Here is a 458429-nt window from a genome sequence, read left to right as displayed (position 1 = left end):
GCCGCTTTTGCTGGTCATGATGCTGCTGTTTCGCGATCCGCTGCGCGCCGCATTCGGTCCAGAGCAAGGTATTTTCATCTTGATCGTCACAGGCATCGGCATCACGTCATGGATGCAAACGGCGCGCATTGTGCGCGGCGATGTTCTGGCGATTAAGGAACGCGAATTTGTGCTGGCAGCGCGTTCCATCGGGACCCCTGCGCGTCGTATTATCACGCGGCATTTGCTGCCTAACGTGCTGTCCCCGATTATGGTGTCAGCGACCCTTGGGCTCGCGACGGCGATCATCACCGAAAGCGCATTGTCGTTCCTTGGTCTGGGTTTCCCATCCGATTTCCCGACATGGGGCAAGATCCTGTTTGACAGCGTCGACCGCATGACTGCCTTTCCAGAACGGGTGATCTGGCCGGGACTCGCGATCTCGCTGACCGTGCTATCGGTCAACTACATCGGTGACGGGCTCCGCGACGCGCTGGACCCGCGTATTCGCGGTCTCTAGAAACGCTTTAATGTATCTGGCGGTGTATCCGCCGGATCATCAACCACACCAAAATCAACACAACAGGCGTGACGCCTGACGCAATATAGACCTTGCTGATCCCGTAGGTTTTCTCAAGCGGGCCAAGCACATAAAGCGCGAGGCTCACCGCGTAATAGCTGATGGCAACCACGGATAGTCCCTCGACAGTCTGCTGCAAACGCAACTGTTGATCCGCGCGTGCGTCCATGCTGGTCAACAAGGACTGGTTCTGCGCAGAGCGTTCAACGTCCACCCGTGTGCGCAACAAATCGCCCGCCCGCAGCGCACGGTCCGACAGGCTGCGCAGGCGGGCTTGCGTCGATTCGACAGTGCGCATTGCAGGATCAAAACGGCGCATCATAAATTCGGCAAATGTCTGACGTCCCATAAACCGCTCTTCGCGCAGCACAGAAATACGCTGGTTCACGATGGTCTCATAGGCCCCCGTCGCGCCAAAACGATAGGCAGTCTGTGCCACGATATTCTCTAACTCTGCAGAGATCGTGAGCAATTGTTTCAGCGTCTGATCAGGTAATACATCGTCGCTGTTCAGGTCGGCGATCAAGCGCGACACCTGACCGTCAATCGTGCCCATGACCGGTGACAGTTTATGCGCTGCAGCCAGCCCCAACATGCCCATCGCTTTGTAAGTCTCGATCTCGCAAAGCCGCTGTAAAACCCGCCCGATCCGCTGTTCCCCCGTCGAGGATCGCGCAAAAACAGCCATGCGCAAATGACCCGCAGGATCGATGCGGAAATCGCTCGCAATAATCAACTCGTCGTCCAAAACCCTTGATATTGCGAGGCTTTCCGGCACAAACCAGTCATTCGCCTTTTCGATAATCCCGACGTCGCCATCATGTTTCTCAATCCGGATCAACGCGCTTGTCACCCTCACACCAGGCGCAGTCGCAAGCCAGTCTTCGGGGAAAATACTAAACGTGTTTAAGTCAAAAGGCGTCTGCGCATTGCCTTTGCCAAACACGGTATAAGTCACAAATTCGGTGTGACTTTCCCACTTCAACATATGCTTGCCGATCTGGCCGGAATAATGGGTCGCGTCAGGCTGTGGATGGGGCGCGCCGTAACGATCAAGCAGGTTGATCAGATGGGCGCGATCGGCGGCGCGATCCCGTGATGCCGCATTTTTGGCAGGCTTCATCGCAAGATATGCCGCACGTGCAGGCGCACTTAATTTCGGAAACGGGCGCGCATGCAGCTCGTTGGCCAGAGCATAGCGCAGCGGGTGATCGTTGATTGGGGACATGGCGGAACCTGCGTGATGAGCGTTTCCGCCATTCTACGCACACAGCGCCATCTGTAAAGAAATATCGTTATATTTGAAATGGTTAGCGGCACACATTGGTATACAGTGCGCCGCTAACTGATTGTTTTAGATCACAACCACGGCCAGCGGAGGGAAGCCGTTGAAGCAAACGGATGAATATGTCGAGGTATATGCACCTGTGTTGCGGATCAAAACGCGGTCGCCTGCGCGCAAGCTGATTGGCAGCAGCATCGGGCGTTTTTCATATAGCACGTCGGCACTGTCGCACGATGGTCCAGCCATGATGCAGGGGCCTGTGGGGTCGCCGTCGCGCGGGGTCTCAAACTGGTAACGGATCGCCTCGCCCTCGGTTTCGGCAAGGCCGGAAAAACGGCCAATGTCGAGGTACACCCAGCGGTGCATATCACGGTCGGATTTGCGCGAGACCAGCAGAACTTCGGAAACGATAACACCGGATTCAGCGACCAAGCCGCGGCCAGGTTCTGCCATAATGCGCGGCACATCGCCAAAGCGCGAGGTGATTTGTTCCATCACAGCAGAGGCATAGGCGGTAGGAGCCTCGATGGTTTCGCCGTAAAACGCAGGAAACCCGCCACCGATATTCAGCAAGGTCAGGTCGTGACCCGCCGCTTTTGCGGCGTGCCAGATTTCAGCCAATGCGTCCAAAGACGGCCCCCACATCGCCGCTTTGCGGGTTTGTGAGCCTACGTGGAAAGAGAACCCGATGGGGTGTAACCCAAGGGACTTTGCATAACTTAACAGACGAATTGCCGTTGGCGCATCGCAGCCGAATTTGCGCGATAGCGGCCAGTCGGCTTGGGAGATTTCAACAATCAGGCGAATATAAACCTGTGCGCCGGGCGCGGAAATAGCAATCTTTTCAAGCTCTTCCTCAGCATCAGCAGAATAAAGCGTGATCCCTTGGGCATGGGCCCACGCGATGTCTGTCGACCGCTTCACGGTATTGCCAAATGACACGTCGACGGGGTCGGCGCCGTGTTTAAGACACAACTCTATTTCCGCCTTGGAGGCTGCATCAAAATGCGAGCCGAGCTTTACAAGACGCGCGATGATTTCTTCGGCGGGGTTCGCCTTCACAGCGTAGTGAATGTCGGCGTGACCAAGCCCTGCCTTGAGGGCGTGATATTGTGCCTCGACGCGGTCCACGTCGATCACAAGTGTCGGGCGGTCAAACGTATTGGCCGCACAGTAAGTGTCCAGACGGGAATGATTTTCGTGAAGTTGCCCTGTGGCAGCAATTGTCTCAACAGTCATCTATAATCTCCAGTAGACCCGGCCATTGTGTGGGATACAACCCTAACACGAGACCGCTCAGTTCCAAGGGAGAAGTTACCGTCGCTACGTAAACAAGTGATGACTGTCACAGGGTCAGAGGTGCGTGCGTTGGCTTCTATGAAACGCTCATTTAGGCTATTGGTGGATTCGTGCAAGAGCAAATATCACTTGGTTGAAATTAGTTTTTTGCGCTCTTTATTGCGTCTTGCGGGCGTCTTCTTTCCGTCTTGCATATTGGGGCTGGAGCAAAGGCGTGCGGCGCGCTAAAATCACCCTATGTCCAAGCTGATTTTACTTAATAAACCATTTGGCGTCTTGTCGCAGTTCACCGATGTGAAGAGCCCCAGCGCCCGCCCGACCTTGTCGGCCTACGTTGATGTGCCGCAGGTTTATCCTGCGGGGCGTCTGGACCGTGATAGCGAGGGGCTGCTGGTGCTGACCGATGACGGCGCATTGCAGGCCCGCATTTCGGACCCAAAGCACAAGATGTCCAAGACCTATTATGTGCAGGTGGAAGGCGCGCCTACGGACGCCGATTTGCAGCCATTGCGTGATGGGGTCACGTTGAAAGACGGATTGACCTTGCCTGCCCAAGTGGCGCTGATGGACCCGCCTGACCTGTGGCCGCGCGACCCGCCGGTGCGGTTTCGTAAGACGGTGCCGGATGCGTGGATTACGGTGACGATTTCCGAAGGCCGGAACCGTCAGGTCCGCCGCATGACCGCCCATATCGGATTTCCGACTTTGCGACTGGTGCGCTGGCGCGTGGGTAACTGGACGTTGGATGGTATTCAAAGCGGCGCGTGGATCGAGGCCTAACCGGCGACAGATCTCTGACTGCGATAAGCGGGACAGGCTGTCAAAGACGGGCTGGAGTTGCCCCCCGCGTTGTGCGGGGGACGTCCCTATCTAGGTTGTAGCCTACCGTTTTGGCAGCACCCAGTCGGGGCGGATAAAGTGGCAGGTATAGCCGTTTGGCAGCCGTTCCAGATAGTCTTGGTGTTCTGGTTCAGCCTCCCAGAAAGCGTTAGCGGGTTCTACTTCTGTCACGACTTTGGCAGGCCAGAGACCCGAGGCGTCGACGTCGGCAATCGTATTGAGCGCCTCGTCGCGCTGTGCGTCGTTCAGCGTGTAGATCGCAGAGCGGTAGGACGCGCCGCGATCATTGCCTTGCCGGTCCTGCGTCGTCGGGTCGTGAATTTGAAAGAAGAATTCAAGCAGTGTCCGGTAGCTGGTTTTGGCTGGATCAAAGGTGATCTCGATCCCTTCGGCGTGGGTGCCATGGTTTTTATAGGTGGCATGGTCAACGTCGCCGCCGGTGTAGCCCACGCCGGTTGCGGTCACGCCGGGCAGTTTCCGGATCAGGTCTTGCATGCCCCAAAAGCAGCCGCCTGCAAAAATTGCGCGTTCGGTCATTATTTCCCCTCCACTTGCGGGATGAATTCGCCGTAACCTTCGTCTTCCATCGCGTCTTTTGCGATAAAGCGCAGGCTGGCAGAGTTGATGCAGTAGCGCAGCCCGCCTTTGTCGCGGGGGCCGTCGGTGAAGACGTGGCCGAGGTGGCTATCGCCGTGTTTGGAACGGACTTCGGTGCGCACCATGCCAAAGCCGCCGTCTTCGTGTTCGGTCACATATTCGGTCACGATGGGTTTGGTGAAGCTGGGCCAGCCGCATTCTGACGAGAATTTATCCGATGAAGCGAACAGCGGCTCGCCTGACACGATATCCACGTAGATACCGGCCGCATCGTTGTCATTCAGCGGGCCTGTCCCTGCCCGCTCAGTACCGTTTTGCTGTGTGACACGGAATTGTTCGGGGGTCAGTTTGTCGATGGCGGCTTGGGTTTTGGCATATGTCATGTCGCGGCTCCTGTGGACAGCTGATGTTGATCGCTAGATAGCCACGACATGCATAGATTTCCAGACTTTTGAAACGTTTGTCACAAACGGGTGAGCGTTTCGTTTTAGGCGCAGGTGCAAAAGTCGGGAGGCCGGGATGCTGCCTGCTGGGGAGTGCGATCCGGAAAAGATGTGAATGCATTAAATTTGGAGACACTACGCAGCCTGTGCATGTAAAAAGGGCCACGCAAGTTGCGCGGCCCTGATTTTTTGTCTCGCTGAGTTAGTCGATTTTCGGCAACAACTCGTCGAGGGATTTTTTCGCATCGCCGTAGAACATGCGCGTGTTTTCTTTGTAGAACAGCGGGTTTTCGATGCCCGAATATCCTGTGCCTTGGCCGCGTTTGGAGACGAACACTTGTTTCGCTTTCCAGCATTCAAGAACCGGCATGCCTGCGATGGGCGAGTTTGGATCGTCCTGCGCCGCAGGGTTCACGATGTCGTTGGACCCGATCACAATCGCCACGTCGGTTTTGGGGAAATCGTCGTTGATTTCGTCCATTTCCATAACGATGTCGTAGGGCACTTTGGCCTCGGCCAGCAGCACGTTCATGTGACCCGGCAAGCGACCTGCAACAGGGTGGATCGCAAAGCGTACGGTCTTGCCCTGTGCGCGCAGTTTGCGCACCAGTTCTGCCACCGATTGCTGGGCTTGTGCCACGGCCATGCCGTAACCCGGAATGATGACCACGCTATCGGCCTCGTTCAGGGCAGCGGCAACACCGTCTGCGTCGATGGCGATTTGTTCGCCCTCAACGGCCATTTGCTCGCCCGCTGGGCCGCCAAAGCCGCCCAAGATCACAGAGATGAACGAGCGGTTCATCGCTTTGCACATGATGTAAGACAGGATTGCGCCCGACGAGCCGACCAATGCGCCGACCACGATCAACAGATCATTGCCGAGGGAGAAGCCAATCGCCGCAGCCGCCCAACCCGAGTAGGAATTGAGCATCGAGACGACGACGGGCATATCCGCGCCGCCGATGCCCATGATCAGGTGATAGCCGATGAACAGTGCCGCCAAGGTCATCAATGCCAGTGGGACCAACCCGCCGGTATTGAAATACCAGACCAGCGAAATCACCGAGATTGCCGCCGCTGCGATGTTGAGCATATGCCCGCCAGGCAGTTTTTCAGCGGTGGATTTCACGCGGCCCGCAAGTTTGCCATAAGCAATAACCGACCCCGTAAAGGTAATCGCGCCAATAAATACGCCAAGGAACAATTCAACCCGCAGGATGTTGATTTCCACTGGTGTTTTATGAGCGATCATCGCTGCAAATATGCCAAGATCGTTGGTGCTGTCATTTAAGACATTGGCAATTTCAAAGTGGGCGATGTAGCCGACAAAAACCGCTGCCAACCCCACAAGGCTGTGCATCGCTGCGACCAGTTCCGGCATTTGGGTCATCTGGACTTTTGTGGCTAGTTGATAACCGATAGCCCCGCCACCTGCGATGAGGATCAGCGACAAGAGCCAGAGCCCTGATGCCGGTCCGATGAGCGTTGCGGCGACCGCAAGCCCCATGCCCGCGATACCGTACCACACTGCGCGTTTTGCGCTTTCTTGTCCTGATAATCCGCCCAAGGAGAGGATGAAGAGGACGGCTGCGACCACGTAGGCCGCTGTTGTAAATCCGTATTCCATTTCGCTAACCCCTTAAGATTTCTGGAACATGGCGAGCATACGCCGTGTCACGAGGAAACCCCCGAAGATGTTGATACCGGTCATAAAGATCGCGAGCGATGCAAGAATGATCACGAGAAACGACCCTGATCCGACTTGTACCAATGCACCCAGAATGATGATCGAAGAGATCGCGTTGGTCACCGCCATGAGCGGAGTATGGAGCGAATGTGCTACGCCCCATATCACTTGGAAGCCGATGAAGACCGAAAGCACAAACACGATGAAGTGCTGCATAAAGCTTGCAGGTGCCACGAGACCGATCCCCAGCAACACGATACCGCCAATAGCAAGCAGGCCCACCTGATTACGGGTTTGCAGTTTGAACGCCGCGGTCTCGGCTGCGCGTTTTTCGACCAATGTCAGCTCTTTTGGCGCGGGCTTTTTAGCCACGGCCGCGATGGCTGCGATTTTCGGCTTTGGTGGCGGGAAGGTGATTTCGCCGCCATGAGTTGCAGTGGCGCCACGGATCACGTCGTCTTCCATGTTATGCACTGGCTTGCCGTCTTTGGCAGGGGTCAGGTCGGTCATCATGTGACGGATGTTGGTGGAATAAAGCGTGGAGGACTGGGCCGCCATGCGCGAGGGGAAGTCGGTGTAGCCGATGATTGTGACGCCGTTGTCGGTGACGATTTTTTCGTCCATCACGGTCAGCTTGCAGTTACCGCCACGTTCAGCCGCGAGGTCGATGATGACCGATCCGGGCTTCATGCTGTCGACCATGTCTTTGGTCCACAGCTCTGGTGCGTCGCGTCCCGGGATCAGCGCAGTGGTAATCACAATGTCCATATCTGGCGCAATTTCGCGGAATTTCGCGAGCTGTGCGGCGGAAAATTCAGGGGAAGACACTGCTGCGTATCCACCTGTTGCGGCGCCGTCGGCCTGTTCTTCTTTGAAATCAAGGAACACAAACTCGGCGCCCATGCTCTCGACTTGCTCTGCCACTTCTGGCCGCACGTCAAATGCGTAGGTAATGGCACCCAGCGATGTGGCTGTGCCGATAGCCGCGAGCCCTGCGACCCCTGCCCCCACAACCAGCACCTTGGCGGGTGGCACTTTGCCAGCAGCGGTGATCTGGCCGGTGAAGAAACGGCCAAAGTTATTGGAGGCCTCGATCACAGCGCGGTAGCCTGCGATGTTTGCCATTGACGACAGCGCGTCCATTTTTTGAGCGCGCGAAATACGTGGCACCATGTCCATGGCGATCACTGTGGCGCCGCGGCTGTTGGCAAGCTCCATCAGTTTTTCGTTTTGGGCAGGATAGAAGAACGAGATCAGCGTTTGCCCTTCCACGAGCCGCTTGGTCTCTGCGTCCGAAGGTGGGCGCACCTTGGCGATGATATCCGCCGCTTTGAACAGAGCAACGCCCGTTTTCACGACATTGACCCCTGCGTCGATATAAGATTGGTCGCTGAACCCAGCGGCCTTGCCTGCACCGGATTCGATAACGCAGTCGTATCCGAGTTTTTGCAGATCCTTGGCGGAAGCGGGCGTCATTGCCACACGTGTCTCACCAGGATAAGTTTCTTTTGGTGTACCGATTTTCATCGAATTCCCCCTTGCGCGATTTTGCAGTGAATACTGCCTACCTCGCAACTTTTTATTTCACAAGCATCTAGCGGGATGAAATTTCAATACTTATGTTAGCGCGTTATTTAAACCCAACGCCGTGTCTTTTCCGCGTAGCGGGCAAAATCGGCCCTGAATTTGCGCCGTAGCATGTTTTCCTCTGGCACGATGAAACGCCGCTCAATGATCCAGACAAAGACCGGCACAAGGACCAGCGCAAGCGGCGCGTTCCAGCGCAGCGCCAGTCCGGCGAGGATCATCACGTCCGCCAGATAAATTGGGTTGCGCGACCGTTTATAAATGCCCGTGGTGACCAGTGCGCTGGCATCGCGGTGCGGGATGATTGTGGTACGGTTTTTACGCATTTCCATCAACGACAGCAGCATTAGCACGATGCCGCCGCCGACCAAAAACCCGCCTAAGAGTTGTGTGACGGGATAGTCGAGCGACAGGTTAAAGGGTTGTTTGATGCCCAACTGCCATGTGAGAGCGGCAAAAAACGCCAGCCAGACGGGTGGAATGTCGATCAGTTTGATGAGCCGCATTGTGCTGGTCCTTATCCGATTTTCATAGTCTAAGTCTGGAATAGGGTGCGGTGAAGGAGACCACAATGACCGATTTTTCAAAGACCAAGACGCTATTTCATTTGCCAGAGGGCATGATCTATCTGGACGGCAATTCGCTTGGGGTGATGCCAAAATCTGCGGCTGCGCGGGTGGCGCGCACTGTTGCTGACGAATGGGGTGATATGCTTATCACCGGCTGGAACAAGGCGGGTTGGATGGGCCAGCCTACTGCACTTGGGGACCGCATTGGCCGGTTGATTGGCGCTGAAGCGGGGCATGTTGTGCTGGGGGATACGCTATCGGTAAAAGTGTATCAGGCGTTGGCGTCGGCGTTGGATATGGCGGGTGAGCGTAAGGTGGTTTTGTCTGATACCGGCAATTTTCCGTCTGATTTGTATATGGCCGAAGGGCTGATCGGAACCCTTGGGCGTGGTCATGTGTTGCGCACGGTGGATCCCGAGGATGTGTTGGGGGCATTGTCGCAGGATGTAGCGGTCTTGATGTTGACCCAAGTGGATTACCGCACGGGCCGGTTGCATGACATGAAGGCGCTGACCAAAGCGGCGCAGGATATGGGCATCGTGACGGTCTGGGATCTGGCGCATTCGGCGGGGGCGCTGCCTGTTGATCTAGCGGGCTGCAATGCTGATTTTGCGGTGGGCTGCACCTATAAGTATCTCAATGGTGGGCCGGGTGCGCCTGCGTTTATTTATGTGGCTCCGCGTCATGTGACCACTGTGCGCCCTGCCCTGTCGGGGTGGTTGGGCCATGCGCAGCCGTTTGCGTTTGATCTGGATTACCGCGCGGGTACGGGCATCGAGCGGATGCGCGTTGGCACGCCGCCTGTGTTGCAGATGGCTGCTTTGGACGCGGCGATGGATATTTGGGACGATGCGGACATGGACGCGCTGCGCGCCCGTTCAATTGCATTGAGTGAGGTGTTAATTGCGGGGATCGAGGCCAGCTGTCCTGACTTGAGTTTAGCCAGCCCGCGCGACCCGCAGATGCGTGGCTCGCAGGTGTCGTTCAGGCATCCCGAGGGCTATGCGATTGTGCAGGCGTTGATCGCGCAGGGTGTGGTTGGCGATTTCCGTGCGCCAGATATCATTCGCTTTGGCCTGACGCCGTTGTATCTGGATGAAAGCGATATTGAGCGTGCTGTTGCGATTTTGGCGGGGATTATGCGTGATCGCACATGGGATCAACCGCAGTTCAAGACGCGGGCGGCGGTGACTTAGCCACTCCATAAGCCTTGCGCGCGGTGACCAGTCGCAGGTCGTCGGGGTCCATGCCCAGCGAGAGCATGGTTTTGCGGTCGAACCGCGCGCGGGCGGCTTTGCTGTCGTGGGGTGTGCCGAACAAGGTGTCAATCCAGCCCATGCCAAGGCTGACGTGGAAGGTCGCGTGGTGGTCTTGGAAATGATGCGCCATGTGGTCACGGGTGATTTTCTCGCCGAGCCAGCCTTTGGGGACGCGCAGGTGCGCAAGGGTGTGGCAGAATTCATAAAAGGTGAAGGCGCTGATTGAGCCGACGAAGATGGCCGTGACGGGCAGCAAGAGCGCCCATGCGGCCCCGATGAACGGCCACAGGATGAGAAAGTGCGCGCCGACCGAGATCAGCCCAAAGCGCACCGCGTACCAGTGATCGTCGCCTGTGAAGAACTCGGGCTTGGTGGGAAATTCGTGGTGGCCGATGTGGCTGCGGTAGAGGGTGTTGAAAACGGATTGTTCGGTGGGGGGCGCACGGTGGTACAGAAACCTGTGCATCACGTATTCGACGACGAATTGCATGATCGCGCCGTAGATAACTGCGAGGATCAGGATGGGTGAGAACCAGACGATCAGAGCGCCCATGCCAATCAGCCAGAAGGGCAAGAGCCGTTGCAAGGTGCCCATGTGCATGAGGACGCGCAGTGTGGGGATCATGGTGGCTCTCCTTGTGGTTAAGGAGATGTTGCAACCTGCCGCATATCGAAATCAATCAAAACGTTACGGCAGGCCCGATTTTGGCAAGATGCGTTTCACGCATTTTTAGGGTTCGTGCATCGCTTCGCGTGACCGGTATAGAGGCTTGGTCAGGTATTGCAGTACGGTTTTTTCGCCTGTGTGCAATTCGACCGAGGCTTGCAAGCCAGGGCGAATTGCAATCTGGCGCTGGCGTTCGTCGAGGTTTTCCAGGTCCACCGCGACTGTCACTTTGTAGTGTGGTGCAATGTCGGGGCGGGCTTCGTCTTTGAAGGTATCGGCCGAGATGAAGAGCACCTTGCCTGCAAGGCTGCCGTAGATTGTGTAGTCGTAGGCGCTAAATTTGATTGTGGCGTCTTGTCCGGGGATCACGTTGGCGATGTCTGCGACTTTCACTTGAGCCTCGACAAACAGCTCGTCGCCGAGCGGTGTGATCTGGGCTATTTCTTCGCCCGGACGCACAACGCCGCCAATGGTGGTAATGCCGAGCGAGTTCACGATGCCGCGCATTGGCGAGGTGATGACGGTGCGTGACAACTGGTCGTTGGCCATGCGCAGGTTCTGGCCCAATTGCGCCAGCACTTGGAGTGTTTCCGAAAACTCGCTGGCCCGATCCAGTTCGGCCCCTGTCACAATCTCGTTGTAGCGAATGTCTGCGTCGGCGTTGGCTTTGCGGGCTTTTGTGGTCTCTGTCAGGGCCACGATTTCGCGGGCAAGCATGTCTTCCATCAGGGCCAATTCGCGTGCGGTTTCTGTTTTGACGCGGCGCGCCCCTTCGACCTTGCTGACGTAATCGGATTGACGTGCGTTCAGCAGCGCCCGCTCGGAGGCCACGATCTGCGGGCTGCGCACTGCGATTTCGTCAGGGACTGTAAAATCAAACGCGCCGTCCATTTCTGCCACCAAACGCAAGCGCCGGATTTCAGCCGCAAGCACCTGATCTTCTAGATCGGCCACCGAGGTCTGGAACCCTGTGCCACGCAAGCGCACCAGCACGTCGCCTGTTTGCACAATGTCACCCTCAGACACCAGAAGTTCGGCCAGAATGCCGCCCTCTAGGTTTTGGATGATTTGTGGGCGGGATGCGCTGACGACCTCGCCGTTTGCGCGCACGATTTCGTCAAGCCATGCGAATTTGGCCCAAATGACGAACAGCAGAACGGTCGCTCCCACCAGCCAGATCGTCATGGATGAGCCGCGCATGCGGCCCGAGAATTCTGCGTCGATGGTTGCCATTAGCCTGCCTTGTTTTTATTGCCGCGCATGTGAGCCAATACTTGGTCGCGCGGGCCGTCTACCGTCATACGTCCATTTTGGAGGATCATTGTGCGGTCAGTCAGTTGCAGGATCGGCACGCGGTGTGTCGCGATCACTGCTGTGCGGCCTTTGAGCCAAATCTGAAGGCGCGCAACAAGTGCCGCCTCTAGGGTCTGGTCAAGAGCCGCTGTAGGTTCGTCGAGCAGGCAGACCCGTGGGTCTTGTAGCCAGAGCCGCGCCCAGCCGATGGATTGGCGTTGGCCGATGGACAGGCCTTCGCCGCCGTCGCGAATATCGAGGTCGAGCCCTTTGGGGTGGTTGCGCACGAAAAAGCCAAGCCCTGCAAAATCAAGCGAGGCCATCAGGCGGTCGTCGTCGCGTTCCAGCAGGGTCAGGTTCAGGTTTTCGCGCAATGTGCCTGCGAACAGACGCACCTCTTGGCTGAGGTAACCGATGCCGCGTCGCAAATCGCGCGCCATGACTTGACCCATGTCGACGCCGTCGATCATGACACGGCCCGATGTGGGACGGTGCAGGCCTGATAGCACCTTGAGCAGTGTGGATTTGCCAGAGCCGTTGGCCCCAAGCACCGCAACGTGCTGGCCCGCCAAAATCGACAGCGCGGGGATGTCGATGGTCGCGTTGGCCCCTTCGTCATATGTGTAGGACAGTTCGCGCAGCTCGAACGCCCCTTGCAGGGTTTCGCGGCGCAGATAGGTGCGGCCCTCTTGGGTATCTTGCGGCGCGTCGGCTATTTTGTCGAGCGCTTCGAGGGCCGCTTTCACGTTGGACCAGCGGGCGAGAGTGCCTGCGAGTTGGGTCAGCGGTCCCAGTGTGCGCGAGGTCAGGATGCCGACTGCGATGATTGTGCCGACAGTGAATTCGCCTTGGAACACCATGAACGTGCCAACGACAACAGCGGACACATAGGTCGCTTGCTGCACCCCTTGCGACCAGAAGGTCAGGGTTGTGGCCAATTTACGCTGCTCGGATGTGGCGAGTGACGACAGGGCAGTAAGTTCGGACCAGATGCGCTTGAAGCGGTCTTCGCCGCGCTGCGCCTTGATCGTGTCGGCGTCGTAGATGGCTTCGTGCAGCAAGCGACTGGATTTGGTCGAGGCCCCTTGGGTCGCCATCGTCAGCTTCATCATCTTGCGCTGCATAAAGAACGACGGAAGCACCATCATGATGCCGCCAATAAACAGCACCCAGACCACATTGCCGCCAATCGAGGCGACCAGTGCAAGGAACAGCACGATGAATGGCAGGTCGGTCAATGTGCCGATGGTGGAAGCAGTGAAGAACTCGCGGATCTGCGAGAATTCACGCACGGCAGCAAAGGTGCCAGAGGGCGTTTGCCCCTTTTGGCCTGATTGCATGCCAAGCAGTTTGTCCATCAGCAGTTCTTGAATTTGCAGCTCGATGCGCCGCCCTGCCCCGTCCATCAGGCGGGCGCGCGCGATGCGCAGGAATGCCTCTAAAAGCATCGCGAGCCCTGCGCCAAGTGCCAGCACCCATAGCGTGGAGGTGGATTGGTGCGGGATAACGCGGTCGTAGACTTGTAGTGAGAACAGCGCCACCGCGACAGCCAGAAGGTTGGCAACAAAAGAGCCAAGCGCCACTTCAAAAATGATCCGGCGGTAGCTTTGGATTCTGCCCCAGAACCAATGCCCGTTTGCGTCTTTGGTGCCGTGGCGGCGGGTCAATTCCTCGACGGCCACATCGGCGCGGATGACATGTCCCGAGAACACGGGCATGAAGTCGGAGATCGGCACTTCGGCTTTGTTGTCGCTACAGGTCGTGTCGTAGATAGTCAGCAAATCGCCCTCTTGCGAGAGCACGAGCAGCACTTGGCCCGAGGTCATTTCAGCAAGCGCAGGCCAGATCGCGGGCTTGATGCCGCGCGGTTTTGACACCTTTGTCACCAGCCCGACGCGCGACAGCGCCGCCGCAATCGCATCGGAGGACAGATCGCCCTCGCTGTCGGCCGTCAGCCGTTCCAGCAAATCGGTGCGTTGCAGTTCGACCCCCAAAAGCCCTGCGTAAAGCGAGGCGATTTCGGCGCGCGTGACTGCTTTTTCCGAGAACCGCGATTTTGGTGCGGCGACGGTGTCAGCTTCGGTGGTGATATTGCCGGATGTCTGCGCCCCGGCGTCCACCTGTGCCAGCGCATTTGCCACAGCGTCCTCGTCGGGGGCATGTGTGGTGTCAACGCGGATAAGTTTACCGCCCTTTGTTGCGTTCACATCGAATGCAAGGATTGGACCCTTCATATCTGCTCACCATTCACCAGAGTGCCGTTGAGAGCTGCAATTTTCAGCATCACGCGGGCAATATCATATTTGTGCGAAACCGCAGAGCGTTCGGTGCGCACTTTGGTTTCGAAAATACCGACAACGTCCGGTACTGCGCGTTGTCCGGCGCGCTGCTGTTCTGCGTATATTTCGTAATTGACTGCGGCCTGATCGGCCAGGGTTTGGGACTGTGCCGCTTGGCGTTGCAGCGACACAAGTTCGCCTTCAAGCGAGCGCAGGGCGCGGTTGGCGTCTTCTTGCACTTGGCGAACACGCGCGGTGGCCGCTGTTTTTTGCGCCTCGGCAGCTTTCAGCGAGGCACCGGTGCCAAAGCCGATACCGTTGTCTGTGGCTGCCCCCAGCCCTGCGGCGCCGTCGTTTGCCAGATCGGCCGATGCTGTCAGCGAAGGCAATAACCCTGCGCGAGCGGCCGTGGCCTCGGCGATGGCGCGGCTGCTTTCGGCTTGGGCTTTCAGGACCCGCAGCGGCGTTTTTTCGACGTTTGTATCGGTGAGTGTCGATAGCCCTGTGACGCCGTCAAGCGACGTTGCGGTCATCGCACCAAGTTCGGACAATGCGGCGGCGGCGGCCTCGCGGTCGGAGGCCATATCAGAGCGCATCTGGTTGAGTTTTTGCTGCACAACCAACAGATCAACGCGGCTGGAAACCCCGCCTTTGACCCGTTCGGACATGACGTATTCGAAGCGTTCCATCTTGCTTAGCGCGGCGGCGTTCACTTCGGCCTTTGCGGTGGCGTCTTGTGCGGTCAGGTAAAGTTCCAGGCCCGATAGCACACGGTCGTTGGTGTCTTGGGCAAGGATCACTGCGGCCACTTCGACGTCCGCAGCGGCATAGTCACGTTCCGCGCGTTTGCGGCCGTTATCAAAAAGCACCTGTTCAACCACAAGCGAGGTCACGAAATCGCCCAGTGAGGACAGCGAGAGCGAAGGGCCAAGAGTGGGTAGCCAGTTATTGGCGCGGGCCTCGGCGCGCAGTTTCGCGGCGCGCAGGTCGGCCTCTGCGGCGCGCGAATTGGCGGCCAGAACGCCGTTTGCGACTTGAGTATAAGGGCCGTCGCCCAGCACAGACCGCCGGTTCAGCAGACCTGTGATAATTTCGGATTGGGTGCCGTCTTCCATGTGGGCGGACAGCGCTTGTGTAGCTGGCGCGGCGGTGGTGTCGGATTTAGCCTGCCCAAACATCGACAAGGGGTTGCCCCCTTCCATCTCAGGCATCACGCAGCCCGAAAGGAGTGCAACACTGCACACTGTTAAAATTGGTCTAAAGCCGTCCCGATTACACACTACCATGCCCCGCCGTTATTATTATTATGCCAAGGGGTTCACGGGCCAGTCATTGCCAGCCCGTGTTAATTCCAATTTAGATAACCGAGCTGTGGAAATTGATACCTTGCTCAAGGATCAACTCGCCACCATTATCACCGATTGAGTAAACATCGTAGTATTCGCCATCGATCTCACGCGGGTCGGCCGGGTCGGTTTTTAGCGTCGCCTTGCCATTCAACGTCACACTGTCGTCAATGCCGCCCCGCACGATCAAGGTGTTATCGTTGTCCGACAATCCTTCGAGATCGGCTATGGACAGCGTCAATTCACTATCCGCAGCAAAATCAAGGTCAATCACACCAATATTGAACCCGTTCAGGGCCCCTGCACTTAGATCAACAACGGAGGTCCCGTCTTCGTCCAACACGAGCAGCGTCGAGTTGGTGTTACCCGCAGTATCCGCATTTGTTACAATGAGATGGCTACCGTCAGACACTTCTTGACCCTTTGCAAACAGGTGCTCTAATTCGCCGCTGAGCGAATTGATTCCGGAGCTTCCGTTTACGTCCTGCACAGCGCTTGCACCGTTTACAAATTGGCTCACGTCAACTGTGTCGCCAGTTTCCACGTTTACCATCGTAAATCCGCGCGTCACCGATCCCGCGTCATTGACCGAGATAATGTCTGCGGCATCAGGTGCTTTTGTGTCGATAAAGAAGGTGTCGCTGATTTTCGCGGTGTTTCCAGCCGCATCAACCGCCACGATATCCACAACGGTTTGTGCTTCCATCACAGGAATGTCGCCTGCTTCGAATTTCACGCTCCAGTTGCCTTTTTCATCAACAGTGGCTTCGCGCTTGGTGCCTTCAAGTGTCACATAGACGCGCGACCCTGTCTCGACGACCCCGTTCAGCACAATACCGTCCGAGGCTTCTGCCTTGTTGACGATATCGTCGTGTTCAACTTTGCTCGTACTGGATGCCAGACGGTTCACATAGGTGTCGATTGTGATCGAGCCTGAGGCTGTGTCGCGGTTGCCTGCGGTGTCGGTTGCAACAACCGAGACGACGACAACTTCTTCGCCGGTTGTCACTTCGGCCGCGGTGTAAAGCGTTGACCACGACCCGTCCCCATTCACGGTAATCGGCCCGTGCGATACGCCGCCCAGAGTGACCGTCACAAGGTTCGCACCTGGTGCATAGCCAGTCAGGATCACGCCACTCGGGTGCTCGGTGCCATTGACCACGTTGTCGGCGCCGCCCACCTTGCTGGTGTCGACTGTCACGTCGATCAATGTGTCGATTTTCACGGTCGCACTGGTTGTCGAGACGTTGCCTGCGTTATCGCGCGCAGTCACAGTCACAGGCGCGTGCAATTCGCCATGTGGCACTTCGGTGCTGTTCCAGTTTGCAGACCAGTTGCCATTGGCGTCAGACGTGATGGTGCGTGTGCCGGTGCCAAATTGCACGTTCAAAGTCGCGCCCGCATCTGCGGTGCCTGACAGTACAACGCCGTCGCTATGTTCGAGGATGTTCACGGTGCCGTCGGTTTCGACCTTTGATGTGTCAATGAAGACATCCAGGTCGGTATCGATATGCACAGTGCCCGTTGCAATGGCTTTATTGCCCACAGCGTCGGTGGATACAGCCGTCACTTCAACGTCTAGCGTACCTTTTGGCACATCGCTGGTCGGGAAGGTGTAGCTCCAGTTGCCTGAACTGTCTGCGGTCACGGTCTGTGTGGCATAGCTGCCGAAGCTCACAACAACCGTTGCGTTGGCTTCTGCGGTGCCGTTCACAGCTGCGCCACCGGCGTGTTCAACGCGGTTGATGGTGCCGTCGCCGCCGGTTGCCGATGTGTCGAGCGTGACAGATGTGACTGTGTCGATATGCACGACCTCTGCGGAGCTGCCGGTATTGCCGTATTGGTCGGTCGCGGTGGCGGTGATCTTAAGGTCGTATTCCCCTTGCTTGATCACGCCTGCGTCTAAGTTTAGCGACCAGCTGCTGTCAGTCACGACGGCATCGTAGTCAATGCCGTCGATCGTCACGACCACAGTTGTGTTCACGTCCGTTGTGCCTGTGATGGTCACGCCGTCGGATTCTTCTGCAAAGCTGACTGTGCCGTCTGTTTCAACGATGTTTGCGTTGATGGTGACGTCAACCACGGTGTCCACGTCGAGTTTATCAACTGCTGTCGCGGTCAGCCCGGCATTTGTTACCGTGATGCTAACATCGCTGACATAATCGCCATCGGGTAATTCGCCATTCTCGAAGTGGGCGTTCCAACTGCCCTGCCCGTCCACAACGACGTTCTGGGACACGCCGCGCACCGTGATCACGCCAGTTGCACCCGGTGTTCCGGTGCCGCCGATGTCGATACCGTCAGTGTAATCGGCCTTGTTAACAACATGACCCGCGCTTTGTGTGCCGGTGGTGATGTTCACGACAGGCGGTACTAGCGTCGGGTCAACAGGTGTTGGGTCAAGAGGCGTTGGGTCTACTGGCGTAGGGTCTACTGGTGTTGGGTCTACTGGTGTTGGGTCAACCGGATCGGTTCCACCACCGTCCTTGCCGCCCGCAACCAGAGTTGCGCCACCAACGACGGCCGCGGCACCCAGACCAGCTACTGGCCCAAGGCCGCCTAGACCGCCAAGCAAAGGCGCAAAGAGCATCCCCACTTCGCCGTCGGCAGCCTCTACGCCTGCAACCTGCAATTCATTGCCGCGCATAAAATAAAGTTCGTCGTTAGGGCTCCACTTGCCGAAAGCATCGGCGTCAACATATTGCGCGAACAACAAATTGCCCTCACCCGAGACCAGATCAACCTTGGACAATTCGCCATTGGACGAGATGAACAGCTCGTTTACGGCCACACCATCAGGCGAAAAATAGCCCTCGATTGTGATTGTCTGACCGTCAGCCAGCGTCACCTGAAGCGCCTGCCCTTGCCGTATATAAGATACGACCTGGTTCCGGCTGAGGTTCAGCGAGATATCCTGCCCCGCGCCTACAATGATGGATGAAGATCCAGCGCCGGCAACCGACCCACGCTCAATAACGCCCGTGTCTCCACGGACAACGAATTCAATCGCTGACATAATACTAGCTCCACCTCAACTGCACCGTCTTCATGGACGTGTGCTTATTATAATTGAAACCACATTATCTAGGCGGTGGCTCAATTCCTAGTGGGAAAGTGATCTAAACTTTGTCATTTTAATGCCCATATTCCGCCACATTTGCGTTTTTATGGGCAGTGTGGGAAGAAAGTCACGTTATATTGACGTCTCTGCTATGGCCGATTTGCGGTGGATCTGCGTGTTCAGCACGGCCCCAAGCAAGATCAGATAGGCGCTGAGGTAAAGCCAAAGCAACAGGCCGATCACAGCCCCGATCGATCCGTAGACCTCGTTATAGGTGCCAAAGTTGGTCAGATAAAACGACAGCCCTGCCGAAGCGGCGATCCACAAGATGACAACTGTCACGGCCCCAACAGTGAACCAGCGGCCACGTTGTCCTTTGTTGGCGGGTCCAAAGCGGTACAGTAATCCCAGCGCCAAAAGCAGCACCGAGAGCGCTATTATCCAGCGCAACCCTTCCAGCAGCCAAGCGGTAGCACCCGCAATCGGCACATGCGCCAGCACCACAGGTGCCACAACCACTGCAAGCAAGGCGACAATCGCCAGCATCACGAGGCAGATGGTCAGGCCCAGCGCCACAATTGCATGTAATATCCCGTTGCGTGGTGGCGTCCCTGCGATGGCGTTCAAGCCGCCCATCAAAGCACCGACCCCAGCCCGCGACGACCAGAGCGCAAGCGCGATCGAAAGTGTTGTAGCCCAGCCGAGCGTGCCGGTCCCTGTCGTAAGCAGCCGGTTGATTTGCCCCTGAAACAGGTCGTAGGCATCGGGCGGGATGATGTCTTGCATCAGCATCAACTGCTCTGACACCACCGCTGTATCGGCCAGCAGGCCAAAGATAGCGATGATGGCAGCAATGCCCGGAAAGATCGCGAACATGCCAAAGAAGGCCACCCCTGCCGCGATCAGGCTTAACTGCTTGCGCCCCGCTAGTGCCCAGACATCGACCAAGAGCCGCCAGAGCCTGTGAGCAAATCCGAAACTGTTCATCTGTGCGCGGCTCCGTGATCATATGCATCACATAGTTAGCGCTGTTGCATCCGGATGTCGACCTGACAGGGTGCGTCCGGCTCGCGTGACAATGTCGGATATGTTTAACGGGATGGCGAGCTGCTGCATGAAACTCTGGCCGGATTGATTATTGATGAAAATAGCGGGTTTCTGCCGTTTGCCGTGTTTACGATTGCCGTGCCGCGATTTGCATTTATACAGCTCAGTGACCCTACGTTATGGACCGTGTCATTGATTGTTATAATGTGAATAGCCTGACCGAGCATGTGAATACCGTTGCCGAGCATATCCATGCGCTGCGCGAGACCAAGAACCGTTTGTGTGTCGCGATTGCAGGCCCGCCGGGATGCGGCAAGTCAACGCTTGCCCGCGAAGTGGCGCGACGTTTGACCCAACAGAAATGTGCCTGTGTTGTTGTGTCGATGGACGGGTTCCATTTGGATAATACAGTCCTTGAGGCCCATGGCAGCCGCGCGCGCAAGGGTGCGCCTGATACCTATGACGTGCAGGGGTTCTTGCGCGCAATGACTGCGATCAACGCGGGGGTGCAGGTATATGTGCCGCTGTTTGACCGCGCACGCGACCTGAGCGTGGCAGCTGCAATTGATGTGCCTGCGGATATGCCTGTGGTGATCGTCGAGGGTAACTATCTGATGTTTGATGCGACAGGCTGGCGTGATCTTGCGCCGCTCTGGGACGTGACGGTGCGCCTTGATGTGCCGCTGCCCGAACTGCGCGCCCGGTTGATCCAGCGCTGGCTGTCGCTGAACCATTCCTCTGCCGTGGCGACCCGTCGCGCCGAGAGCAACGACATTCCCAATGCGCTGGCGATTATCGCGCAGGCCCTGCCCTGTGACATAATACTAGATGGCCGCCCGAAAGTGACATCGTGAAAAACAATCGGTGGTAAATCGGGGTCTGGCCCAGTATACACAGGCCTATGGCTGCTGTTGCGGCGGCTATAACACCTGAGGACAACGCGCTGCCTGACGCCCTGAATCCGTTACGCGACCTTGTGGCCTGCCCACAGTGTGACACGTTGCATAATGCGACGCGCATTCCTGCGGGGACCCGCGCCCATTGCAAGCGCTGCGGCGTGCTATTGGTCACGCAGAATGCAACCGCTTTTGCCCAGGTGCTAAGCCTTGCGATGACCGCCTTTGTCATGATGCTTGCAGCGATCAGTTTCCCGTTTTTAAAGCTGAGCGTGGCGGGGCATAGCAACAGTATTTCGGTGTTGCAGGCGGTGATGGCGTTTAACGATGGCGTTGCACTGTTACTGGCCTTTGCAGTGGCCGGATTTATCGTGTTCCTGCCGCTATTGCGGCTTAGCGCGATCATCTATGCAATTGGCCCGCTGGCACGCGATATGCCGCCGCGCCCGCTTGCTAAACAGGCCTTTGGTTTGGCCGAGGCGCTGCGTCCGTGGAGCATGGCAGAAATCTTTATTGTCGGGGTGACAGTCGCGCTGGTAAAGGTTGCAGGGCTTGCCACGGTTACTATGGGGCCGGCGTTCTGGGCGTTTTGCGGATTGGTCGTGGTGACCATTTTGAAAGATCAACTGATTTGCAGGTATTCGATATGGCAGGCACTGGAGTAGCGGGCGGTTTGATCACCGCGCGTGAAGCAGGCTTGATCGCTTGCATCCGTTGCGGGGCCGTCCATCAAGGCACAGACCAGACCTGCACGCGCTGCGGCGCGCATCTGTCAAGCCGTGACACCACAAGTATCCAACGCGTCTGGGCGTTTTTGTTTGCGGGGATGATCGCGTTTATTCCGGCCAACCTCTATCCGATGCTGCGCACCTCCACATTGGTCGAACACTCTGAGAGCACGATTGTCGAGGGTGTGATCGAGTTGATCCAGCACGGCAGCTTTGGCATCGCGGGCATCGTGTTCTTTGCGTCGATCATCATCCCCATAGGTAAATTCATTGCGATTGCCTATCTGGCGATTTCTGTGCAGCGCAAATCGACCTTGCAACAGCACCAGCGCCTTGCTCTATACGAAGTCGTCGAATTTGTTGGCCGTTGGTCGATGATCGACGTGTTTGTGGTCGCGATCCTTTCTGCGCTCGTGCAACTGGATTCGCTGGCCACAATCAATGCCGGCGTTGCTGCGTTCAGCTTTGCACTGTCGGTTATTTTCACCATGCTTTCTGCGCAAAGCTTTGACGCGCGTCTTATCTGGGACGCGGACAGGACACCCAATGCCAAATGATCTTGATCAATCCCCCGCAGAATTTGACCTGCGCCCCGCCAAGCGTCCGCTCTGGCAGCGGATCTCGCTTATCTGGTTGATCCCGGTTCTGGCTCTCGTGATCTCGCTGGGCGTTGCTTATAACAACTACGCCTCGCAAGGGGTGTTGATTGAGATCAGTTTCGAGAATGCCTCTGGTGTGTCGGCAGGCGAGACGGTGATCAAATACCGTGATGTCACGATTGGCCGTGTTGAAAAGGTCGAATTCGCTCTCGGCCTGTCGGATGTATTGGTTTATGCCCGTGTAGACGCCAAGATGGCCGACTATATGGATGACGATGCCCAGTTCTGGGTGGTGCGCCCTGATGTGTCGGTGCGCGGCATCACCGGTTTGGATACGGTTCTGGGCGGCGTTTATATCGAGGGAAACTGGGACACCGAACAGGATGTGGCCCAACTGGAATTTGTCGGCACCGAAAACGCGCCAATCACGCGTGCGGGCCAGCGTGGCACTGTGATCTCGCTGCGCGCTATTGACGGCTCTGCCCTGTCCGAGGGCGCCCCTATTTTGCACAAAGGCATTCAGGTCGGATATCTGGAAACGCCGGAGTTGTCGCGTGACGGGCGCAGCGTGACGGTCGCCGCGTTTATCGAATCGCCCTATGACCAGCGTATTACGTCAACTACGCGGTTCTGGGATACTTCGGGGTTTTCGGTCAAGTTTGGCGCCTCCGGTGTCGCCTTGAATGTGTCCAGTCTGGCATCGCTGATCGAGGGCGGTATTGCATTTGATACGGTGGTATCAGGTGGCCGTCCGCTGAGGGATGGTCAGTTGTTTGACCTGTTTGACGACGAAGAGACTGCGCGCAGCAGCCTGTTTGCACGACCCAACCAAGAGGTGTTGAATGTTTCGGTCCTGTTTGAGCAATCAGTCAGCGGGTTGTCGGTGGGCTCAGAGGTCCGGTTCCAAGGTATCCGCATTGGTGAAGTGACCGAATTGAGCGCCTTTGTGGTTTCTGATCGCAATGACCAGCAGGTGCGTTTGCGCGCCAATCTTGCGCTTGAACCCGGTCGTTTGGGTCTGGGCGATGATGCAACAGCCGCGGATGCACTGGCGTTTTTGGAAGACTTTGTGCTGCGTGGTTTGCGCGCACGGATGATTACCGGCAATATCCTGTCAGGATCGTTGCAGGTTGAATTGTTGCAGGTCGAGAACGCGCCAACGGCGGTGATCCGTGTCGGTGAAGACGGTTTCCCGATCATTCCGATCACCACGTCCAAGATTACCGATGCCGCGGCGACTGCCGAGGGCGTGCTAGACCGGATCAATTCGCTACCCGTTGAAAAGTTGATGACAGGCGCCATTGATATGATGGACAGCATCGAGCGGCTGGCCAATGACGATGGCTTGCGCGCTGCCCCCGCCAGCTTGACCGCCTTGCTTGACGAAGCACGCGGTTTGATTGCCAATGAGGACGTGCAAGCCGTGCCTGCGGATCTGCGCACTGCCTTGGTTGAATTGAACAAGGTGATTGCATCGGCTGACGAAGCGCAGATTGTCACTAAATTGGGCGAGACATTAGAAACTGCCAATACAGCCATTGCCAATATCGAGGAAGCCACGCGCAACCTGCCAGAGATTACCGCGCAGATCGAAGCGGTGATTGCCAAGACCAACGCGCTTGAGCTGGAAAAACTGGTCTCGGAAGCGACTGCAACGCTGTCGTCGATTGACCGATTGATTGGCTCGGATGCGACCGCTGATTTGCCGGCCTCTGTTTCGGCGGCTTTGGACGAAACACGGTTGTTTTTGGCCGAGGTCCGTCAGGGGGGGCGATCGAGAACGTGAATGCCGCGTTAGCCAGTGCCAGCGCCGCCGCCAAAGCGTTTGAGACGTCCGTGCAGGGGTTGCCCGCCTTGGCGACCCGCGCCACCAGCCTTGTCGCGCAAACCGAAGCAGTTGTATCGTCTTACGGCGAGCGGTCCCGCTTTAGCGCGGAAACCGTGGGCACACTGCGCGACATTCAAGCCGCAGCTGATGCGGTCACCAGCCTTGCGCGCACAATCCAGCGCAATCCAAGTTCACTTTTGACGGGACGTTGATATGATGATGAAATCGATTTTGTTTGTGGGGCTGACCGCCTTGGTAACGGGCTGCTCTGGTATGCCGTCACGGCTGGAGCTGGCGCCACTGGACAGCCAGTTGAGCCTGCGGTCCGCGGTTGGCTCTGCTATGGTGCGCACGGTGTCGCTGCCGACTTATGCCGCCGCCGAAGAGCTGTCGATGGAAACCCCCGAAGGGTTGATTGACAGTAATGAAGACATCCTCTGGGCCGATGACCCGTCGCGCGCAGTCACATTGGCGTTGACCCGCAATATCGGCAAGGTGACCGGGGCAAGGGTTGGCCCCGATCCGTGGCCCTTTGTCGGCCTGCCTGACGTGGCAATTGACGTGCGTGTGACCCGCATGATTGCGGGTGCTGACGGTGTGTTTGACCTTGAGGGGCAGTTCTTTGTCGGCGGTGACGGCATCGACTACACCAATTCCACCAACGAATTTGTCATTGCAACGCCAATGGCTGCGTTAACACCTGCGGCGATTGCAAATGCACAGGCACAGGCGCTCTTGACCCTGTCAGAGCAGATTTCGCGCAGAATTGCGCGTTAAAGGTCATGTTTTTGCCTTGATACAAGACTAATCAGGCGCAGGCCCTTTTGCCGCGGCAGTGCTTGATGACATAAAATGCGCACCAGCGGCACAAGACCGCAGCGCAAAAGCAGGACGAATGTGATGAAGGCGTCAGATACCAAAGGCTGTATTATTGCCCACCGGAACGACGGCATGGGCGCGCGGGTGATCGCGATGTTGAATGCTGTGCGCGTCGCACGGGATTATGATTTGCCGTATTATGTCGGCTGGACCACCCATGGGCGCACACGCGAAGAGGTCCGTGATCCCAGCTTTATTTTCGACCCGTCATATATAAAAGAGCGGTTTTTCGACGTCGAGATCATGTCGGAGATTTATGAGGATTTGATCGATCTTTCGACTGTCGACGGGCGCAATTGGGACGAAGCCAAATTTCGCGAGGCTGCCGCCAAAGGCAAATCGTTTATGTCCGGCGCGGCAATGGGCGTCACGGTTTTACCTTGGGAAGATGCGGCTGATGTGACAGCCCGCCTGCCCGCCTGCATGGACGAATTCAGGTTTTCTGCCCCAGTGCGTGAAATGGTCACCAAGATTATCGACGTCTTTGCCGGCAAAAAACTAACCGCTTATCATATTCGCCGCGGCGACATTATCCACGATCCGATTGCCAGCAATAAACTCTGGCCCAACAAATTCATTCCGCGTGAATTCTACGAGCAGCATCTGGCGCTTACCTTGCAAGATCCTGCCGCCCGAGTGCTGTGTTTTTCCGATACACCCGTTGAGGTGGACCGATTGAAAGAGGCGGATCCGACCCGTGTGCAGGGGTTCAAAGACCTGCTTGGCGACCGCGAATTCACCACAGGCGCGCGCGATTTCCTTGAACTTTATGCCATGTCGCGCTGCAAACAAATCTTTGGTCCACCCTCCTCGGCATTCTCGCAGACCGCTATGACCATCGGTGGTTGCACGCTGGACGCAGTGCAAGACGCCTTGCCCATATCCGGACAAGCCGCTGCAATGGACCGCATGACCGACCGCCTTGAGGCCAAATCCGATCTGTTTTTGAACATGGGCGATGTGGGGCAATGCCTGCACTTTTTGATCGAGCACCAGTCGGCCAAAGGTAACGCAAACCGCGCCAAACGCATTATCCGCAGCTATATGGAAGACGGATTGGACAAGTCGTTCGCCTATCAACTGCTGTGCGAATTATCGGTGTCAGCGGGCGAATTGGACTACTGCGAACGGGTGCGTGATCTGGCCTATGCCAGACCTGTTTATGTAGACGATTCAATGTCTTATGTGAATTGTTATTCTGCGATAAACCAGCTGACTTTGGGCAATTGGGACGCAGCCCATGCGCGTATTCAAAGCGCCACATGGTTTCGGCCGTTAGAGCCGTTGACCCACGGCGTGTTGAACCTTGCGCTGACGGCGGGTGTCGTGACGCCGCAGAACTTTTATCCGTTTGATCCTGATATGGTGCGCCCAAAGGGCAGCGTTTTCCCCAATGGGAAAAAGGCCATGGGCGAGTTGAACCAGTTCACCCCCAAGGGTCATCCCGCAGGCGATCGGATCCAGTTCCATCCGTGGGATTTGGTGGTACGCGACTGGCGTTTGTCGATGGGCAAGCGGCTGAACCGTGCATTTTCCAACAAGTCCAAGATCGCAAAAACCATGCAGATGTTGGAGCGTTCTTTTTCCAAGATCGAGGGCAGTGCTGCGGCAATTTCGGCGCGTGGTGTGCTGGAACGCGGCATGGGTGATCTAGAGGCCGCCCTTGCAAGCCAGCGTCTGGCGATTGAACTGGCGCCCGATGTCGCCATTTACCGCAAGCGGATGTCGGATGTGTTATTCGAGACAGATAACGCCGCCAGCGCCCTGATGCAGCTTGAAAAAGCCGCTGAAATTCACGGCGAACATCCCGCCTATATGGCCGAAATGGCGCAGCGGTTCTGGAAGGTCAAACGCCGTGTCGAATGTGCAAAACTGCACGATCGCCTATTTGAGATGGACCATAACTTCGTCGAAATCCACATGATGAATGCTGATATGTTGCGCCGGAACGACGACCGTTTCGAAGATGCGTTGACTGCAATTGATCGCGCATTGGTGCTGGCGCATGGCTCGCAACGCCTGATGTCACAAAAGGGACGTATCCTGATGCTACTCGGCCGCGCCGAAGAGGCTCGCGCATTGTACGAAAACATCGTGGATTGGGGACGGGGCACCGAGCACACCCATGTAGAGTTCCTGCGCCAGTTCAGAGAGTTAGGTCGCGAAGATATTGCAGAAGGATTGACCAAGCGCTCGATCTACGACTTTGAAATGGTGAAAGAGATGGCGGGTTAGGATACTCAGCGTCCCCTGTGCATCGGTCAAACAATCGCCGTGACACCGACGCAGCATAGGCCCGCGCATCATCTGCTAGGTGGTAAAATGTGCCTTGTTGGGAGACTTGTGTAAAGTATTTCGACCTACAAGCGAGCGAAAGTATCTGATAAGCATCGTCAGTCTTACGTCAGAATTACACTGTTTTTCCAAAATCACACGAGTGGTGCTGTTCGACATGGCGGCCCTGAAATCGTGTATATTAAGGCGTAACCGTAAGATCGTTTACGATGTCTGTATAAACCTGCGTTCAAACCGCCATTGCGCGCGCGAACCGCGCCCACTCTGCCTCGCCGCCGGGTAAGCCGAGCCGCAGCCAACGATCAGAATACGGAAAAACCCGCGACCAGATCTGGTGCTTTGCCAGATGGTTTTGCGCAGCGGCCGCGTCGGGCGTGTCATAAAGGCGGAACAATTCGGTCCCCCCGACACAGGTCCATCCCGCATCTAGTGCAAGCGTATCGGCGCGGACCGCCTCACCGCGCAACCGCGTCATTGTCGCATCCGCCCAAGGCCCGTCGTTCAGTGCCCGCGTCGCGATCCGCAACGCCGCCCCGTTTACAGGCCATGGCCCCGCCATATCGGTCAGCCTCTTAATGTCATCAGCGCAGCCAAGAACAAACCCTAGCCGTACCCCCGCCAAGCCATAAAACTTACCAAACGAGCGCAACACGATCAAACCATCTCGCCCCGCATGTGCCGCCAAGGATAACTCGGGCCGCGCATCTGCAAAGCTCTCGTCCACCACCAGACGGGTTTTTTTCGCTAAATCAAGTAGTTCCGCGACAGTATCCACCCGACCATCGGGATTATTCGGGTTCACTACGACCGCTAGATCAGCCCCGACCAATTCGTGCAGCTGGCTGACCTCTTCAACGCGCCACCCCGCATTGCGCAAGGCCGCGCCGTGTTCGTTATAGGTCGGGCCCAACACCCGCGCCGTGCGTGCGGGCGTCAGATACGGGATCATCTGGATCGCCGCCTGCGCCCCAGCCGTGGCCAAGATCGGCGCATCTGTGCGGTAAGCCGCCCGCGCCGCATCAAGCAGTGCATTTTTAGCCGTATGCGTCGGCAACATCGTCCAATCCGCCAGCGCGATATCAGGCACAGGATACGGCACGCGGTTGATCCCCGTCGACAGATCGATCCAATCAGTTCCGCCAAAATGCGCTATCGCTGCGTCAATATTTCCGCCGTGGTCTCGCATGCTGCCCCCTAGATTACTGCCAGCAGCAAAAGTGCCGCAATTCCAAAGACCATAGCACGCCTATAAAGCGCAAGTCCCGCGCCAACGTCCGCCGCCACAGGATCGCGGCCCGCTTCGTTTACCCAAGGTTCCACCGCCACACGGTCACCGTAGACCCGTGGTCCTGATAGCCGCACCCCTAATGCCGCCGCCATCGCCGCCTCAGGCCACCCCGCATTCGGCGAGCGGTGCTTTGACGCGTCCCGCCAGATCGTGCGCATCGCCTCTCTCACGCGTCCCGACACCAGCGCAAACACAAGCCCCGTCAGCCGCGACGCAGGCAGGTTCACCAGATCATCCACCCGCGCCGACGCCCAACCGAAGGCTTCAAACCGTGGGTTGCGATGCCCGATCATAGAATCCAAAGTGTTAATAATCTTATAAATCGCGATCCCAGGAAGACCAAAAACCAACCCCCAAAACAACGGTGCCGTGATCCCGTCCGACGTATTCTCGGCCAGACTTTCCAACGTCGCGCGCGCCACAGCAGGCACATCCAAATCGCGGGTCTCGCGCCCGACAATCATCGACACCGCAAGGCGAGCAGCAGGTAAATCGTTTTGCATCAACGGCGTATCAACCGCTTTGACATGTTCATACATCGAACGGATCGCAATAAACGGCCATGCAAAAACGCCGCCAATCACAATGCCGACCCAGCCAGTGCCAAGCGATTGCAGCGCAAAAGCAATACCGCCGACCAAACAAATGCACATCACCAATGTCACAGCGCCTGCCACTTTACGCCGCGCAAAACTGTCAGCCTCACAGTTCAATCGACGATCCAGCCAGTTAATCAACGCGCCCATCCATGTCACCGGATGACCAATCACGCCGTAAATCCGCGCAGGCCAGCCGAATGCCAAATCAAGCGCAACAGCGATCAACATCATGGCCGCAAAGCTCATCGCGGCGCCTCGTTCACGCCCGCAATCGACCACGCCCCAGCGGGTAAGGCGATTAGGGTGGTCATCGACAGTGGCGCGATTTGAAACGCCAGCCCCGCGTGCGTCACCCCTAGCGCAAGCCCAAGTGCCGCGCGGATCACCCCCGCATGGGCCACAATAACCACTTTACCACCCTGCGCAGCCGTCGCCATAATCACAGGTGAACAACGCTTCGCAACATCAAGAAAACTCTCACCTTTTGGTGGTTGATGCGCCGCAAGGTCCGCCGTCGTCAATGCCCCCAAGTCAGGCAGGTCTGCATAGTCACGATCTTCCCAATCGCCAAAATTCTGTTCCCACAGCTGCCCATCCGTCACGCTATTCGCAGCAGGCCAGAGCAGTTTAGCGGTCTGCTGACACCGCCGCGCAGGGCTCACGTAAATCCGGTCAGGCGATCCGATTGCACGGCGTAATCCCGCAAACGCATCCGTGTCACCACAATCGGCATCAACATCGCGCCGCCCTGCAACACGCCCCTCGCTAAGTGCGGGTGCGTGGCGGATAAGGATCAATTCTGTTGTCACAGCGGCTTTCACTATCCGTTTTCTCCTTTCGCAAGCACCCTGTTTCTGGTTTGTATTGCGGACAGGGACAAGGGGCAGTTTGCGGATGGCAAAGACCATTTTAATTACAGGCGGTGCACGGTCCGGTAAAAGCCGGATCGCAGAGGCGCGGTGTCTGCAAATGGGCAATCCCGCCATTTACATTGCCACTGCGCAGGCCTTTGATGATGAGATGCGTACGCGTATCGCAGAACATCAATCGCGGCGCGGCCCTGAGTGGCACACAATCTGGGAACCCTTCGCCCTGTCGGAAGCCCTGACCGCAAGCGATGGCAAAGGGCCGCGCTTGGTCGATTGCCTGACACTCTGGCTGTCGAACCTGATACTGACAGATCAAGACTGGCGCGCCGCAGGCCACGCGTTAATCACAACCTTGGCCGCACAAACCAGTCCCGTGGTCTTGGTCACCAATGAAGTTGGCATGGGAATTGTGCCAGAAAATGCGCTCGCTCGCGCCTTTCGAGATGCGGCGGGACTAATCAATCAATGGGTCGCGTCCGAGGCCTGCGAGGTCACTCTCGCCGTCTCGGGCTTGCCAATGAAAGTTAAGTAGATGAAGTTTACCTCCCTCGATGCCATCGCCGATTTGGCGGCAATCTTGCCTGTGTCTGACAAAGCCTCGGTGAATGCCGCTCGCGACCGCCAGAACAGCCTGACCAAACCGCCCGGCGCATTGGGGCGACTAGAGGAACTGGCCGAGTTCATGGCAGGTTGGCAAAAATCCGCGCGGCCAGAGATCAACACCGCGCAAGCGATTGTTTTTGCTGGAAACCACGGGGTTTGCGCGCAGGGTGTGAACCCGTTCCCGCAGGAAGTGACCGCGCAAATGGTTCTGAATTTCGAGGCCGGAGGTGCCGCGATAAACCAGCTTTGCCATGTGAATGGCGCGGAGTTGCAGGTGATCGCGCTTGATCTTGAGACGCCCACCGCTGATTTCACCCAAGGGCCTGCGATGACCGAACGCGAGACATTGGCCGCGATGCGAGTGGGGGCCGATGCTGTTGATACCAACGCTGATGTGCTGGTCTTGGGCGAAATGGGGATTGGCAATTCGACAGTAGCCGCCGCCATTGCCGCCGCGATTTTTGGTGGCGATGTGCCGTCTTGGGTTGGCGCTGGCACGGGATCGGACGGGGCGGGTATTGCGCGCAAGATCACGGCAATCGAGGCGGGTTTGGTGCGGCATAAAAACGCCCAAGGCATGGCTGTTCTGGCGGCGTTCGGCGGGCGCGAGCAGGCCGCGATTTGCGGTGCCGTTTTGGCCGCACGCGCGGCGGGCATCGTCGTTATTCTTGACGGTTTTATTTGCACTGCGGCCGCAGCACCGCTGTTTGGCACTGACCCGAGCCTACTAGATCACTGTTTGGTCGGGCACAAAAGCGTGGAACCCGGGCACAGCAAGCTATTGGACGCAATGGATAAAACCGCAATTCTTGATTTTGACATGCGCTTGGGCGAAGGGTCAGGCGCGGCACTGGCGCTCGGGATTTTGCGCTCCGCGCTTGCCTGTCACAACGGCATGGCAACATTTGGAGAAGCGGGCGTATCAGAGGCGTGACCCGCCTTGCAGAGTTTCAAGTTGCGGTGATGATGTTGACCCGCCTGCCTGCGGGACAGTTGCAAGCTGCGCCTAGCATCGGCGCCTCTGCGTGGGCTTTTCCGGTTGTTGGCGGCATCATTGGGGCGATTTCGGCCACGGTTATGCTTTGCGCGCTGTGGCTTGGCTTAGCGGGGCCGATTGCGGCGGGACTTGCGCTTTGCGTGATGGTTATGGTGACCGGCGGGTTGCACGAAGACGGGCTGGCGGATCTGGCTGACGGATTTGGCGGCGGCAGAAACAAAGCCCATAAATTGGAAGTCATGCGCGACAGCCAGATCGGCAGCTACGGCGTGTTGGCCTTGGTGTTCGCGCTGGGATTGCGCTGGCAAGGCATCGTCGTGGTTGTGATATTGGCAGGACCGTGGGTCGCAGCAGCGGCACTTGTGGCACTTGCAATCGCAAGCCGGTCATCCATCGCGACCGCACTATGGTTAATGCCCGCCGCGCGCACTGACGGCATGGGCAAGTTGGCGACAGGCGCAAAAAAACCGCAAGCCCTAACCGCTGCGGCATTTGGGATCGTCACTTTGATCGTGCTTTTCGGCTGGGCAGGATGCGTGATGGCACTGGTCATGGTCATCGCCCAGCTAGGGCTTGCAGCACTGGCAAACCGGCAAATCGGCGGACAAACCGGCGACGTTTTGGGGGCGCTGCAACAGATCGGCGAGATTGCGGGCTGGATTGCCCTTGGTGCGTTTTTGTAGCTACTGCCGTATTATCGGTGCAATGGAGAACCCTGCCGGAATAGCCATCCAATGATATGTTGGATTTTCGCGCCGCTAACAACGGCATCTGTTTTCACAGGCTGCGACAGCGCACCCGACCATTCAACCGCAATCGCCACAAAGGCAACGGGCGGCACTGTTCTGCCGCCCGCCCCGTTCACATCACAAACGCGGGTTACTGCGCGCCCCATGCTTGCGGATAATTGTCCATCGCGTCACACCCACACATCGCATAGTGCAGTGGTGGCATCTCAGGATTTGCAAAGCTTGCCAGCGTGTCTTGGGTAATTGTCGGCTGTGGTAAAACCCACTCCGGCCCGGGAATAGTGCCGCCCTCGATGACCCGCGCCGCAGCGATGACAGCCGTGCGCCATTGGTATGTCGGATAGGTTGGCGCAATTGCGGTCATGCCTTCATTCTGCCACTTGAGCAGGAAGTCTTGCTGGTCCTCGCCCACAAACACAGGCAAATCGTAACCTGAATCCTCGAACGCCTCGATCGCCGCCACAGCCGTGGCCCCTGCATCCATCCAGACAGCATCAATCTGGCCGCGCATCAGGTAATCTTCTACGATCGACTTGGTTTTAGCGTTGTCGCCATCAGTAAATTCAACGCCGATCACATTCAGACCTGCATCATCCAACACCTTGCGGCCGCCGGAATAGCGGGTTTCCAACACGTCAACGCCGGGTAAAATACGCAGCATCAGAACATTGGCATCCGCGGCGACATTATCACGAATGAATTCCGCGCCCTGAATACCAAAGCCGTAGCCGCCAACCGGATGTACAAACGTCACGGGGCAATCCGTGTTCACGCCGCGGTCGAATACGACGACTGGCATTGCTTCACAGGCTTTTTCGACCGCAGGGGTCAGAGCGGCCGTGGTGTTTGGCGACACGATCATCACGTCGCATGTTCCGCCGGCCAACAGGTCGTTGATATCGGCGATCTGCTTGTCGTCAGAGCCTTCTGCATCGACGTGAATGAACTCGCCAATAGATGTATGCAGTTTCAGTTCTTCGATCATATTGGTAAACCCGACAACGCGCCACGGATTGTTCACGCCTGCATTCGAGAAGCAAACAGTCGCAGCTGTGTCCATGTTCAGGCCTGCGGTCTCGACCATGCTGTCGCCGATTTGCTGCACCCAAGGCTGGTCTGCGGGGCCATTTGGCGTCGCGCTCAATTGCTCTAACTGCTTGGCAAATTCAGCCGGATCATTAAAGTTTTGCGCAGATGCAGCCGTTAGGCTCAAGGCCAGCGCTGTGACTGCGGTTGTTGTCATAATGACATTTTTCATCAGATATCCTCCCATTGGATTTAGTCGTGTCTCAGGATCCCGTCCGCTCCCTTCGGTGCATCGCAAGTGCGACGGCGGCGATTAAAATCGCGCCTTGCACCACCTGCCGGACGGGTTGTGGCAGGCCGAGGAAGTTCAGAAGTGTGAAGATAGCCGTCAGCGCCAAGGCACCGCCAATCGCCGCAGGCACAGAGCCGCGCCCGCCCAATAGCTGCGCGCCTCCCAGCACGGCGGCGGTGATTGCTTGCAACTCGTAGCCAGTGCCAACATCGGTGGATACCCCTGCAAACCCGCCAAGCAAAATGCCCGCAACAGCCGCAGAGAACCCCGAAATCATAAAGGCCACGATCCGCACGCGATTTACCGCAACGCCGCCTAAACGCGCGGCCAGCGGATTGTCACCAATAGCATGAACCATGCGGCCCAGATTGGTCCGGTGCATCGCCCATGCAAGCAGGCCTCCGACAACAACCAGCACAATCACCGAAATTGGAATGAAGCGCACCAACGGCACATCGCGGATCATCTCACGGCCAAAAAACCGGAACGTATCGGGCAGATAGCCGCGCGGTGCGCCGCCCGACCACATATATGCCAAACCGTTGAGCGTAATCATCATGCCAAGCGTGGCAATCAGCGATGGCACCCGCAAAAAGCACACCACCATGCCGTTCACAGCACCGACACCAACACCCATCGCCAGCATCAACGGAATGACCCATAAGGTTGCATTGGGGTCATTGTTGGTCAGCATAGACGCGCCCACCACCACCAGACTGATGATCGCGCCCACCGACAGATCGAACCCGCCCGAAACAATCACGTAAACCTGCCCCGCCGCGAGAATAGCCAAAGGCGCTGCGCGTTTTACAAAATTCATATAGCCGGTCGGCTGCGCAAAACTTGGGTTCATCACAATGATCGCAACAATCAACGCGGCCAGCAAAAACCAGACGGGATTGATGCTACGCTTTAGACGGCGCGCGCGCAGTGGCACAGTGTTTGCAGGGCTGGTCATGCGACAATCCTTTTTGAACGCAGCGCGTAGAATGCAACCGCAGCGATGATAATGATGCCGCGCATGACTTGCTTGGCAAAGCTATCGACGCCCGCGATGTTGAAGATTGAATCGATCAGCGAGAAAATCATCATGCCGGCCATTGTGCCGATGATCCCGCCGCGCCCCCCCGCCAGAACCGTGCCGCCAATCACAACAACTGCAATGCTTTCAAGGTCATAAACCCCGTCGGCCCCGATCCACGGCGCACCGGACCGCAAGCGGCTTGCCAGATAGAGACCCGCAAGAGTGGCGCATACCGAACAGATCACATGCGCCCAGATAACCACCCGCTTGGTCTTGATGCCCGCAAAACGCGCCGCCTCTTCATTGCCGCCGACCGCATAAATGTCAGAGCCCAATTTGGTAAACCGCAGCACCCACCACGCACCAAATGCCAGTAATACAAGGAATATCAATGCCGCAGGCACACCCAGAAATTCGCCGTAGGCAAACACCTGAAACTCTGCAGGGACCGAGCCTGCAAAATTAGATACAAACGCCGATAAACATCCCTGAATAATCAAACTCGTGCCAAGCGTCGCGATTAACGGGTTCACTTTTAACCCCGTGATAATCACGCCATTTGCCACGCCGACTGCCACCCCGACCACCAAAGCGGCCAAGACCGCAGGCACAATCATCGCAGGTGATCCATCCATGACCACAGAGGCCAGCACCGCCGTCGCGGAGATCAGGCTTGCCACGCTCAAATCAATCGAGGCCACCAGAATAACGAATGTCTGCCCGATTGCCGTAATGCCCAGCGCGATAGAGCGGCCCAGAATAGCAATCAGGTTTTCCAGCGACAAATACTGCGACTGGCCTGTGGCGATTACGATTGCGATATATAGCGAAAACGCGGTGCCTAGCAGGATCAGTGGCGCCCATTTCTCAAAGCGGAAGCCTGACTTTGCGGGTTTATGATCTTGCGGCGCGCTCATGCTACGGCCTCGCGTGTTTCGTCGGTGGCGGCATGCATGATATCGTGCTCGGTGGCCCCTTGCGGAAATTCTGCCGAAATGCGCCCCGCCAGCATGACCACAATACGGTCAGCGGCACCAATGACTTCGGGCAGGTCCGATGAAATCATCAAAATGCCCGCCCCCTGCCGCGCAAGGTCACGCATCAGATGATAAATGCCGGCCTTGGCGTTTACATCGATGCCGCGCGTCGGTTCGATGAAAATCAACAGCTTGGGGTTCATTGCCAACCACCGCGCCACAATCGCTTTTTGTTGATTGCCGCCCGAAAGTCCGCGAATATCCTGATCGTAAGACGCCGCGCGAATGTCCATCTGGTCCAGAAGGTCATCAATCTTTGTAAGGTCGGCAAAGCGCGTCTGTTTATGACCGCCCCAAAGCGGTGCAAACGCGCGCGGAGTTAACATGCCGTTGTCGCGCACCGACTGCATCAGCACCAAGCCTTCTTTCTTGCGGTCACCGGGTAGCAACCCGATCCCGCCCGCAATCGCCTCGCGCGCAGTGCGGAACTTTGCGGGTTTTCCGTCCAACGTGACCTCGCCCGCCGTAAACGGCTCTTCGCCAAATAGCGCCATTGCAAGCGCCACACGCCCTGCACCCTGGATACCCGCAAGCCCGACAATTTCGCCCGCCCGCACCGTCAGATCAATCCCGCTTAACCGTGCATTACCGCCGCCCGTCACCGTCAGCACGGGCGCGCCAATCTCGGCCTTGGTCGCAGGGGGCGCGTAGAAATCGGCGATATCGCGGCCCACCATCGCGCGCACAATCGCCTCGGGTGCTGGCACGTGATCAAACCGCGCTGCAATCTCGCCGTCTTTTAAAACCGTGACACGGTCCGCCAGCCGCGTGATTTCGCGCATCCGGTGGGTAATATAAATAATTGCTGTCCCGCGCGCGCGCAGCTTGTCCACTGTCTCGAACAATTCCGCACATTCTGTATCATTCAGCGCGGCAGTCGGCTCGTCCATCACAATCACCCGCGCATCCAGCGATACCGCCTTGGCAATCTCGACCATCTGCTGGGTGGCCACATCCAGATCGCCCACCAGCTGGTCAGGATCAATGCGCGCACCCGAGGCAAACAGGTCCAGTACGCGGCGGGTCTCTATCCTCATCGCGCCCGCGTCAATCAGCCCGAACCGGCCCCGCAACTCGCGCCCCAGAAACAGGTTCTGCGCCACCGTGCGCTCGGGCAGCAAGGAAAACTCTTGGTAAATTACCGAGATACCGGCATGCAGCGATTGCACGGGGTGGGTGAAATGCACAGGCTTGCCGCCCAACCGCACCTCGCCCGCATCGGCCAGATAGACACCCGACATGATTTTGATCAGCGTCGATTTGCCGGCACCGTTTTCCCCGACAAGCGCCTGCACCTCGCCCGCGCGCACGTCAAAGCTGACGTCAGACAGTGCCTTGACCCCTGGAAAGCTTTTGCTGATCGCCTTCATCTCGATCATCGGCGCGGTCATGCTGCGGCCCATGTGTCGCGCACAAAGCTGTGGGATTGGCGGATCAGGGTTTCCAGATCGGGAAACAACGGCCGCCAAACCCGCGTCGCAGCCGCCAGTTCCGGCACGCCTGCGCCGAACGCCTCGACCACAACATGCCCGCCAAACCCTCGGGATTTCACGGCCGCGAACACTTTGGCAAAATCGATCTGCCCCGTGCCGGGGATCCCGCGATCATTCTCCGAGACATGCAAAACATGCATGTTATCGCCCAAAGCGGCAATCGCTGCACACTGGTCTTTTTCTTCGATATTGGCGTGAAACGTATCATACATGATACCAAACGCAGGATGATCCACGGCGCGCGCATAGGTATTGGCCTGCTCTACCGTGTTCAAAAAATACGTCTCGAAGCGCGACAAGGGCTCGAGCGCCAGAATATATCCATTCCGCGCAGCACGAACCGCCATCGCATGATGGGCCTCGGCACCGTAAGCAATTTCGTCAGCGGTGGGCCCTTGGCCGGTAAAATCGCCCATTGGTGCATGGAACGGGCCACCAACGGTTTTCGACCCTAATGCCTCGGCGCAGTCCTGAATCCAGTTCAGATGCGACCTGCCCCGTTTGCGGATTTCTGCATCGGACGACAGCGGATTTGCATTCCGATCAGGGATAACTGACGTCTGCGCGGTTTCCAGTCCCAGCGCCGTCAACCTGCGGCCCAGCCACGCATAATGATCTGGGTCGCCGTGCATCACAGGCACCTCGACGTGGTCATATCCTGCTTTGGCAATCATCTCGAAATACGGCAGTGCTGCCTCGTCCATATGACCACCGATGCACAATAGATTTATGCCCAACTTCATAATGTCACCCATTCACTGTTTGCAGCCGACGATGCCACGCAAGCCGCGACAAACCGCATGCCTGCAATCCCGTCAGCCATGTCAGGCAGGTTTGAATCAACCCGTCCCGCACGCAAGGCGGCTGCAGCGTCTGCATAGATATTGGCAAAGGCTTCCAGATACCCCTCGGGGTGACCTGCCGGAATACGCGCGGCGGCAATCGCTGCGTCCACTGTCCCTGCGCCCATACGGGTCATGCGACGCGCGGCCTCGCCAAACGGCGTAAACCACAATTCATTCGGGCGTTCCTGATGCCATTCCAACCCGCCTTTCTCGCCATAAAGCTGGATCGACAGGCCGTTCTCATGCCCCACGGCCACCTGACTACAGGCCAAGGTGCCGCGCATTCCGGTTGCGTACCGCAACATCACATGGGCATTATCATCAAGCACACGGCCCGGCACATAGCTTTGAATATCCGCGGCCAAACTCTCGACCTGCTGGCCCGTGATGAACCCTGCAAGGTTATGGGCATGGGTGCCGATATCGCCCAAGGCACCACCCGCACCCGCACGCGCAGGATCAGAGCGCCACGCCGCTTGTTTGCTGCCTTGAACCTCGACCGCGTCAGTCATCCAGTCTTGCAGGTATGCGACATGCACCACGCGCAACGCACCCAGATCGCCCCGCGCCACCATCGCGCGTGCTTGCCGGACCAACGGATAGCCCGTGTAATTATGCGTCAGTATAAACTGTGCTTGAGAGGCTTTGGCCACCTTTGCCAGTTCATTGGCCTCGTCGAGCGTCGCCGTCAGCGGTTTGTCGCAAATCACATGAATGCCACGCTTTAGAAATTCAATTGCGGCAGGCGCGTGCAAATGGTTTGGCGTCACAATCGACACCGCCTCGATCCCGTCATCACGCGCGGCCTCAATCTCGGCCATCTGCGCAAAACTGGCGTAGCTGCGCGCAGGGTCCAGCCCCAAGGCCTGCGCACTTTCTCGCGCGCGCACAGCATCGGACGACAAAGCCCCCGCCACCAATTCAAAGTGGCCGTCCATGCGCGCCGCAATCCGGTGAACCCCACCAATAAACGCGCCCGTGCCGCCACCTACCATGCCAAGCCGGATCGGTTTCATCCTGATATCCCCAACATTTTCAGGTTCGCAGCCTGATCAACCCCGCCATCCGCAAAGTCGTCAAACGCTTTATCCGTGACGCGAATAATATGGTCGCGCACAAACGCGGCCCCCTCACGCGCGCCATCCTCGGGGTGTTTGAGGCAACATTCCCACTCGACGACAGCCCAGCCGTCAAAGCCCGCCGCCGTCAGCTTTGAGAAAACCGCACCGAAATCAACCTGTCCGTCACCCAAACTACGGAAGCGGCCCGCGCGATCAATCCACGGCTGATACCCACCATAAACACCTTGCCGGCCTGTCGGGTCGAACTCTGCATCCTTGACATGGAACATGCCGATCCGCTCAGCGTAAATGTCGATATTGGCAAGGTAATCAAGACATTGCAGAACGTAATGCGACGGATCATAGAGCATTTTTGCACGGCTGTGACTATCCACACGGTCCAAAAACATCTCGAATGTCACGCCGTCATGCAAGTCTTCACCGGGGTGGATTTCATAGCAAATATCAATGCCATTCTCGTCAGCGTGATCCAGAATAGGACGCCAGCGTGTCGCCAGTTCGTCAAACGCCGCCTCGACCAGTCCAGCAGGACGTTGCGGCCAAGGGTATAGATACGGCCATGCCAGCGCGCCCGAAAACGTGCCCATCGCAGTCAACCCCATGTTGCGCGACGCGGTAATCGCAAGCCGCACCTGGTCTACCGCCCAAGCCTGACGTGCAGCAGGATTGGCATGCACCGAAGGCGCGGCAAAACCGTCAAACGCGATATCATAGGCTGGGTGAACTGCCACCAACTGCCCTTGCAGATGAGCCGATAGCTCGGTCACAACAACGCCGTTCTGCGCCGCTACACCGATAATCTCGTCGCAATAATCTTTGGAAGACGCTGCTTTGGACAGGTCAAAGAACCGCGCGTCCCAGCTTGGCAATTGCACACCGAGATAGCCACAGTCTGCAGCCCATTTGGTAATGCCGTGCCATGTGTTGAACGGCGCCTCGTCGCTTGCGAATTGCGCAAGAAACAGCGCGGGCCCTTTCATCGTTTTCATATCGCCTCCCCTCGACATAAACGCAGTTTAATCTGCTAGTAATCGATTACATTAGAATCGGCCTTGAAATCAATAAGAATTTGTAATCGTTTGCACGAAATTATATTACGGTAACAAATGTCAGATAAAATTCGCATCTCGGATGTCGCCGCTCTTGCAGGCGTCTCGACGGCCACTGTCAGCCGCACACTTGCGCACCCCGCGCGGGTGAGCAAGGGAATGCGCGAACGTGTTCTCAACGCAGTGCAGGCCACGGGATACCAGATCAATGCCGCCGCGCGTGATCTACGTCAGCGGCGCGCGAGGTCAATCCTGATCCTTGCGCCAAACCTTTCCAACACCTTCTTTAGCCGCATCTTTGCCGCCATTCAGGAAGAAGCCTGCGCCGCAGGCCTTACCGTGCAAATTTCCGACAGCCATATCGGGCGCGAAAAGCTGGCGACGCTGGGTCATGACGGACGTGCGGACGGGATCATCTTGCTGGACGGTGCATTGGACCCCGAACTGGTCAATAGCTGGCGGTTACCGGTGATCCAGCTATGCGAATGGAACGCGGCCTATGACGCGCCAGCGCTGGCCATTGATAATGCGGCGGCTGCCGAACTGGCAGCGCATCATCTGCTGGCATTAAACCATAAGACACTGCTGCACATCGAAGGGCCAACCGGTAATATCCTCGCTACAACGCGGCGCGACGGGTTCGTGAACGCGGTGCAAAATGCAGGCCTGACTGCCACACTTATCAAGGGTGATTTCACACTGGAATCGGGTGCGGCAGCGGCGCATGACTGGGCGACCCTGACACCGCGCCCGACCGGCGTGTTTTGCGCCTCTGACGAATGTGCGCTCGGCTTTATATCAGAGGTCATGCGTCTGGGGTTCAACGTGCCAGCCGACGTCAGCGTCATCGGCTTTGACGACATCGAATTTGCCGACAGGTTCAATCCTTCCCTGACCACATTGCACCAGCCCCGCACAACACTTGGCCGCGAAGGCGCGCAATACCTGATAAAAATGCTCTCGGATCATGCGCCCGAAACACCGCCCACCTTAGAAACCCAAGCTCACCTGATCCAACGCGCCTCAACCGGCCCCGCACCGCACAGTTGAAATCTGACATAAAATTAACCGCTTAATGCCGACGTGACGCAGGCCGCGAACCGGACCAACAAAAAAGGGCCGCCCGCAAAGGCAGCCCTTGGTCGTTTCAGGGATGTCAGGCTACTCGGCAACCAATCGAAGCGTCGCAAGATCCGTCCCGACGATCACGTTGCCTTCAAAACCACCATCGCGCGCAGCGCTTTCGTAATCTGCTTCGGTCAATGCCGCGGGTAACGGATATGTCCCCTGCATCGTCGCACCCAAAGGCGGGATCATATGCGTATACATCAGATTTTCGACACCGGCCCGCACCGCTAGAGCGCCCAAATCAGTGGCAGTCGACTGGCGGTAGTAGATCGGCGGCGGAAAGCCTGTTGTGCCGTCCGGCCCCATGACCGGATGGATCACCGAGTGCACCAAAACATCCGCATCTTTGGCCAGCAGTTCGACCTGTGCCGACGTAGAGGAATCACGCGGAGGTGCGGGTGTATCGTTGCCAGCGTCGCCGCCAATCACAATGCTGCCAGCGGGTGTATCAACCCTGAATGACGCGTGACCTGCGACATGAGTACTCGAAATAGCGGATACCGTCACATCGCCTTCCTGCCACACGATTTGTGGTTCTTCGGACGCGCCGAACGTAGCGACATCCAACAAATCTGACGGCCCACCAGCCAAACGATTAGCGCTTTCTGCCAGGCGCTGCGCCATCTCGCCCGATTCAATAAGTGCATCGCCAATGTGAGCAGCATAGTTAACACAACTCATCGTGTGGCCTTCTTCAGCGGTCGCATCCTCATGACAAACCATATCAACCTTTGGCCCGCCGGAATTAAAGTGCCACCGGACCTGCATCAAATCAGCAAGCCCTTCGGAGTGGTCGGAGTGAATGTGCGTGAAGAATACGGCATCCAGTTGCGCCGCCGAAATACCGAGTTTCGAAAGCTGCTGGTTTGTGCCGCGCCCTGTATCAAACTGCAAAAACATATCACGACAATTGTTTTCTTCGGTACCGTAGGTAACGAGAGTGCCTGATCCGGCAAGTCCACCAAATACCGGCGGACCGCCCTGCGTTCCGGTTAATGTCACCTCCACACAAGCCGCCGCATTTGCGCTCGCGCCAAGTCCAATGAATGCCACTGCGAAAGTCGAGGTGACCACTTGTTTTAAGTTCATCGAAAATCCTCCCAGATTTATCTGTTGCCGTATTTTAAAAATGTCGACTTTATTTGATTGAGTCAATTAGTATCGATACTTTCATGTCGCAATACATCGGCCACTCGACTCGCCAATCTTGATACAGACGTTTGAGTGCGTTTCGGCTGGGCAGTCCGCACCGTCAAAAAAAGCGTTCACACCGCATGGTTTAGGGGAATACGTGCGGTCACCTGAGTTGCATCCGGTCCGTGGCGCCACAAGATCAAGACCGAACGCCCACAAGCGAACAATTGCTCTGGATACGGAAACTACCCGCCTGACACCGCGCAATTTATTCTCGATCTTTCCGGACCTCCGATACAGAATTTTATCAGGTCTGCGCTGAAAGATACGGAACTTATCTCGGCATATTGCGTTTGTTTACAGGCACAAACCGAGCGACCCGACCTCCCCTACATATAAAGAGATTATCCCGTGAACTTCTTAAATGAGCTGTTAGCCGAGGGAAATATTGTCCTTTCGGTCCTTATCCTTTGTGTCGTTTTTGCGGGATTCCTGATCGAGCGATTACCGCCAGCAGCGGTCGCCACATGTGGGGCGGCTGCATTTATGCTACTGGGCTATGTTTCGACAGATGAGGTGTTAGCGGTTTTCTCTAACCCCGCGCCAATCACCATTGCTGCAATGTTTATTCTATCTGGCGCGTTGGTCAGGACGGGGGTGATCGACGCGGCGTCGTTATTTCTTGTGACCCAAGCAGAAAAACGGGGGTGGATCGCATTCTTCGCGTTACTGGCCGGTGCAGCGGTTGCGTCCGGACTGATGAATAACACCCCGCTTGTGCTAATCCTGATCCCGATCGTCATCCGGATGGCGCAAACCTTGGGTGTTGCACCGACCAAACTGCTGATCCCGCTATCCTACATGGCGGTGCTGGGCGGCACTTTAACGCTGGTCGGGACCTCGACGAACCTGTTGATCGACGGTGTTGCAAGGGAGGCGGGATTGCCAGCATTCGGCATTCTGGAAATATTGCCGTTCGGGATCGTTGCCGTCATCACCGGATCAGTAACACTGGCATTCTTGGGACCCAAACTCTTGCCTAGCCGCATGTCGGGGGCCGCGTCACTCACCGAGGATTCCGCACAATTTCTGACCGAAATCGCATTGGCCACCAAGGCGGACGCCCCTGCAAACACAGAAAAACCTATTGCCTCATTCAGCGCCTTGTCGCGCTTCAACCTAAAGCTGGTCCTTGGCAATAAAAACCAGACAAAGGTCACGCCAGACACCGTGTTAGGCCTATCTGAACGTGTCGCCGCACGCGCGACCTCGACCGAGATCCTAACCCTCAGAGAGAAACAGGACTTCCGCGTCGGCTACCCTTTAACTGCCAGATCAGACAATCAAACCGATGACATTATCTGCGTCGAAGCCGTGGTCGCAACAGATCGAAGCGGCAAAGGGCGAAAGCTGTCCGATCTGGGCTGGTTCGGGCATTTTGGCGTCAGGATCCTTGGTGTGTCGCGCCACCTGCATAACCCCGGACAACAACTGGCGCATGTACGGTTAAAACCCGCCGACCGGATATTGCTTGAAGGTCCCGCAGGCGGGTTAACAGCGGTCGTCGAGGCCTCTGATCTGGTATCCGCAAGCCTGCCCGTCGCAAGGCCCTATCGCCGCCACCGCGCCCCGATTGCCATCGCGGCAATGCTCGGTGTGGTGACATTGGCGATCTTCAACGTAGCCCCCATCGTCACACTGTCGTTGCTCGCTGTCGCGCTGGTATTGCTGGCTGGTTGCATCGAAGCAGAAGACGCCTGGAGCGCGATTGATGGCTCCACCTTAGTGCTAATTTTCGCGATGCTCGCAATTGGTCAAGGCTTGGAAAACGCCCAAGTGATCGAAAAACTGGTGCAAAGCATCGCACCGTTTCTACAGACTGCATCACCGTTTCTGCTATTGGTCGCGATTTACACCTTAACCTCGATCCTGACCGAGCTGGTTTCCAATAGCGCGGTCGCGGTGATCCTGACGCCCTTGGCCATATCACTGGCAAACTCGCTAGGAATAGAGCCGCGCCCGTTGGTCTACGCCATCATGATGGGCGCCTCAGCCAGCTTTGCCACGCCGATAGGCTACCAGACCAACACCTTGGTGTATTCGGCTGGCAGCTATCGCTTTACCGACTTCCTCAAGATCGGCGTCCCGATGAATATTACGGTCGGCGTTGCAAGCTGCACAGCGATCTGGCTACTCGCCCCGATGTAATCGGGTCGGGCGCATCGTCTCACATTGGTATACGATGCCTCTTGTATTCGCCAAAATACCATCCATATAACATCCATGCAGATGGAGAATAAGATGAGTAACGTGAGGCAGATCAGAGAGAAACATCCTGAGAACGAGAAAATTACCATAAATCTCGGCTTCGTTGACTTAGGACGGGTCGACCTTCTGGTGCAGGAAGGGTTCTATTCCAACCGCAGTGATTTTATTCGCACGGCCATACGCAACCAGCTGGATAACCAGTCCGAAACGGTCACGAAATCGATTGACCGACACACGATGGACCTAGGGCTGCGTGATTATAGCGTGGCCGACCTCGAAGCGGTGCAAGCCGCAAACGAGATTTTGCATATCAAAGTTGTGGGTCTCGCACGCATCGCATCTGATGTGACGCCGGACCTTGCACTGGCGACAATCGGCTCAATCACCGTGTTGGGCGCCTTGCAGGCCAGCGCGGACGTGAAAAAGGTGCTTGCCGCGCGCATCAACTGAACAGACATAAAACCAAAGGAAAATATGATGAAACATGATCTTGCCGCGGCGATGCGCCGGGCTGCGGACCTTGTGCGCGCTGGTAATCCAGTGGCTGCGACAGAAATGATCCAAAACACGTTAGGCGCGAAAGGCGTGCAAACCCCGCCCCGACCATCCGCCGCCTTTGCGATGCCTTTCACAGGGCAACCGGCAAACCGGCGCGGGTTAAGCACGACACTGGTCGATCTTGCCAAAAAGATGCCGAAGAATTCCGCCACGGGCGCGAGCGTAAAAAAACCCTCGATACCCGAAGGCGCAAAATTCGAGAGCGGTACGTTTTCCTGCGCAGCCGGTGCCCGCGATTACCACAACTACATTCCAAACCTGAAATCAAAACCGCCAGCCGGATTGATCATGATGCTGCATGGTTGCACGCAATCGCCAGTCGATTTTGCCAACGGCACCGACATGAACCGCGTGGCCGACGCACATGGATTGATCATTGTATATCCAGCCCAATCGCGCGGCGCGAATATGCAGTCATGCTGGAACTGGTTTGGTCCTGCGGATCAGAACAGAGGCAGTGGCGAACCTGCGATTCTTGCCAATATGGCAGGACAAATATGTGAGGACCATGCTGTTCCGGACGGCAAAGTCTATGTCGCGGGCCTGTCTGCGGGTGCTGCGATGGCGGTTATTCTGGGGCAAACCTATGGCGATGTGTTTTCAGGTGTCGGCGCGCATTCCGGCCTGCCGTATAAATCGGCCAACGATGTCGCCTCTGCCTTTGCAACGATGGGCGGCGGCGTGTCCGGACCCGCGTCGGCAACCGATGCTCCGGTCCCGACAATCGTGTTTCACGGCACAACGGACAGCACCGTCAATCCCCGCAATGGACAGCGCATTGCCGATGACGCGCGCGCAAAAGGGATGGAAGTGATTGATAACGGCACCTTAAACGGGCGCAAATTTACCCGCACCACTGTCGTATCTAACACAGGGTGTTCAGTCATGGAAAACTGGCAAATTGACGGATTGGGCCACGCGTGGTCGGGGGGGAATACCGCTGGCTCATATACCGATGCAGCAGGGCCTGACGCCAGTGCCGAAATGGCGCGGTTCTTTCTTAATATTTCCCCGAAAGATGCATAATCAGGTCAAAAAAAAGGAGCCAGCACGCGAGCGCTGACTCCTGATATTTTCAATGCGAAAGGACGCTTAATGCCGATGCTCTGGCAGTTCTTTCAGCTGGTCTTTGGTCATGCTGACGGTCGCATGAACAGACCCGCTCTCGTCGCGCATGAAGTTGAGGGTTGAGATTGGCAGCGACACAGGCTTTGCACCCAGTCCCAAAAATCCGCCAACATCAATCACTGCATGGGCATTTTGTCCCGCACCGTGAAGGTGGGACACGCTACCAATGCTATGGTCGTCAGGTCCGTAGACGTTTGCACCTTCTACGATGTCAGTATGAAGCTCTTCGGGGCGAAGTGGAGTGTGTTGGGAATGGTCCATTTTTAAAGTCCTCTTGTTACGTTTTCAACTGATAGGATAACTGCCACGCGCGCGCGGGGTTCCAACGGGTGAAACGGATAAGCGAAAAATTGCAGACAACAGCAGGACTATTTTGTATCTTTGCCCAAAGGCGTCTGATCGTGTGACGACCAATCATTTCAATTATGCGTGGACCATCATGGAATTTGTATCACTCGATTTATGGGCGTCTAACCTCCAACCTGTCATGCCCGACTTGCAGACATGGCTGGCCGAAGTCGAAGCGCGCGTAGCACAGACTACGGCGCGTGGGGGTCACATGCTGGTGCTGCCTGAATTCGCCTGCGCCCAGTGGCTCAGTTTTGCGCCCGTTGACCTGCCAATGCATCAAACGATGGGTTGGCTGTTCGAATGTGGTGAAATTGCGTTGGATGCGATTGCTGTGATGGCCGCGCAATATGGTGTGTCGATACTAGCAGGAACCATCCCGTTTCCGGCCGATCCGGTGAATGGCGTGCCTGCCTATTTCAATCGGGCATGGCTGATAACCCCCGATGGCGCGCGTTTTAGTCAGGACAAATTAAGCCTGACGCCGTTAGAGGCCCAAGGTGCGGGTGGGATCACTGTCCACGGTCGTTCCATCAATGTCATTGCGTGGAACGGCTTGCGGATCGCGATGATTGTCTGCCTCGACAGCGAGTTCACCGACCTTTGGTCACGGTTGGGCACGCTTGACCTTGATCTGGTGATTATCCCCGCCAAAACTGACATGATTACAGGGTATAACAGGGTGTTCAGCTGCGCACGCGCGCGCGCAATCGAATTACAAACTGTTGTGTGTGTGCTTGGTGCGGTCGGTGTGCCGTTTGGCGCGCCGATGACGGACACAGGCGTGGGCGGCGCAAGTGTGTTCACTCCCTGCGATATCGGGGTGTCGTTGGACGGTATTCACGCAGCACTGCCGCCACAGACCGCCGCATTGATGACCGACCACGTGCTGATTGCCGCTGACATTCCGGTCGGTGCGTGTCGCAGATTGCGCAATGGCCATGCCGAGGCAGAGGTTTGTCCGGCACTTTGGGATGCAGGGCATCTGGTGGTGAATGACCCCACTACGCCGTTGCCTACATAGGTTCACAACGGCTTGGACCGGCGCGCCTTTGTCGTGCGATGGCGCAGAAAAAACCGGACCATTTCACGCGAGGCATCAGGACCTGCCGGATCGGTAAAGCTGCCGCCCTGACGGCCGCCCGACCACGCGTGGCCAGACCCGTGAATGACCCACTCTTCTATGTAAGGACGCCCTTTGCCGATGCGGTGCAAAATGCGCGTAAATTCACGCCCGCCAGCGATACGCCCTTTGCGCTCTGTCCGGTCCAGTCCGCTATAGGGTGCTTGCGCGCGGATTGCGATATAACGTCCGTTGCGCGGGTTCACGACATTGTCCTGATCGCCGTGAAACATGATTGTCGGCATCTGCACGTCATACCTGTCACCAGGACTGCCCGCTTGCATCGCTCCGGCAACGGAGGCCGCGCTATGGGCCGCCCCCACCGCCAGACCGGAATGTGCCCCTACGGCAGCAAAGATATCGGGGTAACAGGTTGCAACCACCAGTGACGCCGCCGCCCCGGCAGATAATCCGACCACATAGACCTTGGATGGATCGATATTATGGTTGGCAATAATATGCTGCGTCATGCAGGCGATCAGCGCAGGTTCTCCGGCACCGCGCATCTGATGTTCGGGTTTGTACCAGTTCCAGCAACGGTGCAAATGCGCGTCGCGGGATTGCGCGGGATATAAAACAACAAACCCGAATTCTTCGGCCAGCGCATTCATGCCGGTATCACGGGCAAAGTCAGCAGCGGATTGTCCGCATCCATGCAGCATCACAATCAACGGCAGTGGGGCTTCTGACTTTCCCGCGGTGACTGGCACGTAGATTTTGAAGGATCGCGCACCATGGGCGCTGTCAAACTTGCCACTCGCGAAATTTACCGCCTTCGAGATAAACTTCTTTGATTTGACTTGCCGCGTCGACGCAGTTGCCGGCGCGCTAGCCTTTTTTGTCACTTTGCGCTTGGCAGATTTCGCCGGACCAAGCACCGCCTGCCATGCATCGGTCATCGTTGAAACTGCGGTCTTACGCAGTTTATTTGTGACCTTCTTGCGGGCGCGCTTGAACGGATCGAACATCTGGCCTCGAATCTGATTGTTAAAATAAACGTCTCAAGGCGGCACCGGACCATAGCCTCAGAATTTTCTGCCACATCTTTGTCAGGTCGTGGTTGTCCATGCTGTGCCACGACATGCCTCGCAGGCGGCAGGCGTTCGGACTGCACCGGAAACCAGCGTACCGCAGCCGCAACAGGCCAAATCACCGTCACTCATCTGTGTTCCCGGACCATGCTTGTATGGCGGTTGCACGTCCCACGCAGGCTCGATTGGTAATCCGGATCGACTGTCCTCGGCTTTGAAAAAACTGAACCGTCCGGACGTTTCTAGATAGGCGCGCCGCACTTCGCCAAGATTGACATAACCCTCCTTGCGGAGGCATTCGAACAATTCGCTTTTTCCAATCTTGTGATGGCGCAGGGTGTCAATATTGACCACACCATCGCGGATCACCTCTGCAGTCTTGCCGTCAATCGCCTTTTCAACGGCGGAATACCGGTAAATAAGTGTATCGAGGACCTTGTTGATCACAACGATCACAGTGATGACCAGCATCGCGTGAAAAAGCGGCACCTCGGGATAGAACATGACGTCACCGACAGCAGACCCAAGGGCGATGACCAGCAAGAATTCTACCGTGGACATCTGCGCGATGCCACGCCCCCCGACCCAGCGGATCAGCAGCAAAGCATAGGCATAGACAAGGCAGGTTCTGAATATAATTTCGAAGTAGAAAAGTGCGGGTTCTGTGCCCAGAAACATCCGCACCAGATCAAATGGAATGACGGGTTCGCTCATGAATTTTCTCGGTTTGATAAAGCGGCAGCCTGACGGTTTTCACAACACATCAGGCTGCCTGTAAAATTACGCCTTGCCGACTGCGATACCGGTCAGTTTCGCATTCGCCGCCTTTTCCATGTCGAGGATCTGCGACAGAAGATCATGCGCTTCGTCGTTTTTCAGCTCCTTCGCCCACTGGCGCAGCGTGCCATAACGCGCGATTTCGTAGTGCTCGACCGCTTGTGCAGCACCGATCAAACAGGCGCCAAGAGCTTTGCCGCTCGCCTCTTTGATGATCCCTTCGGCCTCTTTTATCAGGCCCTCGATCGCATCACATTTCTCGCCTTCGGCAGTTTGATCAATCGATTTGAAAACCTTTTTCAGCAGTTTGACCTGCTCTTTAGTTTCTTCCAGATGATCTTCAAAGGCAGTGCGAATATCACCCTCGGGTGCAGCCTTGGCCATTTTCGGCAATGCCTTAATCAGGGCATTTTCAGCGTAATAGATATCTTTGAGTGTATGGTGGAATGCTTCAGCCATCGTTTTCATGTTGTCTCTCCAAGTTGTTAAAAGTCACACAAAGTGAGCTCTGTGATGAACACCTGAGAGGATAAAAAGTTTCCACAATTTGAAAAATGTTGCCATGCCAAGAAAAAGCCTAATGCGGCCTAAGGGTTCACCCCAGCTGTGCAGGCTGCTCATAGGCCAAATTCATGGCCAAACTCGCGTGCCTGTTACCGGTTTGCCCGCGCCAGCAGTGCAACCGCCGCAAGCCCGATCAACGAGATCATCAAGGCCGCGGGTGCCGCCTCGGCGATGTTTTCCAGCGAGGCCTTGGCATGAACGCGGGTGGCAAGCGTGTCAAAATTGAACGGACGCAAAAGCAGGGTCGCCGGCAATTCCTTGACCGCATCGACGAATACCAGCAGCAGCGCCGAGCCAACAGAGGCCCGCACCAACGGCAGATGCACCGCGCGCAGCGTGCCACCTGCCGTGCGCCCCAAGGACCGCGCAGCCATCGGCAGGCTTGGCGCCACCCGCCCTAGTGCCGCGTCTGCCGTGCCCTGCGCAATTGCGAAAAAGCGCACGATATAAGACAGGACCAATGCTGCAGCCGTGCCGGTCAACAACAGGCCGGGGTCATATCCGGTCACTGCCAGAACCATATCCGCAAACCGGTTATCAAGCGCGGCCAAAGGCACCAAAATCCCCAACGCCAACACTGCCCCCGGAGCTGCATACCCGATTGCGGTCACCGGCATCAGCAACGCAGGTAAACGCTTGCCGCTCAACCGGACACCGTAAACCATGAACACCCCGCCTACGACCGTCAGAACTGCGGCAATTCCAGCCACGCTAACAGTGCGGATCACAGCGAGCCGCAATCCGGGTGATATCCATTCGCCCGCGTCCATTGCATGCGAGCCAATCACCGCCATCGGCAATACAAATCCGATCAGAACCGGTATCAGACACGCAATCGACACCAGCCACCCCATGCCGCCTTTCAACGGCACAGGCGTCACCGGACGGGCATTTCGCGCACTCATGAAAAAGCGGCTCTTGCGACGGGATAACTTTTCTAACGTCACCAACAGGACAATAATCGTCAGCACACAGGTCGCCAGCTGCGCAGCACCACCAAGGTTTCCGCCCTGAAGCCAGACCGAAAAAATCCCGGTCGTCAGCGTCTGCACCGCAAAATAATCCACGGTGCCAAAATCGTTCACGGTTTCCATCATCACCACCGCAACACCCGCCGCTATCGCGGGGCGCGCCAGTGGAAACCCGACCCGCCAGAACCGCGCAAACGGCCCTGCCCCCAAGGCTCGCGCCACCTCGTAACCGGCCCCTGATTGTTCGCGAAACGCCGCGCGCGCCAGAATATAAACATAAGGATATAGCGCCGCTGACAGCACTATCACCGCAGCACCGCGCGTGCGGATCGCCGGAAATGCGTAATCCTGCGCATTGGTCCAGCCAAACGTGGCGCGCAACGCGGTCTGCACCGGTCCCGCATATTCAAAGAAATCAACTAACGCATAGGCCCCCACATAGGCCGGCACCGCGAGCGGCATCAACAGCGCCCATTGCAACCACCGCCTGCCCGGAAACTGATACATCACCACAATCCACGCAGCGCCCGTGCCAACCATCGCGGCCAACACCCCCACACCGCTCATCAAAATCACAGTATTCGCCAGATAGCGCGGCAATGTCGTCGCCAACAAATGCGGCCAAATATTATCTGTCGGATGAGACGCAAACCAGATCACCGCCATGATCGGCATCAAGACAACAATCGCAATCACCAAAGCGCCAATCGACCAAGGGTCAATCAGGCCAACACGGCGGGCATTTTTGCTAATCTGACTAGTTTCATCGGGCATTACAAAACAGCGATTATCGGAAAGCAGTTTAACTGTCCAGAAATCTGACTATGATAAGGGTAACAATAATTCTGGCAGTCGAGGCTTCATGCAAATTGCATTTCACATCGGGGCAAATTGCACCGATGACGATCGAATTCTAAAATCCCTGCTGAAAAACGCAGGGACATTTGCGGACTATGGGATCAAGGTTCCAGGACCGGGCAAATACCGCCGCCTTTTGCGTGAGACAATCCAGAACCTGAAAGGCGAGACACCAGCGGCGGATACGCGCGACATTCTGCTGGATGCAATCACCGACGATGACGATACAGAGCGGCTGGTGCTGAGCAACGCCAACTTTATCTGCATCGCTAACCGGATCTTTGATCAGGGCATTTTCTACGAGCAGGCCGAAGCAAAACTGACCGCGTTGCACCAACTATTTGCCGAGGACGAAATCGAGATTTTCCTCGCGCTGCGCAATCCCGCAACCTTCCTGCCCGTGGTTTTTGCCGAATCAAAAGCCGACACACCCGAAACCTACCTTAAAGGGATGCACCCGACGCAAATTCGCTGGTCCGATCTGGTGCGACGTATTCAGCACAGATTCCCGCGCACAAAGCTCACAGTCTGGTGCAACGAGGATACCCCCCTGATCTGGGCCGAAATTTTGCGTGCAATGTCAGGGATCGCGCCGGATCAAAAAATAACAGGCGGTTTTGACTTGCTCGCCGCGATCATGTCTGACGAAGGCATGAACCGGTTACTCACTTACCTGCGCAGTCACCCACCCAAAACCGAAGCACACAAACGGCGGGTTATAGCGGCGTTTCTGGATAAATATGCTGTTGAAGATAAAATCGAAGAGGTGGTCGACATGCCAGGCATGACCGACGATCTGGTCGAGGAACTGTCAGAACTCTATGAAAACGATGTGGACTTCATCGAGCAACTGCCGGGCTTGACGTTCATCGCGCCGTAATTTCGGGCGCAGGCAGCTGGAAAAAAGGCGCGGAAACCCTCCGCGCCTCGCTTTGCCTAAAGCGCGAGATTACATGCCCAAAGCCGCCATATAAATCTCCATCACCGCCTCTTCTTCGGCCAGATCATTTGCATCGCGCTTGCGGATCGCAATCACCTTGCGCAGCACTTTGGTGTCGTAGCCACGGCCCTTGGCCTCAGCCATGATCTCTTTTTGCCCCTCGGCAATATCTTTCTTTTCTGCTTCCAGCCGCTCGTAGCGCTCGATGAATTGGCGCAGCTCTTCGCCAGCGACGTTTGAAGGGGTATCGGTAACTGCGTTGTCCATAAAATGCTCCTAGGGCTGATTTTCATCTTTCCTAGCCAGTGTCACGACCGCCCGCAACCCTTGCGAAGACCTCTCAATCTCGGTAGGCGAAGAGTGATCTTTCGCAAAGGGAACGCCATGATCATCATTACCGGCGCCGCACTGTCACTTTTGGGACTTATTGGCATCATCTATTGCATTGTTACCATCGCAAAAGCCAAACGGGCAAAACTCGACGACGAGGCGCTACGCGCACGGCTGGCCAAACTGGTGCCTATTAACCTTGGCGCATTGCTGGTCTCGATGATCGGGCTAATGACCGTGATCGCCGGGATCGTTCTGGCTTAAACGTCCGGACAAAACACCTCGTAAAGCCGTTCGAGTATCGGGCGCACACGGGCGTCGGCCAAACGGTAGCGCATAATACGACCATCGCGCTCGCAAGCAACCAACCCCTCGCCGCGCAGTCGCAACAACTGGCCCGATACATAAGATTGCGACGCGCCAAGCGCCGTCTCGATCTCGCTCACCGTCATGTCACCGGGGACCAAAGCACATAAAATGCGCAAACGACTGGGGTTTGATAATGCCTTCAACACCATTGCGGCATCTTCTGCGGCGGCATCCATCGGGTCAATCGCAGTGATTTGATTATGTTCCATTACCCACCAATAGTTTAAAACTAAAAACATTCCAATATTGAAATGTATGCTGATACCATATAGGTAGCCCTCAACGCATATTATAGCATCAAGGGCATACAATGAACCACGATTGGTTAATGGGACTTATCGGAGGCGGCTTAATCGGCACCTCTGCAGCGATTTTTCTGCTTTTCAACGGCAAAGTCATGGGCGCGTCGGGGCTGGTCGGTGGCTTGGTCGACAAATCAGGACTGGGCAACTGGCAAGAACGGGTGTCATGGCTCGCAGGATTGATCATTCTGCCCGCAATTTTGACGCTTTGGTTCGGCGTTAAGCCCACCAATGTCACTGGAAACATCCCGCTGATTATCATCGCAGGCCTCTTGGTCGGCGTCGGCACACGCATCGCCAATGGCTGCACATCAGGTCACGGGGTTTGCGGCATCTCGCGGCTTTCGCTGCGCGGTATTGTGGCCACAGTGTTTTACATCGGCGCGGGCGGCCTCACGGTCATCATCTTCAAACATGTACTGGGAATAATCTGATGCGTAACATTATGGCACTTATCGTGGGCGCAATGTTCGGCGCAGGGCTTTTGATTTCAGGCATGACCAATACCGATAAGGTGCAAGGCTGGCTTGACGTGTTTGGCGCATGGGATCCGACATTGGCCTTCGTCATGGGCGGCGCAATTATCCCGATGGCTGTTGCATGGCGCATCGCCGAGGGACGCAAACCCGCACTTGGCGGCTCCTTCCCCGCGCCAGCAGACCCTAAAGTCGGACGAAAACTCGTCGTAGGCTCAGTATTATTTGGCGCAGGTTGGGGGCTTGTCGGTCTTTGCCCAGGTCCGGCGCTCGCCTCTATTAGCTTTGGCGGGATCGCCGGCATCGTTTTTCTGGCCGCAATGCTCGTAGGTATGTTTATCGCACCACCAATTCGTGCCAAACTCGACTAATATGTCACCCATTTCAGAGGTATATCATGGACATCAAACACATTACGCCCGACTACGCCGTTAGCCCGCAAATCGACCCTGCCGACCTGCCCGCGATTGCGGCGGCCGGCTTCAAGGGCATCATCTGCAACCGGCCCGACGCTGAAGTCCCGCAAAGCCATCAGTGCGACGCATTAGAAATCGCTACAACAGCCGCAGGGCTGACGTTTACCCGCAACCCTGTCACGCATCAGGGGCTCAACATGCAAATGGTCGAAACGCAGGCCACGGCAATGGCGGATGCGGGCGGTCCGGTGCTGGCGTATTGCGCGTCCGGCACACGTTCATCCATTGTCTGGTCGCTGTCACAGGCAGGTAAAATGCCTACCGACGATATTATCGCGGCAACCGGCGCTGCCGGATACGAGCTTGGTGGTATGCGCGCCCAAATCGATATGTTGGCGTCTGATCGTTAATCCACTTTTACAGTGACCTCCTTTTGCGACGATTTCGGCGCGGGGAGGTCACCCAATGGCACGCTCACCGGTGTCTCGATCCGCACGGCACGCATGCCGCCCGATTGCCCGAGTTTCGCGGTACCCACTTCCACCCCATCAGGCGCGAATAACCGCACCGATGATACTGTCGCCCCATAAAGCGGCAAAACATCCCCGACCTGCATTCCGTCCACCTTGCCAATCGATAATTTCATTTGGCACAATATCGCATTTAACGTCGCCGGTGCGGCAGCCACCGCGCGGTCCATTTTAGCGTTCCACCCAGCATCCCCCGCCTCTTCCACTGGTGCAACAGGTTGCGACGTATGGTTCGGCAGCGCCAGAATTATCTCGCCTTGTCGGCCCGCCACCGAAAAATCCAGCGTCAGACGCATCAAGCGGTAATCGTTTTCTTCCAACGCAAGTCCCGCCGCCCGCAAGCTGTCAAATACAGCGCCCAGCGTCACATCCGCAGCCCAGCCTTCCAGTTCAGAACCGGTGGTTGTTTCGGGCAACAATGCCAACAGTTTCTCGCAAATCGGCGCCGCAAGCATCATATCTGTGCTTGTCGGAGGTCGGTCCAATTGCGGGTTTTTTGTCAAACTGCCAATGGTTTGAATCTCTATGACCGCCGCGCGCATCTGTGCGTCCAACCCGACAAGGCCCACCACATCGCAACCTTTGACCAAAGCGGCATAAAGGTGTGACGCTGGCAATGCTTCGATCACCGCATCAAGCTGCAAAAACTCTTCGCCAACATTGCTCACCGTCAAAGGCAAACCAATCGCCTTATCCGCAGCACGTGTCATAGCCACACGCAACGCGCGCGACGACGTCAACGGCACATCGGCCACCGCCTCTGCCTGTCGCACGACCATACGCGCAAGAATAGATGTTTGCATGTCCACGACTATTTACAGCGCCAATTATTCACAACCTGCGCAGACATTAACGCACAAACCGTTACTGATTTACTAAGATCGCAACAGTTGGCAGAACAACCCGAAACGCCGCGCCGCCCTGCCCGGGCAAATAGGTAATTTGCCCGCCTAAACGGCCCATAATTTCACGACAAATCGCAAGGCCCAGTCCCGCGCCGCCCGCTTTTGACTGATCTGTCAATCGCGCAAATTTCTCAAAAATGACCTGCTGGCTACCTATCGAAATTCCTGTGCCATTATCAATGAAATCAATCACATAATCGGGACCAACGCGGCTTACCTTAATCCATAGCTTGGGTGATTTCGCATCGCAATATTTGCGCGCATTGCTGATCAAATTGATGAACACCTGCCCTAATCTATCCATATCGGTGCGCAGCATCACCGTCTCGTCAGCACGGTCGCGAAAAATTTGCAAACGCGTCGCATCGCCGCCCGCAATGCTAGCCGCACGGTCAAGAATATCGCTTAACTTGCCAGTCTGATCCTGCAACGTCACCTGCCCGTTCGCCAAAACCGACAGATCCAGCAAATCATCCAGCAGTCGCGTCAACCTGAGCGTCTCGTCGTGGATAATGCCCGCATATCGCTCTTGTTCGCGCGCGGGCGTACCTTCATCGCGCAAAATTTCCGAAAACGACCGGATCGACGTCATGGGCGTGCGCAGTTCGTGACTGATCTGGCTCAAAGATGCATCCTTCTGCACCGACAGCGCGGTCAGCTTTTCATTTGCATCGCGCAATGCCCGCGCCGTGCGCTCCTGCTCGGCCGATTTCGCCTCCAACTGACTAGAATACTCTAGAATATGTGCCGCTTCATCCGCCACAGCAATCAAATCCTCGACAGACACCCCACTGCCTTCAATCAACTGCCCGATCATCGCATGTGCGGTTGCAGCCCCCACCGATCCCGCCAGCTCACGCTCCAGACGCTCGATAAAATCAGACGTCACATCCGGCAAATACCCATCCCTGCCCTGCGCCTCTGCCTCGCGTTGGAAAAACGTCTGCGCCTCGATGCCGCCGATAATGCGCTGCGACATCAACATCAATTCCTCCGCCCCCGCCGCACTACTGCCCCAAGTGCGTGAGGCGGCAGTATAATCGAACACATTCACAATCCGCGCGCCCTGCAAACGCTCGAGCGGGGTTGGAAATGTAAACACGGACCCGAGGAAAAACATCAACAGATTCAGCAAGATCGACCACGTAACGCCATGAACCAGACTGTCCATGCCCTCGATCCCGAACAACGCGGTAGGGCGCAGCCAGCTGATGCCAAACGGGCCAAACTCCAGCGCATTTTGAGTGATCACTGCCTCGATGCCAAAGCTGGGCAAAAACAGCGTCCAGCCCCAAACCACAAACCCCGTCAACAGTCCCATCGCCGCCCCGATACGGGTTGCACCGCGCCAGAATATGCCGCCGATCAATGCAGGCAGCACCTGAACCGCACCCGAAAACGACACCAATCCAATCGCCGCCAGCGCAGCCCCGCCCCCCGACACGCGGTAATAAAGGTAACCCAAAATCAACACACCCCCGATCGACAGACGGCGCGACAGCAAAATCACCTGCCGGACATCGCCCGACCGATTGGCCCCACCGCGCGACTGCGTTGCCAGCCAAACCGGCACCACAATATGGTTCGAGACCATCGTCGCCAGTGCCAACGTCGACACAATCACCATCGAGGTCGCCGACGAAAACCCGCCCAGAAACGACAACATCGCCAGCCCGTCACGGCCCTGACTTAACGGCACGGTCAAGACAAACAAATCAGGGTTCTCACCGGCCGGCAAAACCTGCAATCCGACCACCGCAATCGGGATCACAAACAGGCTCATCAACATCATATAGGTCGGAAACGCCCAGCCCGCTGTGTTCAAATGCCGTTCGTCAATGTTCTCGACAACCAAGACCTGAAACATGCGCGGCAGACAGATAAACGCCGCTGATGACAAAAAGATCAAGGTGACCCAACGTCCACCATCCTGCTGCCAATGGGAAATCGGAGAGGCATCAATCTGTGCCAGTATTTGCACAGGTCCGCCCGCCATGCCCCAAACCACAAACACCCCGACGGCTAGCAATGCGACCAGTTTCACCACCGCCTCGACGGCAATCGCCATGACAATGCCGTGGTGGCGCTCGTTGGCATCCAGATTGCGCGTGCCGAATAAAACGGTAAAGGTCGCAAGCCCAATCGCCACTGCAAACGCCGCCCCGTTCAACTGCTCCCCGCCCCAAGGTTTGCCCCCTGCCTCGGCGAAAACCGCAAACGACAGTGTCACCGATTGCAACTGCAACGCAATATACGGGGTCGCAGCCACCACCGCCAGAACCGTGACCATCACCCCAAGTGCTGTCGACTTGCCAAACCGCGACGAGATCAAATCGGCAATCGAGGTAATGCGTTGCGTGCGGCCAATGCGCACTAACCTACGCAAGATCCACCACCAGCCCACCATCACCAAAGTCGGCCCCAGATAGATCGTGACGTATTCCAGACCGGACCGCGCAGCATAGCCGACTGCGCCGTAAAACGTCCACGCCGTGCAGTAAATCGACAAGGATAGGGTGTAGACAATCGGCGAGGATAGCCAACCGCCCTGCCCTGCACTTGCGCGTCGCTCCGCCAGAAACGCCACCGTAAACAGGAACGCGACATACGCCAGCGCCACCGCAACGAGGATATTAAACGAAACCATTAGCGCGGTGCCGTAGGCTCGACGGGTGGTGGTTCACTTTTCACAGCACGCGAAATCACCACCGCAACTGCGATCAAAAACATCCAAACCACAAACACATAAACCAGCGCCTGACTGGTCGTGGCCGCTGCCACATCAGCCCCCGCGCGCACCCACAGCAGTGGAATACACCACACTACCGCGCCAAAAATAGGCACAGCACGCGCCAGATCGCGCATACGTCTGCGGTGATAGGCTTGCCGCTCCAGAAAAACCGCCGAGGTTTTACGCGCGGTCATACGCCAATCAGTGCGCGCACATGGTCACGCACCTCTGCATTGGAAAACGGCTTGGTCATAAAATGACTGGCTCCCAGACGCTGCGCCAATTCGCGGTCTTTGGCCTGACCACGCGCGGTCAACATCATCACGGGAATATGTGCCGTCACTGGCGTGGCCCGCAGGTCGCGCAAAATATCAAAGCCACTGCGCCCTGGCAGCATCACATCAAGAATAACCAGATCGGGCGGACAGGCCAGCACCTTGGTCATCGCTGTTTCGCCATCCTCATGGGTGTGAACAGTAAATCCGTCTCGCGACAGAATGAAACTGATTGCCTCGATGATGTTCGGCTCATCCTCGATAAGTAGCACGCGCTTTGCCATTCTTGTCATCTCCCTTTGATTGCCACCGCTGCACGGTCACATTCAATTCCTAGACTATCACGACATTTTGACCCTATGTCAAAGCGCTAACGCATCACAAAATCACCGAAGGTTCGCGCCGCGCCTCGCAATCTTCACGCGGGCAAATCCGGCACGAGACCCCCACACCAATTGCAGGGGCAGCACCCGCGGCCTGATCGGAAATAACCAACATAGTCGCACGCAACACCTGCGGCAGGTCAAAACCGGCCGTGCCAACCGGCTGCGCCACCGCGTAGCATAAAAACCGCTGGGCGTTGGCACCAGGCATCGACACTTCCGCGCGGATCGGCTGGCCGGGCCTAGAGAATGCCGCGAACACCGGCCAAAGCGGACAGCCCGCACCTGATCGCGGCATTGCAAATCCCGCAGCAGGTTTCACCAGCAATAACGCCCCTGACGCATCCGCCACCGCAAGCCCCATCGGGGGATAGTCCTGCGCCGCGGGCAAGCTCGCCAACCGGCGCAAAACCGCAGCGATCGGGACCCCGAACTGCGCGCTCAGGGCAACCGGATCAAAACGACAGGTCTGTGCCGCCTTTGTAAAAACCGCCAAAGGCATCACTGCGGCATCCTGCGCATAGCCGCTCAAATGTGTCTGCAATATCGTGCGGGACGCAGCCGCGCGAATGCCCGCCTGAGCGATGATACTATCCACGGCCATAGCGCCCTGCGCCTCGATCGCTGCAAAATGAAACCCGTGACCGCTCAGCACGGCCTCAACCTCGTCCATAGGTGCCACATGCGGTGTGCCCTCGGCCTTAGGACTATCCAGATAGCCGATCAGCGCCTCGCTACTTTGCGCCAGACGAATACTGTCATCGTAAATATTGCGGTGAAAACGGGACTGCCAATCAGCATCCAGATCCTCGCCGCCCACCAAAATCGAAGCGGCAGACCGGATAGCAGTTACCGCCGTGATCACCTCGTGCAGGGACGCGGCCAGTTCGGGATCATAGGTCATGCGGTCGGTCAGAACCTGCACGCGGTCCTCGGCAGTCGCGAGCCGTCTAGCCTGTGCTGCGATCAACGCAGCCCACCCCGGATACCGGCCCGCCATCTCTTCGGCGCGGGCAATCTCGACGGTCAACGACATCTCGGCGGCAGCGCTGCGCAACCGGTCCAGCAAGGCAGCGTCCGCCCCACGGGTCAACTGCTCTGGGGTTATATCCAGCGCACGGGCTATATCGACCAGAACCTTTCCTGCGATTCTGCGACGGTTATGCTCGATTAAGTTCAAATAGGACGGTGAAATTCCGACAGTTACTGCCAAATCGGCCTGCCTGATCCCGCGATCAATACGGCGTTCGCGAATACGCGTCCCTGCAATCCCTACAACTGCCATCGTATTTTCCCTTATTGTTTCAGTAACTTTCTGCACCTGCGCGAAAAATGATTTACAAAATTTACAGAAATCTTGTGGATTACTTTACTAATTCGTTAGACGATTGCAATGCCCTGTTGCGCGAATATCCCCCTTGGCCCGATGTTATACTTACACTTCAAAGTGTCGGCCGTGCGAGCGAGGAGGCTCAATCGGTACTGAAAAATCAATGGGAGGATAATCATGTCCATTTCTAATTTCTCACGTCGTGGGTTAATTAAGACAGGTGCGATTGCGGGCGCCGGTCTGGCGCTGCCAACATATCTGCGCGCACAGGCTGAGACCGGTTTCACAAACGCACCTTCAGGCGGCACTGTGAAATTCGGGTTCAACGTGCCACAAACCGGACCCTATGCCGAAGAAGGCCTCGACCAATTGCGCGGACAACAGCTGGCAGTCGAGCACCTGAACGGTGTTGGCGACGGCGGTATGTTGAACACATTCTCGTCCAAAACGCTGGACGGCACGGGTATCCTTGGCAACAAGGTCGATTATGTGACCGGCGACACCCAGACAAAATCCGACGTGGCACGTGCCTCGGCACAGTCCATGATCCAGAAAGACCAATGCATCATGATCAACGGCGGATCGTCTTCGGGCGTGGCTGTTGCGGTGCAAGGCCTGTGTCAAGAAGCAGGCGTGATCTTCATGGCCGGCTTGACACACTCCAACGACACAACCGGTAAAGACCGCAAAGCCAACGGCTTCCGCCACTTCTTTAACGCGTATATGTCAGCGGCTGCCCTGACGCCGGTACTTGAGAAAGTTTACGGCAAAGAGCGTCGTGCATACCACTTGACCGCCGACTACACATGGGGCTGGACACAGCAGGAATCCATCGCGGCCACCACAGAGGCTATCGGCTGGGAAACTGTTCAGAACGTGCTGACACCGGTTGGTGCTGGTGACTTTTCGTCATATATCGCACCGGTTTTGAACTCTGGCGCTGATATTCTTGTACTGAACCACTACGGTGGGGACATGGTCAACTCGCTGACACAGGCGATCCAGTTCGGCCTGAAAGACAAGCAAGTCAACGGCAAGAACTTCGAGATCGTTGTTCCGCTTTATTCCGAGTTGATGGCTGCGGGTGCGGGCTCCAACATTCAAGGCGTCTACGGCTCGATGAACTGGAACTGGCAGCTGCCAGACGAGGGCACAGCAGCCTTCGTGAAATCGTTCGGCGAAAAATATGGCTTCCCGCCATCTGGTGCAGCGCACACATGCTATGTGCAAACCATGCTCTATGCCGATGCGGTCACCCGTGCGGGCTCGTTTAACCCTTGCGCTGTTGTCGAAGCTCTCGAAGGCTTTGAATTTGACGGCATGGGCAATGGTCCAACACTGTATCGCGCAGAAGATCACCAGTGCTTCAAAGACGTGCTTGTCATGAAGGGCACCGAGGCCCCGACAAACGCATACGACACACTGGAAATCGTCGAAGTGACACCACGTGCGCAGGTCGAATACGAAAGCGAGCACCCGATGTTTGCTGGCGGCAATCTGGGCGCATGTAACCCGGGCGCATAGGTCTCTGACGCAGACCGGACCGGCGGCACGCGACGCCGGTCCACCTTCCCCACATCTGCTGGGGCCAATCCACCAGACATATTGGGGCTAAGTCCGATGGACGCAATTATTATCCAAATTCTTAACGGTTTAGATAAGGGCTCGGCTTATGCCTTGATCGCCCTTGGTCTGACACTGATTTTCGGCACGTTGGGTGTTGTGAACTTTGCGCATGGTGCGCTGTTCATGATCGGTGCTTTTGTTGCGGTTTCCGTGCAGAAGTTGATGGACATCAGCTATATCACCATCGACGAAACGCAAACCGACTTTCTTGGAAATCCATTAAAAGTGGCAATGCCATATCTGGACAAATGGTTCGGACCCGAGATGGGTGCAGCACTCCAAGACTGGTCGGTGCCGCTGGCTATTCTGGTCGCAATCCCCTTTATGTTCCTTGTGGGCTATGTGATGGAACGCGGGCTCATCAAACACTTTTACAAACGGCCACACGCGGATCAGATCCTTGTGACGTTTGGCCTGGCCATTGTCATCGGCGAATTAATCAAAGCGTTTTACGGCGCCAACCCGATCCAGACCCCCCCGCCATCCGCCTTCATCGGCACTATGGACGTGGGCGTGATGCTTGGATTTGAGCCCAATACAATCGCCTACCCGACATGGCGCCTTGTCTATTTCTTCTTCTCTGTTGCGATTATCGGTGCGGTCTTTGCATTCCTGCGATTTACCACATTCGGCATGGTGGTGCGGGCTGGCATGGCCGACCGCGAAACTGTGGGCCTGCTGGGGATCGACATCGACAAACGATTTACCTTCATGTTTGGCCTCGCGGCCGCAGTCGCAGGCATGGCGGGCGTAATGTACGCACCAATCCTGTCACCACACTACAACATCGGCATGGACTTCCTTGTACTGTCATTCGTTGTGGTTGTTGTTGGCGGCATGGGCTCGCTGCCCGGCGCTGTCGCTGCGGGCTTCTTGCTGGGTATCCTGCAATCATTCGCATCCATGAACGAGGTAAAGGCACTGATCCCGGGCATTGACCAAATTATCATCTACCTCGTTGCAATTATCATTTTGCTGACCCGTCCACGTGGCCTTATGGGTCGCAAAGGCGTGATGGAGGAATAACTCATGCTCGGTCTAAATTCTCGCGACTTCAAACTCTTCATCATCGTCTGCATCATGGCGCTTGCTGCACCGGTCCTTTTGAACCCCTTTCCCACTGACTCTGCGCTGGGTCAAAGCTTCAACGCGGGCTATCCTGCCTTGCTGCAACGGTTCGTGATCTTTGGCATCCTTGCAATCGGGTTCAACATCTTGTTCGGCCTGACCGGCTTCCTGTCATTTGGTCACGCCGCGTTCTTGGGCATAGGCTCCTACGCCGCCGTCTGGATGTTCAAACTGTTGTCCTACAACGTTGTGCCGGCGATCGTGCTCTCGGTCATCGTGGCCGGTCTGTTCTCGGTGGTTATCGGCTACGTCAGCTTGCGACGGTCGGGGATCTACTTCTCGATCCTGACACTGGCCTTTGCTCAAATGTCCTACCAACTGGCATATTCGGTGTTCACACCGCTGACAAACGGCGAAACAGGGCTGCAAGTCTATAACGACGACCCGCAAATCCTGATGAGCGCGGGCGATCCAACAACACCGCACTTCTTCGGGATCGAAATGAATGCGCTGGCAGAAATCAACATGGGCGGCTGGAGCTTTACCTTCCAGAACGGCTACTATCTCTGCGCGATTTTCCTGATCTTCAGTTTCTATCTGTCAATCCGCATCTTCCGCTCGCCAATGGGCTTGATGCTGCGGGCGATCAAATCGAACCAGACGCGGATGTCCTACGTCGGGCTCAACACCAAACCCTACATGCTTGCGGCATTTGTGATCTCGGGGATGTATGCTGGGCTCGCAGGCGGGCTTCTGGCGGCAATGGACCCGCTGACAGGTGCGGAACGCATGTTCTGGACAGCATCGGGCGAAATCGTTGTGATGTCGGTCTTGGGCGGCGTTGGCACCCTGATCGGTCCGGTCTTGGGCGCTGGCCTGATCAAATACCTCGAAAACATTGTCTCCAAGATCAACGACAATATTCTGCACAGCTGGTTCGCATTCATGCCCGACTGGCTAGAGAACTTGTTCGTTACACTGATCTATCCGTTCATCGGTAAAGGCTGGCACCTGACACTCGGCGTGTTGTTCATGGTTGTGATCATCTTCCTCCCCGGCGGTCTTGTGCAGGGCGGACAGAAAATCATCGGCAAATTCAGTCGCAACAAAACCCCTGACGCAGACGACAGCGTCAAGACGCCAGCAGAATAGGAAACAGAATTATGGGTATCCTTGAAGTAAAAGGCGTCAACAAACGCTTTGGCGGGTTGCAGGCCTTGGGTGACGTAAACCTCAGCGTGCAAGAAAACACCGTGCATGCGATTATCGGCCCGAACGGCGCCGGTAAGTCCACACTGCTGAACGTGCTTGTCGGCAAACTAATCCCCGACACCGGCTCGGTCCTGTTCGACGGCCAATCGGTGCTCGGGCGCAAACCGTTTGAAATTGCACAAATGGGTATCAGCCGCGTGTTCCAGACACCGGAAATCTTTGCCGACCTGACGGTGATGGAAAACGTACTGATCCCCTGCTTTGCAAAACGCGACGGGGCGTTCCGGATGCACGGAATCGAAAATATCAGCTCCGAGCGTAACCTTAACGCACAAGCCGAAGCGATGCTCGAAGAGGTCGGCATGAGCGACAAACGTGGCATGACGGCTTCATCAATGTCACGCGGCGACAAACGGCGCTTGGAAATGGCGATGTGTCTGGTGCAAGAACCGCGCCTGTTGCTACTCGACGAACCGACGGCAGGCATGGCCCGGGCAGACACGGAAAACACAATCCTGCTTCTCAAAGACATCCGCACCAAACGCGGCATCACAATGGCAATCATCGAACACGACATGAATGTGGTGTTTAGTCTTGCCGACCGCATCACCGTCCTCGCACAGGGCTCGCCCCTCGTGGAAGACACTCCCGATAAGATCAAGAACCACCCCAAGGTGCGTGAAGCTTATCTCGGCGAAGCACAGGTGTAAGGACCAAAATCATGAGCGAACACTTCGACACACGCGTAGCCCACGCAGCAACGCAAAAACCCTATCTCAGCGTCTGGCAAATCGAAGCCTACTACGGCGAAAGCTACATCGTGCAAAACATCAGTTTTGACATCCACGAAGGCGAAATCCTCGCCCTTCTGGGGCGTAACGGCGCTGGCAAAACCTCGACCTTGCGCACAATCGCGCGTATGGGCGACCCTGAACTGCGACACGGCGAAATCTGGCTCGACCACAAACCGCTGCACCAGATGAAAAGCTGGCAAGCCGCCCAAGCAGGTATCGCACTCGTGCCCGAAGACCGGTCCATCATCGCTGGCCTGACCGTGGAAGAAAACTTACAATTAGCGCAAATTGCCCCGCCCATCGGCTGGTCGCTTGATCGAATCTACGAACTTTTCCCGCGCTTGGGCGAACGCCGCAAACAAGAAGGCGTCACACTTTCCGGCGGCGAACAGCAAATGCTTGCCATCGCACGCGCGCTCGCACGCGATATTAAAGTGCTGCTGCTCGACGAACCCTACGAAGGCCTTGCCCCTGTTATTGTACAGGAAATCGCCAAAACGCTTGGGATCATCCGCGATCAAGGCATCACAACCGTCATCGTCGAGCAAAACGCCGTCGCCGCGCTGAAACTCGCCGACCGCGCAGTGATTCTCGACACAGGCTCCGTGGTCTTTGACGGTTCCGCCGAAGAGGTCTTGCAAAACAAAGAACTACGCGAACAATACCTCGCAATTTAAGCGGATTTCCTTAACCGTATCGTAACAGGAAAGGTGCAGAATAAAATCTGGATCTTAACCTTATCGAAACCGGAGTATGCAAATGGAAATCTCGCTGCGCACCCCAGCGGCCGCCCCAACCCCATCTAAAACCATAGAAAACGGGGCGGCCCCCTCAATTCCCACCATGCAAATGCCAGAACCCGAACACACACTCAATGCCGCCACCCCAACAGGGCTTGGCCTTATTGGCGCGGTCAGCGAGGCGCATATTAACGCGCTAAAAGACGGCAAAGCCCCGCCTGACGGCATTGCGCGCACCCTCAAACCCTATGACACCGTCATCCTGCCCTACGTTGATACCGACGAAAAACAGGTGCACCGCACCGCTTGATTTCCGTCCAAACTGACCCATCGGCATTTTCCTCGCGCCTGCGACTTCCCACGCGGCCACTCGTACCCTATAAGTCTTACAAATCTATCAACACAAACGCGTTGCTGGACAAATGTTTAGGCAACGGGCCGAGGAAAATATGACTAAAACGACCTCTCACGATAGCGACGTCAGCTTTATCAAGTCGCTGGCAGAACTGCTGCGCGAAAATGACCTGACCGAATTGCACGTCAAACGTCAATACGGCGACGACGATAGCTTGAATGTGCGCGTCAGCCGCCACACACAAGTTATCATGCAACCTACAGCAAGCCCTGTCGCGGCTGCCGCACCGGCCGCAAGCGCACCGGCAACCGCAGCAGCGCCAGTAAATGCGGACCCATCCTCGCACCCGGGCGCCGTGACATCGCCCATGGTCGGCACCGTCTATATGGCTGCCGAGCCGGGTGCTGCCGCGTTCATCTCCGTCGGCACAGTCGTAAAAGAAGGCGACACACTGCTGATCATCGAAGCCATGAAAACAATGAACCACATCCCTGCCCCACGCGCAGGCACCGTGAAACGCATTTTGGTCGAAGACGGCGGTGCCGTAGAGTTCGGCGCACCTCTCGCGATCATCGAATAGGGCTGCACTTATGTTCGACAAAATCCTCATCGCAAACCGTGGCGAAATCGCGCTGCGGGTTGTGCGCGCATGCCGCGAGATGGGCGTAAAGTCCGTCGCGGTACATTCCACCGCCGACAGCGACGCAATGCACGTGCGCATGGCCGACGAAGCGATTTGCATCGGCCCACCGGCCTCTACGCAATCCTACCTGTCGTTTCCCGCAATCATCTCGGCGTGTGAAATCACAGGCGCGCAAGCGATCCATCCGGGCTACGGTTTCCTGTCTGAAAACGCGGCATTCGTGCAAGCGGTCGAAGATCACGGGCTGACCTTTATCGGCCCGACAGCCGAACATATCCGGATCATGGGCGACAAAATCAGCGCCAAAGACACGATGAAAGCCCTCGGCGTGCCATGCGTTCCAGGGTCTGAAGGCGGCGTCGCGTCCGTGGCCGACGCAAAACAAGTCGGCCTTGATATCGGCTACCCCGTCATCATCAAAGCGACAGCAGGCGGCGGCGGCAAAGGCATGAAAGTTGCCAAAAACGAGGCCGAAATGGAACGGGCATTCCTATCCGCCCGCGCTGAAGGCAAATCAAATTTCGGCAACGACGAAGTCTACATCGAAAAATACCTGACCACGCCACGCCACATCGAAATTCAGGTTTTCGGCGACGGCAAAGGCAACTGCGTCCACTTGGGCGAACGTGACTGCTCGCTGCAACGGCGTCACCAAAAGGTATTCGAAGAAGCACCCGGCCCGACAATCACGCCCGCCCTGCGCGCCAAAATCGGCAAAGTCTGCGCGGACGCTTGTGCACGGATCAACTACATCGGTGCTGGCACAATCGAGTTCCTTTTTGAGAACGATGAATTCTACTTCATCGAAATGAACACGCGCCTGCAAGTCGAACACCCCGTCACCGAAAGCATCTTCGGCGTCGATCTCGTCCGCGAACAACTGCGCGTCGCATCCGGTTTGCCAATGTCGTTCACGCAAGACGACCTGAAAATCAACGGCCACGCGATTGAAGTGCGGATCAACGCCGAGAAACTGCCAAACTTCTCGCCCTGCCCCGGAACAATCACGCAGTACCACGCGCCCGGCGGTCTCGGCGTGCGGATGGATAGCGCGCTTTACGACGGGTACCGGATTCCGCCCTACTACGACAGCTTGATCGGCAAATTGATCGTCCACGGACGTGATCGCCCCGAAGCACTGGCACGTCTGGGCCGCGCCTTGGGCGAGTTGATCGTCGATGGTGTCGATACGACAATCCCACTGTTCCACGCCCTCTTGGCCGAGAACGAGATCCAGTCAGGTGACTACAACATCCACTGGTTAGAGCACTGGCTCGAACAAAACTTCTACGCTTGATCAAACGTCGCGCAACCGCACTGCACAGGTGGCGCGACGCTTTTGCCTATTCACGTAAATAGCCGTCCACAGCAACGCGGTCATCCTGTGCAATACTCCTCCCAATTCCACATCAACATCATAACTCAAACTGCCCGCGATCAACTCCATTGCGGCAACGAAGGCACGCCCTTCACCGCAATCCTCTGCCCCTATTTTGCCGCGCAGGATGCAAAACATTATCAATCCGCTCGCATAACGCAGCGTCAGAAAAATCCACAAAAAACCAAGAAACCCACGTCCACACCCGCATTGCACCTACCCGTCCCGCGCAGACTGGCCTACCCTAAACCAAATTAACCACAAATGATTACAAAATATGACCAACGACCTCACGCCCGAACTGCTACTGCAAGCCTACCGCGTGGGGGTCTTCCCCATGTCCGAAAGCAGTGAAGACCCCGAAATATTCTGGGTCGACCCAGAGCAACGCGGCATCCTGCCCCTTGATTCATTCCGCATTTCACGCAGCCATGCCAAAACGCTGCGTAAATGGGAATGTGAAGTCACCTTTGACACAGCTTTCGCCGAGGTCGTCACAGGCTGCGCCGACCGCGATGAAACTTGGATCAACGGCACCATCTTTGAACTGTACCGCGCACTCCATCACAGCGGCGACGCGCATTCCGTCGAAGTCTGGCAAAACGGCAAACTCGTCGGCGGGGCTTACGGTGTTGCAATCGGCGGGGCATTCTTTGGCGAAAGCATGTTCAGCATAGTGCCAAACGCATCTAAAACCGCGCTCGCCTATCTGGTAGACAGGTTACGCCGCTGCGGCTTTACCCTGCTCGACACGCAGTTCATCACGCCGCACCTCACCAGTCTTGGCGCAATCGAAATCCCACGCGCAAGCTACCAGGCAAAGCTCGAAAATGCCCTCAAACACCGTGCCGATTTTAACAAATTCAAGGAAATCTCAACGCCTTACGACGTGATACAGCGCAACGCCCAAACATCGTAACGCGGATGCTCCATCGCATTGAGCGCAGGCGCCGAAGCGATCATCCAGCCGCGAAAAATCGGCTCTACCAGATCGCGGTATACCACCGTCAATTTGGTAAACGCATCGCCATTGGGGTTTGCTGTCGGATAGCGGCATTCTTCTAACGTCACCGATAAATGGCCCAACGTAGCAGTTTCGCCCGCCGACAAGCGCAGGTCCGTCACAGCACCCGTGACCTTATCCAACACACGTACCACGCCCGCTGTCGCCTCGCCTGCTTGCTGGGCGCTCGCGCTTTGCGCAAAACAAAGCGCTGCAATCAATAAGGTTTTTCTCATCACGCAGCCGTTTTCCTTGTCACAGAATATCCGCACCAAACCATCTGGCAAGATACCGCAATCACGCCGGTTATTCGGGTGACCACGCTTCGTAATCATCGCGCGCAGCAGGTGTCGCGCGCCGCAACGACCCCGGCGGCGCATAGGCTGCGGCAGTGCCGGTCAAGTTTTCTTGGTGCGGCTTTTCCCACGTGCGGTGAACCAGCGGCTTGTCTGTTGGCGGCTCATCCCATGTGCGGTGCAACCAGCCGTGCCAGTCAGGGTCAATACGGCTTGCCTCGATTGGACCGTTAAAAATCACCCACCGACGGCTGTCATCCGCAGTGCGGTAAAATACATTGCCCTGCGCATCTGCCCCGACCTTGCGTCCATTACGCCATGTCCAAAGTTGCGTGCCGAATGTCTGACCATCCCACCATGTGAAAATGCGCTTAACTGTGTTCAAAAGGCCCATGGATATCTCCTTGCCGCTGCTAACTTCGTATTGACCTAAACATAGGTAAAGGTCCAGTGCGCTATGCCTTTGGGGCCAGTGCTGTCAGTTCAATTTCAATCTTATACTTCGGATCTATCAGCTTTGCAGAAATCATCATCGCCGCAGGCGGATTTTCTCCAAATGTCGCAGATAATACCGGCCAACAGGCCTCAAAATCAGCGGGATCAGGCAAAACATACGTCACACGCACCGCGTCCGCAAACGATCCACCGGCCTCGGTCAGCGCCTTGCCAATAATCGCCAGCGCAGACGCACACTGCGCCACGACATCATCAGGCACATCAGGCCCCGCCACGGTTCCCGAAACATGAATAAAGCCGCCCGCAACCACGGCGCGGCAATATCCAATTTTCGGCTCGAAAACGCCGCCAGAATGAATGCGCTTAATCGACATCAGCTTGCGGTCGCTGGCGCTTTCTTCTTGGCCTTGCTCTCGTCGTGGATCATCAAGGGTTGCGCATCTGGCCCAACCGCCTCCTCATTCACCACAACTTCTGTAACGGTATCCATGCCCGGAAGGTCAAACATGGTATCCAGCAGGATATCTTCCATGATCGAGCGCAAACCACGCGCACCGGTTTTACGGTCAATCGCACGTTTCGCAATCGCCACCAGCGCATCATCAGTGAACGTCAGCTTGGCATTTTCCAACTCAAACAGGCGTTGGTACTGCTTCACAAGCGCATTTTTCGGCTTAGAGAGAATCGTTACAAGCGCATCTTCATCCAAGTCGGTCAGCGTCGCCAAAACTGGCAAACGACCCACAAATTCAGGGATCAGACCAAACTTCAACAAATCTTCCGGCTCCAGATCGTTGAAAATCTCGCCGACACCACGCTCGTCAACATCTTTAACAGCCGCGCCAAAGCCCATGCCGCCACCTTTGCCACGCGCGGCAATAATCTTGTCCAGACCCGCAAACGCACCACCACAGATGAACAGGATGTTCGTGGTATCAACCTGCAAAAATTCCTGCTGCGGATGCTTACGACCACCCTGCGGCGGCACGGACGCAACCGTGCCTTCCATGATCTTCAACAACGCCTGCTGCACACCCTCGCCCGATACGTCACGGGTAATCGAAGGGTTGTCAGACTTGCGGGTAATTTTATCGACTTCATCAATATAAACAATGCCGCGCTGCGCGCGCTCGACGTTATATTCAGACGCCTGCAACAGCTTCAAAATGATGTTCTCGACATCTTCACCCACATAACCCGCTTCGGTCAGTGTGGTCGCATCCGCCATGGTAAACGGCACATCCAGAATGCGCGCAAGTGTCTGAGCCAGCAGCGTTTTACCGCAACCAGTCGGCCCGATCAGCATGATGTTGGATTTCGACAATTCGATGTCGGACTTATCCGCGTGGTTCAACCGTTTGTAATGGTTATGCACAGCCACCGACAACACGCGCTTGGCATGCACCTGGCCGATCACATAATCATCCAGCACCGCACAAATCTCGCTTGGTGTTGGCACGCCTTCGCCCGCCTTCAGACCCGCAGATTTGGTCTCTTCACGGATGATATCCATGCAAAGCTCAACACATTCATCGCAGATAAACACTGTTGGCCCCGCAATCAGCTTGCGCACTTCGTGCTGACTTTTGCCACAAAAACTACAGTATAGTGTGTTCTTGCTGTCGGTGCCGGTTGTCGTCGCCATATTTCAAACCTCTTGGCATTTTGCCATGTATTAACTGTGTTTGGACTGCCTTTGATCTAACCTAAGGCAGCCCGCATCTGGCTTCAATGTCAAAATGACCCATCGCACAGTCACTTTAACAAGGTGTTTATCTTAGTCTTCAATCTTCGCACGGTTGGCCACGATCTCGTCGATGTGACCCCACTCTTTGGCCTCTTCTGCCGTCATCCATGTATCGCGATCCAACGCTTTTTCGACGTTCTTCTTCGATTGGCCGGTATGTTTGACATAAAGATTATAGAACCGCTCGCGTGTGCGCTCGATGTGACGGGCTGTGATCAGCATATCAGACGCTTTACCCTGTGAACCACCGGATGGCTGATGCACCATCACTTCGGAATTGGGCAACGAGAACCGCATCCCCTTCTCACCACCAACCGCGATCACAGACCCCATAGACGCCGCCATACCGCAGATCAGCGTCGACACCTTGGGCCGGATATACTGCATTGTATCGTAAATACTCATGCCCGCATGCACCGCGCCACCAGGGCTATTGATATACATGCTGATTTCTTTTTTCGGGTTCTCGGCCTCAAGATGCAGCAACTGTGCTACAACCAGCTGGCTCATGCCGTCATGGATCGGGCCATTTACGAAAATAATACGCTCTTTCAACAAACGCGAGAAAATATCATAGGCACGCTCGCCGCGGGCTGTCTGTTCCACAACCATCGGGACAAGGTTCATATAGGTTTCAACTGGGTCTTGCATATTGTTTGCCTCACTATTGGACACTGACGTCCTATACGGAAATTCCTGACAGAGTCTTAGTAGCCACAGACAATGGCTACAAGGTCGGTTTGGTTAATTGCTAAAATCCGACGCAATTACTTGCGGTGCAAACAGCGTCAAATCACCCCCGCCCTGCGCATCCACCTACCCAAAACCGCCAATCATGTTCGTTTCGCCACAATTGCCCCGCCAGCGACACATTTTGGTGATCTGGCCTCAAAATCGGCCTCAGCGGCACAAAATGAACACAACCACATCGCATTTCAAACATTCATCCCTCGTAAACCATGATCTTAGATAAGTCCGCACTTTGGCGGCTCGACTGCCCCACTCCGGATAAAAGTGTTAAAAATATGGCCTGTACCCAATCACATGCCGACCACGCGTAACAAGGACCGATCATGCCAACCGCACGAGAACTGACCATCAACAACACGGCTTCGGCAACAGCTTTGGCCCAGAATATCTTTGGTCAAGGCACCGTGGTGAACTCTGCAACGATCACAGGACAAGACGTGCAATCGGGCATTTACACGGGCGCGAACACAACGCTCGGCAGTATCGCCCCCTCGGATTCGGGCGTTATCCTGTCCACAGGGAAGGTCGCCGACTTTACCAACAGTTCCGGCTCAACAAACACCAACACCTCCGCCAGCACATCAACCAACAACAATGGCGCGGGCTATTCCCCACTGGACGCGATCACCGGACAAGCCACCAAGGATGCGGTGGTCCTGAAAATCAACTTCACCCCAACGGGTGACTATATCACGATGCAATTCGTCTTTTCGTCGGAAGAATACCTTGAATATGTGAACGGCGGCGTGAATGACGCATTCGGCGTCTGGGTCAACGGCTCCTACGTCCCGTTTACCCCCGCAGACAACGATCTGGTCTCGATCGACACGATCAATAGCACAAATGCATCCAACCTCTACTTGGACAACCCGCGCAGCGCTGACACCTATAATACCGAGATGGACGGGCTGACGGTCACCTTGTCGATCAAAGCACCTGTGATCTCGGGCGAGCCAAACACTATGGTTATCGCATTGGCCGATAGCGGCGACAGCTTGTACGATACGAACGTGCTGATCTCTGCCAATTCCATCCAAACCATCGCACTGGCATTTGACGATAACGTCACCATGGAGGCAAACACCCAGATCATCGTCGACGTCTTGGACAACGATACTGATTCTACCAACTCTGGCCTGACGATCACCGAAATCAACGGAATATCGATTGTTGTCGGGCAAACCGTCACCGTGCCAACAGGCGAATCCATCACGTTGAATGCTGACGGCACAATCACCATCAAAAACGATGGCGATATCGGTTCCCAAACATTCACCTACGCAGTGATCGACGGCGCGGGCAATACCGACGTAGGTTTTGTCACAGTGAACACCGTTAAAGATACACCGCTGAACTACATTGTTGAAGGCGGCGCAGGCGATGACGTGATCAACACGTCATATACCGGCGACCCGCAGGGCGACAAAATCGACAACAGCGATCACAGCGACGGGTCAAACAACGACAGCATTACTGCAGGCGACGGCAACGACCAGGTCACTTCCGGCTTGGGCGACGATACAATTGACGCAGGTAACGGCAACGACTTCGTCAATGCAGGCAGCGGCGACGATACCGTGTTTGGCGGCAACGGCAACGACATGATCGTTGGCGGGTCAGGCAACGATCAGATTTATGGCGGCTCAGGCGACGACCTGATCTTTGGCGGGTCAGGCAACGACACCATCGACGGCGGGCTTGGCGCCGATATAATCGACGCAGGCATTGGCGACGATGACATCACGTTCTTCAACGGCGACAACATCTACGGCGGCGCAGGCAATGACACGTTCAACGCCAGCGAATTTGGCGACACCACAACCAGCGCAATTACTATCGCCGGCGGCAACGACGACGAATCCCCAAAGGGGACACACTGAAACTTGGAAAACTCTCTGATCTCTCAACATTGGTCAAAAACAGCGACGGGATCAACGCAAGCGGCAACGAGACCTTTAGCGGGTCCGTGACGATGGATGACGGCACGCTCCTTACCTATTCCGAAATCGAATACATCATCTGCTTCACACCGGGCGCACGCATCGCAACGCCACGCGGCGCGCGCGACATCGCGACACTGCGTGTGGGCGATCTGGTGGTGACACGCGACCACGGGCTGCAACCAATCCGTTGGATCCAGCAGCGCACCGTCCCCGCCACCGACAGCTTTGCACCAATCCGGATCCGACCGGGCGCAGTGATAGGTCAGGACCGCGACCTGCTAGTTTCACCACAACACCGGATGCTGTTCCATGGCTACCGCGCGGAACTGCTCTTTGGCGAAAGCGAAGTGCTGGTATCCGCCAAGCACTTGGTCGACGGCATTCACGTCACCCGCGAAACCGGCGGCACCGTGACCTACATCCACATGATGTTTGACGAACACGAAGTGGTCTACGCAGAAGGCGCCGCCACCGAAAGCTTCCACCCCGGTGAATTGGGCCTCGCAGCCATCAGCGATCCTGCACGCGACGAACTCTTTGAACTCTTCCCGCAACTGCGCAGCAACCCGACTGGCTACGGCCAAACAGCAAGGCGCTGCCTGAAAGCACACGAAAGTGACCTGCTGGTGAGGTAGGCCGCAACCTGTGAAATGCTCCGCTCGGCCCTTCCAGCGCGCCGCGGCCCCACCGCAGGACTTTCACAAGGCATACCAACCCCACCTAACACAGGTCATTAAGCTCTCTGAAGAAAACCGCTCGCTATTAAAATTGGAAGACGCGGGCAAGACGTCGGCAAGACGCAAAAAAGACAGCGGAATCTGACAGTTGTACTCTACTTCAAACGCCCAGCGCGAGGCCCATAGCAGACCACACCGACAGCTTTGAGCTATACCAAGAGATGCCTGTCCCGCAGCAATAAATAAGAAAAGCCGCAGCAAAGTTCACCTCTGCTACGGCTTGGATGTCTGTTGTAGGATGGATTTTAAGCCATCGCTATTAATGGTTTCGCTGTGCTTTCAGCTCCAGTCGACGGCGATGCAGGACTGGCTCGGTGTAGCCTGATGGTTGCACGCGACCTTGAAAAACCAGATCACAGGCCGCTTGAAATGCGATCCCGCTGAAGTCTGGCGCCATCGGGCGGTAGGACTGATCCTCCGCGTTTTGGCGGTCTACAACAGCAGCCATTTTCTGCATTGCGGTCATTATTTGGGCTTCGGAAACTATGTCGTGGTGTAACCAGTTTGCTAGCGCCTGACTGGAAATCCGGCATGTTGCGCGGTCTTCCATCAGGCCCACGTCATGCACGTCAGGCACTTTTGAACAGCCAACGCCGTGATCGATCCAGCGCACTACATAGCCCAAAATACCTTGGGCATTGTTTTCGAGTTCTGTGGTGATAAGCTCTTGTGACCAATCAGGATTTTCAGCCACAGGAATTGTCAAAAGATCATCCAGTGTGCCACGCGCGCCGCCTGCTTTGATCTCTTCCTGACGCGCCAGCACGTCAACTTTGTGGTAGTGCGTGGCGTGCAGGGTTGCCGCTGTCGGGCTTGGCACCCAGGCGCAATTTGCGCCAGCTAGCGGATGCCCGATTTTGGTTTCCAGCATATCCGCCATCAAATCCGGCATTGCCCACATGCCCTTGCCGATCTGTGCCTTGCCTTGCAAGCCGCAGGCCAGACCAATATCGACATTACGATCCTCATAGGACGTGATCCACGGCAAGTGCTTCATCTCGCCCTTTGGCACCATCGGCCCTGCTTCCATGCTGGTGTGGATTTCATCACCTGTGCGATCAAGGAAGCCTGTATTGATGAAGGCCACCCGCGATTTTGCGGCCCGAATACATTCTTTCAGGTTCGCAGAAGTACGGCGTTCTTCGTCCATAATACCGAGCTTTACAGTATTGCGTGGCAAGCCCAGCACGTCCTCGACCATGTCGAAGATATCGACCGCAAAGGCCACTTCCTCGGGACCGTGCATTTTCGGTTTAACGACATAAACCGACCCGTGCACCGAATTGCCGCCGTCACGCGCGAGGTCATGCATTGCGATCAACGTCGTAATCATCGCGTCCATCAGCCCCTCAAAGACATCTTGGCCGTTGCTGTCCAAAATCGCGGGGTTGGTCATCAGATGACCCACGTTGCGCACCAGCATCAACGAGCGACCCTTGGCGACCAATGGCCCGTTTTCGGTATTATATGTGCGGTCCTCGTGCAGCACGCGGTTAAAGGATTTACCGCCTTTGGTGACCTCTTGTGCCAAATCGCCTTTCATCAAGCCTAGCCAGTTGCTGTAGGCCACGATCTTGTCTTCGGCGTCCACAGCCGCGACGCTGTCTTCACAGTCCATGATCGCGGACATGGCGGATTCAATCACAATGTCCGAAATCCCTGCTTTGTCCTGTCCGCCGATCTGGCTTGAGCGATCGACATGAATTTCGATGAGTAGGCCGTTGACGCGCAGTGCAGTCACGGCCACGTCGCCGCGTGTCGCTGTACCAACAAACTGCGCGGGGTCAGCCAGCGTCAGATCATCCATGTCAACTTCGGTCCAAGAGCCCGTTGCCAAAGGCGCCACCGCATCGAGATGTGTGCGCCCCCAAGCGATGACCTGCGCACCACGGCCTGCGTCATATCCCTTGCCCGTAGGCAAGCTGCCCAGCGCGTCGGTGCCGTAAAGCGCATCATAAAGGCTGCCCCAGCGGGCGTTTGCCGCGTTCAGTGCAAAGCGTGCATTGGTAATTGGCACCACCAGTTGCGGGCCGGGGATCGTCGCAATTTCGGGGTCGACGTTCAACGTATCAATTGTAAAATCAGGGCCTTCGGGGACCAAATACCCGATTTCGTGCAGGAACGCCTGATAGGATTCGGCGTCAGCCCCACGATTGGCCACGTGCCATGCGTCGACTTTTTCTTGAATTTCTTCACGCTTTTGCAACAAGCTCAGATTGCGCGGGCCCATCTTATGCACCAGATCAGAGAACCCTGCCCAGAATGCGTCAGGCGTAACCCCCGTCTCGGGCAATGCCATAGTTTCCAAGAATGTAACCAAGCGGTGGTCCACTTGCAGCCCATGTTTTTCAATTCGGTTCGACATGTGATTATCCCAAAGCGCGGTACACTGTTGTACACAGATTTTATTGCGCTGATTGCTAGGTGAAAAACCTGTCAAACGCAACTAGATGCCTTGCCGAATTCCACATTAATCGATGTTCCAGCCCGCATAAAGAGGGGAAAACATACGTAAACAGCCGCTCCTTCAGCGCCTGTCCAGCGTTCCAAATCGCGTCTGAAATCTAGTTTAAAGGTGTCTCTTCGACTTCTTCTATGACGCCAGTGCGACCGTCAACTTGCGCGTCTGCGCCTTCGGGTGTGCCGCCTTTGTTAACTGTCCAGATCGTGAACAATGCCAATAAGACCACTGCAAAAACGACAGCGACGCTGATGCCGACGACTGAGGGCGAGCGGCGTTGTTTTTTGATTTCTGTGTTTGTGTTTGGCGCGGACATTTAGGTCTCCTTCGGCAAATTAGCGGGTCTTTGCGGACCCTGTCATATTCCGATAACCTACGAGACTGAAATTGGTTCAATTTGAAGGGTTTTCCCATGACCGACTCTGCGGCGCAAACTATTTATATGGCTGATTATACCGTGCCTGCCTATTTAATCGACACGGTGCATCTGGTGTTTAAGCTGGACGGCGATGCCACGCGGGTGATCTCGAAGATTGCATTTCGTCCAAACCCCGCAGCGAAGACGCGGGATTTCTTTTTGCATGGCGAAGACCTGAAGCTAATCTCGGTGCGTGTTGACGGGGAAGTTGTGTTGCCAGAGCTTGTCGCGGGCGGCTTGCGGTGCGACGTCCCGGACGCGCCATTTATCTGGGAATGCGAGGTCGAGATCTCTCCCGCCCGCAATACGGCCCTTGAAGGGTTATATATGTCTGGCGGCATGTTTTGCACCCAATGCGAAGCCGAGGGGTTTCGCAAGATCACTTATTATCCCGACCGTCCTGACGTAATGGCGGTGTTTACCGTCAAGATCGAAAGCGACCTGCCTGTGTTGTTATCAAATGGTAACGAGGTGGCGCATGGCGAATGGCATGATCCCTGGCCAAAGCCTGCGTATTTGTTTGCACTCGTGGCGGGCGATCTGGTCGCGCATTCGGATACTTTCACCACAATGTCGGGCGTTGATGTGGCGCTGAATATTTATGTCCGTAAGGGTGACGAGGACAAGTGTGCGTTTGGCATGACCGCGTTGAAGGCGTCGATGGAGTGGGACGAGCAGGTTTACGAGCGCGAATACGACTTGGACATATTCAACATTGTTGCGGTTGATGACTTCAATATGGGCGCGATGGAGAACAAGGGACTGAACATTTTCAACTCCAGTTGTGTTTTGGCGTCCCCTGCCACGGCGTCGGACACAAACTATGAACGGATAGAAGCGATCATTGCCCATGAGTATTTTCACAACTGGACCGGCAACCGGATCACCTGCCGCGATTGGTTTCAGCTTTGCCTGAAAGAAGGGCTGACTGTGTTTCGCGACCAGCAGTTTACCGGCGACATGCGCGGTCATGCGATCAAGCGGATCGAGGATGCGCGCGAGATGCGCGCGGGGCAATATCCAGAGGATCGCGGGCCGTTGGCGCATCCTGTGCGGCCCGCGAGTTTTGTTGAGATCAACAATTTTTATACCGCTACGGTCTATGAAAAGGGTGCCGAGGTCATTGGTATGTTGAAGCGGATTGTTGGCGATGATGCTTACGGCGCCGCCTGTACGCTGTATTTTGACCGCCATGACGGCGAGGCCGCAACGATCGACGATTGGCTCGCCGCGTTCGAGGATGTGACCGGACGCGATTTGACGCAGTTCAGTCGCTGGTATTCCCAAGCAGGCACACCGCATTTGCATGTAAGCGAGGCGCATGAGGGTGAGACATATACGCTGACATTACGGCAGGACTTGCCCGCGACACCGGATGATAGTCCGAAAGAGCCACAGGTTATTCCCGTGCTGTTTGGACTGTTGGCGCAGGATGGTCGCGAGATTTTGGCGTCGCAACTGGTCGAGCTGACACAGCGCGAGCAAAGTTTCAGCTTTGACGGAATTGCGGAGCGGCCAATTTTGTCGGTGCTGCGCGATTACACTGCGCCAGTGATTGTGCATCATGCGCAATCGGATGCAGAGCGCGCCGTCTTGCTGGCGCATGATACTGATCTGTTCAACCGCTGGGATGCGGGGCATCGTTTGGTCAGTGATTTGCTGTGCCGTATGGTCGCGGGCGCAAGCCCTGAGCTAGCGGTGCTCGATGGGTTAGGCGCGATGTTGCGGGATGACGATCTTGACCCTGCATTTCGTGCGCTGGCGCTGTCGTTGCCGTCCGAGGCCGACACAGCCCAAGCGATTGTCGACGGTGGCGGCGTGCCCGAGCCGCTGGATATTCATCATGCACATGAGGCCTTGCGCCTACATATTGCCCAGCACCTTCAGGATCTTATGCCGCGTATCTATGCGGGTATGGTGGTTGATGGCAGCTATGATCCAAACCCGCATGACGCGGCAAAACGGGCTTTGGGCAACCGTATGCTTGGCTATATCAGTCGCATCGATGGCGGCCATCAAGCGGCGGCTCAGTTCAAACAGGCGAATAACATGACCCAGCAACAGGCCGCTTTGGGTGCGTTATTGGTGATTGGTGCGGGTGTGCCAGAGCTTGCGGCGTTTGAGGCGCAATGGTCACATGATCGTTTGGTGATGGATAAATGGTTTGGGATGCAGGTTGCTTGTGCGGCGCCCGAATATGCCGTGGCTATCGCCAAGACACTGATTGCCCATGATAAATTTGACTGGAAAAACCCCAACAGGTTCCGCTCGGTGATTGGCGCATTGGCGAATAATCCTGCGGGGTTCCATGCGCCTGACGGGTCGGGCTATGAGTTTCTGGCGGATTGCTTGATCAAGCTGGACCCGATGAACCCGCAAACCACCGCGCGAATGGCGACGCATTTCGAAACATGGACCCAGTTTAGCTCTGCCCGCCAAGAGCAGATGCTAGGCGCGATGCAGCGGATTTTGGCGACGCGGGGGCTTAGCCGCGACACCACCGAGATTATCACGCGAATCTTGGGTTAAAACCCTTTGGTCGACGCCGTAACCGTCCAGGCAGATGTGTTTGGGCGGGCCTGCGGGCGGGTGTTGCGCACAGGTTGGCAATAGGATTGGCGTGCGGTCCAGTTTGACATTTCTGCAATCATGCCCGGTTTGGTCATCGGCCCCCAATCGGCCGCTACGCCACGCCAGCGACTATCGCGCAGAGCCACGGCGCGGTCACGTTTCACGGTCACGGCCATGATACGCGCAGCACAAGACAGATTATCGACAGGGTTCATAAGCCCCTCGCCCGTCGTTGCACGACAGCCGTAGCGACGCGCCGTATCAGGATAAATTTGCAAAAGCCCGAACCAGCGCCCGCCTCCTCCAACCGCCCGCGGGTTATAGGTGCTTTCATGTTTGGAAAGCGCCGACATCATACCGACCCAAAAGGCGCTACGCATCTCGGATGAATTATCGGCATATGCCGGACACCATGTTGCAATATCGCGTGGTACCACCGAATCGAGGCCTGCGCCATCAGACCCGACAGCCGCCATCGCAGTGCGCGTCCAGATCTTTGAGCCGCCATTCGCATCCCAGCGCGTGCGCGGCACAAAGCGGTCGCGGGCCTGTGGCCGCATGGTTGGCGCAGATGTTACAACCTGCACAGGGTACCGGATCATGTGGTCGGGGCGCGCCACGACGCGAAATGCAGCCAAAGTGGCAAGCTTTTCTTGCGCGTGGATCTGTGCGGCATCATCGCGAGATATTGGTCGGTTCGCAGGATCGGCAACGGCCGCGCTTGCGATACTTCCGGCCAAAATCCCCCCCAGGATTGTTTTGAGCATCATCATAAGCGGTAATCTGCGCGTAAAAGCCCCTATCTGGCAAGCAAAACGATGTGCGCCCGTCTTGCCGCGCAGCCCTGACTGGCATAGAACCGCCCATGACATAACGCGCGGAGTTTGCCCAATGCTAGACATCACCTACACGTCACCGACCCCCAAAGTCATCGCAGGGGCGCAGCACGACTGGGAAATTGTGATCGGCCTTGAGGTCCACGCGCAGGTCGCGACCAAGGCGAAATTGTTTTCTGGGGCCTCGACACAGTTCGGCGCGGAACCCAACAGCAATGTGGCCTTTGTGGATGCGGGCATGCCCGGCATGTTGCCCGTGATCAACGAGGAATGCGTGGCTTATGCGGTGCGCACGGGTCTTGGGTTGAAAGCACAGATCAACTTGAATTCGGCATTTGACCGCAAGAACTATTTCTATCCCGATTTGCCGCAAGGCTATCAGATTTCACAGCTTTACTATCCCATCGTGGGCGAAGGTGAAGTGTTGGTCGAGATGGGCAATGGCGAAGCGCGCTTGGTGCGGATCGAGCGAATTCACCTAGAGCAGGATGCCGGAAAATCGATCCACGATATGGACCCGAACATGTCGTTTGTGGACCTGAACCGCACGGGCGTGGCCTTGATGGAGATTGTGTCAAAACCTGATATTCGCGGACCTGAGGAAGCGGCGGCATATGTGGTCAAGCTGCGCCAGATTTTACGCTACCTTGGCACATGTGACGGCAACATGCAGAACGGCAATTTGCGCGCCGATGTGAACGTGTCGATCTGCCGCCCAGGCCAATACGAGAAATATCAGGCGACGCAGGACTTTAGCCACCTTGGCACCCGCTGCGAAATCAAAAACATGAACTCGATGCGCTTTATTCAAGCCGCGATTGATGTGGAGGCGCGGCGCCAGATTGCCTTGATCGAGGACGGGAAAGAGGTTGTGCAAGAGACGCGGCTTTACGATCCCGATAAGAACGAAACGCGCTCGATGCGGTCGAAAGAAGAGGCGCATGATTATCGTTACTTCCCCGATCCCGATTTGCTGCCTTTGGTCATTGAGCAGGCGTGGGTTGACGATATTGCGGCCGCTTTGCCCGAGTTGCCAGATGCGAAAAAGGCAAGGTTTATCAGTGATTTTGGCTTGTCCGACTATGATGCAAGTGTCTTGACCGCAGACGTTGAGAATGCCGCGTATTTTGAGGCGGTCGCCTCTGGTGCCGATGGCAAGCTGGCGGCGAACTGGGTGATCAACGAGTTGTTTGGCCGTTTGAAAAAAGACGAAAAGGATATCGCTGACAGCCCGATTTCAGCCGCGCGCATTGGTCAGATTGTGTCGTTGATCAAATCCGATGCGATTTCGGGCAAGATTGCCAAGGACGTGTTTGACATTGCCTACACACAAGACCGCGACCCCACCGAGATTGTTGAGACCGAAGGCATGACGCAGGTGACAGATACGGGCGCGATTGAAGCGGCTGTGGATGAAATTATCGCGGCCAACCCTGCGCAAGTCGAGAAGGCAAAAGCCAATCCAAAACTGGCAGGCTGGTTTGTCGGTCAGGTGATGAAAGCAACGGGTGGCAAGGCTAATCCCGCCATGGTCAATGAACTGGTTGCGGCAAAACTTGCTTTATAATCAAAAGGGTGGATTAAATTCCATCCTACACTGTTAAGGTTACCAAGCATGGCAGATCGTACCATAACCCCGATTTGCGCTTATGATATCAGCACTGATGGTGCGGTGCAGCCTGTCGGCTCGTCATGGGCGGGCATTGAAACTGTGGCGGCATATCGGTGGCTACATTTTGATCTGAATGACCCTGCGTTTACCGATTGGGCCGAGAGCCATCTGCCTCGCATCGCGGCGAAAGCGTTGTTGCAATCGGAAACCCGTCCACGCTGTGATGCAACGCCGGAGGGGATGTTGCTGAACCTGCGCGGCGTGAACCTGAACCCTGGCGCGGATGTGGAGGATATGGTGTCCATCCGCCTTTGGGTGGCCGACGGTTTGATCGTATCTACGCGCAAGTATAAAATTTTCGCTGTCGATACCATCCGCGCAGATATTGACGCAGGTAAAGCGCCACCAAATATCGCGGCGTTTCTTGCGGCGCTGGCATTTGCGTTGACCAAACGCATCGAGACTGTGTCGCTCGCGCTGGAAGAGGATGCCGATGAACTGGAAGAACAGGCCTTTAGTCCCATCAAACAAGACCTGAGCAAGCTACCGGATTTGCGCCTGAAACTGATCAAACTGCGCCGCTTTGTGCGACCGCAATCGGAGGCATTGATGACACTGGCCGCGGGCGATGTCTGGCCGCATGACGAGATCAACACGACCTACCTGCGTGATACGGTCAACCGCAACCAGCGCACGATCGAGGAACTGGATGCGACGGCCGACAGGTTATCGGCGATCCAAGAGCATCTGGATATGCAGGCCGCAACGTCCTTGGGGCGTAACACCTATGTTTTGTCAATTATCGCTGCGATCTTTTTGCCGCTGGGTTTTTTGACGGGACTGTTTGGAATCAATGTGGGCGGCATGCCGTTGATCCATTCAAATTTCGGGTTTGCGGTTGTGGCGGTCGGATGCACGGTGATCGGTATTGCGGTCTTGTTGATTTTTCGGGCACTACGCTGGCTTTAGCTCTACCAGATTTCGGCGCGAGGCCTCTTGTCACCACTCACCATAGCAAAATCTCAAAAATTACGCGAAACCTTGGATTTACGCGGTTCTCTTGCTACAAGTAGCCCAACATAATTAGGAATATCTGATGCCGCAGTTTGAATACAAAGTCGTGCCTGCTCCAAAACGGGTTGTGAAGACCAAAGGTCTTAAAACAACGCAAGACCGCTTTGCGCATGTTCTACAAACGACCATGAACGAGCAGGCAGCGGGCGGCTGGGAATATCAGCGCACCGATACTTTGCCATCCGAGGAACGTTCGGGTCTGACAGGGCGTATTACGACCTACCAGAATATGTTGGTGTTTCGCCGTGAAGTGGTGGAAGCGAAAGTCGAGACCGCCCCCCTGCGGGTCGAAGCCGCGCACGCAGCCCCGCCCGTGGTCACAGCCTCGCCCTTAGCCGCAACCTCGCCAGTGGTTAATGCCCCGCCCGTGGTTGAAGCACCAAAAGTTACGCCAAAGCCGCTTGACGTTGTTCCTGATCGCCCTGATCCACAGATTGCCGCAGGATAACTACCGCGCCTCAATTGCAAGCGCGTGTATGCGCCCGATGATACCCGTTCCCAACGCGCTATGAATTGCGCGGTGGCGGGCGATCCGCGTCATTGCGGCGAACTCTGGCGCGGCAATCACGATGCGCCAATGGCTTTCCCCCGTGCCATCATCACCCGCATGACCCGCATGTTTTGCGCTCTCGTTGATCACTTCTAGTGCGTTTATGGCGAAATTAGCCTGCAACGCCGCTTTTATCTCAATGTCCAGCCCCATTATTTTCACTTTGCCCCCTTCTATCTGACTGTAACTAGCTTAAAGTCTATTGGCCGAACACGAAAGGTATTGAGCACAAATGAAAAAAAATGACCCCTTCGGTTTTGACATGTCTGTGTCGTCCTCCAAGAAGAAAAACCCGCGCGGTCGGCGTGGTATGTCAGGTGCATCCGAGACATCTACGCGGGTCTGTGACCACGATGGCTGTGAGGACGCGGGCAAGTTTCGCGCGCCGAAATCGCCCGATGTGATGGACGACTATTTCTGGTTCTGTCAGCAGCATGTGCGCGAATACAACTTGAAATGGAATTTTTTTAATACCACTTCAGAGGCCGAAATCGCAGCCCAGATGGATCAGGATCGTGTTTGGGACCGCCCGACCAAGCCGTTTGGTAAAAAGTCAGAAGAGCAGCGCGCATGGGCGCGTTTGGGCGTTGATGATCCGCATCAGGTGTTGGGTGATAATGCGACCCAGAACCCCGGTAAGGGCCCTGCTGCTGGCCGACGCCTGCCAGCACCCGAGCGTCGCGCGATCGAGGTTCTCGATGCCAAGGACAACTGGACCAAGCCAGAGATTCGCAAGGCCTATAAGTCGCTGATTAAGGTACTGCATCCCGATATGAACGGCGGGGACCGGAGTCAGGAAGACCAGTTGAACGAAGTTGTCTGGGCATGGGACCAGATCAAAAACAGCCGGAGTTTCAAAGACTGACTTTTTGAAACCCGCGCTCAGTGGGGGCAGCATTAAAAATGCTGTCCCGCTCGTTTCGCCATATTTTCAAAAGCAAATGGGCTGCAATTAAAATGCATCCCCAGAATAATGCTAGAAAAGGCGCCGAGAAAAGCGAGACAAACAGCGTGAATGGGCCGAACATCGTGCCATAAAGTGGCAATGCGAGTGATCCGCCGACCAAACCACCCATGAAACTGATCCACAGCATACCGATCGCTGCCTTCATGGCACCGCGCGCGCCGCTATGCCCCAACCAGTCGCGCCCGCCAAATAGTCCTATGCAGGCACCAACCGCGCCCGACAAAATTATCCAGTAATCATAGGCTGAAAACGGCGTCATCGAGGCAGCAACACCGCCCAATGTCATCATCACATTCACAGCCATGACCGCGCCGAATAAACCGACACCAAAAAACGCCAGCAGTATGCTTTGCTCGCCCGGAGTCAGGCGCAGGCGGCGATAAAGGCGTAATAAAGGATTAAATATGGCAAGCATGGTAAACCGACCTAACATAATCGGATCGCGCTGCCGACTACCCATTAAGAAAATCATTGTTTCGCTTTCGCCGCCAATAGCGGCTGTTCACAGGTGCAAAAGCCATTAGCGCCATTCTGGACATACGAAACCCCTGCGATCCGAAGGGAACGCAAGGGTTATGCAGAACGTCAGTCAGGTGGTTCAGGCGGCGACAAATACCAGACTTGCACCATTCAGGCAGTGGCGTTTGCCTGTAGGTTCCGGGCCATCGTCAAAAATGTGCCCTAAGTGGCTGCCACAACGGCGGCAATGTACTTCGGTACGCACGGAAAACAGGCTGCGGTCATCTTTTGTACCAACTGAGGAAGGCAGGCTTTGGTAAAAGCTGGGCCAGCCTGTGCCGCTGTCGTATTTGGTGGCAGCGTCATAGAGCGGCAAATCACAACCCCGACACTGGTAAGTGCCTGCGCTATAGATTTTATCCAGCGGTGATGAGCCTGCTCGTTCGGTCGACTCTTCGCGCATGACCTGGTATTCTAGGTCGGTCAGCATAGCTTTCCATTCCGCGTCGGTGCGAGTTATTTCAAAGGTTTCAGCGCGTAACGCGGCGGGGGCTACGGCACTTGCCAATGCGGCGAGCGTAAATGTGCGACGGTTCATCATAATCATTCTCCATTCAAGTACTAAGGTGCAATCTACGGTTTGCGTCGCCCCAAGAATAGATGTTTCAGGGAAACGCACGCGCATGTGAAATCGCGTTATCGAAAAAAGACGCGTTGTTTCTTGCGTCTGACACCTAAGACACGCGCAATGGCGCTAAATAGTTTCACTTGTCTAAAGCAGTGTCACAGGTCCCGCAGCAAGCAAATCACCGGTCGGCGCACCTGACGGAGATCCGCCCAAGGGTTCGTCGGTGATCGCAAGAACCCCGCCCGCCATAAGCTGCGAGAGCTCCGCAGACACAGTGAGCGTTGCTGCGTCCTGCCCTTGCGGCCAAACACCGAGCGATACCGGCGCATCATCCCCCACAATCAGCCAAAGTTCCTGCGAGCGGCCCTCAAGCGCGGTGCCGGTGGTGCGGGTCATTTGCAACGTGTTGTCTGCGGGATCGAAACTGGCTTGAACGATCAGGCTTGCGTCTTCTGCTGCGATTTCGGCAACATAGCTTGGCGATGCCTCACGCAAGAAACCGGTTTGGTTCAACGTAACGAGCACGACAGCTGCGGCCGCGAGGCCACCCAACACCGGACCAAACAGACCGAATCTGGACATGAACGACCGTTTTTCAGGGACGCCAAACAACGCCGCAAGGATACGACCCTTTACTGCAGGCGGCGGCGTCACAGGTGCGATATCATCCGTCAGCGATACCAGACTTTCGGACCACGTGGCAAAATGGTCGCGCATCTCGGGGTCCACCGAAAGCACGTCTTCAAATGCCAATGCTTCGCCCGGGGTCAAAAGCCCTAGAACATACTCGGCAGCGAGGACAGAGCCCTCTTGTGTGTCGTTGTCATCGGTCATCGCGACAAACACTCTTTCAATTTTATCAAACTGCGGCGTAGCCACGTCCGAACGGTGTTGAGTGGCACAGCGTAACGCTCTGCCAGCTCTTGATATGTTTCACCCTCCAAATAGGCGCGGCGTACCGCGTCCGATTTGTCAGGGTCGAGCTCGGCCATGCAGGCCACGATTTGCACGCGGTCAGACGATGCCATCGCAAGCGCCTCGGGTCCGGGTACGGCACTCGGCAGGTCGCTTGCCTCGTCCAGCCCTGCGCCCTGCGCCGTTTTACGCGCCCGCAACTTATCAATCGACAAGTTACGCGCGATGGTAATCAGCCACGTCATCGGACTTAATCCGTTGACTTGGTAGCGGTCCGCATTCCGCCAAATTTTCACAAATACATCTTGTAAGGCGTCCTCTGCCTCTGCGCGGTTACCTAACACACGCAGGCATACGCCAAAGAGTTTCGCCGAGGTTGCAGAATAAAGCTGCGAAAAGGCATCGCGGTCGCCCAAGGCGCATTTTGCGATAAAACTTTCAATGTCGGTAATTTCAGCCATGACACCTCGAAAATTAAAGATGTGTTATTTTGACAGGATCTGAAATTAACGCAACCGCCCTCGTGAACTGCGCAGACCCGTGAAAATATTGACGAAGCTATCAAGCCCCCTTCCCCTTGCAGCTTCAGAGGTTATGTTGCATCCAAACAGCATCAATACAGACGCGATTAGCCCACGACTTTAGGAAGGCGCCTACACATGGCCGACAACATGATCGACATTAACGCAGTACCAACCGAGGACATTTCTATCCGTGACCTGTTTGGCATTGATAGTGACATGAAAATCAAAGGCTTTGCCGAGCGGTCCGAACGCGTGCCTGATATCGACAGTACCTATAAGTTCGATCCTGACACGACTTTGGCGATCCTTGCTGGCTTTGGCTATAACCGCCGTGTGATGATCCAAGGGTATCACGGCACAGGCAAATCCAGCCACATCGAGCAGGTCGCTGCACGTTTGAACTGGCCAGCCGTGCGCGTGAACCTCGACAGCCATATCAGCCGGATCGACCTGATCGGGAAAGATGCAATCAAACTGCGCGACGGTGTGCAGGTGACTGAATTTCACGAAGGTATCCTGCCGTGGTGCCTGCGCAACCCTGTCGCCATTGTGTTTGACGAATATGACGCAGGCCGCGCCGACGTGATGTTTGTGATCCAGCGCGTGCTAGAGGCTGACGGCAAGCTGACTTTGATGGATCAAAACCAGATTCTGACACCCAACAAATACTTCCGTCTGTTTGCAACTGCGAACACTGTTGGCCTTGGCGATACAACCGGCCTTTACCACGGCACCCAGCAGATCAACCAAGCGCAGATGGACCGTTGGTCGCTTGTCGCCACGCTGAACTACCTCAGCCACGACGCCGAAACCGCGATCGTGTTGGCAAAATCTGCACATTATAACAACGATAAGGGCCGCAAGATCGTCAGCCAGATGGTCACCGTCGCTGACCTGACACGCACTGCATTTATGAACGGTGATCTGTCGACCGTCATGTCACCGCGCACCGTGCTGGCATGGGCTGAAAACGCGCGAATTTTCAAAGATGTGGGTTATGCATTCCGCCTGTCATTCCTGAACAAATGTGACGAGCTAGAGCGTCAGACAGTTGCTGAATTCTATCAGCGCTGTTTTGACGAAGAACTTCCTGAAAGCGCAGCATCCCTTAGCTTAGGCTAAGCGGGTGCCGCGTTTTTCAGAAAATTCGGGGCACCAAAATTTTCTAGAAAATTTTGAGACCATGAGGCGACCGTTATGAGCAAACCATCAGACAATCCAGCTGTTCCGTTTAAGAAAGCCCTCGCCGAGGCCACCAAAGTCTTGGCGGGTGATGGCGAGTTGACGGTCAGCTATTCGGTCGATCCTGCGGGTCAAACCGCCGAGACAATCCGTCTGCCGCAAGTCAGCCGCCGCATGACCCGCGACGAAGTGTTGCTGGCGCGTGGCACGGCGGACGCATTTGCCCTACGCCACAAATTTCACAACGCCAAAACCGCTGCCAAATACATGCCGCAAGGTCAGATGGCGAAGGACCTTTTTGAGGCGATGGAAACAGCGCGGATCGAGGCCGTTGGCGCGCGCCACATGCCCGGCACCGCTGGCAATATCGACGCAAAGATTAGCGATGACGCCCGCCGAAAAGGTTACGACCAGATCACACAAGCTGCCGACGCGCCATTGGCCACGGCGGCTGGTTACCTGATCCGCCATCTTGCCACAGGTCGCCCGCTACCCAAAGGCGCCGAAAACGTCATGGAATTATGGCGCGGCTTTATCGAGGACCATGCGGGCGATACCTTGGGCGAGTTGCAAGACCTTCTTGGCGATCAGCAGTCCTTTGCCAAATTTGCCCGCAAGATGATTGCCGATCTCGGCTACGGCGACCAATTGGGTGACGATCCCGATGGCGGCGACGATGATCAAGAGGATCAGGCCGAGGCGGGTGAAGAGGACGAGGAACAGCCCGACAGCACAGGTGATGACGGCGACGGTGAGGACACCGAGGCTGCACCAGAACAGTCGCAAGAAGATCAGCAAGACGCATCAGAAGCCCAGATTTCAATGGATGACGAGGCTGACGCCGAGATGGGCGAAGAGACAGAAATGCCAGACGGCGAAGCACCGCTTGACCCGCCGATGCCGCACCCTGTTTCTGATGCCGATCCGAACTATAACGTCTACACCACTGATTTTGATGAAGAAATCCGTGCCGAAGACTTGGCGGAACCTGCCGAACTAGAACGCCTGCGCGCTTATCTTGACCAGCAGCTTGACCCGCTGAAAGGTGCTGTATCGCGTCTTGCCAACAAGTTGCAGCGCCGGTTGCAAGCGCAACAGAACCGTTCTTGGGAGTTTGACCGCGAAGAGGGTATCTTGGACGCGGGTCGCCTTGCGCGGGTTGTGGCCTCGCCGACCACGCCGCTGTCGTTCAAGGTCGAAAAAGACACCGAGTTCCGCGATACTGTGGTGACATTGTTGCTTGATAACTCCGGCTCGATGCGTGGTCGCCCGATTTCTATCGCCGCGATCTGCGCCGACATCATGGCCCGCACATTAGAACGCTGCGCAGTCAAAGTCGAAATCCTGGGCTTTACTACAAAAGCATGGAAAGGCGGGCAAAGCCGCGAAAAATGGCTGGCCGATGGCCGCTCTGCCACGCCTGGCCGTTTGAACGATCTGCGCCACATCATCTACAAATCCGCTGACGCCCCGTGGCGTCGCGCCCGCCCTAATCTGGGCTTGATGATGAAAGAAGGTTTGCTAAAAGAAAACATCGACGGTGAGGCGCTGGAATGGGCGCACCGCCGCGTGGTGAACCGCCCCGAACAGCGCAAGGTTTTGATGGTCATCTCTGATGGCGCACCCGTTGACGACAGCACATTGTCGGTTAACGCTGCCAATTATCTGGAAAAACACCTACGCGATGTGATTGCGATGGTCGAAAAACGCAAAGCCGTCGAGCTGGTCGCGATTGGTATCGGCCACGATGTGACCCGCTATTATGACCGTGCGGTCACGATCACCGACGTAGAGCAACTTGCGGGTGCTATGACCGAACAACTTGCCAGCCTGTTCGATTCCGATCCGCGTAAACGAGCGCGTGTTTTGGGCATGCGCAAAATCAAATAAACCTCCATACAGGAGCATCCGATGTTTCAAACCTTTGAGATCAGTTCTGATCCGTCCAGCGGTCCGGCGCGCCTTGCAGCCTTGCGCACCAAAATGTCCGAACACAAAATCGACGCGTTTTTCGTCCCCCGCGCCGATGCGCATATGGGCGAATACGTCGCGCCGCGTGACGCGCGCCTTTCATGGTTGACGGGCTTCACTGGCTCCGCCGGTTTTTGCATCGCGACCAAAGACGTGGCTGGCGTATTCATCGACGGTCGCTACCGTGTGCAGGTGCAAGATCAGGTGGCTGCGGATTTCACGCCTGTGCATTGGCCTGAAACCAGCGCGGCGGATTGGTTGACCGAGAATTTGACGACGCAAAGTATCATCGCGTTTGATCCGTGGTTACATAGCGTGGATGAAATCGACGCCCTGCGCGCCGCCCTGCCCGACATGCGGCTGGTTGCAATGGATAACCTTGTCGACGCAATTTGGGATGACCAGCCCGCTGCCCCCGGCGTGCCATTTTTTGCGCATGACATTTTACATGCAGGCGTCAGTAGCGCCGATAAACGCGCACGCCTTGCCGCAGATCTGAAAGCCGACTGCGCGATCATTACTTTGCCCGACAGTATCGCGTGGCTATTGAATATTCGTGGTGGCGACATTGAGCGAAATCCAGTGCCGCAAGCCTTTGCGATTTTCAGTAAATCTGGCGTGGTCGAACTATTTTCAGGTACGGGTAAAGCGGATGCAATCGCGGCGCATCTGGGCGAAGATGTAATTTGCCACGACATTTCCAACTTTGCCGATGCGCTCTCCTCGCTAACAGGTACCGTGCAAATCGACCCGAAATCCGCCCCCGAAGCGGTGCGTTTGGCGTTAACCGCCACGATCACCCACGCGCCCGATCCGTGCCTTTTGCCCAAAGCGATAAAAAACCCTGTTGAAATTGCAGGGGCGAAAGCGGCGGCAAAACGCGATGGTGCTGCAATGGTGCGCTTTCTTGCGTGGCTGGACCGCGAGGCCCCCAAAGGCACCCTGACCGAGATCGACGTCGTTAAGCAATTAGAAGCGTTCCGCCGCGACACAAATGCCCTACGCGATATCAGTTTTGAGACGATTTGCGGCGCGGGCGCGCACGGTGCCATCGTGCATTACCGCGTGAGCGAAGCGACCAATGCGCCTGTACAGATCGACAACCTGCTGCTGGTCGATAGCGGCGGGCAATATGTCGACGGCACCACCGATATCACCCGCACGATTATCATTGGCACCCCCAGCGATGAACATCGCACCTGCTATACCCGCGTACTGCAAGGTATGATCGCGATCAGCCGCGCGCAGTTTCCCAAAGGTGTCGCGGGTCAACATCTTGATGCACTCGCCCGCTTTCCTCTCTGGACCGCAGGCATGGATTTTGACCACGGCACGGGCCACGGCATCGGCAGCTACCTAAGCGTTCACGAAGGGCCACAAGGCATTTCGCGCCGCGCCACCACGCCATTTGAGGTCGGCATGATCGTGTCCAATGAACCGGGTTATTACCGCGAGGGTGCGTTCGGGATCAGAATTGAGAACCTGATCACCGTTGTGCAGGCCCCCACAGGCATCGACAATCGCGATATGCTGGCGTTTGAAACCCTGACACAAGTGCCGTTTGATCGTCGGCTGATCGACGCATCGCTGCTGTCGATCGCAGAACGGGACTGGATTGATGGCTACCACCGCGATACAAGGGCGCTTCTTGAAGCGGATGTGACAGGAGCAGACCACGCGTGGTTGCTTGCCGCCTGCGCCCCGCTCTAAGCCCAACATTCAAACAGGAGAGCCGATGCCAGACAATATTTCAATTCGCCGCGCAAAGGGCACATGGGTCGTGCGCGCCGCTGGTGCCGTGATTGGCGAGACCAAAAATGCGCTCGAATTAACCGAAGGTGATTTCCCACCAGTTATTTATTTCCCACGCGGCGACATCGCGATGGCCTTCCTTGATGCGTCCGAAACCACATCAAGCTGCCCGCATAAAGGCGACGCCTCTTACGTTACAATCGTTGCAAAAAGCGGCCCGATCGTTGACGCAGGCTGGTCTTATTCAGCGCCCAAGGATGCGGTAGCGGCAATCAAAGACCACATCGCATTTCGCCACACCAAAGTGGCGGTCGAACAAATCTAGGAATGTTCCTCGCGGGCGGTCTCGGCCAAGGCAGTATTCATCGCCCGCAACGCATCGACCTGAAACAATGCGCCCCATAATTCGGGCGGGCTGTCATCGCCGCCTAATGTGACCACGGGGATGAACGCGTGGCCGCCTTGCTCGAACATCGGCATCGCCTGTTCCAAAGTGGCATTGCCATCGATATAAATCCCTTCTTTTATCAGCGCCCAGCAATCGTCCTGTGGCGCCGAACGCTTTGCCTCCATCGTGCGCATCACCGTAGACACCCTGAATGTCGCCAGCAAATAGGCCTGCGGGCCAGCGGCCAGATGCACGTTCCGGCGCTCTAGCTGAGTCAGAAAAAATGACCGGTCCACGAGGTTTGACGACAGTGCCACCGAAAGTGACACCGTGACCATGACGGCCATCGCGGTCTGCCAATCGCCGGTTAATTCAAACACAATCAAGGTCGTCGAAATTGGCGCGCCAAGCACGGCAGCAGCAATCGCGCCCATTCCCGCCAACGCATAGAGCGTGCCTTCGCCCGACACGTTTGGAAACACCGACGTCGCCAGCGCGCCAAAAGCGGTGCCGGTCAAGGCGCCAATCATCAACGACGGCGAGAAAATTCCACCGCCCATACGCCCGCCCAAGGTAATCGCCACAGCCGCCACCTTGAGGATGGCAAACACAACCGCCTCGTGAAATAACAATTCCCCCGTCAGCGCCGCCGAAGTGGTCTCGTACCCCACACCGATGATATGCGGCCAGAAAATTGCCAATCCACCTAACATGGCGCCCGCTATCGCAGGCCGAAGATAACGTGGCAAACGCAACGTCGCTTGCATGGTATCGGCAAAATTATCGGCCCAGAATATCACCCGCATCAAAACATATGCGACCAAGCCACAGACGACCCCAAGCAGCAGGAACGCTGGTAACTCGACATAAAACGCGAGTGCATTCTGCACTGGCAACACAAATTCGGTCACATCGCCAAAGGCCAGGCGGTTGATCACCGTGCCAGCCACCGATGCAATGACAATCGGCGCAAAAGCATGCACAGCAAAGTGGCGTAGAACAACTTCTAGCGCAAAAAGCGCACCCGCCAAAGGCGCGTTGAAACTGGCGGACACTGCCGCCGCCACCGCACAGCCAAGCAGGTCGCGCCCCGTGATCCCATTGGCGCGGATCAAGCGGCAGACCATCGTCGACAGGACCGCAGCCAAATGCACCACAGGCCCTTCGCGCCCCGACGATCCCCCCGTCGAAAGCGTGATCAAACTTGCCAAGGTCGAGGCAAATCCGCGCCTGACCTCGACGCGCCCCTCGTTCAATGCGGCCCCTTCGATCACATCGCTGACCGCGCGGGCGCGTCCATCCTCGGTGAAAAAGTGTAAAACCAACCCCACCGCCAGTCCGCCAAGGATCGGAATGATCAGCACCTTGTACCAAACCAGACCAGCCGCAAAACTATGCAGGCGCGTAAGGTCCTCTGTACCGTAAAGCCAGCTTTGAAGCCGCTCGATCCCGAGGCGGAAAAATAACGCCGCAAACCCCGCAGCGATCCCGATCATCAAGGCGATGAACCAGAACTGCAACTGACTGGGGCCGCGTGTTTTGATTATGCGCAACGCCATCGTTGCATTGGCTTTGCCCTGTGCAATCAATCCTGAAATTGGCCCGGCCATGTGGTCTCCATCTCTGGTCTTGCACGAAATCCCGCGATAGGATTACCGCATGGATATCACATCAGTCGCTGACGCGCTCACAACACTTCTAGGGGATCGGTTCTCGCGGTCCAAGGCCGATCTGGACTTGCACGGCCATTCCGAAGCTCACTTTGCGCCCATGCCCCCTGACGGGGTGGCCTATCCACTGACCACGCAAGAGGTCGCCCAAGTTGTGAAAATCTGCGCGGCCCATAATTGCCCGATCATTCCTTGGGGTACAGGCACATCGCTCGAAGGCCACAGCTTGGCGCCGCGCGGCGGCATCACCATCGACATGTCGCGCATGAATGCGATCCTGTGCGTCAATCCCGCCGACATGGACGCGACCGTGCAAGCGGGCGTAACACGCGAAGTTCTGAACACGCATCTGCGCGACACCGGACTGTTTTTCCCAGTTGATCCCGGTGCAAACGCCTCGCTTGGCGGCATGACCGCGACCCGCGCATCAGGCACAACCGCAGTGCGCTACGGTACAATGCGCGACAATGTGCTGGGGCTAACGGTGGTTTTAGCCTCTGGCGAAATTATCCATACGGGCACCCGCGCACGCAAATCCTCGGCAGGTTACAATCTGACCGCATTGATGATCGGCTCTGAAGGGACGCTTGGCATTATCACCGAAATCACGCTGAAATTGCAGGGCCAACCGCAGGCGATATCATCGGCTATCTGCGCTTTTGATAGTGTTGCAGGAGCCGTAGATGCGGTCATCGCAACCATACAAATGGGCATCCAGATTGCGCGGATCGAACTGGTCGACACCGCATCCGCACTTGCGGTTAACGCCTATTCAGGGGCCAGTTTCCGCGCGGCCCCGCACCTGTTGTTGGAATTCCACGGCAGCGACACATCGGTGTCTGAAGATGCTGCAACATTCGGTGAAATCGCAGATGATCATGGCGGCCAAGGCTTCGAATGGTCATCAAAATCCGAGGATCGCAACCGATTGTGGAAAATGCGTCACGACGCCTATTACGCCATCCTTGCCTCACGAAAAGGCGCGCGCGCGATTGTTACAGACGTCTGTGTCCCAATCTCGAACCTCGCCGAAGCTCTGCTTGAAACCCAAGACGATATCGCCAAATCAGGCATCACCGGCCCGATACTCGGCCATGTTGGCGACGGTAATTTCCATGCAATCCTGCTCATTGATCCTGAAAGCGCGTCCGAGCGCGACATTGCCCAAACCCTCGCCGCGCGCATGGCAAAGCGGTCGCTTGCGATGGGCGGCACGATCACCGGCGAACACGGTGTGGGCATGGGGAAACTGGCCTATATGGAAGCCGAACATGGCCACGCTTGGGCTGTCATGGGCATGATCAAAACCGCGCTTGATCCGCAAAATATCATGAATCCGGATAAATTGGTGCCGCCACGCCTTTAGGACGGCATCAAGGCCCGTGCCGCAGCGCGCGCCGCTTCGGTGATGGTGTCACCCGACAACATGCGCGCGATTTCATCGATACGTGCATCTGCATCCAGTGGCGTAACCGTCGACAGGGTTTCGGTTTTAGTTTGGCGTTTTTCAACACGCCAGTGATGCCCGCCAAGGGCCGCAACCTGCGGCGAATGGGTCACGACCAAAACCTGCCCGCCCGACGCCAATTCGGCCAGACGGCGGCCAACCGCATCCGCCGTTGCCCCGCCAACACCACGGTCAATCTCGTCGAAAATCATCGTCAAACCCGCGTCCTCGGAGGTCAAACAAACCTTCAACGCCAGCAAGAAACGCGACAGTTCACCGCCCGAAGCGATCTTGTTGATCGGCCCCGCAGGCGCGCCCGGATTGGTAGCTACGGTGAACGCCACGGCGTCGGCGCCCTCTGGCCCCGGCTCGGTCTGCGTCACATCCGTGACAAACACCGCGCGTTCCATTTTTAGCGGCGCAAGTTCCGCCGCCATCGCCTTATCCAACTGCTTGGCCGCCTTGACACGCGCCTGCGTCAAACGCGCAGCACCCTCATCATATGCCGCCTGCGCAGTCATCACATCGCCCTCTAAGGCCTTCAAATCATTTGTACTTCCGTCAAGATAGGTCAGACGGCTGCGCAAATCGTCAGCAAACCCACCCAAGTCGTCAGCAGCGACCGAATGCTTGCGCGCCAAGCCACGGATCGCGAACAGGCGCTCTTCTACGTTTTCCAAATCAGAGGGATTAAATGACAAGTTATCGAGGCAGATCGCAACGCCTTGCTGCGCCTCGTCCAACGCCAAAGCAGCCCGTTCCAACGCCTCGAGTGCAGCATCAAGACCGCCTTCGGCCTTGGATGCCACACCGTTTAACCAGCGCACCGCATCCGAAACAGAGCCTTCAGCCCCCTGCATACCAATCGCTTGTTCAGCGCGCACAATATCCTCACGGATTTTTTCGGCGGCTTGCATTAGACGGCGCTGCGTGTCCAAAACAGCTTCCTCGCCCTGCGCGGGATCAAGCGCATCCAACTCGGCCACAGCGTGACGCAGATAATCTTCCTCGGCGCGGGCTTCGGCGACGCGGGCCTGCGCAGCGATCAACGCTTTGCGCGCGGCAGCCAAGACCCGCCACGCCACGCGCGATTTTTCCAACTTCGGCGCAAGCCCCGCAAATTCATCCAACATCAAACGGTGCCCGCGCGGGTTCAACAGACCGCGATCATCGTGCTGTCCGTGCAATTCGACCAATGTTTCTGACAGGTTACGCAGCACCTCGCCACTCACGCGGCGATCGTTAATCCACGCTGTTTTGCGTCCGTCACGGGTGTTGATGCGACGCAAAATCACTTCGCCATCCTCAACCTCGATACCTGCTTCTGCCAAAACAGCACGCCCCGCGTGGCCCATCGGCAGATCAAACGCGGCGGTCACTTCGCCCTGCTCGGCCCCCGCACGCACCAATTCCGCACGCCCGCGCCAGCCCAAAACAAAGCCAAGACTGTCCAGCAAAATAGATTTACCAGCGCCAGTTTCACCGGTCAACACGTTCAGACCGGGCTGGAACGACAGTTCCAACCGGTCAATAATCAACATGTCACGGATATCTATATGGCGTAGCATAACTGTGTAGGATGGGTTTTAACCCATCTCCCCTTCAAAGCCACTCACCGCGGACCACTTGGCGATACACAGACGCAAGCCAGCTATCGCCTTGGCTCGACATTGAAAGCCCCTGCCCCGTCAACAACGCATAGCTATCTTGGTACCATTCCGTGGACTGATAATTCAGGCCCAGAATCGCACCAGCGGTCTGCGCTTCTTCGGTCAGGCCAAGCGACAAGTAGGTTTCGACCAACCGGTGCAGCGCCTCGGCGGTGTGCGATGTCGTCTGAAAATCTTCTACTACGATGCGGAACCGGTTTGCCGCAGCTGCATAATGCTTACGCTTTAGATAATAACGTCCGATTTCCATTTCCTTTGCGGCCAAATGGTCAAACGCCAAATCAAATTTCAGAATCGAACTGCTTGCATATTCAGTGTCAGGATACTGCTCGATCACAACACGCAATGCCTGCAACGCTTGGAATGTCAGCCCCTGATCGCGACCGATCTCGTCGATCTGGTCGTAATAAGAGAGTGCTAGCAAATAAGTCGCATAAGCGGCATCATCGGAGGCCGGATAAAAATCAACGTAACGCTGCGCGGCAGACCGGCTATTGGGGTAATCCTGGTCGCGGTGATAGGCAAATGCCTGCATAATCAACGCGCGTTTGGCAAAATCGGAATAAGGATATAGCCGCTCGATCTCGCCAAAGTACATTGCCGCCTTGTCGGATTGCCCGCGTTCCAGTTCGTATTCGCCGCGTTCGAAAATCTCGGCGGCAGAATATTGCTCTAGCAGCGCAGGGTTCATCCCCGGATCGCCGACATTACTACAGCCTATCAACAGGCCAAACGCCAAAACGCTGACCACACGGCTGGTCTTCTGTGCTATCTGAAACTGTGATGCTGACATACTTGCGCCTCGAACTTCAATTATTCCGACCCTCGGGCCGCGTTAGGCAACGGTCTAGCATAGAAAAATCTGGGGCAAAATGCCTTTTGAACGCAACTTCGTGAACTGAGCGAAACTAAGGTCACGCGACAGCAAAAAGATCCGCTTTACTAACGCCCACCCCGGGCAAACGCGCAGCAATTTTTGCGTCACAGCGCACAAAGCGCCACGCATTCGGATTGGCGAATAACGCCTGCAACAAACGGTTGGTCATCGCATGCCCAGCCCGTGTGCCAGTGTAGCGGCCCAAGATTGGCGAACCAGCGGTATATAAATCACCCAATGCATCCAACATCTTATGACGCACAGCCTCGTCCGCATGGCGCAATCCCCCCGGACTAAGGATCTCGTCCCCATCAACCACAACCGCGTTTTCCAAGGTGCCACCCAAAGCCAGCCCTTTGGCCCGCATCATCTCGACATCGGAATTGCGGCAAAATGTGCGGCTGTCACAAAGTTCGCGCACAAACGCGCCATTGGCCATGTTCAGCGTTTTTTCTTGATGCCCGATCGCAGCATCGGCAAAATCAATATCAAAAGCGATCTGCAAACTTGTGGCAGGCGAGAGACAGGCACGCGCCAAACCATCTTCGACGACCACTTCTTCAAGAATTTCGATGGCATAAAGCGGCGCATCGACGTGGGTCAGGCCCGCCTCGACAATCCCGCGCACAAAAGCGGCTGCACTACCATCCATGATTGGTACTTCCGGCCCATCGATATCAACGATCACGTTGTGCACACCTGTGCCGGACAAGGCGGCCATCAAATGCTCGATGGTCGAAACGGTCACGCCCGCGTCATTCGTCAAACGGGTATTCAGCGGAGACGCCACCACACGATCCCACACCGCAGGTAGCAGGTTAGCAGGCCCCGCGACGTCAACGCGCCGAAAAACAATACCCGTATTCGCGGGCGCAGGGCACAACACCAATGACGCAGGACAGCCTGTATGCAAGCCGGTCCCGTCAAAAGTAACATGTTTACGCAAAGTGGTCTGCACGTCGAACCCGCCTCAGTATAGTTAATCGTTCTAGACCTCTATCTAGGGTATGGGTGGAACTCACTCAACTCACAGATTGTAACGGTCTGAAACATGAAGGTAAAAAACTGAAACACCAGAGGTAATACGCTGCTTTTAAACGAAAAAAGCCACCCTCTCGGATGGCTCTTCTCGATATTACTTAACGTCACACGCGATGTTAAACGCTTAGTTTGCCTGACGACGCAGGAACGCAGGGATCTCGATACGCTCTTGCTCGGGGTCGGTTTGCTGTACTGGCTCTTCGCGCAATGCGGTCACCTGTGGCTGCGCACGGCTTTGCTGTGGCGCTTCCGCACCCGTCATGCGGTTGATCAGAGAGTTGATGCCAAAGCGAGGGCGATCAGCTTCCGTTGCAGGCGCTTGGGCTGCGCGTGGCTGATGAGCAGAGGACTTGCTCACGGCCGCGTGCAAACGCGCCATTGCTTCTGGTGTTGGCGTTCCTGCACTTGGGGCGCGTGGAGCCACAAATGTTTCAACAGGGTCAAGCTCTGGTTCACGGCGCGGTGTGTAAGCCGGCGGCGGCAACTCGTCGCTTTCTTCCTCAACGAAAGTTTCGCGCGTATCTGCGTAATTGTCCTCGACATATTGACCTTGGCGACCGTCATCCATGCCTTCGAACAAAGTCGGAGTGACTTTTGCAGCAATCGGCGCAGGCGCACGGGCCGCAACTGGTGCAGGTGCAGGCTGTGCAACCGGCGCAGGTTCTGCAACCGTCTGTGGCTTCAAAGGTGCCGCCATAGAGCGACGTGGTGTTGGCACATCAGCCGCGCGAACGACTGCATCAATACCTGTCGCAACAACGGAAACCCGCATACGGCCTTCCATAGATGTGTCCAGTGTAGAGCCCACGATGATGTTCGCGTCAGGATCGACCTTTTCACGAATTTTGTTGGCCGCTTCGTCGAGTTCAAACAATGTCAGATCATAACCACCAGTGATATTGATCAATACGCCACGCGCACCTTCGAGCGAGAGCTCGTCAAGCAGCGGGTTGGCAATCGCTTTCTCGGCAGCTTCGATAGCGCGGTTCTCGCCTTCGGCTTCGCCTGTACCCATCATCGCCTTGCCCATTTCGTCCATCACGGCGCGAACGTCAGCAAAGTCGAGGTTGATCAGACCCGGACGAACCATCAGGTCAGTCACGCCCTTCACACCTTGGTAAAGCACATCGTCAGCCAGTTGGAAGGCTTCGGTGAACGTGGTCTTTTCATTCGCCAAGCGGAACAGGTTCTGGTTCGGAATGATGATTAGCGTATCAACAACCTTTTGCAGGGCCTCAATACCCTCCTCGGCTTGTTTCATGCGCTTGGCGCCCTCAAACTGGAACGGCTTGGTCACAACGCCAACAGTCAGAACACCCAACTCACGCGCAGCCTGCGCGATGATCGGTGCGGCACCTGTGCCCGTACCACCGCCCATACCCGCCGTAATGAAACACATGTGCGCACCAGCAAGGTGATCCACAATCTGTTCAATGCTTTCTTCGGCAGCCGCGGCACCAACAGTTGGACGCGCACCGGCACCCAGACCTTCGGTCACTTTAAGGCCCATCTGGATCCGCGCGGATGATTTTGCATGCTGCAAGGCCTGCGCGTCGGTATTCGCAACAACGAATTCGACCCCATCCAGTTCTTTGTCGATCATGTTATTGACCGCGTTACCGCCAGCACCACCAACACCAAATACGGTGATGCGGGGCTTCAGTTCGTCCTGACCGGGAATGGAGAGGTTCAATGTCATTGCTTGTCCGCCTGTTTTTGGCCCGTCCCACCGAGCGTTCGTCCTAATTAGGGTCGATCCTAGACAATTCGATTGGTCAGGTCACGCATAAATCGTAAATTAACTACCAAATCTGGCCTATTTCTGTCCGATTTCCGCCCGATTTAGCGAAACAGGCGAGATCTTGCGTATTACCAGTTCTCCATAAACCACCGAACCGCCCGTTTGAGCGACCGCGCGGGGTAAACATCAGCAGGAATTTCGAAATCCCACCACTCGTCTTGCGGGTGTGCCGCAAATAAAGTTAGCCCAACTGCGCCCGAAAACGCCGGCCCAATCGCCGCCTGCGGCAGGCCCTGCACACGCAAAGGACGCCCTAAACGGACCTGTTGGCCCAAAATTTTGCTCGCCAAGCCATCAAGACCCGGAATCTGGCTTGCGCCGCCCGTCAAGACAATCTGCTGGGACGGCAGGTGTTCAAATCCTGCGGCATCCAAACGCATCCTGACCTCTTCGAGAATTTCTTCCACACGTGGTCGCATGATGCCGATCAACTCGGCGCGCGACACGGTGCGCCGGTCATGCTCGTAGTCGCCGGTTTCGCCTTGGGTTTCGATCATTTCACGATCATCCATCCCCGTCGCGACAACTCCGCCGTAAAATGTTTTGATCCGCTCGGCAGTCGCCGTCGGAACCTGCAAGCCCATCGAAATGTCGCTCGTCACATGGTCCCCGCCCATACGCACCGCATCGGCATAGATCATGTGCTTTTTCATAAAGATCGAGATACCGGTTGAGCCGCCGCCTAAATCAATACACGCAGCCCCCAGCTCTTGCTCGTCCTCGACCAGTGATGAAATCCCCGAGGCATATGCACTCGACGCGATCCCTGCCAGTTCCAGATCACAGCGCTTGATGCAGTAGAAAATATTCTGCAGTGCAATGCTATCCACGGTCAACATATGCATGTCAGTCGTCAGTTGGTTGCCAATCTGGCCGCGCGGATCCGCCATCCCCGTGCGATGATCCAGCGCAAAGTTCACCGGTTGCGCATGCAGCACATCACGTTCCGCACCGTAATCTGGCACATCACAAGCCGCCATCACACGGCCAATATCGCCGTCGGTGACCAAGCCGTTTTCAATATCGACAGCCCCCGCAAGCCCGTAGGATTTAGGACGACCACCTGAGATACAGGCAATCACATGGTCAACACGCACATTCGCCATCTTCTGGGCCGCTTGAACGGCAGTCCGAATGGCGCGCTCTGTCTCTTGCATTGCGTCTACTTCGCCGAACTTCACACCGCGCGAACGGGTCGTGGCAGCACCGATCACACGAAAACTGGATTGTCCCGCGAGCGAACCAACCCCGTCAGCCGCCCGAAATGAATCCGGTCCATCAAAGCGCAATACCAGACAGGCAATCTTACTTGTGCCAATGTCCAAAATCGCAATCACACCACGTTGCATCGCCGCTTTGCGCATGTTCCGCATCGCCCGCTGGCTGTCGTATAAGTCACCCATTCGTTACTGCCCTCAGTTTGAGCTTGCTCGACGCAATGCGTCGGCCGCTTCTTTATTCATTCTTAATGTTGGTCGGCCCGCATTGCGCATGTCCACAACGATCACGTCACGGTCTAGTAAATCTCTGGCTTGCTGCAATACGATCACGCGGTCCAATGCCCCGACAGCACCCTCTGCGGGTAACATGATCCGCTGGTCGCGATCCATCACAATATCCCAACGACGTTCTCCCATACGCACCAATCCGCGCAACCGCGCATGTAGTGGCTTGGCATCACGGTATAACGCAAGCGCCTCTTCGATGTGCTCCTGCGCGCCACTGCCTGCAATCAATGGCAAATCTAGCCGGTCGGCGCGGGCCTCGATCAAGCCTGCAAAAACCCCGTCCTCGTCAATCAAACGCAATTCGGCACCATCACGCCATAGTGCCACAGGCACACGCGGGGTCACGTCAACCGTCAATGTGCCCATTTCGCCTATCCGCACACGCGCCGAGCGCACACCGTCCATCACCTCGACCGCACGGCGCATGGTCTCTAGGTCCAACTCAAAAGAGGACACCGGAAATTCCATCGGCAATGCTGCCGTCACTTGCGCCGCAAGATCCTCGTTGGTGCCAGTGACCGCCATACCCGAAATCATAAACTCCGGGCGACTTTGTACAGCATTTTTGACCTCGGCCCACTTTGCAGCGGCGGCCACGCGGTTTTCCTCTTGGGAATACCAACTGCCCGCAATTACCGCGACCAAGGCGATCGGCACGCCGACACGTAACAACCCGCGCACACCAGGGGTCAGCATCAAACGCTGATACTTGTATTTCCACTTGCTTGGCGCAGGATCACGCGGCAAAGCCCGAGGACGCTTGGTTGCAGTTAACGGCCGCATGAAGCATCCTCTACTAACCAGCGGCACAGATCAGGAAAGCTAATCCCCGCATGCGCAGCCTGTTCAGGTGCAAGCGACGTGGGCGTCATACCGGGCTGGGTGTTAGTCTCGAGCAGGATTAATCCCGCCAACCCTTTACTTTCGTCCCAGCGGAAATCGGTGCGTGACACACCCCGACAACCCAAAACCTGATGGGCGCGCAAAGCGTAATCCTGACAGGCGGCAAAAATCTCGGCAGGTACATCCGCAGGGACCACGTGGCGCGAGCCACCTACCTTATACTTGGCGTCATAATCATACCAACCATCCACAATAATATCGGTCAGCCCTAAAGCGCGATCACCCATCACGGTCGTCGTCAGTTCGCGTCCAGCGGCATAGGCCTCGACCATCACCATCTGCGGCATATCGTCGGCCATCACCGGCGGCGCCTTGGCATCAGCAGCAACCAGATAAATCCCGACACTCGACCCTTCGTTGTTCGGCTTCACAACATAGGGCGGCGGCATAATGTGACCCGCAGACACGTCGGCCTTATTCACAATCACACTTGGGACCACAGGCAAACCAGCCGCGATAAACGCCGCTTTGGTGCGCTGCTTATCTAATGCAAGCGCTGACGAAAGCACGCCAGAATGGGTGTAGGGAATTCGCATCCACTCCAACAAACCCTGCACGCAGCCATCTTCGCCCCAGCGACCATGCAAGGCGTTAAACACAACATCAGGTTTGATCTGCTCCAAACGCGCGCAAAGATCGGGGCCAGCATCGACCTCGATCACATCACATCCAGATACCCGTAAAGCTGCTGCACATTCAGCGCCCGAACTCAACGAAACCTCACGTTCCGCCGATGGGCCACCCATCAAAACAACAACCTTCGGGTTTGCCCTGCTCGACATACCCTACCACCTTATACGCAGGTCTTTGTGACCCGTCTTTGCCATTCTGGCCCCTGCCAGTGGGACCGACCCCATTTGCGGGGCCACATTTAGTTAATCAGATCGCGTTACACCCAAACGGTGGCCCACTCTCATAATTTCCCACTCTAACGTGATCTGACTGGAATCGTAAACCTTTTTCCGAACCAACTCACCCAAATCTTCTAAATCACTGGCCGTTGCACCGCCCGCATTGGTTAAAAAGTTGGAATGTTTGGTATTCATCACCGCACCACCGAGAGTTGCACCGCGCATACCTGCAACATCAATGACTTTCCAAGCCTTCAAATCATGCACGTCATCGGCGCGACCCGTGCTGGAAAATCCCGCAGGATTGCGAAATGTCGAGCCTGCGGTGCGGTCTTTTGTCGGCTGTGTCTCGTCGCGTTTTTGCAATTGTTCCGCCATACGCGCCTCCAGCGCCTGCGCGTCACTCCTTGGCGCAACCATCTTGGCCGCAACAATCACCGCCCCTTCCGGCAAAGTCGAATTGCGATACGCCAACGCCAAATCGGTCGCCGCCAATTCCACAACGCGACCATCGCGCATCACAACCGTCACAGACTGCAAAACATCGGCCACATAGCTGCCGTAACAGCCTGCATTCATCCGCACGGCGCCGCCAATCGTGCCAGGAATAGTGCGCAAAAATGTCAGATCAAGCCCCTCTCCCGCCGCCTTCCGCGCCACATGCGCATCAAGTGCTGCAGCACCCGCGGTCACAACATCCCCTTCAAACGCAATCGCGTTAAAACCACGCCCAAGCCGGATCACCACGCCAGAAATCCCGCCATCGCGCACAATCAGATTCGACCCGACGCCCATCGCAAACACAGGCACGCTCGCATCCAATGCGGCCAAAAACTGCGATAGATCATCCACATCAGCGGGTTGAAACAACACATCCGCAGGGCCACCCACACGCATCCACGTCAGGTCCGCCAAACTACGATCAGGGGTCAACGTGCCGCGCACATCTGGCAAAGTCAGGGTCATTTTCATTTCCTCATAGGGCGACGCAACATCATAAAACCAAGTAACGCACCCGCCCCCACGCTCGCAAGAGCAGGCAGCAAACAAATCATCGCCGCCCTTGTGGCACGCAACGGATCAATGCCACTGCGCGTGGTGTTTGCAAGCTAGCGAACGCCAGCCAAACACTAATGTCAGCGTCTCGTGGAACGGCGCAACCAGCGCCCCAGATATATCAACGGCCAACGCAAAACCGATGCACCGGCTGCCAAGACCAACAAACCTACCAACGGCCCGTTCTGATAGGTCACCCAGCCCAAAAGCGGAATACCAACGCCAACCAACACATAGGCCCGCTGCCACAAATTATCGCGCGACGGGATCATCGCCAAAACCATCGCCGCCAAAACCCAAAGCGCCACCCCGACCAAAGACGGCGCCATCAGTGCGGCACCTGCGGGTTTTCACCCTTCAACCGCGCCCAAATATACCGCAACGGATTACGAAACATCGACACAAACCCTGCCAAAGCAATCACACCATAAAACCAGCCAAAATCAACACCAACCCAAACGATCAACACAGGCGCCAAAATCAACAAAACCACCCCCGGCACATACTGCCGCCGCATCGGCAACAAAGCCACCACCGTCGCCAGAACCACCCAAATCGCGGCAAGGATCAAAGAATAGCTCATAGCTCTTTCCTAAACGAAAAGAGGCGATGAAAGAGCGGCATTACGGCATCACTCATCGCGATTTGCGGTGCCAGTTTCAGATCTGCGCCAGCGCCATTTACGGCGGCGCGGGCAAAGCAGACAGCGTAATCGGCGTTAATGTTGGCGGCGGCAAGAGGAAACGATGCACGTGTTGCGACCCTGCGCAGCTCATCCTGAGGCAATCGATCCAGATACCCCTCAAGGCTCTCCCTCTGCGCAATCTCCATCCGCTTAGCTCTTCAATCGCGCTGGCAACCCGTTCGCCCATGCCGAGATCGTCCCTGCCCCAAGGCAAACAACCATATCACCCGGTTTTGCCTGTTCGCGCACGAGGCGTTCCAAATCATCCTCGGACGCCACAGCCCGCGCATGGCGGTGACCGTGGCGGATCAGGCCAGCGACCAGATCATCGCGACTTGCGCCTACGATCGGCTCTTCGCCAGCGCCGTACACATCGGCAATTCCGACCACATCAGCATCGTTAAAACATGCGCAGAATTCATCAAAATGATGGTGCAAGCGGCTGTAGCGATGGGGTTGATGCACGGCGATTACGCGGCCTTCGGTCGCTTGACGGGCCGCTTTCAACACGGCGGTAATCTCGACAGGGTGGTGCCCGTAATCGTCAATGATCGTCACATCGTTCACCACACCCACGCGGGTAAATCTGCGGTTCACGCCACCGAACGACTTGAGCGCCGCACGGATCGCATCCTTACTCATGCCCAGATGGCGCGCAACAGCGACAGCCGACAGAGCATTCGAAACGTTGTGATCGCCGGGCATCGGCAATTCACAGCCTTTGATCATCAAATCCTCAGACTGCAACGCCACGTCAAAATGTGCCACGCCAGCTTTGTAATGCAGGTTAATCGCACGCACATCGGCCTGCGCGTTGAACCCGTAGGTCACGACACGGCGGTCGGTCAAACGCCCGACAAGCGCCTGCACTTCGGCGTTATCGGTGCAGCAAACTGCAATCCCGTAAAACGGAATCCCCGACACAAATTCGTAAAATCCCTGACGCAGATTTTCAATCGTGCCCCAATGATCCATATGCTCTGGGTCGATGTTCGTCACAATCGCAATGGTCGCAGGCAAACGGTTAAACGTGCCGTCGCTCTCGTCGGCTTCGACAACCATCCACTCGCCTTTGCCCATGCGCGCGTTGGACCCATACGCGTGAATAATGCCACCATTCACAACCGTCGGATCAAGCCCGCCCTCGTCGAGCAGCGCTGACACCATTGTCGTCGTCGTTGTCTTGCCATGCGTCCCCGCCACAGCAACATTCGACTTCAGACGCATCAATTCAGCGAGCATTTCTGCACGGCGCACAATCGGCAAGCCATGCGCGCGCGCCTCGTCGAGTTCCGCGTTGCCCGGCTTGATCGCGGATGAAATCACAACCACCGCCGCATCCACCATATTCTCTGCCTTCTGGCCCTCAAACACAGTCGCGCCCAAGGTCTGCAAACGCTTGGTGATCGGCGTCGATTTCAGATCCGACCCCTGCACCGTGTAGCCGTGGTTCAATAGCACCTCGGCAATACCAGACATGCCGATGCCGCCTATGCCCACAAAATGGATCGGGCCAACATCAAGGGGAAGTTTCGTCGCAGTCGCGTTCATCGGATCAGTCTTTCAAAAGAGTATTATTAGTGAGCCAGCTCTTCGACCAACGCCACAAGGCGCGTCGTGGCGTCGGGTTTTCCGCAAGACAGCGCCGCAATCGACATCTGCAACGCGCCGCGCTCATTACTGAGGATCAACTCGATTTGGTCAGTCAATGCGGCCACTTCAAACGTGCTTTCGGGCATTAAGATCGCAGCCCCCGCATCCACCATGCCACGCGCATTGGCGGTTTGGTGATCGCCCGTTGCAGCAGCAAAAGGCACCAAAATCGCAGGGCGACCAATCACCGTCAGATCCGCAATCGTTGACGCACCAGAACGGGTGATGACCAATTGCGCCTCGGACATGCGGTTTGGCACATCCGCGAAAAAAGGCTGCACATCTGCATCTATATTATTGTCGGCGTAATAAGTGGCAACGCGCAACATATCTTCATCGCGGGCCTGATGCGACACGCGGATGTTGCGGCGGATATGCTCCGGAAGCGCGTCAATAGCGGGCGGCACAACGTCGGACAGAATGCGCGCGCCTTGGCTGCCCCCCATCACAAGGATCGACATCGGATAATCACCGGGGGGAATATAGCCCGCTCCGGCGCGTTCCAACACAGCAGCGCGCACAGGATTGCCCACTTCGACACCCTCAACACCTTCGGGCAACTCCGTCGGCCATGTGCCACAAGCAACCTTGGACACACGCTTGGCAAACAGCTTGTTCACCCGCCCCAAAATGCCGTTTTGTTCATGGATCAAGCACGGCACACGTAACACCCACGCGGCTGTCATCGCAGGGATCGCAGGATAACCGCCAAAGCCCACAACAACATCAGGCTTGTCACGGAACATCCGCCACTTCGCGCCACCAATCCCCGCCAAAATCCGGAACGGCACCGCAAGTTTCGACACAATACCGCCACGTGCAAAGGTCGCAGATTTCACCTGAACGATCTCAACCGCGTCAGGAAAACCACCCGCATAACGCGCACCGCGATCATCCGTCGACAGCTTGACGCGCCAGCCTTTAGCCAACATGGCCTCTGCCAGCGCCTGCGCGGGAAACATATGTCCGCCCGTGCCGCCAGCCGCGATTACCAGTAACTTGCTCACCGCGTTCTCCGCATCAAAATATCGCCGATTTCGCCCTGCGGCCTTGTGCGTGTCAGTGCCAGCAACATGCCCATCGCAATACCGCCCGCAATCAACGACGACCCACCATAAGACACAAACGGCAGGGTCATACCCTTAGCAGGCAACAGACGAACAGCCACACCCATGTTAATCATCGCCTGCACGCCAAACGCACAAGCAAGCCCTGTGCCCGCCAGACGAATGAACGGATCACGCTCTTTCATCAAACGTGCCAGGGACCGCACAACCACAATGCAATAGAGCAGAATAATCATGATCACACAGATCAGCCCGTATTCCTCGGCGGCCACAGCAATAATAAAATCGGTATGCGCATCAGGCAGCGACCATTTCACTTGACCCTCGCCCACACCCACACCAAAAAATCCGCCTTCGCGAATGGCGTTTGTGGCATAGCCAAGCTGCGTCGTCGGGTCCACATCCGGGCTTAAAAACCCGTCAATCCGGCGGGCAAAGTGTTCGGAACTGGCATAGGCAAACCACCCCGCCATCACAACAATCCCTGCCAAAACCATCAGGATCGTCATCGGCGCGCCTGCGACAAAATACATGACACCCCATGCAAACAACACCAGACATGCTTGACCGAAATCCGGTTGCAACGCCAGCATGGTACAAATCGTGACCGTCAGAACAAAAGAATACCTGCGCCCCGGAGGGCCACCGACTTCTAACCCTGCGGCCATCAACCACGCAGTCAAAACAACAAAACCGGGCTTCAAAAACTCGGATGGCTGGAACGACGCAAACCCCAGCGAATACCAGCGCATCGCGCCCTTGCCAAAGTCGGTGCCAAAGAACGGCAACCCCATCAGCGCAAAAAACGATACCAAAAATCCGATTACAGCCAAGCGACGGATCATCTGCGGGGTCATCATCGACATCGCAAACATCACAATCATCGCCACGCTACCAAAGAACGCCTGACGACTGACATAGTGAAACGGATCAAGCCCGTTCTTGGCAGCCAAAGGCGGCGACGACGCCAACCCCAACAGCAATCCAATGCCAAAAAGCAATAAAATACAGGACATTGTCCATTTATCAATCGTCCGCCACCACCGTGGAAGAACAGGGTCACCGGAATAAACCGGGACTGTACCATAGACCATTTCCGTCATGGGATCACCGCCAATACTGCCTCAAATCGCCCGATTTTTCGGGTCTGACACTATCTTTAGAGGAATACGTCCAGTAATTCCACAACAATTAGCACCTAAGCGGATCAATGCGTACAGAGCGTTTATTGAACCACTTGCATCGCGGGCCGTTTCACGTCACCTCACATTCATGCAAATCAAAACACTTATCATTGGCGCAGGCGCCGCAGGCATGATGTGCGCGGCGCACGCGGGCGAAAATGTGCTGATCGTGGATCACGCAAAAACCGCAGGCGAGAAAATCCGCATCTCTGGCGGAGGTCGCTGCAATTTCACCAATATGCATACCACAGCCGCCAATTTCCTCAGCCAAAACCCGCATTTCGCAAAATCGGCGCTGAAACGCTATACCCAATGGGACTTCATCAACCTCGTGGCGTCCTACGGCATCGCCTACCACGAAAAATCGCTCGGCCAATTGTTCTGTGACAACACCGCCAAAGACATCGTTGCCATGCTGCTTTCTGAAATGAAACACGCGCAACTTTGGCTGCAAACATCAGTTGGCGAGATCAGCCACGACGGCACCCATTTCCACGTCACGCTCACCCGTGACGACCAAACGATCGAAGTCACCGCAACAAATCTCGTGATGGCCTCAGGCGGCAAATCCATCCCGAAAATGGGTGCAACAGGTCTAGCATATCAAATTGCCACACAATTTGGCCTGAACATGATTGAAACCCGCCCCGCCCTTGTGCCGCTCACCTTCACCGACGAGCGCTTCAAGCCACTGACAGGCACTGCCCTGCCCGTGCGTATCACTGCCAACGACACGTCCTTCGATGAAGCCATGCTGTTCACCCATCGCGGCCTGTCGGGCCCCGCGATCCTGCAAGTGTCCTCCTACTGGAAAGATGGCGACGCGATCACCACCAACCTGATCCCGCAGATCGACCTTTACACCATCCTGCGCGATGCGCGCAAAACCGACGGACGCAAAGCCATCACCACCATCATCAGCCAGCACCTGCCATCAAAATTGGTAAGCTACCTTGCCGAGCATATCGACATGTCAGGCACCATCGCCGACCAATCCGACGCCAAATTGCAAACCCTCTGCAACGCCCTGCAAAACTGGGTGCAAATCCCCACAGGCTCCGAAGGCTACCGCACCGCCGAAGTCACATTGGGCGGCATCGACACAAACGACCTCAGCTCCAAAACCATGGCCGCGAAATCGAACCCGAACCTCTACTTCATCGGCGAAGCAGTCGATGTGACAGGCTGGCTTGGCGGCTACAACTTCCAATGGGCGTGGTCATCAGGCTGGGCGGCAGGGCAAGCACTGAAAGCAAGCATCTAGTCTGCCGCCACAGGCACAGGCCTATACCTGTTGGACTTTCTATGGGACGGCACCAGACGTTGACGGATCGTTGGATCCAACGTCGTTTCGCCACCCAAAATTGCTATGAAATCAAAGGGCTCAGCCGAACAAACCTGAAGGGATTTTAGCGATCCCAAGCTCAGCCAATCACGGCATGTACCTGCGTCATAAAGTCATCGCCGCGCTGCTCGAAGTTGTCATACTGATCAAAACTCGCACAGGCAGGCGCCAACAAAACCGTATCGCCACTTTGCGCATCCGCCGCCGCCGCCGCCACAGCCGCTTCCATCGTGGTGCAAACAATTGCTTCACAACCGACCAGTTGGCGCGCAAAAACTTCCGCCTCGCGCCCGATCACATAGGCTTTGGCGACATGGCCCAAATGCGGCAATAGCCCGTCCAAGCCGCCTTCTTTTTGCAAGCCGCCACAAATCCACCGCACCGTTGGAAACGCTTGCAAGGCTTTGGCCGCACTGTCTACATTCGTGGCCTTGCTGTCATTCACAAATTTGACGCCGTCCTTTTCGCCCACCAATTGCGACCGGTGTGGCAACCCACCAAACGAATGCATCGCAGCCTCTATCCCTTTGGGACTAAAGCCCAAAGTGCGGCACGCAGCATAAGCCGCACAGGCATTTTGATGGTTATGCGCGCCGGGTAATCCCGCAATCCCGCGCAGATCAATCGACGCCACCTGACGCCCCTTGCGATACTCCGACAAGAACCCCTTGCGCGCAAAAACAGTCCAGCCCATCGTCTCTAATTTCTGTCCCGATGAAATCCGGATCACGCGATCATCCGCTTGTCCTTCGGCCAGTTGATTGGCTAAAAACTGCCCCTCAATTTCATCTACGCCAATCACCGCACGGTCCGGTCCGCCTTCGGCAAACAAACGACGTTTGGCGGCGAAATACCCGCCCAATCCAGCATGACGATCCAAGTGATCGGGACTGATATTTGTCAGCACAGCGACGTCTGGCGTCAGGCTGCGCGCGAGGTCTGTTTGGTAAGAAGATAGTTCTAAAACAACGACTTCGCCGTCGTGGGCGGGGTCGATGTCTAATACGCCGCGCCCGATATTTCCGGCGAGTTGGGCGGGGCGTCCGTTGGCCTCGCAGATGTGGTGGATCAGGGCCGAGGTTGTGGATTTCCCGTTTGATCCCGTAATCGCGATGACCTTGGGGATCGTGTTGAAATCGACCCAATCTTCGGTGGCATAAGACTGAAAAAACAAACCGATGTCATTGTCGACAGGCACCCCTGCGGCCCATGCGCTGGCGATGACAGGGTTGGGTGCGGGGTAAAGATGGGGAATGCCGGGCGAGACAATCAGGCGGTCTATCCCGTTGAAACAATTTGGTTTTGTCAGATCTCTCAGCTCGAACCCGTCGGCCTGCGCCGCATCGCGCGCCGCTTGTCCGTCGTCCCACACTACAGGAATTGCACCGCCTTCACGCAAGGCCAAGGCCGCCGCGCGACCTGAGCGCCCAAGCCCCAAAACAGCCAGTGTTTTACCCTCGTAGCCCTGCACTGGAATCATCTGACGCACCTCTTTTTGATTTCTTCGCACAGTGCCGTTTGGCAGGGTCCGAGGCAAGCCCAAGCCCCGTCTTGCCCGCGTCTTCTTTACGTCTTCTTTGCGTCTGGCAGTTTAGCGGGCGTCGATTTCCGCGCAGAGTGGTGGTCAGCGCACTTTGAGTGTTGCTAGACCGACCATCGCGAGGATGAGCGAGATGATCCAGAAGCGGATGACGATCTGCGGTTCGGCCCAGCCTTTTTTCTCGTAGTGGTGGTGGATTGGCGCCATGAGGAACACGCGTTTTCCTGTGCGTTTGAAGTAGAGGACCTGAATGATGACGGAGAGCGCTTCGACCACAAAAAGCCCACCGACGATGGAAAGGACGATTTCGTGTTTTGTAGCGACTGCGATGGCGCCAAGTGCGCCGCCAAGCGCCAGTGATCCTGTGTCGCCCATAAAGACCGCAGCAGGTGGTGCGTTATACCATAGAAAGCCAAGACCGCCGCCGACAAGCGCCATGCAAAAGATGAGGATTTCGCCTGATTGGGGGACGTAATGTAGACCAAGATCTTCGGAAAAGTCGACGCGCCCGACGACATACGAGATGATCCCGAATGTGGTGGCCGCGATCATCACTGGCATGATTGCCAGCCCGTCCAGCCCGTCGGTGAGGTTCACCGCATTGGCCGAGCCGACGATGACAATGACAGAGAACGGGATAAAGAAGATGCCGAGGTTAATAAGGACGTTTTTGAAGACCGGCACAGCGAGTTGGTTTGTCAGTTCTACCGGATGGTATTGCGCCGCCCAATAGCCTGCGATTGCCGCGATCAGCAGGCCTAGCAGAAGGCGAATTTTGCCCGAGACACCTGCGGTGTTTTGTTTGGAGACTTTTGCGTAATCGTCGGCGAACCCGATGGCCGCGAAAGAAAGTGTCACGAACAGCACCATCCATACAAACGGATTGTCGAGCCGCGCCCACATAAGCGTCGAGAAGGTCAATGCGCCAACGATTAAGAGGCCGCCCATTGTGGGGGTGCCTGCTTTGACAAAATGGCCTTCGGGACCATCGATGCGGATTGGCTGGCCCTTGCCTTGTTTGCGTCGCAGCACGTTGATCAGAGGCGGGCCAAAGATGAAGCCGAACACCAGTGCCGTGATGAATGCGCCGCCTGCGCGGAATGTGATGTAGCGAAAGAGGTTAAAGAAATCACCGCCGTCTGACAGTTCGGATAACCAATAGAGCATGTGAGTAACCTTTTTACGCGTCCAGAGCTTTAGGCCCTGCGATGCCCCAATTTACGGATAGCGTCAACGACTGTGCTGACTTTACTACCCTTGGAGCCTTTCACGAGCACAACGTCGCCCGCATCGAGAAATCTGCCTATCTGAGCGGACATTTCGTCAGATTGTGCGACCCATTCACCCCGTTTGGCGTCTGGCAGGGCTGCATGAAGGTGTTTCATGCGCGGCCCGACGCAGTGGATAACATCTATTTTTTGCAGGTTATTATCCTGCGCAATGGCGCGGTGCATTTCAAATTCGGCGGGGCCGAGTTCGAGCATGTCGCCTAGAATTGCGATACGACGTCCTTTGACGATGCGGCCCACATTGTCGCGCGGGGTGGCGCTGGCGAGAATTTCCAAGCTGGCGATCATCGATGTGGGGTTGGCATTAAACGCGTCGTCGATCAGATCGAGTGTGTCGTTCTGATTTGCGGGGTCGAGTTGCACGACTTCGCGTGTGCCGCGCCCGCCCGGCGGGACCCAACCGAAGATATCCAAGGCCGCGCGCACCGGATCGGCCCCCAAAGCACTGGTGACGGCCAGAACACCCACGGCGTTCATGGCAAAATGTCGACCGGGGACAGCGATTTTAAAGAGATATTCGGTATCGGCGTTCCGAGCAGAAACCACCGTGACGTCGTCGCCCAAGCGCACGTCGGTGGCCTGCCAGTCGGTGTCCGATGCGCCGAAAGTGATATATTTAACGCCCAAGTTATCAGCCGTGTCGGTGAGGATTGCGGCGGTGGGAATGTCGCCGTTCAGCACCGCGATTCCGTCGGTGACCAGCCCCTGCATGATTGCGGCCTTCTCGTGTGCGATGTCGTCGACGCTGTTGAACGCCTCCAGGTGGGCCGCGGCGACGGTCGTGATCATGACCACATGCGGAGCGGTCATGCGTGAAAGTGGTGCAATTTCGCCGGCGTGGTTCATGCCGATCTCGATCACCGCAAAATCTGCGTCGACAGGCATGCGCGCAAGGGTCAGCGGCACGCCCCAGTGATTGTTATATGAGGCTTCGGCAACATGGGCTTTGCCTTGCAAGCCTAAGACAACACGCAGCATTTCCTTGGTGGATGTTTTCCCGACAGAGCCTGTCACGCCGATAACTTTGGCGCGGGTGCGTGCGCGGGATGCTATGCCCAAGGTTTCTAAGGCGGCAAGAACATCTGGCACCACCAGCAGCGGCGCATCTATCGCCACCCCGTCGGGGCGGTGGGTTACAAGGGCGGCGGCGGCACCTTTTTCCAGCGCCATGGCCACGAAATCATGCCCGTCGCGGATGTCTTTGAGAGCGACAAACAGATCGCCTGCCTGAATAGTGCGGGTGTCGATCGAGACGCCAGTTGCGGACCAGTCGGTTGTGTTGTGCCCGCCGGTTGCAGCGGCGGCGTCAGTGGCCGTCCAAAGCGCGGTCATATCCGGCCCTCCAATGCGGCCACGGCTACGCTTGCGTGTTCGACGTCGTCAAAAGGGTGCACCACATCGCCGACCACCTGGCCGCTTTCGTGACCTTTGCCTGCAATCAAAAGTGCGTCCCCCGCCCCAAGCGCGTCGATGCCGCGCAGGATTGCTTCGGCGCGGTCGCCCACTTCGGTCACGCTGGGTGTGCCGATGCCGTTCAGTGCGCCTGACATGACAGCGGCGCGGATGCTTGCCGGATCTTCCGAACGCGGGTTATCGTCGGTCACAATCACAACGTCAGCAAATTGTGCCGCCGCGGCCCCCATCAGCGGGCGTTTACCCACATCGCGGTCACCGCCTGCGCCGATGATGGCGATGATGCGGCCCATGACATGGGGGCGCATCGCCTTCAGCGCGGTCGCTACCGCATCGGGTGTGTGGGCGTAGTCTACATACACTGCCGCGCCATTTTCGCGGGTGGCGGCAAGTTCCATGCGACCGCGCACCGTGGACAGATGTGGCAGGGTCTGGAAAACTTCGTCGGGGTCTGCGCCTGCCGCAATCACCAGCGCGGCGGCGAGCAGTACGTTATCTGCTTGGAAACCGCCAATCAGATTGAGGCGGATTTGATGCGGCTGGTTTTGCCAGATGAACAGCAGGTCCTGACCGGTAGCATCGAATCGTTGCCCTGTCAGCCGCAAGCGTGCGTTCGGGTGGCGGCCCACGCCGATCACTTCCTGGCCGCGTGCAGCACAAATGTCAGCGACGTCCGCACCGCGCGGATCGTCAAGGTTGATGACTGCGACGCCGTCGTCGCCAAGCACGCGGGTAAAAAGGCCCATTTTGGCGTCGAAATACGCCTCGAATGTCGCGTGATAATCGAGGTGGTCTTGGGTGAAGTTGGTGAAAGCCGCAGCCGCCAGAAGCACCCCATCAAGCCGGCGTTGGTCAAGGCCGTGGCTAGAGGCCTCCATTGCGACATGGGTGATGCCCTCGGCAGTGGCCTGTGCCAGGACATTATGCAGCGTGACCGGTTCGGGTGTGGTGTGTTTGAGCGGATGGCACCATGCGCCCTCGACGCCAGTCGTGCCAAGGTTCACGCCTGCGATTTGCATTTCTTCCCAGATTTGCCGCGCAAATGTGCTGACCGAAGTTTTGCCGTTGGTGCCTGTCACGGCGACAACTGTATGCGGATGTGCGCCAAACCAGAGGCTTGCGGTTTGCGCAAGCGTCTGACGCGGATCTTGGGCGACGATCACGGCGGCAGAGGAGTTGGCGAGATCCGCGGCTGCGAGCTCTGCGCCTTTTGCGTCGGTCAGGATCGCACTTGCGCCTGCGTCGAGCGCAATTTTGATGAAGGCCGCGCCATGCACATGGGTGCCCGGCAAAGCGGCAAATAACATGCCTTGTTTCACGGCGCGGCTGTCGACGGTCAGCCCGGTGATTTTTGCGTCGCGTCCACCTGCGGCCCGTAGCCCCAGCTCGGTCAGAGTTTTTGTAACTTCGGTCATTTCACTCACCACATCTAATTTGAGGTGAGTGTTACACCGATCGGCTCTGCACTGTCCACTTGTGGTCGCATGCCCAAGAGAGGTGCTACGCGGCGGATCATTTCAGCGGCAACTGGCACGGCGGTCCAGCCTGCGGTGCGGCGCGGTCTACCGCTTGAATTTTCCGAAGGTTCATCAAGGGTGACGATCAGCACATATCTAGGGTCATCGGCGGGAAAGACGCTGGCGAAAGTTGCAATGACCTTATCATCGTAATAGCCGCCACCGTTTTCTTTTGGTTTGTCTGCCGAACCGGTTTTGCCGCCCACTTCGTAGCCTTCAACATCGCCAAAGGACGCCGTGCCGCGCGAGACCACAGCGCGCAACATGGCGCGGACACTCGCGCTGGTATGTTCGCTCACGAGGCGTGGTCCGTTTTGTGCGGTGTCACGGCGTAGCAAGGTTGGTTCAACCCGTGTGCCGCCGTTCAACACCGAGGCGTAACCCACGGCAAGATGAAGGGGCGAGGACGAGAGGCCATGCCCGTAAGAGATTGTCATTGTTGAAAGTTCAGACCATTTTGGCGGTAACAGCGGCGCACCTGATGGCGCTTCTTGCAGCTCGACCGGGGTGGCTTCCATGAAGCCGAGCGAGCGCAGGAAGGTTTGCTGCCGATCGCCGCCGATTTCCAGAGCGATGCGGGCAGTGCCGACATTTGATGATTTCACGATCACGTCTGTCACGGTGAGTTCCGGACCATAATTACTATAGTCACGAATGCTGAACCGTCCCCAGCGCATCGGGTTTGTGGTGTCGATGATGGTTTCGGGGGTGATCAGGCCCAGCTCCATGGCTTGTGCAACTGCGAAAATCTTGAAGGTCGAGCCCAGTTCATAGACGCCCTGCACCGCGCGGTTAAACAGCGGGCTGTCGGATTGATCGCCGGTCAGCAAAACGCGTGGGCGGTTGTTGGGGTCGAAATCGGGCAAGGACGCCATGGCGATGATTTCGCCAGTGTAGACGTCCATCAGCACAGAGGCCGCACCTTTGGCGTTCATCAGCGACATGCCGCCTGCCAGCACTTCTTCTGTGGCGGCTTGCACGGTCAGGTCGATGGAAAGTTGCAGCGGTTTGCCCTCTTGCGACGGGTCGCGCAGCAGATCGTCAAATTTACGCTCAACACCGGCGACGCCGATGACTTCCGCGCTCGCCACCCCTTCGCGCCCGTAGGATGCGCCACCAAGGATGTGGGCCGCAATCGCGCCGTTGGGATAAAGCCGCATTTCGCGCGGGCCAAACAACAGACCCGGCGAGCCGATATCGTGCACGGCTTGCATCTGTTCCGGGCTTAACTGCTTGCGAATCCAAACGAATTTTCGGGAACCGGTGAAGTCTTTCAGCAGGTCGTCTGCATCCAGTTCGGGAAAGATCGCGGCAAGTTCAGAGGCTGCCCGCGCGGGGTCAACCAGATCTGTGGGGTGTGCGTAAAGCGAATGCGTTTCCAGATTTGTCGCCAGAATTCGCCCGTTCCGGTCGACGATATCCGCGCGTTGGCCAATGATCGGATTGCCTGAGACAGTCGATTGCGGCTCTTGCGGCGCGGTGCCTGCAAGCGCGCCCATGCGGACGCCAATAGTACCAAAAGCCAGCGCAAACATGCCCCCCAGCACCAACAAACGCCCTTCGGCGCGCAGGCGGGAGCGGTCGCGTACATCTTCACGCCGCAGACGCAGGTTTTCGGCTTCAATAGCGCCGGTATCCTCGCCTTTTTCGCGGGCTTTCAGGATACGGGCAAGCGGACGCAGCGGGGTGCGGATCATAGGGCTTCCTCGTCTGTATTAACCGGCGCGCTATTCACGTCGATAGGCACAACAACGATCAATTCGTCTGGGATAGGATAGATAATCTGGTCGACGTCGCCAAATGCGTTGGGCATCAGCGGCAGTAACTCCAGCCGCTTAAAGTTCAATTCGGCCAGATCGGATAGCCGGTCGGGGCGGTTGAGGTAGGCCCATTCGGCGCGCAACATGCCCAAGCGTTCGTAATTGCTGCCGATTTGCGCGTGCAGGCGGCGCACATCAGAGATCGCGTCACGGGTTTTGTAGTTTTCCTGATAGGACCAGAATGCCAGCGCCATGACAGCAAGGCCCGCCAACACGTATAAAAAACTGCGCATCTATTTGCCCCCTTTGTTCATCATTGGCATGCCCAGTTTCGCGGGATCAATGTCCTGTGCAGGGGCGTCGGTACGGATAGCGACGCGCAGTTTAGCAGAGCGCGAGCGTGGGTTTTCCGAGAGTTCCTGCTCGTCTGGCCCAATAGCTTTGCGTTTCTTGACGTCAAAGGCGGCGATGTTGTGCACCACTTCGGGCGCGTAGCGGTTGGCGTTTGACAGGCTGCCAGAGCGGGCTTGCAGGAACCGTTTGACCATGCGGTCTTCGACAGAATGGAAGGTCACAACCGCCAGTTGCCCACCGGGTTTCAGCGCGCGTTCAGCGGCCATCAACCCGTCAGCGAGTTCGCCGTATTCGTTGTTTACGGCGATGCGCAGTGCTTGGAATGTGCGCGTGGCGGGGTGGGATTGGTTGGGTTTCGAGCGCGGCAAACAGCCTGAGACGATACTTGCCAGTTGCAAGGTCGAGGTCAGTGGACGTGCGGCGACAATGGCGCGAGCGATGCGGCGCGAGGCGCGTTCTTCGCCGTAAAGGTAGATGATCGAGGCGAGATCAGTCTCGTCCGCGTCGTTGCAGATGTCAGCGGCAGTTTTGCCAGATTGCGACATGCGCATATCAAGCGGCCCGTCGCGCATGAACGAAAAGCCGCGCTCTGCGATGTCGAGCTGCATAGAGGACACGCCGAGGTCGAGCACGATGCCGTCGAGGTCGCTAGCGTATTGATCCAGTTTGGAAAATTCGCCCTGCACGGTTTCAATGCGTTCGCCAAAGCCCGCGATCCAGTCAGCCGCCATCTCAAACACAACGGGGTCGCGGTCAACGCCGATCACTTTGTCAGCCCCTGCTGCTAAAAGTTCGCGCGTGTAGCCGCCGTTGCCGAATGTACCGTCAAGCCAGACGCCTTTTACAGGCGCCACCGCAGCAATAAGCGGGCGGATCAGAACGGGGATATGGGGGGATGTTTCAGTGGCAGCTGACATCATTTTCTCCTAGCCCGCGTCCAAAAGAGACAGCGGATCAAAGTCTTCGCCCTGCTCTTCAAGCCATGCGGACATGTCTTCGGCGACGGTTTGTGTGAATGTTTCGGATTTCCAGATTTCGAAGTGATCGCCGACGCCGCGAAAATACAGCTCGCCGTCTTTCAGGCCGAGTTTTTCGCGTTGGCGGATTGGCATCACGGTGCGCCCGTCTTTGTCGATTTCCATTTTCATGGATTGACCGATGTAGAGGTGCGAGAGTCTTTTCTTGGAGGGCGAGCCTTTTGGCAAAGCGTTGATCATCGCGACCAATGCGCCGAACTCTTCCACGGTATAGACGTGCAATTCGCTTTTGAGGTGGTCACCATACAGCAAATACATGCGGGGGTTCAGGCCGTCGGTCCAATCGGGATCTTGGGATTCGAGTACGCGACGAAAATCGGCAGGGATCGACATGCGCCCCTTACCGTCCACCTTTTGGGTGTGTTCGCCTGTAAAACTCAGAACCACTTGTCCACTTGGCCTCTCTGCGCCGTCGCCTAATAAAATTGACCCTAGAAACTGAAAACGGCGGATTGAGTTAGCTGCCACTACTCAATCCGCCGCCATCGTCCCGTTTCCGGGTATGTCCAGCTGCGCGCGCCACCTGGGGGGATGTCTGCTCGCTCGCGCGCCGGATCTCGTTGTAAGGATAATGACGAGGCCTGTATGAAACCTGCTTTTGCCGTGGGGTTCTTTATCGCCCCTTGTTGTCATGTTCTCGTCTTATCCTGTGCACCCTTAGTGCCTCAAGTGCGCGGACCGATCAACACATTTCTGGGATCACATGGTACTTCATGGGTTTTCCCACCGACTTATCCACCGATGGGGATAGTTTTACACATGACTGACGGGGTTTATGATGTGGGTCACGCGCCCGTGATCACTACATCTTGTGTCAAAATTGCTATTCCAGGAAAGTGTTCAAAATCCCAAAAAAACTTATCCACAGGCCGCTTAACTACGGACATAACAGGAACATTAACGATTTCAAGGGGTTTGATACTGATGAAACCAGTAAAGTGCGCCGAATCGGCGGAGATTAGCGCCATACGATCCCGTGTTTCCCCGTGATCGCCACCCGATTCCAGACATTCCCAGAGATTGATCTACGCGTCGTCGCCCAGCCATTTGAACATGACACGCGCCGACACCAACCCAAGAGCCGGATGGTCAAACGCTTTCGGGATCGTGCTAACAGTCTCATAGCCCAGCCGATGCCAAAGCCGCACCGCCCCGACGTTACTTTCAAGCACAAGATTGAACTGCATCGCGCGGTAGCCCAAGGCACGCGCTTGAGATTGGCTCGCGATGCACATTTGCGCCGCAGCACCCTGCCCGCGCGCCGACGCACCCACGATATACCCGCAGTTACAAACATGCGCGCCGCCGCCCTGCTGGTTGGTCTTTATATAGTAGCTGCCGATAATATCGCCCGCATCTTCGACAACATAGGTGGCGGCGGTTTGGTCGAGCCAGTAGTTCAATGCCGCAGCGCGGTTAATATCGGGGTCGATTGCGTAGGTGTCGCCCGCGCGAAACACCGGCTTCAGAAGCGCCCAGACACCCTGCGCATCAGCAGGCGTGGCCGGGCGAATCAACATTAGGCCATGCCGCCGTCAACCAGCCGCTTGGCAAGGGTCGTGTAGGCGGCGGCCATGACGCTATCACCCAGCGCAATCGGCGTGCCAGCATCACCTGCCAGTCGCGTATCAAGATCAATTGGCAGCGCCCCCAGAAATGGCACGCCAAGTTTAATTGCCTCGTCGCGCACGCCGTTATGACCAAAGATATGCGCCTCGTGGCCACATTGCGGGCATGTATATGTAGACATGTTTTCGATCAGCCCCAGCACGGGGGTTTTCAGCGTATTGAACATATCGATCGCTTTGCGTGCGTCGATCAGCGCTACATCTTGCGGGGTGCTGACCACAATCGCGCCTGTCAGCTCGGTTTTCTGGCAGAGGGTGAGTTGCACATCGCCTGTACCGGGGGGCAGATCGACGATGAGGACGTCGAGTTCGCCCCATTCAACCTGACCAAGCATTTGTTGTAATGCGCCCATCAACATAGGGCCACGCCAGACGATTGCCTTGTCGGGGTCCATCATCAGGCCGATCGACATCATGGTGACGCCGTGGGCTTTCAGCGGAATAATGGTTTTGCCGTCGGGTGACGCAGGCCGTTTGTTCACGCCCATCATGCGCGGCTGGCTGGGGCCGTAGATGTCCGCGTCAAGCAGGCCGACGCGCCGTCCTTCGCGGGCCAAAGCCACGGCAAGGTTTGAAGACACCGTCGATTTGCCAACGCCGCCTTTGCCAGACCCGATAGCCAGAATGCGGTCGACGCCTGAGGGGCGTGTAGGGCCCGCTTGCGGTTTTGGGTGCCCGCCGATTTTCAGACTGGGGGGTGCGGGGGCTTTGGCGGCGGGGCCGTGGGCGGTCAGCACGACAGAGACAGATGTGACGCCTGCAAGCGCCTTTACCGCAGCTTCGGCGGCTTGGCGTTGTGGTTCCATTTTGGCGGCCATGGCCGCATCAGGGGCTTCGATGACAAAACGCACGGCACCATTATCCACACCAAGCGCGCGGATCATGTCCCGACTGACAAGCGATCCGCCATCAGGCAGGTTCAAACGCGCCAAAGCGCCCATAATTTCATCGCGGGTGACAGCCATTGTCGTCTCTCCAGTTCACAGTATGCTTCTTTATTATGCACCATGTCGCGGAAGCACCCATAAGTGCAAGGCTGCAAAATACCCCTCACATTTTCGTAACAGTTTCATGACGCTAGGACAACTTCACCCATGCAATTGCTGCATAGCAGCATTGACAAGGTGGCTATTGTGCAAGTGCAGCGTTAGCGCCATATGTAATCCAACGAAGCGGAATACGCCGCTCGTTACGAAGTTATATAAAGAGAATCGACATGGCATTTATCACAGACACCCGCACCGGCGGCATGACCCTTTCCACACGCATTGCGGCCCTGCGCGCGAATATTGCAGCAGCACTGGCCCAGCGTAAGATCTATAATACAACAGTTGACGAGCTTAGCGCACTGTCCAACCGTGATCTTGAAGACCTGGGCCTTTCGCGTTCCAGCATCAAGTTCATCGCAATGGAAGCAGCCTACGGCAAGTAATAAGAATAGGGTTAGCTTTCGCCTCCCCGAGAGCTAATCTTAGAGGTCCATACAATCAGCCTCCCCTGAGCGTTTGGACCGTGTGAAAGGCGGCGATATCCACCTCCTCCCGGGTATTGCCGCCACCACACCACACTATTCGGCCCTGTCACCTCCTCCCGACAGGTCCGAACATACCGTGACCCACGACGCCCACCTCCTCCCGGGCAGACAGGTCGCGAGGAAGCGCCCCGCCTCTTCTCCTCCCGAGATGCGTGTAGGGCGCTGAAAATTGAAACGGTCATGCCCACCTCCTCCCGGGCATGGCCGTTTTTTATGTCAAAATGCGACGGAATGAGGCGGCGGCTACGTTCAATATAGGTAACCCAAACGGAGTACCTATGATGCAAGCCCTACCTTATGTTTTCCTCGCAATTGCCGGCGGTCTGTCGATTGCCAGTTTCCTGACCTCGCACACCTTGTTGACTGCACTGCTTTAGGCTCGCAGGTCTTTTGGCGAGTCCATCACCATATAGCTGGTAATCGCGCGCACATGTGGCACGGTGCCAAGAATGTCTGTGTGAAACGCTTTGTAGCTGGGCAGATCGGCGACCTCGACACGCAGCATATACTCGAATGCGCCGGCAACATTATGGCACTCGACGACCTGCGGCGCGCGCGACATCGCCTGCTCGAATCCCGTTTGCGCAGATTTGGTGTGTTCGGCCAGTCCGACCGCCACATAAACCACATAGGCCCGTCCGGTTTGCGCAGGGTCCAGTCGCGCACGATAGCCCCTGATCACCCCTGCCCGTTCCAGATCTTGCACACGTCGCAGGCAAGCGGAGGGTGACAGACCAACGATGTCGGACAGCATGAGGTTGCTGATTCGCCCGTCTCGCTGCAATTCACACAATATCTTGTCGTTGATTTGATCTGGCTTGCTCATATGTTGCAGTATTAACGGCGTGACCTGCAATTTGGCAATTACATTGTGGGATTTGCGCCGTAGAGTTGCGCGATGAGTTATGCGTTATTTATCGGCCTTATCGGCTTTGCCTTTGCGTCCTCGATTACTCCGGGACCAAATAATCTGATGCTCATGGCGTCGGGGGCCAATTATGGATTGCGCCGCACGGTGCCGCATATGATGGGCGTGAGTTTGGGCCATGCGTTTATGGTGTTTATGATCGGCGTGTTTCTGTTGCAGGTGTTTGTGAGCTATCCGCAGATAAACCTGATTCTGAAAATCGCGGGTGGCACGTATATGTTATGGCTGGCGTGGAAAATTGCCCACGCGGTGCCGCCAGAAGCCCGTAGCGTCGAAGGCAAGCCGTTTACGTTTTTACAGGCGGCAGCGTTTCAATGGGTCAACCCGAAAGCGTGGATCATGGGAATCACTGCTATCAGCGTCTATGCGCCGCAGGATGCGGATGTTGTGACCGGAGCGGCGGCCGTGGCGGTGGTATTTTACGCTGTGAACCTGCCAAGCGTGACCGTTTGGGCGTGGATGGGTGTGCAGGTCCGCCGCTGGCTGGGAACAGCCGCGAGGTTGCGTGTGTTCAACGTAACAATGGCGCTGTTATTAGTGGTCTCACTTTATCCGATGTTGACGCATTAGATCAAAATGGCACGTCATCAGCGTCCGCAGAGGCCACGATAAAGCGTGCGACCACGTGTTTTGTGCCTGCTTTGTCGAATTCAATGACCAGTTTGTCTGCCTCGATCCCCATGACTTCACCATAGCCGAATTTCTGATGAAACACACGATCACCGATCGTAAAGGCACTGACAGCTTTCAGGTCGATGACAGTGTTCCGTGCCGCAGGCTGCGCGATGCCGCGTTGTTGGCTGCGGCTTTGCAAGCGTCGCCATCCGGGCGAGTTATAAACGTCAGCGTCGGCAGCTTTTTCATGCAAGTTCGAGCCGAGGCCCTCTTGCACGGCAGGATTGGCACTGGCGGCCATGCCTGTTGCGCCAAAGTTGCCCCCGTAGAGCCCCGGTGGTGTGAGCACGTCGACATGTTGTTCAGGCAGTTCATCGATGAAACGTGAAGGAATCGCGGATTGCCATTGGCCGTAGACGCGGCGGTTCGCGGCGAAGGAAATGGTGCAGATTGCTTCGGCGCGGGTGATGCCGACGTAGGCCAAGCGGCGTTCTTCTTCGAGGCCCTTCAAGCCGCTTTCGTCCATTGAGCGTTGGGAGGGGAATAATCCGTCTTCCCAGCCGGGCAGGAAGACGGCGGGGAATTCCAGTCCTTTGGCAGCGTGCAGGGTCATGATCGAGACTTTTTCGCCCTGCTCTTCGGTCTCGTTGTCCATGATTAAGCTGACGTGTTCGAGGAACCCTTGCAGGTTTTCGAAGTTTTCCAGCGCTTTCACCAGCTCTTTCAGGTTTTCCAACCTGCCCGGCGCTTCGGGCGTTTTCTCGTTTTGCCAAAAGCCTGTGTAGCCGCTTTCGTCGAGGATAACTTCTGCGAGTTGCATGTGGCTGTCAGATGCGTCGAGGACCTGTGAATGCCAGCGGTCAAGACCTTGCACCAAAATTGTAAGTTCTTTCAAACCCTTGCCGCCCAACAGCTTGCCTTCGCAAACCAAGCGCGCGCCCTCGATCAGGTTCACGCCATTTTCGCGTGCGGTGCGCTGGATGGTTTGCACAGCTTTGTCGCCAAGGCCGCGTTTGGGGGTATTCACGATCCGCTCGAACGCCAGATCGTCGTCCTGACTGACCGCGAGGCGGAAATAGGCCATCGCGTCGCGGATTTCCAAGCGTTCGTAAAAGCGCGGCCCGCCGATGACGCGGTAGGGCAGACCGATGGTCAGGAAACGATCCTCAAAGCTGCGCATCTGATGCGACGCGCGCACAAGGATCGCCATGCTGTCGAGGCCGATTTTATCGAGTTGCCGTGTGCCGCGTTGCAGAGCTTCGATTTCTTCACCGATCCAGCGGGCTTCTTCTTCGCCGTCCCAATGGCCGATCAACCGGACTTTTTCGCCTTCCTGCCGCTCGGTAAACAGGGTTTTGCCAAGCCGTCCTTTGTTCGCAGCGATTACGCCCGAGGCGGCGGCAAGGATATGCGGGGTCGAGCGGTAGTTTTGTTCCAACCGAACCACGACGGCACCAGGAAAGTCTTTTTCGAACCGCAGGATGTTGCCGACTTCTGCGCCGCGCCAGCCATAGATAGATTGGTCGTCGTCGCCGACGCAGCAGATGTTTTTATGTTTTGCCGCCAGCAGCCGCAGCCAGAGGTATTGTGCCACATTGGTATCTTGGTATTCGTCCACAAGGATGAATTTGAAGCGGGATTGGTATTGTTCCAGAATATCGCTGTGGGTTTGGAGAATCGTGACCATATGCAGCAGGATATCGCCAAAATCGACAGCGTTCAGATCCCGCAGGCGTTGCTGGTAGGCTGCATAGAGCTCGATGCCGCGATGGTCGAACACTGCACTATCGGCGACAGGCACCGCCGACGGCACCAACGCGCGGTTTTTCCAGCCATCAATGATGCCCGCCAACATGCGCGGCGGCCAGCGTTTCTCGTCGATATCAGACGCACGAATGAGTTGCTTCATCAATCGCTGCTGGTCGTCTGTATCCAAGATCGTAAAGCTGGATTTTAAGCCGACCAGTTCGGCATGGCGCCGCAGAAGTTTTGCACAGACCGAGTGAAACGTGCCGAGCCACGGCATCCCCTCGACCGCTTCGCCCATCATGCGCCCGATGCGCAGCTTCATCTCGCGCGCAGCTTTGTTGGTAAAAGTTACTGCTAGAATGTCGTGCGGGCGCGCATTACCTGTCGTCAAAAGATGCCCGATGCGTGTGGTCAGCGCCTTGGTTTTGCCGGTCCCTGCCCCTGCAAGCATCAAAACCGGGCCATGCATCGCCTCGACAGCTTCGCGTTGGGCGGGGTTCAATCCGTTCAAATAAGTCGGGTCGGCACGCCCCACCATCGCCCGCTGGCTGAGCGGAATGCTTGCGGCCTCAAAGGCGTCATCTTCGGTAAATCCAGTCATGCCGCATCTATAACGTCAAAGTCTCGCGCGCGAAAGAGTGTTCCCACTCTGTTCCGATGCTTTGTTGAGATCTCTATTTTCCACACGGCCGCTTTAATTAAATTGATATTATATCAAAACAGACGTAATAATCGATAAAATTACAGTTTGTGGCAGAAGGTATACAGTTTACATCCTGCGATATGCCTCTACTTTGCGGCAAATATAAACAGCTTTGAGGAACCGATCATGGCCGATTTCAAGAAAATTCTGATTGCAAACCGTGGCGAGATCGCCATTCGCATTATGCGCGCAGCCAACGAAATGGGCAAAAAAACCGTTGCTGTTTATGCCGAGGAAGACAAGCTGGGCCTGCACCGGTTTAAGGCTGATGAGGCTTACCGCATTGGTGAAAATCTGGGTCCCGTGGCCGCCTATCTGTCGATCGAAGAAATCATCCGCGTTGCCAAAATGTCAGGCGCCGACGCCATTCATCCAGGCTATGGCCTGCTGTCAGAGAACCCTGATTTTGTAGATGCCTGCACCAACAACGGCATCACATTCATTGGCCCCAAGGCCGAAACAATGCGCAAACTCGGCGACAAGGCCTCGGCCCGCCGCGTCGCAATGGAAGCGGGCGTGCCGGTTATTCCCGCGACCGAAGTTCTGGGCGACGACATGGCGCTGATCAAAAAACAAGCCGCTGAAGTGGGCTATCCGTTGATGCTGAAGGCGTCATGGGGTGGTGGTGGTCGTGGCATGCGCCCGATCATGAACGAAGGCGAGTTGGAAGAAAAAGTCCGCGAAGGCCGCCGTGAAGCCGAAGCCGCATTTGGCAATGGCGAGGGCTACCTCGAAAAAATGATCATGAAGGCGCGCCACGTCGAGGTGCAAATTCTGGGCGATAGCCACGGCCAGATCTACCACCTCTGGGAGCGCGATTGCTCGGTGCAGCGACGCAATCAAAAAGTCGTCGAGCGCGCCCCCGCGCCCTATCTTTCTGAAACCCAGCGCGAACAAATCTGCCAATTGGGCAAGAAAATATGCCAGCATGTGAACTATGAATGTGCCGGCACAGTCGAGTTCCTGATGGATATGGACAACGGCGAATTCTACTTCATCGAAGTCAACCCGCGCGTTCAGGTCGAGCATACCGTGACAGAAGAGGTCACAGGCATCGATATTGTGCGCGCCCAAGTTCTGATTGCAGAAGGCAAATCAATCGTCGAGGCCACTGGCTGCGCCTCGCAGTATGACGTCAAACTAGACGGCCACGCCCTGCAATGTCGCGTTACCACCGAAGACCCGCAAAACAACTTTATCCCCGATTACGGCCGCATCCAGATGTACCGGTCTGCCACGGGTCCGGGCATTCGGCTAGATGGTGGCACCGCCTATTCCGGCGCGGTCATCACCCGCTATTATGACAGCCTTCTGACAAAAGTGACCGCACGCGCGCCGACCCCTGAAATGGCCATTGCGCGCATGGACCGTGCCCTGCGCGAATTTCGTATTCGTGGCGTGTCTACCAACATCGCCTTTGTCGAGAACCTGCTTAAGCACCCGACCTTTCTAAACAATGAATACCACACAAAATTCATCGACGAGACGCCGGGCTTGTTCGACTTTAAAAAACGCCGCGACCGCGCGACCAAAATCCTGACCTATATCGCTGATATCACTGTGAACGGGCATCCCGAAACCCAAGGCCGCGCAAAACCGCACGCTGAGGTCAAGCTGCCCAAAGCACCTGTAAAGTCCCTGCTCGAAGTGCCCGCAGGCACACGCACCCTGCTTGATGCAAAAGGCCCGACGGCCGTTGTCGAATGGATGAAAACCCAAAAACAACTGTTGATCACCGACACCACGATGCGCGACGGGCACCAGTCCCTGCTCGCTACGCGGATGCGTTCGATTGACATGATTAATATTGCCCCGACCTATGCCAGCAAAATGAACCAGCTATTCTCGGTCGAATGCTGGGGTGGTGCCACGTTCGACGTCGCTTACCGGTTCTTGCAAGAATGCCCGTGGCAGCGCCTGCGCGACATTCGCGCCAAGATGCCAAACATCATGACGCAAATGCTGCTGCGCGCCTCAAACGGCGTCGGCTACACTAACTATCCCGACAACGTGGTGCAATCTTTTGTCGCCCAAGCAGCCGACAGCGGCGTAGACGTGTTCCGCGTGTTTGACAGCTTGAACTGGGTGGAAAACATGCGCGTCGCAATGGACGCCGTGATCGCATCCGGCAAAATCTGCGAAGGCACAATCTGTTACACAGGTGATATGCTCGACCCTGCACGGTCGAAATACGACCTGAAATACTACGTCGGCATGGCCAAAGAATTAGAGGCCGCAGGCGCACATGTGCTTGGCCTCAAAGACATGGCAGGGCTGCTGAAACCCGCCGCCGCCACTGCCCTGATCACAGCCTTGAAAGAAGAGGTCGACCTTCCGATCCACTTCCACACCCACGACACATCGGGCGCCGCCATCGCGACCGTGCTTGCCGCCTCCACTGCGGGTGTGAACGTGGTCGACGCGGCCATGGATTCATTTTCTGGCAACACCTCGCAGCCCACCCTCGGTTCTATCGTGGAATCCCTGAAAGGCTCGGATCGCGACACTGGGCTCGACGTGAAAGCAATCCGCGAAATTTCGAACTACTTCGAGCAAGTCCGCGAGCACTACGCAGCGTTTGAATCTGGCCTGCAAGCCCCCGCGTCCGAGGTTTACCTGCACGAAATGCCGGGTGGCCAGTTCACCAACCTCAAGGCGCAAGCGCGGTCCTTGGGCTTGGAAGATCGCTGGCACGAGGTCGCCCAGACCTACGCCGACGTGAACCAGATGTTTGGTGACATCGTGAAAGTAACGCCGTCGTCCAAAGTGGTTGGCGACATGGCCCTGATGATGGTGAGCCAAAACCTGACACGTGCACAGGTCGAAGACCCAAGCGTAGATGTTGTGTTCCCCGACTCTGTGATCGACATGATGAAAGGCAGCCTTGGACAACCCCCGGGCGGCTGGCCGGTCGATGTGCAAAAGAAGATCCTTAAAGGTGAAAAGGCCATAAAAGGTCGTCCTGGTGCACATCTGAAACCTGTCGATCTGGAAGCAACCCGCGCCGATCTTTCCACGCAACTAGACGGCCGCGTGATCGATAACGAGGACCTCAACGGCTACCTGATGTATCCCAAAGTGTTCCTTGATTACATGGGCCGCCACCGCACCTACGGCCCCGTGCGCACCCTGCCGACCAAGACGTTCTTTTATGGCATGACGGCAGGTGAGGAAATCAGCGCCGAGATCGACCCCGGTAAAACGCTAGAAATCCGCATGCAGGCTGTGTCCGAAATCAACGAAGATGGTGAGGTCAAAGTGTTCTTCGAATTGAACGGCCAACCGCGCACGATCCGCGTGATGAACCGCGCCGTGACCGCGACCAAGGTGAGCCGTCTCAAGGCCGAAGCAGGCAACGAAAACCATATCGGCGCGCCGATGCCGGGTGTTGTGGCGACCGTTGCCGCAGCTGTCGGCAAGAAAGTCAAAGAAGGCGACCTGCTTCTGACCATCGAAGCGATGAAAATGGAAACAGGTATTCACGCCGAACGGGACGCGGTGATCAAGGCGGTGCATGTGCAAGCAGGTAGTCAGATCGATGCCAAGGACCTGATGATCGAGCTGGAATAAACGCCCGAAACATCCCCCCGCAAGCGCTTGTGGGGGGACGACATTTGCACGCCCCCGATCGCTATTGCTAATCTATGTGGCGACGGGAAACATGATGCTATGGGGTTGCGCCGGACCTCGCGGCGAATCGTCGAGAGTGTGCGCGCGCGGTTTAGCGGAATAGCTAATCCTGGTCGGATACTTCATTTCCAACACTTCATCTTTGCCGAAAGATTAAAGCGTTGATTGCCCCTGTTGAGGCCAAGCCAATGGCAGAACATTGCGGCCCCTGCCCGATTACCGGTTACTATCAATCCAGCGCGAAAGCATTTCTTTGTTCCGGAAATACTCGTCAGGGACTTGGCGGCGTTTGATCATGGCGATCCGCTCTGCGTATGCGACTTGCTTGGACGTGGGGCGTCCGTCGGTCTGTGGTGCGGGGGCCTGTGACTGGGTTTGAATCCATGCGCTGAGTTTGCGCCGATCACCGCGCAGTTCGACAGGCACTGACACATGGTTGCGTAGCGCAAGCGTGCGCGCAAATGAGAGTTGTTTTTCTGTGGCAGGCAAAAGCAATTGTTCCATTTTAGAACCTCCTACATTTATCCATCAATAGATAGAACAAAAGTGGAACATTGTCAATATGGGCTGATTTTACGGTGTCGCACGTCGTGACACTGCGGGGTTGATGAAAGGGGGCAACGCGTTGAAAGATCGCCGTGTTATTACACCGATAGTCGAAATGCTAGATTCTGGCAGCACGCGCGGCGTTACAGTGACCGTGGACAAAAGCAGCGGCCGCAAGGTTGCTTGATTTTGAGAATCTCGACAGTTCAGGCTGTGTCACGGGCGAGCCGCGTGCGGGCTTTTGTGGTTTAGTCCAGATTGGGTGCCCACGCATCGTCAAGATGTTGGGATAAAACATGAAATTCAGCAAAATGACGCCGCGAAATCGAATTAATCGTGAAAATCTTTGCCTAAGTGCTTTTTAGCCCTTGCAGCCCCGCGCAACTCTTTCTAATAACCCCCTACGAAACGGATGCGGGCGTAGCTCAGGGGTAGAGCGAAACCTTGCCAAGGTTTAGGTCGAGAGTTCGAATCTCTTCGCCCGCTCCAGTTTCGTAGTCTTGCAAAAGACTTACAAAAGGCCACCTTCGGGTGGCCTTTTTGTTTTTTGATATCATCTTTTGATATTCAAGGGTGACAGTGAAAACCCCATCTTCGTGTCCGGCGTTCTTCCGTCGCTGTCGATTATTGCGTAAGCCGCCTATGCGCGAATGCAAGGGATCACGCCCTTGCGCGCGGATGACCAAACAGATTCGTATCTGCACACCCACTGCTACACCGGACTTTGCTCCGGTCGAAAATTGCCAAATCGTTTTGGCGCAAGGTGCCGAGGCCGAAACAGTCTATTCCGGCCCACTGGCGGTTATGGTCCTGACACCACAGGTGCCTGCCCATTTGCACTCTGGCTATATTTTCGCGACACCCGTTTGGAGATCACCACAGCCCGTTTTCAAAACGCCTTAAATGTCAGCGTGGTCAGCGTTCGCTCGATTCCCTCTACATCCATCAGATGATCGTTCAGGTATTTCCCCACATCTTCACCCTCGGGGATATACAGCTTCATCAGCAAGTCATGCTCGCCACTGGTGGAATACAACTCGGAATGGATTTCCTTGAGCGCAATACCGTCCGCGACTTTATACGTCGTGCCTGGGCGGCAACGGATTTGCACGAATACACATGTGGTCATTTGATCGTCCTTTTATTGATGCCGCACGCTGGCATGACGGGCACAGGTCGCGCAATCCCTGAAACGAGACCTTGGCCCTTTGCGCCCTGCCCCTTATAAGCGCCTTAACAGCCTTTGGAGACAGACATGCGCCAAGCCACGATCACCCGCAAAACCGCCGAGACCGACATCACCGTGACCCTGAACCTTGATGGTACAGGCGTTTACGACAACCAGACCGGCGTTGGCTTTTTTGACCATATGCTTGACCAACTTTCGCGCCACGCGTTGATCGACATGACCGTGCGGGCCTCGGGTGATTTACACATCGACGACCACCACACCGTCGAAGATGTAGGCATCGCTATCGGGCAAGCGCTGACGCAGGCCATGGGCGACAAAAAAGGTATTGTGCGCTATGGTGCCTGCCACTTGGCGATGGACGACGCGCAGGTGCGTTGCGCCCTTGATCTGTCTGCGCGCCCCTACCTGATCTGCAATTTGGACCTGCCGTATGGCAAAATCGGCACCTTTGACACCGAACTGGTGCGCGAGTTCTTTCAGGCGCTCAGCACACATGGCGGCATCACCCTGCACATCGACAAGTTACACGGTTTTAACGCGCACCACATCGTTGAGGCCGCGTTCAAATCCGTGGCCCGCGCCCTGCGTGACGCCCTCGAAACCGATCCGCGCAAGGCGGATGCGATCCCGTCGACCAAAGGCATGTTATGATTACCGCGCTGGTCGATTACGACAGCGGCAACCTGCACTCGGCTCAAAAGGCGTTCGAGCGTATGGCGCGGGAATACGACGCGGGCGAGGTCATCGTGACCTCCGACGCTGACGTGGTGGCAAAAGCCGACCGCATTGTGCTGCCCGGCGATGGGGCATTCCCGCACTGTCGCGGTGAGCTGTTTGGCCGCTCTGCATTGTCGGAGGCAATCACCCTTGCCGTGACCCGCCGCGCGGTTCCGTTCATGGGGATCTGCGTAGGTATGCAAATGCTGGCGACCACAGGCCATGAATACGAGCCGACCGCGGGCTTTGGCTGGATCGCGGGCGATATTCGCAAAATCACCCCCACCGATCCCGCCCTGAAAATACCGCATATGGGCTGGAACGAGCTGGTCATCGACGCGCCGCATCCTGTTCTTGACGGCATTGCATCGGGCGAGCACGCCTATTTTGTGCATTCCTACGCGATGGACGTGGTGAACCCTGCCGAGCGCATCGCGCATGTCGATTACGCAGGCGAGATCACCGCAATCGTCGGACGTGACAACATCATCGGTATGCAATTCCACCCCGAAAAAAGCCAAGGGGCAGGTCTGCGCATGATCGGAAATTTCCTGCGCTGGAAGCCCTAGATCGATTTCGGCGCGATTCATTTATCAGCTTAGGCGCATTTCTGGTCAGTGATTCCATGCGCACGAGGCAAAAGCCACGCGTGACCTTGGGCGGAATTTTGCGCTTTGTGCGGATGTCCGCCTGTCACGGCGACATCCATATCAACCGGAATGACGCGTCATCCGAGGAACAATCAGGCCATCTGAAATGTGCGTTGGCGCATTTCATGGCCTCCTACCGCCCCCTTACAAAACGCGCCTGACCTGACCTGCGGCGCCTATTTTCATCAATGTGAAATTCTTATGACTTTGTACAAGTTGCCCGCGCTGAGCAGTTTCTTACGGGTGTGCAGGCAGGTGAAACACGCCTGCTTTCGCAGGGAAAAATCGGGCGGATCAACGCGTTGATGATGGCTTGCGGACATTATGACGCGTCCGGTGAATTTGCGCTTCGCTTCGGGCTGCCGGACAAAAGCGGTCTTGGCGGCGGCATTATTGTGGTGGTGCCGGACAAGGCCAGCGCGGCCGTTTGGTCGCCTGACTTGAACACGCGCGGCAATTCCAGATTGGGGCCACTCGCGACGGCGCGACTGGCGCGCGCGACGGGCTGGTCGGTCTATGGTTAAATTTGCGGGGTAGACAGGTCCCCTGTGCTGGGACAATGTCCGCGCAGATTTAACAACTTTTGGTTCCCTCATGCCTGTTTACCGCCCTGCGATTTTTGTAATTGGTCTTTGCGCCGCGCTTTCTGCCTGTGCAACGACCCCGAGCCAGCCGACTATTGTCTCTGCCAGCTTTGCCGAAAGCAACTATCGTGGGTTGGGAAACCAGCCGGCGCTTTATCCGGGTGAAACCGCCGAGATGCGCGTGCTGGTCAATAAATATGCAAAAATTCATGGCATCCCTGCCTCGCTTTTGCACCGCGTTATTCAACGCGAAAGCGATTACCGTGCACATGCGCGCAGTGGACCATATTACGGCTTGATGCAGGTTTTGCCCGCCACAGCGCGGGGCATGGGATTTCGGGGCAAGGATAGCGATCTGCTGAACGCTGAAACCAACCTCATGTGGGCAGGTAAATATCTGCGCGGCGCATGGCTTTTGTCGGACGGCAACGAGGCGACTGCAGTGGGCTGGTATGCACGCGGCTATTACTACGAGGCCAAGCGTCAGGGGATGTTGGTCGAGACGGGCCTACGGGCCGGATAAAGGCCCCAAACCGCACGGGATCAGGGCCAACGATTGGTTACTGAACCCGCGCCCAGCCTTGCGCCGCACAGATCAAGCCGCCCGCAACGCAGCCCTTAAGTGTCAGTGCATTGCCCGAAACAGACATTTTGCCGACGTAGGTTTTGTTATTGGACGGACGCCAGACCTGGCCTTCGTAGCTGCCGTCACCTGCTGGCACCATGCTGATCACAATCTGTTTGCCCTTGTTTTCAGACTCGTATTCCGTGCCGCCATTCTGGAATGTGCGGGTGATCGTGCCACAATAGGCTGCGCCGCAGGGCGCAACGGTGACATGGGCAAACGAGCCGTCATCGACTTCAGTCTGCCAGATACCCTCCGCAGGATCGGCCAGTGCAGGTGTCGCGAGCACCACTAACGCGACCGCTGTCTTCAGAATTCTCATCATTTGGTCTCTCTCCCTAAGTGATACGATATCCTGCGCGGTGCATGCGATTCCAATCAAGTCTGACGTTGGGTCCGTTGCAATTCGGCACAGCACATGCATAAACGCAGCAACCCACATAATAAGGTAGTCCTGCCATGATCCTATACCCTGCGATTGACCTCAAAGACGGCAATGCCGTGCGCCTTGTGCATGGTGATATGGACCAGACCACCGTGTTTAACGACGATCCTGCGGCACAAGCGCTTGAATTTGTGGCGGCTGGCTGCGAGTGGCTGCATTTGGTTGATCTGAACGGTGCGTTTGCGGGTGAGCCGGTGAACGCCGCCCCTGTTGAGGCGATTTTGAAAGCCTGCAAGGTGCCCGCGCAACTTGGCGGCGGCATCCGCGACATGGCCACAATTGAACGCTGGATCGACAAAGGGCTGGCGCGGGTTATCCTTGGCACGGTTGCAGTCGAAAACCCCGATCTGGTGCGCGAAGCCGCCCGCGAATTTCCGGGAAAAGTGGCCGTCGGGCTAGATGCGCGCAACGGCTTTGTCGCAACACGCGGCTGGGCGGAAGAGACCGACATTCAGGTGGTGGATCTTGCCCGCCAGTTTGAAGACGCGGGCATCTCTGCCATTATCTACACCGACATTCTGCGTGATGGCGCGATGAAAGGGCCGAATATCGATGCGACTGCCGCGTTGGCCCGCGCTGTCAACATTCCGGTCATTGCATCTGGAGGGGTGTCGTCGATGGCCGATCTGACTGCGTTGAAAGCTACAGGCGTGATCTCGGGCGCAATATCGGGCCGCGCGTTATATGATGGGGCGATCAACCTTTCGGATGCGCTGACCGCCCTCAAAGCTTAGTTAGCCGCGATGGCCTTGTCGGTCAGGCCGTTCAAGGCGCCGTTCACCTTGGTCACAATGTCGGCGTCAGCGGCGATATCAAGGCCGTCAAACAGATCCTCGGCGGGTGTCCACATCATTTGTGTGGTCCCGTCAGCATCCGCATAGGCCAGCACGCGCAATGGCAGCGCCAGACCTGCACGGATATCAAGCTCCATCGCGTCTGTGCCAAGCATAGGGTTGCCAAAGATCAAAAGCTGGGCGTCTGGCAGTGACTTATCCACCGAGGCCGCACCCGCAGCATGATCGACGCGTGCAAAAACGGTAGCGCCCGCACCCTCAACCGCTGCAACCAAACCGTCGATCGTTTCTGTCACTGACAGCGGCGACGTCTTTACTACATCTTCTGCCAACGCAGGGCTTGCCACAGCCAATAGACCAGCAATTACGATATTTTTCATTCAAAATCCCCTCATTACAGTTACACCCAATTAACTCACCCCCTTCCCCTTTGCAGTCAACCCGCTTAAACCTCACATTATGTTGAAAACACGTATCATCCCCTGCCTTGATGTCGCCGAAGGGCGCACCGTCAAAGGCGTGAATTTTATTGATCTGATCGATGCGGGCGACCCTGTTGAACAGGCGATTGCCTATAATGCGGCAGGCGCGGACGAATTGGTGTTTCTGGACATCAAAGCGACCCATGAAAACCGTGGCACGATGTTTGATCTGGCCACTCGCACGGCAGAGCAGTGTTTCATGCCGCTGACCATCGGTGGCGGTGTGCGCACGCATCACGACGTGCGCGACTTGTTGTTGGCTGGCGCGGATAAAGTGAGTTTCAATTCCGCCGCAGTCGCCGATCCGAATGTCGTGGCAGAGGCCGCGATGCGTTTTGGCAGCCAGTGCATTGTGGTGGCGATTGACGCCAAAACCGTGGCACCGGGCAAATGGGAAATTTTCACTCATGGCGGCAGGCGCGCCACCGGCATCGACGCGGTGGAATTTGCGCGTACTGTTGTGGAAAAAGGTGCAGGTGAAATTCTGCTGACCTCGATGGACCGCGACGGGACAAAATCAGGCTTTAACCTGCCCCTCACGCGCGCAATTTCTGACGCTGTGCATGTCCCCGTCATCGCCTCTGGTGGGGTCGGTACGCTTGATCACCTCGTCGAAGGGGTAACCGAGGGGCATGCTTCTGCCGTTCTCGCCGCCTCGATTTTCCATTTTGGCACCTTCACCATCGCACAGGCCAAGGCGCATATGGCCGCCGCAGGTATTCCAGTGAGGTTATCATGACATTAGACGATCTTGAAGCCGTGATCAAAGCGCGCAAGTCCGCAGACCCGGACAGCAGCTGGACCGCAAAACTGTTATCCAAAGGCGTCGAAAAATGCGCCGAGAAATTTGGTGAAGAATCAATTGAGGCCATCATCGAAGCCGTCAAAGGCGACAAGCCTGCGCTTGCGTCTGAGGCCGCAGATGTGCTGTATCACCTGATGGTCATGCTCGCGGCCGCAGACGTGCCACTGGCCGACGTGATGGACCTGCTTGATAAACGCCAGTCGCAATCAGGCATCGCCGAAAAAGCGGCGCGCAGTTAAACTTGCGATGGTTTGGGGCCAGCTCCGAACAGTCGCGCAAATTCGATTTTCGGACATAGATTTTGCACTACATCAACGCCGCGCGCCTGCGCGACTTGTGCGCTTGCGTCATGCGTCACACCAATCTGCATCCAGATTGTGGATAAATCCGGCCAGCGGGCCAACGCGGCATCAACAATCGCGGGCACTTCCTCTGAACGGCGAAAAATATCCACCATGTCAACGTTATCAGGTACGCTTTGCAAATCGGCATAGACCGGTTCGTCAAACATCACCTGCCCCGCAAGTCCAGGGTTCACGCCAATCACGCGGTAGCCTTTGGATTTCATGAACTGCGCCACCCCATAGCTCGGACGGGCCGGATTCGCAGACAGGCCGACCACCGCAATGGTCTGCGTGCGTGTCAGAATCTCGCTTAGAAATGTATCATTATACTTCATGTTCACTCGCTACTCCTTATCAGCGCAGAAAAAAAGCGCTCGGGTTCACCCCGAGCGCAGTTTTGGAACGAGGGACAATCTGTCAAAGCGCGCATGTTCCGATACGGCGCTTCCACTCAAGGATCTATGCTTGGGGTATCCGTCTTCCAATGCTGATCAGGAAAACGTGAACGGGGCGTTAGCTATAGCTCTCAAAAATATTGTTCACCGATGTTCCGAATCTTTTCAAAAACCGTACGGTCAAAGCGGCTCTGGTGCCGCACTGCCGATACGTCGTAAGTTTTAACGCGGCCATCGACCGGTCGGTTTATGATCCCTTAGCCGCATAGAGGGCGACTGCGGCTGCGTTCGAGACGTTGAGCGAGCCAAATCCGCCCGCGGCGTCAATCCGCACCAGTGCATCACAGGTTTCAAGCGTCTTTTCGCGCAAACCCGGTCCTTCCGCGCCCATTACCAGTGCGATGGCGCGGTTGCGTTTGCCTTCGACGGCTTGCTCGATCGTCATCTCTGCGTCGCCATGAAGGCCAATCACAAAGTAACCCATGTCTTTCAGCGAGGTCATCGTATCCGCCAGATTCCTTACCCGCAGATAAGGTTGACGCTCTAACGCGCCACTTGCGGTTTTTGCCAAAGCACCGGTTTCGGGGGCTGCGTGGCGCTGCATCGCGATCACGGCGCGCGCGCCGAATACTTCCGCAGAGCGCAAAATCGCACCCACGTTATGCGGATCAGTCACGCGGTCCAGCAGCACAAGCCGCGCAGGCGCGTCCCCTGCCCCTTTGCCAAGGGCGATATCCTCGACCGAGCCCCAGTCAAGCGGCTTTACTTCCAAAGCGGCGCCTTGGTGCACCGACTGCGGATCAAGGGGGGCTGCGAATTTGCGCGGGTCGCAGACCTCTGGTTCCATGCCGCTGAACGCTACGGCGTCACCGAGTTTTTCCAGTGCATTGCGCGTCACCACCAGCCTGACACGGGTACGTGCAGGATTCATTAGCGCGTCGCGCACGGCGTGAAGCCCGAACAACCAGACAGTCTCGTTCGCCGCCACACGCTTGGCTTGCTCCTTGGCAATCACCCACTTTGGTTTTTCCATGTCACTTTACCTTTTTTGCTGCGTGGACAGCCCACGATTTAAGCCACGCGATAGCCTAGTTTTGCATCCCTGTGAAGCACCGCTGCCAAGTTGTGCATTTTGCGGTTGACGACTGCTATCCCCACGTTTAATCAGCCCCTTGTTGGGCGATAGGCCGCAAGGTGTGGCAGGAGACTGTAACTCTCTCGCGGAGACGCACGCCTGGTTCGATTCCAGGATCGCCCACCATTCCACTTGATATCAGTGGCTTAGAACGTTTGGCTTTCCGGTGCGACAAACTGGTGAGACAATCTCATGCGTCATTCAGCTTATTTAAGCATATCAAGACACGGCATTTTATACTTCCGTTTGCCGATTCCGTGCCGCCTGCACCCTGACGGCAAGAACACTGATGTGAAGTTTTCACTCAGAACACGGTGCCCACTCGCTGCATCGCGACTATCCCGCCTGCTGATCATCGCTGGACAATCAATGCTGGCGCGGCCAACTGTCCAATCCATGAAGTATCCAGACATTCGGCTGCACGTCCAGAACCACTTTCGTGACCGCTTGGCAAAGTTCAAGATTCGCGTTACTGAGTCCGGTCCAATTGGCGACGAAAGGGTATTGGGCCTCACGGCCGTCATAGGAGTAGCTGAGAGCGATCAGCAGACATTTCTAGTTACATATACCTAGACGATAACGAGCGCCTGCTGCGCGAGCTCTGCGAGCAAGAGGGTATTGCCGAGACTCCGAACCCAGAGGACCGACGATTGATCCTTCACGATTTTCAGAAGGCTTATTTGCAGCGCGCAAAGGCCGCACTTGCGCATAATGCTAACTATTCTGAATTTGATCTTGGAAATAAACCCCTAGCTACCCCAAGCGACAATATTGAAGACACCAAACCTAATGACAGATTAAACGACGTCGCTGACAGCCACATACTAGAGGGGCAACGGCCCGGACTGTGGATGGCCAAGACCGTCACTGAAAAACGAGATGCACTAAAATTGCTAGGGCAACTAACTAAAAACAAATACATTGCTGAATTTACTAAAGCTAATGCTAGGGCGGTAAAGGACGTCCTACAAAGACTGCCCAAGAATCGAAACAAATCCCCAGCTACCAAGGGACTCACTCTCGATAAAATGTTAGCGATGGAAAACCTGCCAATTGCCTCTATTCGCACATTGAACGGTTACATGAGCAACTTTCAGTCATTCTTTAAGTGGGCCGTTGAGCAGGGCTATGTTGCGGACAACGTATTTGAAGGTATGCGGTTTCGTATGGTTAAGCGTGACAAGGCATCCCAACGCGATGCTTTCAAAGCACCGCAGCTTAAAGTGATGTTCGGGCATTTGACCGAAAACCCTATTGGCTTGGTAAGCAAGGATGAGCACAAGTGGGTGACGCTGATTGCAATGTTTACAGGCGCACGGCTTAATGAAGTTGCGCAGCTTGAAGTGCACGACTTGAGGTGCCCCTAGATTTGTAGACGCTTTGCTTGGTAATTTTGGAACCAAGGAGAGACGGATATGACCAAAGGAATACGGTTTACAGACGAGTTCAAACAGGACGCTGTGGCGCAGGTTGTTGAGCGTGGATATGCGGTCAGCGAAGTCGCCGAGCGGCTGGGGATAAGCACCAAGTCGCTGTACACTTGGAAGGCGCAATTTGCGAAGTCGCCACGTGTCAGATCGGAGGTTGCGGAGCAGGCTGCTGAGATCAGACGGTTGAAGCGAGAGCTGGCCCGCGTCACCGAGGAACGCACAATCTTAAAAAAGGCGACCGCGTACTTCGCGCGAAAGTCTCAGTGAGGTACGCGTTTATTGAGGCTCATCGTGCGGAGTTTTCGGTGCGGTCGATGTGTCGTGTGCTGGCTGTGCATTTCAGCGGGTTCTATGCATGGCTTAAAGAACCGTTAAGCGTACGCGCGCTTGAAGATGCGCGGCAGACAGAGCTGATCCACCAAGCATGGACAGATAGCGGGAAGGTCTATGGCTATCGGAAGCTGGCCGATGATCTACGTGATGCTGGCGAGACCTGCTCCGAGAGAGGTGGTCGCGGATTTTCGGACCAGTTGTTAAGGTGGATCGCATGACGAAAGAAGTGATCCCAAATGACAAAACGAAAGAACCATTCGCCCGATTTCAAAGCCAAGGTTGCGCTTGAAGCAATCCGCGAGGAGATGTCGATGGCGGAACTGTCCAAAAAATATGGCGTTCATCCGACCCAGATAGGGACTTGGAAACGGGCGGCGATAGAGAATATGGCGACGGCATTTACGCGCAAAGGTTCAGCGCCCGATGGGGTAAGTGCCGTTGACGTCGACAAGCTGCATTCCAAGATAGGTCAGCTTGTTGTGGAGCGAGATTTTTTGGCGGATGCCTCGCAGCAGTTGCTCGGGATGCGAGGCAAAAAATGGTGAGCCGAGATCATAAGTTAAGCATGCGTAAACAGTGCGAACTATTGCAGTTGTCGCGTTCGCGGCTTTACTACCAGCCCGTCGGCGAGAGCGCTGAGAACCTGCGGTTCATGGAAATCATCGACAAACAGTTCCTGGAAACGCCTTGGTATGGATCGCGTCAGATGGCCCGGTACATGAAGCGCAACAATCACCAATGTGGCCGCCACCGGATCCGGCGCTTGATGCGGCTTATGCGTCTGGTTCCGATCTATCAGGAGCCCAACACAAGTAAAAAGCATCCGCATCACAAGATCTGGCCTTACTTGCTGAGGAATGCGGCAATTGACCGCCCAAATCAGGTTTGGTGCGCAGATATTACCTACATACCGATGCGACGCGGCTTCCTGTATCTCGTGGCGATCATGGATTGGCACAGCCGCAAAGTGCTTTCGTGGCGGCTGTCCAACAGTATGGATGCAGACTTTTGCGTCGAGGCTTTGAAAGAGGCGCTCGCCAAGCACGGCACGCCGGAAATCTTCAACACCGATCAGGGCAGCCAATTTACCAGCGGCGCTTGGATCGACGTGCTGGTCGACGCAGACATCAAGATCAGCATGGACGGAAAAGGCGCATGGCGCGACAATCGCATGATCGAAAGGCTCTGGCGATCGTTGAAGTATGAATGCGTCTATTTGAATGCCTTTGAGACAGGCTCGGAAATGCGGGCTGGGATCGGCAAATGGCTGACGTATTACAACTCTGAGCGCCCGCATTCAACTCACGGCATATTGACCCCAGATGAGGCCTATGTCAGCAAAACAGAACCAATGAGATTAGCAGCCTAAATAAAACCCAGATCCACCTTAACAAGGATGTAAACTGGTCTAAAATCTAGGACCACCTCTATAAACAAGTTCGCGCTTTAGGCCATTGTATAGCTAAGTAGGTATTTTAGTTTAACAGGCACGCTTCATCTTCAAAACACTTCTAACCCGATGAAAAAGGTATATGACTAGATAACGCTAAGTATAAGCTAGTCTATAGATAACGCCGCTTCGGACGACTACATGGAAATGGTGCGTGGCCATCTGGGTGAGCTTGTAAGCAGCATGGATGAAGAAGAGCTTGCCCGGGAGGCCGATAATTGGGCACGACAACGTGGCGCACGATCCGGGCGGGTGGCTGCTCAGTTTGCCCGACATGTTGCCACTCAAATGGCGACCCCGCGATGATGCACAACCGCATCATGCCTTTGTACGGTCCGGTTGACAACTTTGTCTTGCGCGGTGGGAAAAAGGCACTGATCCGTATCCTTGACCCACCGGCCTGGAATAAGTAGAGGCTGGCATTGGATAGGATTAATCCGGTCCCCCCCAACCGATCACATCGGCTTGCAGCAGCAGGCTGCTAAGCTCAACAAGACTTTAAGGAAATATGATATGAAAACGGGCACACCTCTTCCAAACGCAACCTTCAAAACACGCGTGCGCGACGAGGCGATTGGTGGCGAAAACCCCTATCGCTGGAGTGACCGGACGTCCAAAGATTTGTTCTCGGGAAAGCGCGTGTTGTTAATCGGATTGCCCGGCGCATTTACGCCAACATGCTCGAATCGTCAGTTGCCCGCTTTTGATGAGCTGGCCGAGACCTTCAAAGAGCAGGGAATTGACGCAATCTATTGCGTATCCGTCAACGATGCCTTCGTGATGAAGCAATGGGCGGATCACCTAAAACTTAAAAACATTAAGATGATCCCTGATGGTTCCGGGGACTTTACGCGCCGTCTTGGCATGCTGGTCCGCAAGGATAATTTGGGATTTGGGCTACGCTCATGGCGTTATGCGGCGGTGATAGCAGACAGTCTCGTCGAAGGCTGGTTTGAAGAGGCTGGCATTTGTGACAACGCAGAGAGCGATCCCTACGAAGCCTCAACGCCCGAAGCAGTCCTGCAGTGGTTGCGCGACGGTCGTAAAGAAAAAGCTGCGTAGAAACTGTAGACACGCCGTTACGCGCGGGGCGATTCTTTGATCGCCAAGTTTCGCAGGGTTGCCAATGGTTGAGCCACAACTTCAAACACTATTGGCATCGGTCATGACCTCTAGAGACGGGGCATCCGGCACGCTTATATCCAGCGTTACATGCCCCGTCTCAACCACAAGATATCCGTGCAATCCCAATGCGTTTGCGGCGCCTTTGATAAGCTCTCAAGGTAGCAACCGTTTATTACAAAGCCCGATGGTCTTCCTGTCAGCCGTAGCAACCGTCTTGTTCTGGCTTGAATAATCAATGGAGCTGTCGCGCTTTCGTGCCGCCCCAAGTGCTCGTTTAAGCCACCTTGCGTTCGAAGGCGACCGGGCTTTTCCAACCCAATGCTGAGTGGCGGCGTCGCGGATTGTAGAACCCGTTGATGTATTCGAAGATGGCATCTCAGCCTTTCTGCGGGTTTCCCATGTATCGCGCCAGATCAATTCCGCTTTGATGGTTTTGAAGAACGTTTCGACAACCGCATTGAAGCTCCTATATTCGTCAAGTTGCGATTTGATCTGTTTTCGATACACAGAGCTGGCTGTAGATTTCGCGGACGATGTAGCGTTTCAGGCATCGAATTATCTCGCTTTTGCTCTTCCCGTCTTTCGTGCGTTTCTTGACATATGCAAGTGTCGGTTGGTGGCTTCGCATTCTAACGATAGCAACACGATAGAGTGCTGCGTTGGCCTGTCGATTGCCGCCTCTGTTTAACCGGAAGCGGTGTGTTTTGCCGCTGGAAGCTGGGATTGGGCAAACACCGCAGAGCTTTGCCAATGCTGCTTCCGAACGGATGCGCGTTGGGTCGTCGCCAACGAGGATTAGCATCTCTGCGATTGTCAGTGTTGCTATCCCATGAGATACCATCAGGTCTGGTGCGCGTTCGGTGACAAGGCGTTCCAGTTCCTTGTCGTGGGCAATAATTTCTTCATGCAGCCACAGCCACCGGCGCGCCAATGCCCGCATGGCGGCTTTTGCTGAGGCCAATGGCGTGTCGATATCGCCAGGCCGAAAGGCCGCAATATGCCGGATCAACGCGACTTTCCCTCGAATTGGATCCAGTGCCTCCCGAAGATCAGCAGGTGCATTAATGATCAACGTCTTCAGCGTTACCATCGCCTGTGAGCGTGATTTAACGCCAGTATCGCGTGCAATCTTCAAATGTCTGATCATTTCGGATGACCCTGTTTGTGTCTTGGGTCGCGCTGTTGCCTGCCCAGAAAGAACGGATCGTGCAGCGCCCTCTGCGTCCAAACTGTCTGTTTTACCTTGCGTGTATCGCAGCTGTCGGTTTGGTCGTGTGACCTCAATGACATTGTGGCCTTGAGCCAACAAAGACCGGGATAGGCCCGCACCATACGAACCAGTCCCTTCGATTCCGAATGCTAGAACGTCCCCAAAAGACTGCGACCAGCGTTCCAGCTCCAAATACCCTTTGGGATTGGTGGGTATAGATAATGCGGCCAAACGGGTGCCTTGCGTATCGATTGCGACGGCAACATGTGTTGCTTTGTGTGTGTCGATGCCAATAATGATTGGATGTGTAGTCTTCATGATGCCCTCATTGCTAAGAATGCCCAGGCACCGATCCGAGGGGACAGGACTGTGATGGTACGCTGACCGTCAGGCTCCTATAAAGTCACATCTCGCCCGTTGCCGGGGCGACTTGACGGTCGACACGTCAACGCAATGACACGCAGTCAATCGTAGCATGGGTCAGGCCATCAAGCCGCAATACCATACTCACAGTCATAGCAATTACCCTTTGCCGCTCATGGACACTTTGAAGCCGTGCTGTCTCAGGATTTTTTGATAGTCGTGCGAACAGTATTGCGACCCGCGATCCGTGTGATGGATGCAGCCCTTTGGCGGCGCTCGGAAGGCGATGGCCATGTTCAATGCCCAGATCGCCAGGTCCCGCTTCATCCTGTTGCTCACCGCCCAACCGATCACGCGCCTTGAATGCAGGTCCAGTATTACAGCGAGATACAGCCATCCTTCGCGCGTCCGGATATACGTGATGTCACCGGCCCATTTCTGGTTTGGTTGATCAGCCGTGAAGTTACGATCCAGCAGGTTTGGCGCAATGTTGAACTTATGATTGCTGTCCCCCTCTCGGCAGATTGCTTTGCAATCGCCTGCCGGGCAGTGGTTGTCGCCTTATGTTTGCGGGTTCTAATGACGGATATGCCGTTCTGGCGCATCAATCGGCCCACGCGACGATGGCCAATATCCAGGCCAATCTCTTTCAATTCCTCAGTCATGCGCGGCCTGCCATAGCTGCCAAGGCTGAGACGAGATTGTTCCTTTATGTGGGCCAAAGTCACCATATCAGACCGTTGCCTACGGCTTGCAGGCCGAGTGCGAAACGCACGCAGACCACGCGGGCTGACATTCATAACATGGCACATCCGGCCAACAGAAAATGCAGATCGGTGTTCTTCGATAAACTTAAACCTCACGGCTTTTGGCTTGCAAAGATCCCTCTCGGGACATTGCTGCGCAATACCCTGCGGTCGGCGCACCGTGGCCTTTTTTAAGATTTACCGCTCCTCCTTGAGAATACGGTTCTCGCGCCGGAGGCGGTCATTCTCTTGAGCCAGTCCCAACTCTTCTTTCGACACCACCTCTGTGTCTCGATGTGCCGTGATCCATTTGTTCAGCGTCGACATCCCGACGCTAAGATCGCCAGCCACTTGCTTGCGTGTCAGCCCACTGGTCAGCGCGATGCGCACCGCATCTTGGCGGAATTCGTCCGTCCGTTTCAGTCCCATAGCCAATCTCCTTTATTGCAGTAAATGCTATCAAAGGAGCGGCATCAAACCGCGACAGGTCCAGTCAATGGATCTATGAAGAAGCTATAGCGCTGCTTTAGGCTGGATCATTGCAAAATGTATGTGTGGTTTCAAAGGTGAAAAAAATGTTCGCTTGCCACTAGACGACCAGTCTAATTGATCCTAAATGACCACCATGGACACTCAAACTAAAGACACACGCAGTCATATTCTATCCGTTGGGCGAAGCCTCACGGCGCGGCATGGGTATTCTGGCGTCGGCCTGAGTGAGTTGCTGAAAGCGGCGGAGGTGCCAAAAGGCTCGTTCTATCATTACTTCGCTTCAAAAGAAGCCTACGGCTGTGCCCTTCTCGAAGACTTCGTTGCGCAGTATATCGTAGGTCTGGACGATACGCTGTTCAATCGAAAGATGGATGCGCGTACGCGTTTGCTACGTTATTTTGAAGGCTGGTTTGATAAGCAAACCGGATCAAACCTTCAGGATCGCTGCCTTGTGGTGAAACTTTCTGCCGAGGTGGCCGACCTATCCGTAGATATGAGTAAAATTCTAGAGCAGGGCGTAGCAGATATCATCGCAAGCCTGACGCAAACGATAGAAGAAGGCATCGCCGACGGATCAATTGCGCCGCTCCAAGATCCGTGTGGGGTCGCCCAGTCGGTCTATTTTCAATGGCTCGGCGCCAGCCTTGTCGCGGGATTAACGCAAGATAGCAGACCCTTGGATATCGCCGTCAAATCGACGGCTGAAACAATCAGGCCTGCCTAATACAACTTTCACCCTAACAATAGTCGACCGGTCTAATTACATATCTCTGTGATGGGACCGGTACGATGGAACCAACACTACGCGGCAACGTTGACGTTGTCCGCTAGCACCAATCAAAGGAAACGACCCGATGAACAATTTCGACCTGCACAATCCGACGCATATTATTTTCGGAAAAGGCCGCATTGCGGACCTTGATGCCCAGATTCCAGCAGAAGCCAAAGTTTTGCTTCTTTACGGTGGCGGGAGCGCAGAGCGCACTGGTGTTTTGGCGCAGGTTCGCGAGGCGCTAGGCAGTCGGACAGTGGTTGAATTCAGTGGCATCGAGCCAAACCCACGCTTTGCTACCGCCATTAAGGCCGTGGACGTGATCAAAAAAAACGACCTGACCTTTCTTTTGGCGGTCGGCGGTGGGTCCGTCATTGATGCGACAAAATTCATCGCTGCGGCTTCGCAGTATAACGGTGATGCATGGGATATCTTGACATCAATGGGCGGCGTTGTGACATCGGCGATGCCATTTGGTACTGTTCTGACGTTGCCTGCAACAGCGTCCGAGATGAACCCCGCCTCGGTTATCACGCACGCCGAAAAGGGTGCAAAACTGCCCTTTAGGAGCAAGCATTGTTATCCTGTATTCTCGGTCCTCGACCCCGAGCTGACCTATACGCTGCCGCCGCGTCAGATCGCCAATGGCGTCGCTGATGCCTTTGTGCATATTATTGAGCAGTATCTGACCTACCCCGTTGCCGCGTCTGTCCAAGACGGTTTTGCCGAGACGCTTTTGCGCACTCTGATCGAGCTTGGTCCCAAGGCACTCGCGACACCAGATGATTACGATATTCGCGCTAACCTTATGTGGACGGCGACGCTTGCCTTAAACGGTCTTATTGGCGCAGGCGTCCCGCAAGATTGGGCAAGCCATATGATCGGGCATGAAATCACCGCGCTAAACGACACAGATCACGCCCGTACTTTGGCGGTTGTCCTTCCTGCGTTGATGCAGGACCAACGTGGTCCGAAACGTGAAAAACTTCTGCAATATGCGGCCAATGTTTGGAACATTCGTGACGGCGATGATGACGCGCGCATTGATGCCGCGATTGAAGCAACCCGCGCGTTTTTCCACACGATCGGTATCGATACACGCCTGAGTGACTACGGCATGGGCGCGCCCGATATAGATTTGATTGTTGCGGCTCTCGAAAGCCATGGCATGACCGCACTCGGTGAACATCAAGCGATTACACCAGTTGTCGCACGCCGCATTCTTAACGCCGCGCTTTAAAAGGACTTAGTTTATGACACAGACTACAACAACAAATCGGCAGCTTGTTTTGGCCACGCGGCCTCAGGGAGAACCGACCAAAGATACGTTAAATTTGGTTGAAACAGCGATCCCAACGGCTGGCGCAGATCAGATGCTGCTTCGCACCGAATTTCTTTCGCTTGATCCTTACATGCGTGGGCGCATGAGTGACGCGCCATCCTATGCTGCACCTGTTGAGATTGGTGGCGTGATGGTTGGTGGCACCGTTGGGCAGGTCGTCACGTCCAATGTCGACGGGTTTGCAGAGGGCGATTATGTGCTGAGCTTTAATGGCTGGCAGGATTATGCCGTTTCGGACGGGACAGGCGTGACCAATCTTGGCAAAACGCCGGATCACCCGTCATGGGCGCTTGGTATTCTCGGGATGCCTGGCTTTACGGCATGGGCAGGTTTGACACGGATTGGTGCGCCAAAGGCGGGCGAAACGATTGTTGTCGCTGCCGCGACAGGGCCTGTTGGTGCCACCGTCGGTCAGATAGGGAAACTGTTAGGCTGTCGCGTGGTCGGTATCGCAGGTGGACCCGACAAATGCGTCTATGCGGTGGATGAGCTGGGCTTTGATGCTTGCATTGACCACAAGGGCGATGACTTCGCTGATCAGTTGGGCAAAGCGACCCCTGACGGTATCGATGTCTATTTTGAGAATGTTGGCGGCAAGGTACTGGATGCCGTGATACCATTGTTGAACCCTAACGCACGGATGCCGGTTTGCGGGTTAGTCTCGCAATATAACGCAACCGAATTGCCCAGCGGCCCCGACCGCATGAATTGGCTTATGGGTCAGATCTTGCGCAAAAAGATCAAGGTCCAAGGTTTCATCATTTTTGACGATTTCGGGCATCTCTATTCTGACTTCGCCAAGGAAATGTCCGCGTGGATTACTGCGGGCAAAATCAAATACCGCGAAGAGATCATCGACGGCTTGGAAAACGCACCAGAGGCCTTTGTTGGGCTTTTGAACGGCGAAAACTTCGGCAAGCGCGTGATCCGCGTTGGCCATAAATGAAAGATGAAAACATGAAAATTTTAATGGTTCTCACATCGCACGACCAACTGGGCGATACAGGCAAAAAGACCGGCTTCTGGCTCGAAGAGTTTGCAGCCCCTTACTACGTATTCAAGGACGCGGGCGCAGAGATCACACTTGCATCGCCAAAGGGCGGCCAGCCACCCATTGATCCAACGAGCGACGAAGACGGCGCACAAACTGATGATACACGCCGTTTTAAGGATGATGCAGAAGCGCAAAAGCATTTGGCAACAACGCTCAAGCTTTCGGACGTGTCCGAGGCTGGCTTTGACGCGGTATTTTATCCGGGTGGCCACGGCCCGCTTTGGGACCTTGCCGAAGACGCCGACAGCAAGCGCTTGATCGAAGCTTTTGCAGCGGCTGACCTGCCAATCGGCGCGGTGTGTCACGCACCCGCTGTATTCCGCCACACAAATGGCACCGACGGCAAGCCGTTGGTATCTGGGCGCCGCGTCACTGGCTTTACCAATACCGAAGAAGACGCGGTTGGCCTTACGAACGTCGTGCCTTTCTTGGTCGGGGATATGCTGAAGGCAAATGGCGGCACCTATGAAAAGGGCGCTGATTGGGCAATCTTCGTGCTGCGCGATGGCAAGCTGATCACTGGCCAAAACCCTGCGTCTTCGGCGCCTGCAGCACAGGAACTTCTGGCGTTACTAGGGTAAGCTGGACGTCTACAGATAAAAGCTGTGGCGCAAATTTCTGCGCCGCAGCTTGTTTCGATGCGTCTTTCAAATTTATTTGGCGCCAACTGAGTACTTTCATCAACGTCCAGATTGACCTGATATATGTTTATGTGTGGGGTCAAAACGGGCCTCTGCCTGATGAGACCTAACCGTATCAAACGGAATCCGATGGATACGCCGTTGTGGCGAGGCGATAAAATCAGATCGAAAAGACTGGTGCGCAGCCCCGAGCGTCCGCTTTATCCAAGTTGCCCGATTTAGGTCGCATCCGCAGCGAATGGTAGCTCTCTGCCCCTTCTATGCAATGCAATGGTATTGGACGATCAAGAGAGGCACGGGTGTGAGACAAATCGTAACTCGCGCTGGGTCAAGTAGTTCGTTTATAGGCACAAATCATAATGGCGGGCGTTCCGGGATCGTCCGTCCACATCAATCGTGTGAATTCTGCAAGCCTTGTGATTGCAAACCGTGACAGCGGGTTTTGCATTGTGAAATTGGTCCTTATAGTCGCCGAAACACTTACGCGGGACAGGCAAAAATGGCGCGAACACAGATCCAAACGCCAGCTTTCAACATTATGATCGTTGGACAGGCAGGCAGGCTTCAATACGAGGCGGTTTTGTTTGTGGCCAGTTTGCGTGAGAATTCGCCCGATTTTCGCGGGCGTATGATTGTGGTGGAACCGCAGGCCGGACCGTTGTGGGACAACGACCCTACAATGAGCGCCGAGATCAAGGATGTTTTGACCGGCATGGGTGCAGAGATTGCGCCGTTCGAGAGCAAGCATTTTGGCCATCGTTACCCTTATGGCAACAAAATAGAGGGTTTAAGTGCGATGCCCGCTGGCGAACCGTTTGTGTTTTTTGACACCGATACGTTGATCATGGGCGATCTGGACAGCGTTCCGTTTGATTTTGACGCTCCTGCCGCGTCGATGAAACGTGAGGGCACTTGGCCTGAGGAAGAGCTGTATTGGCCCGGCTATACCGCGATTTGGAAGTCGCTATATGACAAATTCGGACTGGAGTTCGAAAGCACGCTCGATCTGTCGCAGCCCGATGACTATTGGCAGCGGTATTTGTATTTTAACGCGGGCTGGTTCTTTGGTGCGGACCCTGCGGCGTTTGGTGCGCGGTTCTTGGAATATGCGCTGGCGGTGCGCGATGACAGGCCCGAGGAACTGGCGATCCAGTCGCTAGATCCATGGCTGGATCAGGTGGTTTTGCCTTTGGTGATCCATAGCTTTGGCGGCGGTCGCCCTGCCCCCGCATTAAGTGGTCTGGACGGTGATGTGAGCTGCCATTACCGCGTTCTTCCGCTGTTTTATGCCCGTGAAACAGAGGCCGCTGTGGCGATGATGGAAAAAGTGGCGGCACCCAATAAGATCAAGAAATGGCTCAAAATGTATGAGCCATACAAGCGCATGATTTATCAGGGGCGCGGCCGAAAAGTGCGCGCATTGTTCGATCGCAGCGACCTGCCCCCGCGCGAGCAGCAGATCCGCAACAAGATCAAAGCCGCAGGGTTTTGGGAGCGGTAGGCTAAGGACGTGCCATAAAGCGGCGTTGAGCGCATTGGTTGGGACGCGGGCGAGGTCATTAAAAGGTGTGGGTGTGTTTGGTCCAAGTTTAAAGGCGCAGCACATTTCAAGATCATAGTCCTGCTTCAACGAATCGTCTCATTGACCCTCGTGTTAATCCGCAGGGCCGGATTTCTGGTGCGAGGGGTGGAGGAAGGGCGTTGAGTGCCGATGCGATTGCATTTAGACATGGCACAACCAATTTCAAAAGGAACAATCCGATGAGTGAATCACAAAAACTGGGCTTTGATACTCTGCAAGTTCATGCGGGCGCACGCCCTGACCCTACAACAGGTGCACGCCAGGTCCCGATTTATCAGACAACCGCTTATGTGTTTCGCGATGCGGATCATGCGGCGAAACTGTTTAACCTTCAGGAAGTCGGCTACATTTATTCGCGTCTGACCAATCCAACGATTGCGGCATTACAAGAACGCATTGCCACGTTGGAAGGTGGCGTGGGGGGCGTTTGCTGCTCGTCGGGTCATGCGGCGCAGCTGATGGCATTGTTTCCGTTGATGGGTCCGGGCCTGAATGTTGTGGTGTCGAGCCGTCTTTATGGTGGGACGATCACGCAGTTCAGCCAGACGATCAAGCGTTTTGGTTGGTCGGCGACGTTTGTGGATATTGATGACGCGGCAGCTGTCGAAGCGGCGATTGATGATAATACCCGCGCGATTTTCTGCGAGACGATTGCCAATCCGGGCGGGCATATTGCCGATATTGATGGCTTGGCCAAGATTGCTGATGCCGCAGGGATCCCGTTGATTGTTGATAACACCACGGCGACGCCGTACCTGTGCAATCCGATTGCGCATGGGGCCACTTTGGTGGTGCATTCGACTACCAAATATCTGACCGGAAACGGCACCGTGATGGGTGGCTGTGTGGTAGATAGCGGCAAGTTTGACTGGACCCAAAACGACAAGTTTCCAAGCCTGTCACAGCCGGAACCAGCATATCACGGCACGGTTTTCGCCGAGACCTTTGGCCCGATGGCATTTACGTTCCACGGCATCGCGATTGGTCTGCGCGACTTGGGTATGACGATGAACCCGCAGGCGGCGCATTATACCTTGATGGGGATAGAGACCCTGTCGCTGCGGATGCAGCGTCATGTCGAGAATGCGCAAAAAGTGGCTGCGTGGTTGGAGAATGATCCGCGTGTGGATTATGTGACTTATGCGGGGCTCGACAGTTCGCCATATAAGAAACTTGTGCCACAGATTTGCCCCAAGGGCGCAGGCGCGTTGTTCACGATTGCGGTGAAAGGCGGCTATGATGCGTGCGTCAAGCTGGTCGAAAGTCTGGAAATTTTCAGCCATGTCGCTAACTTGGGCGATACCCGCAGTCTGGTCATTCACCCTGCCAGCACAACCCACCGTCAGTTGGAAACCGCACAGCAAGAGGCCGCGGGTGCGGGGCCGAGTATTGTGCGCCTGTCGATCGGGATCGAGACTGTTGAAGACTTGATCGCCGATCTGGATCAGGCACTGGCCAAAGCCTCTGCCTGATCGCGCAATGTACGGCCCCGCGGAAACGTGGGGCCGTTTACTGTTCCAATTCCCAGATCATTGTCAAAGTTGCGGAAATTTCTAACTCTCCTGCGGCGACGGGCACGGCGCTTCGCGCAGCGTCAAATGACATTTCCGCCATCTTTGGCATCGGCGAATGAGCGTTCACGCCTTCCGAAAGCAGCATGATCGGGCCGAGGGTTGTGCCTGCGGCGGTTGAATAGACCTCTGCTTTGGCGCGCGCGTCGGCCACTGCGGCTTGGCGGGCGGCAGTCAGGAAGGGCGCACGGTCAGCCACGTCAAAACTCAGACCGTTCATCTGGTTGGCCCCGTCACGCACCGCTGCATCAAGAACCACCCCGAGATTTTCAAGGTCGAACACCTGCACCTGCACATCCGATGCGGCGGTGTAGCCGATCACCTTGCGTGTCTGTCCGTCAACGTAATCGGAGTACCGCTGGTCGATGCGCAGATTGCTGGTTTGCACGTGCTCGGGCGCGATACTGGCGTCACGTAACTGCGCCAAGACAGCCTCCATCGACGCGCTCATTGCGTCAAGCGCCGCCGCTGCGGTATCTGCGTCCTGACTGACCCCTAGCGTGACACGCGCCATATCGGGGGTCGCTAAAACCATGCCGGTGCCAGTGACGTTGATTTGCGGCTGGCCCCCCTCGGCCATTGCGGCCCCTGCCCAAAGGCTGCCCATGCATAGTGCCGCCGAGAAATGTCGTATTATAGATGTCATCTTGATCGTCCTTTTCTGATCATTCACAGGTTAGACGTAGTGTGCCTGCCAATCCTTGGGCGCGCATCCGCAAAGAGTTGGATTTGGCGGATTATTGCTATAGGCTGCCCTTGCCGGGTGAAACCTGTTTTGCCCCATTACACCAACATGATAGAGCATGTGAATGACAGTAAACTTTGCACTCTCGCTCTCTTCGGACGGAATTCAGCTGCTGCAACGTGCAGATGACGGCTGGCTTCTCGTCGGCAATACGTCTGTGGATGTTCCCGATCTGGGTGCGGCGCTGGCGAAATTGCGCGAAGATGCGATGCGTCTGTCCCCAAGCGGGGTGCGGACTAAACTTCTGATTCCTAACGAACAGATCAAGTATATCACCTTGGAAACCACCCTGACGAGCCTTGCTGATGTGCAAACTGCGCTCAAGGATGCGACGCCTTATGCGGTGAACGAGCTGGTGATCGATTTCGACCGCAGCGGCGGGCGGACGTTTATTGCCGCTGTTGCTCGCGAGACGCTGGAAGAGGCGGAAGCCTTCGCCACGCAGTATGATTTTGCACCGCAGAGTTTTGCAGCGATTGCCGAGCGTGACATGTTTTCGGGCGAGGTTTTCTTTGGTCCGGCCAAGGGCGCATCCGGTCCGGTTGCACGCGATAGTGCGGCGGTTGTTGTTGTGGGCCATGCCAAGTTTCCGGCGGATGTGGTTGACGAGGTCGAGGATGAGGACACCGGTGAGTTAGACATATTCACGCCGCTGCCACGCATGGTTGATCCTGAAAAGGTCGGGCCGGTTCTGGCGGTGCCGACGGGCGATGTGGTCGGACCACAGCTGGCCAATCCTGACACAGGTATTCCGCCACCTCCTGCAAAGCCTGTCGATGCAAAAGCGCCGGAGCTTGTTGTGGCCCCTGCGGTGACGGGTGACGCAAAAATGGTGCTTGCGGCCCCGCGCGCCGAGGATCTGGCCGCGTCTGGCGGATTTGCGTCGCGCCGCAAATCACCCGCGATAGACGTTGACCGACGCGACGTGCCTGCACCACGCGAGCATGCAACCAAAGAACCCGCGACAAAGCAGCCCAAGGTGAAACGCGGGAAACCACGTTTTCTGGGGCTGATCCTGACGGCGATCTTGTTGATTGTGATGGCCTTGGTCGCACTTTGGGCGTCATCGTTGACCGAGGAGGATCTGGCAGGGTGGTTCGGGTCGTCTACGGGTGGGATCGAGACGACCGAAACGGTGGCCCCGCCTGCCACACCACAGGTGGCGGCCGCTGCAGCGCAGGTCGAGCCAACACCGCCCGCAGCGGCAGCAGACCCGTCGCCGACACCCGATGCACAACCGCAGGTTACCACCAATGAGCAAGGCCACGTGTTGAGCCCTGCCGAGGCCGAGCAAATTTATGCCGCGACCGGCGTGTGGCAGCGTGCGCCGCGCCTGCCGTTAGAGCCGCGCACCGAGACGTTAACTGCCCCCTTGCCACAACCCGAGCCGACGCTGGCCGCCCTTGCCATGCCCGTTATGCCGACCATTTCCACTATGAGCCCTGATCCAGCGTTGATTGCCCCGATCAATCCGCCCGCACCAGGCACCGATTTTCAACGTGACGCTGACGGATTTATCCTCGCGACATCGCAAGGCGCAGTGACCCCGCAGGGTGCAGTGGTCTTTTCCGGTCCTCCGTCCAAACGCCCGCCGTTGCGCCCGCAGGCGGCCGCGGCAGCTATGTCCGCAATTGTCGATGATGCGTTGGTCGCCCCCGAGGGTGTTGTTTTGATTGCAGGGCGTCCGTCCAAAGTGCCGCCGTTGCGCCCGGCCAATGCCGCTTTGCCTGAAGTGTCAGCAGAAGCCGACGACGCGGTTCAAGAGGGTGAGCAAACCGCTTTTGCTGATCCCACCCTTGCAGGTGAGCGTCCCAGAGTGCGCCCTGAGGGGCTTGCGCCCGCAACCGTGCCAGAGCCCGAAGCAGAAGACGCGCCCGAACCTGCCGCCCCTGCGGTGCCCGATATTACCGATGTTGTTGCGGCCATTACTGCCGCCGCCCCGCCAAGCCCCTATGTAAATGCAACGGCGCGGGCTGTACGTGCCTCGCCGCGCCCCGACCCACGTCCGCGTAATTTTGCCCGTGTTGTAAGCCGCGCTACCGATCTGGCAGCACAGCAGGCCGCACGTCAGCAACCCGCGCCGCAACAACAGGTTGCAAGCCAGCAAGCGCCGGCACAAGCACCAACGCAGGCAGTATCCAACGCCCCTGCGCAATCGTCGGGCGCCGTGCCGGGTGGTGTGGCCACGGCCGCGACCTTGCAAAACGCAATCAAACTACGCGATGTCAATCTGATTGGTGTTTACGGACGCCCGAGCGATCGCCGCGCCTTGGTCCGGCTGGGCAATGGCCGCTATGTCAAAGTGCAAGTCGGCAGCGAGCTTGATGGTGGACAGGTTTCAGCAATCGGTGACAGTGCGCTCAATTACGTCAAACGTGGCCGTACAATCGCGATCCAACTGCCAAACAGCTAGTCGTTTCGGTTGATTTTACCATCCATGCAGCGGATAGATGGCGCATGGAAACAATACTACTTCAGGCGACGATTTATTTAGGCGCGGCGATTATTGCCGTCCCACTTGCTGCCCGTTTGGGGCTTGGGTCTGTGCTGGGGTATCTGACGGCAGGTATTATTATCGGGCCGGCCTTGGGGCTGGTTGGTAACGAGGCGCAGGACATCCAGCATTTTGCCGAATTCGGCGTTGTCATGATGCTGTTTTTGATCGGGCTCGAATTGGAGCCGCGCGTGTTATGGGACATGCGCAGGCGATTGATCGGGCTGGGCGGGTTGCAGATTCTGTTGACCACGGGTGCCATCATGGCGGCAGCGATCTGGTTTCTGGACTTTGATGCGGCAACCGCGCTGGCGATCGGGCTGATCTTTGCGTTGTCGTCTACGGCGATTGTTTTACAGACTTTAGCTGAAAAAGGGTTGATGCAAACAGGCGGTGGCCGGTCGATATTTTCGGTACTTTTGACCCAGGATATTGCGGTGATCCCGACGCTGGCCTTGCTGCCGCTGTTGGCCGTGGCGAGCCCGATGACAATGGCCCCTGACGGATCGCTAGAACGCGCGGGCGAAGCGATTGACGCACATGAGGCGATGAGCCTTGTTGACGGATTGCCTGCATGGGGTGTGACCTTGGTGACATTGGGCGCGGTGGTGGCGATTGTCCTAGTGGGGGTGTTTTTGACCCGCCCGATTTTCCGCTATATTCACCAAGCCCGTTTACGCGAGATGTATACCGCACTGGCATTGTTGATGGTGGTCTCAATTGCCGAGCTGATGACGCTAGTGGGTCTTTCGCCAGCTCTTGGCACGTTTTTGGCGGGTGTGGTTTTGGCCAACTCCGAATTCCGACACGAGCTGGAAAGCGACCTTGAGCCGTTTAAAGGGCTGTTGCTGGGTCTGTTCTTTATCACGGTAGGTGCAGGCATAGATTTTGAATTGCTCGCGGCCAGTCCAGGTTTTATTCTGGGGGCGACGGCGGCGGTGATTTTAATCAAGGGCGTTGTGCTGTTTGGCCTGTCGCTGTTGTTCAAGATGAACGGCAAAGACCGGTGGTTGTTCACCCTTGGTCTGGCCCAAGCGGGCGAATTCGGCTTTGTGCTGGTGTCGTTTTCATTGCAACAAGGTGTGTTGGGCGAGGTGGTATCGGCGACGGTGTTGTTGATTATCGCCATGTCGATGCTGGTCACGCCTTTGTTGTTCATCACCTATGATCAGCTCAGCAAGCGGGTTGCCCACAGCAGCGGACCCGATGATGATGAAGTCGACGCGCAAGGCACCGTGCTAATCGCCGGTATCGGGCGTTTTGGGCAGATTGTGAACCGCTTGTTGCAATCTGCGGGATTTAGCACGGTGGTGATCGATAATGATTTGCAGACCGTGCAGATGATGCGCACCTTCGGATTTCGCGGCTTCTTTGGTGATCCGACCCGTCCTGATTTGCTGGCGGCAGCGGGATTGGACGAGGCCCGTGTGCTGGTGGTTGCGATTGATGATAAAGCATCAGCGGTCAAATTGGTGACTTATGCCCGCAAAGCCCGTCCTGATTTGCATATTATCGCCCGCGCCCATGACCGCGTGCATGTCTACGAGCTATACGCTGCGGGTGCCAACGACATTGTGCGCGAGATGTTTGATGGCTCGTTGCGGGCAGGTCGGTATGCATTAGAGAACCTTGGACTGACAAATTTCGAGGCAGCCGAGGCCGAAACCTTGTTTTACGAGCATGACCGTGCGGCGGTGCGCGAGTTGGCGAAGTTATGGAAGCCGGGGATCTCGCTTGCGGATAATGCCGAATATGTCGCACAGTCCAAGAAGCTGAATAACGATCTTGAAACAGCACTTGGCACCCGTCAGCACAAGAAAGAGACTGGCGGTTAACTGGCGCAGGACAAGGCGTTATCAAGCGATGCGCGGCCAAAATGCGGGCCAGTATCGCGTGTGGTGAGCGTATCGTTTTCAAGTGATGTGGCCATGATACGGGTCCAGTCGCCGCTAGCGGTGATGACCTCGATAGTTCCGTCACAGCTACGGATGCCGCCACCGATATCACGCTCGCCGATCCGGTGGTTGGTCAGATCGGGTTTGGTCCCTACGAGCGATAGCTGTGCGCTGCCGTCGGGCTGCGGCAGATAACGATAAATCGTCAGTATCTTTGTCAGATGGGGCCTGTCGATATAGGCAATCTCGACGTATCCGTCCCCGTCCAGATCAGCCGCCCCTGCCACGGCAAGCCAGCGGTAGGGTGCGCCGATAAATTCGGTGGTGGCTTTGGCGACCAGCGCGTTGTTGGCGTCAAGCCCCCAGATCGCAAGCCGCGCGCCAAAGTATTCGTGGCTCTCGACGGTGATCACTTCGGGCGCGCCATCAAGGTCCATATCGACAAGGCGGGGGGCGGTATCCTCGAACACAAGCGTATCTGGCCAAAACACGTCGCGCGTTTCGCCGCTCTCAAGTGTGACGCGCAGCCCCGCATGTTCAATCGTATCGCCCAACACGCCGTGGGCATAGCGCGAGGTCGGCTCGGTATACTCAGCGGCCACGATTGTTTCAGCCTGCCCTGCCCCCGTCAGAGCAAGCCAGCAGACCGTGGCCGCCATACGCATTAAATTTGCTTTTCTGGCATCTGCACACGCAACCCGTCCAGTGCGTCAGTCACCTTGATCTGGCACGTCAGGCGGGACTTTGTCGCGTCCGGCTGATAGGCAAAGTCGAGCATATCTTCTTCCATCGCGTCTTTTGGCGTCAGCTTTTCCACCCAGGCGTCGTCCACATAAACGTGGCAAGTCGAGCAGGCACATGCGCCGCCGCAATCAGCTTCGATCCCTGGAATGCCGTTGTCGCGCGCGCCTTCCATGACGGTCATGCCGTTGGCGACATCTACAACGTGCTCTTTGCCGCCGTGTTCTACATAGGTAATTTTGGCCATCTCGATGGCTCCCTTTTCACAAGACTTACAAACTTGCGGCATTTCTAACCATAGGGCGCGCGGCAGACCACCCCAAAACTGTGCTATGTGTGCCAACCTTGATAACAAAACTTTGCAGGTGCTTTGGTGGGACGCGCACATGGGGTATAGCGGTGCAAGATAACACGCACCAAGAGGTCTGCACCAATGAAATCGCTGTTTTATGCCACGGTGATTGCCACCATTTGCGCCTGTGCGCCTGTGCAGCCGCGCCCCGCCAATGTGATGATTGATGTGGCCCCGATCGAGGTCCAGCGCGACGGGCGGTGTTTTGCCAATGACACGGCCCCTGCGGTAATCCAGACCGTGCGCCTGCAAGAAATAGAGACGGCCGAGACACGCAGCGCGGATGGCACTGTGATCAGCCCTGCCACGTTCCGCACCGCCATCCGCCAGCAAATTCTGCGCGAGCGCGCCCCGATCCGGTTCGAGACCGTGTGTCCGCAAGACTATACCCGTGATTTTGTCGCGACCCTGCAGCGCGCGCTGACGGTGCGCGGGATCTATCAAGGGCCGATTTCGGGCAACCTGGACAATGCAACAGCCACCGCTACGCGGGTGTTTCAACGACAAGACGGGCCTGATTCTGTATTGCTGTCAGTGCAAACAGCGCGGGTTTTGGGGATTGTGGCACTGGATCGCGCGACGTTGGACGCGGATTAAACGCCAAAGGGCGCAGCCTAAGCCGCGCCCTTCAGTTTGTGCATGTCGTTGGAATTAGTCCAGCAACAGAGCTTCGAAACGTGGGTCACCGCCGCGACGTAAAAGCAGCAGCAAGGATTTGCGCCCTGCGTCTTTTGCCGCGGCAATCTGCGCCTCTAGGTCTGCGACGGCTGTGATCGTCTCGCGGCCTGCTTCTACAATCAAATCGCCTGCAATCAGCCCTTTGGACGCTGCGTCGCTGGCGGGGTCAATCTGTGTGATCACAAGTCCGGTGGCGTCGGCCAGCGAATACTGCTCTTCCAACTCGGGAGTGATTTCCGACAGGGTCATTCCAAGGATTTCAGAGCTGTCAGGTGCGGTTGGATCTTCGGCGGCGACAGGAAATGCTTGTGCTTCTGCGGTTTCACGTCGGCCAAGCACAACAGTAATGTCCAGCGTTTCGCCGTTGCGCAAAATGACCACGGGGACCTCTTTGCCAACCGGCGAGTTGCCTACGATACGCACCAGTTCTTTGGTGTCTCCGATTGTGATCCCGTCAAAGGTTGTGATCACGTCACCGCCCAACATGCCTGCGTCTTCTGCAGGGCCTGATGGCACGTCTGTGATCAATGCACCGCTCGCCGAGTTCAACCCGTCGATGGCATCAACCATATCGGGTGTGACATCCTGAATGCGCACGCCAAGCCAGCCGCGGCGGGTTTCGCCGAATTCCTTAAGCTGGTCGACAACGTTGCTGACCACAGCCGATGACATGGCAAAACCGATGCCAATCGAGCCGCCGTTTGGTGACAGGATCGCCGTGTTCACACCGACAACTTCACCGTCCATATTAAACAGTGGTCCGCCAGAGTTACCACGATTGATCGCCGCATCTGTCTGGATATAGTCGTCGTAAGTTCCTGATAACGCGCGATTACGCGCCGACACGATCCCTGCGGAGACAGAAAACCCCTGCCCCAGCGGATTGCCCATGGCCATCACCCAATCGCCAACGCGCGCGCCAGATGAACTGCTGTCGCCAAACGACACATAAGGCAGATCGTTCAAGTCAACTTTCAGCACTGCGATATCGGTGTTTGGATCGGTGCCGACCAGTTCGGCGGGCACACCTTCTTCTCCGCCAGGGAAGAATTCGATCAGAATTTCATCGGCCCCTTCAATGACGTGGTTGTTGGTCACGATATAGCCGTCTGCCGAGATCACAAAGCCGGAGCCAAGTGCCGAAGACTGCCGTGGTGCGCCGCCATCAGGTCGCTGCATATCGTTGAAAAAATCCTCAAACGGCGATCCTTCCGGCACTATGCCTTGCGGGCCTGTGCGTCCGGCAATCGTGGTTGACGTCGTGATGTTCACGACCGAGGGGCTGACCTGTTCGGCAAGATCGGCAAAGGTCACGGGACGCGCCTGCGCCTCGGACGGGGCGGCTTGCGAAAGCGCCAGTGCCACGGCCAGCGCCGTGCTTGTCATCAATGTCATAAATGCGCCGCGCGTTTGAGTGTCGCGGCCATGGGCTACAAGTGCCTGAGATCTCACGTGAAAAACTCCTTCAAACTGAAATTTGGCGGCGAAGTCCTCCCTCGCCTCTTCTGTGTAGTGTGAATGTAGGGCGCGCAAGACGCAACACAAAGAGCAATCGCGCATTTTCAACAGGACGTGATCAGCAGAGTGATCCGAATTAGGTAATTTCGACGAGATCCCGAATTACAGCGCTTGTGCCATAGGCAGCCATTGGGTGGGCGCACTAAGACCACGCCATTCGAGGTATCGGTTTTGCTTAGTTATCGGCTTGAGGAAACAGGAAGGCCAGCCTGCCCGCCGCCATTGGTTTCACAACAACCCCGCGATTAGCTTGCTAGATGTCGTCAACGAGGGTGAATTCGAGTTCATCAAGATAAACTGTGATAGCTTTCCGTAGTCGCGCACCTTCGACCGCTATGAGCGAAAGTAACTGGGTCATGTGATACCGTTTAAAAGCAAAAAGGCCGCAACAAGTGCGGCCTTTTTGTATTTTGTAAGTGCCGTTACCGCGAGGCAGCGCCTTGATCCGACTTCAGGTAGTTGAAAAATTCGTTGTCTGGCGACAGAATCATGGACGCGTTGTCGGAGGTCAATGCGCGCGTATAGGCCGTCATGGAGCGGTAGAATTCAAAGAATTCAGGGTCCGCGCCAAAAGCTTCGGCAAAGATTGCGTTACGGGTTGCATCGGCTTCACCACGTGTGATTTCGGCCTGACGCTGACTGCCTGACACAAGCTCGATCACGGTTCTGTCGGCGGTTGCACGTACGCGTAGCGCCGCTTCGTTACCGCGTGCAACCTCGTCGGCTGCTTCGCGCTCGCGCTCTGCTTTCATCCGCTCGTAGGTCGCGTTCAGGTTTTCAGGTGGCAAATCCGTACGCTTGAGACGCACATCGATGACTTGCAAACCAAGCGCGTTCGCCTCTGCAATCGCACCATTACGGATGCGCAGCATCAGGCCTGCACGGTCGGTCGACAGGATATCGTTCGAAGACACCGAGCCTAGCACCGCACGCGTTTGGGCGCGAAGGATACTGTCAAGACGGCTTGCTGCGGCCTCTTCGCCACCGTCACCAACCGCTTGGCGGAACCGTTCTACGTCCGAAATCCGGTAGCGGGCAAAGGAGTCTACGACCAGACGGCGATCGTCTGATGGCGTAACTTCCAATGGCTCAAGGTCGCGGCTGAGGATACGGTCATCGTAGCGCACGACGTTCTGGATCAACGGCACTTTGAAAGCCAGACCTGGGTCTTCTTTCACCTTCACGATTTGCCCGAATTGCAGCACAAGCGCTTTTTCACGCTCGTCAACAATAAAGACAGAGGACACAAGGGCTGCGACAACAACGACAACTGCGGGGATCAGGAATGCGGATTTATTCATTAGTTCGACCCTCCGGTGCTGGACTGTGTGTCGTTTGAATTGCGGCGCAATTCGTTCAGCGACAGATAAGGCACAACGCCCTGATTGCCCGCCGCACTATCATCCATCAAGATGATGTCCGTGTTGCCCAAGACCTGCTCCATGGTTTCGAGATAAAGCCGCTTGCGTGTCACTTCGGGTGCTTTTTCATATTCGCTGAGAACAGCCGTGAAACGCGAAGCTTCGCCTTCTGCCTCGTTCACGACTTGCGCGCGATACGCTTCTGCTTGTTCCAGAAGTTGTGCGGAATCGCCTCGCGCCCCTGCAAGCACTTGGTTGGCATAAGCGTCAGCCACGTTTTGCAAACGATCACGTTCTTGCGCGGCATCCTGCACCTTACGGAACGACGCGATGACCTCTTGTGGTGGATCGGCCTTGTCAAAGTTGACACGGATGATGTTCACGCCGCTGTCATAGCTGTTGAGCGTGGACTGAATCAGGTCGCGCAGATTGCTGGCAATAAGACCACGGTCACGGTTCAAAATCGGCGCCAGCTCGGATTGTGAAATGATTTCACGCATCACCGAGTCTGAAACAGCTTCGATCGTCTGTGGCGGGTTGGAGAGGTTAAACAGATAGGCACGCGGATCGGAGATGTTCCAGACCACCTGAAAATCGATATCTACGATATTCTGGTCGCCCGTCAGCATCAAGCCGGTGTCACTGGTCGTCCGCCCCACACCGATGTCGATGTTACGCTCTGAGGTCACGGCCAGAACTTCTCGTGTCACGATTGGCCATGGCGCAAAGTTCAGGCCGGACCCAACGGTGTTGCTATAGCGTCCCAGCATCAGCTCGACCGCCTGCTCTTCGGGTTTGACGGTATAAAACGACGCCATACCCCAAAGCACAACCGCGCCCAGAACCCCAAGCCCGATAGTGCCGCGGGTCAACGCAGGGCCAGCGCCACCGCCAGAAGGTCCGGTGCCATTGCCACCACCTTTGCCGCCGCCACCCATCAGAACGCGCAGATGTTCGCGGCCTTTGTTCATCAATTCGTCAATTTCAGGGATGCCCTGTGGCTCGTTTGGTTTGCGCGGCGGCTTGGGGGGCTCGCCCCCGCCGTTAGATCCGCCATTTCCACCGCCGCCCCATGGGCCACCGTTATTTCCTGCCATTGCGTCTTAACCTATTCTGTTTCGCCCCGACTTCAGGGCCGTCTACTTATATGTGTACGTTTATGCCTGAAAATCAAGCGCGGCGCACGGGTTCCTTCATTGTCACCAGCTCTTCCGAAATCGTCGGATGAACGGCGACAGTTCTGTCGAAATCTTCTTTGGTTGCGCCCATTTTCACCGCAATCCCGACCATCTGGATCAATTCGCCCGCGTGATCTGCGACGATATGACAGCCCAGAATTTTGCGGGTTGCTTGGGACACGATCAGCTTCATCAGCACACGGTCGGTGCGTCCTGCAAAGGCGTGGTTCATCGGCTTGAACGATGTCGCGTAGACCTCGATCGGCTCTTGCTCGCGCGCCTCTTCCTCGGTCAGTCCGATGGTGCCAAATTCGGGCTGGGTAAAGACCGCCGAGGGGATTAAGTCGTGGTCAGGCTTGGTCGGGTTGCCTTTGAACACGGTTTCGACAAATGCCATGCCTTCGCGGATCGCCACGGGGGTCAGGTTCACACGGTCGGTCACATCGCCCACCGCATAGATTGATGGCACAGCGGTTTGGCTATAATCGTCGACAAGGATTTGACCATTGCGACCAAGCTTAACGCCGATCTCTTCCAGCCCAAGCCCGTCTGTATTGGCATGGCGTCCTGTTGCGAACATGACCTGATCGAATGTGTGTTCGTCGGCGTTTGTGTCCGTCACGCGGACGGTGTTGCCCTCTTGACGCATCTTGGCGACGTTGGTGCCAAGGCGCAGGTTCACACCTTTTTCAACCATTCCCTCCGCGATCAGACCGCGTGCCTCGTCATCAAAGCCGCGCAGAATTTGTGCGCCGCGATAGAATTGTGTGACCTTGACGCCCAAGCCATTCAGGATGCCTGCAAATTCAGAGGCGATATAGCCGCCGCCGACGATCAGGATGTTCTTTGGGAATTCTTTGAGGTTGAAGATGTCGTTGGAGGTGATTGCAAGCTCTGCGCCTGCGATCTCTGGCTTGGTCGGGTGGCCGCCTGTGGCGATAAGGATGTGTTTTGCGCTTACCTCTTCGCCTGTCGATAGCGTAACGGTATGCGCGTCTTTCAACGTGGCGCGGGCGTCATAGATGCGTACGTCCGAATTGCCCAACAGCTTGCGGTAGACCCCTTCAAGGCGGTCGAGTTCAGCGTGCAATTTGGTTTGGAATTTGGTCCAGTCGAACGGCCCGACTTTCACGTCCCAGCCGTATCCGGCGGCGTCGTGCATGCTTTCGGCGTAGGTCGAGGCAAAGACCATAAGTTTTTTGGGCACGCAGCCTCGGATTACGCAGGTGCCGCCCATGCGGAACTCTTCGGCCAGCGCCACTTTGGCGCCTGTGGCTGCGGCAACGCGTGCTGCGCGCACGCCGCCAGACCCGCCACCGATTACAAAAAGATCAAAGTCAAAGGTCAAATCACCGCTCCCGTCATTCCAGTCTTAACAGGACGTAACCTATGGGTGTGGACCGCTGACTACAACGGCATTCGCGTCACTGTGACCACAAACGGCGCGGGAACTTAGTCGAAATCCTCGGCAAACAGGTTGCCGCTGTCCATAAAGTCGAATTTGCTTTCTGTAATATCGCCATTATTGATATCATTGACCTCGACCCGTCCGTCACCGTAGCCCACGATCACAATATCGCAGATGTCGATGAACAGCCCGTTTTCCACGACGCCCGGGATCTGGTTCAGTACCAGGCTTAGCTGGCGCGGATTGCCGATCCGGTTGAGGTGCAGATCCAGGATGTGGTTGCCCTCGTCGCTGATATAGGCCGCCTCGCCATTCATGCGCAGACCGGCAGTTTGGCCAAGAACGTCCATGCCAATCAAGGTTTCCTCGATCAGCATCTTGGTGGTTTGCCAGCCAAACGGGATAATCTCGACGGGCAGCGGGAACGCACCTAGGGTTTTAACCCGCTTGGTCGGGTCCGCGATGACGATCATCTGGTCAGAGGCCGTGGCCACGATCTTTTCTTGCAAATGCGCGCCGCCGCCACCTTTGATCAGGTACAGATTGCCGTCATATTCATCAGTACCGTCTATTGTAAGGTCGAGCCATTTGGCCTCATCCAGCGAGATCACTTCAATGCCGACTTCACGCGCAAGTTGCGCCGTGCGCGCCGAAGTGGGGACCCCCTTGATCCGCAGCCCGTCGTGGCGCACCATATCGCCCAAGCATTGCACCAACCACGCCGCTGTTGACCCCGTGCCAAGCCCGACTTTCATGCCTGATTTCACATATTCAGTCGCTTTTTTAGCGGCGACAAATTTGGCTTTATCGATCGGGGACAGGGCACTGGACATGGCGGCTCCATTCTGTGGTTTTCAGTTTTATAAGGGGAATGACACAAGAGGGAAACATCTCGTTTCGCGGTGGATGCGTCGTTTTTGCGGCTTACATTTGCTGCAGTTTGCGTATGATCCGCCTATGACACAAAATCTGACACTTTATTACGCACCTGACAATGCCTCGCTGTGTATCCGGCTGGCGCTATTGGAATTGGGATTGCCGTTCGAGACCGTGCTGGTGGACCGCGCAGCACAGGGCCTGTCGGCGCCAGAATATCTGGCGCTAAACCCCAATGGCTTCATCCCCACGCTGCTGACACCTGAGGGGCCAATTTACGAGACGGGTGCTATTCTTTTATGGTTATCGCGCGACGGATTCATGCCCGCAGGGCTGACCCGTGGCGAGGCGCTGTCGTGGTTATTCTGGCTGTCCAATACACTTCACGCAGCGATGCGCATGTGGTTTTATCCGCACAAGTATATTACAGAAGCGGCTGTGCCTGCCCTGCGCGATGCGACACAGGAGCATATGAACGCGTTGTTTGCCCATCTTGAAGCCCATGCGTCTTGGCTCGATGATGCGCAGCCCAGCGCATTGGGGTGTTATCTCGCCCCGATGGTGCGCTGGGCCGGGTTATATGGTCAGGATCAGGTCTGGTTCGATTTGTCCTGTTATCCAAGGTTGCGTGGATATATGAAGCGCTTGGAAATACGTCCTTCTGCACATCAAGCAAGTCGTGCAGAGGGTCTAGGCGAAACAATTTTTTTCACGCCGTGCTTGCCAAATCCCTCTGAAGGAAGTGCTATCTGATGTTTCTGTCTGTGTTCGATATGTTCAAGGTGGGCATTGGCCCTTCGTCGTCTCATACCATTGGCCCGATGGTCGCAAGCGCGCGGTTTTTGGATCATTTGCGCGCTTTGCCTTTTGGTGTGGCAGGGGTGAAGGCGTCGCTGCATGGCTCGCTGGCGTTCACGGGCGTTGGCCATGCCACGGACCGCGCGGTGATCTTGGGGCTCGCAGGGTTTCGCGCGGATGATTATGATGTGGTCAAAGCTGACGCCGAGATGGTGCGTATTCAGGCGGAACATACGGTTTTTCCTGAAGGTTTGGGGGGGTTGCGATTTCATCCCAACGAAGATGTGTTGTTTGATTACGGCCCAGCGCTGGCAGGTCACGCGAATGGTATGATCCTGAAGGGTGTGGATTCCCAAGGCGATGTGATTACGCAAGTCACCTACTATTCCATTGGCGGCGGATTTGTATTGACGGAAACCGAGTTGGCCGCGGGCAAGGATACCGATGATGGTCCTGCTGTCCCCTACCCGTTTCGCTCTGCGGCGCAGATGCTGGCGATGGCATCGTCCTCGGGCATGTCGGTGGCCCAAATGAAACGCGCGAATGAATTATCGCGCAAATCAGGTACAGATCTGGACAAGGGGCTGACCCGTATTTGGGAGGTCATGAACGCCTGTATTGATCGGGGTTTGGTCACGGACGGGATTTTACCTGGTGGGTTACATGTCAAACGCCGTGCCAAGGGGATTTACGATGCGCTGATGGCCGAGCGCGGCATGAACCAGAGCGCGCCGCATACGATCAACGATTATATGTCGACTTATGCGATGGCGGTGAACGAAGAGAATGCCGCTGGTGGACAGGTTGTAACAGCCCCCACAAATGGCGCGGCGGGTGTCGTGCCAGCGACTATACGTTATTACCTCGATCATGTGCCGGGTGCGACTGTGGCGAGTGTGCCAGAGTTTTTACTAACCGCAGCCGCGATTGGTGGCTTGGTCAAGTTTAACGCCTCGATTTCGGGGGCCGAAGCGGGCTGTCAGGCGGAAGTCGGTTCAGCGGCGGCGATGGCGGCAGCCGGCTTATGTGCGGTATTGGGTGGTACGCCCGAGCAGGTTGAAAATGCTGCCGAGATTGCACTCGAGCATCATCTGGGCATGACCTGTGATCCCGTGCGCGGGCTGGTTCAGGTCCCCTGTATTGAACGTAACGGGTTGGGGGCGATCAAGGCGGTCAGTGCTGCGTCACTTTCCATGCGCGGCGACGGCACGCATTTGGTTCCGTTGGATGCGGCGATTGAAACCATGCGCCAGACCGGTGTGGATATGTCGGAGAAGTATAAAGAGACGTCATTGGGCGGTCTCGCCGTGAATGTGCCGAATTGTTAGCCGTCGATAGGTTGAAACCCATCCGACACAGCGACCAGAGTGTGGGGATATGTAGGATGGGTTTTACGCCATGTTGACGGCAAGCCATACGGACCGCGTTTTATCAGGCATCGTCTTGATGCTCGGCTTTTGCCTGACGGCGCCGCTGATCGACGTGGCCTCCAAACTGGCAGCGCAGACTATACCCGTTGGGCAAATTACCACCGCACGGTTTGTCGTACAAGCGGCGATAATGGCGCCGATCTGTCTCGCGCTGGGCCATTCACTGTCCCTGCCCCGCGCACTGTTGTGGCAATTGGTGCAACGCGCATTTTTCCTTGTCGCCTCGACCTATTGCTTTGTGGCGGCCGTTCAAGTGATGCCGATTGCCGATGCTTTAGCGATTGCCTTTATCGAGCCGTTCATACTGTTGATCCTCGGTCGCATTTTATTCCAAGACGAGGTTGGTCCTCGGCGTATCGGGGCCTGTTTAGTGGGCTTTGCAGGGTCATTACTGGTCATCCAGCCCAGTCTTTCTGCCTTTGGCATGGTCGCACTTTACCCTGTTGGCACCGCGTTCAGTTTTGCGGCTTATATGTTGGTCACTCGGTCGCTGGGACGCAGCATGCACCCCATCCCAATGCAGCTGCACACGGCGACGGTGGCTGCTGTGATGTGCCTGCCTGTCATGGTGCTAGCCAACGGGTCGGGGATTGTCACTCTTGATCCGGTGCTGCCGCAGGGCAGCGCGTGGCTATGGATGTGCGGTGTGGGCGTGGCCTCGTCGGTGGCGCATCTGATGATGACCTATGCCCTACGCATGGCCCCCACTTCGACACTTGCCCCGCTGCATTACCTGGAAATCGTTAGCGCCGTGGCTTTGGGGTATCTGGTGTTTTCCGATTTCCCCAATGCGCTGACGTGGTTAGGAATTGCTGTAATCGTGGCGTCGGGCCTGTTTATTATCTGGCGCGAACATGTCACTGCCACGCCGCCGATTGCGCCTCGCCCAAGTGTTCATTAGGCTTGCCCCATGACCGTTGATCGCCCCTTTTTTGGCATTGTCCTGATGCTTGGATTTTGCTTTCTCGCCCCTCTGGGTGACGCCATGGCCAAGCTGTTGGGCGGGCAAATATCGCTCGGCGTTTTGATCTTTGTGCGGTTTTCGGTGCAGGCGCTGGTTCTATTACCGTTGGTGTATTGGGCAGGCGCGGGGCTGCGTTTGCCTGCGGGCGCACTGCCTTTGACGTTGATTCGCACCTGTCTGCATATCGCGGGCATCGGGTTCATGTTTAGCGCTCTGCGCTATTTGCCTTTGGCAGATGCCCTTGCGATTACCTTTGTAATGCCTTTCATAATGCTGCTGCTTGGCCATTTTGTGATGCATGAAGAAGTAGGCAAGCAACGTATGGCCGCCTGTGCTGTGGGGTTTATCGGCACGCTTTTGGTGATCCAGCCCAACTTTACCCAAGTCGGCTGGCCCGCGTTATTGCCGCTTGGAGTGGCTGTGATTTTTGCGCTGTTCATGATGGTCACGCGTCAGATTGCGAAACAGATTGATCCGATCAAATTACAAGCGATCAGCGGGCTGCAAGCGAGTGCCATGATCTTGCCGGTGTTGCTGTTGTTTCCTGACACCGCTGCGACCTATATCGCGATGCCCGATACCTCGACATTAGGAATGTTGGCCCTGCTTGGCATCCTTGGCACCGTCGCACATCTGGCAATGACGTGGAGCCTGCGGTTTGCCCCCGCGTCCACCCTCGCACCGATGCAATATCTCGAGATCCCGTTTGGCACCTTTATCGGCTGGCTGATCTTTCACGATCTGCCTAACGGATTGGCTGCTATCGGTATATGTATCACCGTGGGCGCGGGGCTGTATATTATCGTGCGCGAGCGACGGCTTGCCCGAGTGCCTGCATCTGCGCCCGTGGCACCGTTACAATAACCGGCCCCGTGCAACTGATCTGCACTTCATGATCCGCCGCCGCGTTCGACGGGCTGGTAAAGTGCATCGGATGCATCGGCCGGTCGCTGATCGGCCATCTTAACCCCTGCCCCTGCACACGCGCATCCGCCAATGGCATGATCGACACCCGCGTCCCAATCGGCAGGTGCAGGGTTAAACCACGAGAAGGGACTATCGCGCTGGCATCATCAGCACTGATCAGCAGAACCGGACGCTCGGGATTGCGCCCCATCACATGCAGCACCGCCAAAGTATGATCCAGCCGGCCACCCGCAAACCCCAGCGCATAGATCAAAGGGGCATTGACCCGCGACAGACCCTTTTCAAAGTCAACAGTTTCCTGTTCTGCGATATGGTGCAGCACAGCGGCAAAACGCGTGCGCGAGGCGTCCGACAGGCTATCCAGATCGCCGATCACCGCAACCGGATCAATGCCCACTGCGAGCAGATGATCCGCCCCCCCGTCAATGCCAACAAACTGCTTTGTAAGGCTTTGGAAAATGTTAAGCTCTTTAGGTCCAATATAGGCAGCACCAACCAAGACTATTGGACCCAAACTGTGAACAATCGACATAACGCGCCCCCTTTTGTTGCGATTCAAGCCACCTGCCTTAATATGGCCTTGAAATAATACCGAGTCTAACCCGCCATTGTGCCGGATTGCGAACCAGTTGATGGTAAACACACTCTTACTGGATTTAGGAGAAAGCGAGCAAAAAGATGGTTGAGTCGAGTAAGATTCTTACCGTATCCTACGGCACCTTCTCGTGCACATTAGAGGGATTTGACGATTCCTTTGGCACGATGAAAGCGATTGCGGAATATTTCCGTGATCTGGCTGCTGACGATAGGTACTTCGGGGCTGAACCCCCTGCCCCCGATGTCGCAATGTTGGCAAAGATCGCCGAGCGTGAAATTACGCGCCGCGTTGATGCCCACACACAGGACGGTGGTATTGTGTTGCGCGCATCTCAAGCCGTAGCGCCTGCAATGCCGCCACAAGTGTCGCGCCCAGAGCCTGTGCAAATGGCAACTGCGGCCGTGGCACCTCAGGTCGCACCGACGCTGAAAGATCGCACATTGGACGATTTTCAGAAAGCTCTGTCAGACGCGGCAGCGGATGAAACCGCGCATGAGGCAACGCCCAAGACCGAGCATCATGTGTCCTCGCCGCGTATTGCAACTCCGCACGCTTTGACATTTGATGATATGGGCGAGGTTACACATACCGCCCCCGCACATCCGGATTCAGAAAGCGTCGCAGCAAAATTACAGCGCATCCGCGCCGTAGTGGGCAAGTCACAAGAAAAGTCACATGAGGCTGATTTTGTAGAAGATCTTGGCGAAACACCGATGCCTGTGGTGCCAGATGCCGCCGAAGATGCGCCTGTTGCGGAAGACACAAAAGTTGCGGATAAAAAACCTGCAATCGATATGTCCGATCTTGATTTTAGCACGCCAGACGCGAGCGAAGAATCCGAATCCTTGGTAGAAGATGCTCCACATGACGCGCCCGAAACTATTCATGAAGATGTTGCCGAGGACGAAGCTGACGCCCCAACCGACGATGATGCGCTGCTCGACGGCTTGGCGGCAAAAGTTGCACAGTCCACTCCTGCTGCGCCAGACGACGCGCCTCAAACTCTGGAAAAACCTGCGATTCGCGCGCAAATTTTGCGTATTCGTAAAACACAGCTCCTCGACGTAACCGTTGAAGAGCCTGTCGATGCTGTGGCTGCCGTCGACGAAAATTTCGCCATCGCACAAAACATTGACGACGACGATACTGACGCTGAGTTCGGTTTGGACGACGATCTTCAAAACCTTGCGATTCTTGACGGCTTCGAGGATCTGGAAGGCTTTGACGCCCCTATCAATACCACCCTGTCTGACGATGACGAAGCCGATTTGATGGAAGAACTGGCCGAGGTCGAACGTGACTTTACACCAGTGCAACCTCAGGCAGCCGAATCACAAGAACTGGCGACACAAAAACCGCGCACAACACTGCCTGAAACAGATGACGCAACTATGTCGCATATTCTAACTCAGACCGATCAGCAGTTGAGCGAGCCAGAGGGCAGCCGTCGCCGCGATGCGATTGCCCAGTTGAAGGCTGCGGTTGCAGCAACTGAAGCTGCGCGCCAGCTAGGTGATAAGGGCCACAAGAAGGAAGAAACGGAAGACGCGTTCCGCGAAGACCTCAAAGAGGTTGTGAACCCGACCGCTGCACGCCCGACACGGGTGAAACCGACCGACACCCGCACAGTTCGTCCGCGCCCTGCGCCGTTGAAACTGGTCGCGTCGCAACGTGTTGATGCGCATGTACCTGCAACGCACGCAACTCCGGTTCAACCGCGCCGTGTCGCAGCCACAGCCGAGCCGATCAGCCCCGCCGCCGCAACCAACTTTGCCGAATTTGCAGAGGAAATGGGCGCAACGTCACTAGCTGATCTGCTGGAAGCCGCAGCAGCCTATACCGCATTTGTGGAAGGCGTCGAGGATTTCTCGCGCCCTCAGATCATGAAGAAAGTGCAGTCAAGCACCGAAACTGAGTTCAGCCGTGAAGATGGTCTGCGCTCCTTCGGGACCTTGCTGCGCCAAGGCCGGATCAGCAAGGTGCGTAACGGCCGCTTTCAGGTGTCGGACGCTTCGCGGTTCAAGCCGGAAGCCAAAGCGGGTTAAAGCACCCTATAATAGATATGAAAAAGGCGGGGAATTTCCCCGCCTTTTTTGTTTTACACTCTGATGTTACGCAATCACGCCTCTGGATCAGCGTCCGGATCAATTTGCCCGATGCCGAGAAACACCTTTTTAAACGGAAACACCCAGCCGATGCCAAGTGTCGCGTAGATGAAAAACTCGATGACCAATGGTGCGCGATCCGCGACCGACATAATGGCAACCGCGACCAGAATATAAATCGGCATGAACACCAGCAACAAAAACAGTGCGCGGCGTCGCTTCTGTTTGTAAGTCATTGACATCAGTCAGCAAACGGATCGGTGACAAGGATCGTATCTTCACGTTCAGGCGAAGTCGAAACCAGCGCAACCGGGCAGTCGATCAGCTCTTCAATGCGCCGCACATATTTGATCGCGGCGGCAGGCAGTTGCGCCCAAGACCGCGCGCCCTCGGTGGATTCGCTCCAGCCTTCGATTTCTTCGTAAATCGGCGTGCAACGAGCTTGCTGATCTGCCGCAGTTGGCAAATAGTCGAGAGTTTCGCCGTCAAGATCATAGCCTGTGCATATTTTTAACGTCTCGAACCCGTCAAGCACATCGAGCTTTGTCAGACAGATGCCCGTGATCCCCGATGTTGCGCAGGTTTGGCGCAAAAGCGCCGCATCAAACCAGCCGCAGCGCCGTTTACGTCCGGTCGTCGTGCCAAATTCATGGCCGCGCTCGCCCAAACGCTGGCCGTCCGCGTCGTGCAGTTCTGTCGGAAACGGTCCTTCGCCAACACGCGTGGTATAAGCTTTGACGATCCCAAGAACGTAGTCGATCGCCGTTGGCCCAAGACCCACACCGGTCGCCGCCTGCCCCGCAATCACGTTTGAAGACGTCACAAACGGATAGGTGCCAAAGTCGATATCAAGCAGCGCGCCCTGCGCACCTTCGAACAAAATCCGTTTCCCTGCTTTGCGTTTTTCAGCCAAAACCTTCCAGACAGGGGCGGCGTAGGGCAGGATTTTCGGTGCTATTTCTTTAAGCGCGGCCAACAACGCATCGCGGTCAACCTCGTCAAATCCGAGCCCTTTGCGCAAAGGATTGTGGTGTTGCAACGCGCGATCAACGCGGGCTTCAAGCGTTTTAACATCTGCCAGATCCGCCACACGAATCGCACGACGCCCGACTTTATCCTCATAGGCTGGCCCAATGCCGCGCCCGGTTGTGCCGATTTTAGTGCCCGCGCTAGCGGCCTCTTCACGCAGCCGGTCAAGTTCACCGTGCAAAGGCAGGATCAGCGGCGTGTTTTCCGCGATCATCAAGTTGTCAGGGTTGATTGTCACACCCTGTTCTTCAATCGTCGCAATCTCGTTCAACAGGTGCCAAGGGTCCAAAACAACCCCGTTACCGATCACCGACAGTTTGCCACCGCGCACCACGCCCGATGGCAAAGCGTGCAATTTATAAACTTTGCCATCAATGACCAACGTATGGCCCGCGTTATGCCCGCCTTGAAAACGCGCGATCACATCTGCGCGCTCAGAGAGCCAATCAACGATTTTGCCTTTACCTTCGTCACCCCATTGGGCGCCTACGACGACGACGTTTGCCATGATATCTGGTCCTTTTAGATTCCCTTTCCTGCTATATCGGTGCAACCCTATGTATGAAACCGCCAATTTGCCACATGGCAGGGGTAGACAGCCCTGCGCCACGCTTGCAAAGGTAAAGGCGACTGAAAAACAAAGGTGATTTATGGGTTTTCTTCTGCGTTGGCTATTTGCATTTATCTTGCTTGCAGCGACTTATAATCCCACTCAGTGGAATTTTACCCGCTGGGCGACGGTCAATTATCAGGACATGCTGTCGATTTGTGTGCTTGCGGGATTAGTTTTATTGGTCGGCTACATCATCTATTTACGCGCAACCCTGCGGTCTATTGGCTTGTTTGGCATGTTACTGGTGCTGGCGGTCGCGGGCACAATGATCTGGGTGCTGTTTGAACAGGGGGTCATTAGCCTCGCCGATCCCACCGTCAATACTTGGCTGGCTATCATCATTTTGTCGTTTGTGCTGGCGATTGGCCTGTCGTGGTCTATTGTGCGTCGCAAGCTGTCGGGCCAAGCCGATGTCGATGACATCGATGCATAATGCATTGCCTCTTGCGACAGCCGCCCCAAAATCATAGATACCACCCGAAACCAAATTAAACGTTAGGCTGTCCGTTCATGGAAAATGTTGTCCTCGTCGTCCATCTGATCCTTGCTTTGTCCCTGATCGGGATGGTGTTGATGCAGCGCTCCGAGGGTGGGGGCTTAGGTATTGGCGGCGGCGGTGGCGGCGCGACTGGTGGCCGGTCTGGTGCAACCGCGATGGGCAAAGCCACATGGATTTTGGCGATTGGCTTTATCTGCACGTCGATTGCTTTAACGATTATTGCGGCCGAAAAATCAGCAGGTTCGTCGGTAGTTGACCGTCTCGGCGCGGCGCCTGTCACCCAAGACGGTGCTCCGGCGCCAGACTTGGGCGAAAGCCTTTTGCCGCCTTCGTCCGATGAAGCACCTCTGGTACCGGCGGTCGAATAACCTACTAATCCTGCGGGGGTGGCGGTTTTCACCTACATGATGTTGCGTCAGCGGTTGCGCTGACGCCCCGAATCCACTATTAGATAAATCCCGTGAGTATGCGAATTTTACGGTTCGGGTTTCCACATATTTTGACCTTTTGAACCACGCAAACGGGGGCGCATCCGCTATGGCACGTTATATTTTTATCACTGGTGGCGTTGTTTCATCTTTGGGCAAAGGGTTGGCGTCTGCCGCCTTGGGCGCGCTTTTACAGGCCCGTGGGTTTTCCGTGCGTCTGCGCAAGCTTGACCCCTACCTGAACGTCGATCCGGGCACGATGTCGCCGTTTGAGCATGGCGAAGTTTTTGTCACCGATGATGGTGCAGAAACAGATCTCGACCTTGGCCACTACGAGCGGTTCACCGGCGTACATGCCCGCAACACTGATTCCGTGTCATCGGGCCGGATTTATTCCACCGTCTTGGAAAAAGAGCGTCGCGGCGATTATCTGGGCAAAACCATCCAAGTGATTCCCCATGTGACTAACGAGATCAAGGATTTCCTAAAGGTCGGTGACGACGAAGTTGATTTTATGCTCTGCGAGATTGGCGGCACTGTAGGCGACATTGAAGGCTTGCCTTTCTTTGAGGCGATCCGCCAGTTTTCCCATGACAAACCGCGCGGCCAGTGTATTTTCATGCACCTGACCTTGCTGCCCTATCTGGCTGCATCAGGTGAATTGAAGACCAAACCGACCCAGCATTCGGTAAAAGAATTACAGTCGATCGGCATCGCGCCTGACATTCTTGTGTGCCGCTCCGAGCACCCGATCCCTGAAAAAGAGCGCGAGAAAATCGCCCTGTTTTGTAACGTCCGCAAGGAAAGCGTTGTCGCTGCCTACGATCTGAAATCGATATATGAAGCGCCCTTGGCCTATCATGCGCAGGGACTGGATCAGGCGGTTCTGGACGCGTTTGATATCTCCCCCGCTCCCGCGCCAAAGCTGGACATGTGGCACGATGTTTATGACCGCATTCACAACCACGAAGGCACTGTAAAGGTCGCCATTGTTGGCAAATACACCCAGCTAGAGGATGCCTATAAATCCATCGCCGAGGCGCTGACACATGGTGGCATGGCCAACCGCGTGAAGGTCAAGATCGAGTGGGTCGACGCAGAATTATTCGACCGCGAGGATGCGGCCCCCTACCTGGAAGGCTATCATGCAATCCTGGTCCCTGGCGGATTTGGCGAGCGCGGCACCGAAGGCAAGATCAAGGCGGCGCAGTTTGCCCGCGAAAAGGGCATTCCCTACCTTGGCATTTGTCTGGGCATGCAGATGGCTGTGATTGAAGCCGCGCGCAATGTCGCGGGCATCAAGACGGCAGGCTCCGAGGAGTTTGACGTTGAAACAGGCAGCAAGCGGTTTGAACCGGTCGTGTATCACCTGAAAGAATGGGTTCAGGGCAATCACACGATCGCCCGCGCCAAGGGCGACGACAAAGGTGGCACCATGCGTTTGGGTGCCTATAACGCGACGCTGACCGAAGGGTCAAAAGTAGCCGAAGTTTACGGCACCACCAGCATCGAAGAACGGCATCGTCACCGCTATGAGGTGGATATGAAGTATCGCGACCAACTGGAAAAAGTGGGCCTGCTGTTCTCTGGCATGTCGCCGGACGGAAAACTGCCAGAGATCGTAGAATGGAAAGGCCACCCGTGGTTTATTGGTGTTCAATTCCATCCAGAGCTGAAATCCAAGCCGTTTGCACCGCACCCGTTGTTCGCTGATTTTGTGCGTGCAGCGGTCGAAAACTCGCGGCTGGTTTAGGACGTCCCTCTTATTTGAACGTCCCTTTTTTAAATGCCCCGCCTAGAAGGTCCAGGACAGCTTGCGCGTCACAACAACACTGACGCCGAGCTGGTCTGTGTCTTGGACAATCGGGCTGTCCGCCGCGTCATTGAGCAATTCATCGTAGTTAACGGTGCCCATAACGCCCCAATTATCGCTGAAGTTGTAGGAAATGCTGGCCTCGACACCGCGTGATAGCAATCCGCCTTTCGCCGTTCCGGCACCGGTGCCAAAATAGGTCTCGGTATAGCTGTCGTCACCAAAAAATAGCCGAGGTCCAAAGCGCATTTCCATTTGTGCCGAAGGTTGCAAGATCAGATCAGCCCCCACCTCGCCAACATAGGCTTCGTGGCCGATCACGCCGTAGCGTCCAACCGCATAAATTTCTGCCATATCGGTTGAATAGGCAAAGCCGCCGCCAACCTCTAATGCCATATCAACGTCGTCTTGCCCTGCAAGTTCGGGGTAGTCCGCCGCTTTGCGCTCGCCGATATAGCCAACGCTGCCTTTGAACCTGAAACCTCCGGCATCTTCGCCACCAGCATAACTGAACGGACCAAAATTAAGGTAATCTAGAGAAAAGCTGCCGGATGGCCCGACATTACTGTCCGCAGAGCCGAAATACTCAGGCTTGGACGCAGCCCCGAGACCTAGTGTAAATCCCAGCCCCCGCGCGTCATAGGCATCTTGCGCGCCAACAGATGTGGCCGCGACGATCAAGGGAAGAACGAGGATTCGCATTTCGGGTGGCCCCTGCATGTTTGTTTGAGTAGGGACTGTATAGAAAATATCGTCGCAAACAAGCGCAACGCTTCACGAAAGGTGACCGGAATGCTGTCATATCAACACGGGTATCACGCGGGAAATATGGCAGATGTGCACAAGCACGCATTGCTGGCGTGGATGCTGGAATACCTGACCCGTAAGGATAAACCGCTATCGTACATCGAAACCCACGCTGGCCGTGCGTTATATGATCTGGGCAGTGATGCGGCGTTGAAAACCGGCGAGGCCGCGCGCGGCATTGCGCTGGCGGAAAAATGGTTCGCGCCAGAACATCCTTATGCGCGCGTGTTGAAAGCGGTCCGCGAAGAGGTCGGCAGTGACGCCTACCCCGGATCACCAATGGTGGCGGCGCATCTCCTGCGCGATATCGACCAGATTGATGTCGCCGAATTGCACCCCGGCGAGTTCGAAGAATTATCGCAGATGATGTATCATCAGGCAGTCGGCTGTCACAATCTGGACGGCTGGCAAATGGCAATGTCGCGCTGCCCCCCTGATCCGCGCCGCGGCATGTTGCTGGTTGATCCGTCCTTCGAGATAAAATCCGACTACGAGGATATCCCTGATTTCTTTCGCAAAATCCACCGCAAGTGGCCGGTCGGAATTCTGGCGCTCTGGTATCCGATACTGGAAGACGCGCGCCACCGGCCAATGATGATGGCATTAAACACGCTGTTCCCTGAGGCCGCCGCGAGCGAAGTCCGCTTCCCCCCTGCCCGCGCAGGTCACGGCATGGTGGGCTCTGGCATGTTTGTCATCAATGCACCCTACGGCTTTAGCGAACAGGCGGCATGGCTGGCAGGTAAATTCAAAACACTGAAATAACGCTTGCGGGTTTGCCTGTCCCATTTCTGCCCCTATATACCCCCCATGTTTACAGATTTGATCCGGCGCTTGACCGCCCCCGCCCCTGACCGACTTCCCGATACTGACGCCCGTTTGGCGCTGGGTGCGCTGCTTGTGCGGCTCGCCCGCGCTGACGGCGACTACGCCGCGGTCGAGATCGCCCGCATTGATGCAATACTCGCGGCGCGTTACGGGTTGAGTGATCCCACCGCCCTGCGCACCGAATGCGAGGCGCTGGAACGCGAAGCCCCCGATACCGTCCGCTTCACCCGTGCGATCAAAGATGCCGTCGATTACGAGGATCGCCGCGCTGTCATTGCCGCGATGTGGGAAATTGTGCTGGCTGATGGTGCGCGTGACGAAATCGAGAATAGCCTCATGCGCATGATTGCCCCGATGTTGGGTGTGACCGATCAGGATAGTCATGCCGCCCGCATCAGGATCGAAGAACGCAAGTAAGCGGGTTCGCCTTCACTCTACTTAAAGCTGATCTCACGCTGGGTTGCGGCATTGATTAATGCATTACGCTAGGTAAAGTACTATCAAGGCGTTGCTTTATTGTAAGAAATGCGCCCTACTGCACAGCACAACAATCATCGTGTTTTTAGCGCAACAATTTAAGTGGCTGCCAGTGACCCCTGAAACTCCCGTTATCGAAATTCGTGATCTGCATAAATCCTACGGCGCGTTGGAGGTGCTGAAAGGCGTCGATATCACGGCTACTGCGGGTCACGTTGTATCGCTGATCGGCTCATCAGGGTCGGGCAAATCCACGTTGCTGCGCTGTGCCAATCTGCTAGAGGACAGCCAGCAAGGCGACGTGTTGTTTTGCGGTGAACCAGTAACGTGGAAAGGGGACGGATTGAACCGGCGCCCGTCGAACCGCGCGCAAATCACCCGCATCCGGACCAACTTGGCGATGGTGTTCCAACAGTTCAACCTCTGGGCGCATATGACAATTTTGCAAAACGTCATGGAAGCGCCGCTCACCGTGTTGGGCCGCCCCCGCGCTGACGTCGAAGCAAGCGCGCGCCAATACCTCGATAAGGTTGGCATCGGCGACAAATGCGATGCCTATCCGGCCATGTTGTCAGGGGGCCAACAGCAACGGGCCGCCATCGCCCGCGCCCTGTGCATGGAACCCAAAGCGCTGTTATTTGACGAACCGACCAGCGCGCTGGACCCCGAGCTGGAGCAAGAGGTTATCAAAGTTATCAAAGATTTGGCCGCTGAAGGTCGGACCATGATTATCGTGACCCACGACATGCGTCTGGCCGCCGACGTCAGTGACCATGTCGTTTTCCTCCACATGGGGAAAATCGAAGAAGAAGGGCCACCCGAAACACTCTTCGGGGCTCCAAAAACCGAGCGTTTGCAAGGATTTCTATCCGCAACCGCTCCTGCCTAACTCATCAAAACGGGAGATACCTGATGAAAAACCTTATCCTTTCGACTGCTGTTCTGGCACTGACCGCTGGCGGCGCGCTGGCACAAGATGTCGTGCGTCTTGGCACAGAGGGCGCCTACCCTCCATATAACTTCCTCAACGATGCAGGCGAGGTTGATGGCCTCGAGCGCGAGCTGGGCGACGAGCTATGCGCGCGCGCCGAACTGACCTGCGAATGGGTCACAAACGAGTGGGACAGCATCATCCCTAACCTTGTATCGGGTAACTACGACGCGATCCTTGCAGGCATGTCCGTCACCGACGAGCGCATGGAAGTCATCGCCTTTTCAGAGCAGTATACATTGCCTGATCCATCCGCGTTCCTTGTGATGAACGACGCGACAGACCTGACAACCGGTGTGATTGCGGCGCAGGCTGGCACAATTCAGGCGGCTTATGTGGCATCGACCGGCGCGACATTGCTTGAATTCGCAACACCTGACGAATCAGTCGCGGCTGTGAAAAACGGCGAAGCAGACGGTGTTCTTGCCGACAAATCCTTCCTCGTGCCATTGGCCGATGCAGACGCTGAATTGTCGATGGTTGCCGAAGAAGTCATGATCGGTGGCGGCATCGGCATCGGCCTACGCCAGTCCGACGCCGAGCTGAAAGCAAAGTTCGACGCGGCTATCATCTCGATGAAAGAAGACGGCACATTAAACGCTCTGCTCACCAAGTGGCTTCCAGAAGGCGGCCAGTTCGAGTAACTCAACCCTGCGCTCCGGTCAGATGATCGGGGCGCAATCCTTTCTCCGCGACTTTGTTCCACAAACACAAAACCAACCCCAACAACGGGTGTCCCCATTTTTGAATACTGCGCCGACCCTGCCGCCTTAGAGGGCACCAAATGGTTCTCATGCTACCTGACAACAGGCAAGCACATGGGGCTGTATTGGTCATTCGGCACCGTGCTTTTGCTCCTCGCCATTACCGCCCCCGTGGCCTTGGCGTTTGGCTTTGGTGGTGCGACAGCGGCCCGCAGCCACTTCACCCCACTGCGCTGGTTTGGCAAAACCTATATCGCCTTGGTGCGCGGTGTGCCCGACATCGCCTTCTTTCTGTTTTTTGTAATCGCTTTGGATCAAGGCATCGAATACCTGCGCCATAAGGTGAAATGCCCCGATTGGGACGGGCCGATCCGGCAAGGCAACGACTTTGTCGTCTGTGCGCAAGCGAAAATGCCCTTGGGCAATGCCGCGCAGTGGATCCATGAAACCTACGGTTTTTTGCTGGCGATGCTGACATTCTCGATCGTATTCGGCGCTTTTGCCGCGAACGTGCTATTTGGCGCCATGCGCGCCGTCCCAAGCGGCCAGTTGGAAACCGCTGACGCCTACGGCATGTCGCGCCGCCAGACATTCTGGCGTGTGCTTGTCCCGCAAATGTGGGTCTACGCGCTGCCCGGCCTCTCGAACCTCTGGATGGTTTTAATCAAAGCCACGCCACTTTTGTTTCTCTTGGGCGTCGAGGATATCGTCTACTGGGCGCGCGAACTTGGCGGTACCAAAACACCAAACTTCACCGACTATCCGCATGGGGACTGGCGCATCTGGTATTTCCTGTTCCTGCTGGTGTTCTACCTGTGCTTTACCAAAGTGTCGGAAATCGTGCTTGACCGGATCATGTTGCGGCTGACACGCGGCCAGGCCACAACAGCAGGCGAAGCCCAGCGGAAGGCAGCAGCATAATGGAAGACTGCATCCAGACGATCATCGACTACGGGCTGCGCTCGCAAGGCATAGGCGAGCGCTTGTTGCCCCGCAGCGATTTCACCCTGTGCCAGCAATTCACGCTGATCGGCTCGGGCATGATCTGGAACATATATTTTGGCCTGACCGCCCTCGTTGCAGGCTTCTTTTTCGCCACAGCACTCGCACTGGGCAAAGCAGCGCACACTCCGATACTGCGCAAACCCTCGGAATGGTTTATCTTTATTTTCCGGGGCTCGCCGCTGTTCATCCAGTTTTTCTTTGCCTACTTTCTATTCCTGTCGCTGAAAACACAAATTCCGTTTTTTTCGCCGCTGACCTCTGCATGGCTTGGCGCATTGGTTGTGCTATTTTTGAACACGGCGGCCTACTCTGCCGAAATCTTTTACGGCGCACTTCAATCCATTCCGAAAGGCGACACCGACGCCGCCGACGCCTACGGGTTGCAAGGCTGGTCGCGCTTTCGCCGCGTGATCTGGCCCACAATGCTGCGGCTGGCATGGCCCGCCTACACCAACGAGGCAATTTTTCTGTTCCACGCCACAACGCTGGTGTTCTTTAGCGGTTTTCCCGCCAGTCAGCAGCGCGGCGATGCACTGTATTACGCCAACTATTTTGCTGACAAGACGTTTAACCCCTTTGTCCCCTATCCGATTCTGGCGATGTATTTCATCATCCTGACCCTGATCGTGATCTCGATCTTTGGCGTGATCAACGGGCGGCTGAACCGGCACCTGCCGCAAGACGGGCGCATGAGATTCAGGTTCCGGCCACAAATCATAAGGTGATCCAGACCAGATCACTGGCCCTCGACACATATCCGCAGCCGCGCTAGGCTACGACAACCCAACCATATGGTGTTCAATGAAAATCGGTATTTTGCAAACTGGCCACGCGCCAGATGAAGTCCAAGCAACCCTTGGCGACTACGATGCGATGTTTGGCAAGCTTCTAGCGGGCGAAGACTTCACCTTCCAGACCTTCAACGTAGTAGACTTGGAGTTCCCCGCATCCATCACCGCCTGTGACGGCTGGCTTCTGACCGGATCCAAACATGGCGCTTACGAGGACCACGCGTTTATCCCACCGCTGGAAGAGTTTATCCGCGCCGCCTACGCCGCCGAAGTGCCAATGGTCGGCATCTGTTTTGGCCACCAGATCATCGCACAAGCCCTTGGCGGCAAAGTCGAAAAGTTCAAAGACGGCTGGGCAGTCGGGCGGCAAACCTATGACTGGCAAGGGCAAGACATCGCGTTGAACGCATGGCATCAGGATCAAGTAGTGACCCGCGCCGAAGGGTCCATCCCCGTGGCTTCCAACGAATTTTGTGAAAACGCCGCGCTGGTCTACGGCACCCGCGCGTTTACCGTGCAAGCACATCCCGAATTTGGCGACCAAATAATTGGCGACTTGGCGACACTGCGCGGGCCGGGCCTGGTGCCAGACCCGATTTTAACCGCCGCCCGTGCCAATATGAACAAACCGAATGCAAACCAGAAACTGGCGACAATGATCGCACAGTTTTTCCGCGAAAGGCGTATCGCATGACTTGGACCGATAAAATCCCGCAGGCCGCCACGACCTATATGGAGCAAAACCGGCTTGATGAAGTCGAATGCATGATCCCGGACTTTCCGGGTATCGCGCGCGGCAAAGCGGTGCCTGCTTCCAAATGGGAAAAACAGGCAAACGAGCACTTTCACCTGCCAAATTCGATCTTTTTCCAAACGATTACCGGTGATTGGGGCGAAGCGGCAGGCCCCGACGGGTTTCTTGAACCCGACATGATCCTGAAACCCGATTTGTCCACCGCCACGGCTGCCCCTTGGGCCGCTGATGGCACGTTACAGGTGATCCACGACGCCTACGATCAAAAAGGCCGCCCCGTCGAGGTCAGCCCGCGCAACGTTCTCAAACGCGTCTGCGACCTCTATGCCGCCGAAGGCTGGACCCCTGTTGTTGCCCCCGAAATGGAATTCTATCTTGTTGCGCGCAACCTTGATCCGGCCCAGCCTATCGAGCCGATGATTGGCCGCACAGGTCGAAAATCCGCGCGCCAGCAGGCCTATTCGCTGGCCGCTGTGGACGACTACGGCCCTGTGATCGACGACATTTACGAATTCGCCGAGATCCAAGGCTTCGAGATTGACGGCATCACCCAAGAGGGCGGCGCGGGCCAGCTTGAAATCAACCTGCGCCACGGCGACCCTGTGAAACTGGCCGACGAGGTGTTTTTCTTCAAACGCCTGATCCGTGAGGCGGCCCTGCGCCACGATTGCTTTGCGACATTTATGGCCAAACCAATTGAAGGTGAGCCGGGTTCTGCCATGCATGTGCATCACTCGGTGCTGGATACAAAAGGCCGTAATATTTTCACCGGCCCGCAGGGTGGCGAAACCGATGCATTCTATAATTTCATCGGCGGATTGCAAAAACATATGCCTAGCGCCATCGCGGTGATTGCGCCCTACGTGAACAGCTACCGCCGTTATGTCCCCGATAGTGCAGCCCCCGTGAACCTTGAATGGGGCCGTGATAACCGTACCACAGGCATCCGAATTCCGATCAGTGACGCCAATGCACGGCGCATCGAAAACCGCCTGCCCGGCATGGATTGCAACCCTTATCTGTGCATCGCTGCTTCGCTGGCTTGCGGTTATCTTGGCATGAAGAACGAGATCCGCCCCGGCAAACGCTGGGAAGGCGAAGCCTATCAATCCGACGCCGAAATCGCGGCGTCGCTCTCGGACGCGCTGGATCTGTTCGACGGGGCCAGTGAATTGCACGACGTTCTGGGGCCTGAATTTGCCCGCGTTTATTCCATTGTGAAACGCACCGAATACACCGAGTTCTTGCAGGTTATCAGCCCGTGGGAACGCGAACACCTACTGTTAAACGTATGAACCCGCTCTATCGCAATGATCGCGCAGGTCAGTTCCCCAAAAGCTGGTATGCCGCCAGCACCCCCCTACCCGCAGAGCGCTTGCCGCTTTACGGCCATGTGACGGCGGATGTTTGTGTCATAGGCGCGGGCTTTACCGGCCTCTCGGCTGCGCTGGATTTGGCGCAAAAAGGGCTGTCTGTTATCGTGCTTGACGCCCATCGCGCGGGCTTTGGCGCGTCGGGTCGCAATGGCGGCCAGGTCGGATCGGGTTACAACAAATCGCAAGAGTGGCTAACCAAACAGCTAGGTGACGGTGCCGCGCGCGCGCTTTGGGATATGGCCGAGGAAGCCAAGGCAGATCTGCGCGCCAACGCAGCGGCCCACGCGCCTGATGCGCAGTATAAATCCGGCGTGGCGCATGGCGGTTACGCGCAAAGTGATGTGATCGCAGAGCACCGCGAGGCGGAGTATCTCGCGCGCACCTACGGTTATGACCAAATCGAGATGCTGGACAAAACACAGCTGACCGACATCGTAAAATCTCCGCTTTACCAGGGCGGAACCTTGGACCACGGCGCAGGACATCTACACCCGCTGCGCTACGCATTCGGACTGGCGCGCGCGGCAGAGGCCGCTGGTGTGACGATTTACGAACGCTCCGAAGTGCATCAAATTGTGAAAGGCGACCGCGCCGAAGTCCGCACCGACAAAGGACGTGTCGATGCAAAATTTGTCGTGGTGGCAGGCAACGGCTATCTACCGGGCATCGAGCGGAAAATCGCGGCAAAAGTCATGCCGATCAACAGCTTCATCGGCGCCACAGCGCCTTTGGGTGCCAAAGCTGCCGAGGTTCTGGCGCGTGATATCGCCGTGGCGGATAACAAATTCGTCGTCAATTACTATCGCCTGTCCGAGGATAACCGCCTGTTGTTCGGCGGACGTGAAAGCTATTCCATCGGCTTTCCTAAAGATATCGAGACTTCCCTGCACCAACGCATGGTCAACCTGTTTCCACAACTTGCAGGCGTCGGATTTGACTATGTTTGGGGTGGCACATTGGGCATCACCGCAACCCGCCTGCCCGCCGTGCAACGTATCGCACCCAATATCTATTCAGCCGCAGGTTTTTCAGGGCATGGCGTGGCGCTCTCGGGTTTTGCGGGCAAGATCATGGCAGAAGCAATCGCAGGTCAAGCAGGCCGCTTTGACGTGCTAGCCTCGTTACCAACCCCCAGTTTTCCGGGAGGCGGTGCATTTCGGGCACCATTGCTAACGCTGGCGATGACTTGGTTTGCGATGCGCGACAGGTTAGGCATCTAACGCAGGTCTGACCGGATCACGGTCAGACCACGCGCCGGCTTCACTTGCCCATGCGCGACAGTTTTTCCTGCATCGCGGCAAGCTGCTCTTTGATGGTATCCAGATCATCACTGGCGGATTGGGCATCTTTGGTCTTTGCCTCGGCTGTTGCTACGGCGGGCAACAACCCACCGGTCATCGCCTTGAAAAACGCCTGTTGCTGCGCTTGCATTGCTTCAAATCCGGGCATACGGGCCATCGGGCTGGAAGTGGTCATATTTTCCATCACCTTGGACTGCCCGCCGCGTAGCATCTCAAAACTGGCGGTCAAGAACTGCGGCACCACCGACGAGGCCTGCGTCGTATAGCTGCGCACCAGATCGGTCAGGATATCGACGCCCAAAACGCTTTCGCCACGGCTTTCATGTTCAGCAATGATTTGTAGTAAATACTGGCGCGTCAGATCATCGCCGGATTTGAGGTCAACAATCTGGACCTCACGCCCGTCACGAATGAACGATGCGATATCTTCCAGCGTTACATAATCGCTGGTCTCGGTATTATACAGCCTACGGCTGGCGTAGCGCTTAATAAGGAGCGGTTTTTTGGTCTCGACCATGACAGTCCCTCCTAAGACATATTGCATTGCAGAAAGCCTATGCTGCACTAGCGCAAAAGGGAAGACAATTACGTTACAGACAAAAAAGCGGCCTGCGCATAACGCAGACCGCTGATTAACCATGAACCGGTATCGACCCTCCGGGAGGAGAAAAGGCCGATATCCGAAACCCGATTACTTGGAGTTAGTTGCTTTTTGAACAGCAGCAGTTGCTTCTGTCTGAACTTTTTTCGCAGCAGTTGTCATGTCAGCAGACATGTCTTTGCCAGCAGCCAAAACGAGTTCCATTGTCTGTGTCTGCACTTTTTTCGCGATTTCAGCGAAAGCAGCCATATGCTCGGACGCTGCTTCTGCGGTTGCAGTTGCAAAGTCTGTTGTTGCTTTTGCATAGTCAGCTGGCTCGGCTTTTGCAGTTGCAACAGCAGCGAATTTGCCCAGTGTTTCCTGTGTCCATTTTGCGGACAGCTCGGATGACTTGTTAGCAGCTTCCAAAGCAACTTTAGACATTTTTTCAGCCAAAGTTGTCTGCGACTTGAACGCTTCTTCCATTGCTTTTGTGTCTACTGGGAAAGAACCCATCATGTCTTTGAATACGGCAGTGAAATCTGGTGTAGTCGTTGTCATTTCTAAAATCCTTAGGGTTTTGCGGGAAAACCCCGCTGTTTGTTTCTTCTGAACCCTAGATACATGCTGCAGTGCGGCATTTCAAGTAAATTATGCACTTGCAGCATAATAAATGCTGCAAGTGCGAATAACCTATAAGTTGCGTATAGTTAGTTCACGACATAGGTGCCGGGCGCTGCGCATAATACCGGATGCTTCGCTGTTCCGGCTTTGCGCGCTGGCACTTTCTTGCCTGATTTCGGCGATAGCCAACTGTCCCAGCGCGGCCACCACGACCCGTCATTCTTGGTTGCAGCCGCCTGCCAGTCGTCGGGCGACAGCGTCAAATCCTGATGCGTATAATGCCCGTACTTATTCTTGCTGGGAGGGTTCACGATCCCCGCAATATGCCCCGATTCGGACAGAATAAACGTCTTGTCCGTTGAACCCATCTTTTGCACACCACGATAGCTGCTTTTCCAGGCCGCAATGTGGTCGGTCTCGCAGGCAATCGCGCAGACCGGTATTTTAACGTCCGATAGCGTGACCGAGGTGCCCGCAATCGCGAACCCCGTCGTGGCAAGCCTATCGTTCTGGCAAAGCCCACGCAGGTAATCCACCGCCATTTCCGCAGGCAGATTGGTGCTATCGCCATTCCAATATAACAAATCAAATGCAGGCGGCGCTTGACCCATCATATAGCTTTTGATCGCGGGACCATAGATCAGGTCATTGGACCTCAGGTAGCTGAATGTGCGCGACATATAAAACGAAGACAACAAACCGCTTTCGCTCACTTCGGCCTCAATCCCGTCAACAAAGTCGTTGTCCAGAAACACCCCCACTTCGCCGCGATCCGAAAAATCGGTCAATGTGGTAAAGAAGGTGGCCGAATTGACCGATGTATCGCCCCGTTGATCCATAACGCCCAGCGCAAGCGCCAGCGTGGTACCCGCGATACAATAGCCAACCGCGTTGACCTTTTCGGTGCCGCAAATCTCTTTGATCTGTGCGATCGCAGTCAGAAATCCATCCTCGACATAATCGGTCATCGTGGTGTCGCGGTAGCTCTCGTCAGGGTTCACCCATGACACGATAAATACCGTATACCCCTGCTCAACCGCCCATTTGATCAAGCTATTTTGCGGTTTCAAATCCAGAATGTAGAATTTATTGATCCACGGCGGGAAAATCACCAGCGGGGTTTCATGCACCTTCTCGGTGGTCGGCGCGTATTGGATCAGCTCGAACATACGGTTGCGAAACACAACGCTGCCCTCGGTGGTGCCAAGGTTTTCGCCAACCTTGAACGCTTTCTTATCCGCCAAAGTAATGACCAGATCACCGTTATTGGCCTCCAGATCCGCCACAAGGTTCTCTAGCCCCGCCACCAGACTTTCGCCGTCAGTTTGTGCAGCCAGCGCCAGCGCTTCGGGGTTTGTCGCCAGAAAATTGGTCGGTGCCAGCATATCAATGATCTGCTGGCTAAAAAATTTAATGCGCTTCTTCTCACCCTCGTCGAGAGTGTCGATATCGGCCACAGCTTGCTGCACTGCAGCGGAATTAATCAGATATTGCTGTTTCACAAAATTAAAATAGGGGTTCACATACCACATCTCGTTGGTAAATCGCTTGTCGCGGGGGGCGTCGTCGGGCGGAGACTGTAACTTACCTTGCGTCAACATGTGCTGCGCTTCGATGTAGTGCTTGACCGACTTGCCCCAAAACGCAACCTGATGTTCAATCAGCTTTGCAGGATTGTTCATCATATCAGTAATATAGGCACCAGCAGCCTTTGCATATAGATCCTGACTGGGCCCTTGCAACGCCTTTGGCACCTGACGCGCCTGGCCCATTGCCGCCAACATTCGCTGGGTCAATTCCTCCATGCGCGCAATATTTGCATCCAATTTAGCACGATTAGGACCTATAGTTTCGCCATCTTTTGAATCATTTGTTGTCATATTAACCCCTAGACCCTAAGTTTGCAGTCGCAGCATTGTAATTTTACAATGCACCCCGACACGACTTTATCGGAGATTCTACAGATGAAGTATATGATGACATACGACCTTATGGAAAGCGTCCGTAATACTAATCAATGGCTTGGTGCTACCGCACGCTCTTTTGCAAGCTACCCAATGATGGCCGGCACAGCCAACCCGATGATGGATTGGCTCGGTGCGTGGGGCGAGGTGACAGAGCGTACTTTTGGCCGCATGTCTGCCAAACCCGACTGGAATATCCCTCCAGTCACCGGTCAAAGCGGTAAAGATTTTTCGGTCAGCGTGGAAACGATCGTCAGCCGCCCCTTTGGCGATTTGATCCGTTTCCGCATGAAAGGCCGCGACGAACGTAAACGCCGTGTGCTGCTCGTCGCACCAATGTCGGGCCACTACGCGACACTGTTGCGCAAAACCGTGATTTCGCTGCTGCCCGATTGCGAAGTCTATATCACCGACTGGCACAACGCGCGCGACATTCCAGTCAGCGCCGGCAAATTCGACGTGGAAGACTACACTCTCTATCTTGTCGATTTCATGAAAGAACTGGGCAACGACATCCATGTGATTGCCGTTTGCCAGCCTGTGCCTCTGACGTTGGCCGCAACCGCCTATCTCGCAGAACAAGACCCTGACGCGCAGCCGCTGTCGCTGACGTTGATCGGCGGCCCCGTTGATCCAGAAGCGAACCACACCGAAGTCACCGATTTTGGCCGCTCCGTGACCATGGGCCAGCTGGAAAACTCGATGATCCAGCGCGTCGGCTTCAAACATGCAGGGGTGGGCCGCAAGGTCTATCCGGGTCTGTTGCAACTTGCGTCCTTCATCTCGATGAACAGCGAGTTGCACTCGAACGCCTTCCGCGACCAGATCATCAAAGTTGCCAAAGGCGAGGCGAGCGATCACGACCGCCACAATGCGTTCTACGATGAATACCTCTGCGTTATGGATATGACCGCCGAATTTTACCTGTCCACCGTTGAACGCGTCTTTAAGGGCCGCGATATCGCACGCAACGACTTTGTCGTCGCAGGACACAAAGTAGATATCGGCAAGATCACAACCGTGGCTGTGAAAATTGTAGAGGGTGAAGACGACGACATCTCTGCGCCGGGCCAGTGCTTGGCGGCTTTGGATTTGTTGACAGGTTTGCCTGACAGCAAAAAAGCATCGCACCTAGAGCCGGGTGCAGGTCACTACGGCATCTTCGCGGGCGGCAGCTGGCGTCGGAATATCCGGCCATTGGTGCTGGACTTCATTGATGCAAACTCGGGGAAAGCCGCAACAAAACCGGAACCCGTGCAGGCCGTGAAGTCAAAAGAAACCAGCGCAGCACCAGTCACACTGGCTGTGGCGAATGCGACCACTACTGCAGACACCAAGCGCGCGAAACCGACCGGAAAACCAAAAGGTAAATCGGCCGCATCGTAACGATTGCATAGGGGCGACACATCACTTGTGCCGCCCCAACCGCAAATAGCTAGCGTAAAACCAGCGGCTGTTTCATCCACGCGCGCAGCGCACGGGTGACAGCCTCGGGGCTTTCTAGCGTGGGCAAATGTCCGGCATCTTCAATGACTTCCAGCTTTGCGTAGGGGATCAGCTCTGCGATAAATTCGTGCCGGCGCAAAGTGTTTTGCCCGTCATGATAGCCGCACATCACCAATGCAGGCTGCTTGATCTTGCGCAGGATATTTTGTTGGTCCTTGCGCCGCTGCATCGCACGCGACTGGCGCACATATGCCTCTGCGCCCAGATCATGCGCCATGTCCGACACCAATGACAAAACATCCATGCGGTAAGGGCCAGGCGCAAGCCACGCAGGGTTCGTCTCGGCCTTGATCGCATCATCAAAGCGGCCGGTTTTGGCCGCAATAATCAGCGGTTCGCGCAGAGCGGATACTTCGGGCGTGTCGGCCTGTGCATTGGTCGCAATAAATGCCACGCGAGTGACACGTTCAGGGGCGCGGCGCAGAATCTCCATCGCCACCATGCCGCCCAGACCCATGCCTGCCAGCGCAAATTTGCTGGGAAGCCACGACAAAATGACCGAGGCCATTTCTTCGATGCGTTCCCCTTGCGAGATCGGCACAAACGTCATCGGCGTTGTTGCCGAAAGGGCAGCGATTTGCGCGTAGAAAACCCGCGCGTCACACAGCATCGGTGGGATCAGAACTAATGGTTCAATCATTTCCCACGCCCATACGAAAACTCTTTACTAACTTTGTGGCCATCGGGCCATCTTTGGCCAATGCGGCGCGTGGCTGCAAGGGCGAAGGTCATAATCGCCGTTATTCCGCCCACAGTTCAGCCGCGATGCGTTAAAACGCATCCAACGGTGGTCGAGATCAGATCAAGGCACGCCGCATCCGAGAACCTGTGATCCGCCCCGTCGACCAATGTGAGGCGCATGTCATCGCCCTGCGCATGTTCTAACAACCGCAGCGCCACCGACATTTTCACATCAACGTCCGCAGTGCCTTGCAAGAACCGCACAGGAAACGGCAATAGCAGCGGATCACGCAACACCAACCTGCCGCGCCCTTCTTCAATCAGCCGTTTGGTAATGATATAGGGGTCGCCATATTCCGAAGGCAACGCCACCTGCCCCGCCGCCAATTCCATCTTCTGTGCATCGGTAAATCCGGCCCACATGCTGTCCTCGGTAAAATCAGGGGCTGCCGCAATGGTTACCAAACCCGCAATCCGCTCTGGCATTTCGCGCGCCACAAGCAAGGATATCCAGCCCCCCATCGACGAGCCAACCAAGACAACTTTGCCCGCGACCAACCCCAATACCGCCAGCGCATCCTCAAACCAGTCGCCAATCGCGCCATCGGTAAACGCGCCATCACTTTCCCCATGCCCTGAATAATCGAAACGTAAAAACGCACGGCCCTCGCCCTTTGCCCACGCCTCCAGATGCACGGCCTTTGTGCCGCCCATATCGGATTTGAACCCGCTCAGAAAAACAACCGCTGGCCCGTCACCATCAGTCAAATGATACGCTATGCGGCGGCCTTGTGGGGTCTTGAAACTTGAGGACATCGGGCGCTCCATACATGTTGAAGCGCAACACTACAAAAGGGCCACCAAAGAATCCATGACCCTCGGGTAATTTCGATCTGAAACCTATTCTGCTATAATCTGCGCATCCAGCACGCCTGACCCCATGCTCCCCGAATAGCTACCTGCGCCTACCGCAAAAATACCCTGCGCACGTGTCCCGACAAAACGACCTTCAACGTCTATCAGCACGGAAACTGTATCCCCGCGGGTAAGATCACCTTCAAGCGTCCCCACAAAACCGGTGGTGGCGGCAGTGACAATATCTGCATATAAAACCAAAGTGCCCGTCATCGCTGAAACATCAGCCAAATCTATGAAATTAGATGCAATGCCGTCGACTTCATCAGAGCCAAAATCAACACTCATATCAATTGCCCCTGCGGCCCCGCCCACCGACGGATCCGCGTCGCGCAGTACAATAACACCGTTCATAGAGGCGCGCCCCGATAGTGGCATTTGGGCGTTGGTTGTATATGGCGTACTCGCCCCCCGCCCTCAATGATTGTTAAAACCTCTAAATATCGGGTTTCTAATTGTGCTTTCGTTTGCGGTGGACCAACCACAACAGCATCCGCATTTGGGCCGGTGCTACTGCCTCCGCACGCAGACAAAACGATGGCAATTGATGGCGTTAACGCTAAGAAAAGGTGTTTCATCAAAGAATTCCTTATTCGAAATGTAACGTTCCAACATGATTTATTGCAATATAATAACAGAAAAACGCCTAATTCCCTAAGCAAATCCTCACGCGCGGCTTCTCGTATTGACACGGCACCGCCCCCTCGGCATTTAAGCGGCACTCACCCGCAACCGAGCGCTCAGTAGGCGCTAAACAGACGAGGATGCCTCAAATGGCCCAAATCTCTCTCACATTCCCCGATGGCAATGCACGCCACTATGACGCAGGTATCACCGCCGCCGCTGTGGCCGCTGACATCTCGTCCAGCTTGGCCAAAAAGGCGATTTCCGCGACAGTGAACGGCGCACATTTTGATTTGCAATGGCCGATCAATGCCGACAGCAGCATCGCCATCAACACCATGAAAGACGAAGCCCCTGCGCTTGAACTGGTCCGTCACGACCTCGCACATATCATGGCACGCGCCGTGCAGGAAATCTGGCCGGACGTGCAAGTCACCATCGGCCCCGTTATCAAAGACGGCTGGTATTACGACTTTGACCGCAAGGAATCCTTCACCCCCGAAGATCTCGCCACCATCGAAAAGAAGATGAAAGAGATCATCAACAAACGCGAGCCTGTGCGCACTGAAATCTGGGCGCGTGATAAGGCGATCCAGTTCTATCAGGACAAGGGCGAGCCATATAAAGTCGAGCTGATCGAAAGCATCCCGGGCGACGAGCCGCTGCGCATGTATTGGCATGGCGACTGGCAAGACCTGTGCCGTGGTCCGCACTTGCAACATACTGGCCAAGTGCCAGCCGACAGCTTTAAGCTGATGTCGATTGCCGGCGCTTATTGGCGCGGCGACAGCAACCGCGCCATGTTGCAACGGATTTATGGTGCCGCCTTCACTAACAAAGAGGGCCTCAAGGAACACATGCACCGCCTTGAGGAAGCAGCCAAACGCGACCACCGTAAACTGGGTCGCGAAATGGAACTGTTCCACATGCAAGAAGAGGCCCCCGGCCAAATCTTCTGGCACCCGAACGGCTGGACCATCTACACCGAATTGCAAGACTACATGCGCCGCCGCCAACGCGCTGGCGGCTATGTCGAGGTGAACACACCGCAAGTCGTGAACCGCAAACTCTGGGAGGCCTCGGGCCACTGGGAAAGCTATCAGGAAAACATGTTCATCGTCGAAGTTGACGAAGAACACGCGCGTGAAAAAACCATTAACGCCCTCAAGCCGATGAACTGCCCGTGCCATGTACAGGTATTCAACCAAGGCCTGAAATCTTACCGCGAATTGCCGCTGCGCATGGCTGAATTCGGGTCCTGCGCCCGCTACGAGCCTTCTGGCGCATTGCACGGTATCATGCGTGTGCGTGGGTTCACTCAAGACGACGGGCATATTTTCTGTACCGAAGACCAGATTGAATCCGAGACCAAAATCTTCATCGAATTCCTGTCGGAGATTTACGCGGAACTTGGCTTTACCAACTGGGCAATCAAACTCTCGACACGACCAGAAAAGCGGATCGGCTCTGACGCGGTCTGGGACAAGCTGGAAACCGCCCTTGGCAACGCCTGCAAGGCCGCAGGATACGCCTATGACATCCAGGAAGGCGAAGGGGCATTCTACGGCCCCAAGCTCGAATTTGTGCTGACCGACGCAATTGGCCGCGAATGGCAGTGCGGCACATTGCAGGTGGACAGCAATATCCCCGAACGGCTGGGCGCAGGCTACATCGGTCAGGACGGGAACAAGCATGTGCCTTTCATGCTGCACCGCGCCACCTTGGGATCATTCGAGCGGTTCATCGGCATCCTGATCGAAGAACACGCAGGCAAGCTGCCGTTCTGGCTGGCCCCGCGCCAAGTGGTCGTGGCCACAATCGTCTCGGACGGCGACGACTACGCCCATGAGGTTGTGGCAGCTCTCAAAGCGGTAGGCGTGCGCGCTGAACTCGATATCCGCAACGAGAAAATCAACTACAAAGTCCGCGAACACTCGCTTGGCAAAGTTCCAGTTATCCTCGCCATCGGTGCGCGCGAAGTCGAAGAAAAGACCGTCAGCGTAAGGCGTTTGGGCGAGAACAAAACCTCCGTTACATCTCTGGCCGAAATCGTAGCAGAGATGAAAACCTCAGCGACCCCGCCCGACAAATTGTAACAACCCGTTTACGCGCAATAAAACAAACCCGCAGATGACATCATCTGCGGGTTTTTTACTTTTCAGCGGGTTGCACCACCACGCGCCACGTCTATCGCCACTTCATGTTACGCTGCTACAATACATAGCCAGAAGGCTAAGTTTTCCATTCACATTTGCTTAAGCTATGCAATGCATCGGCATGATCGGTTTTATATTTACGGACATGACGGCGAACTGGGTGAACGGTTCACGCGGGCGTCTCATGATATGATCGACGACCAGCCAGTTTATGGATTTTGGTGATATTCTCTCGCTGGATCGCCGCTTAGAAATGCGATTTTGGCTCGTCGGGCTTGCCCGCCGCAATCGCCAAAATCCCGCCTAAGCCCGCGAAACCAATGGGAAACATCGTGCCGACGTTAAACCCGAACGCCGCGTAAAACAGCGCGGACGCGGCGATCAAAAGCGCGCCGCCCCAGAGCGCGCGGGCCTTGGCCATGGCGCCGCCGGCGATGGCGAGCAATGGCGCGGTAAAGCTCGCGAACCGGATAAATCCCGGATTATTCAACGCAAACATCTCGTTCAATTCAGGTCTCGCGTCGGACAATTCGGCGTAACCATAGCCGAATAGCCCCACCACCATTCCGATCAGGCCCGCGATTATCCCTAGCATCAAAGCTGCATTGCGCATGAAAATCTCCTTTGGATCTAGTTAGGAATTCAGAACCGACTTTGCAACGTCCGGCTTCCAACCTATTGACCATACACCGTTTTTCTCGATCACTGGGCGTTTCATGAGGGTTGGGTGTGCGGCGAGAAGTGCCTGTGGGTCGCTGGCTTTCTCGGCGTCGGACAGGCCGCGCCAAGTGGTTGAGGCGCGGTTAATTGCGGTGTCGCCAAACTGTGTGATGATGGTTTTGATGTCGTCGGATGTGAGGCCGTCGGCGCGCACGTCGATCACGGTGAAGGGCTGATTTGTGGCGAGGATTTCCTTTTGCGCGCGTTTGCAGGTATCGCAGGATTTTAAGCCATAAAAATTCATTAAATCAGTGCCTTAGGTGGAAAATATTGGGATTGTCTTTTTTGCGTCTTGCCTGCGTCTTCTTTACGTCTCGCACGTCACAGCCATTGCGCCTGGATTTCGCCGTTCCAGCCGAGGGTGTAGCGGGTGCCGTCGGTGATAACGGGGCGGGCCATGAGGGCGGGTTGGTCGGCGAGTTGCGCCTCTGCTTCGCTTTCGCGCATCCATGCGTTGAGGTTGCGGAAGGCTTGGGATTTGCGGTCAACGAGATTGTCGCCGAACTCGGCCAGTAGCACGGCCCATTCAGCCTCCGACATCGGCTCGGCGCGCACATCGCGGAAGGTGATCTCGATCCCCGCCTCGGCAAAGACTTTGCGCGCACGGTTGCAATCGGGACAGGTGGAGATGCCGTAGAGGATCATGTGGGTTACTCGCGTTTTGAAAACTGTTGCGTATAGTTTCAGCGAGGAACGCGCTGAGTGCAAGGGCGGTTTGGCAAAAGCCCCGTCAAGACTAACGCGTTGGATTGGCGCGGGGGGCGAGGTCCGTGAAAGAAACTGTCGAGGACAGTTTCTAGGACCGAGCGCGCATAGCGCAGGGGGAACAATAGTCAAAAGCGATCCCCTCAGTTACCAGCCGCGCCCGAACCGAGGGGTGGGTGCAAAGCGCCCGCCCCGTGGGGGGTGAGACCCGTCTCGGAAACTGTCGAGGCAGTTTCAGGGTCGAACGCGCGCAGCGCAGGGTTCGAGCGCTACCCAACGAAGTTGGGTATTTGGTCCACAATCCGTATCCGCATCAATCAACTAACTATGGACATTCTCAAAGAAAGGAGCTTCTTCTGACCTTTTGGCGTCAGTTCCGAGAAAGTTGCATGTTTCCCTGCAGAAGTCGTAGTTCTCTTGGTTTCAATCAATTGGTGAGCTTCCCAAAATAATGTAATGTCATGAAAGTCAGTCATGTCAACTTTCACGTCATCTGATTCCAAAATCTTAGCCTCCCTCCCCCCTAGGGCAAATATCGCCATATAATTGATGAGTTGACTGTGAATTAGCGGCCCTCTCATAAATGGACCAACAAAAGCGAACAAATGATCAGATTCAATTTCCAGAAACTTGTGTCGAGTATCTGAGTAGGGACCGCCGAATTCGCCATTAACCTCAACAAAATAAGTAACACCAAGATTAAACGTCTTTAGATCGCTCGCTCCTTTGGGCATTTCAAATATATTGACGTTAGCCTGTTCCGCCTTCAGTATATCTCGCTCCGCCTTTAATTCGGAAATTTGTCTAATTAATTCTGGGCTTGCAGAGGTGGTCCTAGATTTTAGACCAGTTTACATCCTTGTTAAGGTGGATCTGGGTTTTATTTAGGCTGCTAATCTCATTGGTTCTGTTTTGCTGACATAGGCCTCATCTGGGGTCAATATGCCGTGAGTTGAATGCGGGCGCTCAGAGTTGTAATACGTCAGCCATTTGCCGATCCCAGCCCGCATTTCCGAGCCTGTCTCAAAGGCATTCAAATAGACGCATTCATACTTCAACGATCGCCAGAGCCTTTCGATCATGCGATTGTCGCGCCATGCGCCTTTTCCGTCCATGCTGATCTTGATGTCTGCGTCGACCAGCACGTCGATCCAAGCGCCGCTGGTAAATTGGCTGCCCTGATCGGTGTTGAAGATTTCCGGCGTGCCGTGCTTGGCGAGCGCCTCTTTCAAAGCCTCGACGCAAAAGTCTGCATCCATACTGTTGGACAGCCGCCACGAAAGCACTTTGCGGCTGTGCCAATCCATGATCGCCACGAGATACAGGAAGCCGCGTCGCATCGGTATGTAGGTAATATCTGCGCACCAAACCTGATTTGGGCGGTCAATTGCCGCATTCCTCAGCAAGTAAGGCCAGATCTTGTGATGCGGATGCTTTTTACTTGTGTTGGGCTCCTGATAGATCGGAACCAGACGCATAAGCCGCATCAAGCGCCGGATCCGGTGGCGGCCACATTGGTGATTGTTGCGCTTCATGTACCGGGCCATCTGACGCGATCCATACCAAGGCGTTTCCAGGAACTGTTTGTCGATGATTTCCATGAACCGCAGGTTCTCAGCGCTCTCGCCGACGGGCTGGTAGTAAAGCCGCGAACGCGACAACTGCAATAGTTCGCACTGTTTACGCATGCTTAACTTATGATCTCGGCTCACCATTTTTTGCCTCGCATCCCGAGCAACTGCTGCGAGGCATCCGCCAAAAAATCTCGCTCCACAACAAGCTGACCTATCTTGGAATGCAGCTTGTCGACGTCAACGGCACTTACCCCATCGGGCGCTGAACCTTTGCGCGTAAATGCCGTCGCCATATTCTCTATCGCCGCCCGTTTCCAAGTCCCTATCTGGGTCGGATGAACGCCATATTTTTTGGACAGTTCCGCCATCGACATCTCCTCGCGGATTGCTTCAAGCGCAACCTTGGCTTTGAAATCGGGCGAATGGTTCTTTCGTTTTGTCATTTGGGATCACTTCTTTCGTCATGCGATCCACCTTAACAACTGGTCCGAAAATCCGCGACCACCTCTCTCGCTGTGAGCAGCGGAAATTGATCCGATATCACCATGAGGGAAAAACAATACCGGGATTTCTTTTTCAACTGCGTACCGAAATTCTTTTTCGGTATAACTTAACCCATCTTCTGCTAATGATCCATAACGCCCAGCAGTTATCAAAACATAATAATCGCAATTATCGATCACTGTTTTAATAAACTCAAATTGCTCGTCATCCGCGGCAGGAAACGCTTCCATACCAACTGGTATATCTCCTGCTCGGATTATCGTTTCTTCAACAGCTTTTCGCTCATCAATTAAGTCAGTATATGTCGAACTAATAAAAACTTGATACTTCTTACTCACCCAACAGCCTCCATAAACTCACGCCACTCACCCTTGCTCATGCCCGACGTCTCTTGCGTGACTTCCTCACCCTTGAGCATCTTGCGCACGCACTCCAGCGCCTTGCCAGACAAGTTCGCGCCGCCCATGCGGTAGTCTTCGAAAGCGCCGTAGGCGGCGGGGACCCAGTCGGCGACGACTTTGCAGATTGCGTCGGCGTAGACGCGGATTTCGTATTGTGCGTGGCTGTCGGCGCGGAGGCGCAGGAAGTGGAAGAGGTTGTGCAGGTCCACTTTCCAGTACCACTGCGTGTAGATGTTTGCGGGCAGGTTCATGCGGGCAAGTTCGCGTGCGAGGCCTTGTTTTGGATCGCCGTTTTCGTCGGTTTCTCCAATCATTTCAGCGTAGTGGTCGTAGGTGCGTGCGGCGTCGCCTTTGAGGATTTCGAGAACGCGTGCGGCTTCATCAGGTGTTAAGGTTTCGCCTCTACCTTGGTTATTGATCACAGATTGAGCGGCCAAATGGGAGGCTTCGGGGATGTAGAATTCACGGTCGAGAATTGAGTAGCGTGCGGAGTATTCGTTGACGTTAGCAGTCCGGTGCCGGATCCATTGACGTGCCACAAAGACAGGTAGTTTGACGTGCAGTTTGATTTCGCACATCTCGAACGGTGTGGAGTGCCAGTGGCGCATGAGGTAGCGGATCAGTCCTTCGTCGTTTTGAACGGATTTGGTGCCCTTGCCGTAGGAGACCCGCGCTGCTTGGCAGATTGCGTTGTCGTCGCCCATGTAGTCGATGACACGAATGAAGCCGTGGTCGAGGACTTGGTGTGCATTGTAGAGGTGTTTTTCCATGCCCGGTGCGGTGGCCCGTAGCGTCGGCTGTGGATTCGCGCGGAGCGTTTCGATTTCGGCGAGCTGTTCTGGGGTCAGCGACATGATGCGATCCTGTGATGTATGAGTCGCGCCACTATATCGTGATGGAAGCGGTGAAAGAAACACACAGTCGCGGATTTTGTCGTGGGGATCGGGCGTTGTGGATTGACTCATGGTGGGTCACGAAAGATTGTCAGGGCTAACACGTCCAAACTTACAGGCTTATTGAATAAGTTCCGATTTTATACTGCGGTTTCGCTGGTTGCTTTGATGTCCGCATGTGGGTCGGGAACGAACCCGTTTGATGCTGATGAGACGGAAGTTGATAGCGGCGATACGACGGGCACGACCGGCACGACGACGGAAGAAGAATCAGAAAACACGAGCGAGTTATCGACAGGCACGGCACTGCCAGAAGGCACATCCTCCCCAAGCCCGACAGATTCGATTTTTCGCTTCGAAGCACGTGATGGGAGTGGCGGTGGATTGGTCACGAGCGTAACCTATAATCCCGCTGACGACACATTCCTCATTGATAACTTGGCTTTTGACGGGGAAAATGTGTATCAGCGCGGCACGGACGTCGACACGCTGGGTCAAAGCCTGAGGCAATATGCGGTCTACGAAGCTGATGAAGTTGCTAATGACTTTTTGGACGACGACCAGATTGGACAAATTGTTCCTTACCGCGCGATCGTAGGCGTAAGTAAAAATGCGGTCGAAGGGGATGCGCGCACATCATTCGCGATTGTGCGCACCGGTGGTTATAGGAACTATGGGTTCGGCGGTTTTGTTTATGAGCGTAACGGCGGTGTGACGTTGCCAGTCTCCGGTCAGGCTCGCTTTGCTGGTGAATATGCTGGATTGCGTGTGTCTACGGTTGGTGGCGATCCGCTGCAGTATACAACAGGTAACATGGCAATCGACATCGACTTTAGCGATTTTAATGCCAATGATGGCATTAAGGGTGAGGTTTCTGAAAGGTTGGTATTTGAAATGAACGGCACGCCCGATTCCAGTGTTCCGACACCAAACATCTTCTTCAACATAGCTGAAGGCGTGCAAACGCTCACCGAAAATGGCGAAATTAGTGGAACTTTAGGCAGTACACTTCGGGGCGACAATGGTGCTATAGAGGCATATGAGTCAGGCACATATTACGGTATCATTGGCGGCGATATGACAGATGGTGGCGATGGTGGCGAAATTGTTGGCGTATTTGTCGTAACCTCTGAAGACCCCCGTTATGAGGGCGTAACCGCACAAGAAACCGGCGGCTTTATCGTGTACCGGTAGTTTATCATGAGTGTTAGAATTTCCAGTTTGGCGGCATTACTCGTGTCGTTTGCGCAGCCATTGGCGGCGCAAACGGCGGGTGATGCGTTAACGCCGCAGCAGTTTTTTGACGTTGGCGTCACGATGATGCGCGAGGGGCGACCGCAGGATGCGGCGAATGTTGCGGATGCGTTATTGGTGCGTAACCCTGATGATGCGTCTGCGTTGATTTTGCGCGCAGAAGCGGCCATGAATTTACGCGATTTTGCCAGTGCCGTGGAATTTGCTGGTGCGGCTTACCGCGCGACCGACAACAAAAACCAGAAATTTGCCGCTGCGCGTCTTGTCGCACTCGCTCATGCTGAGTCTGAAAATGACACGCTGGCGCAGCTTTGGTTACGCCGCGCCCGCCAGTTCGCGCACGATGCGACCGCCGCGCGAAGTATCGCCGGGGATTATCAATTTTTGCGCGACCGAAATCCGTGGTCGATGCAGTTGCGGTTCGGGGTGTCCCCGTCCAGTAACGTCAATAACGGCAGTGCAAAGTCGTCGTCGTTTCTCTACGGGTTGCCGTTCGAGCTTCAACTGGGTGGCAGTGCGCGCGCGCTGTCGGGGGTCGAGATTTCCGGCGGTTTTGACACCCGATACAGGCTGTCCCAAAGCAATAAAGCGATCACGTTTCTTACCGCGTCCGCCGATACACGTAATTACGTTTTGTCCGGTTCCGCGCGAGATTATTTGCAAAGCGAAATTGATAGCACCGTTGCGGGATGTGCCATTAAGCCCGATCCTGAGGCATGTATCGCAGATATCGATTCTATCGAAACCGGATCGGATTTTGCGGATTCATCAATCGGGTTCGGCATCAATCACCGTCGGATCCTGACTGAAGGCGGCAGACCAACCGATTTCTCTCTTAGGTTCGGGCAAGTTTGGTATGCGGGTGTCGCCTATTCACGATCCATTGAGGCGCAAGTTTCGCACGGCTGGAAAATTGGCGAGAGCGATTATCTTTTGGGGCTGGTCTCTGCCCAGCGCGTTACCTTTGCAGAAGATCGCGACGAGATCGACGGAACGCGTATTCTTGGCCGTTGGACCCACCAGTTCGAGAACAATAATGCGTTTTCATTTGGCGTGGACGTGAATAACCGCCGTTCGGTTGATGACAACTCTGCCTATGATGCAGTGACCTATTCGGCTGATTACGACATCGCCAAGCCGCTTTATGGCATGCGGTTCGGGTTTGGGGTCAATTATGAAGTGCGCGATTACGATTATTTCTCGCTGGCAGCCGGCTCGCGCAACGACACGGCGATTGGCGCAGATATGACTGTCGAATTGACCGAGGTCGAGTTCTACGGGTTCCGGCCTGTCGCGCGGTTAAGTGCGCGCCGCAACGAAAGTTCGCTGAACTTGTTTGATCGCGATACGACCAATCTTGGATTTGACATGCGCTCTTCGTTCTAGGCCGTTGCCTGTGCGCTTGGCTGTGCTAGGTTCCTTGAGATCAAAGGAGATAGCTATGACACTCACTTATTTACACACGATGGTCCGCGTGAAAGATCTGGACGCGACGATGGCGTTTTTTAAATTGCTGGGCTTGGAAGAAACCCGCCGTATGGATAATGAAAAAGGCCGTTTCAGCCTTATTTTCATGGCTGCGCCGGGACAACCCGAATGCCCTGTTGAATTGACATATAACTGGGACGGCGACGATGGCTTGCCTGCGGATGGGCGGCATTTTGGCCATTTGGCCTATCGCACATCAGATATTTATGCGCTGTGCCAGAAATTGATGGACAATGGCGTGACAATCAACCGCCCGCCCCGCGATGGTCATATGGCGTTTGTGCGTTCGCCTGATAATATTTCGATCGAACTGCTGCAAGAGGGTGAAAAATTGCCCGCGGCAGAGCCTTGGGCCAGCATGGAAAATACCGGACATTGGTAAATATGGCTGAGGTAAGGTGCCTGGGGTAAAATCGCTTGCCTTGATGTTGGCAGTTTGGGCGGGCGCCGTGGATGCGGCGTGCGGTCAGGCGCTGGCAATAGGACTGGATGTATCGGGGTCGGTTGATCCGCAAGAGTATTGGTTGCAGCGCGAAGGCTTGGCAACAGCCCTTTCCTCGCCTGCGGTCAGTGCAGTTTTACTGTCCAAAGCGGTCGCGCCGACCGATATTGCCGTGTTCGAATGGAGCGGCCCCGCCCATCAGATCATTGTGCAGCCGTGGATCACAATCAGTGATGCCGCTGCTTTGGAAAAGGTCATAGGCCAGCTGCGCAGCCAGCCGCGTGTGACGGGGGACCTTACCACTGCGATTGGTTCTGCGATGCAGTTTGGTGTGGCCCTGCTTGAGATGCGCCAGACCTGTTGGCGGCGCACCTTGGATATTTCGGGTGATGGCCCTGCAAATACAGGGCCGCGTCCGCAGGATTTGCCCCCTGCCCGCATTCCCGATGATGTGATTATCAACGCGCTAGTGGTCGGGGATCTCGCGCGTGATGACATCAACGAATTATCGTCCTATTTCACCGCCTATGTCATTCGTGGCACAGGTGCATTCGTCGAAACCGCGCTAGGGTTCGATGATTACGCCGATGCGATGGAACGTAAACTATTGCGCGAACTGCAAGCGCTGGCGTTAAGCGAAGCACCGAGAATCCAGCCTGCGCAGATCAGTAGATATAGCGAATTTGTTCGGTCCAATACCGCTCTACACGGCGCAGCGAACTGGTGATATCTTCGATCCCCTGATGATCAAGCACACCGCGCGACATCAGTCCTGCGGCATGGGTCGCAAACAAAGTCCCTACAATTTTACGCACTTCGCGCCCCCTGGCGGTCAGGCTCACCCGCACAGAACGCCGGTCGATTTCAGAGCGGTTATGGTGCATGAACCCCGTATCAACCAGTTTTTTCAGGTTATAGCTAACATTGGACCCTTGGTAATAGCCGCGCGATTTCAACTCGCCGGCGGTCACTTCGTTATCGCCGACGTTGAACAGCAAAAGCGCCTGCACGGCGTTAATTTCCAGCATGCCGACACGTTCGAATTCGTCTTTTATCACGTCCAGCAAGAGCCGGTGCAATCGTTCAACCAAGGTCAGGCTGTCGAGGTAACTGTTCATGAAAGCCGCCGCATGTGCGGTGCTGTCTTCGGTCTTGGGTGGTGTAACGTCTGAATGAATGCTCATCTTTAATCTCCGGATATGACTGTTTGGAGACAGGATTGAAGCAAAATAACAAAAATTCGGTTAAGTTGATCGGGTAATTTTAAACAGGGCGAGAGACCCCTTTTGCACCCGCAGCGATTTGCGTGACCAAAGCAAGGTAATTTTCGGGCGTGGGAAACTGTCCCGAGACCCAAGCGTAGATGTCATGATCGTTTTCTTCGAGCAGGTCGTCGTAATGCGCAAGCGCTGCCGCGTCCATATCCGACAGGGCTGTCTCGGCAAAAGCGGACAGGATCAGGTCCATTTCCTTGATCCCGCGCCGCATCGACCGCATCCGCAACCGCTTGATCGCCGTTTCGCGTGGTTCGGTCATGATGTCGCCTTCAAGAGGTGCCGCAATTGAGTTTCCAGCTGGCCAAGTTTCACCGCGGCTTCGGCCATTTGCGTGCGCACAACGCGCATCTCAACCAGCACCGCATTCACGTCAGCGGCAATCGGGGTTTCAATGTCAGGGCCGTCGGGGCCTGCGCCTACACCGGTCAAAAGCCAGCGCAACGAGACATTCAGCATCCCCGAAAGCATCTGCAACCGGTTCGCGCGCGGTTCGCGTAGATCGTTTTCCCATGCGTCTAACGTGCTGACTTTGACGCCGATCTTTGTCGCAAGGTTTTTCTGGCTCATCCCAGCGGCATCGCGCGCGCCTGCCAGTCGGTCGCCGAAGGTTGCGGCATTTTCGCTATACCAGCCGTTGTCACCCATTGAAGTCATGATTATACGTCCTTTTCCTTGCCACGAATACCTTGCCCATCATATGACATGATAAGTTGAATTTATCCACTGGATGTATCCCATGACTTTCCTATCTGCGACACTCGACCGCGTAAAACCTTCGCCAACGATTGCGGTGACGACAAAAGCCCAAGAGTTGAAGGCCGCTGGACGTGATGTGATCGGTTTGGGCGCGGGCGAGCCGGATTTCGACACGCCGCAGAATATCAAAGATGCCGCCGTGGCTGCGATTGCGCAAGGCAAGACCAAATATACCGCCGTGGATGGCATTCCTGAATTGAAACAGGCGATTTGCGCCAAGTTCAAGCGCGACAACGGTTTGGATTACGCCCCCAACCAAGTGACGGTCGGCACAGGCGGCAAGCAGGTGCTATTCAACGCATTCATCGCCACGCTGAACGTAGGCGACGAGGTGATTATCCCTGCTCCCTACTGGGTGTCCTACCCTGACATGGTCCTGCTTGGCGGCGGCACACCCGTTGTCATCGAGGCGGAGCTAGAGGCCGGGTTCAAGATCACAGCTGATCAGCTAGAGGCCGCAATCACGCCAAAAACCAAATGGTTTCTGTTCAATTCGCCGTCCAATCCAACCGGCGCGGGCTACACATGGGGCGAGTTGAAAGAGCTGACCGATGTGCTGCTGCGCCACCCGCACGTCTGGATCATGACCGACGATATGTATGAACATCTGGCCTACGACGATTTCAAATTTTGCACCCCTGCGCAGGTTGAACCGGCACTTTATGACCGCACTCTGACGGTCAATGGAGTGTCAAAGGCCTATGCGATGACCGGCTGGCGCATCGGTTATGCGGCGGGCCCCAAGATGTTGATCGACGCGATGCGCAAGGTGCAGTCGCAATCCACCTCGAACCCATGCTCGGTCTCGCAATATGCCGCACTTGAGGCGCTCAACGGCCCGCAGGATTTCCTCGCGCCCAACAGCGCACTTTTTCAAGGACGCCGTGATCTGGTTGTGGGCCTGTTGAACCAAGCCGAAGGCGTGGTTTGCCCGACGCCCGAAGGTGCATTTTATGTCTATCCATCGATTGCGGGCTGCATCGGGAAAACATCGGCGGCTGGTGTCTTTATCTCTGATGACGAGGTGTTTGCCACTGCGCTGCTCGAAGAGACCGGCGTGGCGGTGGTGTTTGGCGCGGCCTTTGGCCTGTCCCCGAACTTCCGCGTCAGCTACGCGACCTCTAACGCGGCCCTCACCGAGGCGTGCAATCGCATTATCGCGTTTTGCGCCGGCTTGAAGTAGAGATCCGATGGGCTCTGAATTACCAGACTATTACTTTCGGATCCGCGAGAACGGCGCTGCGGTGTTTCGGGTCGATACCGAGAACCGCCAGCGCCGCATCGAGTTGGACCAGATCGCCCTTGTGAACGTCAACAAAGGCGAGGTGAAGCCACATGGTGACGCCACACTGACCCAGGACGATATCGCTGCTATTCAGGAATGGCTCGACAAGCGGCTGATGCTGCTGGCCCAGCGCGATATCGACGACATTCACCGCGCTGTGGACTATATGAATATCACAACGCAATGGGTGCAATCCAAGGCATCAGAGGCGCAACTGGATGATGTGACAGATGCGTTATTAATGGCGATGCATGACCTGCGCACCGTCTTGGTCCGCAAGAAAGCCGAACGGATGACTGCTCCGCGTGAGCAGGACCCGTCCGCATAGTTAAAACTTATTGAGCTGACGTGATTTGCAGGGCTAAATCACGCGCATCGACGCAGAGGACATAAAATGGATTGGACATCAATTTTCGCGAGCCGCATGAGCCGGATGAAGGCCTCGGAAATCCGCGAATTACTCAAGCTGCTGGAACAGCCCGATATTATCTCGTTCGCTGGCGGCATCCCCGATCCGGCCCTATTCCCGACGCAGGCCTTTCAAGCGGCCTTTGCCGATGCATTAAGTGCAGGTAAGCAAGAACAAGCGCTGCAGTATTCGGTTTCTGAGGGCTATGCCCCTCTGCGCACATGGATCGCGCAGCACATGGCGGAAATTGACGTGCCTTGCACCGCGGACAACATTCTTATCACCTCGGGATCACAGCAAGCGCTTGATTACTTGGGTAAACTGATGCTTTCGCCGAACGACACCGCACTGGTGGGCTGGCCGACATATTTGGGCGCATTAGGCGCGTTTAACGCCTATGAGCCGCAGTATGACAAGCTGGTGGCCCACGGTAACCGCGACGCTGCCGATTATGCCGACGCCGCCCGCGCCAAAGGTGGACGGGTCAAATTTGCCTATGCTTCGGTGGATTTTGCCAATCCGACAGGCGAGACACTCGATCTGGCTGCGCGTCAAAATATCCTTACCCTCGCTGACGATCTTGATTGCGCCGTGATTGAGGACGCCGCCTATCAAGCCCTGCGTTTTGACGGTGAGGCGATCGCGCCAATGCTCGCCTTGGAAATTGCGCGCAAAGGGTCCATCGAAGAGTGCCGCACGATCTATTGCGGCAGCTTTTCTAAAACCCTTTCTCCGGGCCTGCGGGTTGGCTGGATATGCGCAAACTCAGACGTGATCGGGCGCTTGGTCCTGATGAAGCAAGCCGCTGACCTGCATTCATCGACCATCAACCAGATGGCGATCCACCATGTCGCACAGACGATCTTTGACAGCCACGTCGCCACACTGCGTTCGGTCTATTCCGCCCGCCGCGATGCAATGCTGCGCGCGCTAGCCGCCTATATGCCATCGGGCGTAGAATGGACCAAACCCGAGGGCGGCATGTTCGTCTGGGTCACATTGCCCGCACATATGAACGGCGCGGATCTACTGGCGCAGAGCTTAAAAAGCGAACGGGTGGCATTTGTGCCGGGGTCCGCGTTTTATGCCGACGGGTCAGGCACAAACACCCTGCGGCTTAGTTTCAGCCGTGTGGATGAGGCAACAATTGATGCAGGGATCAAACGATTGAGTGCGCTGATCTCGGCCGCGTGATTTTCACACTGCGCGCCCAGAACCGCCACATCATCAGGATCGCCGCCACCGTCAACCCGATCACCAGCCCCAGCCACAAACCAACCCCACCCAGACCAAGGTGGAACGCAAGGATATACCCCGCTGGCAGGCCGATGACCCAATAGCTGAACGTGGCCATAACCATTGGCACGGCTGTGTCCTGCACGCCGCGCAGTAACCCCAGCGCCATGACTTGTAGCGCGTCCACAACCTGAAACAATGCGGCCATAATCAATAACGACACACCAACTTTTACCATTGCATCCTTTGCCGGTTCGTTGGGATCAAGAAACGCGTTAATCAACGTCTCGGGGATCACGACAAAAATGACCACAGTGACGACCGCGAACAGAAACGAAAGCGCTATCGCGACTTTTGCGCCGCGCCGCAGGTTCACTTCGTCGCGGCGTCCCAAGGCCCGCCCTGCCCGCACTGTCGCCGCCTGACTAAAGCCGATGTGCACCATGAATGTCAGGCTGGCGAGCTGGATTGCGATGCCGTGGGCTGCGAGTTCGATCTCGCCAATCCACCCCATCATAATCGCCGACGCGGTGAACAATCCGCCCTCGGCCAATGAGGTCAGGCCAATAGGATAGCCAAGTTTAAACACACGGTTGAAAATCTCCCAGTCACTACGCCAGACATTCTTTAACAGCTGATATTGTGGCAATTTATAGAGCCCGTAAGCGATCAAAATAATCACCGTCACGACTGTGACCAGCAACGACGCAACTGCCGCCCCTTTGATCCCCATTTCTGGCGCACCCCAGTTGCCAAAGATAAGCGCATAGTTGACCGCCACATTCATCAACGCCGTGCCGATGGTTGCCCACAGGATCACCACCGTATGCTCCAGCGCCGCAAGATAGGATTTCAGTGTCATCACCAACAGCGCAGGCACCATTTGCCATGCGACAATGCGCAGGTAATCCTGACTTAATGCCGCGACATCCGCCTCTTGCCCCATCGCCAGCAGGATCGGCTCTGCCCAGAAAAATGGCAGTGTAAACACCGTCCCGTAAATCACCGACAGCCAGATCCCCATGCGGGTCACGCGGCGCACTTGGGTCTCGTCGCCCTCTTCTGCGGCTCTGGCGACCATCGGCGTGACCGCCTGCGCAAACCCCGCCCCCACAATGAAGGTCACAAAAAACAGCGAGGTCGCAATCGTCGACGCAGCCAAGGCCGTCACGCTATACCAACCCAACATAATGGTGTCGGTCATATGGATCGCAAATTGCGCCATATTGGAGGCAATCAACGGCAAACCGAGTTTCAGGATCGCACTGCGGTGCTCGGGATATGTTTGGGCTGTATTTGTCATCAATAAGGAGTAGGCGTGAAATGCCACGCCGTCTAGTCTGGAGACCACTCAAATGTCTGATACGCTCGTTTCTGCCGCTCAAGCGTTCTACCGCCAGCTTGCCAGCAATAACAATCGCGACTGGTGGACAGACAATCGCGCGACCTATGATGACGTATTAAAACCTGCGGCCTTGGCGATTTTAGAGCAACTGACGCCGACCTTGGCCGAAATTTCAGGCGAATCTGTCAGCACAAAACTTTTCCGCCCGCACCGCGATGTGCGGTTTTCCAAAAACAAAACGCCTTACAAAATCCACCTGCATATGATGTGGAAAATCGACGCGCCCGCGCGCCAGACGCCTGTGTTTTTCTTTGGGATCGGCAGCGATTATGTCACCGCAGGTGCAGGAATCACCGCCTTTGATAAACCGGTGCTGGAAGACTGGCGCAAGTTCGTTGATCTCGACACCAAAAGGATCATGGGGATCATCGCCGACGTGCAGGATCACGGATTTACCCTGCGCGACCCCGCATTGAAACGGGTGCCCGCAAGCTATCCCGCCGACCACCCCGCGAACGACCTGCTTCGCATGAAAGGCTGCGTGGCGACCACAGACATGAGCGCCACCACCAACCTGAACCACGACATCACAACCGCGTTCCGAAACGCGGCCCCACTTAACGCCCTGCTCCTCCAAATCGCCGAAGCATAAACAACCGTAGCTAAAATATACCAATATCGCTCAAACGAATGGATCAAAAATAACAACAGAATCGTGTTTGTTTACGAGGACATCGTCCTTGGGCGGATGATTGGAAGAATGATCTAAAAACCAACTTATTGGAAAACCGCCCAAGGGACCCAAATCAAACGATTGCCCCTCCTGCCCCTAGATGACACTATAAGGGCAAAGCAAAGAGCGAGCAAAACCACATGCCTAACGACCTTTTGTCCACGACCAACCCCGATGATTACAACGCCTCCTCGATCGAGGTTTTGGAAGATATGGAGCACGTCCGTCTGCGCCCCGGCATGTATATTGGCGGCAAAGACGAGCGGGCGCTGCACCATATGGTCGCGGAAATCATCGACAACTCGATGGATGAAGCCGTGGCAGGACATGCCACATGGATCGAGGTCGAACTGCACGCCAACGGTCACTGCACCGTGCGCGACAACGGGCGTGGCATTCCGACCGATCCACATCCAAAACAGCCCAACAAATCTGCGCTTGAAATCATCTTTTGTACCCTGAATGCAGGGGGCAAATTCTCGGGCGATAGCTACCAGACTTCTGGTGGTTTGCACGGCGTCGGCTCGTCGGTTGTGAACGCACTTTCTGATCATTTGCGGGTCGAAGTGGCGCGCAACAAAGAGCTGTTCATGATGGAGTTCTCGCGCGGCATTCCGCAAGCTCCGCTGGCGAAAATCGGCGCGGCCCCCAACCGGCGCGGCACGGCTGTCACGTTCCACCCCGATCCTGAAATCTTTGGTAAACTGACGTTGAAGCCAGCGACATTGTTCAAAATGGCGCGGTCCAAGGCCTATCTTTTCTCGGGTGTCGAAATCCGCTGGAAAACCGAGATTAACGATTCTGAGACCCCGTTGTCAGCGACTTTCAAATTTCCGGGCGGTCTGGCCGATTACCTGAACGTCACACTTGGCGGAGCTACGGTCTATTCCGACACGCCCTTTGCAGGCACCGTGTCATTTGTCGATAAATTCCAGGTGCCGGGCAAAGTCGAATGGGCCATCAACTGGACCCCTGCCCGCGACGGTTTTATTCAGTCGTATTGTAACACCGTTCCAACGCCTGAAGGCGGCACGCATGAAGCGGGATTTTGGTCTGCGATTCTGAAGGGGATCAAGGCTTATGGCGAGCGTGTGTCGAATAAAAAGGCGGCGCAGATTACCCGTGAGGATTTGACCACGGGCGGCTGTGCGCTGGTGTCGTGTTTTATTCGCGAGCCAGAGTTTGTAGGTCAGACCAAGGACAGGCTGGCCACGACTGACGCACAACGTATGGTTGATCTAGCTGTGCGCGACCACTTTGATAACTGGCTTGCCGCAGATACGAAAGCCGCGGGCGCGATCCTTGATTTTCTTGTGCTGCGGGTCGAAGAACGCCTGCGCCGCAAGATGGAAAAAGAAACCGCGCGCAAGACAGCGACCAAGAAACTGCGTTTGCCCGGCAAACTCACCGACTGTTCGTCCAAAACCCGCGAAGGGACCGAGTTGTTCATCGTCGAAGGGGACTCTGCGGGTGGTTCTGGCAAGGGCGCGCGCAACCGCGTGAACCAAGCTTTGCTGCCGCTAAAAGGTAAAATCCTCAATGTGTTAGGCGCCGCCTCTAGCAAGATTAACACCAACCAGGAAATCAACGATCTCTGCGAAGCATTGGGTGTTGGTATGGGCACCAAATTCAACGTCGATGACCTGCGCTACGAGAAAATCATCATCATGACCGACGCGGATGTCGACGGCGCACATATCGCAGCGCTGCTGATGACATTCTTCTTTAGCCAGATGCGCCCGCTGATCGACAACGGCCACCTCTACCTCGCCTGCCCGCCGCTTTACCGCCTCACCCAAGGCGCGCATAGGTTGTATGTGACCGATGATGCCGCGAAAAACGAAGCGATGGAAAAAGGACTTGGTGGCAAAGGCAAAATCGACGTGCAGCGTTTTAAAGGCTTGGGCGAAATGGACGCCAAAGACCTTAAAGAAACCACCATGGACCCCAAAACCCGCAAGCTCATCCGCGTCACAATCGTCGACGACGAACCGGGTGATACCGCGGATTTGGTGGAACGTCTGATGGGGAAAAAGCCTGAGTTAAGGTATCAATACATCCAAGAAAACGCGCAGTTTGTTGAGGAGTTGGATGTTTAGATGAACGTTTCGCTGATATCTGAAATTCGAGATCTCGAGAAACAAAGTCACTAATCATCGCGATTTTATTGACAATAGCCGTTTTAAGCTCGGTAATTTCTGTCGGTCGTAGGGTGCGCGTTCATGCGCACCTTTCTTGTGATTGCCGAAAATGGTGCGCATAAACGCGCACCCTACGGGATTATTCCTGAACCGCTTCCAAATACTCGGTCAAGGCGAGCAGTTCACGCGGCACGGGCGTCCCTAATCCGTCTTTCTCGACGATCACCGTATCGCCCATATCCCCTGCCCCGAACTCTGGCATCGCATCTGAAAAATGTGTGCCACGGTCGAGCCCGTCGATGGTCGACATAATATAATCGCTAGGGAAAACACCGCCGTTGCTTTGACTCAATTTGGTCAGATCCGGTGGCATTATAATCAGGCCAGCAGCCATCTCGCCGCCGCCTTTCGCGTCAACCCCATGACAAGATGCACAATTCTCCATGAACGCCTGCTTGCCGCTTTGCGGTTCGGGTGTGTCGATGCAGGCGCTTAGGGCAAGTACTGCGATGATGCTCAATTTTTTCATGGGGGTCGGCCTCCGCTTCATGTTTTCTTCACATTAGCGGAGGTAGGCTGGTTTGACTATGATGTCGATCAATCAGTTGAGAGAAAGGTTGCCGATAGCCGCCGAAATGACCGATGCCGTATCATCGCTGTCGCCCGAAACCGCGAGCCCGATCAGCGAGCCCTTTTGCCCGCCAAACGCCCGCGCATAGTCAGCGGCAAGATCGACGCGTTCTGACGCGCTGCCTGTACCCGCTTGGCGCAACGGGATGGTCACACCTGTGCCGGATTTTCCGTAAGGCGACGCGATCACCGCGCCAATGGCGTTATTGCCGCCCCAAGCGTATTGGATCACCCGCACGTCATCGCGGCCCAAGAGTGAGCGGATGCCTGCCCCGTTCAACGTCGGTGCAACGTCAGCCGGCACGAAAACGAAATAAAGCGAAATATTACGGTCATCGCCACCTTTACGCGACAGGTCGGTGGCTGGCACAGACTGGTTAACAGTCCACGCCCAAGACGCAGAATTCGCATCCCAATTGGATGGGTCAACGCGCGACCACGCGATGCTGACCGAGCCGTTCGACGTCATAGATAGCGTTTCGCCGAAGCTGTAATCGTTTGACGAAAACAAAGAAAGCTTCTGCTCGGACCACCCGCTGGAAAAACTGACCGGGCCGGCCGTGACAGCGGACGTCGCGAGAATAAGAGCAGCAGACAGAAAATAACGCATGGATCAGACCCTTTTTGAAAAATATTAGAGAAAGAATAGCTGATCCGTGGCGGTTACGGTCAGATAGTTGGCACCAGTCACGCAATTGTCAGCCCGCCGTCAAGGCGCACAGAGTTTCACATCCGGATCAAGCCGCTGGTATTCCTGCGCGTCAATCCAATGGATTTCTGTCGGCGGGATATACTGCCATTCGGCAAGGTATCTGGTTTTTGCAGCGCCACGCATGTAGCGGGCCATTTGCTGGTTACCGATCGGGCCGATATTCACGTTCGACCCATGAAACCCGATCCGCGCATCGGGACGCACGCAGGCATTCGGCAAGGTCGTGAAGATCACGCAGGCAGACGCACAAGTGCCGTGGATCTCGACCGGTTTGCCCCATGCCAGTAACCGCGCGCGATCCGCCTCGGCGCTAATGAGCTGCCCGCCGCCGTCATTACGAATGATATGCGGCACATCAACCGGTGCATCACGGCGGTCGTTGCAGGCGGTCGCCACAAACATCGCGAGAACGGTGCAAAGCATATGAATTCCTTTTACCGGCTATGCCGCCGCCTTCACTTCAGAGCTTGCTAAAACCGTTGAATCGAACCTTGCGCCGCATTTTTCACAGCTGCTCAAGCTTACCAGCCGTCAAGCGCACCATGCGGTCCATGCGACCGGCAAGTTCCAGATTATGGGTGGCGATCACGGCGGTTAGGCCGGTGCCACGCACCAGTTCCATCAAGGCATCAAACACACGGTCCGAGGTTTCAGGGTCGAGGTTTCCGGTCGGCTCATCCGCCAAAAGCAAGGTCGGCTGGTTCGCCAAAGCGCGACAAAACGCGACCCGCTGTTGCTCTCCACCAGACAATGCGGCGGGTCGGTGATCGGCGCGGGCCTCAATACCAACGCGGCCCAGCAATTCACGCGCGCGCGCATTGGCGGCAGCTTCCGCCACGCCATTGGCAAGTTGCGGCAGAACGATATTCTCGATCGCTGTAAATTCGGGCAGCAAGTGGTGAAACTGATAGATGAAACCAACCTCGGCACGGCGCACGGCAGTCCGTTTGCGATCATTCAGCCGTGTCATGTCACGCCCACCAATCGCCACAGTCCCCGCGTCCGGCGTATCGAGCAGACCGGCGATATGCAGCAGGGTCGATTTACCAGCACCTGACGGCGCAACAAGAGCTACAATTTCACCTTTTTTCACTTGCAAATCAATGCCCTGTAGCACGTTCACAGCATTGGGTTTGCCCGTATTATAGGCCTTAGTTATGCCAGCGACATCAAGGGTCAGATCATTCATAACGCAATGCCTCAACAGGGTTCATACGAGCCGCACGGCGCGCAGGGAAAATGGTGATAATCCACGACAGCCCCAGCGAAAGGCTGACGGATTTCAACACATCATTCAGCCGTAGTTCTGCGGGCAATTCATAGATGCCGCGGATCGACGGATCCCAAACGCCACCGCCCGCAACATAGTTCACAAAGCTGAAAATCGGGTCGATATAAAGCGCAAATAGACAGCCCAAAATCACACCTAATATCGTGCCAAACGTCCCTATCCCTGCCCCGCAAATAAAGAAAATCCGCAAGATTGACCCTTCGGTCAGGCCCATTGTGCGCAGGATACCAATATCGCGGCCCTTGTTTTTGACGAGCATAATCAGCCCTGAAATGATGTTCATCGACGCGATCAAAACGAGGATCGACAAGATGATAAACATCACGTTGTCCTCTACCGTGAGTGCGCGTAAAAAAGACCCCGCACTGTCGCGCCATGTCCAGACTAAGGTGCCATCGCCGCCGATACTCAAAACATCTGGCAGTACGTTGTCGACGTCGTCAGGTACCTCGACCATCACTTCAATTTCGTCCACTAACCCATCGCGATTAAAAAAGTTTTGCGCCTCGGCTAACGGCATATAAACCCGCGTTTTGTCGATATCGTAGCGCCCTGCGGTAAATATATAAACCACCTCGTAGGCGTTGGTGCGCGGGCTGGTGCCCATCGCGGTGCGCACGCCATTGGGGCTGATCACCTTGATTTTATCGCCGACATTGACGCCCAATTCTCGCGCGACACCCGACCCGATTGCAATGCCTTCATTAAAGCGGTTGATATCGCCCAGGGCGTTCATTGGGTCCGCAATGCGCGGGATCGTCGCGAGGTTTTCAAGCGTAATTCCGTAGACTTCGATACCAGCGTTCTGGTTTTGATTGTTCGCCATCACCTGCCCGCGCACAAGGGGCGCCGCGCGGATCACGCCCTCTACATCAAGGATCTCAGCAGCCAATACGTCATAGTCTGAAATCGTGCGTAATGTTTGATTTGTGCCATCGATGGGCGTGCGTTTGTAGACCGTTACATGGGCGTTAGAGCCAAGGATCGTATCAACGAATTCCGCCCGAAACCCCGAGCGCACAGCCAAGGTCGCGATGAGTGCAAAAACCGCTAAAGTCACACCAATCAAAGAGATCCACGTCATCACGCTGACCCCACCCTCGGCACGTTTGGCGCGGATATAGCGCCATGCGATCATCCATTCGAATTTGGCAAAGGGGGCAGTGCTGGCCATGTTTCGTCCTATTTTGCTTGCCCGCCTAAACTGGGGCGCATGTTGAAAATGGTCAAGTGACCCTTGCGTGACTAGCGCCGCCCGACCAGCGGTTGCATGTTTGATTTGGCGGGGGCGAGGTCTGGTGCCTTGCGCAATGCGGGTTCTGTGCGGATTGGGGTTTTGCTAGCGGCAGCCTTTGGTCGTCTGCTCAAAAAGCCGCCAGCAAGCGCCAGCAGCGCGGCCACGGAAATCCAACCGCCGAAGAACCCGGCCCCACCCGCGACGACGCCAGACACAGTAAGCGGCACCGCAGGTTGAAAATCGCCCCAAGTTTTTGCAAGCGTATCGCCGTCCATCAAGCGCTGCGGCATCGTCAAACGTTCTAGCGCCGAGGCCTCTCGCAGCGTGGCAAGATTGTCAGACAGCACCGCATGACGTGCAAAAGTGCGGCGCATATCCGTTTGGCGATCCATCAAAAACTGCGTCCCAACCATCTGTTCAAACGCTTGGGTGCGTGTCAGGCCAGAGCGCAGCGCCGAAGCCTCGAAATCCGCCACCACGACCGAAAGCGCATCGACCTGCCCTGCCAATCGTTGGGTATATTGCTGTGAAAACTCGGGGTATTGCGACAGCCCCGCCGCTCCTGCCAGCCCACCAATGATGGATAATACCTTGAACATCTGCCTGCGCCTCGCGTTTTTGTCCCGCTTTTTGCCTGTTTAACACGTCTGAAGTCGCGGCGGGACTCTGAATTTATGCGTGGTGTGGCTGTCGGCAAAGAACGCACAAAGCGGCCTGCGACGAACACGCAGGCCGCACTGCACAAAGTTACTTAAAGCGCGGCGTAGATCGCCGCAATCTTGGCAACAGCGTCTGCCGGAGACATTTCCTCGCTCTCGCCGGTGCGGCGCGAGGTCACCTCAACGACGCCATTCTTCAACCCGCGCGGACCAATTGTGATCCGCCAAGGCAGGCCGATCATATCCATTGTGCCAAACTTCGCGCCTGCCCGCTCGTCGCGGTCATCGTATAGCGGGTCCAGACCAAGTGCGATGAACTGCTGATACAGGTCTTCGCAAGCAGCGTCCGCAGCTGCGTCTCCCGATTTCATGTTCAGGATACCGACATGGAAAGGCGTGACACCTTCAGGCCAGATAATGCCCTTATCGTCGTGACTAGCCTCGATAATCGCGCCCAACAACCGAGACACACCAATGCCGTGGCTGCCCATATGCACGTTCACTTTTTCGCCTTTGCCGTTGTCCACAGCCGCGTTCAAAGCCTCGGAATACTTGGTGCCAAAGTAGAAGATTTGCCCGACTTCGATGCCGCGCGCGGTTTTGCGGCGTTCTTCCGGCACCTCATTAAACAGCGCCTCGTCGTGGGTTTCGTCCGTGCGCGCGTATTTGCTGGTAAATTCTTCCATCACCGCCGCACAGGCCGCGTGGTCATCAAAATCGATCTCGCGGTCACCAAACGTCAGATCGGTCACGGCGCTATCGTAGAACACCTCGCTCTCGCCCGTCTCGGCCAGCACCAGAAACTCGTGTGTGTCCTCGCCACCGATCGGGCCAGAATCAGCGCGCATCGGAATCGCCTTTAGCCCCATCCGCTCGTAAGTGCGCAGATAGCTGACCAAATGACGATTATACGCATGCAGCGCATCTTCCTTCGTCAAATCAAAGTTATAGCCGTCTTTCATATAAAACTCGCGGCCCCGCATCACGCCAAAACGCGGACGTACCTCGTCACGGAATTTCCACTGGATCTGATACAACGTCAGCGGCAGGTCCTTATAGCTATTCACATGCGCGCGGAAAATATCGGTCACCAGTTCCTCGGCAGTCGGCGTGAACAGCATATCACGGCCGCTGCGATCCTTGATGCGCAGCATTTCGTCGCCATACGCATCATAACGGCCGCTCTCGCGCCACAGATCAGCAGATTGAATCGTGGGCATCAACATCGCATGATGGCCCGCGCGCGCCTGCTCTTCGTGCACGATATTTTCGATCTTTTTCAAGACCTTAAACCCCAGCGGCAACCACGAATAAATCCCAGCACTGGACTGTTTCATCATGCCCGCTTGCAACATATAACGGTGCGACACGATCTGCGCCTCGCGCGGGGTTTCTTTGAGGACGGGCAGGAAATAACGGCTCATACGCATGGGATAAGGGGCCTTTGGCAAATTAATGATTGATCAACGGTTTAGGGGGCCGTTGACGCGCTGGCAAGCATACATCCCGCGCGGGCCTTGCGGAAATCGCATATTTCGCCCATCTAAAGCAGAACTTAACCAGTGAGGTTCACCATGGCGCTACCCGTGAAAGATCAGGCGAAATACTGGGGCGTGGTGATTGCCGTGCTGCTGGTGACGTTGTGGTTACTTGGCAATGTTATTTTGCCGTTCATTCTGGGCGGTGCGATTGCCTATCTTCTCGACCCTGTGGCCGACCGGCTACAGCGTTTAGGGCTTAGCCGGATCGTATCGGTGGCCGTCATAACGCTTGTTGCGGCATTGATATTTGTGCTGCTGATTTTGCTGGTGATCCCGACGCTGATTAAGGAAACCACAGCCCTGATCGACACCGCTCCGACCTTGTTCAACCAGCTGCAAACGTTCCTGACCGAGCGGTTCCCGCAACTTCTCGATGCCGATAGCACGATCCGCCAACAGTTGATCGCCATCGGTGAGACCATCCAATCCAAGGGTGGTGATGTGGTTAACGGGCTGGTGTCCTCGGCGCTGGGACTGATCAACGTCGTGATTCTACTGGTGGTAGTGCCTGTGGTGGCGTTTTATCTGCTGCTTGATTGGGACAAAATGACCGCCAGGATTGATAGCATGTTGCCGCGCGACCACGTTATCGTTGTGCGTAAACTGGCCAGAGAGATCGACACGACGCTGGCCTCTTTCCTTCGCGGACAAGGCACCGTTTGCCTGATTTTGGGCAGCTATTACGCGATTGCGCTTATGTTGGCAGGTTTGAATTTCGGCCTTGTGGTCGGTTTCATCGCAGGTTTAATTTCGTTCATTCCCTATGTTGGCGCTCTTGTCGGCGGCGTGCTGGCGATTGGTCTGGCGCTATTTCAATTCTGGGACACGCCGCTCTATATCGGGTTGGTCGCGGTTATTTTCGCGCTTGGGCAATTCTTCGAGGGCAATATTTTGACGCCAAAACTGGTCGGCAACTCGATCGGATTGCACCCTGTCTGGCTACTGTTTGCGCTGTCTGTGTTCGGCTCGCTTTTCGGTTTTGTCGGTATGCTGGTCGCCGTGCCGCTTGCGGCTGTGATGGGCGTTTTGATCCGCTATGCCATTGAACAATACAAAGACAGCCAGCTTTATCGCGGCCAGACGGGCATCTGAATGGCCGAGCAATTAACCTTTGACTGGCCAATGGGCGTGGCATTGGGGGCCGCGGACTTTTTTGTGTCTGATGCAAACACGCAAGCTTACGCGATGCTGCAAGCGCCCCAGACCTGGCCAGAACGCAAGCTGATCGTGACAGGCGCGAAAGGTGCTGGCAAAAGCCATTTGGCCCGCGTTTTTGCAACGCAGATGGACGCCACGCACCTGTCCGCCACCACCCTGCTTGATGCCTTATCCGATGCGCTGCCCGATGCAGGTGCAAATATCGTGGTCGAAGACATGGACCAACTTCCCCCTATCGCAAACGAGTTTATGTTCCACTTGCACAACCATCTGCGCAACACCGGCGGGCATCTGTTGATGACGGCCCGCACCCCGCCTGGCCGCTGGCCCCTGACACTGCCCGATCTTGCAAGCCGGATGCAGGCCACAACACTGATTGCAATTGATAATCCCGATGATGCACTGCTTGCCGCTCTGATCATGAAGCTGCTCGCGGATCGTCAAATCATGCCGCCGATCAGCCTTGTCAATTATCTGGTGCCGCGCATCGAGCGGTCATTTGCGGCCGCAGCACAGGTCGTCGCCCGCCTTGACGCGGCTAGCATGGCGCAGGGTCGGCCCATAAACCGTGCGCTCGCTGCGGGACTGCTGGACAAAGCGGACCACTAAGGGCGATAACAGTCATAAACCTGCAACACCCTCATGCCACAAGGCGTTATGATGCAAGCAAACTTCCTTGAAAGCCCGTTCCCCGCACCGATGATTCTGGACATTGATCCCGCCACCCCCGCACGGTATTTTAACCGTGAATTAAGTTGGTTAAGCTTTAACTGGCGGGTTCTGGAAGAGGCGGAAAACCTGAAGGTGCCATTGTTGGAACGGCTGCGGTTCCTGTCGATTTCGGCCACAAATCTCGACGAATTCTACACCGTGCGCGTGGCGGGCCTGCGCGAACTGGCGCTGGCGGGCAACGTAACACCCTCTATCGATGGGCTGACGGCTGCCGAACAATTGGTGCTGATTAACGCCAATGCCCGCGAGTTGATGCTGCGCCAGCAGGCGGTTTTCAACACCCTGAATGACGCGCTCAAAGAACACGATATCTACCTTTTGACCCGCGCCGACCTGACCGATGATGACAAAGCGTTCCTTGACGATTTCTTTCTTGATCAGGTGTTTCCGGTGCTGTCGCCGCTGGCGATCGACCCTGCGCACCCGTTCCCGTTTTTACCCAACGAAGGCTTTGCTCTGGCACTGCAGCTTGAAAAAACCGATGGCAAACGCGCGATGCGTGCGCTGTTGCCGGTGCCCGCGCAGATCGCGCGTTTCATCGCCCTGCCGACCGTCACCGGTCATCGTTTCTTGCCACTGGAAGAACTGCTTTTGCTGCATGTGGGACGATTATTCCCGGGTTTTGCGGTCAAAGGAAACTGCGCGTTCAAAGTGCTGCGTGACAGCGATCTTGAACTGGAAGACGAGGCCGAAGACCTTGTGCGCGAATTTGAAACGGCGTTAAAACGGCGGCGGCGCGGCGAGGTTGTGCGCCTGAAACTTTCTGCAAATGCGCCTAACTCATTGAAATCAATGATCATGCAAGAGTTACACGTGACCGATGACGCCGTGGTCGAAGTGGACGGTTTGATTGGTGTCTCGAACCTGAACGAATTGGTCTTGGATGACCGCCCTGACCTGTTGTGGCCCCCGTTCAGCCCGCGCGTGCCAGAGCGGGTGCAGGATTTTGACGGCGACATGTTTGCCGCGATCCGCCAGAAAGATATGCTGCTGCACCACCCCTACGAGACGTTTGACATGGTCGTCCGGTTTCTCGCGCAGGCTGCCCGCGACCCCAATGTGGTGGCGATCAAACAGACGCTTTACCGCACCTCCAAGAATTCTCCGATTGTCGAGGCGCTGTGCGAAGCGGCGGAAGACGGCAAATCAGTCACTGCTTTGGTCGAGCTCAAAGCCCGCTTTGACGAGGCCGCAAACATCCGCCAGTCGCGCAGGTTGGAACGCGCAGGCGCCCATGTGGTTTACGGTTTCATGAACTATAAAACCCATGCGAAAATCAGCACAGTGGTGCGCCGCGAAGGCGAAAAACTGGTGACATACACCCACTTTGGCACCGGCAATTACCATCCGATTACCGCGCGAATCTATACCGATCTGTCACTGTTTACTTGCGATGCCAAGCTGGGCCGCGATGCAACCAAGGTGTTCAATTATCTGTCGGGCTATGCAAAGCCCGACAGCCTAGAGAACCTTGCAATTGCGCCGCTGGACCTAAAAGAAACCCTGCTCGCAAGGATCGCGACCGAGGCCGAAAATGCCGCCGAGGGCAAACCTGCGATGATCTGGGCCAAGATGAATTCGCTTGTCGAGGAGGACGTGATCGACGCGCTATATGCGGCGTCCCAAGCTGGTGTGCAGATCAGTCTGGTGGTGCGCGGCATTTGCGGGCTGCGCCCCGGTGTTGTGGGGTTATCAGAAAATATCCGCGTGAAATCAATCGTCGGGCGGTTTTTGGAACACAGCCGGATCGTCTGTTTTGCCAATGGCAAAAAACTGCCAAGCAAGAAATCAAGGGTCTATATCAGTTCAGCCGACTGGATGGGTCGCAACCTGAACCGGCGCGTCGAAACCCTGATCGAGATCCAGAACGCCACCGTAAAAGCCCAGATTGTCAGTCAGGTCATGGCCGCAAATATGGCCGATGTGGCGCAGTCATGGGTGATGGAAGGTAACGGCATTTTCACCCGCGATCCGGTCCCCGACGATGTATTTGCATTCAACTGCCATCGCTTTTTCATGGAAAATCCGTCGCTCTCGGGGCGCGGATCAGCGGGGGCGTCCGACGTGCCGCAATTGACACATAGCGACGATGAGGGGCCACAATCATGAACGATGACGAACCAATCGATTGGGGCGGATTTGGTCGGCCACTGTTTGAAGACGCCGCTGCAATGGGCTTGGGTCGGGTGGGCGTTATCGACGTCGGTTCCAACTCGGTGCGCATGGTGGTGTTCGACGGGGCGGCGCGGTCACCTGCGTATTTCTATAACGAAAAAATCATGTGCGCCTTGGGCGCGGGGCTGTCGGAAACGGGTTATTTGAACCCGCTGGGCCGCGTACGCGCCTTGTCCGCGATCCGCCGGTTTGCGGCACTGGCCGAAGGTATGGGCATCACCCCGTTGACAGCGGTGGCCACAGCCGCAGTGCGCGAGGCCAGCGACGGCATGGACTTTCGCGACGAGGTTTTGCGCGAAACCGGCATTAAAATCTGGGTGATAGACGGGCGTGAAGAGGCGCGGCTGTCGGCTCAGGGTGTGCTATTGGGCTGGCCAAAATCCTACGGTTTGGTCTGCGATATTGGCGGATCGTCGATGGAATTGGCCGACCTTGCGGACGGGCGTGTGGGCCAGCGCGTGACCTCGGCGCTGGGTCCGTTAAAACTACGTGAAATCAAGGGCGGCAAAAAAGCGGTCAAGAGCTTTGTAAAGACCACGATGGCCAAGCTGCACGAGCAGATGAACTTTGAGAAATCGATGCGCCTGTTTCTGGTCGGCGGGTCATGGCGGGCAATTGCGCGTATTGATATGGACCGACGCGGCTATCCTTTGACGGTGCTGCATGAATACCGCATGACCGCGCGCCAGATCAGCAAAACCGCCGATTATATTGCCGCGTCAGACCCTTACGAGTTGCGCCAGCGCTGCAATATCTCGGAGAGTCGCATGGCGCTGGTGCCTTTGGCGGTCATCGTGCTCAAGTCGCTTTTGCGTCAATTCAAGCCCAAAGACGTGGCGGTGTCCAGTTACGGTATCCGCGAGGGTATGCTTTACGAGCAGATGCCACGCGCCTTGCGCGAACGTGATCCGCTGATCGAGGCTTGCCGTTTTGCCGAGGCGAAAGATGCGCGGCTTCCGGGTTTTGGCCGTTTGTTATTCGATTTTGTCCGCCCGCTATTTCCGCGTGCAAACTGGCAACGAAAGCGCATCATTAAAGCCGCCTGTTTGCTGCATGATGTCAGCTGGCGTGCCCACCCTGATTACCGTGGCGAGGTCACGTTTGATAACGCCACCCGTGCCAATTTGGGCGGGTTGAAGCATTATGAACGGGTGTTTTTGGGTCTGTCGCTTTTGAACCGTTACACCAACAAACACTCGGCGCGCTATGATCCGCTGGTGGCGATGCTGGATGCGACACAGATCAAACAGGCAGAGGTTTTGGGAAAAGCAATGCGCCTTGGCGCGATGTTATGGCTCGACGCCGAACGTGCGCCAGGTCAATTGAAATGGAAACCGAAGAAACACGAATTGATCCTTATACTAAACCACGAGGCGCGACCGCTATTTGGCGAGGTGGCCGAAGCGCGGTTTGCAGCGCTGGCCTCTGCGTTGAATGCCACGTCAACGGTGAAGTTCAACAAGCCTGTTTAAAGGTCGATTTCACCCTCTGGCGAAGCTTCGTCGACATCGGGCGTGTAGGCGGGCGCGTCGGGGGTGCGGCGCATAATGATATCGCCATTTGGCATGATTTCGGGGGTGTCATAATTGCGGATATCGTCGATATGCGTCATCAAATCTGCAAGCGCTGGTCCCATCTCGGTCGAGAAATGTGACATGTCATCGCCCAGATCTTTCAAGTCTGCAATCGCGGGTTCCATTTCACGCATCAGCCCGCGCAGCAGCATTTTAGCGCCTTCTTCCATCAGGCTAAAGCCTTCTTCAACGACGGGTTCGTCGTCTTGCGCAGCAGCAGGCAGGGCCACGGTCATGGCGAGCGTCAGCGTCAAGGCGGTGCGGGCAAAAATCTGTTTCATAGCACCAATATAGGTATGCACGCTAAAATTGCCAAATCACAAATGTAATAGCAGCCCTAGGGCAGCGATTGCGTCGCAGTATATATTAAAACACCGTCAAGCCGGATCACGCGGGCGGGGATGATGCCCGCGCAGTTTCCCGCGCGGGCATGTGGTTCAGGATGCCAAAAGCCTGCGAATTTTATCAAGGGCGCGTTTTTCGCCCTCTTGGTATCCGATGGGCTCAAAAAGGCGTCCTTTGTCGTCAAACAGCAGCACCGAGGCCGAGTGGTCCATGGTGTAACCGCCACCTTCCAGCGGGACTTTTCTAGCGTAGATCACAAAGGATTTGATCGCTTTGTTGATCTCTTCGACCGAGCCTGTGACCCCGACAACACCCGGCGTCCAAGAGACGTAATCGCCCAGCAGGTCGGCTGTGTCGCGTTCGGGGTCCACGGTCACAAAGTAGGCGCGCAGGTTGACGCCGTCTTCTTCCTCCAGGATCGCTTGCCACGTCGCAATGTCGCCCAAGGTTGTCGGGCAGACTTCGGGGCAATGGGTGAAGCCGAAGAAGACCGCCGAGGGCGTGCCTTTGAGCGTCTCTTGGGTAAATTCAGCGCCATCAGTGCCCGCGAGCACATAGTCGCCCTGCCCGATTTTATCTGCGATTGTTGTGGTCATGGCGGGTTTCAGTACAAAGGCAAACGCGCTGGCGGCCAAGGCGACGGCAGCAAACCCCATAAGTGCGATTTGAAACGGTTTTGGTTTTGACATTATCTACTCCGTTGCTTTGGGCGCGTGGCCCGCGTCCATATCCATGTCGCCATGCATCATTGATTTTTGATTTGTCGCGCCGACGGGCATTTTCACGTCCACGTCGCCTGCCACTTCGAACGTCAGGCGTACGTCGATGGATTCGCCTTCGACCAAGGGGCCGGTCAGGTCCAAGAACATCATATGATTGCCGCCTGGCGCAAGCGTGACGGTTTCACCGGCCGCAATGGTCAAGCCTTCTGGTAGTTGGCGCATTCTCATCACGTCGTTTTCCATCGCCATTTCGTGGATCTGGGTGTCGTTGGACACAGGCGACGCGGCCGAGATCAGGCGGTCAGCGACGGCGCCATTATTGGTGATTACGATAAAGCCGCCCGCGACAGGCGCGTTTGGCAATGTGGCGCGTGTGAATGGGTGCGTCAGGGTCAAATCGCCTACGACGATTTCTGCCGACATGTGCGCCATTTCGCCGGCTTCGGGCATTGCGGCCATGTGAGAGTCAGCCTGTGCAAAGGTTGCAGTTGCAGCCAGAGCCAGCGCGCAGAGAAAGGGTTTAGTCATGGGGATATCCAATATGTGACAGACCACCGCGCCGGCGTTGCGGTCGCGGGTCTTTTTGTCGGGAAAAAGTGAACGGTTCAGGCCGCGCGTGGCGGTCCACGGGCGGACCATGCGAAGGGGTCACGTTGATTGCCAAATGTCAGTGCGGCCAGAGCCTTGACCGTGGAATTTGGCACCAAATCCCAGACCTGCCCTGTCGGGCGCGTCGGGTGGACATCAGCCGTCACATGGCAGAACGGGCATTGTCCGCTATGCGCGGGCATTCCGTCGCCGCAGAGATCGTCAACCGTGCCGCCCATCGCGATAAACGCAGCGATCTGCGGGTTGGCGGGGGTCGTCTGCACCATGCGTCCTGCCGACACAATGGAGGTCAGCGCCAGCATCAAAGCGGCGCATAACATCATAAAGCGAAATGGCGGGGACTGGTTCATGTGCGCATCCTAACAGGACCCTGCGGGTATTGGGAATGACCTAAGATCAAAGCGCCAGATCAAGCACCACCGGAAAGTGGTCGGACGCGTGTAAAAGTGCTTCGCGCAGTGGCAAATTTTCATAACAATCAGGGTGATCGAACGGGTGCCAGATTTGCCAGTGCGACGCCATGTCGCGCAGGTTCGGCGAGACTATAATGTAGTCGAGCAATGCATTCAGATATTGCCCGTCACGGTGTTTGAACCGCGCTGTGGTGGGCATTGCGCCGATGCGCTGTCCCAGTGCGATACGGGCGTGGGGCTCGAACATGCGCAGCGCGTCACCTTCGCCCAGCACGATTTCTATGCCGGAACGCCCGAAGAATTTTTCGTATTCATCCAGCCCCGGGCCATCGTTGAAATCGCCCATGACAATCAGGTCATCACCAGCGGCGAGATGTCCGTCGACGCGTTGGCGTAGCCAGATGCATTGCGCGAGTTGCTTTCGGCGGTTCTGGATTGAAATACGGATGGCTTCGGCCTCGTTTTTCGCGCCATGCGGGGCCTTGGATTTGGCGTGTACGCCAATCAAGCGCAAAACCTTACCCGTGGATAAGGTTAGTGCAATTTCCAAAGGAGGTTTCGACCAGGTTACCAGATCGGGCGCTGCGTCAACGTCCAGATCAAGACGGAAAGTACTGTCAAAGCGCGGCGCGTCATGGCTGCCTTTTTTGCCGGTGGGGTTGCCTACCGGATCGTGTCGGGCGTCCATTTTATCGGGGTCGTAAAGGAACGCGATTTCTTGTTGCGTGTCATTGTCAAAGCCGATGATTGCGCGGCGGGCACGCAGGTCAAAGGTGGCTGCAAATGTTTCCAAGGCTTTCACGCCGCTGCGATGCGGGCTGGTGTCGGGGGCCTCGATGATCATCACGGCATCAAGGTCCATTGCGGCAAAAACTGTTCCAAGCGCCTGTGTTTGCATAGCTTTTGTAATGTTCCACCGCCCTGACCAACTGTCGTCGTTGATCAGCCGTCCTGCATCATCAAACAGTTTGTTAAACCATTCGACGTTGTAGGTTCCGATTTTCACGCGCGCTGTTCCTTGATGCTATCCCATGCGCGGTTGATAACGATCATACGTTTTTCGGCCATTTTCACCGCCTCGGCAGGCAGGCCGCGCGCGGTCAAACTATCGGGGTGTGTGTTGCGCACAAGCGCGCGCCACGCGGATTTGATGTCTTCCATTGGCGCGGTATGGGCGACGCCCAGCACGTCATACGGGTCGCGGGTGGCGTCCGGCACAAACTGGGCGCGGATGCGGGCAAAACGGTGGTCGTCGTAGCCCCAAATCTCGGCCACGCGCGACAGGAACTGGTCTTCGTTGGGGTGGTATTCACCGTCTGCTATCGCGATGTGAAACAGCCCCTCCATCAGATCGCACAGCGGCGCCTGATCTTGTGCATACATCGCGCCGATCCGTGCGGCGTAAGCCTCGAACCCGGCCACATCGGTGCGCGCAAGGTTAAACACACGCGCAGCGTTGGCCTCTTCTTCGGGAGGGATTTGGAACACTTCGCGAAAAGCGTTCACCTCGTCGCGGGTGACCTGCCCGTCAGCTTTGGCCATTTTCGCACCGAGTGCTATGACCGCAATCGTGAAGGCCACCGACCTGTCAGGCGGCGTGCGCAGGCGTTCGAACACCGCCGACAAGCTTTCGCCGCTAGCAAGAGCCGCAATCGCGTCCGTTATGCGTGACCATAGTGACATAAGCATAGCCTAACCGATTTCGCCCCGAAACGTCAGAGCCGTTTTTGCATCAACACCAGATCAATCCAGCGCCCGACCTTGAACCCCACCTCTGGCAGGATCGCAAGGGTCGTGAAGTCGCAGGTGGTATGAAATTCAACTGCGCGTGGGTTTTCGCCGCTGATGCCCGCATGCATCATGCGAATGCCAGCGTGTTTTGCATGTTCACACAGGGCCGCGAGCAAGGGGCCGCCGAGGCCGTGTCCGCGCGCATCGGGCGCCAGATAAATTGTGTGTTCGGCGCTGAATTTATAGCCGTTCCCACTGCGAAACGGACCGTAGCGCGCGAATCCTTTGACCTGACCCGCAATTTCCACGACGAGGCACGGGGTTTGAGTGATCAGAGCGGCGACCTGTGGCACGGTTATTTCATCAGAGGTAAAGGTGATCGTGGTTTGTGTGATGATCGGGTTCCAGATGTCGGCGATTGTCTGCGCATCGCGGCGCAGCGCCGGACGGATCATATCACGACGGTCCCGTTGGGGGTGTCGATATGTGCGCTAAAATGCGGTTTGTCTGCGGTGATAAAGACCACGCGCGTATCGTTTAACGCGCAAATCTCACGCAGATGGGCAGCCTCGGGGTGATGCACCTCCCAACGGATCAAGCGACAGCCGCTATTGGCAAGCTTTAACGTCGGATGTGCGGTCATGTCGTCCCAGTGGATCAATGTCGGGAAACCACCCTGCATCGGCAAGGACCCGTCGTCCGGCACCGTGATCTGCCACGTCAGATCACCGCGCGACATTTGCACCGCAGGGCCTGTAAGGGTGGAGTGTGCCGCAAGATCATCGGCCCGGCAAATCCAGTTGCCCCAGCGCGGCACATCGGGTGCATGGTCGAGATCAAACCAGCGCGGACCCTGCACATTTGCCGCAGGATCAGGCGCAATCACCTCTAGATAGAGACCGTCGGCCAATGCCAGCAACCGGTTATGCGTGCCGTATTTAGGATGTGCGCCGCCTACGAGGAGCGGCACGCCAAGTTTTTCAGATAACCATGCCGTGCCCGTTGCAAGATCGGCGCAAACAACCGCGATGTGATCAAGTTCCAACATTGCATATCCTTTTGCGTCAGCTGCACGTTGGGCGATCAAATGCTTGATTTATACAAGGTGCAACCCCTGCCCCGTGGCGGGCAGAAAACATTTAGGAATTCTGCCCTTGCCTGCCTTTGACTATCCGAGGTTACGCGCGAGTTTTTCTAATCAGGGCAAGGATATCTTCCGCCGCTTTCGGAATATTCGTGCCCGGCCCAAAGATGGCTTTTACGCCAGCGTCAAACAGGAATTTGTAGTCTTGCTGCGGTATCACACCGCCGCAGATTACCAGAATGTCCTCGGCGCCCGCATCTTTCAGCGCTTTGATCAGTTGCGGCGCGAGGGTTTTATGGCCTGCTGCCTGACTGGAAATCCCGATCACATGCACGTCGTTATCGACCGCATCTTGCGCGGCTTCGGCGGGTGTCTGGAACAATGGCCCGACGTCCACATCAAATCCGATGTCGGCAAAGGCCGTGGCGATGACCTTTGCGCCGCGATCATGACCGTCCTGGCCCATTTTGACCACCAACATGCGCGGGCGGCGGCCTTCTTCTTCGGCGAAGTCCTCGACGGATTTCTGGATTGCTTCAAAGCCTGCGTCGCCTTCGTAGGCCGCGCCGTACACCCCTGCGAGGGTTTTGACTTCGGCGCGGTGGCGGCCAAATTCAACTTCCATTGCCATGCTGATTTCCCCTCCTGTGGCGCGGTGACGCGCGGCTTCGACCGCGGCTTCTAGTAGGTTGCCGCCTTCTTTTGCGCGCCGCGTGATTTCGGCGAGTGCGGCATCACAGGCGGCTTGATCGCGTGACGCTCGTGTTTTTTCAATGCGGGCAATTTGGGACAGGCGCACAGATGCGTTGTCAATATCGCGGATATCGATCGGGTCCTCGTTGTCTTTGCGGTATTTATTTACCCCAACAATGACCTCGGTACCTCGGTCTATCATCGCTTGGCGGGTCGCCGCGGATTCCTCGATGCGTAGCTTGGGCATACCAGAGGCCACGGCTTTGGTCATGCCGCCCAGTTCCTCGACTTCTTCGATGATTTTCCAAGCTTTTTCAGCAAGCTCCGCAGTCAGGCTTTCGACGTAATACGACCCTGCCAGCGGGTCGACCACGTTGGTGATGCCGGTTTCTTCTTGCAGTATTAACTGGGTATTGCGTGCGATCCGGCTGGAGAAATCGGTGGGTAGCGCGATAGCTTCGTCGAGGGCGTTTGTGTGCAGGGATTGGGTGCCGCCCAAGACCGCCGACATCGCCTCGTAGGCGGTGCGGATCACGTTGTTATAGGGGTCTTGTTCTTGCAGGCTGACGCCCGATGTCTGGCAGTGGGTGCGTAACATCGTGGATTTTTCGTCTTTGGGATCGAATTCGGCCATGATTTTTGACCAGAGCAGACGGGCGGCGCGAAGTTTCGCGGCCTCCATAAAGAAGTTCATGCCGATGGCAAAAAAGAACGAAAGGCGCGGCGCGAATTTATCGACGTCCATGCCCGCCGCGATGGCAGTGCGGACGTATTCGCGCCCGTCAGCCAGTGTAAAAGCGAGTTCCTGCACGAGGTTCGCGCCGGCCTCTTGCATGTGGTAGCCGGAGATCGATATCGAGTTGAATTTTGGCATATGTTCGGACGTGTATCCGATGATATCCGCGATGATCCGCATCGAGGGTTCGGGGGGGTAGACGTAGGTGTTGCGGACCATGAACTCTTTGAGAATATCGTTTTGAATCGTGCCTGCGAGCAGTGCTTTGTCGTGGCCTTGCTCTTCGCCGGTGACGATGAAGTTGGCGAGGATCGGAATGACGGCACCGTTCATGGTCATTGAGACGCTGACCTTATCCAGCGGGATGCCGTCGAACAGGATTTTCATGTCTTCGACGCTGTCGATGGCCACGCCTGCCTTGCCGACGTCACCTTCGACGCGGGGGTGATCGCTATCGTAGCCACGGTGGGTGGCCAGATCGAAGGCGACAGATACGCCTTGTTGACCGCCGGCGAGTGCCGCGCGGTAGAAGGCGTTAGATTCCTCGGCTGTTGAGAAGCCTGCGTATTGCCGGATTGTCCAAGGGCGGCCCGCGTACATCGTCGCTTTCACGCCGCGTGTGAAGGGGGCGGCACCCGGAATACTGCCCATATGGGGCAACCCGTCGGTGTCGTCTGAGGTGTAAAGCGGTTTGACCGCGATGCCCTCTAGCGTGTTCCACGTCAGCGCATCAATTGGTTTGCCGCGCAATTCTTTGGCCGCGATTTTAGACCATTCGTCGAATTGTCCCATCATTTTCTCCGATCTTGGCATGTCGCTGGATTGTTCCCAGTCACACGATGCCGTTTTCATCCATGTCATTCATTTTTGGTCGCGTATTTTGCGGCGCAACGCCTTTTGGGTTTAGTAAGGTCGTCGTGCCATCCGCCAAGTTATTCATTTCATTGCACTCCCTGCCAGAACTGTTGAAATCTGGTGGTAGCAGTGCGGTGAACACCACTCTGTCTGGCGCACTTTCTGGAGATCACTACCGGCATGGGGTTATAACCAAGCGATTAAACATAAATTTGTATTCAATTGCGGTCTTTGTGGTCGTTATTACTAAAACAGACGCTATGTTAGGGAGTATGAAAACACTTTTGATTAGCGCCGTTCTGGCAGCCATGACGACCGCGTCTAACGCGCAAACCGCACTAGAGGCATGGACTGCCGACCGCACGCAGATCTTTGATGCTGCCGGGATTGATCCGGCGGATTTCATCTGGATTGCGCGCCCGATTGTGGTGTTTGCGCAAAGTCCGAATGATCCGATGTTCGACGAGCAGATTGGGCTATTGACCGAGCGTATTGATGAATTGGCGTTGCGCGATGTGATTGTTATCGCGGACACCGATCCTGAGACCCCAAGTGCCTTGCGCACGGCACTGCGTCCGCGCGGGTTTATGTTGGCGATTATCGGCAAAGACGGGCGTATCGAGTTGCGCAAGCCGGCACCATGGGATGTGCGTGAAATATCGCGCAGCATTGATAAGATGCCATTGCGCCAGCAGGAAATTCGTGACCGGCGTGTGGTGGAATAACACGCATGTGTCACGGGAGTTGGTCCGCGTGGCTGATCATTTTAAGACACATCAGGAATAATGCCAGTGCACCGATCACGGTTGCGGCCGTGTTTGACATGAACGCGTTTGCCACCAAGCGCCCGTAAAGATAGAGCAGGCTGTAGACCGCGATCCCACCGAATAGAAACGTGCGCACGGGGGCCAAATTGGACCCTGCCGTCCGTGCAACGCCCCAAAATATGACCACGGCAATCATCGGCGTTGTCATCACCGATAGCGGCAATCCGCTATCGAGGCTGATCGTGTCCATGTCGATGATCACAAGGATTGCCAGCAAAGCCACCGCAAGCCCGATCAGGTATGCGGTCGCTGTGATGCCAAGAATCCGGCCAAATCCAGACATTGTCACTCAAACTCCATGATGATTTCGTCCACTGCGAGGCTATCACCTGCGGCGGCGTTGATTTTGGTGACGATGCCTTTGCGTTCGGCGCGCAGGATGTTTTCCATTTTCATCGCTTCTACGGTGCAAAGTGCCTGTCCGTCCTGCACTTCGTCGCCCACGGCCACGTTGATTTTTACGATCAGGCCCGGCATCGGGCAAAGCAGCAGCTTGGAGGTGTCGGGAGCCACTTTTTCGGGCATCAGGGCTGCGAGTTCGGCCTGACGCGGGGTGCGCACATGCACTTTGAGGTCGGCACCGCGGTGGCGTACGCGGAAGCCGCCCGAGATTTTGCCGACCTTCATGACCAGCGGTGAGCCGTCCACCGTCATGCGCGCCAGTGGGTCGCCCGGTGTCCAGTCGCCTTCGACGCGCAGGACCTGCCCATTGATTGTGACGTTCGATCCGGCTTTGTCGGCGGCAATGACGGTGTCGAGAGATTGGCCTTGCAGATTGACGACCCAGTCTGCGCCGACTTTGCGTTCGTGGTTGTTCATGCGCCCCGAGATGCGGCTGCGGCGGATTTCGGCGACGCGGTGCATGGCAGACGCTGCGGCGGCAATGCGGGTTAATGTGTCGTCGGACAGGGTTGCGCCGTCAAATCCGTCAGGGAATTCTTCCTCGATGAAAGCGGTCGTCATGTTGCCAGAGGTGAATTTCTCGTGGTCATAGACGGCGGCGAGGAATGGCAGGTTGTGACCGATGCCTTCGACCTCGAAACCGTCCAGAGCGAGACGCATTTCCTCGATTGCCAACGCGCGGGTTGGCGCCCATGTGCAGAGTTTTGCGATCATAGGGTCGTAATACATGCTGATTTCGCCGCCCTCAAAGACGCCTGTGTCATTGCGCACGGCGCGGGTTGCGTCGGCCATTTCCACAGGGGGGCGGTAGCGGGTCAAGCGGCCGATGGAGGGCAGGAAACCGCGATAGGGATCTTCGGCGTAAAGCCGGCTTTCCATTGCCCAGCCGTTGATTTTCAGGTCTTCCTGCTTCATTGGCAGTTTTTCACCGTAGGCGACGCGGATCATTTGTTCGACCAGATCAATGCCGGTGATCAGTTCGGTGACGGGATGTTCGACTTGGAGGCGGGTGTTCATTTCGAGGAAGTAGAAATTGCGGTCGCCGTCGACGATGAATTCGACTGTGCCTGCCGAGGCGTAATCCACTGCTTTCGCGAGGGCCACTGATTGCGCGCCCATTGCGGCACGGGTTTCCTCATTGAGGAACGGGCTTGGGGCTTCTTCGATGACTTTTTGCTGGCGGCGCTGGATCGAGCACTCGCGTTCGTGCAGGTAGACGCCATTGCCATGTTTATCGCAAAGCACCTGAATTTCGATGTGGCGCGGTTGGGTGATAAATTTTTCGATGAAAATACGGTCATCGCCAAAGGAGTTGGCCGCTTCGTTCTTGGAGGATTGGAAGCCTTCGCGGGCCTCTTGGTCGTTCCACGCAATGCGCATGCCTTTGCCGCCGCCGCCTGCCGAGGCTTTGATCATGACGGGGTAGCCGACTTCGTTCGAGATTTTGACCGCATGTTCGGCGTCGTCGATCAGGCCCATATAACCTGGAACGGTGGACACATTGGCCTCTTGGGCTAGTTTTTTGGAGGTGATTTTGTCGCCCATCGCCAAGATCGCGCCTTTTGGCGGTCCGATGAAAGCGACGCCAGCGGCCTCTAGGGCTTCGGCGAATTTGGCGTTTTCCGACAGGAAACCATAGCCCGGATGCACGGCCTCTGCGCCTGTTTGCAGCACCGCGGCCATGACTTTGTCGATGACGATATAGGACTGGTTGGCGGGGGCTGGCCCGATATGCACCGCCTCGTCCGCCATTTTCACATGCAGCGCGTTGCGATCCGCGTCGGAATAAATGACGACGGTTTTGATCCCCATTTTCTTGGCGGTTTTAATCACACGGCAAGCAATTTCACCGCGGTTTGCGATCAGAATTTTCTTGAACATTTCAGCAGCCCTTCAAAAGCAAAATCGCCGCGCGCAGGGTTGTCCTGCGGCGGCGATTTTAGGTGTTTTAATAGAATTTGTTAAACGCTTGACCTTAGAGGTCGTTAGCAAGTGCGCCGATAAGGCCGCCAGCAAGCGCGCCTTCAACGCAGCGGTTGCTACCGATTGTTTCGCCAGCAACGCAGCCAACGCCAGCGCCAACAAGCGCGCGCTCGCCGTCTGTGTCGAGGCAAGCTGTGAGACCGAGAAGCGCTGTTGCAGCGATGATATAAGAAGTTTTAAGCATGATTTTCTGCCCTTATGAAGTGTTCTACTCGTCATAAAATCGGCTATATCAAACAAGAACGCAAGCCTTACAAAGCCAGCCGTGCGATATTTCGCCGTATCCATGAAAAGGGTGACCGATATGGGCCCGAAAGGCACATATCGGCCGGGGAAAGGGCAATAGTCGAGACTATCTACATCAGACAGGATGCTTGGCCTGCCTGCTGCGAGGTCAGATTGGCATAAGTCGCATATGTTGCAAAAGCATGTCGCCGACGGATCGCCAAAACCGGCTGATTTCCGCTGGAATAACATGGTATTGCGCGACAAATGGCCCATTAGCGTTCCCGCATCTCTGGAAAGCTGATCATCGCAACTTTTAAATCAATGCGCAGCAAAGCGTCGTAACTGGAGGCGTCAAACGGGTCCTCGGCAGGCACAACTTCGCGGCCGAAAAGCCAGCTGAGGCGTCCTGCGTCCAAATTGCCACGGATAAAAGGTTCGGTGCCAAAATGGTCATAAAGCGCCTGCATGAAGCCAGCGTCAGCGCGCCGGTCGGGCGGGCGTCGGTCGGGGTAGCGGATACGCTGGGTGATTTCGGTAGCGCCATCTTTATTGTCGCGTCTTATCACAAATTGAAAATCGGTGCCGGCAAGGCGACCGGGAAACCCGCGGTGCTTTTCCATTAGAATTCTTCCCAAATACAGGCGTCGCCATCACGGCGAAACGGCTGAAAAAACTGAACAACCTCCGTGATCTCGCCGAAGGGAACTTCTTCGGCGGAGACGGAAATCACCAGTTGGGTTACACCTGATTGCGCTTGGGTCAAAGCAGGAACCGCGACCTGAGCGCAGACAAAGTCAAAATCATCCATTACATCGGCAAAGGTGAGGCCCGTGGCGATTTCCGGCAGTGTGAATCTGAACCGCCCCAAGTCGTCTTCGATGCGCACCTCAAAAAGTGTGAACACATGCCCCGACGGCACCACAATCTCGGTGGCCATCGCGGGGCTGGCAAGCAGCGTGCATATGATCGCAAATGTGCGGATAATCTTGACCTCGTTCAGAGCGGGATATTGTCGTGTTTTTTCCAAGGATTTTGGAGGGATTTGCCACGCAGCGAGGCGAACGCTCGACACACACGTTTGCGCGTTGATTGCGGACGGATCACTTCGTCGATGAACCCGCGTTCAGCCGCGACAAACGGGTTGGCGAAGCGGTCTTCGTAGTCGGCGGTGTGTTTTGCGATTTTTTCGGCGTCGCCAAGGTCGGCGCGGTGGATGATTTCAGTCGCCCCCCTTGCCCCCATCACAGCGATTTCGGCAGTGGGCCATGCATAGTTGAAATCGCCGCGCAGATGCTTTGAGGCCATCACGTCATAGGCGCCGCCGTAGGCTTTGCGGGTGATCACGGTCACTTTTGGCACAGTTGCTTCGCCATAAGCGAACAGCAGTTTTGCGCCGTGTTTGATCACGCCGCCGAATTCCTGTGACGTTCCGGGCAAAAACCCCGGCACATCGACGAGTGTCAGGATCGGAATTTCAAACGCATCGCAGAAGCGCACAAACCGCGCCGCCTTGCGCGAGCTGTCGATATCAAGGCAGCCTGCCAGAACGGTCGGTTGGTTGGCAACAACGCCCACGGTCGAGCCTTCGAGGCGAATGAAACCGGTCAGGATATTCTTGGCGAAATCTTGTTGGATCTCGTAAAAATCACCTTCGTCTGCCAGTTTATGGATCAACTCTTTCATGTCGTAAGGTGCGTTTGCGTTGTCGGGGATCAGCGTATCAAGGCTTTCGTCGATACGGTTCACATCGTCAAAGAACGGGCGCACGGGGGATTTGGTTTTGTTGTTGAGAGGCAGGAAATCGACCAGACGGCGGCATTCGGCCAAGGCCTCTACGTCGTTTTCAAACGCGCCGTCAGCGACGGATGATTTCTTGGTGTGGGTGGCAGCGCCGCCCAGTTCCTCGGCTGTGACAACTTCGTTGGTGACAGTTTTGACCACATCGGGGCCGGTTACGAACATATAAGAGCTGTCTTTCACCATAAAGATGAAGTCGGTCATGGCGGGAGAATAGACCGCACCACCTGCGCAAGGCCCCATGATCAGGCTGATTTGCGGCACAACGCCTGAGGCCATAATGTTGCGCTGGAACACTTCGGCGTAGCCTGCGAGGGATGCAACACCTTCTTGAATGCGCGCGCCGCCGGAATCGTTGATGCCGATCACGGGCGCGCCGTTTTGCATCGCCATGTCCATGATTTTGCATATTTTTTGCGCATGCGTTTCCGACAGCGAGCCGCCGAACACGGTGAAATCTTGCGAGAACACATAGACCAGACGCCCGTTGATTGTGCCCCAGCCCGTTACAACGCCGTCGCCTGCGGGACGCTGTTTTTCCATGCCGAAGTCTGTGCAGCGGTGGGCGACGAACATGTCGAACTCTTCAAAAGAGCCGTCATCCAGCAGCAAATCAATACGTTCGCGTGCGGTTAACTTGCCTTTGCCGTGTTGTGCGGCGATGCGCGTTTCACCGCCACCCAGCATTGCAGCCGCGCGGCGCGTCTCAAGCTCTTGCATTACGTCCATGATGTGTTCCCCTTTGATAAGCACAACCTTAACGGCGCTCGGCGGTTATGAGAAGATCTAATGCGGATATTTGCAAACCACCGCATTTGCATTTTTACAAAACTGCATAACTGCAAATCTCTCAGGCCAATCAAATCATTCATGGACACACTCGCGTCCGAGGCCTAAGTCTTTGGAATGACCAATATGCCCGTTGTCCGTTTCCTTGATCGCACCACCCCGCCGCACATCACGACATTGATCTTGATGGCAGGGATTTCCGCGTTGAATATGTCAATTTTCCTGCCCTCGCTGGCGGCAATGACGGTCTATTTCGACACGGATTACGCGACTATGCAGCTGGCGCTTTCGGGGTATCTGGCGACCACGGCGGTGTTGCAAATCGCGATCGGCCCGATTTCGGACCGCTACGGACGCAGACCCATCGCGCTCTGGGCGATGGGGATTTTTGTTCTTGCGAGTTTCGGCGCCTATATGGCACCAACCGTTGGCGTATTTCTCGCATTTCGCATGTTGCAGGGTGCAGTTGCGACGGTGATGGTCCTTAGCCGCGCGATTGTGCGCGACATGGTTCCGCAGGCCCAAGCGGCGTCGATGATTGGCTATGTCACAATGGGCATGGCGCTGGTGCCGATGATTGGACCGGCGATTGGCGGCACCTTGGACCAGTATTTCGGCTGGCACGCGACGTTCCTTGTGCTGACGTTTTCGGGGGCTGCGGTCTGGCTGCTATGCTATTTTGATCAGGGTGAAACACTGGCCAAAGGCGGCATGTCGTTCCGTGACATGTTGCGCGGTTACCCCGAGCTTTTGTCCTCTCCGCGCTTTTGGGGTTATGCGCTTTGTGCTGCCTTTTCGTCGGGGTCATTTTTTGCGCTTTTGGGCGGCGCGTCCTTTATTGCGGGCACCGTTTTCGGGCTATCGCCGATGTGGTCGGGGATCGCCCTTGGCGCACCTGCAGTGGGCTATGCGACCGGGAATTTTCTGGCGGGGCGCTATTCGGTGCGCCTTGGCATCAACCGCATGGCGGTTATTGGCACGATCTTGATGATTATCGGGCTTGGCAGCTCGCTTGGATTGGCGTTGCTGGGGTATCATCATCCGCTGATTTTCTTCGGGTTCTGCACGTTTCTGGGCCTAGGTAACGGCATTGCATTGCCAAACGTCACTGCGGGCCTGTTGTCGGTACGCCCGCATCTGGCAGGCACTGCGTCGGGTCTAGGCAGTGCGTTAATGGTAGGCGGCGGCGCAGTTCTGGCGCAATATGCAGGCACATTGCTGGATCCAGCAACGGGTGCGGTGCCGTTACAATGGTTGATGCTAGGCACGGCCGTTGCAGCGCTGCTATCGGTGCTTTTGGTAGTTTGGCGTGCAGCGACGCGCCCATAAAATGATTGCCACCAGTTATAGGACTGTGAGTTCAAGCGTCTGTAATGATTGCTAAAAATCCGCATTCGGGTTTCATGAACTGGCGAAGATATTCATAAAGCCCGAAGCTATTGTCCGTTGAGGGATCATGCGTCCTTCAACAGCGCGTCAAAACCTTAGTCTTTCGCGCCGCCCTTTTTTTCGTCTTGCGGTGTGCTCAGCGTTGACCACGTCTTGTCGCGCTGCGGTGGCGGCGGCGTTTCGCAATCGCCGCGATGGATATTCACCTTGGCGATGAAATTCGCGGAAATCGGTGCTGTTACAAACAAAAAGCCCATAATCAGCAATTCGTGCATCGACGAGTCACCCAAGACCAGTGAGTGGACCAGCGACGCGACAAGCAGCATTCCGATCCCGATGGTCCCGACCTTTGTTGGCGCATGCAGGCGCGACATCGGATTATTGAATTTCATCAGGCCGATGACACCGACACATACAAAAAACGACCCGATCAACAGGCTTATTGCAACCACGTAGATCCCGATAATTTCAGCGCTCATTCGATGATGTCCCCCCGCAGCAAGAACCGCGCGAGCGCAACAGTCGAGACAAACCCTAACATCGCGATCAGCAAAGAGACCTCGAAATAAATCTGCGTGCCGTGGAAAATCCCCATCGCAATCACCAGCCCTAAACCGTTGATGACCATCGTATCCAGTGCGAGGATGCGGTCACCCGGCGTTGGCCCGATCACCACACGCACCATTGACATGATCTGTGCAAGCACAAGCGTCACAAAAGTGACAATCATCGCTACCTCCATAAATCCAAGAGCAGTTGTCATAAGAAAATCTCCTTAAGGCGGCGCTGGTAGCGGTTGATGATATCGTCCCGAACAGCGTCGGGATCATCTGTGTGCAGCACATGGATTAACAGGCTATGGCCCTCGTCTGACAGGTCCGCAGACACCGTACCAGGGGTCAGCGTGATCGTGCCGGCAAGAACCGTAATGGCCTCGGGTTGACGCAAGTCTAACGGGACGACGATCCAGGCCGGCTTTAATTTTGCGTTTGGAACTGTCAGCACAATCCACGCGACTTCTACGTTCGCCACAAGGATGTCCCACATGACGAGCGCCATGTAGCTGATCATCCTGCCCGGATGAAACCCCTGGGGCGTATTGGGCCACCAGATTGACGTCCCCCACGGGATGATGACTCCCAGAATAAAGCCAAAAACAACCATTCCTGCCGATACTTCATTTTGCAACAATGTCCAGACAACAACCAAAAGCAGCGTCACAAACGGATGCGGCATAAGCCAAAAAAACGCGCGTTTCAAATCAGTGGCCCTCCGACGGTGTGCTTAACTTGCCCGGCGTCTCCAGCACGGTTGCGATATAGGGCTGCGGCGCAAATAGCTGTGCTGCCATCTTGATCGTGTAGGCATGGACCTGCCCCGCAAAAACGGTATGGGCGACCAAAAGCGCAAGCAACCCGCCGACCGCAACATAAGACAACGTAGCGGGACGCGCCAGATTAGCATCGGTCTCGGGTGGTCCCACGCTAAGTGCTTTCCAGAATAAAATGCTGCCGGCACGCGAAAACCCGACAATGCTAATCAGGCTCGACCCCAGTACAATCGCCCAGATCCATGCGACCTGATCACTTTCATATGCTGCATCCAACACCAACAGCTTTCCAAGAAAACCCGACAAAGGCGGCAGGCCCGCCACCGCGATTGCGCCCATGAAAAACATGGCAGCAGTCAGTGCATTGCCAGCGATCGCAGGCTGCGGCGTCAGGTCCATGTTTTTGCGACCCGAGCGCACCAGATCCACGATCAAAAATAGCGCCGCTGCCGCGAGCGTCGAATGCACGATGTAGTAAAGGGCCGCAGCGATCCCAGCGGGTGTAAACAGTGACACCGCCACCGTCACCATGCCCATTGACCCGATGACCGAGAACGCCACCAAGCGGTCCAGCCGTTTGGCCGCCAGAACCCCAACCATGCCAACAGCCACCGATAGCAACGCCGCAGGCAGTAACCAAACCCCATGCAAGCCCGACGTCACCGCAAGATCAGGCGGAAATACCAAGGTGTAAACGCGAATGATCCCGTAAATCCCAACCTTGGTCATGATTGCAAACAGGGCTGCAACAGGCGCTGGTGCTTCGGCGTAACTCGCAGGAAGCCAGAAATGTAGCGGCACAACCGCGGCCTTGATCGCAAACACAAGGATCAAAAGAACCGCCGCGACACGGATCCCTACCGTATCTTGGGGCCCGATCATCGCCACGCGGTTCGCCAGATCAGCCATATTCAGCGTGCCGGTCTGGGCGTAAATTGCCCCCAGTGCGAACAGGAACAGCGTCGATCCGATCAGGTTAAACAGCACATATTGCACACCCGCACGCAGGCGCGCGTCACCACCTGCATGGATCATCAATCCATAGGACGCGATCAGCAGAACTTCGAAAAACACAAACAGGTTAAACAGGTCGCCCGTCAGGAACGCCCCCATAATCCCCATAATCTGAAACTGTAACAGCGCGTGAAAATGCGCGCCGCGATTATCCCAGCCTGACCCGATCGCGTAAAGCAGCACAAATAACGCCAGCACCGCCGTCAGCAGCACCATGAAGAGCGACAAACGATCACCAACAAGCACAATTCCTAACGGCGCCGCCCAATCGCCCAGCTGATACAGTAAAATAGTGCCGTCAAATACCTGCGCCGTCAGTCCCAGCGCCACGAAAATAAGCGCGATCACACCCGCCAAAGAGAAACTGCGTTGGATGCCGATATGGTAACGGGCTGCAAGCACGATGAACGGCGCAAGCAGAGCAGGCAGAACGACAGGCACGATCAACCAATGGGTCATGATGTCTCTCCCGATTTGTCGGCGGATTGATCGGCGAGCTGGTCGTCCACATGATCATCATCGGACCCCAGAAATGCACCAAGGCTGATCATCACAACAACTGCCGTCATCCCAAATGAGATTACAATCGCCGTCAGGACCAAGGCTTGCGGCACAGGGTCGGCATAGGAGGTCACACCGTCGCGCAAAATCGGCGGCGCGCCAACGGTCAAACGCCCGGAGGTAAACAGAAACACATTCACCGCGTAAGTCAAAAGCGAGACCCCCAAAATCACGGGAAACGTCCGCAGTCGCAGCACAAGATAGAGCCCGCCCGCCGTCAAAATTCCAATCGCAGAAGCAACAAGGAGTTCCATGCTACACGCCCTCCTTTGCGCTATGCGCATCGCCCGCTGACGGGTCGTCGCGTGACGGATCAATATCCATCGGATGTTCGTTATCGTCCCTATTTTCGCGGTGCGCCAGACGCGAGAAACTCTCAAGCGACAACATCACCGCACCAACAACCGCCAAAAACACCCCTAGATCAAACAGAGCTGCCGTTGCGAGTTCAAACTTTTCAAACGGCGGAATACGGACATAGGTGAAGTCCGATGTCAGGAAAGGTTTACCCACAAACCACGATCCCATACCCGTGAACCCTGCGATCAACACCCCTGCCCCGATGACACCGTGATAGGGATAGCGCAGGCGCGATGACGTCCATGCAAAACCGCTGGCCATATACTGCATCACCACCGCAATCGACACGATCAAACCCGCGACAAACCCGCCACCCGGTTCATTGTGACCTCGCAAAAAGATGTAGAATCCGACCATTATAATGACGGGCATAATCACACGGGTCAGCACCACCATCATCATCGGGTGGGTATCACCCGCACGTCGCTGGTCGGGCGTCCAGTTCAACAAACGCGCCCGTACTGGCCCACTTAACAGCGTTTCGGTCAGCGCATAGATCATCAGCGCCGCAATCCCCAACACAATAATTTCGCCGTAAGTATCAAAGCCACGGAAGTCGACCAGAATGACATTCACCGCGTTTGTGCCACCGCCACCTTTATAAGCGTTCTCTAGGTGGAACGCCGAAATCGGCACTGTAACCGCATCCCGCAACAGATAGTAATACGCCAGCGCGAATGTCATGAAACCGCCCACAACCGCAATTGCTCCGTCGCGGATACGGCGCAAGACCGAGCTTTCTACCGGCGTGTTGTTGGGCAGGAAGTTCAGCGCGAGCAGCATCAGAATAATCGTCACCACCTCAACGGTAAATTGGGTCATGGCAAGATCGGGCGCGCTAAAGAACACAAATCCGATTGAAACCATCAGCCCGACAATGCCGATCAGGATGAGCGCCAACAGGCGGTTACGGTGCATCAAAACCATGCCAACGGTTGCCGCAACCAACATCAACCACCCAGCAATCACCACAGGTCCTGCGGCTTGGGTTGCGCGCACAGGCGCGCCAACCGTGCCGGTTGTCCACGCAAAGAAACCTGCCACGAAAATCGTCACAGCACCGATCGCCGCATAGCGCGAGAACGCGCCGTTGTGCAGCGGCAAGATAACCGCCTGCGCCAGCCGCACCACCCCTTCAACAATTGCGTCGAAAATCGTCTTGGCTTCAGGTCGCGGCGCACGGTCCCAAAAGCGCAATGCAGGGGTGAACACCAGCAACATGACCAACCCGCCAACAATCGCAATGATCGACATATAAAGCGCGGGCACCAAGCCATGCCACAGTTTGAAATGCACGTCGGGCAGCGGAGCCGTAGTCCCCAGAACGGACGCTGTTACCAGTTTTACAAACGGCTCGGCCAGGAACGGTGCCACACCGATGACCACCACCAAAACCACAAGCACCGCAGGCGGCAACCACAGGCCCGCAGGCGGATCATGCGGTGTCGCGGGATAATCATCGCGCACAGGTCCAAAGAACACATGCCCGATCAGGCGGAAACAGTAAGCCGCCGAAAACAACGCCCCAACCGTGGCAAGCGCCGGAACCAGCCACGGTGCGTCAAACAGAACCGTCAGATTGGCCTCTTCCAGCATCATTTCTTTGGACAGGAAGCCGTTTAACAAAGGAATTCCCGCCATCGAAAGGGCTGCAAGCGAGGCAATCATAAACGTCACAGGCATGAGCTTGCGCAGCCCTCCCAGACGCCGGATATCGCGCGTATGCGCCTCGTGATCGATAATCCCCGCGGACATAAATAGCGCCGCCTTGAACGTTGCGTGGTTCAGAATGTGAAACACCGCAGCCATCGCGCCAAAGGCAGTGCCTGTCCCCAAAAGCATGGTAATCAGGCCCAGATGGCTGACTGTCGAGAACGCCAGTAGCGCCTTGAGATCATGTTTGAATAGCGCGATCACAGCGCCCAGCACCATCGTCACCAACCCTGCTGTGGTAACGATCATAAACCACTCAGGCGTGCCTGACAGAACAGGCCACATGCGCGCCATCAGGAAAATACCGGCCTTCACCATAGTCGCAGAATGCAGATAGGCCGACACAGGGGTCGGGGCCGCCATCGCGTGCGGCAGCCAGAAATGAAACGGAAACTGTGCGGATTTTGTGAAACAGCCCAGCAAAATCAACACAAGTGCCACCACATAAAGTGGATCAGCCTGTATCAGTTCACGGTTCTGCAAAATCACGCTCAGATCATAACTGCCAACGATTTGCCCCAAAATCAGCATACCTGCGATCATCGACAGACCGCCCATACCTGTCACCGTCAACGCCATGCGCGCGCCTTGGCGGCCCTCGGGTAAATGTTTCCAGAACCCGATCAACAGGAACGACGACAGCGATGTCAGCTCCCAGAACACAAGCAAAAGCAGGATGTTATCGCTCAGAACAATCCCCACCATCGCCCCTTGGAACAGCAGTAGATAGGTGAAAAACTCGCCCATATTATCGTCGCGGCTGAGGTAATTGCGCGCATAGGCGATGATCAACAGGCCAATGCCCAAGATCAGCACGGCAAAGAAAAAGCCCAAACTGTCCAGCATCAGCGTGAAATTCAGCCCCAAGGCAGGCATCCAGTCGACCCGCGCCATGACGACATCACCCGCCAGAATGGTTGGCAGGTTCGTCAGCAGGCCGATGAATGCGGCCAAGGACACGGTGAACGTCACGCCCGCACAGGCAGAGCGGCCCGCAGCGTTCATGATTCCGGGCAAAAATGCGCCCAAGAACGGCAATGCAACGATAAGAAAAAGGGACACGCGCTCTCCTGTTCGGCTTTAGCTTCGCACCTCGAATGAAAACTGCGATCAATTCGGGTTAAGTTAGTAGAAAAAGTGTAGGAATGTGAATGCCTAACGCCCCCCAAACCCGAAGAATTTCGCTACAACCATCAGTTTTTTGCCTTCGGCGGCACGCGCGCCGCCAATTCAGGGCGTCAGTGCACATACAAACGCAACATCGCGACGGCCTCGCGGATCATTAAGAGCGCAAACAGACCGGAGTATGCATCGACGGCCATGGGCAAAGGTTTAAGTCACCAGACAGTCACGCCGGATCAGATTGGGCGTTATGTTGGCCGTCGGATCAACTCAGACGCGCGATCAGCGGACCCGCTTACACGCAATATCGCGGTAACCGCTGCCCAGAAAAGCATATTTATCGATATCTTAGGTGCTTCAAGTCCTGACAATCCTTCAAGGTATCTCGACTTTTATCGCCGCGATGGCCGGCAAAAACCCGCAGACCACCTGCGCATGGCTACATGCCAGACAGATAATCCGCCGCGACATAGCCTGTGATCCGTGGCGCATCAGAAAGCGATACCCGGCACCAAAGCTGCCCGACCTCGGTCACACAATCACGGCGGCTCACAGAGGTCCCGTCGGGCAAACCCAAAACAATCCCATAGCCCAAGCCCGGACCTGCGCGTAGCTTCAATAATTCGTCCGGTCCCGCGCCCTCGACCACTGTGCGGGTCCCAATTCTGTCGGCGCAACCGCCCAGCAGCATAAGTGCTAACATAATTGAAGTAGTGGTTTTATGCATGATTTGACCTCACTGGTTTTCATTTTCAAAGCCCGCTTGTGGGCTCGCTTTTTCACGTCCATAGCCCGCTTGCCGGCCCAATCCTAGTCTTCGACCGGCACTTGCCAAAACTTTCCGTCCCCGCGAAACCCTCATAGGTCGTGCTTGCCGCAATAATGACAGGTTTCTTGACCTGCCGGCCACCTTACAGTTGAGATTGATTTTTCAAACCTTTGGGCTCAAAACATCCCTACATCACCGCGCGCCCGATCGGGCTTTTACATCACCTCCCAAGCTTGATGACTAAAAGGACCCGTCCATGCCAATGATCTCTCCCAACTATGCCGCAGATATCGCGAAATTGCTGGAGATTGAATTCGGTGAACGATTTGAACCCTACCCGCGGCTTGTTGCGGTCACATTAGCGGCCGTGATGATCTACGCCTATAACGGGTCGTCATTGGCGCTGATCTGGGCGCTCTACTTTTTCGTCGCCTTTGCCGGATATGCTTTCTTTCTGACCTCGCGCAAAGCGCATGTGCCCAGCGCGGATGTCTTGTTTGCCGCCGTGATCCTGACCAATATGCAAGCTGCTTACGTTTGGTTCCTCACCTTGCTTTTAGTAAACGAAGACAGGGTGCTCGTGCTGATTGGCGGCATCCTGATCTGCACTCAACTTATTTTTATGGTGCGGCGTTGTGATACGCTGGGGGTCTTCAATAACACTTATTCCCTCATTGTTCTTGGCACCAGTTTCGCAGTTTATGTTGGCTATATCCCTTATTTTGAAACGCCGCTTGCCGCGGTCGGCGCTGCACTGGCGCTATTCGTCCTGAACTACTACTTTGTGCAAACCCTTCGTATCTCGCGCCGGATCAGACAAAGCCGTGAAACCGCTGCAAATAACGCGCATCAAGCCCAAAAGATGGCGGCGATCGGCCAGTTGGCAGGCGGTGTCGCGCATGATTTCAACAACAACCTGACCGCTATCATCGGTAGCCTCGAACTCTTGCAAATCTCCGACAATCCCCGCGATCAACATCTGGATCTGGAAAACGCACTTTCCGCTGCGCGACAGGCCGCACGGACAGTCAAGCATCTGATGATCTTTGCGCGGATGGAAAAGCCGGTGATGACGCAGGCCGCGGTCCATGATGTGTTTACAGAACTTGAAAGCCTGACGCACCGGCTCGTCCCGACCTCGGTCAGCTTTGAGATCGCGGCGACCGATCCCGCGCTTGTCACCAATATCGACCGGCCCCAATTCCTCGCGGGATTGATCAATCTGGTCGTCAATGGCGTTGACGCAATGCCTCAAGGCGGGCGACTGACACTCGCGGCGACCCAAGTTGAAATCACAGATCCGCTGCCTTTGGCCAACGGATCGCTGCTCGCGAAGGATGTTTATGTGCAAATCACCGTCTGCGACACCGGCACAGGCATCCCGCCCGACATCCTGTCAAAAGTGATCGACCCGTTTTTCACCACCAAACCCGTCGGAAAAGGCACCGGACTTGGCCTGTCGATGGTTGCAGGTATGATGGACGAATTTGGTGGCGGACTAAGCATCCAGTCGGACAGAACAGGCACTCTTATCAGACTATTTCTACCCGTTGTGACACCCACCTCTGCGCCAAGCGCGCTAAAACCATAGGCAGAACTGACGATGACGCCCTCCCCGTATCAACCACCTCGCGGCCGATGCCTCCAAAGGACTGACCTGACATGACACCCGACACCCTTCTTTGCGCACTCTTTAATCGCGCGGCCGCAATAGCGGGCGCAATCATCGGACCCCATACCTATTTTGACCAAACCGGCGGACAGGTCATCACGGGTCCGACCCTGACCAGTGTCAACGACTTTCGGGCCATCGTGATCTTGCCACTAACCTTGCAGATGGACACGCTATGACTGATTACTGCAACGGGCCGCACCTGACCGAGTTGCCAAGCGGCACCTTTCGGTTCATCGCGGTTGATGTCGAGACCGCCAGCCATGACACGTCCAGCATCGGCCAGATCGGCCTCGCGTTTGTCGGTTTCGATAACGCTATTCAAACCTACAGCACCTACATCGACCCCTGCACGTCATTCGACGCAGGCAACACGCGGCTGCATGGGATTAGCGCGCACACCGTAAAAAATGCGCCCGTATTTGCAATGATCCTGCCCAAGCTACGGCCGATTCTGGAAACCCACCCGCTTGTCCAGCACAGCCGCTTTGATGAAAAAGCGTTTGACGCGGCATGCAAAAGGGCCGCGCTGCTGGTGCTGAAAGCGCACTGGACCGACAGCGTCGCGGTTGCCCGCAAGGCGTGGCCCGAACTGCGCGGCAATGGCGGGCACGGCTTGGGTCATCTTAAAAAGGTACTGGGCCTGCAATTTCATCATCATGACGCAGGAGAAGACGCGCGCGCAGCAGCCGAAACCATCCTGCACGCCGAAGCAAAAACCGGCACTAAAATCCACCTGCGCAGTCTATCGCGCCAATTGGTTTTCAACTTTTAACGCGTCGCAGCACCCAGAGATACCCCGCCCACAGGTGCCAAGTGCTGCCTCACCACAGCGCAAATCGGTTTATTTTCCGCGTTAAAATATTCTCAACGATCTGCCGTAATCCAAGCGCGCACATGTATTATCGGAGGCCGCGATGCAGGCGGGCGTAATCCGAACAAGGCCTCAGCAACCGGCGCTTTTGGGACGCCTTTGTCATTTCGGGTTGTCAGACCAGTTGGAAACCCCTTAATTGACACATCACGCACTACAAACGAGATAACAACAGGGAGACCCGCCATGAAATTGAGATTCTCATTATCCGCGATTGCACTCTGCGCCGCAGGACCTGCGCTTGCGGATTGCGGAACTGTCCGCTTTTCCGACGTGGGCTGGACCGATATCACAGCAACCACAGCCACGACATCGCTTCTTTTGGAAGCACTGGGCTATGAAACCACAACCGATATCCTGTCCGTGCCAATCACCTATGCATCAATGGCGCAGGGCGATATCGACGTGTTTTTGGGCAACTGGATGCCTACCATGGAAGGCGATATCGCCAGCTACCGCGAGGCAGGCACCGTTGATACAGTGCGCACCAACCTTGAGGGCGCAAAATACACATTGGCCACAAATGCGGCTGGCGTCGCAGCTGGCATCACCGATTTTGCATCAATTGCACAGGCAAGCGACGCGCTGGACGGCAATATCTACGGCATCGAAGCGGGCAATGACGGCAACCGCCTTATACAAGACATGATCGACGCGGCGGCCTTTGGGCTGGACGGGTTCGACATTGTTGAAAGCTCCGAACAGGGAATGCTGGCGCAGGTCGAACGTGCCGCCGAGCGCGACGAGCCTGTTGTCTTCCTCGGCTGGGAACCACACCCGATGAATGCCAAATACGACATGACATATTTGCCGGGCGGTGACGACTTTTTCGGCCCTGATCTGGGCGGTGCCATCGTGGCAACAAACACCCGTGCAGGTTATGTGGCGGAATGCGAAAACACCGGAAAGCTGTTGCAAAATCTTGCATTCTCGCTTGAAATGGAAAACGAGATTATGGGCGCAATCCTGAATGACGACGCGTCCCCTGAAAGTGCGGCAAAGACGTGGCTTGCCGCAAATACCGACGCATGGACCCCTTGGCTCGACGGTGTGACGACTATGGATGGTGGTGATGCAATCGCCGCTGTCACCGCCGCCTTGGCAGAGTAATCGACAAAAAAGGGGCTGGCACCCAGCCCCTTTTTACCACCAAAGGACGATGATGAACTGGTTGACAGAGTATAAAATTCCGATTGGCGATTGGTCAGAGGCAGGTGTCGATTGGTTGAAATCCAACGGACGCCCCCTGTTTGACCTGATCAGCGACGGGTTAAACGGGATGATCGACGCAATCATCTGGAGCCTGCAAACACCGCCGTCATGGGTAATCATTATCCTGTTTCTGGCGCTGACATGGGCGTTACAACGGTCATGGAAAACCTGCCTGCTGATCCTCGCCTGCCTGCTTTTCGTGATCAATCAAGGTTACTGGGACGAAACAACTGACAGCCTCGCACTGGTCATATCATCCTGCGTCGTCTGCATGGGGCTCGGCGTGCCAATCGGCATCTTCCTTGCACACCGTCCGCGCGCCTACCAATCGCTTAGCCCGATCCTCGACCTGATGCAGACACTACCCGCCTTTGTTTATCTTATTCCAGCGATTGTGTTTTTTGGCCTTGGTATGGTTCCGGGTCTCTTTGCCACTGTCATCTTTGTGCTACCCGCACCGATCCGGCTAACCTATCTGGGCATCGCGTCCACCCCCACCGGACTGCTGGAAGCCGCCGAAGCGTTTGGCGCCACCCCCTCGCAAAAACTCTGGAAAGTCGAATTGCCCTATGCGTTCCCACAAATCATGGCGGGTCTGAACCAAGTCATCATGCTGTCGCTCTCGATGGTCGTGATCTCGGCCTATGTCGGCGCGAATGGCTTGGGAAAACCCGTTGTGCAAGCGCTTGGCCGCAACGATCCGGGCCTCGGCTTTGAATCCGGCTTTGTGATCGTCGCCGTGGCGATCCTGCTAGACCGTATGTTGAGGGTCAGCAAATGAACGCAGTAGAATTCGACGACGTCTCGATCGTCTTTGGCGACAAACCCGAGACCGCCCTGCCGTTGATGGATCAAGGGATGGACCGGGCCGAAATCCGTGCGCAGACCAACCAGATCCTCGGTGTCCACAACTGTTCACTTAACGTCGAAACCGGCGAAATCCTTGTGCTGATGGGCCTGTCAGGGTCCGGAAAATCGACCCTGCTGCGCGCTGTAAACGGGTTAAGCCCACTGATCAGGGGCGATGTGCGCATCAACACTGACGGCTGGTCTAGTACCATAGGCACCTGCTCTGCAGCCGATCTGCGGCGCGTGCGGCGTGAATGCGTGTCGATGGTATTCCAGCAATTCGGGCTACTGCCATGGCGAACCGTGCGCGATAACGTCGGGCTTGGCTTGGAACTGGCAGGCATGAGCAAAACAGCGCGCACCAAACGTGTCAACGAAGAGCTGGAAATGGTTGGGCTTGCGGATCGCGCCGACGCGCTGGTGGGCGAATTATCGGGCGGAATGCAGCAACGGGTCGGCCTCGCACGCGCCTTTACAACCGACGCGCCAATCTTGCTGATGGACGAGCCGTTCTCGGCACTTGATCCGCTCATCCGCAGCAAATTGCAGGACGAACTGCTGGACCTCCAGCAAAAACGCAATCGGACAATCATATTTGTCAGCCATGATCTCGACGAGGCCTTCAAAATCGGCAACCGCATCGCGATCATGGAAGGCGGGCGCATCGTGCAATGCGGCACACCGCGCGATATTTTCACCCGTCCGGTCAATGCCTATGTCGCCGAATTTGTGGCCCACATGAACCCGCTGGGCGTGCTAACGGCCCGTGATGTGATGGTGGCAGGCAGCGCGGACGGCCCCACCGTGACGCCCGAAACCCCCATTCAGCAGATCATCGCAGAAATCGGAAACGGCACGTTACAAGTGGCCGACGACAAGCAGACACTCGGCGTGATCACACAAAGCTCGATCCTCGCGCGACTAAAACCGCTTGATCGCTGACCCACCTCGCCGCTTTTAACACTGTGGCAGGGCGGTCAATCAAGCGCGCACACCCTGCAACTGCCATTTTCCGTCAGTAGCCACCCTTGAACATCGCGCCTTAGGCATCAACTATAGGGCAACGCAAAAGGAATCCCCGATGGCCTACGCCCACTCTGACAAACGCGACATTGAAGCGATGCCGTTTATGGCCAACCCTGCACCTGACGTACGCACGCGCGAAAAGCTCGAAGGCGGCAAGAAATTCATCCTGCACACTGAATTCGAACCCGCAGGCGACCAACCAAAAGCCATCAAAGAACTGTCGCAAGGGCTGCGGGACGGTGAACGTGATCAAGTGCTTTTAGGCGCAACAGGCACCGGCAAAACCTTCACGATGGCGAAAATGATCGAGGAAACCCAACGCCCCGCGATTATCCTTGCCCCCAACAAAACCTTGGCTGCACAGCTCTACGGCGAATTCAAAGGGTTCTTCCCGGAAAACGCTGTCGAATATTTCGTATCCTACTACGACTACTACCAACCCGAAGCCTACGTTGCCCGCTCTGATACATTCATCGAAAAAGAAAGCCAGATCAACGAGCAGATCGACCGCATGCGCCACTCTGCCACCCGCGCCCTGCTCGAACGCGATGACGTGATTATCGTGGCCTCTGTCTCATGTATCTACGGCATCGGCTCGGTGGAAACCTACGGCGCCATGACCCAAGATCTGCACGTGGGTAAGTCCTATGACCAAAGACAAATCATCGCCGACCTTGTGGCCCAAGCCTATAAGCGTAACGATGCGGGCTTCCAGCGCGGTTGCTTTCGCGTGCGCGGCGACAACCTTGAAGTCTGGCCCGCCCACCTTGACGACCGCGCATGGTCACTATCATTCTTCGGCGAAGAGCTGGAATCCATCACCGAGGTCGACCCGCTTACAGGCCACAAAACCAACACCTTCGACAAGGTGCGCATCTATGCGAACTCACACTACGTCACGCCTAAACCGACCATGAAACAAGCCATGATCGGCATTAAAAAAGAACTGAAAATGCGGCTCGACCAGTTCGTGAACGAGGGAAAACTACTCGAAGCACAACGCTTGGAACAGCGCTGCAATTTCGACCTCGAAATGTTAGAGGCCACAGGCGTCTGCAACGGCATCGAGAACTATTCCCGCTACCTCACGGGCCGCTTGCCGGGCGAGCCCCCACCCACCCTGTTCGAATTCATCCCCGACAACGCCATCGTTTTTGCCGACGAATCCCACGTCTCTGTCCCGCAAATCGGCGGCATGTATAAGGGTGACTTCAGACGCAAAATGACGCTGGCCGAACACGGCTTTCGCTTGCCGTCCTGCATGGACAATCGCCCGCTGAAGTTCGAGGAATGGGACGCCATGCGCCCGCAATCCGTCTTTGTCTCCGCCACCCCCGCCGCTTGGGAAATGGAACAAACCGGCGGCGTTTTCACCGAACAAATCATCCGCCCCACAGGGCTGCTAGACCCGCCGGTCGAAATCCGTCCCGTCACCAGCCAAGTCGACGACGTGCTCGACGAGATCCGCAAAATGAACGAGATGGGCATGCGCACGCTCATCACCACGCTCACCAAACGCATGGCCGAAGACCTGACTGAATACCTGCACGAACAGGGTATCCGCGTGCGCTACATGCACTCCGACATCGACACGATTGAGCGGATCGAAATCCTGCGCGACCTGCGGCTTGGCGCGTTCGACGTGCTCATCGGCATCAACCTTCTGCGCGAAGGCTTGGATATCCCTGAATGTGGCCTCGTGGCAATTCTGGACGCTGACAAAGAAGGCTTCCTACGCTCCGAGACCTCTCTCGTGCAAACCATCGGTCGAGCAGCGAGAAACGCCGAAGGCCGCGTCATCATGTACGCCGACCGGATTACCGGTTCGATGGAACGCGCCATCGGCGAAACCGACCGCAGGCGCGAAAAACAACATGCCTACAATGTGGAACACGGCATCACCCCCGCAACGGTCAAGAAAAACGTCGAAGACATCCTCGCAGGCCTCTACAAAGGCGACACCGACCAGTCCCGCGTCACCGCAAAAATCGGCAAAGGCCAAGCCGGCGGCAACATCAAAACAGTCCTCGAAGGGCTGCGCACCGACATGCGCAAAGCCGCCGAAAACCTAGAATTTGAAGAAGCCGCGAGACTGCGCGACGAAGTCAAACGCCTAGAAGCGGTCGAGCTCACAATCGCCGACGACCCCCTCGCCCGCCAATACGCGGTAGACAAAGCCATGGACGAGTCCCGCGTGAAATCAGGCCGCAGCACAGGCGGAAGGCCGGGGCAACGCGGTGGAAAGAGTGGATGGGGCGGGAAGAAGTAAAACCAATGCTAGCCCCGAGTGGATTTTGAAAGTGGATAGATGAAATACGCAAAATTACATAACGCCGCATTCTCGTGCGCTACAACATCACAACTCGCATGCACCTCTGCCACTGTCTAATTTGGGGTGATCCCAAAAGCCCTCGCTTTTGGAACACGCGCAAACCAAACAGACCTACGCGACCACAGATCCCGTTCAGAAACGCAGCGCTCGTTGAAGGTCTCTGGTATGACGTTGGTTAATTAGGGCTTTTTCATCGCGGCTTTTTCTTCTTTGGTGTATTTGTTGTTCCACACATTGTTACTAAGACCCAGTTCTGGGGGGGCGGGTTTGGTTTTGCCTTTAGTGACCTTGCCGCCTTTATTCAGGAATTGCTGGATCAGGTCGTCGTCTGTGGTCACTTTTTGCACGTTTTTCATCGGGAATACCTTTTGTGGAATCAATGCAGGGCCACTGTAGCGGGTCAGCGTAACCAATAACAACCTTGCGCGGGGCTTGTTCCGCGCGGTTTGAACCCATAAATTCAAGCACAACTGTAAAAGGATGTCCGATGTCTGTTCCCAATCAAGCTGCTCTCGACTTTTTGCTGACCCGCCGGTCGCGCCCCGCCAAGACGTTATCTGCACCTGTGCCTGATCCTGCGGCGTTGGAGGTGATTTTGACGGCGGCCGCGCGCACGCCCGATCACGGCAAATTAGAGCCGTGGCGGTTCATTGTGTTGCACAAAGCGGCGTTGACGCGTCTGGCTGCTGAGGTGGCTGTGCGCGGGGCGGTATTAGATCTGGAGGCTGAAAAGATCGCTAAAGCGGTGGCCCAATTTGCCAATGCGGATTTGGCGGTGGCTGTGGTGAGCTGCCCGAAACCTTCCGAAAAAGTTCCCGAGATCGAGCAGGTTTATTCGGCGGGGGCCGTGTGTTTGTCGATGCTGAATGCGGCGTTGGCGACGGGCTGGGGCGCCAATTGGCTATCGGGTTGGGCGAGCCATGACCGTGACTTCATCACGCAGGGTTTGGGCCTTTCGCCGCAAGAATCCATCGCCGGATTTATCCACATCGGCACCGAGACCGCAGCCCCACCAGAGCGGCCGCGTCCTAACCTGGATGCGATTACCACTTGGGTGTCGGCGTGATTCTAACATCTTTTTTCAAGTCATTGGCGCAGCTTCCTGATCCAAGGTTCCGCCGCGTCTTATTGTTAGGCATTGGGCTAACTATCGCATTGCTGGTTGCGGCCTATGCGGGTGTGTTGTGGCTGATCCAATCATGGTCGAAGGACGGGTTTTCACTGCCGTTCATCGGCGAAGTCACATGGCTAGGTGATCTGCTGGGTTGGGGGTCGTTGGGGCTAATGATCGTGCTGTCGGTGTTCATCATGGTGCCGGTGGCCTCTGCAATAACCTCGTTATTTTTGGATGACGTCGCACAAGCGGTCGAGGATTTGCATTACCCGCAACTGCCCCCCGTACCGCGCACCACCATGTCAGAGGCCCTGCGGGATACCGTAAATTTTTTGGGCGTGCTGATTGCAGCGAACACTTTGGCGCTATTCTTATATGTATTGTTGCCGTTTTTAGTTGTGCCGATATTTTTCGGGCTGAACGGGTATTTGCTCGGTCGCGAGTATTTCCAGATCGCCGCTATGCGCCGTATTGGTCGGGTCGAAGCAAAAATCTTGCGCAAAAAGTATAGTGGCACGGTCTGGATTGCCGGCTGTTTAATGGCAGTGCCACTGACGATCCCGCTGGTGAACCTATTGATTCCAATTTTAGGTGCTGCGACCTTTACCCATTTGTATCATCGGATAAGTTTACGTCAGGCGTCGACATCCGGTTGAACCAGTCGAGGTCGCGCACGGTAATTACGCCGGACATGATTGTGCCGGCAATAACGATCCATAGGCCAACCGCCCAGATGGTGGTGATCTTGGCTTTGCGTTTAATGTTCGGCTCGTGCGGGGCCGATCCTGGTGTGCCTGGCACGATCTTGCCCGCCTCGGCTTGGGTTGTCAGGCCCAGCGGCAGAATAATAAAAAATACCATGGACCAAATAACCATGAACAAAACGATTGCAGAAGTGATCCCCATTGGATGGTCCTTTTGTTGGTTTGAACCACATAGCTGACCCAACGCGTGGCCCCCATGTGGCAAATGCGCCTAGATCTGTTCGAGTTCGATCAGGCAGCCGTTAAAGTCTTTGGGATGAAGGAACAAGACTGGTTTGCCATGCGCACCGATTTTTGGCTCGCCGGTGCCGAGAACCCGTGCGCCCTCGCCTATCAGATGGTCGCGGGCGGATTTGATATCATCGACCTCGTAGCAGATGTGATGGATGCCGCCGGATGGATTTTTTTCCAGAAACCCGTTGATTGGCGAGTTTTCACCCAACGGATAGAGCAGTTCGATTTTGGTGTTCGGCAAGGTGATGAAAACGACCGTGACGCCGTGGTCGGGCTCGTCCTGCGCAGGACCCACATCTGCACCTAAGGTATTACGGTATTGCGCGCTGGCCGCCTCAAGGTCGGGGACGGCGATGGCGACGTGATTTAAGCGACCGATCATGGGATTTCTCCGGTTATTCTGGGTTACTCCATTTATGTCGTGCATTTGGTGCGCGTGCAACGGCCTCCCTTAACGGATCAGTAACCAAAGCCTGCTTGGATAGGGACAATTAGCCGAATCTTTTAACCGAATCTGGGGAACCGCAGACATGGAAGACCTTGACACCTATTTGATCACACGCCCGCCTACCGCACGCCGCCCGCTTTTGGGCCTTACCGTGTTGGTGGTCGAAGACAGCCGCTTTGCCTGCGAGGCCGTACGCCTTTTGTGTTTGCGGTCGGGGGCACGCATCCGGCGGGCGGGCAGTTTGGAACATGCACAAAACCATCTAAGCGTTTATCGCCCGACTGTGTTGATTGTCGATGTGGGCCTGCCTGACGGGTCGGGACTGGCGTTGATCGCGCGTTGCGCAAAAGCGACCCCGCGTATTGACGTGATTTTGGGAACCAGTGGCGACACGGATGTGCATGCCGACGTGTTGAAAGCAGGCGCAGACGGGTTTTTGGCCAAGCCGATTGCCAATCTTAGCGCCTTTCAGTCCGCGATTTTGATGCATTTGCCGCAAGACCGTCAACCGCGCGGGCCACGTCTGTTATCTGATGAGGTCGTGCATCCTGACATGCTCGCCTACCACGACGACCTTAGCCATGTAGCCAACGTGATCGGCAACGGAAATGGTACAGAGACAGTGGGTTATGTGGCGCAATTCTTGCGCGGACTAGCGCGTTCGGCAGATGACAGTGATCTTGGCAATGCTGCGGCTGACTTGGCCGATAAATTTGCAAGCGGTCAATCCACCGCCGCAGATTTGACCGCATTAGGCGCAATGGTGCAGGCCCGTTTGGACAACGCCAGCCTGTTTTAACCGACGATTTTCGGGTTTGATCCCATTTGCAGGCCGGGAAAAATTGCGGCCTCGATGGTGCTGCGGTTGATCCCCAACAGATCGTGCATCACCCAAGCGGGGTAGGCCCGCACGTCACGGGTCGGCATCAGATCGCGGCGATTATAAAGGTCTGCTTCGCTAAGGCCTGGCCAGTCGCCCAAGATGCGCCCCCCGTTGAGTGCGCCACCCGCGTAAACCATAGCACCGCCAGTGCCGTGATCTGTGCCTTTGGTGCCGTTTTCATGTGCCGTGCGGCCAAATTCGGTCAGGCACAGCACCGCCGTTTTGTCCCAGACCGGCCCAAGCCCCGCGCGGAGGGTCAGAATTGTGTCGCTCAGGCGGTTCAACGCGCTTTTCAGGCCCGTATTCTGATTCAAATGCGTGTCCCAGCCGTTAATAGAAAAACTCGCGATGCGGGTGTCGCCGCGCAAACGGGCCGCGGCAAATTCAGCCAGTTGCACATGTTCGGCCCGCCCGTTCACCGCCTGCATCATCGGGTTATTCATCATCATATCCGTACCATCCGCGTCGGCCTCAGCAGAGAGTGCCACACTCTGTGCAATCTCGATGGCCTCGGCAGAGGCTGCGTGGAACAGCGGATCGGCACTTTGCACCAAGCTGAGGAGTTGCTGGGCTTGCGGCGAAAGTTGCAGGCTGGCCTCGGGCGTCCAGCGCGCGGCGGGGGCGTCGCCGGTCAGCAAAAGCTGCTGGTCGCGCCCAATAGCAAAAGCGGTCTGGCCCTCGACGCCTGGCAACACCTGTAACATCCGGTTCAACCAACCATCGTTGCCTGCGCCCTCGATCCCGGGCTTGCCTGCTTCCAGAATGTCCTGGCCGTCAAAATGGCTGCGCTTGTCGCGATAGGGCGTGGACACCGCGTGCGCCGCCCCCATTTGTCCCGCGTCCCAAAGCGGGCGGAGCGGCGATAATGCGGGATGCATGCCGAAAAAACCTGTAAGATCAATGGTGCCTTGCAGGAGTGTCGGGCGAAGCGCGGCATAATGCGGGTCGCCAACGGGGCGGAATGCGTCCAGCCCGTCCATTGCGCCGCGCAGAATAATCACCACTAAACGCGTGTCCCACGGCGCGGAGGCAAATGCCACAGGCGTGATCAGCGGGCTCGCCGCAGCGGTGCAGCCGATGGCCGCCATACGGGTCAGGAATTTGCGCCGGTTCAGGTCCAAAATTAACTCCTTTGAAACGAAGGTGCGGATAGGATGATGCCAATACCTTCGTCGCGGACTTCTGCCGCACCTGCGGCGAAGATCACATCTTGCGTCGCCAAGTCACCCAAGGCGGTTCCAACAAAATCGCGCGGATCGGGCATCCGGTCGCGCAAAATTATACTAGGTGCGGTCATCGCCCAACTGATCCGCCCTGCCATCCCCTGCGGATTAACCCAATCGGCACCGTTATCCGGCCAGCCGTCAGGTCCAAGCGGATCTTGCCACGGCTGTCCCATGATCCGCAGCGGCGAAATTAGTTGGTTACGGGTCATCCGCCCCGTGGCGTGGTCGATTTCTGCGCCCGTAACGCCAAGCGCGCGCAGCGCCGAAGTCATAAACCGGAATGGCGATTTGATTTGGCGCAACGCGCGCGACCAGGCGGCGGGGTGATCGAGCATCGCGGCGTAGACTGCCGGCAGATGCCCTTGGCTGTCCACAAATGCCCAGACCATTGCGGCAATCATATCTGCATCGGGGTTCTGCCCCATAAAATGTACGGCAAGTTTTTCGCAGATATGTTGAGCGGTTTGCGGGTGCCGCGCAAGTGCGTCAATCGCGGTCAGGATGTTTTCCAGCCCGTCGGATGCGTCATAGGTCACACCCAAAACGGTTTCGGCCCCCGGCTCCGAAAGCCGCCTGCTGTAGAAAAAACCGCGTTGGGATTGATAGGTCAGCCCTGTCAAAAGCTCGGCCAGTTCGCGCACATCGGTTTGGGTATAAGGACCACCGACGCCCAGCGTGTGCAGTTCTAGCAGTTCGCGCGCGAAGTTTTCATTAAGCCCGCGACTTTGCTTTTGTCCGATGTAGCTTTCGGGGCCAACCGAACGGAATTGTTCGAGATAGACTAGCATCGCGGGATGCGTGGCGACGGCTTGTAACATCGCGCTAAACGAGCCTGCGATATGGGGTTGGATCGCCTCTTCGACGTAGCCCGACAGGAAGTGGCGTTGCGGGACGTTGCGCGCTTTCACAGTGAAATGATCGGCCCAAAAAGCGGCGAGGCGCGCGGAAAATCCGATGTCAGCCCCGATGTGGCGTGCAAAATTCGCGCGCAAGGCTTGGTTATTAACCTCGTTGCCAGCGATGCGCACCGCGCGATAGGCCTCGGCTTGGGCAGTTTCGTCAACGGTGCCGCGTGCCTCTCTGCTGACGCGGGCGGCGGTCTGATAGGTTAACATCGTTGGGGTGATGTCGGAATAAGCGGTGATTGCAAACGCTGGTGCCGTGGTGATTTCGCCCAGCACCGCGTCAACATCCGACGGAGGCGCGAATTGCGGCGATAGCCCTGTGCCAAAGCGGACGGCGGCGATGGTCGGGTCAAACGTCATGGGGCTGTCCTGCGCTGCTCATGCCCCAAATATAGGTCGGAGGCATGAGAATTGCGCGGGTAATCTTCATCTTGGGGCGTTATTTACCCACACTTTCAGCCTTTTGTCGGCGGAATCGCGCGCAGGTGCAATTCGCGCATCTGCTCGTTTGTGGGCAGACTTGGCGCGTCCATCATCACGTCTTCGGCGCGCTGGTTCATCGGGAACATGATAACGTCGCGCAAGTTCGACGCATCGGCCAGCAACATGACGATCCGGTCGATCCCAGCCGCACAGCCACCGTGGGGAGGCGCGCCATATTGGAAGGCGTTAACCATACCGCCGAAGCGTTTTTCGACCTCATCTTTGCCGTAGCCAGCGATTTCAAACGCTTTGAACATGATCTCTGGGCGGTGGTTACGGATCGCGCCCGAGACAAGTTCGTAGCCGTTGCACGCGAGGTCGTATTGAAAGCCAAGCACGTCTTCGGGCTTGCCGTTCAGCGCGTCCATGCCACCTTGGGGCATCGAGAACGGGTTGTGTTCAAAGTCAATATCGCCGGTTTCTTCGTCGCGCTCGTAAATTGGAAAGTCGACGATCCATGCAAAGGCAAAGCGATTTTTGTCGGTCAGGCCAAGTTCTTCGCCGATGACGTTACGGGCTTTGCCAGCGACGGATTCGAACGATTTTGGTTTGCCGCCAAGGAAGAACGCCGCATCGCCAAGGCCGAGGCCAAGCTGGACGCGGATCGCTTCTGTGCGCTCTGGGCCGATGTTTTTGGCCAAAGGTCCAGCGGCCTCCATGCCGCCTTCCACTTCGCCGGATTTCATTTTGGCTTGGGCTTCTTTGACGGTGATGCCCAGTTCTTGCGCAACGGAGTCAGCGGTTTTTTCGCGCCAGAAAATGTAGCCCATGCCGGGCAGCCCTTCTTTTTGCGCAAACACGTTCATGCGGTCACAGAATTTGCGCCCGCCGCCTGTTGGGGCTGGGATGGCGCGAACTTCGGTGCCGTCTTGCTCCAAGAGTTTCGCAAAGATGGCAAAGCCTGAGTCTTTGAAGTGCTCGGAAACGACCTGCATTTTGATCGGGTTGCGCAGATCGGGTTTGTCGGAACCATACCAAGCGGCCGCGTCGCGATAGCTGATTTGTTCCCACGTTTGGTCGACTTTGCGGCCTTTGCCGAATTCCTCGAAGATACCAGTGATCACGGGTTGGATCGTGTCAAAAACATCCTGCTGTTCGACAAACGACATTTCCAAATCGAGCTGGTAGAAGTCGGTTGGGGAGCGGTCGGCGCGTGGGTCTTCGTCGCGGAAACAAGGCGCGATTTGGAAGTATTTGTCGAAGCCAGAAACCATGATCAGCTGTTTGAATTGCTGTGGGGCCTGTGGCAGTGCGTAGAATTTCCCGGGGTGCAGGCGGGATGGCACAAGGAAATCGCGCGCGCCTTCGGGCGAGGATGCGGTGATGATTGGAGTCTGAAATTCGCGGAACCCCTTGTCCCACATGCGTTTGCGCATTGATGACACAACGTCCGAGCGCAATTTCATGTTGTCTTGCATCGCTTCGCGGCGCAGGTCGAGGTAGCGGTATTTCAGGCGGGTTTCTTCGGGGTATTCCTGGTCGCCGAACACTTGTAATGGCAGTTCTTTGGCAGCACCCAGCACTTCGATGGAGCGCACAAACACTTCGACTTCGCCAGTTGGGATTTTGGAGTTGATGAGTTCCGGCGCGCGCGCCTTCACTTCACCGTCGATGCGGATACACCATTCGGAGCGGACTTTTTCAACGTCGGCAAAGGCGGCGCTATCGGGATCGCAGAGCACTTGCGTGATCCCGTAATGGTCGCGCAAATCGATGAACAAAATGCCACCGTGGTCGCGCACGCGGTTCACCCAGCCCGAAAGACGCACGGTCTCTCCGACATTGGCGGCGGTCAGGTCGGCACAGGAGTGGGAGCGATATGCGTGCATTATAGCAGTCCTCAAAGGGTAAAACAGTCGCCCCGATACACCCTTTCAGCAAGCATAAGTCAAGCAATCTGCCACGTTCGTTTCGTGACAGTATAAATATGCGGTATCAGATAGCAAACGCATCAAATCGCAATTTCCATTTGCCACGTAAATTCAATAGCCCCCATCAGAACCGTGCTAGCGTGCGCCGATGGGGCGCGGTCCACCTTTTAACAGCAACACGCTCTGCCAGTGTTAACCTCGGCAAGCTACATTGGCCTGTCATCGAAAGCGGGCACTGGACAGATTTTGCCGCTTTATAATGACTGCGCCGTCCAAAGTAGACTTCTTGCCTGATCGACGCGACCATTCCCCGCACATGAACAGCAATCAAGATCGACCATACAAAGAGTGTTATTTATAAATGATTTCAATCAATTACCTCGAAATTACTTATGATCTGTGACAGATTACGGCGTATTTTCAAATAAGGTATTAAATTCGCGCGCGTGGTGTGTTTGCGAACTAATGCCAAAAAATCAAATCCCCCGCTTGCGCCCAACCGCCCCGTGCCTATAACGCAGGACAATTTGCATACACTCAGATAGGGGCCAGCCATGCCAAAACGTGATGATATCAAATCGATCATGATTATCGGTGCGGGGCCTATTATTATCGGGCAAGCCTGCGAATTTGACTACTCGGGTGCCCAAGCGTGTAAGGCGCTGCGCGAGGAAGGTTACCGCGTCATTCTGGTCAACTCCAACCCTGCGACGATCATGACTGATCCCGGGCTGGCGGATGCCACATATATCGAACCGATCACGCCAGAAGTTGTGGCGAAGATCATCGAAAAAGAACGCCCCGACGCCTTGCTGCCAACGATGGGCGGCCAGACGGGATTGAACGTGTCCTTGGCCTTGGCTGACATGGGCGTGCTGGAAAAATACAACGTCGAGATGATCGGCGCGAAACGCGAAGCCATTGAAATGGCAGAAGATCGCGGCTTGTTCCGCGATGCAATGGACCGTCTGGGCATCGAAAACCCGAAGGCGACGATCATCACCGCGCCTAAGAAAGAGAACGGCAAGTTTGATTATATGGCCGGTGTGCAACTGGCGATTGATGCGATCGAATACGTCGGCCTGCCCGCAATTATCCGCCCCGCCTTTACCCTTGGCGGCACCGGCGGCGGCGTGGCGTATAACCGCGAGCAATACGAGCATTTCTGCCGCACAGGCATGGAAGCCTCACCGATGGCGCAAATTTTGGTCGATGAAAGCCTGCTGGGCTGGAAAGAGTTCGAGATGGAAGTGGTCCGCGACAAAGCGGATAACGCCATTATCGTCTGCGCAATCGAGAACGTTGATCCGATGGGTGTGCATACGGGCGATTCGATTACCGTCGCCCCTGCCCTGACCCTGACCGACAAAGAATATCAGTTGATGCGCACGCACTCGATCAACGTGCTACGTGAAATTGGCGTCGAAACGGGTGGCTCGAATGTTCAGTGGGCGGTGAACCCTGAAGATGGCCGCATGGTTGTGATTGAAATGAACCCGCGCGTGTCACGCTCCTCGGCGCTCGCATCAAAAGCCACAGGTTTCCCGATTGCCAAGATCGCGGCGAAACTGGCGGTTGGCTATACGCTGGACGAGTTGGACAACGACATTACCGGCGTGACCCCTGCGTCCTTCGAACCAACAATCGACTATGTTGTGACCAAAATCCCGCGCTTTGCCTTCGAGAAATTCGCAGGCTCCGAGCCGCATTTGACCACGGCGATGAAGTCGGTTGGCGAAGCGATGGCGATTGGCCGCACCTTCCACGAATCCATGCAAAAGGCGCTGGCCTCGATGGAAACCGGTCTCACCGGTTTTGACGATATCGTCATTCCGGGCGCGCCCGACGTGGCCGCAATCACCAAAGAACTGGCCAAACAAACGCCTGACCGTATTCGTGTAATCGCCCAAGCAATGCGTCATGGATTGTCGGATGATGCGATCAATGCGGTGACCAAATTTGACCCTTGGTTCCTCGCGCGTATCCGCGAAATCATCGAGGCCGAAGCCGTGGTGATTGCCGAGGGCCTGCCGACAACCGAGCACGGCATGCGCGCGTTGAAAATGATGGGCTTTACCGATGCCCGTTTGGCGATCCTTACCAAGCAGTCCGAAGAGGCCGTGCGCAAATCGCGTCGCGCGATGGGCGTGAACGCTGTGTTCAAGCGCATTGATACCTGTGCCGCCGAATTTGAGGCGCAGACGCCTTACATGTATTCGACCTATGAAAGCCCTGTGATGGGTGATGCAGAGTGTGAAGCGCGCCCGAGTGATCGCAAGAAAGTTGTGATTTTGGGCGGTGGCCCGAACCGGATCGGTCAGGGCATCGAGTTTGATTATTGCTGCTGCCATGCGTGTTATGCGCTGACGGATCAGGGCTATGAGACGATCATGATTAACTGTAATCCTGAAACAGTTTCAACGGATTACGACACATCGGATCGTTTGTATTTTGAGCCGCTTACCTTTGAACACGTCATGGAAATCATGCGTGTCGAGCAGGAAAACGGCACGCTACATGGTGTGATTGTGCAGTTTGGCGGGCAGACGCCACTAAAGCTCGCGAACGCCCTGCAAGAGGCGGGCATCCCGATCCTTGGCACTACGCCAGACGCCATTGACCTCGCCGAAGACCGCGAACGGTTTTCCGACCTTGTGAACCGTTTGGGGTTGAAACAGCCGGTTAACGGCATCGCCTCGACTGACCAGCAAGCATTTGAAATTGCAAAAGACATCGGCTTTCCGCTGGTGATCCGTCCGTCTTATGTCTTGGGTGGACGCGCGATGGAAATCGTGCGCGATCAGGCACAATTGGAACGCTACATCGCCGAGGCCGTGGTGGTATCGGGCGACAGCCCCGTGCTGCTCGACAGTTACCTGTCCGGCGCCGTCGAAGTCGACGTGGACTGCCTTTGCGACGGCACCGACACCCATGTCGCAGGCATCATGCAACACATCGAAGAGGCGGGCGTTCACTCTGGCGACAGCGCCTGCTCCTTGCCGCCCTACTCGCTCTCGGACGCGATGATCGCGGAAATCCGCAAGCAAACCGAAGCACTCGCTTTGGCACTCAAGGTCGTCGGCCTGATGAACATCCAGTTCGCGGTCAAAGACGAAGAAGTGTATCTGATCGAAGTGAACCCGCGTGCGTCACGCACGGTGCCGTTTGTGGCCAAGGCGACGGATAGTGCGATTGCGTCGATCGCGGCGCGTCTGATGGCGGGTGAGCCGCTGTCTAATTTCCCGCACAGGCCCCCGTATGCCGAAGCAAAAGACCCAATGGATGTGATGCCGCTAGGTGATCCGTTCACTTTGGCTGATCCCAAAACGCCATGGTTTAGCGTGAAAGAGGCGGTTATGCCGTTTGCACGTTTCCCCGGTGTGGATACGATCTTAGGGCCGGAAATGCGCTCGACGGGTGAAGTTATGGGCTGGGCACGCTCGTTCCCACGTGCATTCTTAAAAGCGCAATTGGGCGCAGGCACGATTTTGCCCGAAGAGGGTTTGGTGTTCTTCTCGATCCGTGACACCGACAAAACCCCCGCCATGCAAGAGGCCGCGAAGACATTGATCGACATGGGCTTTACCCTGATTGCGACACGCGGCACGGCCAAGTTCCTGACCGACGCAGGCATGACCGTTGAACTGGTCAACAAAGGCTATGAGGGCGGTTTGACCATCGTGGACCGTTTGAAAGACGGGCATATCGCGTTGGTGTTCAACACCACCGAAGGCGCGGCGGCAGTCGACGATTCGCGCCAGATGCGATCGGTCACGTTGCACGACAAGATCCCGTATTTCACAACAGCTGCGGGCGCACATGCGGCTGTGATGGCGATGAAAGAGCGGTTGAACGACGACATCAAGGTGCGTGCGCTGCAAGGCTAGACCGCACTGATAGCACCAGACAAACAGCCCTGCGATTGCGGGGCTGTTTGCGTTTAGCACCCTCGCGACGCTCCGTCATGCTTGGCAATTGTGTAAAGCGCGCCTAGCCTTTAAACTGGAAAAAGGGGTTCAAAATGTATCATGTTGCAATTACAGGCACGGGTGTTTTTACACCGTCCGAGGTTATTACCAACGCCGATCTGGTCACCTCTTTTAACGCCTATGCGGACCTGTTTAACGCAGAACATGCCTCAGAAATCGCAAACGGCACAGTGGACCCTAAACCGCAATCCTCGGCTGATTTCATCTATGCCGCCTCCGGCATCGAGCAGCGCTATGTGCTGAACCGCAGCGGCATATTGGATCCCTCGCGCATGTATCCCGACTTGCCCGCACGACCCGACGATGCGCCCGGATATATGGCCGAAATCGGCGTTGATGCCGCACAAAAAGCGATTGCTGCGGCCGGATTACACGCGAGCGATATTGATCTGGTGATCTGTGCCGCGTCGAATATGGAGCGCGCCTACCCTGCGATCTCTGTGGAAATTCAGCAACTTCTCGGTGCAGGTGGATTTGCGTTTGATATGAACGTGGCGTGTTCATCTGCGACGTTTGGGATCCAGACGGCCAGTGACATGATCAAAGCAGGCTCTATACGCCGCGCGATTGTGGTGAACCCTGAAATCTGTTCGGGCCACCTTGAATGGCGCGACCGCGATTGTCATTTCATCTTTGGTGACGTGGCGACGGCGACACTGCTCGAGCGCGACGAGGACCTGACAAACCCGCATTTCAAGGTGAAATCCACGCGCTGTGCTACGCAATTCTCGAATAATATTCGCAATAATAACGGATTTTTACGCCGCACACATGATGCAATGCAAGATCAGCGCGACATGCAATTCATGCAAAACGGCCGTAAGGTGTTCAAAGAAGTTCTGCCGATGGTCAGCCAGCATATCGCGGATCATATGGCGGCAGAAGATCTACAAGCCGCTGATATAAAACGCCTTTGGCTGCATCAGGCCAATAAATCCATGAACGACTATATCGGCAAAAAGGTGCTGGGCCGCACGCCCGACCCTGTCGAGCAACCCAATATCTTGCAAGACTACGCCAACACATCATCCGCTGGCAGCATCATCGCATTCGCACAAAACTCTGCCGATTTGACGCCAGGTGATGTTGGTCTGATTTGTTCGTTTGGCGCAGGGTATTCGGTGGGGTCAGTGATCGTCACAAAGGCGTAGGATGCGTATTAACGCCTCGTTACTGCCCGCCTTCGAGGTGCAGCTTCATATCCAGCAGCACCTTTTGCAGTGCCGTGGTTTCGCGCAGTAGCCGCTTTGCTTCATTCATCGAAATCACGCCGTCCTCGATCGAGATATTATACTCGCCCATCAGCATCGCAAACCGCTGGCTTAGCTTGATCACATCAGAGTTGATGCCACCTTCTTTATTGTTGCGCCCCTCGCTGTAAGACAATGTAATGCCACGCATTTCTGCCAGCGCAGAGGTCACATGCGGATAAGACGATGCAGCCTCTAACGCCGCCACTGCGTCCACGGGCATAAAGCGGTCGGAATGTTCGTCTGAGTCCGAATAATAGCGACCCAAAGTAGCTTTGGATTTCCCCGTCAACTCGCAGGCCGCTTCGATACCCACGTCCTTAACAAGTGCTTCTGTGTGCTTTTTTAAGTAGCTACCGTAGCCTGCCATGGATCACCTTCAATCTTGCGCCCCGCACCTGCGGGGAAAACTCATCCTTAGTTCCCATTAAGGGGCAGCACCAAGTTTGTCATTGATAAAACAGTCCTGTGTGTTGGGACAGTCTCGAGTATGATGCCGACATGCATCGCAAACCGTGTTCGGGTTTGTTGCATGATGTCATTTTTTCGACTTTGAATACCGATATTATGTGCGCCCTGTCCTCGTGTGTGGTCCAGAGTAATTTTGGGCTGTGTGTTGTGGATTCGGCATTTTTGTCCTGTGGGGTGGTCTTGCAAAGGATCGCCTCACAGCGATAGATAGTGCCTATGGCTAAACTATACTTTCATTACTCAACAATGAACGCGGGCAAATCGACCGTGTTATTGCAAGCGTCGCACAACTATATTGAACGCGGCATGCAGACCTATCTGCTGATCGCGTCCTTTGACAGGCGTGCAGGTAAAGGCCGCATCGGCAGTCGTATCGGCATTGGCGCAGAGGCCGATACCTTTGATGATGGTGAGGATCTGTTTATCAAGATCAAGAACCGTTTGGACGCTGCCCCCTGTGCCTGCATTTTTATCGATGAGGCGCATTTCATGTCCGAAGATCAGGTTTGGCAGCTCGCGCGTGCCGTTGATGATCTGGGCGTGCCGATCATGTGTTATGGCCTGCGCGTGGATTTTCTGGGCAAGCTTTTTCCAGCCTCGGCGGCGCTTCTCGCGATTGCTGACGAGATGCGCGAAGTGCGCACGATCTGTCACTGCGGCCGCAAAGCGACCATGGTTGTGCGCAAGGATGCCGACGGAGGCGTGCAAAAAGGCGGCGATCAGATCGTCGTTGGCGGCAACGAGGCCTATGTGTCCCTATGCCGCCGTCACTGGCGCGAGGCCATGGGCGACGCGGCTAGTTAACTTGTTGTGGCAACGGTTTCCCCGCATTCCACGCGATAATATTATCAAGTGCCATCATGCCCATCTTTTCGCGGATTTCTAAAGCAGCGGTACCAAGGTGCGGCAACAAGACGACGTTTTCGAGGTCACGCAGGTCTTGTGGCACCAACGGTTCGCAGGCGTAAACGTCCAATCCCGCAGCGGCGATCTTGCCGTGTTGCAAAGCGGTGATTAACGCAGCCTCGTCCACCACATCGCCCCGCGCTACGTTTACAAAAACTGCGGTTTCTTGCATTTGAGCGATCATTGCAGCGTCGATCATGTTGGAATTTGACCCACCCCCTGGCACTGTGACGACAATGATATCGGCTTGGCTCATTAGCGCCTCCAAGGTATCAACCTGCCGCGATGGCACGTCCACCTCTTTTTGCGAGCGGTTAAAATAGATAACCGGCATGTCAAATCCGTAGTGGCAGCGCTTGGCAACCGCCTGTCCGATCCGGCCCATGCCCACGATCCCAACCCGTTTACCTGTCACATGTGTGCCAAGCATCTGCATCGGGTTCCAACCCGACCACAGACCCGACCGCACCAAGCGTTCGCCCTCGCCCGCCCGCCGGCAGGCAGTCAAAATCAACGTCATTGCGATGTCCGCGGTCGCGTCTGTGACCACGTCAGGCGTGTTCGAGACTAAAACGCCCGCCTTGGCTGCTGCTGCCACGTCTATGTGGTTATATCCCACGCCAAAATTGCCCAAGACGCCTGTGCGGATGGTGCCGGCAAAGGCATCCGCGGTGAATTGGTCGCCCAAGGCTGGCAGGATCGCATCATATTCGGCCAACGCCAAAGCAGCCTCGTCAGGCAGCATACCGTCGACAGTTTCGCGCAGGGTCACGTCAAAAACCATGCTGGCGGCATCTATGACCGCATCTGGCAAAACCCTTGTGATCAATAGTTTTCTCAATGCAACCGTCCTCCGTTTGGTACCTGTTTTTCAGGTGTCGCTAGCACAATAGCGCCCTCTGCGTCTGGCATGCCCAACACCAACACCTCTGACATAAATTTACCGATCTGGCGGGCGGGAAAGTTCACTACGGCCATGACCTGTCGCCCGATTAAATCCTCAGGCGTGTAATGCACGGTGATCTGCGCCGACGTTTTCCGCTCGCCTATCTCGCCGCCAAAATCGATCCACATTTTGATCGCAGGGCTACGCGCCTCGGGAAATGCTTCGGCGCGGACCACGGTGCCGACACGCACATCAACGCGCAGGAATTCGTCAAAAGAAATATCAGCCACGACCAAGCTCCTTGGAACGATCTGTCGCTGCTTTTACCGCGCGGGCAAGCAGCGGCGGGAATCCGGTTTTTTCATCCATCAACACCGCTAATGCGGCCTGTGTGGTGCCATTTGGCGAGGTCACATTGACGCGCAACTGGCTTGGGTCTTCATCAGCCGCCTCGGCCAATGCGCCCGCGCCCGCAACGGTCGCCTTTGCGAGTTGCATCGCCATGTCGGCAGGTAAACCCTGCGCCACGCCAGCAGCAGCCATAGTTTCAATCAAGTGAAAGACATAGGCGGGGCCAGAGCCCGAAACGCCCGTTACCGCATCAATCTGCCCTTCATTTTCCAGACGCACGACCTGCCCGACCGCAGCCAAAAGCCCATCCGCAAGCGCCATATGCGCGTCAGTTGTGTGGGTGTTACCAACGATTGCGGTGATCCCGCGGCCTATCGCCGATGGCGTATTTGGCATCGCGCGTACAATTGGCGTCTGCGCGCCCAAAACATGCTCGAATGTGGCAATCGACGTGCCTGCGGCTACGGAGATGAATAGCGTCGAACCGTTGCCCAGCGCCTGCATCGACGGCAATGCGTCGCCCATCATCTGCGGCTTGACCGCGATCAATGCAATCGCGGGATTCGCAGGTAAACTTGCATTGAGATGTACGCCTGTGGCTTTCAACCAATCGGACGGATGCGGGTCCATCACCCAGACAGATTCTTTGGGCAAACCGCCGTCAAGCCAGCCAGCCAACATCGCCGAGCCCATTTTACCACAGCCTAACAACACCAAACCGCGCGCGGCCACATCATCCATATTCATATCAAAACCCTGTCCATTTCCCCCACGCTACGCAACGCAAAAGGCCTACGCAACCGCGGCTTTTCCGAGTGGAATATTTTTTGGGGAGCAAGCCGGGGGCTATCCCCCGGCGCGCCATATAGACCCTGTCGTCAGCGCAAATCAGGCCCGCCCGTAAGCGCCGCCAATTGCAACTTGAACCGCGTCCGCAGGGGTCCGGTCGGCCCAAGTCACCAGTTGAATCGCCGGATAATACTGCTCGCAAGACGCCACAGCCGCATTAATCATCGTGTCGACCTGATCGGGGCCTGCAACCTGATCGCCAGACAACACCAGACCGTAACGGTAGACCATCATCTTTTGATCTTCCCACCACGTGAACGATCCGGCCCAAAGACGGTCGTTAATAGTGTTTAATGTCTCGAACAGCGCAGGCATCCGCTCGGCAGGCGGTTCCATCTCGAAAGTGCAAATCAGGCGCAGCGTCTCGTCATAGGCCGACCACGCAAGGGTGATCGCATAGGTGCGCCACTGACCTTTGACCGACATCGCAATCTGGTCGTCATGGATCCGGTCAAATTCCCACGCATGATGTTCGGCAATATGCTCGACCAAATCAATGGGGTGCAAATCGTCGGCTAGCTCAAAGTGCTGGGATAATGACATATGCGTGGTCTCTTTCTCGTTTTCCACACATCGGGCAGATCGACGTTTGGACTAGTTATGTACTCTAGGAAAGGTAGCGTTCCACCTATGTTCCTACTGCATATGGTGCAGGTTAGCACCCCCTCGTGTAAAGCAATAACTTGGGGATAAGTACACATTCGGGTCAATAACATGTGGATAACCATGAATTGCCTTCCCGAAACGTCCGGCGCATGATGCGAAAAAAGGAGAATGACATGAATACCGACCTGCTAAAGCGTCTATGCGAAATGCCCGGCGTACCTGGAAACGAGCACCGCGTGCGTGACTTGATCGCGTCCGAGATTGACGGGCTGTTTGACGAGGTGACGACCGATCCGATGGGGTCCTTGCTGTGCAAACGCAATGCAAACATCGACGGCGCCCCAAAAATCATGCTGCTGTGCCATATGGATGAAATCGGATTTCTGGTCAGCCATATCGACAAGGACGGGTATATTTATATGCAGCCTGTCGGCGGGTTTGATCCGCGCAACCTGTTTTCGCGCAGGGTTCTGGTCTGCACGGACGACGGCGACTTTAGGGGGGTGATGAACCCCGGTGGCAAGCCGATCCACATCTCGTCAGCAGAAGATCGCAAGAAAATTCCCGAAGTCGGCGAGTTTTTTGTCGATCTGGGCATGGGTAAAGCATCGCATGACCATGTGAAGGTCGGAGACTTTGTGGTCATGGACGAACCGTTTTTGGAAATGGGCGACAAGTTTGTGTCAAAGGCACTGGATAACCGCGTGGCGTGTTGGCTGGGGATCGAGGCAATCCGCGCGCTGGCCGATAAAGGGCGCGGTGCGGAAATCCATGTCGTGTTCACGACGCAAGAAGAGGTCGGTCTGCGCGGCGCACGTACGGCAGCTTATAAAATCCAGCCTGATATCGGGCTTGGCATTGATACAACCCTGTCGTGCGACACGCCCGGCATTCCCGAAAAGGATGCCACGACAACACAGGGCAAAGGGTTCGGGCTGCATGTGCGTGACAGTTCGTTCATTGCAGATCGGGATTTGGTCAAGCAGATCGAAGCCGTGGCAATCGCCAATGACATTCCTTACCAGCGCACAATGCTAGCCGCTGGCGGGCAGGATGGCGCTGCCGCACAGCAAGCTGCCGCTGGCGCGCGTGCTGTCGGAATTGTGGTTGGCACCCGTTATATCCATACGGTTACGGAAATGGTCGCACAGTCGGATCTGGCTGCTGCACGTGACATTCTTGTGGCGTATCTGGCCACGTTTGAATGACGGTTTGCCCGCCGCGGATTTAAGCCTGCGGCGGGCGAAAATTTCGTTTATGTCTTTGCTTCAAGTGCTTCGATACGCGCCAGAAGCGTTGCGTTTTCTTCGCGAGCCTTTTGCGCCATACCGCGCACGGCCTCGAATTCTTCGCGTGTCACAAAGTCACGGTCGGCAAGCCAGCGATCCATCATACCGCTCATCGCGGTACTTGCTTCGTCTTTCGCCCCTTGCGCCACGCCCATCGCGTTTGTCATCAGTGCGCTAATGTCGTCGAGAATTTTGTTCCGCGTCTGCATTGCTGTCTCCAATTCCTATCTGGCCAATTCTTATCTGGCCAATTCCTACTTAGGTTTTATATGGGGTCAGCGGGGTTTGCGCGCAAGTAGTCATGCACAACCGCGTGCAGCCCTGTTGACTTCCATCAGCTCATTCTAAAAACAACACTTATGATAGCAGCCCTCAATTTCCCCGCCATTTCGCCCGAAATTTTCAGCATTGACCTGTTTGGATTTCACCTTGCCCTGCGCTGGTATGCAATGGGTTACGTTGTGGGCATCGCCCTTGGCTGGCAGGTGCTAAAACTTGCCCTGAATCGTGCCGAATTATGGCGGGACGGTGCACCGATGCCCGTGGACAAGCTGGAAGATTTGCTGACCTATATTGTTGTCGGGGTCATTGCAGGCGGGCGTTTGGGCTATGTGTTATTCTATAAGCCCGCGTATTATCTCGCCAATCCCATCGAAATTCCGCAGATCTGGACGGGCGGCATGTCGTTTCATGGCGGGTTTCTGGGGGTTATTGTCGCGGTTTATCTGTTCAGTTTGCGTAACAAAGTGCCGTTGCCGCAGCTCGCGGACGGCATCGCCTTGGCCGCGCCTGTTTCGATTTTCCTCGTGCGGATTGCGAACTTTATCAACGCAGAATTATGGGGCCGCGAGACCACCCTGCCTTGGGGCGTGATATTTCCGACCGAGGCTGCGCAGACTTGCGTGGCTGCGGCAGGGCTTTGTGCGCGGCATCCGTCACAATTATACGAGGCCGTGCTAGAGGGCTTGCTGCTGGGCCTTATCCTTGCGCTGCTGGCGTTCCGCTGGGGCGGCTTGAAAAAATCGTGGCTGCTGACAGGTGTGTTTTTCACCGGCTACGGCGTTGCGCGGTTCTTGGTCGAATTTGTGCGCCAGCCGGATGCGCAGTTTGTGACCGAGGGCAATCCGCTGGGACTGGCATTCCAGATGGGCGGTTACGGTTTAACCATGGGCCAGACGCTAACGCTGCCGATGATCGTCATAGGCCTGTTTGTCATCCGTTGGGCCTATAAACGATGACGCCACTGCACGCCCTGATCACCCAGCGCATCGCCGCGACAGGTCCGATGACGCTGGCCGATTATATGGCTGATTGCCTGATGCATCCTGAATTCGGTTATTACGCGACCCGTGATCCGTTTGGTGCGACCGGCGACTTCACAACCGCCCCCGAAATCAGCCAGATGTTTGGCGAGCTGATCGGGCTTTGCCTTGCGCAAACCTGGTTGGATCAAGGCTCGCCTGACGCGTTCACCCTTGCAGAAATCGGCCCTGGTCGTGGCACACTGATGGCCGACGCCCTGCGCGCGACCAAAGCTGTGGCGGGATTTCACGCCGCCGCCACCGTGCATTTCATCGAGACCTCACCCACCCTGCGCAAACGCCAAGCCAAAGCTGTGCCTGACGCCACATGGCATGACAATATCAGCACGCTGCCTGACGCCCCGCTTTACCTGATCGCCAACGAATTTTTCGACGCACTCCCGATCCGCCAGTTTACCCGTGATGATACCGGTTGGCGCGAACATATGGTCGGGGTAGACGGTGATACGCTGATCCTCGGGCTGTCGGCGCCTGCGCCAATTGCACTGCTGGATCATCGACTAAGCGACACAAAAAACGGCGATATTGTCGAGTATTGCCCCGCCCTGCCCGGTATCGTGACGGCGATAAGCGACAAGATCGAGACCTATGGCGGCGCGGCCCTGATCATCGACTACGGCGGGTGGCATAGCCTTGGGGACACCCTGCAAGCACTGCAAAATCACGCGATTGCACATCCTTTCGCCAATGCCGGCCACGCCGATCTGACCGCGCATGTGGATTTTGAAGCCATTGCCAATGCTGCCACTATGCACACCGCGCTTACCCCGCAAGGCGTCTTTCTGGAACGGCTGGGCATCACGGCGCGCGCGCAGGTTCTCGCGAAAGGCTTGACCGATACCGCGTTGCAGGCGCATATTTCTGCCCATAGGCGGCTGGTGCATCCTGACGAGATGGGCGGGCTGTTCAAAGTACTCGGCCTTTACCCTAGCACGGGCGAACCGCCCGCCGGATTTGCAGCATGACACTCGACATCATTACCCACGATCTTTTGAAAGGCATACAACACGGGTTTTTCACCCGTGCGGGCGGCGCGTCGTCTGGCATTTTCAAAGGGCTGAATTGCGGATTTGGTAGCTCTGACCAGCATGACATTGTCGCAATCAATCGAGGGCGCGTAGCAGCGGCGCTGGATGTGGCCCCGCTTGCCTTGGTCGGAGTGCACCAAATTCACTCCGCCGATGTTGTCACCGTAACCGATGCCACGGCCGAGCGGCCAAAAGCCGATGCGCTGGTCACAGCCACGCCCGGTGTCGCGATTTCCGTACTGACCGCCGACTGCCAGCCCGTGTTGTTTGCAGACCGTGACGCGGGCGTGATCGGGGCGGCGCATGCAGGGTGGCAAGGCGCGCTGAACGGTGTGCTGGATGCGACGGTTGATGCAATGGTCACGCTTGGGGCTACGCGCGAAGCAATTGTCGCGGTCATCGGTCCCTCGATCAGCCAGCGCGCTTATGAGGTCGGCACCGACTTTGCCGAACGCTTCATCGACATGGACGCCCACAATGCGCGGTTTTTTGCAAACGGCAAGGCTGGCAAAATGCAATTTGATCTGCCCGCGTTCGGCCTGTCGCGCCTCCGCGCCGCGGGTATCAAAGACGCGGCATGGACACGGCATTGCACCTACAGTGATCCTGACCGATTCTATTCCTACCGCCGCAGCACCCATAAAAAAGAAGCCGACTATGGACGGCTGATTGCGGCGATCCGCCTGTGATCTAGGCAAGAATGCGGCGTTTGCTTGCCACATTTGCGAAACAATCCCGCGACATTTACACTGATTGTGTTGCCCGGCTCGCAAATCCCCTTATTTTCAACCGGTTTCTCACTCTTCACCACTATGGCAAAAATTTCCGATCACTTTGCTGAAAAATATATCTATCGCCAAAGTCTGGCCGCGCTTGCCCGCCATTATGATCCCAACGCCGCCAATCAGACGGCACATATCAGGAGAGTAGACATGGCCGCGACAAAGCACTGGATCGCACAAACAATCGAACAAGCTGACAAATGCGACACAAAAATGCCGTGGGAACGCGGTGCCCGCCGTCAGGAAATGATCTCGCGCCGCCTCGCGCAGACCGACACGCACACCAAGGTCACGCTGCCACCGATGCCCGCGTTTATGACCATGGCTGTTGCAGGCTAATCAATATCCGGCCCGTCGCCGTCCCGCTTTCACAATAGCTAAGAACCGTGTGGTCGTCGCCCGCACGGTTTTTTGCTGTCTTGAACAGAAATATCCGGCGCGATTCGGATCTCGATTGGCCCAATTGTGGCAGGTTTCTCCACGCTGCGTATACAATCGGCCACGTTAACCATCATTGATGCGCCGATAGGCACGGAATTTGAAAACCTTTGACGCAGCAACACTTTTGCGCCACATTCACCTCAACAGCAATCATCTCCTCAGATGTTGTCGGTGGGGCCGACAGATGATGTGACAAACCGAAAGGTTGGACACATGACGAATACGCTCCCTGCCACCGCAGGCCTCGCGGTGGACACCTATACCTCTCTGGCCCAATCGGGTCGGATCGCTAGTCCAGCTGGGCAACTTCGCCGTGTAATGCCTCTCATGCGCAAATATGTAGTTGCCCACCTGACACCCCTCTCAGATATTCACGAATGCAGCATAATCGCTCCTGCACAGCCAGCGTTTGAGGATGCCTTTGCAGCATTCGGACGCGGTGCAATTGTACAGACCGAAAATGGCCCCGTCGCAGTCGAGGATCTGTTGCCCGGTGATCGGGTTGCGACCAGTCTGGGTGTGCAAACACTGCTTTGGCGCGGAATGATGAGCATCTCGCCTGACGGCGAAAACCCGCGCGCGCATATGCAGACCATGACGCGGATCACCAGCGATGCGATGGGTTACGGTCGCCCTGCCCTTGATCTGGTACTGGGGCCTGCGGCGCGGATGTTGCACAGGTCGCCTGCCGCGAAAACATTAACAGGCCGCGATGCCGTATTAATCCCTGTGCGTGACTCTATCGATGGCAGCCAGATCATCGAACTGCGCCCGACTGCCCGCGTGAATTGCTACCAACTCGGGTTTGCGCGCCATGCTTGCGTGCAGGTGAACGGCATTGACGTGGAAACGCTGCACCCCGGCCCGTGGCACAGCCTTGGTTTGCGCGGAGATTTGCACGACATGCTGATGGCCATGTTCCCGCATATCCAACGCTATAGTGATTTTGGCGACCTGGTGGCCCCGCGACTGCGCCGCGAGGATCTGGATTTGGTGAACACCGCTTAAGCGCGCGTTGCCAGACGGGCCTCTAACACGTCGAACGGCACGCCCGGCTCGTCTTTTGCGCCACGAATCACCAGCGAAGTTTTCACGCTAGCCACATTGGCAGCACTAGTCAGGTCTTCGGTCAGGAACCGCTGAAAGCTGCGCAGATCCGGTGCCACGCATTTCAGCACAAAATCGACCTCGCCGTTCAGCATGTGGCACTCGCGCACCAGCGGCCAGCTTTGGCATTTCGCCTCGAACGCACAAAGGTCAACCTCGGCCTGAGACACCAGCCCGACCATGGCAAACACTTGCACCTCAAAGCCCAATTCGCGCGCATCCACATCCGCGTGATACCCACGAATGTAGCCCTGCTCTTCGAGCGTGCGCACGCGGCGCAGACAGGGCGGCGCGGAAATCCCCACGCGTTTGGCAAGCTCGACATTGGTCATGCGACCGTCGGCCTGTAATTCGGCTAATATCATACGATCAATTTCGTCTAGCTTAGCGCCCGGCATGGTCAATTATCCTCTTAAGTTTCGCAAAGAATACGTCAACCGCCCGACCTGCGCAACAATGTTTCACAACCGCGCAAGATAATTATTGCAAATCTGACGGGGTTTCATCTGGTCCGCAGCATCGCTATATCTGGCAAAACACATAACAAAGAGGTTCCCTATGTCAGCCACCCGCCATACCAAAGCATTGATCATCGGATCCGGCCCCGCAGGCTACACCGCAGGCGTTTACGCCAGCCGCGCGATGTTGGAACCGATCTTGATTCAGGGCATTGAACCCGGCGGACAGTTAACCACCACCACCGAAGTCGAAAACTGGCCCGGCGATACCGACGTGCAGGGCCCTGACCTGATGGTCCGCATGGAAGCCCACGCCAGCGCAATGGGTTGTGAAATTGTCGGCGATATCGTGACTTCACTTGACCTGTCCAAACGCCCCTTTACCGCGCAAACCGACAGCGGCACGGTCTACACGGCTGACGCGGTCATCCTGTGCACAGGCGCGCGAGCAAAATGGCTGGGCCTGCCGACCGAAGAAAAATTCAAAGGGTTTGGCGTCTCGGCCTGTGCGACCTGCGACGGTTTCTTTTATCGTGGTCAGGAAATTGTGGTCGTCGGCGGCGGCAACACTGCCGTAGAAGAAGCGCTTTTCCTGACCAACTTCGCCTCCAAGGTCACGCTGGTGCACCGCCGCGACGAACTCCGCGCCGAGAAAATCCTGATCAACCGCTTGGAAAAGAACCCGAAAATCGAAACTCTATGGTTTAACGAGATCCATGAGGTCTACGGAACTGATGCGCCAAAAGGCGTTGAAGGTGTGAAAGTCAAAAACACAAAGACCGGCGAGATTACCGATATTCCCGCCAAGGGCGTGTTTATCGCGATTGGCCACGCCCCTGCGTCAGAATTGGTAAAAGACCAGTTGGCGCTTCATTCCGGCGGCTATGTCAGCGTTGAACCTGGATCGACCCGCACCGCGGTTGCCGGTGTTTTTGCGGCAGGCGATTTGACCGATCACACCTACCGTCAGGCAGTGACATCCGCAGGCATGGGCTGCATGGCGGCGCTGGACGCGGAAAAATTCTTGGCGGCACAAGAATGACCCACGACTTCGCAGCACAAAAAGCAGAGACCTACGCGGTCTTTGCCGATATCCAAAGCCAATCGGATTTACCTGATTTCACCGATGTCGACTATATGTTCGCGGCTGGCGCTGCGGCTGACTGGGACGGATTTGAAGCGGCTCTTGACGCGGCCGGCTTTGACACCGAACGCGAGGACGACAATGGCACCCCCTATTTGGTGGCCATTCTGGCGGATCAACCGATTTCGGCGCTGACAATCTGGATGGGCGAAGAAATGGCGACAAAAATCGCATTCAACCATGGGTTTACCCCTGATGGTTGGGGGTTAATGGCCTAAATCGGTGCAACAGGCGCGGATATTCCCCGTAAAATACCTGAAATTTCCTTGATTTGCACACAATTTGCGCCCAAAACCCGCACAAGTCCTGCAAATTGTCCGCATATAAATAAGAGTATCATCATGCCGCAAAATCTAGCTCCGATCCCTGAACTCTACGTTTCCCACGAAAGCGCCCAGAAACTCAAAGTGGAAGCTGGGAACCTCACAAGCCACGACCTGACCCCGCGTCAGATTTGTGATCTGGAACTATTGATGAACGGTGGCTTTAACCCGCTCAAGGGGTTCATGTCGCAGGCCGATTATGACGGCGTTGTCGAAAACATGCGCCTTGCTGACGGGCAACTTTGGCCGATGCCGATCACGCTGGATGTGACTGCCAAATATGCGGACACGGTTGAGGTGGGGCAAGACATTGCGCTGCGCGATCAGGAAGGTGTGATCCTCGGCACGATGACCGTGACCGACAAATGGACGCCGAACAAAGCAAATGAAGCGGCCAAGGTATTTGGTGCCGACGATTCCGCGCACCCTGCGGTGAATTACCTTCACAACACGGCAGGCGAGGTTTATCTGGGCGGTCCGGTCACGGGCATCCAGCAACCGGTTCACTATGATTTCCGTGGTCGTCGCGACACGCCAAACGAATTGCGTGCGTATTTCCGTAAAATGGGCTGGCGCAAAGTGGTCGCGTTTCAGACGCGCAACCCATTGCACCGCGCCCATCAGGAATTGACGTTCCGCGCCGCAAAAGAAGCACAGGCCAACCTTTTGATCCACCCTGTCGTTGGCCTGACCAAGCCAGGTGACGTTGATCACTTTACCCGCGTGCGCTGCTACGAAGCGGTGCTGGACCAGTATCCTGCCTCGACAACGGCGATGTCTTTGCTGAATTTGGCGATGCGTATGGCGGGCCCACGCGAGGCGGTTTGGCACGGCTTGATCCGTAAAAACCACGGCTGCACCCACTTTATTGTTGGCCGCGATCACGCCGGTCCAGGCAATAACTCCCAAGGGGCCGATTTCTACGGCCCCTATGATGCGCAGGATCTGTTCCGCGAACATCAGGACGAAATGGGCATCGAGATGGTCGATTTCAAACATATGGTTTGGGTCGCCGAACGTGCGCAATATGAAGCCATGGACGAAATTCTGGACAAAGATGACGTCACGATCCTGAATATTTCCGGCACAGAACTGCGTCGCCGCTTGCAAGAAGGTCTGGAAATCCCCGAATGGTTCTCATTCCCGCAAGTGGTAGAAGAACTTCGCAAAACCAAGCCTGCACGCTCCAAGCAAGGATTTACCGTTTTCCTGACGGGCTTTTCCGGCTCGGGAAAATCCACAATCGCCAACGCGTTGATGGTAAAACTGATGGAAATGGGCGGCCGCCCTGTGACACTGCTCGATGGTGACATCGTGCGCAAAAACCTGTCCTCTGAACTCGGCTTCTCCAAAGAACACCGCGATTTGAACATCCGGCGCATCGGCTATGTGGCCTCCGAAATCACTAAAAACGGCGGCATCGCAATCTGTGCGCCCATCGCGCCTTACGCCACAACACGCCGCGCCGTGCGTGAAGATATCGAACAATTCGGAGCCTTCATCGAAGTCCACATCGCCACATCCATCGAAGAATGTGAACGCCGTGACCGCAAAGGCCTTTATAAACTGGCCCGCGAAGGAAAGATCAAGGAATTCACCGGCATCTCCGACCCATACGATGTGCCAGCGAACCCTGAAATGTCGATGGAAACAGAAAACGTCGAAGTCGACAACTGCGCCCACCAGATCATTTTGAAATTGGAATCGATGGGTTTGATCAAAGCCTGATATTGCCTATCTATGACTTCAAGGGGTCGGGCATTGTCCGGCCCCTTTTGCGTTGGGATTGGTGACAAAGTCACCTTAGAGCAGCTCTACTCTTAAACCTAAGTGAACCAGCACCTACAACTCAAATCAAACCCCGGCAGGGCATATTGCAGGTTCAATAAATATCCGCCGTGGCAAGCTGAACGCATATAAGACGTTGATACGAAAATAAAACGCCGCCCCCGAGTTCCAGAGGCGGCGCCGTAAGTCGATCAGGTCAATTAATGCAGCGCTACAATCTGCACGTTATTCTCGGCGGCGAGATGTGCTGCAAATTTCAAATCAGCGATATAAGCAACCTGCGCGCCATCGCCGTTATGTACCGCGAAAATCTGCTTCATATCACCCGCTTGCTCGCGCAACTCATCGGGCAAATCCGCCGTATTCATCGGTTTGAGATATACGATATTGGAGCCCATCTCAGAGAGATCAAATTTCTTATGCATCAGTTATCCTTTCCGAATATTGATGGTTTGTATAACACGCTCGGGGGTCGAGCGGTTCAGATCGACGTGTAACAGGCCGTTTTCGATCACAGCCGCGCCCACGTCCACACCATCCGCCAGCACAAAAGACCGCTGGAATTGGCGCGCTGCAATCCCGCGATGCAAAAACACGCGGCCCTCGCTGTCGTCACCCTGACGACCGCGGATCACTAGTGCATTATCTTCGACCGTAATCGCCAGATCATCCATCGCAAAACCGGCAACAGCCAGCGTGATCCGGTAAGTATTATCGGTCGTCTGCTCTATATTATAAGGGGGATACCCCTCATTACCAGACTTTGCGGTACGTTCAACCAAGCGTTCCAGCTGTTCGAACCCCAACAGGAACGGATGCGTCCCCAATGCTAATTTTGTCATACGACACGTCCTCAAACTAAGCGACATCTCTTGCGCAGTCCCGTTACGGCGACTGCTACATGTTAAAACATGGCAATAGGCGCGCGTGAATTCAACCCGGTATCGCGTAAGAATGTTTGCAATTCGCACCTAACTGCCTAACCTCGCGCTATCACTTATATTTCGGTTAGGATAATATCATGCGTTTTACAGGTCATTCCTCCATAGTATTTGCAATTTCCATGCCTCTCGCGCTGATGGGCTGCGGCTCTAGCACGCAAGGCCCAACGCAGATGTATCACTAGCTGGACCAAGTGACCCCGGACACATCACAACTAGTCGGACGGATGCGACCGATATCGGATATGGCCATCGCATTCGCAAACCTTATGAGTGTCGAAGGCACAGGAACGCTCGACCACACGACGCGTGCGACAACATTTGCTGGCATCACCGATAGCGACGGCATTGATGCAAACGGGTTATTGCTAGACAATGGAACAACTCCGTACACAGTTACCACACCCGTAGAATTTACAGGCACCTACGACTATGTACGTACTTACGAAGGTGGCTCTGAATTCGGTGGCGCAGAAGGGTTCTACGGCGTTGGCACAGCGATCGCAGACATGCCCACCACCGACTCCGCGACCTTCGCTGGCGAAGCATCTGGTTACGCTCCAAACGTCACATGGGTCGGCGCACCTACGACGATAACTGCGAATTTCGGACCAAGCACAGGCACACTTTACCTAGATGCAAACCAGACCCTCGGCGGCGTGCCGGTAACGATCACCGTGACGGGCGCAACCATCACCGGAAACGCGATCAACGGCGGCACAATCACCGCCACCGAAAACGGCAATCCAATTAACGTCACAACAGGCGGCCCTTTGGGATCGGTATCCAACGTTGACGGGTATTTCTACGGCTATGACACCGACAACAACACACCAGATGAGATCGGCATCGAACTGGGGGCATTCGGCATAGACGGGGGTTTTGATCTGACCATCTTAGCCGATTAATCCTCCCAAGTAACACTAGGAGGAATCAGCCCTAGCCCCTATACGGATGTTAACTGCCGAAACGGGGCCTCGATATATGACCACTGCCAAAATGGAACAGCTCGACGTGCTGCGCGTCGAACTTGCGATCCTACGTCAACAACACCGCGATCTGGATAACGCAATCGAAGCGCTGCACGATCAAAATTTGCCTGATATGCTAATGCTCAAACGATTGAAAAAGCAAAAGTTGGCGATCAAGGATCAGATCACAGAACTTGCGGACCGGATTACACCCGACATTACTGCCTAAATCGCGTTGCGCGCGCAGGCGTGCTGGCTATAGTGCGGCTTCGTAATACTTCGGGGACAGACATGACAAAACCACTGGTCGGAATCATCATGGGCAGCCAATCGGACTGGCCCACCATGCGCGAAGCCGCCGAGATTTTGGACGCATTGGGCGTGCCTTACGAGAAAAAAATCGTCTCGGCACACCGCACCCCTGACCGGTTATGGGACTACGGCAAAACCGCCGTGGACCGTGGACTGCAAGTGATCATCGCAGGCGCAGGCGGCGCGGCACATTTACCCGGCATGATGGCATCAAAAACCCGCGTGCCTGTGGTCGGCGTGCCTGTGCAAACCCGTGCACTCTCTGGCGTCGACAGCCTCTATTCCATCCTGCAAATGCCAAAAGGCTTCCCCGTAGCCACTATGGCAATCGGCGCGGCAGGGGCCGCGAATGCAGGATTGATGGCCGCTGGCATCTTGGCCCTACAAGACCCCGCCCTCGCCGCCCGCCTCGACACATGGCGCGCCGACCTTTCCGCCTCCATTCCAGACGAGCCAAAAGATGAATAATATAAAAACAATCGGTATCTTGGGCGGCGGACAATTGGGGCGTATGCTCTCGAATGCGGCTTCGCGCTTGGGTCTGAAAACCCACATCTTTGAACCCGCCACGAACCCGCCCGCAGCCCATGTCGCAGATGCAGTGACAACCGCATCCTACACTGACATCGAAGCCTTAAAATCCTTTGCCGCATCAGTAGACGTCATCACGTTTGAATTCGAAAATATCCCGACCTCCGCACTCGACATCTTAGAGGCACTCAAGCCAATCCACCCGCCGCGTGGCGCGCTCGCAACATCCCAAGACCGGCTTGTCGAAAAGAATTTCCTACAATCTCTCGGCCTACAAACCGCACCTTTCGCCGATGTGCAAAATGCGGATGATCTGGCAAAAGCAATCGCAACCATCGGCACGCCCGCGATCCTCAAAACACGGCAAATGGGCTATGATGGCAAGGGGCAAGCACGGATCATGTCGCCCGCTGACGCCGACGCGGCGTTGGTCGACATGGCAGGCGCTCCCGCGCTGCTCGAAGGATTTATCGACTTCAGCCACGAGGTGTCGGTGATCGGCGCACGTAGCGCTGACGGGGCGGTATCCTGCTATGACCCAGGTGAAAACGTGCATGTAAACGGCATCCTGCGGACCACCACCGTGCCTGCAAAACTGACACCTAGCCAGCGCACAGATGCGGTGCTGATCGCGGCACGCATCATGAACGCGCTCGACTACGTCGGTGTGATGGGTCTGGAATTATTCGTGACGCCCAAAGGGCTTATCGTGAATGAAATCGCGCCGCGCGTGCATAACTCAGGGCATTGGACGCAAAACGGCTGCACCATCGACCAGTTTGAACAACACATTCGCGCCGTCGCAGGCTGGCCCTTGGGCGATGGGTCACGGCACAGCGACGTGGTGATGGAAAACCTGATCGGCGACGATATGGACCGACTGGCGGATATCGCCAAAACCAGCGCCGCAATCCATCTTTATGGTAAAGACGACGTGAAAACAGGGCGCAAAATGGGCCATATCAACCACGTCAAATAACCCCTAGTCGACGCCCAGAACCTCTTCGATGCCCGCACCAATCACACCGCCATAGCTTAAGCTGCGGTCAAAATGGCCATTTTGCAAAAACGCAAGAACCTGCGCCATCACAAGCGGGTTGTTCATCATAAATGTATGGGTGACCGGCAATTCCAGATGATCGACCTCGCCCAACAAATGGGTGCTTTCCACAGACACCTTGCCGTCATCAGCCCCGTCGATCATCGCGGAAAAGAACGGGTTCAGCGACCGGTTCCCCGCAATCACACCAACTTCGTATTCGGCCAAGCCCAACCGGTTTGGCAAACTGCTGGCCTCTGTGCCCAACTGCAATCCCGCGGGTCCGTTGAACCATTGAAACGGCTCGAAATCACCAAACACATCGACCAACTCCGACCCGGAATTGGGCGGTGCCAACATCACAACCCGCCCCATCTTTGCGGGTCGATTGTTAGACAACCAAGCACGCGCCAATATCCCACCCATCGAATGGGTCACAAAATGCACAGTCGCATCACCGCAAGCGGCCACATCTACCGGCAGGTTTTCCCGAACCAACCGCTGGATCGTGTCCTCGGTCGAGGGATAACCGCTGTTCACCACGGTATAGCCATTGCTTTCAAGCACCAACGCCAAGGGCGCAAACGACACCTCAGATCGCGCGAGACCGTGCAGCATCACCACGCACTCCTGCGCCCGCGCAGCGCCAGCAGAGATCATAACCAACAAACTTAAAATCACTATTTTCATTTCACATAGATAGCAGCGGAAAAACAGATTGTTAGAGGGGATCAAGATAACCTTGCGTTGTTCTGCCTGTCACGGCAGAATCAACCTTATGAAACGCCCCATCCGCATAGCGACCCGCGCCATAATTTTACATAATAACAAACTCTTGCTGGTAAACGCCTGGAAAGGACGATTTGATCTATGGTGCGCACCGGGCGGCGGGGCCGAACCCCATAGCAGTCTGCCACAAAACCTTGCACGCGAAATCATGGAAGAGACCGGATTAGCGGTCCAAGTAGGCGATATCTGCCTTGTGAACGAATTTCACGACCCGACCGGCACCTTTCACCAAGTCGACATCTACTTCCGCTGCACCGTCACAGCAGGGGAATTGAGCGACACATGGGTCGACCCCGAAGGCATCGTCACCGCACGAAAATGGGCAACACGAGGCGAGGTCGCACGGCTACGCGTGAAACCCGACAGCTTAGGTGCTGTGGCATGGGGCGAGGCAAGCGCGATCAGCTACGATGCGCTGGAACCCATTTCAAAATAGAAATCCCGATCCCGCCCAGCACCAGCATGCCTGCGAACACCATACGGCTGGTCAACGGCTCGTCCAAAAACAGCACGCCAAACCCGACCGCAATCACCGGCACGCTCAACTGCGCAATCGCGGCTGAGGTTACGTGCAACTGCGGCAAAACGCGGTACCACAACGCATATCCCAAGCCAGACGTGACAGCCCCGGACAGTAAGGCCGCGATCACGCCTCCCATGGGAAATCCGATTGCCTCACCAGCCAGCAACGGCACCGCGACCAAAGGCAAGCACAACAGGAAATTGCGCGCCGAGGCCGCGATCGGGTCACGCACCCCCTGCCCCAAAATCGAATACGCCGCCCAGCCTGCGGCGGCGCCTATCATCGAAACCGTGCCCATCACAGGCACCACCGCACCCCCCGCAGGCCACAGCAAAACCGCCAACCCCAGCAACGCCATGCAGGCCCCGACCCAGCGCATCACAGGGATCAAAGCACCACACAAGATCGCCCAGCCAAACATCAACACCTGCAAAACGCCAAACAGGATCAATGCCCCCAGACCTGCGCCCAAGGTCAAATAAGCATAAGAAAACCCAAGCATATAGGCAGCCAACGCCAAGGCACCACGCCACGCGCCCAGCACCCCACGCAACGGATTTGCGCCTGCGCTTACGACCAAAACGGACAGCATCGCCGCCCCTGACGCCACCCGCAGAAAGGCAAAACCAAACGGATCCATCCCATAGTGCGCCACGCCGATCCGGTTCAGCACAGAGTTAGCTGCAAAAGCCGCCATTGCAGCCGCAACAGTCCAGAATAATGTCATGCAAAAGCGTCCCGTGTAGGATGGGTTTTAACCCACCATCAATCGATCAAAGGGCGCAGGATAGACCAAGTCTTGCGCGGGCGCAGCTGCCACCCCGCACACCATCGTGTGATCTAACGGATAAGGGCTGGTCAAATTCACCGCCCCACCGCGCGAAAACCCTGCCCGTTCAAAAAATGCAAGTTCCCCTAGCACCACAATCGGGGACTGGGTCAATCGCGACCATTCCGACAACATCCCCATCATGCGCTTGCCATAGCCACGGCGCTGCATATCAGGTGCAATCGCCACCGGCACCAAACACAGCCAACCCTTTGGCTTGACCATATAAGACAGCGCATAATACCCCACGATCCGGTCGCCCATCGGCATCACCTGTTCGCCCGCAATCAATCCAGATTTGCGCAATGCCTCGACAAACTTCGCCTGAGCTGGTGTCTCGAACGCGGCGCGCAACAAGGTATCCACCTCCGACTCCTCTCCACGTTTCAAATCTCGGGCAAATTGGGGGGCGTTGAACATATGGGCTCCGATATGGGGGAAATGCGTTAAAAAACAGAAAAGAATAGACTTTCTAGGATGGGGCAGCAGCAGGCTTGATCACTCTTTCAACGGCTTTCTCCTCAGAAATGGCATCTATCCTCATCAGTCTCACCTCACGCTTATGACGCGCGCAATACAATTCTTCAAACACTTGCGCAATCTGCGCTACTGTCAGCAATTCAAGATTTGCCGCTCAATGCGGATCGAGCAGATCATCGAAATAATCTAGGTCAACTTGCCGAAACGTCTCGCCTCATTGCGTATCGCTTTAGCCAAATCCACGGACAACATGGGTAAGCGGTCATACCCTAGCCAAGCACACGACATAAGTTTCGCCAATGTTGAGTTCATTTATAAAATTTCCAAAGTTTTTAAATCAACTGGTCCGACACGTCTTGCGATACAACAAAGAAAAGGGCGGCCCCGATATGGGACCGCCCTTCTATATTGATCGACATAAAGGCTTTCGGTGATTGCCACGCATTCACCTGTCGCCTTGTCGGAGTTTTGCCTTACGGCAAAAACTCCTTACATCATGCCGCCCATGCCGCCCATGCCGCCCATGTCAGGCATGCCGCCGCCGCCGTCCTTAGTTGGCTTGTCTGCAACCATTGCTTCTGTTGTGATCAACAGACCAGCAACCGAAGATGCGTACTGCAACGATGTACGGACAACTTTGGCCGGATCAATCACACCAAACTTGAACATGTCGCCATATTCTTCTGTCTGCGCGTTGAAGCCGAACGATTTGTCGGTGCTTTCACGGATTTTGCCTGCAACAACAGACCCGTCAACGCCGGAGTTTTCAGCGATCTGACGCAGCGGTGCTTCCAGTGCTTTACGCACGATCTGGATACCGACGTCTTGGTCAGAGTTTGCACCCTTAAGACCGTCAAGCGCTTTGCCACCCTGAACCAGAGCAACACCACCACCAACAACGATACCTTCTTGAACCGCAGCGCGTGTCGCGTTCAAAGCATCGTCAACGCGGTCTTTACGCTCTTTGACTTCTACTTCGGACATGCCGCCAACGCGGATCACAGCAACACCGCCAGCCAATTTGGCTACGCGCTCTTGCAGTTTTTCACGGTCGTAATCGGATGTTGTGTCTTCGATCTGGCCACGGATCTGTGTGACGCGAGCTTCGATCTCGGCTTTGTCGCCAGCACCATCAATTATTGTGGTCTCGTCTTTGGTGATTGTCACGCGCTTGGCAGAACCCAGCATGTCGATTGTGACGTTCTCAAGCTTCATGCCGAGGTCTTCGGAAATAACCTGACCACCTGTCAAGATAGCGATATCTTGCAGCATGGACTTACGACGATCACCAAAACCAGGTGCCTTAACAGCAGCAATTTTCAGGCCGCCGCGCAGTTTGTTCACCACGAGAGTTGCAAGCGCTTCGCCTTCAACATCTTCTGCGATGATCAACAATGGCTTACCGGACTGGATCACAGATTCCAGCAAAGGAACCATTGGCTGCAAGGAGCCAAGCTTCTTTTCGTGCAGCAAGATGATCACATCTTCCAGCTCGGCTGTCATTTTCTCAGTGTTGGTTGTGAAGTAAGGGGACAGGTAACCGCGGTCAAACTGCATGCCTTCAACAACAGTGGTTTCTGTTTCCAGACCCTTGTTCTCTTCAACAGTGATAACGCCTTCGTTGCCAACTTTTTGCATCGCATCAGCGATCTGACGACCGATTTCTGCTTCGCCGTTGGCAGAGATTGTGCCGACCTGCGCAACTTCGTCGCTGTCGTTGACCGGACGGGCCATTGCGATGATTGCTTCAACAACTTTTGTTGTCGCAAGATCAATACCGCGCTTCAGGTCCATTGGGTTCATGCCAGCCGCAACAGACTTCATGCCTTCGCGAACGATCGCCTGAGCCAGAACTGTTGCAGTTGTTGTACCGTCACCGGCTTCGTCATTGGTACGGGAAGCAACTTCCTTAACCATCTGCGCGCCCATGTTCTCGAACTTGTCTTCAAGTTCGATTTCTTTAGCCACGGAAACACCGTCTTTGGTGATGCGCGGTGCGCCGAATGATTTGTCCAAAACCACGTTGCGGCCTTTTGGACCCAAAGTGACCTTTACGGCGTCTGCAAGGATGTTGACACCCTTAAGCATACGGTTGCGGGCGTCGGTCCCGAATTTTACGTCTTTAGCAGCCATTTTCATGTGCTCCATAAATTAAATTGCATTGGTCGCGTTCAGCGACCCATATTTGATAGGGTGCGCGTTTCTGCGCACCACGACATCGGCTTACCCTTACAGGATGCCCAGAATGTCGCTTTCTTTCATGATCAGCAGGTCTTCGCCGTCGATCTTAACTTCTGTGCCGGACCATTTGCCGAACAGAATTTTGTCGCCAGCTTTGACATCCATCGCGATCAACTCGCCGCTGTCTTTGCGTGCGCCTGTACCGCAAGAGACGATTTCGCCCTCGGCAGGCTTTTCTTTTGCTGCGTCTGGAATGATCAGGCCGCCTTTAGTTTTCTCTTCGCCTTCGATACGGCGGACAAGAACGCGGTCGTGAAGTGGTGTAAATGCCATCTTGGAGCGTCTCCAGTTCGTGTTTCTCTGCGTTAGCACTCACATCCTGCGAGTGCCAACAAAAGATATCTAAGGAGCCTCCGATGCTTAGTCAAGCAGTCTGATCTGGAATTTCTCGACGTTTATCCAACATCTGTTTTGCCACGCCTGTCGGCACGCAAATTCGCATAAAGCACATGGTTGCGCCAACGACCGTTGATCTGCAAATAGGACTGTGCCACCCCTTCGTATTTATAGCCGCACTGCTCCAATAGACGGCGGCTTGGCGTGTTTTCCGGCAAGCAGCCCGCCTCGATCCGGCTTAAATCAAGCGTGTTAAACGCATAATGCACAACCGCCTCGATTGCTTCTTTCATAAAACCTTGACGGGCATAATCCCGGCCAATCCAATAGCCGGTGGTGCCTGCCTGCGCAGGGCCACGGCGAATATTATCCAATGTGATCGCACCGAGCAAAGCATCGTCCGTGCGGCGCACCAAAAACAACGGCACCGCATTTCCCGACGAAATCGAGCGCTGCGCCCAATACACGCGGTTGGTGAATGCCTTGCGCGACAAATGATCCGTGGCCCACGTCGGCTCCCACGACGCCAGAAACTCTTCGCTGTCCTGACGCAACGCCGACCACGCATGATAATCGCCATGCACCGGTGGGCGCAGAGTCATACGCTCTGATTCTAACCTGACTGTTTTGCGGAATCCCAGCATCTACGCCACCAAACGCGCCTTCAATTCATCCAATGTCGGCGCAGCTTCTGCCGGACCATAAAGCGCCATCGCGGACGCCGCCTGCCCTGCCATCTGGCCGGAAAATTCTTTCACGTCGCCCGTCGTCACCGCGTCCACACGGTCGATTGTCTCGTCCAATGTCGGGATCCGGTCCCAGATTGACAACAATCGCGCAAGTCGTTCAGCACGGTTCGACGGGCTCTCAAGCCCCATCAACAATCCAGCCTTCATCTGCGCGCGCGCGCGGGCAACCTCGGCTGCCGTCATATCGTCTGCGGCACGCTTCATCTCGTCAATCGTAACATTGGCCAATTCGGCAATCTGCTCGGCACTGGTGCCAGCATAAATTGTGGTCATGCCGGTGTCTTCATGGGCGCCCGCCTGCGCAAAGATTGTGTAGCATAGCCCGCGTTTCTCGCGAATTTCCTGAAACAATCGCGACGACACTCCGCCACCCATCACCGATGCATAGATTTGCGCGGTATATATCGCAGGATCGCGGTAGTCGGGACCATCTAGCGCCAGCGCAAAATGCACCTGCTCCAGATCCTTGTTCCGGCGCAATTCACCACCGCCAAATTTGGCAGGCTGCAACAGCTTTGGATCACGGATCACAGGGGATAAATGGCCAAACAGCGCCTCTGCCTGCATGACAATCTTGTCGTGATCAATCCCGCCAGCGGCGGCGAGGATCATCTGACCCGGACCATAATGCTCACCCACAAACGCCGTCAGATCATCACGCATAAATGTCTGCACACGTTCCGCAGGACCTAGTATCGGGCGACCAATCGCCTGATCAGGATAGGCAATCTCTTGCAGCCAATCGAAAATAATATCGTCAGGCGTGTCATTGGCTTGGCCGATCTCTTGCAAAATCACCCCACGTTCCAACTCGATATCGGACGGCTCGAATGTCGAGTTCATCAAAATATCTGCAATCACGTCTAGCGCCAGCGGCACATCTTCTTGCAAAACACGCGCGTAATAGGCGGTATTCTCGCGGCTCGTGTAGGCGTTTAAAAACCCGCCAACATCCTCGATCGCCTCGGCAATTTGCAACGCAGTGCGGCTCTTGGTCCCCTTAAACGCCATATGTTCCAGAAAATGCGCGATGCCGTTCTGTTCCAGCCGTTCATGACGGCCACCCACATCGACCCAAACGCCGATGCTTGCAGATTTCAGGCCGGGCATGTTCTCAGTGACGATCCGAAACCCGTTGGACAGCGTGTGGTGTTCAATAGTCAAACTTTGATCCGCTCTTTGATGAGGGCTTGAAGGGCGCCCATGTCATTTTTTACGCGAGTCACGCGCTCGGGGCGGTCATATAGGTCCGCCATGTGCGGGGGAAGAGGTGCCGCGACGCCGCTGGCCGCTTTTACGGCATCTGGGAATTTTGCAGGATGCGCTGTGGCCAATGTGATCATCGGAATGCGGCCCAAATGATCCTCTGCCACATGCACGCCAACGGCAGAATGTGGGCACAGCAACTCGCCGTGATGCGCCAGATATTTCTTGATCGCCGCAGAAGTTTCCGCTTCAGAGGCACGGCCCGACACAAATGTGTCTTTCAACATCTGATACGCACCCTGCGAAATCTGGAAACCGCCCGTTTTCAGATCATCCATCTGGGCAGAAACAGCAGCACCATCACGCCCGTAAGCATCAAACAGCGCCCTCTCGAAATTCGACGACACCTGAATGTCCATCGACGGGCTTATGCTCGGCACCACACCTTCTTTGGTATATGCGCCGGTCTGCAAAGTACGGTGCAAAATATCATTCTGGTTGGTCGCGACCACCAATTCGGCAATCGGCAACCCCATCTTCTTGGCAATATAGCCTGCAAAAATATCACCAAAATTACCCGTTGGCACAGTAAACGACACCTCGCGGTGCGGCGCACCAAGGCTGACAGCAGCCGTGAAATAATACACAACCTGCGCCAGAACGCGGCCCCAGTTGATCGAATTCACACCCGCAAGATTGACCTCGTCGCGGAAATCAAAATCGTTGAACATATCCTTGAGCATCGCCTGACAATCATCAAAATCACCATCCATCGCCAGCGCATGCACATTTGCCTCAACCGGTGTGGTCATCTGGCGGCGCTGCACTTCCGACACCCGTCCATGCGGGAACAGAACGAACACATCGACATTCTTTAACCCCCGAAACGCCTCGATCGCGGCTGAACCGGTATCGCCAGAGGTCGCGCCCACAATGGTAATCCGCTCGCCCGAACGGGTCAACGCGGCTTGAAACATCTGGCCAATCAGCTGCATGGCGAAATCTTTAAATGCCAAGGTCGGACCGTGGAACAGCTCAAGCAGAAAATGGTTAGGGGCCAGTTGCACCAAAGGCGCGCGCGCAGCGTGATCAAAGCCGGCGTAGGCTTTCGCAATCAGATCCTTGAATTGACCGTCTGAAAACGTGTCGCCGATAAAGGGACGCATCACCTCAAACGCGACCTCTTCGTATGACTTACCCGCCATATCCGCGATCTGCTTCGTCGTCAGCGTCGGCACGGTTTCAGGCACATAAAGCCCACCGTCACGGGCCAATCCCGTCATCATCGCTTGTTCAAATGTCAGCGCGGGCGCGCTGCCGCGAGTAGAGATATAACGCATCAGTTAAGTGTCCTTCGTGCGCAGAGTGCGAGAAATCAAAAACAGGGTCATCACGGCCCAAACAAACGCCAGCCCGAACCATGTGACCGCATAGCTAAGATGGTCATTCTTGATGCCAATCGTGTCTACAGGCAACACTGTCAGGCGCGGATCGGCAGGGGTCAGGTCGCGGGCCACGACCATCAACGGTTCGGTTTGCAACGCGTCCGACATGCTTACCACATCGCGGCCAAACCAGATATTTTTTTCAACATCAGGCTCCGGCGTGGCGCTGTTGACATCATCCGGCCAGATCAAATTGCCCGTCAATGTGCCGGTTTGCGCGGTGGGCACCGTCGCCTTATCCTCTAACGACAACAGGCCCGCATCAACCAGAATGCGGCGATCGTCTGTGGTCTCAAAGGCGCGAATAACGAGATAGCCTGTCCCAGCAGCAGTGCCGGAAACCAGAACATGTAGCTCCGGACCAACAACCGTGCCATCCAGAGTGACGGGCAAATAGGCATCGCGCGCCTCATCCGGTGTTGCAGGTAGGGCCACGGGCGCGGCGGTCAGACGTGCGTTGATATCCGCAAGAATATCCTGTTTCCACGCCAGACGGTCCAGTTGCCAAAAACCCAACCAGCAAAGCACAATCAGGCCGCTAAGGCCGAGAAACAATGGGAACAGAATGCGTCGCAAATGCAGGTCTCGCTTTATGCAAAAGATAAGGCGCACGCAGGTACCTACGCGCGCCTTTGTATGTTTTGGCATCAAGGAGGGGTCAAGACCCATCCGACACAATCAGCGTTTACGCGCCCCAGATATAGATTGCTGCAAACAGGAACAACCAAACGACGTCCACAAAGTGCCAATACCAAGCCGCCGCTTCAAAGCCGACGTGGTTTTCCGGTGTGAAGTGACCGCGCTGCAAGCGGATCAAGCAGACCAGCAAGAAGATCGTGCCGATCAGAACGTGGAAGCCATGGAAACCGGTCGCCATAAAGAAGTTCGCGCCGTAGATATTGCCCGAGAAACCAAAGGCCGCGTGGGAATATTCGTAGACTTGAAATACGGTGAACAGCGCGCCCAAAACCACGGCAAGGATCAAGCCCCACTTCATATCTTCGCGGTTATTCTCATGAACCAACGCGTGGTGCGCCCAAGTCGCGGCCATACCGGAACACAGCAAAATCAATGTGTTGATCAACGGCAGGTGCCACGGATCAAAGGTCTCGATGCCCGCAGGTGGCCAAATGCCATCAACCAGCGGCGACGTGCCATCAGGATTCATCGGATACATCGCATGTTTGAAAAACGACCAGAACCATGCGGCAAAGAACATGACTTCTGACATGATAAACATAATCACACCATAACGCAGGCCGATCTGCACCACAGGTGTATGATCGCCAACATGGCTCTCCGCGACAACGTCAGCCCACCATGCATACATCACATAAAGCACCAGCGCCAAGCCGATAAGGAAAACATAGGGTCCGCCGCCTTCCTTTGGCATCCAAAGAACTGCGCCGAAAAGCATGATAAACGCGCCGAGCGCCCCGGCCAGAGGCCAGATTGATGGTGGCAAGATATGGTAGTCGTGATTCTTTTCGTGGGCCATTGCAGTTTTCCCTATCGGCTTGTTGGTCTTAGTTCAATTCTATGGCGGTTTGTGGCGCAGATGTCAAAGTGGTTGGCGCGTCTAAAGCGGCCTGCATTTCAGCTTCGGGCAGGTCGACCTGGTAGAACGTATAACCCAAAGTGATGGTATGCACATACTGCCCTTCGCGGTCTGCCACGATAGCAGGGTCTACGAAAAACGACACCGGCATCATCACCGTCTCACCTGGCTGAAGCACCTGTTCAGTAAAGCAGAAACACTCGATTTTGTCGAAAAACGCACCTGCCTCGTAAGGCGTTACGTTATAGGCGGCTTGACCTGCAACCGGCACGTCAAGCGGGTTATGAGCCTCGTAGAATGCCAGCCCTGTCTCTCCGATGCGCAGAGTCATCTCACGCTGCATCGGTTTGAACGTCCACGGCATGTCGCGATCCAGCGAAGAATCAAAGCGTACCTTGATCGTCTGGTCCAAGATCACGTCAGAGCCTGCATCGGCAATGTTCGTTATGCCGCCAAAGCCTGTCACGCGACAGAACCAATCGTAAAACGGCACCGACGCCCAAGCGAGCGATCCCATGAGGACCACGACGCTGACGGTTTGCATCACTGTGCGCTGCGGGCCTTGGATATTTGGAAATATTTTCACTGTGTGTCTCCCTCTTCGGGGATAATCGCAGGTCTTGCCACATGATCGAAGGTTTCAAATTGTCGCGCATCGCCCAATTCCAGCACCTTCACAACCGTCAGTGAAAAAACCAAGGCGACAAGTGCGATCAATAGGCCCAAGACACCAAAATTGCGCCCTTTGCGGCGATTGTGGATTTCATGTTCAACGCGAATAGCCATACTACCAGCCTCCATAGCCGTAGGGGCGCAGGGCGGCTTGTGCCAGCAATGCGCCAAAGTGTAAGAACAGGTAATACAGCGAAACCTTAAAGACCTGTCTTTCGACGGTGTAATTATCAGCGTCCGCAGCCGCATCATCACGGCGCCATATTTTGAAACAACCGGCAACAAACCACAGGTTTAGTAACACCGACGTCACCAGATAAATCGGGCCACCAATCGACGTGAACCCAAGTCCGATCGCAACAGGTACCAACAAAATCGCATAGATAATAACATGACGGCGGGTCACATCGCGACCGTGAGTTTCAGTCAACATCGGCACGCCCGCATCGCCGTAGTCCGATTTGACAAACAAAGCCAATGCCCAGAAATGCGGCGGCGTCCACATGAAAATAAGCGCAAACATCAACACAGATTCGAGGGTCACATTGCCCGTCGCTACAGCCCAGCCGATCATCGGCGGGAAGGCCCCCGCAGCACCACCGATCACAATGTTATGCGGGGTAGAGCGCTTGAGCCACATGGAATAGACCACGGCGTAAAAAAAGATGGTAAATGCAAGCAGACCAGCAGCAAGCAAATTCGTAGCAAGCCCCAGCAGAATCACAGCAAATCCCGCCAGCGCCACGCCAATGCCCAGCGCCTCACCCGGCTGCACACGACCCGACGGGATCGGGCGTTTGGCGGTGCGTTTCATCACCGCATCAATGTCAGCGTCCCACCACATATTCAGCGCGCCAGATCCCCCTGCCCCGACCGCGATGCACAACACACCGACAAAGCCGATAAACGGATGCACCGGAACCGGCGCGACCAAAAGGCCAACCAAAGCGGTAAAAATCGACAGCGACATCACGCGCGGCTTTAACAAGGCGAAATAGTCGCCCATGCTCGCCTCATAGGGTGTGTCCTGTGTGGTCATATCAGTCATCATATTTTCCAAGGGGTAACGGGCGCACCCATTCTAAAGACAGAGCTAGCGCGGGGATCATCCCGCGCCAGTCTAATCGTTAAACGCCGTTGATTTCTTTCGCTTCAATCAACCACTTGTCGTAAGTCTCTTGGCTCACAACTTTCACTGTGATCGGCATATACGCGTGGTCTTTGCCGCACAACTCGGAGCACTGACCAAAGTAGATACCTTCTTGTTCAGCAGCAAACCATAGCTGCGACAAACGACCTGGAACCGCATCCTGCTTCACACCAAACGCAGGAACAGTCCACGAGTGGATCACATCCGCGCCGGTCAACTGCATCACAATCGTGGCACCAACCGGGATCACGACGGCAGTGTTTGTCGCCAACAGGTATTCACTTTGCGAATAACCGTACTCTTCCAATTCATCGCGCTGCAAAAGATAGCTCTCGAAGGCGACAGCGTCATCTACATATTCGTAACCCCAATACCACTGGTATCCGGTAACCTTGATCGTGATGTCTGCTTCGGGGATTTCCTGCTGCTTGAACAGGATCGGCAGTGAATAGGCGCCAATCACGACAAGAACCAAAATCGGCAGGATCGTCCAGGCAACTTCCAGTGGGGAGTTATGCGTGAATGTCTTGGCGGTAGGATTCGACTTTTGATTATAGCGAATTGCGACCCATGCCATCAGGCCGGTCACAAACAATGTGATCACGGCAATAATCACCAAAAGCATATTGTCCAACCAATGCACGTCACGCGCAAGTTCGGTCGCGGCAGGCTGAAAACTCATCAACCCGTCAATAGGCGCGCCAATGATTTCAAGCTCTTGGTCTACTTCCTGAGCAAATACGGAAGAGCCCGCAAGCACCAGACCAGCCGAAGTCCATAGTGAAGTCGCAATCGTGTTTAAACGCATATCGTAACCTGTCTGTCATGGCGCCCTTAGGCGCATCTTTAAGGTGTGTCGCCCGAACTAAGGGCGGAATCCCGTTGTATCTACCCGTTCATGTCCCATATCTTGATGGACAACTCAAGAACTGCAATCGCGGTAAACAGCCGCACACACCACTATTTTCGCCAAATGTCAGGAAACGTCATGTCCGCAGACCCATTTTCACCCTTTGATACCGCCCTTGATCGTGACACGGCCACCGCCCTGCTGCGCGAGGCCACGATGGGGGCAGATGACGGTGAGTTGTTTCTCGAACGGCGCAAATCCGAAGTGTTATCGTTTGACGACGGGCGCTTGAAAACCTCAAGTTATGATGCCTCCGAAGGGTTTGGGTTGCGCGCCGTGCGTGGCGAAACCACAGGCTATGCACATTCGACAACACTCGACGAACACGCGCTGCGCCGCGCCGTTGCAACCACGCGTCTGGCCGTGGGTGCAGGCGGCGGCACCCTCGCCGAGGGTCCGATTGGCACCAATACAAAACTTTATTCCGACGAAGACCCGATGCTGCAAGCCACGTTTCCCGCCAAAATCGACATCCTGCGCGAAATTGACGCATATGCCCGCGATCTGGACAGTCGCGTGGTGCAAGTGTCCGCCACCCTCGCCGCGTCGCATCAAGAGGTGCTGATCCTGCGCCCCGAAGGCACGCTTGTCACCGACACCCGTCCGATGTCGCGCCTCAACGTCTCGGTGATCATCGAACACAACGGCACACGCGAATCTGGCGGCGCAGGTGCGGGCGGACGTACAGGCTTGATCGGTCTGATCTCGCCGGACCATTGGAAACCCGCCGTGCGCGAAGCGCTGCGTATCGCTCTCGTGAACCTCGACGCCGAACCCGCCCCCGCAGGCGTCATGGACGTGGTCCTCGGGCCAGGATGGCCGGGCATTTTACTCCATGAGGCAATTGGCCACGGGCTTGAGGGCGACTTCAACCGCAAAGGCACCTCCGCCTTCGCAGGGCTGATGGGCCAACAAATTGCGGCACGTGGCGTCACCGTCCTCGACGACGGCACCATTCCCGACCGACGCGGCTCGATCACCATCGACGACGAAGGCACGCCGAGCGCGAAAAACACGCTGATCGAGGACGGCATCCTTGTGGGCTACATGCAAGACCGCCAAAACGCGCGCCTCATGGGCGTCGCCCCCACAGGCAACGGGCGGCGCGAATCTTACGCACACGCCCCGATGCCCCGCATGACCAACACCTATATGCTGGCAGGCGACGCCGACCCTGCATCCCTCGTGGCTGACCTCGCTGACGGCATCTATGCCGTAGGCTTTGGCGGCGGTCAGGTCGACATCACCAACGGTAAATTCGTGTTCTCCTGCACCGAAGCCTACCGCGTCAAAAATGGCGTTGTCGGCGCAGCCGTCAAAGGCGCCACGCTGATCGGTGACGGTGCCACCTCGCTGAAAAACATCCAAGGGATCGGTAACGACCTGGAACTCGACCCGGGCATTGGCAACTGCGGCAAAGCAGGACAATGGGTCCCCGTCGGCGTCGGCCAACCCTCCTTAAAAATCGGTGGGCTGACAATCGGCGGTGCGGCCGGCAAATAGTGATCGGCTTCTTACGCAGCCCACAAAGATGACCCCACAAGCTCCGCTCCATAATTTCGCGCGGTCGCATGTGGGTCATCTGCGCTGCCTCTGACAGTGCAAAATCTTCACAGCCCACCGCCATTGGCGCAGTCGACTGGATCGGCGGCTACCGCGCCGACCCGTGCTTTCGCCAGATCCAAACCCGATTCGGATGAATTTCGTTAACTTTATTCCACTCCGCCTCTGTCCATACGCAAAAAAGACGTCTGGAAGACGCAATAAAGACCGCACAAAGACCCTAAAATCAGGCCGTTAACCGTTTTGCACAGCCACCGATCAAATATATAAACTCCTGTTCACTCCTCATTAACCCTAACCATGTCTAATCAGCGGGCAACATGGCGGAGCAACGGATGACCGAGACCAGACACCCTTCCACATCACTCCCCCCCGAAACGGAAGCGTTTGATTTCGCCTGCCTCCGCCTGTTGCGATCACGGCGCGTAGGACCAGCCACCTTCCACCGTTTGATGGCTGAACACGGCTGCCCCATCGCCGCGCTCGACGCCCTGCCACACATCGCAAAAGCCGCTGGCGCTGCCGACTATGCGCCCTGCCCCGAAGGGGTCGTAGCCGCAGAAATCAAGGCCGCACGCGCCGCAGGTGCCAAACTCCTGATCGCAGGACAACGCGGCTATCCCATTGCTCTCAATGACTTATCAGACCGACCCGCCGCCTTATGGTGCTTGGGCGATCTGTCGTTACCGTCACGTCCAATCATCGCCCTTGTGGGCGCACGCAATGCCTCCTCACTCGGCTTACGCATGGCGAAAAAACTCGCGGCTGACCTTGGCGACGCAGGCTTTGTCGTGGTCTCGGGGCTGGCACGCGGCGTCGATACGGCGGCCCACCTCGGGTCTTTGAAAACCGGCACAATCGCCGTGCAAGCCGGCGGCGTCGACACAATCTACCCGTTAGAAAACCGCGCACTCGCCGAAGATATCTCGCGCTCTGGCCTGCGCATTTCCGAAATGGGCATGGGCGTTCAACCCCAAGCGCGCCACTTCCCCGCCCGCAACCGGATAATCTCCGGCCTCGCACGCGGCGTCGTCGTCATAGAAGCCGCCGCCAAATCCGGCTCCCTCATCACCGCCCGAAACGCCCTCGACCAATGCCGCGAAGTCCTCGCCGTACCCGGTCATCCGTTTGATGCGCGGGCTTGGGGCCGCAACATGTTGATCCGCGACGGCGCCACATTGGTGCGCGGCGCAGACGACGTGATCGAGGCGCTTGGCGCTGCGCAACCTCTGGTCACCGCCCCCGAACTGCCGCAGGAAATGCCCGCTAAACCCGCGCGCACCCTGCGCGAAACTGCCGAACTCCACGACCTTATCCTGCAACGCCTAGGACCATCGCCTGTCGCAGAGGATCAACTCATCCGCGACCTTGGCACCGACAGCACAACAGTCGCTCCCGCCATCGTCACGCTAGAGCTTGACGGGAAAATAACGCGGCAATCTGGCGGTCTAATTGCACTGGCGCATTGACGCGCAAAACGCATTGTGATGTCAGGGGACATAACTTTCCCCTTTGACTCCTGGGCGCATTGACATTCCCTTACGGTCAACCACATGTACCTCAGTCATAGCCAGATCAATCGTTTTTAAAGGATTCCCATGCCAGTTGTCGTCGTCGAATCCCCCGCTAAAGCCAAGACAATAAACGGTTATTTGGGGAGCAACTATACGGTATTGGCTTCATATGGCCATGTTCGCGACTTGCCGCCAAAAGACGGTTCCGTACTGCCGGACGAAGATTTCGACATGAAATGGGAAATCGCCAGCGACAGTAAAAAACATATTAAGGCGATTGTTGACGCGCTAAAAAACGACAACGAACTGATTTTGGCGACCGACCCCGACCGCGAAGGCGAGGCGATTAGCTGGCATTTGACCGAAGCTCTGATTGCGAAAAAAGCGATCAAGAAAGACACGCCTGTCAGCCGCGTGGTGTTCAACGCGATCACCAAAACCGCCGTGTTGAAAGCGATGGAAAACCCGCGCCAAGTCGACGTGCCGCTGGTCGACGCCTATCTCGCGCGCCGTGCGCTGGACTATTTGGTCGGGTTCAAATTATCGCCCGTGTTGTGGCGCAAATTGCCCGGCGCAAAATCCGCAGGCCGCGTGCAATCTGTGACTTTGCGCATCATCGTCGAGCGCGAAATGGAAATCGAATCCTTTCGTAATCAAGAATATTGGTCGGTCAAAGCTGTCTTAGAGAACCCCCGCGGCGTGACCTACGAAGCGCGGCTCACACAGCTTGCGGGCGAAAAGCTCGACAAGTTCAGCATCGCAAACACCACCCAAGCCGAATTGGCCGTGCAGGCCATCACCAGCCGCGATTTGACCGTGCAAACCGTCGAAGCAAAACCCGGCACGCGTAATCCGTCACCGCCGTTTATGACCTCAACCTTGCAGCAAGAGGCCAGCCGCAAATTCGGCTTTGGCGCGCGCCAAACCATGTCCGTCGCCCAACGGCTCTACGAGGCCGGCCTGATCACCTACATGCGGACCGACGGCATCGACATGGCCCCCGAAGCCATCACATCCGCCCGCGACGCGATCAAAGAGAAATACGGCGCGGATTATCTGCCCGCCGAGGCCCGCGTCTATAAAAACAAAGCAAAAAACGCGCAGGAAGCCCACGAATGTGTGCGCCCGACCGACCTGATGGTCGCGTTGGAAGATGCCAAAATCGCTGACAGCGACCAGCGCAAGCTTTACGACTTGATCTACAAACGCACTCTTTCGAGCCAAATGGCCGCCGCCCGTTTCGAGCGCACGACTGTTGATATCGGCTCGGCTGACGGACAGGTGATGTTGCGCGCAAACGGACAAGTGCAGTTGTTTGACGGTTTCCTTGCGGTTTATGAGGAAGGCAAAGACGACAGCACCGACGAGGACGATAAGCGCCTGCCGCAGATCAGCGAACGCGAAGTGGCCAAGAAATCCAGCGTCACGCCAGAGCAGCATTTCACGCAGCCGCCGCCCCGCTACACCGAGGCCACATTGGTCAAGCGCATGGAAGAGTTGGGCATCGGCCGTCCGTCAACCTACGCGTCAATCGTGACCACAATCCAGGATCGCGGCTATGTGGAAAAGGACAAGAACCGTCTGATTCCACAGGACAAAGGGCGTCTGGTGACGGCTTTCCTTACAAATTACTTTAACAAATACATCGGTTATGACTTCACCGCTGATCTTGAAAACCAGCTTGATGAAGTGTCCGCAGGCGACGCCGATTACAAGAAAGTGCTCGAGCGGTTCTGGACCGATTTCTCGGCTGCCATCGCCGAAACGGCCGATCTACGCATCACCGAAGTGCTCGAAAAAATCAACGACGTCCTGGCCCCCCATCTGTTCCCACCGACGGAAGATGGCGGAGATCCACGGTTGTGCCCGAATTGTGGCAAGGGGCGTTTGTCGATGCGCACCGCCCGCTCTGGCGGCGCGTTTATCGGTTGTTCGGCCTATCCCGAATGCAAGTATACGCGTCCATTCGGCCCGCCAAACCCCGAGGCCGAAGCCTCGGCTATTCCTCCCGAAGGCAAGCTGCTAGGCTCTGATGACGGCGACGAAATCCGCGTTTTCAAAGGCCGCTTTGGCCCCTACGTGCAGCGCGGCGAAGCGACCGAAGAAATCCCCAAGCCCTCGCGCCAATCAATCCCCAAAGACTGGGAACCCGAAGAGCTGGCCTTGGAAAAAGCCGTCATGCTGCTGTCGCTGCCGCGCGAAATCGGCCCGCACCCCGAGGATGGGATCACCGTTTGGGCCAATATCGGGCGTTACGGACCCTACCTGAAACACGCGGCATCCACCTCGGATCGCGGCGGCACCAATGCCAATCTTGAAGGCATCGATGACGTCTGGACCGTGGGCATGAACCACGCGGTGCAACTGTTGGCCGAAAAAATTGCCAGTCGCGGTCAACGTGGCAAGGCCGTCGCACCGCTATACGAGTTGGGCGAACACCCTGAAGCGGGCGGCCCTGTGAATATCTATACCGGTAAATACGGCCCCTACGTGAAATGGGAAAAGATCAACGCGACCATTCCCGACACCACTGAGCCTGCGGATGTGACACTGGATTTTGCAGTGATTTTATTGGCGGAACGCGCTGCAAAATCTGGCAAAAGCATTTCCAAGAAAAAGGCCCCTGCCAAAAAGAAAGCCGCTGCGAAAAAACCGGCAGCTAAGAAACCCGCCGCCAAAACACCTGCGCCGAAAAAACCCGCTGCAAAGAAACCTGCCGCAAAGAAAGCCGCTAGCAAAAAAGCGGCCCCCGTTGAAGATACCAATGACGGGGATGGCGACGTCATCGAGTAACATCGGTGACGGATTTGTGACTGCAAAACGATTGACGTAACCGCTATACCTTCATATTTGTAAGGTTAGTTATGAAGATGAGGGTCCAACATGTCGGATTTCAAACTCAATAGACGAACTGTTCTGGTTGCAGGCGCCGCCAGCCTTTTGGCCGCCCCTGCGCTGGCGCAAAGCACACGCAACATCGCGAGCTTTGTGCGTCAAGATTGGCAGGATCACTTCGATACGCTCGGCGTTGCGTCGATTGTCGCTGACACGGGCTCGCGTGCGCTGCACTTCTGGACCGGTGATACCTACCGCGTGTTTCCAACTTCAGTGCCGATTAGTGAAGAATTAACAAAGCGTGGCTATACCAGCATTGTGCGCAAAAGAGTCGGCCCCGACTGGACCCCAACCGCATCACAGGTAGAGCGGTTTGGCTGGGAATACATCCCGCCGGGCCCCGCGAACCCGCTTGGAACCCACGCCATGTATTTGTCATGGCCTGCCTATATTATCCACGGCACCCATGACACGCGCAAAATTGGACGTCCGTCATCGGATGGCTGCATCGGGCTCTATAATGAAAACGTGGCGCAATTGTTCGAGATCGCGCCAGTCGGCACACAAGTCCATATTATCTAATCGACAAACAGGTCCCGTTAAATCGCGGAACTAATTTGCCCTAAGATCGTTTTCCTTTCTTCAACAAAGGAGAACGATCATGCCAATTATTCTATGGATCCTAGGCGCCCCGATTAGCCTTTTGCTTGTACTTGCGGTCTTTGGTTTCTTTTAAATCTACGGCTCCGCAATAGGGCTCAGACATTGACTTTACCCGCAGTGCCATACAGGTTCTGCGGGTTATTCATTTTCGGGGAGCCATATGAAAAAGATTTATCCAAATGCCGCAGCAGCTCTGGACGGGCTATTACATGACGGCATGTTTATTGCGGCTGGGGGCTTTGGCCTTTGCGGCATTCCCGAACTTTTGCTGCAAGCGATCAAAGATGCGGGCACCAAAGATTTGACATTTGCGTCCAATAACGCAGGCGTTGATGACTTTGGTATCGGAATTTTGCTGCAAACTAAGCAGGTCAAGAAAATGATCTCGTCTTACGTCGGCGAAAACGCGGAGTTCATGCGCCAGTATTTGTCGGGCGAACTTGAGCTCGAATTCAATCCGCAAGGCACTTTGGCCGAACGTATGCGTTCGGGCGGTTGTGGCATCCCAGGTTTCTACACCAAGACAGGTGTCGGCACGATCATTGCGGACGGCAAAGAGCACAAAGATTTCCCGACAGGCGAAAACGGCGCACCGGAAACCTACATCATGGAGAACGGCATTTTTGCTGACCTCGCGATTGTGAAAGCATGGAAAGCGGATGAGACCGGCAACCTTGTCTTCCGCAAAACTGCACGCAACTTCAACCCGCCAGCTGCGATGTGCGGCAAGACCTGCGTCGTCGAAGTCGAAGAAATTGTCCCAACAGGCAGCCTCGATCCCGACAGCATCCACCTGCCCGGCATCTATGTGCACCGCATCATCCAAGGTGACCACGAAAAGCGTATCGAACAACGCACAGTCAGGAAATCATAATGTGGGATCGTGATCAAATGGCGGCACGCGCCGCGCAAGAGCTCGAAGACGGCACCTATGTGAACCTTGGCATCGGTATTCCGACGCTGGTGTCCAACTACATCCCTGAAGGTGTAGAGGTCACATTACAGTCCGAAAACGGTATGCTCGGCATGGGCCCGTTTCCGACCGAGGATAAGATCGACGCCGACCTGATCAACGCGGGCAAGCAGACGATCACCGAGTTGCCGCAAACTGCGTATTTCGACAGCGCGCAATCGTTCGGCATGATCCGAGGTGGCAAAATTGCGATGGCGATCTTGGGTGCGATGGAAGTGGCCGAAAACGGCGATCTGGCGAACTGGATGATCCCGGGCAAGTTGGTCAAAGGCATGGGCGGTGCTATGGATCTAGTCGCAGGCGTGCGCCGCGTGGTGGTCGTGATGGATCACACATCCAAACACGGCGACAGCAAGCTTTTGAAATCATGTACGCTTCCGCTGACTGGCAAAGCAGTGGTCGACCGGATCATCACCAACCTTGGTGTGCTTGATGTGGTCGAAGGCGGATTGCGCATTGTTGAATGTGCGGACGGCGTCACCGAGGCCGAACTGCGCGCCGCAACAGAAGCGACAATCGTATCTTAGTAGAACGGGCGCGGTTCGCCGCGCCCCTCACACCCCGTTGTTATGAAACACGCAGCCATCCGTGACCAATTCAGGCGGCGTCTGGCATAACCCTTTGGCAACCGTCCATGCGGCCAAGACCTTTGGTACATAGGCACGCGTTTCGGCATAGGGCGGCACGCCCGCATTATCACGCACAGCCCCCTCGCCCGCATTATATCCAGCCAGCACCAGAATAGGGTCATTGTCAAAATGCTTCATCAGCCAGGCAAGATAAGCCACGCCCGCTTTGATATTCTCTGCAGGGTCGGCGCGGTCGGTCACCCCAAAACGCGCGGCCGTTGCAGGCAGTAACTGCATTAATCCCTGCGCACCTGCGGAACTGACCGCCGCGTCATTACCCGCACTCTCGACCGAAATCAGTGCCAGAACCAGCGCAGGCGACACGTTGGTGCCTACTGTTTCGCGCAAAATATCCAATCCATGTGCAGTCGCAATTGATTGTAAGGTCTGCAAACGCGGCACTGGCACTGCTTTGCCGCTAGGCGCGTTTGCCATTTCGCGCAAGGCCATTTCCAAACGGCCCGGACCTGTGTCAGAAAGCTTCGGCGAAACCGCCAGCCAGAACCATTCCAAACCCGAGGGTCGCGGCACTGCGGCCAGCGCAGCCTCCCCCGCAGCCGCGGCTGATCCGGCTGCCAATGGTGCAGACGGCGCGCGCGGCCTGTTAGGATCAATCTGCACGGTTATACGGCGGCTGCTGCTTCCCGTGGGCACAGTAACCCGCTTGAAACTGAAATCCGACTGAAGGCGGGACGATTCTGCCTGCACCGACAATGCCGACAGCCCTAAAGACGCGATTCCCGCGATAAATCTTATTCGCATTTTCATAGATTCTGCCTGAAGCCTGTTTTTATTGCCACCACCCTCGCAGAATCCAAGGCGTAAATCGATACAATCCACAACGAACACTATTATTTGGGGCGCTTTGGACACAATCGAACACCGCCCGCCGAAAGGTATTAACATACTGCTAACTTTAATATTATTAAAAATCATAATGTTACCTATAAATTCGGGCTTTTTTAACCCTCGTCCAAAATCGATCCATTCGGGTCAAACTCCTGCCCCAATCACAGTGCAAAACATGTTCAACCAAGACGGGGATGCACCAATAAGAGGCCGGTGCGAAAGGATCCGACAAGGTTTGAATTTAAATCTAGCGATACCCTGAGGAGGGACTACAATGCTTAACTTTATTAAAAATTTCCGCAACGACGAAGACGGCGCAGTTACAGTTGACTGGGTTGTATTGACAGCCGCTATCGTTCTGCTGGGCGTTGTTGTTGGTAATTCCATTGGTGACGGCGCAAAAAATCTTGCTAATGAAGTTGGTACCGAACTTACTGCCATCGACGTAGGCGCTATTGCCCCATAACACGTTCACAGTGCGAAAATGGGCTATTTCATGAAAACATGGGATGGCCCTCTGCAAGGTACTAATATTTATCATATGGGTTTGAATCTTGTCCCATTTGACACGCATATATCCCTTAACCTGAACGGGGACTACGCCAACAATGGGCCGGCGTGAAGTATTCAAAGAGGTTAATTTTCAAATCTAGCTATACCCTGAGGAGGGACTACAATGCTTAACTTTATTAAAAATTTCCGCAACGACGAAGACGGCGCAGTCACAGTTGACTGGGTTGTTCTGACAGCCGCTATCGTTCTGCTCGGCGTTGTTGTTGGTAAGTCCATTGGTGACGGCGCAAAAGATCTTGCAACAGACGTTGGCAACGAACTTACTGCCATCGACGTAGGCGCTATTGCCCCATAACACGTTCACAGTGCGAAAATGGGCTATTTCATGAAAACATGGGATGGCCTTTTTCAATAACGCGGCCTTGGTAACTTACTACGCATATATCACTCCGCGGCCATAATGTGCCGCAAAGTTCAGCGAAAGTAGCGGGTAGATGATAAACCAAGTCGAACTGGAAGCTGAAATGAGCCAGTTTCTTGCCTCTTTTGCCAAAGACGAAGGCGGCGCAGTAACAGTTGACTGGGTTGTGATAACGGCTGCAATCGTGCTGCTTGCCGCACTTGTTGGCACCGGAATCCGGGACGAGGCAATTGGCGCCGGGCATCGCATTAGCGTTGCAGTCGCAACCGTCGAAATTACCGATTGATAACCCATTATGCCACATGTTGCGGCATCCTGCGCTTGTTTTGAGCGCTTAGCAGTAAGAAAGAAACGAGGTATAAAATGCGAGCTTTATTCGGACTGGTATTCCTCCTTGGCATGGGCCTCGCAGGCTTTGCAGTTTATATGGTCCAGGGCTTTGTCAGCGAACAGGAAACTGCGCTTGAACAAGAACGTGCCAAGGCCTCTGAATTTGTGGCAACGTCCAAAATTTATGCACCAACGCGCACTATCCTTTACGGCGAACGGATCACAACCGAGGACGTCGCATTGATTGATTATGCAGTCAAAAATATTCCCGAGGGTGCATTTTCGACCCTCGAAGAACTGTTCCCAGAGGGCGAAGACACGCCACGCGTTGTCCTGCGCCAGATGGAAAAAGACGAGCCAATTCTAGCAATCAAAGTGACGGATGCAGGTCAGGACGCAGGTATCACGACACTACTTGATCGTGGCATGCGCGCCTTTACGATCAAGGTTGATGTGGCCAGCGGCGTGTCCGGCTTCTTGCGTCCGACCGATAACGTTGACGTCTACTGGAGCGGCTCACTTAGTGGCGAAAGCAACCGCAGCTTTACCCAGCTGATCAAATCAAACGTAAAAATCATTGCGATTGACCAATCTGCAAATGTCGAACGGAACGAGGCCACAATCGCGCGCACTGTCACCGTGCAGGTCAGCCCACAAGACGTTGCCGTGCTGGCACAGGCCCAATCAACCGGCGCATTATCGCTTTCACTGGTTGGTGCAGGTGATGACACTATCAGCAGCGAAATCCTTGTTGACCAACGTAGTCTGCTTGGTTTGTCGGCCCCGGAGGTCGAGCAATTGGTCGAGGCGCCTCGTAACGAAGTCTGCACGATCATCACCAATAAAGGCGGCGACCGTGTCGAAGTTCCCATTCCTTGCACTAACTAAACGCAAGAAAATCTGATCAGAGGCACGTCACCCCCACTGGAGGCGTGCCTTTTTCTATTGGGATTTACGCCCAACCCGTTACGTATCTGCACCACAATTTCCGGCCAACACATTGAATATTGCAATAAAATTGATTTCGGTGCAGTTTCAAGCAATCGCGGGCAAAAAGATCCGTAATAACGAGGCGTGATCGGAAGGGCAGGTCACCATGACATGTAAAAATTTTATCAAAGCTGTCGTCGCCAGTTTTGCACTGATAGCTGTATCCGCACCTGCGATACAGGCGGAAACGTTGCGCGTGATGCGGGGTGCACCGTCAAGTGCGCTGAACGTCCCGATGAACCGCGCTGTGGTTGTCGAGAGCGACACACCATTCACTGAATTATCGATTGCGAATCCCGGCATCGCGGACATTTCTTCCCTGTCGGACCGCACGATCTACGTTTTAGGCAAAGAGCCGGGGCGCACGACGCTCACTCTGCTTGGCGGCGATGGACGGTTGATCACCAACGTCGAAGTGCATGTCACTCCCGACATTGCAGAATTCAAAGAACGCCTTGGCCAGATTTTGCCCGGCGAAAACATCGAAGTGCGCACCGCCAATAACGGCATCGTGCTTTCTGGAACCGTCAGCTCTATTGCGCGGCTGGATCGCGCCATGGAACTTGCGCAGCGCTACGCACCGGAACGGGTCTCGAACCTGATGTCGGTCGGCGGCACGCAGCAAGTTATGTTGAAAGTTCGCTTTGCCGAAATGCAGCGGTCGGTCTCCAAATCCCTCTCCTCTTCGATTGCGCTACAAGGTACGGGCCTTGGTGGTAATCTTGGATTATCGGGTGGAACAAACTCGATGAACACATCCGGATCAGCCGGCAACGGCCTAAGCGGCACCCTGCCCGCCAGCAACGAAAGCAACGGCGCATTCCTGTTCGGTTTTAACGCCGGCGGTGTCGAAGTCGGCATCCTGCTCGAAGCGTTGGAAGCACGCGGCGTCGTGCGGACCTTGGCCGAACCAAACCTGACCGCGCTGAGCGGCCAAGAGGCAAAATTCCTTGCAGGTGGCGAATACCCGATCCCCGTGTCCCAAGACAGCGGTGCGATCACAATTGAATACAAGCCATTTGGCGTCGAGCTGAACTTTACGCCGCGCGTCATCGACAACGACGTAATCAACCTTGAACTCTCTGCCGCAGTGTCCTCGATCGACAGCTCGAACGGTTTCACCTCCAATGGCTTTACCATCGACGCATTTAAACGTCGCGAGACATCGACCACCGTTGAAATGCGAGACGGCGAAAGCTTTGCGATTGCGGGTCTTTTGCAAGACGACTTTATGGACCTGAACGGCCAAGTGCCATGGGTTGGCGATATTCCGATCCTTGGTGCCCTGTTCCGCAGTGCCGAATATTCGCGCAAGCAGACAGAGCTGGTGATCATTGTGACCCCGCATCTTGTCACGCCAACACGCGGCGAAGTTCTGGCTTTGCCGACCGACCGAGTGCAGCCCCCGTCCGAGCGCGATTTGTTCTTATTTGGCCGTGTGTCCGCCGATAAAGCGCCACAAACCGGCGGCGCTGGTGAAGTTGCGCGTCAGGACTTTAGCGGTTCTTACGGCTATGTCTTGGATGAATGATAGGGATCACAGGCCAATGAAAAACATTCTCACAGCGGGTGCGGCATGCCTTTTGATGGCTGCCTGTGCACCATCCAGCGAGATCCGTCAGGGCTTTAACAGTGCTGCGGGATCGCAAATCGACGACGGCACATTTGGCGCGGCCACGATGAATAACTCGCTTATTCAATCAGGCGATGCCAATTTCACTATCAACCTTGCCCGCCGTTTTGCCGCGGAAGTGGACACTACGATCACTTTCCCGTTTAACTCGACGGCACTGGACGAGACTGCCCGCGCAACATTGCGCCAGCAGGCAACATGGATCAACCAATTTCCGGAAGTGCGCTTTAAGGTATTTGGCCATACCGATCTGGTCGGTAGCCAAGCCTATAACCGCACACTTGGTCTGAAACGCGCCCAAGCAGCAGTGATTTACCTGACCAGTCAGGGCATCAGCAGGTCACGCCTTGAAGCCGTGGTCTCGTTTGGCGAAACGCAGCCTGTTATCATGACAGACAGCGAAGAACGTCGTAACCGGCGCACCGTGACCGAAGTCTCAGGTTTCGTGAATAGCCACCCGATGGTGATGAACGGTAAATATGCTGAAGTCGTATTCCGTGAGTATGTCGCCAGCGCGGTGCCTGGCGCTGTTGTGACAGAGGCAAGCGCCGAGTAATCGTTAAAATTTAATGTTCACGCGACAGAGTTTGCGTGAACATTCCCCCCTCAAAGCCGTTATCGTTCAAAGATACCAAACAATAACGCCTTTTTTGTCCCATTCTCGACATTATTCACCGTCACAAACAGTCCAAAGGGTTAACCACGCGCGCCGACTCGGCAAGTTGTGGCAGACGCCGGGATTATGTTGACGTGATTTTCATTCATATCATTCATCCTACGTTTGCGCCCCACAAACAAAGGACGTAGCGTTATGAGCAGTGCAGCATTACAATCGGATCAACAGCCAATCGTGGCCTGTACCATCAGTCGGGACGTCCAAATTTTTGATCTGTTGATCGAAGACATGGAAACCGCCTTGGGTGAAAACTGGGGCGACCTGTCGTTTGACGATGCCGCCACCTATTTGCAGCAACCCGAAGCTGCCGATTTGCAATTTGTGACCATCGCGATGGACCATGAAGACGAAGAGCGGCTTGCCGAGATCACACAGATCATCTCGATTGCAAAAGCCAATCAAATCAAGGTGATCCTGATTACTGAAGATGTCAGCACCGCTGCATTGCACCAGTTGCTGCGCGAAGGCGGCGATGAATTTATCCCCTATCCGCTGCCAGAGGCGGAACTCGCGCGCGCTATTGAGCGGGTTTTGACCCCGACCGAGCAAATTCCGACCCATATTCCCGATAAAAACATGCGCCTGAAACCGACCGGCAACCACGACGGTGTTGTTATTCCGGTGCATGGCATGGCCGGCGGCACAGGTGCTACGACATTTGCCGTGAACCTTGCATGGGAGCTGGCACACGCCAATCCAAAAGAAGCGCCGCGGGTTTGCCTGCTGGATATGGACCTGCAATTCGGCACGGTTTCGACTTACCTTGACCTGCCGCGTCGCGACTCGGTGCTTGAGTTTCTAAGCGACACCGAAGCGGCCGACGAAGAAATATTCATGCATGCGCTGTTGCCCTATGAACAGAAAATCCATGTGCTGACTGCGCCAACTGATATGATCCCGCTTGACATGATCACACCTGAGGACGTGTCGCGCATCATTGAATTTGCACGGTCGAATTTTGACTATGTCGTGATCGACATGCCTTCCACGATGATCGAATGGTCGCAAACAATCCTCGAAGCCGCGCATGTCTACTTTGCGATGATCGAACTCGACATGCGCAGCGCCCAAAACACCCTGCGCCTCAAACGTGCGCTGCAATCAGAAGATTTGCCGTTTGAGAAACTGCGGTTTGTGTTGAACCGCGCCCCGGGCTTCACCGATCTTAACGGCAAAAGCCGCGTGAAACGTCTGGCCGACAGCCTTGGTATCAGCATCGAAGTGATGTTGCCCGATGGTGGCAAACAGGTTGGTCAAACCAACGACCACGGCGCGCCTCTCGGGATTTCCATCCCCAAAAATGGCCTGCGTAAAGAAATCGCAAAGCTCGCAAAATCAGTTCACGACATCAATCAAGCCGATGAAGCCGTCGCAAAAGGTTAAGGATTAGGCCTATGTTTTCCAAGTATAAAAAGACGGCACCGGCGCCAGCAAACCCCGCGATGACGGCCGCACCTAAGGTCACGTCACTTGAGGTCGAGCGCAAATCTCTGATGCGTGCAAAATCCGCCCCCGCCGAAGCAGTTCCTGCGGATAAAGAAAAGCGCCGCAAGGAACGCTTTGGCGAAATTAAGCTCGAGCTGCACAAAGCTCTCTTGGACAACCTGAACCTTGCCGCACTTGAAACCGCGACCGAGGCCGACCTACGGGCCGAAATAAACGCGATCTCACAAGAAACCATGGAAGAAATGGGCATCGTGTTGAACCGTGAAGAACGGGCAACGATCAACCAGGACCTCTATTTTGAAGTCACGGGTCTTGGCCCGCTCGAAACCCTGCTGAAAGACGATACCGTCAACGATATTCTGGTAAACGGCCCCAAACAGATATTTGTGGAACGTAATGGCAAACTGCAACTGACCGACGTCACCTTTAAAGATGAAAAGCACCTGCTGCGCATCATCGACAAAATCGTGTCCGCAGTTGGCCGTCGTGTCGACGAATCCAACCCCTACGTCGATGCGCGCCTTGCGGATGGTTCGCGTTTCAACGCAATGGTCGGCCCAATTGCTGTCGATGGCAGTTTGGTATCAATTCGAAAATTCAAAAAAGAAAAACTCGGCATCGACGAATTGGTCGGCTTTGGCGCCTTCACCGAAGAAATGGCCGCTTACCTGCAAGCCGCCGTCGCCTGCCGCCTGAATATCATCGTCTCTGGTGGTACAGGGTCGGGCAAGACAACCACCCTGAACGCGCTTTCATCCTCGATCGGCAACGACGAACGTATCTTGACCATCGAAGATACAGCTGAACTTCAACTGCAACAAGTTCACGTCGGCCGCATGGAAAGCCGCCCGCCGAACGTCGAAGGCAAAGGCGGCGTTTCACAGCGTGACTGCCTCAAAAACGCACTGCGGATGCGCCCGGACCGGATCATCGTGGGCGAAACCCGCGGCGAAGAAGTGATCGACATGCTGCAAGCCATGAACACCGGCCACGACGGTTCGATGACCACAATCCACGCCAACTCGGCACGCGATGGTGTGTCGCGTCTCGAAAACATGATCGCAATGGCAGGCATAGACATGCCGATCAAAGCGATGCGCAGCCAGATTTCATCAGCGGTGAACCTGATCGTGCAAGCCTCGCGCCTGCAAGACGGCTCGCGACGCATGACATCCATCACCGAAATCACCGGCATGGAAGGCGACGTCATCTCCATGCAGGAAATCTTCCGCTATCAGCGCGTGGGACTGACCCCTGACAACAAAATCATCGGCCACTTCACCGCTACAGGCGTGCGCAGCCACTTCTCGGATCGCTTTAAATTGTGGGGCTATGACCTGCCTGCGCAAATCTTTGAACCCATGGTCGCGGAGTAAACACTATGATTTCGGCAGCCCCACTCATCTATATCGTTATCTTCGCCGCCGTCATTGCGATTGTGCAGGGCGCCTATCTTGTGATCTTTGGTAAGTCGATCAGCATGAATGGCAAGGTCAACCGACGCCTCGAACTTCTTGAAAAAGGCGGCGGTCGTGAGCAGGTTCTGGAGCAGCTCCGCAAGGAAATGACCCAGCACATGAAATCAAAGAGCATCCCGCTCTATTCGATTTTGGCCACAAAAGCACAAAAAGCAAACATCGCATTTTCCCCGTCGCAGCTCATTATGATTATGGGCGCGGTCAGCGTCATGGCATTTGCAGGCCTGACCGTCGGCACCGAAGTCGGCACACAGGTCCGCATCATGTTAGCTGGGATCATGGGCGTCGCAGGCGTGTTCGTCTGGATCTCCACCAAAGCTAACAAGCGCATGTCGATGATCGAAGAACAACTGCCAGAAGCCATCGAATTGATGGTACGGTCGCTGCGCGTCGGGCATCCGTTTTCGTCGGCGCTCTCGATCGTCGCCCATGAAATTCCCGACCCACTTGGCACCGAAATGGGCATCATCTCGGACGAATCCGCTTACGGGCGCGATGTCGGTGAATGCCTGAAAGCCATGGCCGAACGCCTGGACATGCAAGATATGCGCTTCCTTGCGGTTGCGGTCACGATCCAGCAAACCTCGGGCGGGAACCTTGCAGAAATTCTTGATGGCCTGGCTAAGGTGATCCGCTCGCGTTTCCGCCTGTTCCGCCGCGTGAAAGCAATCACCGCCGAGGCAAAATGGTCGGGCAATTTGCTCTCCGCATTCCCGGTTATCGCCGTCATTGGGGTCAATCTGGTCGAACCCACCTACTTTGATGAAGTTATGGAATCCCCCGTGTTCATCCCCGCGTGTCTGGTCGTCGGCTTTCTGCTGGCCGTGAACCTGATCGTCATGCGCGCACTTGTGAATATTAAAGTATAAAGGCCGGATCGATGCAAGAAATGAACACAATGATCACTGACATGCTTGGGCCCTTCGGCCCGCTCATGTTGGTCGGTATGCTTGGGGTCTTTTTAATCCTCGTGACCCTGCCCGTCTTGATGAAAAAACGCGCGGATCCGCTCGACCGGTTGAAAGCGGCACCGCGTAACGAGGTGAAAAAAGGCGAGACGCTGCGTCACGCACAAAGCAGCGCCAAACTTGATCGATACGCAAACTTTCTTGAGCCGCAAAACGATGAGGAATACTCTGCGATCAAGCTCAAACTCGTACAGGCCGGCTACCACTCCAAAACTGCGGTGCGAAACTATTACTTTGCTCAGTTTACGCTAGGGATCGGTGGTCTGGTGCTGGGCGGCCTCTATGCCTTTCTGAAAATGCAGCAGGGCTTGGTGGAAACAACTGACTTGGTCATGATGATCGGCGTGCCTGCGGGCGCTGGTTATATGGGGCCGAAATACTGGGTCACACGTCGTCAGGCGGCCCGAAAAGAAGCCATTACAAACGGATTTCCCGACAGTCTTGACATGATGCTCGTCTGCGTCGAAGCGGGCCAGTCACTTGACCAATCCATCATCCGCGTGGCGCGCGAGCTCAAATCGGGCTTCCCGGATCTGGCACACGAATTCGGAGTTGTGGCTCAGGAAATGAAAGCGGGCAAGGACAGGACAAGCGTTCTGAAAGATATGGCCGAACGTGCAGGCGTGCAAGACGTGCGCAGTTTTGTGACCGTTCTGATCCAATCCGCGCAGTTTGGCACCTCAATCGCCGAGGCGTTACGGGTCTACGCCAGCGAAATGCGTGACAAACGTGTCATGCGTGCCGAAGAGGCCGCAAATAAACTGCCCACAAAGATGACTTTAGCTACGATGATGTTGACTGTTCCGCCGCTTCTGATCATTTTGATTGGACCGTCAATATACGCAATCAGCCAAGCCCTCTGACGGGGTTAGGAAAATCGCCGCATGTTTTACTCAAGGGTCGCCCTGCTTTTGACCCTGTTCTCTTTAGCCGCCTGCGCCAATGGCGGCTTTGGACGTTCAGACGATCAAGTGTTTGCGCCCGGTGTGGCGGGTTCATCCGACATCGACGGGTTGCTTGTCGGGCACCGGTTGATGGCGGCGGGCGAATTCGAGATTGCGCTCAAAGCCTATACCCGTGCGGCGGCGCAACAGGGGCTTAACATCGACACGCTGTCGGCTCTCGGATCTGCGAATTTGCGCTTGGGCAGACTTGGACAGGCCGAACGCCTGCTGCGACGCGCCACCCAGGAAGACCCTGATTTTCCCGCTGCATGGAACAATCTGGGGGTAATATTGATGGAACGCGGCGAGTTTGCCGAGGCCGCCGAGGTATTTCGTCGCGCATATGCCACGGATAATGGTAATTCCGATCAGATCCGCCAGAACCTGCGGATATCCCTCGCCCAAATAGAAGATCCGTTTTATGATCCTGAGCAAAACAACGATGTAAAACTAGTGCGACGGGGAACGGGCGATTTTGTGATCCTGACGGCACTTTGAGGTAAGAGCAGTAAAGGACGCAAAAATGCGCCACCCTATCATAATGACACTCGCCGCTTCGGCCCTCTTTGGGCTGACAGCCTGTGACAAATCAGGCGACGCGCAGGTCGAACGCGCATTGCAGGATTTGAATGTCGTAGACGAGACAAATCTCAACGATGTGATGCTGACAATCGGGGACCCCGACGAGGCGGTCAATTATTTTGCTGGTGCAAACAGAAACGATCCGGGCCGGATTGATTTGCAACGCGGATTAGCAAAATCATTGATCCGCGCCGGCCGCGCACCCGAGGCTTTGCTGGCGTGGAAAACCGTGACCACCCACGCCGAGGCTACCGATGACGATCGTGTCGAATTAGCTGATGCCTATATCCGCAACAACCTTTGGGACGAGGCGGCCGCCACGCTGAACACGATCCCGCCTACATTCGAGACTTACAAGCGCTACCGCCTAGAGGCCATTGTCGCAGATAGCAAAGAACAGTGGGACAAAGCAGATAGTTTTTACGAGACTGCTGTTGGCCTGACAACAACCCCCGCTGGCGTGATGAACAACTGGGGCTTCTCAAAGCTGACCCGTGGGAAATATTCCGAGGCCGAGCGGTTGTTTTCCGATGCCATCCGTCACGACAGCGGCATGTTCACCGCTAAAAACAACCTTGTTCTGGCCCGTGGCGCACAGCGCAACTATGATCTTCCCGTTGTCCCAATGACCCAGATCGAGCGCGCGCAATTGCTGCACACATTGGCTCTGACCGCGATCAAGCAAAACGATGTGACCACCGGCAAAGGATTGCTGCGCGAAGCCATCGACACGCATCCACAACACTTTGAAGAGGCCGTGCGATCTTTGCGCGCTCTTGAAGATAACGTCGCGAACTAATCGATGTATATGACCGCTTCTGCCTCCGCATGGCTCTTGATTGCCGCTTTGCCCATCTGTATTTTTGTGGCGTGGAACGACATGCGCACTATGAAAATCCCCAATGTGGCTGTCGGCGCATTAGTCGCCGGCTTTGCGGTTCTTGGACTGATAGCGCTGCCCTTTGATGTCTACCTGTGGCAGTGGACGCACCTCGTTGTGGTGCTCGTCGCGGGCTTTATTCTGAACGCCGCGGGGGTGATGGGCGCAGGTGACGCCAAATTCGCTGCCGCCGCCGCGCCCTATATTTTGCTGGACGATATTATCACCCTAGCGTGGGTTTTCATCGCCTGCGTGATCACCGGCTTCATCACGCACCGGATCGCAATGTATAGTCCACTGCGCCGTTTAGTGCCAGAATGGGAAAGCTGGACCGCCGGACGGCGTTTTCCAATGGGCCTGCCGCTTGGTATGACTTTGGTGTTTTACTTGCTGCTGCCGTTCTTTGAAAGCTAATACAAAACGACAAAGCCACAAAAAGCACGGCTTTATCCATCATTTCGCCACAAACTGCCGCAATAGTTACCATAAAAGCGCCATAAGCGGTGCAAAAGGTAAAGGCAGACCAACAGATGAACATGCAAACCTCTACAGTGATGGCGCCTCCCGCGCCCAAAACGCTGGCACAGATGAAACTGCCGCTTGCGATGATGCGCGACATCCTGATCAAATCCATGTTCCGTATGAACGCAAATCTTGTCACCGAGATGAGCCGCGTCGTCTGCCTGCCCGTTAACGTCGTGCAAGAACTGGTCGATTTGTGTCGTCAACAACGTCTGATCGAGGCCATGGGCAACATGAACGCCGGATCAGGTAATGAAATGGCTTATCAGTTGACCGATCAAGGTAAGGCGCGTGCGCAAGATGCGCTGAAACAATCCGAATATTTTGGCGCGATGCCCGTGCCGCTGGATATTTACCGGGAACAAATTGAACGCCAATCGATCCGCAATATTTCCATCACCCGCGATCAGCTTTCCAATGCGATGGGCCATCTTATCCTGCCCCCTGCTCTGCTGGGCAACCTTGGCCCCGCTGTCGGGGCTGGTCGCTCTATTTTGATGTATGGCCCTCCAGGCAACGGGAAATCTTCGATTTCCAACGGCATCAGGGACGCATTAGGCGATAAAATTTATGTACCACGCGCGATTGAATATTCGGGACAGGTTATCACCGTTTACGATCCAATCGTTCATTCTGCCGCCGAGGCGGACATCGACGACCCCAACAGCCTGCGCCGCACATCGGGGCGCTATGACACGCGCTATGTACGCTGCGAACGGCCAACCGTAATCACGGGCGGGGAATTGACGCTGAACATGCTCGACCTCGTCTACAACCCGATCGCGCGGACCTATCAGGCGCCGTTACAGCTTAAATCAACCGGCGGTATTTTCATCGTGGACGATCTTGGCCGTCAGGCAGAACCGCCGCAGACACTTGTGAACCGCTGGATTGTCCCGCTCGAAGAGAACAAAGATATTCTCTCGCTGCAATCGGGCGAGAAATTCGAAGTGCCATTCGATACGCTGGTGATCTTCTCGACCAACTTCCATCCCAACGCAATTTTTGACAAAGCGGCGCTGCGACGCATCTTCTATAAAATCAAAATCGATGGCCCGTCACAGGGGGATTTTCTCAAAATTTTTGCCATGGTCGCGCGCAAGAAAAAGATGCCGCTTGATGAGGCAACGCTGATCCACTTGCTCAATAACCGCTACCCCGAGATCGACAATGTCTATGCCAACTACCAACCTGTTTTCCTGATCGACCAGATGATCGCGATCTGTAACTTTGAAGGTATTCCCAACCAGATGACGCCAGAGCTGATCGACAGGGCTTGGGCGAATATGTTTGTCGAAGACGAAGATATCGTCAGGTAAGCAGTATCGCTTCGGTTATAGAAAACCCGCGAGAACCAAATTCTCGCGGTAGGTTTTGCTAACCGGAATACGCTCGCCCGTCTGTAGGATCGCAAATTCTTTTGCGCCATCCTTGATAGCCGAGGTGACCGTATTTCGGGCGACCCAATGCGAGCGATGCGTGCAAAATCCGTCCGCATCATCCATCTCATTCACCGCATCCGTGAACCGCATCAACAATCGCTGTGAACTTCCGTCTGACAGGTGGATCGCAACATAATGGTCTTGCACCGTGATACGGGTGATCATGCGACCGCCGATTTCTGACAGGCGAGCGTATAAACGTGGGCGCGGTGCGGCGATGTCGCCAGTCACGCTGATTTCGGGTTTAAAAACCAACCCCCAAATTCCCAACAGGCCAGCCATCGCACCCACTGTCGCAAATAAATGCGACGTCGGCACATCAACCTTCAAATGACAAAACAGATCTGTTGACGTCAGCGCAAATAGAATCGGACTATAAAGTACCGTAAAAAATCCCGCCGAGATCAAGGCATGTGGTACCCCCAAACAGCGCGGAAACAAGAGCATTGCAGCAAGACAGCTGACCCCGCTCACACAAAGCGCAAGAGTGGCAATTGGCGCCCAATACGCAGCCCTGGTGGGTAATGTACAGCTTTCAAAAGTGCCAAAAGGCCCTGAAAGTACGCAAATAGCATAGATGAGGCCCGTCATCAGCAACGCATTGCGTGAAAACGTGCGGTCGGAATATAAGGTCCATAAACGTGCCACATTCCCCCCAAAACAAAACTCGGTCACATCATTACCGCTATGGGTAACCCGTTGGTAAGAATGAAAGAAGGGGGAAAGAGAAAGAAATTAGCGATTTGCTAATAACTTTCCTGACATCAAACGGTTAACCCCTCTGGTTCAGGCAGATTATTAGCGCGGCAACAGGCCGTAATTGTATTGGCAAGCAGACACGCAATCGTCATCGGACCAACACCACCCGGTACTGGCGTGATCGCACCGGCAACCTCGGCACAGCTTGCATAATCGGCGTCACCTACCAATCGGGTGCCGCCATCAGGCTTATCAATGCGGTTGATACCAACATCAATCACCGTCGCCCCAGGCTTGATCCAATCGCCAACCACCATCTGCGGACGTCCCACAGCGGCAATCACAATATCGGCGCGGCGCACAACATCAGGCAAATCCTTGGTACGGCTATGCGCAATCGTGACCGTGCAACTATCGCCAAGCAAAAGCTGTGCCAATGGCTTGCCAACCAGATTAGAGCGGCCAATGACCACCGCATTCATGCCCGACAAATTGCCCAACTGGCTACGCAACAACATCAAACAGCCCAGCGGCGTGCAAGACACCAATGCGCGTTGACCCGACGCCAACAGACCCGCGTTCATCACATGTAGACCGTCAACATCCTTGGCGGGGTCAATGCGTGCGACAATCTCTTGCTCGTTCAAATGCGCAGGCACAGGAAATTGGCACAAAATTCCATGCACCGCAGAATCCGCATTCAGGTTGGCGATCAAAGCGTAAAGCTCATCTTTGGACACATCCGCTGGCAGCTTGTGCTCGTACGAATTCATGCCCACTTCCAGCGTCTGCTTGCCCTTGTTGCGCACATAAACTTCGCTTGCAGGGTCCTCGCCGATCAAGATGACAGCGAGCCCGGGCGTGATGCCATGCTCGTCTTTCAACCGTGTGACATGCGCTGCAACTTTTGCGCGCACGGTCACTGCATAGGCTTTTCCGTCAATTTTTGTCGCTGTCATGAGGCACTTCCGATATGTAATATTGTCTTAATAAACGCGTGCGCAAAGAGTATCAAATCCATTGCGCACGCACTTGGCTGTTTAGAACAAGCCTTCGATTTCGCCCGCGTCATTGAGATGGATATTCTCGGCTGACGGTACCCGAGGCAAGCCAGGCATGGTCATAATCTCACCGCAAATCGCTACAATAAAGCCAGCACCAGCCGACATGCGCAACTCACGCACAGGCACCGAATGACCTTTCGGCGCACCGCGCACCGTTGGGTCGGTGGTAAAGCTATACTGCGTCTTCGCCATGCAAATTGGCAAATGACCGTAACCCTGCTCTTCCCATTCCTTCAATTGGGTGCGCAGCTTTTGATCCATGATAACCTCGTCAGCATGGTAAATCCGCTTGGCAATGGTGTCGATTTTGTCAAACAACTGCATATCATCCGGATAAAGCGGCGCGAAATTAGACACCCCGCTTTCAGCAACCTGCGCTACTTTCTTGGCCAGATCCTCTGACCCTTTGGATCCGAATTCCCAATGCTGGGACAAAACTGCCTCGGACCCTTGGGTCTTGACGTAGTCTTTGACCGCTTGCACTTCCGCGTCGGTATCGGTCACAAAATGGTTAATCGCGACTACAACCGGCACACCAAACGACTTGAGGTTGCCAATGTGACGGCCAAGGTTGGCACAGCCCGCCTTCACCGCTGCAACATTCTCATCGCCCAAATCCTGCTTGGCCACGCCGCCGTTCATCTTCATCGCGCGCACTGTCGCTACCAACACCACGCAGTCAGGTGCAAGTCCGGCCTTGCGACACTTGATGTTCATGAACTTTTCCGCACCCAAATCGGCACCGAATCCCGCCTCGGTCACCACATAATCCGCAATTTTCAATGCAGTTGTGGTGGCCGTAACCGAATTACAGCCATGCGCGATGTTTGCAAACGGGCCACCATGCACAAAGGCCGGATTGTTTTCTAGCGTCTGCACAAGGTTCGGCTGCATCGCGTCTTTCAACAACACCGTCATCGCGCCATCGGCCTTGATATCGCGGCAATACACCGGACTACGGTCACGACGGTAGGCCACGATCATGTCGCCCAAACGACTTTGTAAATCGGTCAGGTTCTTAGCCAGACACAGGATCGCCATCACCTCGGACGCGACCGTGATATCAAAACCGGCCTCGCGGGGAAACCCGTTTGCGACGCCCCCCAAGCTGACGTTGATCTGCCGTAAGGCACGATCGTTCATATCCAAGACACGCCGCCACACCACACGCCGAATATCAATATCCAGACCATTGCCCCAATAAATATGGTTATCCAACATCGCCGAGAGCAGGTTATGTGCCGATGTAATCGCATGAAAATCACCGGTAAAGTGCAGGTTCATATCTTCCATTGGCACGATCTGCGCCATGCCGCCCCCCGCAGCACCACCTTTCATGCCAAAGTTCGGCCCAAGCGACGCCTCGCGAATGCACACTGCTGCCTTTTTGCCTATCCGGTTCAAACCATCGCCCAAACCTACGGTCGTGGTCGTCTTTCCCTCGCCCGCAGGGGTCGGGTTAATAGCAGTCACAAGGATCAGCTTGCCATTCGGGCGGTCTTGCACAGAATCAATAAAGCGCTGACTGACCTTTGCTTTGTCATGGCCGTAAGGCAGCAAATCTTCACTGCCGATGCCCAGCTTTGCGCCAACCTCCTGAATGGGTAGTTTATGCGCAGCGCGAGCGATTTCGATATCAGTCTTGTAAGCCATGTGTTGTTTTCCTCTGCGTGGACCTGCGGCCCTTGGGTTATGCACTATGTCTAACCAGCAGGGCCACAACATCACACCGCGATTACGACATTTTGCCCGCTAGAATCGTCTGCAACGTGAATTGCGTTTCGGATCCGAAACCAAATGCGCAAATCAGGGGCGCCACGCGCGCTGATCGGGCACATGCGTGAAATCAGAAATCCCGCGCACAACCACTGAACATCCCAACAACGCGGGATCCAAATAATCCAAGCCGCAGTCCGCAGCGATCGTCGCAATCTCTTCCGCAGACATCACCGACAATTGGCGCACATTGCGAATTTCGGTACCCTTCGGCCATTGCGACTTCACCCGCACGCAGGACGCGCGCGTCAACCCGCTATGCGCTTCGCCCTCTGTCCCCGCATATGTCAACGTCAATGCATCAACCGCCGAACTGCGTAATCCGCCCGCAGGATCAACCCGCCCGAGCCAGATAATTTCGCCATATTGTTCTGTCCGGGCCAGTGCAGGCATAATGCTCTCCTAAGCGTTTGCGCAGTGGTAACGCGCCGCCGCGCAGGGATCAAATGCAGTTTTGTGACACCACCTATCAACGAAAAACGCCGCCCCCTGCGGGACGGCGTTATCTGTTTATGGCGTTGGCTCTGGTTCTAGGCCCGCATCAGGGGCTTTCGGTTTTTTCGGCTTGGTCTTGGGCACCGCCGTAATCGAACTACCACCCGTTGGTTTATCGTCCTCGTCCTCATCAATATGAGGGACTTCGCCGCGAATAACGCGCTCGATCTCCGCACCCGTCAACGTTTCATACTCCAGCAATCCCAGTGCAAGGCGCTCAAACTCTGTGTTTTTCGCCTTCAGGATTTTGACCGCAGTCGCGTAACCTTCGTCGATGATACGCTTCACTTCGCTTTCAATCAGCTCTTTTGTGCTCGCCGAAATCGAGAAACCACCCGCGCCGCCATTCGCCTGATAGCCAGCCGCCGCTTCTTGGTAATCGATGTTACCAACCAAGTCGGACATGCCGTAACGCATCACCATCGCACGGGCCAAAGACGAGGCCTGCATGATGTCACCGACAGGACCGGACGATACCGAATCCGCACCATACTTGATGATCTCGGCCGCTTTACCCGCCATGGTCATCGCAATACGCTGCTCGGCTTCGTCCTTGAACATCTGCAACTTGTCCATCTCTGGCAGGCTCATCACCATGCCCAATGCACCGCCTCGCGGAATGATCGTGGCCTTATAAACCGGATCACATTTTTCCAGGCTAATGCCCACAATCGCGTGGCCAGCCTCGTGATAAGCGGTCTTTTCTTTCTGGTCTTGGGTCAACACCATAGACCGACGCTCCGCGCCCATCATGATCTTGTCCTTGGCTTGCTCAAAATCATGCATCGCCACAAAACGACGCCCCACACGGGCCGCAGTCAAGGCGGCCTCGTTCACAAGGTTGGCCAAATCCGCACCCGAAAACCCGGGCGTGCCGCGCGCAATAATGCGCAAGTCAACATCAGGGCCAAGCGGCGTTTTACGGGCATGCACCTGCAAAATCTTTTCGCGACCTTTGATATCAGGATTGCCAACCGTGATCTGACGGTCAAAACGACCAGGGCGCAGCAACGCAGGGTCCAACACATCTTTGCGGTTTGTCGCCGCAATAATGATAACACCTTCATTTGCTTCAAAGCCGTCCATCTCGACCAGCAACTGGTTCAACGTCTGCTCGCGCTCGTCGTTCCCGCCGCCCATGCCAACACCGCGCGAACGACCCACCGCATCGATTTCGTCGATAAACACAATACAAGGCGCGTTCTTTTTGGCTTGTTCGAACATATCGCGGACACGGCTCGCACCAACACCCACAAACATCTCGACAAAATCAGACCCCGAAATCGTAAAGAACGGAACCCCCGCCTCGCCCGCAATCGCGCGCGCCAGCAACGTCTTACCAGTCCCCGGAGGTCCTTCTAGCAACGCACCTTTTGGAATTTTGCCGCCCAAACGGCTAAACTTTTGCGGGTTGCGCAAAAATTCAACAATCTCTTCGAGCTCTTCTTTCGCTTCATCAATACCAGCCACATCGTCAAACGTGACACGACCATGCTTCTCGGTCAGCAACTTCGCCTTGGATTTCCCAAAACCCATCGCACCACCTTTGCCGCCGCCCTGCATCCGGTTCATAAAGAAGATCCAGACACCAATCAGCAAAACAAACGGCAACATACCAACGAGGAAGGTCTGCAAACCAGACTGCGTTTGCGCCTGCACATCCACTGGCACATTATTCTCTAGTAACAGGTCGGACACCGCTGCGTCGCGCGGAATAATTGTTACATAATCGCGGCCATCAGTGCCACGGTAACGTACTTGCTCGCCGTCCAGCGTCGCTTGTGCCACCCCAGAGCTCTCAACAGCTGTCACAAATTCGGAGTAACTTTTGCCATTGCTCATGCCGGTATTTGTGGTGCCACTGAACAAATTGAACAGGGCCAGCACCAACAGGAACAGGACAACCCAAAAGACGATATTACGTGTGTTGCCCAAGGGGACACTCCTTAAATTCGGGAAAGAGAGGCGACCGATGCCGCGTCAAACGTTTCCACTAAAATAGACGCTAAAACCTAATCTTCAATGTCCAACCACTGAAGAATGGAAATCTGCGACAATCCGCGTCTGCCAGCCGTTGTTTAACCCTGCAACAGGGGCAGAAACAAGGCGTTCACCGTGCCAAATTGCAGGACTTGCCATCAAACTGCTACGCGGTAGCGCGGTTTCACGCCAATCAGGGCATTCCGTGATGCCCTCACCCAGCGCGCGAATCTCTAAACCCGCTTGATGCGGCCCGTCAAACCCCCATCGCCCGTCCCAAATCTGATCCGTGGTACAGGTCTCGCGGCGCACTGCATTCGGCTCGCGCCCGATCCGCATCTGCCCATCTACCAGCGTCACAATACAGCCGCCCAAGGTATGCTTGCCTTCCAGCGACAAGCCTTCCATCAAATGCTGCATCGATGTCAATCGCGGCGGATACGGCATCCGCCCCATCCACTGAATGGCCTTGGTGCGTAAACGACGGATCATTTCAACAGGCAAATCAGGCGCCATCGGCATCACCAAATCACCGGCAACCGCCGTCACGTGCCGAACAGCCTCAACACCTGTATAATAGTCCAAGGCATCGCGCGCCCCGCGCATAGCCATCGCCGTATGCTGCAACGCATCCGATCCAACGCCCAAATCCGCCAACGCGCCAAGCGCCTTGCGCACACGAATACGCTCGAAATCAATGTCATCATTTGACGGATCATCAACCCAAGGCACGTCATTACGGGTCAAGTAATCGCGCAACTCCACACGCGTACACATCCACAAAGGCCGCGCGAAATCCAATCCGTTACGGCTAAACTCACGATCCATCGCCGCCAAACCGTCAATCCCCGCCTTACGGGTCAAACGCATCACAAAGGTTTCGGCGCTATCATCCTTGGTGTGACCAATCGCAATACCACCCACATCATTTGCGTGGGCCCAATCGGCCATCAAACGATAGCGCGCATCGCGGGCCACAGCCTGCAAATTGCCGTGACCATCCCAATCCTGCCAGTGCAAAATCTCATGCGGCACGCCAATCGCGGCACAAAACGCAGCCACGTCCGCCGCCTCTTTATCCGACCCGTCACGCAAACCATGATCCACCGTCACAGCCGCAATCTTATGACCGGTCTTTGCTGCCCAACGGGCAAACAAATGCAACATCGCCATAGAATCGCCGCCACCAGAGACAGCAATCCCGATCTTTTCAGGGGTCTTTGCGAACGCTTGGCCTATCCAATGCACCAGCCGCACATCGTCACCCTCAACAGGTGTTAGCTGCATCCGAAAGAGGCCATCGCGGTCTGCGCGTCCATCTCTGCTGCACTGCCAGGAAAGCGAACACCAACTTCGGCCAACGTCAAACATGCATCTTGCACTTGACCAATCGAGCCCAACGAAAACCCCAGCTTATACAGGGCTTCAGGGGCCTTATCACCAGCAGGATCACTGGAAAACGCTTCCAGATAGGCACGCGCCGCATTGGTCATCTCGCCCAATCCTTCAAACGCCTGACCGCGCAAAAACGCGGCATCCTGCGCTACTGGAGAGCCCGGGTAGGACGTGCTAAAGGTCTCAAGCTGATCCGCGGCGCCGCGAAAGTCACCGGATGCGAGCGCCTCCTGCGCCCGCGTAAAATCTTCACTTTCACCAATTGCCAACGCCGGACCACTCGGCGCAGGCGCAGGGGCCGCTGTCGGCACACTCATCGCGCTATCCACGCCGCCCAAACTCGGGGTCTCGCCCAAGCTGCCAATATCACACCCTGTTTCCAATTCGCACAACCGGAATTCCAGATCGCCAATGCGGTTGGTGCCGTCCTGCGTAATCCGGTTTACACGATTTTCGACCTCTTCGGTCTTTGACGTCAAACGGACCAATTCCGCCTCAATCGCGTTCAAACGGTCCAGCGGCGTGTTACCCACAACACCACTGGTTAGCGCGCCCGTCGTAGATAATTCCGTGCGCAGCCGTTGCACGTCACCGTATAGCACCGTCATTTGCTGACGAATATCTGCCAACGTCTGATCTTGGGCATAGGCCGCCGGGGCGACCCACCCAAGTGCTACAATCAATGCAATACGGTGAAACATCAGTTAGCCTCCTAGCTTAATGACGCGATAGAAATAACCGTCACAGCGCGGCGGTTCTGCGCATAACAGGATTCCTGCGAACAGACCTGAATAGGACGCTCTTTGCCGTAGCTGGTGACGCGCAAACGGTTTGTCGGCACACCTTGCGACACAAGATACTCGCGCACCGCATTGGCACGGCGGAAACCTAGACCGATGTTATATTCGCGTGTGCCCTGCTCGTCGGCATGGCCTTCGATGATCGCAAGGTAATCGGAATTGGTCTGCAACCAGCTCGCCTGACCGTTCAAAATCGATTTGCCCTCATCAGTCAACGTGGATGTATCAATCGTGAACAACACACGATCACCAATAGTCTGGTTGAAATATAGCGGGCTGCGCGGATCGCTCGCGCCAGTCATGCCGGCATTCGGGTCGATCTGCCCGTTCGCGCCTGCGCCCGCGCCGTCACCCGCACCAAACCGGTCAGGGCGTGTGCAGGCGGCGGTCGTAAGAACCAAGCCGAGTACGGCAACTTTGGTCAAGAAATTCATAAGGATTGTCCCATTTTAACTGCTCTTTGAAGGCAGGTTAACACGTAACCTGCCCTCATGGAAATAACTCTGTGTTACGGTTGTAGCGGCCCCCACGACGGATCGGAAGCGGCGCCTTGAATTGGCACAGGCTGCAAATTGCGTCCCGAAATATCGACGGAATATAGCGACGATGTGCCGCCAGCACCTTGTGTTTCACGCATAAACATCAACACACGACCATTTGGCGACCATGTTGGACCCTCATCCAGAAACGACGCCGTCAGCAACCGCTCTTCGGATCCATCGGTGCGCATCACACCGATGTGAAAACGACCCGCGTTCTGCTTGGTGAACGCGACCAGATCACCACGGGGTGACCAAACCGGCGTGGCATAGCGGCCGTCGCCAAACGAAATCCGGCGCGCATCACCGCCATTTGCCGACATGATATACAACTGCTGGCCACCCGAGCGGTCACTCTCGAACACGATCTGGCTACCATCTGGTGAAAAGCTGGGCGCGGTCTCGATAGAGGGCGCTTCGGTCAGGCGCGTCGACGCACCCGTATTCAGATCAGAGCGATAAATATCCGCGTTGCCACCATTCGCCAAACTGTAAATCACCTGCGAGCCGTCACGCGAAAACCGTGGGCTAAACGCCATTTCACCGGGTGCTGTGGTCAACTGACGCGTTCCAACCGAGGCAACATCCAGAATGTTGATGCGTGGAAAACCACTCTCAAAGCTGGTGTAGAGCACGCGATCACCCGATGGCGAAAACCGCGGAGCCAGAACAATAGAACCACTATCAGTCAGAAAACGAGTATTCGCACCGTCATAATCCATCACCGCCAGCCGCTTTTGACGTTGGTCTTTCGGACCACTCTCGGCCACATAAACCACACGACTGTCAAAATAACCGCCCTCGCCCGTGATCCGGCTATAAACCGCATCGGCAACCTTGTGACCCATGCGGCGCCAGCCCTCAACTGTACCGGCGAACTGCAACCCGCCGCCCATCTCCGCACCCGAAAACACATCAAACAGACGGAATTTCACAACCAGCTGACTGCCCGAAACCGTAACAGCACCAGTAATTAACGCCTGTGCATTGATCGCACGCCAATCGGGATAAGCAACCGTTTGACCAAAACTGTCATGCGCCGAGATGAACGCAGAGCTTGGAATCTCACGAAACAGTCCGGTGCCTGACAGGTCCCGCGCCACCAAACGGCTCAAATCCGCAGCCACTTGCGTCGCTTCGGCATTTTCCGCCTGAAAATTTGGCACCGCAAATGGCAACGGCTCAATCACACCATCCGTGATGGTCAGGCGCAACGGGCCACTTTGCGCAACCGCAGCCCCGCCCAGCACCATCGCCAGTATCACAATCATCAATCGCTTCAACATCACTCGCCTCGTTTCCTGTCGCGGTTCAATCCGCACTTGTTCATAGCTGTTTATAACATAACGCAAAGGAGAAAACTCCGCCACTGCGCGCTCGACCGCCTACCGCAATCTCATTCCCGACGGGTCAAACGTAATTTCAACATCGCGCCATTGGTCGTATTTATCCGCAGGCAGATCGTAACCGCTTGCACCGCAACGTAAAATCGCGCGACGGGCACTATCATAGGCAATCTTCGTCGCACCGGCGTCACCACCAGATGCTGAAATCTGGCGCACATCGCCGTCAACTTTTCCGTCTGGGGTCAAACGAAATCCGACCACCATCGTCACGCGGGCCGCCTGCGAACCGGGATCGACGTTCCAGCAGGCATTCACAGCCACACGAAACCCTTCTCTCTCGGAGCCGGTCATCGGTGGTCCCGCAGCCAGATTCGGACTGGACGCCGCAGCCATTGCCGCTGCCAACGCGGCCTCAACTGCCGCATCTGCTGCATTATCACTGCTGGCACTGGTGGTCTGCGCAGGCGTTTGCGGGGCCGTCACCTCCGCCTCTTGCCGTGGTGTTTCCGTCACAGGAGCAGGCCGGTTCGGACGGGTCTGCGGACGCAACGACGTCTCAACTGCCCCGCTAGGGGTCTCGTCAGCAATCACAATCTCGGTTGCCGCTTCCTCGGGCGCGGTTGGCTCCACCGCAGGCTCGGCCACCTCTGCGGCCACAGTTTCGTCAGGCACAACCGCCTCTTGCACAACATCCGCAACGGCCGCGTCAGGCGGCGGCGGTGCCACAGCCTCGGGGGCCACGCGCGGCACCGGACGCTGCTGCGGACGCACATCCAAATCCGGCATAGGTTCTGCAATCGCAGGCGGAGTCGGCTGCGCAGGCGCGACATCAACCACCTCGGCAGGCTCTTGAGGCGGCTCAGGCGGCATAGGCGGCGGGGCCTCGTCAACAGGTGGCTCTACAGGTGCGGGTGGCTCCACAGGCGCGGGCGGCGTCACGTCGGCAGGCGGCGCAGGCGTCTCTTCCTCGATCGGGACCACAGGCTCGGTGGGCTGCGCGTCGCCCGGATTCGGCGTCGATGCTGCAACCAACGCTGCAAATTCCTCGCCCGACACCACCGACACTTCTGCAACCTCAAAGTCCAGCGGCTCGCTGCTTAATCCCCATCCGAGGATTAACCAGCCAATCAAACCGATATGGCCAACCGCAGAGACATATGTGCCAGGTGTTTGCACGGTGCTACTCGCTCGCGCCGCCGGACACGGGGGTGGCAATATCCGTCACCAACCCGATATTCGAAAACCCGCCCGCGTTCAGCGCGCCCATAATTTCGGCCACTATATTCCACGAATTTGCACCATCAGCCCGTAAGAAAATCCGGTCCGACGTGCGCTCGGCTGCAATCGCCTGCAAACGTTCCACCAGTTGCGCTGGGTCCACTTCGGTCTCTTGAATCATCACCAAACCATCCGCCGTAAGCGTCACCGTCAACGGTTCTTCCTGATCGGACGGCAAAGCATTCGCAGCGGTTTTCGGCAATTCCACCGGAACCCCCACTGTCATCAACGGGGCCGCAACCATGAAAATAATCAACAACACCAGCATGACGTCAACAAACGGCGTGATGTTGATCTCGGCCATCGGCTGCGCACGGCGGCCACCGCGACGACGACGCCCACCGCCGCCATCTGATTTGATAACACCCGCAGCCACTTAACTATCCAACTGACGGCTAAGAATGGTGGCAAACTCATCGGCAAAGGCCTCGTAGCCCGACACGATACGATCAGTGTCCGCCGACAGTTTGTTATAGAAAATAACAGCAGGAATAGCCGCCAACAGCCCCAGACCCGTCGCCAAAAGCGCCTCGGCAATCCCCGGAGCCACAACAGCAAGGTTCGTCGTCTGCGATTCTGCGATTTCGATAAAGGCGTTCATAATGCCCCAAACGGTTCCGAACAGGCCCACAAACGGCGCGGTCGATCCAACAGTCGCCAGCACCGGCAAACCCTTTTGCAACTTATGTGCTTCTTTATTGATCGCCACATCCATAGAGCGGTCAATCCGCGCCTGCGCACCGGCGATCAGCCCGCCATCCTGACGGTGCGAACGCCGCCACTCCAACATGCCCGCGGCAAACACCTTTTCACTCGCGCCCTGCGGCGTGGTGCCAATCTGGTCAAATAACGCATCAAGTGGCTCGCCCGACCAAAACGCGCGGTCGAACACTTCTGCCTCGGCGCGGGCCTTGCGGTTTTGAATAATTTTATCGACGATGATTGCCCAGCACCACACGGACGCCGCCATCAGCATCAGCATGACCAGTTTCACGGTCAATGTCGCGCGGGCGAACAACGCCCACATCGTATAATCGGTTGCTACTTCCATAATGCCTGCTCTGCCTGTTTGGCCCATTTGGGCTCTGATTAGGACGAGATTAGACCATTTGATAGATGAAATCTATCAACTCGGCGTGATATCACAGTTTGTTTCGGCGAATGTTTGCCGGAAGCCGCACCGCCGCGCCGTTCGGCCCGACCGCAACCAAGGTCACAAGCGCCTCGAACACCGGCACAACGCCGCGCAAAACAACCTGCTTCAGCACCAAACGCGCGCCAGTCTGTTTTTCCACATCCGTCTTCACCACCAGCTCATCGTCATAATTTGCTGGCAAAAAGTAATCGGCCTCAACACGGCGCACGGCAAAAACCACCCCTTGCGACTTCAAAGCCACCTGATCAACCCCAAGCTCACGGACCCACTCGCTGCGCGCCCGTTCAATGAACTTGAAATAATTGGCGTAATACACAAATCCCGCCAGATCAGTGTCCTCGTAATACACACGCACCGCAAATTCGTGGCTCATAGCGTGATCCGCGCGCCCAAACGCAAGGCATGACTGGCATCGTGCGCCGCAACAGGCATAACACTGTCATAACTTGCTGCGATAATCGCCGCGACCTCAGGGCGAATAACCGCATTGCCATTGATCGCAGCCAGCGGCGGCACAGCCGCAAAGGCCGCATCAGACCACAATAAAATCACCTGCACAGCCTGAGACAACGCCAACATATCCGCAGGCGCCTGCGCCAAATCATCGTCCATGCGCAAAAACACAAAACACCCGACAATCGCCCCGGCCTTATCAAAGCGGAAAATCCGGTACTGATTAGCATTCAACGCCTTCAAGCGATCAACAAGCGGCGCAATATCAGGCACCATCTGCTCCAAATGCGGCACATCGATAAACTCGTCCCACTCACGACAAAAGAACACCATCAAATTGGTGCCCAAATTCGGATCAAAATCCGCCATCTTATGACCCGCGAGCGCCACAACCGCCTCAATCGCCCCCTTAAAGACCGCCAATGTCTGATCATCGACACCAAACACCACAGGCACAATCGGCACGCCCCAACGTGCAAACACATACGCGCCATCGCTGCGGGTAAAATACGGGGATACATCAATCATCAAACAGGTCCGCTTTTGATCTGGGCGCATCCAGTCCCAAGTGTCGCCACGCCGCCTGCGCTAACATACGACCTCTTGGCGTCCTCTGGATCAGCCCCTTCTGCAACAAATATGGCTCAATCACGTCTTCCAGGCTGTCGCGGCTCTCCGATAAGGCCGCCGACATCGTCTCGATCCCCACAGGTCCGCCGCCGTAACTCTCTGCTATCAAACGCAAATAGCGGCGATCGGCATTATCCAGCCCCAGATGATCCACCCCCAACCGCGTCAAAGAACTATCCGCAATCTCGCGCGTGACCTTGCCGTTGCCCTCAACGATCGCAAAATCAACCACACGGCGCAGCAAACGACCGGCAATGCGCGGCGTGCCTCTTGCCCGCTTGGCAATCTCGCGCGCACCCAAATCCTCGGCAGGCGCACCCATCAACCGCGCACCGCGCGTGACAATCTCGTGCAACTCGTCTTCGGTATAAAACTCCAACCTTGTCGGAATCCCGAACCGGTCGCGCAGTGGCGTGGTCAACAACCCCATCCGCGTCGTCGCCCCCACAAGCGTAAATGGTTGCAACTCGATCCGCACCGTCCTAGCCGCAGGCCCCTCGCCAATCACCAAATCCAGCTCGAAATCCTCAAGCGCAGGATACAAAACCTCCTCCACCGCAGGGTTCAGGCGATGAATTTCGTCAATAAACAAAACATCACGCGCTTCCAGATTGGTCAAAATCGCCGCCAAATCCCCCGCCTTGGCCAAAACAGGCCCAGAGGTCATGCGAAAATTCACACCCAACTCACGCGCCATAATCTGCGCCAGCGTCGTCTTTCCTAACCCCGGAGGACCGTGAAACAACACATGATCCATCGCCTCGCCACGCATCTTGGCGCTCTCAATGAACACCTTCAAATTCGCGCGGGCCTCGTGCTGACCAATAAATTCCGCAAGCGTCTGCGGACGCAGCGCGCGGTCGCTATCACCAGCCAATGGCTCAGGGCGTAATTCGGGATCAGATTCCATAGACACCCACTACCCCTTTGGGGCCAACAGCTTCAAGGCCGCACGGATCAACCCGGACGTATCCAGATCAGGCGCAGCACCCATGGCTTCGGCCACAGCTCCCGCCGCATCGCCGGGTCCATAGCCCAAATTCCCCAACGCCGACAACGCTTCGCCCTGCGCAGGGTTCGCCTTGGGTGGCGCAGGACGCCGCACGGGTGCCGCCTCAATCACCTCATCACCAAACGCCTCAGCCACAGTGCCGCCCATCGCCATCACTGACGGCGCTTTATCCTTCAACTCAATCGCCACGCGCTGCGCCCCCTTCGGCCCCACACCCTTGGCCTTGGCAATCGCACTCCAATCGCCTAGCGCAATCGCACGGCTCACACCGTCCGCGCCAAGCGTGCCCAAAATCGCCAGCGACGCCTTCGCGCCAATGCCCTGCACCGACATCAACAACCTGTGCCACTCTTTCTCCACGAGCGTTGTAAACCCGAAAAGCTGAAGATTGTCTTCACGCACCAACAAATCGGTATAAAGCGCGACAGCCTCACCATTGCTCGGCAGCCCCGCCAGCACACGATTATCCACGTACACAATATAGCCCACACCGCGCACATCGATCAAAATATGATCTGCACCCCGATACTCTAAAATTCCCGAAATTTTCCCAATCATGCGGATGCCCTCGCTAACGCCTGCGCCAATCGTCCGGCCGATTGTGCATGATGCGCATGGCAAATCGCAATCGCCAACGCATCTGCGGCATCAGGACCAGCCAGTTTTACACCGGGCAATTGCAACCGGACCATATGATCAATCTGCTTTTTGTCGGCATGACCCACACCAACAACAGCCTTCTTAATTGCATTGGGATAATACTCACCAATGCTTAACCCCGCCTGCGCAGGCACCAACATCGCGATCCCGCGCGCCTGGCCCAACTTGAGCGTGCCAGCACCATCCTTATTCACAAACGTCTGCTCCACCGCTGCCGTATCAGGGGTATAAAGGCGCAAAACTTCCGTCAGTTGAAAATGCAACGACGCCAAGCGCACACCCAAATCATCCGTCCCAAGCGAATTGCAAATCCCGTTTGCCACATGCGTGATACGTGATCCATGCACTTCGATCACGCCCCAACCCATATTTCGCAACCCGGGATCGATTCCCAAAACTCGCATACACTGCCCTCAAAATGCCGCGCCTTCAGACGCTTTGAAATAAATTAGCACAAAACGCGAACAAAAACCAAGTCATTAAAAGATCGTGCTATTTATGCTGCACGTGCAAACACGCCCGAAACCGACACTGCAAACGCGATAGACGACAGTTCATAGGCCTTATTTACATGATCATCCCATAATAATAAGCCATTCTAAAAACGCATATCAGGCATGCAATAAAGGCACTAGTCAGATCGACTTTACGTGACTAGCTGCACCGTATTGAAAACCACGCTGCACCTGCAGCATCACCTAGGAATTGTCTCATGGCAACCACAACAAACACCCGCTCGAACACCGCGTTTCTGTCAGGAACGATCAAATATTTTGCGAAATCCGTAGTTGCAGCCTTTGCAGCATGGAATGACGAACGCGTCACGCATAAATCTCTCTCGAAATTGTCAGCACGCGAACTGGACGACATTGGTCTGTCCTATTGCGACATCGAGGGTATCGCAAAGCGTCTTGCACGCTAAGCCACCCCAACTTTCCATAAAAAATGCCGCATCCGATTAATCGGACGCGGCATTCTTGTTTTCTGAGCGATAGACGCCGCGCGTTAAACGCCCATCGCCCTCCATGCAGCTGCGATCATGGTGGTTGCAGGATCAATCTGCATCACCCATGCGCCGATTTTTTCGACAGCCGTACCCTCGGTCAATTCAGCCACGCGCAACTCATATGATTGCGCGCCAAGGCTCACATACACAAAACCCTTAAAGAAAAACACGGCAACAACAGCAATAAACAGACCTCTGATCGGGAACCTTGGAACATAGCCACGCGGACGCGCAATAATCAAACCACTACTTGTGACCTTATGGGTCACACCGTGGCTCATCCGCCGATGATTACGCATAATCCGCTTCAGGCGACGCTCAAATGGCATAGTCGAAAGGGACATAATAAGTCTCCAACATGAAGCCCCCACCTCATGCGACAAATATCTGTCTCAAATGTGTCATAAATAAGGCAAGTGCCTCATATGCGCCTAAAATTCTGCTAAAAATCCATTCAATTAAGAACTTTTGGAAAGCGTTAACGTCGTCCAATCAACAATACGATCCCGTTGCACTAGATTAAATCCGTTTGCGCAATAAACATCGATCACCGCATCAGCTTGCTCGTTCAAAATCCCCGAAAGAATAACGAATCCCTCTGCCTTCACCGCACCGCCCATTTCTGGTGCCAAGGCCACAAGTGGACCCTTCAAAATGTTCGCAAATATCAAATCATAAGGTGCGTTCTGTTTCAGCGCAGGCGCATCAAATCCCGCCGCAACCACGCACTCCACACGGCCCGCGAGCCCGTTCGCGGCCACATTCGCCACCGCCACATCCACCGCCACAGGATCAATGTCGCTTGCCAATACGATGCCCGGCAAAACCGACGCCGCCGCCATCGCCAAAACGGCAGTGCCACAGCCAACATCAATAATCGACCCGCCCTCAAACCCTTCGCTCAACAACCGGTCAAACGCGCGCAAACAACCCAGCGTCGTGCCATGATGTCCCGTACCAAACGCCATCGCCGCCTCAATCAACAACGGGACGCAATCGGCAGGCACTTTATCCGCATCATGATTACCATAAACAAAGAAACGGCCTGCCGCGACAGGGGCCAACTCACGGCGCACATGGCTCACCCAATCGGTCTCTGGGATTTCCGAAATCAGGAAATCCTTGACCCCATGCAGAGTAGCCAGAACCGCCAATCCGGCCGCGTCAGGAGCCTCGGTGAAATACGCCCCAACCTCCCAAAGCCCCGAACCGTCCTCAACCTCAAAAATCCCCGTCCCCGTCGGCTCGGGGGACAGCGCCTCAAGATCGTCACATAGCGCCGCAGCAATGTCTTCATCAGCGGCAATCGTCAAAGCGGAATAGGAAATCATCAGGCGCGTCCTTCAGTCAGCGGCGTGCAACAAGCGCACATGGAAAACAGTTTTACGACCCTTAGCGGGATGGCGCGGAATCAGCAAAGCCAAAGCGAACGACATCGCCACCATAGGCATGAAACACACACACCAAACCGGCTGAAACTCATCTTCGCTCAAAGATATGAATTTAACCTAAACGCTCTACATCTCATTTCCAAAAGCGCAAAGTCAGTGACCAAGCAGCCAACCCCGCAATCCACCAATCGCCCCCACATCACTCCCCGCCGATCTGATTTTGTCGCGGTTTAGTTCGAATCTCTTTCAGCAATGTTTGCGATGAAGACGATAGAGAATGGCAAAGACATGCACAGACCCCTTTTTAGGGATACGGCCCCAGCTTTCATCAGATTTGGTGTGGGGCTTTCGACGCTGAACATGGCGGTTAGCAGCATCGGCTTAGCTTACAAAGCTACGGGCGGCCCCTGAATGGCTGAAGAGCTGCAAGATCTGAGGCAGAGCGCCAGTCACAGTCGTGTATGTAAACATCCACTGCCGGGGCTCAATGAGTGGTAAGGGCAATTGTTGCGAGAATTCCCTTCTCGGCAGCGCATGATGGAAACGTTCTTCAAATCCATACAGGCGGAACTGAAATGGCGGCACCGTTGAAAAACACGTTGTCAGGCCAAAGGCGCGATACTCCACCATATTAACGGCTTTTATAACCCACGCCGTCACCACTCATCGCTTCGAGGCAAAAGCCCCTCGGCTTTCGAGCACAAGACCGCATAATGAAGCGAGAAGACCGCGGTATATGTCGGCGGCACGGGATAAGTTCTGCGACGTGCTACAAATACAACGCGAAGTATGGAGCGTGACCCTATCCGCCATTAGCCCGAGGACAAAGGTCGCGCCATGCTGCGAGATTTCAATTCAAAGAAGGGATATGCCCGTTGAGAAGCGGAAATCGGTGGCGCATCTGACGGAGCAACAAGTCAGTCAGCGACGGGCACGTGACGTACTGCAAGTTGATCGGTCCTCGATGTGGTATCTATCGCGCCGTGGCGATGATATTGAACTGAGGGATGCCATCAAACGGGTTGCCAAATAACTGGACCATGCAATCGCTGAGCGGGCTACGCCAAAGACGATTGCTTCGGACAACTGCACCTAGTTCACCAGCATGGCGATCCTCGAATAGGTTCAGGTTACGGGTATCGATGGCATCACATCGCGCCCAGCAAACCCCAGCAGAACGGCTTTTTCTAGAGTTTTACGATAAAGTGTTGGCAGCGATATTTAACGGCGAAAATGTGTAATTTCGAAACCGTTAGATCATGTAAATGGCCCTAAGCATATCACCCGGGCCATTTACTTTTCTATGACTAGCTCACTTGAGCTTAGCGCGCTCGCCTTGCAGGCCGCGGAAAACGCACCAACACATCAGCAAAATCACCACAGTGAACAGCAATCCGGTTGAGATCACCATAGATTGCAACGCCGCAAGGCCGCCTCCGATCAAAAGCGCAACAGCCACCGCACCTTCAAAAACGCACCAGAACACACGCTGTGGAAGTGGCGCATCAACTTTACCACCAGCCGTAATCGTGTCGATCACCAACGATCCAGAGTCGGATGATGTAACAAAGAAGACAATGACCAGAACGATCCCGATGAACGAAGTAATCGACGCAAGCGGCAACTCTCCCAACATCTTGAAGAGTTGCAACGGCAAGCCTGCTTCTTGTGCACCAATGTAGCCGTCAGCAAGAACCTGATGGATTGCAGTGCCGCCGAAAATCGACATCCACATCACACATACCATGCTGGGTATAAGCAAAACACAGATGATGAATTCACGCACGGTGCGACCACGTGAAACCCGCGCGATGAACATGCCGACGAAAGGTGACCAACTAATCCACCATGCCCAATAAAACGCAGTCCAACCTTGTGAAAAGTTAACATCTTCGCGGCCGAACGGGTTTGCGAGGGCAGGCAAATACTGGAAATATGCAAGCAAACTGTCCCAAAAGAACGCGAACAAGAATGCAGTCGGTCCGACAATAAGAGTAAAGACCGCCAAAAGACCAGCAAGTCCCATGTTGATTTCACTCAAGATTTTAACTCCACCGTCAAGCCCTCGCATCACCGAAACCAGCGCAATTGCGGTGATGATGGCAATCAAAATGACCTCGGATGTTTTATTCACAGGCAAACCAAACAGTTCATTAAGTCCCGCATTCGCTTGTGTCGCGCCCAGTCCAAGAGATGTCGCCAGACCAAAAAGCGTTGCGAAAACGGCAATGATATCGATCAAATGCCCGGGCCAACCCCATACGCGCTCGCCAAGGATAGGATAAAATGCAGAGCGGATTGTTAGAGGCAAACCCTTGTTATAACTAAATAATGCAAGCGCTAGGGCGACTAAAGCATAAATCGCCCACGGATGCAGACCCCAGTGATAGATCGTCGCGGCCATTCCCAGTCGCACTGCTTCTGCATCGTCACCAACGGCAGCGCCCAAAGGTGCCCAGTCGGTACGTAATCCATTTTCACCTAAGGATGTCCCTCCAAGCGAAGTCGAGAAGTGGCTTAACGGCTCCGACACGCCGTAAAACATCAAACCGATTCCCATGCCTGCTGCGAACAGCATCGAGAACCAGCCTACATAAGTATAATCTGGAGCCGCATCTTTGCCACCAAGCCGGACTGAGCCAAACGGTGAAACAGCCAGAAACAAAACAAAGATCACCACGATGTCAGCAGCGCCAATCAAGAACCAGTCAAAATTTTTGGTCGTAAAGTTGAACATCGCAGAAAATGCAGATGCCGCTATTTCAGGCAAAGCAAGTGTAAAGAATACAAATGCGACCACCGCTATTCCCGAAATCGCAAAAACTGGATTATGAATATCAAAACCGAACGGGCCCAAAGCGCCGTCAACGTTGTTCTGCCCTATCTCATGGTCTGTATCAATGACATCACTCACGCCCTCTGGCGCAGGTATGCCTTGGTTGACATTTTCGTCAGCCATACCGCTTCCTCCTATTTGCTTCATGCTAGTCCTAAAACGTTAACACTTATATACTAAGAAGAAAACCAAAGGGCCCCTCGATGCTTTGTGTGTAGTCACGCAAGCGAGTGCATGAAGCTAACGTTAGTGCTTCCAACGAGGGAATTGGGCTGAAATTCAGACCTGCCCCCTAAAACTCCTCCAAGTTTGTGTAAAATCCGCTTAACAAAAATGAAGGCAAGATCCACGAACGAACAGACCATAGCATTGATCCAAAAACAGGAATTTGGTGAGAAAACCTCAGATGTCTGTCGGCATCATGGGGCCGGTTCAGCGACGTTTTACAACTACAAATCGAAGCACAGCGGTATTGAACGGTCTGATGCGAAGCGGTTACGGGCGTTGGAAACGGCAAGCTGAAGATGCTGTTGGCAGAGCAAATGTTGCCGGGCAGAATTATTTCGAACGAATAGGCAGAACTTGTCAAAATTACCCCCTCCAACAGTCATTCATCGGAATGGATATTTGCTGCATTATATTCTTTCGTAGATGAAATCAGCCATACAGAACTCTTATCGTTTTATCTCTCATTGATCCGTTTTGGGTTCAGCAACTCCTTCAAGGTAGCAAACTCATCGATTGCTCGCTGTGCCTGCAATATCTCGAGCGCAGCCTTTAACTGATGTTCCATGTCTTGCAGTCGCTTACCGAGATCAAGAATATCGCTGTCAGCCTGCGATTGTACGGCGCGGTCTACATTTTTTTGCCACGCCTCAACAACGTCCCAAATGCCTCCTTTCCGCAAGCGGTCGGCATAGTGCCAAGTCATTGTAGACGATATTTCGCCTGCCAGTATCTCCCAATCCGCGTTCCCGATCTGCTGCAGCGCCTCGTAGGCGCGGGTAGCATAAAGGCAGAATGCCGACTGTTGTAATCGGGGGATATGCCAGTCCATGTTTTCAATTAACCAGCGCACGGCCTGAATACGCAAGTCATCACGCCCTTCCGGAATTCCATCCTGAATCGTGTGAAAATGGCTAAAGAAGGCCGCAAGCTCTACCCCGGTTGAAGCCATGGTCTGCCCAGGCCGGTTAACCCGGTGATGGCAGGTGATATGTCGTGAAAAAGAGATGGTTTCGGCAAGCGTACAGACCTCCCAATGAAACGGGTTATCTTCGAAGAAGAAATCTCCTTCAGGAAAACGGATCCTATGATGGCGCAAAAATTCCGTGCGATAGAATTTGCGCCAAGGAACAGCGATTAAACTGATACCAGCCAAACGCGCAGTTTCTGCCTCCAAACGCACGCCCAGACCGTTCCATTTACGGGCGTCAGCTGGTAGTTTTGTTGTTCCAGCTTTCTGATCAAATTCCAGATAATCGGTAAAGCAGATATCCGTTGGATTTCTCTCGTAGTCTTGGCGGGCCTTCAGAAACTCATTTGGGATTAGATAAAGTCGCCATCGACAAAAAATACCGTATCGCAGTCGGCGCAATCCAACCCGATATTTCCCGGAATTCCCACGCCACCAATTGTATTAGTTCCCAACCAGATTGGTGTCCAACGTATCCCAGCACCAAAACCACCCTGATCGATGAAATTCTGAACGACCTCGTCCGTTCCGTCATTCGATCCATCATCCACTAAGATCACCTGATCGCCGGGATGTAGGCACGAACGCAGGCTTTCCAGACATTGATGGATGTAGGGTTTGATATTGAATGTCGTAACAATGAATGAGACGCTCACGAAAGATCTCCCTGACGAACAAGCCGATTAATTTTCCGTGCTAATTCTGGATCTTCATAGGCGATCATCGTCATGAGATTTCGATCAAGCGACGCAAGAAAATGTCTTTGCGCATGGATAAGTAAGTCAGGATGGTAACTATCCTCGATATTGCCAGCGATCCAGTTGATAAGCCTGAAGGAAAATTTGGTGAATGGCAGCAGATAGTCCAGCCTGCCCTGCGCTACTTCTGCCATAATCTTAGGTACAATATGTTCGAACGCATGAAAAACCTCCAATCGTTCGGCACCACGCCGGTTAGTCAACCGGTCACCGCTCTTCTGCACAAAGTGAGTAGCCCCTGACAGGGTGCAAGCCAGGATACGACGCGCCGCGATAAAGCTGTTCCAATGCAACTCGATATCGTTATGTACCGGAATTTCAGTGCAGCGAATTTGGTGTTCACGCAAAAAATCAGTGCGGTATATTTTGTTCCAAGGATAAGCTGACAGTCGGCAGAGCACAGCCGCTTGCTTCAGGGTTAGTTCCGTCGGCACTTCGGCAGCACCAACCTCTTGCCAGTGACTTTCCTCATTCAGAAAGGTTCCCTGCCCACCTGAATCCAGCACTCGACTGTCATCATGTCTAAAAATCAGGAAATCAAATGGTTCTGTTTCAGATTTGGCATATCTGACAATGCCAGAAAATTCCTCTGTAAACTGATCATCGGAATCAAAGAAGATCACATGGCTGCTGCGCACACTGTCTAATGCCATGTTACGGGCATGGCCCGCGCCGCGCTGAATATCGCTGCGGAGCCACGTAATACGGCCAGCCAGCTCGGCTGCCGAAGGCAGAATGTCCGGCCCGAGCGGGTTATCTGAGGCGTCATCAACAATTATGATCTCGGAGAATATCTAGAAACCAGCGACCTGCTTCAGCAGCCGGTCAAGTCCCGGAACATCATTCCAGACGGGAATAACAAGGGATAGTTCCATCGATTTACCTCCCACGCTGGACGCTCAAATGGGCGACGCTACACGATCGCTCAAAGCGCATTCATACAATGAAGACCCTTAGGTCAAGTAAGTCGAAAGACGCCGAATTTGGTTGAAAAAACAAAATCAATTCCCGCCAATCCGCCTGATCAGGTACATTTTCGTGCTCTTCCAGTTTCAACAAGTCAACATGACTGCTGATCTGAGAAAAGGCCACCACATGTTTGGGTAGAAAGGCATCGACAAAACCATTGGGCGTAGCTGAGCGAAGGCATACCCGATATGTCGCCGCTTCGAGCGCCTGCGATTTGCAGGCCACCCCAAACACTGCAGCCTTTTTTAGATTGATGCCTCCAACGGCTATGTGCAACGCCAACCAGCGTGGCGCTTTGGTCGTGGTATAGCTCAAACGAAACAGGCTCTCTCCGCCAGTAACGCAGCGCCCCGTCACTTCGCCCTTCGGATCGCCCACAAATCTAACACCAGGGACCAAATTCATTACATTAGTCAGTGCTTCGTCAGTAGCCGTCGCGCGCAAAATCCCGATCGTGTGGTTGATTTGAGCATCAAGCCCTAGAAGAAGATTGTCCATATTGAACACCACCTTTTCTAAAATTCCAGAGTTATCTCACACACGGTTTCAACAGTGATGATGCCTTGGCTGCTAACCAATTTAGCGAGTAAAAGCAAATGGATTACGTATGTCGCGTCTCTGACGTGGTCCGACAAAATTTACCACCGTGCTAAAATAATGACTCGATGCCGCTCCGGTTGGCATCCTAATGTGTCACAGCGGTTTTATTTCAATAAATGAACACCTCGGTGACCCGGGCCAACTCCCGCTTCAATCGTTTGATCTCAGCAGCCTGTTCTGACGTCTCGGCCCCACCGCGCGGCGACTTCGCAAACTTGTCGTCGTAGAGATCCTGACCAGCACTTGGTCAAATGTACCGGCCACTTAAAGTCTCTACATCTGTTGATTTGCTGGGCTAGCCGCACTTACGACCGTGGCGGCGGATTTGCGGTCAGTCGACGCCAAACAGATCGCGAGAGAACACCTTGTCTGCAACATCTGAAAGAATGGATGCACTACGGTTCGCGACGATGACGTCGGCCTCGGCCTTGAAAGCCTCAAGATCGCGGACGACGCGTGAATTGAAAAAGTGATCATCTTCGAGTGCAGGTTCAAAGATAATCACATCGATCCCTTTGGCCTTGATACGTTTCATGATCCCTTGCACCGCACTTTGACGGAAATTATCAGACCCTTCCTTCATCGTGAGTCGGTAAATTCCAACCACTTTAGGCTGACGCGCAATGATGGTCTCGGCGATAAAATCTTTGCGTGTGCGGTTTGCGTCGACGACTGCTTTGATCAAGTTTTGCGGAACATCTTGATAGTTCGCCAACAGTTGCTTGGAGTCCTTCGGCAAACAATAGCCACCATAACCAAAAGACGGGTTGTTATAGTGAGTACCGATCCGTGGGTCGAGCCCCACGCCGTCGATGATTTGACGCGTATCAAGGTGACGCGCCATAGCGTAGCTGTCGAGTTCATTGAAATAGGCCACGCGAAGCGCAAGATAGCTATTGGCAAACAATTTAATTGCCTCTGCTTCGGTGGGATCCGTAAACAAGATCGGGCAAGTCTTGTCGACCGCGCCGTCACGCAGCAGTTCTGCGAATTCCCGTGCGCGCTCGCTGCGTTCGCCGATGACAATTCGGGATGGGTGCAGGTTGTCGTAGAGCGCCTTGCCTTCACGCAGGAACTCAGGCGAAAACAAGATGTTATTGCAGCCCGTCTCGTCGCGGACACGCAGGATGAAGCCGACTGGTACTGTGGATTTGACCACAATCACGGCTTTTGGCGCGACCTTAAGCACGACGTTAATCACTGCTTCGACACTGGAGGTGTCAAAGGCGTTGGTCTCTGATACGTAATTGGTTGGTGTCGCGATTACGACGAAATCCGCACCGCGATACGCCTCGGCTGCATCGCTCGTTGCCCGCAGGTTTAGTGATTTTGTCGCCAGATATTCGCGGCACTCAGCATCATTAATATGCGATACGCGCGCGTTGACTGCCTCGACCCGCGTTGGATCGATATCCGTCGCGACAACCTCGTTATTCTGAGCGAGGAGAATAGCATTAGAAAGTCCGACATAACCAAGGCCAGCAACTGCAATTTTCATAACCAAATCCAATATTACCTATGCTCAACAAATTAGGACTCGAATTCCACATTTGTAGTTGGTCGGCAAGATCCAAGACGGGAATCTGTCCGAATCCACCCGGCCCCTACCAAGCGTGGTGCGTCCTTAACACTAAGTATAGTACCTTGATGATATTGTCGGTGGCCAAACGGCTAATTACCCCAAGCGCATGGGGGATGCCCATAAGTGGGTTCGTCAGCATTAAGGCCCCCCACCCGCACACTCGCCCGATCCGTAAACTCAACCATCCGCCTCACACCCGAAATCTCAAATCCAAATCTGCCATACGCAAAAAAGACGCGGGCAAGACGCAATAAAGACAGCCGTTTTCGTCAATAAAAACTCTGCGGATCGATATCGATCGCCATCCGCAATTCGCCGCGCAACTTGAACTGTGCCGCCCACTCGATCAGCGCTTTTTGCAACGGCGCTGCCTTCTCCGCCTTCACCAAAAGCCTAACGCGATGCCGCCCGCGCACCCGTGCAATCGGCGCTGGCGCTGGTCCGAAAACCTGCGCCCCGATGCGCCTCAAAGGCCCGTCGCGGCGGGCCATATCCGCCCCCAAATCAAACACCTCTTGGGCATTTGTGCTGCTCAAAATAATCCCCGCCATACGTCCATAAGGCGGCACCCCTGCGGCCTTGCGTTCGGCGGCCTCAGCAGCCCAGAAACTCTCCTCGTCACCTGCCAAAATCGCCATAATAACTGCATGTTCTGGCTGAAATGTCTGCAACATCGCAGCCCCAGCCGCCTCCGCGCGCCCTGCCCGTCCGGCCACCTGCCGCATCAATTGAAACGTGCGTTCAGCCGCGCGTAAATCCGACCCCTGCAACCCCAAATCCGCATCAATCACACCGACCAGCGTCAAGTTCGGAAAGTTATGTCCCTTCGCAACCAATTGCGTGCCAATGATAATATCCGCCCCGCCTTTCGCGATTTCCTCGATATGCGCCTTCATCGCCCGCGCCGACCCGTATAAATCCGACGACAACACCACGACACGCGCCTCGGGGAAGAGATCCGTAACCTCCTCGGCCATGCGTTCGACACCCGGCCCAACAGGGGCCAGTTTTCCCTCAACTTCACAATGAGGACAGACACTTGGCATCGGTTTCGTCTCGCCACATTGATGGCACATCAAGCGGTTCAGGAACCGATGTTCAACCATCCTCGCATCACAATGATCACAGCCAATCTGATGCCCACACGCCCTGCAAATCGTGATCGGCGCATAGCCACGGCGGTTCAAAAATATCAGGCTCTGCTCGCCCTTTTCCAGCCGTTGCTCAATCGCATTCTTTAGCGTCGGCGATACCCATTTCCCGTTTGGCACATCTTCGACACGCATATCAATCGCCGACATTTCGGGCAAAACCGCAGCCCCAAACCGCGACTTCAACTCGACCCGCTGATACTTGCCCGCCTCAACATTCGCCCAGCTTTCAAGGCTTGGCGTCGCCGAGGCCAAAACCACCTGCGCCCCGTTAATTGCCGCCCTTAACACCGCCATATCGCGCGCATTATACAACACGCCATCCTCTTGTTTATATGAGGTATCATGCTCCTCATCGACAACAATCAGGCCCAAGTTCTGGTAAGGCAAAAACAACGCTGACCGCGCGCCCACAACCATCTGCGCCGCACCAAGACCGACCATTTTCCAGCACCGCCGCCGTTCTGTCATCGTCACACCCGAATGCCATTCCGCAGGCTTGAACCCGAAACGGGCCTCGACGCGATTGATAAATTCGCCCGACAGCGCGATCTCTGGCAATAACACCAAGGCCTGCTTGCCCATCCGCAAACACTCGGCCACGGCCTCTAAATAGACCTCGGTTTTGCCCGATCCTGTCACGCCTTTCAGCAAGGTCGTGCCATAGCCATCGGTGCGCAACGCCGCACGCAACGCCTCAGCCCCGACCGCCTGATCCGCGCTCAATTCCTTACCATCATAATCGGGGTCCAACGTCGGATAGGGCACATCGCGCGGCGCATCCTCTTCACTCACCGCGCCCTGCTTTACCATGCCCTTCACGACCGAAGTGCCAACCCCCGCCATCTCTGCCAGCTCTTTCAACGTGAACGACAACGACCCATACTCGGACAGCGCCGAAAGCACCTTCGTGCGAGCATCGGTCACACGGTCCACCGCCCCCGTCCCCATGCGATACACCTTGCGCATCGACGGCGCATCACCAAGCCCCGGCGCACGTGTCGCAAGGCGCAACATCTGAGACATCGGCGTAATCGTATAATCCGCTACACGGGTCAAAAATATCTGCATTTCTTCGCGCATCGGCGCCACATCCAACACCCGCATGACCGAGCGCACCTTGGCATAATCAAAGTCGCCAGCGCCCTTACCCCAAACAACGCCAATCACCTTGCGTGGCCCCAGCGGCACCTCGACAAACGCGCCAATATGACAGCCGCCAACAGGCGCTTTGTAATCTAGGAAACGGTCAATCGGCTGCGCGGTCAGCACGGCCACCAACTCACCTTCTTGGAAAAACACGTCTGTCATGAGGGTCCGATCCGCCTTGGGGCTTTCCGCTTGCTTGTCTATGAGGTAAACGCTGGGACAACAAACGCCAACCTTTTGCACGGAGAGAACCATGAAGTTTTTCGTAGACACCGCCGACATCGACCAGATTAAAGAACTGCTTGCCTATGGCATGGTGGACGGGGTCACAACAAACCCGTCGATCATCGCGAAATCTGGCCGCGACATCATCGAAGTGACCAAAGAAATCTGTAGCATCGTTGACGGCCCTGTCTCCGCCGAAGTTGTTGCGCTCGATTACGAGACCATGCTCGCAGAAGGCCGCAAACTGGCGAAAATCGCCGACAATATCGCAGTCAAAGTGCCGCTCACATGGGCTGGCTTGCAGACCTGCAAAGCATTGTCCGACGAAGGCACAATGGTCAACGTAACACTTTGCTTCTCGGCTAACCAAGCACTTTTGGCAGCAAAAGCGGGTGCGACCTTCATCAGCCCGTTCATCGGCCGTTTGGACGATATTAACCTCGACGGGCTAGAGCTGATCGAAGACATCCGCACCATTTACGACAACTACGGCTTTAAAACACAAATTCTTGCCGCTTCAATCCGCACGGCCAACCACATGTCCGATTGCGCAAAAATCGGCGCAGACGTGGCCACCGCACCACCCGCGATTATCAAGGCGATGGCGAACCACGTCTTGACCCAAAAAGGCCTCGACGGCTTTATGGCCGATGTCAAAAAAGCAGGCATCAAAATCCTGTAACGCATCACTTGGTCAAATGCGGCAGTATCACTTGGCTCTTCTGAGCCTACGTGAACGGAGGCGGGTTTTCGGATTTTTGTCCGAGCCTCCAACTGCCGCATGATCGTGAGCGTTCTACTTGCACTGCTCATGCCCACCAAACCAAGCGATCCGCATCAAATAAAGCCAGACTTTACCAGCGGACGGACCATCTGCACGCAGGTCGCACCACGATCTATAGTGGCCCCAATCCCCCCCATTCCATAACTGACACACCCGCAGGAAACTGCATTGCTTCTTAATTTTTTGGGCGCACATTTCTCACACCCCTGCTATAGAGTCGGAAAACAACAAGTTGAGCAGAATATGAACACTAAGCAAAAAATGGACGATCACGTTCGCGAAAAGATCATTTCCGACCCCGATGTTTTGCTTGAAGATCAAGACATTATGCGTGCTTTGGTTGCTGCCAATGAGAAATCCATGGGTGGCAATATCGTCGATCTGCGCGGAATCGCGATGGAACGGCTAGAGGCCCGTCTTGACCGTTTGGAGGACACACATCGTTCGGTGATCGCGGCTGCCTACGACAATCTGGCTGGCACAAACCAAGTCCACCGCGCAGTTTTGCGGATGATGGATGCCACAAAATTCGAAGTGTTCCTGCATGATTTGCAAACCGAAGTGGCCGACACTTTGCGCGTTGATAAACTCAAACTACTGCTCGAGACCGCCGCAGAAACCGACGAACCCGCCGTCAAACAGATGGACGCGGTCCTCGGTATCGTGCCTGAAGGCTTCACAGATGATTACATTCTGCGCGGCCGCACCAGCCCCGTGCGCCAAGTCACCTTGCGCCAAATCCAGACCGAAGATGCCACGCTTTACGGCGAAAAAGCATCCTTCATCCGCTCCGAAGCCTGCCTGAAACTCGATTTTGGCGCTGACCGCCTGCCGGGCATGTTGGTGATGGGATCAGAGGATCCACACCAGTTCACACCGCAGCAAGGCACCGACCTGCTTACCTTCTTTGCAGGCGTTTTTGAACGCGCCATGCGCCGCTGGTTGTCATGACGTCTATCTTCGCCCCATGATTTCCGCCGCCCTCACACATGCACTGGCCTCTTGGCTGGACCATTGTCGTGCGCTGAACGGGGCGGCGGATAATACGATCAAGGCCTACCAAACCGATGTCCTTGGCTTCCTCGGTTTCATGTCGGTGCATCACGGCGGCCAACAAGGCCTCGGCCCGCTGGCCAAGATCACCGTCAGCGACATGCGCGCCTGGATGGCCAGCGCGCGCGCAGGCGGCGTCGGCGCGCGAACTTTGGCGCGTCAACTCTCCGCCGTAAAAACATTTTATCGCTGGCTGGCAGAGCGTGAAGGGTTCGAGCCCACCGCCGTTCTCTCGACCCGCAGCCCAAAATTCACTAAAAAACTACCCCGCCCCTTGGCCGAAGACGCCGCCACCGCGATGATCGACACCGTCGAACTACAAGCCCGCGAAGGCTGGATCGCCGCGCGCGACGCCGCCGTCGTGACCTTGCTCTACGGCTGCGGCTTGCGAATTTCCGAAGCACTGAGCCTCACAGGCGCACAAGTTCCCTTGCCCCAAGTCATGCGGATCACCGGTAAAGGCGGCAAAGAACGCATCGTGCCCGTCATCGACGCTGCGCGCAGTGCTGTCGACACCTACCTGCGGCTCTGCCCGCATCCCTTAGATCCCGCAGCACCCCTGTTTCGTGGCGCACGCGGCGGCGCACTGAACCCGCGCTTGGTGCAAAAAGTGATGGAAAAATCCCGCCTGCAACTCGGCCTGCCTGCCACTGCCACCCCTCACGCGATGCGCCACAGCTTTGCCACCCATCTGCTTACGGCAGGCGGCGACCTGCGCGCGATCCAGGAATTGCTTGGTCATGCCAGTCTCTCGACGACCCAAGCCTACACCGCCGTCGACACCGCCCACCTGATGGACGTCTATAACCGGACCCACCCAAAGGCATAGATTGCCCTCGCACTCATTTCGCCCTAGAAGCCAAACATGACTATTCAAAACAAAGCTCTCCTCGTGCATCTGCTTACCGCCACTGGCGCTGTTTTTGCCATGCTCGCCATGCTCGCCGCCGTTGACCAAAACTGGTCGATGATGTTCCTATGGCTTGTCGTGGCTTTCTTTGTGGACGGGATCGACGGCCCGCTTGCGCGCCGCTACGATACCAAGATCAACGCACCGACATTCGATGGCGAATTGCTGGACTTGATCATCGACTACCTCACATATGTCTTTGTCCCCGCCTACGCCCTGTTCAAATCAGGACTTTTGCCCGGGTGGACAGGCTGGATTGCAATCATTGTCATCACATTTGCATCTGCGATGTATTTTGCCGATAGCCGCATGAAAACAAAAGATTATTCTTTCTCCGGCTTTCCCGGATGCTGGAATATGCTGGTCCTTGTGCTGTTTGCAATCAGACCCGATTTTTGGGTGATCCTCGCCTTGGTCACCGTGCTCGCCATCGCGATGTTCTTTCCCGTCCGCTTTGTGCATCCGGTCCGCACACAGCGCTGGCGCAGTGTCACGTTGCCAATGGCCATCGCATGGACGTTTTTTGCCGCATGGGCCGCATGGGTTAATTTCCACCCTGCCAGCTGGGCGCATTACGGCCTGATGATATCCTCAATCTATCTGCTTGGCGCAGGCGCCATTCAACAGGTGCTATACGGCAAAAACGGCTAAAGCCGCGTCACGATCACGCCTGCCACAATCAACGCGGCAGCACCCATTTTCTGCCGATCCATACGCTCGCCAAACACCAGCCAGCCCAGCAAAACTGCAAATAAAATCGAGGTCTCGCGCAGTGCCGCGACCAGTGCAATCGGGGCCACCGTCATCGCCCAAACCGCAATCGCATAAGCGCCGTAGCTTGTCACCGCCGCCACACTACCCACCAGCCACGCGCGCCGATTGGCGACCAACACGCCCTTCCCCCGCAATATCAAGCAGATCGGCGTGAAAAATACCGCGTCCAACGCAAATAACCACCCCACATAAGCCAACGTATCGCCCGACACCCGCGCACCCAAGCCATCGACCAGCGAATACCCCGCCGTCATCATTGCCGATCCCAGCGCCAGCGGAATCAATTTGCGGTTCTCGCCCGATGACGCGACCCCGCGCGCCATTAACAAAATCCCGACACCCAGCAGAAAAATACCCGCGTATTCCCCGTGCCTGATCACATCTGACAAAAATAACGCTGATACCAGCACCACCACCATCGGCGCTGCGCCCCGCGCAATCGGGTAAACGCGGCTCAAATCGCCTTGCTCATAGGCGAATGCAAGAAACAGTTTATACGCCGCGTGGAACACGCCAGAGGCCAATAGCCAGCCCCAAACATGTGCTTCTGGTATCGGTCTGCCCAACGCAATAACCAGACCCATACCGCCTTGCACCAGCGTCAAAATCAACATCGACGTTAATTTCGAGGTGCCAAGTTTGATCAGCGCATTCCAAGTTGCATGCAAAAACGCCGCCCCAAGTACAGCGGCCAGCACCCAAACCGTCATATCAACAACGACGCAGCACCCTCGTGCCGCAACAAAGCCACCTTGCACTCAACGCCACCAGCCCCCGAAAAACCACCTAAACCTGTGGCCCCTAAAACGCGATGACACGGAATAATAATCGGGATCGGGTTCGCACCGCAGGCTTGCCCAATCGCTTGCGCAGGAACACCAAGGTCACGCGCCAGATCGCCATAAGTGCGGGTATCACCAAACGGAATAGCACAAAGCGCCGCGCCAAACTTACGCTGGAAATCACTGCCCTCAGGCGCAAGCGGCAGGTCAAAAATCTCGCGCGCACCCGCAAAATAATCGCTTAACTGCGCCACAGCCGCTTGGGCGATGGGGTCAGACGGGCCGTTCAAAACGGCCCACTCCAATCGGATGATCGCACCGTCCCGCACAACAACGGAAACGGGGCCAACAGGTGTGTCGGCAAGCGATCCCACGTAGGATGGGTTTAAACCCATCCTACCCGTTTAGCGCGTCATTACAGCGGCCACAGACACCCGCATGGCCATGACTGCCGACATCTGGCAAGATCTTCCAGCAGCGCTGGCACTTCTCGCCCTGCGCCTTGGCAAATACCACTGCAACACCTGCAATATCGTCCAATTTGAACGCGCCATCAGGGGCCGGATCAGTAGACACGTAAATGTCCGATGTGATGCTCAGATCATCAAACGCTACTGTTTCCAGCAACTTAGCGGTATCTGCATCCACGTAGACCGTCGGTGCCGCCTCCAGAGACGCGCCAATCACCTTGGCCGTGCGCTCTACTTCCAATGCACCGTTCACTACACGGCGCACGGACCGCACGACGGCCCATTTTGCGGCCAGCGCTTCATTACGCCAATCGCTTGGTGTCTCGTCGAAATCGACCAAATGCACCGAACTTTCGTCCCCAGGGAAGCGTTCCAACCAGACCTCTTCCATCGTGAACACCAGCACAGGAGCCAGCCACTTTGTCAGGCGATGGAACAAGATATCAAGCACCGTGCGCGCGGCTTTGCGCCGTGTGGTATCGCCATCACAATACAGCGCGTCTTTGCGAATATCGAAATAGAACGCCGACAAATCCAGCGTCGCAAAGGTGAACACGGCACTGAACACACCTTGGAAATCATACGCGGCATACCCCTTGCGCACGACTTCATCCAACTCGCTCAAACGGTGCAGAATCACCTGCTCCAGCTCTGGCATCTCGCTGACATCAACACGGTCGCTTTCGGTGAAATCCGCCAAAGACCCCAACATAAACCGCAAAGTATTACGCAAACGACGATAGCTATCCGCTGTCCCTTTCAGGATTTCGTCACCGATCCGCTGATCATTGGTATAATCCGTTTGCGCCACCCATAGCCGCAAAATATCCGCGCCATATTGCTGCACAATCACCTCAGGCACGATGGTATTACCGATGGATTTGGACATCTTCATGCCTTTTGCATCCAGCGTAAATCCGTGGGTCAACACACCGCGATAGGGCGCATGGCCCATGGTGCCACAAGCCTGCAACAGCGACGAATGGAACCAGCCACGATGCTGATCCGTCCCCTCAAGATACAGGTCCGCCATGCCATCCTCGGACCCGTCCTCGCGATCACGCAATGTGAACGCATGGGTCGAGCCACTGTCAAACCACACATCGAGAATATCCATGACCTGATCGTATTCAGCTACGTCCACGATCCCGCCCAAGAACCGCTCTTTCGCGCCGTCCTGATACCACGCATCGGCGCCCTCAACCTCGAACGCCGCCGTTACGCGCGCATTCACCTCGGCGTTGCGCAACAAGAAATCGTCATCCGTCGGCAATGCACCCACCTTTGTAAAGCAGGTCAGCGGCACGCCCCACGCACGCTGGCGCGACAACACCCAATCAGGGCGCTGCTCGATCATGGCAAACAAACGGTTACGCCCTTTTTGCGGCGTCCACGTCACCAACTCATCAATCGAGCGCAGTGCACGTTCACGGATCGACGTGCCATACGTGTCCTGACCATCGCCAACCGCCTTATCAATCGCAGCAAACCACTGCGGCGTGTTGCGGAAAATGATCGGAGCCTTGGAGCGCCAAGAATGCGGATAGCTGTGCTTGATCACACCACGCGCAAACAACCCGCCAACCTCAACCAGTTTGGACATGACAGCCGTATTTGCGTCGCCTTCCCAAGGGTTGTTTTTGTTTTTTTTGTTCGCCTTGTCGCGCAAGATCGCCTTGCCGCCAAAGAACGGCAGATCATCGCGAAAACGACCGTCTTCCATAACATTATAGGTGATGACCTGCTCTAACATGCCCAAGTCGCGATACAGCTCGAATTCGTCCATACCGTGGCTTGGCGCGCAATGGACAAAGCCGGTGCCTTCGTCGTTGGTCACAAACGGGGCCGCGCGGAAGTCGCGAAGATCATCCCATTCGCCGTTGCTCCCCTCAGCACCAGCCAACGGATGCGACAACGCAAGGCCCGACAATTCTGCCGAAGCCACCGAACGCACACGCGTCCACATGCCCTCTTCCAACCGTGCCTTCGCAAACACCGCATCCGCCATTTTATCCGACAGGATGAAACGCTCGCCAACACTCAGCCAGCATTCATCAGGCGTGCCGGTGACCTCGTAGAGGCCGTATTCGATGTCATCGCTATAAACGACAGCTTTGTTCGACGGGATCGTCCAAGGTGTTGTGGTCCAGATCACAACCTTCGCGCCCTGCAACTCGCTATCTTTGGCTTGCACAGTGAACTTCACCCAGATCGCAAAGCTCTCTTTATCGGCATACTCAACCTCGGCCTCGGCCAAGGCGGTCTGCTCCACGGGCGACCACATCACAGGCTTAGAGCCTTGATACAGCGTGCCGTTCATCAAGAACTTTTGGAATTCCTCGGCAATCACGCGCTCGGCGTGAAAATTCATTGTCAGGTACGGCTCGGCCCAATTGCCCTGCACGCCCAAACGCTTGAACTCTTCGCGCTGGATATCGACCCAACCCGCTGCAAATTCGCGGCATTCCTGACGGAACTCGACAACAGGCACGTCATCCTTGTCGCGGCCCTTGCTGCGATACTGCTCTTCGATTTTCCACTCGATCGGCAAACCGTGACAATCCCAACCGGGGATATAACGCGCATCTTTGCCCATCATCTGCTGCGAGCGCACAACCATATCCTTGAGGATTTTGTTCAGCGCATGGCCGATGTGCAAATGACCGTTCGCATAGGGTGGACCATCATGCAGCGTAAACGGCTTGCGGCCCGTCTTGGCACGCAACTGGCCGTAAACGTCCATTTCGGCCCAGCGAGCCAACCACTCGGGTTCACGCTTTGGCAATCCTGCGCGCATCGGAAAATCGGTGCGTGGCAGGTTGAGTGTATCTTTATATTCAGGGGTGTCGGCGCACATGTGGAGCGTCCTTTATCAACATCTTTTCAAGGGGTTGGGCGGCGCGAGATAATCTGCACCTTTGGCCCGGCAGCGCTGGTGTCAGCGCGCCGGGGACATAATTCGTATGTGCGCCCAGAATTTCATAAATCGGCTTATAGACCCGCGCCAAACCCAGAACAAGTGCCGCGTTACCTGCAATATGACCCACTCCGATAGCGCGCCGTGTCAAAGTGAAAATGATCGCGGTGAAACCTGTTGGCATCGGGGCCAAGCACAGTGCCAAACGGCCCGCACGCCGCTTGCCACATGCGGCGCAGTCGCGCGCCGTCAGCGTCTGTATTCCAACCGTTCAACACGGTAATCTCGCGGCCTGAATTCAACTTAATCCCTGCAATATCAACCGCGCGACCTGTGGCATGTTCCGACAGCCGCCCCGTCGAGGCCGCATTGCGATTGCGACAGGCATAATGTGACACCACGCGCAACGATGCCACGCCGCCGCCCTCGTGGCCGACCACAGGCTTGACGCCCGCCTCGACCCAGCGCTTCAAGGCCGTCGCAGTTTTGCAATCAATTGTGGGCTGCGGCGACAACGGCACCCCCGCCACCGATTTCACCCGCACCGCACGCTCGATCCCGCAAGACCCCGCGCCGCCCACCTGACCGATGGCTTCGCCTTGAATGTTTGGATCACCACAAATCTGCCCGCGCAATCGGGCCGTGCGTTCCGCCTGCGCCGCCTTTTCAATCGCTGCAGGACGCCTCGCGGTGCGCGGCGATTGCCTCACCGCATAAGGGTTCACAGTCGCCAGATTATGCTCGGCACGATAAATCGCCAGCGTCTCAACGCCGTGCTGCAACGCGACTTCTTCACGCGGGCGCACTTTGGGGCGCAGCGGCGGCTCCTGATCCGCCTGACCGCGCGCGACAGGCCGATTATCCGCACTCGGCCCCTCGGCCGAAACCGCAGTGGCGAAAACCATCAACACAAGCGCGAGCCTGATCACTTTTTCGGCGCCGGCTTACGTCCAAAGTTCGGCGCGTCGGTATCCTGCCCCGCCTCGATAATCGACCGACGAATAGAGCGGGTGCGCGTGAAATAGTCATGTAGTTGTTCACCATCTCCCTCGCGGATCGCACGCTGCAACATGAACAATTCCTCGGTAAAACGCCCCAGAACTTCCAAGGTCGCTTCTTTGTTGTTCAAAAATACATCACGCCACATCGTCGGATCAGAGGCGGCAATCCGCGTAAAATCGCGAAACCCGGCCGCCGAATACTTAATCACTTCGCTATCAGTCACACGGCGCAAATCATCGGCCACACCGACCATCGTATAGGCAATCAAATGCGGCGTGTGGCTGGTCACGGCCAGCACCAGATCATGGTGGTCCGCGTCCATCTGATCCACATTTGACCCCATGCCGCGCCACAATGCGGCAAGGCGGGCAACTGCCGCCTCGTCTTTACACATGTCAGGCACAATAATGCACCAGCGGTCGTCAAACAGTTCGGCAAAGCCCGAGGTTGGCCCCGAATGCTCGGTCCCTGCAAGCGGGTGCGCCGGCACAAAGTGCACGCCGTCGGGCAAATGCTTGCCGACCGCGTCAATCACCGCGCGCTTGACCGATCCCACGTCACTTACCGTAGCACCCGCTTTCAAAGCAGGCGCAATATCAATTGCCACCTGCTCCATCGCGCCGACAGGCACACATAATACGACCAGATCCGCGCCCTCGGCGGCCTCGGCAGCGCTATCATAAATCACATCACACAGCCCGATATTACGCGCAATATCGCGGGTTTCAGCACTACGCGCATAACCCACAACTTCGCGCGCAAGACCGGCGCGCCTGATCGCATGAAACATCGACGACGCAATCAGACCAAGCCCGATCAACGCCACGCGGTCATAAACAAAACTCATTCGCGCAGACCCTTAAATTGGCCTACAGCATGAACAATGCGGCGACACGCACTCTCGTCACCCACCGTAATCCGCAAACAATAGGGAAATCCATAATTCGCAGGATGGCGCACCAAAATCCCTTGCGACTTTAAATGCTCGTTGCAGGCCAAGGCTTCGGCCTCATCGGCAAATCGCGCCAGAATAAAATTCGCAGTCGAGGTATCCGACGGCACCCCTAATTCGGCGAGTGCTGTAGATAACCACTCGCGCCACTTGGCATTCTCTACACGGCACTTCTCGGTATACGCGGTATCGCGCACCGCAGCCTCCGCCGCCGCTAGCGCAGCAGACGACATATTAAACGGTCCGCGAATACGGTTCAGAACATCAATCATCGCTTTGGGCCCGTAACCCCAGCCAACGCGCAGGCCCCCAAGACCGTAAATCTTGGAAAACGTGCGGGTCATAAATACGTTCTCGCGGGTTTCAATCAGTGCAAGTCCACCGTCATAACCCTCGACATATTCCGCATATGCGCCATCCAGCACCAAAATCGTCTGCGGCGGCAACCCTTCGGCCAAACGCGCCACTTCCTTAGCGCCAATCATCGTCGCGGTCGGATTACTCGGCAGCGCAATGAACACCAGCTTGGTGTTCTCGTTACACGCCGCCAAAATCTGATCGACATCAATCAAACGGTCACGCTCCGGCACCTCAATCGGTGTGGCACCAGCGGCCAGCGTCGCAATGCGGTACATTGCAAACCCATGTTCTGTATGAATAACCTCGTCACCCACACCCGCATAGGCCTGACACATCAAATGCAAAATCTCGTCCGAGCCAACACCACAAATCACACGTTCCGGATCAACCTGCCACACATCGCCAATCGCGGTGCGCAGACTTAAATGATCGGTACTGGGATAGCGGTGCAGCGCATGGACAGCGCGCGCAAACGCCTCCTTTGTCGCCTCGGACGGCCCCATCGGGTTCTCGTTGGACGACAGCTTCAATACATTCGTGACCCCTGCTAGCGAGGACGCACCGCCCTCGTATAGGTCGATATCCAGAATGCCGGGCTGCGGTTGGATTAAATTTGCCATTGCATCAACTTCTCTTACATGTTGCGCGCTTCTACCGTGCGATATGCTTCGTGACTAGGGCCTAGGCGTAAGACACCGCCCCGAGGGCGTAATTGCTTGAACTGCGGTGCAAGCATCACACATGTGAGGATTGCGAAACACGGTTTTGCACCCTAGTATTTGCGTATCAGCCACGCAAGGACACCACATGTCGCAAAGAATGAACCCTCTTGGCCAACCTATTGGTGACGATGTAACGTTTTGGGTCACCTGCCCACGCCCGCCGCAGACGCCGCTGATGGGGGCTTATTGTGATGTTGTGCCGCTCAACGCACAGATACACGGTGACGCGCTATTTGCGGCCTTCGGGGCGGATGAGGCCGGCGCGATGTGGACCTATCTGTCCAACGGCCCGTTCATTGATCGCGCCCCCTTCGACACCTTCCTTACCAGTGCACAAGACAGCACAGACCCCCTGTTTTATGCGATTATCAACAAAATCAGCGGGCAGGCCGAAGGCTTCGCCAGCTTCCTGCGCATCACGCCCGCAACAGGCGTAGTCGAGGTGGGCTTCATCGCGATGTCGCCGCAACTGCAAAAAACCCGCGTCGCAACCGAAGCCATATTCCTGATGATGTCGCACGTCTTTGATGATCTGGGTTATCGGCGCGTTGAGTGGAAATGCGACAACCTCAACGGCCCCTCGAAAACAGCGGCGCGGCGCTTTGGCTTCACCTTTGACGGCATGTTCCCGCAAGCGACAATCTACAAAGGGCGCAACCGCGACACCGCCTGGTTTTCGATCCTCGATAAGGATTGGGAACAGATCAGCGGGGGTTTTCACGCATGGCTCGATCCTGCAAATTTTGACACAAGCGGAGTGCAGAAAACCGCACTTGCCACGCGCCCCACCTGACACCTGTTTGCAAAGTCAGGCCGCACCCGCAGTCCCCACTATCGCATCATTTATACCCGATCGCAGCATACTCAGAACAGGACACGAACGTGAAGATTTTACGTTACAACGAACTGACCGATGTGCCGTGGAAAAACGGCGGCGGCACCACGCGCAACATCGCAACCGGCCAGCATGGTGCGCAAATGGTCTGGCGGATCAGCCGCGCAGATGTGACACAAGACGGCCCGTTTTCGAATTTCGCAGGGCTAGAGCGTATTCTCACCGTCGTCTCGGACGGCCACATGATATTGGATTATGCGGGCGGTGCGTTACAAGCACTGCCTTGGCAACCGGTCCGCTTTGACGGCGACCTGCCGGTCTGCGCCCGCCTGACCAACGGCTCGATCACAGATTTGAACCTGATGTTTGACCCCACCCTTTGCATCGCCGAAGTTGTCGTGCATCAGGGGCCCATCACATTTGACCTTACCCCGCCATCCACAGGCATCACCGCGCTTCATGTGCTCGACGGCAGACCCGCGTTTGGGCAAAACCACCTGCACACTGGCGACACGGCATTCCTACAATCCGACAGCCGCATCGTCCTCGCCAAAGGCGACGCGGTTCTGGAAATCGCGATCGAATATCTGGATCAAAGCCGTGCCATAACGCTTTGCATTGCAGACCTGTAATTCGCAAAAATCTGATCGCGCTTCACATGACGCCCCGCCTGCACCATATGCCGCCCCGCAGACCAAACATCCGTGACCACGGTGTCCTTGGCCACAAATACCAGCCCGTCCAGCAACTGATGCTGCGGCAACGCACATAGCGCAGGGGTTTGGCTATCAATCGCTGTCAAATCCGCCCAAGCGCCCAGCGCGATCTCGCCTTTGCCACGTCCCAACGCCTGCGCGCCGCCCCGCGCAGCGCCGGTATATAGCGCATGCCCAACCGACCCTTCGCCCAAAACCATCACATTACGCGCCATGTCGCGTAGGCGCTGCGAGTACTCCAAAGTGCGCAACTCTTCCGTCAGTGAAATCAGCACATTGGAATCCGAGCCGATACCAAACGCACCACCCGCCGCCAGATAGGCAGGACCGTGAAACGGACCATCCCCCAGATTGGCCTCGGTCACTGGACACAGCCCCGCAACCGCACCGGATTTTGCCATATCGCTCGTCTCGGTCTGGTTCATATGGGTCGCATGGATCAGGCACCAGTCGCGGGTGACGTCGACGTTTTCCAACAGCCATTCAACCGGACGCGCGCCCAACCAGGCCATGATATCGGCAACCTCTTTCGGCTGCTCGGCAATGTGAATATGAACCGGTCCCGATGAACACGCAGCCAACACCGCCGCCAGATCATCAGGCGATGTCGCCCGCAATGAATGCGGCGCGATACCTATGCTACAATCGGACGGCAGCGCGCCAACGGCCGCCTGCGCGCGTCCTATAAGGTCAACAAACCGGTCCACCGTGTTGCCAAACCGCGCCTGACCCGCTTGCAGCGCAGCCTTGCCCGCGCCGCCATAGGTATAAAGCACAGGCAGATGCGTCAGCCCGATGCCTGTCTTCTCAGCCGCCGCAGCAATCCGCGCCGATAACTCGCCCAGATCATCGTAGGGCGTACCGTCAGGTTGATGATGCAGGTAATGAAACTCACCGACACTGGCATAGCCCGCTTCTTGCATCTCGAGAAATACAAAGGCCGCAATCGCTTCTATATGGGTGGGCGAAAGATGCGTCGTAAAACGGTACATCAAATCGCGCCATGTCCAGAAACTGTCTTTGCCAGCCATGCGATGCTCGGTCATGCCCGACATGGCGCGCTGAAAACTATGGCTGTGCAGATTGCCCAGCGCGGGCAAAAGCGTGTCAACGCAAGTGTCTGCGGGTTGGGCCGCTTGACCAGTAGTCAGCGCCGAAATCCGCCCACCGGTCACAGACAAACGCACATTCTGCGCCCAACCTAGTTCTAGCAATGCCTGTTTTGCGAAAATCATTTGACCACCTCTTGGGTTATTATGTATAGACATATACAACATACATTTGTGCAATAAAAGCAAAACAACGGATGCGGTGACCCAGATATGACCCACAACAGCACAGTCTACGTCGATCTGAATGCAGCAACGATGTGTGACGGCAATGCTGCCTACGGGTTGATCGACAACGCCGGAATCGTGACCACAGGCACAAAGATCACATGGGTCGGCCCGATCGCAGACCTGCCTGCCGTACATGCCGGATTGCCCCGCAAAAGCCTCGGTGGCCGCTTGGTCACCCCTGCCTTGATCGACTGCCACACCCATATCGTACATGGCGGCGACCGCGCAGCCGAATTCGAAATGCGCCTGAACGGAGCCAGCTACGAAGAGGTCGCGCGGGCGGGCGGCGGCATTGCCTCGACCGTGACCGCGACCCGTGCTGCGAGCCTCGACGATCTGATCAACAGCGCGCTGCCCCGCGTTGATGCCCTGCTCGCCGAAGGGGTCACTGTGTTAGAAGTCAAATCCGGTTACGGCCTCGATCTTGAGACAGAGCTGCGCATGCTACGTGCCGCCCGCGCGATTGCGACCCTACGACCGGTGCGAATTTTGACCACATTCCTTGGTGCCCACGCTGTGCCAGCAGATTACAAAGATCGCGCCGATGCCTATATCGATACAGTTTGCATCCCGACGCTGATCGCCGCTCATGCCGAAGGTTTGGTCGACGCTGTTGACGGATTCTGCGAGGGCATCGCATTCCTGCCCGACCAGATCGCGCGGGTGTTTGACGCAGCACGCGACTTGGGCTTACCGGTAAAATTACACGCCGAGCAACTGTCCAATCTGGGCGGCGCAAAACTCGCGGCATCCTACGGCGCGCTGTCCGCCGACCACATCGAATATCTCGACGAAGACGGCGTGGTCGCGATGGCAAACGCCCGCACGGTTGGCGTCATCCTGCCCGGCGCATATTACACCCTTCGCGAAACGCAGATGCCGCCCATAGCCACCCTGCGCAAGCACGGCGTGCCAATGGCGCTGGCGACAGACTGCAACCCCGGATCATCGCCCATGACATCGCTTCTGTTGACGATGAATATGGCCTGCACCCTCTTTCGCATGACCCCGCAGGAGGCATTGGCAGGTGTGACACGTCACGCCGCTACGGCGCTGGGCCTAACCGATTGCGGCAGGCTAACCGCAGGGCTGCGCGCCGATCTGGCGATCTGGAACGTCAAACACCCCGCCGAACTGGCCTATCGCATCGGGTTCAACCCGCTTCATTCCCGCATCTTTGGAGGTGCCTTGTGACTACACTTACGCTGACCCCCGGCGCCGTGACGCTGACTGATCTGGCACAGATCTACTGGACCCAGGCCCCCGTGCGCCTTGACGACGCGTGCCGTCCCGATATCGAACGGGCCCACGCCCGCATCGCCAAAGCCGTGGCCGGCACAGAGGCCGTTTACGGCGTGAACACAGGGTTCGGCAAACTCGCCAGCGTCAAGATTGCGGCCAAAGACACCGCCGCCTTGCAACGCAACCTGATCTTGTCGCATTGCTGCGGCGTGGGTCCCGCGATCCCGCGCGGCCATGCCCGTATGATCATGGCACTCAAACTCCTGAGCTTGGGGCGCGGCGCGTCCGGCGTACGGCTAGAGGTCGTCGACCTGATCGAAGCCATGCTCGCGACAGGCGTGACCCCCGTCATCCCCGCACAAGGATCAGTCGGCGCATCGGGCGACCTCGCACCCCTCGCGCATATGGCCGCCGCCATGATGGGCCACGGCGAGGCCGAGTTTGGCGGCAAAGTCATGTCAGGCGCTGACGCCCTGAAAGCCGCAGGCTTAACCCCTATCGAATTAGGCCCAAAAGAAGGTCTGGCCCTGATTAACGGCACCCAATTCTCGACTGCCTTTGCACTTGCAGGCCTGTTCGGGGCATGGCGGGCAGCCCAAACTGCCCTCGTGACCTCATCAATGTCGACCGACGCGATCATGGGATCGACCGCACCCTTGCAACCCGAGATCCATGCCTTGCGCGGTCATCGCGGCCAGATCGAAGCCGGAGAAACCATGCGCGCCTTACTCGCAGGCTCACGCATCCGCGACAGCCACATGGTCGACGACGCGCGGGTCCAAGACCCCTATTGCATCCGCTGCCAGCCTCAGGTCACCGGCGCTGCGATGGATGTTTTGCGCATGGCGGCCACGACATTAGAAATCGAGGCCAACGCGGCGACCGACAACCCGCTAGTGCTGGTGGGCGCCGATCTGATCGTATCGGGCGGCAACTTCCACGCCGAACCCGTGGGCTTTGCGGCTGACATGATCGCACTCGCCATCGCCGAAATCGGCGCGATTGCGCAACGGCGTGTCGCCTTGATCGTTGATCCAGCTCTCAGCTTTAACCTGCCGCCGTTCCTGACCCCAAATCCGGGCCTCAACAGCGGCTACATGATCGCCGAAGTCACGACAGCGGCCTTGATGAGCGAAAACAAACACCTCGCGAACCCTTGCGTGACCGATAGCACACCAACCTCTGCCAATCAGGAAGACCACGTCAGCATGGCGGCGCATGGCGCACGGCGATTGGGGCAGATGCTGGAAAACCTGAACTGCATCCTCGGCGTTGAACTGCTTTGCGCGGCACAGGGCATCGAATTTCGCGCACCACTGACAACCAGTGACCCCTTGCAAAACGTGGTGGCACGGCTGCGTCTGGACGTCGCCACACTGGACGACGACCGCTACCTCGCGCCCGACATCGAGGCTGCAACACGGCTCGTCAGCAACGGGGCCATCACCACCGCCGCAGGCATCCAACTGCCGCAGGTGAACGCATGACCCCTGTCGAAGTCACCCAAGGCACCAGCCCGATTGTTCTGGGCCTGCCGCACACGGGGACCTATGTCCCACACGGCGTTATGGCAGCCCTGAACCCGATTGGCCGCACGCTTGCCGATACAGACTGGCACATTCATCACCTCTACGATGGCGTCCTTGCGGGGGCGTCCGCAGTGCGCGCCACGTTCCACCGCTATGTGATCGACGCAAACCGCGACCCGTCGGGCGCGTCACTCTACCCCGGACAAAACACGACGGGGCTGGTGCCTTTGACTGACTTCGAGGGGCGCGACATCTGGAACACGCCACCCGACGCCGCCGAAATTCAAGCACGGTTGCTTGCCTTTCACGCACCCTACCACACTGCGCTGCGCGCCGAACTCGAACGTGTGCGCGCCATTCACGGGGTTGCAATCTTTTATGATTGCCACTCGATCCGGTCGCAAATCCCGTTCCTGTTCGACGGCACCCTGCCCGACTTCAATATCGGCAGCAACATGGGCACAACCTGCGACCCCGCGCTGGTCAAAGCGACACAAGACATCTGCGCCGCAGCGCAAGGTTATACCGCGGTCACCAACGGACGGTTCAGAGGTGGTTGGTCAACGCGCCATTACGGCGCAGCCGGCCAAGGGTTTCAGGCGATTCAAATGGAACTGGCACAATCGACCTACCTCGCGGCCGAGGCAGCGCCTTGGACCTATAACACCACAAAAGCCGCAAAAACCCGACAGCACCTCGCCGATATATTGACGACATTGGCCAAAATGGCCCCAATCCTTGGAGGCAAACCATGACCGACCCACGCAAGAATTCCCGCGACGTTTATCCGGCGACAGGCAGCACAATCACCGCGAAAAGCTGGCTGACGGAAGCGCCGATGCGCATGTTGATGAACAACCTACATCCAGATGTAGCAGAAAATCCGCATGAATTGGTGGTTTACGGCGGCATCGGGCGGGCGGCGCGCACATGGAAAGATTTTGATCTGATCGTGGCCTCGCTTAAAGAGTTGGAAGACGACCAGACGCTGCTGGTGCAATCGGGAAAACCCGTGGGCGTGTTCCAAACCCACAAAGATGCGCCGCGCGTGCTGATTGCAAACTCGAACCTTGTGCCGCATTGGGCAAATTGGGACCACTTTAACGAGCTCGATAAAAAGGGCCTCGCGATGTATGGTCAGATGACCGCGGGATCGTGGATTTACATCGGGTCCCAAGGCATCGTGCAAGGCACCTACGAAACATTTGTCGAGGCGGGCCGCCAGCATTACGGCGGCGATCTTAAGGGTAAGTGGATTTTAACCGGCGGTTTGGGCGGCATGGGCGGGGCACAACCACTGGCCGCTGTGATGGCAGGCGCCTGCTGCTTGGCTGTGGAATGTAACCCCGACAGCATCGACTTCCGCTTGCGCACTAAATACGTCGATGAGCGGGCGGATACGATTGATGAAGCGCTCGACATGATCGACCGCTGGACCAAGGCGGGCGAGGCGAAATCCGTGGGTCTATTGGGCAACGCGGCTGACATTTTCCCCGAACTTGTGCGCCGTGGCGCGCGTCCTGACATCGTGACCGACCAAACATCGGCGCATGATCCGATCAACGGATATCTGCCACAGGGTTGGACGATGGCGCAGTGGAAAGACAAGCGCGAAAGCGCCCCCAAAGAGGTAGAGAAAGCCGCGCGCGCCAGCATGAAGGTGCAAGTGAAAGCTATGGTTGATTTCCATGAAGCGGGGATTCCGACAGTTGATTATGGCAACAATATCAGACAAATGGCGCTCGACGAAGGGTTGGAAACCGCGTTCTCGTTTCCAGGATTCGTGCCCGCGTATATCCGTCCTCTGTTCTGTCGCGGGATAGGCCCGTTCCGTTGGGTGGCTCTGTCGGGTGATCCAGAGGACATCTATAAAACCGACGCCAAGGTCAAAGAAATCTTATCCGCGGATAAGCATTTGCATAACTGGTTGGACATGGCCCGTGAACGGATCGCGTTCCAAGGGCTGCCGGCGCGGATTTGCTGGGTCGGTTTGGGCGTGCGTCACAAGCTGGGGCTGGCGTTCAACGAGATGGTCCGCAACGGCGAATTGAGCGCACCGATCGTCATTGGCCGCGACCATCTGGACAGCGGTTCTGTAGCGTCGCCAAACCGCGAAACCGAAGCGATGAAAGACGGGTCGGACGCAGTGTCGGACTGGCCCCTTTTGAACGCCCTTTTGAACACGGCGTCCGGTGCGACTTGGGTGTCGTTGCACCACGGCGGCGGCGTTGGCATGGGGTTTTCACAGCATTCTGGTATGGTGATTTGCTGTGACGGAACTGAAGACGCCGACCGCCGCATCGCCCGAGTTTTGTGGAACGATCCGGCGACGGGTGTCATGCGCCACGCCGATGCAGGCTATGACGACGCGAAGGACTGCGCCGTTGAGCACGGATTGAACCTGCCTGCGATTTTATGAAACATGAATGATGACTAAAATGACCGAACGCATTGATAGCTAATTCAGGTGGGCGCAGGCGGATTGAAAGGCGCGATCATTTTGGATGTGGCTTACCAAGAGGTCCTTCGCCACATCAATAGCGTGTGGTCATCCTGTGGCCGGGTCGATGGGTCAGGCGTACAAATGTGATCGCCTGCCCTTCCCACCACGTTGAGCGCTCGATGGTGAAGACGGCCTCGCCTATCGGACTTGCGAGGTAGTCGGTCAGTGAGGCATCAACCAAGCCTGCCGAAAAGCTGATTTCCGCGTCTGAAAATGGTACCGTGCCAATCAGCCATTCGTTGGGCCCGACCACATTAAAATCAGCAGATTCGGCTTGTGGTAAGGCGCCGAGGTTAATCCACCGATCTTCGTGTTGATAAGGATCTCCGTCGGCGTAATGCATACAAATCAAGTGCAACACCTGCCCGTCTGCATCCAGTTTCATGCGCGCGCGCAGCCAGTCGGGTGCCTGTTTCACCGCTTGAGTGACCAGAGAAAACCGGTAGGCGGCACCTTTGGCGGTGATCTCTTTGCGGACAACGGGGATGTCGAAGCGGGCTTGGCGGATCGGGCTGGCGCGCACACGCGACCCTGCCTTGCGCCGTCGTTCTATGATGCCGTCATCCGCGAGTTCACGCATGGCGCGGTTCACGGTTGCGCGCGCACAGCCGTATTGCGCGGCCAGATCGGTTTCGTTGGGGATTAACCCGCCGGTTTCAAATATGCCTTTGGTAATTTGCGATAGAATGTCTGCTTTTACGTCTTTGTAGGTTGCTTTCATCGATCAATGTCTCATTATGTCTAGACGTAACAATCTTTACCATAGGGTTTATTCACCCCGATTACCACGATATTCCACATTAAAGAAAAGGCCTGCCTGATGCATCAACTTGTTTCGCAAACTGATATCGACACGTTCCAAAAGGACGGGGTTGTGCTGATTAAAAACCTGTTCAAGCCGTATGTCGAGACATTGCGCGCGGGGATCGAGCGCAATATGACCGAGCCCGGTCCTTATGCGTCCGAGAACTTGAAGGCGGGTGAAGGGGGGCGATTTTTTGACGATTATTGCAACTGGACCCGTATTCCCGAGTTCGAGGAAGTGATCCGCAATTCGGATGCCGCCGAGGTCGCGGCGGATTTGATGGGATCGCAGCGTGTGCAGGTGTTCCACGATCATGTGCTGGTCAAGGAACCCGGTACATCCAAGGCGACACCGTGGCATCAAGACGGGCCATATTACTTTGTTGAAGGTATTCAGAATGTCAGTTTCTGGTCGCCTATGGATCCAGTTAAAGGCAATAGCCTACGTTGTGTTGCGGGCAGCCATGCGTGGGAAAAGCCAGTGTTGCCTACCCGCTGGTTGGCAGAGACCAATTTTTACCCTGACGACGAGACTTATATGGCGGTGCCTGATCCTGACGCCGAGGGTATGGATATCCGCGAATGGGAGATGGAGCCCGGCGACGCGGTTGCGTTCAATTACGGCACATTGCACGGGGCGCGTGGCAATACTACCGAGACCCGACGCCGTGCGTTTTCATTGCGGTTGATTGGCGATGATGCGCGTTATGTTGCGCGTCCCGGTCCGACGTCGCCGCCGTTTCCGGGCCACGATATGGTTGCCGGTCAGCGGTTGCGCGAGGATTGGTTCCCGACGATCTTTCAGCGTTAAGGCGTTAGATAATCAGACGAATGATCAGCGGTGCGATGAGGGCGGTGAGGATTGCGTTTAGCCCCATGCCGATGCCTGCAAATGCACCTGCTGTTTCATTGACCTGAAACGCACGCGCGGTGCCGATGCCGTGTGATGCGACACCGATTGCAAAGCCACGTGCCCGCCAGTCGGTGATGCCCAGAAATGTCAGCAGTGGCGACGCCATGACCGCGCCCATGACACCTGTGATGATGACCAGCACGGCGGTGAGCGTAGGCGATCCGCCGATGGCTTCTGACACGCCGAGCGCCACGGGGGCGGTCACGGATTTTGGGGCAAGCGAGAGCAGGACTTCGCCGCGCACGCCCATTGCGTAGGCAATGCCGATCACAGAGAGGATAGCAGTGACGGAGCCTGCAACGAGGGCCGCGAACATTGGCAGGGCTGCGGCGCGCACTTTGTCGAGGTTCATGTAGAGCGGTGCGGCGAGGGCCACGGTCGCTGGTCCAAGCATGAAGTGGACGAATTTTGCGCCCTCGAAATAAGTTGAATAGGAGACGTCGGTGACCCAGAGAAGTGCCGCAAGGAGCACCACCGCGATCAGCACTGGATTGACGTAGGGTTTGCGGCCTGATTTCCAAAACAGTGTGTCGCCAATCGCGTAGGCCAGCAGGGTTGCCGTGAGCCAGAGCAGCGGTTCTTGTGACAGGAAAGTCCAGATTTCGGGAAAGTTGGTCATTCGGTTTTTCCTGTCAGGCGGGTGATGCCTACGAAAACAAGCGCGCTGACGGTGATTGCAAGGGCGGTACTGACGCCCAGTGCAATCATGATGGGCACACCGTCTGCGCCCAATTGGTCAAGGTGTCCGACGATGCCGACGCCCGCCGGTACGAACAGCAACGACAGGTGTGACAGAAGCCCCAAAGCTGTGGGCTGGATCGCGGCGGCGACTTTCGGGACGCTCATGAACAAGACCAGCAAGATGATCATGCCGATCACAGGGCCCGGTACGATGAGATCAAATGTTTGGGACAGAAATTCACCGGCCAGTTGGCACAGCAGAATGATGGTCAGGTGATAGATCATCGTGGGCTTCTTTCGCGACAGGCGTATGAAATTTGACTTTGCATTGTTTGGATCGCTTTTGACAGCGTTTTGTCGCACATTGATATCGCAGTCTGTGAGGCAGTTTCAAAAATATTTAGTAAATCAAAATGATTGATCGAAGATATAACAGTAAACAAGGTCTTACTGCGCTGCGTAAGCCTGCCCTGAGACATCATTTTGTAAACCCGATAAGGATACGCCCGATGACACACGTTTTAACTGTGACGCCCCTGAATGCTGCGGATTTTGCCCCTTATGGTGATGTTCTGGAAATTGCGGGTGCCCCTGATAAGGTGATTAACCTTGGCATGTGCGACAGGTATCATGATCGCGCAAAGATGGATTTTTCGGATGGTGCGGCGGGGATCAGCCTGTTCAACGCCAAGGCCCGCCACCTGCCCCATGTCGTGGATATGGTGGAGCGGCATCCTGAGGGCAGTCAGGCGTTTATTCCGATTTCGGGCACTTGTTTCATGGTTGTTGTGGCGGATGATGATCATGGCACGCCGGTGAACCCTGTAGCGTTTATGACATGTGCCGGTCAGGCGATTAACCTGCACCGTGGCGTCTGGCACGGGGTTCTGGCACCTTTGGACGCGCCGGGCCAATATGCGGTGATCGACCGTATTGGCGCAGGTGCGAACCTCGAGGAGTTTTACTTTGAGGCCCCGTTTGTGATCGAAGCGGTGCCTGCGTAAACCGGTGGATATCGCCTAGGCCAGCACGCCGTAGAGGATCAGCATAGCGGGCAGCCACGCGGTGGCAATGCCCGCAAAAAGTGTGATCACGGTTGTCTGTTTCGCGACGGGTTTTTGCAGGGTCAAAAGCACAAAGAACATGAACCATAGCACGGCCCAGACGCCCCAAGACAGCCCCAGCCATAGTGATATGACGCTATTGGCATTTGTGATCTGAACGATGGCTTCGGGGGTGACGGTGATCGCGACAAGAAGGCTGAACCAGCCTAACCCGCGCCCGTCGGTGCCGGTCATTCTATTGAAGGCAAACCACATATAGGTTGTGCTGAATAGCAGCGTCAGGGCTGCGGATTTCACGCCGAGAACATCAACGGCGGTAAGGGCCGAGAAGATCGCGACGCCCGATGTGATGGCTGCGACGATCAGATTGATAATGACGATTTCCCGGTCGGCGATGCGTCCCGACATCCAGATCCCGTTCAGGCACAGCACAGCGCCAACAAACAATAATGAGAGAGGTGCGAGCATTTTTGCGTCCTGTTGTGTGATGTGAGCCGTCTAAAAAAGGGAAGGTGTTGCCACCCTCCCTTTTTTGGTTTTTTTGTCCGAAGGTCGCCGGATCTGTCTTTAGTGACCGCCCTCGGTCGCCATTGCGGCGTCTCTCAGTTCGTCTTCGTCTGCTGGCTTAGTGCCATTAAAGAAGATGTTCAAAAGGATAGACGCAAAGGCAGCGAGCAAGATGCCCGAGTCGATCAGCGGTGCAAGAACATGTGGCATCCACATATCAAAACCGGGTGCGATCAGCGGGATCATCCCGAAGCCAAGCGAGATCGCGACGATGAACAGGTTGAACTTGTTGCCCTTGAAGTCGACAGCAGACAAGATACGGATGCCTGTCGCGGCAACCATGCCGAACATCACAAGACCAGCGCCGCCAAGAACGGCCGTTGGCAATGCTTCGACAAGGGTCGAGACCTTTGGCGTCAGGCCAAGCACGACCATAATCACGCCGCCCATGATGCAGACCCAGCGGCTTTTCACGCCCGTCACACCCACAAGGCCGACGTTTTGACTAAACGAAGTGTAGGGGAAGGTGTTGAAGATACCACCAATCAAGGTGCCCAGACCATCTGTCCGAAGGCCTGCGGCCATCATTGGTTGGGAAACCTTGCGGCCCGTCATGTCACTTAGTGCGAGGAACATGCCCATGGATTCGACCATAACGACGATCATCACCAGCGTCATTGTCGCGATCATGACCGGGTTAAAGATTGGCATACCAAAGTAGAATGGTGTGATGATCTGGAACCATGCAGCGTCGCCGACATGTTCAAAGCTCATGATGCCAAGCACAGCGGCCAAGATGCCACCCGCCACGATGCCGCAAAGCACGGCGATGTTGGAGAAGAATCCGCTGGCGTATTTTGCCACCAGCAGGATGACCAGAAGAACAACGGCCGAGACACCGATGTTGGTCAGGCTGGCATAGTTAGGGTTGTCCACCGTCGGGGCCAATTTGAAGCTACCGGGAAGTTCGGGCAGCGTGCCTGCAGGCAAGGCTTTGATCGCGTCGAGGTAGGCAATGTTTGCGGGGTCGATGACTTGTGGTGCAGTCGGACCGACCGGCACCCCAAAGATCCATTGGATACCCACGCGCATCAGGGTCACACCAATCACAAGGATGATTGTGCCGGTCACAACGGGTGGGAAAAACCGCAACATTTTACTTACAAACGGTGCAATCAGCATACCGATAATCCCTGCCCCGATAATCGAGCCGAAGATCAGCCGCGCCCCCTCGACACCCGGGTTAGCAAGACCGATGGATACCATCGGGCCAACAGACGCGAATGTCACACCCATCATGACGGGCAGGCGAATGCCAAAGAATTTACCAGCGCCGTAAGACTGGATAATGGTGACAAGACCGCAGACAAAAAGGTCTGCGGAAATCAGGTAGGCCACTTGCGTCGGGTCAAGCCCGAGCACGCGCCCGATGATCAAAGGCACAGCGATGGCCCCTGCATACATAACCAGAACGTGTTGCAACCCGAGGGTAAACAGTTTCGCTGGTGGTAGCATCTCGTCTACCGGATGAACTTCTGGTGACATTTTGGATTTCCTCCTCTAATCCGTTACATTTGTGGGCTACTTGTTACTCGTAGCTTTCCACATTGGTCCCCGCCAAGGCCGCCATATTCAGCAGTCCGCGCACCGTGATCGAGGGGGTCGCGATATGGGCGCGATTGCCCATACCCATCAAAATCGGTCCGACCTCTATCCCGTCCGCGACCGATTTTAGAATGTTTCGTGTGGCGCCTGCCGCGTCGGAGTTGGCGTAAACCAGCACGTTTGCTTTGCCAGTCAGGCGTCCGCCCGGCAGCAGCCGTTCGCGCAGGTCAGGATCAAGAGCTGCATCTGTGTGCATTTCACCTTCGTATTCGAAATCGAGGTTTTGATCATCGAGAATTGCCAGTGCGCCGCGCATCACGCGTCCTGAATGGCTGTCGAGATTGCCGAACTGGCTGCCTGAACACAGCGCGATTTTAGGCGTGATACCGAAGCGGCGCACATGACGCGCGGCCGCAATGACCGAATAGGAGAGCTGTTCGGCGGTTGGTTCGATGTGAACGTGGGTGTCGGCGACAAACAGAGGTCCCTTTTCCAGAAGAACCAGTGACATAGCCCCGACAGGATGCATTTTTTTAGTAGAGAGAATGTCGTTGATATGGCCCAGATGCCAACGGTATTCGCCAAAGGTGCCGCAGATCATGGAATCGGCGTCGCCGCGTTGAACGGCAATGGCCGCGATCGCGGTGCTATTGGTGCGCAGCATGGCGCGCGCTGAATCAGGTGTGCCCCCTTTGCGTCGCATGATGCCGTGATATGTGGTCCAGTAATCGCGATAGCGCTCGTCGCTTTCAGGGTTGATCAGTGTGAATTCGCGACCTGCGCGAATTTTCAGACCGGCGCGCTTGATACGGTTTTCGACAACTTCGGGGCGTCCGATCAAGACCACGTCGTCGCCGATTTCCTCGGAGATTGCTTGGGTCGCGCGCAAGACCCGCTCGTCTTCGCCTTCGGCAAAGATAATCCGGCGATTGGCCGCGCGAGCCCCCGCATAGATTGGCCGCATGACCATGGACGAGCGGATGACCTGACCGCGCAGGCCCTCGCGGTAGGCGTCCAGATCGATGTGTTTAGTCGCCACGCCGCTGTCCATTGCGGCCTTGGCAACGGCATGGGCGATCACCGGCAGCAGCCGCGGATCGAAGGGTTTCGGGATCAGATATTCGGGGCCAAACGACAGTTCTTCGCCGAGGTAGGCTTGGCCCACAGAGGCGTCTGCGGTTTCACGTGCGATGCCTGCGATCGCTTCGGCGCAGGCCAGTTTCATCGCCTCGTTGATTTCGGTCGCACCGACGTCCAATGCCCCACGGAAGATGAAGGGGAAGCAAAGCACGTTGTTGACCTGATTGGGGTAATCGCTACGACCTGTGGCGATCAATGCGCCCGGAGACGCCGCACGCGCCACTTCTGGCATGATTTCGGGGGTCGGGTTCGCCAGTGCAAAAATGATCGGGTTCGGCGCCATTTTTGCGACCATTTCGCCGGTCAGAAGGCCCGGACCGGAGACGCCGAGGAACAGGTCCGCGCCGGTCATTGCATCGTCGATGGTGCGCATTTCAGTTGATTTGGCAAATTCGGCTTTTTCAGCGTTCAAGTTGTTACGCTGGTCGTGAACTACACCTTTGCTGTCGAGCATGGTGATGTTTTCTTTTGGCACGCCCATGACCATGAACATTTTCAGGCAAGCGATACCGGCCGCACCTGCGCCCAAGGCCACGACCTTGATCTCGTCGGCTTTTTTGCCTGCAACAATCAGCGCGTTCATGGCCGCAGCGGTCGCCACGATTGCGGTGCCGTGCTGGTCGTCGTGGAACACGGGGATGTTCATGCGCTCTTTGCACAGCCGTTCTACGAGGAAACATTCGGGGGCTTTGATGTCTTCGAGGTTGATCGCGCCGAATGTTGGTTCAAGTTTGCAGATCAGGTCAGCAAGTTTTTCGGGGTCGGTTTCGTTCACTTCGATGTCAAAGCAATCGACGCCTGCGAATTTTTTGAACAGGACCGCTTTGCCTTCCATGACAGGCTTGGAGGCTGCCGCGCCGATATCGCCAAGCCCGAGGACCGCGGTGCCGTTTGAAATCACGGCGACCAGGTTGCCTTTTGCAGTGTAGCGGAAGGCGTCGGAGGGATTTTTCTCGATCTCAAGGCAGGCGTCCGCCACGCCGGGCGAGTAGGCGTTGGAGAGGTCGCGCCCTGTGGCCATCGCTTTGGTGGCGCGGATTTCAAGTTTTCCGGGTTTCGGAAATTCGTGGTAATCCAAGGCTTCCTGACGAGCGGCGGCTTTTTTATCGATCGTGTCTGACATCACATTCTCCTGTCGGCCCCGCAAAGGGGGGTGGTTTAAAATTCGACGTTCACTGCTGTTCCGTTTGCGATGGCCAGATCGACCGCCGCAGAGGCTACGGCCAAGTCTTGCAGACCAACGCCCGTGCCGTCAAATAGTGTAATCTCTTTCGCGCTGGTACGACCTTTGTGGACACCGTTGATGACGCTGCCCAGTTCGTTAATATCAGCTTGTTTTAACGTGCCTGCTGCGACGGCGTGCTGACATTCGCCGATGCTGATCGCTTGTGCGATTTCGTCGGTGAAGACAGTAGCGCGGGCCACGAGTGCGGCCTCGACCTCTTGCTTGCCTTTGGTGTCGGTGCCCATGCACGCGATATGTGTGCCTGCTTTGACGTGCACATCATGCAGGATTGGTGCGTTGCTGGACACGATGGTAACGATGACGTCGGATTGCGCGCCTAGCTCTTGGAGGGTGACGGATTGGAAGGGCAAGCCGAGCTCTTGTGCCACTTTTTCAAGCGAGGCCAGTTTTTCGGGGCTGCGGTTCCATGCGACGATGCGTTTGAAATTGCGCTGTTCGGCGACGGCACGCAGTTGGAATGTGGCTTGGTGGCCTGCGCCGACGATGCCTAATACTTCGGCGTCTTGCCGTGCCAAATGGGCCACAGAAACGGCGGCGGCGGCGGCGGTGCGTAGGGCGGTCAAAAGGTTGCCGCCTACAATCGCGCGGCATTTGCCGGTGTCTGCGTCAAATAGGAAAATCGTGGATTGATGGTTGGTCAAACCCTTGGCCGCGTTGCCCGGCCAGTAGCCGCCGGATTTAAGACCGAGGTTCAGCGCTTCACGGTCAAAGCCGGATTTGAATCCGTAAAGCGCGTCTGCGTGGCCGATTGCTTCGCGGATCACCGGAAAATTATAGGCGGATTTGGCAGCCATTGAGGCGAACACTTTTTCAACAGCGATAAAGCTGTCCTGACGGCCAATCAGCGCGCCGATTTCTTTTTCGGGAACAATGTACATCGCGGTCTCCTGTAGAGTCAAAAAGCGGGAAGCGCCGCGTGGACGCATCCCGTTATTGTGGTCGGATTAGTAGGCTTTGCCGCGTGCGGAAACCGGCCAGACTGTTTCAACCTTGCCACCCCTCACGCCAACATACCAGTCGTGTACGTTGCATGTCGGATCGCAGTGACCGGGGACCAAACGCAGTTTATCGTTTATTTTCAAAGCGCCGTTCGGGTCAGAGACAACGCCGTGTTCGTCGGAGCATTTGATGTATTCAACATCGTCACGCCCGTAGACGGTGGGCAGGCCGCTGTCGACGGATTGGGCTTTCAGGCCCGCGTCAACGATGGCTTTGTCGGCTTTCGAGTGGCTCATCACGGTGGTCAGGATGAACAAGGCGTTTTCCCATTCGCCGTCGTCGATCCGTTTGCCGTTCTCGTCGAGAATCCGTCCGTAATCGGCATCCATGAAAGCGTAGGATCCGCATTGAAGTTCGTTATAAACGTTTGATGCGCTTTCGAAATAGTACGAGCCGGTGCCGCCGCCGCCAACGATGTCGCACGCGAGGCCATTGCTTTTGAGGCCATTCACCGCGTCTGCGACCTGCGCGATTGCCGCATCGAGTTTCACTTTACGGTCAGCGTAGAGATCCATGTGCTGCATCGCCCCTTGGTAGGCCTGAATGCCAGCAAATTTCAAACCTGGTGCCGTATCAATAAGTTTGGCAATATTTACAACATCCTGGGTGGTGTTGACGCCACAGCGACCTGCGCCGCAGTCGATTTCGACAAGGGCTTCTATTTGTGTGCCAGCGTCAACCGCTGCGTCGGACAGGGCTTTTACGTTTTCGGGATCGTCCACGCAAACCAGCACGCGACAGCCGAATTTTGGCATTTCGGCCAAGCGTTTAATTTTGGCAGGTTCGGTCACCTGATTGGAGACCATCACGTCTTTGATGCCGCCGCGTGCAAAGACTTCGGCTTCGGACACTTTTTGGCAGCAGACGCCGATGGCGGCACCCATATCTTGCTGCAGCTTCAGCACGTCTACGGATTTGTGCATCTTGCCGTGGGCGCGGTGACGCATGCCGTGGGCTTTTGCGTAGTCGCCCATTTTCTTGATGTTCCGCTCTAACGCATCGAGATCAAGGATCAGGCAAGGGGTCTGGATATCGGCTTCATTCATCCCCGGTTTTGCCGGAATATCAAAGCCCACGTCAAATTTATCAAAGTTCACAGGTGCGTTCATTTCAAATCTCCAAATTCTGGGCGCTGCCATGGCAGCAGATCAAGGTCGACGTTGCCGCCGGTAATTACCACGCCGACACGTTTGCCAGCGAAGATCTTTTTGTTCTTAAGAATGGTCGCCAAAGGCACGCCGCAGGATGGCTCGATGATGATCTTCATGCGCTTCCATGTGATTTTCATCGCGCCCACGATCTCGTGCTCGGTGGCGGTCAGGATGTCGGTGACGTGGGTGGACACAAAGTGCCAGGTCAGGTCTTTGAGAGGCACTTTCAGACCATCAGCGATTGTGTCGGGGGCGTCGTCAGCGATGATGTGCCCCGCTTTGAAACTGCGGTAGGCATCGTCGGCGTTTTTAGGTTCGGCTGCGTAGATTTTGATGTTTGGCGCGAGGTTCGAGAGCGTCAGGCAGGTGCCGGAAATCATGCCGCCGCCGCCGATCGGGGCCACAACAGCGTCGAGGTTTTCGACCTGTTCGATCAGTTCTGCCGAACATGTGCCCTGCCCTGCAATCACACGTGGGTCGTTATAGGGGTGGACAAATTCCGCGCCGGATTTGGCGATGACTTCGGCAAAGACCGCTTCGCGCGAGATGGTTGAGGGTTCGCATTCGACCACGATCCCACCGTAGCCACGCACCGCGTCTTTTTTCGCTTGCGGGGCGGTGTGGGGCATCACGACGGTGCACGGGATACCGCGACGGCCTGCTGCGTAGGACAGACAGGTGCCGTGGTTGCCGCTGGAATGGGTGGCCACGCCGCGTTTTGCCTGTTCGTCGGTCAGGCCGAACACCGCGTTGGATGCGCCGCGTGCTTTGAATGCGCCTGCTTTTTGCAGGTTCTCACATTTGAAGAACAGCTCTGCCCCTGTCAGATCATTAAGATACTGCGACGTCAGCACCGGCGTGCGGTGGATGTAGGGTTGAATGCGCTGATGCGCATCCAACATATCTTGAAGGGTCGGGATATACATCGCTTACGCTCCGTGCCGGTAGTGGGCTTGCGCCGCAGCCACGCCGGACCCGAGTTTGATGTCCAGACCCAGATCGACCATGACCATCTCGACCGTGGCCAGACCAGACAGCATCATCGCGTCGGTCAGCATGCCAAGGTGACCAATGCGGAACACTTTGCCAGCAACTTCACCCAAGCCCACGCCGAACGCCATACCGTATTTTTTGGCAGCGACGTTCACGATTTCAGTCGCGTCGAACCCTTCGGGGGTACAGATCGCAGAGACGCTGTCGGAATAGACGTCCGGTGTTTGGGCGCAGAGTTTCAGCCCCCAAGCGTCAACCGCATGGCGCACGCCTGTGGCGATACGGGTGTGGCGTGTAAAAACGTTTTCCAGACCTTCGGCTTCGATCATGGAGAGCGAAAGTTTAAGACCGTTCATCAGGCCGACAGGCGGCGTGTAGGGGAAGGCGTTGGCGGCGTAGCCTTTGGCCATATCGCGCACATCAAAGAAGGTGCGTGGCAGCGTGGCTGTCTCGACCGCTTTCATTGCTTTTTCGCTGAAGCCTACGATGCCCAGACCTGCTGGCAGCATGAAGCCCTTTTGCGAACCGGTAACGGCGGCATCGACACCCCATTCGTCAAAACGGAAGTCCATCGAGCCGATCGAGCTGACGCCATCGACGAACAGCAAGGCGGGGTGTCCAGCGGCGTCGAGTGCACGGCGCACGGCAGCGATATCGGATTTTACGCCGGTTGCGGTCTCGTTGTGAGTGGCAAGAACTGCTTTGATTTTGTGGTCTTTGTCGGCGGTCAGGATCTCTTGGTACTTGTCAGCTGGCACGCCCGCGCCCCAAGGGGTTTCAACAACCTGCACGTCCAGACCGTGACGCTGGCACATGTCGATCCAGCGGTGGCTGAACATCCCGTTGCGTGCTGCCAGAATGCTGTCGCCTGCTGACAACGTGTTGGAAATCGTAGTTTCCCAGCCGCCAGTCCCTGTGGACGGAAAGATAAAGATATGCGCGGTTTCGGATTTCAGCACTTTACGCACGCCTGCAAGGCAAGGATGCAGGATCTCGCCGAACAAAGGCGACCGGTGGTCGATTGTTGGCATATAGCAAGCCTGACGAATAGCCTCCGGCATGTTTGTCGGGCCGGGAATAAACACTGGATTTTGAAAGCTCATAACGATCTCCTCATTTCGGTTAACAATGAGTAAGCGGTTCGATATTTTTTCACAATTTTTTCGTTTAGTAAGTTAATTCAGATGAAATCATTCTATTAAGTCATGTTTTCAGTGTGTTATCTTTTTTCATCTTTTTATTTTACTTTCAAATATATCTGAAAGGTTTTATCTTAATTTCAAAGGGAGCATGAATATGACGCAAGAGAGCCGGAACAGAGGTCGCCCGAAGACACACGATCCTGCACTGGGGCAAAACATCATTCAGGCCGTCGATCGCGCAATCGATGTATTGGAGGTTTTGGCTGATGGAGGTGCGATGACCTTGTCGCAGATTGCAACAAAGATGGGGCAATCGCCCGCCACGCTATACCGCATTCTATGCACGTTTCAGGCGCGTGATATTGTTGAGAATGATGCCGTGACCCAAGAATGGACGATTGGGGCCAACGCATTTCGCATTGGTGCGAAGTTTTTGCGCCGCAATAATGTGGTCCTGAGTGCGTTGCCTGCGATGCGCCATTTGATGGAAACCACCGGCGAGACGTCTAATTTGGGTATCGAAAAGGCTGGTAAGGTTGTTTTCATCAGTCAGGTGGAAACCAACGAGTCGATCCGCGCGTTCTTTCCGCCGGGCACGCAAGCGCCGATGCATGCCTCGGGGATTGGCAAGGCGCTGTTGAGCACCTTTTCAGATGTGAAGCTGGCGCAGTATGTAAAAGAGCAAGTGTTGACCCAATTCACGCACAAGACGATTTGCACGGGTGAGGACCTTATCGGTGAGGTGAAGCGTATCCGCGCATTGGGCTATTCGTTTGATGATGAGGAAAAAGCGGTCGGGATGCGCTGCATCGCGGCGCCGATTTTTGACCATCAGGGTCAAGCAGTTGCAGGGATTTCGATCTCTGGTCCGTCGCATCGGTTGTCAGTTGATATGGTGACGCAGATTGGCGCGATTGTGAAGGCTGCAGCGAGAGATGTGTCCCGCAGTCTAGGGGCGGATCTAGACGACTAGGGGATGGCGTCGGGCAATCGTCGTCTGAGTGAGTTTGCAAACTGGTGGTTGAACCTGAATTATCCGCTGACCGCGGGTAAGGCTATACGGTTTGGTCGGCAGAACTGGATGATGCAATTGCCAAGATTGAGGCTTGGGCTGCCGGGCATCTGAGGACGCCCCGCAGGTTGGTTTATTTGACCAATTCGGTCCAGATCGAGGTGTAAAGCTCGGTGGCCGATGGCGGGCAGGTTGGCAGGAATCTACCGGCTGCTGCGAATTCGGCTGGCACGATGATTTCGGGCGCTGTGTTCATATCTTCCGGCATGAACGCATCCGAGCCTGAGATCCCGTTCGCGTAGCGCGCAAAGGTCGAGATCATCGCAGCGTTTTCGGGCAACATGATGAAGTCGAGGAATTTATAAGCTTCATCAACGTTTGCGGCGCCTGCAAGCAGGCCCACCGAGTCCATCCAAAGCGGGTAGCCTTCGACCGGATAGCCGTAGACCACATCGGGGTTGTTTGCGCGCGCGCGCATTGTCGATCCGTTCCAGTTGACCGATGCCGCGTAGTCGCCCGATGACAGTTTGTCGGTTGTGCCGTAGTCCATCGAGAGCCACGATGGTTTGGCGGCCATGAGTTTGTCGCGCACTTTTTTGAGGACTTCGAGGTCTTCGGTGCAGGCTTCGCCGCCGACGTTAAAGATGCTCAGCGCCATGATATCGCTCATTTCGGGAACCACGTTGACCTTGCCCACAAGTTCGGCGGGCGGATCAAGGAAGATGTCGGAGGTGTTCACATCGCCGCTATAGACGGAGGTATTGACCGCGATGCCGGTCGTGCCCCATTGCCACGGGATCGTGTATTTGCGCCCATCGTCCCATACCACATTTTGCCATTCGGGTGCGATGTTGCCAAAGTTTTCGAGGCGGGAATGGTCTAGTTCGACGATCAGCCCCTTACCCGCGAAGATCGGCACATAGTTAGCCGACGGGACAACCAAGTCAAAGCCGGACCCACCTGCCTCGACCTTTGCAAGTGCGGTGGTGTTGCTGTCGTAATCGGTGACGGTCACCGAGATGCCGGTCTCGGCCGTGAACTTTTCGATCAGTTCGGGATTGGTGTAATTGCCCCAGTTATAGAGGTTTAATTGCCCTTCAGCGAGGGCGAGGGTGGTGCTGCCAAGCAGGGCAGTGGTTGCCAATAAGATGGTTTTCATGGGTCTCTCCTTGAGATTAACAACGCGGGCTAGCCCCGCTTTTTGGTGACGATAAAGAAAATCGTCAGGATGCAAACTGTCAGGGCCAGAAGTGCGGTCGAGATCGCGTTGACTTCAGGTGTCAGGGCGCGCCGTAACTGGCCGAGCATGTAGGTAGGGAGCGTATCTTGCCCTGCTGATTTCACGAATTCGGTGATGATAACGTTGTCGAGCGAGATGATGAAGGCAAGCATAGCCCCTGCGATCACGCCAGACAGAAGTAGCGGCAGAGTGATATACCGGAACGTCTGCCACGGTGTTGCGTAGAGGTCGGCGGCGGCGGTTTCCATGGTGGTGTCCATGCCTTCCAGTCGTGCTTTGATCGGCAGATAGGCGAAAGGCACGCAGAAGGCGGAATGTGCAAGGATCAAGTAGCCAAGGCCGCTATAGCCTGTGGCGACTTTTACGGAGGAAAAGAAGATTAGCAGGGCCACGGCGGTCACGATTTCCGGTACCATCAGCGGTTGGTTGATGATGATGTAGATTGTGGTCTGGCCTTTGAATTTGCCGCGCCGCGTGGTGCCGAGAGCGGCCATTGTCGCGACCGTGGTCGCGATCACAGAGGCCCAGACGGCGATGATGAGCGAGCGAGCGGCGGCGCTTTGCACTGCTTCGTTCTGCGCGGCGATGGCGTACCATTTGAACGAGAACCCGCCCCATTGGTTTACCGAATTGCCGCCGTTGAACGAGTAGACCACAAGCGTGACAATTGGTGCGTAGAGTATAACAAACGCGGTGATTGCGATGAAGGTGAAGCCCGCCAGTTTGGTGACGTCAAAGGCGCGTGGCTTAGCCATTTTTAGCGTCCTTTTCCGAGACCCGTGTGTAAATGATCAGCGACCCTAAGACGAGGATCAACAGCACCGTTGAGAGGGCTGCTCCCAGTGGCCAGTTCTGTCCTTGTCCGAATTGTAATTCGATAAAATTGCCGATCATCATGTTTTTGCCGCCGCCCAAGACGCGTGGGGTAACGTAGGCGCCGAGGCTGGGAATGAACACGAGGATCGCGCCCGCCACGATGCCCGGTTTGATGATGGGCAGGATAACTTTGGTGAGGATTTTAAAGCGGGAGGCGTAGAGATCATAGCCTGCTTCGATCAGTTTGAAATCGAACCGGTCGATGGCGGCATAGAGCGGTAGGACCATCAACGGCAGGTAGACGTAGGCCATGCCGATCAGCACAGCGCTATCGGTATAGAGGATCTGGATTGGTTCGGAGATCAGGCCGATATTGATCAGAAATGTGTTAAGAAGCCCTTGGTTGCGGATGACTTCCATGATTGCGAACGTGCGGATCAAAAGGTTGGTCCAGAACGGGATGGTGATCAGGAAAAGCCAGAGGTTGCGTGATGCGGCGGGCCGTGTGGCGATAAACCACGCGGTTGGCAGACCGAACCCAAAGGTGATAAGAGTGGTCAGGATCGAGAGTTTGACCGAACGCCATATGATAGAAAGGTTTGCATCGGCGAAGCTAACGGTGCCGTCGAAAATATCGCGACTGAACAGAACCCTGAACCATGCTTCACCAGAGAGGATCCAGCGCACGCCAGAGTAGTCGCCTTTTTCAAGAAAGGAATACATCACAACGATGACCAGGGGGCCACTCGCCGCGATTAACAGCAGGATTAAGGCAGGGGCGGAGAGCAGCCAGCCATTTGCGCCTTTACTGCGTGATCCTGAGCGGCCGCTCATGATTTCAACACTTGCACGGCGCTTGCGTCGATGGTGATAGCCACCTCGTCGCTAACGTTCAACGCGGTGGCTGAGTTGCTTTGAACCCGCGCGATCAGAGTGCTGTCGTCGCGCAAGGCCAGCGTGTAGTGGGTGTCGGTGCCAAGGTAAGTGGCGTCGATGATTTTGGCGGCGATGCCGCTTGGGGTGATGCTGATCTGTTCGGGGCGCACAGCAAGGGTGACTTCGCCCGCGTGATCAGCCAGTGGCACGGCTAGAATGTCGCCAGAGCCGATTTGCACACCGCCGATTTGCACGCGCCCGACAAGGAAATTTGTTTCACCAATAAAATCCGCCACAAAGCGGTTTACCGGGCGGTTATAGATGTCGCGCGGGCTGCCGACTTGCAGCAAGCCACCCGCCGACATGACGCCGATCCGGTTGGACATGGTCAGCGCTTCTTCCTGGTCGTGGGTCACGAAAACGAAGGTGATGCCGGTTTCAGTTTGCAAACGTTTCAGTTCACTTTGCATTTCTTTGCGCAGTTTGAGGTCGAGCGCAGAAAGCGGTTCGTCGAGCAGCAAAACTTCGGGTTCGGGGGCCAAGGCGCGGGCCAAGGCGACGCGCTGTTGTTGCCCGCCTGACATTTGGTCGGGCATACGGTCGGCAAATTGTTCCAGTTTGACTAATTCCAGAACGCGCGCCACAGCGGCGTCTACGACTTTGCGTGATTTGCCCTGCATTTTGAGGCCAAAGCCGACGTTTTGGGAGACGGTCAGGTGGGGAAATAACGCGTAGGATTGAAAGACTGTGTTCACAGGCCGCAAGTTTGGCGCGGTGTGTGTAATGTCGCGTCCGTTCAGCAGGATTGTGCCGGATGTTGGAGTCTCGAATCCTGCGATGCAGCGCAGCAGTGTGGTTTTCCCACAGCCTGACGGGCCTAGGAGGGTGAAGAATTCGCCTTGTTCGATGCCGATGGACACATCGCCAAGTGCTGTCACGGCGCTGGCGCCAGCGCCGTAAATCTTGCCGACGTTTTGTACGTTTACCGCGATGTTTTCATTCAATGTATGGTCCCTCCAGATCGTCACTATGCGCGGGCTTTTTCTATTGGGCAAGTCTTTCGACTGCGAAGGCCGGTTTGCGGTTAGCCCAAGGCTGTGCGCGTTCGAGGTCGGCGCAAAGCGCAATTAAATCCGTGTCTTGGCCAAAGGGAGCTGCCAGATGGATGCCCACAGGCAACCCGCCTTTGGTCCAGTGCATTGGCACAGAGGCCGCGGGTTGGCCGCTGGCGTTAAAGGTGGCGCAGAACGGGGAGTAGGCGAAAATACCGCCTTCGCCGATGCGGTAATTTTCGTAGTCATCGCGGTCGTGGGTGAAGCGCCCGACTTGGGCGGGGGGCTCTGCGAGGGTGGCGCAAAGCAGGATATCATAGTCGTTAAAGAACAGGGCCATGTCGCGCCCGTAGCTGTGGATTTCGCCAACGGCGTCGAGGTAATCTGCGCCGCTGATCCCGTCTGCAAAGGCCATTGCGCTGCGTGCGACCCCCTGGATGTCGTTGGGGCGCAGAGTGGTGGCGCGAGATTTCAAGGTTGCGCTAATGCTAAGTGCGGTGCCGCAAGCGACGATTTTTGTCCATGCACGCATCATGCCTTCGTGGTCGGCGTTCGGCCGTGCGGGCGTGATGGTGTGGCCCATGCTTTCGAGCAGGGCGGCAGTGTTTGTAACGGCGGTTTTACAGTCGGGGTGGATGGCGTTGCCTGTGAAGGTTGTATCGCAGAGCGCGATGCGCAGGGGTTTGGCGGGGCGTTCAATTGCTTGCGCGTAGGTGCAGGGCATCGGCGGCGCGACATAGGGTTGGCCCAGATCATAGCCTGCACAGGCGTCCATCATTGCCGCGTTGTCGCGCACCGAGCGGGATAGGAAGCCGTCGATCGCCATGCCAGCCCAGCCTTCGCCGGCGGAGGGGCCTTCGGGAAAACGGGCGCGGGTGGCTTTGAAGCCGAACAAGCCGCAGCTGGAGGCGGGGATGCGCACCGAACCGCCGCCGTCCGAGCCGTGTGCGATGGGGATGATGCCTGCGGCGACGGCGGCACCTGCCCCGCCTGACGAGCCGCCTGATGTGTGGTCGAGATTCCACGGATTGCGGGTGGAGCCGCCGTAAACCGAGGCTTCGGTTACGGCCCCGATCCCGCCTTCGGGAGAGGTGGTGCGCCCGAATGTCACGACGCCGGTTTTGCGCATACGCAGATACATTTCGCTGTCATAGGTATAGTGTGTGTCGCGCCAGAGGTTTGAGCCATTATGGGTTGGGAAATCAATGGCTTCGGCGCCGAGGTCTTTGAGCAGGAACGGCACGCCTTTGAACGGGCCATCGGGTAGGCCGTCTTTTATGTGGCGGCGCGCGGTGTCTTCTTGCAAAAGGACCACCGCGTTGATGTCGGGGTTCAGGGCAGCAACGCGCGCGAGGGCCTGATCGAGCAATTCATCGGGCGAGACTGCGCCGGATGCGACCGCATCGGCCATATCGGTTGCGTCATTCCAAGCGTCCATGTTCCGTCCTCCTAAGATAGTGACGAATGTGGCCGTGGAACGCGGGAAGTCAATATTGAACGTGGACGACTTCGTCAGTTTGCGTCTGATTTAAGGTCCCTACCCCGCCAGCGTCACCAGATTGGGGACCGGACATCTTGGCATGGATTCCCGCGCGCGATTGCATCCTTCATTTTGAGTGCGCAGATGGTCGTCTTTGCGACCGGTCAGCAGGCAGTGTAGTAGTGAAATAAGCGAGTTTATTTCTGGGCCAAGCCTGTTGCTCTGCATGAGAACCGGCCGCGCATTCAAATTTTTTGTAATGGTGCCCTGCGGAATGTGAATGGCAGTTCACGGGTGCCGTCTGGATCACCACTTTTGCAGAAGCTGATGTGATAGTATCGAACGGCTGTGAGATCTCAAGCAGGAGGTCGTTTACTTGCAAAACTTGCAGGACGGCTCCCACACAAAACGCGTGATCAAGGACTGGATTTGGTTCAACACCTTCAAGCGGCTCCACACTGGTTTTATAATATCCGTGCTGAAAAATTGCCCCAACCGGAGTCCGTTATTTCGCAAAAATGGGTCGTGATACAATTGTTATCATGGGATTTTTTTAAGTATTAGCGGTTTTTTTGAAGCGCGTCATTGCCACGGATAAAGGCGGTCAGACCTCGCAGGTGATGGCGTCCACTGTTACGGGCACGGAAAAATCTACGGTATTATTGCGCGCACCTCGGACGACGCTGGCAGTGCCAAAGAGCGGAAGTCGATCCGGATTGTGCCGCACGCCTGAGAGTGGTTTTTTTGCTGATTGCCAGTCGGGTACGCAACGCTTAAATCGGCCAAATGGTCGCATTGATCCCGCAGGTTGTGGTTACCACCCGAAACATGAGATAGTGCATGTGGGCGCAACAGGCGCGCGGCAACGGGAAGGATCAGATCCCATGGCAAATGCTATCAGCTTTGAGAAACAATGCGATCAATGTCCTATCCGGCATCGTGCTCTCTGTGCGACATGCAGTCCTGATGAGTTATCGGAGCTGAATGATACGAAGTATTATCGTAGCTTCGAGGCCGGCCAGCCGATTATGTGGAGTGGCGACCGTATGGGCTTTGTCGGGTCGGTTGTGACTGGCACAGCGACGATCGAACGTCTGATGGAGGACGGCCGAAAGCAGACGATGGGATTACTGTTGCCCTCGGATTTCATTGGCAGGCCCGGACGTGATACGGCGATTTATGATGTGACGGCTGTGACGGATGTTGTGCTATGTTGTTTCCGCCGTGAGGGGTTCGAGCAGATGGTGGGCAAGACCCCGCATCTGTCGCAGCGCATGTTGGAAATGGCGCTGGATGAATTGGATTCAGCCCGCGAATGGATGCTGTTGTTAGGCCGCAAGACGGCCCGCGAAAAGATTGCGACTTTTCTGATGATGCTGGTCCGCCGCACTGGGACAAAGAAAAATATTGCAGAGGGTGAAGTCCAGATCGTGTTGCCACTGACCCGCGAAGCGATGTCGGATTATCTGGGACTAACAATCGAGACTGTCAGCCGCCAGTTTTCGAGCCTGCGTAAAGAGGGGCTGATTGTGCTGGATGGCAAGCGGGATGTGACAATTCCCGACGTTGATGCGCTAAAGATTGAGACAGGATCGTAATCATCTTAGTGTGCCATCAGGATCGGGATATCCGTCAGCCGTAACATGTCGCGGGTCGCGCCGCCAAGCAATGCTTCGCGCAGAGGCGAGCGACCGTAAGCACCCATCACAACCAAATCGACGCCGCGTTCTTTGGCGCGGGTCAACAGCTGGGCGCCGATGGAAGGCTCGGCGCGAGCGAGGATCGAGATGTCTGCGCGCGCACCAAACCTTGCGATGTAAGCGGCCAACCTGCCGCCTCGATCCGAGCGTTCGTGTCCATGAACGGGAGGATCGACAATGGTGATTTCGGTCTCGCGCGCGGCTGCGATCAGTGGAAGACCTGCACGGCATGCCGCCATGGCCTGTACACCGTCGTCCCATGCGATCATGACATTTTCAAAGTTTATTTTGTCGCTACATGCGGGCGGCACCATCAGAACGGGGCGGCTAGCGCCCAGAACGCTGGCCTCGAAGATCATTGTGTCGGCGCGACCCGCGGTATCTTGATACGGGGTCGGCAGCACGATCAGATCATAGAACCGCATAGTGTCGGAGATAAAGACGTCCAGCCCACCCGGCAGTGTTGTGACGTTCTGCACGTCCCAAGCGATATCTTCTGCAGCGAGCCTGTCGCGTGCGCAGGCCTCGAGTTTGTTTGCAATTCCTTGAGAAATTTCGAAGTTTTGCTGGACGGCAAGCGCCTGTACGCCTGCATAATAAAATCCCGGATCGGTATCGTCTACGCCGATGCACAATACATGCAGATGCGCGCCAGCCTTTCGGGCAAAGGCGATGGCCACTTCGAATGCCGCCCTGTCCTGTGCTGGCTCGTGCAAAATTGTTGCAATAGACTTATACGACATGTGGGCTCCCTTGCTTTGCTGCAAACTCTTTTCAGGACCGTAGAATGGGGGCTTGCTATGCGTCTTTGATCTATCGCAAATGGGTCATTCACGGGAATTTGATTCAGATCAATGTTTGTTGCACCTTGTTCGCGCAAAAGAAGATAGCGAACAGGTTGTCGTGGCCCATCGGTCGCGTCCTAAGAACGAGGGGTTTTCATGCTCAATTACTTTAAATTAGCGGCTTTAGGGTTAATTATCCTATTTGCCGCGATGGCTACAAATTTCGCGAGGGACTTGGCTTATCAAGTTCATGCGATTCTTATTTTCCTGGTGGCATCAGGCATGTTTATCTGGGTATTGCGTGGCACCGACGAGCCGCGCTCTCTGGTTGATAGCAATGGCTACATGGATGGCGTTATCCGTGCGGGTGTGATTGCGACCGGGTTCTGGGGAGTTGTCGGTTTCCTCGTGGGGGTGATTATCGCCTTCCAGCTTGCGTTTCCGGTGCTTAATTTTGAATTTGCGCAACCCTATCTTAATTTTGGCCGTCTGCGTCCGCTGCACACAAGTGCGGTGATTTTTGCCTTTGGTGGCAACGCATTGATCATGTCATCTTTCTATGTTGTGCAGCGCACAAGCGGGTCGCGTCTGTTTGGCGGCAGCCTGTCGTGGTTCGTTTTCTGGGGCTATCAGTTGTTTATCGTGCTGGCCGCAACCGGCTATGTGCTTGGCTCGACCCAGTCGAAAGAATATGCCGAGCCCGAGTGGTATGTTGATATTTGGCTGACCATCATCTGGGTTTCCTATCTCATCGTTTTCCTTGGCACGATCTTCACCCGTAAAGAGCGTCATATCTATGTGGCAAACTGGTTCTATCTTGCGTTTATCGTCACGGTGGCGATGCTGCATATTGTGAATAACCTTTCGATTCCTGTGTCCATCTGGGGCAGTAAGTCGGTTCAGGTGTTTGCAGGTGTTCAGGATGCGATGACCCAGTGGTGGTATGGCCATAATGCGGTTGGCTTTTTCCTGACGGCTGGTTTCTTGGGTATGATGTACTACTTTGTGCCGAAGCAAGCAGGTCGTCCGGTGTTTTCGTACAAGCTGTCAATCATCCACTTTTGGGCCCTGATTTTTCTCTACATCTGGGCGGGTCCGCACCACCTGCACTATACGGCGCTGCCTGATTGGGCGGGGACGCTGGGCATGGTATTTTCGATCATCTTATGGATGCCAAGCTGGGGCGGTATGATTAACGGTCTGATGACGCTGCAAGGTGCATGGGACAAGCTACGCACCGACCCGATCATCCGTATGATGGTCACAGCGCTTGCATTCTACGGCATGTCCACATTCGAGGGTCCGATGATGTCGATCCGTGCTGTGAACTCGTTGTCGCACTATACTGACTGGACGATTGGTCACGTCCATTCCGGCGCACTTGGCTGGAACGGCATGATCACATTTGGTGCGATCTACTTTATGACACCGCGTCTATGGGGCAAAGTTCAGATGTATTCGATGTCTGCGATCAACTGGCATTTCTGGTTGGCTACTATCGGGATCGTTCTTTACGCATCTTCGATGTGGGTATCAGGGATCATGGAAGGTTTGATGTGGCGTGAAGTTGATGCGCAGGGCTTCCTTGTTAACAGCTTTGCCGACACGGTTATTGCGAAATACCCAATGTTGGTGGTCCGTGGTCTGGGTGGGGTTCTTTACCTGACCGGCGCGATCATCATGGTCTGGAACATGTGGATGACGATCCGTGGAGGTCAAAAAGTGACCGCTCCGGTCGGCGTTGCGACAGTATAGGAAGGGTTTAGATCATGGGTTTCCTGAATAAACACCAAATCATCGAACGTAGCCCTACGCTGCTTTTGATCGGCACATTTGTCGTCGTCTCGATTGGCGGCATTGTTGAGATCGTGCCGCTATTCTATCTTGAGAATACAATCGAAGAAGTAGAGGGCATGCGCCCCTACTCGCCGCTCGAACTGACGGGTCGCGACATCTATGTCCGTGAGGGTTGCTATAACTGTCACAGCCAGATGATCCGCCCGATGCGCGACGAAGTAGAGCGTTACGGTCACTATTCACTGGCAGCGGAGAGCATGTATGACCACCCGTTCCAGTGGGGATCAAAACGCACGGGCCCTGATGTGGCCCGTGTCGGTGGCCGCTATTCAGACGTATGGCATGTGGATCACCTGACTGACCCGCAGTCTGTTGTTCCTGAATCGATCATGCCGAAATACGGGTTCTTGATGGATGTCACGATTAGCGGCGAATACATTCAGGACTTGATGTCGACGCATCGTTTTGTGGGTGTTCCTTACACCGACGAGATGATTGCGGCTGCCCCTGCCGATTTTCTGGCGCAGGGCGATCCCGACAGCGATTTCGACGGATTGCTTGAACGCTATCCCAAGGCGGTTGTCAGCAACTTTGACAACCAGCCGGAGCTGACAGAGATGGACGCACTGGTCGCTTATTTGCAAATGCTGGGCACATTGGTCGATTTCTCGACCTTTACCCCTGCTGCAAGCCGTTAGGGAGGACACACGATATGGATAAGTATTCGATGTTGCGTCAATTCGCGGACAGCTGGTTCCTGATATTGATGACCCTGTTCTTTTTGGGGACGATTGTCTGGGCTTTTCGCCCCGGCAGTCGCAAAGAGCACAATGACACCGCCAACGTCGTTTTTCGCAATGAGACCGCTGCGGATAAGGACGACGAAAAAGTGGAGGCACGTAAATGACCGAGCACGAGAAAGACATCGATCAGGAAACTGGGATCGAGACGACAGGTCACGAATGGGACGGCATCAAAGAGCTGAACAATCCGCTGCCGCGCTGGTGGCTCTGGTCGCTTTATCTCTGCATTATCTGGGGCGTTTGGTATGTGATTGCCTACCCTGCGTGGCCGCTGATTAAAGGCGCGACCGAGGGCTATCTTGGCTATTCGACCCGTGCGAATGTTGCGACTGATATTGCGGCGGTGAACGACAGGAACGCCGATTTGCGTGCTGCATTGACTGAGGTTGATTTGACCGTGCTTGAAGAAGACGAAGCCCTGAGCCGCTTTGCGGTTGCGGGTGGGGCTGCGGTGTTCCGCACCAACTGCTCGCAGTGCCACGGCTCTGGTGCGGCGGGTGGCAAGGGGTATCCCAACTTGCTGGATGATGACTGGCTCTGGGGCGGCACGATCGAGGATATCGCCTATACGATTAACCACGGTATTCGCAACGAGGTCGACTTTGATTCACGCTGGACCGAGATGCCTGCTTTTGGTGACATCCTGGAATCTGACCAGATCGATCAAGTCGTGCAGCATGTTATCTCGTTGTCATCAAACGAGTTTGACGTGGCTATGGCTGCTGAAGGTGCAGTTGTTTTTGACGAGAACTGTAGCTCTTGTCATGGCGTTGAAGGCCTTGGCGACAACCAATTGGGCGCGCCAAACCTCGCCGATGCAATCTGGCTTTATGGTGGCGATGTTGCCACTGTGACAGAGACCGTCACGAATTCCCGCTTTGGTGTTATGCCACCTTGGGGCACGCGTCTGTCGCAATCAGATGTAAACGCTGTTGCGGCCTATGTTCACCAGCTTGGCGGCGGCGAATAAACCCATCCCCTTTCCAAAAGGGGCGCTTGCGAGAGTGAAAACCTCGCAAGCTGATCCCACCTCTGGCCTGTTCGCGCATTCTAGGGGTGGGATTGTTTGTTACTTGACCTACATCAAAGACGTGGCCTAACCCGCTACCTATCCCTACACTGCGTACAGGTCTGGATAGAAAATGAACACTGAAACTCCCCCCAAATTATTTGCTGCTCAAGAACCCATCTTTCCACGGAAAGTGAAGGGAAACTTCCGCACGTTCAAGTGGTTAGTCATGGCCTTCACACTGGGTATTTACTACATCACGCCGTGGATCCGTTGGGATCGCGGCCCTGCCCTGCCCGATCAGGCGGTGTTGATTGATTTGGCAAACCGCCGTTTCTATTTCTTTTGGATCGAAATCTGGCCTCACGAATTCTATTTTGTTGCAGGTCTACTGATTATGGCCGGTCTTGGGCTGTTTCTGTTTACCTCGGCGCTTGGCCGCGTCTGGTGTGGCTATGCTTGCCCGCAGACGGTCTGGACCGATTTGTTTATTCTAGTAGAGCGCTGGATCGAAGGGGATCGCAACGCGCGTGTCCGGCTGTGGAAATCCAAGTGGGACATGAAGAAATGGCGTCTACGCCTGACAAAATGGGCGGTCTGGCTGGTCATCGCGGTGGCGACTGGTGGCGCTTGGGTGTTCTACTTTACAGATGCACCGGCTCTTGCACGCGACCTGCTTGCTGGGGCTGCTCATCCTGTTGCCTATTCGACGATCGCAATTCTAACGGCGACAACATTCCTGTTTGGCGGGTTCATGCGTGAACAGGTTTGCATTTACATGTGTCCTTGGCCGCGTATCCAAGGTGCAATGATGGATAATGACACGCTGACTGTGGGTTACCGCGAATGGCGTGGGGAACCACGCGGCAAAAAGCGCGTTGAGGGTGCGGGTGACTGTATCGATTGTATGGCGTGTGTGAACGTCTGTCCGATGGGCATCGATATTCGTGACGGTCAGCAGATGGAATGCATTACGTGCGCGCTATGCATCGATGCCTGTGACGACGTGATGGATCGTATCGGAAAGCCCCGCGGTTTAATCGATTATCTGGCATTGGGCGACGAGCCAACAGAACGCGGCGGCAAAGCGCCAAAGCCGGTGTGGAAGCATATTCTGCGTCCGCGCACGGTCATCTATACGGCACTCTGGTCGCTGATCGGGTTCGCGTTGGTATTTGCATTGTTTGTGCGTGCTGACATCGATCTCACTGTCGAAGCGGTGCGGAACCCGACCTATATTACATTATCCGACGGCTCTGTGCGCAACACTTATAACCTGCGCCTGCGTAACAAGCATGGTGAACCGCGTGACTTCATGCTGTCAGTCACCTCTGACGAGACCATGCGCATAAGTTTAGAAGGCCAACCCGGTGCCAATGTCGTTGTGCCTGCGGATAGCTCATATATCCAGCGGGTCTATATCACGGCGGGTCCGCAAGATCCGGCTGCAAAGATCGACGCGACAGACCTAAGGTTCTGGGTAGAAGATGTGTTGAACGGCGAACGTGCCTATCGTGACAGCACATTCAACGGAAAGGAAAACTAATGGCAACTGCAACTAAAGGACAAATGACCGGCTGGAAATTTCTGGCGATCATGGTCATAGGCTTTGGCGTGATCATCGCGGTGAACCTGACATTGGCTTTCAAGGCTGTTTCGACGTTTCCCGGGCTAGAGACCAGAAACTCTTATGTTGCCAGCCAGTCGTTTGACGTGGAACGCACCGCCCAGCTCGCGCTGGGTTGGGAGGCGCAGGCCGCTGTGAGGGCAGGCCAGTTGCGTGTCAGTTTCCGCAAGGATGGCGTACCGGTCGAGCCGGTGATCGCATCTGCGGTGTTGGGACGCGCGACGCATGTGGCGTCTGATCAAACGCCGATCCTTGTGTTTGATGGTGCCGACTTTGTAGCACCTGTGGACCTTGATGGCGGGAATTGGAACTTGCGCTTGGTTGCGATTGCGGCTGACGGCACAGAGTTTCGCCAGCGGATGATTGTTGACATTGAATAATGGCCGTTTCTGCTTGTCCCGCCTGTGATGCGGCCCCGTTTGCCCAGGAAATTGTCAGCAAGCGTCTAGCTGCTGGCGATATTATTCTGTCTTTGCCCGGCATTCATTGCGCGGGCTGTATTGGCACGGTCGAGCGTGCGCTGACGGCGACCCAAGGCGTTACCGAGGCGCGTGTGAACCTAAGCCGCAAGCGGGTAACGATTGCGGCGAAAGGCATGCAACCTGAGGCATTGATCGCGGTCCTGGAAAACGCGGGCTATGAGGCTCACGCCTTGGACGCGCCGATGATGTCTGCGGTTGACGGTGATGCCGAGGGTCGCATGATGGTGGTTCGTTTGGGCGTCTCGGGTTTTGCGATGATGAACGTGATGCTGTTTTCGGTGGCTGTGTGGTCGGGAGCGTCGTTGGCGACCCAGCATATGTTCCACTGGTTGTCAGCCATCATTGCACTGCCTGCCCTGTTTTTCTCGGCGCAGGTTTTTTTTCGACATGCGTGGCAAGCATTGCGGGTCGGGCGGCTGAATATGGACGTGCCGATTTCGCTGGCGATTATTCTTGCATCGGGTCTTTCGGTCTATGAGACCTCGATTGGCGGCCAGCATGTTTATTTTGATGCGGCTTTGTCGCTGACATTTTTCTTGCTGATCGGGCGCTATCTTGATCATCGCACACGGATTGCCGCCCGCTCGGCTGCACAAGAGTTAAGTGCGCTCGCGAGCCCTAACGCGGTGCGGGTCACGGGTGATTTACAGGAAACCGTGCCTGTCACCGAGCTTGAAATCGGTGATCTGATCCGCGTGATGGTTGGGATGCGTGTGCCTGTTGACGGGCAAATCACGCAAGGGACATCAGACAGTGACCGCTCGTTTTTAACTGGTGAGAGCCTGCCAGTTAGGGTGAATGTCGGTTGCGATATTTCCGCGGGTGAGGTTAACCTGACAGGGCCGTTTACCCTGCGCGTCACCCAAGTCGGCGAAGATACGACGCTGGCCCGTATGGCGCGTTTGGTCGAGAATGCCGAGGGTGCGCGTAACAAATACACAGCACTTGCCGACCGCGCGGCACGGATTTATGCACCAGCAGTGCATCTTCTGGCGCTTGTCACGTTTACGGGTTGGATGGTGTTATCACATGACATCGCGCTGTCGCTGAATATTGCGATTTCCGTACTGATTATCACCTGTCCTTGTGCGCTGGGACTGGCTGTACCTGCGGTCATGACAGCGGCGACGGGTCGTCTGTTCCGGCGAGGCTTGCTGGTCAAAAATGGCACGGCGCTGGAGCGTCTGGCCGAGATTGATACAGTTGTTTTTGACAAAACAGGCACGTTGACCGAAGGATATGCGCGTATTGATATGGATGCGATGGACGCCGATAGTCTGGCGGTACTCGCGGCCCTTGCAAAAGCATCCCATCACCCTGTTTCGCGCGCGATTGCGGCGGCAATACCAACGTCTGTGATTGCTGCTGACCTGACCGATGTGACTGAACAATCGGGTTTAGGTGTGACGGCCACGTGGCAGGGCCAAACAGTGCGTTTGGGACGCGGTGACTGGGTTGGTGCGCGGGTGTCCCCTGCCATGAAAATCGGCGACGCGCAGGCGATACCGCTGACGTTTTCGGAAACTTTGCGCGACGGTGCCGCTGCCGCGATAGCAAACCTGAAAGCGCGCGGAATTCCTGTGCATATCTTCTCTGGTGATACGCGAGACGCGGTTGATGCATTGGCGAAAACGCTAGATGTGACAGATGCACGCGCGCAGATGACACCCGATGAAAAACTGTCTGCTATTGAGGCGATGACGGACGCGGGTGCAAAGGTTTTAATGATTGGTGACGGGTTAAACGACACGGCGGCGCTTGCGCAGGCCTATGCGTCGATCTCACCTGCGTCAGCGTTAGATGCGTCGCGTGCCGCGTCGGATATTGTGCTTTTGAGCCGGAGCTTGGCCGAAATTCCTGACGCTATCAGCACCGCGAGATCTGCGCGCGTGCGGGTTTTAGAGAACTTTGGCATCGCCGCAGGTTATAATATGATCGCGATTCCTATCGCAATCGCGGGTTATGCGTCACCGTTGGCAGCCGCGATTGCCATGTCGGCCTCGTCGATCACTGTTTTGCTGAACGCATTGCGAGTAAGGTAATACCATGAATATCCTGATCATACTTATCCCCGTTTCGCTGATTTTGGCCAGCTTGGGCCTCGCTGGGTTTCTATGGACCCTACGTGCCCGCCAATATGAAGACCTGGACGGCGATGCCTGGCGAATATTGGTCGAGGACGATCAAGCGAAAGACGACATTTAGAACAAAAAAAGGGGCAGATTACTCTGCCCCTTCTCTTCACTAACCAAGGCTTGCGAGGGCAAGCCCACTTGGGAATGCACGCCCGATTAGTTAAAGTTGTATACCAGCGAAACGCCAAGCGTGTTGGAGCCGTCGGAGAACTTGTCGTCCGAAGAGTCGTCATACTTGGTTGCATAGGATGTGCGCAGCGACAGTGTATCTGTCATGGAAACGCTCAATGCCAATTCGTTGCTTACAATAGTCTTGAGGTCTGTAACTGCAACATCTGTGTCGTTGGTGATGAATGCGGTGTCTGTCAAGCTTCTGAAGAAGCTGGAAGAAATTGCACCAGCAACTTCGTCTGTGTCAGCCTTAGCATCGTACTCGGACATCAGGTAACCTGGGCCAGCCTGAACCGACCACTGTGTGTCAGCCGTGTTAAAGATACGGTAGCCAAGACCTGCGGAAACAAGAATTTCCTGTGTCGGGGAATCGCCAGTTGCGAACTTGTTCATTTCTGCATTCACAGATCCGTAACCGAACAAGGAAGAGTTGAAGTCGCGACGGTAGTCAGCGCCAAGCAACAATGTGTTCTTCTCGTCGAACGTGGAACCGTCAGCGTTTTCGCCGTCGGAAAAGTTGAACGCAGCTGTGACGTCGATGCTGTTCACACCGTCGAATGTGCCGTAGCGCAGGCCAACACCAATATCAGTGTCTTCGTCGCCATCGTTAGTTGAGGCTGTTCCGCGCAAGGACATGGAACCGTAAGACCCTGGTGTACGGCCGTCGTTTGCGAATGTTGGACGCTCTGCTGCGTCTGTGATCGAATCTTCGATCGCTTCTACAGCTGTTGCGGATGCTGTGTTATCAGCAAATACTGGCGTCTGTGCACTTGCAGCAGTCGCTACAAAACCGCTGATTGCAGCGATGATAAATACGTTGGTCTTCATGGGTCAATCCTCTCCCAAAGAAAGTGACCCGAACTTGTAATAAGAACGGGAGCATTCCTGCTAAAATTGAACTAGTCCCTCGCTATTATCAAGTAAAGTGTAAAATAATCGTGCTTGAGCGGAGTTTTGCTCATGCATCCTAGACGTTATTAAAATGCTACAGTGGCTTGATTTCGCTAATTGCACACAGGTCCCGCAGAACGGCGCCGCCCTCGTTTTCCGCGTTTTTGCCGACCCGCGCAATCACAGCAAGCGCGGCTTTTAAAATCACCGGGTCCATATCCTGACGCCAGACGGCCCAAACCGGATAGGGAAATGCAGGTGCGTCAGGCACCAGATGCAATTGGCCACTATCAAGGTATTTTTTGACGTAGCGCGCTGGTAAATACGCTGCAGCTTGCCGGTTTATCACATATTCCGTCACCATTGCCCCCAAAGAGAACGTGATACCGGGGTTGGTTAGTTCGGGGAATGCCTGACTATGGGCGTCCACAAATTCTGGCCCCCAGTCCACAAAGACGTAGCGCCCTTTCATGTCTAAAGTCGGGTTTGCCCATGACGCGACCAGCACCAGATCTTCGTCCATCACTTTCTCAACCGCAAGGCCAGGTCGCATTTGCGGCATGTAAAGCAAACCTAACTGGATTTTTCCTTCGATCAGGTATCGCGTCAGCCGGTCAGGCATGCCGATTTCAGCGCGCATATTCAGGTCGGGCATATCTGCGCGCAATCCGTCCAACAACCGGAACCCCAAGCGCGGCCATAGCGAATATTGCGCCCCGATTGTCAGGCTACGGGTAAAACCTGGCGGGATCGCGATTTGCTGGCGCGCCTCTTCCCAAGTCCTGATCATCGACAGTGCATAGGCTTCAAATTCACGCCCTGCCGGCGTCAGCTCCGCCCCTGACTTGGACCTTGTAAAAAGTGATTTACCAAGACTGTCTTCCAAGCGCAGAACCCGCAGGGAAACCGCCGATTGCGTCACATACAGACGGTCGGAGGCCGCAACGAAAGATCCTGTCGCCGCAACCTCAAGAAAAGTTTTGAGAAGTGTTATATCCATGAGAACCGTTCTGCCAGCAACACAGGCAAAACCCTAGTAAAATTCTTCAATATGGCATATTTTGGACGTAATCGTGCAACTCCCGTCATGGTAAAAATCCGCTGTGAAGCAGTGCAAACCGCCGCCAAATGCGAACGCATCGCCCAGCTTTACTGGGATCACCTCGAAAGTTGATAGTATTCAAACGGCGTCGAATGGCGGCCCTTCTTACGTTGCCACAAAGATTTTGCGCGCCGCCCATTTCAGCCGTTTAGTATTGCGGATGTCTAGGACAGGTAGTCGGGGGGTATTCGGCTTTGGTAAGGCGCGGTATTGGCGCCGCTTCGTGACAGAAATTCGGGTCCTCGCTGAAGTAGTGTTGCATCAGGGGACGGTGAGATATTCAAACCAGCGGCAGCGATAGGTCTTCGTGGCCTCCAGTACCTCGGATGCGAACGTCAGTAAGACATCGCGCGGCGACATGCAGCCCAACTGGCTATCGGCGTTAAACTCGGGAGTTGTGGCTTACTGGTGTGTCCCTCCGTCACTTGGCGCTGCTTTTCTCGCGGACCTGTGTGAGCACGCCGGATTTACTTACGCTCGATCTGCATCGTCCAGGTTTTTGGTACGATCAGTGCCACGCGCGGCCCGTTTGCGGCACTGGCTGCATTGGCGGCGTTATGAACACTTTATTAGCCGGTAAAGTTGAACGACCCTGAACGCCTGTTTGCAAGTTCCGGAAATCAGCGCGAGCAGTGGGTTTTCAGTCAAAAGGCGGGTGCGCTCAGCCCTGAACGCCCGTTTCGGTCAGGATCACATCCATCGCAATGTCATACGGCTGCGGAAAGATAGTCGGTAACCTTGCAGCGTTTGGGCCAACGCCGATCTTGAAGGGGTGCGGCGTCAGCGCTGCCAGTGTGCGATCAAAATATCCGCCGCCGTACCCAAGGCGATAGTTTTTACTGTCCCAACCCACGAGAGGGGCTAGCGAAATATCGGGCGTGACGATTGCGGCGTCCGGCGGTGGGACAGGAATATTCCAGTCACCGCGCACCATCTTCGTTGCCGGCGTCCACTGGCGAAAGACCAACGGTGATGCTTTGACCTCCACCAGCGGCAGGGCAATCACCACGCCTGCCGCGTGCAAATTGTGCATAAGCGGGCGCAGGTCCGCCTCGCCTTTGATTGGCCAATACATTGATAAAACCCGGCCTCGCGCACCATCGAACCGGTCTTGCAGCAGGGTCGCAAAATGTGTGCTTAGCTGATCGGAATAAGCAATATGGTCTGCCACGCTTAAAACCTTACGCGCAGCCAGTAATTCTATCCGCGTAGATTTTCGCCAGCGCGCAACGTCTCGCGGCTGATCGATATCCGTGGTCGACGGGCCAGAGTAGGCCGGATCAATTTCATGGGCCAGACACGCGGGGGATGCATAGCCATCTTGCGGGTTTTCAGATTTTTTCATCATTCAGCACCAGCGAATTGCGCCCCTCCGTTCCAATGATATCCAGTAAAAAATTAACCGCGATCGGTCCAGTACTGGGAGGTCTCACATCACCTATATCCCAGATTTCAAGTGGCTCGCACCGCCAGATGCCTGCACAGCGGCGGCGCCACATGCGTTACCTTTTTCCAGACACGCACCCAATGGTTCGTGGGCGAGCCACCCTGACAAAAATCCGGCGTTAAACGAATCCCCTGCCCCCGTTGCGTCAACGACCGTTACGCGCGGGCCTTTTGACGTGGTCCAGTCATTATCATCAATTGCCCGTGCGCGCGCGCCGTTGTCACCACATTTCACAACGGTCAATGGTGCGCAGATCTCGGGCACCCCGGCTCGCAACAACGCAATGGCTTCACTTTCGCTAGGCAAAAATACGTCGACTTCCGCGATCAAATTTGCAGACCTTGGGTCAAATTCATCCTGCCACCCGCAATCCAGTGAAACAGTCAGGCCAGCTTTGCGTGCGAGATCCAAGAGCATCGGCATCTCTTGCAACGTGCGCAATTCGCCGATGTGCAAGTGGGAAAACGCCGCAAAATCAAGAGTTGAAGGGTCAGGTGTCGCGGGCCCATCTGCACGGGTCAAAAACGCGCGGTCACCAGCGGTTGCGATGGCCACCGTCACCTGAGGATCGACGTCTGCTTCTGCCGCTTTGCAAAACTGGGAGTCAATGCCATGCGCGGCCAGATCTGCCAGCACAATCGTATCAAATGGCGCGGCTGGCAACGTTGAAAACTGGCTGACAGAGAGACCTAGATGCGCCAAAGTCGCCCCCGTAATAAACGCACCGCCACCCGTGTGCAGCGATAATTTTGGCGCAAAAACTTCGGTTCCCGCGGTTGGCATACGCGGCGTGTCCGCAAACACTAAATCACAATAAAGCCGCCCTGCACAAAGGACCTGCTTACTCATGAAACCCTCTCGCCGCTCGCTGCGTCAAAGATATGCAGGTTTGCGGGATCTGCCCCGAGGTGCACAGTTTCGCCGACTTCGGGTGGGGTGCGTCCGTCCGCTTTTGCGATGATTTCACCTGATGGTGTATCGACGTAGATCAGTGTCTCGGACCCCAAAGGTTCACGCAGAATGACGGTGCCGGAGATGATCGGGTTATCGCTATTCGGATACAGATCATCAGGCCGAACCCCGAGTAAAACACGCTGTTTATCAACCGCTTGTGCGGGAAGGTTTCTAACTGTTTGACCCGCCGTCAGTGTTACTGTTGCGTCACCAACCTGTCCCTCCAAAAGGTTCATCGAGGGCGCACCGATGAACCGTGCGACAAAAGTATTGGCGGGCTTGTGGAACACCTCTGCCGGGGTGCCAACCTGTTGAATGTATCCATCTTTCATGATCACGATACGGTCAGCCATGGTCATCGCTTCGACCTGATCATGGGTCACAAAAACGATGGTGTTGCCGACCCGCTGGTGCAGTTTTTTGATCTCTAAACGCATCTGTGTGCGCAGTTGGGCATCGAGGTTTGAAAGCGGTTCGTCGAAAAGGAACACGGCTGGATTGCGCACCATCGCACGCCCGATTGCGACGCGTTGCCGTTGCCCGCCAGACAGTTGATTTGGCTTGCGGTCGAGCAGGTCAACCATGTCAAGAATTCCAGCAACTTCTTGAATGCGCTTTTCTTTGTCTAATTTTGGCATTTTAGAAGATCGCAGGCCAAACGCGATATTCTTTTTCACCGACATATGCGGATAGATCGCGTAGTTCTGAAACACCATCGCGATGTCGCGCTCCTTTGGCTCAAGATTGTTAACCTCGCGCCCACCAATTTCAATGATGCCAGAGGTGCATTCTTCCAGGCCTGCGATCATTCGCAGGGTGGTTGATTTGCCGCAGCCGGAAGGACCGACTAGAACCACAAATTCGCCGTCGGCGACGTCCAGCGAGATGCCGTGAAGTACTTGGGTTTTACCGTAGGATTTTGTGAGGTTGCGCAGGGCGAGATTAGCCAATGGTCAGGTCTCCAGCAAGTGAGTAAAAGCAGAATTGCGCAGGGCTTCGGCAGTGGAAATACGGATTGTGCGAGAGGCGCTTGCCGAAGTAATGTCATTCACGACTTTTGCGCTGTCGGCAAGTGCATGGGCGAGAGCAGCAGGCGCTGGCCCGCCGGTCCGGTCGCGCAGGGCGACAAAATTCTCGGGGCTGACCGTCGTACGGAATGTTTTTTCGCCCATGCTGGTCGTGCGGTTGGTCGCGGTTTGAAAGGCATCCTGAAAGGTCGCGTAGCCTTCCGAGAGCGGTGCGCCGTTGAGGTTGCGCGCGACATGGGCTGCGATCTCGTGGGCTTGGCGAAAAGTCAGGTTTTCGTCGCGCACGAGAGTATCGGCAAGTTCCGTGATGGTGATACTAGCCGCGTCGATATTGCGACTTACGTTGGCTGCGTTGATAGAACAGGAAGGCAGAAATACGGTCAGTAGATCAAGAACCCGTCCGCCGCTATCAAACGCCGCGTAGCCGGCTTGCTGCACCTCGCCTTCGCTGTCGTTCATGTCGGTGAAGGGTGTGTTGTGCATGGTATTCACGATCATATCGCAGCGCCCGCAAGTTACCGACGACAGGTGGCGCATGTGTTCGATTGGCACTGGATTGCGCTTTTGCGGCATGATCGAACTGACTTGCACCAAGGCGTTTGGTACGTAGAGTTGCCCGACTTCAAAGCTGGACCAAAAGGCGAGATCTTGCACAACGCGGCCTAGATGCAGGAACACAAGTTTGATGGCAGAATAGAGGCCTGTGACGTAATCGACCGACGCGATGCAGCCGTAGGAATTGACCAACGGTCCTTCAAACCCCAGCAGTTCGGCCATGCGGTTGCGGTCGATAGGGAAGCCCGAAGTGGTGATTGCCGCGGCGCCCATTGGCGAGTGGCCAAGGTTGTCGATTGCGGCAGACAGACGGATTGCGTCGCGGTTCAGAACCTCAATTATCGCTGCGAGGTAGTGGCCGAATGTCGTGGGCTGTGCGGGTTGGCCGTGGGTATAAGCGACGATGAGCGTGGAGGAGTCTACGTGCGCTTTTTCGATCAAAGCCGAGGTCAGGGTGCTGATCTGGGTGAGCAGGTGTTCGGCGCGGACGCGCAGAGCCATTTTGAACAGAGTGTGATCCATGTCGTTACGGGATCGTGCGGTGTGCAGCGCGCCGCCAAGGTCGCCTAAGCGGCGGCGGAGTTCGGCCTCTACGAAGAAGAAGTAATCTTCGTATTCGCCGGTGTAGGTGAGCGCCGCGATGTCGGTCTCGTCGTCGATGGCGGCAAGGGCCTTAGCGATCTTTTGGCCCTCGGCGCGAGACAGAATTTTGGTCTCGACCAGCATCACTAGATGGGCGCGGTTGATGGCTGCCATGTGATCTGCGTAGTGGGTCTTCACCCCCTCAAACAACGGTGCGAGAACGGTTGTCTTGTAGGTCGAATCCGGGAAGGTGCTGTTGTCGTTATTCATCCTTTGAGCCCCGCCATGACAACACCGCGAATAATGAAGCGCTGGAAGATGAGGAACACAATAAGCGTCGGGATCGTCGAGATCGCAGCCCCAGTCATAATAAGTTCCCATGCAACGTCTGCCTCATCGCCGAAGCCCGAAAGCCCCACAGGAATGGTATACATATCCGCCGAGTTGGTCACGATCAGCGGCCACAGGAAGGCCGTCCAGTTGCCAAGGAAGACAAAAATTGCCAGCGCGGCAAGGGCGGGCTTGACCAGAGGCATGGCGACCGTCCACCAGATTTGCAGCTCGTTTAAACCATCGATACGGGCGGCTTCAATAAAGTCGTCAGGGACACTCTCAAAGAATTGCTTCATCAGAAACGTGCCGAATGCCGTCATCAGACCAGGGAACATGATACCCCAATAGCTGTCGAGCCAACCGAAACTTTGCGACATCAGATACCACGGGATCACCAGCATTTCGGTCGGGATCATCAGCGTGGACAGGATCGCGATGAAGATGATTGTGCGCCCAGGAAAGCGGAATTTGCAAAGGGTATAGCCGACAAGGCTATCGAACAGCAGATTACATATAGTGGTGACGGTTGCGATGATGACCGAGTTAACGAACCACCAGTAAAAGCGCCCATCTTCCAGAACGTAGCGGTAGTTGTCGAGGGTTGGTTCTTCGGGGATGAGATTGACGTTATAGACTTCGTGTGGCCACTTCAGCGAGGTGGAGATCATGTAGGCGATGGGCATGACCATAATGATGCCCCCTGCAAACAACAGCAGCCAACGAATGACTTGCCCCATGTTGCGCGGGCGTTTGGCGGCTTTTGGTGTGAGCAGCGTTTGTGATGAGGGCGCGATATAAGCCATTTATGTAGTCCTCAAAAGACGTAGCTGGATCAGTGATACAATCAGTAGAATGGTGAACAGTACAACCGTTTGCGCGGCGGCGTAGCCCATATCGAAGCCGTTAAACGCGGTGTCATAGATCATCAGCACCAGCGGCTTGGTGGCGTTCAGCGGCCCGCCCGGATTGTTGGTGGTCATGTTGAACACATGATCGAAAATGCGCAGGAACCCGATAGAAGAGAAAACCACGATAAACACGATTGTCGGGCGCAAAAGAGGCAGGGTGATTTGCGTCAGCACGGTGAACCAGCCGACGCCATCGATTTTTGCGGCCTCGTAATAGCTGGTGGGAATAGCGCGGATGCCTGCCATAAATATGATGACTTGAAAGCCGAGACCTGCCCAGACAGCGGGGGCCAAAACGGCGGGCAGCGCATTGGTTGTTGATTGCAGGAAGCTAATTTGCGGGATGCCAAAGCCTGCGAGGATATTATTAAAGAGCCCGATCGGTACGTCTTGATAGAACCACCGCCAAACCCATGCCATCGCCACAGCCGAAGTCATGAACGGCAGGAAATAAAGCATACGCAAAAACCCGTGCATGAAGCGTAATTTGTCGAGTTGATAGGCGATGACGAACGACAGAACGAGACTAATCGGAGTGCCTAACAACAAGTAAACGAAGGTATTTTGGAACACTTTCCAGAACACAGCATCGTTCCAGAGTTTTTCGTAGTTATCGAGGCCCGCCCATGTACGGCTACCAAGCAGGTTCCAGTTCTGAAAGCTGATCAGGATTGCATTACCCGTCGGGTAAAACCGGATGATCGAGTAGAACAGCACGGGGACTGCCAGAAATGCCCATGCCCACACGATCTGTTTTTGGCGAATTGTGAGGTTGCGATACATGAGCCTTATCCTATGCTAATACGCCCCGACGCAGTGCGTCGGAGCGTTTTTTTTGATTTACTTGGTGTAGTATTCGTCAAGAATAACTTGCTCTGCTTCCGCAGCAATTGCGACGCTTTCAGCGGAACTCATACCTTGTAATTGCACGCGTTCAACCATCTCGACCAGCACTTGGCGTTGGCTGCTCTCGTTGGCGAATTTGGTAGTTTGCGCATATTCCAAGCCACGGATGAACGGGCCAAATACCGGGTCGTTTGCGTTGTCATCGGTCATGCCGACGGATGGTTTTGCAGGCAACTCGCCAACAACATCAAGCCAGATTTGCATGGCTTCGTCAGAAGTGATGTAAGCCATGAACTTGACAGAAGCTTCCAGTTTTTCGCCTTCAGCCTTGGATGTGATCGCGTTGACCCAATAAGACGCGTAATTGGACCGCACGCCATCAGCAGAGGCGGGCAATTCGGCCACGCCCCATTTCAAGCCGCGCTGGTCAGCGAGTGAACCGATGCGGAAAGAACCGTCGATATGCATACCCGCGCGCCCTGCTTTGAACGCGGCCTGTGGTTCATCCATGAACCCGATCGACGTCACTGCGGGGTCGCCCATAAACATGTTGGTATAAAAATCGAGTGCGGCCACACCTGCCTCGTTATTATAGTTCACGGTCTTGTAATCATCTACATAAGGTTCGCCGCCGAACTGACGCACCAGCCCTTCGCGGAACCAGTGGTGGTCTTGCGCGGTCATACCAGCGGTGATGCCCACTTGCGTGATGTTGCCCGCCGCGTCGGTTTCGGTCATTGCGGCAGCCGCAGTCATCATTTCCTCAAGTGTCTCTGGCGGGTTTTCAATACCGGCAGCCTCCATCAGACGCTCGTTGTAGAACAACGCCAGACTGCGCACCGCTGTCGGCAACGCCCAATACTGGTCGCCGTCTTTCATTGCTTGTACCATCGGGAAAAAATCGGCGTCGATTTGTGCGGCTGGGAACGTGTCAGTTGGCAACGGCTGAATCAGATCAGCCTCAACATAGTCATTCAACCAACCATAGAACAATTGCACTACATCAGGGCCTTCGCCTGCGGGGATCGCGGCGGCAACCTTGGTGCGGTAGCTGTCATAGGGGAAATGCGTCATTTTGACAGTGATGTCGGGATTAAGGGTTTCGAAATTTGCAATCAGCGTTTCCATAGCCTCGATGCGGGCGTCAAAGAAATACTGCCAATATTCGATTTCGACGGCGCTGGCCGTGTTTGCAAACAGTGCCGCAGTGGATGTCAGCCCTGCAAAGACCATTCCTTTAAGATGTGCTTTCATTTTCATTCTCCCTTGGTGACATGTGCAGCCCGCTCAAGGGCTCATTCGCAGACGCTAGCGCAATTAAATTGATAATTCAAATGATTTGAGTTAATCAATTTTCATGATCGTTTTACAACACCATCAAGGCAGCAATGCAGAGCGGTCCCGTCATCGCAACCGCCAATCGGTACTGGGTCAGGTGCGGCTTGCCGGACAGATCGGACGTGCGGAAATTGCCCGTGCCCTAGCACTAACAACCCAGACCGTCAGTAATATCATTGCAGAGCTGTCAGCCGACGGAATGCTCGTCGAGATGGGCCGCTTAAGTGTGGGACGTGGCCTGCCCGCAATGCAATACGCGCTTAATCCGCAAGGGGCCTATGCCTTGGGAGTAGAGGTGCGCCCCGATGCAATTTTTGCGGCTTTGCTTGATTTAAACGGCCAAGCCGTGGTGACCGAACGGGTCACGCTGATGCAAACGCACCCCGAGGTTGTCTTGGATCATGTGACCGCAATTTATGCCCGCGCATTAAGTAAAGTGCCTGGCGCGCGAGGGCGCATGTTGGGCGCAGGGATCGTGATGCCCGGCCCCTTTGGTGTCACGGGCATTGCAGGGATGGGGTCCGATTTAGCAGGGTGGCAAGAGATCGACGCAGAGGCGCTATTCTCGGAGGCTCTTGGCCTGTCTGTGATGGTCAGCAATGACGCCAACGCCGCAGCAATGGCCGAGCGCATCAATGGGGTGGCGCAAGATATTGCGTCATTTGCCTATCTGTATTTTGGTGCAGGATTGGGTCTTGGGCTGGTGAATGGTGGCCAACTGGTCCAGGGCGCCCATGGCAATGCGGGCGAAATTGGACATATCCGGATTACGGGTCAGACCGGCACGTTAGAGGACGGTTTGAGCCGGCTTTCGGTGCAGCGCCATTTGCACAGTGCTGGTAAAATCGCTCAGGACATCGACGCGCTGAATACACTCTTTCAACAGGGCGATCCTGACCTTATGGCATGGTTACAGTCCGCATGCGTTGCCCTTGGTCACGCGATAGCCATTGTCGAGAACTTGTTTGATCCGCAAACCATTGTGTTGGGCGGTGCTATGCCGGATGCTATTCTAGATTATCTTGCCGACAATACGCCGCTGCCGGTTTTGTCAGTGTCTAACCGTCCGCATGATCCGCATCCGCGTCTTATTCGCGGCGCGTCGGGGCGCATGACTGCGACCATGGGCGCCGCCGCGTTGATCCTGAACCGCGCATTAAGCGCACCTGTTTCTAACTCAAATTAAAGGATGCAACATGCCACTTTCTGATCAGGCCCGCATTGCTGCCGCGCAGTCGCGGCCACGCATTGTGACACTGTGGCGCGCCTTGACCGCGCTAAAATCAACCCTGTCGTTTATGAACACAGGCGCGCATCCGGACGATGAAACTTCGGCCATGTTGGCAGCGATGCGGTTTCGTGACGGCATAGATATTTCTTATGCCTGTTCGACCCGTGGCGAGGGCGGCCAGAATGATATTGGCACAGAGACCGCTGCCGCATTGGGCACTCTGCGTACTGCAGAAATGGAGGCTGCCTGTGATATGCTGGACCTGCGAATGTATTGGCATTCGACTAGCATCGATGACACGATTACCGACTTCGGTTTTTCTAAATCCGGTATCGAGACTCTTGGCAAATGGGACCGCGACCGTACGCTGGCCCGCTTTGTAGAGATCATCCGCACCGAACGTCCCGATATCATATGCCCGACGTTTCTGGATGTTTCCGGACAGCATGGCCACCACCGCGCGATGACCGAGGCTGCGCATCTGGTCATGGGCTTGGCAGCTGATCCAGATTTTGAAGGTAGCGCCCTGCCCGTCTGGCTGGTCAAAAAAATGTATTTGCCTGCCTGGTCTGGTGCAGGTCTGGCCTATGACGATGACCTACCGCCGCCGCCCGCGACGATAACCGTCTGCGGCACGGGTAAAGACCCGGTCACAGGTTGGACTTATGCGCAAATCGGCCAACAATCGCGCGCGTTACACGCTACGCAAGCGATGGGCCGTTGGGTGCCTGCGGGGTCCGAGACTGATTTCCCGTTACATCTCGCGCAAACGTTCGTGGCCGGACCCGATCATGAGTTGGGGTCTGGACTGGCGCGAACTTTGCGTGATTTAGGATTTGCAGAGGTGCAAGATCTTTGTGATGCGGCCATGGATGCATTTCCGGACAGTGCTGCTGTGTTGAAGCACGCGAGCCACGCGCTTGCGGCGCTGCGAGATGCCATCGGGTCTTGTGATCGCGCACAGATTGATGCGTTCGGCCATAAACTGAGCCGCAAAGAACAGCAGCTTGCGACAGTGATCGGGATTGCTGCGGGTGTATCTGTGCGCGGCGCGTTGCATACCGATGTGTTGCACCCTGACGAGCAGATCGCAGTCACCTACGATTTTGGCTGTGACACCGGTGCGCTGACGCTGACCACCGATTTGCCTGACGGGTGGGTTGCGCAAGGCGACACGATAACACTTGGCAAGGATGCCGCCACCAGCGATCCATACCCCGCAATCTATTTGCCGGATCAGCCCGCAGCACCCTGCCTAAGTGCGACCCTGATTTGTCATGGGATGACCACCACAACGCGACATCCCTTTGAGGTGTCGCCGGTTGTAATTCCAACCCGTGCGGCCAGTCTCACACCGGACGCGAACATAATCAATCTGGCCGGCGCAAACCGATCGGTCACGTTGCAGGTGAGTGATGTCAGCCCTGTTGGCGCACAAATCGGACTAACAGCACCTGAGGGCTGGAATGTAGCTGAAACCGATGGGCATATGACCGTGACTGTGCCCGATACGGTGGCGGTGGGGCTATACGATCTAACGCTGACTTTGGACAGGCAGCCTGCCAGAAGCCTGCGGCACATACGCCATGACCATATCGCACCGCGCGTTTTGATCCGCCCTGCGGTGACACAAGTTCGCGTGGTTGATATCGCACTGCCTGCGGTAACAGTAGGATACATCGGAGGCGGCAACGATCACGTGGGCACATGGATGACCCGCATGGGGTTTAAGGTCCGTGATCTGTCGGATGTCGCGTTGACGGACGCTGTGCTGGCGGGCTGCGACACCATCGTCATAGGGATTTTCGCGATGAAGTTCTGCCCGGGTCTGACAGAGGCAATGCCGCGCATTCACGATTGGGCGCGCAGTGGTGGCACTTTGGTCACGCTGTATCATCGCCCGTGGGACAACTGGGATGCTGACCATACAGCCCCTTACCATCTGGAAATCGGGCAGCCGTCGCTACGCTGGCGGGTCACGGACGAGGCAGCCCAGATCACGGTTTTGGCTCCTGATCATCCGGTATTGACCACCCCCAACCAGATAACGTCCGCCGATTGGGATGGGTGGCATAAAGAGCGCGGGCTCTATTTTGCAAAGGCGTGGGACGCGGCATATACCCCGTTGCTCGCCATGTCGGACCCGGACGAAGAGCCATTGTTAGGCGCTATACTGGTGGCGGACGTGGGGCGGGGACGGCATGTGCATACATCGTTGATCTTGCATCACCAGATGGAGAAATTGACTAGTGGCGGGTTCCGATTGATGGCGAATATACTTGCAAAGCGCAGCTGACACACCGCGCAACGGCGTCGCTGCGGGTTGGCTATTGGCCGATATGGCGCTGAATATCTGGGCCCTGTCGATCGTGAAAGCATTGGGGCTGGGGTATCCTGCGTTTCAGCTTGTGTTTTTGCGCGCAGGTGTCGGGCTGTTTTTAATGCTGCCGTGGATCTGGCGATATCGTTATGCATTTGTCGGCTTGCAAGACCTGCGCTTGCACGCGCTGCGGGTGGCGTTTTCGGCCACAGCCCTGACCGCGAGTTTTTATGCAATTACGCGACTGCCGTTGGCGTTGTTCACTGCTGTGAGTTTCACCCGCCCGATCCTGACGATGATCGCGGCGGCGTGGATACTGCGAGAAGTGATCACCCGCGATCGTTGGATCGCGGCATGTATTGGGTTTGTTGGCGTATTGATTGCGGTGGATCCTGCGGGAATTGTCGGCAATTGGGGGTTCGCAGCACAGGTCTTGGTTGTGCTTGCGGCCACAGGTGCAGTGATCACAACCCGCCGCTTGGTTGCAGCCCCTACGGTTGTGATGATGACGTTTTATACGGCAGGTTTGACCGTGATCACAGCACCGTTTGCCATGGTTGCGTGGGAGCCCGTGCCGATGTCCCAATGGCCGTTATTATTGGGCATCGGAGTGTTTGCGCAGTCGGCACAGTTCTGTTTTCTGCGCGCGCACCGCTACGGCCAAGCGGGGTATTTGTCCGTGTTATCCTACGCCAGCTTGGTCTTTTCAACAACGGTCGGGTATCTGGTGTTTGACGAGTTACCCAAGCCTGCGTTCTGGATTGGTGCAGCACTGATTATTGCGGCGACGCTTTGGATCACTTTGCGCCGCCATCAACGTTGATGGTCTGGCGCGCGCCAACCTGTGACGCACGCCCGTCGTTTAATCTTTGGTTGAACCCTCTGCATCGGCACGCTGCATACCGGATTTGACTTGACGCGCGAAAAACAACGGCAGGATAAAACCGATAATTGCCACGATCCACAGTCCAATCGCAAGCGGACTGTCGATCAATGTCCACCAATTGCCGTTGTCGATGGTGATTGCACGGCGCAGGTTGTTCTCCATCGCGTTGCCCAACAAGGTGCCCAAAATAATTGGTACCAAAGGCACGTCGAATTTACGCAAAACCCAGCCGAGCAAGCCGAAACCAATCATAACCAGCAAGTCAAACGACGAACCAGAGATGCCATAGATGCCGACAAAAGAGACCATAGCAACCACCGGCATCAAGACACGCGGCGGCACCAGAAGCAGCCGTGTGAACAGGCCGACCATCGGGATGTTCAGCGCCAAGAGCATGAAGTTTGCGATGAAAAGTGCGGCAATCAGGCCCCAAACCACATCGGGATTGTTGGCGAACAACAATGGACCCGGTGTGATGTTAAGTGACAAAAGCACCGCGAGAAGAACGGCTGTTGTGCCGGAGCCTGGCACACCAAGCGCAAGCATGGGCACAAGTGCGCCGCCTGCTGCTGCATTATTGCCAGCCTCTGGAGCAGCCACGCCGCGCGGGTCGCCTTTGCCGAATGTGCCGTCTTTATCGACCATGCGTTTTTCGAGCGAATACGCCAAGAACGAGCCAAGCGATGCCCCTGCCCCCGGCAAAACGCCCGCGATAAAGCCCACAAACGACGAACGCAGCATGGTAGGTGTGCAGGATTTGAGCATCGACATTGGCGGTGTTAAGCGACCTATGACGATCTTTTTGCCTTTCGCGCTGGCTACACCGTGACGGTTTTCTAAAAAGATAAAGACCTCGGACAGCGCAAACAGACCAACGATAGCAACTAGAAAGTCGATGCCGTCATACAGATGGACTTCACCAAACGTAAAACGCGGCACGCCTGTCTGGCTGTCGACGCCGATCATTGCAAGCCCCAAGCCGAGGGCGGCGGCAAAGGCCGACTTTGCTTGGTTGGTCGACGACACGCCGCCGAGCGTCATGAAGGCCAGAGCAAAGAGCGCGAAGTATTCCGCAGGACCAAAGAGCAAAGCGATTTTCACCAGTTGTGGTGCAAGCAGGATCAGACCCCAAGTCGCGAAAAATGCACCAACGAAAGAGGCGATTCCTGAGAGAGACAATGCTTCGCCTGCGAGGCCTTTTTGCGCCATAGGATATCCGTCAAGGCAGGTCATCATCGCGGGTTCGTCGCCCGGAATGTTTAGCAGGATTGACGAAATGCGCCCCCCATACATCGCACCATAGTAAACGGAAGTGAGCAGGATCAACGAAGGCGTTGCCGCCAAACCCAGTGTAAACGCGAGCGGGATCAGAATTGCGACCCCGTTTGAAGGCCCAAGTCCGGGCAATGCGCCCATGATGGTGCCGAGAAAGCAGCCAAGCAGCGCAAGGCCAATGTTCTGCCACGTCAATGCAATCGCAAAGCCGTCGCCGAGACTAGAAAGAGTTTCCATTATGTTATCCCCTAAAACCCGAGCGGGCCGCGGGCGAGCGAGAGCCCCAGCACAAGATGAAAGATGACATAGATGCCAACCGAGGTGCCGACGCCTGTGAGGACAGACCCGATCAATGTCGAGCCTAGACGCCAAGACAGGTAGGCGGCGGCAAAGGCGGTTGCGATGACAAAGCCGATCTCTGGCAGCAATTCTGCGTAAAGGATCATGACGACGGCGGCGGCGACAATTTCAAGAAACTGTGCCAGCGGTGGCCAGACAGGTTCGGGATCGGGGCGCAGCGCGATGACCGCGCTAGAGAGGCCAAGGATCGTGGCGATAATGTAGGGAAAGGCTTTTGGGCCGACGGCGTCTGACAGGAAGCTTAGCTTGATCTGGCTTGCAGCAATTGCAAAGCCGATCGCAAGAAGCACACCGAACACACCGAAAATACGATCACTCATGGCGATCTCCTTCTGCGTTGGCGAAAAAAAGTAAGAGGTGGGGCGCGATATATCTCGCGCCCCGTGTAAAGAGAGTTTATTTGATGATGCCGATGTTGCGTGAAATCGTTTCGATTTGCGCAATGGATTCTGCAACGAACTCTTGGAATGCAGGTCCTTGCAGGTCAAGCGGCGCAATGCCGTTTGATGCCATCACTTCTTTCCACTCGTCGGACGCATAAAGTGTCGCGATTTTGCTGACCCATCCATCATAGGCTTCGTCGGACATCCCGCCTGGCGCGTAAAAACCGCGCCAGTTTGCGCCAATCGCGTCAACACCCTGCTCACGTGCGGTCGGGTATTGGGCAAAATCGCCTTCCAAACGTTCTGGTGCAAGAACGGCAAGAACGCGGATGTCGCCGCTTTCAACAAACCCTTTTGCTTCTGACACATCGCCAGTGAAGGCCTGAACTGAGCCCGCCAGAAGCTGTGTTACGGCTTCGCCGCCACCGTCGAACGCGATGTATTTTACTGAACGCACGTCTTCAATGCCGTAAGCGTTGGCTGCTATCAGAACTTTCAGGTGATCCCAACCACCAACCGCAGAACCACCGGCAACGGAAATCGAAGACGGGTCGTTCTTCATCGCGTCAAGCAGACCGGTCAAATCAGCGATTTCGCTGTCGGCAGCCACGGCAATCACACCGTAGTCCGCGCCGATGGACGCAAGCCAACGCACTTCGCTCATCGTGTTGCCCGGGTATGCACCCTGCGCCAAACGTGTGGCTGTCGCCGTGGATGCGGCAACGATCAAGTCATCGGACTCGTTTCGTTTATTCACAACTTCAGCATATGCCACGCCACCGCCGCCGCCAGCAAGGTTCACAACCTGCATGGTTTTTGCGATCAGACCTTGGTCTTGCATGGTTTTTCCGACTTGTCGGCAAGTAAAATCCCAGCCTCCGCCGGGAGCTGCAGGTGCAATGCACTCGGGGTTCTCAGGCGTGAACTCTTGCGCTGACGCCGATAGTGCCGATGCACCAACAATCAGCGCAGCCAATGTCAGACGTGTTGAATTAAACATGTGTTTCTCCTCCACAAAGAAAATGCGCAAACTTGCGCGATCTGTTTCGCGCCGCTTTTCATCTGCAATTTACAGAATCCTCCCCGCGGGCTAAGCAAGTTGGTAAGCACGAAACCTGTCACGAACCTATCAACTTGATTTTTTGGCGGTGTCGGGATGCTGGAACGGGAGCAAAAACAGCAATGCGGATACTCATCGTTGAGGATGCAACGGATATGGCGGAAGCCGTTGTCATGCGATTGGCGCGATCCGGTATGGCCTGTGATTTGGCCGATACGGTTGCTGCGGCCGAGGGGTTTTTGGCGGTGCAACGCTATGATGCGGTGGTTCTGGATATTAATCTGCCCGATGGGCTAGGCACCGACCTGCTGCGAAATCTGCGCAACAAGGGGGACCGCACGCCTGTTTTGATGCTTACCGCGCTTTTCTCGGTTGATGACCGTGTTAGCGCACTTGATCTCGGGGCGGACGATTATCTTGTTAAACCTTTTGATCAACGGGAATTGGAAGCACGACTGCGGGCGTTACTACGGCGCGAGACCGATCAAAAAAGCGATGTTCTAAGAATTGCGAACCTTTCGTTTCACCCTGCAACGCTGACGGCCAATAATTCTGGCAATAGCCTTGAATTAACACGCAGAGAAGCAACCCTGCTTGGGATTTTGCTGCGAAACGCGCGGCAGATTATTAGCAAGGAGCGGCTTTATGAAGGGATTTATTCGTTTGATGATGTTGACGTCGGCTTAAATGCAATCGAGCTTTACGTCGGTCGCTTGCGCAAAAAAATTGCGGGTTCGGGTGCCACGATCGAGACACAACGCGGATTTGGCTACCGGATTATCGAGAGTGCCTGAGGCCGAGACACGTAGCGCTGTGACGTGGCGGAACTCGCTGATGGCGCGGGTGATGTTTGGGGTTTTGGCATTGCTTGCGGCCGGCGGTTTGATTGTGGCAGTCGCCTCAATGACCTACGGTAAACAAGCGGCGCGGCAATCATACGACCGCCTGTTGTTGGGGGCAGCCCAAGACATCGCTGAATCGACAAAAATCATTGACGGCGCGCCGGTTGTTGACCTGCCGGTCTCGGCTTTCTCTCTACTTTCGCTCGCGCTGGACGACCGGATTTCATACGCTGTGCGCGATGAAAACGGAGTGCTATTGACAGGCTATAACACTACACCTGTCCTAAAAGATCGTGCCGGGCATCTGTTTTTTGACGCGAAACTTCAAGAAGAGGACGCGCGCTTTGTGGCCGTTGCCCGTCGGTTTACCGAGCGGGATTATTCAGGCACTGTTTACTTTACCGTCGGGCACACTGTGCGCGCACGCAATGCGATGGCTCTGGAGCTGACCAAAAATGCACTGATGGGCGTGGGTGTGGCCGGATTTATTTTAATGATTTGTGCCTTTTTTATGATAAAATCCACTATGCGCCCGCTCCACTATATGACCGCTGATCTACTGAAACGCGATCCATATGATCTGACGCCGATGCCTGTTTACGGACCTGCGGAGGTTTCGGTGACCATTGCTGCCATGAACCAGTTTATGCGTCGCCTCGACCGGCAAGTCGGGGCTATGCGAAATCTGATCTCCGATACGGCCCATCAACTACGCACCCCTGTAGCCGCGATCCGCGCACATGCCGAAATTGCTGCTGATCAAAGCGCGCCAGAGGATCAACAGCAAAGTTTGGAACGATTGCTCAAACGCACGCGATCGCTTGGCAGCCTGCTTGATCAGATGCTCTCACGTGCGATGGTGATCCACCGTACCGATTATGCACCCCCTGAGGTCATTGATTTACGCGAAATTGCGCTGCATGTTGTTGAGGCAAATGACCACATGGTTCTCTCGCCTGACGTTCTTGTCGAGCTTGAAATGGGCGATGATCCGGTCATTGTACTGGCTGACGAAATCTCGTTGCGCGAAGCGGTCAAGAATATGCTGGCAAATGCCCTGACACATGGGACCTCTCCGATATCTGTCGGGGTGATGCGAAAGGGTGATATGGCGGAAATCTGGGTCTCGGATGCAGGCGAAGGCCCGCCTCAGGAGGTATTGGCGCGGATCGGCGCGAATTTTGAGAGGTTTGCAGCCTCGAAAGGAACAAGTGCGGGATTGGGCCTGTCAATCGTCAACGCCGTGGCAGAGGCGTTCCACGGATCAATGCATATCGCGCGGGTTGATGGCAAGTTTCGGGTCACGATTGCACTGCCGCAAGTGAGCGTTAACGATGTGGTTTAAGTGCACTAATTTGATCATAACTGCTCTGGTCTGCATGCCGCAAGCAGGCATCGCCCAAGAGAGAATTGCTACAATATCGGCGCCTGCTGCACAGGTTGAAGTGACCCTTGTTTTGAGATCCACAACCGATATCGAGGTCTTGCAACCAGTCATCGAAATCTTTGTCGCGCGGAACCCCGAGATTTCGGTAACATACGAGCAATGGGGTTCAAACGCCTTGTATAAAAACAGTCTTGACGCTTGTGTCGGGCACACGGCAGTCGCTGACGCCGTGTTTTCATCAGGTGTTCACCAGATGATTGATCTGGTCAATCGTGCCTGTGCGGCGCCTTATGTCTCTGCGCAAACAACGGCCCTGCCCCTTTCGCGGCGATGGCGTGACGAGCTTTGGGGCATTACAAAAGAACCTGCGGTCATCATTTACAACACCGACCTTGTCCGACAGGAAGACGCACCCAGATCACGGTTCGCGCTACTTGATCTGATGCGCCGGACAAACTCAATTTACGATGGAAAAATTGCAACTTACGATATTGAAACCTCGGGTTTGGGGTATCTTTTTGCCTTTATGGACAGCCTTGAGGCCACAACCTTTGGCGCGCTTATGGAAGGGTTTGCGAGGACCAATGCAACGGCTACGTGTTGTTCGTCGGAAATTATTCAAGCGGTCTCTGACGGGACATATTTGATTGCTTACAATGTGCTAGGTTCATATGTTGACGATGCGAACGACCGCAACATCGCGACTATTTTGCCAGAGGATTACACGCTGTTTCTTTCGCGGGCGTTTATGATCCCGAAAGACGCGCAACATCGAAACGAGGCAGCACTTTTGCTTGATTTTCTGCTCTCACCTGTCGGGCAAAACCTGTTAGAAGAAAACAATCTTTACTATACTCAGACTGCCGACACATCCCCGCTGCCGCAAAGTGCAGAACGTATCATTCCCATTGAACCGACCTTGCTCGTGGCACTTGACCAACATCGGCGCGGGCGGTTTTTAGACCTTTGGCGGTCCTCCTTTGCACAGCGAGAATTAGACCGCTAGCTGTGCTGACCGAAAGATAACTGCAAAAACCGAATATGTCGAAAATATCCGGTTTTTGCAGTGTCAGTCTTAGCCTCTGTTAGTTCAAAAGCCCCGAAATATTACGCACAACTGCGCGACGATTGGCACGTTCGTTTGTCACAACCATGACCTTCAAATCGGCCTCGCCGTAACCTTGTGTAATAAGGTTTTGCGGTGGAACGGCAAAATATTCGGTCAATGCAAGCGCCACAGTTTCAGCACGGCGGTCCGAGAGTGCAAGATTATAGCTAGCCGCGCCGACTGCATCGGTATGCCCTTCGATCAAAAACACGGACGAAGGGTCATTTTCGATTACATCGCGCATTGCCAGGCCAAGATCACGCAGTGCTTCGGCTTGGGTCGGATCAATCGCCGCCGAGCCGGTCGCAAATATCACAGCTTCCAATTCGACTTGTGGGGCGAGTGCGCGCACACGTTTATAATCTCTGATCTGTTGCAGCGAAAACTGTCTGCCGACATCAGTAAACGATGCCCGCTGAAGTGCTGCCTCGAGTGATCCACTCTGCTGGCGTTGCTGTGCTTCGAGGCTTTCAAGTGCCGGCAACGACCCAAAATCCACAGCTTCGATTTTGCGGGTATCATCAAACAGAACCACTTCACGGCCATCACTCGCCCGCATCATCGTGCGGCGCAGAACTGTGCCATCGCGCGACTTTATAGTGATAATCTGACTGTCGTCATCATAGGTGACCACATTGCGCGTAGAGCCATCCTGGAAGGTCTGTGTTTGCACCTGCGCGCCAGGTCGTTGCAACAGCTCGTCATCGTTTTTAAGGACTCGCAATTCGCCGTCCCGCTCAATCACAACGCGGTCGCCAGAATTCGAAACCACCTGATCGCCGTTATTCAAGACAGACCCGACGACGACCGCACCCAGCCCCAACAGCAGCGCCTTTTCGAAATTTGAGAGATTATTCCCGTTATCTTGAGTTTGTGACGCGGCCTTGGTCTCTGCATTGATCGATGTTGCAAAATCCTGATCGCTTGTCCGCACATCTTCTTCGGTGATGGTTTGTGTCGACACCTCAGCCGTTACCTCGTCATCTGTGGAAGTGGCCGCCGCGGAGGGCTCGGGTTGTGTTTCAACATTTGCAGCGGCGGTTGCCTGGCGTTCTTCGTCAGTGACAACTTCCCCTCCCGCTTCACCAGCCTGAGTGGCAGCAGGTTGTGAACTAGGTGCTGTGTCAGTAGCTGCTGGGTCAAGAGGCTCGGCCGATTCTTCAGCCTCAACAGGTGTTTCATCAACAGCATCGGGACTTTCGGAAGTTATTGCTTCCGCCACAGGCGCCTCTTCAACTGGTGCGGTTTCTACCGGCACGTCTTCAGCGGGAGCGGTAGTTTCTTCTACGGAAGGTGTATCTTCGGCTGGTGCTATTTCCTCGACAACTTGAGCATCAGCCTGAACTGGTTCATCCGCTTCAACTGTTTCTTCTACTGGAACAACAGGTTCTACAGCGTCAACTTCAGCCGCTGGTTCTTCAGCCTCAGCCGCTGGTTCTTCGACCTCAACTACCGATGCCTCAACAACAGGTTCTTCAGCCGCTTCCGGTGCAGACTGCGAAACTGGATTAATTGCCGTGGAAAGAGCGTCACCTCCGCTCTCAATCGCCTGATCCAACGCCTCTTGGGTGCAAGTGCTTGTATCCAAAACCGCACTGCCTGCGACCATCAAATCTTGCGCAAACTGATCAGCGTCAGCTACTTCCGCGCCACTTGGCGCGATACAAGGAAAAGCGGTTTCGGCGGATTGTGCAAAAGCGGGTAACGGTACCGCAAGCGCAAATGTTACCATCAAAGCAGTGCCAGATTTCAAGCGAGATTTTATCATAACGTCCCCAGAGTTTTACAGCGCAGCTTTGCACCCACACAATATTCAACCACGAATTTGGCAAATGGTTTCATATTTTGTTTGATCGGTGGCGAAACAGTGCCGAGAAAAGGCAGCGACGTTTATTTGCGGCCCGACAGCACTTAATTTCAGGTGTCGCACTAGCGCCGCTAGTAAAATTTGCCTACACATTGCGGACGGCCATCCAGAACGAAATCAGCCAATAATCATGCGTCGCGCGAGAATTTAGATGAATGAACCCCAGCTACCAACTCTGGACCTCACTCAGGATGCATCTGCTGATGTTTACGCGCTGTCCGGCCATCTGTCGTTGTATACGATGTCACGTGCAAAAACCCTGTTCGAAAACAGTCCCGACATGAGGAAGATCGACATTCAAGGCTTGGCGCGGCTGGATACTGCTGGCGCGTGGTTTTTGCTAACCTGGCAAACGGGTGGGCACGAGTTTGAGATCAAAGGTGCCAGTCCCGAAGCAGCAAGCCTTTTAAAAAGCGTTGAGGCGGCAATGCCGCAGCCAGACGCGCCTGTTGCCCATCCCCCTCATTTCACAGCATTTCTGGAGCGAACCGGCAAACGGGTTGTGTCGGGTTTCATGTATTTTGTCGCACTGATCGGGTATTTGGGCATTTTTTTACACCGCCTCGCACGCGCATTTCGCCACCCCAAAGAATTCCGCCTGACGTCCCTTGTGCATCATTGTGAAGAGGTCGGTCTGAAAGCAGTTCCGATTGTCGCCCTCATGGCATTTTTGATCGGAGTTGTGCTGGCATTCCAAGGCTCGACACAGCTTCGACAGTTTGGCGCAGAAGTATTTGTTGTCGACCTGATTGCAATTTCTGTACTGCGCGAATTGGGAATTTTATTGACCGCAATTATTGTTGCAGGACGCACCGCATCGGCGTTTACGGCGGCGATTGGCTCTATGAAAATGCGCGAAGAAATTGATGCCATGCGCACGTTGGGGCTGGACCCTGCGATGGTGTTGTTTGTGCCGCGCATTCTGGCACTTTTACTGATGTTGCCTATCCTAGGATTGATTGCTGATGTGGCTGGCCTGTTTGGCGGGGCATTAATGGCGTGGATTGATCTCGGCATCTCGCCCGAGATGTTCACAACGCGCCTTGTTTCAGGCACAAGCATCAATCATGTGATGGTCGGCTTGGTAAAAGCACCATTCTTTGCGCTAATCATCGGTGTTGTCGGATGCCATGCGGGTATGCAGGTGCAAAGTAATGCAGAATCGCTGGGTCGTATGACATCCAATGCGGTTGTGGCCTCGATCTTTGCCGTTATTGTCGCAGATGCGTTGTTCTCGATTTTCTTTGCGAGTTTGGGCATATGACAAAAGTATCCGAACCCGAAATCATCATCAGTGTGCGCGGATTACGTAATCAGTTTGGCCGACATGTGGTGCATGATGACCTTGATCTCGACGTGCGACGCGGTGAAATTATAGGTGTGGTCGGTGGCTCCGGCACGGGCAAATCCGTGCTTCTGCGCTCGATTGTTGGGTTGCAAAAACCAACGGCAGGACATGTAAAAGTGCTGGGCGTCGACGTGTTGGATGCGAGCGAAGACACGCGCACCGCCCTTGAAGCGCGCTGGGGCGTCATGTTTCAAGATGGTGCGCTGTTTTCGTCGCTGACCGTGCGCGAAAACGTGGAAGTTCCGATGCGGGCCGTCAAAGGGCTAGACCCGGATGTGCGAAGCGCATTGGCGGATTTAAAAATATCCATGGTCGGCCTGCCTTATAATGCGGGCGACAAATACCCGTCCGAATTGTCGGGCGGCATGCGTAAACGGGCGGGGCTGGCGCGCGCCCTCGCGCTAGATCCCGAGATTGTGTTTCTTGACGAGCCCACAGCGGGACTTGACCCGATTGGTGCCTCTGCTTTTGATGACCTGATTGTCGGGCTTAGCCATTCACTTGGCCTGACTGTCTTTCTTGTAACACATGACCTTGATACGTTGCATGCGACATGTGACCGGATTGCAGTGCTGGCGGAACGTAAGGTATTGGTCACAGGAACTATGCAAGACATGTTAAAAGTCGATCATCCTTGGGTTCACGAATATTTCCATGGACCACGGGCGCGGGCAGCGGCGACCGGCGCGCAAACCGGCGAACTCTAGGAAGGTAAAGATTTTGGAAACACGCGCGAACTTTGTGCTGATAGGTGCATTCACACTTGCAGGGCTTGTGGGGATCATGGGGTTCTTCTTGTGGTTCGCACAGGTCGAGTTGGACCGCCAGTTTGCCTATTACGATATCCGGTTTTCGTCAGTTTCTGGCCTTAGCAGTGCCTCTGACGTGCGGTTTAGCGGCCTCGCGGTTGGTCAGGTTGTTGACGTGCGCCTGACGCCGGAACGCGACGGCACAATTCTGGTGCGGATCGAAATCGATGCCCAAACGCCAGTGCGCACCGACAGCGTCGCCACGATTGAATCCCAAGGGGTAACAGGTGTGTCGTATGTGGGGATCGATGCAGGCACACCAACTGCCGCGCTTCTCAAAGGTCCTAGCACTACCGATATCCCCGAAATTACTGCTGGGCGCTCCCTGTTGCAGTCGCTGTCCGAGGATGCGCCGCAACTTCTGGAACGCTCGTTGCAAGTAATTGATGAATTGGGGCAGATGCTTGGCACTGAGAATAAGAACCGGATCGAGAATATTCTTGTAAATATCGAAGCCGCATCGGGCGATTTTGCACGCACATTGACGGATTTTTCGGGTGTCGCGAATACCGTGGCGGATTTCGCAGAACAGATCAACGCTTTCAACGAAACCCTTGACACCTTAACGGGGGACCTCTCGACCGTGCTTGCGACCGCCGACACAACGCTGGTGTCGATCCGCGAGTTGTCAGAGCAGGGCAAAGGAGTATTGGCGTCCAGCTCGGAAACACTTTTGGAAGCACAGACCGCTATCGTTGAGACAAAGGACTTTATTACGGCCGACTTGACTGACCTCGCGGAAGAAATGCGCGGCACTACTGCCGGTCTGCGTGAACAATTGACCCTCGTGGCGGACGACGCCCGTAGCCTGATGGCAACCTTTGATACCACAGGTGTGACGGCAAACGCGCGGCTGGACGAGGCACGTGTTACTTTAGAAAACACAAATGCGCTGATCAAACGGTTGGACGATGCAGCGTTGTCAGTCGATGACGTGGCCACAATTGCTGGCGACCTGATCCGCGACGAAGGCGCGCCACTTGTCGCCGAGACCCGCGCCATGATTGCAGAGGCAAATCGCGCGGTCCAGTCTGTCTCGACCATCGCCACGGCTGACCTTCCTGCAATCATAGCAGACGTGCGGGCTGCAACACAAAACGCCAGCAAGGTCATAAGTGAGGTGGGCGAAAACCTCAGTACCTCAAGTGAACTGGCCACAGAAGTTTTGGTCAGCGCGCGTGATGCATTGGACGATGCGCGCGTGTCCTTTGCCAACGCGAATGTCACGCTGAACGCGATCAACGGCGCGCTAGAGACCGGCGACCGCGCACTTTCCGCAGCCGAACAAGCCTTTACAGGCGCGGACCGGATTATCAACGATGACATTTCAGGCATGATCGCAGGGCTCGAAACCACGATTGACGGGATGAACAGCGCGATTGCTACCGTGTCAGCCGACCTTCCCACAGTGTCCGCCGACTTGCGCACTGCTAGCAAAGCGGCCGCAGACGCCTTTGCCGAACTGCGCCAGGTTGCAGCGGCCTCTGGCCCCGCGATGCGTGAGTTTGCAACCACCGGATTGCCGCTCTACACACGTCTGGCACAAGAAAGTCGCACGCTTATTAACAACCTTGACCAACTTACTGGGCAAATCCAGCGCGATCCAACGCGCTTTTTCCTTAACCGCGAAACTCCGGAGTTTAGGCGATGATCATACGGTCCAACCCACTTACCTTACTGCGCTCGTTTGCTATTCTTGCGACAATTTCAGGGTGCTCCGCGATTTCGGCGCTTAACGAGGTGACTATTCCGCTCGAGGTTTACGAGCTGCGCGCACCTGCGGATATTTCAGCGACGACTAGAGGCCAATTGCAACGCGATGTCATAATCGAACTGCCGACAACAAGTGGCGCATTGTCGACGGATCGGATCATGATCCGCCCGAACCAGCTTCAGGCGCAATACCTGCCCGACGTTCGCTGGAGTGATGCAACACCTGTCATGGTGCAAACTTTGATGCTGCGCGCCGTCGAGGCCACTGGAGCCGTGCGCTATGTCGGACGGCAACCGCTGACCTCTAACGGCGACTTTGCCATTATTACCGAACTCGTCGATTTTCAGGCCGAATTGGCAGCAGACGGCGAAACCGCAAATACACAAATGAAACTTATCGTGAGGGTCATCCGCGAAAGGGACGCGAGTATCATTGCAAGCAGGACTTTTGTCGCGAGCGCTGTGGCTTCTTCAACAGAAACTCCAGCCGTTATCGAGGCGTTTAACGCGGCATCCTCGACTCTATTTTCTGAGTTTGCCAGATGGTTGCCAGGGGTCCTGGCAAACTAGTGCAGTGCAGTCTGGAAAGTTATCCATGTCGCTCCCCAATTGTGACAACCGGCTCTTCAGGCTCACGAGTGATTTTTCTGGCAAAACCTTGCGGGCTCGGATGGTGGATACCATCGTAAATCCGCTGTCATTCATAACATGCGTCCAAGCAACAATTGAAGTTCAGTGCAATGTCTGCGCATACCCAGTGACAACAATTTTCATCGCAAACAAGTTGGGCGGATCTATATATGACTAAAGTTGCAATCATCACGGGTGGGCTTTCGGGCATGGGTTTGGCGATTGCCAAGCGGTTACATGCGAGCGGCACAGTGGTTTGTATTGGCGCGCGGCGTGGTGGTGACAGCGATGTCGTGGCCAAACTGCAGGCCGAAATGGGCGCACCTGTATCGGTGGCCGCTCTGGATGTGCGCGATAGTCAAAGTGTGGCGGGTTTTGTCGCGGATGTTGTCGCGGCGCATGGCACAGTAGATATCTTGGTTAATACCGCTGGCGTTTATGAAGAGGCTGCCGTGATCAATCACCCCGATGATATGTGGGATGCGACGATTGCGACCAATTTGACCGGCACGTTCAAAATGATCCGTGCAGTGATGCCGCATATGAAGGCGCAAAGTTGGGGACGCATTATCAACCTCGCCTCTGTTGCGGCTCATAATGGCATGCCCAATAATGCCGCCTATTGTGCATCTAAGGCCGGACTTTTGGGCCTTGGTCGCTGTGTGAGCTTGGAAGGTGCTGCGGACGGGATTACCTGCGTCAGCATCAGCCCGACATGGGTAGAGACCGAGATGCTCAAGCAATTCGTTGATCAAGAGATTGCCGAGACCGGTGCCCCGCGCGAAGAGGTGCAGGCAAAATACGAGGCGTCCAATCCACAGGGTGCCTTGGTGCAGCCTGAAGAGATTGCCGATCTGGTTGCCTTCCTTGTGAGTAACGCCGGGCGTGCGATCACAATGGAAGACATTCAGGTCAATGCCGGCTCACTTTGGTAATGTAAACCTGCGTGCCAGCAGGGCAGCGGGGTCGCTGAGGCTGGCGAAAGGCCGTTCGCTGATGTGTGACCACATCGCCTCTGCCGCAGCGTGATTAAACACGGAATTGGCGTGCAAAACGTTCAGATCCGCGGCGATCAAGGCGCGTTCGCCGGCCGAAAGCGGGGCTTGTACCAACCATGCGTCGACAGGCAGAACTTTAACCGAGATCGGTAACTCGGCGGATGTGACCAAGTGATTGGGCATCAGATTATAGTAGTCTGCCCCCGTCCCTGCCGTCAGATCGGCCAAGAATGTCGCCGCGCCGTGGACGTTGATCATGCGAAATGTCAGCCCCTCTGGCACCGCGCCCGTTTCGGCGCAGGCCTGCATGATGGTCTCGTAGATGTCGTTGGGGTTGGGCGCGTCAATGTCGTAAAGCGATGGCAGGCGCACAATTGCGGCGTTGATGCCTGATTTGGCAATCAAATGCTCGGCGTCGATTTTGGCCGCGCCATAGCCGCCACAGGTCTCGAAGAGCGTGGTTTCAGCCTCGAAATATGGCCCGCCTGTATCGGGAAAGACCGCCGAGGTTGACGAAAACCGCAAGTCGGCTTTGGCGTCTTGGCAGAATTGCACGATATTGCTGATGCCTGCTTTTGACCAGATTTCCATGTGGTCGCGGTCGACGGCAAGGTTAACCATTGCGGCGCAGTGAATGACGTGACGCGTCGCAGCGCAAAGGGCGCGGTAGTCGTCGCCACCAAGGCCAAAGCGTGCGTCCTCAATCGCGGCAGACACTAACACCAGACGCGTAGGGTCAACGCCGTTGATCGCCGCGATTTCGTGCAAGCGCTCAAGCGGGTCGCGCCGTTTGGGGCGCACAAGGCAATAGATAACCTCGTCTTTGGGCAAGTTACGTGCAGCGGCGGTCAGAACCTTGCTGCCAAGAAAGCCCGTGACGCCAGTGAGTAGAATGCCTGCGCGCGTGAACCCGCCTTTGGTGACAGGGGCCGTCAGGCTTTGGGTGAGCACCTCGTGTAACCGCGCAAGTCCGACGTTGAGCGCAAAGTCAAAATCGACGCGCCGTCCATAGGCTTCTTCCAAGGCAAGCACGAGGTTCACGGCCATTAAGCTGTCGCCACCATGCTCATGGAAGGACAGGGCTGAGTCTATGTCGCGTTGCGCACAGCCCAAAACAAGCGCCGCCTGCGCCACGCTTGGAAGCACGCCTTCCGTCTTCTCGTCGGGTGCTACCGCGTTAATTTTTGGCAAAGATTTGAAATCACATTTACCAGAAACTGCGTTGATCGGGATCGCGTCGAGCGCGACGAGATAGCTGGGCACGCAATAGGCGGGCAGTCCGGCGCGCAGCACTTTGGACAGTGCGGCCGGCATCCGGTTTTCGCCCAGCGCGAGACCCCATTTCTCAAGGTTCGCAGCCGCTTGGGCCGGATTGGCGCAATAGTAAAACACCAACGCATTGCCCTGCCCTGCCACGTCTTGGATCCACGGCACGGCTTGTAGGAACCCAAGGTGGCCTTGCAAGGATTCAGTCAATTCGCGGGTCTGGATACTATGCCCACGCAGTTTTAGCATATGGGCAATACGGCCTAAAACATGCACGGTGCCATCAGCGCTCACATACCCTTGATCGCCTGTGTCATAAAGCCGTGTCGCGCGCCCGTTCAGCGTCAATGCGCGAAAGCGCTGCGCAGTCTCTTCAGCGCGGTTCACATACCCCGGCCCCAACATACGCGGCCCCTCAAAGTGCAGCAGCCCCGCTTGCCCGACCGCACATTCATTATCGCTGTCATCCAGCACAGTGGCGCGCAGGTGCGACATTGGCACACCCACAGCGCCCGTTGTTCGCGCGCCACCCGTTTGCGACACATTGGTCATCGCAATATCGTGAGTTTCGCAGATGCTATAGAGATTCCAGAGCACGGCCTTGGGTAGTTTTTCACGCGCGGCGGCGATCAGCACATCGCTAACCACTTCGCCATTCAGAATGACCCGTAGCAATGGCACATTTTCCATCATCTGCGCGGTGCTGGCTTGCAGGATCTTTTCAAGCGCTGAGGGCGTGAACAGCATTTCCGACACGTCATAGCGGATCAGAAAGGCGCATAGGTCCTCGGGGTTGAGCAGTTGCTGGAAACTTGGAAAGCAAACCCGCGCGCCATCGCGTAGCGGGCGAAACATTTCCCAAATCGCGAAAATATATGACCCAACAGTCTGCCCGGCCGCATAAGGCGTGTAGGCGTCGCGCCACATATACGACAGATAGGCCGCGTCTTGGGTGACGGGAATACACTTGGGTTTGCCCGTCGTGCCAGATGTAGCAACGATGTAAATCGCGTCGTCAGGGGCAACAGCGGCGGCAACAACAGGTTGGTCCGGCGCGGCGTTTGGCGCGGCAATAACCGCGTTGACGTCGACCAAATTGGCGTCGGGCAATTGCCCGTTTTTGGGCGTTTGGCAGACAAAGACCGTATCGATGTGCAATTCGGACAGGATATTCGCCAAAACATCATTGGGCATCGCAGGATCAAGATGCACGAACGCGCGGCCCAGCACGATACAGGCGGTTGTAGCGGCGGCAAAGGATGTGGAAGGTTTGCCAAAAACCGCAACCGCGCCATGTGCAGGCAAATACGCTTGCAGCCGCTCAATGCAGCAAGCCAATTCCCCATAGGTCAGCGCAAGGTCGGCGTCGACAAAAGCCCCGAGGGTGTGATGTGTTGCAAGCGCGCCAGCAAGCTGCGCGGGGACGGTGTCTATGTTGTCAGGGGTCAAGGCCTACGTCACTCCTAAGGCGTCGTTTCATATCAAAAATACGACATCTAACTTATACTCTTCCTTTGTGAAAAGTACGGCAAAGGCAATACAAAACGAAACTAAATGACGAGATGAGTGGGTTTGCGCCTGTGCGGTCCCAATGAAATCTTGTGAGCACAGACCTGCGATCCAACGTTCAAGCTGGTCGTTTATCTCGCCATAGACGCGTTGCGGCTTATCGAATCTGCGAGCGTCAAGCTGTCCAGTGTTTGAAACACATACATTCTGCGCGTTACATAGTAAAATGTTAGCCCGCATAATGGTGCAAGAGTAGGACTGCTCGTTTTTGACAAGCGCCCTAAGCCCGTCGAACCCCTTGCGGAAGTCCACAGGTTAGGCAGCCAAGACGATCCGCACCCGTCTCATAGGGAAAATCCATGAGGAGGCATTCAAGGTGCGGCGGAACGGCTTAATTGACGGACCCTCCGGGCAGGTAAGGCAGTGTATCTCCTGCAGATTCATGTTCCACGGCAACTCGCTGCTCCAAAAGGCCCCACAAGAAGCCTGAGGTAATCGACTGCACGCCCAGAGACGCGCTAACAACTACCAGCGACGCGGCTCTCACGATGATAGAAGGGTCCAGATCTCCAAATCCAGATGCGCCCCAAAAGGCAACTGATCCGATTGTGAACAAGATAGAAAGCAGCAAAAGCACAGCACCAACTTTACAGGCATTATCAACAGTGACCTGTTTGCGAAGGGCAGCAAACTGGCTAGTCTCTGGAAGAAGTTTAAAGCGTACGGCGAAAAGGTTGCCAAGTAGATAGAACCAGATCATCTGCACTCCTGCCAGAATTGCAGCACTCGCAAAGACGAGCGTTGCAATATCAAAATTGACAGTGCCAATCCTCACAGGACCCCACATCAGAAGCGTGAACACACCGCCACCGATGCCTGCAAGTGCAAGGCCCGGATAAAAAAACATCCAAAACGGGGCGAGTGTCAGTAAAAGCTTGAGATGCAGCCAACCATCGCGCCAGCTGCGTAAATGGGGAGGCCGTGACCGGCCATCAGGGCTGAGTGTAGTTGGGACTTCTTCAATACGCAGACCAAACAAAGTCGCCTTGATAACCATCTCGGATGCAAAATCCATTCCTGTCGAATTCAAACCAAGACGTTGAATTGCCTGTTTTGAAAATCCGCGTAAGCCGCAGTGAAAATCTCCAACCGGTGTCTGGTAAAGCACTCGCCCAATGGTAGAGAGTACTGGATTGCCAAGATAACGATGCAGCGGCGGCATCGCATTTTTAGCAATACCGCCTTTGAAACGGTTACCCATTACCAGCTCAGCACCACCTCGCAATGCTGAAACGAACGGGGCGAGATGAGAGAAGTCGTATGAATCGTCACTATCCGCCATGATGATGTACCGCCCTTTGGCCGCATCGATACCGGCCAGCAATGCGCCACCATATCCGCGTTGTGGGGCATGCACGACACGTGCGCCAAGACTTTCCGCCAAGGACTGACTTCCATCAGTCGAGCCATTATCAGAGATTAAAATCTCTCCCACCAACCCTGCACCTGAAAGGTATTCCTGCGCCTTGCGAATACACACCTCAAGGGTTTCAGCCTCATTCAAGCAAGGCATCAGGATTGTTAATTCGGTCATCGGATTTTACCTCACCATTTACATTTCAACCTTGCCTAACTGGAAACCAGTCAAATAGTGTGACACGAATGCGGCAATTAGGTGGCATATGATAAGGTGCGCAAGATTGCTACGTTCCCCGGCCACGTATCTCGTGCTTGGTGCGGGCAAAATCCATGATATTAGACCGTTCGAGACAATCAGAAGTAAGCAAAACCCCCAATGCAAAATAATCCTATAAACGACACCTCCAAAACGGTCCGATTATTTAAGGGGGCCTTGTTTTTGGCACTTGGGATCGCGATCTCCCGTGCGGGATCTGCTGCCCTTTCGGCCGACGGTGTATTTGGCCTTGCTACCAATGATGACATCATGCGTATGATGTCGGTCAGAAACTGGCTCGACGGACAAAGCTGGTTTGACATGAGCCAATACCAACTGCTTGCCCCGGATGGTGTGTCTATTCACTGGTCTCGCTACATAGATTTTGGAATCGGCGCGCTGGTGTGGATCTTTGGACTTGTGATGCCTGAAGCCCTGGCAGAGCAATGGGCTGCGGCCGTGTGGCCGCTTCTTTTGCTCGCCGCTCTTGTCATGGTGGTCGGCTTTGGAACACGGCGTGCGCTGGGACCACTGGCCGCAGCAATAGCGATGCTTTCGGTTGTGCTTTATCCCCCTATCGGCTTTGATTATTTCGCAATTGGTCGGCTTGACCATCACAACGTGCAGATCCTTTTGGCAACGATTTCAGCACTCTCTATGATCACACTAAACCGGCCCATCCTTTTTGGTGCGATTGCGGGGGCGGCTGCAGCGGCATCGCTGGCCATTGGATTGGAGACATTATTTCTTGTCGCAACAATCGGAATGTTACACGTTTTTAAAGCCGCCAGATTTGCACCTGAACCGCGCATACGTCTGGCAGCATTTTGCATCGCCATTGCCATTTTCAGCCTCGCTTTCTTTCTGGGGCAAACCGCAGCGCAGGACTGGTTTGTGACGCAATGTGATAAATTATCTGCGCCTTATTTGCTGATCTGCTGGATCGGGGCTGGCAGCGGGTTGGCGGCACTTGTTATGCCTGCCGCTAAAAAATACCCGACCGTATTTATTACAACCGTTGCAACCGTCACCATTATTGCGCTGCTCGTCAGTTGGCCAGTGATCAGCCCATGTTTACAAGCACCCTATGCAAATCTGCCGCAGATCGCACAGGTGCTCATCAGTGAAAACATCACCGAAGCCCTGCCACTTCATGTCTACGCTATCTACAGCCCGTTTGGTTTTTTTCAGTATTTTGGTCCAGCGATCGCGGCTTTGTTTGCGGCGACAGTGATATGGTTGCGGCAACGGAACCTTGGCGATTCAACAGGAGAGGTCTGGCAGATCCTGCTCATCGGATGGATCGGGCTTTTGGCATGCATCTTCCAAAGCCGGCAGATTGTCCTACTTGCCGTGGTGACACCTTTTTTAACGGGTTATGCTGTGCGGCCCGCGTTGCAGTCCTATCTCGACGCCCGCACAGGCATGTCACGTGGTGTACTGTATACGACTGTCGCACTAACCTTGTTTCAACCGCTTCTCAGTAGTGCGCTGTTTGGCCTGTGGAAAACCGTCCCTTTGGTATCCTCTGTTGCAGCCTCCAATGACGTTGGTCTAGAACCCAAGCCCTCAAGCGGGTCTCTGGATGGCAATTGCGATAATTTACAGACGCTCGCACTTCTTAATGCGATCCCTTCAGCGCGCACACTTGCCAGTCTAAATCTTGGCCCTCGCCTGATCATGGCAACGCATCATATTGGGCTGGCGGCCCCCTACCACCGAAGCGCCGATGCAATTATGAACGGGTTTATACCTTTACGTGGCACCGCCGCCCTGTTGACACAAACAGTCGCTGATCAGGCAATCGACTATATCGTGGTTTGCCGTGGTAGTAATTACGGCGATACGACAAGTATCGGAACACGACTTGCCAGTGGCGAAACAGTGCCCGGCTTTCAGGCTGTCGCGCTCGACCATCCCGACCTAATGGTCTTTCGCCCCACTGTTCCGCAATGACCAGTGATGTGGCGCTCAGATCAGAAGCAAGATCGCTACTACTTTTCTTGATAGTTGGTGGTAGCTTCAGCCTGTTTTACGCTGTTACCTCGGCCAGCCTGATCAACTTCGCTCGAACGCCGCCCTTCTGGACCAGCGTTCTGCTCTTTGCCGCCTGCATTCCACCTGCATTTCTCGCGCAACAACACATCGCCTTCAAGGCCAAGAGATTGCGCAAAAATGCGTTCTGGATTTATGCGGCAACACAAATCTGCGGTATTGTAATTGTTTCAACCGTGACAACACGCTTTGTTACCTATGATTTTTTATGGGACTCCATAATCATGGGGGTCACCGTAGGTGCAAACGCGATCTTCGGCTTCATTATCGGCCGCTTTGTGACTTTTATTCCGCAGGAATAAGCCGCGCGACAAAGTGCAATTTGCGGCCGAAAACTTTGTTCAAAGGGAATGGATAAAGCGGCAGATCTGTTCGGAATTCCTCAATCTGGAGGCCCGCCGATTTGAACCATTTATCCCAATCGGAACGGGATGCATAGTTGTAGGGCAGGACCACGCCATGAGGCGCGTTTCCCACCCAATCCATAATCCGCAAAGTCAGATGGTCGAACCAGTTTTCGCTCAGATGGTCTTTGATGACAACAGCTTTACGGCAGACGCGGCCCGCGTCATGTACCAGTTCGCTGGGGTCATCCGTGTGATGCAGCACATCAACAAACATTACAACATCAACGCCTTTGTCAGCCACAGGAATAACATGGCCATCAAATATCTCGACAGGGATATGGGTTACTTCGCGCAGCATAATGTCGATGCCACGCATGTCGGTCCCTTCTTGTCGGGCGCCAATCGCTTTTGCTATCTGGCCATCACCAGTTCCAACGTCAAGGATTGTGGCGTTGATGGGGATCAAAGACCCAATCTGATCAATTAGAACATTGATGCGTCGATTGAACACCAATTTCTCATGCATTTTTCCAAGAAGATATTTGACCATTTTGATGCCTGCTTTTATTTTCTTCGGGTATACAGATTGCTAATACCGTCTTTGAACACTTTATGAGCACAGAATGTGTACAGAATTGGGAATTCTTGTGGCAGCGATGATTATTGTGGGCGGTCTAATTTTTGTGGACCATACAGACCAAAAGGCCGGCCCATCAGCCACCACAGGGGCGTAATCAGGCCAACCGCCACGTGTCCATCAACAAAATAGTGCCATCCCAAGTGAACCGAAGCTGCCCAGATTATGAGGCCATAAACAGTGAAAATTATGCCGACCCATCGGTTTACATGCCATGACGCAACAACCCACAAGAATGCGAAAGCGATATGCATCGAAGGCATCGCCGAAATACCACCGCCAAAGCCGATATTGCCGCGTGTGTGCATGGCAAGTAAATAATACTGAGCCAGCTTGGATGACAGCGGGCTATCAAGCTGCTGAAGGAAGGCCAATCTCTCAATAAGAGGGCCGAATGTGTTGCCTTCGCCATATAGATGTCCGTCATAGATTGGCCCCGCAGAAGGCAGTAGAAAGGCAAAAATCATTCATGCAACATCCCTTTTACACACCTCAGAGATCGGAAGCTTTGTCGGTAACCGAGCAACCGTTTTAGCGCTGCGTGATCGCACTCGACGCGGTAATTTTGTTTTTTTCTTAATATAAGTAATGTGTTCAAAATGCGGATCGCATGTGTGTTTATATATCGAACAACCTTCCTATTGGTCGGCGCTTTATCCGCACACACTCAGTCGTCTTGTTACGAAATGCCTTGATCGCCTTAGCGCCGCCTCGCGCAATAAACATATAGTCAACCAGATGCCCGTTTGCATCAATTGCACGCCATAGGGGACGCCACTTTCATCCAATACGAAGCCGGTTTCGTGGCATGCCAATCTAGGATCGCCGTTGAGCGATGCCGCTCTGTTCGCGTGGATCAATTCGAGGCCAAATCTTTCGGTACAACGAAAGATTGTCGACCGATCCACGTCGCCTCTCCGCTCACAAAAGAGGTCTGCGACGTCTTGGTAAGAAAGCCGATATCTCATATATATTCGCACACACACAAAATGATCGACGAAGGGAGACGATCACGTTTGATCGGTTGCGAACCATGCTTCCCCTACAAATCAGTCAAATCTGCGCGACGATATAGTCCGGCACGATCCGAGAGGTTTCAATAGCATCTTTAACATCAAGTCCCGCCAGCGAGCCGTGTGCTGTGACCAATGCAGTCCCAAACCCCGCCTGTTGTCCGCCCAAAATATCGGTGTGCAGTGTATCACCAACCATCATGACGCGGTGAGGTGGGACGTCCCCGCCAAAGCGTGTCATCGCCAAATCAAAAATCTCCGGAAAGGGTTTACCGAGGAATACAGGTGTCACGCCAGTTGCATCCGCAAGCCTGTGGGCGAACCAACCGGGTTCAAGCGACAGTCCCGTTTCGCGCGGAGCGACCAGATCAGGGTTTCCGACAAAGACGGGACGCGGGGCGCGGTTAAGGGCGGCTTCTAGCAAGTTTTGCCGCTGTTCCGTCCATCCATCCGCGCCGATCAATAAAAAGCCGTCAACCTCATCGTAAGCCTCTGGTGCGTCAGTCAGGACCGTGACATTTAACGCTGCGACTTCGCCCAACTCCATGTCCGGGTTCAACATTATACCCCAATGTAGGTCTGGCTCATCAGCGACACGTTGCAAAAGAGCGTCGCGACTGGTCACAACTTCAGTATCCGTAAAGTCAAAACCAAGCTTGGCATAGCGGGCCATCATGTGCGCCTTGGGATAGGCTGCCGAATTCGATACAACGGCCACCGATTTCCCCATTTTGCGTAGCGCTGCAACTGTCGCGGCAGCACCCGCAATTGCAGTTTCGCCAACATTCAACACACCATAAGCGTCAAACAAGATCAGATCGTATGGCCCCACAATATCCATAAAAGACGCGTGTACGGCGTGACCGCCCCCTGTCGTGTCAGGCAAACGGTCCCTCACCCGCATGTAAGCAGCAAAGGCTTCCGCCGGATCAATCGCATTGCTGCCGGTCACAGAATGCGACGCCGCAGATACGCCGAGATCACTTCGCCAATGATCACCAGCGCGATGATTGCGAGCAGAATTGTCGCGACTTCCGGCCAGTTGAAGGTGTCGATTGCCCCTTGGAGCACGATCCCGATCCCCCCCGCTCCCACAAGGCCCAACACGGTAGATTCTCGCAGATTAATGTCCCACCGCAGAATAGCGACGGCCCAGAATGTCGGCATGACCTGTGGCACAATTGCATAGAGGATTACCTTGAAACGCGATGCCCCTGTGGCCTCTAATGCCTCGACTGGGCGCTTGTCGATTTCCTCGATTGCTTCGCCCAATAGTTTGCCGATGAAACCAATAGATCGGAACATAATTGCGATAATCCCTGCCACAACTCCTGGCCCAAAGATCGCGACAAACAAAAGCGCCCAAATGATCGTATTGACCGAGCGCGACGTCACCAAGATAAGCCGCCCCAACCACAAAGTAGCGCGGTTTGGGGTCGTGTTTTGCGCAGAGATATATGCAACAGGCAATGACAATAGCACGGCAAAAGCTGTGGCAAACGTCGCGATATTCACCGTGTCCCAAAGCACGCTGAGAATGCTAGCCAGATTGCGCGGATCAGGCGGATACATGCGGCCAAACAAGTCGCCGATTTGTTCTGGCGCACCCCAAACCCACGGCCAAATTACTTCAATCGAGGACAGCGCCCATGCGATAACAAGGCCGCACCCCAGCAAGATCGCATAGCGTTGCATGCGTTGCTTTGCCGTGAAACGCGCCCATTCGTCGCGGCCAAACTGCTCTGCGAGACTGGTCATTGAATATGCTTTCGGATGATGCCGCTGATCGCTTCGGAAATAAGGATTACGCCCACGATCACGATGGTGATTGCCAGTGCAAAGTCGTAGTCATAACGCCCAAAAGCATTGGCAAGCGTTGCACCGATGCCGCCTGCGCCTACCAGCCCGACGACCGCAGAAGCCCGCAAGTTCGAATCCAGCTGGTAAATCGTCAAGCCTATCTGACGGGGCATAATTTGCGGAAAGATCGCGTAGAACAATGTCGACAGATAGGGCGCGCCAGCGGCACGCATCGCCTCGACTTGGCCAAAGTCGATTTCCTCAATCCGCTCTGCCAGCATTTTAGCCACAAAGCCGATGGAATAGATGATAAGCGTCAGCACACCCGCAAAAGGGCCGAATCCGACAGCCTTCACAAACAAGATCGCCACGATAACAGGATGGAAACTGCGCGCGATGATAATGATAGCCCGTCCTAAATAAAAGACCGGACGCGGGGCCATGTTGCTGGCCGCCATGAACGCAATCGGGATCGATAGTGCCACCCCACCCGCCGTGGCAAGCACCGCGATTTTGAAACTCTCCAAAAATCCGTCGATCAGAAGTTCCTTGCGCTCGAAACTTGGCGGGAAGGCACCGCCAAAGATTTTACCAGCACGGCCCATACCTTCAGCGACGCGGTTCCAGTCGATGGGCATGTTCATTCCGACCCAGCCAAAATAGGCAATCGCGCTCAAATAGACCACCCAACGCAGCGCCGTATTAGCGATGAAGGGCGGTTTTTTCCATGTGTCGCGCACCGCAGTCATGCTGCGCCCGCCGCATCGTTGGCACGGTCGGCATGTGGGCTGCCCGCGTAAATTTCATCCATCGCGGCCTGATCAAGCATCGCGGGTTTGTCGTCAAAAATGATGCGGCCATACCGCATACCGACAATGCGGTCGGTGTATTCTTTCGCCTCGGTCACGTTGTGAATGTTAATCAATACAGGCAATTTCAGCTCGCCAGCCAGATCACGCAGCAATCCCATAATTTGTTCAGAGGTTTTGGGGTCAAGCGATGCAGTTGGCTCGTCGGCCAGCAAAATATCAGGCTCCTGCATCAATGCACGCACAACACCCACACGCTGACGCTCGCCGCCTGACAACTGATCGGCGCGTGTATTGGCATATTGCGCGATGCCGACCCGCTCCATCAATTGAAACGCGCGCCTGATATCTTCTTTGGGATAACGCCGCGTCATAGCCGCCCAAGTCGAAATATAACCGAGCCGCCCGGATTGCACATTTTCCATCACAGTCAGGCGATCAACAAGGTTAAATCCTTGAAATACCATGCCAATTTTACGCCGCGCAGCGCGCAAATTTTTGCCGCGCAAACTGGTCAGTTCGGTGCCATTCAGATTAATCGACCCTGAAGTGGGTTCTACCAGACGGTTAATACAGCGCAGCAAGGTGCTTTTGCCTGCACCAGACGAGCCGATAATTGACACAACGCTTTCGCCGGCAATGGTCAGGTCAAGGTTTTTGAGTACGGGATCGCCAGAGCCGTAGCTTTTGACGAGATCGGTGATTTTCAACATATTTGTAGCCTTGTTAACGAGGCCGATCCAACAGATCGGCCTCGATGGAAAAAATCACTCGGCAGCGAGGCCCTGTGGCGTATATTCAACACCGTTGGCCGACTGGATTTGACGGATGACGGCCCACTGATCTTTGTAAGTAATAGGAACGAACTTACTGACTCCTGCGAACTCATCGCCAAGCGCTGTGCCGACAAAATCAAAGGTAAAGAACGCTTCTTTGATCTTTTCTTTCAGCTCGGGTGTCAGATCATGCGCAACGCCATAAGATGTCGTCGGAAACGGATCGCTTTCCCAGATGATGCGCACATCGGCAGGATCATAAAGGCCGCGCTCGGCCATGCGGTCAACAACTTCTGACGCGACAGGTGCCGCATCATAGTCACCCGCGACAACACCCAACATCGACTGGTCGTGGCTGCCCGAATATGTCACTTCGTAATCCTGATCGGGAACAACACCTAGATCGGGGAATAGCGCGCGTGGCGCTTGGTTACCCGAATTAGAAGTCGGCGACGTATGCGCAACCCGCTTACCTTTTAGGTCAGCCATTTCCATGATGTCGCTGTCGGCTTGCGTGTAAACCTGAAGTTTATACCCAAACTGGCCATCATCTGCACCCATGATCGCAAACGGCTCGACGCCCGCAAGGTTCACCGCAAAAGGTGTAGGGCCCGTGGAAAACCCTGCAATATGAAGACGACCAGAGCGCATCGCCTCGACCTCGGCAGAGTTTGACTGCACAGCAAAGAACTGCACGTCTTTGCCGGTCACTTCCTTCATGTGGTCAATAAACGGAGTCCAGATGTCAGCATAAATCGCCGGATCTTCAACAGGTGTGTATGCGAAAACCAGCGTGGAGGGATCCTGCAATTTGCTCGGATCTGTTGGCGCATCAGCGACCAGATCACCATCCGCGTCACAATACATAACATCCAACGCTCCGCGTTCCGCGCATTCCTCTTGCGCAAACAATGCGGTGCCCGTCACAGTGAACGCGGCCATAAGCCCCGCCGTGAAAATGTTCGTTTTAGACATGTTATTCTCCTCCCTGATTTGCCCCGCATCAGATCGGCGGGTCGATTGTTGTGGATACCACCACTTCGCCTTTCAGTTTGCAACATTTTAAGCAACAATTTTGAGAATATTTAAGCCCTTAGACCTAGCGATAGGTATGGAATGTCAAACACACCTGCAAAACCTGAGAATGACCATCAGCCACATTGAAATTCTATTGTAACTCAGGGTCGCAATAGATGTGCGCACCGCCAATTTTGAGACCGTATTCAGTCTCGAAACGGAGACAGTGCGACAGAATCTGTGCGAAAAAAGGCCTTTGAAACGCGGCAAGCAACAGTTTCATGTGGCGCCTTAAATCCGACTCGTCTTAAATCACATCCGTCCGATACATCAGGCTGGCCCGAAAGTCTTAGCCACCATCACCCCTGCCCAAGCGGAAAAACCAGTCAAAACACAGCCCCAGAGCGTATCCTTAATCACCTGCTCGGCGGACCAGTCACGCAACGTTGCATAGTTGGTAAATTCATAGGTGCCATATGCCATCAGACCTAGCGCCATGCCGCCCAACAAGGCCGCCATAGGAGTATTATCACGCAGCGCAGGAACCGATACAAACCACAAAATTCCTCCGACATACCCGAGATAAAAAACAATTGCCGGTACGACACGGAAAGGGTCGGCAAACAGATGCCCGATATGGCGTTCAAAGACCGGCCTGATCAATAGTTTCAAACCCACAGCATCAGCCGCGAAAAAGATAATGGCTGTCGAAAAATAGAGGATCATGATTTTCATGTGCTTATTCCTTTGCGAAGTGAACCGAGAGGTCGGATTAACAGCGCGACAATGCCGAACACGCACAAGGTAATCACAGCAGTGTTCATCGTCTGCGCATTTGAAACGATGACACCAACCAACGCCCAAATGATGGCGGCAGGATAAGTCCACGCGCGTGGCCGTACAGATTGCACGACAATTGCAACGCCCAAAACGCCAATCAAGCAAATGATCGCGGCCATTTGCGCCGAAAAGATACCGTAGCCTCCCAGCATAACGCCGATCGCAACCCCAGTTGCCGCCGTCAACCAACCTGCATAAAGCGCGACAGGATGCACTTGAAACACTGGGTCGCTGACACCGGCGCGCAGCATTGCAAGGATCGCGGTTGCCGCCATTGCAACAATCATGACCGTCGCCAGAACAGGCGCGGCATTGGCAGCAACGAGCCAGAAAAACCCGATAAACAGGCTTGCCGCAAGAGGTGCTCGCATCGCTTGCCAGTCAGGATCACTGGCCGCTTTCCACAGTCCAAAAGCGGCCCCGACGATCAACCAAAGATAGATCAGCCCCCAAATTGAAAATGCATAACCTGCGGGTTGTACTGGCGGATTTTCGATTTCCACAGGGAATTGTCCTTGGGTAAATCCGTTGAACCCGATCGTCAGCAGTGGAGACGCCGCAAATGCGATAGCAGCGATCAGGACGATAATTGCAAGTTGTCTGGGAGACATGGATTTTCCTTTCAATACTAAGCCTAGCGCACCAATCTGCGCGTCAGCGGGAGGGCTGCCCAATAGGGCAAAATGCTCAAAAACTTGAGCGCGTAAGTCAAACGTCGCGGAAAGTGCACCTCGAAAGCGCGTCTATTCAGCCCGTCAATAATCGCGCATGCCGCGACCTTTGGCGTCACCATTGCAGGCATGGTAAAGTCATTCTGCTGCGTCAGCCGTGTATCGACAAACCCCGGTGAAATCAGTCTCACATCATACAGACCGGCAAGCTCGACGCGCAACGATTGCGCAAGATTGATAACGCCCGCTTTGGTCGCTGAATAAATCTGTCCTTGGGGCAAACCGACATACCCCGCGACCGATCCGCATAGCGCCAATTGCCCGCCATCACGCAAAACCTTGGGCGCGACCTGTGCAATATAAAAACTACCTGTTAGATTGACTGTCACAATTTGCGCCGCCTTTTGCGGGTCCAGATCCTTCACTTTACCTGGGTCATAGATCGCAGCTAGATGGATTACGCGGTCAACAGGGCCAATTTCGGCTATCGTTTTTACAGCAGCATCAAGACTGGCGCGCTCACTCACATCCAGCGCAAGCGCCACATGACGGGGGCCGAGACTCGCAGCCATCTCGCTTAGCCGGTCGTGCGAACGCGCGGATAAAATCAACCGCGCACCACGCCGCGCATATTCCTGCGCAAGCGTCGCACCGATCCCGTCAGAAGCACCAATAATCCAGATGGTCTCACCCTTATGCATGAGCCAATTCCACCTGAACAACGTCGGTGCTCTCCGCCGCAAACGATCCGGCACAAGCCCCAAGATAATACCGCCAGTTCCGCAGGAAACTTTCGTCAAATCCAAGACGCTTGATCTTATGCGCCTTTTCACTCAACCGCGCATCCCACGCGGCACAGGTCCGCGCGTAATGCGTACCAAACGCAAAACTGTCGCGCACAACCAGACCAGCACGCTGCGCTTGGTCGCTAATCACGCGATTGGACAACAACATTCCACCCGGAAAAGTATAATGGCGGATGTAATCAGAGGTTTTTCGGTAAGTGTCAAAATCATGATCTTTCACGGTAATCGCTTGAATCATGGCACATCCTTCGGGCGCAAGTCGGGCCTTTAGCGTGGCAAAATACGTCGGCCAGTAATCTTCGCCAACCGCTTCGATCATCTCGATTGAAACAACGCTGTCGAATTGACCCTCGCAAGCGCGGTAATCTTGCAACCGGATATCCGCGCGCCCGTCCAACCGCGCATCGGCGTAACCTTTCTGGCTCGGCGAAATCGTAAGCCCTGTAACATGACGGCCCGCATCTGCCGCCCGCTCGGCAAAGCCACCCCAACCACAGCCAATTTCAAGCACCCGCTCTGATCCGCCCAACCGCTCTAGAATACGGTCATATTTGCGGTTTTGCGCAGTCTGCAAATCGGTTTCACCCGCCTCGAACAACGCAGAAGAATAAGTCATGCTGTCATCAAGCCACAGCTGATAAAACTCGTTGCCCACATCATAATGCGCCCGAATGTTGCGCGCGGCACCTTTGACCGAATTCGCGCGCATCATACGGTTCACAAATTTGAACTTCAGGCTCTGCCAAAATCCCGCATTTGCATAGCCTTCAAACTCGGCAAAATTATGCAGCGCCAACTCCGTCAGGGCTTGCACCGACGGCGTATCCCACAGCCCAGCAACATAAGTCTCCCCCAAGCCGATATCACCACGCGCCGCAACCGCACTCACAACCGACCAATCGTTGATCTGCATTTCCACGGCAGGGTCGCCTTGTCCAAAATCATGCACCTCGCCTTCAGGCGTGCGTAACCGCAAACTCCCTGTATTGATCCGGGCGCATGTCTCTAAAAAATCGTGTTTCGCGCGGTTGGTCAGAAATAGCATTACGTTACCTCGTTTTTTGGTGGCGTTGGCCGGTCACGATATTGCGCGCCTTTGAACTTAAGTCGCAGCGCCTGCCAGTAAATGAGCGCAGTGGTGCGCAATCCACCCAGCGGACGACGCAGACTGGCCCGGATCAGACCACGGTTGGTCATGGCAACCCGAGAGCCGACCAGCGACGCAATAACGCCCTCATCGCCATTACGATGCAAGATGCGGATGGCAATACTCTCAGGCGTGATGTCAAACGTGAATTCATAGCTTCCAGTCACCTCCTGAAACGGCGAGACATGCAACGACTTTGGTGTTTTGATGAGCGTCTCACTGGTAATCGGGGTAAATTCAGGCGCGTGACACAGGTAGGAATGCCTATCACCAAACGGCGTGGACACCTCTGCAATGACCGCGATCAGCCCACCATTCTCAAATGCCAACCAAAAGCTGACAGGATTAAAGACATGCCCCATAAACCGCGGTTGTGTCAGCAGTTTGATCTGTAAATCCGGGGATACAATCTTTGCGGAACTGAACACATCATGCGCCCACTGCACGCCCTTCCCGTCCTTAAGCGGCCCGCCGTGATCGCAATCGTAAACCGACGCGAGATTAAACCGGTTCCGCGAAAAAAGCTTGGGGCCAGTCTCGGCAATGTCAGGGTCAATCAAAACATAATCAACGCCGTAGCGAAACCTGTGACGGATCTCACCGCGCCGAGAATGGGTTGTGATGCCCACAATATGTTCGGCAGCGCTCTTCATGCGATCTGACGCTCCATCATACGCGAGATACGGGCAGCACTTGCAAACCCGTCCTCATGAAAACCATGTCGCGTATAAGCCCCCGCGAACCACGTATTGTTGCGTCCCTGAATTTGCTTCAACTGGTCTTGTGCGCGGATTGCCGCGCCGTCAAACACCGGATGGCGAAATGTCTTTTGGTCGTAGATCAGGTGGTCGGGTATGGTTTCCGACGGGTTCAACGACACAAACAGCGGATCATCTTGGGGAATGTTCTGCAATCGGTTCATCCAATATGTCACACCGATGGCAGGTTCTGGACGCGTCGTATCCGCCTTATAAACCCAGCTTGACCAAACTGCCTTGCGGCGTGGCATCTGATTGGTATCGCAATGCAAAATCATTTCATTATCTTGAAACCGTATCGCCGAAAGGGCCGCCTGTTCCTGCGGCGAGTGCTGCGCAAGCAGTCGCAAAGCTTGATCGGAATGACATGCAAAAACCACCTGATCAAAATGCGCGTCAGGCCGCCCTGCCACATGCACCGTGTTTTGACTGCCAGTGCGCGTCACGTTTTGCACGGCGCAGTTCACATTAATCGCGACACCGCGCCCGCGCAGATGATGCTCCATGCGACGCACATACTCAACGCTTCCGCCGTCAACGGTCCACCATTGATGCTGACCAGACGCATCGAGCAAGGCGTGATTACGGAAAAATTGCAGTAGCGGCTTAGCAGGGAAATCACGGATTTCGGCTGGCGGCGTTGACCAGATCGCTCCACACAATGGCATGAAGTAGTTATTCTGGAACCAAGGCCCCAATTTCAGCGCGTCCATCAACGCACCAATCGTCAATGTATCGTCAGCTTGTGACAACGCTTCCGCCTTGCTGTTAAACCTGAATATATCGCGGATCATGCGGATAAACCCAGGCCGCAACATGTTGCTCTTTTGCGCCGTCAGCGCACCAAGGCTTTGCAACGCATACTCGATCTGACCACCATTAATCGACGCCCCAAAGCTCATGTTGCTCTTTGTCACAGGCACATCAAGCGCATCAAACATACGGGTCAAATGTGGATAGTTCGCGTAATTAAACACGATAAACCCCGTATCCACAGGTTGGTCACCATTCTTACCTGCAACAATCGTGCGCGCATGCCCACCCAAAGCCGGCTCCGCCTCGTATATCGTCACAGCATGGTTCGGCGCCAATAGATACGCTGCAGCAAGGCCAGAAATACCAGCACCAATAATGGCAATACGCTGTGTGCTTGTTGGTGTGGTATCAAGAGACATGAAAACTCCGCCTTATTATTTAACTTATTACGACCCATAAATATATTCGGATCAAAAATGATCTAGGTTTATTCTACTGCCGTAATAGGGTTATGTTGATTGAACACATCAGACATGGCCCCAAGGCCCAACTTCCACCCGCATGGGTGCGAAAGGATCATAGCAAGGTGGCACAATCGTCTCCCGTTTTCTCATTTCAAACCGAGGCCATGCTCGCCGTCCGCGACAACCGCGACCGCACCGCTTTTGCAAACCTGTTCGATTATTTTGCACCGCGTCTCAAAGGTTTCATCATGCGGTCTGGCATGGGGTCCGCGCAAGCAGAAGAAATCGTGCAAGAAGTCATGCTCACAGTCTGGCGCAAGTCCGATCAATTTGACCCGTCGCGCGCACAGGTATCTGCATGGATTTATCAAATTGCGCGCAACAGACACATCGACGTGATCCGCAAAGAAAAACGCCCCATCCCCGAAGAATTAACGCGCGATCCGGGAACCGAAACTGATGCCAGCCAAATTCTCGCCGTCGAACAAGAAACGGGTAAGCTCAAACAAGCCCTCGCCCGCCTCAAGCCCGATCAACGAAATATCATTGAACAAGCCTATCTTGGCGAGTTGACCCACCAGGAAATCAGCATGCAAACAGGGCTTCCCTTAGGAACGATCAAATCCCGGATTCGACTCGGACTAGAAAAATTACGACACGACTTGAAGGACTTACATTAGATGACCGCGACGATTACGCATCACACGCCTGACGCACTTCTAGCCGCTTATGCTGCGGGTAATCTGGCGCAGCCTTACGCGCTTGCTGTAGCTGCACATATTTCTCTCTGCACCGCGTGCCGTGCTGCCCTAGCCGCACATCAAACCGCTGGCGGCGTGATTTTAGAGAGCAGCACCGAGCGTGATCTTAGCGACACCTTGAAGGCGAACACCCTTGCGATGCTTGACGCACCTTTTGTGACAAAACCGACGTCTGTCAGGTCTGGTATTTACCCCGCGCCCGTCATGGAAGCGCTGAAAGGCAAACCGCCAAAATGGAAATCATTGGGCATGGGCGTGCGACAATGCATTATCTCAGCAACCCACGAAGGATCGGCGCGCTTGCTCTATATCCCGTCAGGTCAGGCGGTTCCCGATCATAGCCACAACGGACTGGAGCTAACGCTTGTGCTGCAAGGCAGCTTTAGTGACGCGACAGGTCGGTTTGGCATCGGTGATATCGAAGTCGCAGACCAATCACTGGAACATACACCAATCGCGGATGACGGAGTACCATGCATCTGTCTTGCAGCAACCGACGCACCGCTCCGGTTTAACGCAATGCTCCCGCGTATCCTGCAACCACTATTTAGGATCTGACGGATCAAACCGCCGTCCCCCCAGCGATGAATGCCGCCGCCTTTCATTATGGAACGGCAAGAGATCTGTCGCCGCACTCGTTAGAATTCAGAAGCCTGAAAAAGACAAAAAATCCTTCAATCCCTTCCGTCTCATCTAATTTTCCTCATCGTGAAATGAATGACGTGACGGAAAACCTCGCCACATGTGATCAGAAGATGTCGAAAAATAGCTTGAGGGCCAGCATCGTCAAAAACACAAGGATCACGCGGTCGAATACGTTAGCGCTGAACTTCTTGCCGATCCATTCGCCGATGGGAAGCGCAATAGTAAGGGGGATCAGGGCGAACAGGCCAAGCAGCGCTGTGTTCACCGTCATGATCCCATAGGAGATTTGCAATGGCAGTTGGATCACGCAGGTTGCCGCGAAAAAAGAGGACACGGTGAAGATGAATGTCGTGCGCTCTAGCCTGATTGCATTGAGGAATGTCACGGCGGCGGGTGCAGAGATGCCGACCGATCCTTGCAAAATGCCGCCGATCAGGCCTGCGGGTCCAACTAGTCGCTGTGCAGTGCTCATCTGAAGATGCATGTTAAAGCGCGCGAGGCGTAATCCAATGTAGGTGACGATGATCACAATCATAACCGATTGCACGTAAAACGGCTCCACCCACGCAAGAACCAGTGTGCCGAGCCCAGCGCCGATCGCCCCGGTTATAGCAAGAACGCGTACAAATGTAGGATCAATGGGGGCAGCGCGGAATTTCCAGACTTGGCGCAGGTTTGTGATCAGGTTCGGAAAAACCATAACAGCCACAGCAATTTGCACGCTATACAGGCTTGCCAAGACTGGCACTGCGATAACCGGAAGGCCTGCGCCCGTCGCCCCTTTAAGGATGCCCCCAAGCATCATTGCAATGACGACGGCGGCAAGGGCCCAAGGATCGGTGAGCGAGATAGCGGTGTTCAATTCAGGGCAGCCTTATTGCGTGTTGTTGTGCGTAGCATCAATACCAAAGCGGCAAAGATCGCAACGCCAATGACGTCGGTGAACCACGATTGATACATCATCACCAAACCTGTGATGGCGAAGATCGCGCGCAGGCCGATGTTGAGTGGGCGCATGAAGTAACCGACCACGGCCACCGAAAAGCAGAAGACGCTAAGCAGGCCTGTGACGAGCGAGACCGCGATTTCGGGCGCAGTGCCCTGCATCAACAGAGCCGGCCCAAAGAAAAACATGAAGGGCAGGATGTAGCTGGTGATACCGTAGGCAAAAGCGGTCCAGCTGGTTTTGTTGATGTCCGATCCTGCGATGCCTGCGGCGACATAGGATGCGAGGGCCACGGGAGGCGTGATGGTCGAGATGCAGCCATAAAAGAAAACGAATAAATGTGCGGTGAGGACGGGGACCCCCATTTCGACCAGCGCAGGGGCGACGACAGTGGCAAGGATCAGGTAAGCAGCAGTTGTAGGTAAGCCCATGCCAAGGATAATCGAGACGAACATGGTCAGGATCAAAGCGATAAGCGGGATGCCCGCAGATGCGCTAATGATCAGGCCGGAAACCTTAGAACCCAAGCCCGTCATGGCGAGAATGCCAGCGATCAGCCCTGCCCCCGCACAAGCCACCGCGATGGACAACACGGATTTTGTGCCCGCTTCCAGAGCGTCGCAACATTTGAGCGCAAAGCCGCGCAGGTCTTTCAACTCGAACAGAACGCAACCTGCCAGCAGGACGCCAAGCGCGGTGAACGACGCTTTGAATGGCGAGTAACCAGAGACCATCATCCCGACGAGCAAGAAGAACGGGATCATGAACCGCAAGCCTGGCAAGAGGATCGCGCGCAAGGGTAATTCGGCTTCGGTTTGGGGAATAGGGTCAATGCCGAGGCTTTCGCCTTGCAGGTGCACCATAAAGAAAATCGAGGTAAAGAATAAAATGGCGGGGATTAGGGCCGCGACCATGATAGCCGAATATGGCACGCCGATGATTTCGGCCATGATGAAGGCGGCAGCGCCCATAACCGGGGGCATGATTTGTCCGCCGGTCGAGACGACGGCTTCGATCGCGGCCGCTTGGTGGGGTTGGTAGCCTTCGCGTTTCATCATCGGAATAGTCATGGTGCCTGTGACCGCGACGTTGCCCGCAGCGGACCCCGAGATCATGCCAAGCAGTGTCGAAAAGACTACAGCGGTTTTGGCCGACGCGGCCTTTGCTCCTTTGGTGAGGCGGCTGGAGATCTGAAAGAAAAAATCGCCTGCTCCGAACACATTGAGGAAGGACCCGAAGATCGAGAACATGATAATAAAGGTCGCCGAGACGCCCAAGGGAATACCGTAAATCCCTTCAGATGAGGTCGTCATAAATTCCGCAATCCGTTTTACCGAATAGCCGCGAGAGGTGAATACACCGGGAAGCCAAGGCGAAATCAACGGATAAGCGAGAAAGACGATGATGATCCCTGCGAGGAACCAGCCGATGCGCTGTATAACCGCGATCATGACCAGCACGATGACCAGCATGCCAACAACTGCGTCTGTGGATGTGGTGATCCCGCCTGACATTGCAATGTCGAGCCAGCGGGAGAACAGGTAGTAGCCAGAACCACCAGCTAGAATGGCAAGGCCAAGGTCGATAGCGAAAAGCGGGGCGCGCACAGGTGTTGAATTTTCGTGGGCGCGCTCAAGCCGATGCTGTGCCAGCACGAGAAAGATCAGGACCAGCATCACGGTCAGATGGGTGATCCGCACTTCCAAGGTTGAGAAAGAGGCAAAACCGGACACGACATAAAGGTGCCAAAGTCCGAGCGCGATCGCCATCCAGCGTGTTGTCATTTTCAGAGCGGGCATGACGGTCTTCATCTGGGGTCGTCCTATTGTTGCGCATAAACATAAAGGTATCCCGCCGCACGAGATGATGCGGCGGGCCGTGGTAATTAACGTTCGTCGAAGTAGCGTTTTGCACCCGCATGAAGCGGTACGGCGATATCGTATGCGTCTTCGGCAACGATCTGCAAAGCGTTTGCGTTTTCTGCGGCGAATTCATCGAGATGCGCGTAGATCGCTTTGGTCACTTGGTAGACTTTTTCATCGTCTGCATCCGCGTGGGTGATTAGAATATTCTTGGTACCAAGCATGGTCAGCGGTGCATCGGTACCGTAAGCGTCCGCAGGCACTTCGACGATAGAGTAGTACGGATGCTTTGCCACGATCTCCGCCAAGCCTTCCGCGCCAATGTCTACAAAGGCGATATCTGCGGTGGTACTGGTCTGGATCACAGCTCCCGCAGGATAACCCGACAGCGCAACGGCTGCATCAACCGCGCCGTCAGAAAGCTGACTGAACCCGTCTCCATACGACACAAAGCTTGGCGTGATATCGCCAAAACCAACACCGTTGATTGCCATCACGTCGCCCAACAGGTTCAACGTGCCGCCGCCCGCAGGCCCAACCGCCACGCGCTTGCCTTTAAGGTCTGCAATCGATGTAATGTCGGACCCCGCCAGCGTGACGATATGCAAAACCGAATTGTGCAATGTGCCGATGGACGCAATCGCGATTTGGTCGGCGTAAGGGTCTTGGCCCTCATGCGCAAAGAACGACGTATTCGCATTTCCGATGGCAAAATCAAGCTCGCCGTTCCCGATAAGGCGCGGGTTTTCTGTGCCGCCGGCGGTCACAACTGGCACCATAGAATAGCCTTCAGCGTATTTATTCACGAGGTTCGCAGCCGCCTGCCCCATCGGATAAAACGCGCCGCCAAGGCTTGCAGTCCCCATGCGCAATTCTTCTTGCGCAACAAGCGGTGATGCGGCCAAAACCAAGCTTAGCGAGATGCCACGGGTGAAAGTTTTAAAAAAAGTCATAGAATTCTCCCAGAAGATATATTTCGTTACCTATGCTTAATACTTGCCCCCTCAACACGTCAAATAAAATATCGATTTTATGATTTTAAAATTTAATCATCGACATTTAATCGAGACATTCTTACCCTCGCAATGGAATCTAAGTATTAAGGAGGCTTTGATATGTCTAAAGGAATTCGCCGCGTTGTAACGGGGCACGATGCAAATGGAAAAGCGATTGTTGTCTCTGACGATATCGCCACAAATTCGTTAAGCCGGCCCAATCGGCCTGGTGTGACATTGACGAATTTTTGGAAAACCGAAGATAACCCGCGTTTTGACGGACCAAACGAGACGCTGGATGGACCACTTGTGCTCAAACCCCCGAAAAACGGCACGGTGTTTCGCTTTGTCGAGTTTGAGCCGGAAGATCCAGAAGTGATCAAGACCTTGGACGGGCGCGCGGCCTTTGCTGAAATGGGCGCAGCGGACCGTATCAAGGACAATCAGCGTCACCCGTTCATGCACCGCACCGATAGCATTGATTATGCCGTCGTTGTGAAGGGCAAGATCGTGATGATGATGGATGAAGAAGAAGATGACCTCGTGCTAGAAGCCGGCGATGTTCTCGTGCAGCGCGGCAACAATCATGCGTGGTCTAACAAGTTTGACGAGACCTGTATCATCGCCTTTGTGCTGATCGATGCTGAAGGTGACATCGAGCGTTGGTAAAAACTGGGGCCTGTGTTTTGTGAAACACAGGCCCCCGTCTATATTAAGCGTTATCGAGGGTGACGTCGAAGTTCACGTAGAGGAACGGCGCGTCGACTTTGCCTGATATTTCCAAGCCATCGGGGAAATCGCTGGCGGGTTTTTCGTGGTATGTCATGACCAGATCGTCCCGCACGCCGAACACGGTGTCTTGATCGAGGTAAGGATCATCTTCAGGGAAAATCTCGGTCACCAATGTGCGGAAACCGGGTGCTTTCACGATATAATGCAAGTGGGACGGACGCCATGGGTGACGCCCACAAGCATCCAAAATGGCACCAACGGGGCCGTCGGATGGCACTGTGTACTCGACTGGCTTCACAGTTGTGAACGCGTATTTGCCATCTTCCCCAACGGTCATCAGCCCGTGGAATGAATAGGTTTCCTGATCTTCGTCCTGACTGGCATAAAGACCGTTTGGTGCGGTCTGCCAGATGTCGATTTCGGCGTTTGGAATAGGGTCGCCGTTGGTGTCACGAATGACCCCTTCTGCCAGCAGGACCGGCCCGCCAAAATGACGCTTCATGTCGCCACCAACAGCCAAGGGTGGCGCACCTGAAACGTGAAACGGCCCAAGCACTGACGAGGATGTCGAGGCAGGCGACGAGTGCAGCATATCAACCAGAGAAGATAGGCCCAACACATCGGACGCAAGAACAAATTCGTGGCGGTCTTCGGTCTCGACTGCGGCACAGCCTTCGAGGAACGCGAGGCCTACGCGCCATTCGTCATGCGTCAGGTTGGTTTCACGAGCAAAATCGTGCAGGTGCTGCACCAGCGCCCCCATGACTTCGCGGGTCCGCGGGTTCATGTCATCAGCCATATAGCCTTTAAAGACGTCGGTGATATTTTCTTTGGTTACGTTACGCATTGTTGCGGTCTCCTAGTTCAAAAGTGCAAGGCTGAGGATCGGGAATTGGATCAGGATCATAAGTGCGACGAGCATGACAAATGCGAAGGGCAAAGCGCCCATAAACACATCCTTAAGCGAAATTCTGTCGTCGTCGATGGTGGATTTAATCACAAAGCATGAGATCCCTAAAGGTGGCGTGAGCAGTCCGATTTCAGCGCCAACAACGGTGACAATCCCGAACCAGATAAGTGACATGTCCATCGCTTCAACAAGCGGCAAGAACAATGGCACAACGATCAGAATGATCGAAGACGTGTCCAATAGCGTGCCGAGGAAAAGCATCAACAGCACATACAGGATCATCACGGTCCAGAACGAGGCCTCGTTGCCGGCAAGCAAATCTTGCAATTGGTTCGGCAGGCCTGCCAAGCCCAACATACGGCTATAGATGGACGCGGCTGTTATCAGGAATAGGATAGACGCGGTGATGTGACCTGTTTCTAGCAAGGCGTCCCAAAAGGTTTTAAGCGACATCGTTTTACGCAGAACCGCAATCAAAAGCGCCACAAGCCCGCCTGCTGCACCCGCTTCTACCGCCGTGAGCCAGCCTGTGTAGATGCCACCCAAGACGATCGTAATCAGTCCAAGCGTTGGTAATGTTTTGGAGGCGATTTCGCCTTTCGACATCCACTCGCTGTTCTCAACAACGCGGCCACCCACAAAGTTTGGCGTGAATTTCGCCATGAAGGCAATCGCGCCGATATAGGCAATGGCCAACATGATCCCCGGGATCACGCCTGCAAGGAACATGTCGCCGACTGATTGCTCGGAGACGAATGAGTAAATAATCAGCATGGCGGATGGCGGAATAATCATGCCAAGGACCGAGGACCCTGCGACAACACCGACCGCAAAACGTGGGTTATAGTCTTGCGCCATCATCGCAGGCACCGATACTTTGGTGAACACCGACGCCGAGGCGATCGAAGAGCCTGTCACCGCGGCAAAGACGGCGTTTGCACCAACTGTTGCCATGCCGATGCCACCCTTCACTTTGCGGAATCGTAGCGTCATCACTTCGTAGATGTCGCTGCCTAACCCCGCTTTCGAGACGATTAACCCCATGAAGGTAAATAAAGGAATGGTGGCAAAGGAATACTCCATCGCGCTATCGCCCACAGCCACCTTCAAAAGGTTCAGTGAGAGGGTGAAGTTGTCACGCATCAGCCAGATCGAGATCAAGGACACGGTGCCCAGCGCAATTGGGATGTAGAACCCTGCGTAGATCAAAAAGACAATTGCGACGACCGAGATAAGGCCAATTTCAATAGGGGTCATTTAGATTTCTCGTCATGCTCTGGGGCGCGGATCAATTGCGGACGATCCTGCGCGGTAATGACCTTGATCACAAAGATCAGGCTTGAGAGGCTGCACCCCGATGCGATGACCAATTTGATTGGCCACCATGGCGCAGTGAACACGCCGGGGATGCCGAAGTAGTCTTGAGTATTCCACATATGTAAAAACTCAGGGAACATAATATAGGCGATCAGCCCCATGAATATCGCCGAGACCGCGTTGATCATTCGGCGCAGCGTGGCTGTGAGCCTTGGGCGACGTCCATGAAGGAAAAGCAGGAACCCGTCGGAGCGGGTTAACCGGTCAACACGGACGACGTCGGCCAGTTGCAAGAAGACGATAAAGACCACAGAAAGTTGGACAATTTCGTATGTGCCTCTGATTGGCGCGTTAAACACGCCCCTTGCAATCACATCGACATTAAGGATGACGACCAACGCCAACACGGCGACTGTGCCGGCTGCGTTAGCAAAGATAGCTACGGTATTCGCGCCCTTCGAGAGGCCAGCGAGTGCAGATTTTAACATAATCGTGACCTCTCTTGGGACCTAGTTTATTGCTGCGACCAATCACGCACACCAGTGAAACCGGCAGCTTCCAGCTTTGCCAGATACGCGGCAAGCATTTCTGTGCCAGGTTCGCCAGCATCGTCCAGCGACGTCGCCCACTCTTGTGCAATGTTCGGAATTGAATTCGCCCAAGCGGCACGATCCTCTTCGGTCAGATCAACAATCGTACCACCGGCTGCGACGTAGGCTGCTTCGGATTCCGCGGCAACGTCCATAGCAATACTCGCAAGACGATCGCGGTAATCAATGGAAACAGCTTGAAGAACCTCTTTCACTTCATCAGGAAGCTTGCTCCAGTAATCGGAGTTTACAGTGACGGTTTTGCTGTTCACCGCTCCAAGATCAGCACGCACCATGTAGGGCGCAACTTCGGCAATACTGAAGGTTGCAGCCGCTTCAGGCCACAGCAATGCGGCATCAACCAGACCGGTTTGCAGCATGTTGTAGAAATCGGTCAAGCCACCACGCACGCCAGCTGCATCTTGAATACCTTCAAGATAACGCAAGTTCATGCCAGCGCCGGCAACCTTGAAACCAGTGAGGTCAGAAACAACACCGACTTCTTTTGATGAAAAGACCTGGTAGCTGTCCAAAACAACGCCTGTCGCCAGATAGACCTGGTTCTGCGCTGCAAATTCGTTCTGCATCGTTGGGAATTCGCGGGCGATTTCATCGATGGCCTTTGCAACAGCTGTTGCATCTGACGACACAAATGGTGTTACCGCAGCAAGCGCTTGGCTAGGCAGTTTTGAAGAATGGAAAATCGTCGTGACGATACCGATATCGCCGAGACCAAGTTGCACACCTTCCAGAACACCGCCCGGCTTGACGATAGAGCTGCCGTAGTTTTCCTGCCAGTCCATAACGTAGTTGCCTGTTTCGGCAAGGCGACGGTCGACCTCAGGAATAAAGAAGCCCGAAAATTCGCGGATCCAGAGTGACCGATCAGGGTAGCCATCGATAACCACTGCCTTAATTGTTTCTTGAGCCATAACCGGCATCGCGGTCATTGTCGCAAGAGCGACCCCCACAAGGGTGCGTCGTGTAAATTTCATCATCGTATTCTCCTCCCAGAAAAATTGGGCTGCTGCCCGGGTTGTTCGTTAAGTTTTCTTAGTCCAGTTCACCGTAAGATCTGTGCCCGCTGCTTCAAACAACTTGGCAATCGCACAGTATTTCGCGGTCTCTTGCCCCACTAATGTCAGCTCGTCCTGACTAGCGGATGTCACGCAATTCACCGTCAAAGTTATGGCGGGAAACGGCACGTCAATTTCTTCTTCCATCAACACGCCACGACGATCAAACTGGCACTCAGCGTCAATCGTGATCTCGCCCAAATCAATCCCAAGGCGCGCGGCATTTTTATGACCAATCACATTGGTGCAGGCGATCAGCGCAGTCATTGCAGCTTCGGTCGGCGTGGGGCCAAGGTTGGTCCCGCCACGTTCCAATGGCTCGTCAATAACCACGTTCAACCCACGCACCGGAATTTCGGTGCGCGCATGGGTCGGGCACGTCGCAGTGGCACGGTAGGTCACGACAGATTTCATTTTGATCGCCATCGGGTGCCTCCTTTAGACAAAGCTACAAACTTGATCGAATGCAAAGCGCGGCAGCTTTTGGAACAGCGCGGTTTCATCGGCGTAACCAATGTTGCACAGGAAATTTGACTTCACAGTGGTGCCCGCAAAAAACTCTTCATCGACAATCGCGTTTGAGAACCCCGACATGGCCCCCACATCAAGACCAAGCGCACGTGCGGCGATTATGAAATAAGCACCTTGCAGCGTGCCATTGCGGTAGGCTGTGTCTTCGCTAAATTCCGGATTATTTTCGAACAGGTGGCGGCGGTCCTCGTGGGGGAACAGGAACGGCAGTTCCTTCCAGTAGTCCAAGTCATGCGCAATAATCGCGGTCAAAGGCGCGCCCATCATTTTACTAACATTCTGCGGCTTAAGTGACTTGGCAAGACGCGCTTTGCCTTCGGGCGACTTTACGAACACGAACCGTGCAGGCAGCGTGTTCATGCTGGTCGGGCCGTTGATCATGATGTCGTAAAGTTCGTGCAGCAGATCGTCGGGGATCGGCTTGTCGGTCCATGCGTAATGCGAACGGGCATCGCGCAAGATCAGGTCAATTGCGTCAGCTGACAGGCGGTCAATCCGACCACGCAATGCGCGGTGATTTTCCTGCGCCTCACCCCTAAGGGCTGCGAGTTTTGCTCCGGTTGGTGCGCTCATCTAGTGGATCCTTCATCAACGATTGGGCTCGAACAAATTCCGATGCCTTCGATTTCAATATCAATAACTTCACCGGGAACCAGCCAACGTGGGGTTGGCTTTTTCGCGTGACCAACACCCGCTGGTGTGCCCATTGCGACCAGGTCGCCCGCCTCTAACGTCGTGTACTCCGAGATCGTGGCAATGATTTGCGCAACCGACCAAAGCATGTCTGCCGTATTGGAAGATTGTAAAATTTCACTGCCGACGCGGCTTTCTATTTTCAGACCTGCGGCGCCAACAGGCACCTCGTCGGGTGTCACAACGAACGGACCAATTGCGCCTGTGTCGTCAAAGTTTTTACCCGGCGTCCACTGATGCGTTTTGCGCTGATAATCACGCACCGAGCCGTCGTTGAATACGGTATAGCCAAACACGTGATCCAAGGCGTCAGCCTCTGAAATATGGCGCCCACCTTTGCCGATGACGACCATCAACTCGGCCTCATAGTCGAGTTCATTAGAACAGGCCGGACGAACGAGAGGCGCACCAGCGGCCATAATCGAGGTCTTGCTACGCATGAAAAGCGCGGGGTAATCAGGGACGTCGTAGCCGCCTTCTTTGATGTGATCGGTGTAATTCAGACCGAGGCAAATGATGGTGCCTGGATTTGCAACAGGAAGTGCTGGCGTGATGTCGGAAACCGCAACTTGCGGCGCCACTGCAATCTTGTCCGCCACTGATTCGATCAGGCTAGGCTGCTGGATCAATGCCATCAAATCCGTGCCAAACGCCGCATTGATCGCCGTTAGATTAACGGCCTTGTCACCAATAACAGCAAAAACGCCAAGGACTGAGTCGATTTCACCTGCCAAATATTTCATCAACGTTTTCCTTGTCCAATTAGAGGAATTCTGCCTACTATATTTCAAGATGTCAATTAATATCGATTTTTTGGAGATGGAAATGGTCAAGTGGACAGAATATAAGGCACAGGCGAAAGAACGCGGCGCACTGGCATTGGAACTTTATGTGGCACAAAGCACGCCAGCACAGGGTCCAGACGCGGTAAAAGCAGCCCTACCCGATCACCTTGCCTATCAAGCGCAGCTGGAAGCAGGTGGCCAACTTGCGTTTGCGGGGCCTATGTCGGATGAAAGTGGCGAGAACATGCAGGGCATGGGCTTGATTATTTACCGCGCACAGGACCTTGAAGCGGCCCGTCAGCTTGCTGAAAACGACCCGATGCATAAATCTGGCGCGCGTGCTTTCACGTTGCGACGTTGGATGATAAACGAAGGGTCATTAAGTCTGTCAGTAGGTCTTTCTGGTAAGACTGTAAATTTAATTTAAAGCAGGGACCTGCGCCATGAATATGATTGATGACACGGGGAGCAAAGAGCGATCCGCGACGCACGGGGCGTATTTCACATTGCGCGATATGATTCTGACGGGGGCCCTGCCCGCCGGTCAGAAGCTGAAAATCGAACAATTGCGAGAGCTTTTGCAGACAGGAGCGTCGCCTGTGCGTGAGGCGTTAAGTTTGCTGACGTCGGATATGCTTGTCGAGCGCATCGATCAGCGCGGGTTTCGCGCAGCCCCTGCCAGCAAGGCGAATTTTGAAGAAATTTTGGCGCTGCGCTGCACGTTAGAGGACCTCGCCTTGCGTCAGTCGATTGCGGCGGCAACGCCTGACTGGGAAGAAAAGATCGTGCTGACACATCACCGGATGAAACGGTCGGTTGGTGAGGTGACTGCGGTTTTTGAGGAGGCACACAAGACGTTTCACATGGCGTTGCTGTCCAATAGCGGCTCGCCCGTGTTGGAACGGTATTGTGCCCAGCTTTACGACCTGAACATCCGGTATCGGTACCTTGCGGCGAGTGGCAGCAAATATCAAAGCCGCGACATTGCCGCAGAGCATGACGAAATTCTTGATGCGGCGGTGAAATGTGACGCCGAGCGCGCTTCTGCCTGTTTACTAAGCCATTATAGATTAACGGGCGAATACTTGGCCCGCGAGATGGATATATAGATTTATTTTGGCGATTTAATTGGACGAGATGAATTAATATCGATATTAATTGGGCAATGACTCTCATTTGTTGGAGACGAAAATGCAACTAAATCGATTCATGGGAGACTGGCTTTCCCCGCTTTTTGACCGACGCGCCTTCAAACACGGTAAGGACGACAAACGTAATATTTATGAGCTGTGCGAAGCATTGCTGTCTGCGGAAGGCGAGGTTTCAGGACTGCGTTTGGCGTCGTCGGTCCTGTCTCGCTATGCGCGCCTTGATGATGCCGAAAAGTTGGCGTTTTTTCTCTATTTGAATGCTGATCTCGAGGTTGATGCTGAGAATATTGCGCGCCTTGCATCGGAATACGCCAAAGACAAAACACCCGCTCTTTTTGCAGCCTTGAGCTTTGCCGTAGAGCCGAAGCGACAAGAATTGCTACGCCGCTTGAACCAACCCTTTGGCGCGACGCAGGTGATCGTTGCGATGCGCGTTGATTTACTGGCGTTTATGAAAGAGACGCCAGAGCTTGCGCGCACAAACCTCGACTTTACCCACTTGCTGCGCAGTTGGTTTAATCGCGGGTTTTTGGTGCTTAAACAGATCAACTGGGATACGCCTGCGCGGATTCTTGACAAGATCGTGGCTTATGAAGCGGTGCATCAGATTGACGATTGGGACGATCTGCGGCGCAGATTATATCCGCCTGATCGTCGCTGCTATGCGTTTTTTCACCCCAGCATGCCTGACGAGCCGCTGATTTTTGTCGAGGTCGCACTGGCGGCTGAAGTCCCCAAATCGATCGACGCCCTCCTGTCGGACAAGCGCCCTATTCTGGAAATAGAGCAAACGAAAGTGGCGACTTTCTATTCGATTTCCAACTGCCAAAAAGGCCTGACCGGTATCAGCTTTGGCAATCTGCTGATCAAACAAGTCGTTGCCGAACTATCTGCATCCTGCCCGAACATAGACACCTTTGTCACGCTCTCACCGATCCCTGGCATGAACAAATGGCTGGAAACCTTGACCGATGATCCCATAGCAACAGCAGTCATCGCAGGCACAGCAGAGCCCGATCTCGTGCGCAAAATGGCAGCGAAATATTTGCTGACCGCAAAACGAAGCGACGGCATGCCCCGCGATCCTGTCACGCGTTTTCACCTTGGGAACGGCGCGGAAG

General features: G+C 55.6%; 453 protein-coding genes, 2 tRNA genes and 7 pseudogenes (2 of these 462 cut by a window edge). 199 read left to right on the top strand and 263 right to left on the bottom strand.

Going from position 1 to position 458429, the window contains the following annotated elements; genetic code table 11:
- Positions 1–499 carry the 3' portion of an ABC transporter permease gene (locus ACXLHR_RS03650; RefSeq protein WP_458790175.1) on the top strand. Its footprint begins 446 nt before the window's first position, so 499 of the gene's 945 nt are visible here — the last part of the coding sequence; the start codon falls outside the window, past its left edge; it ends in the stop codon at positions 497–499.
- Between the two features lie 7 nt (positions 500–506).
- Here ACXLHR_RS03650 and ACXLHR_RS03645 read toward each other — a convergent pair whose 3' ends face one another.
- Together ACXLHR_RS03645 and ACXLHR_RS03640 are read right to left on the bottom strand one after the other, a co-directional pair.
- Complete coding sequence (locus tag ACXLHR_RS03645) at positions 507–1787, bottom strand: DUF3422 family protein (RefSeq protein WP_458790174.1); 1281 nt, start codon at positions 1785–1787, stop codon at positions 507–509.
- A gap of 126 nt (positions 1788–1913) precedes the next feature.
- Positions 1914–3083 carry a type III PLP-dependent enzyme gene (locus tag ACXLHR_RS03640; protein ID WP_458790173.1) on the bottom strand — a complete coding sequence of 390 codons (1170 nt, stop codon included), beginning with the start codon at positions 3081–3083 and terminating at the stop codon, positions 1914–1916.
- A gap of 297 nt (positions 3084–3380) precedes the next feature.
- Between ACXLHR_RS03640 and ACXLHR_RS03635 the strand changes: the two genes are divergently transcribed.
- Positions 3381–3923 (top strand): pseudouridine synthase, encoded by a 543-nt coding sequence (locus ACXLHR_RS03635; protein WP_458790172.1) that lies wholly within the window; start codon positions 3381–3383, stop codon positions 3921–3923.
- 102 nt (positions 3924–4025) lie between these two features.
- Here the strand turns inward: ACXLHR_RS03635 and msrA are convergent, their stop codons facing one another.
- The 5 genes from msrA to ACXLHR_RS03610 form a co-directional block, all read right to left on the bottom strand.
- Complete coding sequence (gene msrA / locus ACXLHR_RS03630) at positions 4026–4520, bottom strand: peptide-methionine (S)-S-oxide reductase MsrA (RefSeq protein WP_458790171.1); 495 nt, start codon at positions 4518–4520, stop codon at positions 4026–4028.
- A complete protein-coding gene (gene msrB / locus ACXLHR_RS03625; RefSeq protein WP_458790170.1) occupies positions 4520–4963 on the bottom strand; it encodes a peptide-methionine (R)-S-oxide reductase MsrB in 444 nt (147 codons plus the stop codon). The genes msrA and msrB (ACXLHR_RS03625) overlap by 1 nt, the downstream gene beginning before the upstream one ends.
- A gap of 262 nt (positions 4964–5225) precedes the next feature.
- Positions 5226–6650: an NAD(P)(+) transhydrogenase (Re/Si-specific) subunit beta gene (locus ACXLHR_RS03620; RefSeq protein ID WP_458790169.1), complete on the bottom strand. Its 1425-nt coding sequence runs from the start codon at positions 6648–6650 to the stop codon at positions 5226–5228.
- A gap of 12 nt (positions 6651–6662) precedes the next feature.
- Positions 6663–8237: a Re/Si-specific NAD(P)(+) transhydrogenase subunit alpha gene (locus ACXLHR_RS03615; RefSeq protein ID WP_458790168.1), complete on the bottom strand. Its 1575-nt coding sequence runs from the start codon at positions 8235–8237 to the stop codon at positions 6663–6665.
- Positions 8238–8344: 107 nt separating this feature from the next.
- Entirely contained in the window at positions 8345–8803 is a 459-nt protein-coding gene (locus ACXLHR_RS03610) for a methyltransferase family protein (protein WP_458790167.1), read from the bottom strand.
- A gap of 65 nt (positions 8804–8868) precedes the next feature.
- Between ACXLHR_RS03610 and kynU the strand changes: the two genes are divergently transcribed.
- Positions 8869–10062 (top strand): kynureninase, encoded by a 1194-nt coding sequence (gene kynU / locus ACXLHR_RS03605; RefSeq protein WP_458790166.1) that lies wholly within the window; start codon positions 8869–8871, stop codon positions 10060–10062.
- Here the strand turns inward: kynU and ACXLHR_RS03600 are convergent.
- The 6 genes from ACXLHR_RS03600 to ACXLHR_RS03575 all read right to left on the bottom strand — a co-directional run bounded on the left by ACXLHR_RS03600 (position 10037) and on the right by ACXLHR_RS03575 (position 19758).
- Positions 10037–10750, bottom strand: a complete 714-nt coding sequence (locus ACXLHR_RS03600) for a sterol desaturase family protein (RefSeq protein ID WP_458790165.1) — start codon at positions 10748–10750, stop codon at positions 10037–10039. The two genes, kynU and ACXLHR_RS03600, sit on opposite strands and share 26 nt — an antisense overlap.
- Positions 10751–10855: 105 nt before the next feature.
- A complete protein-coding gene (locus ACXLHR_RS03595; RefSeq protein ID WP_458790164.1) occupies positions 10856–12025 on the bottom strand; it encodes an HlyD family efflux transporter periplasmic adaptor subunit in 1170 nt (389 codons plus the stop codon).
- Entirely contained in the window at positions 12025–14319 is a 2295-nt protein-coding gene (locus tag ACXLHR_RS03590) for an ATP-binding cassette domain-containing protein (RefSeq protein ID WP_458790163.1), read from the bottom strand. Before ACXLHR_RS03590 ends, ACXLHR_RS03595 begins: the two co-directional genes overlap by 1 nt.
- Complete coding sequence (locus ACXLHR_RS03585; protein ID WP_458790162.1) at positions 14316–15575, bottom strand: TolC family protein; 1260 nt, start codon at positions 15573–15575, stop codon at positions 14316–14318. Before ACXLHR_RS03585 ends, ACXLHR_RS03590 begins: the two co-directional genes overlap by 4 nt.
- A gap of 145 nt (positions 15576–15720) precedes the next feature.
- Positions 15721–18726: a BapA/Bap/LapF family prefix-like domain-containing protein gene (locus ACXLHR_RS03580; RefSeq protein ID WP_458790161.1), complete on the bottom strand. Its 3006-nt coding sequence runs from the start codon at positions 18724–18726 to the stop codon at positions 15721–15723.
- Between the two features lie 177 nt (positions 18727–18903).
- Positions 18904–19758 (bottom strand): YihY/virulence factor BrkB family protein, encoded by an 855-nt coding sequence (locus tag ACXLHR_RS03575; RefSeq protein WP_458790160.1) that lies wholly within the window; start codon positions 19756–19758, stop codon positions 18904–18906.
- A gap of 239 nt (positions 19759–19997) precedes the next feature.
- On the opposite strand from ACXLHR_RS03575, the gene ACXLHR_RS03570 reads away from it, so the two are divergent.
- The 7 genes from ACXLHR_RS03570 to ACXLHR_RS03540 all read left to right on the top strand — a co-directional run bounded on the left by ACXLHR_RS03570 (position 19998) and on the right by ACXLHR_RS03540 (position 26983).
- Complete coding sequence (locus ACXLHR_RS03570; RefSeq protein ID WP_458790159.1) at positions 19998–20672, top strand: AAA family ATPase; 675 nt, start codon at positions 19998–20000, stop codon at positions 20670–20672.
- Between the two features lie 47 nt (positions 20673–20719).
- A complete protein-coding gene (locus tag ACXLHR_RS03565) occupies positions 20720–21379 on the top strand; it encodes a paraquat-inducible protein A (protein WP_458790158.1) in 660 nt (219 codons plus the stop codon).
- Positions 21361–21999: a paraquat-inducible protein A gene (locus tag ACXLHR_RS03560; RefSeq protein ID WP_458790157.1), complete on the top strand. Its 639-nt coding sequence runs from the start codon at positions 21361–21363 to the stop codon at positions 21997–21999. Before ACXLHR_RS03565 ends, ACXLHR_RS03560 begins: the two co-directional genes overlap by 19 nt.
- Complete coding sequence (locus ACXLHR_RS03555) at positions 21989–23827, top strand: PqiB family protein (RefSeq protein WP_458790156.1); 1839 nt, start codon at positions 21989–21991, stop codon at positions 23825–23827. The genes ACXLHR_RS03560 and ACXLHR_RS03555 overlap by 11 nt, the downstream gene beginning before the upstream one ends.
- Complete coding sequence (locus tag ACXLHR_RS03550; protein WP_458790155.1) at positions 23824–24081, top strand: hypothetical protein; 258 nt, start codon at positions 23824–23826, stop codon at positions 24079–24081. Before ACXLHR_RS03555 ends, ACXLHR_RS03550 begins: the two co-directional genes overlap by 4 nt.
- A 1-nt stretch (position 24082) precedes the next feature.
- On the top strand, positions 24083–24646 hold the full coding sequence (locus tag ACXLHR_RS03545; RefSeq protein ID WP_458790154.1) for a PqiC family protein: 564 nt from the start codon (positions 24083–24085) through the stop codon (positions 24644–24646).
- 123 nt (positions 24647–24769) lie between these two features.
- Positions 24770–26983 carry a hypothetical protein gene (locus ACXLHR_RS03540; RefSeq protein WP_458790153.1) on the top strand — a complete coding sequence of 738 codons (2214 nt, stop codon included), beginning with the start codon at positions 24770–24772 and terminating at the stop codon, positions 26981–26983.
- 289 nt (positions 26984–27272) lie between these two features.
- On the opposite strand, the gene cobD is transcribed toward ACXLHR_RS03540, so the two are convergent.
- From cobD to ACXLHR_RS03525, 3 genes are read right to left on the bottom strand one after another with little or no spacing between them, the layout of a single operon-like run.
- A complete protein-coding gene (cobD, locus tag ACXLHR_RS03535; RefSeq protein WP_458790152.1) occupies positions 27273–28229 on the bottom strand; it encodes a threonine-phosphate decarboxylase CobD in 957 nt (318 codons plus the stop codon).
- Between the two features lie 8 nt (positions 28230–28237).
- Positions 28238–29176, bottom strand: coding sequence for an adenosylcobinamide-phosphate synthase CbiB (gene cbiB, locus ACXLHR_RS03530; RefSeq protein WP_458790151.1), 939 nt, complete (start codon positions 29174–29176; stop codon positions 28238–28240).
- Positions 29173–29751, bottom strand: coding sequence for a histidine phosphatase family protein (locus ACXLHR_RS03525; RefSeq protein WP_458790150.1), 579 nt, complete (start codon positions 29749–29751; stop codon positions 29173–29175). The genes cbiB and ACXLHR_RS03525 overlap by 4 nt, the downstream gene beginning before the upstream one ends.
- A gap of 73 nt (positions 29752–29824) precedes the next feature.
- Between ACXLHR_RS03525 and cobU the strand changes: the two genes are divergently transcribed.
- Genes cobU through ACXLHR_RS03510 form a run of 3 tightly spaced genes read left to right on the top strand, consistent with a single transcriptional unit; the run spans position 29825 to position 32082 of the window.
- Positions 29825–30331, top strand: a complete 507-nt coding sequence (gene cobU, locus ACXLHR_RS03520; RefSeq protein ID WP_458790149.1) for a bifunctional adenosylcobinamide kinase/adenosylcobinamide-phosphate guanylyltransferase — start codon at positions 29825–29827, stop codon at positions 30329–30331.
- A complete protein-coding gene (cobT, locus tag ACXLHR_RS03515) occupies positions 30332–31336 on the top strand; it encodes a nicotinate-nucleotide--dimethylbenzimidazole phosphoribosyltransferase (RefSeq protein ID WP_458790148.1) in 1005 nt (334 codons plus the stop codon). It begins immediately after the preceding gene.
- The gene (locus tag ACXLHR_RS03510) at positions 31333–32082 is read left to right on the top strand and encodes an adenosylcobinamide-GDP ribazoletransferase (protein WP_458790147.1); all 750 of its coding nucleotides are present in this window, start codon (positions 31333–31335) and stop codon (positions 32080–32082) included. Before cobT (ACXLHR_RS03515) ends, ACXLHR_RS03510 begins: the two co-directional genes overlap by 4 nt.
- Positions 32083–32093: 11 nt before the next feature.
- On the opposite strand, the gene ACXLHR_RS03505 is transcribed toward ACXLHR_RS03510, so the two are convergent.
- From ACXLHR_RS03505 to ACXLHR_RS03470, 8 genes are read right to left on the bottom strand one after another with little or no spacing between them, the layout of a single operon-like run.
- On the bottom strand, positions 32094–32294 hold the full coding sequence (locus tag ACXLHR_RS03505) for a hypothetical protein (protein ID WP_458790146.1): 201 nt from the start codon (positions 32292–32294) through the stop codon (positions 32094–32096).
- Positions 32279–33406: a substrate-binding domain-containing protein gene (locus ACXLHR_RS03500; RefSeq protein ID WP_458790145.1), complete on the bottom strand. Its 1128-nt coding sequence runs from the start codon at positions 33404–33406 to the stop codon at positions 32279–32281. Before ACXLHR_RS03500 ends, ACXLHR_RS03505 begins: the two co-directional genes overlap by 16 nt.
- A 31-nt stretch (positions 33407–33437) precedes the next feature.
- Entirely contained in the window at positions 33438–34424 is a 987-nt protein-coding gene (locus tag ACXLHR_RS03495) for an ABC transporter permease (RefSeq protein ID WP_458790144.1), read from the bottom strand.
- Positions 34421–35407: an ABC transporter permease gene (locus ACXLHR_RS03490; RefSeq protein ID WP_458790143.1), complete on the bottom strand. Its 987-nt coding sequence runs from the start codon at positions 35405–35407 to the stop codon at positions 34421–34423. The genes ACXLHR_RS03495 and ACXLHR_RS03490 overlap by 4 nt, the downstream gene beginning before the upstream one ends.
- The gene (locus ACXLHR_RS03485; RefSeq protein ID WP_458790142.1) at positions 35404–36918 is read right to left on the bottom strand and encodes a sugar ABC transporter ATP-binding protein; all 1515 of its coding nucleotides are present in this window, start codon (positions 36916–36918) and stop codon (positions 35404–35406) included. The genes ACXLHR_RS03490 and ACXLHR_RS03485 overlap by 4 nt, the downstream gene beginning before the upstream one ends.
- The gene (locus tag ACXLHR_RS03480) at positions 36915–37775 is read right to left on the bottom strand and encodes a sugar phosphate isomerase/epimerase family protein (RefSeq protein WP_458790141.1); all 861 of its coding nucleotides are present in this window, start codon (positions 37773–37775) and stop codon (positions 36915–36917) included. Before ACXLHR_RS03480 ends, ACXLHR_RS03485 begins: the two co-directional genes overlap by 4 nt.
- Positions 37760–38881, bottom strand: coding sequence for a Gfo/Idh/MocA family protein (locus ACXLHR_RS03475; protein ID WP_458790140.1), 1122 nt, complete (start codon positions 38879–38881; stop codon positions 37760–37762). Before ACXLHR_RS03475 ends, ACXLHR_RS03480 begins: the two co-directional genes overlap by 16 nt.
- Positions 38878–39936 (bottom strand): sugar phosphate isomerase/epimerase family protein, encoded by a 1059-nt coding sequence (locus ACXLHR_RS03470; RefSeq protein ID WP_458790139.1) that lies wholly within the window; start codon positions 39934–39936, stop codon positions 38878–38880. The genes ACXLHR_RS03475 and ACXLHR_RS03470 overlap by 4 nt, the downstream gene beginning before the upstream one ends.
- A gap of 117 nt (positions 39937–40053) precedes the next feature.
- On the opposite strand from ACXLHR_RS03470, the gene ACXLHR_RS03465 reads away from it, so the two are divergent.
- Complete coding sequence (locus ACXLHR_RS03465) at positions 40054–41046, top strand: LacI family DNA-binding transcriptional regulator (RefSeq protein ID WP_458790138.1); 993 nt, start codon at positions 40054–40056, stop codon at positions 41044–41046.
- A gap of 111 nt (positions 41047–41157) precedes the next feature.
- Here ACXLHR_RS03465 and ACXLHR_RS03460 read toward each other — a convergent pair whose 3' ends face one another.
- Positions 41158–42213, bottom strand: a complete 1056-nt coding sequence (locus tag ACXLHR_RS03460; protein WP_458790137.1) for an MBL fold metallo-hydrolase — start codon at positions 42211–42213, stop codon at positions 41158–41160.
- A 456-nt stretch (positions 42214–42669) separates the two neighbouring features.
- On the opposite strand from ACXLHR_RS03460, the gene ACXLHR_RS03455 reads away from it, so the two are divergent.
- The 3 genes from ACXLHR_RS03455 to ACXLHR_RS03445 all read left to right on the top strand — a co-directional run bounded on the left by ACXLHR_RS03455 (position 42670) and on the right by ACXLHR_RS03445 (position 46110).
- Positions 42670–44466 (top strand): SLC13 family permease, encoded by a 1797-nt coding sequence (locus ACXLHR_RS03455; RefSeq protein ID WP_458790136.1) that lies wholly within the window; start codon positions 42670–42672, stop codon positions 44464–44466.
- A gap of 93 nt (positions 44467–44559) precedes the next feature.
- Complete coding sequence (locus ACXLHR_RS03450) at positions 44560–44976, top strand: CopG family transcriptional regulator (RefSeq protein WP_458790135.1); 417 nt, start codon at positions 44560–44562, stop codon at positions 44974–44976.
- Positions 44977–45003: 27 nt separating this feature from the next.
- Positions 45004–46110 carry an extracellular catalytic domain type 1 short-chain-length polyhydroxyalkanoate depolymerase gene (locus ACXLHR_RS03445; RefSeq protein ID WP_458790134.1) on the top strand — a complete coding sequence of 369 codons (1107 nt, stop codon included), beginning with the start codon at positions 45004–45006 and terminating at the stop codon, positions 46108–46110.
- 66 nt (positions 46111–46176) lie between these two features.
- Here ACXLHR_RS03445 and ACXLHR_RS03440 read toward each other — a convergent pair whose 3' ends face one another.
- Positions 46177–46473: a PRC-barrel domain containing protein gene (locus ACXLHR_RS03440; protein ID WP_458790133.1), complete on the bottom strand. Its 297-nt coding sequence runs from the start codon at positions 46471–46473 to the stop codon at positions 46177–46179.
- Positions 46474–46651: 178 nt separating this feature from the next.
- On the opposite strand from ACXLHR_RS03440, the gene ACXLHR_RS03435 reads away from it, so the two are divergent.
- Positions 46652–47584 carry a nitrilase-related carbon-nitrogen hydrolase gene (locus tag ACXLHR_RS03435; RefSeq protein WP_458790132.1) on the top strand — a complete coding sequence of 311 codons (933 nt, stop codon included), beginning with the start codon at positions 46652–46654 and terminating at the stop codon, positions 47582–47584.
- Between the two features lie 2 nt (positions 47585–47586).
- Here ACXLHR_RS03435 and ACXLHR_RS03430 read toward each other — a convergent pair whose 3' ends face one another.
- The 4 genes from ACXLHR_RS03430 to ACXLHR_RS03415 form a co-directional block, all read right to left on the bottom strand.
- A complete protein-coding gene (locus ACXLHR_RS03430) occupies positions 47587–48651 on the bottom strand; it encodes an extracellular catalytic domain type 1 short-chain-length polyhydroxyalkanoate depolymerase (protein ID WP_458790131.1) in 1065 nt (354 codons plus the stop codon).
- A gap of 81 nt (positions 48652–48732) precedes the next feature.
- Positions 48733–49428, bottom strand: a complete 696-nt coding sequence (locus ACXLHR_RS03425) for a DUF421 domain-containing protein (protein ID WP_458790130.1) — start codon at positions 49426–49428, stop codon at positions 48733–48735.
- 66 nt (positions 49429–49494) lie between these two features.
- Positions 49495–49959, bottom strand: a complete 465-nt coding sequence (locus ACXLHR_RS03420) for a ferritin-like domain-containing protein (protein ID WP_458790129.1) — start codon at positions 49957–49959, stop codon at positions 49495–49497.
- 185 nt (positions 49960–50144) lie between these two features.
- On the bottom strand, positions 50145–51800 hold the full coding sequence (locus tag ACXLHR_RS03415; protein ID WP_458790128.1) for an ABC transporter permease: 1656 nt from the start codon (positions 51798–51800) through the stop codon (positions 50145–50147).
- Between the two features lie 88 nt (positions 51801–51888).
- Here ACXLHR_RS03415 and ACXLHR_RS03410 point away from each other — a divergent pair, with 88 nt between their 5' ends.
- Positions 51889–52764, top strand: coding sequence for a hypothetical protein (locus ACXLHR_RS03410; protein WP_458790127.1), 876 nt, complete (start codon positions 51889–51891; stop codon positions 52762–52764).
- Positions 52765–52833: 69 nt separating this feature from the next.
- Here the strand turns inward: ACXLHR_RS03410 and ACXLHR_RS03405 are convergent, their stop codons facing one another.
- The gene (locus tag ACXLHR_RS03405; RefSeq protein WP_458790126.1) at positions 52834–53091 is read right to left on the bottom strand and encodes a DUF2312 domain-containing protein; all 258 of its coding nucleotides are present in this window, start codon (positions 53089–53091) and stop codon (positions 52834–52836) included.
- A 117-nt stretch (positions 53092–53208) separates the two neighbouring features.
- Between ACXLHR_RS03405 and ACXLHR_RS03400 the strand changes: the two genes are divergently transcribed.
- Positions 53209–53418 carry a hypothetical protein gene (locus ACXLHR_RS03400; RefSeq protein WP_458790125.1) on the top strand — a complete coding sequence of 70 codons (210 nt, stop codon included), beginning with the start codon at positions 53209–53211 and terminating at the stop codon, positions 53416–53418.
- Here the strand turns inward: ACXLHR_RS03400 and ACXLHR_RS03395 are convergent.
- Entirely contained in the window at positions 53415–53732 is a 318-nt protein-coding gene (locus ACXLHR_RS03395; protein ID WP_458790124.1) for an ArsR/SmtB family transcription factor, read from the bottom strand. The two genes, ACXLHR_RS03400 and ACXLHR_RS03395, sit on opposite strands and share 4 nt — an antisense overlap.
- A gap of 101 nt (positions 53733–53833) precedes the next feature.
- Here ACXLHR_RS03395 and ACXLHR_RS03390 point away from each other — a divergent pair, with 101 nt between their 5' ends.
- The 3 genes from ACXLHR_RS03390 to ACXLHR_RS03380 are packed head-to-tail and all read left to right on the top strand — an operon-like array spanning position 53834 to position 55127.
- Positions 53834–54259: a YeeE/YedE family protein gene (locus tag ACXLHR_RS03390; RefSeq protein WP_458790123.1), complete on the top strand. Its 426-nt coding sequence runs from the start codon at positions 53834–53836 to the stop codon at positions 54257–54259.
- Entirely contained in the window at positions 54259–54672 is a 414-nt protein-coding gene (locus ACXLHR_RS03385) for a DUF6691 family protein (RefSeq protein WP_458790122.1), read from the top strand. Before ACXLHR_RS03390 ends, ACXLHR_RS03385 begins: the two co-directional genes overlap by 1 nt.
- A 26-nt stretch (positions 54673–54698) precedes the next feature.
- Positions 54699–55127 (top strand): protein tyrosine phosphatase family protein, encoded by a 429-nt coding sequence (locus ACXLHR_RS03380; RefSeq protein WP_458790121.1) that lies wholly within the window; start codon positions 54699–54701, stop codon positions 55125–55127.
- Here the strand turns inward: ACXLHR_RS03380 and ACXLHR_RS03375 are convergent.
- The 5 genes from ACXLHR_RS03375 to ACXLHR_RS03355 form a co-directional block, all read right to left on the bottom strand.
- Positions 55124–56050, bottom strand: a complete 927-nt coding sequence (locus ACXLHR_RS03375) for a FliM/FliN family flagellar motor switch protein (RefSeq protein ID WP_458790120.1) — start codon at positions 56048–56050, stop codon at positions 55124–55126. The two genes, ACXLHR_RS03380 and ACXLHR_RS03375, sit on opposite strands and share 4 nt — an antisense overlap.
- Positions 56051–56111: 61 nt before the next feature.
- Positions 56112–58799, bottom strand: a complete 2688-nt coding sequence (locus ACXLHR_RS03370; protein ID WP_458790119.1) for an ATP-binding protein — start codon at positions 58797–58799, stop codon at positions 56112–56114.
- Entirely contained in the window at positions 58799–59077 is a 279-nt protein-coding gene (locus ACXLHR_RS03365; protein WP_458790118.1) for a hypothetical protein, read from the bottom strand. The genes ACXLHR_RS03370 and ACXLHR_RS03365 overlap by 1 nt, the downstream gene beginning before the upstream one ends.
- The gene (locus ACXLHR_RS03360; RefSeq protein WP_458790117.1) at positions 59074–59442 is read right to left on the bottom strand and encodes a response regulator transcription factor; all 369 of its coding nucleotides are present in this window, start codon (positions 59440–59442) and stop codon (positions 59074–59076) included. Before ACXLHR_RS03360 ends, ACXLHR_RS03365 begins: the two co-directional genes overlap by 4 nt.
- A gap of 94 nt (positions 59443–59536) precedes the next feature.
- Positions 59537–60826, bottom strand: a complete 1290-nt coding sequence (locus tag ACXLHR_RS03355; RefSeq protein WP_458790116.1) for a short-chain fatty acyl-CoA regulator family protein — start codon at positions 60824–60826, stop codon at positions 59537–59539.
- Positions 60827–61048: 222 nt separating this feature from the next.
- On the opposite strand from ACXLHR_RS03355, the gene ACXLHR_RS03350 reads away from it, so the two are divergent.
- The 9 genes and pseudogenes from ACXLHR_RS03350 (at position 61049) to accC (ending at position 68606) form a co-directional block, all read left to right on the top strand.
- Positions 61049–62395, top strand: a complete 1347-nt coding sequence (locus tag ACXLHR_RS03350; protein WP_458790115.1) for a substrate-binding protein — start codon at positions 61049–61051, stop codon at positions 62393–62395.
- Between the two features lie 96 nt (positions 62396–62491).
- Positions 62492–63523, top strand: a complete 1032-nt coding sequence (locus tag ACXLHR_RS03345; RefSeq protein ID WP_458790114.1) for a branched-chain amino acid ABC transporter permease — start codon at positions 62492–62494, stop codon at positions 63521–63523.
- A 3-nt stretch (positions 63524–63526) separates the two neighbouring features.
- Positions 63527–64717: a branched-chain amino acid ABC transporter permease gene (locus ACXLHR_RS03340; RefSeq protein WP_458790113.1), complete on the top strand. Its 1191-nt coding sequence runs from the start codon at positions 63527–63529 to the stop codon at positions 64715–64717.
- 11 nt (positions 64718–64728) lie between these two features.
- Positions 64729–65247 (top strand): annotated as a pseudogene (locus ACXLHR_RS03335) (ABC transporter ATP-binding protein); the annotation flags it as partial.
- Positions 65248–65262: 15 nt separating this feature from the next.
- A complete protein-coding gene (locus ACXLHR_RS03330) occupies positions 65263–65487 on the top strand; it encodes an ABC transporter ATP-binding protein C-terminal domain-containing protein (RefSeq protein ID WP_458792464.1) in 225 nt (74 codons plus the stop codon).
- An 11-nt stretch (positions 65488–65498) separates the two neighbouring features.
- Positions 65499–66248 carry an ABC transporter ATP-binding protein gene (locus ACXLHR_RS03325; protein ID WP_458790112.1) on the top strand — a complete coding sequence of 250 codons (750 nt, stop codon included), beginning with the start codon at positions 65499–65501 and terminating at the stop codon, positions 66246–66248.
- 76 nt (positions 66249–66324) lie between these two features.
- Positions 66325–66621 carry a hypothetical protein gene (locus ACXLHR_RS03320; protein ID WP_458790111.1) on the top strand — a complete coding sequence of 99 codons (297 nt, stop codon included), beginning with the start codon at positions 66325–66327 and terminating at the stop codon, positions 66619–66621.
- Positions 66622–66760: 139 nt separating this feature from the next.
- Positions 66761–67246 (top strand): acetyl-CoA carboxylase biotin carboxyl carrier protein, encoded by a 486-nt coding sequence (gene accB / locus ACXLHR_RS03315; RefSeq protein WP_458790110.1) that lies wholly within the window; start codon positions 66761–66763, stop codon positions 67244–67246.
- Positions 67247–67256: 10 nt separating this feature from the next.
- On the top strand, positions 67257–68606 hold the full coding sequence (accC, locus tag ACXLHR_RS03310) for an acetyl-CoA carboxylase biotin carboxylase subunit (protein WP_458790109.1): 1350 nt from the start codon (positions 67257–67259) through the stop codon (positions 68604–68606).
- Here accC and ACXLHR_RS03305 read toward each other — a convergent pair whose 3' ends face one another.
- On the bottom strand, positions 68607–68825 hold the full coding sequence (locus ACXLHR_RS03305) for a hypothetical protein (protein ID WP_458790108.1): 219 nt from the start codon (positions 68823–68825) through the stop codon (positions 68607–68609).
- Positions 68826–68964: 139 nt separating this feature from the next.
- On the opposite strand from ACXLHR_RS03305, the gene aat reads away from it, so the two are divergent.
- Complete coding sequence (gene aat, locus ACXLHR_RS03300; protein WP_458790107.1) at positions 68965–69606, top strand: leucyl/phenylalanyl-tRNA--protein transferase; 642 nt, start codon at positions 68965–68967, stop codon at positions 69604–69606.
- On the opposite strand, the gene ACXLHR_RS03295 is transcribed toward aat, so the two are convergent.
- From ACXLHR_RS03295 to ACXLHR_RS03275, 5 genes are all read right to left on the bottom strand, one after another.
- Positions 69570–69926, bottom strand: a complete 357-nt coding sequence (locus tag ACXLHR_RS03295) for a DUF2155 domain-containing protein (RefSeq protein WP_458790106.1) — start codon at positions 69924–69926, stop codon at positions 69570–69572. The genes aat and ACXLHR_RS03295 overlap by 37 nt on opposite strands.
- 70 nt (positions 69927–69996) lie before the next feature.
- Complete coding sequence (locus ACXLHR_RS03290) at positions 69997–70380, bottom strand: NADH:ubiquinone oxidoreductase subunit NDUFA12 (RefSeq protein ID WP_458790105.1); 384 nt, start codon at positions 70378–70380, stop codon at positions 69997–69999.
- Positions 70381–70441: 61 nt separating this feature from the next.
- Positions 70442–70816: a RidA family protein gene (locus ACXLHR_RS03285; protein WP_458790104.1), complete on the bottom strand. Its 375-nt coding sequence runs from the start codon at positions 70814–70816 to the stop codon at positions 70442–70444.
- Positions 70816–72087, bottom strand: a complete 1272-nt coding sequence (clpX, locus tag ACXLHR_RS03280; protein ID WP_458790103.1) for an ATP-dependent Clp protease ATP-binding subunit ClpX — start codon at positions 72085–72087, stop codon at positions 70816–70818. The genes ACXLHR_RS03285 and clpX overlap by 1 nt, the downstream gene beginning before the upstream one ends.
- 132 nt (positions 72088–72219) lie before the next feature.
- Complete coding sequence (locus tag ACXLHR_RS03275; protein WP_458790102.1) at positions 72220–72840, bottom strand: ATP-dependent Clp protease proteolytic subunit; 621 nt, start codon at positions 72838–72840, stop codon at positions 72220–72222.
- Between the two features lie 422 nt (positions 72841–73262).
- On the opposite strand from ACXLHR_RS03275, the gene ACXLHR_RS03270 reads away from it, so the two are divergent.
- Both ACXLHR_RS03270 and ACXLHR_RS03265 read left to right on the top strand, forming a co-directional pair.
- Positions 73263–74819 (top strand): choice-of-anchor L domain-containing protein, encoded by a 1557-nt coding sequence (locus ACXLHR_RS03270; RefSeq protein ID WP_458790101.1) that lies wholly within the window; start codon positions 73263–73265, stop codon positions 74817–74819.
- A gap of 29 nt (positions 74820–74848) precedes the next feature.
- Positions 74849–75517, top strand: coding sequence for a Hint domain-containing protein (locus ACXLHR_RS03265; RefSeq protein WP_458790100.1), 669 nt, complete (start codon positions 74849–74851; stop codon positions 75515–75517).
- A gap of 361 nt (positions 75518–75878) precedes the next feature.
- Here the strand turns inward: ACXLHR_RS03265 and ACXLHR_RS03260 are convergent, their stop codons facing one another.
- A complete protein-coding gene (locus ACXLHR_RS03260; RefSeq protein WP_458790099.1) occupies positions 75879–77984 on the bottom strand; it encodes a malate synthase G in 2106 nt (701 codons plus the stop codon).
- Positions 77985–78183: 199 nt separating this feature from the next.
- Positions 78184–78396, bottom strand: a complete 213-nt coding sequence (locus tag ACXLHR_RS03255; RefSeq protein WP_458790098.1) for a hypothetical protein — start codon at positions 78394–78396, stop codon at positions 78184–78186.
- Between the two features lie 96 nt (positions 78397–78492).
- Between ACXLHR_RS03255 and pepN the strand changes: the two genes are divergently transcribed.
- Positions 78493–81027, top strand: a complete 2535-nt coding sequence (gene pepN / locus ACXLHR_RS03250; protein WP_458790097.1) for an aminopeptidase N — start codon at positions 78493–78495, stop codon at positions 81025–81027.
- Here the strand turns inward: pepN and ACXLHR_RS03245 are convergent.
- Positions 81024–81836 carry a transglycosylase SLT domain-containing protein gene (locus tag ACXLHR_RS03245; protein WP_458790096.1) on the bottom strand — a complete coding sequence of 271 codons (813 nt, stop codon included), beginning with the start codon at positions 81834–81836 and terminating at the stop codon, positions 81024–81026. The two genes, pepN and ACXLHR_RS03245, sit on opposite strands and share 4 nt — an antisense overlap.
- Before the next feature lie 124 nt (positions 81837–81960).
- On the opposite strand from ACXLHR_RS03245, the gene gatB reads away from it, so the two are divergent.
- From gatB to ACXLHR_RS03230, 3 genes are all read left to right on the top strand, one after another.
- Entirely contained in the window at positions 81961–83472 is a 1512-nt protein-coding gene (gene gatB, locus ACXLHR_RS03240; protein ID WP_458790095.1) for an Asp-tRNA(Asn)/Glu-tRNA(Gln) amidotransferase subunit GatB, read from the top strand.
- A gap of 48 nt (positions 83473–83520) precedes the next feature.
- Positions 83521–84486: a CorA family divalent cation transporter gene (locus ACXLHR_RS03235; RefSeq protein ID WP_458790094.1), complete on the top strand. Its 966-nt coding sequence runs from the start codon at positions 83521–83523 to the stop codon at positions 84484–84486.
- A 127-nt stretch (positions 84487–84613) separates the two neighbouring features.
- Positions 84614–85039, top strand: coding sequence for a DUF4177 domain-containing protein (locus ACXLHR_RS03230; RefSeq protein ID WP_458790093.1), 426 nt, complete (start codon positions 84614–84616; stop codon positions 85037–85039).
- Here ACXLHR_RS03230 and ACXLHR_RS03225 read toward each other — a convergent pair whose 3' ends face one another.
- Positions 85040–85294: a BolA family protein gene (locus ACXLHR_RS03225; RefSeq protein WP_458790092.1), complete on the bottom strand. Its 255-nt coding sequence runs from the start codon at positions 85292–85294 to the stop codon at positions 85040–85042.
- 79 nt (positions 85295–85373) lie between these two features.
- Here ACXLHR_RS03225 and ACXLHR_RS03220 point away from each other — a divergent pair, with 79 nt between their 5' ends.
- The gene (locus tag ACXLHR_RS03220; RefSeq protein WP_458790091.1) at positions 85374–86006 is read left to right on the top strand and encodes a DnaJ domain-containing protein; all 633 of its coding nucleotides are present in this window, start codon (positions 85374–85376) and stop codon (positions 86004–86006) included.
- Here ACXLHR_RS03220 and ACXLHR_RS03215 read toward each other — a convergent pair.
- The 4 genes from ACXLHR_RS03215 to ACXLHR_RS03200 all read right to left on the bottom strand — a co-directional run bounded on the left by ACXLHR_RS03215 (position 85996) and on the right by ACXLHR_RS03200 (position 88571).
- Complete coding sequence (locus ACXLHR_RS03215; RefSeq protein WP_458790090.1) at positions 85996–86568, bottom strand: hypothetical protein; 573 nt, start codon at positions 86566–86568, stop codon at positions 85996–85998. The two genes, ACXLHR_RS03220 and ACXLHR_RS03215, sit on opposite strands and share 11 nt — an antisense overlap.
- Positions 86569–86706: 138 nt before the next feature.
- A complete protein-coding gene (msrB, locus tag ACXLHR_RS03210; protein ID WP_458792463.1) occupies positions 86707–87165 on the bottom strand; it encodes a peptide-methionine (R)-S-oxide reductase MsrB in 459 nt (152 codons plus the stop codon).
- A 174-nt stretch (positions 87166–87339) separates the two neighbouring features.
- Positions 87340–88029: an anti-sigma factor gene (locus ACXLHR_RS03205; RefSeq protein ID WP_458790089.1), complete on the bottom strand. Its 690-nt coding sequence runs from the start codon at positions 88027–88029 to the stop codon at positions 87340–87342.
- Positions 88026–88571 carry a sigma-70 family RNA polymerase sigma factor gene (locus ACXLHR_RS03200; RefSeq protein WP_458790088.1) on the bottom strand — a complete coding sequence of 182 codons (546 nt, stop codon included), beginning with the start codon at positions 88569–88571 and terminating at the stop codon, positions 88026–88028. Before ACXLHR_RS03200 ends, ACXLHR_RS03205 begins: the two co-directional genes overlap by 4 nt.
- 198 nt (positions 88572–88769) lie before the next feature.
- Here ACXLHR_RS03200 and cobS point away from each other — a divergent pair, with 198 nt between their 5' ends.
- The 4 genes from cobS to ACXLHR_RS03180 all read left to right on the top strand — a co-directional run bounded on the left by cobS (position 88770) and on the right by ACXLHR_RS03180 (position 93864).
- A complete protein-coding gene (cobS, locus tag ACXLHR_RS03195) occupies positions 88770–89756 on the top strand; it encodes a cobaltochelatase subunit CobS (protein ID WP_458790087.1) in 987 nt (328 codons plus the stop codon).
- A gap of 75 nt (positions 89757–89831) precedes the next feature.
- On the top strand, positions 89832–91706 hold the full coding sequence (gene cobT / locus ACXLHR_RS03190; RefSeq protein WP_458790086.1) for a cobaltochelatase subunit CobT: 1875 nt from the start codon (positions 89832–89834) through the stop codon (positions 91704–91706).
- 21 nt (positions 91707–91727) lie between these two features.
- Complete coding sequence (locus tag ACXLHR_RS03185) at positions 91728–93497, top strand: aminopeptidase P family protein (protein ID WP_458790085.1); 1770 nt, start codon at positions 91728–91730, stop codon at positions 93495–93497.
- A gap of 25 nt (positions 93498–93522) precedes the next feature.
- The gene (locus ACXLHR_RS03180; protein WP_458790084.1) at positions 93523–93864 is read left to right on the top strand and encodes a DUF427 domain-containing protein; all 342 of its coding nucleotides are present in this window, start codon (positions 93523–93525) and stop codon (positions 93862–93864) included.
- Here the strand turns inward: ACXLHR_RS03180 and ACXLHR_RS03175 are convergent.
- Positions 93861–95537, bottom strand: a complete 1677-nt coding sequence (locus ACXLHR_RS03175) for a chloride channel protein (RefSeq protein ID WP_458790083.1) — start codon at positions 95535–95537, stop codon at positions 93861–93863. The genes ACXLHR_RS03180 and ACXLHR_RS03175 overlap by 4 nt on opposite strands.
- A gap of 49 nt (positions 95538–95586) precedes the next feature.
- Between ACXLHR_RS03175 and ACXLHR_RS03170 the strand changes: the two genes are divergently transcribed.
- Complete coding sequence (locus tag ACXLHR_RS03170; protein ID WP_458790082.1) at positions 95587–96963, top strand: FAD-binding oxidoreductase; 1377 nt, start codon at positions 95587–95589, stop codon at positions 96961–96963.
- Here the strand turns inward: ACXLHR_RS03170 and recN are convergent.
- The 14 genes from recN to ftsW all read right to left on the bottom strand — a co-directional run bounded on the left by recN (position 96960) and on the right by ftsW (position 111259).
- Positions 96960–98612: a DNA repair protein RecN gene (recN, locus tag ACXLHR_RS03165; RefSeq protein WP_458790081.1), complete on the bottom strand. Its 1653-nt coding sequence runs from the start codon at positions 98610–98612 to the stop codon at positions 96960–96962. The genes ACXLHR_RS03170 and recN overlap by 4 nt on opposite strands.
- A 34-nt stretch (positions 98613–98646) precedes the next feature.
- Complete coding sequence (locus ACXLHR_RS03160; protein ID WP_458790080.1) at positions 98647–99507, bottom strand: outer membrane protein assembly factor BamD; 861 nt, start codon at positions 99505–99507, stop codon at positions 98647–98649.
- Between the two features lie 121 nt (positions 99508–99628).
- Positions 99629–100549, bottom strand: coding sequence for a UDP-3-O-acyl-N-acetylglucosamine deacetylase (gene lpxC, locus ACXLHR_RS03155; RefSeq protein WP_458790079.1), 921 nt, complete (start codon positions 100547–100549; stop codon positions 99629–99631).
- 207 nt (positions 100550–100756) lie between these two features.
- Positions 100757–102331: a cell division protein FtsZ gene (gene ftsZ, locus ACXLHR_RS03150; RefSeq protein ID WP_458790078.1), complete on the bottom strand. Its 1575-nt coding sequence runs from the start codon at positions 102329–102331 to the stop codon at positions 100757–100759.
- A 170-nt stretch (positions 102332–102501) separates the two neighbouring features.
- Entirely contained in the window at positions 102502–103836 is a 1335-nt protein-coding gene (ftsA, locus tag ACXLHR_RS03145) for a cell division protein FtsA (RefSeq protein ID WP_458790077.1), read from the bottom strand.
- 12 nt (positions 103837–103848) lie between these two features.
- Positions 103849–104724 carry a cell division protein FtsQ/DivIB gene (locus ACXLHR_RS03140; RefSeq protein WP_458790076.1) on the bottom strand — a complete coding sequence of 292 codons (876 nt, stop codon included), beginning with the start codon at positions 104722–104724 and terminating at the stop codon, positions 103849–103851.
- Positions 104712–105626, bottom strand: coding sequence for a D-alanine--D-alanine ligase (locus ACXLHR_RS03135; protein WP_458790075.1), 915 nt, complete (start codon positions 105624–105626; stop codon positions 104712–104714). Before ACXLHR_RS03135 ends, ACXLHR_RS03140 begins: the two co-directional genes overlap by 13 nt.
- 93 nt (positions 105627–105719) lie before the next feature.
- On the bottom strand, positions 105720–106661 hold the full coding sequence (gene murB / locus ACXLHR_RS03130) for a UDP-N-acetylmuramate dehydrogenase (RefSeq protein ID WP_458790074.1): 942 nt from the start codon (positions 106659–106661) through the stop codon (positions 105720–105722).
- Positions 106662–106831: 170 nt separating this feature from the next.
- Entirely contained in the window at positions 106832–107080 is a 249-nt protein-coding gene (locus ACXLHR_RS03125; protein ID WP_458790073.1) for a DUF2484 family protein, read from the bottom strand.
- Positions 107080–107334 carry a DUF2484 family protein gene (locus ACXLHR_RS03120; protein WP_458790072.1) on the bottom strand — a complete coding sequence of 85 codons (255 nt, stop codon included), beginning with the start codon at positions 107332–107334 and terminating at the stop codon, positions 107080–107082. Before ACXLHR_RS03120 ends, ACXLHR_RS03125 begins: the two co-directional genes overlap by 1 nt.
- On the bottom strand, positions 107331–107582 hold the full coding sequence (locus tag ACXLHR_RS03115; protein ID WP_458790071.1) for a hypothetical protein: 252 nt from the start codon (positions 107580–107582) through the stop codon (positions 107331–107333). The genes ACXLHR_RS03120 and ACXLHR_RS03115 overlap by 4 nt, the downstream gene beginning before the upstream one ends.
- 4 nt (positions 107583–107586) lie before the next feature.
- The gene (murC, locus tag ACXLHR_RS03110) at positions 107587–108987 is read right to left on the bottom strand and encodes a UDP-N-acetylmuramate--L-alanine ligase (protein ID WP_458790070.1); all 1401 of its coding nucleotides are present in this window, start codon (positions 108985–108987) and stop codon (positions 107587–107589) included.
- Positions 108988–109013: 26 nt separating this feature from the next.
- Positions 109014–110051, bottom strand: coding sequence for a UDP-N-acetylglucosamine--N-acetylmuramyl-(pentapeptide) pyrophosphoryl-undecaprenol N-acetylglucosamine transferase (locus ACXLHR_RS03105; RefSeq protein WP_458792462.1), 1038 nt, complete (start codon positions 110049–110051; stop codon positions 109014–109016).
- A 41-nt stretch (positions 110052–110092) separates the two neighbouring features.
- On the bottom strand, positions 110093–111259 hold the full coding sequence (ftsW, locus tag ACXLHR_RS03100) for a putative lipid II flippase FtsW (RefSeq protein ID WP_458790069.1): 1167 nt from the start codon (positions 111257–111259) through the stop codon (positions 110093–110095).
- 169 nt (positions 111260–111428) lie between these two features.
- Between ftsW and ACXLHR_RS03095 the strand changes: the two genes are divergently transcribed.
- Positions 111429–112604, top strand: coding sequence for a BaiN/RdsA family NAD(P)/FAD-dependent oxidoreductase (locus ACXLHR_RS03095; protein ID WP_458790068.1), 1176 nt, complete (start codon positions 111429–111431; stop codon positions 112602–112604).
- 160 nt (positions 112605–112764) lie between these two features.
- Here the strand turns inward: ACXLHR_RS03095 and murD are convergent, their stop codons facing one another.
- From murD to ACXLHR_RS03045, 10 genes are all read right to left on the bottom strand, one after another.
- Positions 112765–114165: a UDP-N-acetylmuramoyl-L-alanine--D-glutamate ligase gene (murD, locus tag ACXLHR_RS03090; RefSeq protein WP_458790067.1), complete on the bottom strand. Its 1401-nt coding sequence runs from the start codon at positions 114163–114165 to the stop codon at positions 112765–112767.
- Between the two features lie 144 nt (positions 114166–114309).
- A complete protein-coding gene (mraY, locus tag ACXLHR_RS03085; protein WP_458790066.1) occupies positions 114310–115392 on the bottom strand; it encodes a phospho-N-acetylmuramoyl-pentapeptide-transferase in 1083 nt (360 codons plus the stop codon).
- 29 nt (positions 115393–115421) lie between these two features.
- Positions 115422–116846, bottom strand: coding sequence for a UDP-N-acetylmuramoyl-tripeptide--D-alanyl-D-alanine ligase (locus ACXLHR_RS03080; RefSeq protein WP_458790065.1), 1425 nt, complete (start codon positions 116844–116846; stop codon positions 115422–115424).
- Positions 116843–118342: a UDP-N-acetylmuramoyl-L-alanyl-D-glutamate--2,6-diaminopimelate ligase gene (locus ACXLHR_RS03075; RefSeq protein ID WP_458790064.1), complete on the bottom strand. Its 1500-nt coding sequence runs from the start codon at positions 118340–118342 to the stop codon at positions 116843–116845. Before ACXLHR_RS03075 ends, ACXLHR_RS03080 begins: the two co-directional genes overlap by 4 nt.
- 14 nt (positions 118343–118356) lie before the next feature.
- The gene (locus ACXLHR_RS03070; RefSeq protein ID WP_458790063.1) at positions 118357–120141 is read right to left on the bottom strand and encodes a peptidoglycan D,D-transpeptidase FtsI family protein; all 1785 of its coding nucleotides are present in this window, start codon (positions 120139–120141) and stop codon (positions 118357–118359) included.
- Entirely contained in the window at positions 120138–120497 is a 360-nt protein-coding gene (gene ftsL, locus ACXLHR_RS03065) for a cell division protein FtsL (RefSeq protein WP_458790062.1), read from the bottom strand. The genes ACXLHR_RS03070 and ftsL overlap by 4 nt, the downstream gene beginning before the upstream one ends.
- On the bottom strand, positions 120498–121475 hold the full coding sequence (rsmH, locus tag ACXLHR_RS03060) for a 16S rRNA (cytosine(1402)-N(4))-methyltransferase RsmH (protein WP_458790061.1): 978 nt from the start codon (positions 121473–121475) through the stop codon (positions 120498–120500).
- A gap of 9 nt (positions 121476–121484) precedes the next feature.
- A complete protein-coding gene (locus ACXLHR_RS03055) occupies positions 121485–122063 on the bottom strand; it encodes a division/cell wall cluster transcriptional repressor MraZ (RefSeq protein ID WP_458790060.1) in 579 nt (192 codons plus the stop codon).
- Positions 122064–122620: 557 nt separating this feature from the next.
- Entirely contained in the window at positions 122621–123115 is a 495-nt protein-coding gene (locus ACXLHR_RS03050) for an N-acetyltransferase family protein (protein WP_458790059.1), read from the bottom strand.
- Positions 123115–124188, bottom strand: a complete 1074-nt coding sequence (locus ACXLHR_RS03045) for an Mrp/NBP35 family ATP-binding protein (RefSeq protein ID WP_458790058.1) — start codon at positions 124186–124188, stop codon at positions 123115–123117. The genes ACXLHR_RS03050 and ACXLHR_RS03045 overlap by 1 nt, the downstream gene beginning before the upstream one ends.
- A 251-nt stretch (positions 124189–124439) precedes the next feature.
- Here ACXLHR_RS03045 and ACXLHR_RS03040 point away from each other — a divergent pair, with 251 nt between their 5' ends.
- The gene (locus tag ACXLHR_RS03040; RefSeq protein ID WP_458790057.1) at positions 124440–124655 is read left to right on the top strand and encodes a DUF1127 domain-containing protein; all 216 of its coding nucleotides are present in this window, start codon (positions 124440–124442) and stop codon (positions 124653–124655) included.
- A gap of 475 nt (positions 124656–125130) precedes the next feature.
- Here the strand turns inward: ACXLHR_RS03040 and ACXLHR_RS03035 are convergent, their stop codons facing one another.
- On the bottom strand, positions 125131–125583 hold the full coding sequence (locus ACXLHR_RS03035; protein WP_458790056.1) for an Lrp/AsnC family transcriptional regulator: 453 nt from the start codon (positions 125581–125583) through the stop codon (positions 125131–125133).
- Between the two features lie 72 nt (positions 125584–125655).
- Between ACXLHR_RS03035 and ACXLHR_RS03030 the strand changes: the two genes are divergently transcribed.
- Positions 125656–126255 (top strand): LysE family translocator, encoded by a 600-nt coding sequence (locus tag ACXLHR_RS03030; protein ID WP_458790055.1) that lies wholly within the window; start codon positions 125656–125658, stop codon positions 126253–126255.
- Position 126256: 1 nt separating this feature from the next.
- Here the strand turns inward: ACXLHR_RS03030 and ACXLHR_RS03025 are convergent, their stop codons facing one another.
- On the bottom strand, positions 126257–128650 hold the full coding sequence (locus ACXLHR_RS03025) for an ATP-dependent helicase (protein ID WP_458790054.1): 2394 nt from the start codon (positions 128648–128650) through the stop codon (positions 126257–126259).
- Between the two features lie 228 nt (positions 128651–128878).
- Here ACXLHR_RS03025 and pyc point away from each other — a divergent pair, with 228 nt between their 5' ends.
- Positions 128879–132322: a pyruvate carboxylase gene (gene pyc / locus ACXLHR_RS03020; RefSeq protein ID WP_458790053.1), complete on the top strand. Its 3444-nt coding sequence runs from the start codon at positions 128879–128881 to the stop codon at positions 132320–132322.
- A 276-nt stretch (positions 132323–132598) separates the two neighbouring features.
- On the opposite strand, the gene ACXLHR_RS03015 is transcribed toward pyc, so the two are convergent.
- Positions 132599–132886: a hypothetical protein gene (locus ACXLHR_RS03015; RefSeq protein ID WP_458790052.1), complete on the bottom strand. Its 288-nt coding sequence runs from the start codon at positions 132884–132886 to the stop codon at positions 132599–132601.
- Positions 132887–133342: 456 nt separating this feature from the next.
- Here ACXLHR_RS03015 and ACXLHR_RS03010 point away from each other — a divergent pair.
- Together ACXLHR_RS03010 and ACXLHR_RS03005 are read left to right on the top strand one after the other, a co-directional pair.
- A tRNA-Gly gene (locus tag ACXLHR_RS03010) sits at positions 133343–133417 on the top strand.
- A gap of 189 nt (positions 133418–133606) precedes the next feature.
- On the top strand, positions 133607–133831 hold the full coding sequence (locus tag ACXLHR_RS03005) for a hypothetical protein (protein WP_458790051.1): 225 nt from the start codon (positions 133607–133609) through the stop codon (positions 133829–133831).
- Here ACXLHR_RS03005 and ACXLHR_RS03000 read toward each other — a convergent pair.
- Complete coding sequence (locus ACXLHR_RS03000; protein WP_458790050.1) at positions 133818–134057, bottom strand: Lrp/AsnC ligand binding domain-containing protein; 240 nt, start codon at positions 134055–134057, stop codon at positions 133818–133820. The two genes, ACXLHR_RS03005 and ACXLHR_RS03000, sit on opposite strands and share 14 nt — an antisense overlap.
- 126 nt (positions 134058–134183) lie before the next feature.
- Here ACXLHR_RS03000 and hisB point away from each other — a divergent pair, with 126 nt between their 5' ends.
- The 4 genes and pseudogenes from hisB (at position 134184) to ACXLHR_RS02980 (ending at position 136594) form a co-directional block, all read left to right on the top strand.
- Complete coding sequence (hisB, locus tag ACXLHR_RS02995; protein WP_458790049.1) at positions 134184–134771, top strand: imidazoleglycerol-phosphate dehydratase HisB; 588 nt, start codon at positions 134184–134186, stop codon at positions 134769–134771.
- Positions 134768–135406 carry an imidazole glycerol phosphate synthase subunit HisH gene (hisH, locus tag ACXLHR_RS02990; protein ID WP_458790048.1) on the top strand — a complete coding sequence of 213 codons (639 nt, stop codon included), beginning with the start codon at positions 134768–134770 and terminating at the stop codon, positions 135404–135406. Before hisB ends, hisH begins: the two co-directional genes overlap by 4 nt.
- Positions 135337–136011: pseudogene (locus ACXLHR_RS02985) on the top strand (glutaminase). The gene hisH and the pseudogene ACXLHR_RS02985 overlap by 70 nt, the downstream one beginning before the upstream one ends.
- 70 nt (positions 136012–136081) lie before the next feature.
- Complete coding sequence (locus tag ACXLHR_RS02980; RefSeq protein WP_458790047.1) at positions 136082–136594, top strand: transglycosylase SLT domain-containing protein; 513 nt, start codon at positions 136082–136084, stop codon at positions 136592–136594.
- A 37-nt stretch (positions 136595–136631) separates the two neighbouring features.
- On the opposite strand, the gene ACXLHR_RS02975 is transcribed toward ACXLHR_RS02980, so the two are convergent.
- A complete protein-coding gene (locus ACXLHR_RS02975; RefSeq protein WP_458792461.1) occupies positions 136632–137018 on the bottom strand; it encodes a DUF2147 domain-containing protein in 387 nt (128 codons plus the stop codon).
- A gap of 137 nt (positions 137019–137155) precedes the next feature.
- Here ACXLHR_RS02975 and hisA point away from each other — a divergent pair, with 137 nt between their 5' ends.
- Positions 137156–137875 carry a 1-(5-phosphoribosyl)-5-[(5-phosphoribosylamino)methylideneamino]imidazole-4-carboxamide isomerase gene (gene hisA, locus ACXLHR_RS02970; protein WP_458790046.1) on the top strand — a complete coding sequence of 240 codons (720 nt, stop codon included), beginning with the start codon at positions 137156–137158 and terminating at the stop codon, positions 137873–137875.
- On the opposite strand, the gene ACXLHR_RS02965 is transcribed toward hisA, so the two are convergent.
- Positions 137872–138315, bottom strand: coding sequence for a DUF302 domain-containing protein (locus ACXLHR_RS02965; protein WP_458790045.1), 444 nt, complete (start codon positions 138313–138315; stop codon positions 137872–137874). The two genes, hisA and ACXLHR_RS02965, sit on opposite strands and share 4 nt — an antisense overlap.
- 79 nt (positions 138316–138394) lie before the next feature.
- On the opposite strand from ACXLHR_RS02965, the gene hisF reads away from it, so the two are divergent.
- Together hisF and ACXLHR_RS02955 are read left to right on the top strand one after the other, a co-directional pair.
- Positions 138395–139156 carry an imidazole glycerol phosphate synthase subunit HisF gene (hisF, locus tag ACXLHR_RS02960; RefSeq protein WP_458790044.1) on the top strand — a complete coding sequence of 254 codons (762 nt, stop codon included), beginning with the start codon at positions 138395–138397 and terminating at the stop codon, positions 139154–139156.
- Positions 139150–139461, top strand: a complete 312-nt coding sequence (locus ACXLHR_RS02955; RefSeq protein WP_458792460.1) for a phosphoribosyl-ATP diphosphatase — start codon at positions 139150–139152, stop codon at positions 139459–139461. The genes hisF and ACXLHR_RS02955 overlap by 7 nt, the downstream gene beginning before the upstream one ends.
- Here the strand turns inward: ACXLHR_RS02955 and ACXLHR_RS02950 are convergent.
- Together ACXLHR_RS02950 and rlmB are read right to left on the bottom strand one after the other, a co-directional pair.
- Complete coding sequence (locus ACXLHR_RS02950; RefSeq protein ID WP_458790043.1) at positions 139458–139901, bottom strand: CoA-binding protein; 444 nt, start codon at positions 139899–139901, stop codon at positions 139458–139460. The genes ACXLHR_RS02955 and ACXLHR_RS02950 overlap by 4 nt on opposite strands.
- Before the next feature lie 307 nt (positions 139902–140208).
- On the bottom strand, positions 140209–140994 hold the full coding sequence (rlmB, locus tag ACXLHR_RS02945; RefSeq protein ID WP_458790042.1) for a 23S rRNA (guanosine(2251)-2'-O)-methyltransferase RlmB: 786 nt from the start codon (positions 140992–140994) through the stop codon (positions 140209–140211).
- A 144-nt stretch (positions 140995–141138) separates the two neighbouring features.
- Here rlmB and ACXLHR_RS02940 point away from each other — a divergent pair.
- The 6 genes and pseudogenes from ACXLHR_RS02940 (at position 141139) to ACXLHR_RS02915 (ending at position 145371) form a co-directional block, all read left to right on the top strand.
- Positions 141139–141222 (top strand) — tRNA-Tyr (locus tag ACXLHR_RS02940).
- Positions 141223–141746: 524 nt separating this feature from the next.
- On the top strand, positions 141747–142463 hold the full coding sequence (locus ACXLHR_RS02935) for a hypothetical protein (RefSeq protein WP_458790041.1): 717 nt from the start codon (positions 141747–141749) through the stop codon (positions 142461–142463).
- A gap of 48 nt (positions 142464–142511) precedes the next feature.
- Positions 142512–143041: pseudogene (locus ACXLHR_RS02930) on the top strand (transposase); the annotation flags it as partial.
- Positions 143042–143095: 54 nt separating this feature from the next.
- A protein-coding gene (locus tag ACXLHR_RS02925; RefSeq protein ID WP_458789667.1) for an IS3 family transposase occupies positions 143096–144228 on the top strand; the annotation gives its coding sequence in 2 pieces (ribosomal slippage) (positions 143096–143375 and positions 143375–144228; 1134 coding nt in all).
- Between the two features lie 195 nt (positions 144229–144423).
- Positions 144424–144615 (top strand): DUF815 domain-containing protein, encoded by a 192-nt coding sequence (locus ACXLHR_RS02920; RefSeq protein ID WP_458792459.1) that lies wholly within the window; start codon positions 144424–144426, stop codon positions 144613–144615.
- A gap of 207 nt (positions 144616–144822) precedes the next feature.
- Positions 144823–145371 carry a redoxin family protein gene (locus ACXLHR_RS02915; protein ID WP_458792458.1) on the top strand — a complete coding sequence of 183 codons (549 nt, stop codon included), beginning with the start codon at positions 144823–144825 and terminating at the stop codon, positions 145369–145371.
- Between the two features lie 337 nt (positions 145372–145708).
- Here the strand turns inward: ACXLHR_RS02915 and ACXLHR_RS02910 are convergent.
- From ACXLHR_RS02910 to ACXLHR_RS02900, 3 genes and pseudogenes are all read right to left on the bottom strand, one after another.
- Positions 145709–145893 (bottom strand): annotated as a pseudogene (locus ACXLHR_RS02910) (IS3 family transposase); the annotation flags it as partial.
- A gap of 16 nt (positions 145894–145909) precedes the next feature.
- Complete coding sequence (locus ACXLHR_RS02905) at positions 145910–146962, bottom strand: IS110 family RNA-guided transposase (RefSeq protein ID WP_458790040.1); 1053 nt, start codon at positions 146960–146962, stop codon at positions 145910–145912.
- 194 nt (positions 146963–147156) lie between these two features.
- Positions 147157–148182: pseudogene (locus ACXLHR_RS02900) on the bottom strand (IS3 family transposase); the annotation flags it as partial.
- A gap of 196 nt (positions 148183–148378) precedes the next feature.
- Here ACXLHR_RS02900 and ACXLHR_RS02895 point away from each other — a divergent pair.
- From ACXLHR_RS02895 to ACXLHR_RS02870, 6 genes are all read left to right on the top strand, one after another.
- Positions 148379–148969 carry a TetR/AcrR family transcriptional regulator gene (locus ACXLHR_RS02895; protein ID WP_458790039.1) on the top strand — a complete coding sequence of 197 codons (591 nt, stop codon included), beginning with the start codon at positions 148379–148381 and terminating at the stop codon, positions 148967–148969.
- A gap of 130 nt (positions 148970–149099) precedes the next feature.
- Entirely contained in the window at positions 149100–150257 is a 1158-nt protein-coding gene (locus ACXLHR_RS02890) for an iron-containing alcohol dehydrogenase (protein ID WP_458790038.1), read from the top strand.
- Positions 150258–150270: 13 nt separating this feature from the next.
- Positions 150271–151305 carry an NADP-dependent oxidoreductase gene (locus tag ACXLHR_RS02885; protein ID WP_458790037.1) on the top strand — a complete coding sequence of 345 codons (1035 nt, stop codon included), beginning with the start codon at positions 150271–150273 and terminating at the stop codon, positions 151303–151305.
- Between the two features lie 11 nt (positions 151306–151316).
- The gene (locus ACXLHR_RS02880; RefSeq protein ID WP_458790036.1) at positions 151317–151994 is read left to right on the top strand and encodes a type 1 glutamine amidotransferase domain-containing protein; all 678 of its coding nucleotides are present in this window, start codon (positions 151317–151319) and stop codon (positions 151992–151994) included.
- Between the two features lie 559 nt (positions 151995–152553).
- On the top strand, positions 152554–153555 hold the full coding sequence (locus ACXLHR_RS02875; protein WP_458790035.1) for a hypothetical protein: 1002 nt from the start codon (positions 152554–152556) through the stop codon (positions 153553–153555).
- 260 nt (positions 153556–153815) lie between these two features.
- On the top strand, positions 153816–155108 hold the full coding sequence (locus ACXLHR_RS02870) for an O-acetylhomoserine aminocarboxypropyltransferase/cysteine synthase family protein (protein ID WP_458790034.1): 1293 nt from the start codon (positions 153816–153818) through the stop codon (positions 155106–155108).
- Positions 155109–155145: 37 nt separating this feature from the next.
- Here ACXLHR_RS02870 and ACXLHR_RS02865 read toward each other — a convergent pair whose 3' ends face one another.
- Positions 155146–155853: an SIMPL domain-containing protein gene (locus tag ACXLHR_RS02865; RefSeq protein ID WP_458790033.1), complete on the bottom strand. Its 708-nt coding sequence runs from the start codon at positions 155851–155853 to the stop codon at positions 155146–155148.
- A 163-nt stretch (positions 155854–156016) separates the two neighbouring features.
- On the opposite strand from ACXLHR_RS02865, the gene ACXLHR_RS02860 reads away from it, so the two are divergent.
- Both ACXLHR_RS02860 and ACXLHR_RS02855 read left to right on the top strand, forming a co-directional pair.
- A complete protein-coding gene (locus tag ACXLHR_RS02860; protein WP_458790032.1) occupies positions 156017–158365 on the top strand; it encodes a hypothetical protein in 2349 nt (782 codons plus the stop codon).
- Between the two features lie 44 nt (positions 158366–158409).
- Positions 158410–160281: a cation:proton antiporter domain-containing protein gene (locus ACXLHR_RS02855; protein WP_458790031.1), complete on the top strand. Its 1872-nt coding sequence runs from the start codon at positions 158410–158412 to the stop codon at positions 160279–160281.
- Here the strand turns inward: ACXLHR_RS02855 and ACXLHR_RS02850 are convergent.
- Together ACXLHR_RS02850 and ACXLHR_RS02845 are read right to left on the bottom strand one after the other, a co-directional pair.
- Positions 160278–161006, bottom strand: a complete 729-nt coding sequence (locus tag ACXLHR_RS02850; RefSeq protein ID WP_458790030.1) for an FG-GAP repeat domain-containing protein — start codon at positions 161004–161006, stop codon at positions 160278–160280. The two genes, ACXLHR_RS02855 and ACXLHR_RS02850, sit on opposite strands and share 4 nt — an antisense overlap.
- On the bottom strand, positions 161006–161329 hold the full coding sequence (locus ACXLHR_RS02845; RefSeq protein ID WP_458790029.1) for a 2Fe-2S iron-sulfur cluster-binding protein: 324 nt from the start codon (positions 161327–161329) through the stop codon (positions 161006–161008). Before ACXLHR_RS02845 ends, ACXLHR_RS02850 begins: the two co-directional genes overlap by 1 nt.
- Positions 161330–161515: 186 nt before the next feature.
- Here ACXLHR_RS02845 and ACXLHR_RS02840 point away from each other — a divergent pair, with 186 nt between their 5' ends.
- Positions 161516–162031 carry a peptidoglycan-binding domain-containing protein gene (locus tag ACXLHR_RS02840; RefSeq protein ID WP_458790028.1) on the top strand — a complete coding sequence of 172 codons (516 nt, stop codon included), beginning with the start codon at positions 161516–161518 and terminating at the stop codon, positions 162029–162031.
- A gap of 54 nt (positions 162032–162085) precedes the next feature.
- On the opposite strand, the gene ACXLHR_RS02835 is transcribed toward ACXLHR_RS02840, so the two are convergent.
- The 5 genes from ACXLHR_RS02835 to rpiA form a co-directional block, all read right to left on the bottom strand.
- Positions 162086–163507 carry a Do family serine endopeptidase gene (locus tag ACXLHR_RS02835; RefSeq protein WP_458792457.1) on the bottom strand — a complete coding sequence of 474 codons (1422 nt, stop codon included), beginning with the start codon at positions 163505–163507 and terminating at the stop codon, positions 162086–162088.
- 545 nt (positions 163508–164052) lie between these two features.
- Positions 164053–164931 carry a protease modulator HflC gene (hflC, locus tag ACXLHR_RS02830; protein WP_458790027.1) on the bottom strand — a complete coding sequence of 293 codons (879 nt, stop codon included), beginning with the start codon at positions 164929–164931 and terminating at the stop codon, positions 164053–164055.
- Complete coding sequence (hflK, locus tag ACXLHR_RS02825) at positions 164931–166088, bottom strand: FtsH protease activity modulator HflK (RefSeq protein WP_458790026.1); 1158 nt, start codon at positions 166086–166088, stop codon at positions 164931–164933. Before hflK ends, hflC begins: the two co-directional genes overlap by 1 nt.
- A 73-nt stretch (positions 166089–166161) precedes the next feature.
- The gene (gene gor / locus ACXLHR_RS02820; RefSeq protein ID WP_458790025.1) at positions 166162–167517 is read right to left on the bottom strand and encodes a glutathione-disulfide reductase; all 1356 of its coding nucleotides are present in this window, start codon (positions 167515–167517) and stop codon (positions 166162–166164) included.
- Between the two features lie 104 nt (positions 167518–167621).
- Positions 167622–168410, bottom strand: a complete 789-nt coding sequence (gene rpiA / locus ACXLHR_RS02815; RefSeq protein ID WP_458790024.1) for a ribose-5-phosphate isomerase RpiA — start codon at positions 168408–168410, stop codon at positions 167622–167624.
- A 124-nt stretch (positions 168411–168534) separates the two neighbouring features.
- Here rpiA and ACXLHR_RS02810 point away from each other — a divergent pair, with 124 nt between their 5' ends.
- From ACXLHR_RS02810 to ACXLHR_RS02795, 4 genes are all read left to right on the top strand, one after another.
- Positions 168535–169206 carry a glutathione S-transferase family protein gene (locus tag ACXLHR_RS02810; protein ID WP_458790023.1) on the top strand — a complete coding sequence of 224 codons (672 nt, stop codon included), beginning with the start codon at positions 168535–168537 and terminating at the stop codon, positions 169204–169206.
- A complete protein-coding gene (locus ACXLHR_RS02805) occupies positions 169206–170579 on the top strand; it encodes an L-serine ammonia-lyase (protein ID WP_458790022.1) in 1374 nt (457 codons plus the stop codon). The genes ACXLHR_RS02810 and ACXLHR_RS02805 overlap by 1 nt, the downstream gene beginning before the upstream one ends.
- Before the next feature lie 73 nt (positions 170580–170652).
- A complete protein-coding gene (locus tag ACXLHR_RS02800) occupies positions 170653–171582 on the top strand; it encodes a DMT family transporter (protein WP_458792456.1) in 930 nt (309 codons plus the stop codon).
- 9 nt (positions 171583–171591) lie between these two features.
- Positions 171592–172509: a DMT family transporter gene (locus ACXLHR_RS02795; protein WP_458790021.1), complete on the top strand. Its 918-nt coding sequence runs from the start codon at positions 171592–171594 to the stop codon at positions 172507–172509.
- Here the strand turns inward: ACXLHR_RS02795 and ACXLHR_RS02790 are convergent.
- Positions 172445–173104, bottom strand: coding sequence for a thiamine diphosphokinase (locus ACXLHR_RS02790; protein ID WP_458790020.1), 660 nt, complete (start codon positions 173102–173104; stop codon positions 172445–172447). The genes ACXLHR_RS02795 and ACXLHR_RS02790 overlap by 65 nt on opposite strands.
- Positions 173105–173250: 146 nt before the next feature.
- Between ACXLHR_RS02790 and ACXLHR_RS02785 the strand changes: the two genes are divergently transcribed.
- Positions 173251–175215 (top strand): hypothetical protein, encoded by a 1965-nt coding sequence (locus ACXLHR_RS02785; protein WP_458790019.1) that lies wholly within the window; start codon positions 173251–173253, stop codon positions 175213–175215.
- A 74-nt stretch (positions 175216–175289) separates the two neighbouring features.
- Here the strand turns inward: ACXLHR_RS02785 and ACXLHR_RS02780 are convergent, their stop codons facing one another.
- The gene (locus ACXLHR_RS02780) at positions 175290–175511 is read right to left on the bottom strand and encodes a DUF2842 domain-containing protein (protein WP_458790018.1); all 222 of its coding nucleotides are present in this window, start codon (positions 175509–175511) and stop codon (positions 175290–175292) included.
- Positions 175512–175516: 5 nt separating this feature from the next.
- Positions 175517–176812, bottom strand: a complete 1296-nt coding sequence (locus ACXLHR_RS02775) for an adenylosuccinate synthase (protein WP_458790017.1) — start codon at positions 176810–176812, stop codon at positions 175517–175519.
- A gap of 142 nt (positions 176813–176954) precedes the next feature.
- On the opposite strand from ACXLHR_RS02775, the gene ACXLHR_RS02770 reads away from it, so the two are divergent.
- The 3 genes from ACXLHR_RS02770 to ACXLHR_RS02760 all read left to right on the top strand — a co-directional run bounded on the left by ACXLHR_RS02770 (position 176955) and on the right by ACXLHR_RS02760 (position 179597).
- On the top strand, positions 176955–177350 hold the full coding sequence (locus ACXLHR_RS02770; RefSeq protein WP_458790016.1) for a DUF6524 family protein: 396 nt from the start codon (positions 176955–176957) through the stop codon (positions 177348–177350).
- 77 nt (positions 177351–177427) lie between these two features.
- Entirely contained in the window at positions 177428–177784 is a 357-nt protein-coding gene (secG, locus tag ACXLHR_RS02765; RefSeq protein WP_458790015.1) for a preprotein translocase subunit SecG, read from the top strand.
- Positions 177785–177953: 169 nt separating this feature from the next.
- Complete coding sequence (locus tag ACXLHR_RS02760; protein WP_458790014.1) at positions 177954–179597, top strand: CTP synthase; 1644 nt, start codon at positions 177954–177956, stop codon at positions 179595–179597.
- A gap of 42 nt (positions 179598–179639) precedes the next feature.
- On the opposite strand, the gene ACXLHR_RS02755 is transcribed toward ACXLHR_RS02760, so the two are convergent.
- The gene (locus tag ACXLHR_RS02755) at positions 179640–180359 is read right to left on the bottom strand and encodes a MipA/OmpV family protein (RefSeq protein ID WP_458790013.1); all 720 of its coding nucleotides are present in this window, start codon (positions 180357–180359) and stop codon (positions 179640–179642) included.
- Between the two features lie 90 nt (positions 180360–180449).
- On the opposite strand from ACXLHR_RS02755, the gene rlmJ reads away from it, so the two are divergent.
- The 9 genes from rlmJ (at position 180450) to ACXLHR_RS02710 (ending at position 188610) form a co-directional block, all read left to right on the top strand.
- Positions 180450–181229 (top strand): 23S rRNA (adenine(2030)-N(6))-methyltransferase RlmJ, encoded by a 780-nt coding sequence (rlmJ, locus tag ACXLHR_RS02750; protein ID WP_458790012.1) that lies wholly within the window; start codon positions 180450–180452, stop codon positions 181227–181229.
- A gap of 45 nt (positions 181230–181274) precedes the next feature.
- A complete protein-coding gene (locus ACXLHR_RS02745; protein WP_458790011.1) occupies positions 181275–181709 on the top strand; it encodes a tellurite resistance TerB family protein in 435 nt (144 codons plus the stop codon).
- A 172-nt stretch (positions 181710–181881) separates the two neighbouring features.
- Entirely contained in the window at positions 181882–182658 is a 777-nt protein-coding gene (locus tag ACXLHR_RS02740; protein WP_458790010.1) for an ABC transporter ATP-binding protein, read from the top strand.
- Positions 182659–182681: 23 nt separating this feature from the next.
- Entirely contained in the window at positions 182682–183404 is a 723-nt protein-coding gene (locus ACXLHR_RS02735; protein WP_458790009.1) for a transporter substrate-binding domain-containing protein, read from the top strand.
- A 96-nt stretch (positions 183405–183500) separates the two neighbouring features.
- Entirely contained in the window at positions 183501–184385 is an 885-nt protein-coding gene (locus ACXLHR_RS02730) for an ABC transporter permease (RefSeq protein WP_458792455.1), read from the top strand.
- The gene (locus tag ACXLHR_RS02725) at positions 184385–185194 is read left to right on the top strand and encodes an ABC transporter permease (protein WP_458790008.1); all 810 of its coding nucleotides are present in this window, start codon (positions 184385–184387) and stop codon (positions 185192–185194) included. The genes ACXLHR_RS02730 and ACXLHR_RS02725 overlap by 1 nt, the downstream gene beginning before the upstream one ends.
- A gap of 76 nt (positions 185195–185270) precedes the next feature.
- Positions 185271–185954, top strand: coding sequence for a type 1 glutamine amidotransferase (locus ACXLHR_RS02720; protein WP_458790007.1), 684 nt, complete (start codon positions 185271–185273; stop codon positions 185952–185954).
- Positions 185951–187309, top strand: a complete 1359-nt coding sequence (locus tag ACXLHR_RS02715; RefSeq protein ID WP_458790006.1) for a glutamine synthetase family protein — start codon at positions 185951–185953, stop codon at positions 187307–187309. The genes ACXLHR_RS02720 and ACXLHR_RS02715 overlap by 4 nt, the downstream gene beginning before the upstream one ends.
- A complete protein-coding gene (locus ACXLHR_RS02710; RefSeq protein WP_458790005.1) occupies positions 187306–188610 on the top strand; it encodes an NAD(P)/FAD-dependent oxidoreductase in 1305 nt (434 codons plus the stop codon). Before ACXLHR_RS02715 ends, ACXLHR_RS02710 begins: the two co-directional genes overlap by 4 nt.
- 40 nt (positions 188611–188650) lie before the next feature.
- On the opposite strand, the gene phaR is transcribed toward ACXLHR_RS02710, so the two are convergent.
- From phaR to ACXLHR_RS02695, 3 genes are all read right to left on the bottom strand, one after another.
- Positions 188651–189208, bottom strand: coding sequence for a polyhydroxyalkanoate synthesis repressor PhaR (gene phaR / locus ACXLHR_RS02705; protein ID WP_458792454.1), 558 nt, complete (start codon positions 189206–189208; stop codon positions 188651–188653).
- Positions 189209–189382: 174 nt separating this feature from the next.
- Positions 189383–189832, bottom strand: a complete 450-nt coding sequence (locus ACXLHR_RS02700) for a Phasin (protein WP_458790004.1) — start codon at positions 189830–189832, stop codon at positions 189383–189385.
- 149 nt (positions 189833–189981) lie between these two features.
- The gene (locus tag ACXLHR_RS02695) at positions 189982–191775 is read right to left on the bottom strand and encodes a PHA/PHB synthase family protein (RefSeq protein ID WP_458790003.1); all 1794 of its coding nucleotides are present in this window, start codon (positions 191773–191775) and stop codon (positions 189982–189984) included.
- 84 nt (positions 191776–191859) lie between these two features.
- On the opposite strand from ACXLHR_RS02695, the gene phaZ reads away from it, so the two are divergent.
- Positions 191860–193245: a polyhydroxyalkanoate depolymerase gene (phaZ, locus tag ACXLHR_RS02690; RefSeq protein ID WP_458790002.1), complete on the top strand. Its 1386-nt coding sequence runs from the start codon at positions 191860–191862 to the stop codon at positions 193243–193245.
- Between the two features lie 49 nt (positions 193246–193294).
- On the opposite strand, the gene ACXLHR_RS02685 is transcribed toward phaZ, so the two are convergent.
- The 3 genes from ACXLHR_RS02685 to ACXLHR_RS02675 form a co-directional block, all read right to left on the bottom strand.
- A complete protein-coding gene (locus ACXLHR_RS02685) occupies positions 193295–194005 on the bottom strand; it encodes an alpha/beta fold hydrolase (RefSeq protein ID WP_458790001.1) in 711 nt (236 codons plus the stop codon).
- Positions 194006–194121: 116 nt separating this feature from the next.
- Positions 194122–194862, bottom strand: coding sequence for an alpha/beta fold hydrolase (locus ACXLHR_RS02680; RefSeq protein ID WP_458790000.1), 741 nt, complete (start codon positions 194860–194862; stop codon positions 194122–194124).
- 84 nt (positions 194863–194946) lie between these two features.
- Entirely contained in the window at positions 194947–195315 is a 369-nt protein-coding gene (locus ACXLHR_RS02675) for a hypothetical protein (RefSeq protein WP_458789999.1), read from the bottom strand.
- 419 nt (positions 195316–195734) lie between these two features.
- Here ACXLHR_RS02675 and thrS point away from each other — a divergent pair, with 419 nt between their 5' ends.
- Entirely contained in the window at positions 195735–197681 is a 1947-nt protein-coding gene (gene thrS / locus ACXLHR_RS02670) for a threonine--tRNA ligase (RefSeq protein WP_458789998.1), read from the top strand.
- 307 nt (positions 197682–197988) lie between these two features.
- Here thrS and ACXLHR_RS02665 read toward each other — a convergent pair whose 3' ends face one another.
- The 7 genes from ACXLHR_RS02665 to thyX all read right to left on the bottom strand — a co-directional run bounded on the left by ACXLHR_RS02665 (position 197989) and on the right by thyX (position 202499).
- The gene (locus tag ACXLHR_RS02665) at positions 197989–198354 is read right to left on the bottom strand and encodes a hypothetical protein (protein ID WP_458789997.1); all 366 of its coding nucleotides are present in this window, start codon (positions 198352–198354) and stop codon (positions 197989–197991) included.
- Between the two features lie 21 nt (positions 198355–198375).
- Positions 198376–198705: an arsenate reductase family protein gene (locus tag ACXLHR_RS02660; protein ID WP_458789996.1), complete on the bottom strand. Its 330-nt coding sequence runs from the start codon at positions 198703–198705 to the stop codon at positions 198376–198378.
- Positions 198706–198782: 77 nt separating this feature from the next.
- A complete protein-coding gene (locus ACXLHR_RS02655; protein WP_458789995.1) occupies positions 198783–199106 on the bottom strand; it encodes an arsenate reductase family protein in 324 nt (107 codons plus the stop codon).
- Positions 199107–199483: 377 nt separating this feature from the next.
- Positions 199484–199900: a hypothetical protein gene (locus ACXLHR_RS02650; RefSeq protein ID WP_458789994.1), complete on the bottom strand. Its 417-nt coding sequence runs from the start codon at positions 199898–199900 to the stop codon at positions 199484–199486.
- Positions 199901–200050: 150 nt separating this feature from the next.
- Positions 200051–201183 (bottom strand): IS3 family transposase gene (locus tag ACXLHR_RS02645; RefSeq protein WP_458789667.1). Its coding sequence is split into 2 segments (ribosomal slippage): positions 200051–200904 and positions 200904–201183, totalling 1134 coding nucleotides; the frame shifts between segments, so codons are not numbered across the junction.
- Positions 201184–201201: 18 nt separating this feature from the next.
- Positions 201202–201582: a DUF4062 domain-containing protein gene (locus ACXLHR_RS02640; RefSeq protein WP_458789993.1), complete on the bottom strand. Its 381-nt coding sequence runs from the start codon at positions 201580–201582 to the stop codon at positions 201202–201204.
- Positions 201579–202499, bottom strand: a complete 921-nt coding sequence (gene thyX, locus ACXLHR_RS02635; RefSeq protein ID WP_458789992.1) for an FAD-dependent thymidylate synthase — start codon at positions 202497–202499, stop codon at positions 201579–201581. Before thyX ends, ACXLHR_RS02640 begins: the two co-directional genes overlap by 4 nt.
- 81 nt (positions 202500–202580) lie before the next feature.
- Between thyX and ACXLHR_RS02630 the strand changes: the two genes are divergently transcribed.
- The 4 genes from ACXLHR_RS02630 to ACXLHR_RS02615 are packed head-to-tail and all read left to right on the top strand — an operon-like array spanning position 202581 to position 206449.
- Positions 202581–203732 (top strand): hypothetical protein, encoded by a 1152-nt coding sequence (locus ACXLHR_RS02630; RefSeq protein ID WP_458789991.1) that lies wholly within the window; start codon positions 202581–202583, stop codon positions 203730–203732.
- A gap of 6 nt (positions 203733–203738) precedes the next feature.
- Positions 203739–205178 carry a hypothetical protein gene (locus ACXLHR_RS02625; RefSeq protein ID WP_458789990.1) on the top strand — a complete coding sequence of 480 codons (1440 nt, stop codon included), beginning with the start codon at positions 203739–203741 and terminating at the stop codon, positions 205176–205178.
- Positions 205179–205233: 55 nt separating this feature from the next.
- A complete protein-coding gene (locus ACXLHR_RS02620; RefSeq protein ID WP_458789989.1) occupies positions 205234–205662 on the top strand; it encodes a VOC family protein in 429 nt (142 codons plus the stop codon).
- 16 nt (positions 205663–205678) lie between these two features.
- Positions 205679–206449 (top strand): DUF1194 domain-containing protein, encoded by a 771-nt coding sequence (locus tag ACXLHR_RS02615; protein WP_458789988.1) that lies wholly within the window; start codon positions 205679–205681, stop codon positions 206447–206449.
- On the opposite strand, the gene ACXLHR_RS02610 is transcribed toward ACXLHR_RS02615, so the two are convergent.
- The 3 genes from ACXLHR_RS02610 to ACXLHR_RS02600 all read right to left on the bottom strand — a co-directional run bounded on the left by ACXLHR_RS02610 (position 206388) and on the right by ACXLHR_RS02600 (position 207644).
- A complete protein-coding gene (locus ACXLHR_RS02610) occupies positions 206388–206906 on the bottom strand; it encodes a MarR family winged helix-turn-helix transcriptional regulator (RefSeq protein ID WP_458789987.1) in 519 nt (172 codons plus the stop codon). The two genes, ACXLHR_RS02615 and ACXLHR_RS02610, sit on opposite strands and share 62 nt — an antisense overlap.
- Positions 206907–206985: 79 nt before the next feature.
- Positions 206986–207258 carry a succinate dehydrogenase assembly factor 2 gene (locus ACXLHR_RS02605; protein ID WP_458789986.1) on the bottom strand — a complete coding sequence of 91 codons (273 nt, stop codon included), beginning with the start codon at positions 207256–207258 and terminating at the stop codon, positions 206986–206988.
- Positions 207255–207644 (bottom strand): helix-turn-helix domain-containing protein, encoded by a 390-nt coding sequence (locus tag ACXLHR_RS02600; protein WP_458792453.1) that lies wholly within the window; start codon positions 207642–207644, stop codon positions 207255–207257. Before ACXLHR_RS02600 ends, ACXLHR_RS02605 begins: the two co-directional genes overlap by 4 nt.
- 91 nt (positions 207645–207735) lie before the next feature.
- On the opposite strand from ACXLHR_RS02600, the gene ACXLHR_RS02595 reads away from it, so the two are divergent.
- The 3 genes from ACXLHR_RS02595 (at position 207736) to ACXLHR_RS02585 (ending at position 210643) form a co-directional block, all read left to right on the top strand.
- The gene (locus tag ACXLHR_RS02595) at positions 207736–208938 is read left to right on the top strand and encodes a pyridoxal phosphate-dependent aminotransferase (RefSeq protein ID WP_458789985.1); all 1203 of its coding nucleotides are present in this window, start codon (positions 207736–207738) and stop codon (positions 208936–208938) included.
- Between the two features lie 7 nt (positions 208939–208945).
- Complete coding sequence (locus ACXLHR_RS02590) at positions 208946–209368, top strand: hypothetical protein (RefSeq protein WP_458789984.1); 423 nt, start codon at positions 208946–208948, stop codon at positions 209366–209368.
- A gap of 66 nt (positions 209369–209434) precedes the next feature.
- The gene (locus tag ACXLHR_RS02585) at positions 209435–210643 is read left to right on the top strand and encodes an aminotransferase-like domain-containing protein (RefSeq protein ID WP_458789983.1); all 1209 of its coding nucleotides are present in this window, start codon (positions 209435–209437) and stop codon (positions 210641–210643) included.
- On the opposite strand, the gene ACXLHR_RS02580 is transcribed toward ACXLHR_RS02585, so the two are convergent.
- Positions 210609–211988, bottom strand: coding sequence for an MATE family efflux transporter (locus ACXLHR_RS02580; RefSeq protein WP_458789982.1), 1380 nt, complete (start codon positions 211986–211988; stop codon positions 210609–210611). The two genes, ACXLHR_RS02585 and ACXLHR_RS02580, sit on opposite strands and share 35 nt — an antisense overlap.
- A 52-nt stretch (positions 211989–212040) precedes the next feature.
- On the opposite strand from ACXLHR_RS02580, the gene ACXLHR_RS02575 reads away from it, so the two are divergent.
- Together ACXLHR_RS02575 and ACXLHR_RS02570 are read left to right on the top strand one after the other, a co-directional pair.
- Positions 212041–212682 carry a TIGR02453 family protein gene (locus tag ACXLHR_RS02575; protein WP_458789981.1) on the top strand — a complete coding sequence of 214 codons (642 nt, stop codon included), beginning with the start codon at positions 212041–212043 and terminating at the stop codon, positions 212680–212682.
- Between the two features lie 221 nt (positions 212683–212903).
- Positions 212904–214862, top strand: coding sequence for a DNA gyrase/topoisomerase IV subunit B (locus ACXLHR_RS02570; protein ID WP_458789980.1), 1959 nt, complete (start codon positions 212904–212906; stop codon positions 214860–214862).
- A 181-nt stretch (positions 214863–215043) separates the two neighbouring features.
- On the opposite strand, the gene ACXLHR_RS02565 is transcribed toward ACXLHR_RS02570, so the two are convergent.
- From ACXLHR_RS02565 to proS, 7 genes are all read right to left on the bottom strand, one after another.
- Entirely contained in the window at positions 215044–215433 is a 390-nt protein-coding gene (locus ACXLHR_RS02565) for a c-type cytochrome (RefSeq protein WP_458789979.1), read from the bottom strand.
- A gap of 72 nt (positions 215434–215505) precedes the next feature.
- Entirely contained in the window at positions 215506–216144 is a 639-nt protein-coding gene (locus ACXLHR_RS02560; RefSeq protein WP_458789978.1) for a DUF3047 domain-containing protein, read from the bottom strand.
- A 99-nt stretch (positions 216145–216243) separates the two neighbouring features.
- Positions 216244–216669, bottom strand: coding sequence for a hypothetical protein (locus ACXLHR_RS02555; RefSeq protein ID WP_458789977.1), 426 nt, complete (start codon positions 216667–216669; stop codon positions 216244–216246).
- A gap of 82 nt (positions 216670–216751) precedes the next feature.
- Positions 216752–217435, bottom strand: coding sequence for an ABC transporter ATP-binding protein (locus ACXLHR_RS02550; protein WP_458789976.1), 684 nt, complete (start codon positions 217433–217435; stop codon positions 216752–216754).
- On the bottom strand, positions 217428–218711 hold the full coding sequence (locus ACXLHR_RS02545) for a lipoprotein-releasing ABC transporter permease subunit (protein WP_458789975.1): 1284 nt from the start codon (positions 218709–218711) through the stop codon (positions 217428–217430). Before ACXLHR_RS02545 ends, ACXLHR_RS02550 begins: the two co-directional genes overlap by 8 nt.
- A gap of 71 nt (positions 218712–218782) precedes the next feature.
- A complete protein-coding gene (locus ACXLHR_RS02540) occupies positions 218783–219373 on the bottom strand; it encodes a DUF2937 family protein (RefSeq protein WP_458789974.1) in 591 nt (196 codons plus the stop codon).
- Between the two features lie 152 nt (positions 219374–219525).
- Positions 219526–220863: a proline--tRNA ligase gene (proS, locus tag ACXLHR_RS02535; RefSeq protein ID WP_458789973.1), complete on the bottom strand. Its 1338-nt coding sequence runs from the start codon at positions 220861–220863 to the stop codon at positions 219526–219528.
- Positions 220864–221007: 144 nt separating this feature from the next.
- On the opposite strand from proS, the gene ACXLHR_RS02530 reads away from it, so the two are divergent.
- Genes ACXLHR_RS02530 through ACXLHR_RS02515 form a run of 4 tightly spaced genes read left to right on the top strand, consistent with a single transcriptional unit; the run spans position 221008 to position 226511 of the window.
- On the top strand, positions 221008–222066 hold the full coding sequence (locus tag ACXLHR_RS02530) for an AI-2E family transporter (RefSeq protein WP_458792452.1): 1059 nt from the start codon (positions 221008–221010) through the stop codon (positions 222064–222066).
- The gene (locus ACXLHR_RS02525) at positions 222067–222741 is read left to right on the top strand and encodes a P-loop NTPase family protein (RefSeq protein ID WP_458789972.1); all 675 of its coding nucleotides are present in this window, start codon (positions 222067–222069) and stop codon (positions 222739–222741) included.
- A gap of 48 nt (positions 222742–222789) precedes the next feature.
- Entirely contained in the window at positions 222790–224973 is a 2184-nt protein-coding gene (locus ACXLHR_RS02520) for an RNA degradosome polyphosphate kinase (RefSeq protein WP_458792451.1), read from the top strand.
- Positions 224970–226511: a Ppx/GppA family phosphatase gene (locus ACXLHR_RS02515; protein ID WP_458789971.1), complete on the top strand. Its 1542-nt coding sequence runs from the start codon at positions 224970–224972 to the stop codon at positions 226509–226511. The genes ACXLHR_RS02520 and ACXLHR_RS02515 overlap by 4 nt, the downstream gene beginning before the upstream one ends.
- On the opposite strand, the gene ACXLHR_RS02510 is transcribed toward ACXLHR_RS02515, so the two are convergent.
- From ACXLHR_RS02510 to scpA, 9 genes are all read right to left on the bottom strand, one after another.
- Positions 226508–226894 carry an AAA+ family ATPase gene (locus ACXLHR_RS02510; protein ID WP_458789970.1) on the bottom strand — a complete coding sequence of 129 codons (387 nt, stop codon included), beginning with the start codon at positions 226892–226894 and terminating at the stop codon, positions 226508–226510. The two genes, ACXLHR_RS02515 and ACXLHR_RS02510, sit on opposite strands and share 4 nt — an antisense overlap.
- Positions 226895–227050: 156 nt before the next feature.
- Positions 227051–227647, bottom strand: coding sequence for an SCO family protein (locus tag ACXLHR_RS02505; protein WP_458789969.1), 597 nt, complete (start codon positions 227645–227647; stop codon positions 227051–227053).
- A gap of 3 nt (positions 227648–227650) precedes the next feature.
- Positions 227651–228208, bottom strand: coding sequence for a copper chaperone PCu(A)C (locus ACXLHR_RS02500; RefSeq protein ID WP_458789968.1), 558 nt, complete (start codon positions 228206–228208; stop codon positions 227651–227653).
- A gap of 77 nt (positions 228209–228285) precedes the next feature.
- The gene (locus ACXLHR_RS02495; RefSeq protein WP_458789967.1) at positions 228286–228639 is read right to left on the bottom strand and encodes a hypothetical protein; all 354 of its coding nucleotides are present in this window, start codon (positions 228637–228639) and stop codon (positions 228286–228288) included.
- A 46-nt stretch (positions 228640–228685) separates the two neighbouring features.
- Positions 228686–229708 (bottom strand): endonuclease/exonuclease/phosphatase family protein, encoded by a 1023-nt coding sequence (locus tag ACXLHR_RS02490; protein ID WP_458789966.1) that lies wholly within the window; start codon positions 229706–229708, stop codon positions 228686–228688.
- Complete coding sequence (locus ACXLHR_RS02485; protein ID WP_458789965.1) at positions 229705–230385, bottom strand: TerB family tellurite resistance protein; 681 nt, start codon at positions 230383–230385, stop codon at positions 229705–229707. The genes ACXLHR_RS02490 and ACXLHR_RS02485 overlap by 4 nt, the downstream gene beginning before the upstream one ends.
- A 32-nt stretch (positions 230386–230417) precedes the next feature.
- Complete coding sequence (locus ACXLHR_RS02480; RefSeq protein WP_458789964.1) at positions 230418–230888, bottom strand: N-acetyltransferase family protein; 471 nt, start codon at positions 230886–230888, stop codon at positions 230418–230420.
- Positions 230885–231481 (bottom strand): VOC family protein, encoded by a 597-nt coding sequence (locus ACXLHR_RS02475; protein ID WP_458789963.1) that lies wholly within the window; start codon positions 231479–231481, stop codon positions 230885–230887. The genes ACXLHR_RS02480 and ACXLHR_RS02475 overlap by 4 nt, the downstream gene beginning before the upstream one ends.
- A 130-nt stretch (positions 231482–231611) precedes the next feature.
- Positions 231612–233738, bottom strand: a complete 2127-nt coding sequence (gene scpA / locus ACXLHR_RS02470; RefSeq protein WP_458792450.1) for a methylmalonyl-CoA mutase — start codon at positions 233736–233738, stop codon at positions 231612–231614.
- A 335-nt stretch (positions 233739–234073) separates the two neighbouring features.
- Here scpA and ACXLHR_RS02465 point away from each other — a divergent pair, with 335 nt between their 5' ends.
- The gene (locus ACXLHR_RS02465; RefSeq protein WP_458789962.1) at positions 234074–234526 is read left to right on the top strand and encodes a DUF4174 domain-containing protein; all 453 of its coding nucleotides are present in this window, start codon (positions 234074–234076) and stop codon (positions 234524–234526) included.
- Positions 234527–234536: 10 nt separating this feature from the next.
- On the opposite strand, the gene ACXLHR_RS02460 is transcribed toward ACXLHR_RS02465, so the two are convergent.
- The 6 genes from ACXLHR_RS02460 to ACXLHR_RS02435 all read right to left on the bottom strand — a co-directional run bounded on the left by ACXLHR_RS02460 (position 234537) and on the right by ACXLHR_RS02435 (position 239767).
- Positions 234537–234917 (bottom strand): hypothetical protein, encoded by a 381-nt coding sequence (locus ACXLHR_RS02460; RefSeq protein ID WP_458789961.1) that lies wholly within the window; start codon positions 234915–234917, stop codon positions 234537–234539.
- Positions 234914–236911: an acetyl-CoA carboxylase biotin carboxylase subunit gene (locus ACXLHR_RS02455; protein WP_458789960.1), complete on the bottom strand. Its 1998-nt coding sequence runs from the start codon at positions 236909–236911 to the stop codon at positions 234914–234916. The genes ACXLHR_RS02460 and ACXLHR_RS02455 overlap by 4 nt, the downstream gene beginning before the upstream one ends.
- A 94-nt stretch (positions 236912–237005) precedes the next feature.
- A complete protein-coding gene (locus ACXLHR_RS02450; RefSeq protein ID WP_458789959.1) occupies positions 237006–237197 on the bottom strand; it encodes a hypothetical protein in 192 nt (63 codons plus the stop codon).
- A gap of 316 nt (positions 237198–237513) precedes the next feature.
- The gene (locus tag ACXLHR_RS02445; protein ID WP_458789958.1) at positions 237514–237861 is read right to left on the bottom strand and encodes a hypothetical protein; all 348 of its coding nucleotides are present in this window, start codon (positions 237859–237861) and stop codon (positions 237514–237516) included.
- Complete coding sequence (locus ACXLHR_RS02440; RefSeq protein WP_458789957.1) at positions 237861–238268, bottom strand: DUF6497 family protein; 408 nt, start codon at positions 238266–238268, stop codon at positions 237861–237863. Before ACXLHR_RS02440 ends, ACXLHR_RS02445 begins: the two co-directional genes overlap by 1 nt.
- Positions 238238–239767 (bottom strand): acyl-CoA carboxylase subunit beta, encoded by a 1530-nt coding sequence (locus ACXLHR_RS02435; protein WP_458789956.1) that lies wholly within the window; start codon positions 239765–239767, stop codon positions 238238–238240. The genes ACXLHR_RS02440 and ACXLHR_RS02435 overlap by 31 nt, the downstream gene beginning before the upstream one ends.
- A gap of 177 nt (positions 239768–239944) precedes the next feature.
- On the opposite strand from ACXLHR_RS02435, the gene ACXLHR_RS02430 reads away from it, so the two are divergent.
- Positions 239945–241156 (top strand): multidrug effflux MFS transporter, encoded by a 1212-nt coding sequence (locus ACXLHR_RS02430; protein WP_458789955.1) that lies wholly within the window; start codon positions 239945–239947, stop codon positions 241154–241156.
- Between the two features lie 155 nt (positions 241157–241311).
- Here the strand turns inward: ACXLHR_RS02430 and ACXLHR_RS02425 are convergent, their stop codons facing one another.
- From ACXLHR_RS02425 to ACXLHR_RS02395, 7 genes are all read right to left on the bottom strand, one after another.
- Positions 241312–241695: a cation:proton antiporter gene (locus ACXLHR_RS02425; protein WP_458789954.1), complete on the bottom strand. Its 384-nt coding sequence runs from the start codon at positions 241693–241695 to the stop codon at positions 241312–241314.
- The gene (locus tag ACXLHR_RS02420; RefSeq protein WP_458789953.1) at positions 241692–241979 is read right to left on the bottom strand and encodes a K+/H+ antiporter subunit F; all 288 of its coding nucleotides are present in this window, start codon (positions 241977–241979) and stop codon (positions 241692–241694) included. The genes ACXLHR_RS02425 and ACXLHR_RS02420 overlap by 4 nt, the downstream gene beginning before the upstream one ends.
- Positions 241976–242476, bottom strand: a complete 501-nt coding sequence (locus ACXLHR_RS02415) for a Na+/H+ antiporter subunit E (protein WP_458789952.1) — start codon at positions 242474–242476, stop codon at positions 241976–241978. The genes ACXLHR_RS02420 and ACXLHR_RS02415 overlap by 4 nt, the downstream gene beginning before the upstream one ends.
- A 1-nt stretch (position 242477) precedes the next feature.
- Positions 242478–244019, bottom strand: coding sequence for a monovalent cation/H+ antiporter subunit D (locus ACXLHR_RS02410; RefSeq protein WP_458789951.1), 1542 nt, complete (start codon positions 244017–244019; stop codon positions 242478–242480).
- The gene (locus ACXLHR_RS02405) at positions 244016–244375 is read right to left on the bottom strand and encodes a Na+/H+ antiporter subunit C (RefSeq protein ID WP_458789950.1); all 360 of its coding nucleotides are present in this window, start codon (positions 244373–244375) and stop codon (positions 244016–244018) included. Before ACXLHR_RS02405 ends, ACXLHR_RS02410 begins: the two co-directional genes overlap by 4 nt.
- A 1-nt stretch (position 244376) precedes the next feature.
- The gene (locus ACXLHR_RS02400; protein ID WP_458789949.1) at positions 244377–247256 is read right to left on the bottom strand and encodes a monovalent cation/H+ antiporter subunit A; all 2880 of its coding nucleotides are present in this window, start codon (positions 247254–247256) and stop codon (positions 244377–244379) included.
- 499 nt (positions 247257–247755) lie between these two features.
- Positions 247756–248043 (bottom strand): SH3 domain-containing protein, encoded by a 288-nt coding sequence (locus ACXLHR_RS02395; RefSeq protein ID WP_458789948.1) that lies wholly within the window; start codon positions 248041–248043, stop codon positions 247756–247758.
- A gap of 298 nt (positions 248044–248341) precedes the next feature.
- On the opposite strand from ACXLHR_RS02395, the gene ACXLHR_RS02390 reads away from it, so the two are divergent.
- The 7 genes from ACXLHR_RS02390 (at position 248342) to uvrB (ending at position 255987) form a co-directional block, all read left to right on the top strand.
- Positions 248342–249676: a sensor histidine kinase gene (locus ACXLHR_RS02390; protein WP_458789947.1), complete on the top strand. Its 1335-nt coding sequence runs from the start codon at positions 248342–248344 to the stop codon at positions 249674–249676.
- 71 nt (positions 249677–249747) lie between these two features.
- Complete coding sequence (locus ACXLHR_RS02385) at positions 249748–249936, top strand: hypothetical protein (RefSeq protein WP_458789946.1); 189 nt, start codon at positions 249748–249750, stop codon at positions 249934–249936.
- The gene (locus tag ACXLHR_RS02380) at positions 249933–250532 is read left to right on the top strand and encodes an exonuclease domain-containing protein (RefSeq protein WP_458789945.1); all 600 of its coding nucleotides are present in this window, start codon (positions 249933–249935) and stop codon (positions 250530–250532) included. Before ACXLHR_RS02385 ends, ACXLHR_RS02380 begins: the two co-directional genes overlap by 4 nt.
- A 285-nt stretch (positions 250533–250817) precedes the next feature.
- A complete protein-coding gene (gene choX / locus ACXLHR_RS02375; RefSeq protein ID WP_458789944.1) occupies positions 250818–251741 on the top strand; it encodes a choline ABC transporter substrate-binding protein in 924 nt (307 codons plus the stop codon).
- Between the two features lie 52 nt (positions 251742–251793).
- Entirely contained in the window at positions 251794–252624 is an 831-nt protein-coding gene (choW, locus tag ACXLHR_RS02370; RefSeq protein ID WP_458789943.1) for a choline ABC transporter permease subunit, read from the top strand.
- The gene (gene choV / locus ACXLHR_RS02365; protein ID WP_458789942.1) at positions 252621–253634 is read left to right on the top strand and encodes a choline ABC transporter ATP-binding protein; all 1014 of its coding nucleotides are present in this window, start codon (positions 252621–252623) and stop codon (positions 253632–253634) included. The genes choW and choV overlap by 4 nt, the downstream gene beginning before the upstream one ends.
- Before the next feature lie 139 nt (positions 253635–253773).
- A complete protein-coding gene (gene uvrB, locus ACXLHR_RS02360; protein ID WP_458789941.1) occupies positions 253774–255987 on the top strand; it encodes an excinuclease ABC subunit UvrB in 2214 nt (737 codons plus the stop codon).
- Between the two features lie 242 nt (positions 255988–256229).
- Here uvrB and ACXLHR_RS02355 read toward each other — a convergent pair whose 3' ends face one another.
- Positions 256230–256406 (bottom strand): hypothetical protein, encoded by a 177-nt coding sequence (locus ACXLHR_RS02355; protein WP_458789940.1) that lies wholly within the window; start codon positions 256404–256406, stop codon positions 256230–256232.
- 131 nt (positions 256407–256537) lie between these two features.
- On the opposite strand from ACXLHR_RS02355, the gene ACXLHR_RS02350 reads away from it, so the two are divergent.
- Positions 256538–257116: a nitroreductase family protein gene (locus ACXLHR_RS02350; RefSeq protein WP_458789939.1), complete on the top strand. Its 579-nt coding sequence runs from the start codon at positions 256538–256540 to the stop codon at positions 257114–257116.
- Positions 257113–257820 (top strand): EI24 domain-containing protein, encoded by a 708-nt coding sequence (locus ACXLHR_RS02345; protein WP_458789938.1) that lies wholly within the window; start codon positions 257113–257115, stop codon positions 257818–257820. The genes ACXLHR_RS02350 and ACXLHR_RS02345 overlap by 4 nt, the downstream gene beginning before the upstream one ends.
- Here the strand turns inward: ACXLHR_RS02345 and ACXLHR_RS02340 are convergent.
- Entirely contained in the window at positions 257768–258070 is a 303-nt protein-coding gene (locus ACXLHR_RS02340) for a DUF1467 family protein (RefSeq protein WP_458789937.1), read from the bottom strand. The genes ACXLHR_RS02345 and ACXLHR_RS02340 overlap by 53 nt on opposite strands.
- Positions 258071–258139: 69 nt before the next feature.
- Positions 258140–258544 (bottom strand): methylmalonyl-CoA epimerase, encoded by a 405-nt coding sequence (mce, locus tag ACXLHR_RS02335; RefSeq protein ID WP_458789936.1) that lies wholly within the window; start codon positions 258542–258544, stop codon positions 258140–258142.
- Positions 258545–258692: 148 nt separating this feature from the next.
- On the opposite strand from mce, the gene ACXLHR_RS02330 reads away from it, so the two are divergent.
- Positions 258693–259409, top strand: coding sequence for a response regulator (locus ACXLHR_RS02330; protein ID WP_458789935.1), 717 nt, complete (start codon positions 258693–258695; stop codon positions 259407–259409).
- Here ACXLHR_RS02330 and ACXLHR_RS02325 read toward each other — a convergent pair.
- The 3 genes from ACXLHR_RS02325 to aspS all read right to left on the bottom strand — a co-directional run bounded on the left by ACXLHR_RS02325 (position 259406) and on the right by aspS (position 263936).
- Complete coding sequence (locus tag ACXLHR_RS02325) at positions 259406–260608, bottom strand: DUF1501 domain-containing protein (RefSeq protein WP_458792449.1); 1203 nt, start codon at positions 260606–260608, stop codon at positions 259406–259408. The two genes, ACXLHR_RS02330 and ACXLHR_RS02325, sit on opposite strands and share 4 nt — an antisense overlap.
- Positions 260609–260616: 8 nt before the next feature.
- Positions 260617–261984: a DUF1800 domain-containing protein gene (locus ACXLHR_RS02320; protein WP_458789934.1), complete on the bottom strand. Its 1368-nt coding sequence runs from the start codon at positions 261982–261984 to the stop codon at positions 260617–260619.
- A 95-nt stretch (positions 261985–262079) separates the two neighbouring features.
- Positions 262080–263936 (bottom strand): aspartate--tRNA ligase, encoded by a 1857-nt coding sequence (gene aspS, locus ACXLHR_RS02315; protein WP_458789933.1) that lies wholly within the window; start codon positions 263934–263936, stop codon positions 262080–262082.
- Between the two features lie 596 nt (positions 263937–264532).
- On the opposite strand from aspS, the gene carB reads away from it, so the two are divergent.
- On the top strand, positions 264533–267865 hold the full coding sequence (carB, locus tag ACXLHR_RS02310; RefSeq protein ID WP_458789932.1) for a carbamoyl-phosphate synthase large subunit: 3333 nt from the start codon (positions 264533–264535) through the stop codon (positions 267863–267865).
- A gap of 134 nt (positions 267866–267999) precedes the next feature.
- On the top strand, positions 268000–269118 hold the full coding sequence (locus tag ACXLHR_RS02305; protein WP_458789931.1) for a beta-ketoacyl-ACP synthase III: 1119 nt from the start codon (positions 268000–268002) through the stop codon (positions 269116–269118).
- Positions 269119–269137: 19 nt separating this feature from the next.
- Here ACXLHR_RS02305 and ACXLHR_RS02300 read toward each other — a convergent pair whose 3' ends face one another.
- Complete coding sequence (locus ACXLHR_RS02300; protein WP_458789930.1) at positions 269138–269587, bottom strand: hypothetical protein; 450 nt, start codon at positions 269585–269587, stop codon at positions 269138–269140.
- Positions 269588–269904: 317 nt separating this feature from the next.
- Here ACXLHR_RS02300 and ACXLHR_RS02295 point away from each other — a divergent pair, with 317 nt between their 5' ends.
- Positions 269905–270492 carry a thymidine kinase gene (locus ACXLHR_RS02295; RefSeq protein ID WP_458789929.1) on the top strand — a complete coding sequence of 196 codons (588 nt, stop codon included), beginning with the start codon at positions 269905–269907 and terminating at the stop codon, positions 270490–270492.
- Here the strand turns inward: ACXLHR_RS02295 and ACXLHR_RS02290 are convergent.
- The 4 genes from ACXLHR_RS02290 to ACXLHR_RS02275 form a co-directional block, all read right to left on the bottom strand.
- Positions 270485–271435 (bottom strand): 2-hydroxyacid dehydrogenase, encoded by a 951-nt coding sequence (locus tag ACXLHR_RS02290; RefSeq protein ID WP_458789928.1) that lies wholly within the window; start codon positions 271433–271435, stop codon positions 270485–270487. The genes ACXLHR_RS02295 and ACXLHR_RS02290 overlap by 8 nt on opposite strands.
- A complete protein-coding gene (locus ACXLHR_RS02285) occupies positions 271432–271770 on the bottom strand; it encodes a tRNA-binding protein (RefSeq protein ID WP_458789927.1) in 339 nt (112 codons plus the stop codon). The genes ACXLHR_RS02290 and ACXLHR_RS02285 overlap by 4 nt, the downstream gene beginning before the upstream one ends.
- Positions 271763–272578 carry a pyrroline-5-carboxylate reductase gene (proC, locus tag ACXLHR_RS02280; protein WP_458789926.1) on the bottom strand — a complete coding sequence of 272 codons (816 nt, stop codon included), beginning with the start codon at positions 272576–272578 and terminating at the stop codon, positions 271763–271765. Before proC ends, ACXLHR_RS02285 begins: the two co-directional genes overlap by 8 nt.
- 141 nt (positions 272579–272719) lie before the next feature.
- Positions 272720–273223: a type III secretion system chaperone family protein gene (locus tag ACXLHR_RS02275; RefSeq protein WP_458789925.1), complete on the bottom strand. Its 504-nt coding sequence runs from the start codon at positions 273221–273223 to the stop codon at positions 272720–272722.
- 236 nt (positions 273224–273459) lie between these two features.
- On the opposite strand from ACXLHR_RS02275, the gene ACXLHR_RS02270 reads away from it, so the two are divergent.
- The gene (locus ACXLHR_RS02270) at positions 273460–274494 is read left to right on the top strand and encodes a M42 family metallopeptidase (protein ID WP_458789924.1); all 1035 of its coding nucleotides are present in this window, start codon (positions 273460–273462) and stop codon (positions 274492–274494) included.
- 47 nt (positions 274495–274541) lie between these two features.
- Here the strand turns inward: ACXLHR_RS02270 and ACXLHR_RS02265 are convergent, their stop codons facing one another.
- A complete protein-coding gene (locus tag ACXLHR_RS02265) occupies positions 274542–274784 on the bottom strand; it encodes an accessory factor UbiK family protein (RefSeq protein ID WP_458789923.1) in 243 nt (80 codons plus the stop codon).
- A gap of 150 nt (positions 274785–274934) precedes the next feature.
- On the opposite strand from ACXLHR_RS02265, the gene lgt reads away from it, so the two are divergent.
- The 5 genes from lgt (at position 274935) to ACXLHR_RS02240 (ending at position 279156) form a co-directional block, all read left to right on the top strand.
- Positions 274935–275813, top strand: coding sequence for a prolipoprotein diacylglyceryl transferase (gene lgt, locus ACXLHR_RS02260; protein ID WP_458789922.1), 879 nt, complete (start codon positions 274935–274937; stop codon positions 275811–275813).
- Positions 275810–276862: a class I SAM-dependent methyltransferase gene (locus ACXLHR_RS02255; RefSeq protein WP_458789921.1), complete on the top strand. Its 1053-nt coding sequence runs from the start codon at positions 275810–275812 to the stop codon at positions 276860–276862. Before lgt ends, ACXLHR_RS02255 begins: the two co-directional genes overlap by 4 nt.
- Positions 276859–277614: a peptidoglycan editing factor PgeF gene (gene pgeF, locus ACXLHR_RS02250; protein ID WP_458789920.1), complete on the top strand. Its 756-nt coding sequence runs from the start codon at positions 276859–276861 to the stop codon at positions 277612–277614. Before ACXLHR_RS02255 ends, pgeF begins: the two co-directional genes overlap by 4 nt.
- 123 nt (positions 277615–277737) lie before the next feature.
- Positions 277738–278046 carry a hypothetical protein gene (locus tag ACXLHR_RS02245; protein ID WP_458789919.1) on the top strand — a complete coding sequence of 103 codons (309 nt, stop codon included), beginning with the start codon at positions 277738–277740 and terminating at the stop codon, positions 278044–278046.
- Positions 278047–278361: 315 nt separating this feature from the next.
- Entirely contained in the window at positions 278362–279156 is a 795-nt protein-coding gene (locus ACXLHR_RS02240) for a Hint domain-containing protein (protein ID WP_458789918.1), read from the top strand.
- Here the strand turns inward: ACXLHR_RS02240 and ACXLHR_RS02235 are convergent.
- The gene (locus ACXLHR_RS02235; RefSeq protein WP_458789917.1) at positions 279153–279653 is read right to left on the bottom strand and encodes an Lrp/AsnC family transcriptional regulator; all 501 of its coding nucleotides are present in this window, start codon (positions 279651–279653) and stop codon (positions 279153–279155) included. The genes ACXLHR_RS02240 and ACXLHR_RS02235 overlap by 4 nt on opposite strands.
- Positions 279654–279813: 160 nt before the next feature.
- Here ACXLHR_RS02235 and trxB point away from each other — a divergent pair, with 160 nt between their 5' ends.
- From trxB to ACXLHR_RS02220, 3 genes are all read left to right on the top strand, one after another.
- On the top strand, positions 279814–280755 hold the full coding sequence (gene trxB, locus ACXLHR_RS02230; protein WP_458789916.1) for a thioredoxin-disulfide reductase: 942 nt from the start codon (positions 279814–279816) through the stop codon (positions 280753–280755).
- Complete coding sequence (locus ACXLHR_RS02225) at positions 280752–281075, top strand: ribonuclease E inhibitor RraB (RefSeq protein ID WP_458789915.1); 324 nt, start codon at positions 280752–280754, stop codon at positions 281073–281075. Before trxB ends, ACXLHR_RS02225 begins: the two co-directional genes overlap by 4 nt.
- Positions 281076–281195: 120 nt before the next feature.
- The gene (locus ACXLHR_RS02220) at positions 281196–282908 is read left to right on the top strand and encodes a bifunctional sulfate adenylyltransferase/adenylylsulfate kinase (RefSeq protein ID WP_458792448.1); all 1713 of its coding nucleotides are present in this window, start codon (positions 281196–281198) and stop codon (positions 282906–282908) included.
- A 260-nt stretch (positions 282909–283168) separates the two neighbouring features.
- Here the strand turns inward: ACXLHR_RS02220 and ACXLHR_RS02215 are convergent, their stop codons facing one another.
- Both ACXLHR_RS02215 and ACXLHR_RS02210 read right to left on the bottom strand, forming a co-directional pair.
- Positions 283169–283393 (bottom strand): DUF1150 family protein, encoded by a 225-nt coding sequence (locus ACXLHR_RS02215; RefSeq protein ID WP_458789914.1) that lies wholly within the window; start codon positions 283391–283393, stop codon positions 283169–283171.
- A gap of 3 nt (positions 283394–283396) precedes the next feature.
- Entirely contained in the window at positions 283397–283810 is a 414-nt protein-coding gene (locus tag ACXLHR_RS02210) for an Hsp20 family protein (RefSeq protein WP_458789913.1), read from the bottom strand.
- Between the two features lie 344 nt (positions 283811–284154).
- On the opposite strand from ACXLHR_RS02210, the gene ACXLHR_RS02205 reads away from it, so the two are divergent.
- From ACXLHR_RS02205 to ACXLHR_RS02190, 4 genes are all read left to right on the top strand, one after another.
- Positions 284155–284817 (top strand): hypothetical protein, encoded by a 663-nt coding sequence (locus ACXLHR_RS02205; protein WP_458789912.1) that lies wholly within the window; start codon positions 284155–284157, stop codon positions 284815–284817.
- A 76-nt stretch (positions 284818–284893) separates the two neighbouring features.
- A complete protein-coding gene (locus tag ACXLHR_RS02200) occupies positions 284894–285109 on the top strand; it encodes a YdcH family protein (RefSeq protein ID WP_458789911.1) in 216 nt (71 codons plus the stop codon).
- 62 nt (positions 285110–285171) lie between these two features.
- Positions 285172–285660, top strand: coding sequence for a 5-(carboxyamino)imidazole ribonucleotide mutase (purE, locus tag ACXLHR_RS02195; RefSeq protein ID WP_458789910.1), 489 nt, complete (start codon positions 285172–285174; stop codon positions 285658–285660).
- Positions 285653–286702 carry a 5-(carboxyamino)imidazole ribonucleotide synthase gene (locus tag ACXLHR_RS02190; protein ID WP_458789909.1) on the top strand — a complete coding sequence of 350 codons (1050 nt, stop codon included), beginning with the start codon at positions 285653–285655 and terminating at the stop codon, positions 286700–286702. Before purE ends, ACXLHR_RS02190 begins: the two co-directional genes overlap by 8 nt.
- Positions 286703–286705: 3 nt before the next feature.
- Here the strand turns inward: ACXLHR_RS02190 and ACXLHR_RS02185 are convergent, their stop codons facing one another.
- A complete protein-coding gene (locus ACXLHR_RS02185) occupies positions 286706–287452 on the bottom strand; it encodes an alpha/beta fold hydrolase (RefSeq protein WP_458789908.1) in 747 nt (248 codons plus the stop codon).
- An 88-nt stretch (positions 287453–287540) separates the two neighbouring features.
- Between ACXLHR_RS02185 and ACXLHR_RS02180 the strand changes: the two genes are divergently transcribed.
- On the top strand, positions 287541–287987 hold the full coding sequence (locus ACXLHR_RS02180; RefSeq protein ID WP_458789907.1) for an NUDIX domain-containing protein: 447 nt from the start codon (positions 287541–287543) through the stop codon (positions 287985–287987).
- Here the strand turns inward: ACXLHR_RS02180 and ACXLHR_RS02175 are convergent.
- The 13 genes from ACXLHR_RS02175 to coxB all read right to left on the bottom strand — a co-directional run bounded on the left by ACXLHR_RS02175 (position 287953) and on the right by coxB (position 299548).
- Positions 287953–288801 carry a DMT family transporter gene (locus tag ACXLHR_RS02175; RefSeq protein WP_458789906.1) on the bottom strand — a complete coding sequence of 283 codons (849 nt, stop codon included), beginning with the start codon at positions 288799–288801 and terminating at the stop codon, positions 287953–287955. The two genes, ACXLHR_RS02180 and ACXLHR_RS02175, sit on opposite strands and share 35 nt — an antisense overlap.
- Positions 288802–288828: 27 nt before the next feature.
- Positions 288829–289269, bottom strand: coding sequence for a GNAT family N-acetyltransferase (locus tag ACXLHR_RS02170; protein ID WP_458789905.1), 441 nt, complete (start codon positions 289267–289269; stop codon positions 288829–288831).
- A gap of 603 nt (positions 289270–289872) precedes the next feature.
- Complete coding sequence (gene groL, locus ACXLHR_RS02165) at positions 289873–291516, bottom strand: chaperonin GroEL (RefSeq protein WP_458792447.1); 1644 nt, start codon at positions 291514–291516, stop codon at positions 289873–289875.
- Positions 291517–291612: 96 nt separating this feature from the next.
- Positions 291613–291897, bottom strand: a complete 285-nt coding sequence (locus ACXLHR_RS02160; RefSeq protein ID WP_458789904.1) for a co-chaperone GroES — start codon at positions 291895–291897, stop codon at positions 291613–291615.
- Positions 291898–292019: 122 nt separating this feature from the next.
- Positions 292020–292604 carry a GNAT family N-acetyltransferase gene (locus tag ACXLHR_RS02155; protein WP_458789903.1) on the bottom strand — a complete coding sequence of 195 codons (585 nt, stop codon included), beginning with the start codon at positions 292602–292604 and terminating at the stop codon, positions 292020–292022.
- Positions 292605–293873: a M16 family metallopeptidase gene (locus tag ACXLHR_RS02150; RefSeq protein ID WP_458789902.1), complete on the bottom strand. Its 1269-nt coding sequence runs from the start codon at positions 293871–293873 to the stop codon at positions 292605–292607. It lies immediately after the preceding gene.
- Positions 293870–295255 carry a threonine synthase gene (gene thrC / locus ACXLHR_RS02145; protein WP_458789901.1) on the bottom strand — a complete coding sequence of 462 codons (1386 nt, stop codon included), beginning with the start codon at positions 295253–295255 and terminating at the stop codon, positions 293870–293872. Before thrC ends, ACXLHR_RS02150 begins: the two co-directional genes overlap by 4 nt.
- 3 nt (positions 295256–295258) lie before the next feature.
- Positions 295259–295936, bottom strand: coding sequence for an SURF1 family protein (locus ACXLHR_RS02140; protein ID WP_458789900.1), 678 nt, complete (start codon positions 295934–295936; stop codon positions 295259–295261).
- A 109-nt stretch (positions 295937–296045) separates the two neighbouring features.
- On the bottom strand, positions 296046–296858 hold the full coding sequence (locus ACXLHR_RS02135; RefSeq protein WP_458789899.1) for a cytochrome c oxidase subunit 3: 813 nt from the start codon (positions 296856–296858) through the stop codon (positions 296046–296048).
- Between the two features lie 28 nt (positions 296859–296886).
- Positions 296887–297462: a cytochrome c oxidase assembly protein gene (locus ACXLHR_RS02130; RefSeq protein WP_458792446.1), complete on the bottom strand. Its 576-nt coding sequence runs from the start codon at positions 297460–297462 to the stop codon at positions 296887–296889.
- Positions 297463–297500: 38 nt separating this feature from the next.
- Entirely contained in the window at positions 297501–297704 is a 204-nt protein-coding gene (locus tag ACXLHR_RS02125) for a hypothetical protein (RefSeq protein ID WP_458789898.1), read from the bottom strand.
- A 1-nt stretch (position 297705) separates the two neighbouring features.
- The gene (gene cyoE / locus ACXLHR_RS02120) at positions 297706–298638 is read right to left on the bottom strand and encodes a heme o synthase (RefSeq protein WP_458789897.1); all 933 of its coding nucleotides are present in this window, start codon (positions 298636–298638) and stop codon (positions 297706–297708) included.
- A gap of 79 nt (positions 298639–298717) precedes the next feature.
- Positions 298718–299548, bottom strand: a complete 831-nt coding sequence (gene coxB / locus ACXLHR_RS02115; RefSeq protein ID WP_458789896.1) for a cytochrome c oxidase subunit II — start codon at positions 299546–299548, stop codon at positions 298718–298720.
- Between the two features lie 180 nt (positions 299549–299728).
- Between coxB and tldD the strand changes: the two genes are divergently transcribed.
- The 6 genes from tldD to ACXLHR_RS02085 all read left to right on the top strand — a co-directional run bounded on the left by tldD (position 299729) and on the right by ACXLHR_RS02085 (position 307725).
- On the top strand, positions 299729–301153 hold the full coding sequence (gene tldD / locus ACXLHR_RS02110) for a metalloprotease TldD (RefSeq protein ID WP_458789895.1): 1425 nt from the start codon (positions 299729–299731) through the stop codon (positions 301151–301153).
- A gap of 395 nt (positions 301154–301548) precedes the next feature.
- Positions 301549–302682, top strand: coding sequence for a DNA-processing protein DprA (gene dprA / locus ACXLHR_RS02105; protein WP_458789894.1), 1134 nt, complete (start codon positions 301549–301551; stop codon positions 302680–302682).
- A 129-nt stretch (positions 302683–302811) separates the two neighbouring features.
- A complete protein-coding gene (gene topA, locus ACXLHR_RS02100) occupies positions 302812–305520 on the top strand; it encodes a type I DNA topoisomerase (protein ID WP_458789893.1) in 2709 nt (902 codons plus the stop codon).
- A gap of 90 nt (positions 305521–305610) precedes the next feature.
- On the top strand, positions 305611–306144 hold the full coding sequence (locus ACXLHR_RS02095) for a L,D-transpeptidase (RefSeq protein WP_458789892.1): 534 nt from the start codon (positions 305611–305613) through the stop codon (positions 306142–306144).
- 241 nt (positions 306145–306385) lie between these two features.
- Entirely contained in the window at positions 306386–307099 is a 714-nt protein-coding gene (locus tag ACXLHR_RS02090) for a CoA transferase subunit A (RefSeq protein WP_458789891.1), read from the top strand.
- Complete coding sequence (locus ACXLHR_RS02085) at positions 307096–307725, top strand: 3-oxoacid CoA-transferase subunit B (protein ID WP_458792445.1); 630 nt, start codon at positions 307096–307098, stop codon at positions 307723–307725. The genes ACXLHR_RS02090 and ACXLHR_RS02085 overlap by 4 nt, the downstream gene beginning before the upstream one ends.
- Before the next feature lie 27 nt (positions 307726–307752).
- Here ACXLHR_RS02085 and ACXLHR_RS02080 read toward each other — a convergent pair whose 3' ends face one another.
- Positions 307753–308589, bottom strand: coding sequence for a lytic transglycosylase domain-containing protein (locus ACXLHR_RS02080; RefSeq protein WP_458792444.1), 837 nt, complete (start codon positions 308587–308589; stop codon positions 307753–307755).
- Between the two features lie 361 nt (positions 308590–308950).
- Between ACXLHR_RS02080 and ACXLHR_RS02075 the strand changes: the two genes are divergently transcribed.
- The 14 genes from ACXLHR_RS02075 (at position 308951) to ACXLHR_RS02010 (ending at position 321378) form a co-directional block, all read left to right on the top strand.
- Entirely contained in the window at positions 308951–309142 is a 192-nt protein-coding gene (locus tag ACXLHR_RS02075) for a Flp family type IVb pilin (protein WP_458789890.1), read from the top strand.
- Between the two features lie 210 nt (positions 309143–309352).
- Positions 309353–309544, top strand: coding sequence for a Flp family type IVb pilin (locus ACXLHR_RS02070; protein ID WP_458789889.1), 192 nt, complete (start codon positions 309353–309355; stop codon positions 309542–309544).
- 139 nt (positions 309545–309683) lie between these two features.
- Positions 309684–309896, top strand: a complete 213-nt coding sequence (locus ACXLHR_RS02065) for a hypothetical protein (RefSeq protein WP_458789888.1) — start codon at positions 309684–309686, stop codon at positions 309894–309896.
- Positions 309897–309973: 77 nt separating this feature from the next.
- Complete coding sequence (gene cpaB, locus ACXLHR_RS02060; protein ID WP_458789887.1) at positions 309974–310828, top strand: Flp pilus assembly protein CpaB; 855 nt, start codon at positions 309974–309976, stop codon at positions 310826–310828.
- Positions 310829–311036: 208 nt separating this feature from the next.
- Positions 311037–312461 (top strand): type II and III secretion system protein family protein, encoded by a 1425-nt coding sequence (locus ACXLHR_RS02055; protein ID WP_458789886.1) that lies wholly within the window; start codon positions 311037–311039, stop codon positions 312459–312461.
- 16 nt (positions 312462–312477) lie between these two features.
- Complete coding sequence (locus ACXLHR_RS02050; RefSeq protein ID WP_458789885.1) at positions 312478–313119, top strand: OmpA family protein; 642 nt, start codon at positions 312478–312480, stop codon at positions 313117–313119.
- A gap of 255 nt (positions 313120–313374) precedes the next feature.
- Positions 313375–314622, top strand: a complete 1248-nt coding sequence (locus ACXLHR_RS02045; RefSeq protein WP_458789884.1) for an AAA family ATPase — start codon at positions 313375–313377, stop codon at positions 314620–314622.
- 11 nt (positions 314623–314633) lie between these two features.
- Entirely contained in the window at positions 314634–316061 is a 1428-nt protein-coding gene (locus ACXLHR_RS02040) for a CpaF family protein (protein ID WP_458789883.1), read from the top strand.
- 5 nt (positions 316062–316066) lie between these two features.
- Positions 316067–317032 (top strand): type II secretion system F family protein, encoded by a 966-nt coding sequence (locus ACXLHR_RS02035; RefSeq protein WP_458789882.1) that lies wholly within the window; start codon positions 316067–316069, stop codon positions 317030–317032.
- Positions 317033–317043: 11 nt separating this feature from the next.
- The gene (locus ACXLHR_RS02030; protein WP_458789881.1) at positions 317044–317994 is read left to right on the top strand and encodes a type II secretion system F family protein; all 951 of its coding nucleotides are present in this window, start codon (positions 317044–317046) and stop codon (positions 317992–317994) included.
- A gap of 21 nt (positions 317995–318015) precedes the next feature.
- A complete protein-coding gene (locus ACXLHR_RS02025) occupies positions 318016–318573 on the top strand; it encodes a tetratricopeptide repeat protein (RefSeq protein ID WP_458789880.1) in 558 nt (185 codons plus the stop codon).
- 25 nt (positions 318574–318598) lie between these two features.
- The gene (locus tag ACXLHR_RS02020) at positions 318599–319456 is read left to right on the top strand and encodes a tetratricopeptide repeat protein (RefSeq protein ID WP_458789879.1); all 858 of its coding nucleotides are present in this window, start codon (positions 318599–318601) and stop codon (positions 319454–319456) included.
- 9 nt (positions 319457–319465) lie between these two features.
- Positions 319466–319951: a prepilin peptidase gene (locus ACXLHR_RS02015; protein ID WP_458789878.1), complete on the top strand. Its 486-nt coding sequence runs from the start codon at positions 319466–319468 to the stop codon at positions 319949–319951.
- 116 nt (positions 319952–320067) lie between these two features.
- Complete coding sequence (locus ACXLHR_RS02010) at positions 320068–321378, top strand: ATPase (RefSeq protein WP_458792443.1); 1311 nt, start codon at positions 320068–320070, stop codon at positions 321376–321378.
- A 15-nt stretch (positions 321379–321393) separates the two neighbouring features.
- Here the strand turns inward: ACXLHR_RS02010 and ACXLHR_RS02005 are convergent, their stop codons facing one another.
- The 17 genes from ACXLHR_RS02005 to ruvC form a co-directional block, all read right to left on the bottom strand.
- Entirely contained in the window at positions 321394–321975 is a 582-nt protein-coding gene (locus tag ACXLHR_RS02005) for a LytTR family DNA-binding domain-containing protein (RefSeq protein ID WP_458789877.1), read from the bottom strand.
- Between the two features lie 290 nt (positions 321976–322265).
- On the bottom strand, positions 322266–323159 hold the full coding sequence (gene folD / locus ACXLHR_RS02000; RefSeq protein WP_458789876.1) for a bifunctional methylenetetrahydrofolate dehydrogenase/methenyltetrahydrofolate cyclohydrolase FolD: 894 nt from the start codon (positions 323157–323159) through the stop codon (positions 322266–322268).
- A gap of 81 nt (positions 323160–323240) precedes the next feature.
- The gene (locus ACXLHR_RS01995) at positions 323241–324917 is read right to left on the bottom strand and encodes a formate--tetrahydrofolate ligase (protein ID WP_458789875.1); all 1677 of its coding nucleotides are present in this window, start codon (positions 324915–324917) and stop codon (positions 323241–323243) included.
- A 153-nt stretch (positions 324918–325070) separates the two neighbouring features.
- Positions 325071–325433 (bottom strand): hypothetical protein, encoded by a 363-nt coding sequence (locus ACXLHR_RS01990; RefSeq protein WP_458789874.1) that lies wholly within the window; start codon positions 325431–325433, stop codon positions 325071–325073.
- A 117-nt stretch (positions 325434–325550) separates the two neighbouring features.
- Positions 325551–327470, bottom strand: coding sequence for an ATP-dependent zinc metalloprotease FtsH (gene ftsH / locus ACXLHR_RS01985; protein ID WP_458789873.1), 1920 nt, complete (start codon positions 327468–327470; stop codon positions 325551–325553).
- A gap of 84 nt (positions 327471–327554) precedes the next feature.
- Positions 327555–328802 carry a tRNA lysidine(34) synthetase TilS gene (gene tilS / locus ACXLHR_RS01980; RefSeq protein WP_458789872.1) on the bottom strand — a complete coding sequence of 416 codons (1248 nt, stop codon included), beginning with the start codon at positions 328800–328802 and terminating at the stop codon, positions 327555–327557.
- Positions 328793–329611, bottom strand: a complete 819-nt coding sequence (gene ybgF / locus ACXLHR_RS01975) for a tol-pal system protein YbgF (RefSeq protein WP_458789871.1) — start codon at positions 329609–329611, stop codon at positions 328793–328795. The genes tilS and ybgF overlap by 10 nt, the downstream gene beginning before the upstream one ends.
- Before the next feature lie 11 nt (positions 329612–329622).
- The gene (gene pal / locus ACXLHR_RS01970; RefSeq protein ID WP_458789870.1) at positions 329623–330144 is read right to left on the bottom strand and encodes a peptidoglycan-associated lipoprotein Pal; all 522 of its coding nucleotides are present in this window, start codon (positions 330142–330144) and stop codon (positions 329623–329625) included.
- A gap of 74 nt (positions 330145–330218) precedes the next feature.
- The gene (tolB, locus tag ACXLHR_RS01965) at positions 330219–331535 is read right to left on the bottom strand and encodes a Tol-Pal system beta propeller repeat protein TolB (RefSeq protein WP_458789869.1); all 1317 of its coding nucleotides are present in this window, start codon (positions 331533–331535) and stop codon (positions 330219–330221) included.
- A gap of 99 nt (positions 331536–331634) precedes the next feature.
- The gene (locus ACXLHR_RS01960; protein WP_458789868.1) at positions 331635–332771 is read right to left on the bottom strand and encodes an energy transducer TonB; all 1137 of its coding nucleotides are present in this window, start codon (positions 332769–332771) and stop codon (positions 331635–331637) included.
- Positions 332772–332775: 4 nt separating this feature from the next.
- Positions 332776–333249: an ExbD/TolR family protein gene (locus tag ACXLHR_RS01955; protein ID WP_458789867.1), complete on the bottom strand. Its 474-nt coding sequence runs from the start codon at positions 333247–333249 to the stop codon at positions 332776–332778.
- A complete protein-coding gene (gene tolQ / locus ACXLHR_RS01950) occupies positions 333250–333924 on the bottom strand; it encodes a protein TolQ (RefSeq protein ID WP_458789866.1) in 675 nt (224 codons plus the stop codon).
- A 91-nt stretch (positions 333925–334015) separates the two neighbouring features.
- Positions 334016–334402, bottom strand: coding sequence for a YbgC/FadM family acyl-CoA thioesterase (locus tag ACXLHR_RS01945; RefSeq protein ID WP_458789865.1), 387 nt, complete (start codon positions 334400–334402; stop codon positions 334016–334018).
- A complete protein-coding gene (locus ACXLHR_RS01940; protein WP_458789864.1) occupies positions 334399–335010 on the bottom strand; it encodes a hypothetical protein in 612 nt (203 codons plus the stop codon). The genes ACXLHR_RS01945 and ACXLHR_RS01940 overlap by 4 nt, the downstream gene beginning before the upstream one ends.
- A complete protein-coding gene (ruvB, locus tag ACXLHR_RS01935; protein WP_458792442.1) occupies positions 335003–336022 on the bottom strand; it encodes a Holliday junction branch migration DNA helicase RuvB in 1020 nt (339 codons plus the stop codon). Before ruvB ends, ACXLHR_RS01940 begins: the two co-directional genes overlap by 8 nt.
- Before the next feature lie 9 nt (positions 336023–336031).
- Positions 336032–336682, bottom strand: coding sequence for a Holliday junction branch migration protein RuvA (gene ruvA, locus ACXLHR_RS01930; RefSeq protein WP_458789863.1), 651 nt, complete (start codon positions 336680–336682; stop codon positions 336032–336034).
- A complete protein-coding gene (gene ruvC / locus ACXLHR_RS01925) occupies positions 336679–337188 on the bottom strand; it encodes a crossover junction endodeoxyribonuclease RuvC (RefSeq protein ID WP_458789862.1) in 510 nt (169 codons plus the stop codon). The genes ruvA and ruvC overlap by 4 nt, the downstream gene beginning before the upstream one ends.
- Before the next feature lie 308 nt (positions 337189–337496).
- Between ruvC and ACXLHR_RS01920 the strand changes: the two genes are divergently transcribed.
- Positions 337497–337706: a DUF1127 domain-containing protein gene (locus ACXLHR_RS01920; RefSeq protein WP_458789861.1), complete on the top strand. Its 210-nt coding sequence runs from the start codon at positions 337497–337499 to the stop codon at positions 337704–337706.
- A gap of 83 nt (positions 337707–337789) precedes the next feature.
- Here the strand turns inward: ACXLHR_RS01920 and ACXLHR_RS01915 are convergent, their stop codons facing one another.
- Positions 337790–338134 (bottom strand): hypothetical protein, encoded by a 345-nt coding sequence (locus ACXLHR_RS01915; RefSeq protein WP_458789860.1) that lies wholly within the window; start codon positions 338132–338134, stop codon positions 337790–337792.
- A gap of 114 nt (positions 338135–338248) precedes the next feature.
- Complete coding sequence (locus ACXLHR_RS01910; protein WP_458789859.1) at positions 338249–339121, bottom strand: 50S ribosomal protein L11 methyltransferase; 873 nt, start codon at positions 339119–339121, stop codon at positions 338249–338251.
- A gap of 544 nt (positions 339122–339665) precedes the next feature.
- Here ACXLHR_RS01910 and ACXLHR_RS01905 point away from each other — a divergent pair.
- Positions 339666–339895 (top strand): annotated as a pseudogene (locus ACXLHR_RS01905) (IS3 family transposase); the annotation flags it as partial.
- A 598-nt stretch (positions 339896–340493) separates the two neighbouring features.
- Here ACXLHR_RS01905 and ACXLHR_RS01900 read toward each other — a convergent pair.
- Positions 340494–342140 carry a BCCT family transporter gene (locus tag ACXLHR_RS01900; RefSeq protein ID WP_458789858.1) on the bottom strand — a complete coding sequence of 549 codons (1647 nt, stop codon included), beginning with the start codon at positions 342138–342140 and terminating at the stop codon, positions 340494–340496.
- 210 nt (positions 342141–342350) lie between these two features.
- On the opposite strand from ACXLHR_RS01900, the gene ACXLHR_RS01895 reads away from it, so the two are divergent.
- On the top strand, positions 342351–342539 hold the full coding sequence (locus ACXLHR_RS01895) for a transposase (RefSeq protein ID WP_458789857.1): 189 nt from the start codon (positions 342351–342353) through the stop codon (positions 342537–342539).
- 160 nt (positions 342540–342699) lie between these two features.
- On the opposite strand, the gene ACXLHR_RS01890 is transcribed toward ACXLHR_RS01895, so the two are convergent.
- From ACXLHR_RS01890 to ACXLHR_RS01865, 6 genes are all read right to left on the bottom strand, one after another.
- Positions 342700–343425, bottom strand: a complete 726-nt coding sequence (locus tag ACXLHR_RS01890) for a hypothetical protein (protein ID WP_458789856.1) — start codon at positions 343423–343425, stop codon at positions 342700–342702.
- 140 nt (positions 343426–343565) lie between these two features.
- Positions 343566–343868: a glycosyltransferase family 2 protein gene (locus ACXLHR_RS01885; protein ID WP_458789855.1), complete on the bottom strand. Its 303-nt coding sequence runs from the start codon at positions 343866–343868 to the stop codon at positions 343566–343568.
- Entirely contained in the window at positions 343865–344746 is an 882-nt protein-coding gene (locus ACXLHR_RS01880; protein ID WP_458792441.1) for a glycosyltransferase, read from the bottom strand. Before ACXLHR_RS01880 ends, ACXLHR_RS01885 begins: the two co-directional genes overlap by 4 nt.
- A 160-nt stretch (positions 344747–344906) precedes the next feature.
- Positions 344907–345437 carry a hypothetical protein gene (locus ACXLHR_RS01875; RefSeq protein ID WP_458789854.1) on the bottom strand — a complete coding sequence of 177 codons (531 nt, stop codon included), beginning with the start codon at positions 345435–345437 and terminating at the stop codon, positions 344907–344909.
- A 433-nt stretch (positions 345438–345870) separates the two neighbouring features.
- Positions 345871–347037: a nucleotide sugar dehydrogenase gene (locus ACXLHR_RS01870; protein WP_458789853.1), complete on the bottom strand. Its 1167-nt coding sequence runs from the start codon at positions 347035–347037 to the stop codon at positions 345871–345873.
- A 353-nt stretch (positions 347038–347390) separates the two neighbouring features.
- Positions 347391–349583 carry a primosomal protein N' gene (locus tag ACXLHR_RS01865; RefSeq protein WP_458789852.1) on the bottom strand — a complete coding sequence of 731 codons (2193 nt, stop codon included), beginning with the start codon at positions 349581–349583 and terminating at the stop codon, positions 347391–347393.
- 91 nt (positions 349584–349674) lie between these two features.
- Here ACXLHR_RS01865 and fsa point away from each other — a divergent pair, with 91 nt between their 5' ends.
- The 4 genes from fsa to ACXLHR_RS01845 all read left to right on the top strand — a co-directional run bounded on the left by fsa (position 349675) and on the right by ACXLHR_RS01845 (position 353044).
- Positions 349675–350328: a fructose-6-phosphate aldolase gene (gene fsa / locus ACXLHR_RS01860; protein ID WP_458789851.1), complete on the top strand. Its 654-nt coding sequence runs from the start codon at positions 349675–349677 to the stop codon at positions 350326–350328.
- 345 nt (positions 350329–350673) lie between these two features.
- Complete coding sequence (locus ACXLHR_RS01855; protein WP_458789850.1) at positions 350674–351381, top strand: DUF484 family protein; 708 nt, start codon at positions 350674–350676, stop codon at positions 351379–351381.
- 16 nt (positions 351382–351397) lie between these two features.
- A complete protein-coding gene (locus tag ACXLHR_RS01850; protein ID WP_458789849.1) occupies positions 351398–352312 on the top strand; it encodes a tyrosine recombinase XerC in 915 nt (304 codons plus the stop codon).
- Between the two features lie 36 nt (positions 352313–352348).
- The gene (locus tag ACXLHR_RS01845) at positions 352349–353044 is read left to right on the top strand and encodes a CDP-alcohol phosphatidyltransferase family protein (protein ID WP_458789848.1); all 696 of its coding nucleotides are present in this window, start codon (positions 352349–352351) and stop codon (positions 353042–353044) included.
- On the opposite strand, the gene ACXLHR_RS01840 is transcribed toward ACXLHR_RS01845, so the two are convergent.
- The 6 genes from ACXLHR_RS01840 to hisC all read right to left on the bottom strand — a co-directional run bounded on the left by ACXLHR_RS01840 (position 353041) and on the right by hisC (position 360270).
- Complete coding sequence (locus tag ACXLHR_RS01840; protein WP_458789847.1) at positions 353041–353877, bottom strand: EamA family transporter; 837 nt, start codon at positions 353875–353877, stop codon at positions 353041–353043. The two genes, ACXLHR_RS01845 and ACXLHR_RS01840, sit on opposite strands and share 4 nt — an antisense overlap.
- Positions 353874–354344, bottom strand: coding sequence for a methylated-DNA--[protein]-cysteine S-methyltransferase (locus tag ACXLHR_RS01835; protein ID WP_458789846.1), 471 nt, complete (start codon positions 354342–354344; stop codon positions 353874–353876). The genes ACXLHR_RS01840 and ACXLHR_RS01835 overlap by 4 nt, the downstream gene beginning before the upstream one ends.
- 1 nt (position 354345) lies before the next feature.
- Positions 354346–357276, bottom strand: a complete 2931-nt coding sequence (ileS, locus tag ACXLHR_RS01830) for an isoleucine--tRNA ligase (protein ID WP_458789845.1) — start codon at positions 357274–357276, stop codon at positions 354346–354348.
- Between the two features lie 170 nt (positions 357277–357446).
- A complete protein-coding gene (locus ACXLHR_RS01825) occupies positions 357447–358241 on the bottom strand; it encodes an extensin-like domain-containing protein (protein WP_458792440.1) in 795 nt (264 codons plus the stop codon).
- Positions 358242–358261: 20 nt separating this feature from the next.
- Positions 358262–359185 (bottom strand): prephenate/arogenate dehydrogenase family protein, encoded by a 924-nt coding sequence (locus tag ACXLHR_RS01820; RefSeq protein WP_458789844.1) that lies wholly within the window; start codon positions 359183–359185, stop codon positions 358262–358264.
- The gene (gene hisC / locus ACXLHR_RS01815) at positions 359182–360270 is read right to left on the bottom strand and encodes a histidinol-phosphate transaminase (RefSeq protein WP_458789843.1); all 1089 of its coding nucleotides are present in this window, start codon (positions 360268–360270) and stop codon (positions 359182–359184) included. Before hisC ends, ACXLHR_RS01820 begins: the two co-directional genes overlap by 4 nt.
- Positions 360271–360457: 187 nt before the next feature.
- On the opposite strand from hisC, the gene ACXLHR_RS01810 reads away from it, so the two are divergent.
- Both ACXLHR_RS01810 and ACXLHR_RS01805 read left to right on the top strand, forming a co-directional pair.
- Complete coding sequence (locus tag ACXLHR_RS01810; RefSeq protein WP_458789842.1) at positions 360458–361165, top strand: GNAT family N-acetyltransferase; 708 nt, start codon at positions 360458–360460, stop codon at positions 361163–361165.
- 89 nt (positions 361166–361254) lie between these two features.
- Positions 361255–361839 (top strand): HutD/Ves family protein, encoded by a 585-nt coding sequence (locus ACXLHR_RS01805; RefSeq protein ID WP_458789841.1) that lies wholly within the window; start codon positions 361255–361257, stop codon positions 361837–361839.
- Here ACXLHR_RS01805 and ACXLHR_RS01800 read toward each other — a convergent pair.
- Positions 361800–363158 (bottom strand): formimidoylglutamate deiminase, encoded by a 1359-nt coding sequence (locus tag ACXLHR_RS01800; protein WP_458789840.1) that lies wholly within the window; start codon positions 363156–363158, stop codon positions 361800–361802. The genes ACXLHR_RS01805 and ACXLHR_RS01800 overlap by 40 nt on opposite strands.
- Positions 363159–363245: 87 nt before the next feature.
- Between ACXLHR_RS01800 and hutI the strand changes: the two genes are divergently transcribed.
- The 4 genes from hutI to hutU are packed head-to-tail and all read left to right on the top strand — an operon-like array spanning position 363246 to position 368453.
- On the top strand, positions 363246–364457 hold the full coding sequence (hutI, locus tag ACXLHR_RS01795) for an imidazolonepropionase (protein WP_458789839.1): 1212 nt from the start codon (positions 363246–363248) through the stop codon (positions 364455–364457).
- On the top strand, positions 364454–365992 hold the full coding sequence (gene hutH / locus ACXLHR_RS01790; RefSeq protein WP_458789838.1) for a histidine ammonia-lyase: 1539 nt from the start codon (positions 364454–364456) through the stop codon (positions 365990–365992). The genes hutI and hutH overlap by 4 nt, the downstream gene beginning before the upstream one ends.
- Positions 365989–366789 (top strand): N-formylglutamate deformylase, encoded by an 801-nt coding sequence (hutG, locus tag ACXLHR_RS01785; protein ID WP_458789837.1) that lies wholly within the window; start codon positions 365989–365991, stop codon positions 366787–366789. The genes hutH and hutG overlap by 4 nt, the downstream gene beginning before the upstream one ends.
- Positions 366786–368453, top strand: a complete 1668-nt coding sequence (gene hutU, locus ACXLHR_RS01780; protein WP_458789836.1) for a urocanate hydratase — start codon at positions 366786–366788, stop codon at positions 368451–368453. The genes hutG and hutU overlap by 4 nt, the downstream gene beginning before the upstream one ends.
- A gap of 115 nt (positions 368454–368568) precedes the next feature.
- Here hutU and ACXLHR_RS01775 read toward each other — a convergent pair whose 3' ends face one another.
- Complete coding sequence (locus tag ACXLHR_RS01775) at positions 368569–369258, bottom strand: GntR family transcriptional regulator (RefSeq protein ID WP_458789835.1); 690 nt, start codon at positions 369256–369258, stop codon at positions 368569–368571.
- Between the two features lie 99 nt (positions 369259–369357).
- Here ACXLHR_RS01775 and ACXLHR_RS01770 point away from each other — a divergent pair, with 99 nt between their 5' ends.
- Positions 369358–370152 (top strand): phytanoyl-CoA dioxygenase family protein, encoded by a 795-nt coding sequence (locus ACXLHR_RS01770; protein WP_458789834.1) that lies wholly within the window; start codon positions 369358–369360, stop codon positions 370150–370152.
- A gap of 4 nt (positions 370153–370156) precedes the next feature.
- Here the strand turns inward: ACXLHR_RS01770 and ACXLHR_RS01765 are convergent, their stop codons facing one another.
- Together ACXLHR_RS01765 and ACXLHR_RS01760 are read right to left on the bottom strand one after the other, a co-directional pair.
- Positions 370157–370873 carry an LrgB family protein gene (locus ACXLHR_RS01765; protein ID WP_458789833.1) on the bottom strand — a complete coding sequence of 239 codons (717 nt, stop codon included), beginning with the start codon at positions 370871–370873 and terminating at the stop codon, positions 370157–370159.
- A complete protein-coding gene (locus tag ACXLHR_RS01760; RefSeq protein WP_458789832.1) occupies positions 370870–371220 on the bottom strand; it encodes a CidA/LrgA family protein in 351 nt (116 codons plus the stop codon). The genes ACXLHR_RS01765 and ACXLHR_RS01760 overlap by 4 nt, the downstream gene beginning before the upstream one ends.
- A 224-nt stretch (positions 371221–371444) precedes the next feature.
- On the opposite strand from ACXLHR_RS01760, the gene ACXLHR_RS01755 reads away from it, so the two are divergent.
- Positions 371445–371939, top strand: a complete 495-nt coding sequence (locus ACXLHR_RS01755) for an ureidoglycolate lyase (protein WP_458789831.1) — start codon at positions 371445–371447, stop codon at positions 371937–371939.
- 15 nt (positions 371940–371954) lie between these two features.
- On the opposite strand, the gene ACXLHR_RS01750 is transcribed toward ACXLHR_RS01755, so the two are convergent.
- The 7 genes from ACXLHR_RS01750 to bhcA form a co-directional block, all read right to left on the bottom strand.
- A complete protein-coding gene (locus tag ACXLHR_RS01750) occupies positions 371955–372467 on the bottom strand; it encodes an AmiS/UreI family transporter (RefSeq protein ID WP_458789830.1) in 513 nt (170 codons plus the stop codon).
- 99 nt (positions 372468–372566) lie between these two features.
- On the bottom strand, positions 372567–374051 hold the full coding sequence (locus ACXLHR_RS01745) for a nucleobase:cation symporter-2 family protein (RefSeq protein ID WP_458789829.1): 1485 nt from the start codon (positions 374049–374051) through the stop codon (positions 372567–372569).
- Between the two features lie 43 nt (positions 374052–374094).
- On the bottom strand, positions 374095–376374 hold the full coding sequence (locus ACXLHR_RS01740) for an NADP-dependent malic enzyme (protein WP_458789828.1): 2280 nt from the start codon (positions 376372–376374) through the stop codon (positions 374095–374097).
- Positions 376375–376409: 35 nt separating this feature from the next.
- Positions 376410–377375 (bottom strand): iminosuccinate reductase BhcD, encoded by a 966-nt coding sequence (gene bhcD, locus ACXLHR_RS01735; RefSeq protein WP_458789827.1) that lies wholly within the window; start codon positions 377373–377375, stop codon positions 376410–376412.
- 66 nt (positions 377376–377441) lie between these two features.
- Positions 377442–378605 (bottom strand): 3-hydroxy-D-aspartate aldolase BhcC, encoded by a 1164-nt coding sequence (gene bhcC / locus ACXLHR_RS01730; protein WP_458789826.1) that lies wholly within the window; start codon positions 378603–378605, stop codon positions 377442–377444.
- Positions 378602–379573: a beta-hydroxyaspartate dehydratase BhcB gene (gene bhcB / locus ACXLHR_RS01725; RefSeq protein ID WP_458789825.1), complete on the bottom strand. Its 972-nt coding sequence runs from the start codon at positions 379571–379573 to the stop codon at positions 378602–378604. The genes bhcC and bhcB overlap by 4 nt, the downstream gene beginning before the upstream one ends.
- A gap of 3 nt (positions 379574–379576) precedes the next feature.
- Entirely contained in the window at positions 379577–380743 is a 1167-nt protein-coding gene (gene bhcA, locus ACXLHR_RS01720; RefSeq protein ID WP_458789824.1) for an L-aspartate--glyoxylate aminotransferase BhcA, read from the bottom strand.
- A gap of 187 nt (positions 380744–380930) precedes the next feature.
- On the opposite strand from bhcA, the gene bhcR reads away from it, so the two are divergent.
- Positions 380931–381755, top strand: coding sequence for an HTH-type transcriptional regulator BhcR (gene bhcR, locus ACXLHR_RS01715; protein WP_458789823.1), 825 nt, complete (start codon positions 380931–380933; stop codon positions 381753–381755).
- 172 nt (positions 381756–381927) lie between these two features.
- Here the strand turns inward: bhcR and ACXLHR_RS01710 are convergent, their stop codons facing one another.
- Genes ACXLHR_RS01710 through ACXLHR_RS01690 form a run of 5 tightly spaced genes read right to left on the bottom strand, consistent with a single transcriptional unit; the run spans position 381928 to position 387216 of the window.
- A complete protein-coding gene (locus ACXLHR_RS01710) occupies positions 381928–382953 on the bottom strand; it encodes an ABC transporter substrate-binding protein (RefSeq protein ID WP_458789822.1) in 1026 nt (341 codons plus the stop codon).
- A gap of 29 nt (positions 382954–382982) precedes the next feature.
- Positions 382983–383789, bottom strand: a complete 807-nt coding sequence (locus ACXLHR_RS01705) for an ABC transporter permease (RefSeq protein ID WP_458789821.1) — start codon at positions 383787–383789, stop codon at positions 382983–382985.
- Positions 383782–384684, bottom strand: a complete 903-nt coding sequence (locus ACXLHR_RS01700) for an ABC transporter permease (RefSeq protein ID WP_458789820.1) — start codon at positions 384682–384684, stop codon at positions 383782–383784. Before ACXLHR_RS01700 ends, ACXLHR_RS01705 begins: the two co-directional genes overlap by 8 nt.
- The gene (locus ACXLHR_RS01695) at positions 384681–385730 is read right to left on the bottom strand and encodes an ABC transporter ATP-binding protein (RefSeq protein WP_458789819.1); all 1050 of its coding nucleotides are present in this window, start codon (positions 385728–385730) and stop codon (positions 384681–384683) included. The genes ACXLHR_RS01700 and ACXLHR_RS01695 overlap by 4 nt, the downstream gene beginning before the upstream one ends.
- Before the next feature lie 40 nt (positions 385731–385770).
- On the bottom strand, positions 385771–387216 hold the full coding sequence (locus tag ACXLHR_RS01690; RefSeq protein WP_458789818.1) for an amidase: 1446 nt from the start codon (positions 387214–387216) through the stop codon (positions 385771–385773).
- 926 nt (positions 387217–388142) lie between these two features.
- Here ACXLHR_RS01690 and fnrL point away from each other — a divergent pair.
- The gene (fnrL, locus tag ACXLHR_RS01685; protein ID WP_458789817.1) at positions 388143–388856 is read left to right on the top strand and encodes a transcriptional regulator FnrL; all 714 of its coding nucleotides are present in this window, start codon (positions 388143–388145) and stop codon (positions 388854–388856) included.
- A 5-nt stretch (positions 388857–388861) separates the two neighbouring features.
- Here fnrL and ACXLHR_RS01680 read toward each other — a convergent pair whose 3' ends face one another.
- Positions 388862–389701, bottom strand: a complete 840-nt coding sequence (locus tag ACXLHR_RS01680; protein ID WP_458789816.1) for a universal stress protein — start codon at positions 389699–389701, stop codon at positions 388862–388864.
- A 198-nt stretch (positions 389702–389899) separates the two neighbouring features.
- On the opposite strand from ACXLHR_RS01680, the gene ccoN reads away from it, so the two are divergent.
- The 8 genes from ccoN to ccoS all read left to right on the top strand — a co-directional run bounded on the left by ccoN (position 389900) and on the right by ccoS (position 397666).
- Complete coding sequence (gene ccoN, locus ACXLHR_RS01675) at positions 389900–391498, top strand: cytochrome-c oxidase, cbb3-type subunit I (RefSeq protein WP_458789815.1); 1599 nt, start codon at positions 389900–389902, stop codon at positions 391496–391498.
- Positions 391499–391512: 14 nt separating this feature from the next.
- A complete protein-coding gene (gene ccoO / locus ACXLHR_RS01670) occupies positions 391513–392238 on the top strand; it encodes a cytochrome-c oxidase, cbb3-type subunit II (protein WP_458789814.1) in 726 nt (241 codons plus the stop codon).
- 14 nt (positions 392239–392252) lie between these two features.
- Positions 392253–392447: a cbb3-type cytochrome c oxidase subunit 3 gene (locus ACXLHR_RS01665; RefSeq protein ID WP_458789813.1), complete on the top strand. Its 195-nt coding sequence runs from the start codon at positions 392253–392255 to the stop codon at positions 392445–392447.
- Positions 392444–393313, top strand: a complete 870-nt coding sequence (ccoP, locus tag ACXLHR_RS01660; protein WP_458789812.1) for a cytochrome-c oxidase, cbb3-type subunit III — start codon at positions 392444–392446, stop codon at positions 393311–393313. Before ACXLHR_RS01665 ends, ccoP begins: the two co-directional genes overlap by 4 nt.
- A gap of 172 nt (positions 393314–393485) precedes the next feature.
- Positions 393486–394898 carry a cytochrome c oxidase accessory protein CcoG gene (gene ccoG, locus ACXLHR_RS01655; RefSeq protein WP_458789811.1) on the top strand — a complete coding sequence of 471 codons (1413 nt, stop codon included), beginning with the start codon at positions 393486–393488 and terminating at the stop codon, positions 394896–394898.
- Positions 394898–395359 carry a FixH family protein gene (locus ACXLHR_RS01650; RefSeq protein WP_458789810.1) on the top strand — a complete coding sequence of 154 codons (462 nt, stop codon included), beginning with the start codon at positions 394898–394900 and terminating at the stop codon, positions 395357–395359. The genes ccoG and ACXLHR_RS01650 overlap by 1 nt, the downstream gene beginning before the upstream one ends.
- On the top strand, positions 395359–397503 hold the full coding sequence (locus ACXLHR_RS01645) for a heavy metal translocating P-type ATPase (RefSeq protein WP_458789809.1): 2145 nt from the start codon (positions 395359–395361) through the stop codon (positions 397501–397503). The genes ACXLHR_RS01650 and ACXLHR_RS01645 overlap by 1 nt, the downstream gene beginning before the upstream one ends.
- A 4-nt stretch (positions 397504–397507) precedes the next feature.
- Complete coding sequence (ccoS, locus tag ACXLHR_RS01640; protein WP_458789808.1) at positions 397508–397666, top strand: cbb3-type cytochrome oxidase assembly protein CcoS; 159 nt, start codon at positions 397508–397510, stop codon at positions 397664–397666.
- A gap of 86 nt (positions 397667–397752) precedes the next feature.
- Here ccoS and ACXLHR_RS01635 read toward each other — a convergent pair whose 3' ends face one another.
- Together ACXLHR_RS01635 and ACXLHR_RS01630 are read right to left on the bottom strand one after the other, a co-directional pair.
- Positions 397753–398595, bottom strand: coding sequence for a DUF481 domain-containing protein (locus tag ACXLHR_RS01635; RefSeq protein WP_458789807.1), 843 nt, complete (start codon positions 398593–398595; stop codon positions 397753–397755).
- A gap of 157 nt (positions 398596–398752) precedes the next feature.
- Positions 398753–399658 (bottom strand): LysR family transcriptional regulator, encoded by a 906-nt coding sequence (locus tag ACXLHR_RS01630; protein ID WP_458789806.1) that lies wholly within the window; start codon positions 399656–399658, stop codon positions 398753–398755.
- A gap of 51 nt (positions 399659–399709) precedes the next feature.
- On the opposite strand from ACXLHR_RS01630, the gene ACXLHR_RS01625 reads away from it, so the two are divergent.
- On the top strand, positions 399710–399832 hold the full coding sequence (locus ACXLHR_RS01625) for a hypothetical protein (protein WP_458789805.1): 123 nt from the start codon (positions 399710–399712) through the stop codon (positions 399830–399832).
- A gap of 36 nt (positions 399833–399868) precedes the next feature.
- On the opposite strand, the pseudogene ACXLHR_RS01620 reads toward ACXLHR_RS01625, so the two are convergent.
- The 8 genes and pseudogenes from ACXLHR_RS01620 to ACXLHR_RS01585 all read right to left on the bottom strand — a co-directional run.
- Positions 399869–400162: pseudogene (locus ACXLHR_RS01620) on the bottom strand (serine/threonine protein kinase); the annotation flags it as partial.
- Between the two features lie 259 nt (positions 400163–400421).
- On the bottom strand, positions 400422–401105 hold the full coding sequence (locus ACXLHR_RS01615) for a 5-formyltetrahydrofolate cyclo-ligase (RefSeq protein WP_458789804.1): 684 nt from the start codon (positions 401103–401105) through the stop codon (positions 400422–400424).
- A 93-nt stretch (positions 401106–401198) separates the two neighbouring features.
- Positions 401199–402056, bottom strand: coding sequence for a carbohydrate kinase family protein (locus ACXLHR_RS01610; RefSeq protein WP_458789803.1), 858 nt, complete (start codon positions 402054–402056; stop codon positions 401199–401201).
- Positions 402053–403111 carry an ABC transporter ATP-binding protein gene (locus tag ACXLHR_RS01605; protein ID WP_458789802.1) on the bottom strand — a complete coding sequence of 353 codons (1059 nt, stop codon included), beginning with the start codon at positions 403109–403111 and terminating at the stop codon, positions 402053–402055. The genes ACXLHR_RS01610 and ACXLHR_RS01605 overlap by 4 nt, the downstream gene beginning before the upstream one ends.
- Positions 403112–403114: 3 nt before the next feature.
- Positions 403115–404596 (bottom strand): argininosuccinate lyase, encoded by a 1482-nt coding sequence (gene argH, locus ACXLHR_RS01600; protein ID WP_458789801.1) that lies wholly within the window; start codon positions 404594–404596, stop codon positions 403115–403117.
- Positions 404593–405462: a carbohydrate ABC transporter permease gene (locus ACXLHR_RS01595; RefSeq protein WP_458789800.1), complete on the bottom strand. Its 870-nt coding sequence runs from the start codon at positions 405460–405462 to the stop codon at positions 404593–404595. Before ACXLHR_RS01595 ends, argH begins: the two co-directional genes overlap by 4 nt.
- Positions 405463–406350 (bottom strand): carbohydrate ABC transporter permease, encoded by an 888-nt coding sequence (locus tag ACXLHR_RS01590; RefSeq protein WP_458789799.1) that lies wholly within the window; start codon positions 406348–406350, stop codon positions 405463–405465.
- 57 nt (positions 406351–406407) lie between these two features.
- Positions 406408–407667: an extracellular solute-binding protein gene (locus ACXLHR_RS01585; protein WP_458789798.1), complete on the bottom strand. Its 1260-nt coding sequence runs from the start codon at positions 407665–407667 to the stop codon at positions 406408–406410.
- A gap of 103 nt (positions 407668–407770) precedes the next feature.
- Here ACXLHR_RS01585 and ACXLHR_RS01580 point away from each other — a divergent pair, with 103 nt between their 5' ends.
- Genes ACXLHR_RS01580 through ACXLHR_RS01570 form a run of 3 tightly spaced genes read left to right on the top strand, consistent with a single transcriptional unit; the run spans position 407771 to position 412125 of the window.
- Positions 407771–408937, top strand: a complete 1167-nt coding sequence (locus ACXLHR_RS01580) for an ROK family protein (RefSeq protein WP_458789797.1) — start codon at positions 407771–407773, stop codon at positions 408935–408937.
- 10 nt (positions 408938–408947) lie between these two features.
- The gene (locus ACXLHR_RS01575; protein WP_458789796.1) at positions 408948–411278 is read left to right on the top strand and encodes a PIG-L family deacetylase; all 2331 of its coding nucleotides are present in this window, start codon (positions 408948–408950) and stop codon (positions 411276–411278) included.
- Positions 411262–412125, top strand: a complete 864-nt coding sequence (locus ACXLHR_RS01570; RefSeq protein ID WP_458789795.1) for a DMT family transporter — start codon at positions 411262–411264, stop codon at positions 412123–412125. The genes ACXLHR_RS01575 and ACXLHR_RS01570 overlap by 17 nt, the downstream gene beginning before the upstream one ends.
- A gap of 39 nt (positions 412126–412164) precedes the next feature.
- On the opposite strand, the gene ACXLHR_RS01565 is transcribed toward ACXLHR_RS01570, so the two are convergent.
- The 3 genes from ACXLHR_RS01565 to ACXLHR_RS01555 form a co-directional block, all read right to left on the bottom strand.
- Positions 412165–413700: a tripartite tricarboxylate transporter permease gene (locus ACXLHR_RS01565; RefSeq protein WP_458789794.1), complete on the bottom strand. Its 1536-nt coding sequence runs from the start codon at positions 413698–413700 to the stop codon at positions 412165–412167.
- Between the two features lie 11 nt (positions 413701–413711).
- A complete protein-coding gene (locus tag ACXLHR_RS01560; RefSeq protein ID WP_458789793.1) occupies positions 413712–414143 on the bottom strand; it encodes a tripartite tricarboxylate transporter TctB family protein in 432 nt (143 codons plus the stop codon).
- A gap of 76 nt (positions 414144–414219) precedes the next feature.
- The gene (locus tag ACXLHR_RS01555; protein ID WP_458789792.1) at positions 414220–415206 is read right to left on the bottom strand and encodes a Bug family tripartite tricarboxylate transporter substrate binding protein; all 987 of its coding nucleotides are present in this window, start codon (positions 415204–415206) and stop codon (positions 414220–414222) included.
- Positions 415207–415388: 182 nt separating this feature from the next.
- Here ACXLHR_RS01555 and ACXLHR_RS01550 point away from each other — a divergent pair, with 182 nt between their 5' ends.
- The 3 genes from ACXLHR_RS01550 to ACXLHR_RS01540 are packed head-to-tail and all read left to right on the top strand — an operon-like array spanning position 415389 to position 418501.
- Positions 415389–416060 (top strand): response regulator, encoded by a 672-nt coding sequence (locus tag ACXLHR_RS01550; RefSeq protein ID WP_458789791.1) that lies wholly within the window; start codon positions 415389–415391, stop codon positions 416058–416060.
- Positions 416032–417453 carry a sensor histidine kinase gene (locus ACXLHR_RS01545; RefSeq protein ID WP_458789790.1) on the top strand — a complete coding sequence of 474 codons (1422 nt, stop codon included), beginning with the start codon at positions 416032–416034 and terminating at the stop codon, positions 417451–417453. The genes ACXLHR_RS01550 and ACXLHR_RS01545 overlap by 29 nt, the downstream gene beginning before the upstream one ends.
- A 34-nt stretch (positions 417454–417487) precedes the next feature.
- Positions 417488–418501, top strand: coding sequence for an ABC transporter substrate-binding protein (locus ACXLHR_RS01540; RefSeq protein ID WP_458789789.1), 1014 nt, complete (start codon positions 417488–417490; stop codon positions 418499–418501).
- Positions 418502–418580: 79 nt separating this feature from the next.
- On the opposite strand, the gene ACXLHR_RS01535 is transcribed toward ACXLHR_RS01540, so the two are convergent.
- Positions 418581–420371, bottom strand: a complete 1791-nt coding sequence (locus ACXLHR_RS01535) for an OmpA family protein (RefSeq protein WP_458789788.1) — start codon at positions 420369–420371, stop codon at positions 418581–418583.
- A gap of 250 nt (positions 420372–420621) precedes the next feature.
- Between ACXLHR_RS01535 and ACXLHR_RS01530 the strand changes: the two genes are divergently transcribed.
- The 5 genes from ACXLHR_RS01530 to ACXLHR_RS01510 all read left to right on the top strand — a co-directional run bounded on the left by ACXLHR_RS01530 (position 420622) and on the right by ACXLHR_RS01510 (position 425905).
- Complete coding sequence (locus ACXLHR_RS01530) at positions 420622–421734, top strand: ABC transporter permease (RefSeq protein ID WP_458789787.1); 1113 nt, start codon at positions 420622–420624, stop codon at positions 421732–421734.
- Positions 421731–422525 (top strand): ABC transporter ATP-binding protein, encoded by a 795-nt coding sequence (locus ACXLHR_RS01525; protein WP_458789786.1) that lies wholly within the window; start codon positions 421731–421733, stop codon positions 422523–422525. Before ACXLHR_RS01530 ends, ACXLHR_RS01525 begins: the two co-directional genes overlap by 4 nt.
- 13 nt (positions 422526–422538) lie before the next feature.
- Positions 422539–424278 carry an MlaD family protein gene (locus tag ACXLHR_RS01520; protein ID WP_458789785.1) on the top strand — a complete coding sequence of 580 codons (1740 nt, stop codon included), beginning with the start codon at positions 422539–422541 and terminating at the stop codon, positions 424276–424278.
- Complete coding sequence (locus tag ACXLHR_RS01515) at positions 424275–424910, top strand: ABC-type transport auxiliary lipoprotein family protein (protein ID WP_458789784.1); 636 nt, start codon at positions 424275–424277, stop codon at positions 424908–424910. Before ACXLHR_RS01520 ends, ACXLHR_RS01515 begins: the two co-directional genes overlap by 4 nt.
- A 230-nt stretch (positions 424911–425140) precedes the next feature.
- A complete protein-coding gene (locus tag ACXLHR_RS01510; RefSeq protein ID WP_458789783.1) occupies positions 425141–425905 on the top strand; it encodes an SDR family NAD(P)-dependent oxidoreductase in 765 nt (254 codons plus the stop codon).
- Here ACXLHR_RS01510 and ACXLHR_RS01505 read toward each other — a convergent pair.
- Together ACXLHR_RS01505 and ACXLHR_RS01500 are read right to left on the bottom strand one after the other, a co-directional pair.
- Positions 425894–428683 carry an AMP-binding protein gene (locus ACXLHR_RS01505; protein ID WP_458789782.1) on the bottom strand — a complete coding sequence of 930 codons (2790 nt, stop codon included), beginning with the start codon at positions 428681–428683 and terminating at the stop codon, positions 425894–425896. The genes ACXLHR_RS01510 and ACXLHR_RS01505 overlap by 12 nt on opposite strands.
- A gap of 451 nt (positions 428684–429134) precedes the next feature.
- Entirely contained in the window at positions 429135–430337 is a 1203-nt protein-coding gene (locus tag ACXLHR_RS01500; protein ID WP_458789781.1) for a glycosyltransferase family 2 protein, read from the bottom strand.
- 201 nt (positions 430338–430538) lie between these two features.
- Here ACXLHR_RS01500 and ACXLHR_RS01495 point away from each other — a divergent pair, with 201 nt between their 5' ends.
- Complete coding sequence (locus ACXLHR_RS01495; protein ID WP_458789780.1) at positions 430539–432374, top strand: hypothetical protein; 1836 nt, start codon at positions 430539–430541, stop codon at positions 432372–432374.
- Complete coding sequence (locus ACXLHR_RS01490; RefSeq protein WP_458789779.1) at positions 432371–432775, top strand: GtrA domain-containing protein; 405 nt, start codon at positions 432371–432373, stop codon at positions 432773–432775. The genes ACXLHR_RS01495 and ACXLHR_RS01490 overlap by 4 nt, the downstream gene beginning before the upstream one ends.
- Here ACXLHR_RS01490 and ACXLHR_RS01485 read toward each other — a convergent pair.
- The 13 genes from ACXLHR_RS01485 to ACXLHR_RS01425 form a co-directional block, all read right to left on the bottom strand.
- Positions 432759–433370 carry a class I SAM-dependent methyltransferase gene (locus tag ACXLHR_RS01485; RefSeq protein ID WP_458789778.1) on the bottom strand — a complete coding sequence of 204 codons (612 nt, stop codon included), beginning with the start codon at positions 433368–433370 and terminating at the stop codon, positions 432759–432761. The two genes, ACXLHR_RS01490 and ACXLHR_RS01485, sit on opposite strands and share 17 nt — an antisense overlap.
- Before the next feature lie 110 nt (positions 433371–433480).
- Positions 433481–433924, bottom strand: coding sequence for a phosphatase PAP2 family protein (locus ACXLHR_RS01480; protein ID WP_458789777.1), 444 nt, complete (start codon positions 433922–433924; stop codon positions 433481–433483).
- A 586-nt stretch (positions 433925–434510) separates the two neighbouring features.
- A complete protein-coding gene (locus tag ACXLHR_RS01475) occupies positions 434511–435422 on the bottom strand; it encodes an HAD-IIA family hydrolase (RefSeq protein WP_458789776.1) in 912 nt (303 codons plus the stop codon).
- Positions 435419–436228, bottom strand: coding sequence for a phosphonate ABC transporter, permease protein PhnE (phnE, locus tag ACXLHR_RS01470; RefSeq protein WP_458789775.1), 810 nt, complete (start codon positions 436226–436228; stop codon positions 435419–435421). The genes ACXLHR_RS01475 and phnE (ACXLHR_RS01470) overlap by 4 nt, the downstream gene beginning before the upstream one ends.
- Positions 436225–437019: a phosphonate ABC transporter, permease protein PhnE gene (phnE, locus tag ACXLHR_RS01465; protein ID WP_458789774.1), complete on the bottom strand. Its 795-nt coding sequence runs from the start codon at positions 437017–437019 to the stop codon at positions 436225–436227. Before phnE (ACXLHR_RS01465) ends, phnE (ACXLHR_RS01470) begins: the two co-directional genes overlap by 4 nt.
- Complete coding sequence (phnC, locus tag ACXLHR_RS01460) at positions 437016–437792, bottom strand: phosphonate ABC transporter ATP-binding protein (protein WP_458789773.1); 777 nt, start codon at positions 437790–437792, stop codon at positions 437016–437018. Before phnC ends, phnE (ACXLHR_RS01465) begins: the two co-directional genes overlap by 4 nt.
- 54 nt (positions 437793–437846) lie before the next feature.
- Positions 437847–438797: a phosphate/phosphite/phosphonate ABC transporter substrate-binding protein gene (phnD, locus tag ACXLHR_RS01455; protein ID WP_458792439.1), complete on the bottom strand. Its 951-nt coding sequence runs from the start codon at positions 438795–438797 to the stop codon at positions 437847–437849.
- A 405-nt stretch (positions 438798–439202) separates the two neighbouring features.
- A complete protein-coding gene (locus ACXLHR_RS01450) occupies positions 439203–439607 on the bottom strand; it encodes a DUF2177 family protein (RefSeq protein WP_458789772.1) in 405 nt (134 codons plus the stop codon).
- Entirely contained in the window at positions 439604–440323 is a 720-nt protein-coding gene (locus ACXLHR_RS01445; protein ID WP_458789771.1) for a hypothetical protein, read from the bottom strand. Before ACXLHR_RS01445 ends, ACXLHR_RS01450 begins: the two co-directional genes overlap by 4 nt.
- A gap of 23 nt (positions 440324–440346) precedes the next feature.
- The gene (locus ACXLHR_RS01440; RefSeq protein ID WP_458789770.1) at positions 440347–441084 is read right to left on the bottom strand and encodes an SDR family NAD(P)-dependent oxidoreductase; all 738 of its coding nucleotides are present in this window, start codon (positions 441082–441084) and stop codon (positions 440347–440349) included.
- A complete protein-coding gene (locus ACXLHR_RS01435; RefSeq protein ID WP_458789769.1) occupies positions 441077–442234 on the bottom strand; it encodes a class I SAM-dependent methyltransferase in 1158 nt (385 codons plus the stop codon). The genes ACXLHR_RS01440 and ACXLHR_RS01435 overlap by 8 nt, the downstream gene beginning before the upstream one ends.
- On the bottom strand, positions 442234–442989 hold the full coding sequence (locus ACXLHR_RS01430) for a DUF1365 domain-containing protein (RefSeq protein WP_458789768.1): 756 nt from the start codon (positions 442987–442989) through the stop codon (positions 442234–442236). The genes ACXLHR_RS01435 and ACXLHR_RS01430 overlap by 1 nt, the downstream gene beginning before the upstream one ends.
- Positions 442986–444269, bottom strand: a complete 1284-nt coding sequence (locus ACXLHR_RS01425; RefSeq protein ID WP_458789767.1) for an NAD(P)/FAD-dependent oxidoreductase — start codon at positions 444267–444269, stop codon at positions 442986–442988. Before ACXLHR_RS01425 ends, ACXLHR_RS01430 begins: the two co-directional genes overlap by 4 nt.
- Positions 444270–444361: 92 nt before the next feature.
- On the opposite strand from ACXLHR_RS01425, the gene ACXLHR_RS01420 reads away from it, so the two are divergent.
- A complete protein-coding gene (locus ACXLHR_RS01420) occupies positions 444362–444994 on the top strand; it encodes a sigma-70 family RNA polymerase sigma factor (RefSeq protein ID WP_458789766.1) in 633 nt (210 codons plus the stop codon).
- Positions 444995–445633: a ChrR family anti-sigma-E factor gene (locus ACXLHR_RS01415; protein WP_458789765.1), complete on the top strand. Its 639-nt coding sequence runs from the start codon at positions 444995–444997 to the stop codon at positions 445631–445633. It begins immediately after the preceding gene.
- A gap of 190 nt (positions 445634–445823) precedes the next feature.
- Here the strand turns inward: ACXLHR_RS01415 and ACXLHR_RS01410 are convergent, their stop codons facing one another.
- The 3 genes from ACXLHR_RS01410 to ACXLHR_RS01400 form a co-directional block, all read right to left on the bottom strand.
- The gene (locus ACXLHR_RS01410) at positions 445824–446582 is read right to left on the bottom strand and encodes a sulfite exporter TauE/SafE family protein (RefSeq protein ID WP_458789764.1); all 759 of its coding nucleotides are present in this window, start codon (positions 446580–446582) and stop codon (positions 445824–445826) included.
- A complete protein-coding gene (locus tag ACXLHR_RS01405) occupies positions 446579–448477 on the bottom strand; it encodes a TRAP transporter permease (RefSeq protein WP_458789763.1) in 1899 nt (632 codons plus the stop codon). Before ACXLHR_RS01405 ends, ACXLHR_RS01410 begins: the two co-directional genes overlap by 4 nt.
- Before the next feature lie 74 nt (positions 448478–448551).
- The gene (locus tag ACXLHR_RS01400; RefSeq protein ID WP_458789762.1) at positions 448552–449481 is read right to left on the bottom strand and encodes a TAXI family TRAP transporter solute-binding subunit; all 930 of its coding nucleotides are present in this window, start codon (positions 449479–449481) and stop codon (positions 448552–448554) included.
- Positions 449482–449643: 162 nt separating this feature from the next.
- Here ACXLHR_RS01400 and ACXLHR_RS01395 point away from each other — a divergent pair, with 162 nt between their 5' ends.
- On the top strand, positions 449644–450192 hold the full coding sequence (locus ACXLHR_RS01395) for a cupin domain-containing protein (RefSeq protein ID WP_458789761.1): 549 nt from the start codon (positions 449644–449646) through the stop codon (positions 450190–450192).
- Between the two features lie 43 nt (positions 450193–450235).
- Here ACXLHR_RS01395 and ACXLHR_RS01390 read toward each other — a convergent pair whose 3' ends face one another.
- Genes ACXLHR_RS01390 through ACXLHR_RS01360 form a run of 7 tightly spaced genes read right to left on the bottom strand, consistent with a single transcriptional unit; the run spans position 450236 to position 456115 of the window.
- On the bottom strand, positions 450236–451102 hold the full coding sequence (locus ACXLHR_RS01390; RefSeq protein ID WP_458789760.1) for a dioxygenase family protein: 867 nt from the start codon (positions 451100–451102) through the stop codon (positions 450236–450238).
- 12 nt (positions 451103–451114) lie between these two features.
- Positions 451115–452422 (bottom strand): TRAP transporter large permease, encoded by a 1308-nt coding sequence (locus tag ACXLHR_RS01385; RefSeq protein ID WP_458789759.1) that lies wholly within the window; start codon positions 452420–452422, stop codon positions 451115–451117.
- The gene (locus ACXLHR_RS01380) at positions 452419–452970 is read right to left on the bottom strand and encodes a TRAP transporter small permease subunit (RefSeq protein WP_458789758.1); all 552 of its coding nucleotides are present in this window, start codon (positions 452968–452970) and stop codon (positions 452419–452421) included. Before ACXLHR_RS01380 ends, ACXLHR_RS01385 begins: the two co-directional genes overlap by 4 nt.
- Positions 452971–452996: 26 nt before the next feature.
- On the bottom strand, positions 452997–454070 hold the full coding sequence (locus ACXLHR_RS01375) for a C4-dicarboxylate TRAP transporter substrate-binding protein (RefSeq protein WP_458789757.1): 1074 nt from the start codon (positions 454068–454070) through the stop codon (positions 452997–452999).
- A gap of 45 nt (positions 454071–454115) precedes the next feature.
- Positions 454116–454574, bottom strand: a complete 459-nt coding sequence (locus ACXLHR_RS01370) for an OsmC family protein (protein WP_458789756.1) — start codon at positions 454572–454574, stop codon at positions 454116–454118.
- Between the two features lie 12 nt (positions 454575–454586).
- The gene (locus ACXLHR_RS01365; RefSeq protein WP_458789755.1) at positions 454587–455252 is read right to left on the bottom strand and encodes a malonic semialdehyde reductase; all 666 of its coding nucleotides are present in this window, start codon (positions 455250–455252) and stop codon (positions 454587–454589) included.
- Complete coding sequence (locus ACXLHR_RS01360) at positions 455249–456115, bottom strand: fumarylacetoacetate hydrolase family protein (RefSeq protein ID WP_458789754.1); 867 nt, start codon at positions 456113–456115, stop codon at positions 455249–455251. Before ACXLHR_RS01360 ends, ACXLHR_RS01365 begins: the two co-directional genes overlap by 4 nt.
- Positions 456116–456164: 49 nt before the next feature.
- Here ACXLHR_RS01360 and ACXLHR_RS01355 point away from each other — a divergent pair, with 49 nt between their 5' ends.
- The 3 genes from ACXLHR_RS01355 to ACXLHR_RS01345 all read left to right on the top strand — a co-directional run.
- On the top strand, positions 456165–456584 hold the full coding sequence (locus tag ACXLHR_RS01355; RefSeq protein WP_458789753.1) for a YciI family protein: 420 nt from the start codon (positions 456165–456167) through the stop codon (positions 456582–456584).
- A 16-nt stretch (positions 456585–456600) separates the two neighbouring features.
- Entirely contained in the window at positions 456601–457266 is a 666-nt protein-coding gene (locus ACXLHR_RS01350; protein WP_458789752.1) for a GntR family transcriptional regulator, read from the top strand.
- A gap of 100 nt (positions 457267–457366) precedes the next feature.
- On the top strand, positions 457367–458429 hold the 5' portion of the coding sequence (locus tag ACXLHR_RS01345; RefSeq protein WP_458789751.1) for a malonyl-CoA decarboxylase domain-containing protein. 206 nt of this gene lie beyond the right edge of the window; the window shows 1063 of its 1269 coding nt (coding positions 1–1063); it begins with the start codon at positions 457367–457369; its stop codon lies beyond the right edge, outside the window.

The sequence above is a fragment of the Yoonia sp. MH D7 genome (assembly GCF_054439475.1).
The sequence above is the reverse complement of the archived record's forward strand: the minus strand, read 5'-3'. Positions and strand labels throughout refer to the sequence as shown.

Bases quoted from the DNA above. Each gene is read 5' to 3' on its own strand.
- ACXLHR_RS03645 (WP_458790174.1), bottom strand. From the start codon at position 1,787: ATGTCCCCAATCAACGATCACCCGCTGCGCTATGCTCTGGCCAACGAG.
- ACXLHR_RS03640 (WP_458790173.1), bottom strand. From the start codon at position 3,083: ATGACTGTTGAGACAATTGCTGCCACAGGGCAACTTCACGAAAATCAT.
- ACXLHR_RS03635 (WP_458790172.1), top strand. From the start codon at position 3,381: ATGTCCAAGCTGATTTTACTTAATAAACCATTTGGCGTCTTGTCGCAG.
- msrA (WP_458790171.1), bottom strand. From the start codon at position 4,520: ATGACCGAACGCGCAATTTTTGCAGGCGGCTGCTTTTGGGGCATGCAA.
- msrB (WP_458790170.1), bottom strand. From the start codon at position 4,963: ATGACATATGCCAAAACCCAAGCCGCCATCGACAAACTGACCCCCGAA.
- ACXLHR_RS03620 (WP_458790169.1), bottom strand. From the start codon at position 6,650: ATGGAATACGGATTTACAACAGCGGCCTACGTGGTCGCAGCCGTCCTC.
- ACXLHR_RS03615 (WP_458790168.1), bottom strand. From the start codon at position 8,237: ATGAAAATCGGTACACCAAAAGAAACTTATCCTGGTGAGACACGTGTG.
- ACXLHR_RS03610 (WP_458790167.1), bottom strand. From the start codon at position 8,803: ATGCGGCTCATCAAACTGATCGACATTCCACCCGTCTGGCTGGCGTTT.
- kynU (WP_458790166.1), top strand. From the start codon at position 8,869: ATGACCGATTTTTCAAAGACCAAGACGCTATTTCATTTGCCAGAGGGC.
- ACXLHR_RS03600 (WP_458790165.1), bottom strand. From the start codon at position 10,750: ATGATCCCCACACTGCGCGTCCTCATGCACATGGGCACCTTGCAACGG.
- ACXLHR_RS03595 (WP_458790164.1), bottom strand. From the start codon at position 12,025: ATGGCAACCATCGACGCAGAATTCTCGGGCCGCATGCGCGGCTCATCC.
- ACXLHR_RS03590 (WP_458790163.1), bottom strand. From the start codon at position 14,319: ATGAAGGGTCCAATCCTTGCATTCGATGTGAACGCAACAAAGGGCGGT.
- ACXLHR_RS03585 (WP_458790162.1), bottom strand. From the start codon at position 15,575: ATGCCTGAGATGGAAGGGGGCAACCCCTTGTCGATGTTTGGGCAGGCT.
- ACXLHR_RS03580 (WP_458790161.1), bottom strand. From the start codon at position 18,726: ATGTCAGCGATTGAATTCGTTGTCCGTGGAGACACGGGCGTTATTGAG.
- ACXLHR_RS03575 (WP_458790160.1), bottom strand. From the start codon at position 19,758: ATGAACAGTTTCGGATTTGCTCACAGGCTCTGGCGGCTCTTGGTCGAT.
- ACXLHR_RS03570 (WP_458790159.1), top strand. From the start codon at position 19,998: ATGGACCGTGTCATTGATTGTTATAATGTGAATAGCCTGACCGAGCAT.
- ACXLHR_RS03565 (WP_458790158.1), top strand. From the start codon at position 20,720: ATGGCTGCTGTTGCGGCGGCTATAACACCTGAGGACAACGCGCTGCCT.
- ACXLHR_RS03560 (WP_458790157.1), top strand. From the start codon at position 21,361: ATGGCAGGCACTGGAGTAGCGGGCGGTTTGATCACCGCGCGTGAAGCA.
- ACXLHR_RS03555 (WP_458790156.1), top strand. From the start codon at position 21,989: ATGCCAAATGATCTTGATCAATCCCCCGCAGAATTTGACCTGCGCCCC.
- ACXLHR_RS03545 (WP_458790154.1), top strand. From the start codon at position 24,083: ATGATGATGAAATCGATTTTGTTTGTGGGGCTGACCGCCTTGGTAACG.
- ACXLHR_RS03540 (WP_458790153.1), top strand. From the start codon at position 24,770: ATGAAGGCGTCAGATACCAAAGGCTGTATTATTGCCCACCGGAACGAC.
- cobD (WP_458790152.1), bottom strand. From the start codon at position 28,229: ATGCGAGACCACGGCGGAAATATTGACGCAGCGATAGCGCATTTTGGC.
- cbiB (WP_458790151.1), bottom strand. From the start codon at position 29,176: ATGAGCTTTGCGGCCATGATGTTGATCGCTGTTGCGCTTGATTTGGCA.
- cobU (WP_458790149.1), top strand. From the start codon at position 29,825: ATGGCAAAGACCATTTTAATTACAGGCGGTGCACGGTCCGGTAAAAGC.
- cobT (WP_458790148.1), top strand. From the start codon at position 30,332: ATGAAGTTTACCTCCCTCGATGCCATCGCCGATTTGGCGGCAATCTTG.
- ACXLHR_RS03505 (WP_458790146.1), bottom strand. From the start codon at position 32,294: ATGGGGCGCGCAGTAACCCGCGTTTGTGATGTGAACGGGGCGGGCGGC.
- ACXLHR_RS03500 (WP_458790145.1), bottom strand. From the start codon at position 33,406: ATGAAAAATGTCATTATGACAACAACCGCAGTCACAGCGCTGGCCTTG.
- ACXLHR_RS03495 (WP_458790144.1), bottom strand. From the start codon at position 34,424: ATGACCAGCCCTGCAAACACTGTGCCACTGCGCGCGCGCCGTCTAAAG.
- ACXLHR_RS03490 (WP_458790143.1), bottom strand. From the start codon at position 35,407: ATGAGCGCGCCGCAAGATCATAAACCCGCAAAGTCAGGCTTCCGCTTT.
- ACXLHR_RS03485 (WP_458790142.1), bottom strand. From the start codon at position 36,918: ATGACCGCGCCGATGATCGAGATGAAGGCGATCAGCAAAAGCTTTCCA.
- ACXLHR_RS03480 (WP_458790141.1), bottom strand. From the start codon at position 37,775: ATGGGTGACATTATGAAGTTGGGCATAAATCTATTGTGCATCGGTGGT.
- ACXLHR_RS03475 (WP_458790140.1), bottom strand. From the start codon at position 38,881: ATGAAACCGATCCGGCTTGGCATGGTAGGTGGCGGCACGGGCGCGTTT.
- ACXLHR_RS03470 (WP_458790139.1), bottom strand. From the start codon at position 39,936: ATGAAAACGATGAAAGGGCCCGCGCTGTTTCTTGCGCAATTCGCAAGC.
- ACXLHR_RS03465 (WP_458790138.1), top strand. From the start codon at position 40,054: ATGTCAGATAAAATTCGCATCTCGGATGTCGCCGCTCTTGCAGGCGTC.
- ACXLHR_RS03460 (WP_458790137.1), bottom strand. From the start codon at position 42,213: ATGAACTTAAAACAAGTGGTCACCTCGACTTTCGCAGTGGCATTCATT.
- ACXLHR_RS03450 (WP_458790135.1), top strand. From the start codon at position 44,560: ATGAGTAACGTGAGGCAGATCAGAGAGAAACATCCTGAGAACGAGAAA.
- ACXLHR_RS03445 (WP_458790134.1), top strand. From the start codon at position 45,004: ATGAAACATGATCTTGCCGCGGCGATGCGCCGGGCTGCGGACCTTGTG.
- ACXLHR_RS03440 (WP_458790133.1), bottom strand. From the start codon at position 46,473: ATGGACCATTCCCAACACACTCCACTTCGCCCCGAAGAGCTTCATACT.
- ACXLHR_RS03435 (WP_458790132.1), top strand. From the start codon at position 46,652: ATGGAATTTGTATCACTCGATTTATGGGCGTCTAACCTCCAACCTGTC.
- ACXLHR_RS03430 (WP_458790131.1), bottom strand. From the start codon at position 48,651: ATGTTCGATCCGTTCAAGCGCGCCCGCAAGAAGGTCACAAATAAACTG.
- ACXLHR_RS03425 (WP_458790130.1), bottom strand. From the start codon at position 49,428: ATGAGCGAACCCGTCATTCCATTTGATCTGGTGCGGATGTTTCTGGGC.
- ACXLHR_RS03420 (WP_458790129.1), bottom strand. From the start codon at position 49,959: ATGAAAACGATGGCTGAAGCATTCCACCATACACTCAAAGATATCTAT.
- ACXLHR_RS03415 (WP_458790128.1), bottom strand. From the start codon at position 51,800: ATGCCCGATGAAACTAGTCAGATTAGCAAAAATGCCCGCCGTGTTGGC.
- ACXLHR_RS03410 (WP_458790127.1), top strand. From the start codon at position 51,889: ATGCAAATTGCATTTCACATCGGGGCAAATTGCACCGATGACGATCGA.
- ACXLHR_RS03405 (WP_458790126.1), bottom strand. From the start codon at position 53,091: ATGGACAACGCAGTTACCGATACCCCTTCAAACGTCGCTGGCGAAGAG.
- ACXLHR_RS03400 (WP_458790125.1), top strand. From the start codon at position 53,209: ATGATCATCATTACCGGCGCCGCACTGTCACTTTTGGGACTTATTGGC.
- ACXLHR_RS03395 (WP_458790124.1), bottom strand. From the start codon at position 53,732: ATGGAACATAATCAAATCACTGCGATTGACCCGATGGATGCCGCCGCA.
- ACXLHR_RS03390 (WP_458790123.1), top strand. From the start codon at position 53,834: ATGAACCACGATTGGTTAATGGGACTTATCGGAGGCGGCTTAATCGGC.
- ACXLHR_RS03385 (WP_458790122.1), top strand. From the start codon at position 54,259: ATGCGTAACATTATGGCACTTATCGTGGGCGCAATGTTCGGCGCAGGG.
- ACXLHR_RS03380 (WP_458790121.1), top strand. From the start codon at position 54,699: ATGGACATCAAACACATTACGCCCGACTACGCCGTTAGCCCGCAAATC.
- ACXLHR_RS03375 (WP_458790120.1), bottom strand. From the start codon at position 56,050: ATGCAAACATCTATTCTTGCGCGTATGGTCGTGCGACAGGCAGAGGCG.
- ACXLHR_RS03370 (WP_458790119.1), bottom strand. From the start codon at position 58,799: ATGGTTTCGTTTAATATCCTCGTTGCGGTGGCGCTGGCGTATGTCGCG.
- ACXLHR_RS03365 (WP_458790118.1), bottom strand. From the start codon at position 59,077: ATGACCGCGCGTAAAACCTCGGCGGTTTTTCTGGAGCGGCAAGCCTAT.
- ACXLHR_RS03360 (WP_458790117.1), bottom strand. From the start codon at position 59,442: ATGGCAAAGCGCGTGCTACTTATCGAGGATGAGCCGAACATCATCGAG.
- ACXLHR_RS03355 (WP_458790116.1), bottom strand. From the start codon at position 60,826: ATGGCAGTTGTAGGGATTGCAGGGACGCGTATTCGCGAACGCCGTATT.
- ACXLHR_RS03350 (WP_458790115.1), top strand. From the start codon at position 61,049: ATGTCCATTTCTAATTTCTCACGTCGTGGGTTAATTAAGACAGGTGCG.
- ACXLHR_RS03345 (WP_458790114.1), top strand. From the start codon at position 62,492: ATGGACGCAATTATTATCCAAATTCTTAACGGTTTAGATAAGGGCTCG.
- ACXLHR_RS03340 (WP_458790113.1), top strand. From the start codon at position 63,527: ATGCTCGGTCTAAATTCTCGCGACTTCAAACTCTTCATCATCGTCTGC.
- ACXLHR_RS03330 (WP_458792464.1), top strand. From the start codon at position 65,263: ATGGCCCGGGCAGACACGGAAAACACAATCCTGCTTCTCAAAGACATC.
- ACXLHR_RS03325 (WP_458790112.1), top strand. From the start codon at position 65,499: ATGAGCGAACACTTCGACACACGCGTAGCCCACGCAGCAACGCAAAAA.
- ACXLHR_RS03320 (WP_458790111.1), top strand. From the start codon at position 66,325: ATGCAAATGGAAATCTCGCTGCGCACCCCAGCGGCCGCCCCAACCCCA.
- accB (WP_458790110.1), top strand. From the start codon at position 66,761: ATGACTAAAACGACCTCTCACGATAGCGACGTCAGCTTTATCAAGTCG.
- accC (WP_458790109.1), top strand. From the start codon at position 67,257: ATGTTCGACAAAATCCTCATCGCAAACCGTGGCGAAATCGCGCTGCGG.
- ACXLHR_RS03305 (WP_458790108.1), bottom strand. From the start codon at position 68,825: ATGTTTTGCATCCTGCGCGGCAAAATAGGGGCAGAGGATTGCGGTGAA.
- aat (WP_458790107.1), top strand. From the start codon at position 68,965: ATGACCAACGACCTCACGCCCGAACTGCTACTGCAAGCCTACCGCGTG.
- ACXLHR_RS03295 (WP_458790106.1), bottom strand. From the start codon at position 69,926: ATGAGAAAAACCTTATTGATTGCAGCGCTTTGTTTTGCGCAAAGCGCG.
- ACXLHR_RS03290 (WP_458790105.1), bottom strand. From the start codon at position 70,380: ATGGGCCTTTTGAACACAGTTAAGCGCATTTTCACATGGTGGGATGGT.
- ACXLHR_RS03285 (WP_458790104.1), bottom strand. From the start codon at position 70,816: ATGTCGATTAAGCGCATTCATTCTGGCGGCGTTTTCGAGCCGAAAATT.
- clpX (WP_458790103.1), bottom strand. From the start codon at position 72,087: ATGGCGACGACAACCGGCACCGACAGCAAGAACACACTATACTGTAGT.
- ACXLHR_RS03275 (WP_458790102.1), bottom strand. From the start codon at position 72,840: ATGCAAGACCCAGTTGAAACCTATATGAACCTTGTCCCGATGGTTGTG.
- ACXLHR_RS03270 (WP_458790101.1), top strand. From the start codon at position 73,263: ATGCCAACCGCACGAGAACTGACCATCAACAACACGGCTTCGGCAACA.
- ACXLHR_RS03260 (WP_458790099.1), bottom strand. From the start codon at position 77,984: ATGTCGAACCGAATTGAAAAACATGGGCTGCAAGTGGACCACCGCTTG.
- ACXLHR_RS03255 (WP_458790098.1), bottom strand. From the start codon at position 78,396: ATGTCCGCGCCAAACACAAACACAGAAATCAAAAAACAACGCCGCTCG.
- pepN (WP_458790097.1), top strand. From the start codon at position 78,493: ATGACCGACTCTGCGGCGCAAACTATTTATATGGCTGATTATACCGTG.
- ACXLHR_RS03245 (WP_458790096.1), bottom strand. From the start codon at position 81,836: ATGCTCAAAACAATCCTGGGGGGGATTTTGGCCGGAAGTATCGCAAGC.
- gatB (WP_458790095.1), top strand. From the start codon at position 81,961: ATGCTAGACATCACCTACACGTCACCGACCCCCAAAGTCATCGCAGGG.
- ACXLHR_RS03235 (WP_458790094.1), top strand. From the start codon at position 83,521: ATGGCAGATCGTACCATAACCCCGATTTGCGCTTATGATATCAGCACT.
- ACXLHR_RS03230 (WP_458790093.1), top strand. From the start codon at position 84,614: ATGCCGCAGTTTGAATACAAAGTCGTGCCTGCTCCAAAACGGGTTGTG.
- ACXLHR_RS03225 (WP_458790092.1), bottom strand. From the start codon at position 85,294: ATGGGGCTGGACATTGAGATAAAAGCGGCGTTGCAGGCTAATTTCGCC.
- ACXLHR_RS03220 (WP_458790091.1), top strand. From the start codon at position 85,374: ATGAAAAAAAATGACCCCTTCGGTTTTGACATGTCTGTGTCGTCCTCC.
- ACXLHR_RS03215 (WP_458790090.1), bottom strand. From the start codon at position 86,568: ATGGGTAGTCGGCAGCGCGATCCGATTATGTTAGGTCGGTTTACCATG.
- msrB (WP_458792463.1), bottom strand. From the start codon at position 87,165: ATGAACCGTCGCACATTTACGCTCGCCGCATTGGCAAGTGCCGTAGCC.
- ACXLHR_RS03205 (WP_458790089.1), bottom strand. From the start codon at position 88,029: ATGACCGATGACAACGACACACAAGAGGGCTCTGTCCTCGCTGCCGAG.
- ACXLHR_RS03200 (WP_458790088.1), bottom strand. From the start codon at position 88,571: ATGGCTGAAATTACCGACATTGAAAGTTTTATCGCAAAATGCGCCTTG.
- cobS (WP_458790087.1), top strand. From the start codon at position 88,770: ATGGCCGACAACATGATCGACATTAACGCAGTACCAACCGAGGACATT.
- cobT (WP_458790086.1), top strand. From the start codon at position 89,832: ATGAGCAAACCATCAGACAATCCAGCTGTTCCGTTTAAGAAAGCCCTC.
- ACXLHR_RS03185 (WP_458790085.1), top strand. From the start codon at position 91,728: ATGTTTCAAACCTTTGAGATCAGTTCTGATCCGTCCAGCGGTCCGGCG.
- ACXLHR_RS03180 (WP_458790084.1), top strand. From the start codon at position 93,523: ATGCCAGACAATATTTCAATTCGCCGCGCAAAGGGCACATGGGTCGTG.
- ACXLHR_RS03175 (WP_458790083.1), bottom strand. From the start codon at position 95,537: ATGGCCGGGCCAATTTCAGGATTGATTGCACAGGGCAAAGCCAATGCA.
- ACXLHR_RS03170 (WP_458790082.1), top strand. From the start codon at position 95,587: ATGGATATCACATCAGTCGCTGACGCGCTCACAACACTTCTAGGGGAT.
- recN (WP_458790081.1), bottom strand. From the start codon at position 98,612: ATGCTACGCCATATAGATATCCGTGACATGTTGATTATTGACCGGTTG.
- ACXLHR_RS03160 (WP_458790080.1), bottom strand. From the start codon at position 99,507: ATGTCAGCATCACAGTTTCAGATAGCACAGAAGACCAGCCGTGTGGTC.
- ftsZ (WP_458790078.1), bottom strand. From the start codon at position 102,331: ATGACATTGAACCTCTCCATTCCCGGTCAGGACGAACTGAAGCCCCGC.
- ftsA (WP_458790077.1), bottom strand. From the start codon at position 103,836: ATGGGTGACTTATACGACAGCCAGCGGGCGATGCGGAACATGCGCAAA.
- ACXLHR_RS03140 (WP_458790076.1), bottom strand. From the start codon at position 104,724: ATGCGGCCGTTAACTGCAACCAAGCGTCCTCGGGCTTTGCCGCGTGAT.
- ACXLHR_RS03135 (WP_458790075.1), bottom strand. From the start codon at position 105,626: ATGTCGAGCAGGGCAAACCCGAAGGTTGTTGTTTTGATGGGTGGCCCA.
- murB (WP_458790074.1), bottom strand. From the start codon at position 106,661: ATGACCCTGACTTTGCCAGATGTGCGCGGCACGTTGACCCCTGATCGT.
- ACXLHR_RS03125 (WP_458790073.1), bottom strand. From the start codon at position 107,080: ATGGCGCCGTCTTTGGTCGGGGTGGCGCTTTGGGTTTTGGCGGCGATG.
- ACXLHR_RS03120 (WP_458790072.1), bottom strand. From the start codon at position 107,334: ATGAGCTATTCTTTGATCCTTGCCGCGATTTGGGTGGTTCTGGCGACG.
- ACXLHR_RS03115 (WP_458790071.1), bottom strand. From the start codon at position 107,582: ATGGAGATTGCGCAGAGGGAGAGCCTTGAGGGGTATCTGGATCGATTG.
- murC (WP_458790070.1), bottom strand. From the start codon at position 108,987: ATGAACGCGACTGCGACGAAACTTCCCCTTGATGTTGGCCCGATCCAT.
- ACXLHR_RS03105 (WP_458792462.1), bottom strand. From the start codon at position 110,051: ATGTTTCCCGCGCAGGCGCTGGCAGAGGCCATGTTGGCTAAAGGCTGG.
- ftsW (WP_458790069.1), bottom strand. From the start codon at position 111,259: ATGACGGAAATGGTCTATGGTACAGTCCCGGTTTATTCCGGTGACCCT.
- ACXLHR_RS03095 (WP_458790068.1), top strand. From the start codon at position 111,429: ATGCAAATCAAAACACTTATCATTGGCGCAGGCGCCGCAGGCATGATG.
- murD (WP_458790067.1), bottom strand. From the start codon at position 114,165: ATGATTCCAGTGCAGGGCTACGAGGGTAAAACACTGGCTGTTTTGGGG.
- mraY (WP_458790066.1), bottom strand. From the start codon at position 115,392: ATGCTCTATTGGTTATCCGAACTGTCAGACGGCGGTGATTTCTTTAAC.
- ACXLHR_RS03080 (WP_458790065.1), bottom strand. From the start codon at position 116,846: ATGACCGCGCTTTGGACGGCCACTGACGCCGCCGCTGCAACCGGCGGG.
- ACXLHR_RS03075 (WP_458790064.1), bottom strand. From the start codon at position 118,342: ATGACCGAAGTTACAAAAACTCTGACCGAGCTGGGGCTACGGGCCGCA.
- ACXLHR_RS03070 (WP_458790063.1), bottom strand. From the start codon at position 120,141: ATGATCCGCACCCCGCTGCGTCCGCTTGCCCGTATCCTGAAAGCCCGC.
- ftsL (WP_458790062.1), bottom strand. From the start codon at position 120,497: ATGCGCAGTTTTTTATACGTGTTGGCGGGCCTTGCTGTCATGGCGCTG.
- rsmH (WP_458790061.1), bottom strand. From the start codon at position 121,475: ATGTCAGCTGCCACTGAAACATCCCCCCATATCCCCGTTCTGATCCGC.
- ACXLHR_RS03050 (WP_458790059.1), bottom strand. From the start codon at position 123,115: ATGTTGATTCGCCCGGCCACGCCTGCTGATGCGCAGGGTGTCTGGGCG.
- ACXLHR_RS03045 (WP_458790058.1), bottom strand. From the start codon at position 124,188: ATGGCTGTCACCCGCGATGAAATTATGGGCGCTTTGGCGCGTTTGAAC.
- ACXLHR_RS03040 (WP_458790057.1), top strand. From the start codon at position 124,440: ATGGCATTTATCACAGACACCCGCACCGGCGGCATGACCCTTTCCACA.
- ACXLHR_RS03035 (WP_458790056.1), bottom strand. From the start codon at position 125,583: ATGAGCAAGCCAGATCAAATCAACGACAAGATATTGTGTGAATTGCAG.
- ACXLHR_RS03030 (WP_458790055.1), top strand. From the start codon at position 125,656: ATGAGTTATGCGTTATTTATCGGCCTTATCGGCTTTGCCTTTGCGTCC.
- ACXLHR_RS03025 (WP_458790054.1), bottom strand. From the start codon at position 128,650: ATGACTGGATTTACCGAAGATGACGCCTTTGAGGCCGCAAGCATTCCG.
- pyc (WP_458790053.1), top strand. From the start codon at position 128,879: ATGGCCGATTTCAAGAAAATTCTGATTGCAAACCGTGGCGAGATCGCC.
- ACXLHR_RS03015 (WP_458790052.1), bottom strand. From the start codon at position 132,886: ATGGAACAATTGCTTTTGCCTGCCACAGAAAAACAACTCTCATTTGCG.
- ACXLHR_RS03005 (WP_458790051.1), top strand. From the start codon at position 133,607: ATGACCAAACAGATTCGTATCTGCACACCCACTGCTACACCGGACTTT.
- ACXLHR_RS03000 (WP_458790050.1), bottom strand. From the start codon at position 134,057: ATGACCACATGTGTATTCGTGCAAATCCGTTGCCGCCCAGGCACGACG.
- hisB (WP_458790049.1), top strand. From the start codon at position 134,184: ATGCGCCAAGCCACGATCACCCGCAAAACCGCCGAGACCGACATCACC.
- hisH (WP_458790048.1), top strand. From the start codon at position 134,768: ATGATTACCGCGCTGGTCGATTACGACAGCGGCAACCTGCACTCGGCT.
- ACXLHR_RS02980 (WP_458790047.1), top strand. From the start codon at position 136,082: ATGCCTGTTTACCGCCCTGCGATTTTTGTAATTGGTCTTTGCGCCGCG.
- ACXLHR_RS02975 (WP_458792461.1), bottom strand. From the start codon at position 137,018: ATGAGAATTCTGAAGACAGCGGTCGCGTTAGTGGTGCTCGCGACACCT.
- hisA (WP_458790046.1), top strand. From the start codon at position 137,156: ATGATCCTATACCCTGCGATTGACCTCAAAGACGGCAATGCCGTGCGC.
- ACXLHR_RS02965 (WP_458790045.1), bottom strand. From the start codon at position 138,315: ATGAAAAATATCGTAATTGCTGGTCTATTGGCTGTGGCAAGCCCTGCG.
- hisF (WP_458790044.1), top strand. From the start codon at position 138,395: ATGTTGAAAACACGTATCATCCCCTGCCTTGATGTCGCCGAAGGGCGC.
- ACXLHR_RS02950 (WP_458790043.1), bottom strand. From the start codon at position 139,901: ATGAAGTATAATGATACATTTCTAAGCGAGATTCTGACACGCACGCAG.
- rlmB (WP_458790042.1), bottom strand. From the start codon at position 140,994: ATGGAAAAACCAAAGTGGGTGATTGCCAAGGAGCAAGCCAAGCGTGTG.
- ACXLHR_RS02915 (WP_458792458.1), top strand. From the start codon at position 144,823: ATGAAAACGGGCACACCTCTTCCAAACGCAACCTTCAAAACACGCGTG.
- ACXLHR_RS02905 (WP_458790040.1), bottom strand. From the start codon at position 146,962: ATGAAGACTACACATCCAATCATTATTGGCATCGACACACACAAAGCA.
- ACXLHR_RS02895 (WP_458790039.1), top strand. From the start codon at position 148,379: ATGGACACTCAAACTAAAGACACACGCAGTCATATTCTATCCGTTGGG.
- ACXLHR_RS02890 (WP_458790038.1), top strand. From the start codon at position 149,100: ATGAACAATTTCGACCTGCACAATCCGACGCATATTATTTTCGGAAAA.
- ACXLHR_RS02885 (WP_458790037.1), top strand. From the start codon at position 150,271: ATGACACAGACTACAACAACAAATCGGCAGCTTGTTTTGGCCACGCGG.
- ACXLHR_RS02880 (WP_458790036.1), top strand. From the start codon at position 151,317: ATGAAAATTTTAATGGTTCTCACATCGCACGACCAACTGGGCGATACA.
- ACXLHR_RS02875 (WP_458790035.1), top strand. From the start codon at position 152,554: ATGGCGCGAACACAGATCCAAACGCCAGCTTTCAACATTATGATCGTT.
- ACXLHR_RS02870 (WP_458790034.1), top strand. From the start codon at position 153,816: ATGAGTGAATCACAAAAACTGGGCTTTGATACTCTGCAAGTTCATGCG.
- ACXLHR_RS02865 (WP_458790033.1), bottom strand. From the start codon at position 155,853: ATGACATCTATAATACGACATTTCTCGGCGGCACTATGCATGGGCAGC.
- ACXLHR_RS02860 (WP_458790032.1), top strand. From the start codon at position 156,017: ATGACAGTAAACTTTGCACTCTCGCTCTCTTCGGACGGAATTCAGCTG.
- ACXLHR_RS02855 (WP_458790031.1), top strand. From the start codon at position 158,410: ATGGAAACAATACTACTTCAGGCGACGATTTATTTAGGCGCGGCGATT.
- ACXLHR_RS02850 (WP_458790030.1), bottom strand. From the start codon at position 161,006: ATGCGTATGGCGGCCACGGTCTGCTGGCTTGCTCTGACGGGGGCAGGG.
- ACXLHR_RS02845 (WP_458790029.1), bottom strand. From the start codon at position 161,329: ATGGCCAAAATTACCTATGTAGAACACGGCGGCAAAGAGCACGTTGTA.
- ACXLHR_RS02840 (WP_458790028.1), top strand. From the start codon at position 161,516: ATGAAATCGCTGTTTTATGCCACGGTGATTGCCACCATTTGCGCCTGT.
- ACXLHR_RS02835 (WP_458792457.1), bottom strand. From the start codon at position 163,507: ATGACATTGATGACAAGCACGGCGCTGGCCGTGGCACTGGCGCTTTCG.
- hflC (WP_458790027.1), bottom strand. From the start codon at position 164,931: ATGAATAAATCCGCATTCCTGATCCCCGCAGTTGTCGTTGTTGTCGCA.
- hflK (WP_458790026.1), bottom strand. From the start codon at position 166,088: ATGGCAGGAAATAACGGTGGCCCATGGGGCGGCGGTGGAAATGGCGGA.
- rpiA (WP_458790024.1), bottom strand. From the start codon at position 168,410: ATGTCCAGTGCCCTGTCCCCGATCGATAAAGCCAAATTTGTCGCCGCT.
- ACXLHR_RS02810 (WP_458790023.1), top strand. From the start codon at position 168,535: ATGACACAAAATCTGACACTTTATTACGCACCTGACAATGCCTCGCTG.
- ACXLHR_RS02805 (WP_458790022.1), top strand. From the start codon at position 169,206: ATGTTTCTGTCTGTGTTCGATATGTTCAAGGTGGGCATTGGCCCTTCG.
- ACXLHR_RS02795 (WP_458790021.1), top strand. From the start codon at position 171,592: ATGACCGTTGATCGCCCCTTTTTTGGCATTGTCCTGATGCTTGGATTT.
- ACXLHR_RS02790 (WP_458790020.1), bottom strand. From the start codon at position 173,104: ATGTCGATTGTTCACAGTTTGGGTCCAATAGTCTTGGTTGGTGCTGCC.
- ACXLHR_RS02785 (WP_458790019.1), top strand. From the start codon at position 173,251: ATGGTTGAGTCGAGTAAGATTCTTACCGTATCCTACGGCACCTTCTCG.
- ACXLHR_RS02780 (WP_458790018.1), bottom strand. From the start codon at position 175,511: ATGACTTACAAACAGAAGCGACGCCGCGCACTGTTTTTGTTGCTGGTG.
- ACXLHR_RS02775 (WP_458790017.1), bottom strand. From the start codon at position 176,812: ATGGCAAACGTCGTCGTCGTAGGCGCCCAATGGGGTGACGAAGGTAAA.
- ACXLHR_RS02770 (WP_458790016.1), top strand. From the start codon at position 176,955: ATGGGTTTTCTTCTGCGTTGGCTATTTGCATTTATCTTGCTTGCAGCG.
- secG (WP_458790015.1), top strand. From the start codon at position 177,428: ATGGAAAATGTTGTCCTCGTCGTCCATCTGATCCTTGCTTTGTCCCTG.
- ACXLHR_RS02760 (WP_458790014.1), top strand. From the start codon at position 177,954: ATGGCACGTTATATTTTTATCACTGGTGGCGTTGTTTCATCTTTGGGC.
- ACXLHR_RS02755 (WP_458790013.1), bottom strand. From the start codon at position 180,359: ATGCGAATCCTCGTTCTTCCCTTGATCGTCGCGGCCACATCTGTTGGC.
- rlmJ (WP_458790012.1), top strand. From the start codon at position 180,450: ATGCTGTCATATCAACACGGGTATCACGCGGGAAATATGGCAGATGTG.
- ACXLHR_RS02745 (WP_458790011.1), top strand. From the start codon at position 181,275: ATGTTTACAGATTTGATCCGGCGCTTGACCGCCCCCGCCCCTGACCGA.
- ACXLHR_RS02735 (WP_458790009.1), top strand. From the start codon at position 182,682: ATGAAAAACCTTATCCTTTCGACTGCTGTTCTGGCACTGACCGCTGGC.
- ACXLHR_RS02725 (WP_458790008.1), top strand. From the start codon at position 184,385: ATGGAAGACTGCATCCAGACGATCATCGACTACGGGCTGCGCTCGCAA.
- ACXLHR_RS02720 (WP_458790007.1), top strand. From the start codon at position 185,271: ATGAAAATCGGTATTTTGCAAACTGGCCACGCGCCAGATGAAGTCCAA.
- ACXLHR_RS02715 (WP_458790006.1), top strand. From the start codon at position 185,951: ATGACTTGGACCGATAAAATCCCGCAGGCCGCCACGACCTATATGGAG.
- ACXLHR_RS02710 (WP_458790005.1), top strand. From the start codon at position 187,306: ATGAACCCGCTCTATCGCAATGATCGCGCAGGTCAGTTCCCCAAAAGC.
- phaR (WP_458792454.1), bottom strand. From the start codon at position 189,208: ATGGTCGAGACCAAAAAACCGCTCCTTATTAAGCGCTACGCCAGCCGT.
- ACXLHR_RS02700 (WP_458790004.1), bottom strand. From the start codon at position 189,832: ATGACAACGACTACACCAGATTTCACTGCCGTATTCAAAGACATGATG.
- ACXLHR_RS02695 (WP_458790003.1), bottom strand. From the start codon at position 191,775: ATGACAACAAATGATTCAAAAGATGGCGAAACTATAGGTCCTAATCGT.
- phaZ (WP_458790002.1), top strand. From the start codon at position 191,860: ATGAAGTATATGATGACATACGACCTTATGGAAAGCGTCCGTAATACT.
- ACXLHR_RS02685 (WP_458790001.1), bottom strand. From the start codon at position 194,005: ATGATTGAACCATTAGTTCTGATCCCACCGATGCTGTGTGACGCGCGG.
- ACXLHR_RS02680 (WP_458790000.1), bottom strand. From the start codon at position 194,862: ATGTCCTCAAGTTTCAAGACCCCACAAGGCCGCCGCATAGCGTATCAT.
- ACXLHR_RS02675 (WP_458789999.1), bottom strand. From the start codon at position 195,315: ATGAACGGTGTTATTGTACTGCGCGACGCGGATCCGTCGGTGGGCGGG.
- thrS (WP_458789998.1), top strand. From the start codon at position 195,735: ATGGCCCAAATCTCTCTCACATTCCCCGATGGCAATGCACGCCACTAT.
- ACXLHR_RS02665 (WP_458789997.1), bottom strand. From the start codon at position 198,354: ATGCGCAATGCAGCTTTGATGCTAGGGATAATCGCGGGCCTGATCGGA.
- ACXLHR_RS02660 (WP_458789996.1), bottom strand. From the start codon at position 198,705: ATGAATTTTTATGGCTTAAAATCCTGCGATACCTGCAAACGCGCGCAA.
- ACXLHR_RS02655 (WP_458789995.1), bottom strand. From the start codon at position 199,106: ATGATCCTCTACGGCATCTCCACCTGTCCCGATTGCAACCGTGCGCGC.
- ACXLHR_RS02650 (WP_458789994.1), bottom strand. From the start codon at position 199,900: ATGCCCAAAGGAGCGAGCGATCTAAAGACGTTTAATCTTGGTGTTACT.
- thyX (WP_458789992.1), bottom strand. From the start codon at position 202,499: ATGTCGCTGACCCCAGAACAGCTCGCCGAAATCGAAACGCTCCGCGCG.
- ACXLHR_RS02625 (WP_458789990.1), top strand. From the start codon at position 203,739: ATGAGTGTTAGAATTTCCAGTTTGGCGGCATTACTCGTGTCGTTTGCG.
- ACXLHR_RS02620 (WP_458789989.1), top strand. From the start codon at position 205,234: ATGACACTCACTTATTTACACACGATGGTCCGCGTGAAAGATCTGGAC.
- ACXLHR_RS02610 (WP_458789987.1), bottom strand. From the start codon at position 206,906: ATGAGCATTCATTCAGACGTTACACCACCCAAGACCGAAGACAGCACC.
- ACXLHR_RS02605 (WP_458789986.1), bottom strand. From the start codon at position 207,258: ATGACCGAACCACGCGAAACGGCGATCAAGCGGTTGCGGATGCGGTCG.
- ACXLHR_RS02600 (WP_458792453.1), bottom strand. From the start codon at position 207,644: ATGGGTGACAACGGCTGGTATAGCGAAAATGCCGCAACCTTCGGCGAC.
- ACXLHR_RS02595 (WP_458789985.1), top strand. From the start codon at position 207,736: ATGACTTTCCTATCTGCGACACTCGACCGCGTAAAACCTTCGCCAACG.
- ACXLHR_RS02590 (WP_458789984.1), top strand. From the start codon at position 208,946: ATGGGCTCTGAATTACCAGACTATTACTTTCGGATCCGCGAGAACGGC.
- ACXLHR_RS02585 (WP_458789983.1), top strand. From the start codon at position 209,435: ATGGATTGGACATCAATTTTCGCGAGCCGCATGAGCCGGATGAAGGCC.
- ACXLHR_RS02580 (WP_458789982.1), bottom strand. From the start codon at position 211,988: ATGACAAATACAGCCCAAACATATCCCGAGCACCGCAGTGCGATCCTG.
- ACXLHR_RS02575 (WP_458789981.1), top strand. From the start codon at position 212,041: ATGTCTGATACGCTCGTTTCTGCCGCTCAAGCGTTCTACCGCCAGCTT.
- ACXLHR_RS02570 (WP_458789980.1), top strand. From the start codon at position 212,904: ATGCCTAACGACCTTTTGTCCACGACCAACCCCGATGATTACAACGCC.
- ACXLHR_RS02565 (WP_458789979.1), bottom strand. From the start codon at position 215,433: ATGAAAAAATTGAGCATCATCGCAGTACTTGCCCTAAGCGCCTGCATC.
- ACXLHR_RS02560 (WP_458789978.1), bottom strand. From the start codon at position 216,144: ATGCGTTATTTTCTGTCTGCTGCTCTTATTCTCGCGACGTCCGCTGTC.
- ACXLHR_RS02555 (WP_458789977.1), bottom strand. From the start codon at position 216,669: ATGCTTTGCACCGTTCTCGCGATGTTTGTGGCGACCGCCTGCAACGAC.
- ACXLHR_RS02550 (WP_458789976.1), bottom strand. From the start codon at position 217,435: ATGAATGATCTGACCCTTGATGTCGCTGGCATAACTAAGGCCTATAAT.
- ACXLHR_RS02545 (WP_458789975.1), bottom strand. From the start codon at position 218,711: ATGGCCAGCACTGCCCCCTTTGCCAAATTCGAATGGATGATCGCATGG.
- ACXLHR_RS02540 (WP_458789974.1), bottom strand. From the start codon at position 219,373: ATGTTCAAGGTATTATCCATCATTGGTGGGCTGGCAGGAGCGGCGGGG.
- proS (WP_458789973.1), bottom strand. From the start codon at position 220,863: ATGCGTATGAGCCGTTATTTCCTGCCCGTCCTCAAAGAAACCCCGCGC.
- ACXLHR_RS02530 (WP_458792452.1), top strand. From the start codon at position 221,008: ATGGCGCTACCCGTGAAAGATCAGGCGAAATACTGGGGCGTGGTGATT.
- ACXLHR_RS02525 (WP_458789972.1), top strand. From the start codon at position 222,067: ATGGCCGAGCAATTAACCTTTGACTGGCCAATGGGCGTGGCATTGGGG.
- ACXLHR_RS02520 (WP_458792451.1), top strand. From the start codon at position 222,790: ATGATGCAAGCAAACTTCCTTGAAAGCCCGTTCCCCGCACCGATGATT.
- ACXLHR_RS02515 (WP_458789971.1), top strand. From the start codon at position 224,970: ATGAACGATGACGAACCAATCGATTGGGGCGGATTTGGTCGGCCACTG.
- ACXLHR_RS02510 (WP_458789970.1), bottom strand. From the start codon at position 226,894: ATGAAACAGATTTTTGCCCGCACCGCCTTGACGCTGACGCTCGCCATG.
- ACXLHR_RS02505 (WP_458789969.1), bottom strand. From the start codon at position 227,647: ATGTCAAAACCAAAACCGTTTCAAATCGCACTTATGGGGTTTGCTGCC.
- ACXLHR_RS02500 (WP_458789968.1), bottom strand. From the start codon at position 228,208: ATGACTAAACCCTTTCTCTGCGCGCTGGCTCTGGCTGCAACTGCAACC.
- ACXLHR_RS02495 (WP_458789967.1), bottom strand. From the start codon at position 228,639: ATGAACCAGTCCCCGCCATTTCGCTTTATGATGTTATGCGCCGCTTTG.
- ACXLHR_RS02485 (WP_458789965.1), bottom strand. From the start codon at position 230,385: ATGTCACTATGGTCACGCATAACGGACGCGATTGCGGCTCTTGCTAGC.
- ACXLHR_RS02480 (WP_458789964.1), bottom strand. From the start codon at position 230,888: ATGATCCGTCCGGCGCTGCGCCGCGATGCGCAGACAATCGCCGACATC.
- ACXLHR_RS02475 (WP_458789963.1), bottom strand. From the start codon at position 231,481: ATGTTGGAACTTGATCACATCGCGGTTGTTTGCGCCGATCTTGCAACG.
- scpA (WP_458792450.1), bottom strand. From the start codon at position 233,738: ATGGGACAATTCGACGAATGGTCTAAAATCGCGGCCAAAGAATTGCGC.
- ACXLHR_RS02465 (WP_458789962.1), top strand. From the start codon at position 234,074: ATGAAAACACTTTTGATTAGCGCCGTTCTGGCAGCCATGACGACCGCG.
- ACXLHR_RS02455 (WP_458789960.1), bottom strand. From the start codon at position 236,911: ATGTTCAAGAAAATTCTGATCGCAAACCGCGGTGAAATTGCTTGCCGT.
- ACXLHR_RS02450 (WP_458789959.1), bottom strand. From the start codon at position 237,197: ATGCTTAAAACTTCTTATATCATCGCTGCAACAGCGCTTCTCGGTCTC.
- ACXLHR_RS02445 (WP_458789958.1), bottom strand. From the start codon at position 237,861: ATGGAAAAGCACCGCGGGTTTCCCGGTCGCCTTGCCGGCACCGATTTT.
- ACXLHR_RS02435 (WP_458789956.1), bottom strand. From the start codon at position 239,767: ATGGACGTAATGCAAGAGCTTGAGACGCGCCGCGCGGCTGCAATGCTG.
- ACXLHR_RS02430 (WP_458789955.1), top strand. From the start codon at position 239,945: ATGACCAATATGCCCGTTGTCCGTTTCCTTGATCGCACCACCCCGCCG.
- ACXLHR_RS02425 (WP_458789954.1), bottom strand. From the start codon at position 241,695: ATGAGCGCTGAAATTATCGGGATCTACGTGGTTGCAATAAGCCTGTTG.
- ACXLHR_RS02420 (WP_458789953.1), bottom strand. From the start codon at position 241,979: ATGACAACTGCTCTTGGATTTATGGAGGTAGCGATGATTGTCACTTTT.
- ACXLHR_RS02410 (WP_458789951.1), bottom strand. From the start codon at position 244,019: ATGACCCATTGGTTGATCGTGCCTGTCGTTCTGCCTGCTCTGCTTGCG.
- ACXLHR_RS02405 (WP_458789950.1), bottom strand. From the start codon at position 244,375: ATGGAACTCCTTGTTGCTTCTGCGATTGGAATTTTGACGGCGGGCGGG.
- ACXLHR_RS02395 (WP_458789948.1), bottom strand. From the start codon at position 248,043: ATGCATAAAACCACTACTTCAATTATGTTAGCACTTATGCTGCTGGGC.
- ACXLHR_RS02390 (WP_458789947.1), top strand. From the start codon at position 248,342: ATGCCAATGATCTCTCCCAACTATGCCGCAGATATCGCGAAATTGCTG.
- ACXLHR_RS02385 (WP_458789946.1), top strand. From the start codon at position 249,748: ATGACACCCGACACCCTTCTTTGCGCACTCTTTAATCGCGCGGCCGCA.
- ACXLHR_RS02380 (WP_458789945.1), top strand. From the start codon at position 249,933: ATGACTGATTACTGCAACGGGCCGCACCTGACCGAGTTGCCAAGCGGC.
- choX (WP_458789944.1), top strand. From the start codon at position 250,818: ATGAAATTGAGATTCTCATTATCCGCGATTGCACTCTGCGCCGCAGGA.
- choW (WP_458789943.1), top strand. From the start codon at position 251,794: ATGAACTGGTTGACAGAGTATAAAATTCCGATTGGCGATTGGTCAGAG.
- choV (WP_458789942.1), top strand. From the start codon at position 252,621: ATGAACGCAGTAGAATTCGACGACGTCTCGATCGTCTTTGGCGACAAA.
- uvrB (WP_458789941.1), top strand. From the start codon at position 253,774: ATGGCCTACGCCCACTCTGACAAACGCGACATTGAAGCGATGCCGTTT.
- ACXLHR_RS02355 (WP_458789940.1), bottom strand. From the start codon at position 256,406: ATGAAAAACGTGCAAAAAGTGACCACAGACGACGACCTGATCCAGCAA.
- ACXLHR_RS02350 (WP_458789939.1), top strand. From the start codon at position 256,538: ATGTCTGTTCCCAATCAAGCTGCTCTCGACTTTTTGCTGACCCGCCGG.
- ACXLHR_RS02340 (WP_458789937.1), bottom strand. From the start codon at position 258,070: ATGGGGATCACTTCTGCAATCGTTTTGTTCATGGTTATTTGGTCCATG.
- mce (WP_458789936.1), bottom strand. From the start codon at position 258,544: ATGATCGGTCGCTTAAATCACGTCGCCATCGCCGTCCCCGACCTTGAG.
- ACXLHR_RS02330 (WP_458789935.1), top strand. From the start codon at position 258,693: ATGGAAGACCTTGACACCTATTTGATCACACGCCCGCCTACCGCACGC.
- ACXLHR_RS02320 (WP_458789934.1), bottom strand. From the start codon at position 261,984: ATGACGTTTGACCCGACCATCGCCGCCGTCCGCTTTGGCACAGGGCTA.
- aspS (WP_458789933.1), bottom strand. From the start codon at position 263,936: ATGCACGCATATCGCTCCCACTCCTGTGCCGACCTGACCGCCGCCAAT.
- carB (WP_458789932.1), top strand. From the start codon at position 264,533: ATGCCAAAACGTGATGATATCAAATCGATCATGATTATCGGTGCGGGG.
- ACXLHR_RS02305 (WP_458789931.1), top strand. From the start codon at position 268,000: ATGTATCATGTTGCAATTACAGGCACGGGTGTTTTTACACCGTCCGAG.
- ACXLHR_RS02300 (WP_458789930.1), bottom strand. From the start codon at position 269,587: ATGGCAGGCTACGGTAGCTACTTAAAAAAGCACACAGAAGCACTTGTT.
- ACXLHR_RS02295 (WP_458789929.1), top strand. From the start codon at position 269,905: ATGGCTAAACTATACTTTCATTACTCAACAATGAACGCGGGCAAATCG.
- proC (WP_458789926.1), bottom strand. From the start codon at position 272,578: ATGAATATGGATGATGTGGCCGCGCGCGGTTTGGTGTTGTTAGGCTGT.
- ACXLHR_RS02275 (WP_458789925.1), bottom strand. From the start codon at position 273,223: ATGTCATTATCCCAGCACTTTGAGCTAGCCGACGATTTGCACCCCATT.
- ACXLHR_RS02270 (WP_458789924.1), top strand. From the start codon at position 273,460: ATGAATACCGACCTGCTAAAGCGTCTATGCGAAATGCCCGGCGTACCT.
- ACXLHR_RS02265 (WP_458789923.1), bottom strand. From the start codon at position 274,784: ATGCAGACGCGGAACAAAATTCTCGACGACATTAGCGCACTGATGACA.
- lgt (WP_458789922.1), top strand. From the start codon at position 274,935: ATGATAGCAGCCCTCAATTTCCCCGCCATTTCGCCCGAAATTTTCAGC.
- ACXLHR_RS02255 (WP_458789921.1), top strand. From the start codon at position 275,810: ATGACGCCACTGCACGCCCTGATCACCCAGCGCATCGCCGCGACAGGT.
- pgeF (WP_458789920.1), top strand. From the start codon at position 276,859: ATGACACTCGACATCATTACCCACGATCTTTTGAAAGGCATACAACAC.
- ACXLHR_RS02245 (WP_458789919.1), top strand. From the start codon at position 277,738: ATGGCAAAAATTTCCGATCACTTTGCTGAAAAATATATCTATCGCCAA.
- ACXLHR_RS02240 (WP_458789918.1), top strand. From the start codon at position 278,362: ATGACGAATACGCTCCCTGCCACCGCAGGCCTCGCGGTGGACACCTAT.
- ACXLHR_RS02235 (WP_458789917.1), bottom strand. From the start codon at position 279,653: ATGCCGGGCGCTAAGCTAGACGAAATTGATCGTATGATATTAGCCGAA.
- trxB (WP_458789916.1), top strand. From the start codon at position 279,814: ATGTCAGCCACCCGCCATACCAAAGCATTGATCATCGGATCCGGCCCC.
- ACXLHR_RS02225 (WP_458789915.1), top strand. From the start codon at position 280,752: ATGACCCACGACTTCGCAGCACAAAAAGCAGAGACCTACGCGGTCTTT.
- ACXLHR_RS02215 (WP_458789914.1), bottom strand. From the start codon at position 283,393: ATGCATAAGAAATTTGATCTCTCTGAGATGGGCTCCAATATCGTATAT.
- ACXLHR_RS02210 (WP_458789913.1), bottom strand. From the start codon at position 283,810: ATGACAAAATTAGCATTGGGGACGCATCCGTTCCTGTTGGGGTTCGAA.
- ACXLHR_RS02205 (WP_458789912.1), top strand. From the start codon at position 284,155: ATGGCCATCGCATTCGCAAACCTTATGAGTGTCGAAGGCACAGGAACG.
- ACXLHR_RS02200 (WP_458789911.1), top strand. From the start codon at position 284,894: ATGACCACTGCCAAAATGGAACAGCTCGACGTGCTGCGCGTCGAACTT.
- purE (WP_458789910.1), top strand. From the start codon at position 285,172: ATGACAAAACCACTGGTCGGAATCATCATGGGCAGCCAATCGGACTGG.
- ACXLHR_RS02190 (WP_458789909.1), top strand. From the start codon at position 285,653: ATGAATAATATAAAAACAATCGGTATCTTGGGCGGCGGACAATTGGGG.
- ACXLHR_RS02185 (WP_458789908.1), bottom strand. From the start codon at position 287,452: ATGAAAATAGTGATTTTAAGTTTGTTGGTTATGATCTCTGCTGGCGCT.
- ACXLHR_RS02180 (WP_458789907.1), top strand. From the start codon at position 287,541: ATGAAACGCCCCATCCGCATAGCGACCCGCGCCATAATTTTACATAAT.
- ACXLHR_RS02175 (WP_458789906.1), bottom strand. From the start codon at position 288,801: ATGACATTATTCTGGACTGTTGCGGCTGCAATGGCGGCTTTTGCAGCT.
- groL (WP_458792447.1), bottom strand. From the start codon at position 291,516: ATGGCTGCTAAAGACGTAAAATTCGGGACCGACGCCCGCAACCGTATG.
- ACXLHR_RS02160 (WP_458789904.1), bottom strand. From the start codon at position 291,897: ATGGCATTTACACCACTTCACGACCGCGTTCTTGTCCGCCGTATCGAA.
- ACXLHR_RS02155 (WP_458789903.1), bottom strand. From the start codon at position 292,604: ATGCTGGGATTCCGCAAAACAGTCAGGTTAGAATCAGAGCGTATGACT.
- thrC (WP_458789901.1), bottom strand. From the start codon at position 295,255: ATGCGTTATATCTCTACTCGCGGCAGCGCGCCCGCGCTGACATTTGAA.
- ACXLHR_RS02135 (WP_458789899.1), bottom strand. From the start codon at position 296,858: ATGGCCCACGAAAAGAATCACGACTACCATATCTTGCCACCATCAATC.
- ACXLHR_RS02130 (WP_458792446.1), bottom strand. From the start codon at position 297,462: ATGCAAACCGTCAGCGTCGTGGTCCTCATGGGATCGCTCGCTTGGGCG.
- ACXLHR_RS02125 (WP_458789898.1), bottom strand. From the start codon at position 297,704: ATGGCTATTCGCGTTGAACATGAAATCCACAATCGCCGCAAAGGGCGC.
- cyoE (WP_458789897.1), bottom strand. From the start codon at position 298,638: ATGACTGATATGACCACACAGGACACACCCTATGAGGCGAGCATGGGC.
- coxB (WP_458789896.1), bottom strand. From the start codon at position 299,548: ATGCGTTTAAACACGATTGCGACTTCACTATGGACTTCGGCTGGTCTG.
- tldD (WP_458789895.1), top strand. From the start codon at position 299,729: ATGTCCGCAGACCCATTTTCACCCTTTGATACCGCCCTTGATCGTGAC.
- dprA (WP_458789894.1), top strand. From the start codon at position 301,549: ATGACCGAGACCAGACACCCTTCCACATCACTCCCCCCCGAAACGGAA.
- topA (WP_458789893.1), top strand. From the start codon at position 302,812: ATGCCAGTTGTCGTCGTCGAATCCCCCGCTAAAGCCAAGACAATAAAC.
- ACXLHR_RS02095 (WP_458789892.1), top strand. From the start codon at position 305,611: ATGTCGGATTTCAAACTCAATAGACGAACTGTTCTGGTTGCAGGCGCC.
- ACXLHR_RS02090 (WP_458789891.1), top strand. From the start codon at position 306,386: ATGAAAAAGATTTATCCAAATGCCGCAGCAGCTCTGGACGGGCTATTA.
- ACXLHR_RS02080 (WP_458792444.1), bottom strand. From the start codon at position 308,589: ATGCGAATAAGATTTATCGCGGGAATCGCGTCTTTAGGGCTGTCGGCA.
- ACXLHR_RS02075 (WP_458789890.1), top strand. From the start codon at position 308,951: ATGCTTAACTTTATTAAAAATTTCCGCAACGACGAAGACGGCGCAGTT.
- ACXLHR_RS02070 (WP_458789889.1), top strand. From the start codon at position 309,353: ATGCTTAACTTTATTAAAAATTTCCGCAACGACGAAGACGGCGCAGTC.
- ACXLHR_RS02065 (WP_458789888.1), top strand. From the start codon at position 309,684: ATGATAAACCAAGTCGAACTGGAAGCTGAAATGAGCCAGTTTCTTGCC.
- cpaB (WP_458789887.1), top strand. From the start codon at position 309,974: ATGCGAGCTTTATTCGGACTGGTATTCCTCCTTGGCATGGGCCTCGCA.
- ACXLHR_RS02055 (WP_458789886.1), top strand. From the start codon at position 311,037: ATGACATGTAAAAATTTTATCAAAGCTGTCGTCGCCAGTTTTGCACTG.
- ACXLHR_RS02050 (WP_458789885.1), top strand. From the start codon at position 312,478: ATGAAAAACATTCTCACAGCGGGTGCGGCATGCCTTTTGATGGCTGCC.
- ACXLHR_RS02045 (WP_458789884.1), top strand. From the start codon at position 313,375: ATGAGCAGTGCAGCATTACAATCGGATCAACAGCCAATCGTGGCCTGT.
- ACXLHR_RS02040 (WP_458789883.1), top strand. From the start codon at position 314,634: ATGTTTTCCAAGTATAAAAAGACGGCACCGGCGCCAGCAAACCCCGCG.
- ACXLHR_RS02035 (WP_458789882.1), top strand. From the start codon at position 316,067: ATGATTTCGGCAGCCCCACTCATCTATATCGTTATCTTCGCCGCCGTC.
- ACXLHR_RS02030 (WP_458789881.1), top strand. From the start codon at position 317,044: ATGCAAGAAATGAACACAATGATCACTGACATGCTTGGGCCCTTCGGC.
- ACXLHR_RS02025 (WP_458789880.1), top strand. From the start codon at position 318,016: ATGTTTTACTCAAGGGTCGCCCTGCTTTTGACCCTGTTCTCTTTAGCC.
- ACXLHR_RS02020 (WP_458789879.1), top strand. From the start codon at position 318,599: ATGCGCCACCCTATCATAATGACACTCGCCGCTTCGGCCCTCTTTGGG.
- ACXLHR_RS02015 (WP_458789878.1), top strand. From the start codon at position 319,466: ATGACCGCTTCTGCCTCCGCATGGCTCTTGATTGCCGCTTTGCCCATC.
- ACXLHR_RS02010 (WP_458792443.1), top strand. From the start codon at position 320,068: ATGAACATGCAAACCTCTACAGTGATGGCGCCTCCCGCGCCCAAAACG.
- folD (WP_458789876.1), bottom strand. From the start codon at position 323,159: ATGACAGCGACAAAAATTGACGGAAAAGCCTATGCAGTGACCGTGCGC.
- ACXLHR_RS01995 (WP_458789875.1), bottom strand. From the start codon at position 324,917: ATGGCTTACAAGACTGATATCGAAATCGCTCGCGCTGCGCATAAACTA.
- ACXLHR_RS01990 (WP_458789874.1), bottom strand. From the start codon at position 325,433: ATGCCTGCACTGGCCCGGACAGAACAATATGGCGAAATTATCTGGCTC.
- tilS (WP_458789872.1), bottom strand. From the start codon at position 328,802: ATGCAGCTAACACCTGTTGAGGGTGACGATGTGCGGCTGGTGCATTGG.
- ybgF (WP_458789871.1), bottom strand. From the start codon at position 329,611: ATGTTTCACCGTATTGCATTGATTGTAGCACTTGGGTGGGTCGCCCCG.
- pal (WP_458789870.1), bottom strand. From the start codon at position 330,144: ATGAATTTCTTGACCAAAGTTGCCGTACTCGGCTTGGTTCTTACGACC.
- tolB (WP_458789869.1), bottom strand. From the start codon at position 331,535: ATGTTGAAGCGATTGATGATTGTGATACTGGCGATGGTGCTGGGCGGG.
- tolQ (WP_458789866.1), bottom strand. From the start codon at position 333,924: ATGGAAGTAGCAACCGATTATACGATGTGGGCGTTGTTCGCCCGCGCG.
- ACXLHR_RS01945 (WP_458789865.1), bottom strand. From the start codon at position 334,402: ATGAGCCACGAATTTGCGGTGCGTGTGTATTACGAGGACACTGATCTG.
- ACXLHR_RS01940 (WP_458789864.1), bottom strand. From the start codon at position 335,010: ATGATTGATGTATCCCCGTATTTTACCCGCAGCGATGGCGCGTATGTG.
- ruvB (WP_458792442.1), bottom strand. From the start codon at position 336,022: ATGGAATCTGATCCCGAATTACGCCCTGAGCCATTGGCTGGTGATAGC.
- ruvA (WP_458789863.1), bottom strand. From the start codon at position 336,682: ATGATTGGGAAAATTTCGGGAATTTTAGAGTATCGGGGTGCAGATCAT.
- ruvC (WP_458789862.1), bottom strand. From the start codon at position 337,188: ATGCGAGTTTTGGGAATCGATCCCGGGTTGCGAAATATGGGTTGGGGC.
- ACXLHR_RS01920 (WP_458789861.1), top strand. From the start codon at position 337,497: ATGGCAACCACAACAAACACCCGCTCGAACACCGCGTTTCTGTCAGGA.
- ACXLHR_RS01915 (WP_458789860.1), bottom strand. From the start codon at position 338,134: ATGTCCCTTTCGACTATGCCATTTGAGCGTCGCCTGAAGCGGATTATG.
- ACXLHR_RS01910 (WP_458789859.1), bottom strand. From the start codon at position 339,121: ATGATTTCCTATTCCGCTTTGACGATTGCCGCTGATGAAGACATTGCT.
- ACXLHR_RS01900 (WP_458789858.1), bottom strand. From the start codon at position 342,140: ATGGCTGACGAAAATGTCAACCAAGGCATACCTGCGCCAGAGGGCGTG.
- ACXLHR_RS01895 (WP_458789857.1), top strand. From the start codon at position 342,351: ATGAAGGCAAGATCCACGAACGAACAGACCATAGCATTGATCCAAAAA.
- ACXLHR_RS01875 (WP_458789854.1), bottom strand. From the start codon at position 345,437: ATGGACAATCTTCTTCTAGGGCTTGATGCTCAAATCAACCACACGATC.
- ACXLHR_RS01870 (WP_458789853.1), bottom strand. From the start codon at position 347,037: ATGAAAATTGCAGTTGCTGGCCTTGGTTATGTCGGACTTTCTAATGCT.
- ACXLHR_RS01865 (WP_458789852.1), bottom strand. From the start codon at position 349,583: ATGACAGACGTGTTTTTCCAAGAAGGTGAGTTGGTGGCCGTGCTGACC.
- fsa (WP_458789851.1), top strand. From the start codon at position 349,675: ATGAAGTTTTTCGTAGACACCGCCGACATCGACCAGATTAAAGAACTG.
- ACXLHR_RS01855 (WP_458789850.1), top strand. From the start codon at position 350,674: ATGAACACTAAGCAAAAAATGGACGATCACGTTCGCGAAAAGATCATT.
- ACXLHR_RS01850 (WP_458789849.1), top strand. From the start codon at position 351,398: ATGATTTCCGCCGCCCTCACACATGCACTGGCCTCTTGGCTGGACCAT.
- ACXLHR_RS01845 (WP_458789848.1), top strand. From the start codon at position 352,349: ATGACTATTCAAAACAAAGCTCTCCTCGTGCATCTGCTTACCGCCACT.
- ACXLHR_RS01840 (WP_458789847.1), bottom strand. From the start codon at position 353,877: ATGACGGTTTGGGTGCTGGCCGCTGTACTTGGGGCGGCGTTTTTGCAT.
- ACXLHR_RS01835 (WP_458789846.1), bottom strand. From the start codon at position 354,344: ATGGGTTTAAACCCATCCTACGTGGGATCGCTTGCCGACACACCTGTT.
- ileS (WP_458789845.1), bottom strand. From the start codon at position 357,276: ATGTGCGCCGACACCCCTGAATATAAAGATACACTCAACCTGCCACGC.
- ACXLHR_RS01825 (WP_458792440.1), bottom strand. From the start codon at position 358,241: ATGGTTTTCGCCACTGCGGTTTCGGCCGAGGGGCCGAGTGCGGATAAT.
- ACXLHR_RS01820 (WP_458789844.1), bottom strand. From the start codon at position 359,185: ATGAGTTTTGTTTATGACCGCGTGGCGTTGATCGGGCTTGGTCTGATT.
- hisC (WP_458789843.1), bottom strand. From the start codon at position 360,270: ATGGCAAATTTAATCCAACCGCAGCCCGGCATTCTGGATATCGACCTA.
- ACXLHR_RS01810 (WP_458789842.1), top strand. From the start codon at position 360,458: ATGTCGCAAAGAATGAACCCTCTTGGCCAACCTATTGGTGACGATGTA.
- ACXLHR_RS01800 (WP_458789840.1), bottom strand. From the start codon at position 363,158: ATGATTTTCGCAAAACAGGCATTGCTAGAACTAGGTTGGGCGCAGAAT.
- hutI (WP_458789839.1), top strand. From the start codon at position 363,246: ATGACCCACAACAGCACAGTCTACGTCGATCTGAATGCAGCAACGATG.
- hutG (WP_458789837.1), top strand. From the start codon at position 365,989: ATGACCCCTGTCGAAGTCACCCAAGGCACCAGCCCGATTGTTCTGGGC.
- hutU (WP_458789836.1), top strand. From the start codon at position 366,786: ATGACCGACCCACGCAAGAATTCCCGCGACGTTTATCCGGCGACAGGC.
- ACXLHR_RS01775 (WP_458789835.1), bottom strand. From the start codon at position 369,258: ATGAAAGCAACCTACAAAGACGTAAAAGCAGACATTCTATCGCAAATT.
- ACXLHR_RS01770 (WP_458789834.1), top strand. From the start codon at position 369,358: ATGCATCAACTTGTTTCGCAAACTGATATCGACACGTTCCAAAAGGAC.
- ACXLHR_RS01765 (WP_458789833.1), bottom strand. From the start codon at position 370,873: ATGACCAACTTTCCCGAAATCTGGACTTTCCTGTCACAAGAACCGCTG.
- ACXLHR_RS01760 (WP_458789832.1), bottom strand. From the start codon at position 371,220: ATGATCTATCACCTGACCATCATTCTGCTGTGCCAACTGGCCGGTGAA.
- ACXLHR_RS01755 (WP_458789831.1), top strand. From the start codon at position 371,445: ATGACACACGTTTTAACTGTGACGCCCCTGAATGCTGCGGATTTTGCC.
- ACXLHR_RS01750 (WP_458789830.1), bottom strand. From the start codon at position 372,467: ATGCTCGCACCTCTCTCATTATTGTTTGTTGGCGCTGTGCTGTGCCTG.
- ACXLHR_RS01745 (WP_458789829.1), bottom strand. From the start codon at position 374,051: ATGTCACCAGAAGTTCATCCGGTAGACGAGATGCTACCACCAGCGAAA.
- ACXLHR_RS01740 (WP_458789828.1), bottom strand. From the start codon at position 376,374: ATGTCAGACACGATCGATAAAAAAGCCGCCGCTCGTCAGGAAGCCTTG.
- bhcD (WP_458789827.1), bottom strand. From the start codon at position 377,375: ATGTACATTGTTCCCGAAAAAGAAATCGGCGCGCTGATTGGCCGTCAG.
- bhcC (WP_458789826.1), bottom strand. From the start codon at position 378,605: ATGAACGCACCTGTGAACTTTGATAAATTTGACGTGGGCTTTGATATT.
- bhcB (WP_458789825.1), bottom strand. From the start codon at position 379,573: ATGTATATCCCGACCCTTCAAGATATGTTGGATGCGCATCAGCGCATT.
- bhcA (WP_458789824.1), bottom strand. From the start codon at position 380,743: ATGAGCTTTCAAAATCCAGTGTTTATTCCCGGCCCGACAAACATGCCG.
- bhcR (WP_458789823.1), top strand. From the start codon at position 380,931: ATGAATATGACGCAAGAGAGCCGGAACAGAGGTCGCCCGAAGACACAC.
- ACXLHR_RS01710 (WP_458789822.1), bottom strand. From the start codon at position 382,953: ATGAAAACCATCTTATTGGCAACCACTGCCCTGCTTGGCAGCACCACC.
- ACXLHR_RS01705 (WP_458789821.1), bottom strand. From the start codon at position 383,789: ATGGCTAAGCCACGCGCCTTTGACGTCACCAAACTGGCGGGCTTCACC.
- ACXLHR_RS01700 (WP_458789820.1), bottom strand. From the start codon at position 384,684: ATGAGCGGCCGCTCAGGATCACGCAGTAAAGGCGCAAATGGCTGGCTG.
- ACXLHR_RS01690 (WP_458789818.1), bottom strand. From the start codon at position 387,216: ATGGACGCTTGGAATGACGCAACCGATATGGCCGATGCGGTCGCATCC.
- fnrL (WP_458789817.1), top strand. From the start codon at position 388,143: ATGGCAAATGCTATCAGCTTTGAGAAACAATGCGATCAATGTCCTATC.
- ACXLHR_RS01680 (WP_458789816.1), bottom strand. From the start codon at position 389,701: ATGTCGTATAAGTCTATTGCAACAATTTTGCACGAGCCAGCACAGGAC.
- ccoN (WP_458789815.1), top strand. From the start codon at position 389,900: ATGCTCAATTACTTTAAATTAGCGGCTTTAGGGTTAATTATCCTATTT.
- ccoO (WP_458789814.1), top strand. From the start codon at position 391,513: ATGGGTTTCCTGAATAAACACCAAATCATCGAACGTAGCCCTACGCTG.
- ACXLHR_RS01665 (WP_458789813.1), top strand. From the start codon at position 392,253: ATGGATAAGTATTCGATGTTGCGTCAATTCGCGGACAGCTGGTTCCTG.
- ccoP (WP_458789812.1), top strand. From the start codon at position 392,444: ATGACCGAGCACGAGAAAGACATCGATCAGGAAACTGGGATCGAGACG.
- ccoG (WP_458789811.1), top strand. From the start codon at position 393,486: ATGAACACTGAAACTCCCCCCAAATTATTTGCTGCTCAAGAACCCATC.
- ACXLHR_RS01650 (WP_458789810.1), top strand. From the start codon at position 394,898: ATGGCAACTGCAACTAAAGGACAAATGACCGGCTGGAAATTTCTGGCG.
- ACXLHR_RS01645 (WP_458789809.1), top strand. From the start codon at position 395,359: ATGGCCGTTTCTGCTTGTCCCGCCTGTGATGCGGCCCCGTTTGCCCAG.
- ccoS (WP_458789808.1), top strand. From the start codon at position 397,508: ATGAATATCCTGATCATACTTATCCCCGTTTCGCTGATTTTGGCCAGC.
- ACXLHR_RS01635 (WP_458789807.1), bottom strand. From the start codon at position 398,595: ATGAAGACCAACGTATTTATCATCGCTGCAATCAGCGGTTTTGTAGCG.
- ACXLHR_RS01630 (WP_458789806.1), bottom strand. From the start codon at position 399,658: ATGGATATAACACTTCTCAAAACTTTTCTTGAGGTTGCGGCGACAGGA.
- ACXLHR_RS01625 (WP_458789805.1), top strand. From the start codon at position 399,710: ATGGCATATTTTGGACGTAATCGTGCAACTCCCGTCATGGTAAAAATC.
- ACXLHR_RS01615 (WP_458789804.1), bottom strand. From the start codon at position 401,105: ATGAAAAAATCTGAAAACCCGCAAGATGGCTATGCATCCCCCGCGTGT.
- ACXLHR_RS01610 (WP_458789803.1), bottom strand. From the start codon at position 402,056: ATGAGTAAGCAGGTCCTTTGTGCAGGGCGGCTTTATTGTGATTTAGTG.
- argH (WP_458789801.1), bottom strand. From the start codon at position 404,596: ATGAATAACGACAACAGCACCTTCCCGGATTCGACCTACAAGACAACC.
- ACXLHR_RS01595 (WP_458789800.1), bottom strand. From the start codon at position 405,462: ATGGCTTATATCGCGCCCTCATCACAAACGCTGCTCACACCAAAAGCC.
- ACXLHR_RS01590 (WP_458789799.1), bottom strand. From the start codon at position 406,350: ATGTATCGCAACCTCACAATTCGCCAAAAACAGATCGTGTGGGCATGG.
- ACXLHR_RS01585 (WP_458789798.1), bottom strand. From the start codon at position 407,667: ATGAAAGCACATCTTAAAGGAATGGTCTTTGCAGGGCTGACATCCACT.
- ACXLHR_RS01580 (WP_458789797.1), top strand. From the start codon at position 407,771: ATGATCGTTTTACAACACCATCAAGGCAGCAATGCAGAGCGGTCCCGT.
- ACXLHR_RS01575 (WP_458789796.1), top strand. From the start codon at position 408,948: ATGCCACTTTCTGATCAGGCCCGCATTGCTGCCGCGCAGTCGCGGCCA.
- ACXLHR_RS01565 (WP_458789794.1), bottom strand. From the start codon at position 413,700: ATGGAAACTCTTTCTAGTCTCGGCGACGGCTTTGCGATTGCATTGACG.
- ACXLHR_RS01560 (WP_458789793.1), bottom strand. From the start codon at position 414,143: ATGAGTGATCGTATTTTCGGTGTGTTCGGTGTGCTTCTTGCGATCGGC.
- ACXLHR_RS01555 (WP_458789792.1), bottom strand. From the start codon at position 415,206: ATGTTTAATTCAACACGTCTGACATTGGCTGCGCTGATTGTTGGTGCA.
- ACXLHR_RS01550 (WP_458789791.1), top strand. From the start codon at position 415,389: ATGCGGATACTCATCGTTGAGGATGCAACGGATATGGCGGAAGCCGTT.
- ACXLHR_RS01540 (WP_458789789.1), top strand. From the start codon at position 417,488: ATGCCGCAAGCAGGCATCGCCCAAGAGAGAATTGCTACAATATCGGCG.
- ACXLHR_RS01535 (WP_458789788.1), bottom strand. From the start codon at position 420,371: ATGATAAAATCTCGCTTGAAATCTGGCACTGCTTTGATGGTAACATTT.
- ACXLHR_RS01530 (WP_458789787.1), top strand. From the start codon at position 420,622: ATGAATGAACCCCAGCTACCAACTCTGGACCTCACTCAGGATGCATCT.
- ACXLHR_RS01525 (WP_458789786.1), top strand. From the start codon at position 421,731: ATGACAAAAGTATCCGAACCCGAAATCATCATCAGTGTGCGCGGATTA.
- ACXLHR_RS01515 (WP_458789784.1), top strand. From the start codon at position 424,275: ATGATCATACGGTCCAACCCACTTACCTTACTGCGCTCGTTTGCTATT.
- ACXLHR_RS01510 (WP_458789783.1), top strand. From the start codon at position 425,141: ATGACTAAAGTTGCAATCATCACGGGTGGGCTTTCGGGCATGGGTTTG.
- ACXLHR_RS01500 (WP_458789781.1), bottom strand. From the start codon at position 430,337: ATGACCGAATTAACAATCCTGATGCCTTGCTTGAATGAGGCTGAAACC.
- ACXLHR_RS01495 (WP_458789780.1), top strand. From the start codon at position 430,539: ATGCAAAATAATCCTATAAACGACACCTCCAAAACGGTCCGATTATTT.
- ACXLHR_RS01490 (WP_458789779.1), top strand. From the start codon at position 432,371: ATGACCAGTGATGTGGCGCTCAGATCAGAAGCAAGATCGCTACTACTT.
- ACXLHR_RS01485 (WP_458789778.1), bottom strand. From the start codon at position 433,370: ATGGTCAAATATCTTCTTGGAAAAATGCATGAGAAATTGGTGTTCAAT.
- ACXLHR_RS01480 (WP_458789777.1), bottom strand. From the start codon at position 433,924: ATGATTTTTGCCTTTCTACTGCCTTCTGCGGGGCCAATCTATGACGGA.
- phnE (WP_458789775.1), bottom strand. From the start codon at position 436,228: ATGACCAGTCTCGCAGAGCAGTTTGGCCGCGACGAATGGGCGCGTTTC.
- phnE (WP_458789774.1), bottom strand. From the start codon at position 437,019: ATGACTGCGGTGCGCGACACATGGAAAAAACCGCCCTTCATCGCTAAT.
- phnC (WP_458789773.1), bottom strand. From the start codon at position 437,792: ATGTTGAAAATCACCGATCTCGTCAAAAGCTACGGCTCTGGCGATCCC.
- phnD (WP_458792439.1), bottom strand. From the start codon at position 438,797: ATGGCCGCGTTCACTGTGACGGGCACCGCATTGTTTGCGCAAGAGGAA.
- ACXLHR_RS01450 (WP_458789772.1), bottom strand. From the start codon at position 439,607: ATGAAAATCATGATCCTCTATTTTTCGACAGCCATTATCTTTTTCGCG.
- ACXLHR_RS01445 (WP_458789771.1), bottom strand. From the start codon at position 440,323: ATGTCTCCCAGACAACTTGCAATTATCGTCCTGATCGCTGCTATCGCA.
- ACXLHR_RS01440 (WP_458789770.1), bottom strand. From the start codon at position 441,084: ATGCATAAGGGTGAGACCATCTGGATTATTGGTGCTTCTGACGGGATC.
- ACXLHR_RS01435 (WP_458789769.1), bottom strand. From the start codon at position 442,234: ATGCTATTTCTGACCAACCGCGCGAAACACGATTTTTTAGAGACATGC.
- ACXLHR_RS01430 (WP_458789768.1), bottom strand. From the start codon at position 442,989: ATGAAGAGCGCTGCCGAACATATTGTGGGCATCACAACCCATTCTCGG.
- ACXLHR_RS01425 (WP_458789767.1), bottom strand. From the start codon at position 444,269: ATGTCTCTTGATACCACACCAACAAGCACACAGCGTATTGCCATTATT.
- ACXLHR_RS01420 (WP_458789766.1), top strand. From the start codon at position 444,362: ATGTTGATTGAACACATCAGACATGGCCCCAAGGCCCAACTTCCACCC.
- ACXLHR_RS01415 (WP_458789765.1), top strand. From the start codon at position 444,995: ATGACCGCGACGATTACGCATCACACGCCTGACGCACTTCTAGCCGCT.
- ACXLHR_RS01405 (WP_458789763.1), bottom strand. From the start codon at position 448,477: ATGAAGACCGTCATGCCCGCTCTGAAAATGACAACACGCTGGATGGCG.
- ACXLHR_RS01400 (WP_458789762.1), bottom strand. From the start codon at position 449,481: ATGACTTTTTTTAAAACTTTCACCCGTGGCATCTCGCTAAGCTTGGTT.
- ACXLHR_RS01395 (WP_458789761.1), top strand. From the start codon at position 449,644: ATGTCTAAAGGAATTCGCCGCGTTGTAACGGGGCACGATGCAAATGGA.
- ACXLHR_RS01390 (WP_458789760.1), bottom strand. From the start codon at position 451,102: ATGCGTAACGTAACCAAAGAAAATATCACCGACGTCTTTAAAGGCTAT.
- ACXLHR_RS01385 (WP_458789759.1), bottom strand. From the start codon at position 452,422: ATGACCCCTATTGAAATTGGCCTTATCTCGGTCGTCGCAATTGTCTTT.
- ACXLHR_RS01380 (WP_458789758.1), bottom strand. From the start codon at position 452,970: ATGTTAAAATCTGCACTCGCTGGCCTCTCGAAGGGCGCGAATACCGTA.
- ACXLHR_RS01375 (WP_458789757.1), bottom strand. From the start codon at position 454,070: ATGATGAAATTTACACGACGCACCCTTGTGGGGGTCGCTCTTGCGACA.
- ACXLHR_RS01370 (WP_458789756.1), bottom strand. From the start codon at position 454,574: ATGGCGATCAAAATGAAATCTGTCGTGACCTACCGTGCCACTGCGACG.
- ACXLHR_RS01365 (WP_458789755.1), bottom strand. From the start codon at position 455,252: ATGAGCGCACCAACCGGAGCAAAACTCGCAGCCCTTAGGGGTGAGGCG.
- ACXLHR_RS01360 (WP_458789754.1), bottom strand. From the start codon at position 456,115: ATGAAATATTTGGCAGGTGAAATCGACTCAGTCCTTGGCGTTTTTGCT.
- ACXLHR_RS01355 (WP_458789753.1), top strand. From the start codon at position 456,165: ATGTCAATTAATATCGATTTTTTGGAGATGGAAATGGTCAAGTGGACA.
- ACXLHR_RS01350 (WP_458789752.1), top strand. From the start codon at position 456,601: ATGAATATGATTGATGACACGGGGAGCAAAGAGCGATCCGCGACGCAC.